The sequence below is a fragment of the Mesorhizobium sp. M0166 genome (assembly GCF_040322255.1).
In the GTDB taxonomy this organism is placed as follows: Bacteria; Pseudomonadota; Alphaproteobacteria; order Rhizobiales; family Rhizobiaceae; genus Mesorhizobium.
This window is the reverse complement of sequence record NZ_JAMYTD010000001.1, coordinates 110695-461005: the sequence shown is the minus strand read 5'-3', so window position 1 is coordinate 461005 and position 350311 is coordinate 110695. Positions and strand designations below refer to the sequence as shown.

Below are 350311 nucleotides of genomic sequence, written 5' to 3'. Positions count from 1 at the left end.
GAATTGTTTCGTATCTGACCGAAGAACTTGTCCGACAGGGCCACGAGGTGACGCTGTTCGCCAGCGCCGATTCTCGTACCTCAGCTGAGCTGGTGCCGTGTTGCGACGTCGCGCTGCGCCTGAACCCCAGGGTCCAGGACGGTGGTCCGCACCACGTCATGATGCTTGAACGGGTGCGCCGGCGAGCCGATGAATTCGACGTTTTACATTTCCACGTCGATGTTCTGCACTTCCCCATAATTCGGGATTTTGCCAGTCGAACGGTTACCACGCTTCACGGCAGGCTCGACCTGCCCGATCTGGCGCAGCTTTATGCAATGTTCGACGACGTTCCCCTGGTCTCGATTTCCTTCGACCAGCGCCGGCCCATGCCGCCCGTCAATTGGGTTGGAACCGTGCATCATGGCCTGCCCCGCGATCTTCTGCCATTCCACCCGAACACCTCTGGCTATCTTGCGTTTCTCGGTCGCATCTCGCCGGAAAAGGGGCCGGAAGCGGCCATAGAAATAGCAGCGCGGGCCGGGTTTCCTCTGAAAATCGCCGCCAAGATCGACAAGGTGGACCAGTCGTTCTGGAAGGAAAGGGTCGAGCCGCAAGTGCTGCGGCATTCGAACGTGGAGTTCATTGGCGAGATCGATGAGCGGCAAAAGGCGGATTTTCTGGGCAATGCGATAGCGCTTTTGTTTCCAATCGACTGGCCGGAACCCTTCGGGCTCGTAACGATCGAAGCAATGGCCTGCGGTACGCCGGTGGTTGCGTTCCGGCGTGGCGCCGTCCCGGAGATCATCGATGACGGTGTGTCCGGGTGGATCGCGGATACGGTGGAGGAAGCTGTGGGCGCGCTCCGGCGCATAGACAGCCTCGATCGCGCACGAGTGCGGCAGACGTTCGAAAATCGGTTCACGGTCGAGCGCATGTGCAGCGATTATGTGGCACTCTACCGAGCACTCACGAACACCGGAACAGCCACACTTGCGTTCGATCGCGATGAGAGCATGCGCCGTCGAGCGCGCTCCGCGCCGCCGCGGCTGCCTGCGCAGGCCCCGAAGGTTCATCGCACGCCACCTGGTCCCTGAGGTGCCGCAGTATTCGAACAGTCTGGTGCAGATGGTGCTGCCAATGTGGTGTCCATCATTCTGGGTCGCGCGACTTCACGCCTTTGGGTCTAGCCTCGGTGGGCGATATCGGACTGGCATGGTTTTCAGAACCGCAGCGGTCGTTTGCACCATGGAGGATGCAACCAGTGTGGGGCCGTCGCCCCTGCGGCGCGTGTCGACGTGCTGGAACCCCTCTCTGCTCACCCCTCGGGAGCGCGCGGCTTTGGGCTGACCCTCATCTTATGTGGGCAAAATGCGTTGCGCACCCAGCCGTTCTGCTTGTTGACAGTCGCCGAGAATACACCAGTTTGAGCGGAAGACACTTCGAAGGTTGGCGCCCGCAAGCACCTGAAGCCGGCGACTATTTTGATGAAAGACGGTCGAGGACAACTCCGGATGGACGCGTGCCGTCGCAACCAGATTGCTGCGTCGCCGGGCCTCGCCAGAAAGTATCCATCTTTCTCCGGCCCGCGCGTTGGCGGATGGCAGACCGCCGGCTCGATCCTGGTGGCGAACAGCAGACGTGCGCAACGGCCGTGGGCTCATACTTTCGCCGAGCTGCTGGTGATGGATGAGGTCAGGCTCGCCACGCGTGCTTCTGGTGCGGCTGGAGGATGTGCTCGCCGGGACGGGCTTGGCAGTTCTGCTGGAGGGGGCGGGTTTGTCGGCCCCTGTTCGCGGCTATGTGCTCGAAGCGGTCAGATTGTTCGAGCTCATTGATGACCGGCTGGTGGATCTGGGGCCAGGCGTTCAAGGCAGACGTCAGGTCTCGTAGCCGACGATCGCGGCGGCGGCCGACACTGGCCGTTCAATCTGTTCCCGTGGATGCTGATCGATCGGGTGACGGTTGAACCAATGACGCTAGAGATCACAGTCGGACCGCCACGTCTGGCGATTAACCAGGGACGCAGCTTCCTTGTCACCGAACCGGATGGCCAGATCGCCTGGCCCACGTATAACGGGTTGTATGCGTCTGACACACGCCTGATATCCAGCTGGCAGATCTTTGCCAATGGGCAACCATGGGACCTCCTCAGTTCCGGAAACATCGCCTACTTCGCCGCCAAGATCTATCTGGTCAATCAGGCGTTCGCGACCGAAACGAACCATGTGCCAGCAGGCAGCCTTGGGCTGGTAATCGGCCGCGCCTTGGATGGTGGGCTGCATGAGGATTTTGAACTCGTAAACCACGGGCAAAAGCCAGTGCGGTTCAATTTGGAAGTTGCCATGCGCAGCGACTTTGCCGATCTTTTCGAAGTCAAGGCCGACGCAATCATCCGTCGCGGACGTATTACCACGGAATGGTCGTCCAGAGCGGCGAGCCTTCGTACCTCGTACGTGAATCGGGACTTCAAGCGAGACGTCATTGTCAAGGTCCGCCGGACGGCCACAAAGCCCGTCTATGCCAATGGCCGGATCAGCTTCGACATCGAGCTCGAACCGGGCGCGACATGGCATGCTTGTCTTCTCTACGACTTTGGCAATGGCGAGACAATCTATCGGGCACCGCGAGCCTGCATTGACAAATGCCTCGAGTCGAAGGCCGCAAAACGCCTCGCGGGATGGCAAGGCAGCGCATTGAAGTTCAACTGTTCCAATGACGAATTTCATCGCTTCTACCATCAGGCGGTCGAAGACATGGCCGCGCTGCGGCTGCCGATCGAAGGTACGGACGAACTAGAATACGTGCCGGCCGCCGGACTACCCTGGTTCATAAGCCTGTTCGGGCGCGACAGCCTGATAGTCTCACTTCAGAATGCCCTGGTCTACCCAGATTTTTCGCGCGGCGCCTTGGACGTTTTAGGGCGATTTCAGGCCACCGAACGAGACGACTACCGCGATGCGGAACCGGGGAAGATAATGCATGAGCTTCGCACCGGCGAACTCGCCCATTTCAATTTGATCCCCCATACGCCCTATTACGGCACGGCCGATGCCACGCCTTTGTATCTGATCGTGCTCCACAACACTTGGCGATGCACCGGTGACGCCAGCCTTCTCGAGCGACACATGGCAACGGCCGAGAAGTGCCTGGATTGGATTGACCGGTATGGGGACCGTGACGGCGACGGTTTCCAGGAATACGAAACCCGCTCGGCTGCGGGGTACGAGAACCAGAGCTGGAAAGACGCCGGTGACGCCTTGGTTTATCCCGACGGCACCCTGGTGAAGGGACCCAAGGCGCTTTGCGAATTGCAAGGCTATGTCTATGACGCTTGGCAGCGCATGGCTGAAATCTTCGATGCCACAGGCGATGGCGATCGTGCCGGGCAGCTACGCGCCAAAGCCAAGAGCTTGTTCGACCGATTCAACGAGGTCTTCTGGGACGAGGCATCCGGCTTCTACGCGTTCGCGTTGGATGGCGACAAGAAGCCGGTGCTGAGCGTCGCTTCCAACCCCGGTCACTGTCTTTGGTCGGGAATAGTCCCACCCGAACGAGCCGTCAGGGTGGTGCATAGGCTGATGATGCCGGATATGTGGAGCGGTTGGGGGATTCGGACGCTTTCGGCCGATCACCCGGCCTACAATCCACATTCCTATCAACGCGGCTCTGTATGGCCGCATGACAACGGGCTGATCGCGCTCGGCTTCCGGCGCTATGGCTTTTTCGCGGAAGCCTGCCGCCTCTCTCGCGACGTGAGCAGCGCCGCAATCTACTTCATGCAACATCGAATGCCCGAGCTGTTCGCCGGATTGCCGCGAACGCCCACGACTTTCCCCGTGCAGTATAAGGGAGCGAACGTTCCGCAGGCATGGGCGGCCGGATCCTGTTTTTCGCTTCTGCAAGCGATCATGGGCTTCCAGCCCGACGCTCCAAATGGCAAGCTGTACATCGATCCAAGGCTGCCCGACTGGATAGAGGAACTCACTTTGAACGACTTGCGCCTGGGCAAAAATCGCCTCGAACTCCGTTTGTGGCGCGTCGGCGCCGAGACCCGTTGGCAAGTGAGCGACGGCGATCCTTCACTGGTGGAAGCGCGAAGTTGTGCCACCGGGCCGAACTTGCGCTTGGCCTGCGTATGAGGTGAGCTCCGCCGGGTTCGCTCGCTACCGGGGCGGGAGCGGATGTCTTCTTGCCCGTGAGGCGGTTGCCGGGATCATAGGAACTTTTCGTCCGGCGTCTTTAATTCCTGGAGGCAAACAATTCGTATGCAGTGATCGGCAGTTGACGACGTCCTTTATGTTGAGGTTCGATGGTGGGCCTTCGTCAACCTCAAGCCGATCCGCCCGATTGCCCGCGGATTGCCGTGACAAAGCTCCCTTCCCCGGCCTTGGAAGTGCTTAGCTGTCATCCTTAAAAGACTTCGCAGCTTCATCGATCTTACGCCAATCGTTTCCGTGGCGCCGCACCAGCTCCCGCGCCTGGGCTGGCGATATACTTTGCGTTTCGACGATGTGGTTCACTTCCGTCTCCTCGCCTTTCAGGGGACGCGAACGAGGGCTCGCTGGCCGTCTGGGGTTTTTTGCATCTCGTCTGGGCATGAATGGACCTCTCCTGGATCGATATAAACGGTCCGGCGCGGTGAAGGTTTCGCCACGTTAGCGCGTTGAGCAGTTTCACCGATCGCGCCATCAGCTTCCCCTTGCGGCTCTGACCATACCTTCTGGTGTTCTTGGGACCCAAATGAGCTGCACCGCGTTGTTTGCGAGCAGTGCTGTGCTTCGCAACCTGATGGAAAAATCCGACGCCCCTGCTGCACCGCGGACAGTTCCTGGTGCCGAAGCGCGCTTTCCATACGATCGCGCCGCGGTTGAGCGGTTTCGACAGACATTCCCGCGCGCCAGGTGGAGTGACGAGCGGAGAAGCTGGTTCGTGCCGGGAAAGACTGCAGCGCGGCGCATCCAGCGCTGGCTGGCACAAGAGGCGGATCTACGAGTAGCACATGATGACATCAAAGGACGGGACGCCTTCGCCTTCGATCCCCTGTCGAGCCGGTATCTGGAAGTCGCCGACGACCTGCGCATTCGCACCCCATATTCGCGGACGGTTCTCGACGAACTGCGATCCGTCCCGTGGGCGAGCTGGGACGACGAACTGCGGGCCTGGAGGGTGCCTTTCCGCTCCTACGAGGAGTTGAGGCGCCATTGGCCAAGCATCGAAAGGGCCGCCCGCCGCGCAGAACCGGAGGAGAGGAAACGGCGACGGGAAGCGTCCAAAGACTCCGAGGAATATAAAGCCGCCAGATTGCGCTATGCCGAACGCAGGCGACGTCGCTATCCACTGCCCCCTAACGATTTGCCCCGGCTTGGCCGTGCCGTGGCAACGCAGCAATACGGCATCGTGGTCTTCACCGAGATTTCGGGTGAACTCGTCGACGCCTCGGAGTTAGCGGCGTTCTATCCGCATTTGATCGAGACGAACATCGACCATGTCTGGGGCAGATGGCGTCCGGCGACGTTGGCTGAATTGATTAAGACATGGCCCGCTCGGCGTGCTGCCGGGTTAACGGAACGGCAGCGAGGCTGGTGGCAACCGACGCTGCCCGAGCTCAGGGTCGCTCGCCAAAAAGCTCGAAGCCTGGCGCGAAGAAGGGCAAGGCTTGTGTCCTCGTTCTAGCCTTTCGGGCTTGCCGCTTCCGGCGTCTGCCGGGTTGCCCTTGGTATTGAAATCTCACCGCGATCGGAGGCTTCCATGTGCAAACATTGCGAACAACATACGGCCTGGCTGAACATTGCTGGATGATGACTTCGCTGGCCTTGAAATTCCCGACGAACTTGACCTGCGCGTACGCGCACGACACCCCGCATCGATGATCCGGGTTCAATAACCCGCGCGGCAGGTAAAGCCATCGACCTATGTCAAACCATTTCTGCAGAATTTGACGCACCAAGGCCGATTCAAGGCCAACGGGAGCGCCTACCAGCTTGGAATTGTGCGGAACCGTACGAAGTCGATTGCAAGCAACCAACCTGGTTGGCCGGGCATTAATTTAGCAAAGCGTGAATTAGGAAAGCATCGGGAGGAAGACCATGCTGCACGTTAACATGCCCCGCGAATTTGAGGTCGGCGATGAGGTTGCGCTGGCAGGTATCGTCATCGCGATTCTCCCCAGCGGGCGCGCCAGGGTGAGCATTCCTTCGTATGACCATCCTTATACGATTGATCCGCCACCGAAAGTCCGGGCCGGCGACCGAGTGGTTCTTGTTGGGGACGTCACCCGCGTCGATCGCGGGGCGAACAAACTCACTGTGCGGATTGACTGTGGCGGGGTGATCACGGTCGACAAGTCGGCGATCACTCGGCTGAGAAAGCACCACCGGATTTCAGCGGGTTGATGCTCCTGCGAGACAGCAGCCGGTGTCGGCGTAGGGAAGATGCCCACGCCTTTGAACAGCCCAAGGGTGCGGCGCGGTCCAGCCGGATGTGGGGCGGATGAATGGATCAATGGAAGCTCAACGGCTAGGGCACAAGTGCAGCTAGTGCGTCCCTGGTGTCTTCGGATTACTTGAAACAGGGCTCTGTAACGAGCGCATGGTCGCTGCTCGGCAAGTTCAACCGCGATGGGCTCCGGGCCCCCGATGCCGGCAATAGGTCTGCTTCGGAGCGTCGTGACGGGACTGGGCGACATGGTTGCGGTAGAGTGGGCGCCATCGCCTGGGTTGATAACCCGGTCGGTGACGGCCGCGGTCGCATCGACAACAATCGCAACGGCACCCAAGTTGCCGCTGAAAGCCCGCAAGGTATCTGTCACGACATAGCGAGCCGGCGAAGCTCCGGCCTCGCGACAGGGATTCGTTGTAAGACGACCAGACGTCGCCGGCCAGCTGAGCGAGAACTTACGTCTCGATCAGGCTCGGCGTTCGTCGACAACCGTCAGTAACTGCCGACTACGAGTCGAGGTCGTAGGGCTCGTGGCCCAGCTCGTTGTGATGAAGCGCCTCTGCCATACACCTGATATCGAACGCCTGGCCACACGCCGGGCAGACGACGAAATACTCCTCCTCCCGAAGTGGCGATGCATCGTGGTCTTGGGGGATGACGATGTCATTGTAGTCGTCGGGCATTGGGTCCTCCGGCAACCCGCCCGCTCTGCTGGAACGCGTGCCGGCAGGATTTGTTTCAAAGCTATTGCGCCGAAGGAAAGGCCCGATCTCCGGTTTTCGGCTGCGATGCCGTGCCGCCGGCAGCTTCATCTGCAATCTTGGCTACGGCACGGGCAAGAACCTGTTCCCCGGGGAACAGGCTCGAATTCAACCCAGCATGCGCAGTCGAAACAACTCCAATCTGGGAAGGCACATGCCTAGCCGAGATCGACTGTGGAGACGAATGCCGAGGCCCGCCGCTCCGATGAGAGGTGTTCTGATGGGTATCAGCTGCGCAAAGTAGCTCCGCAACCGGGCACCGGGAGTCGGGCTGTTGAAGCGCCTGTCGTGCCCGGCAGCTCATCCAGTTGCCGGCGGCGCTGGCGGGACATCGTCGGCTATCTCCTGCCTGAGCCTTGGTCCCTTGCTGAGCCGGCGACCGAGCGCATCAACGAAATTGTCGTAGCGCTGCAAGCCCTTGGCGCGCGCCTCCGCTTGCGCCGATTCCGGCAAGGCTGGAGTCGAGTTGAGCCAAAACCGGACGAACAATGCTAGCGTTTCAATAGCAATTCCGACGTCACGCTCGACCCGCTGCACGCGTCGATCGATCTGATCGAGGCGGCGAGTTATCGCCGCTTGCTTTCGTTCTTCGGCGTCCGGCGACAGGAAAGACGCGAGCGCAGCCTCGGCGACCAGTGACAGCGAGACCTCGCGTCGCCCAGCGTAATCTGCCAGTGCCCTCATTACGTCAGGGTCGAGATAGGCAGACAGACGTCTTTTCTTGGCGTTCTTCATGCGCTCAAAGCTCAATGCCATCATTGGAGTCAAGGGCGGCCTGTCGTGCAGCGCGCCTCATAGCCTGATCGACACTGCCACGACGCAGGGCGTCATCGTCGGGCTCGTCACGGTCGAGATCGAACTCATCGTCGCGCCGTTGGGTTCGCTCCGGCGCGATGTTTTCGTGTTCGGGGAGCTCGGGCTGGCGGCGAATGCCGCCATTGGCCGGATCCTCGTCCTGCTGATCTCTGGCATGCCTCAGCTCGCGAGATTTCCCTTTCAGGTCAGCAAAAAGTGTCGTGTCGGTCCAGTCGTCTGAGCGAGCGTTTTGCGTTGTCCCTCCGGTCCTTGGTGGCGGCAAGACACGCCCGGCAAGACGCGGGTCGGCAAAGTAGCGTGCCTTCTTCGCACGGATTGGGAACTGGCCCGAGACCATGATGATCGCATCGGTCGGCGGCAGCTGCATGATCTCGCCCGGCGTCATCAGTGCACGCGCCGTTTCCTGCCGCGACACCATCAGATGCCCGAGCCAGGGCGACAATCTGTGCCCCGCATAGTTTTTCATGGCGCGCAACTCGGTCGCGGTCCCCAGAGAGTCTGAGACGCGCTTGGCTGTCCTCTCGTCGTTGGTGGCGAAGCTCACCCGCACATGACAATTGTCGAGGACAGAATTGTTCGGTCCGTAGGCCTTTTCGATCTGATTGAGCGATTGTGCGATCAGGAACGACTTGATGCCGTAGCCGGCCATGAAGGCCAGCGCGCTTTCGAAGAAATCGAGCCTGCCAAGCGCGGGAAACTCGTCCAGCAGCATCAAAAGACGCTGCCGGTGATCCTTCGCGTGAAGATCTTCGGTGAGCCTGCGGCCGATCTGGTTAAGCACAAGTCGGATCAGCGGCTTTGTGCGACTGATGTCCGATGGCGGCACGACCAGATAAAGCGTCGTCGGCCGTGCCTCCTCGACAAGGTCTGCGATCCGCCAGTCACAGCATGACGTCACCTTGGCCACAACTGGATCGCGGTAGAGGCCCAGAAAACTCATGGCCGTCGAGAGCACGCCGGAACGCTCGTTCTCGGACTTGTTAAGCAGTTCCCGAGCAGCCGACGCAACGACGGGATGCGGGCCTGCATCACCCAAATGCCGCGTCAGCATCATGGCGCGCAGCGTTGTCTCAATTGGCCGCTCTGGATCGGAAAGGAAGTTCGCCACGCCGGCGAGGGTTTTGTCTTTCTCCGCATAGAGCACGTGCAGTATGGCGCCGACCAGCAGCGCATGGCTGGTCTTCTCCCAGTGGTTGCGGCGTTCCAATCTGCCTTCCGGGTCGACCAGGACATCCGCCACGTTCTGCACATCTCGAACTTCCCACTCGCCCCGTCGCACCTCCAGCAGCGGATTGTAGGCTGCGGATCCAGCATTGGTCGGGTCGAACAGAAGCACCTGGCCGAAACGGGCCCGCCATCCGGCCGTCAATTCCCAGTTTTCGCCTTTGATGTCGTGGACGATTGCCGAACCCGGCCAAGTCAACAGTGACGGCACGACCAGGCCGACGCCTTTGCCGCTTCGGGTCGGTGCAAAACATAGCACGTGTTCCGGACCGTCGTGGCGCAGATAGTGTCGGCCCAACATACCCAGCACCACCCCATCCTGACCAATCATCCCGGCGGCCTTGATTTCGTCTCGCGTCGCCCAACGCGCCGAGCCGTAGGTCGTGGTGTCCTTTGCCTCGCGCGCCCGCCACAGCGACATCCCGATCGCTGCGACGATAGCCATCAGGCTTCCGCTCGCCGCAATCGCCGCGCCCTCAAGGAAGACCTTCGGCGCGTAGGCATCGTAGAAAAACCACCACCAGAAAAAGGCAGGCGGCGGATAGATGGGCTGTCCAGCCAGTTCAAACCACGGCGGACCGAGTTGGCTTTGAAAGCCGAGCCGCGCTGCCGTCCACTGTGTCGCCCCCCATGTTGTCGCGACGACGATCAGGAAGGCGGTGAGGATCTGGCCCCATAGAACCTTGCTTGCCGGCATCGGTCGTTTCCCAAATGGATGATCGGAAACAACCGAAAAGCTCGAATTCCTGAATCCGCAAGACAAAAGGAGCGGTCGAAGCAGCAGGGCGTACCCGGACGTTGAAAGACTTGCCAAATGCGGTCTCGAATATTGAACGAGCGTCGGGGGGCCGCTTTCTTCTGGAGCCGTTGAGCCGCTACTTGCCCATGACAGTTAGTTGTCTCGGCTCATGGCATTGACGAGATGGACGGGTTCTTGGAGACTCACGGACTGCGCATGACCAAACGAACAAGAGGCCTCAGCAGCGCGCCGTGCCGGAGAACGCGCCAGTCCCAGCAAGTCGTGGTCAGCCAGATTTGCCGTTCTGCTGAGCTCGAATCCAACCGCCTCCCGGATCGGTGGCGCGATGGTAGCCGACTTGACGAGCAGACCGCATCAAGTCTGTTCAATTTTGACAATCAATTCAGTCATATCAACAGTTTCAATCGAATCTCATTGGAGCTGTTGCAAAGCCGCGCGGGCCTTACGGGTCGCGGCATTCTATTGGGCCGCACCTAAGTTCCAGATGTCCCGATACAGGCGCCATGTCCCGTCGTCCTCAAAGCGCCGGCTAACGCCTCACGGCCCCCACATCTCGACGACGGTGTTCGTTCGGATGATGCTTTTCCGTGGCTTTACGCGCAAGTCTTCGTCAGCCAGCAAAGGGCCTCCTCTTACGCTCGCTGGTCGTCTGGGCCCAGCGGCCTCTTGCTGCAGTCCCCCCGCAGCCAAGCCGCTGGGCACCTCGACGCCGGGAGTGAGCATTGGAGACGAAGTCGCGCTTACCGCTACAGTGAAGGCGCGTGACAGATGACCGCGTCAGCCTCTCCACCCGAGCTGCGATTTTCCGCATTCGATCAAGGCACAGCAAATCCAAGTTCAAGCGAGACCACGTATTGAGCCTTCGAGGCGAACTCACCAGGGTAGATGAAACAGCTTCAAGGTCGAGGCCGATAAGGCCTTTGCGTGGGGACTAAGACTTCGCGATTGCTATCGGTTTTTGCGCGTGGTCCAGGCGGCCTTCGCCGGCCGAAATGGGCTCTCCAACGTAAACGCGTCTGGCAAAATTCCCTTTTCGACCTGCGTCCATGTGACGGGAGCGGCTATCGGAAAGCTTGAACGGGCTCGAGGCGAGTAAGCGCCGACGGCTGTGTTGCCGCGGCCGTTGCGGAGGTAATCCAGAAAGATGCGCCCACAACGAGCCGATGGCGCAGCCGACAAAAGATAGCGATCGGGATGCTTGCTGACCAACTGCTGCGCTAGCTTTCGGGCATACTGCCGGGCGGCGTCGTGGGTGATCACGCGCTGCAGTGGCGCCATCACATGCAGACCCTTGCCGCCGGTCACCTTCGGCCAGCTATCGAGTCCTTCCGAACGCAGCATGTCCCGGACCTTCAGAGCCGTCTCGACGATCATTTCCCAGTCGACCCCTTCGCCAGGATCCAGATCGATGACAACCCGGTCGGCATGCTCGATATCATCGACGGTGGCGTTCCAGGGATGCAACTCGACAGCGCCTATTTCCACCAAGCCAAGCAGGCCATCAAGATCATCGACCCACAGCCTCACGCCTTCTCCACCCTCGCGCTTCTGAACACGCAGTTGGTGCACGGTATCCGGAATGTCGGGCAATCCGCGCTTGTGATAGAAGGTGACCCCGTGCGAGTGGCGAACCAGCTTGAGCGGGCGCCGGCCGAGGTGGACAAGCGCTTTTTTCGCCACCTTCGTCCAATAGCTCGTCAGCTCCTCTTTCGATGGCACGACTGCGTCGGGCAGCAGTTGCAAAATGTTCTCGCGAGGGACGCCGAAACTTTCATTGGGCGGCTGCGTCTTGCCGACCAATGGCGTGTGGGCTGGTAAGCTCAGATCATCCCGCAGCCCTTTGAACACGGCTTCCCGCAGCAGCCCGTCATCGGTGATCCCGCCATATTCGATCTCAGCCTCAACGGCCGGCTGCACCCAAGTCGCTTTGGGCTTGTCTATCGGTTCGGCCAGCGGAGATTTGTCGACGATCAGCGGGTCCAAGCGTTCGCGCACTTCGCGTGCGTCGGTGAGGCTGTAGCCGCTCTGCGCCTTACCGGCATAGTGGACGCTATTGCCTTTGCGGCGGCCGAGGTAAAGCGAGGCAATCCTGCGCGGCCTGGCACCTAGCTTTTCGACAAAGGCGACAATCGGAAAATTGTCGCTCTTGACGCATTTGAGCTTGAGCCAGCTCTCCTGCCGGCCGGAGCGGTAAGGGGAGTCCGCGCGTTTCGAGACAATCCCCTCAAGGCCCATTTCGCACGCGTGCTCGAACACGGTCGGGCCGTCACCTTCCAGATGATCAACATAGACGAGTGCCGAGGGCGCGCCTTTCAATAGACGTTGCAAGGCCCGCTTACGCTCGAGGAGTGGAGCGTCACGCACGTCTTTGCCGTTGAGATGGAGGAGGTCGAAGGCGTGGAAGACCAGCTTGGTCGATTCGGCCTTCCCAAGTTCACGGCGTAGTGCCTGGAAATCAGGACGCCCTGTAGCACCAAAAACTGTCGCTTCGCCATCGATGATTGCCCGCCTTACTTTTAGCGTACCCGCAGCTCGGACGATCGGGACGTATCTGTCGGTCCAATCGTAGCCGTTGCGCGTGAAGGCCTGCACCCTACCCTCTTGGATGATCAGCTGCGTACGGTATCCATCGTATTTGATTTCGTGGATCCACCCGCGGCCCCTGGGCGGCTTGTCGACCAGTGTGGGCATTTGGAACTCAATGAACGACAGCCGGCCAAGGCCAAGCTCGGTAAGCATGCACGCGCACTCCAAACGCTGCGATTTGAATCAATATCGCTGGTTCGAATCGGTTCCGAAACAAATTGCGGGCTCAGGCGCACGTCAGTCATTCTCTTAAGTTAGCAATCTCTTGACGGCCGCAACAACCGCCCCAGACTCATGCACATGGCCTGGGAAATTACAGACATCAACGTCGGCGACGAGGTGGCGATCACGGTGACGGTGCTCAAGTTGCTTGATGACGGCAGATCCAGCGTCAGCATCCCCTCCTACGGTTTTCCACATTCGATCCCTGCCCCTAAGAAGGCTAAGCCAGGCGACGAACTCCAGCTAACAGGCGAAGTGACGCGCGTGGACGAGCAAGACCGGACAGTTACAATGAAGGCAGGCGGGCTGATCACTATCGATGTCGATGCAATCACCGATTGGACGCCTGTCCCACGCAAAAAGATGGCGTCCCTAAGAGATGAGCCGGATTAAAAGCAACAACGACCGGATCGCCGAGATCATCGCGTTCGCCGTCGACGCGCCAGGGGACACCACGATCAGCGAGGTCCTGCCGGGGCTGGCCACCAGCCCTGGTAGCGACGCTTGGTGCCGCCTGTCACGGAAAACTGGTGACGCTACTAAACCGCTCCTTTAGGAGCTCATCACCACAAGCGCCTCAGATGAGCTGAAATCGCACGATTCTCCTGGCTCACACTGCAGCTCCAAGTAACACATCGGGGGCAGAACGGAGGGAAAGCAGGCTCAAGGTCGAGGCGGACCAGCAAACAATTCAGGAGTCGCGGGCTGTAAAAAGCGCAACGAAAGCTGCTTGCCCGCGTTGCGTTGATCCGAAGCTCCACCGGGAGGACTACATGGCCGACGACAAGAGCACGCGCGACCGAGACCGCCTGGAACCTAGCCAGAACTACGACGTAAAGCATTTCGCTCAGCAAAATGGCATCGCCGTGGATCAGGTTCCCGAGCTGATCCGCGCCAATGACAACGATCGCGCGGGCGTTGCGGAGGCTACCAAGGCCCTCCGGCGGGCGGCCGGCGGGAGCCGATCGGACGGCAGCGGAGATCCGCCAGGAAAGAGCTCGAATGCACCTCGGCGTAGCGAAAACTGATTGCGACAAGGTGATTGTCACCAATTGGCGAGGACAAGACAGACCGCGAGCGTATCAAGTAGCTTCATGCGGGGTTGCTCGCCGAAGAGACTGGTATAACGGCGCGCGATCTCATCGAAACGATTGGAATCGATCGCGCATCACTCGTGCACGAGCCACGGATGCTGAATTCTAACCGGAAGTCGCCCGAGAAGCCGGGATAGTCCGGCTGAAATTCCGAGGAGGCAAAAAACGCGCACTTTCGGGGGGACAGGAGCCGGGCCATCGGTGCCACCCGATCTGGCATCGTCCGGGGGCAAGGTCTGCTGCGCACGCCCAACCTTCACCGTCAGCGGTGTTCCAGCCTCAATGCGAAACGTCCCACACGTGCGGGAACGGCGGGACGCGATCGGGCGCCTTGCATCAGGCAAGGTGTAACTCGGGGGCCTGCGCAGCCTGGTGCGCGCGATCACTCCTCACAGCTCCAGGATCGGTGGAAGCGATTGTGGTCCGCGTCCTTCCTCCGGAGACGCGGGCAGGTCGTCACGGACCATGGTGAGCAAACCCCTTGGTCAAAATGGTGCATTAGAAATTTGGAGCATAGTTGAGGCAGAAAGCATTGTTGGCCATAGACAAGAATGGTGGCGACAATCTTCCTGAATGGCTTCCGAGCCGCCTGCCCGAGGATCCAGTAATCCGAGCAGACGTCGCGGCAAAGATTTCAAGTGAGGCTCACGGCAAAAATGGGTCGGACGATGAGGTGCTTATGAAAGCCAGGCTGGTGGAACAGGAAGAAGCTGAAGCCTAGTCGGCCACCAACCATCTATGATTCCGTTGCTCCTGGTCCTTTATGTGCTCTCGATGTTAGGATTGGTCGGGTACGTGCTCGCTCGTTCGTATTTTCTATGACGCCCGCTCACCTCTAGTGCGCCATCTCAATTTCGAATCTGATCCTGGCGTGAAGCAACACCTCGCCCTTCTCTGTTCGAACGATCATTGCGAAGTCGCGGCTGGAACCGTCTGCCTTGTCTTTCACGATCGCCGCCAAGGCCCTTGCTGCCTCGACCCTGGCAGCTTCCGCGTCAGGAAGATCGGTGCCTTGATCGTCCTGATACAACTCATTGGCATCCGCGAAGTCGAAGAAATATCGCGGCATGGTTGGGCGCATCGGTCTGGGAGATTAGCTAAGACGAAGCGTTTTGCAGCCTCCGTCAGGCGGGCGCGATCCTTGCCGTGGATCTCTGCCGAGCTGGTCGGGGGTCAGGCCGTTCTGGGCGGCGAAATACTCCACCTCATTGTCTTCGTGCGCTGACATGCGGTCGCGTCCGCGGAAATCTCGTTTACTCTTGTCTTCGGCCATCTTGTCCTCCCTGTCGCCTTGGATAGACCGCAACGCTGCCGAGCGACTTTCGTTGCGCATGTACCGCTCTGCTGCGATTATTTGGCATTCATCCTTTGGCCATTTGGCGGTCGCCCCGCGGAGGTGAAGTCTCTTTGCTGCTTCCGCTCGCGTTGAGAAGCGCAAACAGCCATAGCAGTCGCGAGATGCTTCGCTACCGTGGCGAAGGCCAGGCCGGCGGCGTCACTCCGGTCGCATCGCTGGTGGCTCGGTCCGGTCAGCCAGCGGCTTTCACCTCCAAAAAATGTCGCGGCAGACGCAGTTGCTCGGCTTCTGTACTATGGAATCTCGACCCAGATAATGCGGCTACATCATCGCCAGTCGGGGAAGTATTTCCCGCGGGGATAGCCACTGTGTTGACGGCATCCAGCACCCTTTCGCGGAGCTGGTGACAATCCCAATGCCGCCGAGGGTTGAAAATTTTGCACGGTTTGGAACGCTATTGGAGCGCCGTGTTGAACTCCGGTTCCATCATACCGACAACAATCTTCAACAAACCATCATTGCAGTCACCAAGAACGTGATGGAAACGGCGAAGGCCGGTGCAAGCAGCCAGCGAGCCTGGCTCGCAAACGTTGAGCGCCGCGGCCGCGGTGAGGGCTAGGCGCCCAGCCTGGTTCGGTTTTGCCGTTGCGGAACCGCGGAAACAGCAGATTCCCCCACGTTGGCGGTGCGTCGGTGGAACGGGCCGACTGAGAACCGCTGTTGCCGTTAAATCTGAGTCTTCGCTGCAAGTGAGCGCGATCAACGTCCACACATATTTCAGAAAGTTAATCAGGCTCTAGCAGCCTTCCGCCCGTAGGGATCGCACCATTCGCACCACGACGGGATCGTAGGGGATTTTTTCGGATCTGCTGTAGTTCATTGTAAATAGCGCCGCACGGTCATTGCAGATCGCAATGACACGTACGTAGCGGATTTGCCCGTCCCTGATGCCGGAATAACTGGCCCAAGTCGGCTTAACGCGCCGATAGGTCACTTTCCAGCCTGCCTTTTCGTCCTCGACAATTCGATGCTCTATCTCGGCGCGGAAACTGGCCTTGCCGAGCCTTGCGCCCCAAACAGCAAGAAAGGCCTCGTTTGTGCCCTGAAAAGCTGCCCCCTGGTCGGAACGCTGAGTCAGAACAAAGCCAGGGGGCACATCGAATACAAAGCCAAACTGCTTGATGCCGAAGGGCTGCCACTCTTGCGCATAAAGAAGCGTGGTGAAAAACAACAACGAGACGAAGCTAAGCAGCAAACGGAACATGGCGTTTAATTAGGGTCGCGTAATATACCGTCCATACCTGCCGGATCCAGATCGCAATTTTTTGCCAAGGCGACCTAGCGTCGGCAAGCTGGCTTAGTCTCAGACTCCGGCGGCAATTTGGCTCCAAACTCGTACTCGGGCGATCACCTTGGCCATTTCCGATGAGACGCCGTTAATGAGCTGAGGCTGGCCAGCGAGACGCCGCCGCATGCAATCGCTTCAAGATTTTCAGCCTTGGCCCCGGGTGGTCGGCAATCCAAGGCTTACGAGTCCTCGCGTCCAAGCCCTGTGCAGATTCCAACAATGCGGCCGGGGCCGGTTAACAATCGAAGGGGACTCTCGGATCTGGAGTGATGGTCGAACTTTTGAACATCGAGCTGGCTAAGGCCAGGCAGCGGGTGAAACGAGCGGAGCTGTCTCTCCAGCGTGCGAACGAAATGCTGGACAAAGACGGCGGCGTCGGCAGAACACCGGCGCTGGCAGGCTGGCGGAAGGTCAGGATGTCGTGCTGCGTTGGTCGCGGGAAAGCACGGCCTTGATCGAGGCGGGATAGCGGGCCAGAGACGTACCACCGGCCGGGTCAGATGGGGACCGTGGATGACATTGCGTTTGTGATGGCAAAAGATTGCGTGCGGAACCCTGGTTGAGATCGGACCCAGAAACGCCGATCTGCCCCGCCTACGAGACATCGCAATTGTTTGGTGACTAGTCGCGGGACCGTTCGCCGACGCAAGAACTCTTGCTACATGCCCACCAGCCAAAAAGGGATGTGCCGTTAACCGGATTTTCTCATCCTCCAATGCTTAATCGCGAGACTGAATGGGTAGGTGATCGGTGTCAAACATAAGCGCGTTTCCGCTGTATCGGCGACGGAAGTTGGTCGAGGAAATTGCCCGCGTGCTGGAATCCAAGAACGGGGAGGATGCGAATGCGTTCTGGCGCAGCACCGCCAAGACAATTCTCCTTCAGTTGTCCGAATCAGGAGTTGCGTCCAGGCTCGCCGAACTGGAGGTTGGATCGCTTCTTCATGCCGTCTTAGGCGATATAGCGAGCCGGAGTGCTGCGAAACGCGCACATTAGCATCGACTCACGACGAATGATTGCCACTCGCGGACTCTACTAAGCTTGGCATCTGTTACCAGCACTGCTTCCGTCCAACGCAAGGTTGCTCAACCTCTCATTGGTCTAACGACAGGTGTGGCGACCGCGCAAGTGGACGAGCTGGTCACCGACGGGCTGGGCGCCTCGACGCGGCCCTCGATGCCGCAAAGATGGCTGGGCAAAATCGCATTCATCTGTCAGCGAGAGGTCAAGTTTTGGCGTCTGCCAACTCTGATAAGCGCGCTACACCTTGGCTTTCCGCTTTGCGGAGCCTTTCCTAGGCGGTGTTTTTGCAGTGCCTCTGCGGCCAAGACCGCTTGCCTTGGCCAGAGCAGACCGCTTGGCTGCATAGCCACCGTGGGGTAGTCCCAGGCCAATCTCCACTTGGCTCTGTACTCGTCAGGTGTCATGTCCAGCAAACCCAGGTGACGCTTCATAGACTTGAATTTCCGCCCATTCTCGAGACTTATGATATAGTCTGGAAATATCGACTTCTTCGGATTTGTGGCCGGAGTAAATACTGGCGGCGGTGCCGCGACGGGCTGAACTAGAGCCGACAACGCAGAATTGACGCCAGCAATCAGCGCCGGCAAATCCGCTACGGGCATTGCGTTGTTCTGGACATAGGCCGCTACGATGCCCGCTGTCAGCCCTAAAAGACCAGCGCTCGTCTGCTCAGTTGCTTCGTCCATCAAGCTCAGGCCCCTGATTCGTCACCCGTTCCTATTCGGGAACCTTCACCAACCCAAATGCTAATGACCACTCTTCGTTCTGGGGGCGCATTTACGCAAGGCTGTCTCTGCCCGGCCAGAGCAGGTTGACAGGGTTTTCATGGAGATAAACCGCGTCCAATTACGCTCACGCGGCACGAGCTGCATTTTCACGCTAGCCGGAAGTCCGCAGCGACTCATTTGTGAGTTGGCAAGGCGGCAGTGTTCTGACGTTGTCAATGAGCCGTGTTTGGCCGAGCCAGGCGGCTGCGAGCAGGCGGACCGGCCGATCGATGCTTGTTGCTATCGGTTGCAGATCTGCTTCGCCACGGAGTTCCAGGTACTCGACCTCGCGATAACCTGCGGACAGAATCGCTGCACGCGCTTGGGCAAGCGCTGGGAGGACGGGAGAGCCGTTCGAGAGCCCCTCCGCAGTATCGAGCAGGACCGATGCGAGCCTTGGGGCAATGGCCCGCTCCGCTGGCGAGAGCCGAACATTGCGCGATGACAAAGCGAGACCATCGGGTTCCCGGACTGTCGGACAGGGGACGATGGTAATTGGCATATCCAGGTCCCGGACCATGCGAGTGATGAGTAGAAGCTGCTGGAAGTCCTTCTCTCCGAAAAAGGCGAAATCAGCGCCAGTCTGCAAAAAGAGCTTTGCAACGACGGTCGCCACCCCATCGAAATGACCAGGCCGGAACGCACCGCATAGGCCTTCGCGGACGCCGGACACCGACACGGTCGTGGTGAAGCCGTCAGGATACATCTCAGTCGCATGCGGAACATAGAGCAGGTGTGCGCCCAACGGAGTGAGCTTTGCAGCGTCTTCCTTTTCGGTGCGGGGATAAGCGGCAAGATCCGCGGCACTGTTGAACTGCTTGGGATTGACGAACAGCGTCACGATCACACGATCGGCCTTCTGAAGCGCAGAACGCACGAGACTCAAATGTCCTTCATGCAAGGCTCCCATCGTGGGCACCACGGCGATACTGGCACCTGAACGGCGCCATCCCGCCACGACGGCACGAAGTTCGGCAATGGTGCGGACAATCGGCACGCTCATGCAACATCTCCGGCCTTCGGCTCGTCGGCGAAAAGATGTTCGGCCGCTGGAAAGCGCCCTTCCCGCACATCAGCCGCGTAGGCGGCGATGGCAGCTTCGACCTCTGAGCCCAGTTCGGCATAGCGCTTGACGAATTTCGGCCGAAAACCAGTGTACATGCCCAGGATGTCGTCGATCACAAGGATCTGCCCATCGCAGGCGTCCGAGGCACCGATGCCGATCGTGGGAATTGTGGCTCTCTCGGTTATTCTCCGTGCGAGCGGCTCCGTGACCTTTTCCAGCACTATGCTGAACGCCCCGGCCTCGGCAACAGCAATGGCGTCGCGAAAAATCCTGTCGCCGTCTACGCCCCTGCCCTGGACTTTATAGCCGCCGAACACATTGACCGATTGCGGCGTCAGCCCGACGTGGGCCATGATGGGAATTCCGCGAGCAGTGAGAAAGCGGATCGTCTCGGCCATGCTCTCGCCGCCCTCCAGCTTGAGGGCGGCGCATCCGGTTTCCGCCATGAGCCGCGCGCCGTTGCGAAAGGCATGTTCGGGGCCTTCTTCATAGGAGCCGAATGGCATGTCAACGACCATCAACGCGCGCTCAAGACCGCGTCGCACGGCCTTGCCATGCATGATCATCATGTCGAGCGTGACGCCGAGGGTCGAGGGCAGACCGTGAAGCACCATTCCGACACTGTCGCCGACCAGCACGACGTCGCAATATCTGTCGACGAGCTGCGCAATGGGTGTGGTGTAGGCGGTCAAGCAGACGACCGGATCCTTGCCCTTGCTGGCCGCGATGTCCGGCGTCGTCAACGCCTTCGTTTCTACCGCCACACTCATCGGCACGTTTTCCCTGCGTCAGGCTTAAGCGGTCAACGGTTTTGCATAGTTTTGTGCAGGTGCGAAGGCCAAAATCAAACTGCATCGGAAAAGTTGGTGCATTGCGAAGCGCTTCAAAGCAAGGGCTAAAGGCCCCCAATTTTCTGCTGCTTCGGCCGAGTTTCGCAGTACCCTTGTTGTGATGGTTTTGAGCAATCAGCGTGGTGGTGGTCTCAAGGGATGTGCTTCAGCTCGAACGGTTTGACTACCGCAACAGCGTGATTCACGTTCAGAATCGATCTCAGGTCCCAAGGCGTACCGAAATGCATTGTGGCGAAAAACTAGGCAATGACTGAACACGAGGCCACAGCTGTAAGGCAACGCATAGATGCCGGCGACCGCATGCTAGCGCCGCGGAACTGATTGCGGTGTGGCGGTGTACGCTTATTTCCGATGGGAACATCATTGCGCTGGCCGGCGCGCGACGATCGCTTTCCGGCCGAGCCATGCAGACGGATCACCGCCGCCTTCAGGATCGGTTTTCGGAAAAGTCGGCTTGCAGCATCAATTTTCATGAGATAGAATTGTTTTTCATAGTATTTGGCTGATTTCGCACCAAACTTCGATGAAAGGTTCCCCTTTTCATGCCTGTGGCGCAGAAGCACCAATTTTCAGGTCCTGTTATCGTTTTTCAGGAAATCCGCCTTCCGGAGATGGTGACCCCGGCCGGGTACAGCGCCCTGATCGGAGCCTACGAGCTCGCCGTGCCCTTGCCCCGGACCCTGTCGGCCACTGGCGAGCATCATCGCATTACCGCACGGGATGGCTGGCGGATCATGACGCCCCGCCATGCCCCACATCCAACACTCGAAGGCCACCTGACCTTCGCGCTCAAGTACGAGGGGCTCGACCTTGCCGTCCTCAAACGGCTGTTCCAGGTGACCGGTTCCGCACCGATCGAGGCGCTCGTCCGTGAAAGCCCCACAGGCAGTTATGCCCGCCGCATCTGGTTTCTATATGAATGGCTGACGGGCACACGTCTCGATCTGCCGGACGCGGCGGCCGGACGATACGTTCCGGTTGTCGATCCCGAGCTGCAGTGGCCCGGATTCGAGAAGACCGCTTCGCGCTACCGCATAAGGGACAATCTCCCCGGCACGCCTGAGTTCTGCCCGCTGGTGTTCCGAACCAAGACCCTCGAAAAATTCATCGGCCTTGAACTGCCGCGGCGCGCGGAGGCAATCGTGGCGGAGGTGCCGCGCGACCTCCTTGCTCGGACCGCCGCCTTTCTTTTGTTCAAAGACTCGCGATCAAGCTATGCGATCGAGGGCGAGCGCCCGCCGCAAGATCGCATCCAGCGCTGGGGCCGCGCCATCGGCGAAGCCGGCCGCTGGCCGATCGATCGCGATGAGCTGCTACGTCTGCAAAAAATTGTACTTGGCGACGCCCGTTTCGTAAGACTTGGCTTCCGAAAAGAAGGAGGTTTCGTCGGTGAGCATGACCGAGACAACGGCACGCCCCTGCCCGATCACATCAGCGCTCGGCCCGAGGACCTGCCGCGGCTAATCGATGGAATGGCGGCCTTCGATCAGGGCCCCGCGCAAAGCCTTGATGCAATCATAGCCGCCGCAATCCTCGCCTTCGGCTTTGTCTACATCCACCCGTTCGAGGACGGAAACGGCCGCATTCACCGCTACCTAATCCACCACGTCCTTGCCACGCGCGGCTTCAATCCGCCGGGAGTGGTCTTTCCCGTCTCGGCCGCGATCCTGGACCAGATCAACGAGTACAGGGGCGTGCTCGAGAGCTATTCGCAGCGCCTTCTGCCGTTGGTGGAATGGGAACCGACGCCGCAATTCAACGTCCGGGTGCTGAATGACACCGGTGATTTCTACCGGTTCTTCGATGCGACCCCGCACGCCGAATTCCTCTATGACTGCGTTCAGCGGACGATCGAACGGGACCTTCCCGAGGAAACCGCATTTCTGCAGCGCTACGATCAATTCCGGCAGCAGGTGGATGCCTTTATCGACATGCCCGAGCGGCTGACCGATTTGCTCTTCCGTTTTCTTCACCAGAATGATGGACATCTATCGAACCGCGCGCGCGAAAAGGAATTCGCCGCGCTGACCAGTGACGAGGCAGGAAGAATCGAGGCGATCTACGCGCAAACCTTTGGTGCCCATTGAAGGCGTGATCATGAGGATCGATTTTTAGTCCAACGGTTTGCGATTCCCTTGTCCCTGCCTTCATCTCCCACGCTTGACTTGTCGCCGAGACATGCGCGATTTTTTCCGCACGGTCTGACCAGCCGCCGATCAGCCGCGGCCAGAACGCGCTTGACAAACCGGAGACGTCCCGTCCAACCTGGCGCATTCACCAGGGGAGTCCCGGCAAGGGGCTGAGATACTGCTTGCTTTCGCGGCGCAGTGACCCGTTGAACCTGATCCAGTTCATACTGGCGTAGGGACGGTGCAAGCGCTTTGCGGGAGTTTACGCCCGAGGTCCTGTTTCGGCAGGTCGACAGAAGCGTCTTTTCATCCTTCCGGCACAGAACTGGGTCTCCAATGCATGAGCAAAGGAGCCTCAAGATGAATGCCCTCACTCCCGCCGTCTCGACGGGACCGCTGCCCGCCTCGCGGAAAATCCACAAGCCCGGTGCCATCCACCCGCAGATCAGGGTGCCGATGCGCGAAATCTCCGTGCATCCGACGGCCGGCGAGCCGCCCGTCACCGTCTACGATCCGTCCGGCCCCTATACCGACCCGACTGTCGAAACCAGCATCGAAAACGGTCTTGCCCGGCTTCGCGACGAATGGATCATGACGCGCGGCGATGTCGAGGCCTATGACGGCCGCCACGTGCGGCCGGAGGACAACGGATTTGTGACCGGTGAGCGCCTGACGCCGGAATTTCCCATTCGCAACCGGCCGCTCAGGGCCAAGGCAGGCAAGGCGGTGACCCAGCTTGCCTATGCGCGTGCCGGCATCGTCACGCCCGAGATGGAGTTCGTCGCCATCCGCGAGAACCTTGGCCGCGAGATGCTGCGCGGCAAGCTTGAGCGCGACGGCGAGGCCTTCGGTGCCGCTATCCCCGGCTTCGTCACGCCGGAGTTCGTGCGCGACGAGGTTGCGCGCGGACGCGCGATCATTCCCGCCAACATCAATCATCCCGAGAGCGAGCCGATGATCATCGGCCGCAATTTCCTGGTGAAGATCAACGCCAATATCGGAAACTCGGCGGTCACCTCCTCGATGGCAGAGGAAGTGGAAAAAATGGTGTGGGCGATCCGCTGGGGCGCCGACACGGTGATGGACCTGTCGACCGGCCGCAACATCCACAACATCCGCGAATGGATCCTGCGCAATGCGCCGGTGCCAATCGGCACGGTGCCGCTCTACCAGGCGCTGGAGAAGGTGGGCGGCATCGCCGAGGATTTGAGCTGGGAGGTCTATCGAGACACGCTGATCGAGCAGGCCGAACAGGGCGTCGACTACTTCACCATCCATGCCGGTGTGCGGCTGCATTACATCCCGCTGACCGTCGCCCGGGTCACGGGCATTGTCTCGCGCGGCGGCTCGATCATGGCCAAATGGTGCCTGCACCATCACCGGGAAAGCTTCCTTTACGAGCGTTTCGCGGAGATCTGCGACATCTGCCGGGCCTATGACGTGTCCTTTTCGCTCGGCGACGGGCTCCGTCCGGGCTCGATTGCCGACGCCAACGACGCGGCGCAATTCGCCGAACTGGAAACGCTCGGCGAGCTGACGAAGATCGCCTGGGCGAAGGATTGCCAGGTGATGATCGAGGGGCCCGGCCACGTGCCCATGCACAAGATCAGGCAGAACATGGACAAGCAGCTCGCTGTCTGCGACGAGGCGCCTTTCTACACGCTGGGGCCGCTGACGACGGACATAGCGCCGGGTTACGACCACATCACCTCAGGCATTGGCGCCGCCATGATCGGCTGGTTCGGCACGGCCATGCTCTGTTACGTCACACCGAAGGAGCATCTCGGTCTTCCCGACCGCAATGACGTCAAGACCGGCGTGATCACCTACAAGATTGCGGCCCATGCCGCCGACCTGGCTAAGGGGCATCCGGCGGCGAAAGTCAGGGATGACGCCCTTTCCCGCGCGCGCTTCGAGTTCCGCTGGGAGGACCAGTTCAACCTGTCGCTCGATCCCGAAACCGCAAGATCCTTCCACGACCAGACCTTGCCCAAGGAAGCGCACAAGGTGGCACATTTCTGCTCGATGTGCGGCCCGAAATTCTGCTCCATGCGCATCTCCCACGACATTCGCGCCGAGGCGCAGAAGGAGGGGATGGTGGCCATGGCGGCGAAATATCGCGAAGGCGGCGATCTCTACGTGCCCGCGGACGAGACCGGCGCGCCGCTCCTGCGAGAGGCGCGCGAGCGATCATGAGGGTCCTGGTCAAGGGGGCCGGTGTCGCCGGCCTCACCGCAGCTTTCGAGCTCGCCACACGTGGCGCGACGGTGACCGTTGCCGAGATAACACATACCGTTGGCGGCAATGCGTCGTGGTTCGCCGGCGGCATGCTGGCGCCATGGTGCGAGCGTGAAAGCGCCGAGCAGCCAGTGCTGGATCTCGGACGCGATGCCGCCGACTGGTGGGATGCGGTACTGCCGGGTCACGTGACACGGGCCGGAACACTGGCCGTGGCCGCGCCGCGTGATGCGGGCGAGCTCGACCGGTTCGCCAGCCGCACCTCGGGTCATCGGCGTGTCGATGAAGATGAAATCGTGTTGCTCGAGCCCGACCTCGCCGGCCGCTTCCGCCGCGGACTGCTCTTCCCCGACGAAGCCCATCTCGACCCGCGTCAGGCGATGGCGGCACTTCATGACAGGCTGGCGGCGATGGGCGTCGAATTCCACTTCTGCGCTGACGTCCGGCGTGCTTCCGGGTTCGATCGTCAGATCGACTGCACGGGAATGGCAGCAGCCAATGACAGGCTGCGCGGCGTTCGCGGCGAGATGCTGATCCTGCGCACACCTGATATCTCACTGTCGCGCCCGGTCAGGCTGCTCCATCCGCGCTTTCCGCTTTATGCGGTGCCACGCACCGACCACCGTTTCATGATTGGCGCGACGATGATTGAGAGCCGGTCCACGGGACCGGTGACGGCTCGTTCGATGATGGAGCTGCTGGGTGCCGCCTATGCCCTCCATCCGGCCTTTGGCGAGGCCGAGATCGTTGAAACCGGTGTCGGCGTCCGTCCGGCCTTTCCCGACAACCTGCCGCGCGTCGAAACGAACGGCGAGATCATAGCGATCAACGGGCTCTATCGTCACGGCTTTCTCCTCGCCCCCGCCATGGCGCGCCAGGCTGCCGACCTGGTTTTCAGTCAAGACAGAACCAAGGAGCTTGCCCATGAAATTGATGGTCAACGGCGAAGCGCATGAGGTTGCCGCCACCACGCTGGCCGAGCTGCTTGCCGTTCTCGACTATGAGGGCGATTGGCTGGCGACCGCCGTCAACAGCGACCTGGTGCACAAAGCCAACCGGGCGGAGTTCCAGTTGAGCGACGGCGACCGGATCGAAATCCTCTCACCCATGCAGGGAGGCTAGCATGTTCGATCTTCTTGGAACGGCGCTTTGCTCGCGGCTGCTTCTCGGCACGGCTCAATATCCTTCGCCGGCCATTCTTGCCGATGCGGTTAGCGCATCGGGCACCTCGGTGGTGACCGTCTCCTTGCGCCGCGAGATGGCGGGCGGCAGGGCCGGCGAAAAATTCTGGTCGCTGATCCGCTCGCTTGGCACGAGAGTCCTTCCCAACACGGCAGGCTGCCACTCCGTCAAGGAAGCGGTCACAACCGCGAAAATGGCGCGCGAAGTGTTCGGGACGAGCTGGATCAAGCTCGAAGTGATCGGCAACCACGACACGCTGCAGCCTGATGTGTTCGGCCTGGTCGAAGCCGCCCGCATCCTGTCCGAGGACGGCTTTGCGGTATTTCCCTATACCACCGACGACCTTGTTGTCGCCGAGCGGCTGCTTGCGGCGGGCTGCAAGGTCTTGATGCCGTGGTGCGCACCGATCGGTTCGGCCCTCGGCCCGGTCAACATTACGGCGCTGCGCTCGATGCGCGGACATTTCCCTGGCGTCCCGCTGATTGTGGATGCAGGCCTCGGGCGACCGTCGCATGCGGCGACCGTCATGGAACTCGGCTTTGACGCCGTGCTCCTGAACACGGCGGTCGCCAAGGCGGCCGATCCGGTCGGCATGGCGCGTGCTTTCGGCAAGGCGGTCGAGGCCGGTCGTGAGGCTTTCTGTTCGGGAATGCTCGAACCGCGCGACGTCGCCGTGCCATCGACGCCGACGATCGGCAGGGCAGTTTTTTCATGAAGCTCGATCCCTTCTATCTGATCGTCGATAGTGCAGCCTGGATCGAGCGGCTGGTGCCGCTCGGCGTCAAGCTGGTGCAGCTTCGCATCAAGACCATGGACGAAGCCGGATTGCGCGCTGAGATCCGCACAGCACAGGCCTTGTGCGCTCGATACCGGTGCCAGCTCATCATCAATGATTACTGGCGACTGGCCATCGAGGAAGGCTGCGACTTCGTGCATCTCGGTCAGGAGGATCTGCAAACCGCCGATCTTGCGCGGATACGGGCAGCCGGCATGAAGCTCGGACTGAGTACGCATGATCATGTCGAGCTGGAAACGGCCATGTTTGCTGAGCCCGACTATGTCGCGCTCGGTCCGATCTATCCCACCGCCTTGAAGAAGATGAAGTGGGCGCCACAAGGGCTAGAGCGGATCAGCGAGTGGAACCGGCGAGTGGCGCCGATCCCATTGGTCGCCATCGGCGGCCTCAACCCCGACCGCCTCGACGGCGTCTTTGAGGCCGGCGCCGACAGCGCCGCAGTGGTCACCGACATCACTTTGAGCTCCGATCCCGAAGCGCGCACGCGAGAATGGATCGAAAAGACGGACCGATGGCGATGAGACGAGAACCGCATGTGCTTGTCGTTGGGGGATCGGATTCCAGCGGGGGTGCTGGAATAGCACGCGATATCGAAACGATCGCATGCATTGGCGTGCGCACCTGTCTGGCCGTCACTGCGCTAACGGTGCAAACGCACGACGCCGTGATGGAAATTCATAATTCTCCACCCAGCCTGGTGGCCAATCAGATGTGCGCCGCGCTGCAGGCCAACGACGTGGCCACAATCAAGATCGGCATGCTGGCGACTGCCAAGATCATTGTTGCCGTTGCCGCAGTGCTGCGCAAATACCCGCATGTCCCCGCAGTACTCGACCCTGTGCTGGCCTCCACCTCAGGCCGCGCACTTCTGGAAGCAGGCGCCATCGCTGCCATGAAGCGCGATCTGATGCCGCTTTGCTGCATTGTCACGCCCAACCTCCCTGAACTGGCGCTCCTTATTGGTTCCGAACTGGCATCGGATGAGGACGGAGCGCTCCAACAAGGAAAAAGACTGCTGGCCGCCGGCGCTCAAGCCCTGCTGATCAAGGGTGGGCATGCGTCGGGGCCTCAATCGACCGATATTCTGTTGCGTTCCGATCAACCACCAACCCGCTTCGACACGCCGCGCCTTGCCGCATCAATGCGCGGAACAGGTTGCATGCTGGCCAGCGCGATTGCGGCGCATCTGGCGAAGGCGGAGCCGCTCGAAGACAGTGTGCGCGACGGCAAGCGGCTTGTCTTCGCCACGTTTCAGAAGAATGGAGCAGAATGAACCTGACTATACGGTACAGGCAGCTTTGGCTGCTAGGACGCTGGATCCTGAGCGTCTTGCTCGCTGGCGCAAACTCCGATGAAAATCGCAACAACACGACAGTTCAAACCAGTTTCACCAGGGATCGCGGCAAAATGCGTTGAACGACAAGGCCTAGGCACTAATCGGCTGGCCGTGCTCTTCGCTCCTCCCGGAAGGTGATGTCTCGCCGCCTTAATGGAGTCGGACGGAACCGAGTAGACGGCGATATTGGAACAGGCGCCTGGCCCTCTGTATAGCCCTTCATACGCATCTTTCATCATTGCTTGATGAACGCGCCCGTGTAGGCCTGGCCGGCAAGCATAACGGTTCCGGCCAGGGCTCCGTCGGGTCGCATGACAAAACTGACGTCCGCGCCATTCGGTAGGCGCTCAAGCTTTAACGTGCTCCCTACAATTCTTCCAGCGCCGGCGGCCTCTCCCGGATGGTTGTCGCCCAGATTTCCCCACGCATAGGTGACCGTCACCTTCCCATTGGAAGAAACCGTTTGAACAGCAAGTTTGGCGTCATATATCCCCGCCAATCGACCAGCCCATAGACCGGAAAAAGCAGCGTACTTTGTTGGAACGCCCTTGCCAGGCGGAGTGACCGCCACGGATTGATGCATGACTGCTGAGCCGGAAGGAACCCCGGCATCAGCCAAGGGCGGTTGGAGAGGAACTTCCGATTCTAACGCAGGTTCGAGAGTGACGGGTTGCGGCGTTTGAGGAGTCGATTGACACGCGGCCAAGGCAAGCGCCGCACAGCCAAGGATTGAGTTGCACATTCCGTGTGCCATCTTTTTGGTGCCCCGGCCATCGTTCAAACTAGCGAGCCGACCTTATCACGCGTTTTCACAACGTGTGTTTAGCAAAGGCATGGCATTCGACAGCGCTCGTCGAAGAACCCGCAGCGGTCGCGAGTGAACGCCTCCATTCGTCGCCTAAGTAGCCGCCTTGAGCCCAGTCGCCCGCACCCGATGATTCTTCCAGTGGGTCGAACGGGAGGATCAGCAGTTGACCTTGTTGGAGGCTCCAGATCAGATTGTGGGCCAGTCGCGACTGTATTCTGAACCTTCGAACAAACGAGTACACGCCGGACGACGGATCGACCAAGCTGCTGAATGAACCGCTCTAAATGAAACTGACAGGCCTTGACCGACGACAGCTTGAGCTTTGGCGAGGATAAACGGTTCAGCGAATTCCCACGCGTCGGCGATGTGCGCGCATCCCGGCAGGAACCGAAGCGTGATGGTCTCACCGAAGCGGGCACCTCACGCCGTTCAGTGCTCAGCAGCTAGGCGAAATCACCCGCCGTGACGCCCCTCTCTGATGGACGGCAGGTCAAACGCGCTCGGATAACATCGGGGATCCGGATGCCACCGTCAAGCCAAGCATCACGACCTTTGCCTCTAATCCTCCGACACTGAATGTCACTTTCGGGACCCGGCAAACCGGTCCACGGCACGGCTAGGAGCACGAGCCCCGGGAGCCGGAGTAGACCTTTAGTGCGTGCGGATGGCAGGATTTGAACGTGCGATCCCATCGTCCCGAACGATGTGGATTTACCAGCAGGTCGTTATTGTTCCTGGGCTCCTTCGCCACGTTCGCTCACGACTGGTCGCGTTTCCTTTCGCCGTTTCTGTGGGAAACCTGTGGGATGTGCACACCGCGTTGGTGTCTTGTGATTTGAGTTATACTCGGAACGGTTTGCGGCGACTTGGAGAAAACCGGCTTCTTCGTGATCTTGTCGGCGGCGTCTGCCAAGAAATTAGGATGATGATGACCGTAAGTTTCGATCAGGACATCCACCGTAATGCCAAGAAAGCCCGCAGCCTGCCACATATCGGTGCCGGCCTGCATCAACCAAGTCGCCGCGGTGTGGCGCAACGCGTGCGGAGTGACGTCGGGCCCCAGGCCGGCGATTTCGCGCGCCGTCTTGAAGCTCTTGTCTATCGACAGCACCGGCTTTCCATTCCATTCCACGACAAAATCCTGCGATATCTTGCGACCGATGTTCGCACTTTTGCCGCGCAATTTGGTCTCGATGTGGAGATCAGTCCGCGCCCAGCGCCGCAGGTGCGCTAGCAGCCGCTCCGGCAAGCGTACGGGGGGTTGCCGCTTCTTGGTCTTCCTGGCGCCGGTGGCAGCGCGATAGAAGATACCGCCGTCTAGGTCCACATGACCGCGCCCTTTGGTTGGACGCATGGCGGCACCGCAGATTGCAGCCGAGCGCGATCCTGAATAAAGCGCGACGAGGATGAAGCGCGCGAGATGTCGCCCAGTGCGCCGGCCACTCTCTTGGCCCTTCCATGTCTGCTTCATACGCCAAGCGGCCCAAATCAGTGCGGCCGCCTCACTGCGGGTCAACCAGCGTTCGCGGGCGGCGGCCTTGTCTGGCAGGGTGATGACCGGTGCGGCGGTTGTATAACCCTCCTTGCGGTAGTAGTTGATGGCGGCACGAAGATCCTCGAGTTGGCGGCGCGCCGCGGCTTCGGTGGGGCGCGACGCAATATACTCGCGGCAGAGTTTGCCATTGATGGCGGCGAGAGTTTTTTCCCCGAAGAAATCAAGGACCTTGTCCAGCCGAGCCGCCGTCTCTTCTGGTGTCGCGTGCTTCGGTGCAACCTCTTGAAGGTAGAGGTTGACCACATCGGCAATTAAGACGTCCTCGGCTCCCCGCGCTCGGTGGTATTTGCTTCCGATGTAGGCGGCGAGCGCCTTTTCAGCTTCAGTTCTGGACGGCCTTTTTCGCCGCCGCCAGCGCTGATGAAGCTGGTTCCATCGCGGATAAACCATCCAGCTTTGTTTCGGCGCGTTCCATCTTTTTTCCAGCTTTCGTCACGCCATACCAGGCGTGGCCCTTTCGACGTCCGCGGCATAGTTCCCTCATCCTCGCGATTGCCATCAAGCTCACATATTCCTTTCCGGCGATTAGCTCCGTTTCAAGTCGACCGGCGTCACGTTCCTTGCGTAGGCCTGCTGCGCTCATCGAGCCGTCGGGAAAGGCAATTCGCGCAGCGATTTCGACGCGCAGTGGCGTGGTCTCGTCGAATTGGTCGGGGATTTTCAATAAGAAGTCCTCAGCAGTTCTTAGGTCCGAGCTGTTCGCCGACCTCGTTGAGCACTCCGTCCTGTCTCGCCGTTCTGGACATGGTCCTGCCGGAGAACACTTCTCCAAAAAACCGGCTGCGAAAACCGCCCGCCGGAGGTGCTGCGGCGAAAAGGCGCCTTCGACCTGTCAATCGGATCAACAAGTCTATGGCTGGCCTCTGCTTCCAGACACACTCCTAAAGGGATCCGACCATCGTTCAGTATCGATACTGCCGGCAGGGCCTATTGCGTCGCAACGCCCGCGCCCCGCGCCGCCTTCAGGCGAGCAGGGCAGCGGAGTATCTCCTTCGCTTCTTGGCTGGCAAGGTCATTGCTGGCGACGATTAGCGGCAGGCCGCCCGTGATGACCAACCAAGTCCAAATCGATTTCCCGTCGCAAAAGCGCACTGTTCGCTCTCGAACTCAGCCGCATACCCTCGATGTCGCAAGCCACAGCGCCGAAGGCGTGATGAGAACGCAGATGCTTCCAATGGGGCGACCAGCCGCGCTCGTCGTTCATCGCCGCGCTGTGGTCCTTAATCGCTACTGCTGCACGTTTGTATGTTGCAGCCGCGTTTGTAAACAGGAACGCCGTCGCTGAGTTGCTACCCCGCGACAACCTCGGTTGGCTGCCAAGCACAAGAGGACGAGGAGTTCCGGAATCTCCATGACGGGTTTGAAGGTCGAGAGAGAGGCTCTCGACTGCCCGTCTCGGAGTACATTCCGATGGCGACTACCCCTGAGAAAATTACCCTTCTGTCCTCGCGAGACATTGCCTTCAAGAAGGTGGTGCTCTTCATGTCCCAGGTCCGCGTCAAGGCTGACATCTGGTTCGAGGACCTACCTGACCTCGTTGCTGAAGTGACGACCCGCTCGCACCTCATCGTGCGCAAGACCACCAGTGGTTGCATCGAGCGCCTTACCGTCGAGATTCGCGCAGGGTCGGCCAGTCCCATTGAGCCGCAGGCGCTCGGACCCGCAATTCTGGGCAAGCTGCTGGAGCGCTATCCCGTGCAGGGCATCGACACGCGGGAGGATGCATGATGCCCCGACACGACGCGTCCGAACTGGCCCACCTCCTGGCTCGGCAGGCCGAAGCGGTTTGTCGACACTATCTTTCGAACGGACATCGCGAGGGTCGCTACTGGTTTGTTGGCGATGTCCGAAACACGCCGGGCCGCTCGATGTTCGTGCGGCTCGTCGGCTCGCAGAGCGGAAAGGGCGCAGCCGGCAAGTGGACTGACGCGGCGACCGGGGAGCATGGCGATCTTCTCGATATCATCCGCGAGAGCCGCGGCTTGAGCGACTTCAGGGACGTTGCCCATGAGGCAATAGCGTTTCTCGGCTTATCGCATCCCGAGCCAGAGCAGACATCAATCCGGTCGAAGTTGCTGGCGGCGCCGTCGGAGATGTCGGAGAAAGCGCGCCGGCTGTTTGCGGTGTCGCTGCCGATTGCAGGCACGGTCGTAGAGACGTATCTGCGCAACCGCAGTATTACTGCTTTGCACGGGACCGAAAGCCTGCGTTTTCACCCCCACTGCTATTACCGGCCCGACCAACACTCGCGGACTGAGACCTGGCCGGCGATGATCGCTTCCGTCACCGATGTCAGCGGTCATTTGACCGGCGCACATCGCACCTGGATTGACCCTTCCGGCAGGGGCAAGGCACCAGTAGATACCCCGAGGCGCGCTATGGGCGACCTTCTCGGGCATGCGGTCCGCTTTGGTCCGCCCGGCGAAGTCATGGCCGCCGGGGAGGGCATCGAGACGGTCCTGTCGCTCCGGTGTATTTTGCCCGACATGGCCATGGCCGCAGCCCTCTCGGCCGCGCATCTTGCTGCCATCCTGTTCCCCGTCACCCTCAGACGGCTCTACGTCGTCCATGACCCCGATCCAGCCGGTGACGGCGCGCGTGATGTCTTGATCGAAAGAGCAAATGCTGCCGGGATCGAGGCGATCGTGCTCTCGCCGGCATTTGGCGATTTCAACGAAGATCTCTGTAGGTTCGGCGTCGCTGATCTTAGAGCCCGCGCCCGGGTCCAACTCGCCCCGCAGGACATCGCCCGATTTATGCCAGTGGCGGCCTAGCCCGGAACCGGTCGCTCCCCGCCATCGTGGCATTGCTAAGTGCTCCTGAGATCGGAGAGAAACCGCGCCTCCGGCCTTCAAGAGGGCGATCGGCCGGCAAACGACCCGGCCCCGCAATGTCTTCGGCCGACTATTTTCCGGCGCGCTCCCAAGGGAGCGCTTTCCATCGCGAAGCAAAATAGCCGGCCCGCGCCCTCCTGCGCTGACGCTCCGGCCCTCCGCTTCGCTGCGGGTGCAGAGCCGTCCCGCCCGCCGGCTTTCGTCGCCATGAAGGCCGCGGGGGTCGCGGTCCAACCGACGGAGCATCCAAATGAGCGAGCATGACGACTACGAACCGCAGCATTCGTCATCACCGATCGACCACGCCCTCACCGAACTCCAGCTCTATGGCTACCGGCCGTTCGCGGATGAGCCGGATCCCCGACCGCTTCCGGAGGGCCACCGCGTCGCCGACGCGATTGCAGATATCTTCGACGCGTTCGTCGCAACCCTGCAAGATACCCGCCTCGAGCCCGACCTCGACCATCTCCTTTGGTCGACCGTCAACGTCTTTCACCGCGCCGCAGATCGGATCGAGCGTGAACTTGACCATAATGAGCAGGCGCAGCGCCGCAGCCAGCGTGAGCAGGACGGCAGCGAAGTGAAGTCGGTCGAGCTGGAACGCCTGACGGCCGAAGGACAGACTCTTATCGAACGGCAGAACGCCTTCGAACTGATGCGCGATCAGGCCGCCGAGCACTATGAGCGCCACACCGGATCGAGCTGGCGACCGCGCAGCGGATCAATGGTCAACCACCGCAACGTTACCTCTGCGGTGATCGACAGCCGCGATTTTCTCAGCGCCAAGAAACGCGCCTCGCAGGAAGTCCTTTTGCCACCAGGCCCGAAAATCGCCTTCACCGCCGGTCTCGACTTCAATGATCACCAGTTGATCTGGGCCAAGCTCGACCAGGTCCGCACTAGGCATCCTGACATGGTCTTGATGCACGGGAAATCGCCGAAGGGTGGCGAAAAAGTCGCCTCCTGCTGGGCCGACCACCGCAAGGTACCCCAAATCGGCTTTGCCCCCGATTGGACAAAGCATGGAAAAGCCGCCCCGTTCAGGCGCAATGACGCAATGCTGGACGTGCTGCCGATCGGAGTCATCGTCTTTCCCGGGACTGGAATACAGGACAATCTTGCCGACAAGGCCAAGAAGCTCGGCATCCCAGTTCTCGACTTCCGCCCCAGGGGAAGCGGCGCATAGCGCCGCTCTCCTATCTTTAGTCCGTTGCACGACACGGCGGCGGTCGGCCGGGCGGCTTCCTCCAGTTCGGTCGACTGCGTCGGTTCGGGATGCCGAATTTTCCGCTCCGGCGCCTCCGTCTGTTGGGGTATTCAGTCCACGTCCATGCGCAGGTGCGCGACGCTATCACGCTTACCTTCCACGTTTCAGCTGCTTCGCAGCCGGCATCACAGGCGAGATGGTGACATCCGTCTAACCGGACGGGCCGTGGATCGGGGCGAACGCACCGAGGACCGAGGCGGATCGGATGCTGTTTCTGACAAATCTGTGCATTGCTTCCGTTGCCGCTGACGCGACATCGCGCGACGCGCGCTTCGGATTTGCCACGACTGCCTTCCTGTTCCAAAGATGGCGAATCTCCGGCGATGCACGTCAGCCCTTGAGCCACGGCATGCGCATCTCAAGCGCGGTGCGAGCACCAGCTTGCTGTTCCCGGAAGCCTTCTCAGGGGAAGCATCGACAGTGGTGATGGTGGTAACCGGCTTTCGCCAGTGCGATGGTTTCGCATGAGATCCTCCATTGATGCCTCTATCTGACCGGCCGCTCCAAACGACCTCTTCAATGGGCTGATCTGGCCGAAGGTCGGCTTCGCCTCAATCGCCTAAGCCGCAATGACGCCGATCGACTTTCTTCCCCTGCCGGCTTCGCCGTCATTCCTCGCGAAACAACAAAGTCGCTTGGCTGTCATCCTCCGCTGATGCTGCGGTCGCAAGCGATGCGGCGTCGATTGCCTCCGGCCCGCAGATCGCCATCAAGGCCGCAATGGTGCGGGCTCGAAACAGAGTACAAGGAGAAGGCTCATGGCGACCATCGGAACGTTCAAAAAGACCGACAACAACGAGTTCACCGGCGAAATCGTCACCCTCTCGCTTCAGGCCAAAAACGTCCGCATCGTGCCCGAGGCAAACCGCTCCGGCGACAGCGCCCCCAGCCATCGCGTCTTCGTAGCGCAGGTCGAGATCGGCGCCGCCTGGGCCAAGCGCTCCAGTGAGGACCGCGACTATCTCGGCCTGAAGTTGGACGATCCAAGCTTCACCGCTCCGATCTACGCCAACCTCTTCGACGATGAGGACGGAGAAGGCCACAGCCTCATTTGGTCCCGGTCCAACGGCCGCCGCAACCGCGATTGAGAAAGCCGCGAGCTCCCGCCCGCGAACCGGGCGGGAGCTGTCTTTAACTTGTGGACGCTGAAGCAAGTATCATCTTTGAACATTTGGTGCAGGACGTCTGAGCAGATCTGCGGCCTCGATGCCGAGAACGTTTGCCAACTTGTCGACAACGTCTATCGTCGCGCCGTAGACGCTGCGTTCCAACGCGCTGATATAGGTGCGATCAACGTCCGCACGGTGGGCAAGTTCTTCTTGCGAAAGCGCCGCCGCCTTTCGGTGCTGCCTCAGATTGCGCGCAAATACCTCGCGTATTTCCATGTCCGCGAGTGCAATGCTTGTCGAGTATTCAGCCACGGAGTATTCTCGACAAATTGACTTAGACGATTGGAAATCGCTTGCTCAAGCCACTGCTCGATCCTGATGTCGCCGACACGGCCCCGGATGACCCGATCCTGACCGGCTATGATGAGGAGCGGCTACTTACCTACATTCGCCTGCTTGATGCGGCGGCGGAAGATGCCGATTGGCGAGAGGTGGCCAGGATCGTTCTGCACATTGACCCAGAAAAGGAGCCTGAGCGGGCGTTCAGGTCTTGGGAAACCCATCTTGCACGCGCGCGATGGATGACGACCAGCGGCTACCGGTATCTTCTCGCAGGAGGCGCTCCCCATTGAGCGCCTTGTCATGCTTTGCTGAATCTGCGCAACGATTTGCCCACTCTCCAACTATTCAAATCTGTTCATCACTCTGAATGTTGGTGCCGGGGCCTCAGATGCGGTTATGCGGAGAGGACAGGAACCGTGCAGGGCGATTGGACCGAACCGGCGGCCTACGAGCACATGTGCAGCTACCAAGCTGTGGAGTTCGCCGCCGAATATCTGATCCGGAACAATAAATTTGTCGCCGAGTGCCGCCAGATCGCCTCGCGGCTCTCAGGTTCCGAAGATCCTGTCGATCAGCGCGACTTCGCTGCCCGTTGGGGTGCGCGATTTCAAAACTGCCGGTGCCGGATTTCCGCAGGCTGACAATATCGTCTGGACAGAACAGGCCTCGCCGCGCGTGCTGCGGGCCACACGAATGTCCGCCTCCATCAGCCCCTCTCATCAGAGAATTCGGCCTTCCAGACTTATCGGAGCCAGGGTCTGGCAGCAGGAGGAAGGGCTTCACATTCTTTGGTCTGCTTCAACCGGGAAGAGCCATCTGGTCTGCGAAGACCGCTCCGGCGAATTCGATGCTATTTATCTGCCCCTCGACGCTGCATTTGAGACGCGGCTCGATGCGGCGCGCCGGCTCTGGCGGGCGTTGAACGGCCGAGCTTTCAGTCCATCCTACGGCTCCCTACCGCAACAGACCAAGGTCAGGCACATCCTCAATTTGCGCGCGCATGATGGTCACCACATGGGTGCAACCTATCGTCAGATCGCGGAGGTGCTGTTGTCGCGAGAGCCGATTGTACCGCGGGACTGGCGTGATCATCATCTCCGGCACAAGGTCCGGGCTATCTTGCGCCGTGCAGCTTTTTTAGTCGCTGGCGGCTATCGCGACCTTCTCTTGTACCCCCACAGTCGCAGCGGGAAGTCCGGCCGCCGAAGTCCTTCTTCGGGGTAGCAACAACACGCCCCCGATCTTTGCCCTCCCTCTCTTTTGCCCATTCGAGCATGGTCCGCTTTGCGCGTCCCGGCAGGCCAGGATGACAGCACAACCGAACGGAGATCGAGCAAATGTCGAAGGGTCCCGCGGACGCGCCCCGAAAATACCTCCGCACGAAGGAGGCAGCACCCATCGTCGGGCTCTGCGCCCGTACTCTCGAAAAGCACCGGACCTATGGAACCGGGCCAAAATACCGAAAGATCGGCGGACGCGTCCTTTACGACATCGACGACTTGCATGCCTGGATAGAGCTCGGCGCGCGCACCTCCACCAGCGATGCGAATGCGACCAATGTTCCGCCGGCAAAACCCTATGCAGCCCGCGCGCCGGCTTATGTCGGCAGGCGCGACCGCAGCTCCTGATCTGTGGCACAATGAAATGCAGAATCCCGAGACCATTCAGCAGCAGCTTGCGCTGTCTCACGCTTACTCGTCTGGCTTCGCTCCATGCGGTACGCGTGATCTCGTGGTGTGGCTGCTCGCCCTATTGGTGAAATCCCGCCGCCTGACACCGATCCATGCTCATGCGGACAAGCAACCGTGCTGGGTTGAGGTGGCGGATGTGCCCGGCATGGCAACGATTTGGCACGCTGACATTCCAGTCTGGGCCGCGCCGCAAACCATCCACGCCCACGCCACGAGATTGCGGCAGCGCCTGCTCGCGACGAGACAGCACCAGACGCCGGCCTTGATGTGGCCTGATCAGCGCGTCCACAGCTGGATGGCCGCATGCGAGCGCCCGAGTCTCTACAGGCACAAGCGTCGTAACGTTTCCCTGTTGCGCCCCACGATCGAGTCATGAGCAAGCGCATGAAGATCATCGCCGCGATGGTTGGCGGCTCAGTGCTCGCCGCGGCGCCGCCGTGGATTAGTCATCCGCCGCTGGCTATCTGGAACGCGTCCGCAAGCGTCCCCATCGGGCTCTATCGCACCCTGCCGGCCGACAAAATCCGTGTTGCCAGCATCGCCGTCATCGTGCCGCCCGAGCCATTGGCGGCCTTCATGGCAAGACGCGGATATCTGCCGAAAAACGTGCCGCTCCTGAAGCAGGTTTTGGCACTCGGGGGCACGACAGTCTGCCGCGAAGGTACAGCGATCATCGTCAACGGCAGGACCTATGGGCATGCACGCGAGCGTGACAGCCGCGGTCGACCCCTGCCCAGTTGGCGGGGCTGCCACGAGATCGCCGACGGCGAGGTCTTCCTCATGAACCCGGACGCTACCGGAAGTTTTGACAGCCGCTATTTCGGTCCGCTCCCGCTCTCATTGATTGTTGCCCGCGCGGTTCCCGTCTGGACCGCGAAACGCGCCGCTCCGGCGCTGGATGTCACCAACGGCTTTTCCCGGCGAACCGTCACGTCTCGGCTCAACGCTCACTGAACACTCATGAAAGGAGCACTGCAATGCCCCAGATCGGCACCTTCACACGCAATGATGACGGCTTCTTCGGCAATCTCTCAACGCTGACGATCGAGGCGAAGATTGCCATCCTGCCTGCTGAGAGATCCAAAACTGAAAACGCGCCCGACCACCTCGTCTATTGCGAGGGAATGGCGGTCGGCGCGGCGTGGGACCGCACCGGAGACAAGGCTGGGGACTATATCTCCGTCTCAATTGACGACCCGTCCTTTACGCAGCCGATCCGCGCGAAGCTGTTCCGGTCCGACGCCGAGAACCGCGTCTGGAGCCTGCACTGGAACCGGTCACCGAAGCGCGAGGGGCGAGGCTGAACAGATGCTGTTTGAGCCCTTCGATGAATCTTCCTCGTCAACGCCTTTGACCGATCGGACGCCGGCCAAAGCCTTGGAGAGGATCGCCAGTCCGGCAGCAGCGCGCGACGAACATCAGAGGCGTCCGGACACTTGCTTGTCAATCCAGAGGCCGATTTCATCAGCGTTTTGGCAAAGCTGGTCGGGCCAGCGAGGCGTCGCGCTTAACGGAAGTGAACACCGTAGCGGGCTGGCAGCTCATCGGTTCCGGGGTCGGCGGGATGCCGTCCACAGCGGTGTGACAAGGATTGCCACATGCATCGTGCTCGCCTTCGCGACTCCGGAAGCTGTTGCAAACGCATGCTCTCATGGTGAACGGTCGGCTCACTCCGAGAGCACGATCTTGTCGGCTGGCCAGTGGTCGCGGCATATCCGGCAAGCGGCTAAACGGTTCGCCATTCCGGAGCGTTTGCTTACCGGCGTCATGCATGTCGAGAGCGTCGGCGATGTTCGAGCGCGTTCAAGAAAGGGCGCAATGGGGCTGATGCAGATAATGCCGGCGACCTGGGAAGAACTGCGCATCAAGCACCGACTCGGCGACGATCCCTATCAGCCGCGTGACAACATCTTTACAGGCGCTGCGTATCTTCGCGACATGCTCGACACCTTCGGGCGCCGCGGCTTTCTTGCCGCTTACAATGCCGGCCCTGGACGGTACAAGGAACATTTGTCCACCGGCCGTCCTCTGCCACGCGAGACGGTCGACTACGTCAGGAAACTCGCGCCGCTTATCAATGACTCAGTTCCCAGTCCGAGGTGTGCACAGCAAGGAAGAGACAGAGGCACCTCACGCAGTACCGCGCTTTTTGCGCATACCCATTACATTCGGAACGCCGCTGCATTGAATGGCAATGGCTATGCAGAGACCACCTTTGCGGCGATTCATTCGTCCACAATGCAGTCGCTAACGGGCAATTCTGTTGCTGACCTGACCGCGATCGAGCCATGGCCAGGTGAGAGCCGTTTCTGGCCGAACCCCGCTGTTCCCGGGCTATTCGCTCAGCGCACTTCACCGGCCTTGCGATGATCGGCAGATTCCTCCTCGATTGCATTCCGGCCTGTTCCGTCGCGGACATTGCGGCGGAATGGTTGGCCGCAAATGAGGGGGCAGAGATTGGCAGGATAAAGGGCCGCGAGGCGCGGCTCGGTCGGCCGATTGTTTTCCTTGTGAGTTTCAACGCAATTCGCGATGTGCTGGCACAAACGGCGATGTGCGCTACTCGCATTTTTCGGTCTTTCCAACGGAAACCGCACCTCGTGGCCGCCTGGCATGAAACGTGACGATAGCTTTCGCGTCCGCCCTGGTCGCATCCGCTCCCGCGCCAGCCAGCGCGCGCGGCCCTTCATCTTTCAGGCGCTTGCGGCCACACAGCGTGCTGGCGGTCATCTTACAAGGGAGGGCCGGATCACCTCCCCACGAGCTTCAACGTTTGGTCGCGGCAGGTCAGCAAGCATCCGCGCCAGTCACCTTATCTCTGAGCGCTCACGAGGCGCCGTCGTCAAGACCCGTGTGGTGCGGCAATTCAGAGGGTCTGCACCACTCGCCACCCATCTCAAGTACCTTCGCCGCGAAGGTGTTACACGTGATGGCGAGAAGGCGAGGATGTTCGGCCCCGACACCGAAGAGGCAGACCATGACGCGTTCTCCGACCGCTGCAAGGACGATCGTCATCACTTCCGTTTCATCGTTTCGCCGGACGATGCAATGGAGCTCCGTGATCTCAAGACCGTCGCTCGCGATCTGATGGTCGACATGGAGCGCGACCTCGGCACGAGGCTGGACTGGATTGCCGTCGATCACTGGAACACCGCACATCCGCATGTTCACATCCTCGTTCGCGGCATTGCCGACGATGGCGAGAATCTTGTCATCTCGCGCGACTACATCCGCCAGGGCATGCGCGATCGGGCAAGCGACATTCTCACCCAGACGCTGGGGCTCCGCACCGACCTCGACATCCGCCAGGCCACAGAGCGGCAGGTCGACACTGAGCGCTGGACGCAGCTGGATCGCCAGCTTGTTCGCGACATTGACCGTCATGGCATCATTGAACTCGCGCCACATCCTGATTGTCAGCCCGACGAGTTCCTGGGGCTTAAGGTCGGCCGGCTCCGGCAACTGGAAAGACTGGGCCTCGCCTATGAAACCCATCCTGGCCAATGGATGATGGCCGAAGAGGCCGAGGCGACTTTGCGCGGCCTCGGCGAACGCGGCGACATCATCAAGCGCATGCACCGTAGCGTCACCGCGCGGGGGCTAGAAAGAGGGACTATGGAGTATGTGCTCGCGGCCGAAAAGATTGATGCGCCGGTGATCGGGCGACTGCTCGAACGTGGCCTCGACGAACTGCGCGGCTCGACTTACGCCATCGTCGACGGCATCGACGGTCGCCCGCACCACATTCGCTTCTATGACCCTGACGCGGCCGGGGACTCAGACCCAGGCTCGGTCGTGGAGTTGTGCCGCGATGCGGATGCAAATGGCTCTGGCAAGGTGCGTCTCGCCGTCCGCTCTGACCTTTCGATCGAACAGCAGGTCCATGCTTCCGGCGCGACTTGGCTCGATCGGCAACTTGTTGCGCGTAAGCCAGCCGAACTGCGCGACAGCGGCTTTGGCGGGGAGGTAAGACAGGCACTGGAAGATCGGGTCGACGAGCTTGTCAGGCGCGATCTGGCCAGGCGCGAGGGACAGCGCGTTGTTCTAGCGCGCAATCTAATCGATACGCTACACGATCATGAGGTGGAATCGCTCGGTGCCCGCCTCGCCGCCGAGACCGGCCTGTCATTCAGAAACGCTGCCAACGGCGACCATGTGGCTGGGATTTACCGGCAGCGTTTCTCGCTGGCTTCCGGCCGGTTCGCGATGATCGACAATGGTCTGGACTTCAGGCTCGTGCCCTGGTCGCCACCGCTCGAAAAGCGCTTTGGCAATCAGGTTTCCGGAGTCGTGTGTCCGGATACAGGGGGCATGGATTGGAGCTTGGGAAAGAAGCGCGGCGTCGGGTTGTGAGACGACACGCGCAGACTCTGTGTGATGCTAGTCTAGGAAGCCAGCACCGGGCGACTCACATTCTGTATGTACCTGCCCAGCCGACCGCCATGGTCGCTTTCAAAACAGGCCCGCAAATTCACAATCAGTCCGCGGTCAGCACGACCTTGACGCTCTGAGTGCGGTCGGCGGCAAGTCGGAACGCATCGGGGGCCGAAGAAAGCGTGCGCTCCGCTGTCACCAACTTGAGGACGTGCACCTCCCGCGACACAATGAGGTCGACTGCACGACCGAACTCTGTACCGAAGCGGAAGGTGCCTTTGAGGTCGATCTCCTTGGCCATCACCGCATTGGCCGGCAGTGGAATCTGGCCCCCGGGAAGGTTGCCGACCTGAACCACCGTGCCGCCGCGCCGGACGCTGGCGATCGCAGCGGCAAGGCCGGCCGCGCTGCCCGAAATCTCGAACGCCACGTCAAGCGAACCATCCGTCGTGAGCGCCTGGAGCTCGGCGTCGCCGCCGGAAATGTCGATCATCCTGTCGGCGCCCAATCTGCGGGCGAAGGCGAGCGGCGCGGCGGCGATATCGACGACGGTCAGTTCACCGCAGCCGGCAAGCCTGGCCGCGAGCATGGTCAAGAGACCGATGGGACCGGCACCGAACAGGATGACGTTGCAGCCCCTGATGTCGCCCGCCCGCGCGACGGCGTGCAGGCTGACCGCCAACGGCTCGGCAAGTGCCGCCGCCTGGTAGGCCACGTCAGATGGAACCTTGAAACATTGCGCGGGCGTGGCGTCGAACAGACTGGCGAAACCGCCCTGCATATGCGGCGTCTTCGATGCCGAGCCCATGAAATAGATGTTTTCGCAGAGATTGGCGCGGCCTTCCAGGCATCGCGCGCAATGCCCGCACCAGCGCGACGGATTGACCGCGATATGGTCGCCGACGCCCAGGCCGGGTGCCGCGCCGTTGATCTCGACGATTTCGCCTGAGATTTCGTGGCCGAGGACAAGCGGCGAGGTCACCACGAAGTCGCCGGTACGGGCATGTCGGAAATAATGCAGGTCGGAGCCGCAGATGCCCCCTGCCCCGAAGCGCACCCGCACCATGCCTGGCGCCAGCGGTTCGAGCGGACGCTCCACGACGCGCAGGTCCTGCGCGCCGAACAGCGTCGCGGCAATCACCTGGCCACTCACCGGATCAGGCCCATCTCGGTCGGCAGCCAAAGCGTGATGGCGGGTATGAAGGTGATCAGAAGCAGCGCCACGATAAGCGGCACCAGCCACGGCAGAATCGCCATGGTGGTGCGCTCGACCGAAAGCTTGGCGACGCGTGACAGCACGAACAGCACCATGCCGAGCGGCGGGTGCAAAAGCCCGATCATCAGGTTGAGCGTCATGATCAGCCCGAAATGCACCGGGTTGATGCCGTAGACAGCGGCAACCGGCAGCAGGATCGGCACCAGAATGGTGATCGCGGCGATCGTATCGAGGAAGCAGCCGACCACCAGCATCAGGATGTTGACCAGGATCAGGAAGACCCACTTGTTTTCGGTGAGCGCGAAAATGAAGTTCGAAAACAGCTGTGCTGCCTGGCTGACGGTGAGCAGCCAGGCGAAGATCGATGCGGCGGTGACGATGAAAAGCACCGAGGCGGTCGTCTCGATCGTGTCGAAGCTGGCCTTGGCGAGCAAACGCAGCGTCATCGTGCGGTAGCGCACCAGCCCGAGGAAAAGCGACCAGATCACAGCCGCCATCGCCGCTTCGGTTGGCGTGAACCAGCCCATAGTCATGCCGCCGATCAGGATGACCGGCGTCATCAGCGCCATGACCGCGGAGAAATCGAAATACCAGTCCGCCGCGATCAGAACCAGCAGCGCGATGCCGACCGCGATGTTGATCGACAGGCCAAGTTGCACAAGCACGTAACAGCCAATCGGAAAGGCAGCCACCACCAGCACCTCGCCCGCCGCTTCGGCGAGCCGCCGAAGCTCGAAAGGTGTGTCGGAGCCCCAGCCGCGACTGTAGGCAAAGATGGCGACCGTAATCATCATCAGCACGGTCATGACCACGCCGGGCAGGATGCCGGCCATGAACAGCGCGCCGATCGAGACATTGGCCATCATGCCGTAGATGACAAAGGGCAGCGAGGGTGGAAAGATCGGCCCGAGCGTCGCGGAAGCGGCGGTGACGCCGACCGCGGCGTCGATAGGATAGCCGTGGTCCTTCATCGCCTTGATCTCGATCGTGCCAATGCCGGCGGCGTCGGCGAGCGCGGTGCCCGACATGCCGGAAAAGATCACCGATCCGATGATGTTGACCTGCGCCAGGCCGCCCTTCATCCAGCCGACCAGGGCAAGGGCGAAGGAATAGATGCGTCCGGTGACGCCGGCGATGTTCATGAGGTTGCCGGCCAGGATGAAGAAGGGAACGGCGAGCAGCGGAAAGCTCTCCACCCCGGCGATCATGCGCTGGGCTGCGATGATATCGGGCGCGACGCCGTAGATGACGAGGTAAAGGATCGAGGCGGCCGCCATCGAAACAGCGACCGGCACGCCGATAAGCATCAGGACAAGAAAGCCCCCTACCAGAAGCAGCATCGCTCAGACCCCCGCCGTCTCGAACGCACCGGGACGCTCGAGCACCGAATAGCCGCGCCGATAATTGCCGATGAAGACCTGGATCGAGCGCAGAAGCATCAGCACGAAGCCCGCCAGAACGGCGTAGAAGAACCAGCGCCGCGGCAGGTTGACGGTGACCATGCGCTCATGCGCCACGATCGTGACGTAGCGCCACATCAGCCATGTTCCGTAGGCGAAGAATGCGATGCGGATAATATCGACGGCGAGCGCCAGCCAGCGGCCGACACGCTCCGGCAGATAGTGGTAAAGCACGTCGACGTGGATGTGGCGCGAGAGGCGCACGCACATGGCGGCGCCGAGAAAGACAACGACGACGAGCGCGTTGATGGCGATCTCCTCGGTCCAGGCAAAGCTGTTGTTCAGCGCATAGCGGGTGAAGAACTGCAGGAAGACACACACGACCATGCCCCAGAAAACAGCAAGCGTGACCCAGTCCTCGATACCGTGGTCCGACAGGTCGACGTGTACCGGCACCTCCTCGAAGGCGTGCACAATCTCTTCGACGGTGATCTCGGTGTGGTGTTCCTCGGCCATTGGCACGGGCTCCCGAAGCTGGTGGGTCGTCAAGGATTGGAAAGGCCGTCCGGCACGATTTGAAGCCGGACGGATGGGCAAGCGGCTAATCCGATCGCCGCCCTATCCTCTTGATTGAGCATCCGGTTTCCGATGCTCTACTTGATAGCGCGGATCGCTTCCCAATCGGCCTTGTTGTAGCCGAACTCCTCGAAGGTGACCTTCTCCAGCACATTCTTCTCGAAGTCGGCACGGTCGACATCGGTTACGGTGATGCCGCGGTCCTTGAATACCTGCACCAGTTCCTTTTCGCGGGCGACGATCTTCGCCGTGGCGCGGGCGGCAGCCTCCTGCATGACCTCGGTAAAGATCTTCTTGTCCTCGTCGGACAGCGAGGCCCAGCGCGACGCCGATATGATGGTGTTGAGATGATCGACGATATGGCCAGTGAGCACGATGTTCTTCTGCACCTCGTAGAATTTCTTCGCCTCGATGGTGGTCAGCGGGTTCTCCTGGGCCTCGACCGTGCCGTTCTGCAGAGCGAGATAGACTTCGGCGAAGGCAATCGGCGCCGTGTTGGCGCCGCAGGCACGCGGCATGGCCAGATAGGCCGGCACGTCGGGAACGCGCATCTTCAGGCCCTGCATGTCGGAGCACTTGGCGATCGGCCGGTTCGAGGTGGTCTGCCGCGTCCCGTAATAGGTGGTGGCGGCGATATGATTGCCGGTCTTGTCCTCATAGCCCTTGGTCAGGGCCTTGTAGACGTCGCTTTTGGTGTATTTCAGCAGATGGTCGGCATCGCGGAAAGTGTATGGGAAATAGGTGACGCCGATCGGAGGATATTCGCGCGCCGCGAAGCTCGATCCGGAAATGATGATGTCGACGGTGCCGAGCATCAGGCCCTGGTTGATGTCTGCTTCCTTGCCAAGCTGCGAGGCCGGATAGACGTCGATGGCATAGCGGCCCTGGGTACGCTTCTTGATCTCGTCGGCAGCCCACACGGACTCGGTGTGGAAGGGCTCCGTCGTCTCGTAGACATGTGCCCATTTCAGGACCGTTTCCGCCGAGGCCGACGTCATGGGTATGGCAATTGCGACGATCGCACCGAGCAGAACTGCGTATTTTCTCAGCATCTAATTCCTCCCTGGTTGAACTTGACGGCCGGATCTCCCCCCGGCCAACTGCTATTCCGCAACCTCCTTGGCTGCGGCTCTCTCATCGAAATTGCGTGAGAATCTGATTTGCGACTGGCGCAGGTGCTGCTGCATGGCGGCCTTGGCCCGCTCGGGGTCGCGCGCGGCAATTGCGTCGCGCACGGCACGATGTTCCTTTGCCGCGACCTGCCAGGAATCGCTGGTCTCGAAATAGATCGACAGGCGTTCGAAGTACGGGTTCATGCGCTGGTCGAAAAGCTCGCCGATGAAGCGCACCAGCACCGCGTTCTCGAGAATGCCGGCGACAGCGGTATGGAATTCCCGGTCGAGCGCAATGGTCATCTTGTTGGGGTGAAGCATGGCCTCCATCCGGCGCAGCACGTCGTCGAGCCGTTCGATATCTGCAGGCCGCACGTGAAGGGCCGCTTCGGCGGCGATCGCGCCTTCGACGAATTCGCGCGCGCGCAACAGCTCGAACGGGCCTTCCTCGACTTCGGGTTCGGAGGCGGCGGCGCTCGGCGGATCGGTGACGTAGATACCCGAGCCGACGCGGATGCGTATGCGGCCTTCGACCTCCAAAGCTATCAGCGCTTCACGGACCGTCGGGCGGGAAATTCCGAGTTGGTCGGCCAGATCCCGCTCGGTCGGCAGACGGTCGCCGACGGAAAACTCGCCAGCATCGATCAGCTGCCTGAGCTGATCGGCGACCTGTCGGTAAAGCCGGCGTGGTTCAACTGCCTGGATCGGCATGCGCGTTTAGTTCCTCCCGGGGCCACTCCTGGTACATTGGTCTGACCCATTGACCGCAGCTTAAACGGAGGATGCAGAGAGTCAAGCTCGACAGGCACCGCGGCCCGCGCAACCGGAACGCGGCGGCATTGCGCAAGCATTCCATGCGTCAGCGCCGTCCTCCGCGAATGACCAGGACGTTTCCGGCGGCGACGAGGACGAGCCCGATGATCGCGTACGCGGTCCAGTGATAGCCTTCCAGCGCCGTGGAGATCAAAAGCGCAAAGACGGGAAATATGACGGTCGCATAGCCGGCGCGGGCGCCGCCAATGCGTCCGAGCAGCGTCAGATAGGCGGCGAAAGCCATGACGGTCGATATGACGGCGAGGAAGACCAGCGAGCCAATATAAGAGGCGGTCGTCGCGAACACGAACGGCTCACCGAGCAGGAAGGCCAGGAACGCCGACCACAGAGTGCCATAAAGCATGCCCCAGGCGCTGGTTGAAACGAGCGGCAGGCCGCGGCGCTGGTTTGCGACGGAGACAAGATTGCCGGCGCAGAAGCTCAGCGTACCGCAGAGGCACAGCAGAAGGCCCACCAACGTGCCACCGGAAAGCCCGTTCGCGGCGATTTCGGGAAAGAACATCAGCGCTATTCCGGCGAAGCCGATGATGCCGCCGGCGAGAATGCGCGGCGCCGGGCGCTCGCCGATGACCAAGGCACCGAGCAGCATGTTGATGACCGAGGCGAGCGAGAAGACGACCGAGAGCAAGCCGCTGACGAGATAGCCGGCGCCATAATAGAAAAACAGGAAGTTCGACGAGAAGATGAGGATACCGAGCACAGCAAAGCGCAAATGATCGGTGATTGGAAAGCGGAGCCGCCGACCGGAAAAACCCGCCCAGGCAAACATCAGCAGCGTGGCGATGGCGAAGCGCCAGACCAGATTGACCTCGTTCGACACCCCGCTGCCGACCTGAAGTTCGATGGCGAACCAAGATGCGCTCCAGGCGATGACCGTCAGCGCGTAAAGCCCGTAGTCGACGGGTTCGAAGGGGCGGTCGCGCGTCGTCATGCGCATTTCCACGTTAGCCGGTTCCGCGGCGCCGTTTGGTTCTCTTGTTACTGACATGCTGGCCAAGACTCTTCCGCTCACAAGACGCTTACAGCCCAGCTATCCGCCTTCGCCGCTTCTGAACCCAGAAGACGAGACCGAGCAACAACAGGGCCGGGATGGTAAACCAGTAGCGCGACGGCCGTTCCGCAGGGACTAGCACCTGGTTGATTTCGTCGCCGGGCTGCAGGCCGAATTTGGCCGCCTGGCTGCCCAGTCGCACGACACCGACCGTCACGCTCTCGCCAAGCGCGCTGACATCCAGGCCCGCAGCCTTCAGGCGTTCGGCCGGTGAATTTTCAGGCCCGAGCTGTAGCCGAACCAGCTTCGATATCTCATCGCCGTTGAGGTTCAATGTCGTCAGGCGCAAGCGAACCGCGCCTCCCTCGGCTGTCTCGTCGACGATACGGCTGAGTTCGGAGGCGGGTACTGCCCGATACGGTTCGCTCACCTGATCGAGCAACAATCCCGGCCTGAACAAGATGAAACAGGCCAGAAGCAACGCAATCGTCTCGTACCACCGGTTGCGCACGAGCATCCAATTCTGCGTCGCCGCTACAAACGAGATCATGGCCAGCGTCGATGTCACCACCATCGCGACGAAATCGAACGGACCTTCGAGATCGATCATCAGCAGTCCGGTGTTGAAGATGAAGATGAACGGCAGCAGGCCGGTACGGATCTCGTACGTGAAGCCCTGAATGCCGGTCTTCACCGGATCGGCGCCGGAAATTGCCGCAGCAGCATAAGCCGCCAGCCCCACTGGCGGCGTCACGTCCGCCATCAGCCCGAAATAGAAAACGAACATGTGGACGGCGACCAGCGGCACGGCAAGATCGTTCTGCGCCGCCAAATCGACGATGACCGGCGCCATCAAGGTGGCGACGACGACATAGCTTGCAGTGGTCGGCATGCCCATGCCGAGAATGATGCAGATCACCGCGGTAAACAAAAGCATGACGATGAAGCTGCCGCCCGAGATGAATTCGACCAGCTCGGTCATCACCAGCCCGATGCCTGTGAGCAGAACCGTGCCGACGATGATGCCGGCCGTCGCAGTGGCAATGCCGACCGTCGTCATGTTGCGTGCGGCGGCGGACAGGCCACCGACCAGATCGTCGAAACCGTGAAGCCAATGCCGTGCCAGCGCGCGGTCCTTGCGGAAAAAGGCGGTGAGCGGCCGCTGCGTCACGATCAGCGCCATCAGGGCGACAGCGCCCCAGAATGCCGACAGGCCGGGCGACAACTCCTCCACCATCAGGCACCAGATCAGCAGGATCACAGGCAGCAGAAAATGCAGGCCGGTGCGCGCCGTTTCGCCGAAGTGCGGAATCCTGACTATCTCGCCCTCCAGATCCTCCAGCGGCAGGTCGGGATAGCGCGCCCGGTAGGCGACAAGGCCGATGTAGACGACGATCAGCGCGGCAGTGATCATCCAGGTCGCGGCGGCGCCGAAAACGATCTTCGTCCAGCCAATGCCGTAATAGACAAGCCCTGCGAGGACGATGAAGCCGCATATGCCCATCAGCCCGCGCAGCGCACCCTGAAATGCGGAGTGCGTGCTGCGTGACGGCAGGCCCTTCATCCCCGTTTTCATCGCCTCGATATCGACGATGTAGAACAACGAGCCGTAGGTCAGCAGCGCTGGGTAGAAGGCGTGCTTCACCACCTCGGCATAGGAGATGCCGACATATTCCGCGATCAGGAACGCGGCCGCGCCCATCACCGGAGGCATCAGCTGACCATTGACGCCGGCCGCGCATTCGATGGCGCCCGCCTTCACCGCAGAATATCCGACCCGTCGCATCAACGGGATGGTGAAGGTTCCGGTGGTCACGACATTGGCGATCGACGAGCCGGAAATCATGCCGGTCAGGCCGGAAGCCACGACACCGGCCTTGGCCGGACCGCCGCGGTATTTGCCGAGCAGCGAGAAGGCAAGCTGGATGAAAAAGCCGCCGGCGCCGGCGCGTTCCAGCAATGTTCCGAACAGAACGAACATGAAGACGACGTTGGTGGACACACCGAGGGCAACACCGAAGACCCCCTCTGACGTCAGCCACATCTGCGAGGCTGCGCGCGATAACGTCGCGCCCTTGTGGCCAAGCAGGCCAGGAAGGTGAGGCCCGGCGAAGATATAGATCAGCATGATCGCCGCGATGACGGTGATGGCAGGCCCGACGGCGCGACGCGCGGCCTCGAGCAAGATGAGGACGCCGGCGATCGAGACGACAAGGTCAGCCGTAGTAGGAAGACCCGGCCGATGGGCGATATCGCTGTAAAAGACCAACAGATAGAGGGCGGACGCCGCCCCGGCGATGCCTAGCACCCAGTCGGGCAGCGGCACGCGGCTGCGCGACGAGGTCTTGAAGGCCGGAAACGTCAGCATCGCGAGAAACAGGGCGAAGGCCAGATGGACGGAGCGGGCGATGCCGTCGCTGACGACGCCGAAATTGAGCATGAACGGAAGGGGCGAGGCATACCAGAGCTGGAACAGCGACCATGCCAGCGATACGCCGAGGATCAGTTTCGCGGTGCGGCCGGTCGGCTTGCGCCCACCGGTGTCGGCCTCGGCGACGATCTCGCTGAGCTTGTCGATGTCGATAACGGGTTGGTCAGGCGCTGCCGCCCGCTGGCTTTGATCTGTCATCGTTCCCCACAATTATTTGCGATGCGAGGCGCCGTGGGCGCCTCGCATTGAAGGCCTCAGAGCCAGCCCTTCTCCTTGTAATAGCGCTCCGCGCCCGGATGCATTGGCGCCGATAGACCGGTCTTGATCATCTCCTTGGGATCGAGATTGGCGAAAGCCGGATGCAGTTTCTTGAAGTCGTCGAAATTTTCGAAGACCGACTTCACCAGTTCGTAGACCACCTCATCGGGCGTTCTGGCATTCGTCACCACTGTCGCGCGGACGCCGAATGTCGTCACGTCGTCCGGATTATTGGCGTACATGCCGCCCTTGATGGTGGCGACCGAATAGTACGGATGAGCTGCCAACAGCGCATCCACTGCCGGACCGGTCAGCGGGATGAGTTTGGCGCCACAGGCCGTGGTCGGATCCTGGATCGCGGCGGAAGGATGACCGACGCCGTAGAAGAACCCGTCGATCTTGTTGTCGCACAGCGCGCTGCCCTGCTCGTCCGCCTTCAGCTCCGCGGCAAGCGAGAAATCGCCGAGCGTCCAGCCCATCTGCTTGAGCAACTCCTCCATGGACGAGCGGGTGCCTGACCCGGGATTGCCGACGTTGAAGCGTTTACCTTTGAAGTCCTCGAATTTGGTAACGCCGGCGTCCGGCCGCGACAGCACGGTAAACGGCTCGGGATGGACGGAGAACACGGCCCGCAGATCCTTGAACGGCTTGCCGTCGAAATTTCCGGCCCCCTCGTAGGCCTGGTACTGGACGTCCGACTGGGTCAAGCCGAAATCGAGGTCCCCGGTCTGGATGGAGTTGACGTTGAAGACCGAACCGCCGGTCGACTCCGTCGAGCATCGGATGCCGGTTTTCTGCCGGTCCTTGTTCATCAGTCGGCAAATGGCACCGCCGACGGCGTAGTAGACGCCGGTGACCCCGCCGGTGCCGACCGTGACGAAGCGCTGCTCGGCTCCGACGGATGGCAGCGCCAGCAGCATGCAGGCCGCCGCGCCGATCAGGGTTTTCATCGAACTGTACATGGTTGCTACCTCTCTGGTGGGTGTCCCGGCCCGTCGCCGATGACGCGTTGGAACTGGTTTGAGGCGGTCCGCGTCGTGCGGGTCAGGCCGCTGAAGCGATCGCAGCGTCGATCGCCTCGCCGAGCCGTTCGACGATCCGATCGATATCCTGTTTGGAAATGATGAAAGGCGGCGCCACAAGCACATGAACGCCCCGCACACCGTCAATCGTCCCGGCCATCGGATATATCATCAGGCCGCGGGCCATTGCTTCGCGCTTGATGCGGGCGTTGAGTTCAAGCCTCTGGTCGAACGGTTCCTTGCTGGCGCGATCAACCACCAGCTCGATTCCCCTAAATAGCCCCCGCCCGCGAATGTCGCCGACGTGATGGTGGTTATCGAAGCGTTGGTGCAGGCGTTCGTCCAGCTGCGCGCCCATTGCGCTGACGTTGTCGAGCAGACGGTCACGCCGGATGACCTCCTGCACGGCAAGGCCGGCCGCCGCTGCCATTGGATGCCCCATATAGGTATGTCCATGCTGGAAGAAGCCCGAGCCTTGGGCAAAGGTGTCGAAGATATGCCGGCCGAGCAGCACCGCGCCAATCGGCTGGTAGCCACCGCCGAGTCCCTTGGCGATGGTCAGCAGGTCGGGAGCGATGCCGTCCTGCTCGCACGCATGCAGCGTGCCGGTACGGCCCATGCCGCACATCACCTCGTCGAGGATGAGCAGCACGCCGTAGCGGTCGCAGATCGCGCGAATGTGCTTGAAATAATCGGCGACCGACGGCACGGCGCCGAGCGTGGCACCCACCACCGGCTCGGCGACAAAGGCGATGACCTCGTCCGGGCCGAGTTCGAGGATCTTGTCTTCGAGCTGCTGGGCGGAGCGCGCCGCATAGGCTTCGTCGCTTTCGCCATGCTTTTGATAGCGATAGGCGTAACAGGGGTCGATATGGTGGGTCTCGATCAGCAACGGCCTGAACTGGGCGCGCCGCCATTCGTTGCCGCCGGTGGCGAGAGCGCCGAGCGTATTGCCATGATAGCTCTGCCGACGTGCGATGAGATGGCGCCGTTGCGGCTCACCTTTCTCGACAAAATATTGCCTGGCCATCTTGAGCGCGGCCTCGACCGCCTCCGAGCCGCCGCTGACCAGATAGACATGGTCCAACCCCTTCGGCGCGTCCTCGACCAGCCGATCCGCCAAGCGCTCTGCCACCTCGGTGGTGAAGAAGCTGGTGTGGGCGTAGGCGATGCGGTCAAGCTGGGCGTGCAGTGCAGCGATCACGTCGGGGTGGCCGTGGCCGAGACAGGACACGGCGGCGCCGCCCGACGCGTCGATATAGGACTTGCCCTCGGCATCGAACAGTTCGATGCCTTGGCCGCGAGCGGCGACCGGCAGCGTCGAGTGGATGGTTCGATGAAGAATGTGTGTCATCGACGGTCCCTTATAGGCATTTTCTTCGGCGGACGCTGGTTCAGATGGGTCTTGAGGGCGGCGCCCTGCTCATCGAAACGTCGCAGCGACTCAACAGCGCCCTCGCCTGCCTGCCCTGCGACAAGAGCACCGAGGACCTCAGCAACGATGAAAGCTGGCGTCATGGTGTGGAAAAAGGACGGGCTGCCGGTCGGCACGACGACCAGGTGATCGGCAAGCAGCGCCAAGGGCGCTACCCCGCTGTCGGTGATCGCAATGACCGGTACGCCGCGGCTGGCAGCGTACTCGACGAGCTCGATGGTGAAGCGCGTGTAGGGCAGGACGCTGGCGGCGATCAGCACGTCGTCCTTTGTCGCATGGGCCAGAGCGTCACCGTCGGTTCCGCCGATTCCGTGCAGCAGCACTGACTTCTCGCCGATCAGCGACAGGATGTAATGCAGATGCCAGGCGACTGCGTGGCTTGAGCGCAGGCCGAGGCAATAGACGCGTCTTGCCGCACTCAGCGCCCTGGCCGTCTCGACCAGACGGTCGATCGACCTGCCTTCGGCGAGATGGGCAAGCTGGCTGGAAATCGAATCCAGAATATCGGCCGCCAGCGCGTGGTCGCCCTTGAGCTTTTGGCTGGCCACCTGAAGGCCCGCCTTGCCGGCGAAACCGATTTCGCCGTCCCGGATCGCGGCGGCGTAGATATCGCGTACCGCCTCGTAGCCATCAAGGCCGAGATGCTGGGCCAGCCGCGTCATCGTCGCCGGCTGCACTCCTGCGTGCCGGGCCTGCTCGCGCATCGACAACAGCGCGACATCATACGGCTTATCAAGGACATAGCGCGCGGCGGACCGAAGCTGCGCCGACATGCCGTCGAAGGCAGTGACGATCTGTCCAGCAAGCTCTTCCTGGTCCATGGATATTGCTAGCTCGCCAGACCAGCGATTGCAACGTCTGTTTCAGTGTGGTCAAAGATTGATTCATATGAATCTTGTCACTCACAGAACGTCCCGATGAAGCCGGCCCATGGTCTCGACCGCATCGCCATAGCCGTCGCGCCGAACGGGGGACGTCGCAGCAGGGCAGACCATCCGGCGATTCCGCTGACACCAGCCGAACTTGCGAGGACGGCCGCGGAATGCGCCGATGCCGGTGCAGCTATGATCCACGTCCATGTCCGCGACAGAAGTGGCAATCATCTGCTCGACGCCGACGCCTACCGCCAGGCGATCGCCGCCATCCGCGGTGCTGCCGGCGACCGCTTGGTAATCCAGATCACCTCCGAGGCGCTCGGTATCTATTCGCCGGCTCAACAGATGGCCGTCGTACAAGATGTGAAGCCGCAAGCTGTCTCCCTGGCGCTTCGCGAAATCGTTCCTGATGCCGGATCGGAACTCGCCTTCGCGCGCTTCATGGCCTGGCTGCACACCGAGGGGGTTGCGCCGCAGATCATCCTCTATTCGCCCGAGGAGGCCGTCAGGCTTGCGGACATGCAGCAGCGCGGACTGATCACCTGGGCAAGCATACCGGTTCTCTACGTGCTAGGCCGCTACACGCCGGGACAGACGTCCGTTCCTGCCGATCTCCTGCCATTCCTCGCGGCGAACATGCCGCGCTTCGACCATTGGAGCGTGTGCGCCTTCGGCCGCTACGAAGCGGCGTGCGTGACCGCCGCCGCATTGCTTGGCGGCCATGTCCGGGTCGGCTTCGAAAACAATCTTTTCCTTCCGGACGGCAGCATAGCCTCGTCCAACGCCGAACCGGTAGCGACGGTCGCACGCATACTCGCCGACTGCGGCGTCAAGATCGCCTCGGCCGCCGAGTTGGCCGCTCAATGGAACGCGCCGTTTCGTTCCATATGACAAACCAAAGCCTATTTTCGGAGGCAAGCTCGCGTAAGGCAGATAGAGGCGGCTGCAATGTCATTCGCCGACGCGTCCCCGCCCGCGGCGCGGCGATTGCAACAACAGTGCCGGTCGTTGTAACCATTCCGGCCGCTTGATTTTGGAGGAGACGCAGCATGGACCGATTCACCGGCGGTTGCCTGTGCGGCAACGTCCGAATTGTCGCGTCGGGGCGCCCATACCGGGTCGGCCTTTGTCACTGTCTCGACTGCCGCAAGCATCATGGCGCCCTTTTTCACGCTTCCGCGATATTTCCTGAGGATGCGGTGACGATCGACGGCGAAACACGCGACTACGCCGGGCGGTTTTTCTGTCCCCGCTGCGGCTCCTCCATTTTCGCACGCACGGCAGACGAAATCGAAGTAAACCTGGGGTCCCTGGATGCGCCTGACCAGCTTATGCCAACCTACGAAAGCTGGATCATCCGCCGCGAGTCCTGGCTGCCGCCGTTTCCGCTCACGAGACGGTACGAGCGCGATCGTGACGCCACGGGTCGCTTTGAGGAATAGGCCGCACGAACGGTGCGGCTCATTCCTTGCTGCCGTCCTCGGTGTAAACCGCAAGCTCGTAACCATCCGGGTCAGCGAAATGGAAGCGCCGGCCGCCGGGGAAGCCGTAGATCGGTCTGACGATCTCGACACGCTTGACCGTTCCCGGCAAATCCTCGGCATAGAGAATGACGAGCGGGCCTCCTCCGGACCTCGCTGGGCCAGCAGCAAAGCCACCTGACAAGCGCCCGTCGTTGAACTCGCAATATTGTGGGCCGTAGTCGGTGAAGGTCCAGCCGAACGCCTTTCCGTAGAAGTCGCGTGACCGCTGAATGTCTTTCACGTTGAATTCGACGTAGTCGATCCGTTGGTCGTTGTTGTTGCTCATGACGCGTACCTCTCGTGTGATGTACGACGCGGAAAGATAAGCACGCATCTCGCTTGCCGGATTGAACAAAACGGCCATCGACGTATGAGCCGCACACGGCGCCGCCGATGGCGATGCACGTGACATCATCCCTCACCTGCCCTCGTCGGTCCGGCCGGAAGAAAACGACCGATTCTTGCAACCGTTCTCGATTGGAAGACGTTGTCGGTGGTGCAGATTATTGCCTCGACCGACGGCCGGGCGAGCCGCTGCGCCGTAGGTTCACCGCCGCTAATCCGAAGGGGAGCGAGATGAGCGATCCCGTCCCAGCGCAGGCAACGGGTTCATTTCAGCAACGTCCAGCGTCGGCGCGGCTTCACGGGAGCTTTGCTTCTGTGTGGGTGCATCGAATGGACCCGGCGGGCTCACCGCCGATCGTCATCATGCCCGACGCAACGATCGATTTGCAATGGATCGGAGGCAGCTTGCGAATTGCCGGCCCCGACAAGGAGCCGCAGACCGAGGTTCTGGCGGCGGACGAGGTCGTGATCGGCTTGCGCTTCCATCCTGCCGCGGCGGCGGCATGGCTCGGCGTGCCCCAAATCGAGCTGGTCGGCAAGAGGCTGTCGCTCGACGATTTGTGGGGCGCGCGAGCTCGCCGCCTCGCCAGTTGCGTGCGCGCCAGCGACAATCTCGAGGATCTGGCCTGCTCGCTCCAACAGGTCCTCGCCGAGGAGGTGGGCTCCCGCGCGCCGGACGTTCCCATGCAGGCGGCATATCGCTTGATCGAGCGCGGGCCGCCACCCGACGCGCCGCTCGTCCCTTGGTTGATGCGCGCGCTCGAGATGAGCGAAGGACATTGCGCCGGCGCTTCGACGAGAGCTTCGGCTATGGCCCCAAGACGCTTGACCGTATCCTCCGCTACCAGCGCTTTCTGCGGCTTTCGAGCCACTCCAACAGCTCCACCGCCATGCTGGCTGCCGAGGCGGGCTATTCCGATCAGGCGCATCTTGTCCGAGAGAGCCGCCGTCTGACGGGAGGCACCCCGCGACAGATTCATCACCTGCTGCACAACGAGTGAAACCTCGGTGCGTTCTTCGACTTGGCGGCACGCTTTTGGCCGTTTTGTTCAAGTCCTCACTGTCGCCCGACTTTATCCTGGTATTTCCGACAACCAGAGGAGACTGCCATGAAACCGCGCATTTCGGTTTTGACCATCGCTGTCGCCGACCTCGAGAGTTCTCTCGTGTTCTACCGCGACGGTCTCGGCTTGCCGACGGAAGGGATCATCGGCCGCGAGTTCGAGCATGGCGTCGTCGCGTTCTTCACGCTGTCCGGCGGGTTGAAGCTCGCGATCTGGGCTCAGGACGACCTCGCCTACGACACCGGCCTGCCCAAGGCGCCGATTACCTCGACCTCGTTCACAATCGGCCACAACGTTGTGCGCCGCGAAGAAGTCGATCAAGTGATGGATGAGGCCGCCCGCGCCGGAGCCGAGGTCATCAAGCCTGCCCGGGACACGTTCTTTGGCGGATATGCCGGATACTTCCGCGACCCGAACGGACATCTGTGGGAGGTCGTCTGGAACCCCGCCAACATACCGAGTGAGGATCCTCTTTAAGGGCGGCGCGGGCCTGCAGCATCGAACCGCGTCAGTCATCCCGGTGCTGGCAAATTGTGTCGGCACCGGGCGGGCGGCCATGCTTTCCTCAGAAACGAAGCCAGTTCGACGGCGGACCACCAGCACAATCTTAAGCGCTGACTATGTTGCTCTATCCAGATTCGCCTCGCCTGCATGACGCATCATGCGGCGAAAGCTCATTGAAATATGCGCCCGCCTTATGTGTCCTATGGACTCCCAGTCGCCGATCTCGGCGGCGGCAAGGACCTCTTCCATTTCGCGGCGGAACGCGGTGAACTCCTCGACAAGGCCCAGTTGCGGCATCATCTTTAGGACGACGCGCGCGACCTGAAAATACAGGCGCTCGCTGATCTCGCGCAGCGGCTGGTTGCCGGTCATTGCCGTGAGCTCGTAGAAAAAATCCATGTTGAGGCGCAGGAAAGCGCGCTGGTCGGGATTGAGTATATCGGCATCGCAGCGCGCGATGAGCGCCCGTATCCGGTCGAGGTCGTCCGCCGTGCGTGGGATCGGCGAAAGCTTGCCGACGAGGAGCGCCAGCTCAAGACGCAAATGATAGACCTGCTGCAATTCCTCGATGTCGACGTCGGTGACGATCGTGCCGACGCCGTGGACGGATTGAACCAGACCCTCGGATTCGAGGCGCGCCAGGACACGCCGGACCGGCGTGCGGCTGATCTCGAATTCCTGGGCAAGTTCTTCCTCGGACAGATGGCTTCCCGGCGCATAGTCGAGCAGGCAGATGCGGTCGCGCAATATCCGGTAAATGCGCTCGAACCGCTCCCGTGCCGAGAGCGGGCGCGGCGGCGCGGCGGTCACCGTCGTTGGCAGCCTGTCATCCGTCTCAAGCGTCATCCAGCCTCCAGGACAGCGTGCAGGAACTGCCGCGTCCGCTCGTTCTTGGGCGCGCCGAACAACTCGCTTGGCGGCCCCTGCTCGCAGATCTTGCCGGCATGGAAAAAGCAGACGCGATCGGAGAATTCCCTGGCAAATCCCATCTGGTGGGTGACCATCAGCATGGTGAGGTCATGTTCCCTACCGAGTTTTCGGATGACTTCAAGCACTTCGCCGACGAGTTCGGGGTCGAGTGCCGAGGTCACTTCGTCGAACAGCATGATCTTGGGCCGCATGGCGCAGGCGCGGGCGATGGCGACACGCTGCTGCTGGCCGCCGGAAAGCTGCGAGGGATAGTGGTCCTTCTTCTCCGACAAACCGACCATGTCGAGCAGCTCGGCAGCACGCGCCTCGGCATCGGGCCGCTTCATGCCGAGCACGGTTATCGGGGCCTCGATGCAGTTCTGGATCGCCGTCATGTGCGGGAACAGGTTGAACGACTGGAACACCATGCCGATCTTGGCGCGGATCTTGCGGATGTGGGCGAGATCGGCGGGAACAAGCTTGCCGTTCCTCTGCATGTGGGTGAGCGGCTCGCCTTCGACCCAGATGACGCCGTCATTGATCGTCTCCAGCGTCATCAGCATGCGCAGCACCGTGGTCTTGCCGGAGCCGGACGGCCCGATGATGGAGACCTTCTCGCGCTTTCACGACCATGCGGCGCGATATCGATGATTTGAGCATGCTTTTCTCCCATTGGACAACTGTGGATGGTTCCCAGGGCGCGGCCTTTGTCTCGGGCAGGCCGGTGGTCAGGCGTGCGCTCCGAAGCCGAGCTGGTGCTGATCCGCGAGGCGGGTGCGATCTGCACGCATGCCATGAACCGTGCCATAGAGAAAATGCGGCCCGGTGTGCCTCAGAACCACGTCATTGCGGAAATCTATCACGCGCAGATCATCGGCGTGCCCGGAGCGGGCGGCGACTATGCCGCGATCTGTCCGCTGATGCCCGTTGGCGAGGGCACCGGCACGCCGCATCTGACGTGGTCCGACGCGCCGCTGCCGGACAGCGGCCTCGCCATTCTGGAGATCGCCGGCGTGCGCCGCCGCTATCATGCGGCGCTGACCCGGACGGTACATTTCGGAAACCCGCCGCAAGCCATCCTCGACATGGCCAAGGCGATCGTTGAGGGCGTCGACGCTGGCCTCGAGAAGGCGCGCCCCGGCTACACCGCCGAAGAGGTGGAAGCCGCCTGGCAGGCGGTGTTGAGGAAGAACGGGCTGAAGAAGGAAAGCCGCGTTGGCTATCCGGTCGGGCTCGCATACCCGCCCGATTGGGGTGAACGCACCGCAAGCCTTCGTCCCGGCGACACTTCCGAGATGCAGCCTGGGATGTGCTTCCATTTCATGGCCGGCGTCTGGCTCGACGATTTCGGCATCGCCATCTCGGAATCGTTCGTCGTCACGGAACGCGGCGGCGAACGCCTCTGCGATGTGGCGCGCGAACTCATCGTCATCGACTGACATGGCAGCCGGGAAACCGGCTGCCGAAAAGAACCATGCCCGCCACCAAGCCGGCAACAAGCACGAGGACGCCCGATGGACCGCAATCCGTTTTCCGAAGCCGAAATCGCCGGCCGCTTGGCAAAGGTCCGTACTGCACTGGTTGAGAGCGAGCTCGACGCAGCGGTTTTTGCCTCGCCGGAGAACGTCTTCTATCTCACCGGCCTCGACCACTGGGGGTATTTTGCCCCTCACCTGCTGATCGTCCCGCTCCGGGGAAAACCTGTCCTGGTCACCCGCTCGATGGAGAAGGTGACAATCGAGAAGCAAGTGAAGGCAGCGGAATTCCGTGGCCACTCCGACAGCGAAACGGCGGCCGACCTTGCCGCGCGGGTGCTTGCAGAGCTCGGCTTGTCCGGCAAGCGGATCGGCCTCGAATACTGGACGGCTGGCCTCAGCCATGGGCTTGCCGTTGCGCTCCAGACTCAGGCGGACGCCAAATGGAGCGATGTCTCCGGTCTTGTCGATAAGATGCGGCGGGTGAAGAGCGCCGAGGAACAGGCGCTGATGCGGCGTGCCGCCAAGGTGACGGACGCCGCTGCCGGCGCCGCGATCGCAGCGATCTCGGACGGCGCCTCCGAACAGGAGGTCGCGGCCCAATGTGTTGCGGCAATGATCCGCGCCGGCGGTCATGCGCCGGGCTTCGGACCGTTCATCCGCCCGGCCGCGCGCCTGGGTGAAGAGCACACGACCTGGGGCGACGGGATTTACCGCAACGGCGAGCCGGTCTTTGTCGAACTGTCCGGGTGCATCTCGCGCTACCACGCGCCGCTCGGCCGGCTTGTTCGCATCGGCCACATCAGCGACGAAGATGCCAAAATGGCGGAGGTGACCGCCAAGGCGTCCAACGCGGTCATCGAGGCGCTGCGGCCGGGCGCCAAGGCGCGCGATGTCTACGCCGCCTGGCAGGCCGTCGCCGACGAGGCCGGCCTTTCCCACTATCGCCGCCATCACTGCGGTTACCTCGTCGGCGCCGGCCAGCCGCCGTCATGGACCGGCGGCAATTCGGTGACCGGCTTGAGGCACGATTCCGACCTCGAGATCGAGACCGGGATGAGCTTCCACATCCTGTCGTGGCTGATGGGAACGGGTCGCGGCGACGACTTCGTCTCCAACACGGTGCTGTTGACCGATGCGGGTGCCGAAGTGCTCACCCGCACGCCGGCCGGCCCGATCGTTCGATAGGCCGCACGCATGGCGCGCTACTCGGCATTTTCGGTTTTCCGCAACGCGCTGTCCGGCCAGAAGAATTGGCAGCGCGCCTGGCGTGCGGCGGAGCCAAAACCGTCCTATGACGTGATCGTCATCGGCGGCGGTGGACACGGCCTCGCCACCGCCTTCTACCTCGCCGAGAACCACGGTATCCGCAACGTCGCGGTGCTCGAAAAGGGTTATGTCGGCGGCGGCAATGTCGGCCGCAACACCACCGTCATCCGCTCCAACTACCTGCTCGACGGCAACACCCAGTTCTACGAATTCTCGATGAAGCTCTGGGAGGGCATGTCGCGGGCGCTGAATTTCAACGTCATGTTTTCTCAGCGCGGCCAGCTCGTCACAGCGCATTCGGCCGATCAGCTCGACGGCTTCAGCCACCGCGCCAACATCATGCGGCTGAATGGCATCGATGCCGATATCCTCGACCGCGAAGAGGTGCGCCGGCTGGTGCCTTACCTCGATTTTTCCGACACCGCCCGCTTCCCGATCCACGGCGCCATCTTCCAGGGCCGCGCCGGCACGGCGCGCCATGACGCCGTCGCCTGGGGCTATGCGCGTGCCGCCGATAACCATGGCGTGGACATCATCCAGAACTGCGGGGTGACAGGCTTTGTCCGTGACGGCGACAGGATCGTCGGCGTCGAAACGACGAAAGGCCGGATCGGCGCCGGCAAGGTCGGCCTCGCTGTTGCCGGTCATACATCCGTGCTCGGCGCCAAGGCCGGCCTGGAACTGCCGATCGAAAGCCACGTCCTGCAAGCCTTTGTCACCGAGCCGCTGAAGCCGCTGGTAGATCACGTCGTCGCTTACGGGGCCGACCATTTCTACGTCAGCCAGTCCGACAAGGGCGGGTTGGTCTTCGGCGGTAATCTCGACGGCTACAATTCATACGCCCAGCGCGGCAATCTCGGCGTCGTGCGCGAGGTGGCGGAGGCGGCCATTGCGCTGATGCCGTGCATTTCGCGCGTCCGCCTGCTGCGCCACTGGGGCGGCGTCATGGACATGACTCCCGATGCCAGCCCGATCATCTGCCCGACGCCGATCGACGGCCTCTATCTCAATGGCGGCTGGTGCTATGGCGGCTTCAAGGCAACGCCGGCTTCCGGCTGGTGCTTCGCCCACACGATCGCCAACGGCAAGCCGCATCCCTTGGTCGCTGCCTACGGGCTCGATCGTTTCCGCACCGGCCACACGCTCGATGAAGCCGGTGTCGGCCCTTCGGCCTGGCTGCAATAGGAGGCGGGACAAAATGCTGCGCATCGAATGCCCCTGCTGCGGCCCGCGTGACCACGACGAGTTCCGCTATGGCGGCGATGCCTCGGTCACGCGTCCGGCCCATGACGATCCCGATCCCGAGGCCTGGTACCGCTACGTCTATATCAGGACAAACCCGGCCGGCCCGCACCGTGAATACTGGCAGCACGTGACCGGTTGCCGGCAATGGCTGGTGGTCGAACGCGACACACGCAACCACGTCATCGCATCCGTCGACTTCGCCAGAAAATTGCGGGCCAGGAAATCAACTCTCAGGAAATCACCGGCATGAGTTCGAACCGCAAACGGCTGTCGGTGGGTGGCCGCATCGTCCGCGAGCAGCCGGTCGAGTTTACCTTCGACGGCCGCAAGCTGGCTGGATATCGCGGCGACACGCTTGCCTCCGCGCTGCTCGCCAACGGCGTCACGCTGGTCGGTCGCAGCTTCAAATATCATCGCCCGCGCGGCATTTTTTCCGCCGGGCCCGAAGAGCCGAATGCGCTGGTTACGCTCGGGAGCGCCGGCAGGCGCGAGCCGAACCTGCCGGCAACGACACCGGAACTCGCCGACGGCATGGTCGTGGAGAGTCAGAACCGCTGGCCATCGCTTGCCTTCGACGTGCAAAGCGTCAACGGGCTGTTGGCACCGTTTCTGTCCGCCGGCTTCTACTACAAGACCTTCATGGGCCCGACGCGCCGCGCCTGGATGTTCTACGAACATTTCATCCGCAAGGCGGCCGGCCTGGGTAGGGCCGGCACCAGCCCGGATCCCGACCACTACGAGGTTCGTCATGCCTTCGCCGATGTCGCCGTCGTCGGCGGCGGTCCGGCGGGATTGTCGGCGGCGCGAGCGGCCGCCGCGGCCGGCGCGCGGGTCGCGCTGATCGAGCAGGATTTCCTGCTTGGCGGCCAGCTTCTGGCGGAACCGTCCGACAGCGCAGCGGCCGCATGGCTGAAGCAAGCCGAGGCCGAGTTGGAGCGCTTCGAAACCGTGGCGCTGATGAAGCGGACGACCGCTTTTGGCAGCTATGACGGCAATGTGCTTGGATTGGTCGAACAGCGCGATCCAACCGATCCGCAGCCGAATGGCGAGACACGGCAAACGGTCACTATGCTGCACGCCCGCTCGATCGTTTTCGCCACCGGCGCCATCGAGCGGCCGATGGTGTTCTCGAACAATGACCGGCCCGGCGTCATGCTTGCCTCGGCCGCCCGGACCTATCTCAACCGTTTCGCCGTCCTGCCGGGCAAGAAAATCATTGTCGCCACCACCAATGACGGTGCCTGGCGCACCGCCTTCGACTATGCCGCAGCCGGCGCGGAGGTGACGGTTGCCGACCTGCGCGCCGTCCCGCCCGCAGCGCTTGCCGCAGAAGCCGCACGGCTCGGCGTGGTGGTGCGGGCCGCAACGCGTATCGTCGACCTGTGCGGCGGCCATGCCGCCAGGCAAGTAATGCTCAACGGGCCGGAGGGCCAGTCCTGGACCGCCTGCGACCTGGTCTGCGTGTCCGGCGGCTGGTCGCCAACCGTGCATCTCACCTCGCACCTTGGTGTCAAACCTGTCTATCGCGACGACATCGGCGGCTTCGTGCCGGGCGCGTTTCCGGCCGACCGGTTCGGCGCCGGCGCGATGCTGGGGGCCTATACGACCGCCGCGGCCGTCGAGGACGGTCATCGCGCCGGCATCGAGGCGGCATCGTTCTGCGGCAAGTCGGCGCCGGCGCCCACTCCATCGAAACTAGATCTCGGCGAGACCGCCGCGGCCCCGCATCACGAGGTCCTGCCCGCTGGACGCGGAAAAGCCTTTGTCGATTTCCAGATGGATGTGACGACAAAAGACATCGAGCTCGCCCATCGCGAGGGCTATGAATCGGTCGAGCACCTGAAACGCTACACCACGCTCGGCATGGGCACCGACCAGGGCAAGACCAGCAATTTTCCCGCGATTGCTGCCATGGCGGCGCTGCGCAACGCAACAATCCCCGAGACCGGCACCACGACCTTCCGCCCGCCCTATACGCCGGTTGCCATCGGGGCGCTTGCCGGGCGCGCCGTCGGCCATCATTTCAAGCCGATCCGCCGCACGCCGATGCACGACTGGCACATGGCGAATGGCGCCGAGATGCTCGAGGTAGGGGTCTGGATGCGGCCCTATTTCTACCGGCAGTCGGGGCGCGACGTGAACGAGGCCCATGTCGCCGAAATGCGTACCGTACGTCAGGCGGCGGGCCTAATGGACATTTCCACCCTTGGCAAGATCGATGTCCAGGGCGCGGATGCGGCGATATTCCTGGATCGCGTCTACGCCAACGGCTTTGCCAAACTGGCGGTCGGCCGCGCCCGCTACGGCGTCATGCTGCGCGACGACGGTATCGTCTTCGACGACGGCACCACGACGCGGCTGGCGGAAAACCGGTTTTTCATGACGACCTCGACCGCCAAGGCCGCCGATGTGCTGTCGCGTCTCGAATTCCTGCTCGACACGGCCTGGCCTGATTTGCGTGTGGCAGTGACCTCGGTAAGTGACGAATGGGCGGCTATGTCGGTTGCCGGGCCAGCCAGCCGCGCAATCCTCAGCGCTGCTTTTCCTGATCTCGACGTCTCCGATGAGGCGCTTCCGCATATGGGGCTACTCGAAAGCGAGTGGGAGGGCCGTGGGCTCCGCATCCTGCGTCTGAGTTATTCCGGCGAGCGTGCTTACGAAGTCTATGTCGGCGCCAGTGCCGGTGAACAGCTCTGGAGCCGCTTGCTCGAAGCCGGCAGACCCTTCGACCTGAAGCCATACGGCGTTGAGGCGCTTGGCGCGCTACGCGTCGAAAAGGGCCATGTCGCCGGACCGGAGATCGATGGGCGCACGACGCTCGACGATCTCGGCCTCGGCCGCATGGTCGGCAAGCGCAGCGGTTTCGTCGGCGACGTCCTGCGAGGGCGCCCTGCCCTCCAGGCGCCCAACCGGCAGCGCCTCGTCGGACTGGAATGCATCGAGGACGGAAAACGGCTGCGCGGCGGCGCCATCCTGTTCCTGCCGGATGAGAAACCCTATGGCCATGGGCGCGGTCGCGTCACCTCCGTCACATTCAGCCCCGAACGCGGCCATTATGTCGGTCTGGCACTCCTTGCCGGGGATGTTGCGTCAGAAGGAAGCGAAGTTGTGGCGGTACATCCGATGAAGGCCGAAACGGTTCGCGCCCGCATTGTCTCGCCGGTATTCATCGACCCGCAGGGAGAACGGCTGCATGGCTAGCTTGACCTCTCGGGATTTCAGCCTGTCCGTGGCCGATTGCCCGCTTGTCCAGATCGAGGGCTGGGACGGGACACTGAGACAATTCGAAAAGAGCGTCTCGGCCTCGCTCGGCAAGAAACTTCCCGCTTCGGTCGGAGAGACGGTTCACCACAAGGGGCTTCTAATTATCCGCGTTGCACCTCGCCGCCTTTGGCTGGCTCTAGACGAAGGCACAGAAGTGCCAGCCCTTGTCGTCGACCCCGATCTCGGCTGTTCCGTTCCCCTTGGGGAAGGTCGTGCTCGTTTGAAAATGGCCGGCCCTGACATCGCAAGGCTTCTGTCCGGCCGCATTGCCGTCGACTGGCACGCGCCGACAGCCGCTCCGGGCCGCGCCGTACTGACATCCTTCCATCACGTGCCCGTGCTCTTCCTGCGCACCGGCGAGACCGCGTGCGAACTCATCGTGCCGCGAAGTTTTGCCCGCAGTCTCTCGGATTGGATTGCCGGCGGCTAGCCAATACCGGTTCCTCGGGTAGGGCCGGCTTTAGCGGCGATCCAAGCCGCCATCACGAAGCCTCCTACTCTCTTGCCGGCCAGTCTTGCAGAAGCGTAATCCCATGCTTCGGCGCGGCTGCTTTGAGCCGCTCGATATCGGCAGGCGTCGGCGGCCCGACCACCTCTCCCTTGCCGAGTTCATGGCCACCTTCGGCGAGAAACTGCTCGAACACACTTGGCGTGTCTATCAGGATATAGCGAACGAGCTGATTGCCGGGATTCATAAGCTGGTGCGGGATGCCCCGCCTCAAAAACATGCTCTCGCCGGGCGAGAGCGTTCGGACCACACGGTCCACAATTGCGGTCAACTGCCCTTCGATGACGTAGACCGTCTCGTTGTCATTCGCATGAACATGGATTGGCGTTTTCGTGTGCCCGTCGCTTCTGTTTTCGAAAAGACTTAACAAGCCTCCCGTCTGTTGGCCGGAGACCAGTCGCTTCATGACGATGCCTGCGAGCACGAATTCTTTTGGTTCAACATCCGCCATTGATCCAATCCTGCCAGGCACATCTGGAGGGCCGTCAAGCAGACGAACTGCGCCGCGACATCCGTCGAACGGGCTCATGCGTTCCCGGCCGCTGGAGTTTCCACTTCCAAGCTCCGTCCGCCTAACTGACGGCGAAGCTGCACCGGGCTGCCAGGCTCTCGCCAGGCCCAAGCACCGACAGTCCATTCCATTTGTCGATCGAACCGCGATTGTGAGCATCGACAGCATGACTGACCGGTTCAAAACAGAAGAAGTCGCTCTCGTCCGATGGCGAATAGACCAGGTAGAAATTCAAGGGCGATGAAGCTTCGACACGCAGGCTGCAACTGTGCTTCGGCCACCATATGGTAGCGACGCCGCTCCAACCGGCAAACAGATTGTTTATCCATCCACTCGGCAATACGGCCGGCACGTCGAAATCCCAATCGGGACGGGTTTTGATATCCACAAACCGTTCAGGGAGGTGGTTGGGCAGTTCGAGACAAACCTGCGAGGCCGGCGCATGAAGCGCGGTTCGTGCCGTTCTCGGGAACCATGGATGGATGCCAAGCCCGAACGGCAATCTGATCGACGCCCGATTGACGATGCGAAGCTTCAGCTCGAGCCCCTGTCCGGTCAGCGTGTAGCGCACCTCGGCGCGATATCGGTATGGGCCGGGTCCGTTGCTGATGAGCGACAGCTTTGCGTTGTCCTGCGCTACGCTGTCGATGTCCCACTCGCTCGAAAACCCATTGCCGTGAATGGGAAATGGCTCGCCTGCAACATTGGCTGGCAGTCCGTGGAATTTGGAATCGAATGTGAACCCGCCGCCCGAGATGCGATTTGACCACGGCAAAAGCAGGTTGCAGGCAAGGTCGAACGGGTTGCTGCTCCCGCCATCCGGCCATGGCCGGAAGAGCGGCACGCGCCCATAGTCCAGTCTGGCAAGACCTGCCCCAAGCGACGGGACGATTTCAGCGGACAGGTCTCCGCTTCTGATCTTGATCGTCGGGGCCATCAGTTCAGGCGGTGTCGGCCTTGGCAGCGGCGATCGGCTGTTGATGGCGGCCTTTGCGAGCCACTGCAAGAAGGTCGTTCGACGCGATGCCGATGAGCGCCTTCATCTGATCGTGAGCGTCGTCGGCCCTGCGCATCCTAATTGCCTCCAGCACGTCGCCATGCGCGCTCAGCGTCTGCTGGTAATTAGCGGTGGCCGATGTGGTCAGGCGGAAGGAGAAGCTGAGGGCGGCCGCAAGCATATTGCCGAGATTGGCGAATACCGGGTTGCGGCTGGCACGAAGGATGGCGGTATGAAACCTGACGTCGGCATCGAGACACGCAGCGAGATCGTCCTGCGGAGCAATGCGCATGGCTTCATACGCCGCTTCGATGACTGCGAGATCGCCTGACGTCGCCATCTTGGCCGCAAGTTGGGCGGCAGCGGGTTCAATGACCAGCCGCGCCTCGATCAATCCACGGACGAAATCGAGGTCAGGCTCGATATCGCGCATCCATTCCAGAACCTGTGCATCCAGCCTGTTCCATTCGCTCGACACGCGCACACGCGTCCCGGCCCGCTTGCGTGCCTCGATTAATCCTTTCGCCGAAAGCGTCAGAAGAGCATCGCGAAGCGCGGTGCGGCTCGCCCCGTAGATAACGCAAAGTTCGGCTTCCGTCGGCAGGACGGAGTGCTGGGCGTAGGAGCCGGCGAGGATGCGCTGTCCGAGATCGCGTGCGATGCGATCCTTGAGCGATGACGTGGTGCCATCTGCGGCAGGAATGTCCTGCTTGCCTTGGCCAGTCGAAGCGATCGCCGCGTCCATCGTCATGTCCTGTTCAAGTGGTACTCGGCAATTACCACAGCAAGTATCAGCAGCGAGCCCTTGGCAAGCAACTGATAGAAGGTTGGCACGGACGTCAGTATCATTCCGTTGTTGAGGACGCCAATGATGGCGACGCCCAGCAGCGCGCCGACGATCGTGCCCTTGCCGCCCTGCAAGGCGCAGCCACCCAGAACGGCCGCTGTGATGGCCTCGAGTTCCAGGCCTTGGGATCCGGATACGGGCTGCCCAGAGCCGGTACGGGCAGCCAACAGAATCCCGGCCAATCCGGCCGCCACTCCACTCATGATGTAGATGCCGACGCGGTAGCGGTTGATGTTGATGCCAGAGAAGCGTGCGACAACGGGATTGCCGCCCAGGGCATAGATGTTGCGGCCAACGATCGAGCGGGCAAGAAAGAGATGGAACACGATGGCGGTCAGCAAAAGTATCCAGATCAGCAGAGGCAGGCCGAGGATTCGTCCAATCCCGATGAAGCGGAAAGTCTCGCTGAAAATCGCGATCGATTGCCCATCGGACATGATGAACGCGATGCCGCGGAAGATCGCCATCGTACCGAGAGTCGCGATGACAGCGTTGACCCGCCCATAGGTGATGATGATGCCGTTCACGAGGCCGGCAAGACCGCCCAGGACCAGGCCGGCAAGAATGCCCACGGCGGGTGATCCGGTGGCCTGGATGGCCATTGCCGTCGATACTGTGGTCAGACCGACAATTGCGCCGACGGCAATATCAAGCCCGCCGGCGACAATGACCACGGTCTGGCTCATCGCCAGAACGCCCAGGATGGTGATGCCCAGACCGATGTTCAGCAGGTTTCGGCTCGAGAAGAACACGTCGCCTCTCAGGGTGCCGAAAATGAGCACGAGAATGGCGAGAGCAACAAGAAGGCTTATGTTGTGAATGCCGATGCGCTCTGCGATGCGCAAGGAAGAGCGCCTTTTGTCGGTTTGTGTTGTTGCTGTCCTGAGCTCAAGGCTGTTCACTGAATTTGCCCTCCAAGTGATGCTGCAGATTGAGGCATGGCATGTTTCAGGATCGTGGCCTCGTCGATGTCAGGGCGGGAAAGTTCGGCCGTGATCCGGCCTCCAGCCATGACAAGCACCCTGTCGGCGAGCCCGATCAGTTCCGGCATTTCCGAGGAAATCAGGATTATGCCGATGCCGCTGGCGGCGAGTTCGTCGATCAGGCGATAGATTTCCGCCTTGGCGCCGATGTCGATACCGCGGGTCGGCTCGTCGAGGATGAGAAGCATCGGCTGCCGCGCAAGCCAGCGCGCGAGAACGACCTTCTGTTGATTGCCACCCGACAGTTTGGAAACCTGTTCGTCGAGGTCGGGCGCCTTGATCGACATCTTTGCTGCAAGCGGTGAGACGATCTCCAGTGCCTTGCGCCGATTGAAGAAGCCGAAGATCGACGTTCTGTCGGGCACGCACAGCGAGGCATTGTCAAGAATGCTTCGGAACAGCAGCAGCGCCTCGTGCTTGCGGTCTTCCGGGGCAAAGCCGATGCCCGCCACGATCGCCGCATGCGGACTGTTAGGGCCAACGGGCACCCCATTCATCATTATGCTTCCGTCGAGACGCCTGTCATAGCCGACAATCGCCTTTGCCAACTCGGATCGGCCCGCACCCATAAGGCCGGCAATGCCGAGCACCTCGCCATGGCGGACCTTGAGGCTCACATCGGTGACGTGGTCGGTGGTCAGGCGCGTCACCTCCAGCAACGGTTGCCCCGATTGCCACGTCTCGCGCGTAAACAGATCTGCAATGTCGCGGCCGACCATGAGCTTGGCTATGGTCTGCTCGCTGGCACCGGCCGCGGGGGAATCATCGATCAGCCGGCCGTCCCGCAACACGACAATGCGATCCGCAAGGTCGATGACCTCGTTCAGCCTGTGAGAGATGTAGACGATCGAAGTGCCCTCTTCGCGCAGCCGGCGAATTACTGAAAACAGACGGCGCGCTTCGTCGTCGGTCAGCGACGAGGTCGGCTCATCAAATGCGATCAGCCGGCCGCCGGCACGGATGGCGCGCATGATTTCGATCATCTGGCGCTGTGCCGGACCGAGTGTGCTGCAGAGTTGACGCGGCCGCATATCCTGCTGCATGCCGAAGGTCGCAAGCACCTTATCGGTCTGCTCCTCGAGCCTGTGCCAGTCGAGCAGGACGCCTGCCAGCCGCGGCAGTTCGCCGACGAAAATGTTCTCGGACACGGTCAGGTTCGGAACGATCTCCGGCTCCTGATGGATGACGCGTATTCCGGCTCTGTGGCTGTCGCGCGGTTCGTTGAAAACGATCGGCGTGGCGCTATGCAGCACGGTGCCGGTGTCCGGTGCGAACACGCCCTCGAGAATTCGCATCATTGTCGACTTGCCGGCGCCATTCTCGCCAACCAGGGCAAGCACCTCTCCTGGCCGAAAGGCAATCGAGACATTGTCGAGCGCCTGCACGACGCCGAAGCGCTTCGAAATCCTATCGAGCGAGAAGAAATCCGATTGCATCAAAAGCTCATTCCCGAGGATCGATCCGTGTGTCTGCCGACGAACTGCCGGCCCGAAGAGCGTCATGCGCCCTGCGGCGCATGACGCATATCTGGTTCAATGGCAGAGCTTGGCTTTGTAGTCCGACGCAAAATTGTCGGCGGTGATGTATTCCGGGTCGGTGAAGGACTGAACGGGAAGCTTCGTTCCGTCCTTAATGGAGGCCAAGAGAATCTTCACCGCCAGCGCGCCATGATTTGCCGAATTGAGCCACATCGTGCCGCGGAAAGCCGAAGGCTTTCCCGATCCGAAGGCGTCGCAGGCGCGGCTCCCGTCGATGCCGATCCCCATGCCCTGGTCTGCGGAATAGCCGGCATTCTCCAGTGCTCGCGCACCACCCAGCACGCCATCATCGTTGCATGAATAGAATATCCAGTTCGTGACGCTGGGATTGGCCGTCAATGTGGTGGTCATCACATCGATGGCGTTGACCATCGTATTGTCGTAGGGGACACGAACGATGTTGCCCGGCTTGAAATCGGGCACCGCCTTCAGGAACGCTTCTTCCGCGCCCTTGTTGCGCTGCATGCAGGTATCGGCCTTGCGGTCCTCGATCGAGGCGATGCGCACCTCTTTGCCCGCCCAGCCCTCAGCCTTGTAGAGCTTGGCAAGCTCTTCGCCCACCCGCGCACCGATATTGTAGGCATTCATGCCGACATAGGGGACCTGGGTGCCATCCTGGTAGTAGATATCGTCGTCCACCGCCACCAAGGGAATTTTTGCGGCCTTTGCTTTCTCCGCGATGACCGGTCCCAGCGCCTTGTCGGGGACAACGATGGCGATGCCCTTCACGCCATCGCCGACCATCGTATCGAAGGTCGTGATCGTCAAATTGGCGTCGAACTGAACGTCCTGCGACACGAACGCGGCCCCTGCCGCCTCAGCCGCTTTCTTGGCGCCGCCGACTTCGGCGACGAACCATGGGTGGTCTCCCATCTTGTTGATGTAACCAATCTTGATGTCATCTGCGCTTGCTGCGCCACTCATCAGTCCGGCAGCCAGTGCCGCAAATGTCGCCAAAGCCTTTGTTGTGGTTTTCATGAAGATCCTCCCTGAGCTCAATGGTGGTTGCTAGTCGTGGTAGAGAACCGAGCGCCCACCATCGATGGTGATCGTCTCGGCATTTATGAACGGCGCTTCGTCCGAAGCGAGGAAAACCGCCGTCATTGCAACCTCGTCCGGCCGGCCAATACGCTTGGGCGGATGGAGGTCGTAGGCTCGCCGCTTCTCCTCGGCGGGGTTCGGGAATGTGTTCCAGTAGGCTTCCGCGATCGGCGTCTCGATATAGCCGGGGGCTATCGCGTTCACCCGGATGCCGCGTGCGGCATATTCGATGGCCAGCGAACGGGTGAGGCCCAAAAGTGCATGCTTGGCGACCGGATACGGGAACGTATGGGGAATGATCTGGAACGCGTGACAGCTCGCTATGTTGACGATGGACCCCGAGCCCTTCGCCAGCATCGTCGGCAAAACCGCCTTGGCGCAGAACCACGCGGCCTGGAGGTCGAGCTTGAGGCAGCGCTCCCATTCCTCATCCGGCATCATCAATGGTTCGTAGAAGACGTTGGCACCGGCATTGTTGACCAGAATGTCGACCCCGCTATAGGCCGTGATCGTCCGCGCGATCATGTCCGCGACTGCGGATGCTTCGGTGACGTCCGTCTCGATGAACAGGGCGTCCGCGCCCTGGGCACGCAATTCGTCGGCGACCGCTTTCCCGCTTGCCGCATTCAGTTCAGCAATGACGGTCTTTGCCCCATGTGTTGCAAAGGCGCGGGCGGTGGCAGCACCGATGCCTTGGCCAGCGCCCGTGATGATTGCGATCTTTCCTTGCAGCCGTCCTGCCATTGCATTCACCAGTCGACCACGGTGCCGTCCGGCATAACGGCGTTGCGGGCATGCAGCACTTCCTGCTTGAAGGGGTGGCGCGCGATCACGTCCTCATTGACGGTGACGCCAAGGCCCGGCAGTTCGGGCAGATCCCAGCGGCCGGGTTTACGCTGAATTGGCCACATGACGACGTCGTCGTACCAGGCGACGGCACCGGACATCTCCTCCTGAATGACAACGTTTGGCGTCGATATGCCGAAATGAAGAGCAGCCACACCGGCGATCGGACCGAGCGGGTTGTGCGGTGCAAGGCCGATGCCTGCGGTTTCCGCCATGGCCGCGATCTTCTTTGCCTCGAGCAGACCGCCAGTGTGGCAAATATCAGGCTGGGCAATGTTGAAGGCGCGGGCTGCGATCGAGTGTGTGAATTCGCGGCGCCCGATCAGCCGTTCGCCGGACGCGATCGGCACGGCCGATCGCGCCGTAATATGCGCCAGTCCGGCAACATCTTCGGGTGGAACGGGCTCTTCCGCGAACATGATGCGGGCCGGCTCGATTGCCTTGAGGTAATCCATCGCCGCGTTAACCGATGAAGGGCGGCCGTGGAAATCGACCATGATGTCGATATCCGGGCCTACCGCCTCGCGAAGTGAGCCGACCATATTGGCAACGGAGTCGACTGCCTTTGCGGGCGATACGTAGTGGGTGTAGGGAATGCAGACGACCTTGACGGCATCGTAGCCTGCTTGCGTCACGATACGTCCGCGTTCCACCATGGCATCCGCGGATCCGGTCTCATAGACCGCCTTCATGTCCCCGAGGCCGAGATGCGTATAGGTGCGCAGATAGTCGCGAACCCGGCCGCCCAAAAGGCGCCAGACTGGGACGCCCAATGACTTGCCCAGGATGTCCCAGAGCGCGATCTCGATGCCGCTGACGGCGGACATTCCCTCGACGCCGAGGCGCCAAAAGCCGTGCCGCGTAAGTATCTGGTAGCACTGCTCCACATTGCGCGGATCTTGCCCGATGAGCAGGGCCTCAAGGTCCTGAAGCGCCCCAACGATGGCTCGGGTCTTCCATTCCAGCGTTGCCTCACCCCAGCCAAACAAGCCGGGCTCGTCGGTTTCGACGCGAACGAAGACCCAGTTGCGCATTTCCGCATTGCAGACGCGCGCCTTGATGGCCGTGATTTTCATTGGTCCTCCCAGACCTGCCGTCTTTTTTCGAAGCAATATGTATGATTTATTATGAATAATATGGACGAGTCAAGCGCAACGTCGATGTGGACCAGCGCCGTCAAGGAACTGGTCCTCAGGAGGATCGGGCAATTTTCGATCAATGCTTGTTCGCGGATGGAAAGGCTGTCAGCCGCCGATCTGCGAACATCGCGGGAAAGGCGCGGCTAAATCACCGCGCAGACCGTTTTCGTCTCGAGATAGTTCTCCAGGCCCGGTGCGCCGTTCTCATAACCCCAACCGGATTGCTTGTGGCCGCCTTTCGGCAACTCCGGCGAGAAGTAGGAATGGCAATTGATCCAGACGGTGCCCGACCGGACACGTGCGGCAAGGCGATGCGCAGTGGAAAGGTCGCGGGTCCAGACGCTTGCGGCGAGGCCGTAGGGCGAGTCGTTCGCATGGCTTACCGCCTCCGCGACATCGGCAACGACCGGGCCGAAGATTTCCTCGCGCATCATGCGCGTGTCCGGGCGGACGCCGGTGACCACAGTCGGCTCGAAGAAGTTGTCGAAGCGCCGGCCACCGGTGATGATCTCGGCGCCGCTGGAAGCACCATCGCCGACATACAAGGCGACGCGCGCAGCCTGAGTTCCGTTGACCAGCGGACCAAGGTCGGTATCCAGGTCAAGCCCGTGTCCGAGACGCAGCTTTCGCGCCTCTTCCGCCAGACCCTCCACCAGACGGTCGTGGATCGAGCGATGCGCATAGATACGCGAGCCGGCGAGGGACGAACTCGACGACGGCGACGGCATCCTTCAGAAGATCGTCTACTCCGCTTCCAAGGCCAACATCGCGTCGGTCTGGGTCGGCGGGAGAGCTGTTCTCGCCTAAGCCGACAGGAGGCTGTGCCGAGAACCAGAATGGATATCAGTATTCGCCGACGTCGATGACAGCCTGGGCAAAGGCTTGCGGGGCTTCTTGAGGCAAGTTGTGGCCGATACCGCCGGTGATGATCCGGTGCGTGTATCTGCCCAAGAATTTCTTGGCGTAGGAACTGCTGTCGGGATGGGGTGCGCCATTGGCATCACCCTCAAGGGTAATGGTCGGCACTGTGATCACGGGAGCTTCGGCCAGCCGGTTTTCCAGACCGTCATATTCCGGCTCGCCCAGCGCCAGGCCGAGCCTCCAGCGGTAATTGTGAATGACGATGCTGACGTGATCCGGGTTGTCCAGGGCTGCGGCGCTGCGCTGGAAGATGTCATCGTCGAAATTCCACCGCGGCGAAGCGAGTTGCCAGATGAGTTTGGCGAAATCGCGCGTGTATTTCTCGTAGCCGGCGCGGCCGCGATCCGTGGCGAAGTAATAGTGATACCACCATTGAAGCTCCGCCACCGGTGGCAGCGGCACCATGCCGACCTGCTGATTTCCGATGAGATAGCCGCTCACCGAGACGATCGCCTTGCAACGCTCAGGCCAGAGGGCGGCAACGACATTGGCCGTTCGGGCGCCCCAGTCGCAGCCGGCGATCGTGGCCTTTTCGATCCCCAGCGCATCCATCAGCGCAATCGTATCCGCGGCGAGCGCCGACTGCTGGCCGTTGCGCATCGTCTCGTCCGACAGGAAGCGGGTAGTGCCGTAGCCGCGCAGGTAGGGCACGATCACGCGGTACCCCTTTGCGGCAAGCAAAGGAGCGACGTCGGTGTAGGTGTGAATGTCATAAGGCCAGCCATGAAGCAGGATCACAGGGGCACCTTCGGCCGGCCCCAGCTCCGCATATCCGACGCTCAGTTTTCCGGCATTGACCCGTCTGAGCGAGCCGAATGATTTCTGCGTGGCTTGCGTTGCAGATGCCCTCGCCTCGACCATCCAAGTGGCTGCCGGCGCGCTCAAGCCGAGTTCGGTGGCGGCGAACGTCATTGCTGTTGCACCAACAATGCGCCGGCGGCGATGATCGACCGTCTCGGGAGCCTTACTCGCATTCATGATGAAGCCTCTATGATGGCCAACAAGCGGGAACGACTAGACCGCCGCCACACCGGCCGACAGGAAATATTGGGCTTATTTCGACGGTGACTGCGGCGAATCCAGGATTGTAACCACTCCGCCAGGGGGCCGTGCGGCGAGCCCTGACTGAATGTCGGTAAGGTCCAGCGTTTCCTCGATTTCCTTCCGGAGAAATTCGAGACGTAGGCCACCCCCGCGCTTGGAAGCGGCTGGATGTAGCATCCGCAGGAACGGCAGCATGAGAATGACTCCTGATCTTCTGTTGGGGCGAGCGGATATGTTGCGTCTGATCTTATGCTCGGAGCCGCCCGCGGCTTCAGACGAGGCCCTCACGATCCATTGCGATGCGCACGGCCGGTCGGGCAGCCATTCGGGCGCGAAGCGCTTGCAAAGGCGCGGGAACAGGGACGTGGAAGCGGGCCGCCCAAAGCAGCATCACGAAAAGATAAAAATCCGCGACGCTGGGTTTGTCGCCGAACAGATAGTCGGTCTCGAGCCCGTCAGCGAAGAACTCGAGTTGGCTCGTAATCGTCGCGCTCGCCTTGGCCTTTTCGGCATCGCTGCTTTGGTGCCACATCGGCTTGAAGCTTCGGTGTATTTCAGTTGAGACGTAGGTCAGCGCTTCGAGAAGGCGGGTACGGCCCAACGGCCCCGCCACTCCCAGTGGCGGGTATTGCGACGCAATCCAGTCGAGGACGGCGATATTTTCCGTCAGCGTTTCGCCGCTATCCAGCACGAGGGCCGGAACGTAGCCCTTGCGCGTGACGGTAGTGAAATCATCCCCGGAGCCCGTTCGTTTGGTCTTGAGGTTCACGCTTTCGCGCTCGAAGGAAACACCCGCTTCTTCCAGTGCGATGTGGTCCGCTAGGCTGCAGGCGAGAGGGCTGTAATAGAGTTTCACCGCTTTTCCCTTTTTCTGAACCCGATTGAATCGCGCTGGTCCTCGCCGGGCGGAAAACCTGCCACGCGAGACAGCCGCCCCAGAAACTCGCACCTGGCGGAGACCACGACTGCGACACCGACAGCTAGACGTGCCTATGCCGAGGTATGGTCGGGCTGAAGTTCGGGATCGCTGCGCGCAATGCCGGACGCGCATTCCAGCTCAGTGGCCGACGGTTATCTGGAGGAATCCATAACCTTCCATGATGGCGTCATCGACAGCCCGGCCAGTCCTTCGCTCAGGGAATCCTAAACGAAAGTATTGGACGCACGTGCCGTTGGCACGATGGCTCACACCCGGCCACGGCAGGCATATTCCGCGCGGCATGAGCAGACTGGAAAGGCGAAAGCCGTGGCCTGCTTTTGCTCGATTGCCACCAACGCGATGACGCAGCTTCCAACAACAGGAGTCGCCATCATGGCCGACCTTTCCGAAACCTCCACAGCCGAGCACACATTGCGCGTCGAAGTGCCCGCCGCGATCGAGGTCGACGTCTCCTCGCTGACGCCGGGAACGTCGCTGATCGTCGACTGGCACGGCAAGCCGGTGGTCGTACGCAACCGCACTGAAAAAGAGAGGAAGGACGGCCAGGCAGTCAGTCTCGCCGAGCTCAAGGATCCAATCGCCCGCAACGCCAACCTGCCGGCCGATGCGCCGGCAACCGACGCCAACCGAACCACGCCGGGCAAGGAAGCCTGGGTTGTGATGGTCCAGGTCTGCACCCATCTCGGCTGCATCCCGCATGGCCAGGAAGGCGATTTCGGCGGTTGGCTCTGCCCCTGCCATGGTTCGCAATACGACACCGCCGGCCGCATCCGGAAGGGGCCGGCACTCGAGAACATGGCGGTACCGGTGTTTCAATTCGTTTCCGACACTAAGATCCGCATCGGTTGAGGCGGGTGCATTTCGATGAGCGGCAACAAACACTCGACCTATACGCCCAAAACCAGAATCGAACGTTGGTTCGACGCCCGCCTGCCGCTGCCGCGGCTGGTGCACGACAGCTTCATCGTCTATCCCGTCCCGCGCAACCTGAACTACGCCTATACGTTCGGCGGCATTCTCACGATCATGCTGGTTTCACAGATCCTGACCGGCATCGTGCTGGCGATGCATTACGCACCTGATACGGGCTGGCCTTCAATTCGGTCGAGCAGATCATGCGCGACGTGAATTCGGGCTGGCTGCTGCGCTATCTCCATTCCAACGGGGCGTCGTTCTTCTTCATTGCCGTCTACATCCATATCTGTCGTGGGCTCTACTATGGTTCGTACAAGGCGCCGCGTGAGTTGCTGTGGGTGCTCGGTTGCACCAACCTCCTGCTGATGATGGCGACGGCCTTCATGGGCTACGTGCTGCCTTGGGGACAGATGTCGTTCTGGGGCGCTACTGTCATCACCAACTTCTTCACGGCCGTCCCACTGGTCGGCGACTGGCTCCAGCAGCTTTTGCTCGGCGGCTTCGCGGTCGATAATCCGACGCTGAACCGCTTCTTTGCGCTGCATTGAGGCTTTTTTGTCCGACAGGAGAAGCCAATGACAGCAGCGTCCAATTCACTTGGCGAAAAGGGCGCGGCGCAGTACGTCACGCGTTTCAGATAGGCCGGAGGAAGACGCAACGTGACCAGATCGTCGATCGGCTAGGGCATCCTCGGTTCCGGCATGATGGGCCGCGAGCATATCCGCAACATCGCCCTGTTGCGCGACGCGCATGTGGCCGCGATCTTCGAGCCGGACCCCTGCATGTTGGCGGCATCGCTGGCGATGGCGTCGGGCGCACGGTCGGCGGCATCGATCGCCGAACTGCTGGCCATAGACGAGGTAGACTGCGTCTTGATTGCCGGCCCCAACCACCAGCACCTCGGTCAGATGGAGCAGATCGCCGCACTTCGACCACTGCCGGTGCTGGTGGAAAAGCCGCTCTTCACCGAGGCCGCTGACGAGGGGCGGATCGCGGCGCTGAAAGCTCGGCTTCCGCTCGTCTGGGTGGCCATGGAATACCGCTATATGCCGCCCGTCGCCGCATTTGTCGAGCAGGCGCGCCACGCCACCGGCGGCATCCGCATGCTGACGGTCCGCGAGCACCGCTTCCCGTTTCTGGCCAAGGTCGGCGACTGGAACCGCTTCAACCGCAACACCGGCGGCACGTTCGTCGAGAAGTGCTGCCACTTCTTCGACCTGATGCGGCTGATCCTCGGATCCGGCCCCGTCCGCGTGATGGCCAGCGCTGGACAGGCCGTAAACCATCTCGACGAACGCTATGGCGGTGAGAGGCCGGATATCCTTGACCATGGCTATGTGCTGGGTGATTTCGCGAGCGGCGCGCGCGCCATGCTGGAACTGTGCATGTTTGCCGAGGGCAGCCGCTACCAGGAGGAACTCTGCGCTGTCGGCGGCGACGGAAAGATCGAATGTCTGGTGCCCGGACCAGGCCGTTTCTGGCCGACCCACCTTGGCCCTGCGCCAGTGCCCCAGTTGATCGTCAGCCCGCGCAATCCGCCTGGACCACGACTGCTGGAGATTCCCGTCGATCCCCGGCTGCTCGAGGCAGGCGACCGTAATGGTTCGACCTATTTCGAGCACGTCCGCTTCACCGCTGCGGTGCGCGGACAGAGCAAGGTGGAAGTGACCTTGCAAGACGGCTGGTGGGCCGTCGTCATGGGTCTCGCCGCGCAGAGATCGGCCGGCGAAGGCCGCGCCATCGAACTCGCCGGTGAATTCGCGTTGCCGACCTAGGCCGACCACGCATTCACCGGACCAGCGAGTCAGATGCGCCGACCAGTTTCGGCGTCGAACAGATGCGTACATGCGCGGTCGATTTCGATCCGCACCCCTTCGCCTTGCTTGAGCGCAAGCCTTTCTCTGAACAGGCAGGAGATTTCTTCACCGGAGCAGTCGACCCTGGCGAAGATTTCCGAGCCGGTCGCCTCGAGAAGCGTGACCGTGCCCGGCATGCCCCGCCCGGTTGCCCGGATATGTTCCGGTCGAATGCCGTAGACGAGTTCGCGTCCCGCGGCATCCGCCGGCTGGGCGCCTTCCGGCAACGGCAGGATCAACCCGCCGGCGCTGCGGAACACGCCCTCCTCGATGCGTCCGGCGATGAAGTTCATGGCGGGCGAGCCGATGAAACCGGCAACGAAGAGGTTGGCCGGATGGTCATAAAGGTCCAGCGGCGCGCCGATCTGCTCGACCAGGCCGTCATGCAGCACGACGATCTTGTCGGCCATCGTCATGGCCTCGATCTGGTCGTGCGTGACATAGATCGTCGTCGTACCCAGCCGCTGGTGCAGGGCCTTGATTTCGCCGCGCATCTGGACGCGCAACTTGGCATCGAGGTTGGAGAGCGGCTCGTCGAACAGGAAGACCTGCGGGTCGCGTACGATCGCGCGACCCATGGCGACGCGCTGGCGCTGGCCGCCCGAAAGCTGGCGCGGATAGCGGTCAAGCAGCTTTTCCAGGCCGAGAATGCCGGCTGCCTTCCTGACCCGGCCAGCGGTATCGGTCGGGTCGGCTTTCTTGATCTTGAGGGCAAAGCCCATATTGTCGGCCACAGTCATATGCGGATAGAGCGCATAATTCTGGAACACCATGGCGATGTTCCGGTCCCGTGCCCGCAGATTGTTGACCATACGCTCGCCGATGGCGATCTTCCCGCCGGAGATCGTTTCAAGCCCCGCAATCATCCGCAGCAGCGTTGACTTTCCGCATCCCGACGGGCCGACCAGGATGACGAATTCGCCATCGGCGATATCGACGCTGACGTCGTGAATGATCTTGGTAGCCCCGAAGGCCTTCTGCACGTTGTTGATCGTTACCGATGCCATTGTATCTTTCCCAGAAAAGAGTGATGTCAGGGCGCGCCCTCAGCCGCCCTTGATGGCGCCGGCGGTCAGCCCCGCGACGATCTGCCTTTGCGCGAACATGGTCAGGATCAGCACCGGTAACGTCACCACCAGCGCCGCCGCGGCGAGCGGCCCCCAGCTGACCTGCTCGTAGGACAGCATGTTGTAGACGGCGACCGGCAGGGTGCGCGTCTCACGGCTGGCGAGCACCACGCCGAAGACGAAATTGTTCCATGAGAAGATCACGGACAGGATGAAGGCGACGACGATGCCCGGCTTGGCGATGGGCAGGGCAACCAGCCGGAACACCTGCCAGGAGCTGGCGCCGTCGATGTTGGCCGCCTCTTCCAGTTCCATCGGCGTGGTCTCGAAATAGCCGATCATCACCCAGACCACTATCGGTACCGTCACTACCAGGTGGATGATGATCTGCGGCCACAGCGTGCCGAGGATCCCGATCCATTGGAACAGCAGAAACAGCGGGATGAGATACGATAGTCCGGGCGTCATGCGGGCGATCATGATGACGACCGCCGACCGTTCAGCCTTGAGCCGTGCGATGCCATAGCCGGCCGGTACGCCGATCAGCAGCGCCAGCAAGGTTGCCGTGCCGGTCACCAGAACCGAATTCCAGAGATAGAGCAGGAAATTGTTCTCCTCGAACACCTTTACATAGTTCGACCAGGCGAAGCGTTCGGGGATCAGGATCGGCGGATAGGCACCGTTGTCGATCTCGAATTTCAGCGACAGCGAGATCATCCAGAGGAAGAACAGGATCGCCGGCGAGACGAAAATCAGGGCAGCGAAAAACAGACCGATCTGGTTGAGCAGCCGTGAACTCATCTATTTGCCCTCCGTATCGATCCACTGCGAGCGTTGGCGCAGCATCAGCAGGACAAACGACAGGGCCACGATGACAATGAAGAACACCACGGCCATGGCCGAGCCGTAGCCGATATCGTAGTAGGAGAAGGCGGTGTTGTAGAGATAGATGTTGATGGTCTCCGACGCCGTTCCCGGCCCGCCCTGTGTCATCGCATAGATGATGTCGAAGCTCTTCAAGGCATCGATGGTGCGGATGATGACCGCGATCATCAGGAACGGCGCGATCATCGGCAGAGTGAGATAGCGGAATTGCTGCCAGGCATTGGCGCCGTCGATCTCGGCGCTTTCGAAGGGCTCGCGCGGCACCGAGGCCAGCCCGCCAAGCACGATCAGCATGACCAGCGGCGTCCACTGCCAGGTCTCGACCGCAACCAGCGACGGGATGACCGTGTTGGCATTGAATATCCATTCCTGAGCCGGGATGCCGACCAGCGACAGCAGGTAGTTGAGCACGCCAAGCTGAGGATGGAACATCATTGTCCAGACGAGTGCCACGGCAACGGGCGTCGCCATCATCGGCATGACGAAGACGCCGCGCAGCAACCCGCGCAGCGGAAACCTGGCGTCGAAGATCAGGGCGGCCAGAGTGCCCAGGAGCATCGGCGCTGCAACCGAGAGGAAGGTGTAGGTCAGTGTATGAACAAGGGATTCCCAGAACCGTGGGTCGCTGGCCAGGCGGAGATAGTTTTCCATCCCGGCAAAGCTTCGCGACTGGCCGAGCGTCCAGCGGTTGACGCTCATCCACAGGGTGAAAGCCCAGGGGAAGACGATGACGGCGCCGACGACGACGAGTGCGGGGACAACGAAGGGCCAGTAGTTGGGAGCCAGCCGGATCGTCTGGCTCCCGTCGATAACCGGCATCGTCACCCCGGTCTGTTCTGGGGTGGTGGCCGACATCAGCCCTGCTCGCTCCTGTCGAGAACCGGCTGGAACTGCTCGGTGGCCTTCTTCAGCTCCGCGGCGGGATCGGCGCCGGCAATCATGTTGGTCAGCGCCACGCCATAGATGTCGCGGAATTCGGTGACGGGGATGATGACCGGCAGCGCCAGCCGGCTGATATTGCCCGAGCCGACCACGGCATCAAGCCAGCTTGCCGGCATGGTGACGCCTTCGCGCACCTTGGGATCTTCCAGCACGGATTTGCGAAACGGAACACCGGCGCCGGCCTGCAACAGCCGCGCGCCCATGGTTGGCGATACCGCCCACTGGCAGAACAGATAGGCGGCCTCCTTCTTCTCGCTGGCGGCGGTAACGCCAATCCCGTCGCCGAAGGTGCCTGAGGCATGCGCCTTGGGACCCTTGGGCATCACGCCGTAACCGACCTTGCCCACCACCCTCGATTTTTCCGGATTTTCCATCGGGGGGGCAAAGCCCACGCCGTCGAGCCACATGCCGATCTTGCCCTGCAGGAAGGCAGACTGTGCTTCGGCCCAATTGAACCCGGTAACGCCCGGAGGGGCGGACTTGGTCATCAATCTTTGATAGAGCGCGGCAGCCTCGATCGCCTCGGGAGCCTCGGTGCGCAGCTTGCCCTTGTCATCTAGCGGCGTCATGTCGTAGCCGAGCATCAGCGACGTCCACACCGGCGTGTTTGCGTTCTTGAGCCCGCGGGCGACGAAGCCGTATGTATTGGTCGACGGGTCGGTCAGCGCTTCGGCAGCGGCCACCAGTTGCTCGAAGGTCTCGGGGTATTTGAGGCCCTTGGCCTCGAACAGCTCCTTGTTCCAATAGAGGATCCAGTAGTCCACCGAGAACGGTAGCGAGCGCAGCACGCCCTGGCCGTCCTTGGCAAACAGCATGCCGGCTTCGGCGAAGTCGCTTTCGACAAGCGCCGGGTCGGTGAGCGACGGATCGGCGAGGTAGCCGGCGATGTCGGCTAGCCACCCACCCTTCTCGAACTGGCGCTTCTGCACGTGGTAGCTCAGATGCACGACGTCGAAGCTCGGCTTGCCCGAGCTCAATTCGATCACCGTCTTCTGGCGCTGCTGCTGCTCGGGCGTGGCCTCGGCATTGACCTTGATGCCGGTCAGTTCCTCGAACTCGGCGAGATATTTCAGGATCGTGTCGCTGCGCGGGCTTTTCACCAGATTGACGTCAAGCGTCGTCCCGGCAAAGCGTTTCCAGTCAACGCCTGCGGCAAAGCCGGGGCGAAGCCCCACAAGGCCGGCAGCGGTGAGCGCTGCGGTTCCGGCAAGGAGTTGCCTCCTGGTTGGGTTGAACAGATTGGACGACATTTCTTCCTCCCGGTTGCTGTCGTTGTGGATGCGCCGCGAACCGCGGCGCGGCTATATTTCCTCAGATCTGGAGCGCCAGCCGGCGCGCATTGTCGATATGCAGACTGATCGCTTCAACCGCTTTTTGCGGATTGCGGCTCTCCATGGCTTCGATGACTGCCAAATGCTCGCGCATCACCGGCACCACACGGCCGTCGATGCGGAAACGTTCCTGGTGGATCAGCCGGATTTTCACCGAGTTGACCAGATAGGCTTTGGCGATAATCTCGTTGCCGAGCGCATTGATGAAGGTGTCGTGCATGGCCCAGTCGATGTTCTGGGCCTTGGCTTCCATTTCCGGCGTCGGCGCCTGTCCCAGAGCTTGAGCCAGCATCTCCTCATGTTCGCGCCGCATGCTGGCAAGTTCGGCGTCAGAAGCGCTGGTCGTGAATAGCGCCACTGCCTCGCGTTCCATGAACAATCGAAACTGAAACGCCTCGCGGATCAGATTGATATCGATATGCGCGATTTGCATGCCGCGCTGCGGGATGGTGGTCAGCAGTCCCTCGGCCTCGAGACGCGGGACGATCTCGCGAATGGCACCCAGCGGCAGCCCGGTGAAAGCGACCAGTTCGCGCTGTGACACGAACTGCCCCGGCCGCAGATCACGGGCTAGCAAATGCCGCGTGAAGCTGGCATAGGCTTTCTCCCGGAGAGTGATCGGTTCGCTGCCGTCTTCCACTTCAGCTCGCTTCCTTGTCGGTCAGCCCGGCCTTGTCGGTCAGGCGGCCTCTGTCGCAAACAGCCTGTCGTAGGCAGCGGCAAGCTGCCGCTGTCCTTGCGGATCGATCGCCTCCAGGGGCGGGCGGACCGCCAGCCAGCGCTCGTCGCCGGTCTTGCGCGCGACCATGACCTTCACCGCCGGCGTGACCGGGTATTTGAGCAATTCGAGCACGAAGTCCTCGACGCGTGAGTCGTCGCGGCCCTCTTCGACCATTGCGCGGATTTCGCCGGTAACAAAATTAGCCATGCCGGAAATCGCACCCTGTCCGCCACGGCGCACGCTTCTCGCCAGATGCCGTTCGTCGCCGATGAGGATCACCAGATCGCCGTGCGCTTCAAGCAGCGCCTCACTGTAGCTCCAGTCCCCGCCGGAATCCTTCACCCCGGCCACCACAGCGGGAAAAGCGGTGCGCAGCCGGCCGATCAGCCCAAGCGGAAGCGGCACCATGGTGACTGAGGGGATGTTATAGAGGAGCACGTCGCGCGCCAGCGAACCGAGTGCGGTGAAGACGGCGGAAAACCAACCGAACAGCCCGTCCTCGCCGACATTCTTGAAGTAGCTCGGCGGGGCGAGCAGAATGTTGCGAACGCCGCGCTGTAAAGCGTGCCGGGCCTGATCGGCGGCATCTTCGGCTGCATCGACCAGCACTCCGGCGACGAGCTGATGTGCCGGAATACCGGCCGCCAGCATGGCGTCGGTGACGATCCGCCGCTCGTCGGTGCCAACCGAGGCCCCTTCGCCAGTGGTGCCGAACAGCGTCACGCTGCTGCAGCCGGCGCCAAGGCAGGCTCGGGCGTGCGCGATCATCGGCGCGAGCGCTATCTTCCCCGACGGGTCGAAGGGTGTGGTCAGGGCAACCGAAAGACCAAAGCGGGAAGCCAATGCGATCTCCGTTGAAATCAATGTGCACGTAGTGTTAGCATGCTAACATGTCAGATGTAAACTGGTGATCTTGCCAACTCGGCATCGCCCAACGGCACTGCCGCGGCAGCGCCATCGCCGATCATTTCCACCACTCGAACATTACATATGCAGCTGTCCCTGAGCCTCTGCGGGATTGGCTGGACGAGGCAGCCTAAGTTCGATCAAGTGGCGACGAGGTGGCCGTCGCCAACATCTTCAAGCTTGAGTTTCCGGGGCTCCTCACCGATGCGCCGCACAGCGCTTGGAATTTCGCTGTCCAAACGGGCGAACCGGGCGCGGCGCTGGCCTGGATCGGGAACCGGAACGGCTTCGATCAGCCGCTTTGTGTAAGGATGGCACGGGTTGGAGAAGATCTGGTCGCAGGTGCCCATCTCGACGATCTGCCCCAGATACATTACCGCCACGCGATCGGAGATGTTCTCCACCACTGCCATATCGTGCGAGATGAAGAGATATGCGACGCCGAATTCGCGCTGCAGCTCCTTCAGCAATCTTAACACGCGCGCCTGCACCGACACGTCGAGGGCAGAAATGCTTTCGTCGGCAATGATCAGCTTCGGTCGCAGCGCCAGCGCCCGTGCAATGCAGATTCGCTGGCGCTGCCCGCCGGAGAATTCGTGGGGGTAGCGCTCCATCTGGTCAGCGGAGAGGCCGACGCGTTCGAACAGGGCGGCGATCTGGGCATGCCGTTGCTCTCTGTCGCCGAGGCCGTGGATCAGCAGAGGCTCGGCGACGAGATCGCCTACTCGCATGCGCGGGTCGAGGGACGCGAAGGGATCCTGAAAGATCATCTGCACATTGCGGCGCACAGCCTTGCGCTCCTTGCGGTTGAGCGCCGACAAGTCGTGGCCGCCGATTGAAATGCTGCCGGTGTAGGGCACCAGCCCGGCGATCGCCTTGGCTGTCGTCGACTTGCCGCAGCCCGATTCGCCGACCAGCGACAGGGTTTCGTGCGGCGCGATCGAGAAACTGACGCCTTCGACCGCGTGCACCCTGCGGTCAACGCGGCCGAAGAAGCCGCCGTGCAGGTCGAAGCGGACGTGAAGATCGCTGACAGATATAAGCTCGGCCGGCATGTTGGTGGCATCTTGTCGGTCTTCGGCCGTCCGTCCGCCGCCGATACGCGGCACGGCGACCAGAAGCTCGCGTGTATAGTCGGCCTGCGGGCGATTGAAGATGTCAGCCGCCCTGCCCTGCTCGACCATCCGGCCGTCGCGCATGATGATGACGCGGTCCGCCATCTCGGCGACGACGCCCATGTCGTGCGTGATCAGGATAACGCTGGTGCCGTGCTCGCGCTGCAGGTCGCGCAGCAGCTCCAGCACCTCGCCCTGAACGGTGACGTCGAGGGCGGTCGTCGGTTCATCGGCGATCAGCACGTCCGGGTTCAGGGCCAGAGCCATTGCAATCATCACGCGCTGGCGCATGCCGCCTGAGAGTTCGTGCGGATAGTGCTCGAGCCGCCGTTCGGCATCCGGAATTCGGACTGCCTTCAGCGCCTCGAGCGCCCTCAGCCGCGAGTAGGAGCGCGACAGCGAGGTGTGTGCCTCGATCGCCTCCGTGAGCTGACGGCCGATGGACAGAACCGGATTGAGCGATGTCATCGGTTCCTGAAAGATCATGGCAATACGGTTGCCGCGGATGCGGCGCATGCCGCTCTCGCTGAGAGCCGCGAGATCCTGATCGCCGAGCCGGATGGAGCCTGATCCGATGCGTGCCGCCGGCTGCGGCAGCAAGCCCATGATGGCCAGCGCCGTCATCGACTTGCCGGAACCGGACTCGCCGGCAATGCAAAGCGTTTCGCCGCGCATCAGGCCGAATGTTAGGTCGGAAACGACGTCGCGCTCGCCCTCCTCGCCACGCACGGCGACGCTCAGACCTGAGACGCTGAGTACCGGCCTGATGGAGCCACTCTCCGCGGCGGCCTGCCCGGATCGTTTGATGTCCTCCACGTTCATTCAAAGACGCAGCGGGGGAAGTAGAACGAAACCACCCAGTTGGGCATGTCGACGATCTCGCTGATGCGCAGGTCGCCGCAAACCGAGACGAGCATATAGGCATCTACCGGATCCATCCCGTAGCGGCCGGAGAGCAGGTCGATCATCTGGGAGACGGCGCTCCTGGCGCCGTCCATCAGATCCGGCCCGACACCGGTTGTCACCTCGTAGCCCTTGGTATCGAGATGCCGCGACACCGGACCGGGCGTTGTGAAACGCGGCGTCCGCAGCCGGGCATCCTTGACCAGATCGAGCGTCAGCACGGCGTTCATCGGGCTCTCGATCGCCGTGCCGCAGACCTCGCCGTCGCCTTGCGCGGCGTGCGTGTCGCCGACCGAGAACAACGCTCCCGCGACCTCTATGGGCAGGTAGAGCACCGCGCCGGCAGCGAGATCGCGGATATCCAGATTGCCGCCCACGCGCCGCGGCGGGACCACCGAATGCAGGCCCGGCTCAGCCGGGGCATTGCCGATGGTGCCGGCGAAGGGCTTGAGCGGCACCCGGCCGTTCTTGCCGAACAGCGCCGGTTCGAGCGAGGCGGCGTCGTAGTTCCAGATATTTAGTGCCGGTTGAGTGAAGTCATCCGCCAGCAGACCGAATCCCGGGATATTCGCCGTCCAGCCGAAGCCCGACGGCTTGAACGCCTCGATGGTGATTTTCAGGGCATCGCCCGGCTCCGCCCCGTCGACATAAATTGGCCCCGTGACCGGGTTCACCTTGGCAAAGTCGAGCAAGGCAACGTCGTCGACGGTGCTCTCCATCGTCAGCTGCCCGCCGGACGAGTCCAGGCACTGGAACTCGATCGTCGACCCTGGCGCCACCCGTTCGACCGGGACAAAGGAATTGTCCCAGCCGAAATGATGGTGGCGCCCGTGGATGGTGTAGTCGCAGTTATTGCACATCGGTCACATACACATTGTCGTAGTTGATCGGAATGTGGACCGGGTCGACATAGAGGTTGTCGGCGCCACCCATGCGAGCTGATTTCATGGTGAAACGCTGCTCGTTGAAGATCGGTGCCCAAGGCGCGTCTTCCATGATCTTGCCGTAGATCTCGCTCCACATCTTGGCGCGTTCGCCAGCCTTGGCCGGGTCGACGATGGAGTCGGCTTCGGCCGCCTTGGCGTCGAGCTCCTTGTTGCAATACCACGACCAGTTCCAGCCGCCCGGGACGGCACCAGCGCAGCCCAGGATCGGGCCGTAGAAGTTCGACGGATCGGGGAAGTCGGCGATCCAGGCCATGCCACCGGACCAGATCATCGGCGCGCCGGCCTTGTCGCCGCCGGCGGCGATGACGTTGGCCTGCGCGAGCGACTGGATACTGGCCTTGATGCCGACCGCCGCCAGATCCTGCTGAATGGCTTGCGCGATGCGCGGGTTGGGATCGGTGTTCATGGCAAACAGCTGTGTGTCAAATCCGTCGGGATGCCCGGCCTCGGCAAGCAAGGCCTTGGCCTTGGCCACGTCATAGGGATAGCCCTTGAATTCCTTGTCATAGCCAGGCATCGACGGCGGCAACGGCTGATTGGCCGGCACCGCACGGTTGTTGATCAGCTGGACGATACGGTCCTTGTTGATCGCCATGTTGACCGCCTGCCGTACCTTCACATTGTCGAAGGGCGCCATGGTGGTATTCATGGTGATATAGCCGGTGTGCAACTGGCCGCCCTCGACGACACGGGCCTTCTGCTCGGGATCGGCCATCACCTCTTGGAATTTCGCCGGCGGAATGCCGTCACCGGGAACGTCGATCTCGCCTTTCTGCAGCCGCAGCAGCGCCACGATCGGCTCCTGGCCGATCTCAAAGGTGATCTTGTCGAGATGCGGCAGACCCTTGTGCCAGTAATCCGGGTTGCGCTCGAAGACCACGCGCTGGCCGAGTGTCCATTCGGCGAGCTTGAAGGCGCCGGTGCCGACCGGATGCTTGCCGAAGTCCGCGCCGTATTTTTCGACCTCTTCCTTCGGCACGACATGCGAGAAGTTGATCGCCATGACATGCAGGAAGGTGGCGTCGGGCCGCGTCAGCTCGAACTTGATCGTGTAGGGATCGACGACGGTTATGCCGGCCAGGCTTTCCGCCTTGCCGGCAGCGACGTCGTCATAGCCTTTGATCGAGCCGAAGAAGCCGGCACCCGGGCTCTGTGTCTTTGGATTGGTGACCCGGTCGAGCGAATATTTCACGTCGTCGGCGGTCATCTCGCGGCCATTGTGGAACTTCACTCCCTGGCGCAGTTTGAAGGTGAAGGTCTTGCCGTCGCGCGCAATCTCGTAGCTCTCGGCAAGGTCGGGCCGCAGGTTGGTGGTGCCCGGCTCGTAGTCCATCAGCCCGTCGAACAAGCTCTTGATCATCGACCAGTTCTGCCAGTCATAGCCGATGGCTGGATCGAGCGTGGCGACGTCGTCCTTGTAGGTGATGGTGATCGCACCGCCCTGCTTGGCATTCGGATCGACGGCGTCTTCGGCGCGTACGCTTGTCATGCCAAGCACCAGCGCAAGCGCCGATGCCGCCACGGTCGATATCAGATATTTTCTCATGTCATGTTCCCTTCTCTGGTTTCTTGGTTTTCATCTGAGCTTGATGCGTGGATCGATGAAAGGTGCGACAGTGTCGGCCAGGAGATTGCCGAGCACGATGGCAAAGGCCGAAACCAGGGTGACCCCCATAATGATCGGAATGTCGATGCGCTGAATGGCCTGCCAGGCTAGCTGGCCGATGCCTGGCCAGCCGAACACGCTTTCGACAACCACGATGCCGCCCATGAAGATGCCGATGTCGATGCCGATCATGGCGATGACCGGCAGGATGGCGTTGGGCAGCGCGTGCCGGAAGATAATGGCGCTGCGTGCAAGACCCTTGGCACGCGCGGTACGCACGTAATCCTGGCGCAGCACGTCGATCATCGACGAGCGCATCATGCGGGCGTACCAGCCGGCGCCGAGAATTCCCATGGTCAGCGAGGGCAGCACCAGATGACGCCAGGTGCCGTAACCGCCGATCGGGAACCAGCCGAGCCGCACCGCGAACACATAAAGCAGCAGCAGGCCGACGACGAATTGCGGCGCCGAAACACTGACGAAGGAGGCGACCATCAGCGATTGGTCGGTGGCGGTGCCACGCTTGACGGCGGCGATGAGGCCCATCGTCAGCCCGATCACGACTTCGCAGGCAATGGCGCCGAGCATCAGCAGCAGGCTTGCCGGCAGCCGCGAGACGATAAGCTCCGTGACCTCCGAGCGCTGAATGTAGGAGCGCCCCAGATCGCCGCTGAGGAGGCTGGTCAGATAGTGCCAGTACTGGACGACGAAGGGCTGGTCGAGGCCGAGCTGCCGGCGGATGTTCTCGACCGTCTCGGGCGTGGCGCTGCGGCCGGCGATCTGGCGGACCGGATCGGCCGGCAGGAGGTAGAGCAGCGCAAAGGTGATCAGCGACACCCCGAGTAGGATGAGCACCGACTGGACAATGCGGCGGCCGAGATAGGCGATCATGCCCGCCCCCTTTGCGTCGGATCGAGGATGTCGCGCAGCGCATCGCCGACCAGGTTAAAGGCCAGCGCCAGCGCCAGGATCGCCGCACCGGGAAAGAAAACCAGCCAGGGCGCTGCCTGAAAATAGGTTTGGTTTTCGAAGATGATGTTGCCCCAGGAAGCAGTCGGCGGTTGCACCCCGATGCCGAGATAGCTGAGCGTCGCTTCCAGAAGCACCGTCGTCGAGATGCCGAGCGTGCCCCAGACGATGATCGTCGGCAAAAGGTGTGGCAGGATATGGCGAAACAGGATGCGTGGGGCGCTTGCGCCGATGGTGCGCTCGGCATCGATGAACTCGCGCTCGGAGAGCGAACTTGTCTCGGTGTAGATGACGCGGGCGGTCTGCACCCAGTTCACCAATGCGATCACCATGGCGACGATCCACAGGCTCGGCTGGAGCACCGCCGCTAGGCAGATTGCGAGCAGCAGCGCCGGGAAAGCCATCATCAAATCGGTGAAGCGCATAAGCGCGCTGCCGATCCAGCCGCGGAAATAGCCGGCGGTGATGCCGACCAGCGTGCCGATCAGAAGCGCCACGCCATTGGCGACGATGCCGATGATCAGCGACGTGCGCGCGCCGAAGAGAAGACGGGTCAGCAGGTCGCGGCCAAGCAGGTCGGTACCCAGCCAGAACTGGGCTCCCGGCGGCAGTGGCGCGCCTTCAAGCGTAAGCCCGTCAAACATCTGCTCATTCGGATCGTAGCCTGTCAGCCACGGTGCAAGAATGGCGCCGGCCAAGACAATGGCAATAATCCCGAGGCCGAGCAAAGCGAGAGGCCGTTTTAGCAGACGTCGCCAGACGCCGGCGCGAGGCTTGGCTGGCATACGCCCGGCGGCTGAAAGCTCACGCGCGACCGGATTGGTCATCGTCGCCTTCTTCTTGTGTCATCGCCACGATCCTGCGCGCGGCGTCCTCGACGCTGATTTGCCAGCTCATCGCCAGCGAGCGGAGCTGCGCATAGGCGCGGCCGTCCTCGGCGCCCTTCGATAAGACCTCCACGGCGCGTACGATGGTCTGGCGCTCCGCGACCCGCTGACGAAGCGAGGCAATCTCGCTGGCCAGAAGCTTGCGCGCCTCGAAACTCTGCCTTGCGATCAAAAGCGCGCTATAGACGCCGGCATTGCCGACCGGTTTCAGCAATTGGGCATCGGCCTTGTGCGACAGTGCCCATTCGACACGCCCCGGCGCCTCGGAGCCGATCAGCGCTATCAGCGGCATCGGTGCCTCGCCCGGTTTCCACGGAAATTGCTCGTCAAAGCCGAGGTCGACGTCGAAGAAGACGAAGTCCGCCGCCAAGGCTTCGGCCGGCAGTTCCGGCCAGAAGCCAATCGCCTCTAGGCCGATGGCCGACAATTGCCTTGTGATCGCCTGCACGGTCGGATGTGGACGATGCAGGACAAAAGCCCTGGCGCCTCCAAGGTTCGGGATACGCGCCATCTTGCTCACGACACTACCCGCAGGCGTGGCCGCCCGAACGTCTCCGTCCGGTCATAGCGGGAAAGGTAGGGATCGGGTGCCACGCCCTTCGTCAGCGTGACCGTTTTGAACGATGTTCCATCGATACGTCCGATCTGCACCGGCAAGGTAGTGTGCTGGGTTTGCGGGTCGATGGCGATGTCGCCCAGCGGCGTTCGAAATGATGTTTCGGCGAAGACCTTGGGAAGATCCATCCATTGCGCATCGGGGCTGCGGGTAAGGATCTCGGCGAGGGTGCGCACCGAGGCATAAGCCGCCGCCTCGAAGGATGAGGCAGGCATGACGGAAGACACTGAAGCCGCTCCGCGATCCACCTCCGAGATGTCGTGAAAATAGGGCCCAACGGACAGATGGCCATCGCCTGCCCCGTTGAGCGCCGGCAATTCGCATTCCGTGAGATTGCAGGACAGGATCGGGCAACGCTCCGGCCCGAAATGCGGGTCGCGCTGGCCAAGCTCGGCATAGGCAGCGATGAAGGCATAAGAAGAAGGGCCGATGAGATTGTTCAGAATGAAATCAGGTCTCGTCGCCTGTATCTCCGCGATCAGCCTCGCAACATCGACCTCGCCGAGCGGCAGATAGCGTTCGCCCAGCACCTTGCCGCCGGCGTCCGCAATCAGGTCGCGCGCCACGCGGTTGGTCTCCCAACCCCAGATGTAGTTGGAACCGAGCAGGAAGCCGTCGGCGCCGAAACGAGGCACGACATAGGCAAGCAGCGGTACGAGATGCTGATTGGGGCAGGCGTGCGTGTAGACGACATGTTCGTTGGCTTCGAAGCCCTCGTACGGGCAGGCGTACCACAGCGTGCCGCCTGCCCTTTCCAGGATTGGAATGACCTCCTTGCGGCTCCACGAGGTGATACAGCCAATGATGTGACGCGCGCCGCTGTTGGCGAGAATGTCTGCGCAGCCGCTTGCATAGCGATCGATATTACCCTGCGGGTCGCGCTCGACCGGGACGAATTCGAATGGGATAGCGGGATCGGCGTTGACGTCGGCGATGGCGTTCATCGCGCCCGCACGGCAGGATTCGGACACCAGCCGGTAGTTGCCGGACCGCGAATAGAGAATGCCGATCTCGATATGCCGTTTCAAGCAAAGCCTCAAAATGACAATGCCCCGCAGCCACCGCCGCAAGGCGAGGCATACGAGGCATTCTTGCCGCCCGGCGGCCAGAGCCGGTATTTGTCCTCACCGTATTACGCCCGCGCCCCCAGTCAAGAGCCGCCACGCGAAACTTTGGCCAGCCGAACCGGTTCGAGGTGGAGCACGCAACTCATGCCCGCAGGTTTGTATAAATTCCGCCAGGAACGAAATCGCTGATGTCCAGATATGGGGCCGGACAAACTCGTTTCGCTACCATTCAAAGCAACGACTTTAATATCGGTTTACCTGAATCTGCTAGCAGCAATGACGCCGGTTTTCGTCGGTCAAGCAAAGGGTCCACCTTGCCGCAGCAATTCAGCACTCCGTTCAGTCACCGGGGCGATCGCAACTGGTCGAGGTTGCACGGCTTCATAGGCGTCGAGTTGGAACTCGCGTCCGATATTCTCGTGCCTCGCGTCGCCTTGGTCCGGAAGCTCGGTGGACGGGACTTTGGTGGCGGGAGCTGGGCTTGAGCGTCATTCGCGCCTTGCAAGGCGCCGACCTCCCGGCAGTTGCGAACATGTTTCAGCGCGTGCTGTTGAAGGAGAGGACCGAAGCGCCGGCCTCTCTCGTGGAATACATGAAACGGTTTTATCTGGATGCGCCCGGTTGCGGAGACAACCTCCGGTCGCTTGTCCATGTCAACGACGCCGGTCGCGTCTCCGGATTTGTCGGCGTCCACGTCCTGCCGATGACGTTCAACGGCCGACAACTACGCGCGGCCATCTGTAGCTCGCTCATGGTCGAGGACCACGAGCACGACCCGCTGGCCGGCGCTCGCTTGCTGAAAGCTTACCTGGATGGTCCGCAGGACATCTCCTTCAGCGAGACGGCCAACGATATCTCCGTGAAATTGTGGACCCGGCTGCGCGGCGTGGTCCTGCCGCAATACAGCCTTGACTGGGTGCGCGTGATGCGCCCCGCGGCCTTCATGCTCAGCCTTTCCGCCAATCGCATGGCGCTTGCGCGAATGCTCAATCCGTTGGCGCGTACAGTTGACCGATTTTATTGCAGGAGGATGACGTCCAGCGAACGACGTTGGTCGGGTGTGGCGGTGGACGGGGCAGGCCACGGAGCATTTCATACATCCGAAATCGACAGCCACACATTTGCCAGGCTCATCGAACCGTTTACCGCTCAATTCGCCCTGCGCCCATATTGGACGAAAGGCCAACTCGACCACATCCTGACCGATGCGGCACAAAAGCCGGATCTGGGCGAGCTTGTCTACGTTTGTGTGACGTCGCCAGTCGGCACCAATATCGGCGCTTTCGCCTATTACGCACGGAAGTATGAAATTGGTCGCGTGCTGCAGATTTTCGCCCTCCCCGGCCAGGCGGGCCCGGTGATTGACTGCCTGATCGATCACGCCGCCGCGCGCGGCGTCAGCGGCCTGCGCGGACGCATTCAACCTGCACTTCTGGAGGCGATGCTTGGACGACGCATCGCTTTCCTGACCGTTGCCTCAACGGTGGTACATTCACGTGATCCAGAGCTTTTGGACGCCATGAAGAACTCGCAAGTCTTCCTGAACGGGCTTGCGGGCGAGCAGTGGAGCCGGCTGATCGGCAGCCGTTTCAGTTAAAGCCGGACGCATTCAAATCGAACCGTGCACACCGCTTCACCTGTCTATCAGGTACCGATTTCCTCTACGTCATCAATGAGTTGCGGACGCTGGTGCAGATAACGCGTCGCCTTGCGTTTGGCGACAATATCGGCCCAGACGCGTTCCACTTGTGTGGCGGCCAACCCCGCCGCCTGCCCCACTACCTCAGCCGCCACGCCGTTGTTGAGACCGTAAAGGCAAAGATCCATACGGTCATAGGGCAGCGAGAAGTAGAACTCCTCCTGGGTCTGCGCCAGCGAGTAGGTATCGGTGGTCGGAGGCCGGTTAAGGATTTCCTCCGGAACACCGAGATGGGCCGCCAGCGCATAGACCTGCGTTTTGTACAGGTGGGCGATCGGCTTGACGTCCGCGGCGCCGTCACCGTTCTTCACGAAGAAACCCTGATCATATTCCAGCCGGTTCGGCGTTCCAAGAACGGCGAAGTTCAGGCGATCGGCATGATAGTATTCAATCTGCTTGCGGGTGCGCTGCTTCATATTGGTAGCGGCGACGACGCCGAGATAGACAGGCAGCGGCATTCTCAGTTTCGTCTGCTTGCCTTCGGGATCCTGCACCACCAGGGACGAGATATTGTAGCCCCCGCCCTCAAGGGCGTTCGCGATCACGATCTTCGAGGCCCAGCCTTCGCCGTATTCCGGGACCAATTCGCGGATGAAGGCGTCGCGACGCTTGTAGCAGCCCATTGCGCGCAGGATCGGCCCGATATCCTCCGTCACAGCCTCGACACCGAAAGTTTCGGCGACGAGGCGGCCGAGCCGCAAACTTTCAGGATCGGAATCGCTTTCCGGCATGAACAGGCAAAGCACATTCTTGCGGCCGACGGCTCGTGCCGCCAACGCGACCGAGACGCTCGAATCAATCCCTCCCGAAAGACCGAGCACAAGGCCCCGCTTGCGAAGCCCGCGCAACTGCTGGCGCAGGGCCGTTACGATACGGTTCGTTTCGGTGGCCAGGTCGATCGCCAGAGCCTGCGCCAGAAAGGTCCGCGCATCATCGTTCGGGCGAACATTCATTGCGCGGCCTCCATGGTTTCTGCCGCAAGCCGACGGCTGACCTTGCCGGTATCGGTCTTCGGCAGCTCGCGGCGGAACTCGATGACCTTGGGGACCATGAAGTCCTCAAGGTGGCGTGCACAGTGGCGTATGATATCCTTTTCGCTAAGCGCCGGGTCGGACCGTACGATAACTGCGCCGATCGCATGCCCGAGCACGGGATCCGGCACACCGACAACCACCGCTTCCGCGATGCCCGGATGAGCGTGAAGCACGGCTTCCACTTCCTTGGGCGCCACCTTCTCTCCCCGCGACTTTATGATGTCGTCCTTGCGGCCGACGAAATAAAGAAAGCCTTCCTCATCGGCCCTGAACAGATCGCCGGTGTAGAGAACCTTCTCCCAAGGGTTCGGACCCGGGCGCAGGGCTCGTGCCGTCGCAGCTTCGTTTCGCCAATAACCCTGCATGACGTGCGGCCCGCGAATGACCAGCTCACCTGCTACGCCCGGCAGCACCCGTTGCCCCTCGTCGTCGACGACAAAGGCTTCGGTGTTCGGAATGGCTATTCCGACCGAGCCCGGCCGGCGGTCGAGCTCCTCTGGCGGCAGATAAGTGCAGCGCTTGCATTCCGTCAGGCCATACATCGAATAGAGCCTGACACTGGGGAAAAGGAACCGAAGGCGTTCTATGTGAGGCGGCGGCAAGGCAGCCGCCGTGTTGGAAATATACCGAAGGCTGGGCAGGAAGCCCGGCGCCAGGTCCCTCATCTGCAGGATCATCGCTGCCATCGTGGGCACGAGCGGAAGCCCGGTGACGCCTTCCTGGCGGATGCGCTCAAAGACCGCCTGGGGAAAAGCGAAGGACTTCTCGAGCACGAGCGTGGCGCCGAGCCTGACTGCCATCAGCAATTGGTAGAGGCCGTAGTCGAAAGCGAGGGGCAGAACATTCAAGATGATGTCGTCGGGCGAGTTGCGCAGGTAGGTGGTGATGGAGTCGGCCGCCGCGTCGCAATTGCGGTGCGTCATCATCACACCCTTGGGCCGGCCGGTCGAACCCGAGGTGTAGATCAACATCGCAAGATCGACGTCAACGCCGCGATGGTCGATCTCCCTGGCTTGGAACGTCAAGCAATCCGCCAGGGATGTGGCTCCTGCCGGGCATTGGTTATCGTCGGCAACGGTGGAAGCCACGAAGATGCCGGTCTTGCCGGAGGACGTTTTGCCGGAGGATCCGGACGCCTCGGCGACCACGGGCATCAATTTTGCCTGGGTGAGGATCGCAGCGGCGTCGCAATCGGCGATGATGTAGGCCAGCTTTTCGGCCTTGGTGGATGCGTTGATCGGACTGAAAGTCGCGCCTGCTTTAAGAACCGCGAAAATCGAAACCGCAGCCTCCCAGCAATTGTCCATGAAGATCAGCACCCGGTCGTCGCGCCTGATGCCATTCATGAAAAGGGCGGCGGCCAGGCGGCTCGAGAGATCGTCCAGCTCTTCGTAGCACAGCCTTTTGTGCTCGGTGATCAATGCCGTTTTGGCTGGATGGGCAGCGGCCTTCGCCGTCAGAAAATGTTCGATCCGCACGGACGCTCCTCGCCGATGGCGCCTAAGCTGCCAGCGCTTCTGCTTTTGCCTTGATGAAGGCTGAGATGCGGTCAATCGAATCCAGATTGGCCGGTACGATGTCGGGATCGACCATCGCTATGCCGAAATCATCCTCTATGAATGCCACTAGCTCCAACACGGCCGTCGAGTCGATGATGCCGTTCTCGATCAGTGATGCCGAGTCTGCAAGCTCGTAGGACGTGTCCCCGAACAGGAAGTTGTCGACGATAAAGGTTTTGACCTTGTCCTTGATTGCTACCATGATTTTTTCATTCCCTCGATTTCTCAGGCCGCTCGTGCTGCACCGACCTTTTCGCCGGTGAAAATCTTCTGCCACAGTTGCGTCGACAAAATGCCGACGAAAGCCGCATTGTCGCGGAATCCGGACGCTGGCTGCAAGCGGCATTTCTCGTGCAGGTTCGCCACCGCCTTGGCGTTGAATAGTCCTCCGGCGGCGATGCTCGCCTCGCTCAGTGAGTCGCGTACGTAGTCCAGTTCTCCCGCTCCAATGAAGGAGCGGGCTTCCGGCGCCCGGTAAGGCTGTTTGGTGCGCTCGCGGATGGCCGTCGGAAGCAGGTGCTTGGCAGCTTTGCGCAATGTGTGTTTTTCCACCAGTCCCTTCAGCTTCATCTCCGGCGGAAGTCTTGCCGCAAACTCCACCAAGCGATGGTCAAGGAAGGGGAACCGCCCCTCGATACCGTGCGCCATTGCCATGCGATCGCCCTGGCTGGAGAGGATGTAGCCCGGCAGGAGAAAGCGGGTTTCGAGATATTGCGCCTGATGCAGCGGATGCCACCGGGAAAACGCCTCAGGCAACCGGCTGGCCAGGTCCTCGGCTGCGTCATAGCCCTTCAATATCGCGCGCAGGTCACCGGAAAAGAACATCTTCGCCGCTGATGTGGTCTTGAACCGCGGCCGATGCGAGAACAGCGGATCGTCCAGGGCAGCGCTGCCGGTGCCGAAGAACGCAGCCAGGTACTCCACGGACTGCTGTTGCAGGCCCGGCAGATAGGGATAAAGCTTGCGGAACAGCTGTGGCCTGATGCGCGATGCTGGCTGTCGTGCGCAGAAACGGCGAACCCGCGCTTCCTTGAAGACATCATAGCCGGCAAAGACCTCGTCGGCGCCTTCGCCTGTCAGCACTACTTTCAAACCGGCCTGGCGAACGAGGCCGGACAGTTGATAGAGGGGCGCCGGGGCGGTGCGGATGATCGGCCGCTCGGTAAAGCGGACGACTTCGGGAAACACACCGGCGATATCGCCGGCACGGCAGGCTATGGTTCGATGACGCGTGCCAAGTGCTGACGCCATTTCGGTCTGGAAGGCGCTTTCGTCATGCTCGGCGCTGTCGAACGTCACGGAAAATGTCTGCAGCTTAAGAGGAGTCATGCCGGCCGCGAGTGCCGAAACGAGGGATGAATCGAGCCCGCCCGAAAGGTAAGAACCGACCGGCACGTCGGCGCGCATGCGAAGCCTCACCGCGTCGGTCAACAGGGCCTGCAGTTCCTCGGCCGCGTCGTCCTCATTGGTGATCTTCGATGGCGTATCCGGATACGGGTAGTCCAGGTGCCAGTATGGTTTGACTGTGACTTGCCCCGGTGTCGCGATCATCACGCTTGCCGGCTCCAGCTCGTGGATGTTGCGGAAAGCCGTGCGTGGAGCGATCGGCGCCCACAGGGTAAAGATCTGGTCGAGTGCAATCGGATCGATTTCGGCCGAGACGCCGGGTACCTTCAGCAGGGCTTTTATCTCCGACGCAAAGTAGAGCACCCCGTCCTTGCTGGTGTAGAACAGCGGCCGAACACCCATGCGGTCTCTTGCAAGCACCATCCGCCGTCGCCGGTTATCCCAAATCGCGAAGGCGAAATCACCGTTCAGGAGAGATAGGCAGTCTTCGCCCATCTCGTCATACAGCTGCAGGAGAACTTCGGTATCGCTCGACGTTCGGAAGCGTCGGCCCTTGGCCAGCAGCCCTTCGCGCAATTCGACGTAATTGAAAATCTCGCCGTTGAAGGCAATCGTCAAATTGCCGGTTTCGTCGGACATCGGCTGCTGGCCATCACCAATCCCGATCACCGACAGCCGCGCATGCCCAAGTCCAGCCTCGGGCGCTACGAATTTCCCTTGTTCATCCGGCCCGCGATGGGCGATCGCAGACGTCATGCGCGCAAGCAAAGCTTCCGCATCCCGGACTGAACCGAAATAGCCCCCGAATCCGCACATCCACACAGCTCATACTGAACAGCAAGCCACGAAACATAGCGGTCATAAGCGCCTCAAAGGTTAATCGGATACCTTTCAGCAAGCATATGGTTAACAGGATGTTAGGATAAAATGATGCTTTTGCGGACCGACTTGCGCCCCACTCCAGGTGTCACGCATGAAGACGCCACGGCGAGCGGTGCAAATTACTGTTTCGAGTACGGCCGGTACCAGTCAACAAACTTCTTCAGCCCGTCCTCTATCGAAACGCTAGGCCTGAAGCCGAAATCCCGCTCCAGCGCGGTCATGTCGGCGTAAGTCTTCTCGACGTCGCTCGCCTGCATCGGCTCGTTGTGGCGGATTGCCTTGACCTCGAGCAGCCTTTCCAGAATGTCGATGAAGTCGCCCAGCCGCACCGGCCGGTTGTTGCCGACATTGTAGAGCCTGTTCGGCGGAATGTCAGCCGCCGGCGGCTTGTCGAGCACGGCGACAATCGCCTTCACAACATCGTCTATGTAGGTGAAATCGCGCCACATTTCGCCATTGTTGAAGACCCGGATCGGCTTGCCCTCGAGCATCGCCTGGGTGAACATCCAATAGGCCATGTCGGGACGGCCCCAGGGACCGTAGACCGTGAAAAAACGCAGGCCGGTCTGCGGGATGCCGAACAGATGGGCGTAGGTGTGGCTCATCAACTCATCGGTTTTCTTGGTGGCAGCGTAAAGCGAAACGGGCTTGTCGACCTGATCGGCTTCGCTGAATGGCACGCTGCGGTTGCCGCCATACACCGAGCTCGACGAGGCATAGACCAGATGCTCGAATGCCGGTTCGGCGCGACAGAATTCGAGCACTTCGAGGTGGCCCATGACATTGGAGCGGATATAGAGCCGCGGATTGTCGAGTGAGTGGCGCACGCCCGCCTGCGCGGCAAGGTGCACGATGCTGACGATGCCCTGCCCGGCCAAAGCGGCCGCAAGCGCGCCCTGTTCGGCAATATCGATCTGGTGGAACGAAAAATCCTTATGGGGCACAAGCCCGGCAAGCCGCCCCTTTTTGAGCGCCAGGTCGTAATAGTCGTTCATGTTGTCGACGCCGACGACCGCTTCTCCCCGGTCGAGCAGATGGTGGCAAACGTAACTGCCAATGAACCCCGCGGCTCCGGTGACAAGTATAGGCAACAAGCTTCTCCACGCGCATAGCCGGGCCGGTATCTGGAGCGGCAGATCCGGCCCATTTCGTCGTGCTATAGTCGAAAGCCGAGGTGGAGACCACCATTAAGCTGATGCGTCAGCTTGCCTCGCGCATGGCTTCGGCCTCCTGCAGGTCGACCGACACCAGTTGGCTGACGCCTTGCTCGGCCATGGTCACCCCGAACAGCCGGTCCATGCGCGCCATGGTGATCGGGTTGTGTGTGATGATGACGAAGCGTGTCTCGGTGGTTGCGGCCATTTCGTCCATCAGATTGCAGAAACGCTCGACATTGTGGTCGTCGAGCGGCGCGTCGACTTCGTCGAGCACGCAGATCGGCGCCGGGTTGGTCAGGAACACGGCGAAGATCAGCGACATCGCGGTCAATGCCTGCTCGCCGCCGGACAGCAACGTCATCGTCTGCGGCTTCTTGCCGGGCGGTCGCGCCAGGATCTCGAGCCCCGCTTCGAGCGGATCGTCGGACTCGATCAATTGCAGCTCGGCGGTGCCGCCGCCGAACAGGTGCGAAAACAGCCGTTGAAAATGGCCGTTGACCACCTCGAAGGCAGCGAGCAGCCGCTCGCGGCCTTCACGGTTCAGGCTGTGGATCGCCTGCCGCAGCTTGCGGATCGCCTCGATAATGTCGTCGCGCTCGGAGACGATGGTCTCCAGCCGGTCCGACAGTTCCTTCTGCTCTTCCTCGGCGCGCAGATTGACGGCGCCCAGCCGTTCGCGTTCGACCTTCAGTCGGTCGAGCTGACGCTCGATCTCGGCCATTTCGGGCATCGGGCTGTCGGGTTCGAGGCCGGTGTGGCGGATCACCAGATGCGGCGGCGTGTTCAGCGTTTCCTGGATGCGCGCCTCGACTTCCAGCCGACGCTCGTCGGCGGCGGTCAGCCGCTCTTCGGCGCGAACGCGGGATTCGCGCGCCTCAGCCAGCGACTGGATGGCAGCAGTCGCAGCCTTGTCCAGCTCGGACTGCCGGTTCTCCGCTTCCTGCAAGCGGTCGCCTGCTGCCTTGCGCAGGCTTTCGGCCTCGGCGAGCTGCGAGAGCAAGGCGCGCCGCTTGGCGTCGATCTCGTCGGGGGCGTCGGCCAGTTGCTCGCGCTCGGCCTCGGCCTCGGCCTTGCGTTCGCCGAGCGCCGCGATCTGCGTCAAGGCATTTTCGGCGCGCGCCACCCAGTTGCGCCGTTCCGCGCCGATGGCGTCGAGCCGGCGCACCCGTGCCTCGGCTTCCCGCCTCAGGCCCTCGTGAACGGCACGCGCATCGGCAAGGGCGGCGCGGTCGCGGGCGACGTTGGCCGCCGACTGCTCAAGCTGCAATTGCAGATCGCCGAGATCGGGCGCGTCTTGCAGCAGCATTTCCGCCTCGACGAATGCCGCCGCCGTCTCCTCATGGCTGTCGACAATGCGTGCGCGCGCCTCGTCAAGGGCGGCACGCCGGCTCGACAGTTCGCCACCGGCTTTTTCGGCCTCGGCCAGCGTATTGCGGGCAGCGTCCAGCCCGTGCTGGGCGTCGCGCCCGGCCTGCCGGGTGTTGCGTTCAGCCTCGCTCGCCTGGGCAAGCGCCTGTTCGGCCTGGGCAAGGGCTTGTTCAGCTTCGCGCAGGATGCGCGTGGCATGGACTGCTTCGGCATCGAGCTCGGCCAGCCGGTTTTTCTGCGCCAGCCGCTGCGCGGCGGCGGTCGGGGCATCGGCGCTGGCGGTGAAGCCGTCCCAACGCCACAGCGCGCCTTCGCGGCTGACCAATCGTTGACCGGGAGCAAGCAGCGTCTGCAGCCGTCTTCCGTCGGCGGCTTCGACAATGCCGATCTGGGCCAGCCTGCGGGCCAGCTGTGCCGGCGCGCGCACAACGCTGGCGAGGCTCCTTATGCCTTCGGGCAATGCGGCGTCGGCGGGCTGGATTTCGCTCTGGCCCCAATGCACCGGCGCACTGCGGTCGAGCGGCACGTCGAGATCTTCGCCAAGCGCGGCACCCAGCGCCGTCTCGTAGCCGCGCTCGACGCTGATCTGCTCCAGCACCGAGGGAAATAGATCGCCGCTGGCGGCGTTGAGGATCTTGGCCAGCGTGCGGGCCTCGGTTTCGATCCGCGCCAGCTCGGCCTTTGCGTCCTGAACCGGTGGGCGGGCAGCACCTTCGCCTGCACGCGCCTCGGCAACCGTCTGTTCGGCGGCAATGGCGGCTGCCTCGGCCTCTTCGAGCAGTGCCAGCGCCTGATCGACCAGCAGCCGCTTCTCGGCGGGATCGGGCAGGCCGGCGACCCTGGAGACGATCTCCGACAGTTCGCGGTCGACATCGGCAAGCTGGCGGGCAAAGCGGTCGCGGCGCTCAGCGGTGTCGCGCAGCGTCCGTTCGATCTGGTTGCGCGAGGCGGCGGCCTCCGCCCGTTCGGCGGTCAACGCGGCGAGCCTGGCCTCGCTCGAGACAAGCGTCGATGCCGCCTGCTCGAAAGCCGCGCGGGTGCTGGCCTCGCGCTCGGCGGCGCCGGCGTTTTCGGCGTTGAGCGCGGCTTCTTCGGCGGCGAGACGTTCGAGGATATCCGCATTGTCGCGGACCATGCGCTCCTCGCGGGCAAGGTCGCCATCAAGCTGTTGCAGTCGGCGGTCGAGCTCAGCCTGGCGGGCGCGGATGCGGCCTGCCTCTTCCTCGATCTGCGCCTTGGCGATCGACAGACGTTGGAAGGCGGCGGCGGCGGCGGCTTCCGCATCGCGCAGGTCCGGCAGCCGGTGGGCGTTGATGCCTTGTTCCCTCGCAGCAGCCATCTGGGCGGCAGCGCGGTCGCCGACCAGCGCGGTGGCAATCGCCAGCGCCGAACGCGCTTCGCCTTCCTGCGTCTTGGCCAGCGTCCAGCGCAGATGCAGCAGCGTCGCTTCGGCCTTGCGGATGTCGGCCGACAGATTCTTGAAGCGCGCGGCCTGGCGGGCCTGGCGTTTCAGGCTTTCGATCTGGCTTTCCAGCTCGCCGACGACGTCGTCCAGCCGTTCGAGGTTCTGTTCGGCTGCCTTCAGCCGCAGCTCGGCTTCGTGGCGGCGCGTGTGCAGGCCGGAAATTCCGGCCGCCTCTTCCAGCAGCGCGCGGCGCGCCTGCGGCTTTGCCTGGATCAGCTCGCCGATGCGGCCCTGGCCGACCATCGAGGGCGAGCGGGCGCCGGTCGACTGGTCGGCGAACAGCAGCTGAACGTCCTTGGCGCGAGCCTCCTTGCCGTTGATGCGGTAGAGCGAGCCCGCCTCACGCTCGATGCGGCGCGAGACCTGCAACTCATCGGCGTCGTTGAAGGCAGACGGCGCAGTGCGGTCGCTATTGTCAAGGAAGAGCGTGACTTCGGCGGTGTTGCGGGCCGGACGCGTTCCCGAGCCGGAAAAGATGACGTCGTCCATGCCGGACGCGCGCATGTTCTTGTAGGAGCTTTCGCCCATGACCCAGCGCAGCGCCTCGACCAGGTTCGACTTGCCGCAGCCGTTCGGCCCGACGATGCCGGTCAGGCCGCGTTCGATGACGAACTCGCCGGGTTCGACGAAGGATTTGAAGCCGAGCAGGCGAAGGCGCGAGAACTTCATTCGCGCCGGCCCATAGCCAAGTTTCGCAAAACTGTGCCGCGTTTTTGCAACGAGAACCCGCGGCAACACAAAGAAGTGCGCACGCCGAAGCGACGCCGCTTCGGCGCTGCCGATACGTCAGAGCAGAGGGTCGATGATGGCCGACATTTCCGCAATCGACATCGCCCCTTTGTAGGTCTTTCCGTTGATGAAAAAGGTCGGTGTGGAATCGACCTTGAATTCGTCGGCGCCGCGCTTCTGGACAGATCTCACATCGTCCAGAAGTTTCTGGTCCGTCAAGCAGGCCTCGAAGGACTCCTGTGTAAAACCGGCAAGCTTGGCGATTTGCAGCAGTGCGTCCTTGGTATTGTTCACACCAACCCAGTTCGCCTGCTGCCTAAACAGCACGTCGACCATCGGGAAATAGTTGTCCTTGGAGCAGCGCGCCAGCATGAAACCGGCCTCGGCGCTGGGATCGAATGGAAACTCGCGCAGTATGTAACGGGCCTTGCCGGTGTCGATATATTTCGTCTTCAGCTCCGGGAATGTGGTTTCGGCGAAATGCGCGCAATGCGGGCAGGTCATCGATGCATATTCGACGATGGTGACCTTTGCGTCGTCCTTGCCAAGCTGCATGTCGGGCAGCGCGCCGGGCTTCAACAAGGCTGCCATATCCACCGTGCCCTGAGCTTCAGGCGCTGTGGCGGCGGCCGGAGCGGCGGCCGGCTTCGCAGGTTCCGGAGCCGCAGGCTTCACATCCTGCGCCTCGGCTTTCTCGCCCGAGTCGCTGCAGGCGGCAAGCAGCGCCACCGCTGGTATTGCGGCCAGCGAAGTCAAAAGGTTTCTGCGGGACAAGGAACGGATCATACGAATCACCTGGCAATAGTTGGATTTTGCAATGCAAAGGCTACAAAAAGCGAGAGTTGGCGCGAATTAAGGCATTACCGCGCCTATTCCAATCGCCAAATCCGGGCATACCATCACGATAGCGCGAGATCACGGCTTCTTTTGACCGAGAATGGTGGCGCCAAGCCGCTCCAGCGAGGCGCGCAGCCCGCCGTCCTCGATCAAACCGACGGTGCCCGACAGCTTCGCTTTCTCGGCCGCAGTCAATGGCCGCAAACTGGGTTTCGGCTTTTCCTTGCCCGCCATTACCGGCTTCTGCACGATCCTGATCCGGCCGATCGCATTGAAACCGAGGAAGGCATTGACCCGGTTGATGATCTCGCCGGTCTCGTGCTGCAGATGCAGTGCCGCTACACCCTCGCAGGCAATCACCAGCACCGCCGGCTCGAACGGATCGTCCTCGTGCATGCGGCGCGGCCACTGAATCTTTTCCGGGCGCGAGCGGCCGGCAAGCCGCGGCCCGGCAATTTCTTCCCATGACTGGACCAACCCGATCGACATGCCGGCCCGCTTGCGCAGCACTGGGTCGAGTATCTCGGTTGCGAGATCGCTCACCGGAACGGGATTGCCGAAGGGCCTTTTCCCTGCCATGTGCGTTCTCCAGCTTCAGCACCAATGGATTAGGGCCGACCCTCGATCAATGGCACTGCACGACCAGACCCGCAAGGCCGTATCCGGAGACAATGGCGAGATCGCATCCCGGCTGCTTGGCTGGTACGACGCGCATCACCGCGACCTGCCCTGGCGCGTTTCGCCGCACGCGCTGGCGGGCGGGGCGCGGCCCGATCCCTATCTGGTCTGGCTTTCCGAGGTGATGCTGCAGCAAACCACGGTCGAGGCGGTAAAATCCTATTTCCGGGCGTTCGTAGAGAAATGGCCAACTGTCCAGGCGCTGGCGGCGGCACCGACCGAAGACGTCATGAAGGCCTGGGCCGGGCTCGGCTATTATTCCCGCGCCCGTAATCTCAAAGCCTGTGCCGATCTCGTCGCGCGGCAAGGCGGCCGCTTCCCGGACAGCGAGTCCGGCTTGAAGGAACTGCCCGGCATCGGCGCCTATACGGCGGCGGCGATCGCGGCGATCGCCTTCGACCGACCAGCCGCGGTCGTCGACGGTAATGTCGAACGGGTCGTCTCACGGCTGTTTTCGATCGCCACGCCGCTGGGCGAAGCCAAGGGCGAGATACGCGGCCAGGTCGAACGCATGGTTCCCCCGACAAGGCCCGGCGATTTCGCGCAGGCGATGATGGACCTGGGCGCGACGATCTGCACGCCGCGCCGGCCCCGCTGCATGCTCTGCCCCGTTCGCGAGGACTGCAGCGCCACAATCTCGGGCGATCCCGAACGCTTTCCGGTCCGCCTGCCCAAGGCCGAAAGGCCCTTACGCCGCGGTGCCGCCTTCGTTGCCGTCAGGGGCGACGGCGCCGTGCTTTTGCGAAAGCGCGTCGAAAAGGGCCTCCTCGGCGGCATGACTGAGGTGCCGACGACCGGCTGGACGTCGCGCATCGACGGCGCCACCACGGAAGCGGCAGCCCCCTTCCCCGGCAACTGGCGGCAGGCCGGACGCATCGGCCATGTCTTTACTCATTTTGCGCTTGAACTCGACGTGTTCAAGGCGGAGACCGACAGTGCCGCCCCGGCCGGGCATTTCTGGTCGCCGGCCCATGAAATTTCCGGGGAAGCGCTGCCGAGCGTCATGAAAAAGGTAATCGAAGCGGCGATACCGGGCGCGACGAAAAAGCAGCGCCCGCGTTGAAAGAGAGAAGAATGACTGAAATCCGCCACATCGTTTTCGACATCGGCAAAGTACTGATCCACTATGATCCGAACCTGCCCTTCAGCCGCTTGATCCCCGATCCCGACGAACGGAAATGGTTCTTCGACAATGTCTGCACGCATGATTGGAACATCGAGCAGGACCGCGGCCGCAGTTGGGAAGAGGCCGAAGCGCTGGCGATCGCGCAGTATCCCGAGCACGCCGAAAACATCCGCAATTTCCGCCGGCACTGGCACGAGATGGTGCCTCACGCCTATGAGGACAGCGTCGCCATCATGATCGGCCTGATCGACAGCGGCCATGACGTGACGATGCTCACCAATTTCGCTGCGGATACGCTCGCCGAAGCCCGCGAGCGCTTCGATTTCCTCAATCGGCCGCGCGGCGTCACCGTTTCCGGCGACATCCGCCAGATCAAGCCGGACCGCGCCATCTATGATCACCACGTTGCCGCGTTCGGCCTCGAACCGTCAGCCACGCTGTTCATCGACGACAGCCAGAAGAACGTCGACGGCGCCAAGGCGGCCGGCTGGCAATCGGTGCTGTTCACCGATGCAAAGACGCTCAGGGCGGACCTTCAGCGTCTGGGGATCAGAGCCTGATTTGAATCACTTCGACAGGCTCACTGGATAACCTGCTTCAACGCGACGGATTGCAATAGAATCCGTTCCCAGACCGGCTTGTTGGGCGGGAGCAGAATGTGTATATTTAATCAAATTCGTACACATTGAGCATCGCCATGCGAACCAACATAGAACTCGACGACAAACTGATCGCAGAGGCCATGGCCGCCTCCGGTCTCAAGACCAAGAAAGCCACCATTGAGGCGGCCTTGCGCACTCTGGTGCGCAGGCATCGGCAGGAGATGGCTATCGCCACCCTTGCTGGCGCCGGCTGGTACGGCGATCTTGACGCCATGCGGGAAGGTCGTTCGCCCGATCAGCATCGATGATCGTCGTCGACAGTTCCGTCTGGATCGCTCATCTGCGCAATACGGACAGCGTCTCGGTCGGTAAGCTCCGGCATCTCGATGACACTCAGGAGATTTTGGTCGGAGATTTGATCTTGCTGGAAGTGCTACAAGGCGCGCGCGACGAACCGCATGCCCAACTGATTGAGCGGAACCTTCGACAGTTCGCTGTTGTGCCGATGCTGAATCCGGCGACGGCAGTCGAAGCTGCCCGGAACTACCGCATGCTCCGGCAGCGCGGCATCACCATCCGCAAGACAATCGATATGATCATCGGCACATTCTGCATCCAGGGCGGATACGCGCTGTTGCATGATGACCGAGACTTCGACCCGATGGTTGATCATCTCGGCCTGCAACTCGCTTGATCGTAAGTTCCGACCGGCGGCCTGCCGACAGGGCGTCATTCGTCCGGTCGCGCCGTCCTGCTTCCGTCCGCAACGATGTGCAACGAGATCGCCAGAGCGGTTTTTGTCAGGCCCCGGCCCGCTCCATGCCTAGCCGAGCAATGCGGCGAAGCTCGTCGATCGGGGTCAGGCCGCCGCTGCGCTCATAATGCCAGAAAGTCCATCCGTTGCAGGCGTCCAGCCCCTGCACTTGTGCGCCGATCTTGTGGATCGACCCGGCACTGTCGCCGATCGCTAGCGTGCCGTCGGCGCGCACTTTTGCCGCCCAGCGCTTCTTGGCGTCGTAGAGCGTGGCGCCGGGCGCGACCAGGCCATTGTCGAGAAGCGTGACGAAGGCGACGCGCGGCTCGGCGCGCTTACCGGTCAGTACCGTCAAATTGGCGCCTTCCAGCGGCCGGACCGCATCGATACGTTCCATGGCGGCATCGATATAGGTTTGTTCGCGCTCGATGCCGACGAAGTGGCGGCCAAGCCGCTTGGCCACAGCCCCAGTGGTGCCTGAACCGAAGAAGGGGTCGAGCACGATGTCGCCCGGCCTGGTCGATGCCGTCATGACGCGGGCAAGCAACGCTTCCGGCTTCTGCGTCGGATGCAATTTGTCACCATTGTCGTTCTTCAGGCGCTCGCCGCCGGTGCAGATCGGAAACAGCCAGTCCGAGCGCATCTGGACGTCGTCATTCGACGCCTTCAGCGCCTCGTAGTTGAATGTGTAACCCTTGCCCTTTTGGTCGCGCGATGCCCAGATCATCGTCTCATGCGCGTTCTGGAAACGGCGGCCACGGAAATTGGGCATTGGATTGGTCTTGCGCCAGACGACGTCGTTGAGGATCCAGAAGCCCAGGTCCTGCATCTTGGCGCCGACCCTGAAAATATTGTGGTAGGAGCCGATAACCCAGATCGTGCCGTTGGGCTTCAACACGCGGCGCGCCGCCAGCAGCCAGGCGCGGGTGAAGGCGTCATAGGCCTCAAAACTGTCGAACTGGTCCCAATGGTCATCGACGGCGTCGACCTTGGATTGGTCGGGCCGGTGCAGATCGCCATCGAGCTGCAGATTGTAGGGCGGATCGGCGAAGATCACGTCGATCGACTTTTCCGGCAGCCGTTCGAGCGCGGCGACACAGTCGCCCTTCAGGATCGTATCCAGCCACTCGGATTGCTGGGGAGCATCGGAAAGCTCGTCGAGAAGACGCACGGCAGACATTGTGACACCCAAGGCACGCGTTACTGTTTACTCTCCGTTATGGTTACCGATCAGCGTAAATATTCAATGAAGCAGGCTGCTGAATTTGCGAAGCCCGGTCTGTTGGTGTATGCCGCGCCGCCTGAGCCGTTTGGACCAACGGACCCTCGGCATTCCCTTCATCCCGCTTTCCGGATCACCATGCCCCAGCCAGATCTTGTCATCTTCGATTGCGACGGCGTGCTCGTCGATTCCGAAATCATCGCCGCGCGGATCGATGCCGAGCTGTTGACCTCGGCCGGCTACGAGATATCGGCCGAGGAGATTTCCGAGATCTATGCCGGGTTGACTTTCAAGGACATCATGATGCGGGTCGAGGAAAAGTCCCGGATCCCGTTCCAGGCCTCGCTGATCGACAAGGAGGAACAGCTGGTCGATCGCCGGCTGCGCAGCGATGTGCGTGCCATCGACGGGGCGCACGAGGCTGTCGCCGCGGTAGCAGTGCCGCGCTGCGTCTGTTCGAATTCGCGTTCGGAGCGGATCGAATTCATGCTGGAAAAGGTGCAGCTTTTGCCGTTCTTCGCCGGCCGTATCTTTTCGTCGCTGGAAACCCCGACCGGGAAAACCAAGCCGGCGCCGGACGTGTTTCGGTTCGCCGCGGAAAAGCTCAAGGCCGATCCTGCGAACACCTTCGTCATCGAGGATTCCGTGCACGGCGTCACCGGCGCAAAGACGGCGGGAATGCGCGTCATCGGCTTCACCGGCGCGGCGCACAGCTATCCCGGCCACGCCGATGCGCTGACCGAGGCCGGCGCGGAAACGGTCATCCGCCGCTGGGCGGAGCTGAAAAGCGTGATCGCCGCGCTGTCGGAATGGTCGGCGGACGCCTGAGAGGCCGCCTTCAACCGCCGTGACGCGAATGCAGCGGCTCAGTTGGTCGCGGCGGCTTTCTTCTTCTTCGGCTTGTCTGTCGCTACTTTCGGAGCGCCCTCGTCATACCCGGCATATGCCTGGTAGTCCTTCGCCGTCGGCTCCGGAACGACGACGTTGGAATCGGTGAAGACGAACTGCGTGGCACTCGAAGCATCGGTAACCTGGACCTGATAGGAGTGAAGCTGCGAATAGAGAACTTCGGTGCCGTGCATCACCGCGATGCGGATCGGCATGGTGATGGTGCCGGGGGTGAACATCGGGCCAGGCACGACCTTGCCGGCGACGGCTATCTTCATCGACAAGGAGCCGTTGGCGCGGCTGCAGTCGCGGGTCACATCGGTGATCGAAGCCTGATAGATGATCTTGGCGGAATCGTCCGGCTGATCGACGCCTGCCGCATCCGCTGCCGGCTGGGCGGCTTCCTCGGCGGCGACGTCGGTTTTTTTCTTCGGCTTCGGACCGCTCTTGGCGTAGGTATTGAAGAAGGCGGTGCCGTCACGCAACGTCACTTTCGGGCAATAGGCCTGCAGCTGGCTGGAAAGCACCTTGGGATCGGGTGGCGGTGGCGGTGTCGTATCCTTTTTGCCGAAGCCGAGAATTCCATTGTCGCTCGATTGGCAGCCTGCGGCGGCAAGCATAAAGCAGGCGAGCGCCAGACCCGCGACAAAACGACCGTTAAATGAATGAAACGCCATGAACTGCACTTCCCTCTCGCAAAGCCGGTGACGTATATCAACCGCGCGGCAAAAATGCGACTGAGCCTGCGCAGAAATCCACCACCTCGCGGCGGGCGAAAATTCCCGGCAGCAATGGAAACGTGACGATGCAATATGTGAGTACCCGCGGGGAAGCGCCCGCGCTTGGATTTTCCGACGCGGTGCTGGCCGGACTGGCGCGCGACGGCGGGCTTTACCTGCCGAGTGCCTGGCCGCTTTTTTCCGCAGCCGAGATCCGCGCCATGCGCGGCCTTGCCTATCCCGATCTTGCCATCCGTGTGCTGTCGCCGTTCATCGGCGGCGAGATCGCGGCGCCGGTGTTCGAACGGCTGGTGCGCGAAGCCTATGCGACCTTCCGCCATGAGGCCGTCTGCCCGCTGGTGCAGACCGGGCCGAACAGCTTCGTGCTCGAGCTCTTCCACGGCCCGACGCTCGCGTTCAAGGATGTGGCGATGCAGCTTCTTGCTCGGCTGATGGACCATGTGCTGGCCGAGCGCGACCAGCGCGCCACCATTGTCGGTGCCACCTCCGGCGACACCGGAGGGGCCGCCATCGATGCCTTTGCCGGGCGCAACCGCACCGACATCTTCGTGCTTTTCCCGCACGGCCGCGTCTCGCCGGTACAGCAGCGGCAGATGACGACCTCGACCGCCGCAAACGTCCATGCGTTGGCGATCGAAGGCAATTTCGACGACTGCCAGGGCCTGGTGAAGGACATGTTCAACGACCACGGCTTTCGCGACCGGGTATCGCTGTCCGGCGTCAACTCGATCAACTGGGCCCGCATCATGGCCCAGATCGTCTATTATTTCTCCTCCGCGCTGTCGCTCGGCGCGCCCGACAGGCCGGTTTCCTTCACCGTGCCGACCGGCAATTTCGGCGACATCTTCGCCGGCTATGCCGCCAAGAAGATGGGGCTGCCGATCGAACGGCTGATCATTGCCACCAACGACAACGATATTCTGGCGCGCACGCTGGCGACCGGCGAATACCGCATGAAGGGGGTCTTTTCGACCACGTCGCCTTCGATGGACATCCAGGTGTCTTCGAACTTCGAACGCTTGCTGTTCGAGGCAGCCGGCCGCGATGCCTCGACCGTACGGCGCTACATGGACGGGCTCAAGCAGTCCGGCGCCTTCACCATCGAGGCCGGCGAAATCGCCAGGATCCGCTCCGAATTCGACGCCGGCCGCGCCACTATGGACGAGGTCGCCGCCACCATCCGCACCACACTTGCGGCGAGCGGCTATCTGCTCGACCCGCATACGGCCGCAGCCGTGCATGTGGCCGCCGGCAAGGTTGCGGGTGAGGTGCCGATGGTGGTGCTGGGCACTGCGCACCCGGCAAAGTTTCCCGCCGCCGTCGAAGCCGCCAGTGGCGTGTCGCCTGCCCTGCCTGCATGGCTAGGCGGGTTGATGAGCGCCGAGGAAAAATACACGGTACTTCCATCCGACCTGAAAATGGTGGAAGATTATCTCGGCCGCCACGCGCGGGCGGCGCGTTAGGGAGTAATTGCCATATGGGTGTTGAGGTAAGCCGTCTGTCGAACGGCCTGACAGTCGCCACCGAAACCCTTCCAAGCCTCGAATCTGTTGCCCTTGGCGCCTGGGTCAAGTCGGGCGCACGCAACGAGCGTGACGAAGAGCACGGAATGGCGCACTTGCTCGAGCACATGGCTTTCAAGGGCACCAGGCGGCGAAGCGCCTTCGAGATCGCCTCGGAGATCGAGGACGTCGGCGGCGAGATCAATGCCGCCACCAGCGTCGAGACGACCTCCTATTATGCAAGGGTTCTGAGCGACGACGTGCCGCTGGCCGTCGATATCCTTTCCGACATCCTGCAGGAATCCGAATTCGATCCGCAGGAGCTGGAGCGCGAGCAGCATGTGATTCTGCAGGAGATCGGCGCCGCGCACGATACGCCCGACGACGTCGTTTTCGATCACTTTACCGAGACCGCCTTTCGCCACCAGACTATCGGCCGCTCGATTCTCGGCACGCCGGAAACCGTCAAATCCTTTACTTCGAAGCAGCTGCACGACTTCATCGAACGACAGTACGGCGCCGAGAACATGGTGATGGTGGCGGCCGGCGATATCAAGCACGACGATTTCGTGCGCGAGGTCGAAAAGCGTCTCGGTAGCTTCCGCGGCAAGGCCGATGGCACCATCCCGCAATACGCGCAGTATGTCGGCGGCGATTTTCGCGAGGACCGCGACCTGATGGACGCCCAGATCGTGCTGGGTTTCGAGGGCCGCGCCTATCACGTCCGCGATTTCTATGCCTCTCAGGTCCTGTCGATGATCCTGGGTGGCGGCATGTCGTCGCGGCTTTTCCAGGAAGTCCGTGAAAAACGCGGCCTGTGCTATTCGGTCTATGCCTTCCATTGGGGTTTTTCCGACACCGGCGTCTTCGGGGTCCATGCGGCGACCGGACAAAGCGATATTGCCGAGCTGGTGCCTGTGATCATCGACGAGCTGCAAAAGGCCGGTGAAAACATCCTGCAGGAGGAGCTCGACCGGGCGCGTGCCCAATACCGCGCCGGGCTGATCATGTCGGCCGAGAGCCCGGCCAGCCGCGCCTCGCAGATCGCCAGGCAGTTGCTTCTGTTCGGCAGGCCGATCGCCAAGGAAGAGCTGATGGAGCGGCTGGCGGCGTTGACCGTCGAGCGGCTGACGGATCTGTCGTCTCGACTTTTTTCGACCAAGCCGACGCTTACAGCCGTCGGGCCGGTGGGTACGCTCGCGCCCTATGAGGCGATCCTCGATTCGCTTTCGGGCACGCAGACCACTGCCCGTAAGCTTGCCGTCTAAGCCTATTCGAGCGTCGTGTTCGCGCTCCCTTTCTTTCGCCGCGACCTGCCGGCACTGAAGGGCGAGCTTGTCACGCTGCGCGTACCGCTGACCAGCGACTATCGCGAGTGGTCGGTGCTGCGCAGCGAAAGCCGCGCCTTTCTTGAGCCGTGGGAGCCGCGATGGACCCCTGACGAACTCGACCGCACGGCGTGGCGGCATCGTATCGGCCGCTACCGCGAGGACTACGCGCAGGGGACGGCGATCGCCTTCTTCATCTTCGAGAAAAGCAGCGGCAAGCTGGCCGGCGGTATCACCCTCGGCAATATCCGCCACGGGGTCGCCCAAAGCGGCCATATCGGCTACTGGATCGGCGAGCGCTTCAGCGGACGCGGCCTGATGACCGATGCCGTCAAGGTGGTGACGCGTTTCGCCTTCGAAACGCTGCGATTGCACCGGATCGAAGCTGCCTGTATCCCCGATAACGCCCGGTCGATCCGCGTGCTTGAAAAAGCCGGATTCCGGCGCGAAGGACTGCTACGATCCTATCTCAGGATCAACGGCATCTGGCAGGACCATTACCTATACGCCCGAATCGCGGACGATCCGCCGGGCGTTGGAACAAAGGGCTGATTTTGACGAATTTTCTGCGCAACGGGTCGCTGCTTGCCTTTATGCTGGCGGCAATCGTCACGCTCTGCGCGGCATCCTCGGCGTTTGCCGTCGAACCGATCAAGATCGCCCGCGACGACGTGGCGCTCGACCTTTCAGGCGCCGTCGAAATCTACCGCAACCAGGGCGAGAATTTCCAGGTCTCGACGGCACCCGGCCCGGACGGGATCGTGCGGCGCATCGAGGTCGAGGCCAATGACGCTCGCTCGACCGGCGACTGGGCGGTGTTCGCGCTCGCTAACACCACCGACCAGCAACTCGACAGGCTGATTGTCGCACCGCATTTCCGGCTGGTGAATTCCGGCCTGTTCTGGCCGGATCTCGGCTCGACCCGTATCGCCGCGATCACGCCCAGCGAAGGCTTTGCGCTCGACCGCCAGACCAGCCCCGACGCCGACGTGTTCCGGGTCACGCTGAACCCCGGAACGGTGATTACCTTCATCGCCGAGCTCGCCTCGCCCAAGCTGCCGCAGGTCTATCTGTGGGACCCTGAATCCTACAAGGACTCGGTCAATTCCTACACGCTGTTTCGTGGCATCGTCATCGGCATCGCCGGCCTGCTGGCGCTGTTCCTGACCATTCTTTTCGTCGTCAAGGGGACCTCGATGTTCCCGGCAACGGCGGCCCTAGCCTGGGCGGTGCTTGCCTATATCTGCGTCGATTTCGGCTTTCTCAACAAGATCATAGAGATCTCACCGGGCAATGAGCAGATGTGGCGCGCCGGAACGGAGGTGGCGCTCGCGGCGACCTTCGTGGTGTTCCTGTTTGCCTATCTCAACCTCAACCGGTGGCACGGCCATTTCAGCTACGGCGCACTGGTCTGGATTCTCGGGCTGGTGCTGATCGCCGGCGTCGCCATCATCGATCCGGCGGTTGCCGCCGGCATTGCCAGGCTGTCCTTCGCCGCCACCGCGCTGACCGGGCTCGGCCTGATCATCTTCCTCGGTATCCGCGGTTACGACCGCGCCATCATGCTGGTGCCCAGTTGGGTGATGGTTCTACTGTGGCTATGCGGATCGTGGATGGCGATCACCGGCATGTTGGACAACGACATCGCCCAGCCGGCGCTGGGCGGCGGGCTGATCCTCATCATCCTGCTGATCGGCTTCACCGTGATGCAGCACGCTTTTGCCGGCGGCGCCCTGCATCAGGGCCTGTTCTCCGATCTCGAGCGCCAGGCGCTGGCGGTTGCCGGATCGGGCGATACTGTGTGGGACTGGGACGTGCTGCGCGACCGCGTCATCACTCGTCCCGACGTCAGCATCCAGCTCGGTCTTGCCCCCAACAGCCTCGGCGGTCCCGCCCGCAACTGGCTGCCGGTGCTGCATGCCGACGACCGCGACACGTTTCGCACGACGCTCGACGTGGTGCTCGAGCACCGGCGCGGCCGGGTGTCGCAAAACTTCCGCCTGCGCGGCGCCGACGGGCACTATCACTGGTTTGCGCTGCGCGCCCGGCCGGTGATCGGCTCGGACGGCGAGGTCATCCGCTGCGTCGGCACCATGGTCGACGTGACGGAGCAGAAGAAATCCGAGGAACGGCTTCTGCATGACGCCGTGCACGACAATCTGACCGGCCTGCCCAACCGCGAGCTGTTCATGAACCGGCTGGAGGCGATCATTTCGATCGCCCGCACCGAAGAGAAGGTGCGCCCGACCGTCTTCGTCATCGACATCGACCGCTTCAAGCAGGTCAATGACGGGCTCGGCATCTCGGCGGGCGACACCATCCTTTTGACCATCGCGCGGCGGCTGCACCGCCTGCTCAAGCCGAAGGATTCACTGTCGCGCTTTGCCGGCGACCAGTTCGCGCTGATGCTTTTGTCGGAGCAGGATCCGGCTCGCATCGCGGCCATTGCCGATGCCATCAAGCACGCCATCAACAACCCGATCACCTTCGCCAAGCGCGAGATCGTGCTGACCGCCTCGATCGGGCTGATCACCTGGACCTCCACGCAGACCTCAGCCGAGGACATGGTCAAGGATGCCGAGCTTGCCATGCATCAAGCCAAGCGCTTCGGCGGAGACAGGATCGAGCCGTTCCGGCCCGCCTTCCGCACGGTCGGCACCGACCGGCTGCAGTTCGAGTCCGACCTGCGCCGCGCCATCGAGCGACGCGAATTCACGCTTGCCTATCAGCCGATCGTGCGGCTGGAGGACGGCAGCGTTGCCGGCTTCGAAGCGTTGCTGCGCTGGGACCATCCGCGGCGCGGCATGATCCCGCCGGCGGATTTCATTCCGGTTGCCGAAAACTGCGGCCTGATCGTGCAGCTTGGGCTGTTTGCCATGCAACAGGCTGCCGAAGACCTGGCGGGATGGCAAAAGCAGATCGGCGATGCACCGCTGTCGGTCTCGGTCAATCTGTCCAGCCGCCAGCTCATCCGCCGCGACCTGGTCAGCGACGTCCGCTCGGTGATCGCGCGGGCCAATCTGAAACCGCGCTGCTTCCGGCTCGAACTCACCGAATCGCTGGTGATGGACAATCCCGAGCAGACCGCTCATGTGCTGACCAAGCTGAAGCAGCTTGGCATCGGCCTGTCGCTGGACGATTTCGGCACCGGCTATTCATCGCTGGCCTATCTGACGCGCTTTCCGTTCGACACCATCAAGATCGACAAGAGCTTCGTCGACGACGCGACGCCGAAACGCGCGGTGCTGCTCAAATCCATGGTCAACATGGCGCATGAGCTCGGCCTGTCGGTCGTTGCCGAAGGCATTTCGGACGAAAGCGATGCGCTGGAGCTGCGGCAGATGGGCTGCGAATACGTGCAAAGCTTCATGTTCGGCGCACCGATGCCCGGCGACCAGGTGCTGAAGACGCTGAAGGAACAGTATCCGCTCACTCAAGCGTGACGAGTTTCGGGACGTGATGAGGCTCAGGCGTGACCGGCAGCTAGGCTGAGATGCGCGAGATCGATGCCGATCGAGGCAAGGATCCGGTCGTATTTGCGGTCGATGTCGGCGTCGAACAGAAGCTCGGCACTTGCCGGGCAAGTCAGCCAGCCATTCTCGGCGATCTCGCTTTCAAGCTGGCCCGCACCCCAGCCGGCATAGCCGAGCGCCATCAGCGCCCGCCGTGGTCCGCGGCCGGAGGAGATGGCACGCAAAATGTCGACGGTCGCGGTCAGGCAAACGTCGTCGGACACAGCGAGCGAGGATTCCACCCGGTAGTCGCCCGAATGCAGGACGAAGCCGCGGCTGCGATCCACCGGTCCGCCATTGCGTACGACGAAGTCGCGCGCCGGCGCCGGCAGGCGGATCGCCTCCATCTCGTTCATGATGCCGAGCTGCACGAGCAAGTCCGGAAACAGCATCTGCTGCGTCTGGTTGATGATCAGCCCCATCGCGCCTTCGTCGCTGTGCGCGCAAATGTAGATGACAGAGCGCGTGAAGCGGTCGTCCTTCATGCCGGGCATGGCAATCAGGAACTGGTCGTCGAGAAAGCCAGGTCCTGCGGCCGTCCTTTTATGGCGCAACAAATCCATGGCCACAGCGTAACGCGTTTCCGGGGCGTCGAAAAGATGGGCGGCGCCCGATTTGATCTGGCTCGTAAATCGAAGGTCACGCAAATATGATGCCGGCCGCGTCATGAAATCATTGTGCGGCCATCAACGGACGATCAAATCACCGTCATGCAAAGCTTGAAAATCCTGCTGCTTAGTGTGGCCATTGGATCGGCGACCGGCTCCCCCGCGTCAGCCTCCTCGTCGGCCTGGTACAACAGCGAAGGCGGCAGGGTGCGGCTGGTAACGAGCGGCAAAGCCGACGAGGCCGGACGTCTCCAGGGCGTCCTCGACATTGAGCTGAAGCCCGGCTGGAAAACCTATTGGCGCGATCCGGGCGATGCGGGCGTGCCGCCACAGATCGACGTCTCGGCCAGCACCAACATTGCCGACGCGACGCTTTCGTTTCCGCCGCCGCAACGCCATGACGACGGCTATGGCAAATGGGCCGGCTACGACCACCCGGTTTCGTTGCCGGTGACGTTCACGCTTGCCGCGCCCGGCCAGCCGGCCGTCATCGATGCGGACATTTTCCTCGGCATCTGCGAAACCATCTGCATCCCGGTGCAGACAAGACTGACCGTCGATCCCGGCGCCGATCCGGACAACGCCGAGGATGCGACACTGGTCAAGGCAGGCCTTGCAACCCTGCCCGCTGCCGCGACTCCTGGTTTCGGCATAAACGTACTGCCGGGCGACCACGAAACGCTGATTGTCGAAGCGAGCTTTCCGGGCAGCCCCGAGGGCGCCGACTTCTTCGTTGCCGGCGAACGCGACTACATGTTCGGTGCCCCGGCACGCAGCGAAAAGGATGGCAAGCTGATCTTTACTGTGCCGATCCTCGACAGGCCGTCGACAACGCCAATCGATGGCGGCCTGCACTACACACTGACTAGTGCCGCTGGCGCGGTCGAAGGCCTGCTGCCTTTTCCGTGATGCCAACGTCTGGACGGTTGCCGGGAGCGCCTTAGTTCGCTATCGCAAGGACACTCCCTTTCCATTCTCAAGCGAGGACCATCATGACGATCTCCGTTGGCGACAAACTGCCCGATGCGACCTTCAAGACAATGACCGCCGACGGTGCAAAGCCGATCACGACGGGCGAGATATTCTCAGGAAAGACGGTCGTGCTGTTTGGCGTTCCAGGCGCCTTCACGCCGACCTGCAGCAACAATCATCTGCCCGGCTACCTGGATAATTTCGACGCCATCCTGGCGCGCGGCGTCGACACTATCGCCGTTGTCTCGGTCAACGATGTTCACGTCATGGGGGCTTGGGCCCGCTTCAGCGGCGGTGAAGGCAAAATCCTTTATCTTGCCGATGGCAATGGCGATTTCGCCAAATCGGTCGGCCTCGACGCCGACCTCTCCAGCGGCGGCATGGGGCTGCGCTCGAAGCGTTTTTCGATGATCGTCGACGACAGCAAGGTCACCGCGCTCAATGTCGAGACAAAGCCCGGCGTCGACGAATCCGGTGCGGCTCACATTCTGGGACAGCTTTCCGTCCTGGCGACAGCCTAGGCCAGGCACGGCAAAGGGCGCCTTCGAGCGCTCAACGTCCAAGGACGCTGACTTTTGCATCGGCGCATGATCCTTCCGAAAGCCAACCCGGCTTTCGGGGCCATGCGTCGGCCCTTCGGGACTGCTTGCTTTTGGGGACCTCGATTATGTCTGACATCGTCTGGCGCAGCGTCGCGATCGGTATCGGCGCAACCGCGCTTATGGATATCTGGGCGATTTTCCTGAACAAGGCGTTTGCTCAACCGCGGCCGAACTGGGGGCTGGTCGGCCGCTGGGTCTGGCATCTCAGGGAAGGCAAGGTCTTCCATGACGACATTGGCGATGCCTCGCCCCACGCCCATGAATCAGCGCTTGGCTGGGCCTTTCATTATGCTGTCGGCATCGTCTACGGCATCATACTGGTCGTGCTGGCCGGAACGGCCTGGCTCACCGCGCCGACCTTTCTGCCAGCCTTTATCCTCGGCATCGTCACAGTCGGCGCCGGGTGGTTTTTGCTGGCGCCCGGCATGGGTGCGGGCTGGGCTGCTTCGAAGCGCCCCAATCCGATGCAGGTCCGCGCCCTCAATCTTGTGTCGCATACGGTGTTCGCACTCGGACTGTTCGGCACCGCCCTTCTGATCCGCTGACACGCCAGCTCAACCGGATCAATAACTCTGGGTCGAGCGCCGAACCTTCTTGGCCGCCGATTGCTTGGACTGGGTGCCTTGCTTCGGCGGCACGGAGGCGAGCACGGGTTTCGCCGACTTCGTCTTGAATGGCGCCATGCCGAGCCGCGCCAATTCATCGGCGCGCTCGTTCTCGGGATGGCCGGCATGGCCCTTGACCCAATGCCAGGTGACCTGGTGGCGGTTGCGCGCCGCGTCGAGCTGCTGCCACAGCTCGGCATTCTTCACCGGCTGCCGGGCGGCGGTCTTCCAGCCGTTGCGCTTCCAGCCATCGATCCAGCCGAAAATGCCGTCCTTGACGTAGTTGCTGTCGGTATAGAGGTCGACGACGCAAGGCTCCTTGAGCGCATTGAGCGCCGAGATGGCAGCCAACAACTCCATGCGGTTGTTGGTGGTCAGAGCCTCGCCACCATGGAGCTCCTTGATGGCGCCGTTGAAGCGCAGGATTGCGCCCCAGCCGCCAGGCCCGGGATTGCCCGAACAGGCACCATCGGTGAAGATTTCGACGCGCTTGGTCATGTCAGTCCATATTCGGAAGGAGAATTGATCGCCCGGTGGAAGCGCATCCGGCGGATATACTCGGTCGGGTCGCGTTTCATCACCAGCCCGCCGTCCGGGACCGTCAGCCAATCGTAGAGGCGGGTCAGCATGAAGCGCAGCGCCGAGCCGCGCGCCAGCATCGGCAGCGCGGCTTTCTCGTCACTGCTCAACGGCCGCACGCTCTGGTAGCCGGCAAGCAGCGCCGTGCCCTTGGTCAGATTGAAGGAAAAATCCTTCTCGAAGCACCAGGCGTTGAGGCACGTGGCAACGTCATAGGCGTAGAGGTCGTTGCAGGCGAAATAGAAGTCGATCAGCCCGGACAGTTTCTCGCCGAGGAAGAACACATTGTCCGGGAAAAGATCAGCATGGATGATGCCTTGCGGCAGACCGTTCGGCCAGTTCCGCTCGAAATCAGCGAAGTCGGCATCGACCTCGGCCGCCAGTCCCGGCTCGACCTCGTCGGCGCGGGCGCGGGCGGCGTTCCACAGCTTGCGCCAGCCATCGATGGCAAGGGCGTTGGGGCGGGTCATCGGAAAATCCGCGCCGGCGAGATGCAGTGCCGCCAGCGCCTTGCCGACCTCGCCGCAATGCGCAGCCATCGGCCGCCGCAGCGACAGGCCTTCGAGAAAGGTGATGACGACCGCCGGCCGGCCGGCAAGTGTTCCGATCACACCGCCATCATGTGCGGTGACCGGGAGCGGGCACGAAATGCCCTTTCTGGCGAGGTGGGCCATGAGGCCGAGAAAGAACGGCAGGTCAGCCTTGTCGACGCGCTTTTCGTAAAGCGTCAGGATGTAGGAGCCGAAGCTGGTGTGCAGCAGAAAATTCGAGTTTTCGGTGCCTTCGGCGATGCCCTTGTAGGACAAGAGGTCGCCGATCGGATAGTTCCTGAGGAATGCGCCGAGCTCGCCCTCATTGACGTCCGTGTAGACCGCCATCGTTGCTACGCGGCTCCGTTGACGAAGGCCATGTCGGCTGCCGTCAGTTCGACATCGCGCAACACCCGCATCACCGGAAAGTCCTCCGTCTCGGTCGCCGTCACGGCCAGCTCGATGGTCACGTCGAAGCGCTGCCTGAAAGCATCGACGATCTCGTCGACGATGATCTCCGGCGCCGAGGCGCCCGCCGACAGGCCGAGCGTCGAAATGCCGGCAATGTCATTCCACGGAATTTCGGAGGCGCGCTGCACGAGAAGCGACATCGAAGCGCCGGCGCGCTCGGCCACTTCGACCAGGCGTCGCGAGTTGGAGGAGTTAGGTGCGCCGACGACCAGGAAGAGATCGGCGCCGGCCGCTGTTTCCTTGACCGCTTCCTGGCGATTGGTGGTGGCATAGCAGATCGATTCCGCCGCCGGCGCATGCAGCTCGGGAAAACGCTGCTGCAGGGCGCGAATGATACCGGCGGTGTCCTCGACCGACAGCGTCGTCTGGGTGACGAAGCCGAGCGCTTGCGGGTCTGCAGGCACGAAGCTTGCGGCGTCGGCCTCGGTCTCGACCAGAGTGACCGCGCCGTCCGGCAACTGGCCCATTGTGCCGATCACCTCCGGGTGCCCGGCATGGCCGATCAAGAGCACGTGGCGGCCAAGCCGCTGATGGCGCATCGCCTGCTTATGGACTTTCGAGACCAGCGGGCAAGTCGCGTCGAGATAGAAGAGATTGCGGGACTGGGCGTCTGCCGGCACCGATTTCGGCACGCCATGCGCCGAAAAGACGACCGGGCTCTGGCGATGCTCGGGCGGGATCTCGGAGAGTTCCTCGATGAACACCGCGCCGAGGCTTTGCAGCCCTTCGACGACGTAGCGGTTGTGCACGATCTCGTGGCGGACATAGACCGGCGCGCCGTATTTCTTCAGCGCCAGCACGACGATCTGGATGGCACGGTCGACGCCCGCACAGAAACCGCGCGGCTGGCAAAGCCGGATGGTCAGCGGTGGCTTTGTGTGAAGCATGATTGCATCTTACGCTGATTGTAGGCCGGTTGATCCGGTTATGACTTCTGAGCTCAAGGCGCGAAATGAGGTGTGCGACCCTGCCCTGTCAAGGGTTGTGGCGGCGATCATTGGTCTTTCGCCGGGCGGCGGAGCCAGGAGATGAGGACACCGGCAAGGGCGGCGGCAAGGCCGTACCAGGTTATCGCATATTGCAGATGGCTGTTCGGCAGGTCGATGACGGTGACACCGCCAACCGGCAGCCCGCCGGGGTTAGCCACGGCGTTCGCATCGATGAAGATCGGCACCAGCGCCGCACCTGCCGGCAGGCCGGCGCTCGAGGCCATCGCGTCACGATCTTTCCAGTAGAAGATGTTCTTATGCGGATCATTGTCGGGAAGCATCATCGAGGGCTTGGCCGGCAGCGGGTTGCGGGCGAGCCCCGTCACCGTCACTTCGCCCGTCGCCTGCCCCTGCGGCCGCTTGGCTGGGTCCTTGAAATCGTAAGGCACGAAGCCGCGGTTGATCAGTACGAAACGGCCATCGTCGAGCTGCAGCGGCGTGAAGACGTCGAAACCGGACTGGCCTTCCCAGGTGGCGAGGAAATGCCGCTCGCCTTGATGCCGGAAAGTGCCGGTCACCGTTACCGGCGTGTAGTCCACGTCGCCGGTGGCAGCAAACCGCTTTTCGACCTCGGCCAATGGCACAGGCGCCGAATGCGTGCGCTGGTCTATCGTCTGGAGAAGGCCCTCTTTCCAGTGCAGGCGCTGAACCTGCCAGGTGCCGAGCGCCAGCAGTATCAAAAACAGGACGACACCCAGGGCGAGCGCCAATGCGCGCTTCGGCCGCGACCGGCCGGCCACCGAACCCGATGCCTCGCTCATTCGCCGCGATCCAGCCGGCCCTCGGCCGCCTTGTTGCGGTATTGCAGCGTCAGCAGCACGCCCTTGATCAGCCGGAGCGCCGCCAGGCAAAGCACAAGCGTCAGCGGAATCCACAGCAGCAGATGCAGCCAGAGCGGCGGATTGAGCGTCACCTCCATCCACAGCGCCAGGCCGACGACGATGAAGCCGATGATCAGGATAACGAACACCGCCGGCCCGTCGCCGGCATCGGCGAAGGAATAATCGAGGCCGCAATTGGTGCAGCGATTGCCGACCGTGAGGAACCCTGAGAACAGCTTGCCCTCGCCACAGCGGGGGCAGCGGCCATGCAGGCCGGCCGAGATCGCATCGATTGGTGGCCAGATCGCCTTGTCGTCGCTCATGAGGTCATCCTAGGAGCATTTGCCGCAAAAGATAAGGCGGCCACGTCGCCGCAGCCGCCTTGTCGATTTCCTCAGCTCGATCTCAGTGCGGTTCGATCATCGCGCCGTTCGATGCCCAGACGTAGATCGAGGCAAACAGGAACAGCCACACCACGTCGACGAAGTGCCAGTACCAGGCGGCGGCCTCGAAGCCGAAATGTTGCTTGGGCGTGAAGTCGCCCTTCATGGCGCGGATCAGGCAGACCAGCAGGAAGATCGTGCCGATGATGACGTGGAAACCATGGAAGCCGGTCGCCATGAAGAAGGTGGCGCCGTAGATCGAATCCCTGAAGCCGAACGGCGCGTGCATGTACTCGTAGGCCTGCACCATGGTGAACAGCATGCCGAGGCCGACGGTCAGCACCAAGCCGTTGATCAGGCCTTTGCGGTCGCCGTGGATGAGCGAGTGGTGCGCCCAGGTCACCGTGGTGCCCGACAGAAGCAGGATGACGGTGTTGTAGAGCGGCAGATGGAAGGGGTCGAGAACTTCGAGGCCCTTGGGTGGCCAGACGCCGCCGGTGAAGGCGGTACGGGCGTATTGATGGACCTCGCCCGGAAACAGGCTGGCGTCGAAGAAGGCCCAGAACCAGGCGACGAAGAACATCACCTCGGAGGCGATGAACATGATCATGCCGTAGCGCAGGTGCAGCGACACGACACGGGTGTGGTGTCCCTCATGCGCTTCCTTGATCGTATCCGACCACCAGGCGAACATCGTGTAGATGACGATCAGCAGGCCGATGAAGAACAGCCATGGATTGGCGACATTGAAACCGAAGATCGGGAAATCGCCGCCCTTGAGGTATTGCATGTAACAGACGCCGCCGAACGCGGTCACCAGCGCCCCGACGGAGCCCAGGAAAGGCCACGGGCTCGGGTCGACGAGGTGGTAGTCATGTTGTGGTTTTGCGTGTGCGTCTGCCATATCAACCCCCGAGGCTTGCTTCGGTATCTGAAATCTTGTTGCGGCGGCCGTCGGCCGGCACCGATGATGCGACCGGCTTGGTCTTGTCGACCGGGAACATCGTGTAGGACAGGGTAATCGTCCTCAAATCCTTCAATTCCGGCGCGTTGACGATGTCGGGATCGACATAGAACACGACCGGCATGTCCAGTGTCTCGCCCGGCTTCAGCGTCGTGTCGGTGAAGCAGAAACACTCGACCTTGTTGAAGTAAGGTCCGGCCAGCTCAGGCTGTACATTGAAGGTGGCCCGTCCGGTGATGGGCCGGCTGAATTTGTTCGTCGCGCTGAAATGCGCCTCGGCGGTCTCGCCGATCTTGATGGTGATCGAGCGGGCGACCGGTTGGAATTGCCAGGGAACCCCGACCGTGTTGGCATCGAAGCGGATGGTGATGTCGCGGTCGAGCACCCGGTCGGCATATTGCTGGGTCGCCCTTTTGACGGTGCCGCCGTAGCCTGTCGCCTGGCAGAACATCGCATAGAGCGGCACCGCGGCGTAGGCCATGCCGATCATGCCGCCGAAGAACGCGATGCAGACGCCGGCGACGACACGGTTCGTGTTTTTCTTCGTAGGATCGGTGACTGTTTGCCTGGTCATCGTCAGCTCACATCGAGCCGGGGAAACTGTGACCAAATTTCACGATGGTCGCGACGTAGAATATGACGACCAGCGCCGCCAGCGCGAAACCGATTGCGGCCGAGCGATTGCGGCGGGCCTTCTGCTGACGTTCGGTCAGCGTGACCAGTTCAAGCTTCTTGTCGACCATGCTCATGCTCCACCGATGGTCAGCGCGCGCGCGACGACGCAATCGCCAAGGTAGGTGGCGAAGATGGCGAAGAGATAAAGCAGCGAATAGCCGAACAAGGCCTTGGCCGGCCTCATCGCCCTGTCGTCATCGGCCATTTGCAGCACCTTCCACGCATACCAGACGAAGCCGGCGCCGAGCAGCAATGCAACGATGCCATAGGCCGGCGTGGTGAAGCCGAGAACCCATGGCAGCACGCCAACCGGCGCGAGGACCAGCGCATAGGCAAAGATCTGGCGTCTGGTCGCGGGATGGCCGGCAACATTCGGCATCATCGGAATACCTGCCTTGGCGTAGTCCTCCGACTTGAACAGTGCGAGCGCCCAGAAATGCGGGGGCGTCCACAGGAAGATGATCAGGAACAGCACCAAGCTTTCGAGGCTGATCGATCCGGTGACCGCCGCCCAGCCGATGACCGGCGGAATGGCACCGGCGGCCCCGCCGATAACGATGTTCTGCGGCGTCCAGCGCTTCAGCCACATCGTATAGATAACGGCATAGAAAAAGATGGTGAAGGCTAGAAGCGACGCTGCCAGCCAGTTGACCAGCACGCCGAGCGTCATCACCGACAGAACCGACAGCACCAATCCGAAGCTCAATGCCTCGCCTGGCCGGATGCGGCCGGCCGGCACGGGACGGCCGGCGGTGCGCGTCATCACCGCATCGATGTCTGCGTCGTACCACATGTTGAGCGCACCGGATGCGCCAGCACCAATGGCAATAGCCAGGATCGCTATCACCGCCAGCAGCGGATTGATGGTCACCGGGGCGGCGACCATGCCGACAAACGCGGTGAACACCACCAGCGACATGACGCGCGGCTTCAGCAGGGCGAAGAAATCGCCCGCCGTCGCTTCCGACATGCGGAAGCCCGGCTCGTCAATCAGTCCGTCTTCGGCAAGGGCCATGCGTACTAAAGTCCATCATTCCGTTGGCCAAAACCGCCGGCCGGCCGGCGGTTCCGTATTAAAGGAGGCAACCGCCTACTTGATCTTCGGCAACTGTTCCCACTGGTGGAACGGCGGCGGCGAAGGCAGCTGCCATTCCAGCGTGGTCGCACCCTCGCCCCAAGGATTGGCGCCGGCGACCCGCTTCTTCTGGAACGCCTCGAAGACGCCGAACAGGAAGATGACGACGCCGACAGCCGAGATGTACGAGCCGTAGGACGACACCATATTCCAGCCGGCGAAGGCGTCGGGATAGTCGATATAACGACGCGGCATACCGGAGAGACCGAGGAAGTGCTGCGGGAAAAAGACCAGGTTGACGCCGACGAAAGTGACCCAGAAGTGGGTGTTGGCGATCACCGGCGAATACATGTAGCCGGTCATCTTCGGGAACCAGTAGTACCAGCCGGCGAAGATGGCGAAGACCGCGCCCAGCGACAGCACGTAGTGGAAGTGCGCGACCACGAAATAGGTGTCGTGCAGCGGGCGGTCGAGGCCGGCATTGGCCAGCTGCACGCCGGTGACGCCGCCAACGGTGAACAGGAAGATGAAGCCGATCGCCCACAGCATCGGGGTCTTGAGCGAAATCGACCCGCCCCACATAGTGGCGATCCACGAGAAGATCTTCACACCCGTCGGCACCGCGATGACCATGGTGGCAAAGACGAAATAGCGCTGGGTGTCGAGCGACAGGCCCGTCGTGTACATGTGGTGGGCCCAGACGATGAAGCCCACCGCGCCGATGGCAACCATCGCATAGGCCATGCCGAGATAGCCGAACACCGGCTTCCTCGAAAAGGTCGAGATGATGTGGCTGATGATGCCGAAACCCGGCAGGATCAGAATGTAGACCTCCGGATGGCCGAAGAACCAGAACAGGTGCTGGAACAGGATCGGATCGCCGCCGCCGTCCGGGGCGAAGAAGGTGGTGCCGAAATTGCGGTCGGTCAAAAGCATGGTGATGCCGCCGGCCAGCACCGGCAACGACAGCAGCAACAGGAAGGCGGTGATCAGCACCGACCAGGCGAACAGCGGCATCTTGTGCATGGTCATGCCGGGCGCGCGCATGTTGAAGATGGTGGTGATGAAGTTGATGGCACCAAGAATCGAGGAGGCGCCGGCGATGTGGATTGAAAGAATCGCCAGATCCATGGCCGGCCCAGGCTGGCCCGATGTCGACAGCGGCGGATAAAGCGTCCAGCCGCCGCCGACGCCATAGGCGCCGGGCGCACTCGGGACGAAGGCCGAGAAAATCAGCAGGATGAAAGCCGGCGGCAGCAGCCAGAACGACACGTTATTCATGCGCGGGAAGGCCATATCCGGCGCGCCGATCATGATCGGTACCATCCAGTTGGCAAAGCCGCCGATCAGCGCCGGCATCACCATGAAGAAGATCATGATCAGCGCATGCGCGGTGGTGAAAGCATTGTACATACTCTTGCCGCCGTCGATGGCGGCGTCGCCGTTCATGCCGTAGACCATCTGCGCCAGGCCAGTGAATATCTGGATGCCCGGCTCCTGCAATTCCATGCGCATGACGACCGACAAGGCGCCACCGATGCAGCCCGCCATGATCGCGAAGATCAGATAAAGCGTACCGATGTCCTTGTGGTTGGTCGAATACACCCACCGGACCCAGCCATGATATGGCTTGTGGTCGTGGTCGTCGTGAGCTGCAGCGTCTGCCATGGTCGGCTCCGTTCCCTGAATCTTTTCTGGTCGCGACATCAGTTGCCGGCGGCCGCTACCTTGTTCGTGCCATCGACCTCGGCCATCAGCGCCTTGTTGGCGCCGGGAAGGTCGGTCTTGGCTGCCGCCAGCCAGGTCTTGTATTGCGCATCGGAGACGACGCGAATGGCGATCGGCATGAAGGCGTGGTCCTTACCGCAGAGTTCCGAGCACTGGCCGTAATAGAGGCCTTCCTTATCGGCCTTGAACCACACCTCGTTGATGCGGCCCGGCACCGCATCGGTCTTGATGCCGAAGGACGGCATGGCAAAGGCGTGAATGACGTCGGTCGCCGTCACCAGCACGCGGGTCATGGTGTTGACCGGCACCACCATCTCATTGTCGACGGCGAGCAGGCGCGGATACGCGGCGCGATCTTCCTTGCCGGCAGCAGCCCTGTCGGCATCCTGAAGGATCGCGGAATTGAAGGAAAGCGTGTTGTCGACCTGGTATTCGTAGTCCCAGTTCCACTGATTGCCGGTCGCCTTGACGGTCAGCTTGGCTTCTTCGGGCGGCGTGTACTGCGCGGTCAGCAGCTGGAACGAGGGAATGGCGAGACAGAGCAGGATGACGACGGGACCGACAGTCCAGATGACCTCGATCAGCGTGTTGTGGCTGGTGCGCGACGGGGTCGGGTTGACGCTCGCCCGGAACCGCAAAATGCAGTAGGCGATCAGAAAAAGCACCAAGGCGGTGATCACGATAATGAACGCGAACGAGTAGTTCCCGAACCATTCGATCTGCCGCATGATGTCGGTTGCCGGAGGCTGAAAACTGGTTTCCCAAGGTTGGGGCTGGGCTGCATGAGCGGATGCAGCGGCAAACAACGTGGCAGCAGCACTAGCTACGATTTTGGCGGTTGCCAGGAATTTTCTCATCGCCCTCGTCATCTCCCAGTTCCTCGCGATCGAACCGCAAGAATGTCGAACAATGCCGGGACGGGAATCCCGGACAATTCAAGGCTGGTTCAAACCATACTCTATTTGCCTCCGCAAGAAAGGAGCGCCGGAACCCGTGCGGCATTTTTGCGCGCAAGCGCGGCGCTGGCTTCGTGCGGTGACAGCTCGCCGCGAATCACCAGAGCGGCATCCGGGTAGAATGAGCCGCGCGGCGCGCGGAACCGTCGCAATTAGGGCGAAATTGGCACGGAAAAGCGCATTGTCGCCTGTGTCGGGGCAGATCGCCGGGGTCTCGTCCTTTACTTGGGTTTAGTGCGGCTTAAAGTGCCGTGATTCGCAATGGAGCCGTCATGAACCCTTGGCTTTCGAGAACCTTGGCGAAGGTCATCCTTGTTGCCGCCGCAATAGCCTTGCCCGGCGCCGGCCTGGCCAATGCCGCGCAGCCAAGCGGCACGGTGAAGTCGACGCATGGGGCGTGGTCGATCATCTGCGATACGCCGGCCGGTGCTACGTCCGAACAATGCGTGATGATGCAGAACGTCGTCGCCGAGGACCGCCCGGAAATGGGGCTTTCCGTCGTCGTGCTGCGCACAGCAGACAACAAGGCCGAAATCCTGCGTGTGCTGGCGCCGCTCGGCGTGCTGTTGCCCAACGGCCTCGGCCTCAATGTCGACGGCAAGGATATCGGCCGCGCCTACTTCGTGCGCTGTTTCCAGGACGGCTGCTATGCCGAGGTCATCCTGGAAAAGCCGCTGCTCGACACGCTGAAGACCGGAACGTCCGCCACCTTCATCGTCTTCCAGACGCCGGAAGAAGGCATCGGCATTCCCGTCGATCTCAAGGGTTTCGCCGACGGCTTTGCCGCCCTGCCCTGAACGCGGTGTTGTAGCACGATCCAGTGATGTTGACCGGCCGCGGTCACGGCGAATGTCATTTCAGATTGTCTGTGCGGGCCTTCGCGCCTACATCGTGGGAAACAATCCTCCTGCGAACGGATACGCCATGAACAGCCTAATCGGCCAATTCGACATTTCCGACGATCGCATCAAGCAGATCGTCGCCGAGACTATCAACGGCGCCGACGACGGCGAACTGTTTCTCGAATACAGCGAGAGCGAAGCGCTGATGTTCGACAATGGCAAACTGAAGACGGCGAATTTCAACACCGACCAGGGTTTCGGCCTGCGCGCCGTCGCCGGCGAAGCCAGCGGCTACGCCCATTCCAGCGATCTCTCCGAAGCCTCGCTGCTGCGCGCCGCCGATGCCGTTTCGACGGTGAAGAGCGGCTATTCCGGCACGCTTGCCGCAGCGCCCGCCCGCACCAACCGCCATCTCTACGGCGACGGAAACCCTATCCCCTCGCCTTCCTTCGAGGCCAAGGCCAAGCTGCTTCAGGAAATAGACGCGTGGCTGCGGTCCGAGGATCCGCGCGTCAGGCAGGTGACGGCGTCGCTCGCCGCCTCCTGGCAGCATGTCGAGATCGTGCGCGCCGACGGCCAGATGGTGCGCGACATCCGTCCGCTGGTCAGGATCAACGTGTCGGTGGTGGTCGGCGACGGCGACCGTCAGGAGAGCGGCTCCTACGGCACGGGCGGCCGCAAGGATTTTGGCGAATTCCTGGTCGAGGACAGCTGGAAGCACGCGGCCAAGGAGGCACTGCGGCAAGCGCTCGTCAATCTCGAAGCGGTTCCAGCACCTGCCGGCACTTTCGACATCGTGCTGTCGAGCGGCTGGCCGGGCGTCATGCTGCACGAGGCCGTCGGCCACGGGCTGGAAGGCGATTTCAACCGTAAGAAGACGTCGGCCTTTGCCGGCCTGCTTGGCCAACCGGTGGCAGCGAAAGGCGTCACTGTCGTTGACGACGGCACCATGCCCGAGCGGCGTGGTTCGCTGACCGTCGACGACGAAGGCACGCCTTCGGCCTATAACGTGCTGATCGACGATGGCAAGCTGGTCGGCTACATGCAGGACCGCCAGAACGCCCGGCTGATGGGCATGAAAGCCACCGGCAACGGGCGGCGCCAAGGTTACGCACACGAGCCGATGCCGCGCATGACCAACACCTATATGACAGCAGGCGGTATGGAGCCGGACGAGATCATCGCGTCGGTCAAGAACGGCATCTATGCCGTGTCGTTCGGCGGCGGCCAGGTCGACATCACTTCAGGCAAGTTCGTGTTCGGCTGCACCGAGGCCTACATGATCGAGAACGGCAAGGTGACGCAACCGATCAAGGGCGCCATGCTGATCGGCAACGGGCCGGACGCGATGCATCGCGTTTCGATGATCGGCAATGATATGAAGCTCGACACCGGCATCGGCATGTGCGGCAAGGCCGGACAGGGTGTGCCGGTCGGCGTCGGCCAGCCGCATCTCAGGATGAACCAGATGACGGTCGGCGGCACCAGGGTTTGATGCGGCGGCCGCGTTCCGGTAACATCGCCTTCTAAATGATGTTTCCGGATGCCGGTGTCTTCGACCATGTCCAAAGCCAAAATCGTCATCCTGACAGGCGCCGGCATTTCGGCGGAGTCGGGCGTCGCCACGTTCCGGGATCCCGACGGGGTCTGGGCGAAATACGACCTGCAGGACGTGGCCACGCCGCAAGGTTTTGCGCGCGATCCCGTAAAGGTGCAGGATTTCTACAATATGCGCCGGCGGCAGATGGGCAGCGTCGAGCCAAATGCGGCGCACGCCGCGCTGGCCAAGCTCGAGCAGAAATTCCCAGGCGACGTCCTCGTCGTCACGCAGAATATCGACGACCTGCATGAGCGCGCCGGTTCGCGCAAACTGATCCATATGCATGGAGAACTGGACCATGCCCTTTGCCTGGGCTGCGGGCAAAGCAGCGCCTGGGCCGACGACATCGCTGCCCATTCGGCCTGTCCAGCGTGTGGCGCAAAAGGTCAATTGAGGCCTGACGTGGTCTGGTTCGGCGAAATGCCTTACCGCATGGAGGAGATCGGCGAGGCGCTGACGCGCTGCGACCTGTTCGTGGCCATCGGCACCAGCGGCAGTGTCTACCCGGCAGCAGGTTTCGTGGAGGAGGCACGCGCGGCCGGAGCCGTAACAGCCGAACTCAATCTGAAATGCGCCGGCTGGGCCTCCCGTTTCGACGAGCAGATGGAAGGGCCGGCGACACAAGTGGTGCCTGCCTTCGTCGAGCGCGTCCTTTCAGGCGCAGGCTAGCACCGTCTGGTTATGCAGCCTTGAATTCAGCGCGCGATCAGCATCTTTGTTATGTCGGGAGAGGAAATTGTGATGGTCGGCGGAGAACAGCTAGAAGTCACCAGTTCGACCGACGATCAAGTCATACTGCCTGTTCCAGTCTTGCCCCTAACGCGGCCAGAGGACGTGTTTGGATCCCTGCCCACAGAGGCAGGCCGAAGACGTTGGAAGAGATGGAGGCGGGTGTGCTCGCCGCGGCTCGAATTGCCCTAAAGCCATGAAGCCGGTGTTTTCGGCAGGCGATGGTCGGGATCGATGATTTCAAGACGCGGAGCATCGTTTTCGTTCCAGCGCCACAGCGCGACGCATGTGCCGCCGGGCGACATGAAGGACGGGTAGATCACGCCGTGCAGCCCGTCGCCAAGCAAGCGGTCTCTCAGCTGATGCGTCTCGAGCACACAGCCTCTATCCACGATGTCACGCCATTCGCATCGGTGAATGCCCGCCGCTACACCAAGCTGCACCAGCGTATCGGCGTCTGTCAGGTCGGCCAGCCGGGCGCCTGACAGCTTCAATCGTGCAATCGGCGCCGGGTGCTGGACAAAAGCGCGCCAATCGGATTCCAGCGGCCGCCGAAGCGGGCCGCGCCGTCACCGGAAAGCGGCAGATGGGCCCAGCCCGGCACAAAAGCGCGCCACAGGGTCAGCCTGGTTTCAGGCATAGATGCCGGAGCGGACTGCCTCCAGATAGGCAAGCACCTTGTCCGTCTTACCTTCGCGAACCAGATCGTAGGCGGTCTTTCCGGCCCAACCGGGGATCGGCTGATGCTTGAACCAGATCGCCGCACGATGTTCATCACCGACCATCTCGCCGGCCGTCGCCAGGATACGGACGATGGGACTCAATGCGGCGTCGACCTTGCGCGCACCGGATTTGGCGGCAAGCGTGTTGCGCGCGAGACCGGTCAGCCCCGCCAGTTCTGTCATATTGACCCCTAGCAGTTCAGCGACCCGCCTTGGCGAGAGAAACGGCGCCCGCTCCTCGCCGAAGCGCGACGCCGAAATCTCAAAGGCTTTGGTGCTCATTGCAATTTCCTAGCACATTTTGAACAACGCACGTTCAAATGCGCTTTGTTGGTGCGCATTTCACGCCCATAAATGCTGCTAGCGCCTTCGCCTCGGCTTCTCCAACAGCGCCACGGCCTCGACATGCGGCGACCACAGGAACTGGTCGATCGGCGTCACGCTCTTCAGGGCGTAGCCGCCGTCCATGAGAATGCGTAGGTCCCGCGCCAGCGTTACCGGATTGCAGGACACCGCGGCGACGAGCGGCACGTCGGAGCGCGCGATCTGCTTCGACTGGTCCTCGGCGCCGGCGCGAGGCGGGTCGAAGACAACGCCGTCAAAGGCATTCAACTCCTTGGATGTGAGCGGCCGCCGGAACAAGTCGCGACGTTCGCCGGTCACCCGCTTCAGGCCGCTGGCGAAACGGAATGCCCGGTCGAGCGCCGCGAGTGCTGCCGCATCGCCTTCCACCGCGTGAACTTCCGATCTTGCGGCCAGGCGCAGTGCGAAGCTGCCGCAGCCGGCGAAGAGATCGGCGACCTTTTTGGCACGCGCGAGATGCTGGCCGACAATGCCGGCCATCGCTTGTTCGGCGGCCTCGGTCGCCTGCAGGAAAGCGCCCGGAGGCACTGCAACGGCGACGCCACCAAACAGGACGACCGGTTTCTTTGGTTCGATAATGATCTCGCCGTCGACCGACAGCCTGGCTAGCCCCTCGGCGATGATGAAGTTGGAGGCGACGCGGCGCTGGTTCTCGCCGAGCTTACCGGAATCGTGAACCGCGACATCGAGGCCGGAACCGGTTACCGTCACCGCCATGTGGAACGATTTGGTCGTGGTGCTGATCAGTCCGGCAAGCATCCTCAAACGGTCGAGCGCAGCGACGATCTGCGGCGCCGAGATCGGGCACTCCTCGATGGAGATGATTTCGGACGACAGCGCGCGAACGAAGCCGAACTGCATTCCCGCCTCGCTCCGCCGGGCGGTGAAGACGACGCGGCGGCGCGTGTGCGGCGCGCACGGCACCAGCGCGCCGACATCGCAAGCGATGCCCTTGCTCTTCAGCGCATGCACTACCTTTTCGCGCTTCCACTGGTGATAGGCTTCAGTCTCGAGATGTTGGACGGCGCAGCCGCCGCACGCGCCGAAATGCCGGCACGGCGGATCGACCCGCAGCGGCGAAGCCTCAAGCACCGACATCAAGGTAGCGCGATCTTTCTCCCGCGCGGCGGTGACGACCTCTCCCGGCAGCGCGAACGGAATGAAAACCTCGCCGGTTTCCGTCTCGGCGATGCCGTCGCCCTGCGAGCCCAATTTTGCGATCGTGAAACGGGTGCTCATCGCTTCTGGGTCTCGGTGTCCTTGATGCCGCCGAGCAGGAACTCGCGGTTGCCGTCGCCGCCCTCTATCGGCGACAGATGCAGCCCCAGCGAGCGCCAGCCGGCAATGGTGTCGAGCCAGTCCTGCATCAGGCCGGCAATGCGCGCCGCATCATAGGGGTCCTTCAGCAGGCCGCCCTTGCCGATCGCCTCGCGGCCGGCCTCGAATTGCGGCTTGACCAGAAACACAGCTTTTGCGCCGTTCCTGGCCAAGGCAAGCGCCGGCGGGAGCGCCAGTTTCAGCGAGATGAAGCTGACATCCGAGACGATGAAATCCGGCACACGGCCGCCGAGATCGGCGGTAGTCAGTTCGCGCGCATTCAGGCCTTCAATTACCGTCACGCGCGGATCGCCGGCAATGTCGGAGTGCATCTGGCCGTGCCCGACATCGATCGCCGTGACATGCGCCGCGCCGCGTTCGAGCAGCACCTGCGTGAAGCCGCCGGTCGAGGCGCCGACATCGAGCGCTTCGCTGCCGGTTGGGTCGAGCGCGAAATGGTCGAGACCAGCCTTCAGCTTCAGTGCAGCGCGCGACACGTAACCTTGCGCCGGATCGTCAACGACGATGTTGCACTCAGGCAGAACGGCCTGGCCCGGCTTGAGGGCGACGATGCCGTCGACCGTCACGGTGCCGCGCTCGACCGCGTCGCGGGCACGCGAGCGGCTGGCAAACAGACCGCGCTGGACGAGCAATTCGTCGAGCCGCTGGCGTATGCTGGCTGGCGGAAGGGAAGTCATCGGCCTTCATGGCGAAAGCCAACGATGATGGCAAGGATATTGGCGATGAGAGAAGGCATAGTTGGAAAAGCGGGTGAACTCATCAGCCGCAGCGCTGTTTGTCGAACCTCGCACGAGACCCGACGCAATGCTAAGAAGGAGATGCCGTTTAGCCGTCGAAACGTGGAGGAGGAACATGCTGACGGGAACCTGCCACTGCGGCGCAGCCCACTGGACCCTGGAGGGCGATCCCGGTTCGATCACTGCCTGCAATTGCACACTTTGCCGTCGCTACGGCACGCTCTGGGCTTACGACTATGTCGACGAACGAATCCGCCTTGCGGGGCCTGTAAGCGCCTATACGCGCGTCGGAAAGGCCCATCCTTCGCTTGAGATTCTCTTCTGTCCAACCTGCGCTTGCGTCCTTGCATGGCGCGGTCTGCATGCCGATGCCGCCGGTCGCTACCGTATCGCCGTCAATGTGAGGCTTGCGCCGCCCGAGGCTGTCGCCGATCTCCCGATCGACCATTTCGATGGTCTCGATACATTCGAGGATTTACCGAGAGATGGTCGCTGTGTGCGGGATATGTGGTTCTAGTTTCTAGCGTCTCTTCGGGATCATGCTTTAGAATATGATCCGCGAAACCCGCCGCTCGACGGCCGGCGTCAGACCGTCGCTGCTGTCGCCGGACACCTGCGTGCGCGGCCGGTCAATGGAAATGGACGCCTTCGGCAAGGTGTCGGGGCAGACGACGAATTGCGGCGCCTGCGTGTCGGAAAAGCCGCCACGGATTTCGCCGATCTTGCCGGCGACGATGCCCATCACCGCCTTTTCGAGTTTGCGGTCGTAGCGCGTTTCGGCCGCGGCCGACGCGGCGAAGATTGCCATTAGCGCGATGCCGCCCAAAAGCGATCTCATTGGTCTTCATTCCCCTGCCGGTCGCTTTCTAGCAGGGCAGCGTTGAAGAACGGCCAAAGAACACGGTAAGCAAATCGCCAAACGGCTGCGTAAACAGCATGTTACGACCGTCCGCCGGCGATTTGATTCAAGCAGTTGAGATTTTGATTCAGACTAGCATCTTGCAGCAAAGTTGAATCGCTTCGGCGTCGCCGGAATGCGTCCAAGCTAGGCGCGCTGGGCCTGCGCTGTGTGCCCCAGCGCCACGAACACGGTGCGCACGATGCCGGCGCTGTCCAGCCCGGCGTCGGCATACATCTTTTCCGGCTTGGCATGGTCGACGAAAGCGTCGGGCAGCACCAGCGGGCGCACCTTCAAGCCGCTTTCCAGCAGCCCTTCATGGGCCAGGAACTGCAGCACATGGCTGGCGAAGCCGCCGACCGCGCCCTCTTCCACCGTCACCAGTATCTCGTGCGAACGGGCCAGCCGCCGGATCAGATCTTCGTCGAGCGGCTTGGCAAAACGGGCATCGGCGACCGTGGTAGAAAGCCCTGCCGCGCCGAGCTCCTCGGCCGCGGCCAGGCAATCCTGCAGCCTGGTGCCGAAGGAAAGCAGCGCTACCTTGGTGCCCTCCCTGACGATCCGGCCCTTGCCGATCTCCAACACCGAGCCGCGTTGCGGCATCTCGACACCAACGCCGTTACCGCGCGGGTAGCGGAAGGCGATCGGGCCGTCATCGTAGCTTGCAGCGGTGCGTACCATGTGGCGCAGTTCGGCCTCATCGGCCGCCGCCATGACGACGAAACCGGGCAGCGTCGCCAGGAAGGTCGTGTCGAAGGCGCCGCAATGGGTGGCACCATCGGCGCCGACGAAGCCGGCGCGATCGATCGGAAAGCGCACCGGCAATTTCTGGATTGCCACGTCGTGGACGACCTGGTCGTAGGCGCGCTGGAGGAAGGTCGAGTAGATCGCAGCGAAAGGCTTGAAGCCTTCCGTGGCAAGACCGGCGGCGAAGGTCACCGCATGCTGCTCGGCAATGCCGACATCGAAGGTCCTCGCCGGAAACGCTTCGCCGAACAGATCAAGCCCGGTGCCGTTCGGCATGGCGGCGGTGATGGCGACGATGCGGTCGTCCTCTCGGGCCTCCTGGATCAGGCTTTCGGCAAACACCTTGGTGTAGCTCGGCGCATTGGCGGGCGCCTTGGCCTGGGCGCCGGTAATGACGTCAAATTTGTTGACGCCGTGATATTTGTCGGCGGCCGCCTCGGCCGGGGCATAGCCCTTGCCTTTCTGGGTCACGACGTGGATCAACACCGGGCCGTCGGCATTGTCGCGGACGTTCTTCAGCACCGGGATCAGGTGCTCGAGGTTGTGACCGTCGATCGGGCCGATGTGGTAGAACCCCATTTCCTCGAACAGCGTGCCACCGGTGACGTAACCGCGCGCATGCTCGACCGCGCGCTTGATGGCGCGATCGGCGCGCTCGCCGAGATAGGACGTCAGCTTCTTGCCGAAATCGCGCAACCCAAGATAGGTCTTGCCTGAGGCGAGCCGCGCCAGATAGGCGCTCATCGCACCGGTCGGCGGAGCGATCGACATATCGTTGTCGTTCAAGATGACGATTAGCCGGGCATCGAGTGCGCCGGCATTGTTCATCGCCTCATAGGCCATGCCGGCCGACATGGCGCCGTCGCCAATAACGGCAATGACATTGTTGCGGCCATCGGACAGATCGCGCGCCATGGCCATGCCGAGGCCGGCTGAAATCGAGGTCGAGGAGTGGGCTGCGCCGAACGGATCGTATTCACTCTCGACGCGACGCGTGAAGCCGGACAGGCCGCCCTCCTGCCGCAGCGTGCGGATGCGGTCGCGGCGGCCAGTCAGAATCTTGTGCGGATAGGCCTGGTGGCCGACGTCCCAGATCAGCCGGTCGTCCGGCGTGTTGAACACGTAGTGCAGCGCGACGGTCAGTTCAACGACGCCAAGGCCGGCGCCGAGATGCCCGCCGGTGTGCGAGACGACGTCGATCAGTTCGGCGCGAAGCTCTGACGCCAGCTGCGGCAGGTCGCCTTCGGCAAGCGTGCGCAAATCGGCTGGGACGCGGACCTTGTCGAGAAGCGGCGTATCGGGCTTTGCGTTCACTGTTTGCGAGCCTGGTCAGATTTTCTGTTCATCGTGAAATATGCCGCTGGCCGGCGAATGTAAATGTGGCGGTAACGCGCATCAGCTTTCGGGCAGTGGGATGAACTCTTGCTCGTCTCCAGGAACGATATCGAAGCGGCCTGTCTTCCATTCTTCTTTCGCCTGCTCGATGCGTTCCTTTGAGGACGATACGAAATTCCACCAGATATAACGTTTCGAACCGAGCGAAGCGCCGCCAAACAGCATGAAATGGGCGCCGCCCTCCGATGAAACAACGACCTCATCGCCAGGCCGGAAAACCAGCAGCCGCTCGGCCGGGAAGCGGTCACCGGATATCGAAACCTCGCCTTCCAGCGTATAGATGGCGCGCTCCTCGGCATCGGCCGGGATCTTCACGCTGGCACCCGGCGCCAGCCTGAGATCGGCATAAAGCGTGTCCGAAGCGGTGGCGACCGGGGAGCGCAGTCCGGAAAACGCACCGATGACGATACGACCGCTAACCCCCTCGGCGTCGATTTCGGGCAGGCGCAGGGCCGCGGTGTTTTGGAAGACCGGCGCGACCTCCTCCTTGCCGTCCGGCAGCGCCAGCCATGTTTGCAGGCCAGAAACCGACATCGGCGCGCCGCGCAATTCTTCCGGCGTGCGCTCCGAATGGACGATGCCACGGCCGGCGGTCATCAAATTCACATCGCCGGGTTGGATCACCATCTCGGTGCCGAGCGAATCGCGGTGCCTGATCTTGCCGTCGAATAGGTAAGTCACCGTCGACAGGCCGATATGTGGATGCGGACGGACGTCGAGCGCCTGGCCGGCCCGCAGAACCGCCGGACCCATGCGGTCGAAGAAGATGAAGGGTCCGACCAGCCGGCGCCTGGCCGTCGGCAAGGCGCGGCGAACCTGAAATCCGCCGATGTCCTTGGCGTTCGGAATGACCATCAGTTCGATCTGATCGCTGGCGAAGGCATCGCCCATCTGCGGATCGTTTCCGGGAAAGAAGCTCACGCGGTCCCCTCAGGCGAAGCGAAGTGCAGATTTGGCCTTCGCCTTGGCCGCCACCTCTTCGCGATTGCGCGGATGCTGTGTCGTCTCGAGGCTGTCGAGCAATTCGCGCGCCGAGGCGGCGATGGCCTCGACGGCATGGTCGAACGCATGCTGGTTCTGTTTCGACGGCCGCGTCGTTCCGCTCAGCTTGCGGACAAACTGGAGCGCCGCATCGCGGACCTCGTCATTGGTTGCCGGCGGATCGAAATTGAACAGGGTTTTGATGTTTCTGCACATCGTTCGCAATCTCCTCTCGTCCTGGAGCCGTTTCAAACGGTATGAGTTTTATCCTCAATCGTGATGATGTCCAAAGCCGGTAAGCACAATTGTCGTTCGAGGCCGTGCCTCAATCCGCATCCAGCGGCTCTGTCCCCACCGGCTTACCGTCGCGCGACAGCCTGATTTTCTCGACCTTGTCCTCGGCCGCTTTCAGCAGCCGGTCGCAATGCGCCTTCAGCGCCTCGCCGCGCTCATAAATGCGGATCGACTGGTCGAGCGGCACGTCGCCGCGCTCCAGATCGTCGACGATCCTCTCCAGCGCCTCGAGCGCCTGCTCGAAGCTCATCGCCTTAACGTCCTCGTTGGTCTCACCAGCCATCGTCTATCCCTTCATCAGCCGCCCAACATGGGCGGCGACTGAAAATGCCAATCCCTGCAGATCGTAGCCGCCCTCGAGCAGGCTGACGAGCCGGTTGCCGCTATGGCGTCCGGCGCGTTCGAGCAACTGGCCGGTCGCCCAGTCGAAATCATCCTCGGTCAGGTTGATCTCGGCCAGCGGATCGCGGTGGTGGGCGTCGAAACCGGCGGAGATGATGATGAGGTCGGGCGCAAAATTGTCGAGCGCCGGCAGGATGCGCGACAGAAAGGCGTCGCGGAAACTGTCGCTGCCGCTCTGCGGCGCCAGCGGCGCGTTGACGATGTTGCCGGCGCCGGTTTCGCTCGCGGCCCCGGTTCCCGGGTAAAGCGGCATCTGGTGTGTCGAGCAATAGAGCACTGACGGATCGTCCCAGAAGATGTCCTGCGTACCGTTGCCGTGATGCACATCCCAGTCGACGACGGCGACGCGGTCGGCGCCATGCTTCTTCTGCGCGTAGCGTGCCGCGATCGCCGCGGTGTTGAACAGGCAAAAACCCATCGAGGTGGTCTTTTCGGCATGATGGCCGGGCGGCCGCGCGGCGACGAAGACGTTGTCGGCACGGCCGGTGAAGACGTCGTCGACAGCGGCGTTGGCAGCGCCGATCGCGGTCACGGCCGCCTGCCAGCTCTTTGGGCTGGCGGTGGTGTCGGCGTCGATACGGGCGATGCCGGTGTCCGGTATCGCTGCGCGGACACGTTCGGCGAATTCGGGCGGATGCGCGTAAAGGATGGTTGCCTCGTCGCCTTCAGGCGCCTGGACGCGATCGAGCGCCGCGAAGGCCTCGTCGTCAAGCACACGCTCTATGGCGCGCAGACGGTCCGGCCGCTCCGGATGACCGGGCGGGGTTATGTGCTCGAGGAAAATCGGATGGGTGTAAAGTCTCGTGACCATGCCCCCGATATAGGCGCGCCTTACCGCTTTGGCCATGTTTTCGCGTCTCGCTGGTGCGATGTTCAACAGGGTTTACGCGGCCGGCCTCGGCTGGATCGAGCTGTCTGACATTGGCGAAAAGATGACCTCAGGCCGGTGATCGGTCAACCTCGGGCTGTATCGCCGACGGTCGATCAGGTTGATGCAGCCTGCCGGTGCGATTGAGCAGTCCTTCCAGAAGAACCTTGAACGCCTTCACTGCCTTCTTCGATGTCGCTTCGGGATCGTTCGAATTTGCGATCCACTGCGCCGCATGCAGCGAGGCGCCGCTGACCAGCCTTGCCGCGGCTTCGGGATCGACGGCGAGAATTGTCCCCTCGTCGCGCAGTCTTTGCAGGCTCTCTGTCATCGAACGGATGCATGTGCTCTGGCTTGGCCATTGCGATGGATCGCCGAGCACTGCCGGCCCGTCACGAAGCACGATACGCTGGATCTCGGGCTCCAGCGCCATCTCGATATAGGCGGTGCATTCGTCGACAAAGCCCTGCCAGAGATTGTCCGGCTTGGCCGAAACGACCTTCAGCCGGGCCGACATTTCGGCGTCGATCTCGGCGATGACCGCCTGGAGAAGGCCCTTCTTGTCGCCGAAATGGTGATAGAGCGCACCGCGCGTCAGCCCGGCCGATGCCGTGAAGTCATCCATCGAGGCTTCGGCATAGCCGAGCGTGCCGAAGGCCTGGCGCGCCGCGGCAATCAGTTTGGCGCGGGTCTCGGCAATCATCTCCTTGCGTGGTCTGTGCATGCTCTGGCCCTATTAACATACGCTTCGTATGCCAATTGACATACGCCGCGTATGATCTATTTAAACTCATACGCTACGTATGTAATCGCCGAACCGGCCGTTGTCGAGGAGCCAGACCATGCAAAATCCCTATTCGCAGATCTTTCGCGCGCCCGGCGCCAAGGGCTTTGCCGCCGCCGGCTTCGTTGCCCGGCTGCCGATGGCCATGGCTCCGATCGGGATCGTCGCCATGCTGTCACAGACCGATGGCGAATACTGGCTGGCCGGCGCCGTCTCCGCGACATATGCGCTGGCCAACGCTTTCGTCGCCCCGCAGGTATCGCGACTGGTGGACCGCCTCGGCCAGACGCGGATCGTGGTGCCGACCACCGTGATTTCCACGCTCGCTTTCGCGATCCTGATTGCGGCGGCCAATCAGCATTGGCCGATATGGACGCTATTCGTCTCGGCGCTGCTCGCCGCCGTCATGCCCAGTATCCCGGCAATGGTGCGCGCGCGCTGGACGGAGATTTTTCGCAACCGTCCCGAGTTGAACACGGCGTTCGCCTTCGAGTCGGCGGCGGACGAGCTGGTCTACATCGCCGGCGCATCGCTGTCGGTGGGGCTGAGCGTCGCGCTTTTCCCGGAAGCGGGAGTGATCGCGAGCACATTGTTCCTCGCCTTCGGTTCGACGGCCTTCGTCCTGCAGCGCTCGACCGAACCGCGAGCCCGACCGGTGGAACATGGTTCAGGCGGCTCGGCAATCCGCCTCCGGCCGGTCCAGATCATCACCTTGGCCCTGATCTTCATCGGCGCGACCTTCGCCACCACGGAGGTGAGTACCGTGGCGATCACCAAGGAGCTTGGCCAGCCGGGCGCGGCCAGCTTCGTCATCGGCGTCTACGCGCTCGGATCGTTCGTCGTCGGCATCATCATCGGCGCCCTGAACCTGAAAGTGCCGCTGCAAATTCAGCTTGCTATCGCAATCGCCATCATTGCGCTTACCACGCTGCCGCTGCTCGTCGCCGACACTGTGCCGCTGCTGGCACTGGCCGTCTTCGTCAGCGGCGTGGCGATCTCGCCGACCTTCATCACGGCATTCGGCCTGATCGAGCGGCGCGTGCCCGAGGCGGTGCTGACCGAGGGTGTGACCTGGGTGATGACCGGCATCGGCATCGGCATGGCGCTCGGCTCGTTCGCCGCCGGCTGGGTGGTGGACGCTTTCGGCGCGCAGAACGGGTTCTGGGTATCGGTGGCATCGGGCACAATCGCGCTGGTCATCGTGCTCGCCGGCCAGCGCAGCCTTGCCGCGCCGGACTGCGACATGGCTGCATGCGACGCAGCCGCGGTCGCTGCGGAATAGTTTCCGGTGCGTCCGGTCCCGAGGCGGGGCCGGACGTATACCAGCATCGTGAGAATGGCCTAAAGAATCTCGGTCTTGGCGATGTGGATGCCAAAACCTTCGAGACCGACATAATGGCGCTCGCGCGAGGCGATCAGATTGATCGAGGAAATGCCGAGATCCTTGAGAATTTGCGCGCCGAGGCCGATCTCACGCCATTCGTTTTCGCGACGGCGCGCCTCTTCATGATCTTCGCGGTCGCCGGCAGCCGGCCGCTTGCGTTCCTGATGGGCGACGCCGACCGAGCCTTCACGCAGATAGACAATGACGCCGCGCTTGCGCTCGCCCATCGCCTTCATGATGGCATCCAGCCTGTGGCTGATGCCGAAGACGTCACTCACCACGTCCTCAGAATGAAGGCGCACCGGCACCTCGACGCCGTCGCGGATGTCGCCGAAGACGACCGCCACGTGATGCATGGAATCCCAGGGCAGCGTATAGGTGAAGACCTGCGCCTTGCCGCCGGGCGTCTCGATGTCGGAACAGGCGACGCGTTCGACCAGCGTTTCCTTGCGTTGCCGGTAGGCGATGAGGTCAGCGACCGAGATTTGCTTCAACCCGTGCTTTTCGGCGAAGGCCTGCACCTGCGGGCCGCGCATGACTGTGCCGTCATCATTGACCAGCTCGGAAATGACGCCGACCGGCGGCAGGCCGGCGAGCTTGCAGAGGTCGACTGCGGCTTCGGTATGGCCCGAACGCATCAGCACGCCGCCTTCGCGCGCGATCAGCGGAAAGATGTGGCCGGGGCGCACGAAATCGGACGCGCCGACATTGCCATTGGCGAGATTGCGCACCGTCAGCGTGCGGTCGTCCGCCGAAATGCCAGTCGTGGTGCCGTGCTTGAAGTCGACGCTGACGGTAAAGGCAGTGGTGTGGGCAGAATCATTGTCGGCCACCATCGGCGACAGGTTGAGCCGCTTGGCTTCCTCGCGCGGCATCGGCGTGCAGACAATGCCTGACGTGTTGCGCACGATGAATGCCATCTTTTCCGGCGTGCAATGGACGGCGGCGACGATCAGGTCACCCTCGTTCTCGCGCCCGTCATCGTCCATGACGACGACGATCTCGCCGCGCTCGAAGGCGCGCAGGGCTTCAACGATCTTCTTCTGGTCGTAAGGCATAAGTGCTCGCTTCGCTCGCAGGGAATAGGGGAGTAGGGCAGTACGGGAGTAGGGAAAAGGAAAAAATGCTGTCGCGGGAGCTGCATAACCTACTCCCGTACTGCCCTACTCCCCTACTCCCCTACCTGTCTGTCCCCGATGACGCAGATAATGATCGGCAATGGCGCAGGCAACCATCGCCTCGCCGATCGGCACGGCGCGGATGCCGACGCATGGATCGTGCCGGCCCTTGGTCATGATCTCGACGTCATTGCCGTCCTTGTCGATCGACTTTCGCGGCGTCAGGATCGACGAAGTCGGCTTGACGGCAAAGCGTGCGATGATCGCCTGGCCGGTCGAGATGCCGCCGAGGATGCCGCCGGCATTGTTGGACAGGAAGACCGGCTTGCCGTCATTGCCCATGCGCATCTCATCGGCATTCTCCTCGCCGGTGATGCGGGCGGCCTCGAAACCGTTGCCGATCTCGACACCCTTGACGGCGTTGATCGACATCAGGCCGGCGGCGATATCCTGGTCGAGCTTGGCATAAATCGGCGCGCCAAGCCCCGCCGGCACGCCGTCGGCGACGATCTCGATGACCGCACCGACCGAGGAGCCCGCCTTGCGGATGCCGTCCAGATATTTGGTGAAGACGGCGACCGACGCCGGATCGGGAGTGAAGAACGGGTTTTCGGCGTCGCCGACGAAATTCCAGTTCCAATTGGCGCGATCGATCGATTTTTCGCCCATCGACACCAGCGCGCCGCGTACCACCATGCCGGGCACGACCTTGCGGGCAAGCGCCCCGGCCGCCACCCGCGCCGCCGTCTCACGCGCCGAGGAGCGGCCGCCGCCGCGGTAATCGCGCAGGCCGTATTTGACCTCGTAAGTGTAATCGGCATGGCCCGGCCGGAACTGACGCGCGATGTCGCCATAATCCTTGGAGCGCTGGTCGACATTCTCGATCAGCATCGACACCGGCGTGCCGGTGGTGATCATCGTCTCACCGTCCTCATCGAGAATGAAGCCGGACAGGACCTTGACCTCATCCGGTTCGCGACGCTGCGTCACAAAACGTGACTGGCCGGGGCGGCGCTTGTCAAGCTCGGCCTGGATCTCGTCGCGAGTGAAGCGGATGCCTGGCGGACAGCCGTCGACGACGCAGCCCAGCGCCGGCCCATGGCTTTCGCCCCAGGTGGTGACGCGGAAAAGATGACCGAACGTGTTGTGCGACATGGAACCAGCCCTGCCGGCGTCGAAGCCGGCTCAGCGCATGACCCCGAAAATCGGAGCGATCTTCGGAACGGATCATGCACAAAATCAAAACTGCTACAGCGTTCTTTGCGCGTCCAGGAGGACGCGCTGCGCTGCAGCTTGCCTTCTATTGGCGTTTTCCACAGTGGTCAAACTGTGATCCGGCGGATTTAGTTTTGACACATTCGATTGGTTTCTGCTCAGTTCCGTTCCGTTGGACCGAGCCGCTGTACCGGCAATGATTAAAGAGGACGATGATGCGTATCCTGATTGGCGCTGTTGCCGCCACGCTGTTGATTTCCACCGCCGCCTTCGCCGGCCAGACCGAAGGCCTGATCAAGAAGGTCGACAAGGATGCGCTGACGCTGACGCTTGACGACGGCAAGTCGTACAAGCTGAACGCCGAAACCGACCTCGATGCGCTGAAGCCGGGCATGGACATCGTCCTCGCCTATGACGTGACCAATGGCGAGAACGTCGTCACCGACATGGAACTGCCGGACACCGGATCGACCGAGTAGAGTCTTTCCGACCGACCCATGCCGCGCAGCGGTTTCGTTCTTCGCCCCATCTTGGCCGCAACGACGTTGCTTGCCCTTGCCTGAAAACAACTGCGGCGCCGCGTTGGCGCCTTGCGCTGGCACCTGCCTCTTGACGCTTCCGGCCGTGATACGCTCCTACCAATCGGTCATCATGCGTGTGGCCGAAGGCGGGTGACGAGCGTGGCGAGTTCCGCTTGACGGTGTGTGTTGGTTCTGGCGAATACCGCTTTGAGCCGGGTGCGCGCGGTTTCACGGCTGACGCCGAGTGCAATTGCCGCCGTAGCATCCTCCCGTTTGACCAACCGGATGGACGCGCCGAGATGATGTCCTTCATTCCACGCTTCGTTGGTCCGAAAAACCCGAACGGGCACAGGCGTGCTATTCGCTCTGGCGGGTGAGCCTGACAACGTCGCTGTCGGCCACGGCGGAGCAGGTTTCCTCGGTGGATCTCGAACTGGTTCTTTGTGTCGATGTATCGTCTTCAATGAGCGACGCGGAACAACGGCTGCAGCGGGAGGATATGTCAACCACTGCTCGATGCCGCAGTGTTGCAGTCCATTTGAATCCGGCCGGCGTGGTAATGCCCATATCGGTCTCCTTCGACCAATATGAATCATAAGCCGTCCATCAAAGGAATCCTGAATCCCTTAATTCGCGACTGACTTTAGCCCGGTGGCGGGCAGCCACAGGGTGGACATTTCAGCTCACATGGAAAATGATCATGTTGCCATGCACAACACTGCAGTGCGACGAGAAGCCTGAGCGTAGAAGCGGATCAACCGACCTCCGGTCCAGCGAGCGAGGACGCAAATGGACACCCCAGAGAATGGCCAATTGCATCGCGACGCGGGCGGGCGACCCCGTCGATCGGCCAGCTGGCTTGCCCGTGCTGCCATGTCGGCGGCATTCCTGCTCGGCATGGCTTTCAGCAGCACTGCGTTTGCGCAGGACCAGCAGCTTCCCGTGGTGACGGTGGCCAAGCCGGTGGTCCGTGAAATCATCGAAGACGACGAGTTCGTCGGGCGCTTCGAAGCCGTCGACCAGGTCGCCATCCGTTCGCGCGTCAGCGGCTATCTGGACAAAATCAGCTTCCAGGACGGCGCACTGGTCAACAAGGGCGACCTGCTCTTCACCATCGACCAGCGTCCGTACCAGGCGGCTTATGATGCCGCCAAATCGCAAGTGGACGTCGCCAAGAGTCTGCTCGAATTCTCCAAGATGCAGCTGGATCGTGCCGACGAACTCGCCAAGACCGGCAATATCTCCACGGCGACGGTCGACGACCGCCGGCGGGAATACCTTTCGGCGCAGGCGCAGATGCAGGGCGCGACGGCTGCGCTGACGACGGCCAGCCTGAACATGGAATTCACCGAGATCAAGGCGCCCTTGTCCGGCCGCATCGACCGCCGGCTGGTGTCGGTCGGCAACCTCGTGCAGCCGGATTCCACCTTACTGACGACCATCGTTACGCGCGATCCGATCGACTTCTATTTCGACGTCGACGAGCGCCTGTATTTCAGCTACGCCCGCGACGCGAAGGAGCGTGGCGGCAGCATGCAGGAAGGCGCCGGCGGGCTCGATGTGGTGGTTCGCGTCGCCGACCGCGCGGAGGCGGTATTCAAAGGCAAGCTCGATTTTGCCGAGAACCGGATCGACAACGCGACCGGCACCATGCGGGTGCGTGCAAGGTTTCCCAACGCCGACGGCATTCTCCAGCCAGGCATGTTCGGGCGCATCAACGTGCCGGGGTCGCTGCCGCATAGCGGCGTGCTGGTGCCCGACGAGGCGATCGGCGCCGATCAGGATCGCCGCATCGTGTTCCTGGTGGATGAGGCCGGGATGGTGTCGGCGAAGCCCGTGCGCACCGGCCCGCTTCTCGACGGCTACCGGGTGATCCGCGGGGGCCTGACCGGCGACGAGACGATCATCGTCAACGGGCTGATGCACGCCAGGCCCGGCACCAAGGTGAAGGTCGAGATGGTGACGTTGCCGCCCAGGGCCGAGACCGCCGGGTTGCAGCAATGAGGTTCGCACATTTCTTCGTCGACCGTCCGATCTTCGCATCGGTCGTTTCGATCGTCCTGCTGATCCTCGGCGGGATTGCTTATACCCAGCTGCCGGTCGCGCAATATCCCGAGATCGCGCCGCCGACCATCGTCGTTCGCGCGCAGTATCCGGGCGCCGACGCCGAGACGGTCGCAGCGACGGTGGCAACGCCGATCGAGCAGGAGATCAACGGCGTCGAGGGCATGCTCTACATGTCGTCCTATTCGTCGGGCGACGGGGCGATGGCGCTGACCATCACCTTCAAGCTGGGCACCGATCTCGACCAGGCGCAGGTGCTGGTACAGAACCGCGTGTCGGTCGCCGAGCCGCGCCTGCCCGAAGAAGTCCGCCGCCTCGGCATCACCACCACCAAGACCTCGCCCGACCTGATGATGGTCGTGCACATGCTGTCGCCCGACAATACCTACGACCAGCTCTACGTCTCGAACTACGCCCGCTCGCGGGTGCGCGACATACTGCTCAGACTCGACGGCGTCGGCGACCTCATCATCTTCGGCGAACGCGAATATTCGCTGCGCATCTGGCTCGATCCGGAAAAACTGTCCGCCCTGGGGATGACCTCGGGCGATGTGGTGCAGGCGCTGCGCGACCAGAACGTCCAGGTGTCGGGCGGCTCGATCGGCGCGCCGCCGACCAGCACCGGCACGGCGTTCCAGTACACGGTCACCACGCAAGGGCGCTTCAACGACGCACGCGACTTCCGATACGTGATCGTCAAATCGACCGACGACGGCCGCCTGATCTCGCTGCAGGACGTGGCGCGCATCGAGCTCGGCGCCAAGGATTACGTCACCAACTCCTATCTCAACGGCAAACCGGCGGTGGCGCTCGCCATCTTCCAGCGGCCGGGCACCAATGCGCTCGCCGCAGCCGCGGAGATCCAGGACAAGATGAAGGAGCTTTCCCGCGACTTCCCGAAGGGGTTGAGCTACGACATCGTCTACAATCCGACCGAGTTCGTCGCCGAGTCGATCCAGGAGGTCTACAAGACGATCCTCGAGGCGATGCTGCTGGTCATCATCGTCATCATCGTCTTCCTGCAATCGTGGCGCATGGCGATCGTGCCGATTGTGGCGATCCCCGTGTCCCTGATCGGCACGCTGGCGGTGCTTTACGCTGCCGGCTTCTCGCTCAACATGCTGACGCTGTTCGGCCTCGTTCTGGCGATCGGCATCGTTGTCGACGATGCGATCGTCGTGGTCGAGAACGTCGAGCGCAATATCGCCGGAGGGCTGGCGCCCAATCCGGCGTCGCACCTGACCATGGACGAAGTCGGAACGGCGGTCATCGCGATCTCGCTGGTGCTGATAGCCGTGTTCGTACCGACAGCCTTCATCCCCGGCATTTCTGGGCAGTTCTACCTGCAGTTTGCGATCACCATCGCGGTGTCGACGGCGATCTCCGCATTCAATTCGCTGACGCTTTCGCCAGCGCTGGCCGCACTGCTGTTCAAGCCGCACCACGCCGCGGCGGCGCCGCCGCGCTTTTTCCTGGCGCGGTTCGGACGGGCGCTCGCCGATGGCTTCAATCGCGGCTTCGACAGGGTCGCCCACTGGTATTCGAGTATCATCCGCGTGCTGGTCGGCTCGTGGATAACGATCGCCGCCATGCTGGCCGTTTTCGCGGGCCTCATCTACGCCACGGTCTACATGGTGCAGGCGGTGCCGCGCGGTTTCATTCCGTCGCTCGACCAGGGCTATGCGATCGTCGTCGTCCAGTTGCCGGACGGCGCCTCGCTGTCGAGGACCGATGGGGTCATCCAGCAGGCGTCGCAGATCATCCAGAAAACGCCAGGCGTCGACTACGCAGTCGCCTTCGCCGGCTTCTCCGGCGCGACTTTCACCAACGCCAGCAACGCGGGCGTGATCTTCGCCAGGTTCAAGCCCTTTGACGAGCGACTGAAAGCCGGCCAGTCGGCGACCCAGGTCATCGGCAATCTGTTCGGCAGCCTGCAAAGCATCAAGGAAGCCTTCATTATCGCACTGCCGCCGCCGCCGATCCGCGGCGTCGGCAATGCCGGCGGCTTCAAGCTGCAGATCCAGGAGCGTAACAGCGCCGACATGCGGCAGATCCTGGCGCTTGCCAACGAAATCGCCGGCAAGGCCAACAAGACGCCGGGGCTGACGGGCGTGTTCACCACGTTCTCCGCGTCGAGCCCGCAGTTCTTCCTGGCGATCGATCGCGACAAGGCGCGCATCCTGAACGTGCCGATCCCCAACATCTTCGAGACGCTGTCGATCAATTTGGGCACAGCCTACGTCAACGACTTCAACGCTTTCGGGCGCGTCTACCAGGTGCGGGCGCAGGCCGACCAGGCGTTCCGCCTCGATCGCGCCGACATCTTGAAACTGAAGGTGCGCTCGGCGACCGGCGCGCTGGTTCCGCTCGGCACGTTGATCGAGATCCGCGACGTCACCGGCCCGGCGCTGGTCCAGCGCTACAACATGTACGTCTCGGTGCCGCTGCAGGGCAACGCCGCGCCCGGCGTTTCCACGGGCGACGCGCTGGCATTGATGGAAGGGATCACGGCAAAGACGCTGCCGGCCGGTACCTCCTATGAATGGACCGAGCTCGCCTATCAGGAGCGCAGCACCGGCAATGCCGCTGTCTATATCTTCGGACTGTCGGTGCTGTTCGTGTTCCTGGCGCTGGCGGCGCAATATGAAAGCTGGGTGCTGCCGTTCGCCATTGTGCTGGTGGTGCCGCTCGGCGTGCTCGCGGCGTTGCTCGGCGTGTCTTTCCGAGGGCTGGACAACAACATCCTCGTGCAGATCGGGCTCATCGTGCTGATCGGGCTTGCCGCCAAGAACGCGATCCTGATCGTCGAATTCGCGCGCCAGGCGCAGGAACGCGGCCTGTCGGCCGCCGAGGCTGCCGTCGAAGCCTGCCGGCTCAGGCTGCGGCCGATCCTGATGACCGCTTTCTCGTTCATCCTCGGCGTCGTGCCGCTGGTGATCGCAACGGGCCCGGGCGCAGAAATGCGCCAGTCGCTGGGCACGGCGGTGTTCTTCGGCATGCTCGGCGTCACCTTCGTCGGCCTGTTCCTGACGCCGGTGTTCTACGTCACGCTCAGGTCGCTGTTTTCACGGCGCAAGCCCCGTGCCGAGGCCGAGCCTTCAGGGCCGGCAGAGGCGCCATCGGAGACGGCCGCCGAGTAGGGTTACGAATTCGCCGCGTCGGGCGCGGCTTATCACGCCAGAAAATCGGCGCGGCGCGGCAATGGCCACGATCTGCGCGACCTCGGCGTCGAGGTGCGGCGGAGAACCTGCTCGGTCTGACCCAGCCCAAGCGAGACGATGCCGGGCGGCGAGGCCAACGCGATCTTCTATCTGGTCGACCAGGCGGGGCTTGAGGGCATAGTGTCGAAGCGACTTGGCAGCAAATATCGCAGCGGCAACACGACGGCATGGCTGAAGACCAAAAGCACCGTCGCCGGATACGCTTGAACCCCCATAACGGTCATTTGCCGAGTCGTTCTCAAACGATGCATTTGGCGCAACCGCGACCTCCGGAGTCCTCGCTTGCGATGTCTGCTTTCAGGACGCGGCGAGCTGATCCTATGACCGAAATGCGGCGCGAAGCGGCTATTCGGGGCTCGCCACCTGGAGGTCGGGTCACCTTGCATCGTCCCCATTTGCCTTCAATGCCTGAGAAGGGGCTGATCGTTAAGAGTTTGACCCCTCAAAGCCACTCCAGGCGCCGGCCGTCCAGCCTGAGCAGGCGGTCCTGCGGCACTTCCATGCTGACCGCATCTTGTTCGGGCATTCCCAGCACGAAACGGAACAGCGCGCGCATGACGCCACCATGGGTCACGCAGACCGTCTGGCGATCAAGCGCGTCGAACCACGGCTTCACCCGTTCGAGCAGCATCTGATAGCTTTCGGCGCCCTCGCCGGGCGGCTGGAAATTCCATTTATCGAGGCGGCGTTGCCTGGTCGAACCGGGATTGTTCGCCTCGAGTTCGGCAAAGGTGAAACCCTGCCAGTCGCCAAAGCTCAATTCTACGAGCAGCGGCTCGGTACGATAGGTGTGCGGATCGAGCTTCATCGCCGCGCGCAGGCGCTCCATCGTCTCGCGCGTGCGCCGCATCGGGCTGGCGACAAAGTCGAAATCTTCGGGCTTGTCGATGAGTTCGGCCAGCCTACGCCCGTTGCGGCTAGCCTGCTCGCGGCCAAGCTCGTTGAGGTCGGTATCGGCCTGCCCCTGCAGCCGGGCCTCGGCGTTCCACGCCGTCTGGCCGTGGCGCACGATATAGACGAGCGGGTACATCAGGTCTTCCGGAAGAGATCAGGCGGTGGTGTCAGTCCTTGACCGTCGAAATATCCGGCGCGTCGACCGCCTTCATGCCGACAACATGATAGCCGGAATCGACATGATGGATCTCGCCGGTGACGCCGCGCGAAAGGTCGGACAGGAAATAGACGCCGGAATCGCCGACCTCCTCCTGCGTGACCGTCTGCTTCAACGGCGAATTGTATTCGTTCCACTTCAGGATGTAGCGGAAATCGCCGATGCCGGATGCGGCAAGCGTCTTGATCGGGCCGGCGGAGATGGCGTTGACGCGGATCTTCTTGGCGCCGAGGTCGACGGCCAGATAGCGCACGCTGGCTTCGAGCGCCGCCTTGGCGACACCCATGACGTTGTAGTGCGGCATTACCTTTTCCGCGCCGTAATAGGTCAGCGTCAGCAGCGAGCCGCCGTCGGTCATCAGCGCCTCGGCGCGTTTGGCGATGGTGGTGAAGGAATAGACCGAAATATCCATTGTGCGTAGGAAGTTGTCGCGCGTCGTCTCGACATAGCGGCCGGTCAGCTCGTCCTTGTCGGAGAAGGCAATGGCGTGGACGAGGAAATCGAGCTTGCCCCAATGGCTGGCGATATCGGCGAACACCGCATCGAGGCTGGCCGGGTCGGTCACATCACAATGGCCGGCGACATGCGCGCCCAGTTCCGCCGCGAGCGGCTCGACGCGTTTCTTGAACGCCTCGCCCTGATAGGTCAGCGCGATCTCGGCGCCATGGTCTACACAGGCCTTGGCGATGCCATAAGCGATCGAGCGATTGTTGGCGATGCCAAGGATAAGGCCGCGCTTGCCGGCCATAAGGCCCCGTCCACCCGCCATGTCAGCGCTCTCCGCAAGGTTCTCTACGTTGTGGAGTGCCTATCGCACAGCCACAGTGCCCCTTCAAGCGTTCAAAGCGGACAGTTCGGGGGACAAAGCCGTTGGTCTACAGAGCCGCGCATCCTTTGGACGCGCAAAGAATGCTGTAGCACGTTGACCTTGCAGTCGTGGGCCAGTGGAAAGATCGGACACTTAGTATCTGTGTGGCACGGCGGAAGATGACCCTTTGGGGGAAGTTCGTTAGCCAGCCGAAGTCACGCCATGACCCAAGACAACGTCCATGGTTTGAGCCGTGGACGACCGCTTTGCGCCCCGTCTCGGGCATTCAAGCTAGCTCGGCCATTGCCTTAAACCGGACATTATAGGCGACCGCGCTGTAGGCCGGCATTCGAAACCCTTCACAATATCCGTCATTCCGGAAGCTTCCCAGAAGCGGCCACTTAAGATTAGGCGTCGCGTATTGCAGTTCGATGCGCCCCGTAGCCGACGAAAACGCGGATAAGAAGCTAAACCGCGCTGGAGATCACATCGAAGCAGTCTCCGCCTGGACAACGGTTCCTGATAAACAGTCCACGCACCGCCGGTATCCCGGCAGCACCTGGGAAAATTTTAGCCACTGCTCGGTCAGAAAGATGCAGGTGTTCCGTCAGCACGCCCTTTATGATCGATCGTACGTCCGTCGTAGCAGCCAAGTCTGTTCCGCCATGAAGCAGGTCTCGAGCAAGACCGGGCCAGCGATTGCCTACTCGCCCGCCGGCAACGGCGCCACCCATTAACAATGTGACGCTCGCGACGCCGTGATCAGTGCCGCCGTCGGTGTTGGGCACCACGGAACGGCCGAACTCCGTGACCACCAGCACCGCCGTCCTGTTCCAGGCAGGCCCGGACGCTTGGGCAAATGCAATGAGGCCCCGCGCCAGCCCATTCAAACTCCGCGCCAGCCTTCCGAAGTCCGCTCCCTGCGCCACATGCGTGTCGAAGCCGGCCACCTCGAGCATCGCGATCCGCGGTCCGCCCGTAGCTGACAGGGCAAGCGCCGCGCTCCTGGCCGCGTCGCCGAAGCGAGCCGCGTCGCATGCGGCATGTTGTTCCAGAAGGCTTTCGCTGGTCTTTGCGCCGGACGGCCAAGTGCCCTCGGCGCAGAGGCGGACGAAGTCGAGCCGAGGATTGGCCAGCGCAAGATCGGCCAGCATGTCCATCGATCGATCGGCCGGTCTGGCCCGCCACACCGCCTTCTGCCGGCGCGACAGTACAGACGAAGCGCGGTCGAGCCATCCGGCGCTGCCGCCGTCGATATCGCCGTCGAACAGCGCCGCCTGGGCGGCCGCGTGGGACCGGCCCGCATCCGGAATTGCGGTCGCGGGCACGATGAGCAACTCGCCGCACGAGTAGTAGGGCAGAAGGGGCCCGAGCGCCGGATGAAGCGCGAAGAGCCCGTCGAGCTTGAGCATCTCGGCGACGCCGGAGTTCGGGAAAGGCACGAGGGGCCCGCGCGCCGAGGCAAAATGCGGATCGCCGTAGGGCGGCACGGCAGCTAATGCATCGAGTCCGCCACGCACGTGGACGAGCAGAAGGCGAGGATCTTCGTCCACAAGCGAGGCACCAGCCAGACGCACGCTACCGAACGCGGACGCCAAGGCCAAACCTTGCAGCGCTGCCCTTCGGGTCAGTTGCATTTAGGCTCGTCCGAACTTGGGTTCACCGGCGTACCCGCGGTCATATACCCTAGCAGATCCGTATTCGGAATAAGACTTCCCGTTGTCAGAGCCTTGTTCGTCGGCTGCGCATTGCGAACCAAAAGGCCGGCAAGTGCCGGGGCTGCGAAAGATGTGCCCGAACAGATGTTCCTCCGGAGCTTGCCGCTCTTTCGGCTCTTCCACAGTGACAGGACATTGACGCCCGGTTCAGCATAGGACGCGCCGAATGCCCCCCTGCGCCATAGCGTGTCGCACCAGGCGTTGCTGATGCCTTGGCATTTCCCAGGAGTTGCCACCTGAATATATTCGCTGTTGGAAGCCGACGCGCTGTATATCGCTCCCACCTTGTTTCCTGTCGTCACAGGCGAAAAATAAGTCGCTGCATTGGCCGGGAAATAAGACTGTACCCAAGGACCCTCTTCGTCTTCCCGGGGGTTGCCCGCAGCTATCACAACGCGCACCTGACGGTCGGCGATCTGATAAAGAAGGGCGTCGAGAAATTTAAGATCTTGCAACGTGCTTCCGCGTCTGGTGCTCTCCAGATATAATGCACCCCAACTCACGTTCAGAATATCCCCGGCAACCGCGTTGTCCCGAACATAGCGAAGCGCGAGAAGAGGCGGGCCGAAAATTTCGGTCTTCAGCTTACTGAAGGCCTTTACGATCTTGAGCGGGGCGTCGGGGCTGACACCAACCAGACCTATATACTGGTCGCCCTGCTTGACGCGCTTTCCGCCGATAACTGCTGCCACCATCGTCCCGTGCCCTACCGTGTCGTCGAGGCTCGACACGGTCTGGCATGGGCTGCTCGTGCAATCGATGGCTTCCTGAACCTTGAGGAGCCCGGCGGTGACAACGTTCCAATCCACTCCGCTGTCGATGATCCATACGGTGGGCGATCCTGAAGCCACCGGCTGTGGTGACCCGACGACCCTGCAGACGCTGGGAGGGACAACGTCCGCAGTCGGCGAGGTGCCCAGGAGTTCCGGCCCCTCGCAGCTGGCACCATCGAACAGGTTCACCACGAAAGGATCCGGCTCCTCATATCCCCTGGAGCGCAGCTCTTCGATCTCGCTCTCGGAAAAGGTCCCCGTCACGATGCTGATACCGATATCCGGCATATCCACCGCTTCCAGCTTGCCCTTGCCTGCGATGAACTTGTTCAGCGCGCCGATATCCTTGCGTAACTCCGCCGCCCTGGCGATGTCGACGATGAAAGTCTTTTCGATGTCACCGCTGTCGGTGAGGCCCTCCTCGCTTGACGCTTCCGGTCTCACTGTTCCGACAACGGCGAGGAGACAGCCGAGCAACAGCACACGAAGTTGAGCAAGTATCATTCGTACACCCTCCGGCTGTCGTTACTGATACCGCGAGGATCAGAATGCTCCCAATACGGCTTTCTGTCCATGAAAACATCGAGTCGATGCGAGCATGCCGCCTGCGCATTGCTTGCGACAGATGCAAAATGCGTTTAGGCTATTTGCATTGACCTCGGAGGGGAGCCTCGGCGATGCCCAGGGCAGAATTGAAGCCAGGTCGGCAAGTCCAAGAGATCGGCGCAGCGATCGTAGGGGCCTGGCTCAAGCTTTTGCCGGCCTCATCACGTATCTTGTCCATGGATTCAACAGATCCCCTAACAATTACCATTGATCGGCAGATTTTCGCCGTCGGTGATACTATCAGGCTTCGGCCGGAAGCAGGCCGTGCCATCGGCAACATCAGGGTCCGGACCGCCGCCGCCGGAACAGCGCCACATTCGCAGACACTGACGATAGAAGATCTAAATGGGCAGCCCATAAAATACGAGGATGACCCTCTCGACGGGGGCGACGCGATCCCGGATGCTGTCGCCTATGCGGACCTGAAGCGTGATCTCAAGATCGTGCTGGAAGACATCGTGGAAACGGGAGTGTCTGTCGAAGTTCACGTAGACGAACCGAACTTGATCAATGTGGTGGTGCCCCAGGTGCCGAGGGGGGTCCTGACCCGCGGCGATCTGATCGATTATCTCCACGACTATCACAAATATGCCCAGGGCAGGCACTACCATGACGAGCTAGCCACGGCCGTGCTCTTCGGCTGCAGATAGTCGCCAGCCCCTACTCGGGCAATCCCGCTTCCCGCATGCCGTTGAGCAGCGTGTTGCGGTCTCCGTCCAGCTTGTAAGGTTCCTTGGTGGCGAACCGCCGCCCGGAGAACTCCGGTGCACCACGCAGAACCAGCAACGTGTAGCTCTTCGCCTCTTGGCTTCGGCCAAGCAGGGCGTTCGCTGCAGCCAGATAGACCTTGACCCAGGTCGGCATGGTGGACGAGCGGCCCAGATCGACAACTGCCTTGTCCGGACGGTGGGCAATGAAATGGGCAAGACCGCGGAATGGCCAATACCATGAAGGCTCGTACAGGGGATCGAGCACTCGCGCCCGTTCGAACCAGTCCAAGGCACTTTGGGGCTCGCCGGCAAATGTTTGATAAGTCCCTTGATAGGAGACCTGCTCGGGATCGTGCGGATTGAGTTCGAGCGCGCGTGTGTATAGCTGAGATGCGACGTCGAAATCACGACGGTGGAGGAGCACCCAGCCCAGTATGTTCAGGCAGACTGGATCATTGGGGGAAAGCGCCACCGCTTTTTTGGCGATGTCATAAGCCTCGGCAAGCACCGCATCCGACGGCCCCATGTCGCGAAACCATTCAAGCTGTTTATAGTGGGCGAGCTTGGCGTACGCGCGCCCGTAGGATGGATCGAGCTCGATCGCTCGCTGATACCACTGTCGAGCCTCCATTTCGGCCGCGATGTCGCCCAGGGGCAGGGCATTGCCCCGGAGCACGCACTCATAGGCCGCGAGATTGGCAGGTGGTTTACGCCGCGCCTTCTCGGCGCCTGCGGCCGTAAGACGGCCGATAACGGTCCCGACGATCTTCCCGATCAGTTCGTCCTGGACATCGAAGATGTCCTGCTCGTCCCCGTCGTAGCGCTCGGCCCACAAGCACTCACCCGAGGTTGCGTCGACCAGCTCGCATGTAATGCGCATTCGCCGGCCCATGCGGCGGATCCCGCCTTCGATGACGAAATCCACGCCGTTATCCGCGACCAGGTCCACATCCTTGAGCCGCGTCGACGTATAATGGGACGCAACCGTAAGCTGAGTAAAGCGCGTCAGTTCCGTGACGATGTCTTCGGTGAAGCCGCCACTGAAATAGGGTTGGACGTCGCCCGCGCTCTTGAACGGGCGAACGAGGATGGAGGGCTTGCTCGGACCAGCCACCTGCGCAGTCGATGCAGGCGGCAGCCCTTTGGGCTTTTGGAACAACGAGTATACGGAAATCGGGCGTGGAATGTTCTTGAGATGCTGTTCGCCGCAATATTCAAACGGAAGATGAATTTTGTCGCGAACTTCGTCGTGCACCTTTCCGGAAAGGCAGATACCGCCCGGGCTGGCGAACTGTTCCAGGCGCGCGGCTATGTTGACGGTATCTCCAAACACATCGCCATCGGTATCGACAATGATATCACCGAAGTTGATCCCAATCCGGAGGAAAATTTCCTGGCTGGCCTTCCCCGAAGACTGGCCGACAAGCAGTTCCTGGACTTCCACTGCTGACTGCACGGCTCCGAAAGCGCTCGGAAACTCGGCGAGCATCCCGTCTCCGGTCGTTCTCACAACCCGTCCCCGGTGCTGCGTGATCCTAGGCTCTATTTCGTCCTGCATGAGATGTTTGACGAGCGCGAAGGTGCGCTCTTCGTCGCGGGCCATCAGCGACGAGTAACCGACCATGTCAGCAGCCAGGATAGCCGTCAGACGTCGCTGAAGATTGCTGTCGCCCGCGTTCATTCTCTCCCTCGGCGGGTTATATTATGTTCAACGTCGGCTTGACGATATCGAAGCGCCTCGCAGGAGTTTGCATCATACTCCAGTGCGTGTCAGCGTGCGAATGAGCATTTGGTGTAGAGGATTGAACAGTGAGGGCCGTGCTTGGGTGAAGGGTCCATAATGCCGGAGCGGCAGGCGTCCGAGGCAGGGGCCGGCGGGTCAAGCCTGGTTTACGGCCCCATCGTGATCACCGATCCCACGCTCGGATGCCCGATCACGGTCGCGGTCGGTCCCGTACGAGGGGCCAGACCTTCTCGTTTTGTGTCAGGGTGGGGCAACACCACCCAGGAGGCGGCAACCGCCTGCGGGTATGAGGCCGATGAAACCTATTTCGCCCAGATGATCCCTCATGAGCGACTCTCACGCGCCCGCGCCGGCGAATTGCGCGGGCGCGTGATCGAGCCGCCTGCACTCACACTTTTCAGTGATGCGCAGTATTGCGAGCGGCTGCATTGGAACAAAAACGTCGATGATAGCCGCGCGGTCCCGATCCGCTGGCACAGGTCGCAGCCGCTGGACTGGATCCGGAGTGATCCGCGCTTCAGCACGAGCCAGGCCTGGGTGCCTGCGGGATTGTGCTTTCTTGGGTATCCCAACGATGAGTCATCAGGTCTGCCCCCGGCTGACTCCAATGGTCTTGCGAGGGGATCGAGCATAGAGGACGCGGTCGTGCGCGGCTTCTGCGAAGTCGTGGAGCGCGATGCAACAGCCATATGGTGGTACAATCGGCTGGTTCTGCCTCGGATAGACCTGACTTCGCTGTCGGATGGACTGGCGTCCCAATACGCTGATTGGCTGCTGACGCAGAACCGCGAATTGCGGCTTCTGCTCCTGACGCTTGACCTGCCCATCCCCATTGTCGCTGCAATTTCTCATCACGTCGGGGGTGGCGCGATGGCGTTCGGATTCGCGGCCGGACGATCCATGTCGGAGGCGGCCCGGCGCGCGGTGGGGGAACTTGCAGAATGTGAGGCGAACCTTGCCCTGCTCAAACGGAACGCCGACGTGTCCGGCACGGCGGCCTTTACCCCCGGCGCGCTGCACCTCTACCGGTGGCACATGGATGAGAACATTCACCGCCGTCCTCACCTGTCCGGCAATTCAGCAGTTCAGGCCTCGTCAGTCGAGCTGCGACTGGATTGGAACTATTGCCTCGACATCTGCCGCGAGCACGAACTTGAGATCTTTGCGGTTAACCTGACGCACAACGCTGAATCGCCTGTTGCACGAGTGTTTGTACCTGGACTTCGTCCTACCAAGCCCCGGTTGGGCGGCGGCAGGCTCTATGACGTTCCTGTGCGCCTAGGTTTGAGGCCATCAGTTTCCCAGGCCATCCACGAGGTTCCCTTTCCATTGTGATCGTATGGTCGCGGGCATGCCCGCCGCGGAGGGCACGCTTTTCACACATGGTATCAAGCGCTGGCCTTTCGACCGTCATCCCTTTCGCCGGCGCATCAGCGCCTCGAGCTCGGCATCGCCGCCTTCCGGCAGCATCAGCCGCACATGCGCGTAGAGATCAGCGTGACCGCCGGCCTTTTCCGGCAGGCCCCTGCCCTTCAGCCGCAGAACCTTGTCCGAGCTCGACCAAGGAGGGACGTTGACCGCAATCCTGCCCGTCGGGGTTTCGACCGCTACTTTGGCGCCAAGCACCGCATCGGCCAACCCCACCGGCAGGTCGACATGCAGGTCGCGGCCCTCGACGCGGTAGCGAGGGTGCCGGCGAAAGCGGATCTTGACCAGTGCATCGCCCGGCTGCCCCGGCCCTTGCTCACCCTGGCCTTTCAACCGGATGGTCTGACCGTCCTCGACATAGGCCGGCAACTTGACCGCCATCTTGCGGCCGTCGGGGAACATCGCCGTCACCTTCTCCGCGGTTGCGGCCTCCTCGATGGTGACGTCCAGCGTCACGTTGAGGTCGGCTGCGGTCGGCATCCGGCGGCCGGCGCCCGTGCCGGCACCGCGCTGCTGGCTGAAAGCATCGCCGAAGATCTGGCTGAAGATGTCGCTGTTGCCGTCGAACGGATCACCGCCGGGACGGCCGGTGCGGAATTCAAAATGCGCGCCGCCCGGCCCTTGCTGCCGGCGGAAACCGGCGAAAGGATCGGCGCCGCCGGCCGCACTCTCAAACCCCTGGAACCGCGGTTTGCCTTCGGCGTCGATCTCGCCGCGATCGAAAGCCGCCCGGTTCTTCTCGTCGCCGACGATCTCGTAAGCCTGGTTGGCGGCGGCAAAACGCTCCTTTGCCTTGGGATCCGGATTCTGGTCCGGGTGATACTTCTTGGCGAGCTTCCGGTACGCCGATTTTATGTCCTTGGCCGATGCGTTCTTGGCAACGCCCAGCACCTCATAGGGGTCGCGCATGCTTACTGCCCTGGAGAAGGAGTGGTTCCATGATCGCCTCCTATATGCGCTCGCATAGGAAGAAATTCCAGTGGCTTACCACTATATCACCGGCGGAAAATCAGAGCGCCTTGAAATCCTGCATTCGCCATGCGCTGCCGCCAGCCAGGCATACTTCGCCTTTGAACAGCGCGACGCCGTCGAAGCTTTCGCGTGACGCAGTGAAGCGGCGGCATGTCTCGCCGTTAACCCTGAATTCCGCGAGCTCGGTGATGGAGCCGCGCGAGCCGGTGTCGGCATTCGCCCAGGGAACGGCCTGCCCGGCCAGTTGTTCGACGTCGGCGGAGGACACGGCATTGCGGATCGTAGCCTGGTCGGAAGCACGATCCTGATCGAGCGGCGTGACTGAGGCCGGCGTGCTCGAGGTCAGTATCGAGCGGTCCACCTCCGCCTGCTCCAGGCTGAAGCCGCCCCCGCCACAGGCGGCAAGCGGAAGAATGATTGTCACGATCATGGCTTTGACGCTGGCCGAAGCGATAACGCCCCATTGCCCACTGTCAAAAGCTTGCGCGATACGCGACAATCGGCAATCTCCCCAGCCGGCGACAAATTTGGGAAAACTATGAGCGAAACCGGGTTAACAAGCGGTGACTTTACCGAGGCGGCGGAGCCGTTCCGGCTTTTTGCGTCGTGGCTCGACGACGCTACGAAGAGCGAGATCAACGACCCCAACGGAATGGCGCTGGCGACGGTCGACGCCGAGGGCATGCCGAACGTGCGCATGGTGCTGCTCAAGGGCTTCGACGAGGGCGGCTTTGTCTTCTACACGAATCTCGAGAGCGCCAAGGGCCGCGAGATTCTTGGAAGCATGAAAGCGGCGATTTGCTTCCACTGGAAATCGTTGCGCCGGCAGGTGCGGGCGCGCGGCCCGGTGGAGATCGTCACCGATGCCGAAGCCGATGCCTATTACGCGACCCGCCCGCGCGGCAGCCGCATCGGCGCCTGGGCCTCCAAACAGTCGCGGCCGCTGGAAAGCCGCTTCGCGCTGGAAAAGGCGGTTGCCGAATATACGGCGCGCCACGCGATCGGCGACATCCCGCGGCCAAAACACTGGTCGGGCTTCCGCATCGTGCCGCAAACCATCGAGTTCTGGCACGACCGTCCGTTCCGGCTGCACGACCGTGTCGTCTTTTCACGCAACGCCGAGGGTGGCTGGGACAAGGTGAGGCTTTATCCGTAGAAAACGATGCGGCACAATGTGCTGCTTCGATCTCAGGAGTGATCCATGAGCTTGTTTCTGGCGTTCCTTGGCGTCTCGTTTGTCGTGCTCGCAACACCCGGGCCGGATACCGCCATCACCATTCGAAACACGCTGCTTGGCGGACGCGCAGGCGGCGTGTTCACGGCGATCGGCATCTCCAGCGGCCAGACGATCTGGGCACTGGCCACCAGCGCCGGCATCGTCGCCCTGCTTGTCGCTTCGGAGCCACTGTTTCTTGCCGTCAAATATGCCGGTGCTGCCTATCTCGTCTATCTTGGCGTCAAGGCACTGCAGGATGCGTTACGGCCGCCCCAACAGCACGAGGCGGCTTTCACCACACCAGCACGGCGGCTGACGGCAGCAAACGCCTTTCGCCAAGGCCTGATCAGCGATCTCGGCAATCCGAAGATGGCCGTGTTCTTCGCCAGCCTTCTGCCTCAATTCGTGCCCCCCGGTGGAGCGACCTTCACTGCGCTGCTCGGCCTGGGGGCAGTCTTCGCCGTCATGACCTTTGCCTGGCTGACGCTTTACGCAACGGTCGTCGCCAAGGCAGGCGATTTCCTGCGCCGGCCGTCGATCCGCCGCGTCATCGAGGGCGTGACCGGAATGGTGCTGATCGGGCTCGGCATCCGGATCGCGACCGAGCACCGGTGACGGTTGAATGGTTCCTGACGAACCATGCATAGTGAACCAAGGGAATGTGCACGCCGCCCAGCGGTGCCCCAGGCCTTGTGAGTCGCTTGGCACCCAGGTCAGGCCATGGCGCCTGCGCCGAACAACCCAGAACTCCCCGGGCTACAGAGACCTTGTGCTTCCAATTCCCACTATCACGATCTCGTGTGCGTGAAACGTTCCAGCTTGCCGGAACGAACCAGGGAAGGGCTCAACGCGCCGCTGGCGCAAATTCAGGAGGAAGCAATGCATTCACTCAGGTTGGTCACGATGGCCGGTCTTGCCTGCCTTTTCGCTTCGCAAGGCTTTGCGGAGGACGCGATGGGGACAATGACAGTGATGAAGGGTGGGGAGGTCATGGCGATCATGCCCGATGGACATATGGGCACCATGATGCCCGACGCGAAGATGAGCGCCGAAATGATGAAAATGGCGAAACCGATCAAGCATTGCATGATGTTGATGACCGACGCCAAAGGCAAGACATTCATGATCGACACGTCTTCGGCAAAGGCCCAGGCCGAATGTAAAAAAATGGCGATGTGATAAAGAGATCATGGCAAGAAACCCGCCGGTTGCTGCCGGCGGGTTCACGATGCCAGACAAGGCCAGATGGTCTAGGCCTTTTTCCTGGTCATGAAGGCCGTCAAGGCCGCGCGGGCCTCGTCGGATTTGAGCCGCTCGCGGAAATGCTGGCTTTCCTGGCCGATGCGCTCGACAACGTCTTCGCGCGAGCCGCGCATCAGGTCGCGCGCGATCCTCAGCGCTTGCGGCGGTTTGGCAGCGATCTGGCCCGCCGCCGCCAATACCGATGCCTCGAGTTCTTCCTCCTCGACCACCTCGTAGATCAGCCCGGCGGCCTTCGCCCGCTCGGCCGAAAAGCCCTCGCCGAGGCCAAGCAGCGCGAAGGCGCCTTGCCGGCCGAGGATCTGCGGTGCGAGCAGGCTCGAACCGGCCTCCGGCACAAGGCCGAGGTCGACGAAGGGCGTCCGGAATATTGTGCGCGGCGTGGCGAAGGTCAGGTCGCAATGCAGGTTGAACGTGGTGCCGATACCGACCGCAATGCCGTCGACGCCGGAAACCATCGGCTTTTCCACCTTGGCCAGCGCCATCAGGAAATCCCAGACCTCGGTACCGCCTTCGCCGCCCGAGGCGACGACCATGAAATCGGCAAGGTCGTTGCCGGACGAGAAGGCGCCGGGCGCGCCGAGAAAGACATGGACGCGGATCGCCGGATCGGCGTCGCCGCCGGCAAGAGCCGCCGACATCGTCGCGTACATGGCGCGGGTCAGGGCGTTCTTCTTGTCCGGACGGTTGATGCGGATGATCTGGATGGCGCCCTGGCGTTCGACGAGGATGTGGTCTGTCACGGATTGGTCCTTTGTGAATTTCGGGCCTTTGTGAATTTCGGGCGTTGCGAACCTCAGGCTGAAATCAGCGCCTTGCCGGCAGCGGCAAGGCTGTCGGCGCCGCCGATGACGCGCTCCTTGAGCGCGCCCACCTCGCCAAGCAGGTTTTCGGCGAAGAAGCGGCACAGCCCGATGCGGTTTTGGTCGGCAAGCGCGCCGCGCGCCAGATAGGCGCCACCAGCGGTAAGCGAGATCAGCCTGAGATAGGGTGTGGCGCCGGCCAGCGCCTCGTCCGAACGGCCTTCGGCTTGCAGGTCTTGCAGGAAACGGCTCGCCTGTGACAGGTCGTCGAGCGCCTGGTCGAGGCGATCGGCGGTGCGGCCGAAGCCTTCGAGGTTCGACGCTCGCACCGCATCGGCGACGGTCTTAAGTTCGGCGATGTAGCCATGCACATGCCGGCCGCCGGCGAGCGGCAGCTTGCGCGTCACCAGATCGATCGCCTGGATGCCATTGGTGCCTTCGTAAATGGGCGCGATGCGCGCGTCGCGATAAAGTGCTGCGGCCCCCGTCTCCTCGATGAACCCCATGCCGCCATGCACCTGCAGCCCGAGCGAGGCGACCTCGACACCGACATCGGTGGAAAATGCCTTGGCCAGCGGCGTCAAAAGATTGGCGCGCTCCTGCCAGTGCTTTGCATCCTCGCTCTGCGACGCGAGATCGATGGCGTGGGCGCAGGAATAGCAGATGGCGCGGGCAATCTGGGTCAGCGCCTTCATGGTCAGAAGACTGCGCTGGATGTCGGGATGATGCACGATCGGCGCCATGCCGGCACCGCGATAGCTCGCCGCCTTGCCTTGTCGGCGGTCGTTTGCATAGGCGAGCGCCTTCTGCGTCGCCGCCTCGGCGACCGCCACGCCCTGCATGCCGACGGCAAGGCGCGCATTGTTCATCATGGTGAACATGCAGGCGAGGCCCTTGTTCTCCTCGCCGACCAGCCAGCCGATCGCGCCGGGCCTGCTGCCTTCGAAGCCATCGCCATAGATCATGGTGCAGGTCGGCGAAGCGTGGATGCCCAATTTGTGCTCCAGCCCGGAGCAGAAGACGTCGTTGCGTGCGCCCGGCGCGCCATCGTCGCCAACCAGGAATTTCGGCACCAGGAACAGCGACAGGCCGCGCGTGCCGGGCGGCGCGTCCGGCAGCCGCGCCAGCACCAGATGGATGATGTTGTCGGTGAAATCGTGCTCGCCATAGGTGATGAATATCTTTTGCCCGAAGATGCGGTAGGTGCCGTCGCCGGCCGGTTCGGCGCGGGTTCGCAAGGCATTCAGATCCGAGCCTGCCTGCGGCTCGGTCAGGTTCATGGTGCCCATCCATTCGCCGGAGACCAGTTTTTCCAGATATCTGGCCTTGAGTGCCTGCGAGCCATGCTTGTCGAGTGCTTCGACCGCGGCCATGGTCAGCGTCGGGGCGATGCCGAACGCCATCGAGGCGGAGTTCCACATTTCGAGCGCGGCGACGCCGAGCATGGTCGGCAGCGCCTGGCCGCCATACGCTTCCGGCGCGGACAGCGCATTCCAGCCGCCGCCGATCCAGCGGCGATAAAGTTCTTTCCAGCCGAGCGGGGTAGTGACGGCAGCGCCGTTGAGCACCGCGCCGTGCCGGTCGCCGACCGCATAGAGCGGCGCCACCTCCTCGCTAGCGAAGCGGCCGGCCTCTGCCAGAATGGCGTCGACGAGGTCCTCGCCGAGTTCGCCAAAGATGGCGGCATCGAGCGCCGGCTTCAGGCCGGCGACATGTTTCAGGGTGAAGGCGATTTCCTCGACCGGTGCCCGATACATGGCCTTCGCTCCTCCTCAGCCCAGCGGGTCAACTTAAGACCCGCGCCGACGCAAAACCATCTGCTTTTGGAATTGTCAGCCCATCTTCTTTTTACGTAAACGTCAACTTTTGTCACGCGGATTTTGCAGTTGCTGCCTCGCCTCAAAATTACAAGTCGGACCATGCACTTGACCTGTACGGCTAATTCCCGTACAAGTCGTCCATCAGGGGTGAAGATAGTGCCAAACCAACAAACGCGTACCGCTCGTCTCGAAGCTCGTATTTCGCCGGATATTCTGGACGTGGTGAAACGCGCCGCCGAAATCCAGGGCCGCAGCGTCAGCGACTTCGTGGTCGCTGCCGCTCAAGAGGCGGCTCAGCGTACCATCGAGAGCACCACCATCATGCGTATTTCCGTCGAGGATCAGCGCGCCATGATGGAGGCAATTCTCAATCCGCCCGAGCCCAATGAAGCACTTCGCAAAGCTGCCGACGCCCACAAGCGCCTTGTCATCGAATCCCGGTGAATTTCGCCGTCATCATCGAACCGCTCGGCGGATCGCATGATCGCAAGGCTTTCAGTTGTGGGGTGTCGGCGCTCGACCGTTATATCCGGGAGCAAGCCAGCCAAGATGTCAAACGCCGAGTCGGCAATTGCTTCGTTGCCGTGGATCGCGATGGCGGCGCGATCGCCGGATACTACACTTTGGCGGCGTCGAGCATACCAATCGCGTCCTTGCCTGACGAACAGACAAGACATCTGCCACGCTACCCGGTCCTGCCTGCGATATTGGTCGGCAGGCTGGCCGTCGATGCCCGATACCAGGGGCGGCGGATCGGGTCGGCGCTGATCGTGGATGCGCTACGACGCAGCGTTGGCGCTGCCCCGGCAGCCTTCGCGTTGATTGTCGATGCAAAGGATGACCAGGCGGTCGCGTTTTATCGCAAACATGGCTTCACCTCATTTCAGAGCCGCCCGCTATCACTGTTCCTGCCCATAGCAACAGCGTTGAAACTATTTGGCTGACAATCGCAACCATCGCTTTCCTCTAGAGGAGCACCAAGGGTCCCTTCGCCTGCGCTCCAACTCGCCCCCTCGGCACCCGAAGCATTTCCTTAACCATGGCGGCTCAGGATTGGGCTTTGGCCAGCAAGGACCTGCTGTTTGAAAACGCCGGCGCACCCTCTTATCCGCTCAGCGCTTCTCCTTGTCGCCGCGATGACCCTGGCGCTGACGCCGGCAAAGGCCTCGGATTTCTCCGAACCGTGGAAGGATGCGGACCGGGCGCTGGTCGTCGACGCCTACGAATACAACTCCATCGACTGGACCCGGCTAGCCGCCGACAAGCGTCTTGTCGGCTTCATCAACAAGGCATCCGACGGAATGCCGCCACCCTATTTCTGTTTCGGCGACGAGACCGAGATGCGGCTGTGCAAGACGCTTTGGAAGCGCCATGCGATGGCACAGGAACTGTTCCAGACGCGCAAGGTGGTGGCCAAGGCGCTGGGCCTGAAATGGGGTGCCTATCATCTCGCCCGGCCCGGCAACCCCGTGGGACAGGCCAATAATTTCATCAATTTCGTGAAACCCGGGCCGGATGACCTGCTTGCCCTCGATATCGAGGACGATGATCCGACGCAGTGGATGTCGCTCGAGGATGCCGAGGAATTCGTGCGCCATGTGCATCGTCGGGTTGGCCGCTTTCCGGTGCTCTACACCAACGGCACGACGGCCAGGCATATCGCCGGCAACAAGTATAAATACCCGCTCCTGTCCCGGCTGCCGCTGTGGTATGCGCGCTACAAGCCAGACATCGATGTGCATTTTCCGATGGGCAACTGGCAGGGCTATGCGCTCTGGCAGTTTTCGGCGCGAGCCAATTGCGGCCGGTTCCGCTGTCCTTACCGGGTCGCGGGCACACCCAACGATATCGACGTCAGCGTCGCGCCGATGAACGCGACGGAATTGCGCGCGCAGTGGCCGTTCGGCGGCCTGATCGACGTGCAGCCGGATTACCTCGCCTCGATACCGGTGCCGCTCTCACGCGAGGCCGGGCTCGCCGGCACTGCCATGACCTACGCCACTGTGGCAGCACCCCCGAGCCTCGAGCAACTGGTCGCGGTATTCAGAAGGCGCCTGGCCAAATTCAGCAGCGGCTTTCAAACGCCTACGGCCAAGACCGCGCCGAGCCTTCCGCGCGGGATTGCCGAATATGTTGCCTGGACGCGAAACGAAGAGCGCCTGGCATCGGTGTCTGCAATTGCCCCCGCCGCCGATGCGGTCAGCAGCGTCTCGACCGGATTCGATCGGGGCCTGCGTTGAGCTCGAGGCCCGCCTTAAGCGTCAGTTCGACTGCTCGCGCGCCACTGCCAGCCAGCCAATGTCGCGGCGGCAAAAGCCTTGCGGCCAGTCGATCCGGTCGAGCGCGGCGTAGGCCTTCTTCTGCGCCTCTCCGACGGTACGGCCGGTCGCCGTGATGTTGAGCACGCGACCGCCATTGGCGACGAGTGCGCCGCCGTTTATGGCGGTGCCGGCATGAAATATCTCGACGCTCTCACCTGCCGCCGCCTCGACGCCGCGAATGACCGAGCCCTTTTCCGGCGTGCCGGGATAACCCCTGGCTGCCATCACCACGGTGAGCGCCGCCTCGTCGCGCCAGCGCACCGAGGTGTGCGCCAGCTGGCCGTCGGCGGCGGCGTTGAGCAGGACGAGCAGATCGTCCTTCAGCCGCATCATCAGCACCTGGCATTCCGGGTCGCCGAAACGGGTGTTGTATTCGATCAGCTTCGGCCCCTTGTCAGTGATCATCAGCCCGGCGAACAGCACGCCGGAAAACGGCGCGCCTGTTTCAGCCATGCCGCGCATGGTCGGCTCGACGATCTCGCGCATGGTGCGGTCGATCATCTCCGGCGTCATCACCGGGGCCGGCGAATAGGCGCCCATGCCGCCGGTGTTCGGGCCGGTGTCGCCGTCACTGAGGCGCTTATGGTCCTGCGCGGTACCGAAGGGCAGCGCGGTGGTGCCGTCGCATAGGCAGAAGAAACTTGCTTCTTCGCCGACGAGAAACTCCTCGACCACCACTTCCGCGCCGGCCTGGCCGAAGGAGCCGTCGAAACAGGCGTCGAGCGCGGCCCGCGCCTCGTCAAGCGTCATGGCGACGGTGACGCCCTTGCCGGCAGCGAGGCCGTCGGCCTTGATGACGATCGGCGCGCCCGTCTTCTCGACATAGGCCTTAGCCGAAGCCAGATCGCCGAACCGGCCATAGGCGGCGGTCGGGATGCCGTATTTGGCGCAGAGGTCTTTGGTAAAGCCCTTCGAGCCTTCCAGCCGCGCCGCTGCCTTTGACGGGCCGAAGACGCGGATGCCCTCGGCGCGCAGGTCGTCGGCTATGCCGGCGACCAGCGGCCCTTCCGGTCCGACCACGACGAGGTCTATTTCATTCCCGCGGCAAAACCGGACCACCGCTGCGTGATCCGCAATATCGAGCTTCACCAGCTCGGCTTCGCGGCCGATGCCCGGATTGCCGGGCGCCGCGTAGAGTTTGGTCAGCAGCGGCGACGCCGCGATCTTCCAGCCAAGCGCATGTTCTCGTCCGCCGGAGCCGATCAACAAAACACGCATGTCCAGATTCCTCGTCATTCCAAGACCAGGACTGCGCTATTGCGCCGCGCGCGACGGGTCAAGACATTTGGCTGGCGAAGCGCCGATTGCGCGTGGCGAGCGTGCGGGGCCTGCTTGACGCTTGACGGCATTCGCCTCTGCTGCCACTCCAGCAAAATGGAAACCGTCCAGTCGAAAGCGGCCCAGGGCCGCGTCGCCGATGCGCCGAGCGGCCACTGGGTCTATCGCGCGCTGCCGAGGGGGTTGTGGCCCTATGCGCAGCTTGCCCGGTGGGACCGGCCGATCGGCTGGCAATTGCTGCTGTGGCCATGCTGGTGGTCGGCTGCCCTTGCCGCGAGCGCCTATCCACGTCCGTCGGATCCGCTGCTCTCGCTGTTGCCGTCGCCCTGGTATCTCCTATTGTTTTTTCTTGGCGCGTTCGCCATGCGTGGCGCCGGCTGCACCTACAATGATTTGGTCGACGAGGACATCGACAACCAGGTGGAACGCACGCGCTCGCGGCCGCTGCCGGCCGGCAAGGTCACGCGCCGGCAGGCCTGGATGTTTGTTGTCGTGCAGGCACTGGTCGGCCTTGCCGTGCTTTTGCAGTTCAACAGCTTCGCCATCTCGCTCGGCATCGGCTCGCTGGTCATCGTCGCCGTCTACCCATTCATGAAGCGGTACACCAATTGGCCGCAACTCATTCTCGGCCTTGCCTTTTCCTGGGGAGCGCTGATGGGATGGGCGGTCGAGTTCGGCGATCTCGATGGGCCGGCAATCATGCTCTACATCGGCTCGATCCTGTGGGTGATCGGCTACGACACGATCTATGCGCATCAGGACAAGGAAGACGACGCCATCGTCGGCGTGCGCTCGACGGCGCGCCTGTTCGGCGACAATACCAAGGCCTGGCTGGCCGGGCTTTATGGCGGAGCGCTGGTCTGCTTCGCCATTGCCTTTGCCTCGGCGCAGGCACCCGTGCCGGCGCTGGCCGGGCTGATCGCCGCCGGCGCGCATATGGCACGGCAGACCGCCGTGCTCGACATCGACGATCCGGACCAGTGCCTAAGACTGTTCAGATCGAACAACCAGGTCGGCTGGCTGATCTTCCTCGGCCTGATCGGCGGCGCGGCTTGGGTGGCGCTGAAGCGGCTGGTTTAGGCGCCTTTTCCCTTCTCCCCCTGTGGGAGAAGGTGGATTGGCGCGTAGCGTCAAGACGGTTGAGGGGTGTTAGAAGAAATGAGGCGTTGGCCTTCCCTGGAACACCCCTCATCCGACCGAGCTCCGCTCGGCCACCTTCTCCCACAGGGGGAGAAGGAAGAGGCGCTCAGGCCTACTCCCGCGAAATAAGCTCCTCGCCGCCGATGACCAGCCTGAGGCCGAGGTCGCCGGCGCGGCGGCGGGCGAGGAAGCGCGGGCGGCGCATGGTCGAGACGCGGCCCTTGCGGCGGTCCTGCGCCGGCAGCGCCTGGATGGCGGCGCCGAGCGATTCTTCCAGCGTGCGGGCAATGCCGTCGGCCTCGATCAGCAGCATCGGCAGGCGGTAGGCGTCGGCCCAGGCGCGCCAGTCGGCGGCGACGTCGTCGAGATCGTCGGCGACCAGCAGCGGCACCGACAGCATCGGGTCGTTGTGCAGAAGCTCAAGCGTCACTGTGACATTGCCATCCGGATCCTCCATGGCGCGGGCGGCGACGCCGCGAAACGCGTTGGCGGGCAGAGCGATGATCGCCGGCACGCCGCTCATCTCCAGCGTGCGGCGGATAACCGCGCCGCGCTGGTCGATGGTGAAGGTGACGTCGCCATAGTCGTCGCGCGTGGCGTAGCTCACCACCTGCGGCAGGCGGAATGGGTCGAGACGCATATTGCGGCCGGCCCAGACTGGCTTCAGTCCAGTGTTCATATCGTGCCTTTCCTGTTTCTCCTGAGAGCCGGTGTTTCCGGTTCTCCGGGCCGGTTTTCCCAGCCTCGTTGTGGAGAAACATTAGCGCGAGCTTCTTATCCTCGCGCTTAAGAAAGTCGGTTAAATTTTGCTGATCCGGGGCGGATGGTTATCGGAATGCCAACCGGCACTGACCGGCGAAAGGATCAGATAACCTTACCCGGATTCATGATGCCGGCCGGGTCGAACGCGGCCTTCACCCTGCGCATCAGCTCGATCGCCATCGGCGGTGCCGTCGCGATCAATTCGTCCCGCTTCAACTGGCCGATGCCGTGCTCGGCCGAGATCGAGCCGTGAAACGAGCGCACGACGTCGTGCACGGCCTTGTTCATGACGTGATAAAGGCCGAGAAACATCTCGTCGTCACCGTCGACCGGCCGGGAGATGTTGTAGTGCAGGTTGCCGTCGCCCATGTGACCGAAGCAGACGACGCGCGCGCCGGGACTGACCGATTGCACGGCGCCGGCGGCCTTTTCGATGAAGGGCGGGATCGACGCCACCGGCACCGAGATGTCGTGCTTGATCGAGGCACCTTCCGGTTTCTGCGCCTCGGGCAGCACCTCGCGGAAATTCCAGAACGCATCGCCCTGAGCCATGCTTGCCGCGATCACGGCATCGCCGACGATCCCTTGCTCGAGGCCTGCCTCCAGCACCTCCTCGATCAGCGCCCGTGCATCCTCGGCCGAGCGGCCCGACGAGATCTGCATCAGCACATACCACGGCCAATCGCCGGCCAGCGGCCGCGCCACGCCTTGTGCGTGGGCAAGCGTGAAGTCGTAGGGCCTCTGGCCGATCAGTTCGAAGGCGGTGAGCGCTGCCCCGGCACGGTCCATCGCCAGGCTGAACAGCGACAGTGCCGCCTCCGGCGATGACAGGCCGGCAAACGCCACCTCGCGCCCCTTGGGCTTGGGGAAAAGCTTGAGCACGGCAGCGGTGATGATGCCGAGCGTGCCTTCCGCGCCGACGAACAGGTTCTTCAAATCGTAGCCGGTATTGTCCTTTTTCAGCTTGCGCAAATCGTCGAACACTTCGCCGGTCGGCAGCACCACTTCGACGCCGAGGCAGAGCTCGCGCGCATTGCCGTAGGCAAGCACGCCGGTGCCGCCGGCGTTGGAGGATAGATTGCCGCCGATCTGGCAGGAGCCCTGCGCGGCAAGCGACAGCGGAAACAGCCGGTCGGCGGCATCGGCCGCTTCCTGCAGCGTCTGCAGGATGACGCCGCTTTCGACCGTCACCGTGTTGGACAGTGTATCGATCTCGCGGATGCGGTTCAGCCGCGACAGCGACAGCACGATCTCGCGGCCGGATGCGTCCGGCACCTGGGCGCCGACCAGCCCGGTGTTGCCGCTTTGCGGCACGATTGGCGTGCCGGTTTCGCTCGCCAGCCGCATGATGCGGCCGACCTCCTCGACGCTGCCCGGCCTCAGCACCAGGGCCGTCCTGCCGTGCCAAAGTCCGCGCCGCTCGGCGAGGTAAGGCGCGATGTCCTGCTGGTCGCGCAGTGCATATTTATCGCCGACGATTGTCGCAAAGCGCGCGACGACGGCGGGGTCGAGGTCGGGGGAAATGTCGTTCATGGGTGGAAACTATGGTGCTCAATCCATCTTGTCACGCGGGGCGATCTTGTCACGCGGGGCGGCGGCGCGCGAAAGCCTGTCGTTGATCGCCTCGCCCAACCCGTCGAACGGGATCGGCTCGACGGCGATGGTTTTGGCGCCGCTGCGATCGAGATCCTGCAGATGAGCGAAGAGATTGCTTGCCGCCTCGCGCAGGTCGCCGGTCTCCGACAAATTGCGCAGTGCGGCTGCATCGCGCCAGCCTTCGGCACGGCGGCCACCGAAGGCCAGCAAGGCTTCGCCTGGGGCGACCTCCGCAGCATTGAGCCGCACCGCCGCACCTGGTGCATAGTGCGAGGCAAGCATGCCGGGCGCCTCGACGACCGAAGCGCCGCGCAGCAACTTTGTCCCGGCGACCGCTTCGATCTCTTCGGCGGCAATGCCGCCCGGCCGCAGCAGCCGCAGCTTTCCAGCTTCGACCTTGACGATGGTCGATTCCAGCCCGACCGGCGTCGCGCCGCCATCGACCACAAGCTTGATCCTGGGACCGAGGTCGGCGGCCACGGCTTCGGCCGTCGTGGCGCTGATCCTGCCCGAGGAATTGGCACTGGGCGCCGCAAGAGCGCGGCCGAACCTGGCGATCAGCTCGCCGCCAAAGCCTTTCGGCATGCGCAGCGCGATCGTGTCCAGCCCTGCGGTGACCAGCGGATGAATGCCGTTGCCGGGCCGTTGCGGCAACACCAGCGTCAGCGGTCCCGGCCAGAATGCCTGCGCCAATCTTTCCGACAGCGGATCGAACCGCGCGATGCGCTCGGCCATAGCCGGATCGGCTATATGGGCGATCAGCGGGTTGAAGCGAGGGCGGCCCTTGGCTTCGAAGATACGAGCCACGGCAACGCCATTGGTCGCGTCGCCGGCCAGCCCATAGACGGTCTCGGTCGGGATGGCGACGACATCGCCGCTCTCGAGCAGCGCCAACGCCCTTTCCATCGCCTCGCCGACGGCACGAATTTCAGCCACTGTCGTTACCTCACGGATGCGGCTGCCTAATACGGCGACGCCGGGCGAGCAAGCCCGGCGTTGGCGAATCGCAAATCGTTAAAATGCTATGTTTCCCCGCAAGCCGGTATCAATTGCCCTCGGCTAAAGGTGCTGTGTTGTTGGGCAAGGGGGATTGTTATGCGTTCGATGCGTATCGTTGGAGCGCTTGGTCTGGCGTTTATGGCCGGCACGGCACAGGCCTCGTCGCTGGTTTTTCTCGGGCAAACGACCGCGACGCCTTCTGTGGTAAGTGCCAGCGCGCTCGAGCGGGGGAAAACACCGTCGATCGTCGTGCTCGGCGAGAAGTTGCCCAACGTCAATGAAACCGTCACCGATGAAAAGGTCGCGGCCATCCCGAGCCAGCCGAGTCATGGCTTCACCGCAAGCCCGATGATCATTCGCGGCGGTATCGTCGGCGATGCCTTTGCAACGCCCGCACCCAAGGCCGTGCCGGCCACCGCTGCCGCGCCGGCCGCGGACAGCAAGGCCGATCCAAAGGTCGCCAGCAAAACTCCTGAACCGGCGGCACCGCAGCCGGCGCCGCTAGCAGCTCCCGACCAGCCAAAATAGGGCCTGAAGCGAAGATTTCTTCGCGGACGTCAGCCGGCTATCTTCGGGAAATCGGCGACCCGATCGGTCGCCGCGCGGATGCGGGCGAGCAACGCCAGGCGATTGGCGCGCACCGCCTGGTCCTCATCGTTTACGAGGACTTTCTCAAAGAATGAATCAACCGGCTCGCGCAACACGCTAAGCGCCAGCATGGCGGCGGAAAAGTCTTCGTTTTGAATTGCTTCGCCGGCTTGCCTCTCGGCCTGATTCACCGCCGCGAACAGCTTCTTTTCCGCATCTTCGCGGAAAAGCGCCGGCTCGACACGGTCGGCGATCAGCGTGTTCTTCTTCTCCTCGGCGGCGAGAATGTTGGCCGCACGCTTGGTGCCGGCAAGCAGGTTCTTGCCATCCTCGGTATCGAGGAAAGAGCCGAGCGCTTCGACGCGGCGGACGATTTGCAGCAGGTCGTCGTTTTGTAATTGGCCAATCTCCCCCCTTGTGGGGGAGATGCCCGGCAGGGCAGAGGGGGGCGCCTCGCGCCGAGAGGCCGGCGGGACAGCGCCCCCCTCTGTCGGCTGCGCCGACATCTCCCCCACGAGGGGGGAGATTGGGCGCGAACCTGCCGCCAGCACCGCGTCAATCAGGTCATGCCGCGCACCCTGGTCGCGGAGATAGACCTTCAGGCGATCGTGAAAGAAGGACAGGAGGTTGTTGATCTCTTGCTGCTGCCTTTCTTCGGAACGCTCAAAGGTATTGTTTGAGATCGCGGAATCGCGTTCGATGACGAGATCGGTAAGCGAATCTCCTCCGAGTTGCTGCTCTAGCTCCGCAGCAATTTCGAACTGTCGGTCGAGTTTGGGATCGCGTATGTGATCTGCAATATCTTCGGACGCGATATTGGCCACAGATTTCAGGGACAACCTAATCCCGTTCTCGATCAGTATCCTCGTTACCCCCAGCGCCGCCCTCCTCAGCGCATAGGGGTCCTTCGATCCCGTCGGCTTTTCATCAATCGCCCAGAACCCGACCAGTGTATCCAGCTTGTCGGCAAGCGCTACTGCGATCGAAACCGGATCGGTGGGAACACGATCTGACGGTCCCTGCGGCTTGTAGTGTTCCTCGATCGCCGCGGCGACGGAAGGATGCTCGCCCTGCAGCAGCGCGTATTTGCGGCCCATGGCGCCTTGCAGTTCCGGGAACTCGCCGACCACCTCCGTGGTGAGATCGGCCTTAGCCAGAACGGCAGCGCGGCGGGCGAGCGCGGTAATCTCCCCCCTCGAGGGGGAGATGTCGCCGAAGGCGACAGAGGGGGTCGTCCCGCGTGGAGCGCCGACTTCCTTTTGCTTCGAAAGGCCAGATCGCGTCGCGTCAGCCGAAGCGACCCCCCCTGGCCTGCCGGCCATCTCCCCCTCGAGGGGGGAGATCGACTGCGCCACGATTGGTGCCAGTTCTTCCGCCAACCTGGCAATCCGCTCCACCCGCTCGCCTTGCGTACCGAGCTTGGCATGAAACGTCACATTGAGATGGTCGAGGCGGGCCATGCGCTGGTCGAGCGGCTTTTTGAGATCAAGTCCGAACTTTTCCGCCGATGCCTGCAGCTGGTCGAGATCCGGCAGGTCACCCTGGTCGGTCTTCCAAAAATAGAGCGCGTCGGACAGGCGGGCGCGCACCACCTTGCCGTTGCCGTGGGCGATCTCCTTGCCGCCATCCTTGGCCTCGATATTGGCGGTCAGGATGAAACGATTGGAGAGTTCGTCGCCCGCGCCGTGCGGTCGTGTCACGAAGCACTTCTGGTTAGCGCGGATGGTGAGCCGGATCACCTCGGCCGGTATGGCCAGAAAATCCTGCTCGAATTCGCCCATCAGTACGACCGGCCATTCGACCAGGCCCGACACTTCCTCCAGCAGGCCCTCGTCCTCGACGAGGTCGAGCCCGCTGGCGAAGCCGAGATTCCTGGCATCGGCAAGAATGATCTCCTTGCGCCTGTCGGCATCGAGCACGACCTTGGCCGCCTCAAGCTTGGCGACATAATCGTCGAAGCGGCGCACCGTGATGGCGCCCGGCGCATGAAAACGATGGCCGTAGGTGACATTGCCGGAGCGGATGCCGTCGATCTCGAAATCGACCACCACCGGCTCCTCGGTTTCGGGGCCGAAGGTGCACAGGATCGATTGCAGCGGCCGCACCCAGCGCAGCGAGCCGGGCTTGGCCGAAGCCGGCCCCCAGCGCATCGCTTTCGGCCAGGGGAAGTTGCGGATGATGCCCGGCACCAGCTCGGCGATGATCTGCTCCGCCGGCCTGCCCAGCCTGGAAATATGGGCGACATAGAAGTCGCCCTTCTTCGGATCGGAATGAACATGCGCCTCGGCAATCGAGGCAAGGCCGGCCTTGCGCAGAAAACCTTGCACCGCCGGCTCGGGCGCCTTGGTCGAGGGGCCCTTGATCTCCTCACTGATGTCCTTCGAGCGGGCGGTCAGGCCGCGAATGTCGAGCGTCAGCCGGCGCGGCGTCCAATATTCGCGCGCAGCCTCATAGGTCAGCCCGGCTTCGACCAGACCGTCGGTCAGCAGCTTCCTGAGATCGCCGGCCGCCTTGCGCTGCATGCGCGCGGGGATTTCCTCGGAACGAAGTTCTAGAAGCAGGTCAGGCATTGAAAGAGCTCACGCGACAAAAAACAGCCGCCGCTTGGCGGCGTCCTCCCCCATCGAGGCGGAGGTAAGCGGGGCATAGCAACTCGGTCGGCTGCTGTCACCCTTCCCAGCAAGATCGGGCCAGCACGATCAGGGCGTCCAACGGCGATTTCCGAAAAAATTCAGCCGCCTGTCGGACACGCGCCGGTCCGCCCGTCCTTGGATCAAAGATTTCCATGAACCGAACGCAGCGCTGAAGCGACCAACGCTCAGGCAGAGAGCTATTGGCTGAACGACCATGAAAACGGCATCGACATTCCTGCAGATCCTCGCGCTCAGCGCCTGTTTTACAGCGCAGGTGCATGGCACGTTCTCGATGCCCGGCGTCAGGCAAGCGCTGCGGACAATAGCCGGTGCAAGCGGCCAAGGTGCGTTACAAATCAGCGCTCCTGCCGAAATCGCCTGGAGCTAAGCCGCCATTCCACCCGCCTGCGTCAGCAGAAATGCCTCGCCGCAGGCCTTGGCCAGATTGCGCACCCGCAAAATATAACTCTGGCGCTCAGTGACCGAAATCACGCCGCGGGCGTCGAGCAGGTTGAAGACGTGGCTGGCCTTGATGCATTGGTCGTAGGCAGGGAAGACCATGCGGTGCATCGCTAGATTGTCGTTCGACGCCGGCGCGCCGGCTTCGAGCAGCGCCTTGCACTCGGCTTCGGCGTCTTCGAAATGGCGCAGCAACATCGCGGTGTTGGCGAATTCAAAATTGTGGCGCGAATATTCCTGCTCGGCCTGCAGGAAGACGTCGCCATAGGTCACCTTGTCGGCGCCTTCGCGGCCGTTGAAGTTGAGGTCGTAGACGTTGTCGACGCCCTGCACATACATGGCCAGCCGTTCCAGCCCGTAAGTGAGCTCACCCGCCACCGGTGCGCATTCGATGCCGCAGACCTGCTGGAAATAGGTGAACTGCGAGACCTCCATGCCGTCGCACCAGCACTCCCAGCCCAGCCCCCAGGCGCCCAGCGTCGGGCTTTCCCAGTCGTCCTCGACGAAACGGATGTCATGCAGCAGCGGATCAATGCCGATCGCGGCCAGCGAGCCGAGGTAAAGCTCCTGCAGATTGGGCGGATTGGGCTTCAGGATCACCTGGTATTGGTAATAGTGCTGCAGCCGGTTCGGGTTCTCACCATAGCGGCCGTCCTTGGGGCGGCGCGAGGGCTGGACATAGGCGGCGTTCCAGCGTTTTGGGCCGAGCGCGCGCAACGTCGTTGCCGGATGGAATGTGCCGGCGCCGACTTCCATGTCGTAAGGCTGGAGGACCACGCAGCCATAGTCCGCCCAGTAATTATGCAAGGTCAGGATCAGCCCCTGGAACGAGCAGCTGGGATGCATGTGGGCAGGGATATCAACGGTCACGGCGGCCTCCGGCGGGATGCGGCACCTCGTAGAGTGCCGCTCCGCGACCGTCAAGGCGATGGGATCACCCCTTCGGCGCGGGCGCCGGCACGGGCTTTACGTTCGGGGTTTCCTGCGCCGTGTTGGATTCGATCGGCGGCAGGCCCTTCATCAGCTTTTGCTGCAAGGTGGCAAGCACGTCCGGGTCCGGCTTCAGGTCGCGGGCCTGGTTCCACTGGAAGGTGGCTTCCAGCTTGCGGCCAACGCGCCAGTAGGCGTCGCCGAGGTGATCGTTGAGCACGGGATCCTCTGGCTTCAACGAAACGGCGCGTTCCATTTCGCGCACCGCGTCGTCGAACTGGCCAAGGCGGTAATAGGCCCAGCCCAGCGAATCGACGATGTAGCCGTCGCTCGGCCTCAGGTCGACGGCCTTCTGGATCATCGCGAGGCCTTCCTTGAGGTTCATGTTCTTGTCGACCCAGGAATAGCCGAGATAGTTCAGGACCTGCGGCTGGTCGGGGTAGAGCTCCAGCGCCTTGCGGAAATTCGGCTCGGCCTTCGGCCATTCCTTCAGCCGCTCATAGGCGATGCCGCGCTGGTAGAAGATGTTCCAGTTGGCGGCGGTCGGCGTCTTCAGCACCTCGACCGCCTTGTCGTAAAGATTGGCGGCGGAGCGGAAATCCTCCTTCGAGGAATAGACGCCGCCGAGCGCCAGATAGGCGCGCATGTCGTCGGGATGCGCATCGACGATAGCCTTGAGGTGGGTGATCGCCTCGTCGTTGCGGTCGAGATCGGCAAGGTTGAGGCCAAGCTGCAGGTCCGAAAGCTCCTTAAGCGGCGAACCGGCGGGGATGCGGCGATAGAGCGCGATGGCGCCCTCGCCGTCCTTCAGCTGCTCGGCAACGGCGGCAAGCTGAACGAGCGCCGCGTCATTGTCGGGCCGCAGCGCCAGCGCATATTGCAGATAGAGCCGCACGAACGGCTCGCCGCCGCCGCGGTTGAGCGCGGTGGCGAGATCGAGCAGGATTTCCGAGGCGCCGTCGGACGGACCGGCAACGAAGGGCTCGATTTTTTCGCCCTTGTTGATCTTGTCGCGAAGGGCCGCAATCTCGACCTTCCCGGGCGCAAACGCCTCGGCCTTGTCGAGCACCGACAGCGCCTTAGCCTTGTCGCCTTTGCGTGCGAGGAAAGAGGCGTAGGCCTGCGCGTTGCGCATCCATGTTTCGGGGGCCGCACCGCCTGCCGCCGTGTCCTGCAGGGTGGCGGTGTAGAGCGCATCCGCCCTGTCGGGCAGGCCGGAGGCGTCGGCGATCAAGGCACGGTGGAAGGACTTGAACAGGCTGAACCAGTCGGGGCCTTGCAGCTTGTCGATGGAAGCCATGGCCTCGCCGGCGTCACCCGCACCTTGCTTGGCCCAGCCGGTCATGACGCCGGAGATCAGCCGGTCGAGATCGGATTCGAGCGACAGCTTGAGCCAGTATTCGGCCTTAGAGAAATCCTTCTTGTGGAAGGAATCGATGGCCAGCGCCAGGCGCGAGAAGCGCTCGACGTCGGGAACCGCCTTGAGCTTGTCGGCATAGACCAGGGACTCGTCGAAGCGCCCCTGCGCGATCAGCGACAGCATCAGGCTCTGCTGCAGTCCCGTATCGTTCGGATCGAACGCAAGCGCCTGCTTGTAATAGGAAATGGCGCTGTCGAGGTCGTTGTCGCCATCGGCAATCCGCGCGGCGAGATAGGCTCCCGAGAAGGATGTGATCCTGACCGGCTCGGCGGTCTGTTTGGCATGCGCCGGCAAAGCCGAGATCGCCATGCCCGTCGCGATTGCCAGCCCCGTCAGCCAGCGCGCATATCCTTGCCGCATCATATCCCTTTCAGCCAAACGCCATCTCCGCGTCAGCGGGATCGCCGTAGACTCGATCTTTCCAGGTAAAGCATGGCCTTTTTGGGGTCGTGCTTCAACCCGGCCCGAATTCACAATCGGGTCAAGCAATTAATAAACCATACCGAAAGAGGTCGCACGACCGCATTGCGACAATCCGGCAATGGGAGACCGGCGTCACGGCCCCGAACTCAGGACGTTTGCGAAAGCCTTGCGTCGAGCGCCTGCATGGCGACGGTGACAAGATCGTGCAGCCGCTTTTTCGGCACGCCGTCGCGTGCCTGCACCGAAAGGCCGTGCATCAGCGTGGCGTAATAGTCACCCAGCGCCTCGGCATCGGTGTCCGGCTTCAATTCGCCATCGCGCACCGCTTGCTTCAACCGCTCGACGATCGATGCGGTACGCGCCAACCGGTGCTCCGCCAGCCATTGCAGCACGGCGTCATTTTCGACGGCGCAATTGGTGGCGGCCGTCACCACCATGCAGCCCTGCGGCCGCCCCGGCCTGGTATAGATTTCGACGGCGTCGCGAAGCACGCGCTCGATGACGCGCCGGACGTTTGGTTCTTCCTCCAGCGCCCGCGTGGCGAATCCGCCCTCATTGGCCTCGTAAAGTGCCACCGCTTCGCGAAACAGGTCCTCCTTCGAGCCGAAGGCGGCATAAATGCGCGCCGATGCGAGACCAAGCGCCGATACGAGATCGGCCATCGAAGTGCCCTCGTAGCCGCGCCTCCAGAAAGCGTCGCGGGCTTTCTCCAAGGCATGGTCGCGATCGAACTCCCTTGGCCTGCCTGCCATGGCGGTCTCCAATTTTTGTCGATCAACAAATAATCCGCTTGACTTCGGATTGCAAATCTCAATTCTTTGTCGATCATTAAATAATTGTCGACAAGGAGTCCCACATGAGTTCACTCGATCAAGGCGCGCCGCTCGGGGCAATGGCAGCGCAAGGAGCAAGCAGGGCGAAACATGGCGCAACGCTGGCGCTCCTCGCCTTCGCGCAGCTCATCATCTCGCTCGACCTCAACATCGTCTTCGTGGCGCTGCCGGAGATCGGCGCCGGCCTCGGATTTTCAGGCCAGACCCTGCAGTGGGTGGTCAGCGCCTATACCGTCTTCACCGGCGGCTTCCTGCTGTTCGGCGGCCGGGCCGCCGACCTGATCGGCCAGCGCCGCGTCTTCATCTTCGCGCTCTGGCTCTACGCGCTCTCATCTCTGGTCGGCGGCCTCGCCTGGTCGCCGGAAATCATCATCGCGGCACGCGCCGTACAAGGCATCGGCGCCGCGTTCCTGTTTCCTGCGACGCTGTCGCTGATCAACCGTCTGTTCGCCGAGGGAGCGGAACGCAACCGGGCGCTCGCCGTCTGGGGCGGCGCGGGCGCCAGCGGCCTGACGCTCGGTTCGCTTGCCGGCGGGTTTCTGACCAGCGCCTTCGGCTGGCCGTCGGTCTTCTACGTCAACGTGCTGTTGGCCGGGATCGCCATCATCGCGGCTTTCGCCATCATCCCGCGCGATCGCAAGCGGCACGAGCAGCGCAGCTTCGATATTCCGGGCGCACTGACCGTCACCGCCGGCGCGACGCTGCTTGTCTTCACCCTGGTTCAGGGGCCCGAATATGGCTGGGGATCGACCGCAATCATCGCCAGCGCGGCACTGGCCGCATTCTTCCTGATCGCCTTCACCGTGATCGAGGCGACGAGCGCCGACCCGCTCATGCCGCTGCGCTTGTTCCACAACCGCAGCCTCGTCGCCGGCATGACGATCACCTTCCTCTACATGGCCACTTTCGGAGCGCTGCCCTACTTCCTCACCGTGCTGCTGCAGAACGTGCACGGCTTCACCGCCTTGCAGACGGGCCTCGCCTTTCTCGTGCGGTCGCCATCGCCACCGGCACGCAAGCCGGCGAGCGTCTGGCGACGCGCTTTTCGACACGCAGCACGCTGGTCGGCGGCATGATCGTCGGCGCGGTAGGCACAGCATTGATGGTATCAGGCGCGACCGCGGAGAGCAGCTATCTGTCCCTCGTACCCGGCCTGATCGTCTCCGGCGTCGGACAAGGCATCGTCTGGACCGCAATGTGGATTGCCGCCGCTTCCGGCGTTGCCCTTGACCAGCAAGGCGTCGCCTCGGGCATGGCTTCGACGACGCTCAATGTCGGCAACGCCATCGGCATGGCCGTGCTGATTGCGATTGCGAACAGCCAAATCGGCGAATTGTCCGGCGATGCCTTGAAAACCGCCGTCGCAGACGGCATCCAGGTCGCCTTCTGGCTCGCGGCGGCGGGCATCGTCGTCAGCCTGCTCGCGGCAATCGTTCTTCCGGCGAAGGCTCGATGAGAACAGGCGCGGGGCGCTGACGCCTCTCAGTTCACCCGGCTGATGCAGAAATCGATGACGTCGATCAGCGCCGATTTCTGCGGCGTCGCCTCGAGCGGTGCCAGCGCGTCGCGGGCGATTTCGCCGAAATGGCGGGCGCGCCCGATGGTGTCGGCAATCGCGCCGTGGCGGAGCATCAGGCCGATGGCCTTCTCCAGCCCGGCATCGTCGGCGGCATTGTCCTCGATGGCGCGTTTCCAGAAGCTGCGCTCGGCCTTGGTGCCGCGCCGATAGGCGAGGATCACCGGCAGCGTCACCTTGCCCTCGCGGAAATCGTCGCCGACATTCTTGCCGAGATCCTTGCTGGTGCCGCCATAATCCAGCGCGTCATCGATCAGCTGGAAGGCAAGGCCGAGATTCATGCCGTAGGAGCGGAGTGCTGCGCGATCGTTGCGCGTCGCCTGGGCGATGACCGGGCCGACCTCGGCGGCGGCTGAGAACAGCGCCGCGGTCTTGGCCTTGATCACCGCGAAATGCTCGTCCTCGGTGGTTTCGAGGTTTTTGGCGGCGGCAAGCTGCATCACCTCGCCTTCGGCGATCACCGAGGCCGCACTCGACAGGATGTCGAGCGCTTCCAGCGAGCCGACATCGACCATCATGCGGAAGGCCTGGCCGAGCAGGAAATCGCCGACCAGAACACTGGCCTGGTTGCCCCAGATCATGCGCGCCGTCTTCTTGCCGCGCCGCATGCCGCTTTCGTCGACAACGTCGTCGTGGAGAAGTGTCGCTGTATGCATGAATTCGACCGATGTGGCGAGCTTGACATGGCCGTCACCGGAATAGCCGAACATCTGGGCGGCGGCGAGCGTCAGCATCGGCCGCAGCCGTTTGCCGCCGGACGAGATCAAATGGTTGGCAATCTCCGGAATCATCTCGACATCGGAGCCGGCCTTCGACAGGATCAATTTGTTGACGCGCCCCATATCGGCGGCGGTCAGGTCGATGAGGTCCTTTATCGAGGCGGCTTCGCGCTTCCCGTTTTCAATGTTGAGAACGACACCCACGGCAAAACTCCCAACCTCGATATGCACGACGGCAACATGGTCCCTGGACAGACTCTAGGGTGTCACCCACCGGTGCGGCAAGAGGCGAATTGGCGCGCCGGCTCTGGTACATGATCACGCCTACGTTTACATCAACGCCGCAAACTGCGAGTTTCATCCGATGATAGAGCTCATCCGCACCAACGACGCCGTCATCATTTCGTTTGTCGAATCGCTGATGCGCGATGCCGGTATCGGCTGTTTCGTCGCCGACCAGAACATGAGCGTGCTCGACGGCTCGATCGGCATCCTGCCCCGCCGTGTCATGGTGGACGCCGACAAGGCCGATGCGGCACGGCGCATCCTGACGGATGCCGGCATCGCCAACGAGATCCGCCAAAAATAATGTCCGCGTCGCCCGCTGCCCTTGTCCCGGACATGCCGGCTCATACGGTCGATGCCTTCCATCGCGGTCGCTTCTGGCTGGTGCAGCCGAGAAAGGCAGGCCACCGCGCCGGCATGGATGCGATGATGCTGGCGGCTGCGGTGCCGTCCTCGTTCGCCGGGCGGCTTGCCGACTTTGGCGCGGGCGCGGGTGCCGCCGGCCTGGCGGTACTGTCGCGCTGCCCCGGTGCCGCGGCCGTGCTCGTCGAGCGTTCTCCGGAAATGGCGGCCTTCGCCACAACCACGCTTGCCCATCCCGGCAATGCGCATCTCAGCGACCGCGCTTCGGTGCTCGTCGCCGATGTCGCGCTTTCGGGCCGGGCGCGAACGGCCGCCGGCCTCGAGGACAACAGCTTCGATTTCGTTATCATGAACCCGCCGTTCAATGCCGCCGTGGATCGAGCGACGCCCGATCCGCTGAGAAAGGCCGCGCATGTCTCGGAGGACGGATTGTTCGACAGCTGGATCCGCAGCGCGGCCGCGGTGGTCAGGCCGGGCGGCGGGCTGGCCGTCATCGCCCGGCCGGAACAGCTCGGCGCCATCCTCGATGCCATTGCCGGCCGCTTCGGCGACGCCGAGATGCTGGCCGTCCATCCTCGCCCCGAAGCGGCGGCGATCCGCATCGTCGTCCGGGCAGCACTCGGCGCACGCGGCAAACTGTCGATCCAGCCGCCGCTGATGCTGCATGCCTACTCAGGCAATGGCCCTTCGGAGAGGGCAGAGTTGATCAATAACGGGCTGGCGTCGCTGTTCGGAGATTGATCCATTTTGATTGCCAGGGTGACGGCATTGCCGTTGGCCGGCGAATTCCTACATGCCTCAAGCAAATCGACCGGAGACCGCCCCCTCGTGAAACGCCTTTTCAACCGCCTGCTGCCGAAATCCTGGCGCTCCACCGTCGTCACCATTCCGGTCATCCGGCTGCACGGCACCATCATGCCCGGCGGCGGCCAGTTCCGGCCCAGCCTGTCGCTCGCTTCCACCGCCGGTCTTCTCGAAAAGCTGTTTTCATTCGACGCGCCGGCGGTCGCCATCTCGATCAATTCGCCAGGTGGCTCGCCGGTGCAGTCGCGGCTGATCTTCAGGCGCATCCGCGACCTGGCCAGCGAGAAGAACAAGAAGGTCCTGGTTTTCGTCGAGGACGTGGCGGCATCGGGCGGCTACATGATCGCGGTCGCCGGCGACGAGATATTTGCCGACCCGTCCTCCATCGTCGGTTCGATCGGCGTGGTGTCGGCCTCGTTCGGCTTTCCGGAGCTGTTGAAGAAGATCGGCGTCGAGCGCCGCGTCCACACCGCCGGCCAGAACAAGGCGGTGCTCGACCCGTTCAAGCCGGAAAAGAAGGAAGACGTCGAGCGCCTGAAGGCGCTGCAGCTCGAGGTCCACGAGACCTTCATCGATCTCGTCAAGGACAGGCGCGGCAGCAAGCTGAAGGACGATCCCGACCTGTTCACCGGCCTGTTCTGGACGGCCAAGAAGGGGCTCGAGCTCGGGCTGGTCGATGCGCTCGGCGACATGCGCAGCGTGCTGAAGAGCCGTTTCGGGCCGAAGACCCAGCTCAAGCTGATCACCGCGCCGCGCGGCCTGTTCGGCCGCTTCGGCCTGTTCGGCTCGAGCTTTTCGGCGCCCGATATCGCCGCCGCCGCGGCAAGCGGCGTCATCGATGCGGCGGAAGAGCGCGCGCTGTGGGCGCGCTTCGGGCTTTGAAAAGCCGGTGAAAACGTCTAGCATAAATCATCAACCGACCCGACCGGCCGCTCCGCCGGCCTTGCGAGGGAGGAGTTTGACATGCCGCAGATCATTTTCTTCGCCGTCGTCGGCATTGCCGCCTATTTCGGCTACCGCTCCTTCGTCAGGGAAGCCGAGCGGGTGACCGCCAAGGTACGTCGGGCCGAAAAGCAGACGGCCAACGGCACAATGGGAACACTGGTCAAGGATCCGAAGACCGGCGAATACCGTCTGGCCAAGGATTGACCGTCGTCCCCCTCGCAGCCGAGCCAATGAATTCCGGGGCCAGCATCCGGGTGTCGCATGCGCATGCCAAGATAAATCTCGCGCTGCACGTCACCGGCCGGCGCGCCGACGGTTATCACACGATCGAAAGCCTGGCCGTGTTCACGCGCTTTGGCGACCGCATCGAGACGGAACTTGCCGACAGCGATGGGTTTTCGGTGTCCGGCAAATACGCCTCCGCAGTACCAGCCGACGACGGCAATCTGGTCGTGAAAGCGCGCGACGCGGTACGGCGCGAGGCCGGTCTCCAGCAGGCGCCGGCTGTCGCCATCAGGCTCGAAAAGAACCTGCCGGTCGCGTCCGGCGTCGGCGGCGGATCGAGCGACGCGGCGGCGGTGCTGCGCGCCCTGGTCCAGACCTGGGGACTTGATGTCGGCGATGCCCAACTGGCGCGGATCGGCCTGTCGCTCGGCGCCGACGTGCCGATGTGCTTGGCAGCCAAGCCGCTGATAGCCCGCGGTATCGGCGACGAGCTGACGCTCGTGCCGGGTTTCCCGGCGCTGGGTCTGGTGCTCGTCAATCCCGGCACTGCCGTCTGGACGGCCGACGTGTTCGAGGCGCTTGGCCGCCGCGACAATGCGGGGCTGCCGCCGCTGCCGCGCAACCTAGACTTCCACAGCATCCGCAACTGGCTGGAGATCACCCGCAACGATCTCGAGCCTGCGGCGCGCGCAATCCAGCCCGCCATCGGCAAGGCGCTTTCCGTGCTGAACAAGGCCGGAGCCGGTTTTGCCCGGATGTCGGGTTCCGGCGCCACCTGCTTCGGCCTGTTCGAGACCGGCAATGTGGCCAAGCGCGCAGCCGTCGATATCCGCGGCCGCCATCCTGACTGGTTTGTCGCAGCGACGCGAAGCGTGACATCGGAGGCTGATGCCCATGGCCAGGATTGACGAGAGCCGCCCCTTCGTTCCCGTGCGCATCGCGGTACTGACCGTTTCCGATACGCGCAGCCTCGCCGATGACAAATCCGGGCAGACGCTGGCCGACCGCATTGCCGAGGCCGGCCATGTCCTGGCCGCCCGCGACATCGTCACCGACGATCGCGACAAGATCCGCGACAAGGTCCTGGGTTGGTCGAGGGACGAAGCGATCGATGTCGTCATCACCACCGGCGGCACCGGCTTCACCGGCCGCGACGTGACGCCGGAAGCGCTGGAGCCGATCTTCGAAAAGCGCATGGACGGCTTTTCCGAAGTGTTCCACCGCATCTCCTACGACAAGATCGGCACTTCGACGATCCAGAGCCGGGCAACTGGCGGCGTCGTCAATGCCACCTTCGTCTTCGTGCTGCCGGGCTCGCCCGGCGCCTGCAAGGACGCCTGGGACGGCATCTTGAAGCCGCAGCTCGACTATCGGCACATGCCCTGCAACTTCGTCGAGATCATGCCGCGCCTGGACGAGCATTTGCGCCGCGGCTGAGACGGAGCGAGGCGTCAGCCGGGCGATCCCGCCTCAGCGAATGACCGGCTCGCCGTGAAACCGGCGGCGCGACGGCGGTGACACGCCGAAGCCGACTTCCATCATCAGCCGCGGCGTGCGCGTCGGCACGGTGCCCATATGGAAGCCGAACGGGTCCTCGACAAAGCCGAGACCGGCCTGCCCGGTCAGCGTGACCGGGCTCTGCTCGCCATAGACGCCCAGCACCTCTTCCGCCGAATGGCCGACCAGAAGCGTCAGCTGGTGCTTCAGGATGCGGCGGTTGTGGGAGCCGCGGACATAGACATGCGGCCCGGTGTCGGCGTCGACCGGCACCAGGTAGAAAAAGAACTTCAGCATGCGCCAGTCGTCGAGGTCGAAATGGTATTTGCCGAGCGAGGCCATGTTCTTGTCGGCGTCGGAGACGCCACCGGTCGGAAAGCTCCACCAGATGCGGGTGGTGATCAGCTTGGCCTGGCTGCCGAGATAGTGCGCTGCGACATCGAGAAGCAGCGGATCGCGCTGCACGGCGACCGCAGCGTTGCAGTCGAGGACCCGCTCGAAATAGTGGCCGCTGAGCAGCGGGCGGCCGAAATGCTTTTCGGCATCTGCGTGTTTTTCCGGCAGGAATTCCAGCCGGCGGTCGAAATTGCCGAAGCATGGCGTGCGCTCGGCGAAGCGGGCAATCTCCTCATGGATGGCGGCTGGCAGCATCAGGCCCGAATAGAGCCCCTCCGTCCGCAGCGCGCCGACGACGGCATCGCGATCGACGCCGGCGAACATCGTTTCAGCGACATTACGCGCCGGCGGAACCGGCTTCGCACCGCGCCAGTGCAGGCGCCGCGCCGGCATGGTGCGGGCCAGCATGAACATCGGCAGCCATGCCGGATTCTCGCGAAGGTCGGACAGATAGGTCGGGATGCGGGCGGCGATGCGGCGCAGCGTGCCGCCGTTTCGTGCGATCGCCTCGAGGCTTGCAGCGCCGGACTTGTCAGGGCTTGAAAGGGTCATCGGCGTCCTCAAAATATCGAGGGAACAGCATCGACGACAGTCGTCGTCACCGCTCCGGCACACCCCAAACCCATTCGCCCGTATCGCTGGGAATGGTAACCCCCGGGCAGATTTTGTGCAATGCACAATAAACGACGACCCGCCAGAAAATTTGCTTGGGCGGGTACCCTGAACCGTCACGGTAAGCCGTCACTTCCGCGGAGCGACCCAGATCTCGGCCTGCAGCCTCCTGGTCGCCAGGCCGCGGGCGATCGCTTCGGCGCTGCGGGCGTTCTTCGACAGTGCCGCGGCCTGACGCTTGCTGATCACCAGGCCTTCTGCAAGAGCGCGATTTCCGGCAAAGACGCGCGACAGGAACGGCGCGCGGCTGCCGCGTGCCCGCGAGAACCGCGCCGCCATGGTTTGCCTCGCCGTATGGGCGACGACCTCATCGATCCAGCCCTCCCCCAGCCGCGCGCCCGGTTCCAGCAAAAGCAGCCAGTCGCCCTTGGCCTGCCTGATGCCGGCGGCGATGCCGCCGCTGACATAGTGGCAGCCGGCATGTTCGGCGACGCGGTGCGTCTGATCGGTCGAGCCGGTGTCGCAGACGAGAACGTCGCGCACCACGCCTTCGACGGCGCCGCCGATCAGCGAGGCGAGCGTGCGGGCAAGGCCCTCCTCGTCATTCAGGGTTTCGATCAGGACGCTGAGCATGTTTAGCCGAATAGCGGAAAGCAATGGGCAGCGCCAGTTTTTGCCGCGCGCCGCGAGAAAGTTCTTGCTTTGTTCTCATCGATACGATAGGAATACATTCATGAGCAGAGCGATTCGACAGCGGGCGGACAGTCCCTGGGAAAGGGCCAAGATGGAACAGATCGTGCGTGCCGACATTGCCGCCTTCGGCGCTGGCAGGGCCGAGATGGCGAATGCGATGATCGAGCAGAGCGGCATGCGCGTGCGTCCGGACCGCAATCGCGGCAGGTCGGCGGGCATCAATCCGTCCGGCCGTTTCGAGCCGGTCAGCCGGCATGTGTTCGACGATGGCTGGAATTCGCTGGAGGAGCTGCCGCCGTTCAAGACCGAGGTCCAGGTCGAGAAGCCGCGCACTATCATCACGCGCAACGAATCGCCCGACATCTCCTTCGACCGCTCGATCAATCCCTATCGCGGCTGCGAACATGGCTGCGTCTATTGTTTCGCGCGGCCGACGCACAGCTTCATGGGTCTGTCGCCGGGGCTGGATTTCGAATCGAAGCTGTTTGCCAAGCCGGATGCAGCGCGGCTGCTCGACAAGGAATTATCCAGGGATAATTACCAGCCGCGCACCATCGCCATCGGCACCAACACCGATCCCTATCAGCCGATCGAGAAACAATACCGGATCATGCGCGAGATCCTCGAAGTGCTGGAGGCGCGCGGACATCCGGTCGGCATCGTCACCAAATCGGCGCTGGTGACACGGGATATCGACATTCTGTCACGCATGGCCGAACGCGGGCTGGCCAAGGTGGCATTGTCGGTGACAACGCTCGACCGCATGCTGGCGCGCACCATGGAGCCACGCGCGTCGACGCCGACCAAGCGGCTGGAGGCGATCAGGCAGCTTTCGGACGCCGGCATTCCGGCCTCGGTGATGGTCGCGCCGATCATCCCCGGACTGACCGACCCGGAGATGGAGCGCATCCTCGATTCGGCGCAGGCTGCGGGTGCGCGCGAGGCCGGTTATGTGCTGCTGCGCCTGCCGCTGGAGGTCGCGCCGATCTTCAAGGACTGGCTTCTGCGCCATTATCCCGACCGCTATCGCCACGTCATGTCGCTGATCCGTTCGATGCGCGACGGCAAGGACTACGATTCGGAATGGGGCAAGCGCATGAAAGGCTCCGGCCCCTATGCCTGGCAGATCGGCCGGCGCTTCGAGATCGCCGCCAAACGGCTCGGCCTCAATGCCGAGCGGCGCTCGCTCAGGACCGACCAGTTCGTCCCCGCTGCCAAGGCAACCGAGCAGCTGATGCTGCTGTGACAAAGCGTCTCGCGCCAGCCGCTTGAAGCGGCCGGCAGCAGGCGAAAAAATCCCGTCCGGCCTGTCCTGTCCCCGGGCTTCCGACGGTAGCCCCTCCAGGTCCGGTGCCCCGCCCGACCTGGAGGGACTTGCGGAGAATCGGAGCCGATGCGAACCTCGCCGCACCATGGCTCGCCCGCGTTCCGATTCTCCGCTTCTCTTCGAAATCGTCGAGAGACCCGACTTCTCCTTCGAGACGAAGGCGATGGCCGAAGGCCTGTGGCCGGTGGCGGGAACGGACGAGGCCGGCCGCGGCCCGCTCGCCGGGCCGGTCGTGGCGGCAGCGGTCGTTCTCGATCCCGCCAACATCCCCGACGGCCTCGATGATTCCAAGCGGCTGACGCATTTGCAGCGCGAGGCGCTGTTCCTGAAAATCCTCGGCTCCGCACTCGCCGTATCGATGGCCTCGGTCAGCGCCGAAGGCATTGATGCCTCCAACATCCTCAAGGCCAGCCTGGAGGCGATGCGCCGTGCCGTGGCCGGCCTGTCGATCCGGCCGAAGCTGGCGCTGGCCGACGGCCGCGACGTGCCGCCCGGCCTGCCCTGCGAGGGCAAAGCCCTGATCAAGGGCGACCAGCGCTCGCAGTCGATAGCCGCAGCCTCGATCGTCGCCAAGGTGTTGCGCGACCGCATGATGTGCGGCTGCGGCAGCCATCATGCGCGTTACGGCTTCGAACTGCATATGGGCTACGCCACCGTCCGCCATCGGACGGCGATCGATCTGCACGGGCCAGTGGCACGGCTACACCGCGCCTCCTTCGCGCCGTTCCGGTTCGGCGGCACCGAGGTGCTGGAGGAAGAGGGTTTTTCGGACCTGGATTGAGATTGGCGAAAGCGGCTAGGCGCGTATCTCCCCCCTCGAGGGGGAGATTACGCTCCGTTCAGTTCAGCTTCGACTTCAAATCCTGCAGCGAGGCGTTGAACAGATCGGCGCCGGCCTTGGCGTCGATCTTGCCGGCCAGCAGCGCGCGCGCGGCTTCGACCGCGATGTCGACGGCGCTGGCGCGCACTTCGCCAATTGCTTCGCGCTCGGCCTGGCCGATCTTCTGCTCGGCCAAGGCGGTACGCCGGGCGACATAGTCCTCGGTCTTCTTGTGCGCCTCGGCGGCAAGCATGTCGGCTTCGCGCTTGGCGGCGGCGACGATGGCCGCGGCCTCCTGCTCGGCTTCCTTGCGCTTGCGCTGGTATTGGCCGAGCAGCTGCTGGGCCTCTTCGCGCAACCGGCGCGCTTCCTCGAGCTCGGAGCTGATCTTGTCGGCCCGCGCATCGAGCGCCTTGGCGATCATGCCCGGCACCTTGATGTAGATGGCAATGCCGAGGAAGATTACGAGGGCAACGGTTGCCCAAAGCGTCGCGAGAGATGTGGCGTCCATGATGCGCTCCTCACCCGGCCACGGATTTGACCGCGGCCGCGATTTCGGCCTTGCTGGCCTTGCCGCCGACAAGCGCCTCGACGATGGCCGAAGCGGTGTCCTCGGCGATGGTGCCGACTTCCTTCATGGCATTGGCCTTGATGGAAGATATGCGCGCCTCGGCCTCGCCAAGCTTCTGGTCAAGCGCTGCCTCGATCGTCTTGCGGGCAGCTTCGGCTTCCGCCTTAGCCGCATCGTTGGCCTGCTGGCCGATCGCATTGGCCTTGCCCTTGGCTTCCGCCAATTCCTGCTCATAGGCGGCAACGGCGGCATCGGCCTCGCTTTTCAGCCGGGCAGCATGATCGAGATCCTGCGTGATGCGGTCGTTGCGAACGTCGATGATGCCGCCGACGCGCGGCATCACTACCCGTTTCAAGAAGAGGTAGAACAGCCCGAAAGTGATTGCCAGCCACAGCAGCTGTGACGGGTACGTCGCCGGATTGAATGGCGGGAACGTGCCATGCGCCTCGGCAGGCACGCCGGTGGCGGCGTGCGTTTCGCCTTCCGTTGCGGCGGGCGCGGACTCTTGCGCAAAGGCAGATGTCACAAACATGGACTATCCCCGAAATTCAGACCCGCCGCAGGATCGCGGCCGGCCTGTTCAATTCTTCCCAATGTTCAGCCGAACAAGTATTCAGCCGAACAGGGCGAGAAGCGCGATGAGAAGCGAGAAAATACCAAGCGCTTCGGTCACGGCGAAGCCGAAAATCAGGCGGCCGAACTGGCCGTCGGCGGCCGACGGGTTGCGCAGCGCGCCCGCCAGATAGCTGCCGAAGATGTTGCCGAGGCCAATGCCCGCGCCGCCCATGCCGAGGCATGCGATGCCGGCGCCAATGTACTTTGCTGCTTCTGCGTCCATTTATTCAACTCCTTTGGATCTAAAATTCCGTTGCGATTCCATCCGGCGGCAATGCCGGAAACCTTGTCAGTGCCCGGGATGCAGGGCGTCGTTGAGATACATGCAGGTCAGCACGGCAAAGACGTAGGCCTGCAAGAACGCGACCAGCAGCTCCAGCGCAGTCAGCGCCACGGCCATCGCCAGCGGCAGAACCGAGCCCGCTACGCCGACCGCGCCGAGCGCGCTCAGGCTGACGACAAAGCCCGAGAACACTTTCAGCGTGATGTGACCGGCGAGCATGTTGGCGAACAGACGAACCGAGAGGCTGACCGGGCGCGAGACGAAGGAAATCACCTCGATAAGCACCACCAGCGGCAGCAGGTAGACCGGCACGCCATGCGGGACGAACAGCTTCAGGAAGCCAAGGCCGTGCTTGGTGAAGCCGTAGACGACAACCGTTCCGATCACCAGCGCGGCGAGGCCGAAGGTCACGATAATATGGCTGGTGACGGTGAAGAAATACGGGAACAGGCCAAGCAGGTTGGCGACAAGCACGAACATGAACAGCGAGAACACGAAGGGGAAGAACTTCATGCCCTGGGTGCCCGCAGCGTCCCTCAGCATATTGCCGACGAATTCATAGGCCATTTCCGAGACCGACTGTAGGCGGCCGGGAACGAGGCTGCGGCTCGATGTGCTGAGGTAGAGAAACGCCGCCGCCACAGCAACCGTCGCCAGCATGAACAGCGCCGAATTGGTGAAGGACAGGTCGTAACCGCCGATGTGAATCGGAATAAGCGGATGGATCTGGAACTGGTGGATTGGATCGACCTTGTCAGCAGCCACTTTTAAATCCCCATCGAAGCCGCACGCGACTCTACTATCCGTTCATCGCGCCCAGTGAGTGCGCCTTAATTCATTCCTTCGGATCGCGCGATTTCTCGCTTCGTCCGAACTCTGCCATAAGCCCTGCTGAGCGCATGACATTGAGCACGCCGGCGCCAAAACCCAGCAGCAAAAAAACGATCAGACCCCATGGCGTTGTCCCCGCCACACGGTCAATGACCCAGCCGATGCCAGCCCCGACCACTATCCCGGCGATGAACTCGCTGGACAGCTTGAGCGCCTGGCCGTACCCGGCCACACTGCCCGCTTTCGCGTCGTCTTTCCCCTCGAGCCGATCCGGCCGCCTTGTCGCAAGCGATGCTTCAAGGTCGCGCCGGCGGCGCTCAAGATCGTCGTCGCGGATGTCGGCTTCATGCTGCTTGCCGCGACCGGTTTTGCCGGTTCCGTCTGGCCCATTCTTGTCGGCCACGCAACCCCCCTGCCCGGTCAGACCGTCACCGTCCGTCCGCTTCTTAAAGTCGCCGGCAACATAGTTAGAGGGTCCGCGCCCGTCAAGCCACGGGCCGACGTTCAAGCTCAAGTATTTTTCCGTTATAAATCAGCTACTTGCCCGGGTGCGACATCGTGCCCGACACAGTCTCTGGCGGGCCGCGGCCGAATCCCCGCGGCGATGGGTCTTCGATCGGCCGCTCTCCCGCGAAAGACGCAACGGCTGCCCGAGCACTCAGCTCCAGCCGCCGCCATAGGTACGGTAGAAGATGTGCAGGCCGATCCTGGTCATTTTCTGCATCGTCCTCGCCCAGCCCGGATGGACGTAGTTGGCGTAATAATGGGTCGACGAGCCGACTTCCGGAATGAAGATCTTGCCGGCTGTGACGGCCATGGCGACATCCTGTGCGGTCTGGTAGGCGGCGGGGTTGTCGATGCGCTTCTTCCTGCCGTCGCAGGCAAAGGAAAACTGGCAGCGATTGAACCAGTTGTCGTTCTGGTAGACGACGCCGCAGATCGAGTTCGGATAGGCCGGGTTGCGGACCCGGTTGAGGATGACCTGGGCGACGGCGGCCTGGCCACGCACGGATTCGCCGCGCGCCTCGAAATAGATGCCCTTGGCGAGGCAGGCCTGCTCCGGCTTGGAAAAGACGCTCGCCGGCAGCGGCGTCTGCATCCAAGAATGATCGCCCTTGCTCAGCGGCGGAATGAACCGGCCATCGTTCGGGTCCTCGTCCTGCAGCAAGGCCTCAAACGGCGATGCCTGCGCGTAATCGGGAGCGGACGATGCATAGGCGGTCGCCAGCACGTCGGGATGATCGTTGTTGACCAGCGCGGCAAGCATCGCCGGCACGCCGGGATCCGGCTTCTTGTCGACGCGCGCGTGGAAGGCGGCGGCGATCTGGATTTCCTTGCCTTTGATCTCGGGCTTGGCGAAGGCCATCCTCAGGCCGCTGTCCATGCTTGGGCGGAGCAGCGAAGAGGTGCGCTCGAAGATCGAGCCGGCGTTGAAGTTCTTCGGCGGCGAGACAGGCGAGACCTGAATGATGCGGCCCTTCTTGTCGGCGCGCATGATGCGGTCCTCGTCCGGCGTCGTGCCGGCGATGCTGCCCTTGCCGCGAAACGAAACGGCGCCGATGCCGGGCAGTTGGACACCGGAGCCGGAGAGCGAGCCGGTGCTGCTTGAATCGAGGAAGGGCATTTCGGCGGCGTGAACCGAGCCGGCGACGGATTTCTCGACATAGGCGTTCCAGCGGACGCTCGGCGCCTCCAGGCCGGAGACCAGGCTGGTCATGTCCTGATAGGCAACGACACTCGGGAAGCCGATCCAGATACCAAGGCCAATAACGAGCGGAGACAGAAAGGAACGCTTTTTCTCACCGGCGGCGGCGACAAGCCGCGTCAAAACACGTCGATGCACGGAACTCTCCAGAAACGCGACGGACCCCACTGGAGAGCTACAATGATGCATTAACCTTGATGGGGCGTTAACAGCTTAGAACGTTGTTTTCCCATCTCGTGTCGAAGTCAGGCGCTTTTGCGGCCATCGCTTGACGGAAGAAAGATCGGCCAGGCGACCAGCGCGCAAATAGCCGCACCCAGCCAGACGCCTGCCCATGAGCAGAGCACGAGAAGCCCCGGAATGGCGATCGGCACCAGGAAGAAGGCAATGAAAACCAGACTGTTGGCAAGGCCGAGCGCCGTTCCGGCCTGGCTCGCGCCGGCCAGCGTCGCAAGCTCGGTGTAGGCAACGCCGTGCCAGGAGGAGACGCAGATGCCGGCCACGACCAGCACCGCAACGATCGCCGGCGAAAGCATCGGCGCTTGGCCTGACAAGAATTGGGCCGAAAACAAGACGAGCGCCGCAAGCACGGTGAAGGCGGCCACGCTCAGCATGCTGCACAGACGCAGGAACGGCCGGCGGTTGCCATGACGGTCGGTGTAGCGGCCGCTCCAGACGCGCATGACCATGGCGCCGACCTGCACGGCAGCGAGGCTGGCGCTGATCACGGCTGTTCCCATGCCGGCGAAATCATGCAGGAAGACGGAAGCAAAGGTGAGCACCGCCACCTGCGGAAAGCACAGCAGGCCGATGGCTGTTGCGATGCGCCAGACGGCCGGGTTGCGCAGCGGCGCCGGGCCGGCCGGCGATGCCGTGCCGGCCGAATTGGCATCGTCATGCGCCGGCGGCTGATGCAGCCAGCGCCAGGCGAGCGAGGTCGAGACGGCGGATGCAGCCGCCAGAAGTCCGAAGACCGCCGTGAAGCCATGGGCTGAAGCGAGCGATGGCAGCACGAGCGCGCCAAGCCCGCCGCCAAGCGGCACCGCCGTCTGCCTGATGCTCATGGCAAAGCCGCGCTCGCCTTCGCCGAACCAGGCCATGATGGCGCGGCCGCTGGAGCCGTTGACGCTGCCGCCGAGCAATCCGGTGACCAGCAGGGCAGCGGCGAGAAGCGCGATGCCGGGAATGTGGGCCGGTGACGGCACGACCAGCGCGGCCATGACAAGCAGCCAAACCGCGGTTGCGCCGAGCCCTGTCAGCAGCACGCGGCGGTCGCCCCAGCGATCGGTCAGCAGTCCCCACGGCAATTCGCTCAGCGCCACGCCCAGGCCGAGAAGGCCAAGCGCCAGGCCGAGTTCGCCATTGGAGAGCTGATAGCCCGAGCGCAGGAACACCGCCGTCGCCGGAATGCCGGAGAAGGTCGCGGAAAAGCACGCATTGGCGGCGACGCCGATGCCCAGCACCTTCCAGCGATGGGTGGCTCGACGTGCCGCCGCTTCTGACGGGGCGGCAACGGCGGCCGGGCGAAACGGTTTGCAATCTGCTCGTGTGGCGATAGCGGACATGGTTCAGCTCCTGCATGGGTCGGCTGCATTCGGTCTTGACGCGCTGTCTTTACCGCCATAGCTTCGTACTGAATATCAGGAAGTTTTGGATGTAATGTCCCAAATATCAGGATTATTTCCATGCGACGCGTGACATTCGATCTCGACGTCCTGCGCAGCTTCGTCACCGGCATGGAGCTGGGCAGCTTCGCCAAGGCCGCCGACCGGCTCGGCCGCTCGACCTCGGCAATCAGTGCGCAATTGAAGAAGCTGGAGGAGCAGGCGACGACGCCGATCTTCCGCAAATCGGGGCGCGGCCTGGCGCTGACGGACGCGGGCGAGACCATGCTTGCCTACGCGCGGCGGCTGATCGAGCTCAATGACGAGGCCGCCTCCGCCATCCACGATGTCGAGCTGGAGGGTTGGGTGCGGCTTGGGCTACAGGAGGATTTCGGCGAGGCGGTGCTACCGGAGGTGCTCGGGCGCTTCGCCCGCGCCCATCCCAAGGTCAAGATCGAGGCCAGGATCGCACGCAGCCATGAGCTTGCCGAAAGGATCATGTCGGGCAGCCTCGATATCGCGCTTGCCTGGGACAATGGCGCGACGCTGCCCTACAGCCGGCATGTCGCCGACGTCCAGATGCGCTGGATCGGCCCGGCAAAACAGATCGAGACCAGCCTGGGCGATGGCGAGCCGTTGCCGCTGGTGGCGCTCGAAGCGCCGTGCCTGCTGCGTAGCGTGGCGACCGAAACGCTCGACCGCGCCGGCCTGGCATGGCGGATGGCCTTCTCCAGTCCGAGCCTTGGCGGTATCTGGGCAGCCGTTGCCGCCGGGCTCGGACTGACGATCCGCACCGATATCGGCCTGCCGGCCAGCGTCAGGGCGATGACGCCGGAGATCGCCGGGCTGCCCGCCTTGCCCAAGATGGCGCTGTTCCTGCATCGCAAGGAGGCCGAGCTCGACCCGGTAGCGGCGCGGCTTGGCGACATCCTGCTGCAGGCGGCGCTGGAAGCGTTGCCGGAGACGCAAACAGCGCCTGTTCTGCGCAACGTGGCGTAGAGGAGAAGTGGCGCTCAGCGGCGCTTCTTTGCCCTGCCGGCGAAAGGGTTGTCCGAGGTGCGCAAGGCGATACGGATCGGCACGCCTGGCATGTCGAAAGCCTCGCGCAGGCTGTTCGAGAGATAGCGGACGTAGGATTGCGGCATCGCATCCGGCCGTGAGCAGGAGACGACGAAGCCGGGCGGGCGCGTCTTGGCCTGCGTGACATATTTGATCTTCAGCCGGCGTCCGGCGACGGCGGGCGGCGGATGATGCGCCAGGATGCCTTCCAGCCAGCGGTTGAGCTTGCCGGTCGAGACACGGCTGTTCCAAACTCGATGCGTCCTGATGACAGCATCCATCAGCTTGTCGAGGCCACGCCCGGTCTCGGCCGAGACCGGCACCGCCTGCATGCCGCGCGCCTGCGGCAACAGCCGCTCGGTTTTTTCGCGCAGCTCGGCCAGCAACTCCTGGGGATGGTCGATAAGGTCCCATTTGTTGAAGGCGATCACCGGGGCACGGCCCTCGCGGATGATCAGGTCGGCAATCTGCAGATCCTGCTTCTCGAAGGGAATGGTGGCGTCGAGCACAATGATGACGATTTCGGCAAAGCGGATGGCGCGCAAGCCGTCCTGCACCGACATGACTTCGAGCTTTTCGTGGATCCTGGCCTTGCGGCGCATGCCGGCGGTGTCGAACAGCTTTAACCGGCGTCCATGCCAGTCCCAGTCGACCGAGATGGAATCGCGGGTGATGCCGGCCTCGGGGCCGGTCAACAGCCGCTCCTCGCCGATCAGCGCGTTGATCAGCGTCGACTTGCCGGCGTTGGGGCGGCCGACGACGGCGATGCGCATCGGCTTGGTGTCGTCATAGCTCGGCTCTGCGTCCGGGTCGGTGATGTCTTCGCCGATCAGCACCTCGCTGGCGGCGACCTCCTCCTCGCCGGCCTCTTCGTCCTCGCCGAAGGCGCGCGCCTCGCCCAGTGCCGCGATCACCGCGTCGCGCAAATCAGGCAGGCCCTGGCCGTGTTCGGCCGAGACCGGGATCGGCTCGCCAAGGCCGAGCTCCCAGGCCTCCAGCATGCCGCCCTGGGCGCCCCGCGCCTCGGCCTTGTTGGCGACGACGACAACTGGCTTGCCGGACTTGCGCACGATCTCGGCGAAGGTCTTGTCGTCGGGCATCAGCCCGGACTTGGCATCGATTGTGAAAAAGATCAGGTCGGCCTCGCGGATCGCGATCTCGGTCTGGGCGCGCATGCGGCCGGGCAGCGTCGAGGCGGCCGCATCCTCGAAGCCGGCGGTGTCGATGACGTCGAAATGCAGATCGTAGAGTTTTGCGGCATGGACGCGGCGATCGCGGGTGACGCCCGGCGTATCGTCGACAAGCGCCAGCTTCCTTCCCACCAGCCGATTGAAAAGGGTCGATTTGCCGACGTTAGGCCGGCCGATGATGGCGACTTTGAAGGTCATGGAATATCACGACACGCCGCCCGAGCCGCGGATCAGCTCGGACATCAAAGTCGCCCGCTCGCGCGTGTTGCGCGGGGCGCCGTCATCCGCGGCGATCTGGTCGAACAGCTTCAATGCATCCGCCGCCTTGCCTTCCTTCCAGGCGGCAAGGCCAAGCGCTTCGCGCGCCGTATGGCGCAGCGTGTTGGTGTCGGCGGTGAGCGCCTCGACGCGGCTGGAGACATCGGCGAAAGAGCCGTGATCGACCAGCAGCAGCGCGGCCCTGAGGCGCGCCATGTCGCGAATGCCGGAGGGGATCTTGGTGTCGGCGGCGACCTCGTCGAAATCCTTGACGGCGGCGTCGACGTCGCCCTTGTCCGCCTTGACGGTTGCCGCGCGCATACGGGCGAGCAGCGGATAGGCGCCGTAGCCGTCCTTCTCCAACGCCTCCAGAGCGGCAAGCGCCTCGTCGTTCTTGCCGTCATTGGCGAGCTTGAGCGCCTGCGAAAAAGCATCGCCCGAGCGGTTGGCGCGGGTCTCGTCCCAATAGCGGTAGCCGACGACGGCAGCAGTGCCGAGCACCACCAGCACGGCCAGCACGAGCAAGGCGGGACCGAAGCGGTCCCACAGCGCATGCGCCTGGTCGCGACGAATCTCTTCGTTGACTTCGCGGATAAAACTGTCGTCCGACATGGATCAAAACCATTCATGCCCCGGCCGGGGCGGTTGATGAGCCCGCGTTTTAGCGAAATTTTGCCGGCATGGAAGGGGTTCGGCAGGAAAATCGCCTATTCACGAGGCAGTCGCCGCCAAAGGCGGGCGCACAGGTCGATCGTATCCGTGCCATATTTCACCGGTAGGCGGTGCTTCTACATTCCTTGATCCGGTCAGATGCCTTTGCCCCGTTTGTCCCGCGTTATTGCGTTTTCGATTGCCGCGCTTGCTACCGGCGCGGCTTTTGCCGACCCGCCGGCGGCGCCGGCAAAGCCGAAACAGGTCGTCATCATCTCGTTCGACAGTGCCCGGGACATTTCGCAGTGGCAGCGCAGCCGGGCGCTGGCCCAGCGCACCGGTGCGCATTTCACCTATTTCGTCTCCTGCGTGTTCCTGCTGTCGCCGCAGACACGCAAGGAATACACCGCGCCAGGCAAGACAGAAGGCAAATCGAATATCGGCTTCGCCGCCTCCAAACAGGAAGTCGCCGACCGGCTCGAGCAGATCAACCTCGCTGCCTCGGAAGGCCACGATATCGGCAGCCATGGCTGCGGCCATTTCGACGGCAAGGACTGGAGCAAGGCCGACTGGCTGAGCGAGTTCGGCTCGTTCAAGCATATTCTCGAAAACGCCTATTCGATCAACGGCATTGCTCCTGAACCGAAGGGCTGGGGCGATTTCGCGCGCAAGTCGGTGGTCGGGTTCCGCGCGCCTTACCTGTCGGCAAACAAGGCGCTCTACGAGGCGCTGCCCGCGGCCGGTTTCCTGCTCGACGCAAGCGGCGTCTCGAGTGGGCCGGTCAAGCCGCCGACCGTCAACGGCCTCACACGCTTTTCGCTGCCGCAGATTCCGGAAGGGCCGAACTCAAGGCGGGTGATCGCCATGGATTACAATCTCTATGTCAGGCATTCCGGCGGCTTCGAGCGGCCGAGCATGGCGGAAGAGTTCACTGAGCGGACCTATGATGCCTTTCGCGCCGCCTTCGATGCGCAATACCAGAGCAAGCGCATTCCGCTTGAGCTCGGCTTCCACTTCACGCTGATGAACGACGGCGCCTACTGGAACGCGCTCGAACGCTTTGCCGGCGAGGTCTGCGTGATGAAACAAGTCGAGTGTATCAGCTTTCGCGATTATGTTTCGCGGCAAGGCGAACGGCAGGCGGCGGTGGGCGGCTGAGCCCAAGTGATCGCCGCCCGCCATCATCAGCTTACCGGCTGGTCCTCAGGGCGCAAGCCGGCTTGCTCACGTTCCAGATAGCGCTGGTCGATTTCAGGCAGCGGTTCCCCTTCCAGTGTCGCCTCGAAGGCGCGCAGGCGTTTGTGCACCGACTGCAATTCAACGATGGTCGACCAGGATGTGAGCAGGAACTGGAGCGATCCTGTTACTCGGCCGAACGCGTTGGAAATCTGACTAAACGCCCCGAAACTTATCTTATGAGCCACAAAGGACGGCCCCAGGATCAACATTGAGAAGATACCGTCGGCTTGCAGATAGGTGTAACGGACCACATTGAAATAGATATAGTGAAAATACAGTCTGAAGTAGTTGTGACGAACGTTGGCGAACAACTCCGAAGTGGTTGCCGGTTGGGCCCTGTCCGCATGATCCTCGCCGTAGACAAGTTCCTTGCGATAGGCAGCCTCGACACGTTGGTTGCGAAACTGCAACCCAGGCAGCTTCAGACCTGCAACCATGACCGAAATCGTTCCGAACAGGCACCAGGCAAGCGCGGCAAAGACCAATGGCTGCGGGATGGCACCGACGATCGGCAATTCGCTAATGTGGCTCTGCAGTTGAATCATCACCGGCAGGAATGCAATCAAGGTCATGATCGACTGGACAAAGCTGGAGCCCAGATCCTCCATGATCTGCGAGAACCGCATCGTATCTTCCTGGATACGCTGAGAGGCGCCTTCGATGTGGCGAAGCCTGCTCCAGTTCTCAATGAAGTAATTGTTCATCGCCGTTCGCCAGCGGAAAATCCAGTGACTGACAATGAAGGCGTTGACCACCTGCACGTTCATCCCGACCAGCGCAAGCCAAGCGAAGCTGCCTAGTCCGGCATAAAACTCTCCGGCGGTCGACTTGACAGTCCCCGACATAAGTCCCTGGATATAGTCATAAAAAGGGCCGTACCAGGCGTTGACCGCTACACTGACCTGCACATTGAAGTAGATGAGGAACAGGATGACCGCGCTGATCAATATCGACCAGTTTTGCCACGGATGCGGTGCATACCAGCTCCAGAATGCATAGAAGACGGCAACGCAAAAAGCGAAATAGAGATAGAACCACAGAAACGGGTTCGACCAGAGTACGGTGATACCGATAACGGGCGGTGCATCAGCCGCAGCCGGCGGCAAGCCGAACACAGCGCCCAGCTGCTCGCCACCGAAAAACCAGAACAGGATAGCGGCAAGGCTCCAGACGGCTACCGAAGAGAAGAAGAGCTTCGGCTGCGGAAAAAACGATACAAACACTGTGCGAAAATCCTCGGTCGATGCGCAAATCAGCGGGTTCAGCGCGCATAAAGTCACACATTAGTGGGAAAGAAAATGCCCGCTACCCGACGCCCGGTGCCGAGCAAGACCATAATCATGGCGATTTTGGCGCAGCCGACCAGGCGATCGCACCCGAGGCCAGCAGGACGGCGGCGGCCACGATCGAGGCAAGGAAAAAGTCTCCCGAGGCCTGCGCAAGCAGCCCGGCGACGATCGGGCCGATGATCTGGCCGAGGCCGAAGGCGGCCGTCATCACCGCCAGCATCCGGCGTCGCGCTTGCGGAGCGAGCTGCCTGCCGGCCTGCAGGCCAAGCGCGGTGATGGCGATGAAGGTGCCGCCGACAAGAAGGCCGCCGAGCAGCGGCCCGGTGCGCCCGCCCATGACGACACTGGCGCTGACGCCGACCACCTCGACCAGGCACCCCAGGGCATAGGTGGCATAGAGCCCGATCCTGGCCGCGAGCTTCTGCCACAGCCAGACCGACGGGAAACCGGCAAGGCCGGTGACCATCCAAACGACGGCCTCGAAGACGCGGCCGCCACCGCCCTGGCGGACGATGGCGACGAGGAACGTTGCCGTGACGATGTAGCCGAAGCCGAACAGGCCGTAGGCCACGATGATCTTCACCAGCGAGCGGTTTTTCGGCAGTGCCGGCTCGCTCCCGGTGGCGCTGTTCGCGGCCGAGGTGCCGCCGGCCAGCAGGGCGACGGCGGCAAAGCCGCCGGCCGAAATCACCGCCGACCACAGCCAGCCCGCCGCCCAGCCGGCATGTTCGGTGACGAGGATTGCCAACAGCGCCGAGGACGCCGCGATGCCGAGGCCGACGCCGCCGAAATACAGCGCCTGCAGGTCGCTTCGCCCGGCCGCGGCGAGATGACCGAAAACGATGCTGGTCATGAAGACCAGCACGAAGGCGCTGGCGAGGCCGGCAAGAAAGCGGATGAGGAGAAAGGCGGGCATGGTGCCGGTCAGGCCCATCAGCCCGGCGAGGGTCGCAGTGGCGGCAAGGCCGGCCAGCATCAGGTGGCGCTCGCGGCCTTGCGCCCAGCCGCCGGTGGCGGCAAGCGCGCCGACGAGGTAGCCGAGATAATTGGCCGATGCGATCCAGCCGGCATCGGCCGGCGACAGGCCGAGCTCTTCCATCATGCCGGGCAAGATCGGCGTATAGACGAAGCGGCCGATACCCATGGCGACGGCCAGGGCGATCATGCCGGCGATTGCCGGGCGCAAGGGTGAAGCGATGTTCATCGCGGTGCACCATAGGTGCGCCTGCCGGTGAGACAATCCGCCTTTTATTGTGCCAGAAGGGCTGCGCAGCCGCGTCGGCGGCCGGCTCACCTGAGGTGCCAAGCACGATCCTCGTTCAGGAACTCAGCAGGTCGAGGCCGTCTCGAAGCGGGTACGACGCGCGGTCAGCCTAAACGGCATGTCGGCGAGTTCGCGCTCCGACATGGTGTCGAGCACCGGATGCGACAGCGGATCGGTCACCCAGCTGGTGGCCTCGCTGTCATGCGGGTACGGCTGCGTTCCGATCGGGGAAAAGGCGCCGAGCCATGACAAAATCTTCATCAGATTGCCTCCTCACTCTGAGTAGCCCACTTAGAATCCGGCATCCCGCAGTGTCTGGCAATTGAGATTTCAGCCGTTCGAGTTTACAAAAACTGTATGGCTATGCTGAACCGCGTCCATCTCAACGGCTTGCGCGCCGTCGAAGCCGTCGCGCGCCTGGGCTCGCTCGCGGCGGCGGCCGGCGAACTCAACGTCTCGGTCAGCGCCGTCAGCCAGCAGATCAACCGGACCGAAAAGCAGCTCGGCCGGGCCCTGTTCGAACGAACGCCAGCTGGCCTGGTGGCGACCGAATTCGGCACCGTCTTTACCGCGCGGCTCAGCGCCGGGTTTCGCGAACTCGCACAGGCGATAGCGCTTGCCGACGAAAGCTCGGAGTGCACGCTGGTGGTTTCGGTGGCGCCGGCTTTCGCCTCGAAATGGCTGCTGCCGCGGCTGTCGCGGCATTTCGCCCGGCATCCGAATGTGCTCCTGCGCATCGACGCATCGGTGCGGCTTGCCGATCTCGACCGTTCGGACATCGACGTCGCCATCCGGCTCGGCGACGGCAAATGGCCGGGCGGGCGGGCCGAATTGCTGCTGGCGCAGGAGGTATTTCCGGTCTGTGCACCGGTGATCGCCAGCAAGCTGAAATCGATAGAGGACCTTGCTTTGACCTGTGCGATCACCGACGAAAGATCGATGATCAGTTGGGAGAGCTGGTTCGAAGCGGCCGGGGTGAAGCCGGTCACCTTCATGAAGGGCGCGCGCTTCACCGATCCGATGCTGTGCCTGGAATCGGCGATTGCTGGTCACGGCGTGATGCTCGGCTGGCAGTTGCTGGCCGCCGACGCGCTGGCCGACGGCCGGCTCGTCGCACCGTTCGGCGTGAGGGCGCAGAGCGGGCTCGGCTACTGGCTGGTGACCTCGGCCAGCAAGAGCGAAAGCCGCAAGGTCAGGGATTTCAAGATCTGGGTGCGCGAGGAGATCGAAGCGACGATGCCGCAGTTCAGGTCGCTCGAGAGCGCCAGCTGAGTCTGCAGCACATCACGGTGGAAAGGTCGGTAGCGCCGGTCTATGTAAGAAACAGTCCCCAATCACGGCAGGCAGGATCATGACCACACATTCGCGCGGCGTTTCCGCAACCATCGACCCGGTGAAGCTCGACAGGCTGGCGGAAGTCGCCGTCAAGGTCGGGCTGCAATTGCAACCGGGTCAGGATCTGGTGCTGACCTCGTCTATCGCAGCGCTGCCCTTGACGCGGCGGATCGTCGAGCACGCCTACAAGGCGGGCGCCGGCCTAGTGACGCCGATCTTCAACGATGACGAGATCACGCTGGCGCGCTTCCGCTACGGCGCCGACGCCGGTTTCGACCGCGCCGCCGGCTGGCTCTATGAAGGCATGGCCAAAGCCTTCGCCAACAATGCGGCGAGGCTTGCCGTGCGCGGCGAGGATCCGTCGCTGCTTTCGGCTCAGGACCCGGCAAAGGTGGCGCGTGCCAACAAGGCGAATTCGATGGCCTACCAGCCGGCGCTGGAGAAGATCACCGGCTTCGACATCAACTGGAACATCGTCGCTTATCCCGATCAGGCCTGGGCCAAACAGGTTTTCCCGGACGACGCCGAAGACGTCGCCGTGGCCAAGCTTGCCGACGCCATCTTTGCCGCCTCGCGGGTGGACGTCGAAGACCCGATCGGCAACTGGACGGCGCACAATGCGGCGCTGAAGAGCCGCACCGAATGGCTGAACGGCCACAATTTCCACGCGCTGCATTTCACCGGCCCCGGCACCGACCTGACCGTCGGGCTGGCTGACGGCCACGAATGGATGGGCGGCGCCTCGACCGCCAAGAACGGCATCACCTGCAACCCCAACATCCCGACCGAAGAGGTTTTCACCACGCCGCATGCAAGGCGCGTCGAAGGCCATGTCACCAGCACCAAACCGCTGTCCTACCAGGGCACGCTGATCGACGGCATTGCGGTGCGTTTCGAGGCGGGCCGTATCGTCGAGGCAAAGGCCTCGAAAGGTGAGGATGTACTGCACAAGGTGCTCGATACCGATGAAGGCTCGCGCCGTCTCGGCGAGGTGGCGCTGGTGCCGCACTCCTCGCCGATCGCGAAGAGCGGGCTCTTGTTCTTCAACACGCTATTCGACGAGAACGCCGCCAGCCACATCGCCCTCGGCCAGTGCTACTCGAAGTGCTTCGTCGACGGCGCCTCGCTCAGCCAGGACGAGATGGCGGCGCGCGGGGGCAACAAGAGCTTCATCCACATCGACTGGATGATCGGCTCGGACAAGATCGACATAGACGGCGTCCATAAGGACGGCAGCCGCGTACCGGTGATGCGCAAGGGCGAGTGGGTTTAGGCCCGGGATCGCTAAGCGAAGGCCAGCAAGCAACGGCGCCTGCTGGCCCATGCGGAGTTGGCAATGGAGCTCGCGGTAAAGCGCATCTATGAGCCGCCGGCGCCCGATGACGGGCAGCGGGTGCTCGTCGACCGCATATGGCCGCGCGGCGTCCGCAAAGAGGACGCGGCACTGACGCTATGGCTGAAGGACATCGCGCCAAGCAACGCGTTGCGCAAACGGTTCGGCCATGAGCCGGCGCGCTGGGCGGAGTTCCAGCGGCGATACCGCGATGAGCTCGACCTGAACGGCGAGGCCGTGGCGGAACTGCGCGCCTTGCTCCGTGAAGGCAAGGTGACGCTGCTCTACGGCGCCCATGACGAGGCCCACAATAATGCGGTCGCGTTGGCGAGCTATTTGCGGGGGATCAATTAGTCACGCCGGCGGGACAGCGCCCCCCTCTGGCCTGCCGGCCATCTCCCCCACGAGGGTGAAGATCGGCAGCTTCGCCGAAAGCGCCCTTCTTTGGCGACTAGCGAAAGCCGAAGTGACGTCCAATCTCCCCACTTGAGGGGGAGATGTCCGGCAGGACAGAGGGGGCGCGACGGATCGCGGCGGGTCGGTTCTACTTCCTACCGATCGCCTGCTGATAAACATCAGGCTTGAAGCCAACCAGTATCCTGTCGCCCAGTTCCAGCACCGGTCGCTTTATCATCGTCGGTTTGGCCAGCATCAGCGCCTTGGCCTTCTTCTCGTCCAGGCCCAGTCTGTCCTCCTCCAACAGTTCCCGGAACGTCGTGCTCGCCTTGTTGAGCAGGATTTCCCAGCCGACCTTGCCTGACCAGCCGTTCAGCCGATCCGCGTCAAGCCCGTCTGCCCTGTAGTCGTGAAAGCGATAGGCAACATCGTGGCTTGCCAGCCAGACACGCGCCTTCTTGACCGTATCGCAATTGGTGATGCCGTACATGGTAATCGTCAAAACGCGTCCTCGGACCAGTCGAATCTGACGGCACCCTAAAACCGCGCCTCGCGGTTTTCCAGCGGCCTCGCCGGGCTCCGCGATTTTCGCGCTTGCCAATAGTAAGGAATTTCCCTAAGTGTTTTCTAAGCACGCGGAATGGCCGAGGCAAGGAAACGACCATGACGGGCCTGCAGACCGAAAGCCCCCAGCCGATCGACGGCATTTTCCGGGCGCTCGCCGATCCGACCCGGCGACGCGTGGTCGAGCGACTGAACCGAAGCCCCGCCTCGGTCAGCGAGCTTGCGCAGCCGTTCGAGATGGCCCTGCCATCCTTCATCGAGCATCTCAGGGTTCTGGAAGGCTGCGGGCTGGTGTGTTCGGAGAAGGCAGGCCGCGTCAGGACCTACCGGCTTGCGCCGGAGCCGCTGAAGCTCGCGGAAAACTGGCTGGCCGAGCAGCGTGCGCTGTGGGAGCGCCGTCTCGACCAGTTCGACGACTACGTGCTGAAACTCAAGGAGACAGACAGATGAATATGGCGCCGTTGTTCCAGCCCGATCCGAAGCTCGACCTCGTGCTCGAACGCACGATCGAGGCGCCACGGGAACTGCTGTGGATGGCCTTGACGAAGCCCGAGCATGTCCGACAATGGTTCACACCGAAGCCGTGGATCATCACCGATTGCGAGATCGACCTGCGGCCCGGCGGCCTGTTCCGCACCCGCATGCAGTCGCCCGACGGCACGGAGGTCAACGACAGGCGTTGCTGCTACCTCGAGATCGTCCCGAACGAGCGGCTGGTGTGGACCGATGCGCTGCTGCCAGGCTACCGGCCGTCAGGCGATCCATTCATTACAGCGGTCATATCGCTGCAATCGCATGGCGAGACGACGCGCTATACCGCCACCGCCATCCACCGCGACGAAGCCACGCGCAACAGCCACGAGGAGATGGGCTTCTACGACGGCTGGGGCACGGTGGCGGATCAGTTGGCCGGCTATCTCAAGACGATCTGAGGCGACCCTGCTTCGCACTCACATTGCGGCCACGGAATCGTCGTGGCCGTTCAAGCGAACGCCGGTGCCGAAGGCACCAACCATTGCAATAAACTTGACGGTTGCGTAATGCCAATGTCGAGGCTCAGGCGCCGTAGCCGATGATGCCCTTGATCTCGAGGAAATCGTGGATCGCCCAGTCGGCGTATTCGCGGCCGTTGCCGGACTGCTTGTAGCCGCCGAAGGGCGCAAACGTATCCCATTCCGGATAGTTGATCGACACCTGCCCCGCGCGCAGCCGGCCGGCAATCTTGCGGGCGTGTTCGATATCCCGGGACTGCACATAGGCGGCCAGCCCATAGACGGTGTCGTTGGCGATCTTCACCGCATCATCATCGTCATCGTAGGAGATGACCGACAGGACCGGCCCGAAAATCTCCTCCTTCTCGATGGTCATGCCGGGTCTGACGTGGCCGAAAACGGTCGGCCGCACATAGTAGCCACGGTTGAGGTGCTCCGGCCGGCCGGGGCCGCCGGTGACCAGCGTCGCGCCCTCGGCGATGCCTGCCTCGATCAACCGCTGGACCTTGTCGAACTGGATGTTGCTAACCACCGGTCCGAGCTTGGTCTCCTCGGAGCGTGGGTCGCCGACCTTGTGCCGTTCGGCGGCCTTCTTGGCGATGGTCAGCGCCTCGTCGTGACGGGCGGCCGGCACCAGCATGCGGGTCGGCGCATCGCAGGACTGGCCGCTATTGCCGAAGCAGGCGTTGACACCCTTGCGCACGGCCGTCTCGAAGTCGGCGTCGGGCAGCACGATGTTGGCCGATTTGCCGCCCAGCTCCTGCGCGACGCGCTTGACCGTCTCGGCCGCCGTCTTGGCGACGATGATGCCGGCCCGGGTCGACCCGGTGAACGAGACCATGTCTACGTCGGGATGGCCAGCCATGACCTGGCCGACATCGGGACCAGTGCCATTCACCATATTGTAGACGCCCTTCGGCATGCCGGCGGCGTCCATCACCTCGGAAAAGATGATGCCGCTGATCGGCGCGATTTCGGAAGGCTTTAAGACGACGGTGCAGCCGGCGGCGAAGGCCGGCGCCACCTTGCAGACTATCTGGTTGAGCGGCCAGTTCCACGGTGTAATCAGCGCGCAGACGCCGATCGGCTCCTTGACCACCATGGTGGTGCCGCGCTTCTCATTGAATTCGTAATCCTCAAGCGCCTTGATGGTAGCTTCCATATGCGCCCTGCCCGCCCAGGCTTGCGCCTCGCGCGCCCACCTGATCGGCGCGCCCATTTCCTGGCTGACCGCCTGGGCGATGTCCTCGTAGCGCTCATTGTAGACTTCGAGGATACGCTTCAGCAGCTTCAGGCGCTCGGCCTTGCTGGTTTGCGAAAAGGCCGGGAATGCCGCCTTGGCTGCCGCAACGGCCTTGTCGACATCGGCCTTCGAGCCGACCGAGATTTTGGTGTAGGCCTCTTCAGTGGACGGATCGATCACATCCAGCGTTGCCGGCACCACGGGGCCGACCCACTTGCCGCCGATGAAAAAGTTGAGATGATTGCTCATGGGCCGTGCTCCGGTTTTCTAGAAATGAGTGAGACTAGCTAGGCAGCATAGGGCAGTTGGCGCCACGGCGCAGGCTGATATACGCTACGTCGCCGACGCTGAATTGAAAACCCTCTGTCCGGCGTGGCGCGTCGATCACCACCTGTGTCCCCTGCCCCAGCTCTGCATGAAGGCGCAAGGTGCGGCCGTGAAAGACGATACTGTTCACCCGCACCGGTGCGGTACCGGCCGCGGCCTCGGTCGTGGCCAAAAGGTCCTCCGGACGCACGCCGATGGTGCGAACCGTGCCCTCGCTAGGCAGCTCGCCCGTCTCCGAAACCGCTTCCAGCGGCAGAGTGCCCGCGGTGAACCGCAAGCGCTCGCCATCACGGCCGACAAAGCGCGACTGCAGAAGGTTCATGGTGCCGATGAAGCTGGCGACGAATTTGGTGGCGGGCCGGTCGTAAAGGGTCGCCGGCGGCGCAATCTGCTCTATGCGGCCCTTGTTCATGACGACGATGCGGTCAGAGATCGACAGCGCCTCGGTCTGGTCGTGCGTGACCATGACGAAAGTGGTGCCAAGCCGCGACTGCAGCCGCTTCAATTCGACCTGCATTTGCTCGCGCAGATGCGCGTCGAGCGCCGATAGCGGCTCATCGAGCAGCAGCACACGCGGCTCGCAGACGATGGCGCGAGCAAGCGCGACGCGCTGGCGCTGGCCACCCGACAATTCGGACACGCGGGCGCCGAGCTTTTCGGCAAGGCCGACCATGTCGAGCGCTGCGCCGACGCGCCTTGCCTGTTCGGCACCGGAGAGCTTGCGCAGCGACAGGCCGAAGCCGACATTTTCGGCGACGTTCATGTGCGGGAACAGCGCGTAGTCCTGGAATACGGTGTTGACCGGGCGGTCGAAGGGCCTGAGCGCCGTGATGTCGCGGCCGTCGAGCAGGACCCTGCCGTTCGACGGGCTCTCGAAGCCGGCGATGACCCGCAGGCTGGTGGTCTTGCCGCAGCCGGACGGTCCGAGCAGGGTCAGGAACTCGCCGCGCGAAATGTCGAGATCGACGGTGTCGAGCCCGACGATGCCGCCGGGGAAAATCTTGGAGACCTTGTCCAGCCGGACGAGCGGATCAGGCGCCATCGCGAACCTCGGACGGTTTGGTGGTGTTAACCCACAGGATCTGGCAGCGCTCGCTGCCCGGATTGCGGAAGGCATGCAGCAACGTGCTCTTGAAGGCGAAGCTGTCGCCGGCCTTCAGCCCGTATCTGGTCGAATCGACCACCAGCTCGACCTCGCCCGACAGGACGAAGCCGAATTCATGGCCGGCATGAGCGTAGGCTTCGGCGGTGCCGCCACCGGCTTCCACGGTTACCAGCATGCCGGTTAGCGTGGCGGCCGGCGGCGACAGCAGTGCCTTGGCGATGCCCTCCGACTTGACCGGGATCTGACGCCGGCTGTTGGCGCGCACACAATAGAGGTCGTTGCCGACATCATTGCCGTCGGCGATCAGCGCCGACGGCTCGATGTCGAGGGCGGCGGCGAGCGGCCAGATCACGCGCACCCGCAATGACGACATGCCGCGCTCGATCTGGCTCAGTGCACCGATCGACACGCCGGCTTTGGCGGCAAGTTCGGCCAGCGAGAGATTGCGCTCCAGCCTGAGCGCCCGCACGCGCCGGCCGACCCTGACGTCGGCGTCGTCCTTCGGCTTCCCAGCCGCTTCGTCCAGCATGTCCATTCGTTCGTCCTTGTTTGGTAAGGTTTTCCCTTCTCCCCTTGTGGGAGAAGGTGGATCGGCGCGAAGCGCCGAGACGGATGAGGGGTGTTGGCCGGAGTGCCGTCGGTGCCATCTGGAACACCCCTCATCCGTCGCCTTTGGCGACACCTTCTCCCACAAGGGGAGAAGGAAGAACCAGGCTCAGCCTCCTGCCTTGACCTTCTCGAACATCTTGGCGAGTTCGTCATTCTGTTTCATCGGCCCGGTGAAGATGGTGGTCTTCAGCATCACCTCGGGATCGGAAGGCAGCTGCAGTTTCTCCAACTCCTCCTTCGGCACGGCGGCGAAAGCCGAGCTGGTCGAGCTGCCATAGCCGTAGGCCTGGATCAGGTATTTTCCGGAATCCGTCTCCAGCCGGCTGTTGATGAAGTCATAGGCAAGGTCGACGTTCTTGGCGTCCTTGAGCATGACGAAGCCGCAAGCCCAGGTCAGCATGCCTTCTTTCGGCTTCATGAACTCGACAGGCACGCCCTGCTTCTTCAGCGAGGTGGCCGAGGCGTTCCAAGTCATGGCGGCGACCAGCTGGCCGCTCGCCAGCGCCTGCTCGACCGAGGTCATGTCGGTGGTGTAGTTCGAGAGCAGCGGGCGCTGCTCGCGCAGTTTTTCCGCCACCTTGTCCATCTGTTCCGGTGTCATGTCGAATGGATTGACGCCGGCGAGAAGGGCCGCCACCACCGGTGTGTCGTGGACGGCATCGATGGTCGCCATGCGCCCGGCATATTGCTTGTCCCAGAGCAGGTTCCAGCTGGCTTCCGGGTTCTTCACCAGATCTGTGCGGTAGAGGATCGAGGTATTGCCCCAGTCCCACGGCACCATCCAGACCTTGCCGTCGCCGGCCTGCAGGTCGGGCAGGTTCTTGAAGACCGGGAAGATCGAATCCCAGTTCTTGATGCGCTTGGTGTCGATCGGCTGCAGCAGGCCTTCCTTGTTCCAGCGCGCCACCTTGTCATAGCAGGGATGCGCGATGTCGGGGCGGAAGCCGGCCTTGACCTTGGTGAAGGCGTCGTCGTCGTCGCCGAACATCGAGGCTTCGACACCATCGGGGTGCGCGGCGAGGAAGCTCTTGTTGAAGTCGGGCAGTTCATAGCCCGACCAGGTGAAATATTGCAGCTTGTCGCCGGCAAAGGCGACAGTCGACGCAAGCGCCAGCGCGAAGGCAGCCAGTCCGGTTTTCGCTGTCTTTGCCGTTATCGATTTCAGGTCGAATGCCATTGCAGTTCTCCTCCTTCGGTTTCTTCTGGTTTTGACAGGTTGGCGGGTGCTGGCCGCCGGGTGGCAACAAGCCCGCGATGACGCAGGATTTCAGCGAGTGCGGCGATGACGAACGACACGGCCAGGATCGCGGTGCCGAGCGCCATGACGGTCGGCAACGATTTCGGGAAGCGCAGCTGGCTCCAGATATAAAGCGGCAGCGTCGGCTCGGTGCCGGCAAGGAAGAAGGCGACGATGAACTCGTCGAACGAGGTCAGGAAGGCCAGCATGAACGCCGAAATAATGGCGGGCAGGCTGAGCGGCAGCATCACCCGTCTGAAGGTCGTCCAGTCCGAGGCGCCGAGGTCGAGCGCTGCCTCACGGATGGTCTTCGGGATGGCGGCGAAGCGGCTGCGCATGACCACCACCGTCGTCGGCAGCGCCACCGATATGTGGCCGAGCACAATGGCAATGCGCGACGGCCCGAAACCGGCGAGATTGACCAGGATCAACAGCGAGATGCCTATGATAACGCCGGGGATCAGGATCGGCAGCCGGGCAATGGCGCTGATCGTTGCGGCCAGCGGCGAGCGGCCGTAGAGGTCCATATACGACACGGTGATGCCGCAGAGCGTTGCGCCGATGGCGGCAATAGCGCCGATGACGAGGCTGGTGGCAAGCGCACCGGACAATGCCGAATTGCCGACCAGCGTGCCATACCATTCAACCGTGAAGCCTTGCAGGGGAAATGCCGCCTGGATCGAATTGTTGAAGGAAAACAGCGGGATCAGCAATATCGGCAGATATAGGAACACCAGATAGGCAAGGACGTAGGCTCCGAGCCAGCCGCCGCCTTGCTTTGCGTCCAGGCGCGCGGTGTTCATGTGCGGCTGCCGTATCGGCGGTCGGCGAAGCGCACCACCAGCACTACGGCGAGAATGACCAGCATGACGGCGACGGCGAGTGCGGCGCCGAACGGCCAGTCATTGGCCTTGCCGAACTCGGCCTGGATCAGTGTGCCGATCATGGTACTGGCAGGGCCGCCGACCAGCGCCGGCGTCACGTAATCGCCGACCGTCGGCACAAAAACGACGAGGGCCGCCGCCAGCACGCCCGGCATCGAGTTGGGCAGCACGATGCGGCGGAAACTGGTGAATGGTTTTGCGCCAAGATCGGAAGCGGCCTCGAGCAGCGATTTCGGGATCGTGTCCAGCGCCACATAGATGGGCAGGATGGCGAACGGGGCATAAGCGTGGGCAAGCGTGACAACGACCGCTGCCGGCGTATTCAGGAACGCCAATGTCGGCTCCGACCAGATGCCGCTTTCGATCAATGCCGAGTTGAGCACGCCATTATAGGCCAGTACGATCTTCCAGGCGAAGACGCGCAGCAGATAGCTGGTCCAGAACGGCAGGGTCAGCAGGAACAGCAGCAGCCCACGCCGCCGCCCGGCATGGAAAGCCAGATAGTAGGCGACAGGATATGCTGTGACGACGGTTGCCAGCGTTACCAGGCCGGCGATGCCCAGCGAGCGCAGCGTCACCGTCCAGTACAGCGGATCGGTGGCCACCGTGGCGAAATTCGCAAGGGTGAAACCGGCCCCCAGCAGCGAGCCGTCATTGCCGCGAAAGGCCAGGAAGAACACCAGGCCAAGCGCGAAAAGGATCAGCAGAAAGGTGACCAGCCCGCCGGGCAGCAGCATGGCGAAGCGAAAACCCGACGAAGACCGGGTTTCCGGCAGCGGCTGCGTTGCGGCGATGGTCGACATCGACTGCCCATCGGAATTTGAAATCAACCAAGCTTTTTTCATATTCGTGAAAGTGTCAAGCTGTTTCACGCTTGGGAATGAAAGTCAGCGTTCGAACGCGTCCAGCATCCGGTACCAGGCGATGGTCGCGGCAACGCCGACCTGCCGAAACGCGTGAAAAGGGATCGGCCGGATCGGCGATATCGGGAACGGCAATTGCCTGGTGTCGCCGCTCGACAGGTAGGAGGCGATGCGCTCACCAAGCGCGGTCATCAGGCCGATGCCGCGGCCTTGGCAGCCGACGACCGCCAGCAGACCCATCTCTGGCTCGTGGATATGCGGGAGATGGTCCGGCGTCATTGCCACCCGGCCGAACCAGCGCTTTTCAATGGCCACATCGGACAGCGCCGGGTAGAGCCGCAGCAGCGCGCGTTCCAGATGCGCCCAGTCGGCCGGGCCGTTCGGCAAGGCCATGCGGCCGCGTCCGCCGAGCACCAGCCGGCCGTCGGCACTCTTGCGGTAATAGACGAGGATGCGGCGCGAATCCGAAACCGCCTGCCCTTCCGGCAAGATCGCCGCCGCGAGATTGGACGATAGCGGCGCTGTCGCGATCTGGAAGGAATGCAGCGGAACGATCGTCTCGGCGAGGCCGGGGAGCAGGCCGCCGGTATAGGCGTTGGTCGCCAGGACAATCGCCTTGGCCTTGAGTTCGGCGCCGCTTTCCGTAGAAACGTGCCAAATGCCAGCATTCTTGCTGATCTGCATCACGTTCTGGCGTTCGGCGATCTTCACGCTCGCCGCTGCAGCGACGCGCGCCAGTTCCGACGTGTAGGCAAGCGGATCGATGACACCGGCGCGGCGATCGAGCCAGCCGCCGAGATAGCCTTGCGCGCCGATCATCGTCGCGATCTCCGTCGCGCTCAGCAGCCGGACATCGGCGCCGCGCGCCCGCCACTGCCGATCCCGGCTTGCCGCCGCTTTCAGCGCGGTCTCGGTATGCGCGGCCTGGATCCAGCCATTGCGGACGAACGGCACCGTGAGCTTTTCGTCGCGGATCAATTCGAAAACGGCGTCCACCGTCGAGGCGGCAAAGTTGACGAGCGCCTCACCGCGTTCGAGACCAAAATGCTCCAGCAGCCAGTCCGGATCGTATTTCAGGCCGGGAATGACCTGACCGCCGTTCAGGCCGGATGCGCCACTGCCGATTTCGCCGGCCTCCACCACCTGGACGGCGAGGCCGAGCCGGGCAGCGTGCAAGGCCGTTGACAGACCCAGAATGCCGCCGCCGACGATGACGACATCGACGCATTGGCCGGCTGGAAAAAGCGACTGGAACGCGGTGGCTGTCCGCGGCTTCTGCCAGATTGGATCGGAAAACCGTAAGAGCAAGCGTCACCTGGAGATTTTCAGTGGGTGAAAACCCTAGCGACGGTTTCATTATTTTGAAAGAGCGTTTTCCCTCGCCATTGGCGCACGTCAGGCTCGATCAAGGTCCAGCGATGCGAAGACCGCTTGAAAGAATTGACAAAGCTCGCCCTGCAAGCGGGATAGACCTTTGGCGGGAATTTGTTGAAAGTGCCGCGGCCGAAGGACAAGACAACAGGAAATGTAAGCCATGACGAACGCCACACATTTGCCCGCCGAAGGCCTCTTCGTAGGCCGCGCCTGGGCGAGCGATGCTTCCCATCCGCTGGTGGTCACGGTGCGTGACGGCACGATCTTCGACATCACGTCAAATGTGGCGCCGACCGTACGCGACGTTTGCGAATTGCCGGATCCGGCGGGGCACGTCCGCTCGGCCAAGGGACGGCCGATCGGCCCGCTCGATGCCATTGCCGCCAACAGTTTCGAGACAGCGCGCGATGCGGGGAAACCGTACCTGCTGTCCCCCGTCGACCTGCAGGCGATCAAGGCGTCTGGCGTCACCTTTGTCGTCAGCCTGCTCGAACGGGTGATCGAGGAGCAGGCGCGCGGTTCGGCCGAAAAGGCCGACGCCATTCGCGCCGACATCGCCGGGCTGATCGGCCACGATCTGTCGAAGCTCAAGCCCGGCTCGCCGGAAGCGATGGAGATCAAGGCCAAGCTGATTGCGCGCGGCGCCTGGTCGCAATATCTGGAAGTCGGCATCGGCCCCGATGCCGAGATCTTCACTAAATGCCAGCCGATGGCCTCGGTCGGCTTCGGCGCCGATGTCGGCCTGCATCCGGTTTCGACATGGAACAATCCGGAGCCGGAGATCGCCATGATTGCCGCGAGCAGCGGCAGGATCGTCGGGGCGACGATCGGCAACGACGTCAATCTGCGCGACGTCGAGGGACGCTCCGCGCTGCTGCTCGGCAAAGCCAAGGACAACAACGCTTCGGCAGCACTTGGCCCCTTTATCCGGCTGTTCGACGAGACGTTTTCCATCGGCGACGTGAAGCAGGCGATCGTACACCTGAAGGTCGAGGGCGAGGATGGGTTCTCGCTAGAGGGCGCCAGTTCGATGGCTGAGATCAGCCGCTCGCCGGAAGAGTTGGTCGCCGCCGCCATGGGGCCGCACCACCAGTATCCGGACGGGCTGGTGCTCTATCTCGGCACGATGTTCGTGCCGTCGAAGGATCGCGGCGAACAAGGCAAGGGCTTTACCCACAAGGTCGGCGACATCGTCACCATCTCGTCGGAGAAGTTCGGTGCGTTGGTCAACCGCGTGCGGCTGTCGCCCGACTGCCCGCACTGGACCTACGGCGCCAGCCATCTGATGCGTGACCTCGCAAGGGCCGACCTCATCTAGTCCCCCAGCCTAACATCCGATAGATTCTAGAATTCTCTGATTGGAAATTACCTGCTCGTCGGCATTCGGGAGAGTCCATTGATCGTCGCTCTTGAGGGCAAGACCCTTGTCGTTACCGGCGGGACGCAAGGGCTTGGCGAGACCATCGCCCGGCTGGCCTCAGCCGGCGGCGGCGAAGGGATCGCCATTGTCGGCCGCAATGCCGAGCGTGGCAGACGCATCGCCGAAGAGCTTTCACGACCAAGCCGGCCCGTCGTCTTCATCCAGGCCGACCTTGGAGATCCGGCCGCGCCTGCAGCTGTCATGGCGGAAGCGATCAAAAGACTCGGCCGCATCGATTGTCTGGTGAACGCCGCGGCCCTCACCGACCGGGCCTCGCTGGAAACTGGCACAATCGACGACTGGGACAGGTTGTTTTCCGTCAATGCGCGCGCGCCGTTCTTCCTCATGCAGGCGGCCGTAGCCGACATGAAGACACGGCGGGCGGCGGGCGCCATCGTCAACATACTGTCGGTGAATGCGCATTGCGGTGCGCCGGACCTTGCCATCTATTCCGCAACCAAGGGCGCGCTTTCGACGCTGACCAGAAACATTGCCAACGCGCATCTCTCCGATCGCATCCGCGTCAACGGCATCAACATGGGCTGGGTAGCGACGCCGGCCGAACAAGAGATGCAGGCGCGCACGCTGGGCAAGGGCGAAAACTGGGCAAAGATCGCCGCCGCCGGCCTGCCGCTTGGTCGATTGCTGACCATGGACGAAGTCGCCCGGCTAACGCTGTTCCTGCTCAGCGACGCCTCCGGGCTGATGACCGGGACGCTTATCGACCTAGAGCAATCCGTGCTCGGCGCGCCGCCGCGCGGCATTGCATGACGGTCGCAAGGACGATCGTCGGCCGCCTGGAAAATATCAGCCAAACTGATGCAATCTGATGGGATTGCTGATGGCGTGGTGCCTTGCGCCAACGTCCATTGGCAATCGAGGCTTGCCATCGATCGAAAAAGGGAATGCTCTAATGCGTCCAGGTCGACGCTGGCAAAATGCGACCACCGTTTTGGCCGCGCACGGCTTTTCGCGGTGATCGTCGGAGGAGGAGGAGGTTCAAATGGGAGGAAATCAAATGCTGACGAGGCTAAGACTGCTTGTACTTGGCTTGGTGATGGCGCTGGCCATTCCGGCCGCGGCACAGGCCAAGACGTTCTACTGGATTTCGCATGGCGGCCCGGCCGATCCGGTCTGGACCTACTTCCTTGCCGGTGCCAAGCAATGGGCGGCGGACACCGGCAATACCGTCAACACCTCGTTCCACAACGGCGACGTGGCGTCGCAACAGGAAGCCGTCCGCGCCGCAATCGCCGCCAAGGCCGACGGCATCACCACGACCAGCCCCGATCCGGGCAGCCTTGTCGAGATCGTCAAGGAAGCGCGGGCGGCGAACATCCCGATCATCAACTTCAACACGCCCGACCCGAAGGCGGATTTCAACGCCTATGTCGGCGGCGACAACGTCACCTTCGGCAAGCATTGGGCGCAGTATCTGGTCGACAAGGGCCTGGTGAAGAAGGGCGACTTCGTCTGGATGCCGGTCGAAATTCCCGGCGCCACCTATGGCGTCCAGGAAGAGGAAGGCATCAAGAGCGTCTTCGAGCCGCTCGGCATCACCTATGAAATCACCGAAGCGACGCTCGACCAGGCCGAAGTGATCAACCGCATGGTCGATTACCTCACCGCCAACAGGGCCAAGGTCAAGGCGATCATCGGCCTTGGCGACCTTGTCACCGGTTCGATCAAGCGGGTGTTCGACCAGGTCGGCGTCAAGCCGGGCGAAATCCCGGTCGTCGGCTGGGGCAACTCGCTCGACACCACCCAGGAAGTGCTGAACGGCTACGTCAATGCCGGCCAGTGGCAGGATCCGCAGGCGACCAGCTATGTCGCGCTCTCGCTCGCCAACATGGCGGCAAGCGGTATTCCGCCCGGCTTCGACGTGATCACCGGCGCGCTCTACGAGAAGGACACCGCGGCAGTCTACGACAAGATCCTGTCCGGCAAATAAATCCGCGATCGAGTTGGTCACGGCCGCTTCGGCGGCCGTGACTGTCTCATCATTCCGCCGAAGCCGGTTGCGGTCTCGGCCAAATCCAATCCTATCGCGGGTCCAAGGTGGAAAATCGTTCTCTTATCCAACGCTCGATCGCGCGACCCGAGTTCGGGCCGTTCGTGCTGCTCGTCGTCGAGATCGCTGTGTTCTGGGGCATCAACCACGACTTCCTGTCGCCGCAAAACATCTCGAACACGCTGGCCTTCACGGTCGAGCTCGGGCTGATCGCGCTGGCGATGACCCTGTTGATGACATCAGGCGAATTCGACCTCTCGGTCGGCTCGGTGTTCGGCTTCTCGCCTGTCCTGATGTGGACGTTGTTCAACAGCGGCGTCGCCTCGCTCGAAGCCGCCTTCGTCATCGCGCTGGTGGTCGCTGCGTTCATCGGACTGGTCAATGGCTGGTTCGTGACGCAGCTCAAGATCCCGTCCTTCCTGGTGACGCTGGGCATGCTGCTGGTGGTGCGCGGCACCGCATTGTTCGTCACCAACGGATTTCCGCAGCGGACCTGGAGCGCCGAGGGCAGTTGGCTGGCGGAAGCGCTGGTCGGCGATTTCTTCATCGGTCCGTTCCGTATCTACATGTCGCTGTTCTGGTTCATCGCCGCCGCAATCGCGCTCGGCTACGTGCTGACGCAAAGCCGGACAGGCAACTGGATCCAGGCGGCCGGCGGCAACCCGAGTGCTGCAAGGGCGCGCGGTGTCAATGTCAGCGGCGTCAAGATCGGCCTGTTCATCCTGTCGTCGATCCTGGCCTCGCTTGCCGGCGTCATCTCCTCGCTACGCACCTCTGCGGCCAACCCCAACAGCGGCACCGGCTACGAGCTCGAAGTCATCGCCATGGTGGTGATCGGCGGCACGGCGCTGACCGGTGGGCGCGGCACAATCATCGGCACTGTGCTCGGCATCCTGATCCTGCGCGTGATGCGCAACGGCATCGTGCTGATCGGCGTGCCGGGCCTTGCCTACAACATCTTCATCGGCGCCATCATCCTCGGCATGATGGCGCTCCACTCATGGCTGGAACGCCGGCATCAGGCAGGGACTTGAACCATGGCCGAACCGCTTGTCCGCATGGAAAACATCCGCAAGTCCTATGGGCGCGTGCAGGCGCTGGTGGATGCCAATTTCCATGTCAACGAAAGGGAGATCGTCGGGCTGCTCGGCGACAACGGCGCCGGCAAGTCGACGCTGATCAAGGTGCTATCGGGCGCGGTTCCGCTGACCAGCGGCGACATCTTCATCCGAGGCAAGAAGGTGAATTTGCGCAGCACCAGCGACGCCATCGCCCACGGCATCGAGACGATCTACCAGGACTCCGCGCTGGTGACGCAGCTGTCGATCGCGCGCAACCTGTTCCTTGGACGCGAGCCGGTCAAGCCGCCGCGTTTCCTCAACCGCATGGACCAGGAGGCGATGAACGTGGTTGCCCGCGACCTGCTCAAGCAGGTCGGCATCTCGAAGAACATCCCGCCGACGACGCCGATCGGCTCGCTCTCCGGCGGCGAGCGGCAGGCGGTGGCGATTGCGCGCGCCATGCATTTCGACAGCGACCTCATCATCCTCGACGAGCCGACCAACAATCTCGGCGTCGCCGAAACGCAAGGCGTGCTGAGCTTCGTGCGCAGTGCCCGCGATTCCGGCCATTCCTGCATCTTCATCGCCCACAACATCCACCACGTCTTCCAGGTGGTCGACCGCATCGTCGTCATGCGCCGCGGCAAGGTGGTCGCCGACGATATAGACCCGAAGAAGACCAGCGTCGCCGAAGTCGAACGCGTCATCACCGGCATGTCCGACAAGGAGATCCATGACGCGCTGGTCGAGCGCACGCAACGGCCCGGCTGAGCAGCCGGGCCGGGCTTATCGTCGAGGCACTGGATCGCATCGCTACATGGTTGCGATATGAAGGCCACCGTTTCGGATATTGCCAGAAGCTGCGGCCTGTCGACCGCGACGGTCGACCGTGTGCTCAACAACCGGCCGGGAGCCAGTGCCGCCAACCGGCAGCGCGTAATGGAGGCGGCCAAGCAGCTCGGCTATCTGCCGGTCGTCGACCAGGTCGCGTTGCCCTCGCGGCCGGCACATCTCGAATTCTTCCTGCCGATCGGCAGCAATGCCTTCATGGCCGATCTGGCCAGGCACATCGAGGATTATGCGGCGCGCCTGCCGCTGGTTGCCTCCTGCCGCATCCACGAGCTCGCCGGCATTTCGCCGAGTGCCTTGCAGGCGGCCGTCGAAAACCTCTCGCTCAAGGCGAACGGCGTCGGTGTCATCGCCGTCGATCATCCGAGAACGCGCAACATCTTGCGCGAGATCGTCGAGGCCGGCATCCGTCTGGTCACGCTGGTGTCCGATGTTCCCGGCGCGCCCCGCTCGGCCTATGTCGGCATCGACAACAGGGTGGCCGGCCGTACGGCGGCGCTGCTGATGGGACGGTTCCTCGGCGGCCGCCAGGGCCATCTGGCGATGGTCGTCGGCTCACGCTCCTATCGCGGCCACGAGGAACGCGAGATGGGCTTTCGCTCCGTGCTCGGCGAAGAGTTTCCGAACCTGGCCGTCACCAGCGCCGTCGAGATCAACGACGAACCGGAGGTCAGCTATACCGCGACCATGAAGGCGCTGCACAACGAGCCGGAGTTGCTCGGCATCTACTGTGTCGGGGCCGGGCGCTCGGGCGTGGCGAAGGCGCTGCGCGAAGCCAGGCCGCACAAGAAGCCGGTGTTCATCTGCCATGATCTGACGCGTGAGACGCGCGGCTATCTCGTCGACGATCTGCTCGACGTCGTCATCGACCAGAATGCGCGGCTGATCGCCGAACAGTCGGTCATTCGCCTGCTCGGCTCGATCGCCTCATCGGCGCCCTATCTGACGCGTAAATTCATCGAGCCGCGCCTGATCTTCAAGGAAAATGTCCCGGTGCAGTGATGCCGCGCGTGGGCGATGGCGCTCGGGCCTTCATCGTTAAAATTCGGTTGATACCGCAAATCTGCACATCACCTATGCAACTTTTGTGGTTGCCGAATCATTGGGCAATCGATAATTTCGCAGGTGTCGGCCATCTACTCCTCCCAGATGCGATGCCGACGCTGAGTGCGGTACACCTCCTCCCGTGCCGTATTCGAAATCGAGCCCGCTGCCACCTCCTCCCGGCAGCGGGCTTTTTTTATTCCGGCTCCGGGATAGCGGCCGACGCTTGGGATCGTGACCAGCACCGGACACGACTGTTGATCCGCGGATCGATGAGCTTCGCTGCGATCGCCGCGACTTGTCGGGCGGAATCCTGTCACACTTGTCACTCTCACCGGTTCGCCGGCGGCCCTATCCTGCCTCACGACCAGCAAACAGCGCCGCGCAGGCATTGCTGCTGCGGAGGACCGGCAAGGGAGACGCGAGATGGCACATCGCAATGGGACGAGACATCACCCGGCGGCGCGGCCCGCAATCGAAACGCCACGGATCGTTTCGCCGCTTGCGAGACTATCTGGCCCTGAAAGACGTGATCAGGCCTTCCGCCATGCGGACGAACTGCGCGCTCGGGCCCTCGGCGCCGACGCTTTGCAGGCTGACGCGGGCGCCCTCGAGCAACAGCGACAGCGTGTCCGCAAGAAGCTCGGCCTGGCCGATGCCGGCATCGCGACACAGCGAGACCAGCCGCTCGCGCTGCGCTTCCTTGAGTTCCTTAATCACTTGCCTTGCCGGATGATCGGCCTCGCTCAGCTCGATGGCGGCGTTGGCCATGTCGCAACCGCGACGATCCGACATCAGGCAATCGGCCGCCATCCGGACCCAGGCGTGCAGCTGCGCCAGCTTGTCGCCCGGATTCTCGGCCTCGAACTTTTCCCACATCGCGTTGGCGCTGCAGGCGGTCGCCCGCAGACATTCGATGATCAGGTCGTCCTTGGACTCGAAATGCCGGTAGAGCGTCATCTTGTTGGTGCCGGCGGCCTCGGTGATGGCGTCGATGCCGACGCCGCGAATGCCATGCTTGTGAAACATGTCCCGTGCCGTCTCCAGGATCCTGTCCCGGGGGCGAACACGCTCCACAACACCGTCTGTCATCAAAACCTCCGTGATTGCGTTTCCGAAATTCCCTCGGTGCACCTCTTGACTAGGGTGTTACCGGTCTGTAACGTTAGAGATGTTACTTACCTGTAACACCCGCATTGCATCATGTCAAACTCGCAAGTGCCGGCCATCAGCCCCGCCCCGATCGGCAAGGGGACGAACCGCACCTCACGGCCTCGGCCGGCGAGCAAGAGAACACCCGATCCGCGGCTTGCCGCGGATCGCCAAAAACCAGGAGCCGCTTCGATGTCGCAGCGCAATGATCTGACGATCGATGAAGTCGTGAGGGATCCGATGATCCGCATGCTGATGAAGGCCGACCGCGTCGACCCGCGGTCTTTCGAGGCGATGCTGCGTGCGCTGGCTGATGAGCAGGCCGAACGCCGCAATGCGCCGCGCCGCCCTCTGCAAGATTTCGGCTTTCTCGAAGATTCCGGCTCAACGCGCAGCCGGCGGCTGTCCAGGGTAGCCAGGGCCTTTGGCCGGGCCAGAGCATCGGGCGAGGCGTGCATCTCATGGTAAACTTCTTCATCCATCGTCCGATCTTTGCGTCGGCGATCGCCATCATCATGGTGCTCGCCGGAGGGATTTGTTATTTCCTTCTGCCCGTCTCGCAATTTCCCGACATCACGCCGCCCCAGGTCGTGGTCAGCGCCCACTACCCGGGCGCCAGCGCGCAGGTCGTCGCCGACACGGTGACGACGCCGCTCGAACAGCAGATCAACGGCGTCCAGGGCATGACCTATATGTCGTCGTCGAGCTCCAATGACGGCTCCTCGACGATCACCATCACCTTCGACGTTGGCTACGACCTGAGCACGGCGGCCGTCGACGTCCAGAACCGCGTTTCGCAGGCGGCGTCCTCGTTGCCGGCCATCGTCAATCAGGGCGGCGTGACGATCAAGAAGCAGAACCCGAACTTCGTCCTGATCGTCGACCTCACCTCGCCGGACGGTTCCGTCAACCCGGTCGCGCTGAGCAATCTGGCCTATCTGCAGGTGGTCGATCCGCTGAAGCGCCTGCCCGGCGTCGGCGACGTCCAGATCTTCGGCGAGCGGCGCTATTCGATGCGCATCTGGCTCGATCCCGACAAGCTCGCCAATCTCGGCATTACTGCCGTCGACGTGCAGAACGCCGTCGCCGAGCAGAACGTCCAGGTGGCGGCCGGCAAGATCGGACAGTCGCCGGCTCCGGCCGGCACCGCCTTCGAGATGCAGGTCAACGCCGTCGGCAGGCTGAGCGATCCGAAGGAGTTCGGTGACATCGTCGTGCGGGCCAATACCGCGAACGGCTCGCTGGTCAGGCTGCGCGACGTTGCGCGCATCGAGCTCGGCGCGCTGCAATATTCTTCGTCGGCCTTCTTCGGCAAGGACCCGACGGTGGTGCTGGCGGTCTACCAGATGCCGGGCTCCAACGCGCTCGATCTGCAGCAGCGCGTCAAGGATAAGATGCAGGAGCTGTCGGCCCGCTTCCCGAAGGGCGTCAGCTACGCCATGCATTACGATACGACACGTTTCGTATCGGCGTCTATGCACGACGTGCTGATCACGCTCGGCGAAGCGCTGGTCCTGGTCGTCGCCGTGGTGTTCATCTTCCTGCAAAGCTGGCGCACCACGATCATCCCGACGATCGCAATTCCGGTGTCGCTGGTGGCGACGCTGGCCGTCATGCATATGCTTGGCTTCTCACTGAACATGCTCAGTCTGCTCGGCATGGTGCTGGCGATCGGCCTCGTCGTCGACGATGCCATCGTCGTCGTCGAGAATGTCGAACGCCAACTTGAGGCCGGCCTAAAACCGCTGGCTGCCACGCGCACGGCGATGGCCGAGGTCACCGGCCCGATCATCGCGACGACCGCCGTGCTGATGGCCGTGTTCGTGCCGGTCGCCTTCATTCCCGGCGTGTCCGGCCGGCTCTACAACCAGTTCGCCCTGACGGTGGCGATCTCCTTCGGCATCTCGGCCTTCGTCTCGCTGACGCTTACCCCGTCGCTCAGCGCCGCCTTCCTGCGCCACCGGCCGGAAACGCAGTTCGTGCTATTCCGCTGGTTCAACATGGGCTTCGAACGGCTGGCGCATGCCTATGCGAATGGTGTGCGCATTCTCATCCGCCTGCGCTGGATCATGCTCGGCGTGTTCGCGGCCGGACTTGTCGCGACCTATTTCGTCTGGCAGCGCCTGCCGTCGACCTTCCTTCCGGTCGAGGACCAGGGCTACTTCTTCGTCGTCATCCAGCTCCCCGACGGGGCCTCGCTGGAACGCACCGACGCGGTGGCGCAAAAGGCACGCGACATCCTGCAGAATACGCCCGGCGTCGATATCGTCGGCTCGATCAGCGGCTTGAACTTCCTGACCAGCGCCGCGCAGTCGAACTCGGCGGTCGAATTCGCCATCCTGAAGCCATGGGACGAACGCGGTCCCAACCAGAGCGCCTCGAAGCTCGTCGCCGACGTGCGCAACAAGCTGCTGCAAATTCCGGAGGCTTTTGCGCTGAGCTTCGACCCGCCGTCGATCCCGGGCATCGGCACCACCGGTGGCTTCGAGTTTCAGGTCGAGGACCTGACCGGCCGCGGCAGCGTGGCGCTCAACGATGCGACGCAAGCGGTGATTGCCGAGGCGCGCAAGCAGCCCGAGCTCAACCCGCAGCAATTGTTCTCGTCGTTCTCGACCTCGACGCCGCAGTTCAACTACGATCTCGATCGCGCCAAGGCGAAGCTGCTCGGGCTCAACCTGCCGGACGTCTTCAATACGCTGCAGATCTATCTCGGCTCGCTCTATGTGAACGATTTCAACTTGTTCGGCCGCACCTTCCGGGTGACGATCCAGGCCGACAAGGACTCTCGTGCGGGTCCGGCCGACATTTCGCGGCTCTATGTCCGCAATGCGTCGGGTGGCATGGTGCCGCTCAGCACGCTGGGCAAGCTTGTGCCCATCGTCGGTCCCGAGACCGTGCCGCACTACAACAACAATGCGTCGGCCCTGATCAATGGCGGCGCCGCGCCCGGCTTTTCGTCCGGCCAGGCGGTGGCGGCAATGGAGCGTGCCGCTGCCACGGCGTTGCCGAGAGATTTCGGCTACGAATGGACCGGCATCACTTATCAGGAGCTCAAGGCGGGATCGATCGCATCCGTCGTCTTTGGCCTCGCGATCGTCTTCGTCTTCCTGATTCTCGCCGCGCAATATGAGAGCTGGGCGATGCCGTTCATGGTGCTGCTGGCGGTGCCGCTCGCATTGTTCGGTGCGTTCGTCGTGCTGTGGCTGCGCGGCATGCAGATCGACGTCTATTCGCAGATCGGCTTCGTCATGCTGATCGGACTGGCGGCCAAGAACGCGATTCTGATCGTCGAGTTTGCCCGGCGCCGGCGCGAAGAAGGCCTCAGCATCGTCGATGCCGCGATGGAAGCGGCGCGGCTGCGGCTGCGACCGATCCTGATGACCGCCTTCGCCTTCATCCTCGGCGTGCTGCCGCTGATGTTCGCCACGGGTGCCGGTGCCGCAAGCCGGCAGTCGATCGGCACCACCGTCTTTGGCGGCATGGTCGCGGCGACGATCCTGTCGCTGGTGTTCGTGCCGGTCTTCTATGCGGTGATCGAGCAGCTGCGCGAGCGCCGCAGCGAGAGCGAACCGGTTTCCGAAGCGACCGAACAACCAACTGCCGAACCCGTATTCGAGCCATTGGCCGAAGCGGCTGAATAGGACTGGAGAATTGATCATGCGTAAATGGAAAATCGCGCTGGGAACGGCCGTCGCCCTTGGGGCGATTTCGGTGGCGAGCGTTCACCTGCTCGACATGGGCAGCCTCAGCCTCAACGCCGGCACAGCCGGGGCGGCGACACCCAAGCCGGAAGCCTTTGTCATGCCGGTGCCGGTGGTGAGCGTCGTCAAGAAGACGATCCCGATCTATCTCGACTATGCCGCCCGGGTGGAGCCGATCCGCAGCATCACGCTGCAGGCGCGCGTACCGGGCTATCTGCAGGAGCAGGTCGCTACAGACGGCAGCGACGTTGCAAAGGGCGACCTTCTCTACAAGATCGCCCCGGAGGATTTCCAGGCTGCCCTCGAGCAGGCGAAGGCGCTTATCCAGCGCGACACGGCAACACTCGACTATGCGCGCTCCAATCTCGGGCGCGGCAGCGAGCTCGCCAAGAGCGGCTATCTCGCCAAGGACGTGTTCGACCAGCGCACCAGCACCTTGCGCGAGGCTCAGGCCTCGCTCGCCGTAAACCAGGCCGCCTTGCGGACCGCCGAGCTCAATTTGAGCTATACCGAAATCCGTGCCCCGTTCGCGGGACGCATCGGACGCAGCCAAGCATCCGTCGGAACGCTGGTCAGCGTCGCCGGCACCGTGCTCAACTCGCTGGTGCAGCTCGATCCGATCTACGTCACCTTCAATCCGAGCGAAACCGACCTGACTCAGATCGAGGAGGCCCGGGCCGCGGGACCGATCAGTGTCGACGTCCTGCTTCCCGGTGAAACGGAACCGCGCCAGAAGGGCGATCTTACCTTCATAGACAACACGATCGATCGCTCGACCGGCACGATCACGGCACGGGCGACGATCGGCAACGGCAAGTTCACGCTGCTGCCCGGCCAATATGTCCGCGTCCGGCTGCACGTCAAAGAGCAGCCTGATGCGCTGATGGTGCCGCAGACGGCACTCGGCTCCGGCCAACTCGGCAAATACCTCTATGTCGTCGGCAAGGACAACACCGTCGACCAGCGCATCGTTTCGCTCGGACCGACCAATGGCGATCAGGTTGCCATCTTGAGCGGTGTGGCCGAAGGCGACCGGGTGATTACCGGCAATCTGCAGAAGATCGGCCCGGGAATGCCGATCTCGCCGCTGCCCGAGAAACCGGCCACCTGATAACCCCCATCAGGTCCGGTCCCGCGGCGCCCTCGGCTCCCACGCCAAGGGCGCCGTTTTTGCTGATAGTTTCGACGCGGTCGATTCAAGCCGTCGCGCGAACGGCGGCTCTGGCGACGATGGCAGCATAGAGGCGCTCTCTAGCTGCGAAAGCAGTTTGTGGATCAGCAAGCGAGACATCCATCCAGCCGACGGCTTGTCGCGGCTGCACGTATCACTCACGCGAAGGCCCGCTTCGACCCTGGATGGATGGACTGCTGGATTTAGCCGGCATAAGCCAGGTCAAATCTTGAGCCTGGCGCAACAGTTTCGCCGGTCAGGCCGCCTGCAGGATCTGGATTCCGTGCCGTCCGGTAAGCTCGATCACGCGGTTAATCATGTCAGCGGTCGGCGGGCCGGAGGGCGCGTCCTTGGATGCAGCCTCTTCGAAGAATGCGATCATCTCGTCGTCGACGATCGCCATGAACATAGCCGGCACGGGACCAGCATTGCGATAGCCATGGGGCGCGTTGCCCGGAATGGTGACGACATCACCGGGTTCCACCTCGTATTCTTGCGCGACACCATCGATCACTGTCCACATCGTGAGAGTGCCCTCGAGAATGCGGAAAATTTCCGCGGAAGGATGCGTGTGGGGCGGCGTGCCGCTTCCAGGAGGCACCGTGACGTCGATCACGTTGAGTGCCGTCCCAGCGAGCTTTGCCCGGACAGCGACCTGATCGCCCATTACCCAGAAGCTTTGAACCGAATCGGCCGGATGGACCGTTGCTTTGGTCTTATGCCAAGTCACTTGCTTTTTCCCTTTCGAACAGCGCCCTGCTGCGATTTTGCCGCATTGAGCAAGGCGCGAATTGCCCAGGCGGCTGCCTCTCCGGCCTCACGGCCGTTAAGACCCCAGTAGTCTTTCATCGTCTGCCAGGCAGTGGCGCTGAACAGGAGCTGGATCACGGCCTCAAGCTGGCGCGCCGCCTTCGGGTCCATTCCTTTAGCGACTTGCGAAAGGCTGCTCCGAAAGGCACGTTGCCGCTCACCATTGGCTTGCAGGCGCATCTCGCGCCCGGTAACGCTCGCATGCGAGGCCCTGACTACGCCTTCGATTGCGTCCAACGAAGCGAAAAGATCGGGAGGAAGATCGATCAGATCCTGCTCCCGCTCAGGCCAGAACCGCACTCCCAGCGAGGCATTGGTGCTGGCCCAAAAGGCTTCCAAAAGCGCTTCCTTCGTCGGGAAGTGGCGGAAGATCGTCCTTCGGTTCACGCCCGAAACCTCGGCAACCTCATCGAAGCCAAGGAGGCTGTACGGATTTTGCTCCAGGATCGTTCGAATGGACGCGAGGATCCGCTCGCGCGTGGCCTGCGCCTGCTCTGCCCGCAGCGGGCTCTCGTATTTCTGAGTCATCATTTGTGAATTCATGTCACTGCTAGTGACACAAAGCTTCCCAGTCGTCAATGGACATTGCGAAGGCTACGCACCAGTCCGTTTCGCGCTGCGAGAAGCCAGCTGACGCTCAGCGAGGGGAGCGGGAAGGCTGGCTGAGGCCGGAAGGCCGCCAATGTCATGCAGGGTCGAGAATCCAGAAATTACTCTTGTTAGATTGTCGACAATCTGCTTGTGTTGCTTTTGGTCTCCTGGAGCAGCCGGATGGCAACGCTGGATTTCAGTCCGATCGCGGATACGACACGCAGGGCCGAGATCGTGGCGCTGCTCCGGCGGGCGATCCTGACCGGCCAGCTGGAGCCGGGGCAGAAGCTCAACGAACTCAGGATTTCCGAGCAGATGCGGGTGAGCCGTGCGCCGCTGCGCGAGGCGATGCGCGAACTGGTGCAGGAAGGCATCCTGACCAGCATCCCCTACGCCGGAACCTTCGTCATTGATGTTACCGCCAAGGACATCGACGATGCCTATTCGCTCAACAAGGTGCTGGACGAGTTCGCCATCGCGCGGACCTGGCCGCTTCGCGACCAGCGGTTCTTCGACGAACTCGACCGGCGTCATGCGGCGGTGAAGCAGGCGACGCGCGAACTGGACACGACGCGGCAGATCGAAACGGCGCTGCAACTGCATGGCCTGATCCACGAATGGGCCGACAATTCGGTGCTGCTTGAAACGTGGCAACGGCTGACCAGCCGGCTGCAGATGTATTTCGCGCTGCACCAGCGGGCCCGCAACGAGCCTGTGCCTGCCGAAGATGCTCACGAGACCTATGTGCGGCTGCTCAAGGGCAACGACATGCCCGCTGCACAGCACCACGCCAAGGAGCACATCGATTTCGATTTCGAGGCATTGCTCGCCTATGCGCGCGGGCTGGAGCGACGCGGCCCAAATGACGCTAGTCGTGCAAGCCCGACCCGCGGCCGGCCCGAAACCGCCTGATGAGCCCGATAAGTTTGGCGGGCCACCCTTAATATCGCAGATAACGGACAGAAAACGTGCAGATCAAAACCATCAAGGCCTACCATGTCGTGCAGCCCTTCGTTGACGGGCCTTACCGCATGTCCAGGGGGCGCGTCGCCGATGCGTTCGACGCGGTGATCGTCGCGGTCACCGCCGACAGCGGGCTCACCGGCTGGGGCGAGATGGCGCCGCTTGGCAATTTCTATTCGCCGGCCTTCGCCGCCGGTGCTCGCGCCGGCGTCGTCGAGATCGCGCCGTATCTTGTCGGCCATGACCCGCGCGGGCTTGCCAGTATCAACAGGCTGATGGACACGGTGTTCAAGGGCCATCCCTACATCAAGTCGGCGCTCGACATGGCATGCTCGGATCTCGCGGCGCGCGCCGCCGACGTGCCGCTGGTCACCCTGCTTGGTGGGCGCGAAAGCGAGACGGCCGAACTCTACAAGGTCGTCACCCACGGCACGGTCGATGCGATGGCCGCACTTGCCAAGCGCATCGTCGACCAAGGGTTTCGCCGGCTTCAGGTCAAGGTCGGCGGCAACGTCCATGACGACATCGAACGCGTCACCGCCGTCGCCGCCGCGGTGCCGAAGGGCACCGTCATCTTCTGCGACGCCAATGCCGGCTGGACCTCTTACCAGGCGCGCCAATTCGCCGATGCGACGCGCACCATCGACTACACGTTCGAGCAGCCCTGCACGACGATCGACGAATGCATGTCGGTGCGCCGCTCGCTCGACAAGCCGATGGTGCTCGACGAATCCGTCGCCTCGTTGGACGATATGCTCGACATCCACCGCAAGGGCGCGGCCGACGGGCTGACGCTGAAGATCTCGCGCCTCGGCGGCGTTACCAAGACGCGCCAGATCCGCGACCTTGCCGTCGACCTGGGCTTCATGATCACCGTCGAGGACACTGGCGGCGCCGAGATCGACACATCGGCCATGGCGCATCTGTCGCTGTCGACGCCGGAGGAGCGCCGGCTGCACGCCATCGCCTTTCACGAATGGGTGACGGTGCGCACCGCATCCAACATGCCGCCGGTTTCGGGCAGCCGCATGGGCATTCCGGACGGGCCCGGACTCGGCATCGATGTCGTTCCCCACCTGCTCGGCGCGCCCTTCTTCGAGATCGGCAGCTGAGCGCAACAACGCTGCACCCCATTCAACCTGAAATTTGCCGCGTCCTTCTGACTGCAGAGGCACGGCCGCTAGATTGACCACTCATCCAATCGTCTTCGGCCGATTGCAGAGCGACAATGCCCAATTGCCGGTTGAAATATTTTTCATTTGCAAATAGAAATGTTCAAAACGTTGATTTGGACGCTGCGGCGCGTCCGGAACTGGAGGAAGCGACATGTCCCATCCGCAATTTGCAGCGGAACTTCTGCAGCGCGCTGAACAGCACGGGCCGATCACCATCGGGCTTGCCGGCGCCGGACAGATGGGCACCGACATCGTCGTCCAGGTCGCACTGATGCCGGGCATGCGGATCGGCGCCATTTCCGAAGTCAGGCCGCAGGCAGCGATCGACGCGGCGCTGCTCGCTGGCCACGACCGTTCCGACATCGTCCAGGCCGGCAATGCGGCGGCGATCGACCGCGCCATCGAGGTCGGCAAGATCGCGGTGACCGAAGATTTGCATGCGCTGGCGGCGGCCGGCCGCATCGACGTCATCATCGACGCGACGGGCAATCCCAACATCGGCACGCTGTTCGCGCTCGAAGTGATGAGGAACGGCAAGCACATCGTCATGCTCAATGTCGAGGCCGATATCACCATCGGCCGTTTCCTCAAGGACGAAGCGCGCAAGGCCGGCGTCGTCTATACGGGTGCGGCCGGCGACGAGCCGGCCTGCACGCTGGAGATCATCGGCTTTGCCAAAAGCCTCGGCTTCAACATCATCGCCGCCGGCAAGGGCAAGAACAATCCGCTGAAGATCGACGCCATGCCGGCCGACTACGAGAAGGAGGCGGCCGAGCGCAATATGAATGCGCGCATGCTGGTCGAATTCGTCGACGGGTCGAAGACGGCGATCGAGATGGTGGCGATCGCCAATGCGACCGGGCTGGTGCCCGACGTGCCGGGCATGCACGGCCCGACCGCGACGCTGGAGGAACTGGCCAGCGTGCTCTGCCCGCGCGAGGATGGCGGCGTGCTGCACCGCAAGGGCGTGGTCGACTATTCCATCGGCAAGGGCGTCGCGCCCGGCGTGTTCTGCATCATCGAGACCCGGCATCCGCGCGTGCTGGAGCGCATGATCGACCTCAAGGTTGGCAAGGGCCCCTACTTCACGATCTTCCGGCCCTATCATCTGACCAGCCTGGAAGTGCCGCTGTCGGCGGCGCGCGCGGTGGTCTACAAGCGCGCCGACATGGAGCCGCTCGACCATCCGGTCGCCGAGGCGGTGGCGGTTGCCAAGAGCGATCTTGGCGTTGGCCAGTCGCTCGGCATGATCGGCGAGAACGACTATCGCGGCTTCGCCATGACGTGGGACGATGCTCGCGCCCGCGGCGCCCTGCCGCTCGGCCTTGCCGAGCGCGCCAAGGTGGTCAAGCCGCTCAAGACCGGCGACTTCCTGACCTATGAAAATTGTGTACCCGACGATTCGATGGTGATAACCCAGATCCGCCGCCGTCTCGACCAATCGGACGGACGGTTCGCAACAAACGCAGCCTGACCCCGCCGGATCTCCGCTGATGGACGATGTCGTAATCGGGATCGACGCCTCGACCACGGCCGTGAAGGCGATTGCCTTCACCCGCGACGGCGAAGAGCTGTTCCAGGCGCGCAAGACCTACCCGCTTTCAAATCCGCAGCCCGGCCATTTCGAGCAGGACGCCGAACATTGGTGGGCCGCGCTGCTTGGCGCATTGAAGCAGGTCACCGAGGCGGTCGGCGCTGCGCGGGTGGCGGCGATCTGCATTGCACATCAGCGCGAGACCTTCACGCTAGTCGACAGCGCCGGCAAACCACTCATCCCTGCGATCCTGTGGCTGGACGAACGCGCCCGGCCTCAGGTTATCAGGCTTTCGGCCGAACTTGGCCGCGAGGCGATCCGCGACTGGAGCGGCAAGCCGCCGGACCCGACGCCGGCGCTGTATGCGATCGCCTGGCTTGCCGAACACCAGCCGCAGGTGCTGCACCAGGCAGCGGCGCTGGTCGACGTGCACGGCTTCTTCGTTCAGCGGCTGACCGGGCGATTGGTCACCAGCACCGCAAGTGCGGATCCGCTCGGGCTGCTCGACGTCGAGAAAGGCACTTGGCGTCCAGAGCTCGTTGCGGCGGCGGGGCTGCAGCTGGAGCAATTGCCCGAGCTGGTCGCGCCGGGCGCAATTTGCGGCGGGCTTTCCACAACCGCGGCGCAACTGACGGGCCTGAAGGCTGGCACGCCGGTTGTGGCAGGAGCCGGTGACGGGCAAGCTATGGGCCTTGGCATGGGCGTCTACGGCGAGGGCAAGAGCTATCTCTCGCTCGGCTCCGGCGTGGTCAGCGGCTGCTATTCCGGCAAGGTGAAAACCTCGGACGCCTTTCGAACGCTGGTCTCGCCGACCGGCTCCGGTTTCATGCTGGAGACCGTACTACGCTCGGGCATGCAGCTGGTCGACTGGATCGTCCGAACCACCGGCTCGCCGTCAGCCGCTGCGCTGGAGAAAGCTGCGCTGGATGTTGCCGCGGGCAGCGACGGCCTGCTCATCATGCCCTATTGGGCCGGCGTCATGAGCCCCTATTGGGACGGTGCGGCGCGCGGCGCCATTGTCGGCCTGTCGCTGGACCACCGGCCGGAGCATCTCTTCCGCGCTGTCCTGGAAGGCATCGCCTTCGAGCAGGCCGTTGCCACCGAGGCCATGGAAGCCCAGGCCGGCGGACCGGCGACGATGATTGCCGCCGGCGGCGGTACCAATTGCGCGCTGCTCATGCAGATCATGGCAAGCGTACTCGAGCGGCCGCTCTCGGTTTCGCCGGTCAACGAAGCCGCCGCGCTCGGCGCTGCCATGCTGGCGGCAGCGGCTGTCGGCTGGTTTGCCTCGCCGGAAGCCGCCGCGGAAGCGATGGCGGCAGCGCCGAACAGGCATGTCGACCCGGTCGGCGAGCTGATGTCCTTCTACCGCACGCGCAAAGCGATCTACCGCGGCCTCTATCACGCGACGCGCGATATCCACGCGCGGCTGGCTGAGGTTGGGCAAGTTTAGAGATTTGCTGGGTGAGGTTGGGCAAGTTTAGAGATTTTGAGAGGTCGGAGACCTTTTGGACCCAGCCTTTGAGATGTCGGCGGGACAGCACCCCCCTCTGGCCTGCCGGCCATCTCCCCCGCAAGTGGGGAGATTGAGCCTTCATCACCGTTTTCGCTAACCACAAGCGTTGCAGGATGAGCGACGGCATCGCAATTGCCGATCTCCCCCTTGCGGGGGAGATGTCCGGCAGGACAGAGGGGGGTGGGACGGATCGCTACAGAGCGAAATTCTGCGCCGCTGTCTTTGAGCTCGGTTGCGACAGCCTCGATCTCTTTCAAATCTTCAGCGCAGCAATATCTACCGGCCCAGCAAGCCTTTCGCCGCGTCTTCGTCGGTGATCAGAACCGATACCTTGATGTTGGCGAGCGCCGCCCGCATCACCGCAACCTTCTCGCTGCCTCCCGACACCAGGATGATGCTCGGGATATCCGACAGATCCTGCAGCGGATAGGCGCAGACGCGGCGGTTGACCTCGTGATCGACCGGCCGGCCCTCGGCGTCGATGAAATGACACAGAATATCGCCGACGGCACCGGCCGCCTGCAGTTCCTCGAGTTCGCTTGGCTTGATGAAGCCGTAATTGGCGATCGGGCTGTCGTTGGAAAACGAGCCGACGCTGAGCACAGCGATGTTTGCCCGGCGTGCACGGAAGACGACGTCCTGAACGCTGCGCTGGCTCATGAAAGCGTCGCGCTGCTCCGGCCTGTCGGCATAGACCGGCACCGGCAGCAGGAAGCACTCCGCACCGATCTTTTCGGCGAAATCCCAGGCGCTTTCGGTCGGATTGAGCGGCTGGGCATGGGTAAGGCCGCCGAGCATCGAAACGACCGTCGTCCTGGCGATCGGCCGTCGCGGCAATTCATTGATGGCGAATTTCAGTGTCCGCCCCCAGCCGAGTGCGATGACATCGCCGGCATTCACATGGTCGGCCAGGTAGGCGGCGGCGGCGTGGCCGATCATCAGCGGCGCGTTGCTTCGGTCGGCCGCCGACGGCACGACAACGGCCTGGCTGAGCCCGAACCGCTGCTTCAGGCTTTCCTCCAAAACCACGCATTCAACGACGCTGTCGCGGATGCGAAACTGGACGACACCCTCTTCGCGGGCGGCGGAGAGAATGCGATGCACCTTGATGCGGCCGACGCCGAGAATTTCGGAAATCCGCTCCTGTGTAAGACCCTCGACATAATAGTGCCAGGCGGCGCGGGCCTTGAGTTCGGCGTCTGGGAAGCGCGAGGCTCTTTCGTTCTCTACGATCGTCATCTGTTTGCCTTGCCGCAGCCGCCGGCTCTGCCCATGATATTCCAATCCGGCGACTTCGAAATGCCCAAGATTTCCGAGACCTTGCGTAAGGCAAACCGGCGGACAGCGCAAACCCGTCGTCGAATGAAGCGGCAGGCCTTGACAATTTTCCGACGAACAGTTTAGCTGAACAAAATTGCATACTAAAGATAAATTGTTCACAGGGAGGGGCCTGGGTGAACAAAGTGACCCGGTGATGCAGCGCCGGATTGCTGTGGAGGAGACAAAGTGGCTGTGAGCAACGACGCAAGCGAGTTGAAAGCAGGCTCTGGTGCGCAGGCTACGGCGGGCGCAAAGTTTTCGGCTGTCTTTGCCGGAACCATGGGTCCGCTGATCGGGCTGGTTCTGCTGTGCCTGGCGCTCTCGCTGACCACCGACACCTTCCTGACTGTCCGCAACATTCTCAATGTGCTCGACCAGGTCACCGTGCTCGGCATCATGGCGATCGGCATGACGCTGGTCATCCTGATCGGCGGCATCGACCTGTCCGTCGGCTCAGTGCTGGCGCTGGCTTCCATGGTGATGGGCTTCGTCGCCCATCCGGACTATCTCAATCTCGGCCTGCCGGCCGGCATCGCCGCAGCCCTCGTCGTCGCCGGCCTTTGCGGGCTGGTTTCGGGCCTGCTGGTGACGGTCACCAAGCTGCCGCCCTTCATCGCCACGTTGGCGATGATGTCGGTGGCGCGCGGCCTCGCCAACATGATCACCGACGGCTCGCAGATCGTCGGCTTTCCCGACTGGTTCACCAGCCTGTCGATCATCCGCCATTTCGGCTTCCTGTCGGTCACCGTCGGGCTGATGATCGTGCTTGCCGTCATTTTCGCGATCTTCCTGAACTACCGCGCCACCGGCCGTAGCCTCTACGCAATCGGCGGCAGTGCCGAAGTCGCCCGGCTGTCCGGCATACCGGTCAAGTCGCTGACAAATTGGGTCTATGCGATCTGCGCCGTGCTGGCCGGTCTCGCTGGCATCGTGCTTGCCGCGCGGCTCGATTCCGTCCAGCCGAGCTCCGGCCTCGGATACGAACTCGACACGATCGCGGCGGTGGTAATCGGCGGCGCCAGCCTGTCGGGCGGCGTCGGTTCGATAGGCGGCACAGCCATCGGCGTCCTCATCATTGGCGTGCTGCGCAACGGACTGAACCTGCTCGGCGTCTCGCCCTTCATCCAGCAAGTGGTTATCGGCGTGGTGATCGCGCTGGCGGTGGCCACCGACACCTGGCGCCGCAGGGCGCAATGAAGAATGGGGCGCAATGAAGAATGGGGCGCAATGAAGAATTGGGCTCAATGAGATTCGCCCCGATATTCGGGCGAAAACGGATCGGTGATCCGAAACTGGGAGTTGTTCGGCCAAGGGGCGCCGCGATGCGCGGGCAGGACAGATTGAACATCAACGGAGGAATAACATGCTGACCAAACGTTCATTGCTGCTTGCCGCAGCGGCCGTCATCCCGCTGCTTGGCCTGTCCGACATGGCCTCGGCCAAGGAGGCCAAGAAGCTCGGCCTCGCCGTCGCCAATCTGCAGGCCGACTTCTTCAACCAGATAAAGCAGTCCGTCGAAGCCTACGGCAAGGAAAAGGGGATCGAGGTCGTTACCGTCGATGCCAAGGGCGATTCGGCGACCCAGGTCAGCCAGGTGCAGGACCTGATCACGCAGAACATCGATGCGCTGATCTACATTCCAGCCGGCGCCACCGCCGCCACCGTGCCGACCAAGACCGCCAAGGCTGCCGGCATCCCAGTCATCAATGTCGACCGCAACGCCGACGGCGCACCCGGCGATACCTTCATCGCCACCAACAGCGTGGCCTCGGCCAAGGCGGTTTGCGACTACATCGCCAAGCAGGCTGGCGGCAAGGGCGAGCTGATCATCATCCACGGCCAGAAGGGTACGACGCCCGAGGTCGATCGCTCGAAGGGCTGCGGCGAAGCGCTGAAGGGCTATCCCGACATCAAGGTTGTCGGCGAATTGTGGAGCGAAGGCTGGCACCAGGACGAAGGCTTCAAGCTGACGCAGGATTTGTTGCAGTCGCACCCCGACGTGTCGATCGTCATCGGCCAGGCCGATGCGCTGGCGCTCGGTGCGGCGCAGGCCGTCAAGGTCGCCAATCCCGGCCACAAGGTCTGGGTTGCCGGCTTCGACGGCGACGTGGCGGCGCTCAAGGCACTGAAGGACGGTGTCTTCGACGTGACCGCGACGCAGCAGACCCAGGGCATGGGCCGGCTTGCCGTCGACGCGGCAATCAAGCTGGTGGCCGGCGAGACCATTCCCGCCGAACAGCTGCAGGATGCGACGCTGACCACCAAGGACAATGTCGAGCAGTTCATCGCCAAGCATCCCTGATTGAGACCAGTCCGGCAGTCGACGAGCGCAACGATGTCCACCGATCCTCGCCACACGCACAGCCCCCATAACGGGCTCGTCGTCAGCGGCCTCTGCAAGAGCTACGGGCCGGTGCAGGTCCTGGCCGATGCGAGCTTCGAGGTGCGGCCGGGCGAGGTCGTGGCGCTGCTTGGCGAAAACGGCGCCGGCAAGTCGACTGTCTCGAACATCATCGCCGGGTCGACGAAACCCGATGCCGGCACCATCACCTGGCGGGGGAACGCTTATTCCCCCGCCAATCCTGCCGCGGCGATCGACGCCGGCATCGGCATGATCCACCAGGAGCTGAAGCTCTTGCCCGATCTGTCGGTCGCTGAAAACGTCTATGTCGGGCGCCTGCCGATGCGCGGCGGCCGCATCGATCGCGCGGCAATGAACGCACGGGCATCGGCCCAGTTGAAGCGCCTCGGCCTCGATGTCTCGCCCGAGCGCAAGGTGCGCACGCTGCGTATCGCCGCCCAGCAGCAGGTCGAGATCGCCAAGGCGCTGACGCTCAATGCCGAGCTGCTGATCTTCGACGAACCAACGGCGGCCCTTGGCGGCGAGGAAACGGAGCTCCTGTTCCAGCAGATCCGCAAGCTTAAGGCGGAAGGCATGTCCTTCATCTATATCAGCCACCGGCTGGACGAGATCGCCCAGATCGCCGACCGCGTGGTGGTGATGCGCGACGGGCGCATCGTCGCCCGGCACGAGCGCGCCGACATTCCTGTGCGCACTGTGGTCGAGCAAATGGTCGGCCGCAGTGTCGAGCGGATGTTCCCTACGGTATCGGCGCCGGGCAGCGACACGCTGCTCGAAGTCGAGAACCTGTCCTCGCCGGAACGCAGCTTTCAAAATGTCAGCTTTTCAGTGCGGGCCGGCGAAATCCTCGGCATTGCCGGGCTGATCGGCGCCGGCCGCACGGAGCTGGTGCGGGCGATCGCCGGTGCCGATCCGATCTCATCCGGCTCGGTGCGCGTCGCCGGCAAGCCGGTGCATCTCAATGGCCCGGCGGCGGCGATCAAGGCCGGCGTCGTGCTGGTACCGGAAGACCGCAAGGCACAAGGCGTGGTGCTCGACCAGACGATCGGCGAGAATCTGGCGATCGGCAATTTCGACCATGTCGCGCCGAACGGCTGGGTGTTTCCGAGGGCGGTGCAGAAATTCGCCGAGGCTGGCATTCGCAGGCTCGGCGTCAAGGGCCGGCCGAACCAGGCCGTCAGCAAGCTTTCAGGCGGCAACCAGCAGAAGGTGATCATCGCCAAATGGGTGTCGCGCCCGCCCAAGGTGTTCATCCTGGACGAGCCGACGCGCGGCATCGACGTCGGTGCCCGCGCCGCGATCTACGATGTCATCGCCGACCTTGCCCGTTCCGGCATGGCGGTGGTGGTGGTGAGCTCCGACCTTGAGGAAGTTCTCGGCCTGTCGCATCGCGTGCTGGTGCTGAGCCGCGGCCGGCAACGCGGCATTCTCGACCGCAGCGAAGCAAGCAATGTCGCCGTGATGGAACTCGCCACGAGCTAGGACGGCCCATCGAAACAAAGCGCAGCAGGTGGTATCCTCCCGGGCACCAGACCGCGCGGGGCGCCAGCAACAGAGAGTTGGCGCCCCTTTATTTCCGGAGGACGGCGGTTGGAGCAGAGGGACCGACGATGAAACTATTCGAACTTCATGGTGACGTGGCACTTGTGACAGGCGCCGGCAGCGGCATCGGGCAAGCGATCGCCATTGGGCTGGCCGAGGCCGGCGCCGACATAGCCTGCTTCGGCCACGCCTCGAAAGGCGGGCTGGAGGAGACCGCGCACCGGATAACGGCACTCGGCCGCAAAGCGCTGGTGCTGAACGGCACAGTGACTTCAGAGGCCGATCTCGCGGCTGCGATCGAGCGTACGGAGGCGGAACTCGGCGCGTTGACTATCGCCGTCAACAATGCCGGCGTCGCCGGAGCTGAGCCGGCAGAGACGCTGTCGCTGGAGAAATGGCAGAAGGTCTACGACGTTAATGTCAGCGGCGTGTTCCTGTCCTGCCAGGCCGAGGCCCGCGCCATGCTGGCTCGGCGCAAAGGCTCGATCATCAACATCGCGTCGATGTCGGGCTCGATCGTCAATCGCGGCCTGACCCAGGCGCATTACAATTCGTCGAAAGCCGCAGTGATCCACATGTCGAAGAGCCTCGCCATGGAATGGGCGGATCGCGGCCTGCGCGTCAATGTCGTCAGCCCCGGCTACACGCTGACGCCGATGAACAAGCGGCCGGAGGTCGCCGACCAGGTCAGGATCTTTGAGCGCGACACGCCGATGGGCCGCATGGCGGCGCCGGAAGAGATGGTCGGCCCGACCGTGTTCCTGGCCAGCCGCGCCGCGAGTTTCGTCACCGGCATCGACCTGATCGTCGATGGCGGCTTTGTCTGCTGGTAGGAGAAAAGATGCAGAAGCGATTCCAGGGAAAAACGGCGGTCATCACCGGCGCCAGCGGCGGCATCGGCGCGGCAATAGCCAGGCGCTTCGCGGCGGAAGGTGCCGCGGTCGTCGTCAGCGCCATCGACGCGCGCGTCGACGAGGTTGCCGCCGATCTGAAGGCTGCGGGCGCCAAGGTCGCATCGCTGCGCATGGACGTAACCAGGAAAGACGAGGTCGTCGCCCTCTATGACCTGGCCGAGCAGGAGTTCGGCCGCGTCGACATCTCCGTACAGAATGCCGGTGTCATCACCATCGCCAGGATCGAGGCGATGACCGAGGCCGAATGGGATAAGGTGATGGCGGTCAACACCAAGGGGGTGTTCCTGTGCTGCCAGGAGGCGATCGCGCGCATCCGCAAGCATGGCGATGGCGGCCGGCTGATCAACACCGCATCCGGCCAGGCGCGGCAGGGTTTTATCTACACGCCGCATTATGCGGCGTCGAAATTCGGCGTCGTCGGCATCACCCAGAGCCTGGCCAAGGAAGTGGCCAAGGAGAAGATCACCGTCAACGCGATCTGCCCCGGCATCATCGACACCGACATGTGGGCCTATAACGATGCCGCGTGGGGCAAGTTGATGGGCGATTACAAGCCCGGCGAGCTGATGGCCGAATGGGTGAAGAACATCCCGATGGGCCGCGCCGGCAGCGGCGAGGATGTCTCCGGCCTGGTCAGCTTTCTGGCCAGCGACGATGCGGCCTACATCACCGGCCAGACCATCAATGTCGATGGCGGCCTGATCATGTCGTGAGCGGCGCGGGTCAACCTACCATCGACCGGGATATGAAAGCCGCTTCGCTGCGTTCAGGCTGCTCGGCCCGCCCGTGCCAATCCATGTTCCACGAGTCGGTCGATGATTTCGGAATAGCTGACGCCGCTTGCCGCCATTGCCTTGGAATACATGCTGATATCGGTGAAGCCGGGGATGGTGTTGATTTCATTGACCAGGAACTGCATGTCCGGCGTCAGGAAAAAGTCGATGCGCGCCATCCCGTCACAGCCGACGGCTCTGAAAGCCCTTGCAGCCACATCCCGCATGCCTGCCTCGACCTCGGGCGGCAGTTCGGCCGGCACTTTTAGCACAGCGCCGTTCTCGTCGATGTATTTGGCATCGTAGCTGTAGAAATCGTGGCTTTCCGCCGGCACGATCTCGCCTGGCCGCGAGACGAACAGGTCGCCTGCCGGTTCCTCCAGCACGCTATATTCGATCTCGCGCCCACGAATGAATTCCTCGGCCAACAGCTTGCAATCGTGCCGGAAGGCTTCAGCAAGCGCTCCATCGAATTCCTGGCTGGCATGGACTTTTCTGACGCCTACAGACGATCCCTGACGCGCCGGTTTGATGAAGAACGGCAGGCCGAGTTCGCTTTCCAGCATGGCGAAGGCAGGCGCCGCACCTTCATGGATCGTCACTGAGCGCGCGATTGGCAGCCCCGCGGCTGCCAGGAGCCGTTTGCCGATGTCCTTGTCCAGCGCGGTTGCCGAACCCAGGATGCCGCAGCCGGCGAGCGGCACCCGAGCCACCTCCGCCACCCCCTGCACCGAGCCATCTTCGCCGTGGAGGCCGTGCAGGACCGGAAATAGGATGTCGATCTTTGGCAGATCATAGGGCGTGCCGTGGGCCGGGATCGCCATCATCCGCCCATGCCCGCCCGGAACCAGGCAAACTTCCATGCCGCCCGCAGGCTTTGCGAGCGTACCATCCTCAAAGCTGCTCAGCAGCCACTGTCCTTCGCGCGTGACGAAGATGGGGACGGCATCGAATTTGGCGGGCAGCAGCGCCCGCATGACATTGGTTGCTGAAAGCACCGAAACGTCATGTTCGGCGGAACGTCCGCCAAAGAGCACGGCAATTCGCAGTCTGTTCAAGGAAGAGGTCATGAAAGCCTCGGATATGATCTGATGTTGAAACGGTCAGAAGCCGACGGCGATACCGCGGTTCGCAAAGAAGTAAGGCGCTTTGGTCTGCTGCATTGTGTCGATATCCTGTCCTCGCGGCTCGCATACGGGATGACCGGCAACCTTGGCTTTTTTCAAACCCATCTACGGGTCCATGCAAAAAGACGGGCCGTGAAATTGGCACCGGGGTTCGTTGCGCGACGTGAACGTTGGTATATATAATTTCATCTCATGAAAGTGGCTCTGGTCGAGTTGCCGAGCCAACAGCCGAGATCATGGGACTTTGATGGTTTGCCCTCAAGACCGGCGATCGATCCGTGGATGACTGCTTCGGCAGCAATCCTTCGGCGATCATGACGCGGCCGGTCCCGCCACATCTTCACCAATTTGGGCACCACCCCGTTTTGCGCCGGCATCCGCTTCGGCAGCATTGTGGCGCCTACGGCCTTGCGCAACGACCAGCTTTTCCAACACAATCAAAAAAAGACGCAAGAAGGGAACTAACGATAATTTCCACCAGAGCTTGACAGGAGAACAAGCATGTCACTTCGGAGCATGATTTCAAATTTCTCAATGGGAGCCTTAACACTTGCCGCCGCAAGTGCACTGACACCTTCGGCCTATGCGGCGGCGCCGGAATCCAACGACCCGATCAAGATCGCGCTGTTCGACTGGACCAGCGTCAATCTGAACGCCAAGATCCTCGGCGGCATCCTCGAAAAGCTCGGCTATACCGTCGAGTACCCGACCGCCGACTATCTCTCCAGCCTGACCACCGGCCTTACCAATGGCGACATCGATGTCGGCCTGGAATTCTGGGACACGACGGCCGGCGAGGCGATGAAGGCCTCGGACGCGACGGGCCAGACCGAACGCCTCGGCAAGCTCGGACCCAAGGCCAAGGAAGAATGGTGGTTTCCCGAATACATGAAAGAGAAATGCCCCGGCCTGCCGAACTGGGAGGCGCTGAAGGACCCAAAATGCGCGGAGGCCTTTTCGACGGCCGAAACGACACCGAAGGGGCGCTATCTCGGCGGCCCGGTGACATGGGAAGGTTTTGACGACGAACGCGTCGAGGCGCTGAAACTGCCCTTCACCGTCATCCATGCCGGCACCGATGCGGCGATGTTCGCCGAACTGGACTCGGCCTATCAGCGCAAGGCGCCGATCATGCTGTGGATCTATTCGCCGCATTGGGCGCCGGCCAAATACAAGGGCGAATGGGTCGAATTCCCCGACTATACGACAGAGTGCTACACCGACCCGAAATGGGGTGTGAACCCCGACGCGAAATATGACTGCGGCAAGCCGCATGGCGAGATCTGGAAATATTCCTGGGCCGGCATGAAGGACAAATGGCCGGTGGCCTACAAGGTCGCGAAAAACTACACGGTCGATACCGACGAGCTCAACAAGATGAGCGGCCAGATCGATCTCGAAGGCAAGACGCCGGAAGACGTCGCCGCCGCCTGGATCGCCGCCCACGAAGCCGACTGGAAAGCCTGGGCCGAGTGACCGTCTGACTGGAAATCCGACGACCCGGCCATTCGTGGCCGGGTCTCGATCCCGTGTTCCAGAAGGACGATCGCATGACCGATACGATTGAACAGGCGGCGAAAGCGGGCAACGATGCCCGCCCGATAAAGCTTGCCTGTCGCAATGTCTGGAAGCTGTTCGGGGCGGACGCAGCCAATTTCATCCGCCGGCGCGACGGCAAGGCCAGCACGGCGGACATCGCCGCCGCCGGACTGGTTGGCGCGGTGCGCGCCGTCGATCTCGAAATCCGCCAGGGCGAGATCTTCATCATCATGGGACTTTCGGGGTCAGGCAAGTCGACGCTGGTGCGCTGCATGTCGCGGCTGATCGAGCCGACCCACGGCAAGGTCGAGTTTGAAGGCAAGGACCTGCTCAAGATTTCCGATGCCGCGCTGATCGAGCTGCGACGCCATCGCATGGGCATGGTTTTCCAGAATTTTGCCTTGCTGCCGCATCTCAACGTACTGGAGAACATCGCCTTTCCCCTGGGCATCCAGGGGCAGGACCGGCCGACGCGCGAGAAGCGGGCCCGTGAAGTCATCGAGCTGGTCGGCTTGCGCGGCCGCGAGCATTTCTATCCGCGCGAGCTTTCCGGCGGCCAGCAGCAGCGAGTCGGCATCGCCCGCAGCCTCGCCACGAAGCCGGAAATCTGGTTCCTCGACGAGCCGTTCTCGGCCCTCGATCCGCTTATCCGCCGTGAGATGCAGGACGAGCTGATGCGGCTGCAGACCATGCTGCACAAGACCATCGTCTTCATCACCCATGATTTCGACGAGGCCATCCGGCTGGCCGATCGTATCGCCATCATGAAGGACGGCGAGGTCATCCAGATCGGCATGCCGGAAGAGCTGGTGGTCAACCCGGCGACCGACTATGTCGCCGAATTCACCCGCGACGTCGACCGCGCCAAGGTGATCTCGGCGCGCAGCCTGATGCGCGCCTGCGACGGCACTGAGTACGGCGGCACGGTCGCGCCGGATGCCAAGATATCAAGTTTTTCGGCAGATATTGTCTCTGCCGGCAAGCCCTTCGCGGTGGTCAACGGCACCGGCAAGCCGATCGGTGAAGTCACGCCGCAGGCGGTGATCGATCTTCTCGCAGGCATCGAGCGTCGTGGGGCCGGCGCATGACCGTCGCGGCAAGCGCCAGCGCAGCGAGGCCCCGGCCGGTTCAAACCTGGCTGGCGATCTGGGCCTGCGCGCTCGCCGCCGTGCTTATCGTCTTCCTGCTGCAGGAAAGCCTGCCCTGGGCGGTCAATTATCCGGCCGGCGCGATCGTTCCTGTCGCAGACTGGGTCGGTGCGCTGATGAACTGGGTGAAGTCGAACTTCTCCTGGCTGACCCGCTCGATCACCGCGGTGCTCGGCGTGCCGCTCGATTTCGCGCTCGGTCTTCTGGCCAAGAATTTCAAGATCGGCCATGGCGCGGATATGATCGTCTTGCCGCGCCTGTCCTGGGTCGGCGTCTGCGCTGCCGCCTATCTTGCCGGGCGCGCCGCCGGCGGCTGGAAGCTGGGCGCGCTGGTCGGCGGCTGTTTTCTCTACATCGCGCTGTTCGGGCAGTGGACCAGCGCCATGCTGACGCTGGGCCTGATCTCGATCGCCGTGCCGTTTTGCATTGTCGCCGGGCTGTTCGCCGGCATCTGGGCATGGCGCAAACCTTGGGCGGAGAGGCTGTTGATCTCCCCTGCCCTCGATCTGATGCAGACGATCCCGACCTTCGCCTATCTGATCCCGATGCTGCTTCTGTTCGGCAACAGCCCGGTCTCGGCAATGATCGCGACGGCAATTTTCGCGACGCCGCCAATGGTGCGGGCGACGATGCTCGGCCTGTCGCGGGTGCCGTCGGAGATCGACGATTTCAGCGAGATGGCCGGCTGCACGGCACGGCAGAAACTGTGGCGGGTGCTGTTGCCGTTGGCGCGGCCGACATTGATGGTCGGCGTCAATCAGGTCATCATGCTGGGGCTCAATATGGTGATCATCGCCTCGATGATCGGCGCCGGTGGGCTCGGCTATGACGTGCTTTTGGCGTTGCGCGCGCTCAGGGTCGGCGAGGCGATGGAAGCTGGCCTCGCGATCGTCGCACTGGCAATTGCCCTCGACCGGCTGAGTCAGGCGATCGCGCACAATTACGCCAAGGGCAATGTCCGCCATCAGGCCAGCACCAGCTTCTGGCGGCGCTATCCCAATCTGACGCTGGCCGTTGCCATCCTCGCCGTCACCACGCTGCTCGGCCTGTTTGTGCCGGCCTTCGCCGCGGTGCCGAAAGCGACCACCTTGACCACCGCGCCTTTGTGGCAGGCGGCGGTGAACTGGACCACCATCAACTTCTTCGACACGATCGAAGCGTTCCGCGTGGCGCTTATCCTCAATGTGCTCAACCCGGTGCGCGCCTTCTGCGAGGGCTTTCCGTGGCTGGGCGCGGTGTGTCTCCTCGGCCTTGCCGGCTACCAGCTCGTCGGCTTGCGCCTCGCCGCCCTGGTTGCGGCATTGACCGCGTTCTGCGCCGTCACCGGCCTTTGGGAAAAGACCATGGCGACGGTCTATTTGTGCGGCATCTCGGCCTTTATCGCCTGCCTGATCGGCATCCCGATCGGGCTCACGGCATCGCGCAGCGACCGCTTCGAAAAGATCGTCACGCCGGTCATCGACACGCTGCAGGTGCTGCCGTCGTTCTGCTTCATCATTCCAGTGGTGATGCTGTTCAGGGTCGGCGACGTCACCGCGATGATCGCCACCGTCGCCTTCGCCGTGGTGCCGGCCATCCGCTATACCAATCACGGTATCCGGCAGGTGCCGCCGGCGCTGATCGAGGCGGCGAAGGTTTCCGGCTGCACCAGGCGGCAGACCTTCTTTCGCGTGCAACTGCCGCTGGCGTTGCCCGAGATCATGCTCGGCGTCAACCAGACCATCCTGATGGCGCTGGCGATGATCATCATCTGCGCGATGGTCGGCACTCGCGATCTCGGCCAGGAGGTGTTCATCGCCCTGTCCAAGGCCGATTCCGGCCGCGGCATCGTCGCCGGCCTGGCCATCGCCTTCATCGGCATCGTCGCAGACCGGCTGTTCAACGCCTGGACGGCGAAGGCTCGGGCAAGGCTGGGATAGTCCGGAACAGGACGGCCTCAGGAAGCTGCCGCCAAGCGCGCCGGTAAACGGGGCACCGATCCCTACGCCTAAAGACATAGCCATTCGGGATTATTGCTCGTTTTTGCCTCACATCGTACGGCTGTCATGGGACGGGTAGGCTCAACAGGAGAGCGGATAATGTCTAAACGCGTTCCCTTTACTACCGGTGATCTAGCAGATCATCAGTGGGGTATCGATGACGCCCTCACAGGCGATCCAAATACGAATATCTTGACCGGCGATGCTGGCGGCAGCCTGCTCGATTTCTCAAGAGGCGGCAACGACACCTTTACGGAAACCGCACCGTCGACCTACACCTTCTACGGCGACGCGGCTCGGAGCTTGTTCAATTTTGCTCGGGGCGGTGACGATACCTTCACCACGGGGCTGTCATCCTCCACCACCACTGCCTTTGGTGACGCGGGCGACGACATGTCGGACCATGGCAGGGGCGGCAACGATACCTTCAACAGTGGAGTGGCAAGGCAGGTAGTCGATACCTTCTATGGTGACGCCGGCGGCAAGATGTTCGGCTATGCCCGGGGCGGGGATGACACTTTCCTGACCAGCACTGTACAAGGAGCTACCCACACCTTCTACGGTGATGCTGGCGGCGAAATGTCGGATCACAGCAAGGGCGGCAACGACACCTTCCAGGGCTCCAGGCAGGCCACGAACACCTTCTTCGGTGACTCCGGCAGCAACATGTCTGGCAACGCGCAGGGCGGCGACGACAACTATACGAGCCGGACCGACTCGCTCAACACTTTCTACGGCGATGCCGGCGGCGATATGTCGGGCAACAGCAAGGGCGGCAACGACACGTTCACGGGCGCCTTCTTTTCCACCAGCACTTTCTTCGGCGATGCCGGCGGTGACATGTCGGACCATGCTCAGGGCGGCGACGACCATTACACGGATCTGGGTGGGGCGATCCCGAACAAAACCCTCTTTGGCGACGCGGGCGGTGATCTTTCCGGTTTTGCCAAAGGCGGCAACGACAACTTCACGAGCGCTGGTGGATCCCTGATAAGTTTCTACGGTGACGCGGGCGCCAACATGTCCGACCACGCTCGCGGTGGCGACGACACGGCCGTGCTGCAAGGCACTCATAACTTAGGGTATGGCGATGCGGGCACGATACTCGGCAACGCTGTGGGCGGCAATGATTCCCTGACTGGCGGCGACAGGAGCTCCGGTCCGGATGTTCTAAGCGAGTTGTACGGTGACGCCCTCGCCATGTCTGGTTCCGCCCAGGGCGGCAACGACATTCTTACCGGGGGCAACAACAACGAAAGCGGCCAGGTCCGTAACTTCCTGTGCGGCGACGCCCTGCAAATGTCCGGTTCGGCCAAAGGTGGAAACGATACCCTGTACGCCGGGAGCGCGGCACCCGGCTGCACCGTCATCAACGACATGTGGGGTGACGGGCAACTGAGCGAACTGGCTCAGGGCGGCAGAGATCAATTCATATTCAAGGACGATGGTTCAATGACGGTCGGAACCCAAAACACCATCTACGACTTCAGCCAGACCCAAGGCGACACCATTGTGTTTAGTGGCGTGGAGGGCGTGCAATCGTTCGATGATCTCACAATTGCGCAAAGTGGAACCGACACCATCATTACCGCGGGAGTCGATCAAGTTACTCTCGCAAACTTTACGAACCCGCTGACGACGAGTGACTTTTTGTTCGTCTGAAACCGAAGCTCTTATCGCATTCGAAGAGCGGGAATGCGTGAGAATTCGTTGTGCATCGTCGCGCGGCCGGTCGCCCCAATTCTGCTCGACCGGCCGATCGACAATCCAAGCCGCAGTTATGAATCAAGCGGCCAGGAATCTTTCGGTCAAACGAGCCCAGAGCGCTGCGCCGACGGTCAAATTGCCGTCGTTGAAATCATATTTCGAGCTGTGCAGGATGGCTGAATCCTCGCCGTTTCCGAGGCGCAGGAAGCAACCCGGTTGGTGTTCGAGGAAATAAGAAAAATCTTCGCTGCCAGGGATCAACGGGCAGACGGACACCTTGTCCTGACCGACGAGTTCGACAGCGATGTCTGTCGCAAAGGACGTCTCGCGCTCGGAATTGACCACCACCGGGTAGCCGCGCTCGTAATCGATCTCGACCATTGCGCCATGCGCCTGCGCCACAAGTTCTGCGATGTTGCGGATACGCTGCTCAAGCGTGTCGCGGATCTCGGCCGAGAAGGAGCGGACGCTCAGCGTGATCTCGGCGTGTTCCGGGATGACGTTGGAGGCCGTGCCGCCGTGAATGGTGCCGACGGTAACGACAGCCGTCTCGATCGGGTTGACGTTGCGCGACACAACCGTCTGCAGGGTCATGATGATGTTGGCGGCAGCGACGATCGGGTCGACCGTCAGGTGCGGGCGCGAGGCGTGGCCGCCACGCCCGGCGATCCTGATGGTGACGGTATCGCTCGCCGCCATCAGCGGCCCGGCGCGTATCAGGAATGAACCCGCCGGCGCGCCCGGGTGGTTGTGCAGCCCGAATATCGCATCGCAGGGAAAGCGTTCGAACAGGCCGTCGGCGATCATCGCCTGCGCCCCGCTTCCCTTGCCGGCTTCCTCGGCCGGCTGGAAGATGAGGTTGACCGTGCCATTGAAGTGCCTTGTGCGCGCCAGGTATTCGGCCGCGCCGAGCAGCATCGTGGTGTGGCCGTCATGACCGCAGGCGTGCATCTTGCCGCTGGCCTGGCTAGCATAAGGGAGATTGGTCGCTTCGGTGATCGGCAGGGCGTCCATGTCGGCGCGGATGGCGATGCTGCGGCCGCTGCCCTGGCGCAAGCGACCGACGACCCCGAGGCCGCCGACATTGCGCGTCACCTCATAGCCCCAGCTTTCGAGCCGTTCGGCAACGTATGCAGCCGTCTCGTACTCCTGGAAGGAAAGCTCGGGATGCGCGTGCAGGTGCCGGCGAGCCGCCGCAAGCTCGGCAGCCTTGTCGGCGAAGTCGGAAATATCGGCGAACTGGTTGGAGGTCTTTGGCATGGGAGGTCCTTTGCCGGCCGAGCAGGTAATCGCGCCGGCTTTGCTTTAGATGAAACGGCTTAAGAAAGCCCGCGTGCGCGGGTGCCTGGGTTTGGCGAGAACCTCGTCCGGAGGCCCAGCCTCGATCACGTTACCGTCGTCCATGAACACCACCCGATCCGCCGCTTCGCGGGCGAAGCCGATCTCATGCGTGACCACGATCATGGTCAAGCCCTGCCTGGCGAGATCGCGCATGGTGGCGAGCACCTCGCCGACCAGCTCCGGATCGAGCGCCGACGTCGGCTCGTCGAAGAGCATCAGTTTCGGGCGGATGGCGAGCGCACGGGCGATGGCGACGCGCTGCTGCTGGCCGCCTGAAAGCTGGCGCGGATAGGCGTCGATCTTGTCGGCGAGACCGACACGGGTCAGCAGCTCGCGGGCGTAGCCGATCGCCTCCTTGCGGTTCTCCCGGTGAACGCCGACCGGAGCCTCGATGACGTTCTGCAGGGTCGTCATGTGCGGATAGAGATTGAACTGCTGGAACACCATGCCGATCTTGCGCCGCTGCGCGGCGATCGCGCGGTCGGAAAGCTTGTCGAGGCGGCCGTCGCGCAACCGGTAACCGATCTGCTCGCCGTCCACCTCGATCGACCCTTGGTCGATCGCCTCCAGATGATTGATGCATCGCAGGAAGGTTGATTTGCCGGAGCCCGACGGTCCGAGAATAACCACCACCTCGCCAGGCGCGACGTCCAGGTCGATGCCCTTCAGCACCTCGAGTGGGCCGAACGCCTTGTGAACGTTGCGCGCCCGCACCAGGGGCGTCTCATGCGCGCTCATTGGCAGCCTCCAGGGTGGCGGTCGCCGTCTTCTCGCGGGCGCCGCGGTCACCGCGGCTGTAGTGGCGTTCGATCGCGCCCTGCGCGACGTTGAGAACCGAGGTGATCAGCAGATACCAGAGCACTGCAACCATCAGCAGCGGAATGATTTCGAAGGTGCGGTTGTAGATCGACTGCACCGAGTAGAGCAGGTCGGCCATGGCGATGACGCTGACAAGCGACGTCGCCTTGATCATGCTGATCAGCTGATTGCCGGTCGGCGGCACGATCGAGCGCATCGCCTGTGGGATGATGATGCGCCGCAAGGCCCGCGCGCGCGTCATGCCGAAGGCTTCAGCCGTTTCGGCCTGCCCCTTGTCGACCGACAGCAGCCCACCACGGATGATCTCGGCCATGTAGGCGGCCTCGTTCAGCGCCAGACCAAGAACCGCGGCCGTCAAAGGCGTGATCAGGTCGTTGGTGTTCCAACTGGCGAAGCCGATGGAAATGCGCGGAAACAGCGTCGAAAGGTTGTACCACAAGATCAGTTGCACCAGCAGCGGTGTTCCCCGGAAGAACCAGATGAACAGGCCGGAGAGGAAGGATGCCAGCCTGTCCTTCGACATGCGCGCGATGGCGAGCAGCAGGCCGAGCGCGATACCCAGGATCATCGCCACGATCGTCAGGCCGAGCGTTACGGAAAGCCCCTGCATGACCGTCGGATCGAAGAAATACTGAGCGACGACCGGCCAGCCGAAATTCGGGTTGGCCGCAACGATATAGGCGAAGCTGGCCGCCACGGCGACGGTGAACGCCCAGAGCGCCAGCCGGACGATCGGAAACGGCCGGTGGGCTCGTTTGACATCGCGCAGCGCGTCGTCGGGACGTCGCGGCAGCCCGGCCGTGTAGGCAGCGGTCGCGTCGGTCATGGCAGCCTCTACTGGCCCTGGTTGATGCCGGGCGCGTCGATCATGTTCTTCTCGAGGCCCCATTTCTTCATGACCGCGGCGTAGGTGCCGTTCTTCATCAGGATCTTGAACGCGTCGAGCAGCACGCCGCCCAGCGGCGAGCCCTTCTTGACGACGGCGCCTTGATAGATGTCCTTGAAGCCGTTGGCCTGGCCGACCCCGGCGAGTTCCAGCTGGCCCTTCGCCTGCTCGACGAAATAGGTCAGCGGCGCCTGCGAGGAGAAAAATGCGTCGGAGCGTTTCGACCGGACGGCCAGTATCGAGCTCGGCTGGTCGGTGAATGATTGCACCTCGACGGCCGGCTTGCCGCCTTCGGTGCATTTCTGCACCTGCTGCTTGATGACCTTTTCGGCCGAGCCACCCGACATGACGGCGATGCGCTTGCCGCAAGCGGTGTCGAGCGAGGTGATGCCTTGCGGGTTGCCCTTCTCGACGGTGAAGACGACGTATTCGCGCACCCAATCGATGAAGTCGTTGGATTTCTGGCGGTCGGGATAGTCGCCGACAGGCCCCATCGCGAACTGATAACGGCCGGCATTGATGCCGCTCAGCAACGCCGGCAGGCCGGCGACCGAGGCGTGATCGACCTCGACCCCGAGCAGCTGGCCGATGGCGTCGGAAATGTCCCTGGTTGCCCCGGTCAGTTCGGTGCCGGTGACGATCTCATAGGGCGGGAACGAACCGTTGTTGACGGCTGTGATCTTTCCCGCCGTGCGGATCTCTTCCGGCAGCCGGGCGCGCAAATCCTCGTTCACCGATTGCTTCTGGATATCCTGGGCAAAGCTGGCCTGCGCCAGCATGACGAGCGAGGCGAATATGAAGCTGATTTTCCTCATGGCACTCTCCTTCGTGTTCTTCGTTGTGCGTTGTCAGGCTGCGGTGGCCCGCGACTTGGTCTCAAAAGGAAACAAGGCTTCGGCAGAAATCCGTTCCGCCAGAATGCCTTGGGTATGTAGCTCGGTGACGAAATCCTCGATCATGCGTCGATTGGCGGCCAGGCCGCTGGTGTTCCATGACTGAGGCAGGTCGCGCCCCGCATGAAGCAGCTCCTCGAGGATCCAGGGCGAGGTGTCGGCATATTTTCGGCGCCTTGCCGTCCAGACGCGCTGGCTTTCGTCGATCAGCCTGGCGAGTTCGTGAGGCAGCCAGGGGTGTTCCCTGGCCAGGGCAGCCTTGACGGCGACCAGATGCATGCCCGGGACATAACCGACGTCGGCGAAATAGGCGCGTTCGGCCGCGCGAAAATCGCGCAGCACTTGCCGGAAGCCGGAAGCCGGGCCGAAAAAGCCGTCCGGCATGAAGGGCGTGAAAACAGCGTCGAGCTCGCCTTGCGCCAGCAGTTCCATCATCGGGCGTTCGCCTGGTGCTGCTTCGATGCGCCCCGGCCTGCCGAATCCGTCGAGGCGGTCGGCGATCGGGTGCTCGGATGTCAGCCTGCCGGCGAACCAATAGGCATCCTCGACGCCGACGCCTTCCCGGCGAAGCGCCGCCCGCGTCCATGTGTTGCCGGAATCACGCCAGCCGGTGACGCCGATGCGTTTGCCGGCAAGGTCGGAAAGCTGTTCCAGCGGGCTGGCCTCGACCGTGATGATGCAGCGATGGCGAAAGCCGCGCATGATGAAGCACGGTAGTCCAATCACCGTATCCCGGCCCGAAGCCATGGCCGACACATAACGGCTGAACGAGACCTCCGCCGCATCGTAGTTCGGATCGGTGCCGAGATCCGCGATCAGCGTGGCGACGCGGTCAACCTTCACCGACAGGCGGCTCGACGTGACGTCACCCAGCACCAAAGGGGTGAGGTAGTCCCAATCGCGGGTGGCTATAGTGATGGAGACGGGCATCGGCGTGAACTTCAAAGCTATGTTTGACCGGCGATTGGTAAATGTTTATTTTTGACCGATCAAATGTTATTATGTTACTGAACATTAGCTTTGACGGTCGCGGGTGCCGATGGATTTCGATGCAGGATGGTTCGCTGAACGCCTTGGCGACCGCACGATGCGCGGCATCGCGCGCGAGACCAGTGCGCTGATCAGAAGCGGCGCGCTGCCTGTCGGTGCAAAACTTCCGCCGGTGCGCGATCTGGCCTATGTGCTCGGCGTCAGCCCGGCGACTGTCTCGCAAGCGTGGAGCGAGCTGCGGCGCTACAAGATCATCGGCGGCCGCGGACGCAACGGCACCTGGATCATGGGCAACCGCTTTGCCGCCCGGCCGGAGCGCCACATGAGCGGCGGCAATTACGGTGCGGACGTTTTGAACCTGGCGATCGCGGAGCCCGATGTGCAGCTCTTGCCGCCGCTCGGCATCGCGCTGGCGCATGGCGCGCGCGCCGAAAAGCTCAACAGCTACGAGCGAGTGCGCATCCTGCCCGAGCTGGAGGCCGCAGTGCGCCCGTCATGGCCGTACGATCCCGGGGCGTTCCTGGCTACCAATGGCGGCTACAACGCCATCTACACCTTGCTGCATGCGCTGGTCCCACCGGGGGCGCCGGTGGCCATCGAGAACCCGACGGCGCTTCGCCTGCTCGACATCCTCGAAGATCTCGACGTGCCGATCATCCCGGTGGACTGCGACAGCGACGGCCCCTTGCCGGAGGCACTCGCCAACGCGCTGCGGCAGCGGCCCGTCGCGTTCCTGTTCCAGCCGCGCGTCCATTCGGTGACCGGCGCCTGCATGTCGTCGGCGCGGCTGGAAGTCATCGGCGACCTGCTCGCCGGCACCGACGTGCTGATTGTCGAAGATGACGGCGTCGGCGATATTGCCTCGGCGCCGCGCATTTCGCTGGGCCGGCGTTTTCCCGATCGCGTCGTCCATATCCTGTCCTATTCCAAGACCCATGGCCCGGACCTGCGGCTCGCCGTGCTGTCCGGATCCGCGACGATCGTCGAGCAGATCCAGTCCTATCGCAGCTTCAGCTCGGGATGGACCAGCCGTATCCTGCAGGCGGCCACCGCCTGGCTGCTGCAAGACCCGGCCACGGCTGCCCTCGTTGAGCAGGCGAAGGAGGTGTATCGTCACCGCCGCGAACGGCTCGCCGGCGAACTGGCGAAACGCGATGTCGCGATCGACGCCGGATATGGTCTCAGCGTCCTCATTCCGGTTGCTTCGGAACCCTACGCGATGGTCACGCTGGCCGCCCACGGCATCGCGGTCCATGCCGGAGCGAAGTTTTCGACCGGAAAAACGAACGCTGTCCGCGTCGCGACCAGCATCCTGGACGAGGAGCACCTCGAGCACGTCGCAAATTCCCTGGCGCTGGCAGCCGACCCGGCGCGGGAAGTTGTCTGAGGCAAGGCAATCGTCGTTCGGACTGCCTACTCCGCCGCCACGCCCTTCACCTCGAGATAGCTCTCCATCGAATCGTCCATCGCTTGCAGCCAGGGCGTATGGTGCAGCGGCGCCATCGTGCCGGTCATCAGTGAGCGATAGGAATGGTCGCGGAAGCCCATAATGTCTTCCGCCTTGTGGTGCTCCCATTCCATGAAGGTCTGATTGACCGCCTCGACGTCGAAGCCCGGATAGTCGGTCTGCTCCATCAGCTCCCTGGTGTAGTCGCCCTGGAACCAGATCATCTGCTCGGCGTCTTCCAGCGTTTCCTCGCGTGCCCGCCATTTCTGGCCGTGCTCGGCCATTGCTTCGGCCGAGGGCAGCTTGATGCGACCCATGATGACGTCGCGGGCGAACCAGGCCTGCGCGTCGAACATGTTGAAGGTGTAGAACTGGTCCTGCATGCCGATATAGGACAGCTTCGGGTTTTTCTCCCAGACGACGCCCTCGTAGAGCCCGTCCGGCCACATGCGGTTGGCGGTCTTCAGCTTCAGGTCTTCGGTCAGGAACGGGAAGGAATGGAGGTAGCCGGTGCACAGGATGATGGCGTCGACGTCTTTGGTGCTGCCGTCCTTGAAATGCGCCGTCTTGCCGACGACCTTCTGCAGCAGCGGCACTTCCTTCCAGTTCTCCGGCCATCTGAAGCCCATCGGCTTCGAGCGGTAGCTCGAGGTGATCGATCGGGCGCCGTATTTGTAGCATTGCGAGCCGATGTCCTCGGCCGAATAGGAGCGGCCGATGATCAAGATGTCCTTGCCCTTGAATTCCATCGCGTCGCGGAAATCGTGGCTGTGCAGGATGCGGCCGTTGAAGGTCGAGAAGCCCTCGAAATAGGGAACGTTGGGCACGGAGAAATGGCCCGAAGCGACGACGACATTGTCGAACTCTTCCGAGTACGTGACGTCGTTGGTGCGGTCATGCGCGGTGACGGTGAATTTTTTTGTCGTTTCGGAAAAGGTGACCATGCGCACCGGGCTGTTGAAGCGCACCCATTGGCGCACGCCGGATTTTTCGACACGGCCCTTGATGTAGTCCCACAGCACGGCGCGCGGCGGATAGGAGCCGATCGGCCGGCCGAAATGCTCCTCGAACGTATAGTCGGCGAATTCCAGGCATTCCTTCGGGCCGTTCGACCAGAGGTAACGGTACATCGAGCCGTGCACCGGGTCGCCGTGCTCGTCGAGGCCGGTGCGCCAGGTGTAGTTCCACAGGCCGCCCCAGTCGGACTGCTTTTCGAAGCAGACGATCTCGGGAATATCGGCGCCCTTGTCGGCAGCCGACTTGAAGGCCCTGAGCTGGGCCATGCCGGACGGCCCGGCTCCGATGACGGCAACACGATCTTTCATTGCGGGCCTCCCGATCTCATTTCCCTAACGAAACAAATTTCACTGACAGGACAGTAATTGCCCCTTCGATGCTGTCAACAGGGCTTGTCGCGAAACCCTCGTTTCACCACGCTGGATTTCCAAGCGAGGCCCGACCTCGGGAGAAATCCGGACCGCTGACAAGTCGCCACAAGTGGCTTGCCGTAGCAGTTGCGCTTCTGTATCGGCACCGAATATGTTCACCGTGAGTGAAATGAATCGGCAAGGTCCGGGGTGGCGAAATGGCGAGAAAAGCATCCAGTCTGAAGCATGATGCCGGCGCCGCGGCGGGCAGAGCCAAACCCGCCGCGATCGAGCCGCGCAAGATACGCGTGCCGCTCACCCAGAACCCGCACGCCATTCGCGACACCCGCGAAAAAGTGCTCGAGGTCGCGATCGGCCGCGAGGTGCGGGCATTCCGCAAGAAGCTCGGTATCACCGTCGCCGATCTGGCTGCCGCCACGGACATTTCGCTTGGCATGCTGTCGAAGATCGAGAACGGCATCACCTCGCCGTCACTGACCACGTTGCAGGCGCTGTCGCGGGCACTCGGTGTTCCCGTCACCGCCTTCTTCCGCCGCTTCGAGGAAGAGCGCAGCGCCGTCTTCGTCAAGGCCGGCGAAGGCCTCGACGTCGAGCGCCGCGGCACGCGCGCCGGCCACCAGTACAATCTGCTCGGCCATATCGGCTCCAACACCAGCGGCGTCGTCGTCGAACCCTATCTGATCACGCTGACCGAGGATTCCGACGTGTTCCCGACCTTCCAGCACGAGGGCATGGAATTCCTCTATATGCTCGAAGGCGAGGTGGTTTACCGGCACGGCAGCAATCTCTACCCGATGAAGCCCGGCGACAGCCTGTTCTTCGACGCCGACGCGCCACACGGGCCGGAAGTGCTGAGCGTCCTTCCGATGCGCTATTTGTCGATCATCTGCTATCCGCAGAGCGCGGGGTGAGTTGGCAATCTCCCCCTTGTGGGGGAGATGTCCGGCAGGACAGAGGGGGGCGCTGTCCCGCCGACATCTCGATCGGTCGCAAATTGCAGCCTCAGATTGTTCTAGGCTGGTCGTAATATGAACGAGGTTGGCGATCCTTCGCGCCCCCCTCTGCCCTGCCGGGCATCTCCCCCACGAGGGGGGAGATCGGCAGCTTCGGCGACGGCAGCAGTCAATCCGGCCCGAAACCCGGCGACGTCACACTCCCATCATCCAATTTCGACAGCCATTCGACCAGCGTCGTCCGGTAGCGCGTCAGGCCTTTGTAATTAGCGAGTTCGTCGGGGAGGTCGCGGATGACGCGGTGCAGGCGCCGAGCCCATTTCGGCTGCGTCACCAGCTCGTCCATCTTGATCAGGTAGCAGCGGATCGGGAAGACGATCGCATTCGAGCGCGGCAGCCGCCAGAAACTCTGCAGCTCGACGCGCAGATGCACCTTGTCGCCGACATTTTCCGGCGTCACCGTCGCGCGGTCCGGACCCCATTTGTGATAATTTTCCGGGCTGGTATCGAGGCGCGGATTGATGGTCATCGTCCAGTTCAGCCGCCGTGCCGGCTTGCCCTGCTGGATGTTGGTGAGGAACTTCAGCGCCCGGACGAATATGCCCTTCTCATGCGCCAGCGGCACCGGCGCGTGCCATTCGAAGAAGTTCATGCCGATGTCGAAATCGAGCGACCAGTCGGCCTGGGTGGTGACCATGCCGGCATCCATCCACAGATTGCCGTCGCGCTGGTCGAGGATGCAAAAATCACCCTGGCTCTGCCGGGTGATGTATTCCATCGGCCCATAGGGCAGCGTCGAGACGTCGCCGAAGGTGAAGCTGTCGTCGATGCCGAGCGGCCGGTTGATCCAGCGCCAGCGATCGCCGTCGCGGATCAGCGTGAAATGCTCGGGATAGCCCAGCGCCTGCTGCTCCATCAGCAATTCGAGCAGGTCCCAGCCGGCCAGCGTCATGTGCGGCAGCGACTGGCAGCGCAGCGGGTCCTCGACGAGCACCAAAGCGCGGTCCTGCATTTCGGCGACATAGTGCTCGTCGACGTCGATCAAATTCTCCAGCACGCTGCCCTTCGGCCCGACGACATGCGGCTCGATGTTGACCGCATACATGTAGCTGTCCTCGTGGAACGGGAACGGGAACCGCCTGATGTGCTCGGGGCTGTTCCTGAAGGTGAAGTCGTCGCGGAAGGTTTCCTTGCGAAAGGTAATGCCCAAGCTCGCCTCCTATCTTTCCAGCACCAGCGACCTGCCCTCGAAGCGCGACACGCAGGGCATGATCTTGCAGCCCGAACGGTGGTCTTCCTCGCTCAGCCAGTGATCGTTGTGGATGAATTTGCCGTCATGCGACATGACGTTGGTCTCGCATTGGCCGCAGACGCCGCCGCGGCACAGATAGGGCGGATCGACGCCGGCCGCCTCGATCGCCTCGAGCAGGCTCTGCTGCTCGTCGACACAGATGGTCTTGCCGCTGAGCGCCAGCGTCACGTCGAAAGGGGCGCCGGGCTGCGGCGCCGCGAAATGCTCGAAATGCACGGTCTCGGGAGGCCAGCCGAGAGCGGCGGCACGCTCGCGCACCCAGCCGATCATGCCGGACGGGCCGCAGACGTAGAGATGCGTGCCGAGCGGCTGCGACGACAACAGCCGGTCGAGATCGACGCGCTCGTCGCGGTCGTCGTGATAGAGTCTGACCCGGCGGTCGTAGCGCTCCCTCAGCAGGTCGGCATAGGTGCCGAGCGAGGCGGTGCGGCAGGTGTAATGCAATTCGAAATTGCCGCCTTCCGCCGCCAGCTGCGCGGTCTGCGCCATGAACGGGGTGATGCCGATGCCGCCGGCCAGCATCAGATGCTTCCTGGCGCGCAGATCGAGCGAGAACAGGTTGACGGGATAGCTGACCACCATCTCCGTGCCCGGCCTGACCTGCCTGTGCATGAACAGCGAGCCGCCGCGGCCGGCGTCGTCGCGGCGAACCGAGATGGTGTATTCGCGGGTGTCGAGCGGCGAGCCCATCAGCGAATAGGGATTGAGCCTGGTGCGCTCGCCATCGCGCATCTCGACGACGACATGGGCGCCGCCGGAAAAGGTCGGCAAAAGCTCGCCGTCGCGCCTGCGGAAATGAAAGCGCGTGACCAGTTCGTTGACCGGGACGACATCGCTGACAACGACATCGAGCTTGGTGGTGCCGGTGCTCATCGAAAGACCTCCTCGATCGGAGGAATTTCGCTGCGATCCTCGGCGTTGATGCAGACGCCCTGGAAGGCGGCGAGCCGCCGCGAATAGTGGTCGCGCACCAGAAGCAAGAGGCCGCAATGCGAACAGGTCGCCGGCTGCGTCGTCACGTTCTCGGTGATGCCCTTGCAATGGACGCACTGCATGCGGCGCGCCAGCGAGCCGCGATGCTCGGTCTGGATCGAGGTGTGGTCGATGCCGGCTTCGAGCGCCGCCTGCATGGCCTGGCCGATCAGCCCTTCGGTGCCGGCAAGATAGAGCCTGAGGCCCATATGCGCATTGGCCAGCGTCTGCTTCAGCCGCGGCAAAGCGCTGGCGAAGGAATGGCCGAGGTAGAACTGCGCCGGCTTCAGCGCTTCGAGCATATCGGCATATTTGCCGTCGCGGCCGGGAATGAAGATGATGTGGGCGCCGCCGAAGAAATCCGCCGGTGCCTTGGCGGCCAGATCGGCGATCGCCAGCGCTCCCTCTGCATCCGCTATGAAAAGATGATGCTTGCCGGGCTGCGGAGACAGGGTCCCATAGACCGGCCGGCTGATGATGCTTTTCGCTGCCATACCCGCAGTATGCCTCAGCCTTTCGCCGTGCGCTTGGTCTTCTTCGGATCGTCGAAGGGAAGCGGCTCGGCGGTTGCGCTGATGGAGCCGCTCTTGTTGCGGATCTCGAGCCTGGTGCCCTGCACCGCGCAGTCGACGTCGAGCCGGGCAATGCCCATCGATTTTTTTACCAGCGGCGAATACATGGCGCAGGTCACCACGCCGACCTTTTTGCCGCCGCGGTAGACCGGTGCGCCCTCGTCGGCCGGCTCCCTGCCTTCGAGCAGCACGCCGTAGATCTTGAAACGCTCCTTGCCCTTGAGGCGGTAGTGCTCCTCGGCGCCGCGAAAGCCCGTCTTGCCGGGGCTGACGGTGAAGTCGAGACCAAGCTCCCACAGCGTGTCGCCGGGACCCTCGTTCTCGAACGGGTATTTCTGCGAATTGTCGTAGGGGTAAAACAGCAGGTAGCTCTCGACGCGCAGCATGTCGAGCGTGGTGAAGCGGCACGGGATGATGCCGGCGCTCTTGCCCTCGTCGAGGATCCTGTCCCAGATCGTGCCGGCGTCCTGGCCACGGCAGAAGATCTCGTAGCCGCGCTCGCCAGTATAGCCGGTGCGCGAGATCATCACCGGGAAGCCGAACAGCTGCGTCTGCATGTGATGGAAATAATTGAGGTCGCGAATGCCGGGCACATTCTTTGCCAGATAGTCGATCGCCGTCGGGCCTTGCAGCGAAAGGTCGTGCAGATTGTCGTCGAAGCGCAGCGACACGTCGCGACCGACCGAAGCGCGCTGCAGCTCTTCATGGCCGGTGCCCGAGCCATGCACGACCATCCAGGAATTCGGGCCGGTGCGGTAGAGGATGCAGTCGTCGGTGAACTTGCCGGCCTCGTTGAGCATGCAAGCATAGGCCGACTTGCCGGGATAGATCTTTTCGACGTCGCGCGTCGTCGCCAGGTCGATCAGATGAGAGGCGTGCGGCCCGGTGATGTGGACCTTCTTCAAACCGGACACGTCCATCAGGCCGGCCCTGGTGCGGATGGCGATATACTCTTCGTCGGCGTCCTTGTCGTAGGTCCAGGCGGTGCCCATGCCGCTCCAGTCCTCGAGCTTCGAGCCGAGCGCGCGATGGCGGTCCGCAAGCGTCGAAAATCTCCAGGATGCCGTCATCCGCTGGTCCTCCGTTCGAAAGAACTTTTTGCTTTCCCCTGCTCTCTGCACACAGGCGGGAGCGTTGCCCGAATATTGATCGCAAACGCCGGGAGCCTGCAATACCCGTAAGCAAATAATTTCATTGTCAGGCAAATCCGGCGGACCAAACAAACAGTTAACGCCGCGTAAAATCGTCTTGACAATTCCAGAATTCGGCCGGATTTTATGAAAAAAATTTCACTCTCTTGAAAGAGGGCAATGACCGGCCAATCCGGACCGGGCGTTGAAAAAGGGGAAAGCCGATGTCCGACCTGCAACAGCGCGTGGAAGCGTTGTACCGTTCCGACGTGCGTGGATCCATGCTCCTGATCGTCTGCCTGTGGGCGACGATCCTCTTTGTCCTGTTCATGACATGGCCATACATCCCCGACGCCGGCATCAAGCTCGTCGTCGCGGTCGCCGCCGCCGCCGTGCTGATCTTCAACTCGGCCGCGATCCTGGCGATGGTCAACCACTACAAGGAAGACAAGGACTTCATCTACGGTCTCGACATCAAGAATGCCGACGCCTACCGCAACCGCAAGTCCTGAGGGGAGACGCATGGCCCGCTATACACCGCCCGAACAGAGCAAGGCCGGACAGGTTTTCGATATCGCCGTCGTCGTGGTCGCGATTTTCGTCGCACTGTGGCTGCCGCTGAAACTAGGGCTGGCAGGGGCGGCAAAATCCATCGACGCGCTCGACGCCAAGACGTGGGAAGCGCTCGGACAAAACCCGACCATGGCCTCGATCTGGGAAAAGCTCGGCTACACGCCGGAAACCGCGCACGACATCATCCAGAACCGGTTCCACTACATCATCGACTGGCCGACGCTGATCATCATGGCCGCGGTGCTGATCGGCTATTTCATCTTTCTGTTCCGCGCATCGGACCGCGAATACCGCGACGTCATCGACGAAAAGTTCGGCGACAAATAGATAGGGAAGCATCGTCATGTGGGTGGCACTCTCTTACGCATGCTGGGGCATCTCGATCGTGCTCGCGCTGTGGATGCTCTACGACTGGTTCAAGATCGACACGACCTATTCCGAAGAGATGCTGACCTCGTCCAGGGAAGGCGAACTTGAAGCCGTGTCCGAAAAACACCGGATCTGAGTGGGGGATTGAACGATGACGATCACGGCTGAACCAGCGGTGCAAGTGCAAGGCGACAGGGTTTCGCTGCTCAGGGTGCTCGGCCCCGCCCATGTCTGGGCGCTCGGTGTCGGCATCGTTCTGGTCGGCGAATTCACCGGCTGGAATTTCGCGGCGGACAAGGGTGGCGCGCTGGCGGCGCTGATCGTCTGCTGGATCGTTGGCCTGCTCTACACCTCGGTCGCGATGATCGATTCCGAAGTCACCTCGACGGTTGCTGCCGCCGGCGGCCAATATGCGCAGGCCAAGCACATTGTCGGGCCGCTGATGGCCTTCAACGTCGCGCTGTTCCTGGTCTTTGCCTACACCATGCTCGAAGTGTCGGACGCGATCCTGCTCGGCGACACGATCGTCGCCAAGGCCGGCGTCGAGGGCCTCAACCACAATTCCTTCATCGCCGCGACCATCGTCGTGCTGGCATGGCTGAACTATCGCGGCGTGCTGATGACGCTCAACGTCAACTTCGTCATCACCGCCATCGCCTATGTCTCGATCGTCATCCTGTTCTTCTCGGTCAGCCCGTGGACGCAAGGCGCCGTGCTGAAGCTGAACGAACTGGTCACCCCCGGCAACGCCCTGCCCTATGGCTGGATCGGCGTCATCGCCGCCTTCCAGTTCGGCATCTGGTATTATCTCGGCATAGAGGGAACCACGCAGGCGGCCGAGGAAGTGCGCTCGCCGGCGCGCTCGCTGCCCTATGGCACGATGGCCGGCATGATCACGCTTTTGATCGCCGCCGCCATGACCTGGTATGTCTGCGCCTCGCTGATGCCCTGGGAATATCTCGGCATCACCTACTATCCGCTGTGGGACGCAGGCAAACTGACCGGCAGTGCGCTGCTGGAAAACCTGCTGTTCACCGCGACGCTGCTTGCGGCGCTCGCCTCCGCCAATGGCTGCATCAACGACGCCGCGCGCGCCTGGTTCTCGCTCGGCCGCGACCGCTATCTGCCGACCTGGTTCTCGGCGGTGCATCCGAAATACCGCACGCCCTATCGCTCGATCCTGTTCCTGCTGCCGATCGCGCTCGCCTTCGCCTTCATCGCCGACCTCAACCAGGCGATCACCTTCTCGATCCTGTCGGGCGTGCTGCAATACACCTTCATGAGCATCAACATCATCATGTTCAGGAAGAAGTGGCCGCTCGGCTCGATCCGCCGCGGCTACACCCATCCCTTCCATCCGCTGCCGGCGATCGTCTTGTTCTGCCTTTGCGTGGTCACCTTCTTTGCGATCTTCCTCGGCTTCGGCTCGCAGCTGATCGCCATGGTCGCTTTCTACTTCCTGATCTCGCTGTGGTTCCACTTCTACCGCTACAAATTCGTGCGCCGCGGTGCCCAGTTCACCATGCCGTGGCCGAAGCCGCAGGGCTACTGACGGCGCGCCCGTTCTGGGCGGGCATTTGCGTGACGAGGTGCGTTAGGTGATCTCAGCATTGCTCGCCGGGGCGGTTGCCCTGGCTCTCGTCCTCCACATAACCTGGCTTGCGCGGGCCAGCCACGCCAAGGCTTCGACCGCGCTTGCCGCCGAGGAGGCGGTGCTCCGCGAAATCATTCCCGACGTGGCCAATATCTCGGACGGCACTGCCGGCGTCGTCACCTTCGCCGGCTCGTGGAACGGCCGGCAGGTGCAGGTGCGGACCATCGTCGACACGCTGGCGATCAGGAAGCTGCCGGCGCGCTGGCTGAGCGTTTCGATCACCGAAAAGGTCGCGATACCAGGCACTTTCGACATGATGATGCGGCCGGGATCGCCGACGACTTTTTCCAATTTCGATCATCTCGACCATACGCTGCCGAAGGCGGCTGAATTTCCGGCCGAGGCGGTGCTGCGAAGCGACCGCAAGGGCGTGCGCTTCCCCGAGGCCCTCATCGCCGGCCACCTCGACATCTTTGCCGAGGGGCGCGCCAAGGAATTGCTGATCACACCGAACGGCGTGCGCATCGTCTGGCTTCTGGCCGAGGCCGAGCGGGCGCGCTACGGCGTATTCCGGCAAGCCGAATTCGGCACGGTCAGGCTCGATCCGGTGCTGATCGAGAGGCTGCTGTCGTCGGCTTCGGCGCTGCGCGATGCCATCAATCAAAGCGAACGGCAAGCGGCATGAGCAGCCAAGGCACCACCTCCCTCGCACCACCGAGCCCCTATCTCGTTCTCGGCGCCGCGATCGTCTTGCCGGCAAGCGGGCATGTCGTGCTCGGCGTGCCGGTGCGCGGCCTGCAATTTCTGTTCTTCATGGTGATCCTCGCCTGGGTCACCGCCAAGATCGCGCCGCCCGACGCCAGCTTCGTCGGGCGCCATGCCGGCGGCTTCCTGATCTATGCCCTGTCGATCCTGGATGCCTACAAGATCGCCCGTATCCGCTATGCCAAATGGGTTCACAATGGCGGCGCGCGCGGCGATAGTGCGGCCGGCGGCGCCTCAGCCGATATATAACGACAGGAAAATTTTTTTCATACCAATTGAATTCCCCGGACTCATTCGATACATCTCGGAGGGAACAAACTCGCGGAGCCTGACATGTGCGGAATCGTCGGACTGTTTTTGAAGGACAAGTCGCTCGAGCCCCAGCTTGGCGCGATGCTGTCGGAGATGCTGATCTCGCTCAGCGATCGCGGTCCCGATAGCGCCGGCATCGCCATCTATGGCGCCCCCTCCAGTGAAGCCAAGATCACCATCCAGTCGGCCAAGCCGGAGCGCGATTTCCGCGGCCTCGACGCCGAACTAGCCAAGGCAATCGGCGCGCCGGTGAGCATTGCTGCGAAGTCGACGCATGCGGTAGTCAGGACGACGCCTGCCAAGATCGACCAGGCGCGTGAGGCGATCCAGGCACTGCGCCCCGACATCCGCATCATGGGTGCCGGCGACGTCGTCGAGATCTACAAGGAAGTCGGCTTGCCGGAAGCGGTCGTCGACCGTTTCGGCGTCCGCGAGATGACCGGCACCCACGGCATCGGCCATACCCGCATGGCGACCGAATCGGCGGTGACGACGATGGGCGCGCATCCGTTCTCGACCGGCGCCGACCAGTGCCTGGTGCACAATGGCTCGCTGTCCAACCACAACAATGTCCGCCGCGAGCTGATCCGCGAAGGCATGACATTCGAGACCGAGAACGATACCGAGGTCGCTGCCGCCTATCTCTCCTCGCAAATGGCGCATGGCAAGAACCTCGGCGAGGCGCTGGAAGGCACGCTGAGCGACCTCGACGGCTTCTTCACCTTCGTCGTCGGCACCAAGAACGGTTTTGGCGTGGTGCGCGATCCGATCGCCTGCAAGCCTGCCGTAATGGCCGAAACCGACCAGTATGTCGCCTTCGGCTCGGAATATCGTGCGCTCACCAAACTGCCCGGCATAGACAATGCGAAGGTCTGGGAACCCGAGCCCGCAACCGTCTATTTCTGGGAGCATTGAACCAATGCCGGCAATCAACCTCTCCAAGGCGGGTCGCGAACAGAGCCATGCGTCACGGGTCTTCGACCTGGCCGAAATGTCGCTGCGCGAGCTCAACCAGGCGCTGCACGATCTGGCGCCCGGTTCGAACGAAACCGCATGGGAAGTACTGCACCCGCGAGGCAGCCATTCGGTCGCCGTCGGCGTCGACCAGCCGGTCGCCATCGATGTGCGCGGCAGCGTCGGCTATTATTGCGGCGGCATGAACGACGGCGGCACCATCACCGTGCATGGCTCGGCCGGACCCGGCGTCGGCGAGAACATGATGTCCGGCCAGATCGTCGTCAAAGGCGACGCCAGCCAGTATGCCGGCGCCACCGGCCGCGGCGGGCTGCTGGTCATCGAAGGCAACGCGTCGTCGCGCTGCGGCATCTCGATGAAAGGCATCGACATCGTCGTCCATGGCAATATCGGCCACATGTCGGCCTTCATGGCGCAGTCCGGCAATCTCGTGGTGCTGGGCGATGCCGGCGATGCGCTCGGCGATTCCATCTACGAGGCGCGGCTTTTCGTGCGCGGCAAGGTCGAAAGCCTCGGCGCCGACTGCATCGCCAAGGAGATGCGGCCCGAGCATCTCGAATTGCTGCAAAACCTGCTCGACCGCGCCGGCGTGACCGGCGTCAAGGCGGCGGAGTTCAAGCGTTATGGCTCGGCTCGTACCCTCTACAATTTCAATATCGACAACGCCGACGCGTATTGAGGCTCAATGACCTATCGCAACCCGCCGACGACGCCGCGCAAATCCGCGACCTTCGACGACTACACGCTTTCCGAGATCCGCCGCGCCGCGGCGACCGGCATCTATGATATCAGGGGCGCCGGCGCCAAGCGCAAGCTGCCGCATTTCGACGACCTTCTGTTCCTCGGCGCCTCGATCTCGCGCTACCCGCTCGAAGGCTATCGCGAGCGCTGCGACACCAGCGTCGTGCTCGGCTCGCGCTATGCGAAAAAACCGATCGAGCTGAAAATCCCGATCACCATTGCCGGTATGAGCTTCGGCTCGCTGTCCGGCCCGGCGAAGGAAGCGCTCGGCCGTGGCGCGACCCTGTCAGGCACCTCGACGACCACCGGCGACGGCGGCATGACCGAGGAAGAGCGCGGCCATTCAAAGACACTGGTCTACCAGTACCTACCGTCGCGCTACGGCATGAACCCGCGCGATCTGCGCCGCGCCGACGCGATCGAAGTGGTCGTCGGCCAGGGCGCCAAGCCCGGCGGCGGCGGCATGCTGCTCGGCCAGAAGATCTCCGACCGCGTCGCCGAAATGCGCACGCTGCCGAAAGGCATCGACCAGCGCTCAGCCTCGCGCCATCCCGACTGGACCGGGCCGGACGATCTCGAGATCAAGATCCTCGAACTGCGCGAGATCACCGACTGGGAGAAGCCCATCTACGTCAAGGTCGGCGGCGCGCGGCCCTATTACGATACGGCGCTTGCGGTGAAGTCGGGCGCCGATGTCGTCGTCGTCGACGGCATGCAGGGCGGCACCGCCGCAACCCAGGAAGTGTTCATCGAAAATGTCGGCCAGCCGACGCTTGCCTGCATCAGGCCGGCCGTGCAGGCGCTGCAGGATCTCGGCATGCACCGCAAGGTGCAGTTGATCGTCTCCGGCGGCATCCGCAACGGCGCCGACGTCGCCAAGGCGCTGGCGCTCGGCGTCGACGCGGTGTCGATCGGCACGGCAGCGCTTGTCGCGCTCGGCGACAACGACCCGCGCTGGGAAGCGGAATACAACGAACTCGGCACGACCGCCGGCGCCTATGACGACTGGCATGAGGGACGCGACCCGGCCGGCATCACCACGCAGGATCCCGAGCTAATGAAACGGGTCGATCCGATTGCGGCCGGACGACGGCTGGCGAATTATCTTAAGGTGATGACACTTGAGGCTCAGACAATCGCCCGCGCCTGCGGCAAGAACAGCCTGCACAATCTCGAGCCCGAGGATCTTGTGGCCTTGACGATCGAAGCCGCCGCCATGGCCGGCGTGCCGCTGGCCGGCACCAACTGGATACCGGGCAAGAACGGCTTCTAAAACAAACCAAATGCCAGTAAGCGAGGAACTATAATGGGGAACGATCTCGCCGCCTTCGCCAAGGAGAAGGGCGTCAAATATTTCATGATATCCTACACCGACCTGTTCGGTGGGCAGCGTGCCAAGCTGGTGCCGGCGCAGGCGATCGCCGACATGCAGCGGGACGGTGCCGGCTTTGCCGGCTTTGCCACCTGGCTCGACCTGACGCCGGCGCATCCCGACATGCTGGCCGTGCCGGATCCGGCCTCGGTGATCCAGTTGCCTTGGAAGCCCGAAGTCGCCTGGGTCGCCGCCAACTGCATCATGGACGACAAATCGGTCGAGCAGGCGCCGCGCAACACGCTGAAGCGACTGATTGCGGAGGCCGCTGGCGACGGCATGCACATCAAGACCGGCGTCGAGGCCGAGTTCTTCCTGATCTCGCCGGACGGCAAGACGATTTCCGACGAATACGACACGGCGTCGAAGCCCTGCTACGACCAGCAGGCGGTGATGCGCCGCTATGACGTCATCGCCGAGATCTGCGACCACATGCTGGCGCTCGGCTGGGGCGCCTACCAGAACGACCACGAGGACGCCAACGGCCAGTTCGAGATGAACTGGGCCTTCGACGATGCGCTGGCGACCGCCGACAAGCATTCCTTCTTCAAATTCATGGTGAAATCGGTCGCCGAAAAGCACGGCCTGCGCGCGACCTTCATGCCGAAACCGTTCCAGGGCCTGACCGGCAATGGCTGCCATGCCCACATCTCGGTGTGGGACAAGGACGGCAAGACAAATGTCTTCGCCGACAATGCCATGGAGCTCGGCCTGTCGGCAAAGGGCAGGAATTTCCTCGGCGGCATCATGAAACATGCTTCCGCGCTTGCCGCGATCACCAACCCGACTGTCAATTCCTACAAGCGCATCAACGCGCCGCGCACCATCTCCGGCGCCACCTGGGCGCCGAACACGGTGACCTGGACGGGCAACAACCGTACCCACATGGTGCGCGTGCCTGGTCCCGGCCGCTTCGAGCTGCGCCTGCCGGACGGCGCGGCAAACCCCTATCTGCTGCAGGCCGTCATCATCGCCGCCGGCCTCGACGGCGTCCGCTCCAAGGCCGATCCCGGCCGGCGCTACGACATCGACATGTACCAGTTCGGCCATACGGTCGAGGGCGCGCCGAAGCTGCCGCTCAACCTGCTCGACGCGCTGCGCGAGTTTGACAACGACAAATCGCTCAAGGCGGCGCTGGGTGAGGAATTCTCGTCGGCCTATCTAAAGCTCAAGCAGCAGGAATGGAATTCCTATGCTTCCCACTTCACCCAGTGGGAGCGCGACCACACGCTCGACATCTGATCCGGAATTGTTGCACGCCCGGCGCGAAACAGGTTCATGAAATACTCGATCTTCTCCCTCGCCCGGGCGGCATTTTCCGGCCACAAGAACTGGCAGCGCACCTGGCGCGACGCCAGCCCGAAGAGCCATTACGACGTGGTGATCATCGGTGGCGGCGGCCATGGCCTGGCGACGGCATGGTTCCTCGCCAGCGAATACGGCATCAGGAATGTCGCGGTGCTGGAAAAGGGCTGGATCGGCTCCGGCAATGCCGGCCGCAACACCACCATCATCCGCTCCAATTACGGGCTGCCCGGCAATACCGGCTTCTACGAGCTTTCGATGAAGCTGTGGGAGCGGATGGAGCAGGACCTCAACTACAACACCATGGTCAGCCAGCGCGGCGTCATCAACCTCTACCATTCCGACGCACAGCGCGACGCCTATGCGCGGCGCGGCAACACCATGCGCATCAACGGCATCGACGCCGAATTGCTCGACCTGGCGGCGGTCAGGAAGATGATGCCGTTCCTGAACTTCGACAATGCACGCTTTCCGGTGCAGGGCGGGCTTTTGCAACGACGCGGCGGCACGGCACGCCACGATGCCGTGGTCTGGGGCTACGCGCATGCAGCGAGCGCGCTCGGCGTCGACATCATCCAGAATTGCGAAGTGACCGGCTTTGTCCGCGACGGCAACGGCAAGGTGACCGGCGTCGAGACATCGCGCGGCAGGATCGGCGCCGGCAAGGTCGGCATGGCGGTTGCCGGCTCCTCGTCGCGCGTCGCGGCGATGGCCGGCATGCGGCTGCCGATCGAAAGCCATGTGCTGCAGGCATTCGTGTCGGAGGCGATCAAGCCGCTGATCCCCAATGTCATGACCTTCGGCGCCGGCCATTTCTACGTCAGCCAGTCCGACAAGGGCGGCCTGGTCTTCGGCGGCGATATAGACGGCTACAATTCCTACGCCCAGCGCGGCAATCTGCCTGTCATGGAAGACGTTTGCGAGGGCGGCATGGCGCTGATGCCGATGATCGGCCGGATACGGCTTCTGCGTCAGTGGGGCGGCATCATGGACATGTCGATGGACGGCTCGCCGATCATCGACAAGACGCCGGTCGACGGGCTCTATCTCAACGCCGGCTGGTGCTATGGCGGCTTCAAGGCGACGCCAGGTTCCGGCCTGGTCTTTGCCCATCTGCTGGCACGCGACGAGCCGCACAAGGAGGCGGCGCGCTTCCGCCTCGACCGCTTCCGGCGAGGTGCGATGATCGACGAAAAGGGCCAGGGCGCCCAACCGAACCTGCATTGAAGGCTGGCTGAAGAAGCATGCGCATTGTCTGTCCCTTCTGCGGCGAACGCGAACTCGGCGAGTTCACCTATCTGGGCGACGCCAAGCCGGCGCGTCCGACGGCCGGCGCCACCGAAGACGAGGTCTTCGACTACGTCTATCTGCGCGACAACGTCGCCGGGCCGATGAGTGAATACTGGTACCATGGCGGCGGCTGTCGGGCCTGGCTGAAGGTCGCCCGCAACACGCTGACGCATGAGATTTCCTCCGTCGAGCCGGCGGCGGGCGTTGGTGCCGCCAAGGTGGGCGCTTGATGGTTGGCCCTGCGCAGACACACCGGCTGGAGAGCGGCGGTCTCATCGATCGTTCCGCTCCGCTGGGCTTCCGCTTCGACGGCAAGAGCTATGCCGGCTTCCAGGGCGACACGCTCGCCTCGGCGCTGATCGCCAATGGCATCAAGCTGGTCGGCCGCTCTTTCAAATACCATCGGCCGCGCGGCATCCTGACCGCTGGATCCGAAGAGCCGAACGCGCTGGTCGAACTGCGCACGGGAGCGCGGCGCGAGCCGAACACCAAGGCGACCACAGCCGAACTTTATGACGGGCTCGAAGCGGCCAGCCAGAACCGCTGGCCGTCGCTGCGCCATGATCTGATGGCGGTCAACCAGCTGTTTGCGCCGATCTTCGTCGCCGGCTTCTACTACAAGACCTTCATGTGGCCGGCGAAATTCTGGGAAGCGGTCTACGAGCCGGCGATCCGCCGCGCCGCCGGCCTCGGACGCGCTGCCGGCGGCGCCGATCCCGACCATTACGACAAGGCGTGGGCGCATTGCGATGTGCTGATCGCCGGTTCCGGCCCGGCCGGGCTTGCGGCGGCATTGGCGGCCGGGCGCAGCGGCGCCCGCGTCATCCTGTGCGAGGAAGATTTTGCGTTCGGCGGCCGTCTGCTTGCCGACGGCGGCACGATCGACGGCGAGCCGGCAGCCGAATGGATTACGCGCACGCTGGGGGAACTCGCCGCGCTCCCCGATGTCCGCATCATGAACCGCACGACACTGTTCGGCGTCTATGATGGCGGCACCTATGGCGCCATCGAGCGGGTCAACGACCACCTGCCCTCGCCGCCCGAGCACCAGGTGCGCCAGCGACTGTGGCGGATCGTAGCCAGGCGTTGCGTCGTTGCCGCCGGCGCCATCGAGCGGCCGATCGTCTTTGCCGGCAACGACACGCCGGGCGTGATGATGGCTTCGGCGATGCGGACCTATGTCGCGCGCTACGCGGCGACGCCGGCAAGGCGGATCGCCCTGTTCACCAACAATGAGGACGGCTGGCGCACGGTCGAGACCGCGCTTGCCGCCGGTCTGCAGATCGCGGCGGTGATCGATGGACGCCCGGACGTCTCCGCCGCGCATCGCGCGCTTGCCGCCAAAGGCGGCTTTGCCGTGCTCAACGGCTCGGTCAGCGGGGTCGAGGGCGGCAAGGACGGCGTTAGGAAAATTGCGGTGGCGCTCACCGGCGGCGCACGCGCCGAGGTCGAGGCAGACGGACTTGCCGTCTCCGGCGGCTGGAATCCGGCGGTCGGGCTGACTTCCTACCATCGCGGCCGGCCGAAATGGCAGGACGATATTGCAGCCTTCGTGCCGGACGGCGCGCCACCCGGCATGGTGGCCGTCGGCGCCGCCAACGGCGCCTTCGGGCTGGGCGACTGCCTGCGCCAGGGATTTGCCGCGGGTGCTACGGCAGCGCAGAGCGCCGGACGAAGCGGCAATGCCGGCACATCGCCGGTCGCCGACGACGAAGCCTTTTCGCTGACGCCGCTCTGGCATGTGGCCGGCAAAGGGAAAGCCTTCGTCGATTACCAGCATGACGTGACCGCGTCCGACATCGAACTGGCGCAGCGCGAAGGCTTCGAGTCGGTCGAGCATCTCAAGCGCTATACGACGCTCGGCATGGCCACCGACCAGGGCAAGACCTCGAATGTCGCCGGCCTCGCCATTATGGCGGCGGTGTCAGGCAAGTCCATTCCCGAGACCGGTACGACGATCTACCGGCCGCCCTATGTGCCGGTCGCCATCGGCGCCTTCGCCGGCCATCATCGCGACGAGAATTTTCATGCGACGCGACTGACGCCGTCGCATCGCTGGGCCGCCGAACAGGGCGCGGTGTTCGTCGACACCGGCCTGTGGAAGCGCGCGCAATGGTATCCGCGCGCCGGCGAAAAGGACTGGCTGGAATCGGTCACCCGCGAGGTCAAGGCGGTGCGCTCCGGCGTCGGCTTCTGCGACGTCTCGACACTCGGCAAGATCGACGTACACGGCCCGGATGCCGGCGCCTTCCTCGACCGCGTCTACATCAACACCTTCTCCAATCTTGCTGTCGGCAAAGCCCGCTACGGGCTGATGCTGCGCGAGGACGGCATCGTCTATGACGACGGCACGACGTCGCGGCTGGCCGAGGATCACTATTTCCTGACCACCACCACCGCCAAGGCCGGGCTGGTGATGCAGCATCTCGAATTCTGCCGGCAGGTGCTGTTTCCCGAGTTCGATGTGCAGTTGACCTCGGTCTCGGACCAGTGGGCGCAATTCTCGATCGCCGGGCCGAAGACGCGGGACCTGCTTCGCGAAATCGTCGATCCGGCGGAGGATTTGTCGAACGAGGGCTTTCCCTTTATGGGCGCGCGCGAAGTCGCGCTACGCGGCGGCATCAAAGCGCGGCTGTTCCGCATCTCGTTCTCCGGCGAGATGGCGTTCGAGATCTCGGTTCCGGCGCGTTACGGCGACGCGCTGGTGCGCAATTTGATGCTGGCCGGCAAGCCGTTCGGCGTGACGCCCTACGGCACCGAGGCACTCGGCGTCATGCGCATCGAAAAGGGGCATGTCGCCGGGCCGGAGCTGAACGGCACGACGACCGCCGCCGACCTTGGCTTCGGCAAGATGATGTCGACCAAGAAAGACTTCATCGGCCGCGTCATGGCGAGGCGCGAGGTGCTGGTTGCGCCGGACCGGCAGGTCGTGGTCGGCATCAAGCCGGTCGACAAGACACGCCGCCTGCGCTCCGGCGCGCATATCATGCCGAAGGGCAAGACACCCGGTCCCGATAACGACCAGGGCTACGTCACCTCGGTCTGCTTCTCGCCGACGCTCGACCAGTGGATTGGGTTGGCACTGGTTGAGCGCGGCCGCGAGCGCATCGGCGAGATCGTCCACGCGCACGACCCGCTGCGCGGCGAAGACTACGATGTCGAGCTGTGCAGTCCCGTCTTCTACGACCCGGATGGAGGGCGCCAGCGTGGCTGAGTTTTCCTGGATTAGCCGCAGTCCGCTGGAGAAGGCGCTTGTCGGCGGCGCCTATGGCGCGCGCGGCACGGCGGCGGGCGTATCGCTCACCGAGATCCGCAATTTCGACCTGATCCAGGTGATGGCGCGGCGCGGCAAAGCGGCAGAACTGGCGAAGGCTGCCGAAACCCGCTTCGGCGTTGCCGCCCCGGAAACGCCAAAGGCGGTCCGAGCTCCCGACGCTACGCTGATCTGGTCGGGACCGGATCAGTTCCTGGTCCTGTCCAATGGCGGCAAGCACACGATCGGACCGCTGAGCCAGGCGTTTGCGCAATCCGCCTCGCTGTCCGACCAGTCGCATGCCCGCGCGCTGATCAGCATTTCCGGAGAAAAGGCACGCGCGATGCTGGCCAAACTGTCGTCGCTGGACCTGCACCCGGCGGCGTTCCCGGCCGGCACCGCTGCCGCGACGTCGGTAGATCACACCAGCATCAATCTCTGGCGCGGCAATGACCGGCCGGACGGGCAGGCGGTGTTCAATCTTCTGGTATTTGCGACGTTTGCCGAAAGCCTGTGGCATACGATGCTCGATGCCGCCGCGGAGTATGGCGTCGAGATCCGGCATTCCGAGGAATTGGGGTAGCCTTGGCGCGTCTTCCCTTCTCCCCCTGGGGGAGAAGGGGGAGCTTGTGCCACCTTCACCTTGCCAAACCCGATCCCCCTGCTATTCTTCCCGCTAAAATAATTTCACACACAGGCAAACTTGTTTCTCGAAACCAGGGTTGAGATGAGCCAGTCGCCCTACCCCGCCGTCGCCGCCGGACCGCCCCGGCCGAGCCTGATCCTGCGGCCAGGCCAGATCGCGCTGCCGGCCGGGATGGAGCGCTATACCGTCCAGGGCAATGGCGCCGTGCTGATCGAGGTCGAGGCCGGCGATACGATCAGCGTGCGCAATGTCGAGGGCGGGCAGGCCTGCGAGCTGCTGGCATGGGATAGCAGCGGCGCGACCGATCCCGGCATTTTCGGCGAGAAATCGAACAGCAATGCCGCCGGCATCAAGGCGCTGCTGGCCGAGGGCGACGACAGCCTCGCTTCCTTGCGCCGGGGGCTCGAGCGACGACAGGTGCAGCTCGACCAGGCAAAGGCAGTGCGCGTGTTCGGCGGCGCCACCCCTGCCGGTACCGAACAGGCTTTTACCGTCGCCCGCGATGGGTCGATGGTGATTGCGGCGCCCGGTGGTCCGATGCTGGTCGACGGCCACGATACGGCGACGCCGCTTAGCGTCATCGTCCGGCGCGCCACCATCCGCCCGGCGGCGAAATCCAGGCTTGCCGACCCGCTGGCCGATCCCGTGCTCGACCTGCGCGTCAATTCGGCGACGGCGGAAGCCTACTTCGTCAAAGCCGGCGACTATCTGCAGATCATCGATGTCGACGGGCGTCAATGCACGGACTTCCAGTGCTTTTCGGCGCGCAAGCTGGACAAGGGCCGCGATCATCCGCTCGACGTGACGACGACGCGCACCCTGATGGGCTCGAGTTATCCGATGCCCGGCCTGCATTCGAAATATTATGACCAGGACATGGAGCCGCTGGTCGAGGTTATCCAGGACACTTGCGGCCGGCACGATGCATTCGCGCTCGCCTGCGCCGCCAAATATTACGACGACATCGGTTATCCCGGCCATCCCAACTGCTCGGAGAATTTCAACCGCGCGCTGGCCGACAAGGGTGTGACGCCCCGCGCCGGCTGGATGGCGATCAACTTCTTCTTCAACACGTCAATCGACGCGCATGGCGTCGTGGTTTCCGACGAGCCGTGGTCGCGGCCGGGCGACTATGTGCTGCTGCGCGCCTTGACCGACATCGTCTGCGTCTCGTCAGCCTGCCCTGACGATACGACGCCCGCCAATGGCTGGAACCTGACCGACATCCATGTGCGAACCTATTCCGGCCAGCACAAATTCTCGCGAGCGATCGCCAGACGCATGACGCCCGATTCGGAACCGAAAATGACCCGCGAGACCGCCTTTCATTCGAGCTTTGCCAAGCACACCCGCAACTTCGTCGAGTACAAGGGTTACTGGCTGGCCAATTCCTTCGCCAGGCAAGGCCCCATCGACGAATACTGGGCCTGCCGGCAGGACGCCGTGATCATGGACCTGTCGCCGCTGCGCAAGTTCGAGGTCACCGGGCCGGATTCGGAAGCGCTGCTGCAATACACGCTGACCCGCGACATCAAGAAGCTCGGCGTCGGCCAGGTCGTCTATTCCGCCATGTGCTACGAGCATGGCGGCATGATCGACGACGGCACGCTGCTTCGGCTCGGCAAGGATAATTTCCGCTGGGTCGGCGGCGACGATCTATCCGGCGAATGGCTGCGAGAAACGGCGCAAAAACTCGGCTTCACCGTGCTGGTCCGCTCGTCGACCGACCAGATGCACAACGTCGCAGTGCAGGGACCGAAAAGCCGCGACATCCTCAGAGAGATCATCTGGACCTCGCCGCTGCAGCCGTCGATCGACGAGCTTGAATGGTTCCGTTTCGCGGTCGCCCGCATCGGCGGCGGCAACGGCATTCCGGTCGTGGTTTCGCGCACCGGTTACACCGGCGAGCTCGGTTACGAGATCTGGTGCCATCCGCGCGACGTCGAAAAGGTGTTCGACGCGATCTGGCAGGCCGGCCAGCCGCACGGCCTGAAGCCGATGGGGCTGCAGGCGCTCGACATGGTGCGCATCGAGGCCGGGCTGATCTTTGCCGGCTACGAGTTCTCCGACCAGACCGACCCGTTCGAGGCCGGCATCGGCTTCACCGTGCCGCTGAAGACCAAGAGCGACGATTTCATCGGCCGCGAGGCGCTGATCCGACGCAAGGAAAATCCGCAGAGGAAGCTGGTCGGCCTCGACATCGACGCCAATGTCGCCGTCGGCCACGGCGATTGCGTGCATGTCGGCCGCGCCCAGATCGGCGTCGTCACCTCAGGCATGCGTTCGCCGCTGCTGAACAAGACCATCGCGCTGGCCAGGCTCGACGTCGCCCACGCGGCCATCGGCACCGAGGTCGAGGTCGGCAAGCTCGACGGCCACAGCAAGCGGCTGCCGGCGCGCGTCGTCGCCTTTGCCCATTACGACCCGCAAAAGACCAGGCCGCGCTCGTGACCGATCGCCCCACGGGAGGCTTAGTCCAGCCTTTCGGCGATGCGGCTGCTTGTCCTGTCTTTCACAGCAATGTGCACAGCGTCACAAAGCGCTTGACGTGAAAGGGCGTTGGGTCAATCTTCACTGCTAAGAATAAAATACTACTGAGGGGAAAACGCTTGGGCCGTTCAACGTGAGCGTCGATGACGCCTTCGCGAGATTGCGGCTGTTGCCGATGGGGAACATCAAAAATGGGGAATCCACGTAAATGAGCACGATAGTCACCACCTTGGTGCCGCCTGCCGAAGGGCAGCTGCACCGCAACATCGATTGGCGCGGCGCCTTCTGGGTAGCAAGCGGCGTTCCGGCCCTTGTCCTGTTTTCGATCGGCGGCATTGCCGGCACCACCGGAACGCTGGCCTTCCTGATCTGGACGGTATCCATGATCATGGGCTTCCTGCAGTCCTTCACCTATGCGGAAATCGCCGGGCTGTTCCCGAACAAATCCGGCGGCGCCTCGGTGTACGGCGCCACTGCCTGGCTGCGTTACTCGAAATTCATCGCGCCGCTTTCGGTGTGGTGCAACTGGTTCGCCTGGTCGCCGGTGCTGTCGCTCGGCTGCTCGATCGCCGCCGCCTATATCCTCAACGCACTGGCGCCGGTGCCGCTGTTCACCGACACTTCGCCGGAAGTCGCCGCCTATATCGCGGCCCATGCCGGAACCAGCGCCGCCGACGCCATCAACGCGGTCACCGCGGCGGCGACGCCGGCGATCCGCAACTGGACGCTCTACGGCCACATGCTAGGCCCGGTTTCCTTCACCTTCAACGCCACCTTCTTCATCGGCGCGGTGCTGATGCTGATCATCTTTTCGATCCAGCATCGCGGCATCCTGGGCACTGCCAACGTGCAGAAATATATCGGCCTGCTGGTCATCATCCCGATGCTGATCGTCGGCGCGGTGCCGATCGTCACCGGCCAGATCGATTGGGCGAATTTTTCGCCGCTGGTGCCGCTCGCCGCGGCCTATGCGCCGGAGCCCGGTGCGTGGAACATCGCCGGCTGGACGCTGGTGCTCGGCGGCATGTTCATCGCGGCATGGTCGACCTACGGTTTCGAGACCGCCGTCTGCTACACCTCCGAGTTCAAGAACCCGGGCACCGATACCTTCAAGGCGATCTTCTATTCCGGCCTGTTGTGCATGCTGCTGTTCATCCTGGTGCCATTCACCTTCCAGGGCGTGCTCGGCTTGAACGGCATGCTGGCGACGCCGATCGTCGATGGCTCCGGCGTTGCTGACGCACTGGCCGGTATGGTCGGCGGCGGACAGCTGATCCACAGCCTGCTGGTCATGCTGATGATCCTGGCGCTGGTGCTCTGCATCATGACGGCGATGGCCGGCTCTTCGCGCACGCTCTACCAGGGTTCGGTCGACGGCTGGCTGCCGCGCTACCTCAGCCACGTCAACGAGCATGGCGCGCCGACGCGGGCGATGTGGACCGACTTGATCTTCAACCTGATCGTGCTGGCCATCGCCTCGGCCGACGCGACGAGCTTCTTCTTCATCCTGGCGGTGTCGAATTGCGGCTACATCATCTTCAACTTTCTCAATCTCAATGCCGGCTGGATCCACCGCATCGACAATGGCCACATCGCGCGGCCATGGAAGGCGCCGAGCTGGCTGCTCGGCCTCGGCGCGATCTTTGCCTATGTCAACGCGGTCTTCATGGGCGCCGGCGCCAAGGTCTGGAATCCGATGGCATTGTGGGCCGGGCTGATCACGGCAGCCTTGATCATCCCGGTGTTCTGCTTCCGGCATTACATCCAGGACAAGGGCAAGTTCCCCGACCACATGCTGGCCGATCTCGGCATGAGCTCGTCCGACCTTGCGGTACGCAAGGCGGGCATGCTGCCCTACCTGACGCTGATCGCTGGGGTCGCAGTGGTGCTGCTCGCCAACTGGCTGTTCGTCATCTGAGGCTTGCCTTGAGGGATCGGGCGCGCGATGCGCCCGGTCCCTGCATTTTGTTCTTGCTTTGTGCCGGCAGCTATGCTACTAAATTCGCTATGGTGCTGATTCGCCCCGAGACCCGCCGCTGAGGCGGGTTTTTCGTTTCTGGACCTATTCTGGCTCAATCGATCTTGATGAACACGCCCTTGGTGTTGAGATATTCGTCGAGGTGCTCGGCGCCGCCCTCGCGGCCGTAGCCGCTCATTTTGTAGCCGCCGAAGGGCACGGCCGGATCGATCGCGTGATAGGTGTTGACCCAGACCGAGCCGGCGCGGATCTTGCGCGACAGCTGGTGGGCGGTGGCGAGATTTTGGGTGAAGACCCCTGCAGCCAGGCCGTAAGGCGTGTTGTTGGCCCGCTCTACCGCCTCGTCCAGCGTATCGAACGGCAAGGCTGAAATCACCGGCCCGAAGATCTCCTCGCGGGCGATCTTCATGTCGTCCGAGACACCGGCAAAGACGGTCGGCGCAACGAAATTGCCGGCGGCAAGCGCGCCTTCCGTGAGCCGTTCGCCCCCGGTGACGAGTTTTGCTCCTTCTGCGGTGCCAGCCTCGAGGTAACCGGTGACCCGTTGCAACTGCTTTTCGGAGACGAGCGGGCCGATCTCGGTCGCCGGGTCGATGCCGTCGCCGACCCTGAGACCCTTGGCATATGCCGCGAGCCGCTCGACGAACTCGTCATGGACGGCGCGTTCGACGAAGAGGCGCGAACCGGCGATGCAGATCTGGCCGGAATTGGCGAACACCGACATCGCGGCCAGCGGCACCGCTTTGTCGAGATCGGCATCGGCGCAGACGATGACCGGCGACTTGCCGCCGAGCTCCAAGGATACGCGCTTGAGGTTGCCGGCCGAGGCCCGCACGATCGACTGGCCGGTCACCGTCGAGCCGGTGAAGACGATCTTGTCGACACCCATGTGCTCGGCGAGTGCGGCGCCCGCCTCGATGCCGGTGCCGGTGACGATGTTGACGACGCCTTCCGGGACGCCGGCTTCGTTCATGATGTCGGCGATCAAAAGCGGCGTCAGCGGTGCCTCTTCCGACGGTTTCAGCACGATGGTGCAGCCGGTCGCCAGCGCCGGGCCGATCTTCCAGATCGACGCGGCCGTCGGTGCGTTCCACGGGATGATGGCGCCGACGACGCCGACCGGCTCCTTGCGGGTGAAGGAGACGATTTCGCCGGGCAGCGAGTTTTCGATCGTCTCGCCGTGCAGCGCCGTCGCCATGCCTGCATAATAGCGCAGCATGCCGATGACGCGGTTGCGATTGGCGCGGGTGCGCACGATCGGCATGCCCATGTCGGTGGTGTCGGAGCGGCTGATCTCTTCCCAGTTCTTTTCGAAGAGGTCGGCGATCCTCAGCAGCAGTACCTGCCGCTCATAAGGCTTGAACCGGCTCCACGGGCCCTCGAACGCCTTGCGCGCAGCAGTCACCGCAAAGTCGATGTCCTGGCGGTCGCCGCGCGGCACCGTGGCGATGACCGCGCCGGTGGCGGGGTTGCGGCTCTCCATGGTCCGGCCGGAGCGGGCATCGATCCAGCCACCGCCGATGAACATCCGGCGATGGCGCCCGTCGATCGGCAGCCGCAGCGGTGCCTTTGTCTGAGCCATGGTCATGACGGTCCTCCTCCGGCGCCTACGCCTGGTGGGCGGATTAAACCGCCGGAGGTCACATTTGCCAACAGCCCTATTCGGCCGCCAGGGCCAGTTGCGGCCTTTCGTTCTTTTCTTCCGTCTCGGCCGCCTGCTCCACCACCTTCTTGGGCTCCCTGCCGAAGAACAGCGCATAGGCTGCCGGCAGGACAAGGATGGTCAGCACCGTGGCGACGAGAATGCCGCCCATCATGGCATAGGCGAGCGGCCCCCAGAAGACGCCGCGCGAGATCGGGATCAGCGCCAGCACCGCGGTCAACGCCGTCAGCACGATCGGCCGGAAGCGGCGGACCGCCGAGCCGATGATGGCCTCGGAACGCCCCACGCCGGCGGCGATGTCCTGGTCGATCTGATCGACCAGGATGATCGAGTTGCGCATGATGATGCCGAGCAGGGCGATGACACCGAGGATGGCGACGAAGCCGAACGGGGCGCCGCTGATCAAAAGTGCCGCCGCCGCGCCGATGATGCCGAGCGGACCGGTCGCCAGCACCAGCATCGCCTTGCCGAAATGCTGCAGCTGGATCATCAGCAGCACGACGATGACGGCCAGCATGATCGGCGCTTTCGCCGCAATCGAGGCCTGGCTTTCGGCCGCATCCTCGGCGCCGCCCTGGATCTCGATCTTGTAGCCGGGGGCGAGGCTGGCGCGCAGACCCTGCATCTCGCTGTACATCTTCATGGCGACATCGTTCGGCTGCACGCCATCCGGAAGCGTGGCGCGTACGCTGATGGTCGGCAAGCGGTCGCGCCGCCATTCAACGCCTTGCTCCAGCACCGGGACGATCTTAGCGACCTGCGACAGCGGCACGGAGCCACCGAAATCGGTCGGGATATAGACGGAGTCGACCGCCGACAGCAGGTGACGGCTTGCCTCCGGTTCGCGGGCGACGATCGAAACCGTCTCCTCGCCGTCGCGGAAGTCATCGAGCGGCGCTCCCGACATGCTTGCCTGCAGCATCTGGCGGATGCGCTGCGAGGTGACGCCGAGCGCACGGGCACGATCCTGGTCGATCACCAGCTTCATCGCCGGCACCGGCTCCAGCCAGTCGTCGTGGGTGGCGCCGAGCAGCGGATTTGCCTGGAACTTCGCCTTCACCTCGTCGGCGATGCGGCGCACCTCCTGGCGATCCGGACCCATGACGCGCATCTGCACCGGCCAGCCGGTCGGCGGACCGAGGAACAGGCGATCGACCTTGGCGCGGATCGATGGGAAATCCTCGGCCAGGATGGTGCGCAGCTTGACGATCAGCCGCTCGCGGGCCGGTTCGTCATTGGCCATCACCAGAAGCTGGGCGAAGTTCGGATTGCGAAGCTGCTGGTCGAGCGGCAGGAAGAAGCGCGGCGCGCCTTCGCCGATATAGGTGGCAATGAAGCGCTTGTCCTTGTCGTCCATCATCCTGGCTTCGAGCGCCTTGGCCTGGGTCTCGACTTCCTTGATGCTGGTGCCTTCCGGCAGCCAGAGATCGACGAGGATTTCCGGACGCGACGATTGCGGGAAGAAATTCTGCGGGATGAACTGGAACGCCCACAGGCTGGTGGCAAAGGTCATCAGCGTCATCACCAGGACGATGATGCGATGGCGCACCGCCCATGCCACAGTCGAGCGAAGACGGCGGTAGAAGCGCGTGTCGAAGACATCGTGATGGCTGCCGGCGTGCTTGCGCTGCTTAAGGATCATGTGGCCGAGCCACGGCGTGAAATAGACCGCCGCAAACCAGGACACGACCAGCGCGATGCCGACGACGTAAAACAGGGTGCGCACATATTCGCCGGCCGTCGAGGCTGCGAAACCGACGGGGATGAAGCCGGCTGTGGTGATCAGCGTGCCGGTCAGCATCGGGAAAGCGGTCGAGGAGTAGGCGAAGCTCGCCGCCTCGACCTTGACCAGGCCTTCCTCGAGCTTTCGCTCCATCATCTCGACGACGATCATCGCGTCGTCGACCAAGAGGCCAAGGGCGATGATCAGCGCGCCGAGCGAAATGCGCTGCAGGTCGATGCCGAGCTCGTACATGATGGCAAACGTGGCTGCCAGGACCAGCGGAATGACGATGGCGATCACCAGGCCCGAACGCCAGCCGATCGACAGGAACGACACGAAAAGCACGATCAGCAGCGCTTCGCCGAGCGCTTCCATAAACTCGCTCACCGCCTCCTTCACGACATGCGGCTGGTCGGAAATCTGATCGACCGAAACGCCATAGGGCAGCGCCTCTTCGAAGCGCTTGTAGGTCGCTTCGACGTCCTTGCCGACGTCGGTGACGTTGAAGCCCTTGGCCATGACGACGCCGAGCTGGACGCTGTCGTGACCGTTGAAACGGTATTTGCGCTGGTACGGATCCTCGAGGCCGGAGGTCACCGTGGCGATGTCGCCGAGGCGCGTCACCTGGTTGCCGGCGCGCAGGCGAAGCTCGCGGATGTCGGCCGCCCTGGTGACGTCGCCTTCGACCGAAATGCGCACCGAACGCTGGCCGGTGTCGACCGAACCTGCCGGGTCGACGTTGTTCTGGCCTCGGATGGCATTCTGCAGGTCGGTCAGCGTCAGTCCGCGTTCGGCAAGCGCCTTGGATGAAACGTCTATGTAGAGTTTTTCCGGCTGGTCGCCGATGATCACGGCCTTCTCGACGCCAGGCGTCGTCAGCAGCATGTCACGCGCCTGGATAGCGAATTTCTTCAGCTCGGGATAGCTGTAGCCGTCGCCACTGATCGAATGCAGGGTGATGAACGTGTCGCCGAATTCGTCGTTGAAGTAGGGCCCGAGCAGCCCCTGAGGCAGCTCGTTGGCGATATCGCCGACCTTCTTGCGCACCTGATAGAAAGCATCGGCGACCTGGGCGGGATTGGTGTCGCCCTTGACCTGCAAGGTGATGATGGCGCTGCCGGCGCGGGTGTAGGAGCGGACGAAATCGAGATGCGGCGTTTCCTGCAGCTTGCGCTCGATCTTGTTGACGACCTGGTCTTCCATCTCCTTGATCGAGGAGCCAGGCCAGATCGCCTGGACGACCATGACGCGGAAGGTGAAATCGGGGTCTTCCTTCTGGCCCATGCGCATCAGGCCGAGCGCACCGGCGACGATGATCAGACCGAACAGGAAGCGGGCAATGCTCGGATGGCCGATTGCCCAGCGTGAAAGATTGAAAGACCGCTTTTCGTTGGTGTCGATGGTCATCGGCGTCAGTCCATTTCAATTTGATCAACAGAGCACGCGCCTGGCATGCCTACGGAACTTCCGATGTGGGCTTCCGGACGGCGAGGCCTTACGGAGTTGAGAGATCTACATCGCGGTGGGACGCGAGCATCGACGTGGGGGTTACATCGACTTGAGATCTCGACAATCGGGCGCCTGCCGCCCGGAAACCGTGAATTGCCTGGCCGTCAGCGCAAGCGCCTGGCAGCGTCGTCGGCCGATGCCGACTGTTGCGCTGCATCACCGGTCAGCTTGACTTTCAGATTCTCGGTCATGAACTGCGTGCCGGCGGCGACGACGACGTCGCCCGGCTTCAGCCCGTCGGCGACACTGACGCCGTCGGGGGTGAAGGCGGCGACCTTGACCGGATGCGCATGGACGGTCCCGCCATTGCGGTCGACTGTCCAGACGATCGATTGGCTGTCCTTTTGCGCCAACGCGGCCAGCGGGATCGACACCAGCTGCTGCCGGTTGTCCGCCGCGGCTTCGATGGAGGCGGTCATGCCTAGCAGCACGCGCGGATCGTTGGGCAGGCTGACGCGAACGGCAAAGGTGCGCGACTGCGGATCGGCGCTGCCGGCGACTTCGCGGACCTTGCCGTCGAGCGTCAGCGCCTCATCGGACCAGAAGCCCGCCTTGACGGTCTTGCCCGGCTTGAATTCGGCGATATCGGTTTCCGGAACGGCGATCAGGACTTCCTTCTCGCCGTCGATGGCAACGGTCACCACCGGCGTGCCGGAGCCGACCACCTGGCCGACATCGGCGGCAACGGCGGTGACGATGCCGTTCTTGTCCGCCTTGAGATCGGTATAGCGGACCTGGTTCTGTGCCTGGGCAAGCTGCGAGCGGGCGGAATCGCGCGTGGCGACCGCCTGGTTATAGGCGAGCGTCGCCTGCTCGAGCTGCGACTTCGGCGCGAAATTCTTGGCGTAGAGCTGTTCGGCGCGCTTGCGCGTCAGCTCGACTGTCTCGACCTGACGGTCGGCGGCATCGAGGCTGGCCTGAGCGCTTCTCACCGAAAGTTCGTAGTCGGTGGGATCGATGCGGGCGAGAACGTCGCCCGGCTTGACGCGGTCACCGATGTCGACAAGGCGCTCGGTGATCTTGCCGTTGATGCGAAAGCCGAGATTCATCTCGGTGCGGGCACGCACCGATCCGGAATAGGAAAGCTGACGGGTATCGCTCGCCTTGGCGATCTCGACCACCTTGACCGGGCGGATGATCTCGGTGACCTCGGCTTTCTCCTGCGAGCAGCCGGCGAGGCCGAGAGAGGCGACGATAATCAGTGCCAGGCCGGCGGCTGGTAGCCTGTAGGTGATGGACTTGGACAAAGACACTTTTCGTACTCCCGAACTGTGGGGATGAATTGCCGGTATCGCCGCCCGACGGGCGGCAACGGTCATTTCTTCAAGGCTCTGATAGCAAACTCGGTCAGCTCGTCCGGCGTCGCCCGGTTCTTCTTGGCGAGGCACTGGGCCATCATCTGCGGATGGCAGAGGCTGATAATGGCAGCGCCGAAGCACCGGGAAGCGATCACCGGATCCTGATCGATGAACTCGCCGGTGGCGATGCCCTCGCGGATCACATCCGCGACCAGTTCATGGATGCTGTCGATGTGCTTTTCGATGACATGCCAGTCGCGCTCGATGGCAACAATGACCATCTCGTGCACCTTCTCCTGGTCGATCATGGTCTCGAGCGTCCACTGATAGTGCGTATGCACATAGCGGCGGAGTTTTTCGCTGGCGTTGCCGGGGCCATGGCAGGCTTCGTAGGTCAACCGGTAGCAGGTCTCGAGCATACGGCCGCAAACCGCCTGGTGGATTTCCACCTTGGAGGCGAAGAAGCGATAGATGTTGGCGGTCGACATGCCGAGTTCGCGCGCTATGTCGGCGACGTTGGTCTTGCCGTAGCCGTAGTGGCGAAACAGTCGCTCCGCGCAATCCAGGATGCGCGTGACATTTTCCTGGCGGGCGGAATCGGCGGTGGTGTCTAGGGTTTCAAGCATCTCGTTGGCCAATTTACGACTGACGAATTTAGAATTTCGTCACTCGTAAATTGAAAACCATCACCTGTCAAGGCGCGATTTTCGCCAGCCGGTGCCCCTGATGACAGATGGTGACACCTCTGGACGGAGTTGGCCCATGAAACGCATGTGGTTTCCGCCGGGCGCGCCTGCAAGCCGCCCGTCTTTTTTTGCGAAGGATCTTGAAAAGATGCTTTCCGAAATCGGTTCCGTTTCGGATCAGGCGTTAAGGCTGCTTTGCCATCTCCCGCAGCCGGAACTTCTGGATCTTGCCCGTCGAAGTCTTCGGGATTTCTGCGAAGATCACCGCTTTCGGCACCTTGAAGCGGGCGAGCAGCGCGCGGCAGTGCCCGATGATTTCGGCCTCGGTCGCCGCCTTGCCCGGCTTCAGCTCGACATAGGCGACCGGCACCTCGCCCCATTTGTCGTCGGATCGGGCGACAACGCCGCAGGAACCGACGGCGGGATGCTTGTAGAGCGCCTCCTCGACCTCGATCGAGGAGATGTTTTCGCCGCCGGAGATGATGATGTCCTTGGAACGGTCCTTGAGCTGGATGTAGCCGTCCGGATGCATGACGCCGAGGTCGCCCGAATGGAACCAGCCCCCGGCAAAGGCCTCATCGCTCGCCTTGCGGTTTTTCAGATAGCCCTTCATGACGATATTGCCGCGGAACATCACCTCGCCGATCGTTTCGCTGTCGGCCGGTGTCTCTTGCATCGTCTGCGGGTCCATCACCGTCAGGCCTTCGAGCGCGGCATAGCGTACGCCTTGCCTGGCCTTCTTCGCCGCCCTCGCCCCTTTCTCAAGCCGGTCCCACTCGCCATGCCATTCGTTGACGACGGCCGGGCCATAGGTTTCGGTCAGGCCGTAGAGATGGGTGACGGCAAAGCCCGCATCGGCCATGCCCGACAGCACCGCCTCGGGCGGCGGCGCCGCGGCGGTATTGAAGGTGACGGTCTGCGGGAATTGCCGCTTGTCCTCGTCCCTAGGGTTGATCAGCACCGACATGACGATGGGTGCACCGCAGAGATGGGTGACGCCGTGATCGGCGATGGCGTCGTAGATCGGCTTCGGCCGCACCCAGCGCAGGCAGACATGCGTGCCGGCCTGCACGGCAAGCGTCCAGGGAAAGCACCAGCCGTTGCAGTGAAACATCGGCAACGTCCACAGGTAGACCGGGTGCTTGCCCATCCCGGCGTGGATGGTGTTGGCATAGGCCATCAGTGCCGCGCCCCGATGGTGACAGACGACGCCCTTCGGATTGCCTGTGGTGCCGGAGGTGTAGTTGAGCGAGATAGCATCCCATTCATCGTCCGGCATCGACCAAGCGAAATCCTCGTCGCCGTCGGCGACAAACGCCTCATAGTCCAGCGTGCCGATCCGCTCGCCCTTTGGATAGGGCGCATCGGCGGCATAGTCGGGATCGTCGTAATCGATCAACAGCGGCCTGACCTTGGCCAGCGTCAGCGCTTGCCGAACCACGCCGGCGAATTCGCGGTCGACGATCAGCACCTTGCTTTCGGCGTGATCGAGCTGGAAGGCAATGACGGCGGCGTCGAGGCGGGTGTTGAGCGAGTGCAGCACCGCCTTGGTCATCGGCACGCCGAAATGCGCTTCTAGCATCGGCGGTGTGTTGGACAGCATGACGGTGACGGTGTCGCCCTTGCCGATGCCGCGCTTCGCCAGCGCCGAGGCAAGCCTCAGCGAGCGCTTCCAGAAATCGCGATAGGTCGTGCGCTGGCGGCCATGAATGATGGCGGTCTGATCGGGAAAGGTTTTTGCCGCCCGCTCGAAATAGGTGAGCGGCGTCAGCGGCTGGTGGTTGGCCGGGTTTCGATCGAGGTCCTGTTCGTAGGGATTGCCCATCCCGTCCTCCGCAAATGGGTTATTAGGCCTTCTTACCACCTGGCTTTGAACACGGTGTAGGATTTGTGCATCGCCGGTCTGTTGCAACCGTCTTTCGCGATGCAAGCGCCCGCTGTTGGTGAATATCTCATCGAAGCCACCTCAGTGGTATGCGGCTTCGCCTATTTACCTGGGAGCCCTACTCGCCTTCATCCTCCGGCCACAAAGCATCTATGTCCCGATGTCCTTCCACAATGTTCGCCACCTCGAAGAAATCGCTATTGTAACGGAAGAAAATAACATACCCCCTGAAAGTGAAACTTCGGACGTCCGGCCGGAGTTCGGGACGAGCACGACCGATCGTCACAGGCAAGCTCGCCAGATCGCGGCATTTCTGGCGTAACGCATCCACAAAGCGCCGGCCGATCAACAGGCTGCCGCTTTGGCTGGTGATGTATTCAAGGATATTGACCAAATCTGTCTGTGCTGACGGCAGCATGCGCAGCCGTGGCACCCCTAAAAGCCTTCCTTCGCGAGTTGCTTGGCCTTGGCTTCCAAAGCCGCGTCAATATCCTGCTCAGTGGCCTCGCCGCCTTCGGCAAACGACTTGTCCACCATGGCACGCAGCGCCTTCAGCTTTTCCTCTCGTTCTTCGACCAGGCGTAGGCCCTCGCGCACGACTTCGCTGGCAGAGCCGTAGCGGCCGCGTTTGACAATATTGGACACGAAGGTTTCCCATCGCTCTCCCAACGATACGTTCATTCTCGGATCTCCTGTCTGATCAAATGGTACCGCAATAACAATAAATGTGCAATTGCTGACATCGGCAATGCTCCCATGCCATACCATGCCTCCTCTCTCAATTTGACTTTTGTCGAGAGCCGTGAATAATGTCAGCGAGGAGATGGCATGGCGATCCGACCGGCAGAACAGCTTATCCACAAGGCCGCCTGGCTTTACTACGCACACGGCCTGCGCCAGGACCAGGTGGCCAGCCAGCTCAAGATTTCCCGTGCCTCGGTGGCGATGTATCTGCGCAAGGCGCGCGAGACCGGCATCGTCAACATCTCGACCTCGACCCAGCTTTTCACCGACGACGTGCTGGCGCGCAAGCTGGAAGACGCGCTGAAGCTCGACGCGGTCTGGATCGCGCCGGAAAACGGCTATGTCGCCGACCCCTCGACTGACATTGCGGTGCTGGCGGCAAGCGTCTTTCTCGAACTGGTGAGGAAGGGCGACCGCATCGGCGTCGCCTGGGGACGGACGATCTACACAATCGCCGACATCATGTCCTATGCCGATCTGCAGGACGTCACCGTGGTGCAGCTCTGCGGCAATCTGGGCGCCCCCTATTCGTACCGGCCGGACCAATGTACGATGGAAATCGCACGCCGGCTCAATGCCAAGGGGCTGAACTTTTACGCGCCGCTGGTGCTGACGACGGAAGAACTGGCACGCGGCCTGCGCGCCGAGCCGGTGATCCGCGAGCAGTTGTCGGGCATCGGCGAATGCGACCTGGCGCTGTATTCGGTAGGCTCGGTGGACACCGACAGCCACCTGGTCAAATGCGGCGCGCTGACGCCAAGTGAAATGGCTGTATTGCGCAAGGCCGGTGCGGCCGGCGTCATTGCCGGACAGATCATCGACGCCCACGGCCAGGCGCTCGACTGCAGCTACAACCGCCGACTGATTTCGGCAGAGCTGTCATCGCTGCGCCAGATCGAAAAACGGCTTGTGGTAGTGCAGGAAGAGAGCAAGTTCGAACCGCTCGTCGCGGCGATCGCCGGCGGGCTCTGCACCCATCTCGTCGTCGGCGCGCGCATGGCGCGACGGCTGCTCGACAATGCCGGAGCGGCAGCAGAAAAGGTCGCCTGATAGTTAATTCCAGCCGCCGGTGCATTGTCATCAAAGCGTCGCGGCATTCCTGTTCACAACAAAGAGAAATCGGACGAAGCTGACATGAAGAACCTGTGGAATGACGGCGAGGCGGAGAAGCTGGTCGCCGACTATGCAAAGAAGGGTGTGGCCCGCGACCTGGCGCTGCGCGTCTACACGACCAGGCTGCTGGGCGGCGAGCCGCGGCTCGTCCTGCATGGCGGCGGCAACACCTCGTGCAAGACCAGGGCCACCGATCTTGTCGGCGACGAATGGGACGTGCTCTGTGTCAAGGGCAGCGGCTGGGACATGGGCGTCATCGAGCCGCAGGGCCTGCCGGCGGTCAAGCTCGGCGCGCTGTTGAAGGCGCGGTCGCTGAAGAAGCTCTCCGATGAGGACATGGTCGCGCTGCAGCGGGCGAACCTCATCGATCCGTCCTCGCCCAATCCCTCCGTCGAGACGCTGCTGCACGCCTTCCTGCCGCACAAATTCGTCGACCACACGCATTCGACCGCAATCCTCGCCATCGTCGACCAGGAGGACAGCGAGGCGCTGAGCCGGAAGGTGTTCGGCGAAAAGATGGGCTTCGTTCCTTACATCATGCCGGGCTTCGATCTGGCGAAGGCGGCCGCTGATGTTTTCGACGCCGATCCGACGGTCGAAGGCCTGATCCTCGACAAGCATGGCATTTTCACCTTCGGCGACGATGCCAAGCAGGCCTACGACCGGATGATCCATTACGTGAACGTCGCCGAGGATTTCATCGCCAGCCACGGCAAGCCGCGCACCGAAAAGGTGGCACTGCCGGCCGGGCTGGCGAAGCCCGCGGAGATTGCGCCGATGCTACGCGGCGCGGTGGCGGTGGCACGCGGCGAAGGCCGCTTCGACCGCATGGTCAGCGATTTCCGCACCTCGGATGCGATCGTCGATTTCATCAATTCGGCGAAAATTGCCGACTATGCCGGGCGCGGCGTGTCGACACCCGACCTGTCGATCCGCATCAAGACCGGACCGATGGCACTGCCTGCGCCCGACGCTGACAAGGTCGGCGACTACAAATCCGTCATCCGCCAGCATGTCGAGAAATTCGCCAAGGACTATCGCGCCTATTTCGAAACCAATGATGCGCTCGACGACGTGAAGCGCACCATGCTCGACCCGATGCCGCGGCTGACGCTGGTGCCCGGCCTCGGCATGTTCGGCCACGGCCGCACGCTCAAGGACGCGAAGATCGCCTCCGACGTCGGCGAAATGTGGATCGAGGCGGTACGCGGCGCCGAAGCCGTCGGCGATTTCCGCCCGCTCTCCAAAAGCGATCTGTTCCCGCTCGAATACTGGTCGCTGGAACAGGCCAAGCTCGCCGCCAACAAGCCGAAGCCGCTGACCGGCCAGGTGGTGCTGGTCACCGGCGGCGCCGGCGCGATCGGTGCTGCCACGGCAAAGCTGTTCGCCGACAACGGTGCCCATGCCGTCGTCGTCGATCTCGACGCGGCAAGGGCTGCCGAGGCGGCAAAAAAGGCCGGTAACGGTTCGATCGGCATTGGCGCCGACATCACCGATCCGGCGCAGATGCGCGCTGCGTTCGACAAAGCGGTCGCCGTCTACGGCGGCCTCGACATTCTCGTCTCCAATGCCGGTGCTGCCTGGGAGGGCCGGATCGGCGAGCTCGACGACGCAACCTTGCGCAAGAGCTTCGAACTCAATTTCTTCGCCCATCAGTCGGCGGCGCAAAATGCCGTGCGCATCATGCTCGAGCAAGGCACCGGCGGCGTGCTGTTGTTCAACACCTCCAAGCAGGCGGTCAATCCGGGGCCGAAGTTCGGCGCTTATGGCATTCCCAAGGCGGCAACGCTGTTTTTGTCCAGGCAATATGCACTCGACTACGGCGCGCATGGCATCCGCTCCAATGCCGTCAACGCCGACCGCATCCGTTCGGGGCTGTTGACCGATGCCATGATCGCCAGCCGCTCGGGCGCGCGCGGCGTGTCGGAGAAGGAATATATGTCCGGCAACCTGCTCGGGCAGGAAGTAACGGCCGAAGACGTCGCTCAGGCCTTCCTGCATCAGGCGCTGGCCGAGCGGACCACCGCCGACGTGACGACGGTGGACGGTGGCAACATCGCGGCGGCGTTGAGGTAGTCGGGACCGGCCGAGACAGGCACGCAACTCGGAATTTTGCGATACGGCCATGGAAGGCATTCTTCAACCGCTGCTACAGCAGTTCTCGGATGCCTTCCCAAGCCTTTGTGCCCAGATTTGAATCGGCCTCGTCATTGCCTCCGTATGCGTGCAATGCGGAGCGTGGTGTGTTCTCGCCTGGCAAGAGAATGCGGTGTCCCGCATCCGGCGACGAAATGAGATGCGCGACCTTGCCTGCTTCGCCGCGCCGCCGAACAATATCTCGGGCGAACGATAGGGAAGGCCACAGTGCATCGCCGCCACCGGCGACGAGCAGAAGCTCGGCCGATATGGTCTCAACGGGGATGGTCGCCGCATTCGCTTCCCGTTTGAAAGTCTTCAAACAACTTTCGAAAAGACCCCTGTAGGACACCTGGCCATCGACGTACTCTGGTGTCCAATCTGGATCTGTCGGCACGAACGGCAGCGGGATACCGTCGAGCGACCATGAGGATCGTTCAGGCCAGCTGGCACCATCGCGGCCCGCACCGATATTTCCCCAAACTACGGATGACGGGCTAATCGCAACCACCGCATCAATTCGCTGGTCATGGACCGCGGCAAGCAAAGACGCCTCGGCCCCCTTAGACGTGCCGACATAAACGATGCGACGGCATCCCGTTTCGATGAGATAGTCGGCTGCCGCAAAGAACGTTTCCAGGGGAACCTCACATATTCCTGGAACCTGGCCCTCACCGCCAAACCACTGCAGCGCCAAGGCCGACGCACCAGCATTTGCAAAGAGCCGCGCGCGACCGACATCGACATGGCCGCTCGATCCACCCAACACCACGACGCCCGTGGTGGCCTGCAAGCATCGAAAAAATGTTCCGGCGACGGCGCCGGTAAGACTTTCCTCTCTTACCGTATGCGCCTCCATGTACCTGCTGAACCCTGGGTTTCAACCGTCCAATCGGCCTGCAAACCGGTGTCTGCGACAACTGGATTTCGGCAGTCCGGCTTCGCCAGACATCTTCGACAAAAAAGCCACCTGCAGCAAGCTGCTGCAGGCGGCTATTGTTTTGCTCGTGCCGAAAGTTACTTCGCGTTCGGGTTCGGCATCCAGGCCGGCATCGCGACATCGGCATGGGCGAACTGCGGCAGCTTGGCCGAGAGGTCCTCCATGTTCTTGATGTCCTTGTCGATCAGATCCTTCTGGGTGATCAGCGTCGGCGGCACGATGACGTTGTGGCCGGGATCTTCGCCGGCCAGAAGCTGCGCCAGCGCACGCACCGAGACCTGGCCGACGACGGCCGGGTTGGTAGCGGCGGTTGCCGCCCAGGCGCTGTCCGGCTCGCGCATCGCGGCGATGTCCGAGGTCGAGATTTCGGCAGAATAGATCTTGATGTCCTTGTTCAGCCCGGCCTCGTCGACGGCGATCTTCACGCCCTTGGCGAATTCGTCATAGGGCGCGAACATCACCTTGATGTCGGGGTGGGCCGACAGCACCGAACGGGCCTGGTTGGCGACCGAATTGGCGATCGGGTTGTCGAGCGTACCGAACATGGCAGCTTCGTCGATGCCTGCATACTTCTTCTTGAATTCGACCCAGGTCTCGTTGCGGCGGTCGAGCGGGGCGATGCCGGCGACATAGACATAGCCGGCCTTCCAGCTCTCGCCATTGTCCTTGACGGCCTGTTCGAGCGCCAGGCGCGCGAGATCGCGGTCAGACTGTTCGATCTGCGGGATCTTGGGGTTTTCGACATTGACGTCGAAGGCAACGACCTTGATGCCGGCGTCGACCGCGCGCTGGGCGGCGTCCTTCATCGATTCCGTCAGTCCGTGCTGGATGATGATGCCCTGGACGCCGAGCGCGATGGCCTGGTCGACCATGTCCGCCTGAAGCGCCGCGTCCTGGCGGCTGTCGAGCACGCGCAGATCGACGCCGAGCGCCTTGGCCTGCGCCTCGACGCCGGACAAATAGGCTTGGAAGAAGTCGCCGGTCGAGAGATAGCGGACCAGCGCTATCTTGACGGCACCCGGCTTGTCGAACGGCGCCGGCCGATCCTGCGCCATTGCCGGCAACTGCATCAGCAATGTTGCGCCGGCAAGCCCGAACGCTGCCTTCCCCAAAAGTCTTCTTGTGATGTTCACGTCGCTTCCTCCACTTGTTGAACCCAAAATGTGACCGGTCGAACCCTATCTCCTGCCCCTGCCGGACAGGGCGAAGGTAAAGACAAGGGCGACCACGAGAACCACGCCCTTGACGAAATCCTGCGTGTAGTAAGGCGCGTTCATCATCGTCAGGCCCTGCAGCAGCACGCCGACAAACACCGCGCCGACGGCCGTGCCGAAGGCATTCGGCTTGGCGGCGCCGAGAACCGCGTAACCGATCAGTGCCGCAGCCACCGCGTCGAGCAACAGATTATTACCCGAGGCGATGTCGCCGCGTCCAAGCCGGGCAGCGAGCAAAATGCCGCCGATCGAGGCAAAAACCCCAGAAATAACGTAGGCCCAGATTTTGTATGCCTTGACAGGCGCGCCAGCGAGTTCGGCGGCGCGTTCGTTGCTGCCGACCGCATACATCATGCGCCCGAAACGGGTGTATTCGAGAAAGAACCAGATCAGCACCGCCAGCACGAGCAGGACGACGACCGACACCGGAATGAGGTTCGGGATGAAGAAATCGAAGCGATGGCGGCCAAGCGCCAGGAACGCTGCGCCGAAGCTGCCGTTGGCGACCGAGCCATCGGGCATGGTCATGCCGGTGGCGATCGAACGGCCTTCGGTCGGGATGCGCTGCAGGCCGACAAGCAGGAACATCATGCCGAGCGTCGCCAAAAGGTCCGGCACCCGCATATAGACGATCAGCCAGCCATTGATTAGGCCGACCACCGCGCCGATCACAAGACAGACGACGACCGCCACGACGGCGTTCTGTTCCAGCACCACCATGACATAGGCAGCCGCCATCATGGCGCTGGTGGCGACAGAGCCGATCGACAGGTCGAAGCCGCCGACGACCAGCGTGGCGGTGACGCCGAGGGCCAGAACGCCGGTGATGGCGACCGACTGGAATATGAAGACAGCACTTTGCGGCGAGACGAAACCATCGGCGGCGACGGCGAAATAGGCGATCAGCCCGAACAACAGGACGATGAAGCCATAGCGAATAGCATTGTCGCGCAGGATCATTCAGCGCTCCCGCACGCTGGCACCGTCTTTATCCAACCCGAATTCATGCCCTCACCATTCCAATTCTCATCGTCTTCTCGCCCTCAGGCTACGCTGTGCAACGGCCCGCCCGCCACTTCGGCCAGCAGGCGCTCGAGATCGACATCGGTATTGCGGTGCTCGCCGACGATCGTCTGCTCCGACATCACCAGGATGCGATCGGCCGTCTCCAGGGCTTCGTCGAGTTCGGTGACGAACAGCAGCGTCGCGCGGCCTTGGGCGCTGGCCCGCAGCTTGGCGGAAATGTCGCGCCTGGCCGAAATGTCGACGCCCTGAAACGGCTCGTCGAGGATGAATAGCCTTGCCGCCTGCGACATCCAGCGGGCGACCATCACCTTCTGCTGATTGCCGCCGGAAAGGGCGGACATCTCGTCCTTCTCCGAGCGGCAGACGATGCCGAGCTCGTGGATCTGCCGGCGGGCAATGGCGCGTTCGATACGGCGTTTGAGAACACCGAGACGCGACATGCGGCTGTGGAACGGCAGGCTGATATTCTCCTGGATATTGAAGTCGCCGACGATGCCGTTTTCGCCCCGGTCCTTGGCGACGAGAAACACGCCGGCGGCAATCGCTTCGCCGGTCGACGCCGGCGCATAGGGTTTCCCGTTCAGCACCATGGTCCCGGCCAGCGGCTGGCGCAGGCCGAACAGCGTCTCGGCGAGCGCCGTCTTGCCGACACCGACAAGGCCGGTGATGGCAACGACCTCGCCATCGCCGAGCGTCAGCGAAATCGGCCTGGCGCCTTCAGCAATCCGCAGCGCGTCGGCAGTGAAAATTGCTTTGGCCGAATTCCTGGCGACGATCCGCTCGAGCTGGATCTTGCGGCCGAGCATGGCGTTGACAGCGCCTTCATAATCCAACGGCTTCTTGTCGAAGAAGCCTGAGATGACCCCATCGCGCATCGAAATGATGCGATCGGCAAGCCGTCTGATGTCAGACATACGGTGCGAAATGTAGAGAATGGCTACGCCTTGCTGGCGAAGCCGGTCGAGCAATGCGAACAGCCGGTCGGCCTCGGCGCTGGACAGCGAGGAGGTCGGCTCGTCGAGGATCAGCACTTTCGGCCGGTGCGCCATGGCGCGGGCGATCGCCACCATCTGGCGGTCGGCCAGAGAGAGATCGCTGATGCGGGCCTTGAGGTCGATGGCCAGTCCCATGCGGTCGGCCACCGCCTTTGCCTCGCGACGCACCCGGCCTGGATTGAACAGCGTCGGCACGCCGCTGCCGCTCAACCTGTCGAGGGTAAGATTGGTGGCGACATCGAGGTCGGCGACGACACCGTCATTGATGTTCTGGTGGACGGTGACGACGCCGGCGCGGATCGCCTCCGCCGGCGTTTTCGGGTCGAACTCATGACCGGCAAGCGACATCGAGCCGCCGCCATGGTCGTAAACACCGCTGATGATCTTGACGAGGGTGGATTTGCCGGCGCCGTTGGCGCCCATCAGCACGGTCACTTCGCCGGCATGCAATTCGAGCGAGACGCCGCCAAGCACCTCGATATGGCCAAAGGATTTCCTCAGGCCGTCGACGCGGAACACGGCATCATTGCCCATTCGTTCCTCCCTGACCGTGACGCTATGGGCTATATCGGCAATTGTCAACACGATTGACAATTGCCAGCAGGCTTCCTAGCTTGGCCCGACCGCGTTGGCTCCGCTATCATCGGAGCACATGAGCGGGAGGTGAGGATGACTGGGAAATCGCCGTTCGAAGCACTGTCGGTCGAGACACTGGCGGGCCGTCTCGGTGCCAACGAGCCCCTGTGTTCGCAGATCGGCAAGGATACGAGCCAGTGGAAGGTTCGTGAAGTCGGCGACGGCAATCTGAACCTGGTGTTCATTGTCGAGGGTGCTGAGGGTGCGGCCGTCGTCAAGCAGGCCCTGCCCTACGTCCGACTGGTCGGAGACAGCTGGCCGCTGCCGCTAAAACGCTCCTTCTTCGAATACCATGCGCTGACGCGGCAACAGGCGCGGGCGCCGGGTTCGGTGCCTGAGATCTATCACTTCGACGAAGGCCAGGCGCTGATCATCATGGAGTACCTGTTGCCGCACATTATCTTGCGGCGGGCGCTGATCGAGGGCCGGCAATTGCCGAACATCGCGACAGACATCGGCTTGTTCATGGCCCGCACGTTGTTTCGCGGCTCCGACCTCAGCATGGCGACCAAGGACCGCAAGGCCGATCTGGCGCTGTTCGCCGACAATGTCGAACTCTGCGACATCACCGAGAACCTGGTTTTCTCGGATCCGTATTTCGATGCCAAGATGAACCGGCACACCAGCCCACAGCTCGATGGCATTGTCGCCGAGCTGCGCGCCGACCGCGACCTCAAGGTCGAGGCGCAGCGCATGAAACACATCTTCGCCGCCAATGCCGAGACGCTGCTGCATGGCGACCTGCATTCCGGCTCGATCATGGTCACCGACACCGAAACGCGGATGATCGACCCCGAATTCGCCTTCTACGGGCCGATCGCCTTCGACGTCGGCATGCTGCTCGCCAATTTCTGGATGGCGTTCTTCTCGCAGCGCGGCCATGAACAGGGCGGAAGCCGCGATGCCATGCGCGACTATCTGCTCGGCGTTACGGTCGAGACATGGTCGGTATTCCGCGCCGAGTTCTCGCATCTGTGGCGGACGGAGCGTACCGGCATGCTCTACCAGAAGAGCCTGTTCGAAGATCAGGGCGACAGGCTTGGCGCCGAGCAGGCGCTCGACCACATGCTGCAGTCGATCTGGACCGATCTGCTCGGCTTTGCCGGCGTCGAGGTTCACCGGCGCATTCTCGGCCTTGCCCACAATGCTGATTTCGAGACCATTGCCGATCCCGATCTGCGCGCCAGATGTGAAGCGAAGGCGCTGAAATTCGGCCGTCACCTCGCCGTCAACCGGCGCCAGATCCACAGCATCGACGAGGTCAACCGGTTGGCCGCGCTGATCGAACGGGAGAGCAGGATTTGAACGTCGGCGACCGCCACTACCGCACCATCTGGCCGAGTGACGACGGGCGTTCGGTGGAGATCATCGACCAGCGCTGGTTGCCGCATGATTTCCGCATCGAAAAGATCGATACCGTCGCCGGCATCGCCACGGCAATCCGCGACATGTGGGTGCGCGGGGCGCCGCTGATCGGCGTCACTGCCGCCTATGGCGTCGCCATGCAGATGGCCGACGATCCGTCGGATGCAGCACTCGACGCCGTCTGGGCAACCTTGCACGAAACGCGCCCGACGGCGATCAATTTGCGCTGGGCGCTGAACGAAATGCAGCGCTTCCTGCTGACGCTTCCCCTGGCAGAACGTGCCGCGGCTGCATATCGGCGTGCCGGCGAGATCGCCGACGAGGATGTCGGCCTCAATCGCGCCATCGGCGCCCATGGGCTCGAAATCATCAAGGCGATCGCGGCGCGCAAGCAGCCGGGCGAACCGGTCAATATCCTGACCCACTGCAACGCCGGCTGGCTGGCCACGGTCGACTATGGCACCGCCACCGCGCCGATCTATCTGGCGACGGAAGCCGGCATTCCAGTCCATGTCTATGTCGACGAAACGCGACCCCGCAACCAGGGTGCCCAATTGACCGCCTGGGAGATGGCCGGCCACGGCGTGCCGCATACGCTGATCGTCGACAATGCCGGCGGCCATCTGATGCAGCGCGGCCAGATCGACATGGTCGTCGTCGGCACCGACAGGACCACAGCCGACGGCGATGTGTGCAACAAGATCGGTACCTATCTCAAGGCACTGGCGGCCCACGACAACGACGTGCCGTTCTATGTCGCGCTGCCGTCGCCGACGATCGACTGGACGGTGGGCGACGGGCTGGCCGAAATCCCGATCGAACAGCGCTCGCCCGACGAGGTCTCGCTGGTTTGGGGCAAGACCGCTTCCGGCGAGATCGCCCAGGTACGCGTGTCACCGGAAGCCACGCCGGCGGCCAATCCGGCCTTCGATGTGACGCCGGCGCGGCTGGTCACCGGCTTGATCACCGAACGCGGTGTCGCCACGGCCTCGCGCGAAGGCCTGAAGGCGATGTTTCCCGAGCGCGGATGATCCGCTTTGCCGGGAGGGCGCTCTGGATTTGCCTGATCTCACGATTTCTTGAACACGGCACGGTTAAAAACGCCGGTTGCCTGTCCCACATGGACGGCCGTATGCGTAGCGGCGGGGCGGCGCCCAACGCTCGAAGCCGGGGCTGACCACGGGCCGGCGAGTGAACCAGCGGGATGCCGCGATGTCATTCAGACCGTTGCTTGGTGACGGACGGATTCGGAGCCAGGAGGAGAAGTCGGAGCCCCTGCAAACCGCGTCATGGGTCAGCTCCTCGATCGTTTTCGACAATCGGCGGTGGGCGTGCCGGGAGGCGGAGCTCCGCTGGACAGCCCCTCATCATCTGATCGTGCTGACCGAAGAAGGCGGCACGTCCCACACATCCATCCGGCACGGGGCACGATCCCTTTACGACGGAAGGGACCGTCCCGGAGCCCTCACCTTCGTCCCGGCAGGCGCGGAGCGACACGGCTTCTATCGAGATGTAAACCTCTCCTATTCAGCCCTGTGGATCGATCCCGATATCGGGCTTCCCGGATGCGAACGCCTGAGGAACCTGCCTATACTGGTAAACAAGAAGGACGCGGTCGTCGCCACGCTGCTGAGTTCGCTTCGTGACGAGATGGCACTCGGCCACAAGCCGGACACTGCCTATGTCGAGCATCTGGTCGCCCTCGTCAGTCTCCGCGTGGCCAACCTGAGCCGGGAGCAACCGCGGTTTGTACGTCACGGCTGCCTCAGCCGCCGAGCACTTGCTCGCGTTCGGGACTACATCGATACGCATATGAATTCCGACATTTCGCTAAGCGAGCTGGCAGCCGTCGCGGGCATGGCCGTCGACAGTTTTGCGCGTCGCTTCAAGGCGACGACCGGCCTTCCACCCTATGCCTATGTGATCGAGGAAAGGGTGCGGCGAGCGGAGGCGCTGCTGCGCGAGACGGGTTTGTCGATCGGTATCATTGCCTTTCGGCTCGGCTTCTCAAGCCAGAGCCATTTCACCACGACCTTCCGGCGTCTAAGGGGCATGACGCCTCGTGCCTATCGGGTGAATTCTTCTCCAGAATCCTGATAGTGCGCCGGTTTCTTGAAAGAAAGCCGCCGCCCGCACTCCCACCTCCAGTGTCGTTGGGTGACAGAACCCGAGGGTTCGCTCGGGTCAAGTTGCCGTCTGCGCTTCATTGCGACTGGGAGATCATGCATGGCCAAAACGGACAACAGGAGCGGGCCGACGCGTCGGATGGTATTGGAAGGCGGTGTTGCGACCGGGGTGCTCCTGGCTACCGGAATACCGGTTGACGCGGAGCCGGCCGAGACCGTCACGGCGGCTGCATCGTCCTCGCCGGTACCGACGATACCGATATCGTTGCGGATCAACGCGAAGGATCTTGCCATCGAGCTCGACCCGCGAATGACACTGCTCGACGCCCTGCGCAACCATCTCGGCCTCACCGGCTCGAAGAAGGGCTGCGACCACGGCCAGTGCGGCGCATGCACGGTGCTTGTCGATGGACGCCGGATCAATTCCTGCCTGACGCTGGCCGCAATGCATGAAGGCGACGAGATCACCACGGTCGAGGGGCTTGCCGAGGGCGACCGGCTGCATCCGGTCCAGGCCGCCTTCGTAGCCCGCGACGGTTTCCAGTGCGGCTACTGCACGCCAGGCCAGATCTGCTCGGCGGTTGGCATGCTGGGCGAGGCGCGGGCCGGCTGGCCAAGCCATGCGAGCGCCGACGTGGCAGCGACTTCCGTCGCTCTCACAGATGCCGAGATCCGCGAGCGGATGAGCGGCAACATCTGCCGCTGTGCCGCCTACCCGAACATTGTCGCTGCAATCCGCGACGCGGCAGAGGAGGCATGAGCAATGCAGTCCTTCACTTATGAACGTGCGACGAGTGCCCAGCAGGCGGCCGCCGCAGTTGCGGCCCGGCCGGACGCCAAGTTCATCAGCGGCGGCACCAATCTGCTCGACCTGATGAAGCTCGAGATCGAGCGCCCAGCGCATCTCGTTGACATCAGCCGGCTGCCCCTTGATCGGATCGAGGAGACGGCAGAAGGCGGGCTTCGGGTCGGCGCCCAGGTCCGCAACAGCGATCTTGCCGCCGACCCGCGGGTAAGGTCGCGGTACCCGATGCTCACACAAGCGCTGCTGGCGGGAGCGTCCGGCCAGATACGCAACAAGGCCTCGACCAGCGGCAATCTCCTGCAGCGCACGCGCTGCCCCTATTTCTACGACCGCAACATGCCCTGCAACAAGCGCCAGCCGGGTTCGGGCTGCGCGGCGCTTCAAGGCTTCAACCGCATGCACGCCGTACTCGGCGCGAGCGAAGCCTGCATCGCGGTCCATCCTTCCGACATGGCGGTCGCCATGTCCGGGCTCGACGCCAGGATCGAGACCGTCTCGCCCGGCGGCGAGACCCGCACGATCCCGATCGGTGATTTCCATCGATTGCCCGAGACGATGCCCCATGTCGAGACCGTGCTCGGCCACGGCGAAATGGTCGTCGCGGTTAACCTACCGCCGCCACCACCCGGCCGGCAGCTTTACCGCAAGGTGCGCGACCGTGCTTCCTACGCCTTCGCGCTGGTGTCGGTGGCAGCAATCGTCGAGAAAAGCGGCGATCGTATCCGAAGCGCTCGGATCGCCATGGGCGGCGTGGCCGCGAAGCCCTGGCGCGCGACGGAGGCGGAGCGCTCGCTCGCAGGAGCGTCGGCGTCCGACGCTGCCTTTACCAACGCGGCCGAAGTCGCACTCGCCGGAGCCGTCGGGCATGGCGGCAATGACTTCAAGATCCCGCTGGCGAAACGGACGATGCGGCACACGCTCGCTGCTGCCGTCGAACGTGCATGAGGTGATGCGATGACAGAGACGACGACCCCGAACAGCGGTTCCCAGATGCAGGCGCCGAGCAGGAGATCGATATGAAACTCACGCGACGCGCCGTTGCCGCCGCGGGTGGCGGCCTTTTTGTTTCTGCCGCCGCAGCTTGGGCGCCACATCCGACCCGGGAGCTCGGCACGTGCTCGAGGCGGCCGTCGACGCCTTCTTTGCCGGCTGGGCCTCTGGCGACTGGACGGCATTCCTTGATTGTTGCGATGAGACGATGACCTTCCAATTCCCTGTCGGCGAGCAACGAGGCCGACACGGACCGCCAGAAGGCAAGCGGGCACTCGCAGCCTGGACCGCCGCGCATCAAGCTCAGGGAAACAGGATTACGAAATCGACCGTCGATCTCAAGCTCTTCGCGGCCGACTGGGTCATCGTCTGCGATCGCGGGAGCGGGACAATCAGTGGCGCGCCCTACACTGGCCTGCATGCGATCTTCATGCGGGCCGGCCCGACGGGGAGGCTGGTCGAGTTTCGCGAGTATTTCGGCGAGATCGCCGCGTGAGCTCCGGGCCGCCGCGCGACGAACATGAAGGTGCAAGGAAGAGGCGTCGTCGCGGCCTCGATGCTTCCGAACTCCAAATGAAAATCTTTAGGTGACTTATGAACGAGACCATACCCGGACTGCCCGGCTCCGCCACCCATTCAAGGGTGAAACCTCGTCCCGATGCCGGCATCATCGGGAGGCCGATCGACCGCATCGACGGTCCGCTCAAAGTGACGGGCGGCGCCACATATGCTTACGAGAATGACCTGGATGGTACAGCCTATGGCTACATTCTCGGCGCCTCCGTCGCCAAGGGCCGCATCGCCGAGATCGACACGACCGAAGCCGAACGGGCGCCGGCGGTGCTGCTCGTCATGACGCACCGCAATGCGCCGGCCCAGCCGGATTTCGGCCCGTCGGTCACGCCGACGGTGCCGGAGGTCTTCACCCGCGCCCGGCCCGCGCTCAACAGCGATCGGGTGCGGTATTACGACGAGCCCGTCGCGCTGGTCGTTGCGGAGACGTTCGAGGCGGCACGCGCTGCTGCCGGCCTCATCAGAATACGCTACGACAAGGAGCCGGGCCTCTACGATCTAACGGGCCATGAGGCCGACGCCTATGCACCAAAGCGGACAAATGCCGGCTTCGAGACCGACAGCGCGGTAGGCGACTTTGAGAGCGCCTTTGCGACGGCGCCGATCAACATCGATGCCACTTACCGGACCCCCTTCGAACATCACAATCCGATGGAGCCGCATGCAACGCTCGCTGCCTGGTCAGGCAACGAGCTGACGATCCATACATCGGCGCAGACTCTCGCGAACTTCCGGGCCGGGGTCGCCAGCACGCTTCGCATCCCGCCCGAGCGAGTGCGCATCGTGAGCCCCTTCATCGGCGGAGGCTTCGGCTCCAAGCTGATTGCCCATGCCGACACGATCCTGGCCGCACTTGCAGCGCAGGTGCTGCAGCGCCCCGTGAAGATCGCGCTGACGCGGCAACAGATGTTCGCCAATGCCGGTCATCGCGCAGAGATGGTCCAACAGGTACGTCTCGGCGCGGACACCGACGGGCGGCTCACCGGCATCGCGCACGATGTCTGGTCCGCAACCTCCAGCTTCGAGGAGTACTGCGAACAAACGGCAGTTTTTGCGCGCTCGCTCTATGCGGCGCCGAACCGTCTCACCCGCCATCGCCTGGTCCCGCTGGACATCAACCGCGGCGAATGGATGCGCTCGCCGGGCGAAGCGCCCGGCATGCTGGCTTTCGAATGCGCCATGGATGAGCTCGCCGAGCGCGTCGGCCTGGACCCGATCGAACTCAGGATCCGCAACGAACCGGCACAGGATCCCGAGCGCGGCGTGCCGTTCTCCACCCGCAATCTCGTCGCCTGCATGGAGGAAGGCGCCCGCCGTTTCGGTTGGGAGCGGAGAAACCCGACACCGGGCCGCACCCGGGAGGGCCGGAAGCTTATCGGCTACGGCATGGCGGCGGCGATCCGTCCGAACTATATCGGCGCGGCGACGGCGCGAGTGGCGATCGACCGGGACGCTCGGGTTACGGTGCGGCTCGACATGACCGATATTGGCACCGGCACCTATACGATCCTGACCCAGATCGCCGCCGAGAGCCTCGGCCTGCCGATCTCGTCCGTCAAGGTGGAGCTCGGCGACAGTCGCTTCCCGCGTACCGCCGGCTCCGGCGGGTCCTGGGGCGCAGCAAGCGCGGGTTCGGCCTTGCATAATGCGTGCAACGCCCTCAAGGAACGGATCCTGGAGGCGGCGCAGTCGAGCAAAACCTCGCCGTTGCGCGGCGCGAACGCCACCGAGGCAAGCTTTGCCGACAGCGAGGTCAGGATTGGCCAGCGATCGGCGAGCCTGGCCGATCTCATCCGAGGGATCTCTCCCGACGGCCTCGAGGCTGAAGGCTCCGTAGCCGCGGGCGCCACCACCCAGTCATACAAGACTTATTCGCAGCATTCCTATGGCGCGCATTTCGCAGAGGTCGCTGTCGATTGCGATACCGGTGAAATCCGCATGCGCCGGATGCTGACTGTGATCGGCGCGGGGCGTATCCTCAACGCCAAGACCGCGCGCTCGCAAATCATCGGCGGCATGACCTGGGGGATCGGTGCAGCGCTGATGGAGCAGACGGTGCTCGACCCGCGCCATGGCCACTTCGTCAATCACGATCTTGCCGAGTATCATGTGCCGGTCAATGGCGACGTCCCCGCGATGGAGGTCGTCTTCCTCGAGGAAGACGACGACAAGGCCAACCCGCTTGGCGCAAAGGGTCTCGGCGAACTCGGCGTGTGCGGTGCGGGGGCTGCTGTCGCCAACGCCATCTACAACGCGACCGGCGCGCGAGTGCGTGAATTTCCCATCACCTTGGACAAGGTGCTGCCTGCCTTGCCTGTGATCGCCATTTGACGCTTTCCTCTCTCGCTCTCAATTGTGACAAGTCGAAACGGATGGCTATTTCTGCGCCATCCGCGACGACGCCGGTGGTTGACAGCGCCATCCAGCCCTTTCATACAAAGGCCGTCAATGTTCTCAGGGCGGGGTGAAAGTCCCCACCGGCGGTAAGGGTCTCGGCCCAAGCCCGCGAGCGCTTTCCAGATGATCGGAAAGGTCAGCAGATCCGGTGCGATTCCGGAGCCGACGGTCACAGTCCGGATGGAAGAGAACGAAATGGAAGACGATCCGCTTTCGCGGTTCGAACTCCGTATCGTGCGTCCTGATTCTGGTTCGAAACGGAAGGATGGACCCATGAATCAGCATTCCCATAACGACTATGAAACGATCCGCGTCGCCGTCATTCGGGCGCGCTGGCACGCCGATATCGTCGACCAATGCGTTGAAGCATTCGAGGCGGAACTGGCGGTTCTCGGAGAGAAACGCTTTGCCGTCGATGTCTTCGATGTTCCCGGCGCCTATGAGATTCCCCTGCATGCAAAGACGCTTGCCGAAACCGGCCGCTATGCCGCTATCCTCGGCGCCGCGTTCGTCGTCAACGGCGGCATCTACCGGCATGAGTTCGTGGCGAGCGCGGTCATCGACGGCATGATGAACGTGCAATTGTCAACTGGCGTGCCGGTGCTGTCGGCGGTGCTGACGCCGCACAACTACCATGACAGCGCTGACCATCACCGCTTCTTTTTCGAGCATTTCAGGGTCAAGGGCAAAGAGGCGGCCAGCGCCTGCGTGCAACTGCTGGCGACACGCGAACGCATCGCGGCGTGAAACCTCCGTCGCCGGGTGGAAATCCCGGTAAGGCGCTGTAGTATCTCACGAAAACCAGGGAGGATGCCGGTGCAGACCAAGAAGATCATCAATGACGGCAACCGCTCCGTCGACGAGATGCTGGAGGGCATTCTGGCCGCGCATCCGCGCCATCTCAGACGTGCGGACGGCAGCCCCCGCTCCATCGTCGCCCGCGACGGGCCACGCCCCGGCAAGGTCGGCCTCGTCATCGGTGGTGGCTCGGGCCACGAGCCGACCTTCCTCGGCTTTGTCGGCAAGGGGCTTGCCGACGCGGCCGCGATCGGCAATGTCTTCGCCTCGCCGCCGCCGGACCCGATCCTCGAATGCGCCAAAGCGGCCAGCGGCGGTACCGGTGTGCTGTTCATGTACGGCAACTATGCCGGCGACGTGATGAATTTCGACATGGCCGCCGAAATGGCGGCAATGGACAACATCGAAGTGCGCACCGTGCTGACCACCGACGACGTCGCCTCGGCGCCGCGCGACCAGAGACAGAAGCGGCGCGGCGTCGCCGGCAATTTCTTCATCTTCAAGGCTGTCGGTGCCGCATGCGACCGGATGCTGTCATTCGATGAATGCGAGCGTATCGCCAGGAAGGCCAACGATCAGACGTTCACTATGGGCGTGGCGCTTTCGCCCTGTTCGCTGCCGCAGACCCGCCGGCCGAATTTCGAGATCGGACCGGACGAGATGGAGATCGGCATGGGCATCCATGGCGAGCCGGGCACCGCGCGTGGAAAACTAAAGACGGCCGACGAGATCACCGACGAGATGCTGGACAAGATCCTTGACGAGATGGCGCCGACGCGCGGCGACAAGGTCGCCGTGCTGGTCAATTCGCTCGGTTCGACGCCGCTGATGGAGCTCTACATCATGAACCGGCGGGTCAAGCAGAGGCTCGACGACATCGGCGTTTCTGTCCACGCGACCTGGGTCGGCAATTATTGCACCTCGCTCGAAATGGCCGGCGCCTCGGTGACGCTGATGCATCTCGACGGCGAATTGCAGGAGATGCTCGACCACCCTTGCGACTGCGCCATGTTCCGCGCCGGCTGAGAGAGCATCATGACGTCGATCGATTCAGCCGGCTTGAAAGGAATGTTCGATGCGATCGCGGTGGCGATCGACGCCGACAAGGACAGGCTCTGCCAACTCGACGGCGTCATCGGCGACGCCGACCACGGCATCGCCATGGCGCTCGGCTTCGGCGCGGTGCGCGATGCGCTCGCCTCGCTCGATCTCTCGGCGACCGAGCCGACGGCACTGCTCAACACCGCGGCAAAGTCGTTCCTCAACGCGGTCGGCGCCTCGTCAGGCCCGCTCTATGCGACGGCCTTCATGCGCGGTGCCGTCGCCGTCAAAGGCAGGGCAATTCTAGAGGACGTAGACGTCGTCGCCATGTTCCGGGCGATGGCGCAAGGCATCCAGGATCGCGGCAAGGCCGAGCTCGGCGAAAAGACGATGGTCGACGCCTGGCTGCCGGCGACGCAGGCAGCTTGTGCCGCGCAGGAAGCCGGCAAGAGCCTGTCCGAGAGCCTGGAGGCTGCACTTGCGGCGGCCGAACGAGGTGCCGAGGCGACCAAGGACATGATCGCCGCCAAGGGCCGCTCATCGCGGCTCGGCGAGCGCTCGTTGGGGCACATGGACCCCGGCGCCGCATCGGCCGTGACGATCATCAGGGCGATGCGGAACAGTCTGGTCTAACCCCGCTTCGCCGCGTCGAGCCTGTCGATGGCCTGGACATTGCCGGCCGATGGTCCCTTCTCATCGAATTCCGATGCGAGCCAGGCGTCGACGATCGACTTGGCCAGTTCCGGGCCGATGACGCGCGCGCCCATGGTGATGATCTGGGCGTTGTTGGATTTTGCAGCGCGCTCGGCCGAATAGGTGTCGTGGGTGAGTGCAGCGCGAATGCCGGGGACCTTGTTGGCGGATATGGATACGCCGATGCCGGTGCCGCAAAACAGGATGCCGCGGTCGTTTTCGCCGTCCAGGATCGTCTGCGCGAGCTTCTGCGACAGGTCGGCATAGTAGCCCGCCTGGCTGAGGTCGCTGACCGTGAGGCCGGGCTTGGTGGCGAGGTGAGCGGCAATGACGTCGAGCAGCGGCTTGCCGGCGCTATCAGCTCCAATGGCTATTTTCATGTTCGGTTTCCTTCCTGTTCGATGCTTCAGATCGCCGCCGAGGCGCGTTGGAGGATGTCGATATAGCCTTCCGCCTGCCAGGCCGAGCGGCCGATGAACAAGCCGTCGATATTGGGCTGGCCGACCAGTTCGGCGGCATTTTGCGGATTGACGCTGCCGCCATAAAGCACCGGCGGCACAACTCGCAGCAGGTCGCGGGCGATTTTCTTGATCAGCGCCTGCTGCCTGTCTGCGTAGTCCGAACTGGCCGGCACGCCCTTATCGCCGATCGCCCAGACCGGCTCATAGGCAAACAGGATCGTCGCCGCCTTCGCCGCGCCTTCGAGAAACTGCAGCGCGCCGTGCACCTGCAGGGCCAGCACCGCAGCGGCCTGGCCGCTGTCTCGCTGTGCCAGAGTCTCGCCGACACAGATCAGCGGCACCAAGCCGTGCTTCACCGCGGCCGCAGTCTTCAGCCCGACCGCCTTGTCGGTCTCGCCGAAATGCTCGCGCCGTTCGCTGTGACCCAATTCTACCATATCAAGTTCGCAGTCTTTCAGCATCACCGGCGAGATCTCGCCGGTCCAGGCGCCGGCGTCGGCCCAATGCATGTTCTGCGCGCCGACCTTGATGCGCGTCGGCGACAGCGCTTTCTTGACCTCGCGGATCGCCGTGAAAGGCGGGATGACGAAAAGCTGGATGCGCTCGTCGAAACCGGGGACGAACTCCGCCAGCGCCTCGGCGAAAATCATCGCTTCGGCGAGCGTCTTGTTCATTTTCCAGCTGGTGCCGACCCAATAAACCATACGTGCCCTCCTATTCTGCGATCACTGTCAGCGAAACGCCGGCACCATCCAGCGCGGCGCGCATCTGCGGCTGCGGCTCGCGGCCGGTGAAGACCGTGTCAAAGGCCTTGAGATCGGTCAGGAAGTGCAAGGCAGTGCGGCCGAATTTCCCATGATCGACCAGCAGATATTTGCGCGCTGCTGCGGCCATCATCAGCCGTTTGGTCTGGACCACTTCCTGATCCTGGTGAAAGGCCGAGGCACCATGAATGGCCGATGACGACAGGAACGCGACATCGGCGCGCAATGATTTCAGCGTGTCTTCGGCGAGCAGGCCGAAGAAACCGTGAAACTTCTTGCTGTATTGGCCGCCGAGCGCAATCAGGTTAATCCCGGCAACGCCCGCCAAATCCTGGATGACGGCCAGATTGTTCGAGATCACCGTTAGCGGACGCAGATCGGCAAGATGCCGAGCAACGCCCCCCGCGGTCGAGCCGTCGTCGATGATCACCGTCTGACCCGGTTCGATCATCGTCACGGCAGCGGCGGCGATGCGCTTCTTCTCGTCGCCGGCCAGCCGCTGGCGGTAGCGGAAATCGCTCTCGAAAAGGCTGCTCGGCTGGATCGAGGCGCCGCCGCGCACCTTGCGCAGAAAACCGCTTTCCTCGAGCTCGTCGAGGTCGCGGTGGACGGTCATCTTCGACACGCCGAAGCGCGAGGCAAGATCGTCGACACTGGCGGTGCCGATGTCCATCAGAAAATCCATGATGCCTTGCCGACGGCCGTCGCTCTTCATTTCCGCGGCTTCCTCGTGCACCCCGGCTCCGAGATATAACAGCAAACGTCGCACAAGCCACCAAATTTTTTGTGATAATGTTATATCTTTATGGGATATCATGCGCTTCTGGTCGCGTGCTGTAACAAGAATTGCTGCCGGCCGAGCGCCCAGCGGTTGCGGTGCCGCGGAAATCCGGCCAGAAGCATTAGGGGCTCGACGACAACCGAACAGCCCGCAAACACTGGCTCGAAACCGGATACGGGAGACTACTGAGTGGCTCGCATCACACTGAGACAATTGCTCGATCATGCCGCCGAATACGGCTATGGCGTGCCTGCCTTCAACATGAACAATATGGAACAGGGCCTCGCTATCATGGAGGCAGCCGAGGAGACCAAATCGCCGGTTATCCTGCAGGCGAGCCGCGGCGCGCGAGCCTACGCCAACGACGTGGTGTTGGCCAAGCTGATCGACGCGCTGGTCGAAATCCATCCCGATATCCCAATCTGCATGCATCTCGACCATGGCAACAACGAAGCGACCTGCGTCACCGCGATCCAGCACGGCTTCACCTCTGTGATGATGGACGGATCGCTGAAGGAAGACGGCAAGACGCCGGCCGACTACGCCTATAATTCCGGCATCACCCGCCGCGTCGTCGACATGGCGCATTGGGGCGGTGTCTCGGTGGAAGGCGAGATCGGCGTTCTCGGATCGCTGGAGATGGGCGGCGGCGAACAGGAAGACGGCCATGGCGTCGAGGGAGTCATCAGCCACGACCAGCTGCTGACCGACCCGGTGCAGGCCGAACAATTCGTGCGCGACACCCGTGTCGATGCGCTGGCAGTCGCCATGGGTACCAGCCACGGCGCCTACAAGTTCAGCCGCAAGCCGGATGGCGCCGTGCTGGCCATGAACGTCATCGAGGAAATCCACCGGCGTCTGCCGAGCATGCATCTCGTCATGCACGGCTCGTCCTCGGTGCCGGAGGAGCTGCAGGAGATCATCAACAAATATGGCGGCCAGATGAAGCCGACATGGGGGGTGCCGGTCGAGGAAATCCAGCGCGGCATCAAGCACGGCGTGCGCAAGATCAATATCGATACTGACAACCGCATGGCGCTGACCGGCGCGATCCGCAAGGTGCTGACCGAGAACCCGAGCGAATTCGATCCGCGCAAATATCTGACGCCGGCAATGGCCGCCATGCGGAAGCTGTGCAAGGAGCGCTTCGAGCAGTTCGGCACCGCCGGCAACGCTCCCAAGATCAAGCCGCTGCCGCTGTCGGAAATGGCCAAACGTTACAAGTCCGGAAGCCTCGATCCGAAATTTGGCTGACATATTCCGGTTCTGAGCAGGAGCCGCTTCGGCTCCTGCTCATCCGATCATACTCGCGGCAAGAGATCGGCCCGGCCGGTCTCGATAAATGGTGCCCAGTAGTCGACCGACTCGCGGATCATGGCGACGACCTGATGGTCGACCGGCTCGCGCTCGCGGAATGACAGTTCGAGGCAGATCTCGTTGTCGACGCCGCCGCCACGGCGAACCGTCTGAAGGAGCTTTTCCGGCGTGATGCGGCCGTCGATGTTGTAGGTCGCAGTGAACGGCCAATGGCCGCCCTTGTTCATCGACGATTGCTTGACGTGGATGATCGGCGACTGCCGGGGAAAGGCTTCGGCCCAGGCATAGGGGTCGATGTCGTCCGGATTGCTCGACGTCACGTCGCCATGGTCGATGTCGACCATCATCTTGAGCGGGATCGCTATCCCTGCCGCATCGATTTCGCTTTGCAGCATCCGGCAGCTCTCGATCGTATGGCCGAACTCGCGGCCGACCGACATCGGCTCCCAGAACAGGTAGGTCAAGCCGGCTGCTTTGGCATGCTCGGCGACCTCGCGCCAGCATCCCAGCGCGATGTCGAAAAGCCGCGCGCGACGCTCAGGATCGTCGTAGTCACGATGGGTGAAGATCGCGAATTGCGTGCCCATGCCCGCGGCGCCGAGCTCGACCGAAATTTCGGCAAAGGTCTTGAACCAGTCGACGTAGTAACCCCGCACGTCGGCATCGGGATGGCCGAAATGATTGAGCCGGCCGTAAGGGCCGGTCATCGCGGAGGTCACGCGCACGCCGGTGCGGTTAAGCGCGGTACGGAACAGGCGGACGAATTTGGCGATCGTCGCCGCCGGCCAGCCGGGATTGACGAATTCATGCGTGAGCTGCACGTCCCTGATACCGATCTGATAGGCGATCGCGTCGATCAGGTCGTCCGGCTCCGCAAAGCGGTTGACCAGCGGATTGGTATTGAGCGAAAGCGTGAAGGCCATCAGCCGGCCTTTGCCAGCCGGCTCGAGCACCAGTCCTCGAAGGCGGTTCTTTCCGCGGCGGACAGATGCAGGCCGTGCTTGGTGCGCCTGTCGAGAATATCGGCGGCGGTCTCGGCCCATTCATGCTCGAACAGGTAATTGGCTTCGCGCTCGAAAAAATCCTTGCCGAAGCGCCGGCCCAGTTCGGCGAGCGAGGTGGCCGCGCCGACCAGATCGCGCGTCCTTGTGCCGTAGAGCCTGCCATAATGCTTGACCAGCGATGCCGGCATCCAGAGGAATTCATGGCCGAGGTCGCCCAGAAACTGCTCCAAATCGGCATTGGCGATATCGCCGCCCGGCAGGTGCCCTTTCGAGGTCCACGGCTTGCCCATTTTCGAAAAGAACGGGGCGATACGGTCGAGCGCGTGCTCGGCCAATTTGCGGAAGGTGGTGATCTTGCCGCCGAAGACCGAAAGCAGCGGCGCCTGCCCAGCCGGTGCGTCGAGTTCGAATATGTAGTCGCGGGTGACCGCGCTCGGATTGTCGGCATTGTCGTCATAAAGCGGCCTGACGCCGGAAAACGAGTAGACGACGTCGCTTCGTGCGAGCTGGCGCTTGAAGTAGCGATTGACTGCCTTGATCAGGTAATCGATCTCGCTCGCATCGGCGGTCACGTCCTCCGGCCGCCCTTCATAGGGAATGTCGGTGGTGCCGATCAGCGCGAGGTCGTTCTGATAGGGATTGATGAAGATCACCCGCTTGTCGCTGTTTTGGACGAGATAGGCCTGCCGCCCTTCCCAGAATTTCGGCACGACGATGTGGCTGCCCTTGACCAGGCGCACGTTGCGCCTGGAATTCTGGCCGGCGACGCGGTTGATGACGTCGTTGACCCAGGGTCCGGCGGCGTTGATCAGCGCCCGTGCCCGAACTGTGGTCCTGACGCCGGTTCGACCGTCGCGCATCTCCACCGACCACAGGCCGTTTTCGCGACGGGCGGCGATGCAGGCGGTGCGGGTGAATATCCTGGCTCCGCGCTCAGCGGCGTCGAGCGCGTTGATGACGACCAGGCGAGCGTCATCGACCCAGCAGTCGGAATATTCGAAGCCGCGCTTGAAGGCGTCCTTGATCGGCGCGCCTTCTGGCGCGGTTCGCAGGTCGAGCGTGCGCGTGGCCGGCAGCCGCTTGCGGCCGCCAAGATGGTCGTAGAGGAACAGGCCGAGCCGGACCAGCCAGGCCGGCCGGTCATCGGGGCTGTGCGGCAGCACGAAGCGCATCGGCCAGATTATGTGCGGCGCGGATTCGAGCAGCACCTCGCGTTCGATCAGCGCCTCCCGCACCAAGCGGAACTCGTAATATTCGAGATAGCGCAAACCGCCATGAACGAGCTTTCCCGATCGCGAACTGGTGCCCTCGGCGAGATCGTCTTTTTCGCAAAGAATGACCGACAGGCCCCGGCCTGCCGCATCGCGCGCGATGCCGGCGCCATTGACGCCGCCGCCGATGACGAAGAGGTCGACGATTTCGGTTTCACCGCTCATCTCGCTCTATGCCCTGTCGTCAGCATGGATTGACCGGAGGCAGGCCGGCGATGAAGCGGCGCACTTCCTCCGCCGCCTGCTCGGCCGCGTAGGTCACGGTGCGTACCGACGCGCCGGCGATATGCGGCGTCAGCGTCACGTTCGGCAGCTGCAACAGCGGCCAGTCGGCAGGCACTGGCTCGACGGCGAACGTCTCCAGCATAGCACTGCCGATGTGTCCCGAGACGAGCGCCTCGTAGAGCGCATCGTAGTCGACCAGCGGTCCGCGCGCGGTATTGACGAAGATCACGCCGGGTTTCATCCGGGCGATGGCGTCCTTGCCGATCAGACCCCGCGTCTCTTCGGTGACCCGGGAATGCAGCGTGACCACGTCGGAGCGCGACAGGAGATCGTCCAGCGCAACCAGTTCGACGCCGGCATTGCGGTCCTCGGCGCTCAATTGCACATAGGGATCGCAGACCAGGATGCGGCAGCCGAAGGCGCGCAGCAGGCGAACCAGCCTGGTGCCGATATTGCCGTAACCGATGACGCCGACGGTCATTTCGTTGAGCTCGCGGCCGGTGCGGTCGGCGCGGTAGAGATCGCCGCGCCACTCGCCCTTGCGCAAGGCTTCGTGGCCGACGCGGATCAGCCGCGTCTCGGCGAGAATGGCGCCGATGGTGAACTCGGCTACGGCGCTGGCATTGCGGCCGGGCACGTTGACAACGGTAATGCCATGGGCCTTGGCGGCCGCCATGTCGATGTTGATCGGCCCGCCGCGCGACACCACAACCAGCTTGAGCGTGGGCAGGCGCTGCATCATGGCTTCGGAGAGCGGCGCAAGCTGGGTGACGAAGATTTCGGCGTCGCCGATGAAATCCACCACCTCGTCGGGATCGCCGAAATATTCCTTGACCTTATCCAGACTAAGCGCGGCATTGCCGAATTGCATTGGCTCGTCGGGCCAAGCGGTCTCAACGGTGCGGATGTCGATATTGTCGCCGCAGGCCGCTTCGATTTTCTCGCGAAACACTTCCGGAAGCATGAAGCGGTCGCCGATGATCGCAATTTTCTTGGGCATGCTCTTCTCAATTCACGTCGGTTTGCCTGGACGCGGCCATCGAACGCCAGACCGGCCGCAGCGCCTCATGCGCCAATGCGTAGGACGGAGCCATCGCCTCATAGGCAGCGGCAAGTTTCCGGTCGCTGGGTTCGGCCGCACGGAGCAAAGGTGTGACCCATTCACTGACGCAATCGTCCATCGATGCGTACTGGCCGACGCAGACCGCAGCAATCATTGCAGCGCCCGCAGCACCAGCCTCCTCGCGCTCGCTGGTGCGAATGTCGGCGCCGACCGCAGCACCCAGGATCTTGCGCAGCGCCGGGCTCCTGGCCGCTCCGCCGGTCAGGCGGATTTCCTTGGGCAGCGGCCCCATGGCGGCGTAGCAATCGCGTGCCGCGAAAGCCAGCCCCTCGAACACCGCGCGGACCATGTCGGCATAGCCGTGCCTGGACGAAATGCCGACGAAGCCTGCCCTGGCATTGGCATCGACGAATGGCCCGCGCTCGCCTGCCTCCGAGACATAGGGCTGGTAGAGCAGAGAGCCTGGCTCGGACGACGATATCCACTGGTCGACCAGCGCGATCATCTCGCCATTGGTCCGCGTGATGCCTTGCGAGGCGAGAATGCCGGAGGCGAGGCCAAGGACCCAGTCGATATTGAGCGTTGCCGCCATGTTCGACTGCATCTGCGCAAAGACGCCTGGTGCCGGCATCGTCATCGTGTAGCCGGTTGCAGCCTCGTTGAGCAGCACCTCGTCCGGCGTTTCGGCGAGCCGCATATGCATTCCGGTGGAGCCGATGATCGAGCATCCCGGCTTGCGCTCGCGATCGAACAGGCCGGCCCCAAGCGCCGTGCAGGCGACATCGACATAGGCTAGAACGACCGGTGTGCCGGCGAGCAGGCCGGTCGCATCGGCTGCTGCCGCCGACAGCGAGGTGCTTTGCCTGGTGCCATCGACGATGGGCGGCAATAGATGCCGGAGATCGGTGACGCCGAGTACCTCGAGCACATCATCTGAATAGCCGCGCGTGCGGAAGTCACCGAAGGTGAAAGTTCCCTCGGACGGGTCGGTGGCGCGGTGGCCGGTCAACTTGAAATAGAGCCAGTCCTTGCAGTGGAACGCCGTCGCTGCATTGGCAAGCATCGCGGGCATGTGGCGCTTCATGAACACGAACTGCGATCCCTGCTGGCAGGCAGCGAGCCCGCTGCCGGTCTTTTCGAAGCGCACCCGGTCCTCTGGCCGCGCGCGGATCTCCTCGACGACCGCGGCAGCGCGCGCGTCGAGCCACAGCCAGCCCTTGGCCACCGGCTCGCCATCCTTGTCGATCAGCCAGGTACCGTCGCCCTGCCCGGTCACGGCGATGGCAATGGTCCGGCTGGCGAGATCCGGCACCTTGTCGGCAAGCTCGCGCAAGGTCGTCGCGGTATCGGCCCAGGTGCGGGCCAGGTCCTGCTCGGCGCCGCCGCCCGGCAGTGTCTCGTATTTATTGGGCAGCGCGGCGACCGCGATCTGTCCGCCCGCCGTGTCGAAGGCGACGGATTTTATGACAGACGTGCCGGCATCGATGCCGATCAGCACATCCCGCATCAGGCAAGCTCCGTGCCGTGCGAAATGGCGTCACCACTCGCCTGATCGAAGACGTGGAGGTTTTTCGGATCGATGCTGATCTTGATCGGTGCACCGAGCTCCAGGCGCGTCCGGTCATGTTCGACCAGGACCAGCGAACCGCCGGCGAAATCGGCGGCGATATGGGTCTGGTCGCCGAGCCATTGATTGGCCGAAACCGTCGCCGGCACACCATCCTTCGAGCGGCGGACCGCATAGGGCCTGACGCCGATGACGACGCGCTGCCGGTTGAGCAATTCGTCGCGAACCGGGCCGCTGAACGCATCCTTGTCGTAGTCGAGCGAAAGCCCGTCGGGCAGCTTGAGACTGATCTTGCCGGCAGCCGTGCCGACATAGGCCTCGAAGACATTCATCGGCGGCTCGCCGACGAAGGTGCCGGTGAACAGGTTTGCCGGCCGCTCCTTGAGCCTGTCAGGCGTGTCGAACTGCTGCAGCACGCCGCCCTCCATGACAGCGATGCGATCGGCCAGCGCATTGGCCTCGGTCTGGTCGTGGGTGACCAGGATCGCGGTCAGGCCACGCTCCTTGATGAAATGCTTGATGCGGCCGCGCAGCACGGCGCGAAGCTGCGGCTCGAGTTGGCCCATCGGCTCGTCCAGCAGATGCAGGTCGGCCTCGCGGATCAGCGCCCGGCCGAGGCTGGCGCGCTGCTGCTGGCCGCCGGAGATCGAGCTCGGATAGCGCTCGAGAATGTCCTCGATCTCGAGCAGCTTGGCGATGTTGGCAACCTTTGTATCGACCGCACTCTTCGCCAGCCTGGCGGCCTTGAGGGCGAATGCCATGTTCTCACGCACGGTCAGAGGCGGGTAGAGCGAATAGCCCTCGAAGGCCATTGCGACGTTGCGCCTGACCGGCGGCAACGTGTGCACCTTGCGGCCCGCAACCGCGATGGTTCCGCGCGAGACCTCTTCGAAGCCTGCGATCATGCGCAATGTCGAGGTCTTGCCGCAGCCGGACGAGCCGAGCAGCGCCACGATCTCACCCTTGGCGATTTCCATCGTCAGGTTCTTGACCGCATGCACGCCGCGGTCGATCGGGCCATAGAACTTGTCGACGCCCGAAATGGTGATTGCGGTCGGGCTCATGCCGCTTCTCCACTGCGCAAATTGACGACGTTTTTCGAGCCGATGCGCTCGCCGCTTGTGCGATCGAACAAAAGGGCGCTTTTGCTGTCGACGGCAATGTGGACCTTGCCCTCGGATCGGCCCGGCGTCCCGGAAGGACGCGAGACCAGGATTTCACGGCCGCGCACGGTTCGCACCAGCGTGACGATCTTCTCGTTGAGTGGCGTCTCGGCCTCAACCGTCACCGGGATGGCGCCGGGCGTGCCTTCATCGACAAACGCCAGCGCCTCCGGCCGCAAACCGATCACGCAGTCGCGGCCGACCGCCGCCTCGTGAGCGCCGGCAAGATGGACCTGGACGTTGGACAGGCCGACATAGATGCCTTTGGCGTCCCGCGACGGCTTGACGTCCAGAAGGTTGATGGTCGGGTCGCCGAACAGCCGGGCAATCTCGACATTGGCCGGCTCGCGATAGATCTGTTCGGGCGTGCCGAGCTGTTTGACGACGCCCTGCGACATCACCGCGATGCGGTCACCGAGCGCCATTGCCTCCTTATAGTCCTGGGTGACGTAGATGACGGTCGCGCCACGATCCGCCAGCAGTCTTGGCAATTCCAGCCGCATTTCAAAGCGCAATTTGGCATCGACGTTGCGCAAGGGGTCATCGAGCAGCAGAAGCGGCGGCGAGCCGACCAGCGCGCGGGCAAGCGCGGTGCGTTGCTTCTGGCCGTTGGACAGCGCCCGCGGCTTGTGGCTGAGCACATGGCCGATTTTCAACAGCTTGGCGACGCTCTCGACGCCGGTCTTTATCGTTCCTTGCGACGAGTGCTTCGCCTGCAGCGGCGTCGCAATGTTATCGAACGCCGTCATATGCGGGAACAGCGCGAAGTTCTGGAAGGCCATGCCGACGCCGCGGAACTCGGCGTCGAGATCGGTCATGTCCTCGCCGCCGATGAGGATCTTTCCCTCGTCGGGGTCGATGACGCCGGCCACCAGCCGCAATAGCACCGTCTTGCCGGCGCCGGACGGCCCGAACAGGACCAGCGTTTCGCCGTCGGCGACGGTCAGCGACAGATTGTCGAGAACGGTCTGGCTTTTATAGCGCTTGACGATGTTTCGCAGTTCGAGGCTTGCCATCGGACTATCCTTTCACCGCGCCAAGCGACAGGCCTTCGACGAGATAGCGTTGCGCATAGAGCGCGAGCGCCAGCGTCGGCGTGATCGACAGCACGATCGCCGCCGAGATCTGGCCATACTGGATCCCCGAGGAGGTGATGAAGGCGAGCGCGCCGACCGTCACCGGCTGCTTGTCGGCCGAGGCGAGCACCAATGCAAAAACGAAATTGTTCCAGGCAAAGATGAAGGCGAGCAGACCGGCAGCGGCAATACCTGGGCCGGCGAGCGGCAGCGCAATCTTGCGGAAGGTGGCAAACCAGGAATGGCCGGCGATGCGGTAGGCGTATTCGATGTCGGCGGGAATGTCCTCGAAATAACCGCGCACGATCCACAGGATCAACGGCAGGCAGATCAGCTGATAGACCCAGATCAGCCCGATATAGGTGTTGGCCAGCCCGAGCTTCTGGAAATAGAGGGTGAGCGGCAGGAGCACCAGCAGCGCCGGCGCAAACCGGAACGACAGCAGCGTAAAGGCAATGTCCTCCGAGCCGCGGAATTTGTGCCGCGCAAAGGCGTAGGCCGCCGGAACGCCGAGCAGCAACGCGACGGCAACCGAGGTGACCGACAGGAAGACGGAATTCCACAGGTTGCGCATGAAGGCGATGTCGAGCGTGCCGGCCGCCGTCATCAGCTTGCCGGTGATCAAGGCCGTGTAGTTGGCGAACGTCGGCTCGAAGACAAGCTGCGGCGGAATCCGCAGGATTGTCTCGTTGGTCTGGAACGACATCATCAGGATCCAGACGATCGGGAACATGAAGAAGATCACGACCAGCGCCAGGGCAATGCCGCGCAGGATGCGTTCGAGAAGCGAGGTGTGTTCCACGCCAGCCTCCTATGCCTGGCCGCGGGCGCGTTCGCGCAGCCGCAGCCAGTTCTTGATGAAAATGTTCGAGAGGAAATAGGTGATCGCCCACAGGATGATCATCAGCGCCGCCGAGCGGCCGACATTGGTCGACTGGAAGAAGTTGAGATAGGCCTCGACCTGGAACACGGTCAGCGTATCGCCTGGGCCGCCCTGCGTCATGGCGTAGATGATGTCGAACTGCTGGATGGAATCGAGCAGGCGGAACAAAGTCGCCGTCAGGATGTAGGGCGTCAGCATCGGCAGTGTGATGCGGAAGAAGACGAAGCTGCGTGGCACGCCATCGAGTGCTGCCGCCTCGAATGGCTGCGTCGGCAGACTGCGCAGGCCTGCAAGCAGCAGGATCATGATGAAAGGCGTGTAGACCCAGATGTCGACGAGCACGACGGTGAGCAGCGCCGTCGACGGCGATGAGGCCCAGCGGAAATCCTGCAGGCCGATCAGGCTGGCAAGATAGCTGAGCACGCCGAAACCGGGGTTGGTCATCAGCTTCCACATCAGCGCGGCGAGCGCCGGTGCCGTCATCAGCGGCATCAGCAGCATGATCGAGATGAAGTTGTTCAGCGTCGAGCGCTTCTGCAGCAGCATGGCGATGCCGAGACCGAGAAGCAGTTCGAGCACAACGGTGATGCCGGCGTAGAGCAGCGATATCTCCAGCGTGTTCCAGAACTTCGGGTCCGTGAAGAAGGAGATATAGTTGTCGCCCCAGTTGAACTGCCGCGCCCAGGGCTGACTTAACCGGTAGCGCTGGAACGAATAGACCACCGATGTGAAGAACGGGATCAGGATGCCGATGCAGACCAGCAGGGCCGGCAGGCTGAGGAGATAGGGCAGCACCCGCTTGCTGATCCTGAAGCCCGATGGCCTGTTTCTTTGTATTGTTGCCGCAGTCATCGGCTGCTCCGTCATCCTGTTGCTTCGCCGTCCCGGCCGCCCAAGGGAGCAAGGCGGCCGGTCGGGCGAGCAGGCGGCACCTTTCGGGACCGCGTCGCAAACGTATCACATCTCAAAGGCTGGCCCGCGGACGGGCCAGCCTTGGCCGCGGCCTAGCCGAGCCCGGCTTCCTTGAGCTGGCTGTTGATGCTCTCGGCCAGCTTGTCGAGGCCCTCGTCGACCGGCACTTCCTTGGCCACCATCTTCTGCAGCGTCGCCGCCCATTCGGTGGTGAGATCAAAGAACAGCGGCTGCGGAGTGAACTTGATGCTGGCGCCCGGCGCCGAGACGTCGAACATCTCGACATAACCCGGATAGCTCTTGTTCAGCTTGTCGCGGAACATCTGGTCGTTCCAGACCGACTGACGGACCGGATTGACGAAGTCCATCTTGGTCGCACCGAACAACGCGTGCTCGGGTCCGGATGCCCATTGCATGAAGTACCAGGTGGCGTCCTTGTCCTTCGAGAAGTTGGACATCGACAGCGACCAGATCCAGATGTTAGGCGTCGGCGCCTTGGCGGCAGGATTGGCCTTGAATGCCGAAAAGGCGAGCTTGCCGGCCATCTTGTTGTCGCCGCCATTCATGAAGTAACCAAGGATGTCGGCGTCGTAGATCATCGCCGAGGCACCTGCACCGAGATCGGTGCCGACCTGGTACCAGGTGTAGGTCGACCAGTCCTTCGGGCCGCTCTCCTGGATCATCTGGACCCACTGCTTGTGGAAAGCCTTGGATTCGGCGGTGCTCATCGCGGCCGACAGCTTGCCGTCAGCCGAGACGTTCAGGTCCTTCTGGTCGAAATTGGCGTAGGCCGACAGGAAGCCTGGGTGGATCGTTGCCCAGGAGCGCGAGCCGCGCACGCCGATGCCGTAGACGCCACCGCCGACATCCTTGGTAAGTTTCGCCGCCGTAGCGACCATCTCATCCATATTGCCGGGAACGCTGACGCCGACCTTGTCGAACATGCCCTTGTTGTAAGTGATGTTGTTCTGCTCGAAGCCCCACGGAATGCACCATTGCTTGGCGTCTTCCGAACCGAGCGCGCCGCCCGGCTGGCCGTTCCAGGCGCAGGAATTCTTGACGCCTGGCAGGAAGTCGTCCCAGGCATATTTCGGGTTGGTCTTGGCCGGATCCTTGATCCATTCGTTGAGGTCGGTGATCCAGCCGGCCGGGCCGTAGGTCCAGGTCATGTAGGCGCCGGTCATGAAGGCATCGTATTCGGGCGAGCTGGCCGACAGCGCGGCGGTAACCTTGTCGAAATAAACGTCTTCGGGGAACACGTCATAGACGACTTCCATGCCGGTCAACTTCTTGAAATTGTCGAGGTTGGCAATCATCGCATCGGCGTAAGGATGCTTGTTGAGCAACAGCTTGATGGTCTTGCCCTTGTGCGCCTGCCAGTCGAAATCAGCCGCCAGGGCGCGGGTCTGCCCGAAATTGAGCAGTGTACCGGCGGTGCTGGCGGCAAGGCCCATTGCACCGAGGCCCTTGATCAGCCCACGGCGGTCGACTTGTCCACGCAGGAATGCGTCGATGAGGTCTTTCTCTTTCTCATGCATTTCTCTTCTCCTCCACAGGGTAGTTTCAACGAAATGGTTGCCGGCTACCCGACCGGCGTCTGTTCCACGAGCGATCGCGCCGTCCGCTCGTCGGTTATCAAGCCTTTGAGATAGCGGCCCTCCAGCACTGACTTGATGGCGCGAACCTTCACCTTGCCGCCGGCGACGGCGACAATTCTGCGGTTGCTGATGTCTTCGCGCGCCAGCGCCAGCGCCCGGTCGGAAAGCGTCGTCGCAACGGCCTTTCCGGCGTCGTCAAAGAAATGCCCTAGCAGTTCGCCGACACCGCCGTTGCGGCGGATCTCCTCCATCTCGCCCTTCTCGATCATGCCGGTGGCGACAAGCGAGGCCTCACGCTCGGCGGTGCCGATGCCGGCGATGAGCAAGTCGGCGGACTTGGCGAGGTCGAAGACATCGCTGACGCCCTTCTGCCCGAGCAACACGGTTCGATCCTCGACCGTGTTGGCGAACATCGGTACGGGCATCACATAGGCTTCCGCACCGGTCCGTTCGGCGACGCGGTGGATGACGTCATGCGGATTGGCCGAGAACTTGCGCGTCAGGCCGCCAAGTAGCGAGACGAAACGGATCCTGCCTGCCGATATACGCGGCAGATATTCCACGCAGGCGGCAAGTGTGCGGCCGTGGCCGACGCCGATCAGCGCCTCCTCGCCGCGTTCGATCTCGCGCTTGAGAAACTGCGCGCCCGCGATGCCGAGCGCCTTGAGCGGCAGGTCTTCGGCATCGAAGTCCGGAACTACCTCGCAATAGTCGAGACCGTAACGGCCGGACAACTCGTCCTCGAGTTCCACGCATTCTGAGACTTCGCCGTCGATATAGACTTTGACCAGGCCTTCCTGATTGGCCTTGGTAATCAGGCGATGCGCTTTGAGGCTGGTCAGGCCGAGCCGTTTGGCGACCTCCGACTGGGTCAGGCCGCCGGCATAGTGAAGCCAGGCGGCGCGGGCTGCCATGCCGGTCTCATCGTCGGGCAGCAGGCCGTTGCCAAAACCAACCATTTCCGCCCTTTGATATTTTTATCAGTTGCTGCAAAATTTTTCACAAGGCATCGCCCGAGTCAAGCAACCGTTGCGTTTAAATCGCTATCCGGGAGCCAGCCGGTCGGGGCCGAACAGGAGCCACGCGAACCAACCGGCAAGAAATAACACTGACCATGCGCATTTAAAACGTTTGCAATTTCGCTTGGACGTATTACAAACGTTTCAAACTTCGTTCGGGAGGAACGATGCCGGCCCGCGTTACCACCCTCAAGGAACTTGCCGCGCAGCTCGGCCTGTCGATTACCACCGTTTCGCGCGCCCTTGCCGGCCACGAGCAGATCGCCTTGAAAACGCGCCAACGTGTCACCGAGGCCGCGCGCCAGGCTGGCTATGTGCCGAACACGGCAGCCCGCACGCTGGTCTCCGGCCGCAGCGGTTTTGTCGGCATGGTGCTGCCGATCCGCGGCCCCAATCTGGTCGATTCCTTCCTCGGCGAATTCGTCACAGGGCTCGGCGAAGGGCTGGTTTCGCACGGCTCCGACCTGATCCTGGCCGCAGCGGCGCAGGGCCAGTCGGAACTTTCAGTGCTTCGCCATGTCGTCGAATCCGGACGCGCCGATGGGGTCGTCGTCACCCGCATCGCCGAGGTCGACGAGCGGCTTGCCTATCTGCGTCAACGCAATTTTCCGTTCGTCGCGCATGGCCGGCTGCTCGACGGTGACTTTGCCTATCATTGGCTCGATACCGATGGCGCGCACGCATTCGGCGAGGCCTTCGACATGCTCTACGATCTCGGACACCGCCATTTCGGCCTGGTGACGATTTCCGAGCCGATGACGTTTCGCCATCTCAGGCAGGATGGGCTCGCTGCCGCGATCGCCCGCCGAGGCGATCCGTCGGTCAGGCTCGATGTGGCGACGGCGCCGCGGTTCGATCGCGGTGCCCGCATCCAGGCAATCAATCGGCTGCTGCACGCCACCGACCGGCCGACGGCCATTGTCGCGCTGTTCGACGAGCTGGCGCTGACGGTGATGGAAGAGGCTGCCCGCGCCGGCCTTGCCGTTCCTCGCGACCTTTCGGTGATCGGCTTCGACAACATAGCCGCCTCAGCCTATGCGCCGCCTGGGCTAACCACTTTCGACGCCTCGATCCGCCAGTGCGCGCGCGAGATCGGCGAGATGCTGCTGACCGTCATCGGCAACAGGCCGGACGCGCCACTGACGCGGCTGGTCCGGCCGACACTTGTCTCGCGGGCAAGCCATGGCCCGGCACCCATAGGACGGAACTGACGCCTCAGCGGCGCACAACCAGGGAGGAACACGACGATGAATACGTTGCGGAGATTGGCAGGCGCCGTGCTGGCGCTGTCACTCGCTGCCGGTGCAGCGCAAGCCCAGCAGGTGTTGTTCTGGTCGACACAGGCGCGACCTGTGGAAGAGACGCAAAAAATGCGCGGTGAGGTGCTGAAAGGGTTTGACGGCCAGGTCGACTATCAGGTCGCCGAGGACGGGCCCTGGCTCACCCGCCTTCAGGCCGAACTGCAAGCCGGCTCCGGCACCATAGGCGTGCTCGGCGGCCTGCACGGAGACTTCTCCACCGTCGGCGCGAACCTTGTCGATCTCTCTGGCATCGATCTCGGTGGCGTCAAGGTCAACGAGACCTACAAGAAACTCGGCATGCTCGGCACCGGAGAGCAGAAGTACCTGCCATGGATGCAGGCCACCTTTCTGATGGCGGCCAACAAGCAGGCGCTGCAATATCTGCCGGCCGGCACCGATCTCAACACCATCACTTATGACCAACTGATCGAGTGGGCGAAAAACATCGCTGAAAAGACCGGTTCGCCCAAATTCGGTTTTCCGGCCGGCCCGAAAGGGCTGAAGCACCGTTTCTTCGAGGGTTTTCTCCTTCCATCGTATACCGGCTCGATGGTGACCAAGTTCCGCTCGGCGGAGGCCGAGACGGCGTGGAACAAGTTCAAGGAACTATGGCAATACACCAACCCGAACTCGACCAACTATGCCTTCATGCAGGAGCCGCTGCTGACCGGCGAAGTCTGGGTGGCATTCGACCACGTGGCGCGCCTCGCCGACGCCTTCAACCAGAAACCGGATGACTTCGTCGCCTTCCCGGCGCCGGCTGGCCCGGCAGGCCGCGGCTACATGCCAGTGGTGGCCGGCGTCGCTATCCCGAAGACCTCGCCTGACATGGACAAGGCCAAGGCGCTGGTCGCCTATATGCTGAAACCGGAAACCCAGATCGCGACGCTGAAGGCGACAAACTTCTTCCCCATCGTCGACGTCAAGCTGCCCGACGACATGCCGGCCTCGGTAAAGGCCTTCAGCCCGGTCATCGCCACCATGACCGGTGCCCCGGATGCGCTGCCGGCGCTGCTGCCGATGGGACTTGGCGGCCTCGGCGGCAAGTTCAATCAGATCTACACCGACAGCTTCGAGCGCATCGTGCTCGGCGGCGAGGATGTGCGCGGCGTACTCGACGAACAGGCAGCGGCGCTGAAGGCGATCATCGACCAGGCGAAGGCGCCATGCTGGGCGCCCGACAAGCCCTCGCAAGGCGCCTGCCCGGTCGATTAAGAATCCTCCCCGGGCGTCCGGATTTCCAGCGCGCCGGGCGCCCACCCCTTTTGAAGCTTCGAATAGAGAGCGCTCCATGCACGGCAAGGCCCTGCCCTATCTGCTGCTGATGCCGGCGACGCTGTTCCTCTGCGTCTTTTTCCTCTACCCGTTCGTGTTGATCGCCTTCGAGGCGTTCACCCGCGACGGCGGCTTTACGCTCGACAATTTCCGCACCATGGCGGGCAGCTGGAAATTCCCGGTCACTGTTCGCAACACGCTGCTGCTGAGCGCCGTCGTCGTGCCCATCCAGCTGGTCATGGCGCTGCTGATGGCAACGGTGGTGTCGCGGCTTGAAATCGGGCGCAGCACCGCGCTCTACATCTTCGCTATTCCGCTCGGCATTTCCGATCTCGCCGCCGGGCTGATATGGCTCGCCATCTTCGACCAGTCCGGCTTCCTCAACACCTTGCTCTCCAATCTCGGCGTCATCGACAGGCCGGTCATGTTCCTCGGCTACCAGAGCAAGCTGACGATCTTCATCGCCGTGGCGCTGGCCGAGATCTGGCGTGCGACCGCCATCATGATGGTCATTCTGGTCGCCGGCATGGGGCTCATCCCCCGGGAATATTACGAGGCGGCGGAGGTTTTTGGCGCCAGCCCGTGGAAGCGCTTCATCAAGATCACGCTGCCTCTGCTGCGCCCAAGCCTGCAGACGGCGATCATCCTGCGCGTCATCCTTGCCTTTGAGGTCTTTGCCGTGGTTGCAGCACTCGGCGGCACCAATCTGCCGGTGCTGATGGGCGAGACCTACAATTGGCAGTTCACGCTGCAGGACCACAATGTCGCCGCCGCCATGGCGCTTTTCATCCTCGCCATCTCGATCGGTTTCACGCTGTTCTTCCTGCGGGTGCTGCGTGTGCCGAAGGAGGCGCGGATATGAGCACCGTCGCGGAGCTTTCGATCGCCGCGCCTGAGGCCCGCAAAGCCGGCAACTGGTTGCTGGTCGCCACTGTGATCCTGCTTTGCGTCTGGGTGCTGCTGCCGATCTATCTGTTGATCGTCAACGCGCTGTCGTCGCCGGAAGAGGTGACCGCCTTTCCTAAGCGCTTCTTCCCGTCATTCGATTTCGGCAGCCTTTCTTTCTTCATCAATTTCGCCGGCGTCGCCAAGGCGCTGTGGAACTCCGTTCTCGTCGCCACGCTGACGATGCTCCTCTCGATCGGCTTCGGCGCACCCGCGGGCTACGCGCTGTCGCGCTTCGAATTCCCGGGCAAGGAAACGTTCCGTTTCCTTGTGCTGATGACCCGCGCCTTCCCGCTGCCGCTGCTGGCGCTGCCGCTGGCGGTGATGTTCATCCGCACCGGCCTCGACGACACCGCGATCGGGCTGGCGCTGGTCCACACCACGCTGGCGCTTCCGTTTGCGGTGCTGATCACCTTCTCGCTGTTCTCCGGCATTCCCGTCGAGCTGGAGGAAGCGGCCTGGACGCTCGGCTGCACGAGATTGCAGGCATTCCGAAAAATCATTCTACCGCTGGCGCTGCCGGGTATCGCGGCATCGGCGGTATTTGCCTTCACTATCTCCTGGAACGAGGTGTTTGCCGCCGCCGTGCTCACCATCGAGAACCGGACGCTGACCGCCTTCCTGCTTCAGGGCCTCGGCGAATCGCCGCTCTACCTCAAATTCGCCGGTGGCGCGGCACTGGTCATCCCGGCGCTGATCTTCATCTTCGCCGTTCGCAAATATCTGTTCGCCATGTGGGGGATCGCGAACCGATGACGCGCACAAAAGAGAACGCCGATGGCTGAGATCGCCATTAAGCAGGTCGCAAAACGTTTCGGCGGCTTCACCGCGCTGCATTCGATCGACCTGACCATCGCCGACCAGGAATTCATGGTGCTGCTTGGCGCCTCGGGTTGCGGCAAGACCACGCTGCTGAGGATCGTCGCCGGGCTGGAAACGCCAAGCCAGGGCGAGGTCTGGATCGGCGGCCGTCGCGTCGACCATCTGCCGCCGCGCGAACGCGGCATCGCCATGGTGTTTCAGAATTACGCCGTGTTTCCGCACCTGACCGTGTTCGAGAACATCGCCTTCGGCCTGCGCATGAAGAAGCTGCCGCAGCAGGAGGTCGAGGGGCGCGTCAACCGCACCGCGGAGCTCATGCATATCGAGCAGCTTTTGAAGCGCTATTCGGGCCAGCTTTCGGGCGGTCAGCGCCAGCGCGTGGCAGTCGCTCGGGCACTTGCGATGGAGCCTGACGTGATCCTGATGGACGAGCCGCTGTCGAACCTCGACGCGCTGCTGCGGCTCGAAATGCGCGCCGAGCTCAAGGGCGTGCTCGCTGCGTCCAAGACCACCACCATCTACGTTACCCATGACCAGGTCGAGGCGATGAGCCTCGCCGATCGCATCGCCGTCATGCACGAGGGCCGTATCGTCCAGGCCGCCTCGCCGGTAGAGGTCTACCGCAATCCGGCGGCCCGCTTCGTCGGCTCTTTCATTGGCAACCCGCCGATGAATTTCATCCCGGCGACGAAGGCGGCAGACGGCAGCTGGACCGTCGCCGGGCTGACGCTGCCTGGCCCGAAATCGGACAAGCAGACGATAGAATTCGCCATTCGCCCCGAGGATGTCGACGCCGGCACCGAAGGACTGCACGCCACCGTGCGCGTTGTCGAGCCGCTCGGACCGCACACGCTGGTCACCTGCGATGTCGAGGGCGGCCTGTTCCGCGCCATCCTCGAATCGAATGTCACGGTCGCTGTCGGCGATCACCTGCGACTCTTGCCCAAACCCGACCGCATCCGCTGGTTCGATCCCGAAACCACCAACGCCCTTTGATCCCCCCTTCGATTCTGAAAGTACGAACGCCCCGATGATATCTCTTGCTGTCGACGAAACCATCGCCCGCGCCGTCGAGGTGCTCAGGGAAAACGACCAAGGCACCTATACCATACCGACCAAGGGCCTCTACCCGTTTCAGTGGAACTGGGATTCCTGCCTGACCGCGCTCGGCCTTGCCCACTATGACGAGGCGCGCGCCTGGACCGAGATCGACACGCTGTTCGCCCACCAGTGGCCAGACGGCATGGTGCCGCACATCGTCTTTCATGTCTGGAGCGACGGCTATTTCCCCGGGCCGGAGGTCTGGCGAACGGACCGCCCGACCGCCACCTCGGGCATCACCCAGCCGGCGGTCGCCGGCTTTGCCGTGCGCCGCCTGTTCGACCGGGCAAAGGACAAGAAACTGGCGGCCGGGCGCGCCCGCGCGCTGCTGCCGAAGATCGACGCCTGGCACCGCTGGTTCTACGAAAACCGCGATCCAAGGGGCGAGGGGCTGGTCGCCATTATCCATCCATGGGAGTCCGGCCGCGACAATTCCATCGACTGGGACGACGCCTTCGAGCGCGTGCCGACCGAAGGCGTCGAGGCCTACACGCGCCGCGACACCTTGCACGCCGACCCGGCGCATCGTCCAACCAAGGCACAGTATGACCGCTATGTCTGGCTGCTGCAGCATTTCCGCGGGCTTGGCTGGGACAACGCCCGGCTGCACGATGCCTCGCCATTCCAGGTCGTCGATCCCGGCTTCAACGCCATCCTGATCCGTTCCGCCGCCGACCTTGCCGATCTCGCCGAGACACTTGGCGAAACCGAAATCGCCAAGGCCAACCGCGCCCGTACCGAAAAGGGGCTTTCGGCAATGGAACGGCTGTGGAGCGACACGCATGGCCAGTACATTTGTTTCGATCGAGTGGCCGGAAAGCACGTTGACAGCGCGTCGGTTGGCGGCATTCTGTCGGTGTTTTCGGCCATCCCGGAAAGCCGGGCAGCGACCATCGCTGCAACGATCGAGCGCATCGCCGGCAAAGCGCGTTACATCGTCCCCTCGCACGATCCTGGCGATGCGCGCTTCGACTCCAAGCGCTACTGGCGCGGCCCGGTCTGGCTGGTGGTCAACTACATGATCGCCGGCGGCCTTGCCGCCGCCGGCCACAGCCAAATCGCACAACGGATCACCCAGTCCAGTCTCGACCTGATCGCCGAGAGCGGTTTTGCCGAATATTACGATCCCCTCAGCGGCGAGCCGCTCGGCGGCAGCCGCTTCACCTGGACCGCAGCGATGGTGATCGAGTTCCTGAAAGGCAGAGCCTGAACGCTTCCACCTAGGCCGCCGGCTATCAAAGCCCGTTCTGTCTGCCGAATAACGGTCGATACTATTTGCGTCCGAGGCATGTCCTGGCCCATCAAAACAGAGCCAAGGCGTGCCGATCTTCACCACACCAGAGCTATAATAATTCTTCACAAACCGCTACCTATACTGCGTCGGGGCGGGGAGAAGCGCGGCTTGGAATTCGATCTGAAAACCATTGAGGCGCTTGCTCCCGATCAGGCGTCGCTGAGCGCCGCCTCCAAGCTCACCAAACGAACGAACTGGCCGCGGCTAGAAAAGCATGAGCAGCAGGCGCTCATCTGGGGCGAATGCCAGGGCTCCGGCTCCAATCCTTATCGCGTGGTGGTCGACACGGGTGATCACGGCTACAAATGCACCTGTCCCTCGCGCAAATTCCCATGCAAGCATACGCTGGCCCTGATGTGGATTGCCGCCACCGCGCCAGCCAGTTTTGCCGCTGCCAATACCACGCCGGAATGGGTGAATGACTGGCTTGGCCGACGCAGGAAGACAACGCCACAGCCGGCGCAACCGGTACCCGGCGCGGAAGCCAAGCGCATTGGCGAAGCCGCACAAGCCGACGAGAGCACCGCCGTTGAAGACATCGCGGCGCTGGAGCGTCGCGAGGCGGCGCAGCGCAAGCGGGCGGAAAGCACACGAGAAGCAGTGTCGGCTGGGCTCGATGAGCTTGATCAGTGGATTGCCGACCAGTTACGGCTCGGTCTATCCGGGTTTGTCGACGCCAGCAGCGACCGTTGCCGGCGGATTGCTGCGCGGCTGGTCGATATGAAGGCGGCCGCGCTCGCCGGCCGTATCGACGAGATTCCATCGCGGCTGATGGCGCTGCGCAGCGAGGAACGGTCTGATGCCGCAATCCGCGAACTCGGCAAGCTCGTGCTGCTGGCCAAGGCGTGGCGGGCGGCGCCCGACGACCCCGAGCTGAAGCGCCTCGTATCAACGTCTGAACCCCGAGAACAGGTTCTCAGCAGTCCGAATGCAAGACAGGTTGAAAGCCTCTGGGAAGTTCTCGGCGAGAAGATCGAGAGCCGCCGCGATGGTCTGGTCAGCCATTCGACCTGGCTGCTCGATTTGAACAGCGCCAACCCGCAATTTGCCGTGCTGCTCGACTTTTTCCCGGCTTCGGCCGGACGCCGGTCCAACGCTTTCGCACCAGGCGACCGTTTCAATGCTCGACTGGTGTTTTATCCATCACGTATGCCGCTCCGCGCTCTGGTGGCGGAGCGCATGGGGGAAGTTGCGCCCGGCGCTTGGCCCGATTTTGCTTTTGGCACCGCGAAGGATCCGCTCGCCACGCATGCTTCCCATCAGGACGCCGCGCCCTGGATCGCCGATTGGCCCCTCATGTTGGCGCCCGGCGCTATCCTGCTCGACGATCGGGGTACGGCATGGTGGCAGGCGGAGGATGAACCGCAGGGGATCGCCTTGCCGATCGCCGGCGCGGTAGATCAAACCTTGCTCGGCCTCGACCTTGCGGCCACGGCAGCGCTCTGGAACGGCGCCCGGCTTGAGCTTCTGGCGGCGCAAAGCGAGTTCGGGAGGCTTGATCTGGCGTGAACGAACGCGAGCAAACAGGCCTGGCGGCAATGCGCGATTGCTGGATCACCGGCGGTGCTACGTTCGATCTGGCTCCGGCAGAATGGAAGGCAATCGCCGGCGGTGCAAGTTCCGACGAACAGGAGCGCCGGCTCCTGGCAATCACAGCACAAGCGCTCGACGTCGCGCTGCGGCCGGCCGCGCCGACGACACTCAAGCGTCGTCTGCCGCTGCCCAGACTTGCCCTGCCCATTCTGCCGGCACGATTTCGGCCGTTGTTGAGAGCCGCTCTGAAGCACGCCGCCGACGCGAGGCGAAAGACACGCGTGGCGGCGCTCGTCGCCAGCCGCGGCTTTGTGCTCCATCCCATGGATTGGATGCCCTCGGATCAGAACTGTCCTGACGTCTACGCGCCATGGGTAGACTGGCAAGCAAGCATGGACGGGGAAAGGCTCGCCCCACAAGAGAAACTGACTGCGGAAAACTGGGATGAGTTCTATCCCGCAGCGCGACGCTTGGCCCTTGCCGATATGCGCCGTACCGACCCGACATCGGCTCGAACGTTGATCGAAGCCAAGGCGTCTGGCGAACCGGCGGAAGTCAGGCTTGCGCTCATCGAGCTTATGCGCTTCGTCCTGAGTGCCGAGGACGCGCCTTTCCTGAAAAGCCTTTCCGCCGACAGGTCCGGCAAGGTGCGTGAACTGGCTGGCCGGCTGCTGGCAAGATTAGGAGAGCACGTTCGCCCGAGCGACGGTGGACCGGACGATCCCGTAGCCGAGCTCGCCGCCTTTATCACTGAAGGCAGATCGGGCTTAATCCGCCGCCGGACCATCTACACTCCGGCAAAACTAAAATCCCAAGCGCAGGAGCAACGCCGCGCCGAACTGTTCGAGATATGCAACCTCGTCGACCTTACCGAACGGTTCAACACTACGGAAGCCGAATTCATAGGAGGCTGGCAATTCGGCGCCGACAATAAAGCCGACATCCTGATCGCACGAATGGTCGCCACCACAGGGAGCGAAGCCGCCCTTACGCAGATGGCGGATACGCTTATCGCCGAAGGCGGCAAACCGGCGCTGTTCGTGCTTCACCTCATGCCACGCCTGGACAGCCGCAGAAAGCGTGTCCTCATCAGGCTGATCCTCAAGGAGACGACTTATCTTGGCATGATCACCCTGGCGGAAGGCATCGATGCCGACTGGCTGGAATGGGACGACCTGACGAATGGACAGGCGCTCGCCGCACTGCGTTCCGCCGCCGGCGGAAAAGACGACGCCGCGCGGCGGGGTCTCGACGATGTACTGGAGACGATCGGCTTCCTTGCCACCGCGACCACGGCAGCGAAATTGATCGACGACATGGTCGCGGCGGGCGTGCCGCCCGCGGCTCCTTCACTCGGGCTTCTGCGTCTCAACGCATCACTGGCGGGGCCTGGAACCAACACATGACCAATCCGGAGAACAGCAAAATGAACGCAGCCATCCGCCTCCCGGTCGAGCAGGCCTACGCTTCGGAATTGCAGGCGCTGGCGCGCGATGACGACCGGCAGAGGCCTGCCGGCTGGAGCCTCTCGCCACAGGCTGTGCTGACCTATCTTCTGGGCGGGAAGGCCGGTGACGGCACCCCGGTAACGCCAAAATACGTCGGTCGCCGCCGGTTGATGGAGACCGCGGTAGCGACGCTCGCCACCGACCGCGCACTGTTGCTGCTCGGCGTTCCCGGAACCGCCAAGTCCTGGGTATCGGAACATCTTGCCGCCGCCATCATGGGCGACTCGACGCTGATCGTGCAGTGCACGGCCGGCAGCGACGAGAACCAGATCCGCTATGGCTGGAACTATGCGCAGCTACTGGCAAAGGGCCCGAGCCAGGAAGCGTTGGTGCCGACGCCGCTCTACCGAGCCATGCAGAACGGCAAGCTCTGCCGGCTGGAGGAACTGACCTGTATGGGCTCGGACGTGCAGGACACGCTAATCACCGTGCTTTCCGAAAAGATGATGCCGATCCCGGAATTGAACACCTCGATCTACGCCCAGCGCGGCTTCAACATTATCGCCACGGCAAACAACCGCGACAAAGGTGTCAACGAGCTCTCCTCGGCGCTCAAGCGTCGCTTCAATGTCGTGGTGCTGCCATTGCCGGAGGACATGGCCGAAGAGGTGGCGATCGTCTCCAAACGGGTCGACGAGATGGCTGGCGGGCTCGACCTGCCGGTGCCGAAAAACGTCGGCGAGGAGATCGCCCGGGTATTGACCATCTTCCGCGAATTGCGCTCCGGCGCGACTGCCGACGGCAAGGTGACGCTGAAGACGCCTTCTGGCTCGCTGTCGACCGCAGAAGCGATCGCCACGATGGTTGGCGGGCTCAGCCAGGCGGCGTGGTTCGACAGTGGCAAGCTCGGCGCCGAAGGCCTCGCCGCCAGCCTTGTCGGCGCGATCGTGAAGGATCCGGTGCAGGACAAGGTGGTACTGGAGGAATATCTGGAAACGGTGCTCAAGAAGCGGCCCGACTATGCCGGATATTACGCGGCGCTGAACGCAGCGATCTGACGCCATGGGCCACGGCGACATTGCCTATTTCGGGATACGCCATCACGGGCCGGGTTCCGCCGACAGCCTGGTGCAGGCACTGCAGGATTTGAACCCGGTCGCCGTGCTGATCGAGGGGCCGATCGACGCCTCTGAGCTTCTGCCCATGCTGGCCCGCCCCGAAATGCAGCCGCCGGTGGCGCTCCTTTGCTATCCGGAGGAGGATCCGGCTTCGACAAGCTTCTGGCCTTTCGCCGAATTCTCGCCCGAATACCAGGCGGCGCTTTGGGCTGTGGGCAACAAGGCGACGTTGCAGTTTATCGACCTGCCGTCATCGGCACGATTCACCACTGCTGCGATCGGTGGCGCGGAGGACGCCGATGCGACCGAAGCTATCCAAGCCCCCGAGAATGGTGACGCGGCTCCGCTACCGCGTGATCCGATAGCCATGCTGGCGCACGCCGCCGGTTATGAGGACGGCGAAAGCTGGTGGTCGGACATCATTGAACAGAACCCGAAACCCGGCCCCATATTTGCCGCCATCGCCGATGCGATGACGACACTGCGGGACGGCGAGGGTCCGATCGCTGAGTTCGAAGCCAAACGCGAGGCGCATATGCGGCTCGAAATCGCCGCGGCGCGCAAGGCGTTCGATGGGCCGATCGCCGTCGTCTGCGGGGCATGGCATGTGCCAGCTTTACAGGCCACCCACACACAGAAAAACGATCAGGCGCTGATCAAGGGAATTGTGCGGCGCAAGAGCACAATGACATGGGCGCCGTGGACGGGACCGCGTCTGGCGCTGGGATACGGCTATGGCGCGGGCGTCGTCGCACCCGGCTGGTGCAAGCATCTTTGGCGCACGCGCGGCCGTCACGATGCGGCAACCCTGTGGCTTGCAATGATCGCCGCCGTGCTGCGGGCGAAGGGCCACCTGATCTCGACCGCTTCGTTGATCGAAGCTGAGCGGCTCGCCCGGACCCTCGCCGCAATTCGCGAACGACCGAAACCCGGGTTTGAGGAATTGCGCGACGCCGCGATTGCCGCCCTCTTCAACGGCGAAGCGTTGCTGTGGGGACTGGTCGAGGCCGAGCTGCTTCTTGGTTCGGACGTCGGCGAAATTCCGCCCGACACACCGCTGGCGCCGCTGATCGAAGATCTCCAGCGCAACCAGAAGGCGGCGCGGCTGAAGCCTGAGGCGCTGGAACGGGAACTGTCGGTCGACCTGCGAAGCGAAAGCGGGCTGTTCCGCTCGACATTGCTGCATCAACTGAACGTGCTCGGTGTGCATTGGGGCAGACTGACCGATGCCGGTCGCAGCCGTGGCACCTTCCGCGAGCGGTGGACGCTGGTCTGGGAACCAGAATATGCCGTTCGTCTGGTCGAGAACCTGATTTACGGGCCGACCATCGAAAAGGCTGCCAATGGCCGCCTGATCCAGATGATCGAAACGGCGGCGACGCTCGATACGCTTGCGGCACTGGTCCAGAGCGCCATCACGGCAAACTTGTCGGCAGCATCTACTGCCGGCCCACGGCGTTGGAGGTACGCGCGGCGCGCAGCAGTGAATGCCTGGATATCCTGGCGTCGGTGCCGCCGCTCGCCGACATTGTCCGCTATGGCGAGGCCCGCAAAACGCAGACGGACCGGCTGTCCGGCCTCATGGAGCGGCTGATCGTCGAAGGTGCGATCGCGCTTCCCTATGCTGCGCGCGATCTGGATGAGCAGGCCGCCGCGATACTGGTTGGTGCGATGCGCAAGGCCGATGAGGCGATCAGGCTGGTCGAACCCGGCCAAGACGTGCTGGACGGATGGCGCAACGGGCTGGCTGCCGTGCTGGACGCGTCACGGTCGACGGCGCTGCTGGCCGGGTGCGCCGCACACCTGCTCTACGAAGCCGGTCGCCTGTCCGCCGAAGCCGCTGCCGGGCTGCTCGGGCGACGCCTGTCACCGGGGACGCCTGTCACTGACGCGGCCGGGTTCTTCGAAGGCTTCTTCAGCACAGCCGGTCAACGGCTGATTTATGACGAGGGTCTGCGCGGTGCGGTCGATGGGTGGCTCAGATCCCTGGACGAAGATGCTTTCATCGCGCATCTACCGCTGCTGCGCCGTGTCTTTTCCAATCTGGACAGCATGGAACGCCGGCGGCTGATCGAAGCGGTCCTCGGCGGCGCGGCGCGCTTGCCGGCTGGCGTGACGCCGACGCCGGATGGCGGCGACGCATGGCGTCGACACCTGGGGCTGCTTGGACCATTGCTCAACGGAGAAACCGGCAATGGATGACGAGGCCGAAATGAACGAACCGGGCCCGCTCACTGCCGATGGCGGAAGGGAGCGCCGCTGGCGACTGGCGATCGGCGCCGATGACGAGGCGTCGCCGGCACTTTCCAGCGACGACAAACGGCTTTCGGCGGCGCTCGACGCGCTCTATGGCGACGGTACCAACTCCGGGGCCAGCGACCCCCGCAAGCGGCGTGGCGGCCTTGGCCGGTCAGCGCCGCGCGTTGCACAATGGATGGGCGACATTCGCTCCTTCTTTCCGGCGCAGGTCGTCCAGATCGTCCAGAAGGACGCCTTCGAACGGCTGGACCTGAAGCAGATGCTGATGGAACCGGAATTCCTCAAGGCGATCGAGGCGGACGTCAATCTCGTCGCCGACCTGATTTCGCTGCGATCGGTCATGCCGGCCAAGACTAAGGACATTGCCCGTACGATCATTGCCGATATCGTCGGCAAGCTCATGCAGAAGCTGGAACAGAAGACCGCCGAGGCTATACGCGGCGCGCTCGATCGATCGAGACGAACCAACCGCCCGCGTGCGCGCGATATCGACTGGCAGCGCACTATTTCGGCGAACCTTCGCCACTATCAACCCGAGCATAAGACCATCGTGCCGGAGAAACTGGTCGGCTTCATGCGCAAGCAGCGCCGGCTTGTCGATCTGGATGAAGTCGTTCTCTGTGTCGACCAGTCCGGCTCGATGGCAAGCTCGGTTGTCTATGCCTCGATTTTCGCGGCGGTGATGGCCTCGCTGCCGGTTGTGCGCACCAAGCTTGTCTGCTTCGATACGGCGGTTATCGACCTGACCGACGAGCTCAGCGATCCGGTCGAGGTGCTGTTCGGCGTGCAACTTGGCGGCGGCACGGACATCAATCAGGCGGTCGCCTATTGCGCCGACCGTATCGAACGGCCAACCAAGTCGCATCTGGTGCTGATCACCGATCTCTATGAAGGGGGTAATGGCCAGGACCTGCTGCGGCGACTGGCAGCGTTGGTTCGATCCGGTGTAAATGTTGTCGTGCTTCTGGCGCTGACCGATCAAGGCCGGCCCGGCTACGATCCGACAATGGCAGGCTCGGTAGCAGCCCTTGGTATTCCCGTCTTCGCCTGCACGCCGGATCTGTTTCCGGACATGATGGCTGCGGCCTTACGCCGCGACGATATCGGAGCATGGGCGGCAGGCGCCGACATCAAGGTGGTCCGCGCCGAAACGCAGGCGTCGAGCCCGTCACCAACTGCCATATAGGTTTGACAAACAGCAGCCCGTGCCTATCGTCGGCGTATTACAGGAGCGGCGCATGACAATAGCAACCGGCTGCGGTTTTGGCGGGTTTTCCGCATGCGTTCTTTGCAGCGAAAATCATCTCCGGACGCGCTCACAATCCTCACCTATCACTGCTCGCGTCGCATCACTGTGTGCGCGCCAATCGCATCCGTGAGCGCTCTGTCCCCGCTGACCGCCGAGCTTCTGTCGCGACTTGAGGGTCGGCTGGATCGGTCGGCGATCGTCTCGGCCGATGAGGCCGGGCCGCGTTACAGGGAAGACCCCGACGGCAAGACCGGTGCGCGGCCGGAGGTCGTGCTGCGACCGCGCACTGCCGGCGAGGTGTCGGACATACTGCGCCTGTGCAATGAAATCGGGCAGAGGCTTGTGATCCAAGGTGGCCGGACCGGGCTCGCCGGCGGCGCTCGCGTCCAACCCGGCGAAGCTGTGCTGTCGCTGGAGCGCATGACTTCCGTTGAAGCCCTCGACCGCGAGGCGGCGACCATCATCGCCGAGGCCGGCGCGCCGCTGCAAACGGTGCAGGACGCCGCCGATGAGGCCGGCTTGCTGTTCGGCGTCGACATCGGAGCGCGCGGATCGGCCACCGTCGGCGGCAATGTCGCCACCAATGCCGGCGGCATCCGCGTGCTGCGCTACGGCATGTACCGGGCGCAGGTGCTTGGGCTGGAAGCAGTGCTTGCCGACGGCAGTATCCTGACCTCGCTCAAGGGTTTGGCGAAGGACAACTCCGGCTACGATCTCAGCCAATTGTTCATCGGCAGCGAGGGCACGCTCGGCGTGGTCACGCGCGCATCCCTGCGGCTGCATCCGAAGCCGGCCACCGAGATCAACGCCTTCTGCGCGCTTGCTTCGCTGGACGCAGCGATCACGCTGCTTGCGCTGCTCAAGCGAAAGCTCGGGCCCTTGCTGTCGGCCTATGAGGTGAATTTCGCACCGCTCTATGGCGCCATGATCGCCGGCATGGAGGCGCCGGCGCCGCTACCCGCCGGCTCGCCCGTCTATGTGCTTGCCGAGATACAGGGCAGCGAGCCCGACCGCGACGGCGAACGTTTTGCCGCGGTGCTGATGCAGGCGGTTGAAGATGGCGTGATCGACGACGTGGTCGTCTCGCAATCGCCGCGCGAATTCCGGGCGCTCTGGGCGGTGCGCGAGGAGGCCAACCGTTTCCTGTTTTCGATGGCAGGCCTGATTGGCGTCGATATCAGCATCCCGCTGGCGAAAATGGCGACTTTCCTGCGCGAAACAGAAGCCGCAATCAAGTCCATTGACCGCGGCGCCGACATCTACGTCTTCGGCCATCTCGGCGATGGCAATCTGCATTATCAGGTCCGCACCGCGGATCCGGCGGCCGTATACGGCATCGTGTACGGCGGTGTTGCCGCGGCTGGCGGCGGCGTCTCGGCCGAGCATGGCATCGGCCTCGACAAGAAGGAATGGCTGCACCTTGTGCGCAGCGACGCCGAGATCGCGGCCATGCGGGGCCTGAAAGCAGCCTTCGACCCGAACACCATCCTCAATGCCGGGCGCATATTCGACCTCGCACCGGGCTGAAATCGAAGGCAGGTAGCGCTGGCCGGGTGCTGCCCCTATCTGGTCGCGCCCTTCAATTCCGCATGCGCAACCGCGACGCGGGCAGCAAGCGCGGCGTTGTTGCGGACCAGCGCGATGTTGGCCTTCAGGCTGCGGCCTTGCGAAAGCTCGTTGATGCGTGCGAGCAGAAACGGCGTTAGTTCCTTGCGCCCGATGCCGCGCTTCTCGGCCTCAGCCACGGCCGCTGCGATCGTGCCGTCGATGAACGCCGGATCGAGCGCGTCCGCTTCGGGGATAGGGTTGGCGACGAGAATGCCGGTGCCGGATTCCATCTCGTCATGCAGCAGCATGGCTCGCGCGATCTCGTCGGGCGTGTCGAGGCGATGATCGGCCCTGAGCCCGCTGGAGCGGGTGTAGAAAGCCGGAAAATCATCGCTCCCATAGGCGATCACCGGCACGCGCTGAGTTTCCAGACATTCCAGCGTCTTCGCAATATCGAGGATCGACTTAACCCCGGCGCAGACGACGGTGGTGCCGGTTTGGCCGAGTTCGGTTAGGTCGGCGGAGATATCGAAAGTGGCTTCGGCGCCGCGATGCACGCCGCCGACGCCGCCGGTTGCAAAAATGCCGATCCCGGCCAAAGCGGCGATCCGCATCGTCGCCGAGACGGTGGTTCCGGCCGAGCCGCCGCGCACCATGATGGCGGCGAGATCGCGCCCGGAAGCCTTGACCACGCCCTTTGCCACTGCCAGCTCTTCCAGTTCACGGTCGTCGAGGCCAACCTTGATCTTGCCGGCGACCACTGCGATCGTGGCGGGCACCGCGCCGTTTTCACGCACCACGGTCTCGACACCACGGGCCGTTTCCAGATTGGCCGGATATGGCATGCCGTGGGTGATGATCGTCGATTCCAATGCCACCACGGCGCGGCCTTCATCAAGCGCGGTAGCGACTTCGTCGTTCAAGTGGACAAGGGAAGGTTTCATATCATCTCGCTTTCAGGCAGGAATGCGGTACATGCCGGCGGCAAGGAACCGCGGCGACAGATCGGGGTGGACGCTGGATTCGCTCTCGGTGGTCAGTGTGGCAAGCAGCGCGCCGGTGCGCACGGCATGAGCGACCGGCTCACCCGAAAGCACCTTGTACAGAGTGCCGGCGATCATCGCGTCACCGGCGCCGGTGATATCGACGGGCTGCGCCGGGACGGAGTGCATGGTCGTCACACCGCTCTCGGTCGCAACGGCAAATCCATGCGCGCCCACGGTCACGATCGCTTCGGCAGCGCCGGTCGCGCGCAGCGCTGCTGCTGCTTCCTCCGGCGTCAGCCGCTTGTCGGCATCCGTCATGCCGAGCATCGTATTGGCCTCGTCATGATTGGTGAACAGAAGATCGATGCCGGTCAGGTCCTTCGGCAGGCGCGCTGATTTCGGCGCCGATACCGTGTCGACTGCGAGCTTGAAGCGCGCGCCCTGCTTGCGCGACATCAGTGCTGCGATAGTCGCGGCCGGCAGATTGCAGTCGATGAACACCCATGTCGCCGAAGCCAGATGCGGCCAGAAGCGGTCGAGATAGGACGACGAAAACAGATCGAAGATCTCCATGTCGGCAATGCCGAGCACGAGGTCGTTGTTGCGGTCGAGGATGGCCGCGTATTCCGCCGTCGGCCGCTCCGTGGTGGTGATGACCTGGCTGACATCGGCGCCAAGATCGCGCAGGTGCCGCACCAGCGAGCGGCCGGTTTCATCGTCGCCGACGATCGAGACGAAGCTTATGTCGACGCCGAGGCGGGCAAGGTTTTCGGCGACGTTGCGGGCGACCCCGCCGAAGCTGCGATAGCCGTCGACTGGGTTCGACGTCTCGAAAATCAGATCCTTCCTGGCGTGGTATTTGCGGTCGAGCACCGCGCCGCCGACGCAGACAATGCGCTTGGACGTCGGCAAGACATAACCACGGCCGAGAATGTAGCCCTTGTTGACGAGTTGCACGATGTGGGCCGCGACCGTCGAGCGGGCGATGCCGAGCGCGGTTGCTATGTCCTGCTGGCCGGCAAACGGGTTCGCCGCAATGAGGTCGAGAACCGCTTGTTCCTGTGCTCCAAGGTCGTCCATTTGTCTTATCCGGCCCGTCAAATTCGAGGCTGAACGCTGTCGCAACAACAGATGACATTGTCAACATTTGTTTCGACCGAGTGTCGGCTACGGCACCAGCACCAATGCGCCCGTCGTTCGCCTGGCTTCGAGGTCGCGGTGAGCGTCGCCGGCATCGAATAGGCTGTAGCGCTTGGGCGGTTCAATCCTGACGACACCCTGTCGTAGCGCGGCAAAAAACCGCTCGACGTGCGGGGCCAGTCTTTCGGGCGTGTCGGTGTAATGCGCGTAGTTGGGACGCGATATGGTAATCGACTTCGATGCAAAGCGGCCGATGTCCCAATTGCCGATCGGCCCTGACGCCTGACCGAAACTGACGAGGTGACCGCGAATGCGAAGCGCCGCCAGCGAGCCGCCGAACGTATCATTGCCGACCGCATCGTAGACGACATCGGCGCCGACGCCTCCCGTCAGCCGCATGACGGCTTCAGTGAAATTCTCGCGCGAATAGACAATGACATGATGCGCCCCGAGGCGTTCGACAATGCGCGCCTTGTCGTCGCTCGACACCGTTGCAATGACCGTTGCGCCGAGATGGCGTGCCCATTGCACCAAAAGCTGGCCGATGCCGCCGGCGCCGGCATGGACGAGAACGACGGAGCCCGGCCGAACCGCGTGCACGTCGTGCAGCAAAAAACTCGCACTGACGCCCTTGAGCAGCCCCGCGGCCGCAATCTCGTCGGGAATATCGTCGGACAGGCGAACCAGCAGATCGGGCGCCATGTTGCGCCGCTCGGTATAAGCGCCGACCGGCGGGCAGGCATAGGCGATGCGGTCGCCGACCGAGAAACCGGCAATCTCCGAACCGACCGCTTCGACGACGCCGGCCGCCTCCATGCCTGGCACGCCCGGTGGCTGCAGAAGGTCGAAATAGCCGGTGCGGCAATAGACGTCGATGAAGTTGACGCCGATCACCGTATGGCGGATCCGCACCTCGTTCGGCACCGGCTGCGGCAAGCCGATCTCCTTCAGTTGCAGCACCTCCGGACCGCCATAGCGCTCGACCACAATAGCCCTGGTTGTGGCTGACTGGCCGAACGATGTTGTTGGGGAAGAGACCGGCGAAGCGATCAACGGCGGGGCTGACGGAGGTGCCGGAGGCGTTCTTGCCTGGGCAGGAGGCGCAATCCTTCCTCGTAAAAGGCTGCGGATCGCCGCGAAACCGGCCTGATAGATGCCCTCGGTGATGAGCTTGACCAGTTCGTCGCGGCGGTGCGCGGGGGGATAGAACTCGGAGCGCCACTCCCAGAACGTAGCATTGCCGTCGGTCACCGGTTTCAGCCGGATCGATGCGACATAACCCATCAGTGGCAGCGGTGCTTCGAGCAGGCAATAGGCGAGCCGAAAGTCCTTATCGGACAGCGCCAGCAGCTGTTCGCGCAACTCGCCGCCATCGGCCAGGCGGAAATGACGAACCGAGCCGACCGCATCGACCGGATCGCCGCCCTCGATCTCGCTGAACGAGATCGCCGGGTGCCAGCGCTCATGGCTGTTGAAATCGCGCAGGATCGACCAGACATCATCGATAGGCGCATCGATGATCGTGCTCTGGCGGACCTGAACCATCGCGGGAATGTCAGCGCCCGAAGCGCTGCTTGAGTGCGCTCAACGCCGCCTGGAAGACGCCGGTGCCGATCTGATGCATAAGCGCTGCTTCGCGCTCAGGCGCACAGTCGAACTCCGCCTGCCATTCGGCCAGAGTGAGATTTCCGTCGGTGACCGGCGTCAGCGACAGCGTGGCGATATAATTCTCCACCGCCATCGGGCTTTCCAGGATCGCATAGCTGCAGGACAGGTCGTAGTCGGATAACGCCAGCAATCTTTCGCGGATCCGCCCACCATCCCTGTGCACGAAATTGCGGATGCAGCCGATCTGGTCGGCTGGTGCGTTCTGTTCGATTCGACTCTCGGCGACGAACGGCGCCCAGGCCGGAAGGCCGTTGAAATCGCGCACGATTTTCCAGACTTCCGCCGCCGGCGCGGGAATGACCGAGGACACATAGACCTTGCTCATGCCCCACCGCCCGCGTGGAACAACTCATTCGCACAACGCACCACCCACCGGACCCGGTCAGCGGTCGCGGTCGTCATCGTCGTCCTTGCTGACTTTGCCTTTGCCTTTTTTATCGCGCGTCAGGCTCGATATGTCCTTGGCATCGCGCAGCACGTCGGTCATGCGGCCGAGCGAGCCGCCCTCGATGCCGATCTCCTTCATCAGATTATCGATCATCGGCGCCTGGACCCGGTAGCGCAGCGCCGAATCGATCACCTCGTCGGTGACGTTGCGGTTGCCGCCCTGGCCGCCATTGATGCCGTCGACATGCAGGATCTTGATGCCGTCGATCTTCTCCATCGGCTTGACGCTTTCGCGGATGATGCCTTCCATGTGGTCGAGCAACTTGCCGCGCAGGCGGCCGGCGCGCGCTTCATTGGAGAGCAAATTGTCGGCCTCGTTGAGCTGGCGATGGCCGGCGGCATCGACCTCATAGCGCTGGGCAGCGGCAAGGGCGTGGATCTTCTCCGCCTCGGCCGCGGCAACAGCGGCGATCTTCTGCGCTTCGGCCAGGCTCTTGGCAGCCTTCATCTCGGCATCTGCCGCGGCCGTAATGCGCAAGGCCTCGCGCTCGGCCTCGCGGGCCGCACCGATCAGATCGGTCAGCTTGCGGCGCTCGGCGATCTCGCGCTCACGCGCCGTGAAGGCCTGCTCCTCAGCCTGGATGGCCTTGGCCCGCACCGCCTCGGAAGCCGCGACGGCCGAGGAACGCTCCTGCGTCTTCTTGGCGATGTCGATGGCCTTCTGGATTTCGGCGATCTCGATCTTCTGGTCGCGCTCGACGCCAAGCTGGCGGATGTCGCGATCCTTGATCAGCCGGGCCTCCTCGATGCCGCGCTCGGTGGTGATGCGGGCGCGCTCGACCTCTTCGCCGGCCGATATCTCGGCCTCTTCGAAAGCCTGGCGCTTGGCGATCTGCAGCGCTTCGAGGTGACGCTCACGTGCGATTCTGACTTCGTCAATGGCGCGCTCCTGGCCGATCCGCGCCGTTTCGGTCGCCTGGTTCTCGACGATTTCGGCGCGGCGCTTTTCCGCCTCGGCCCTGGTGACCTCCAATGCCTTTTCCGCCAGCGCGATCTGGCGTTCGAGTTCCGCGATTTCCAGCGCCTTCCTGCGCTCGATCTCAAGCTCGCTCTGCGTGCCTTCGCGTTCGATCCTGGCCTTTTCCAGGGCGAGCTCGAGCGCGATCTGCTCGCGCTCGGTCAGTTCGCGCATTTTCATTTCCGTCTCATCGAGCGCACGGCGGCGCGCAATCTCGCGGCGCTGCGTGTCTTCCTCGCTCTTGATGCGCTCCTCGGTGATGTTGCGCTCCTGGTTGAGGCGCGATTTCTCGACCGCTTCGCGCGCCGACAGTTGCGCCTGTTCGGCCTCTTGGTCGCGGATTGCCCGTTCCCTGGCGAGTTCGGAGCGCTGCGAGGCGCGGCGTATCTCGACCTCGCGCTCCTGTTCGAGGCGGGCATATTCGGTGTCGCGGTCGATCTCCAGCACCTTGCGCTGGGTATCGAGGTTCTGGTTGCGGATGTCGACGAGCGTGCGCTGCTCGATTTCGTTGCGCATCCTGCGGCGCGTCTCGATCGATTCCGTCAGCTGGGTGAGGCCTTCGGCGTCGAAGGCATTGGACGGATCGAAATATTCAAGGCTGGTCTGGTCAAGATCGACGATGGCGACGCTCTCCAGCTCCAGTCCGTTGGCGGCGAGCGATTCCGAGGCGAGCTGGCGGACCCTGGCCGCATAGTCGCCGCGCAGCTCGTGCATCTCTTCCAGCGTCATCTGGGCGGCAACGGTGCGCATGGCACCGGCAAACTTGCCTTCCAGCAATTCGCGAAGGCTGTCGGGCTGCAGCGTGCGGCGGCCGAGTGTCTGGGCGGCGGCTGCGACCAGCTCGCGACTGGCGCCGACACGGACGAAGAACTCCGCGATCAGGTCGACGCGCATGCGGTTCTTGGTGATCAGCGCAAAGGCATCCTCGCGGCGCACTTCGATGCGCAGGACGTTCATGTTGACCGGCGTAATCTCGTGCAGCACCGGAATGACGAAAGCGCCTCCGTTCACCACCACCTTCTCGCCCATGAAGCCGGTGCGCACGAACGCCGTCTCCTTGGTCGACCGGCGATAAAGCCATCGCAGTATGTATACGGCGATTACCACGACTATCGCGGCAATGATCAGCCACAAAAGGAAAGCGCCCAAGGTCTGCGCGGCCATCTTTTCTACCCTCCCAAATAGAATGCGGTCAGCCACAGGCGACCGGCATCAATTCCATAAATCCGCCCGCTCGAAATCATCACGCTCGTCTCTGCAGTTTCGGCGTGATGGCGCGGAACGCATTGACTGCGGCGTCGACGAAAAGCGCGTCATTGATATTTGCACTCACACGCTCGACATGGCGCTGCGCCGTCTGGCGAACGGTCTTCTCGATCGCCTCGAACAGGGCGTTGTCGGCTTCCGGATCATGAAATGGTTGGCCCGGTGCATCGAGCATCGACACACCGCCCTCCGGCAGCAGGAAACGAACGGCACCGTTCATGGCATTGAGCCGCGCACCGATCCATTCGCCGAAGGCGCGGTTCTCGTCGCGGGTTGTCCGCATCAGCGTGACGTTCGGATTATGGATGACGAATTTACGGCTTCGAAATTTCTCCGGCACGCTGTCGCGCGGGCCGAAATTGACCATGTCCAGCGCGCCGGTCGAACCGACATAGGGTAGGCCGGTACGGATCGCCGCGCCAAAGCGATCTTCAGTCGCCGGGAACACGCCGCCGACGATCATGTCGGCCACCTCCGTCGTGGTCAGGTCGAGAAAGGCCGAGAGCAGCCGCGAATCGCCGAGCTTCTCCATTGCCCGCCCGCCTATGCCGGTGGCGTGGAAAACCAGACAGTCGTAGTCGGCCTCGAGCAGCCTGGTCACCGCTTGCACTGCCGGGGTCGTGACACCGAACATGGTGATGCCGACGGCGGGGCGCGCCAGCTTGCGCCTGGCTTCCCAGGCTTCGGCGTTGGGCAGTTGCGCGACCATGCCCGCCATCGCGTGCGCGGCATTCGACAGCACCTGTTCGGTGATCGAGTTCAGCCCCTGAACGTCGGCGACCGAATGGAACATCATGATATCCGCACCGCCGACATATTTGGCGACATCGCCGGCTGCCACGGTCGACACCATCAGTTTGGGGATACCGACGGGCAGCGCGCGCATGCCTGCTGTTGCCAGGGTGGTGCCGCCGGAGCCGCCGGCCGAGATGACGCCGCCAATGCGCGGCTCGCGCTCGATCCAGTGCGCGAAGGCTTCGGCCATGGCGCTCACCGAGCCGCCGCGATCATTGGTGAAAACGGCTGATGATCCCCGCATATGCATGCCGGCCACCTGCATGGCGGGAACGTCGGCGCTCGACGGTTTTCCGGAGGTGGAGAGGTCGACGGTGCGAACCGGAACGCCGAGCGACTTCAGCCGATCCGCGATGAATCGCAATTCCTTGCCCTTGGTATCGAAAGTGCCGGCGACGAGCACTGTTCTTCCGATGCGTTCGGCGAAAGGAATTGCAAAGATTTTTGTCAAATCGTCCTGCGGCGCGGCCTTCTCGACGGCCGCTTGCCGCAGGGCAGTGACCGGCACGTTCCAGCGGTTGGGCAGTTCGGTGACCGGACGGTGGATTATGTTCGGGGTTATCGGTTCGGACCCGGTCGCCGTCCGCTCGACGCGGTAGACTTCCGCCAACTGGTCCTTGGCCTGCGCCGCGGCTGCCGGCGTGACGGACGTCTCGTCGGCATGGCGTCCGACGCCAAGCAGCCGTTGCTGCAATTCCCGGTCTGCCGCGAGCGCTGCCGCGTCCATCAGCCGGTTGATGCGACCGTTGACCATGATGGCAACCTGGTTGGAAACCGCAGTCGCCACGCCGATATTCTGCTCGATGACGAGGATCGCCATCTCACCTTCCTCGGCCAGGGTGACCAGCATCCGCTCGACCTGGTCGACGATGATAGGCGCAAGGCCTTCGGTCGGCTCGTCCATGACCAGCAGCTTCGGGTCGCTGAGCAGGGCACGCGAGATAGCCAGCATCTGCTGTTCGCCGCCGGAGAGCTGCGAGCCGCCATTGGTGCGGCGCTCGGCGAGGCGCGGAAATGTCTGGTAGATGCGTTCGACGGTCCAACTCGCATCGCGCCGATTGCCGGCAGCGAGACGGAGATGCTCGTCGACGCTTAGGCTTGGCCAGACGCGCCGCCCCTGCGGCACATAACCGACCCCGAGGCGATGGATCTCGTGCGGCTCGAGCGCAGTGATCTCGCGGCCGTCGACGCGGATCAAGCCGGAGCGTGCGCGCTTCAGGCCGACGATGGTGTTGCAGAGTGTCGACTTGCCCATGCCGTTGCGGCCGACCACCGACAGCACGCCGCTTTCCAGCATCAGCGAGACGCCCTGAAGGGCATGGCTTTCGCCGTAATAGACCTGCAGATCCTCTATTTTGAGGATCGCCTTGCCTATTTTGCCGGAAGCTGGGCCGGAAGGGAGCGTTCGGCCGAGGGGAACGGGGCGCTCAGCCATGCTTGCCCCCGAGATAGATCTCCTGGACCTCAGGGTCCGCCTCGATCTCCTGCGGCGTGCCTTCCTTGAACAGACGGCCGTTGTGCATCATCGACACATATTCCGAAACGCGCAGCGCGACATCCAGATCGTGCTCGATGATAATATAGCCGATGTGCTTGGGCAGCGCATTGAGGATCGCCACCAGGTCGCGGCGCTCGGTCGGCGACAGGCCAGCCGCCGGCTCATCGAACAGGATGAAGCGCGGCGCGCCGGCCAACGCCAGCGCGATTTCCAACTGCCGCTGCTGGCCATGGCTGAGTGTCGCCACCAGCACGTCGCGATAGGCCTCGAGGTGCACGGCATTGAGGATCGATTCCGCCTGCACCATGTTGACGTCGGTGGCCGTTGGGCGGAGCAGCGAGAACCGTCGGCGCGAGACGCCGCGGCAGGCGAGAAAAATAGAGTCGAGAACCGACAGGCCTTTGAACAACTGCGAGATCTGGTAGGTCCGCCGTAGGCCGCGCCGGATGCGTTCATGCGGCGGCAAATCGGTGATGTCCTCGCCGAAGAAGCGGATGCGGCCGGCAGTCGGCAGGAAATCGCCGGTCACTGCATTGAACAGCGTGGTCTTGCCGGCGCCGTTGGAACCAAGGACCGCGCGCCGCTCGCCGGCCGCGATCCTCATATCAATGCCGGAGAGCGCCACCAAAGCGCCGAAATGCCGCGCAACACCATCGAGCTCCAGCGCAAAGGCGCCGGAGCTCTGGAGA

The 350311-nt window shown here is 62.9% G+C and carries 331 protein-coding genes, 6 pseudogenes and 2 riboswitches (1 of these 339 cut by a window edge); of the genes and pseudogenes, 164 read left to right on the top strand and 173 right to left on the bottom strand.

Features of this window, described 5'->3' with window-relative positions; translation table 11 throughout:
• The first annotated feature begins 2 nt into the window (after positions 1-2).
• From NKJ46_RS02285 to NKJ46_RS02275, 3 genes are all read left to right on the top strand, one after another.
• Positions 3-1076, top strand: coding sequence for a glycosyltransferase family 4 protein (locus NKJ46_RS02285; RefSeq protein ID WP_502903349.1), 1074 nt, complete (start codon positions 3-5; stop codon positions 1074-1076).
• A gap of 613 nt (positions 1077-1689) precedes the next feature.
• The gene (locus NKJ46_RS02280) at positions 1690-1872 is read left to right on the top strand and encodes a hypothetical protein (protein WP_352661277.1); all 183 of its coding nucleotides are present in this window, start codon (positions 1690-1692) and stop codon (positions 1870-1872) included.
• A gap of 50 nt (positions 1873-1922) precedes the next feature.
• A complete protein-coding gene (locus NKJ46_RS02275) occupies positions 1923-4121 on the top strand; it encodes an amylo-alpha-1,6-glucosidase (protein ID WP_352661274.1) in 2199 nt (732 codons plus the stop codon).
• 258 nt (positions 4122-4379) lie between these two features.
• Here NKJ46_RS02275 and NKJ46_RS02270 read toward each other — a convergent pair whose 3' ends face one another.
• Entirely contained in the window at positions 4380-4502 is a 123-nt protein-coding gene (locus tag NKJ46_RS02270; RefSeq protein ID WP_352493557.1) for a hypothetical protein, read from the bottom strand.
• Positions 4503-4770: 268 nt separating this feature from the next.
• Here NKJ46_RS02270 and NKJ46_RS02265 point away from each other — a divergent pair, with 268 nt between their 5' ends.
• A complete protein-coding gene (locus NKJ46_RS02265; RefSeq protein ID WP_352661362.1) occupies positions 4771-5655 on the top strand; it encodes a hypothetical protein in 885 nt (294 codons plus the stop codon).
• A 413-nt stretch (positions 5656-6068) separates the two neighbouring features.
• Entirely contained in the window at positions 6069-6374 is a 306-nt protein-coding gene (locus tag NKJ46_RS02260) for a hypothetical protein (RefSeq protein WP_352661271.1), read from the top strand.
• Between the two features lie 552 nt (positions 6375-6926).
• On the opposite strand, the gene NKJ46_RS02255 is transcribed toward NKJ46_RS02260, so the two are convergent.
• From NKJ46_RS02255 to ligD, 4 genes are all read right to left on the bottom strand, one after another.
• The gene (locus NKJ46_RS02255; protein ID WP_352493559.1) at positions 6927-7103 is read right to left on the bottom strand and encodes a hypothetical protein; all 177 of its coding nucleotides are present in this window, start codon (positions 7101-7103) and stop codon (positions 6927-6929) included.
• A gap of 378 nt (positions 7104-7481) precedes the next feature.
• Positions 7482-7937: a CopG family transcriptional regulator gene (locus tag NKJ46_RS02250; RefSeq protein ID WP_352661268.1), complete on the bottom strand. Its 456-nt coding sequence runs from the start codon at positions 7935-7937 to the stop codon at positions 7482-7484.
• The gene (locus NKJ46_RS02245; protein WP_352661265.1) at positions 7921-9918 is read right to left on the bottom strand and encodes a conjugal transfer protein TraG; all 1998 of its coding nucleotides are present in this window, start codon (positions 9916-9918) and stop codon (positions 7921-7923) included. Before NKJ46_RS02245 ends, NKJ46_RS02250 begins: the two co-directional genes overlap by 17 nt.
• Positions 9919-10929: 1011 nt before the next feature.
• Positions 10930-12720, bottom strand: a complete 1791-nt coding sequence (gene ligD / locus NKJ46_RS02240) for a DNA ligase D (protein WP_352661262.1) — start codon at positions 12718-12720, stop codon at positions 10930-10932.
• A 147-nt stretch (positions 12721-12867) separates the two neighbouring features.
• Here ligD and NKJ46_RS02235 point away from each other — a divergent pair, with 147 nt between their 5' ends.
• From NKJ46_RS02235 to NKJ46_RS02225, 3 genes are all read left to right on the top strand, one after another.
• Entirely contained in the window at positions 12868-13182 is a 315-nt protein-coding gene (locus NKJ46_RS02235; protein ID WP_352661260.1) for a hypothetical protein, read from the top strand.
• Positions 13183-13562: 380 nt separating this feature from the next.
• Positions 13563-13817 (top strand): DUF3606 domain-containing protein, encoded by a 255-nt coding sequence (locus tag NKJ46_RS02230; RefSeq protein WP_352661257.1) that lies wholly within the window; start codon positions 13563-13565, stop codon positions 13815-13817.
• Positions 13818-14400: 583 nt separating this feature from the next.
• A complete protein-coding gene (locus NKJ46_RS02225) occupies positions 14401-14604 on the top strand; it encodes a hypothetical protein (RefSeq protein ID WP_352661254.1) in 204 nt (67 codons plus the stop codon).
• Between the two features lie 114 nt (positions 14605-14718).
• Here NKJ46_RS02225 and NKJ46_RS02220 read toward each other — a convergent pair whose 3' ends face one another.
• Positions 14719-14952: a DUF6894 family protein gene (locus NKJ46_RS02220; protein WP_352493695.1), complete on the bottom strand. Its 234-nt coding sequence runs from the start codon at positions 14950-14952 to the stop codon at positions 14719-14721.
• A gap of 24 nt (positions 14953-14976) precedes the next feature.
• Positions 14977-15156: a hypothetical protein gene (locus tag NKJ46_RS02215; RefSeq protein ID WP_352661249.1), complete on the bottom strand. Its 180-nt coding sequence runs from the start codon at positions 15154-15156 to the stop codon at positions 14977-14979.
• A gap of 439 nt (positions 15157-15595) precedes the next feature.
• On the opposite strand from NKJ46_RS02215, the gene NKJ46_RS02210 reads away from it, so the two are divergent.
• Positions 15596-15799 carry a hypothetical protein gene (locus tag NKJ46_RS02210; RefSeq protein ID WP_352493524.1) on the top strand — a complete coding sequence of 68 codons (204 nt, stop codon included), beginning with the start codon at positions 15596-15598 and terminating at the stop codon, positions 15797-15799.
• A gap of 177 nt (positions 15800-15976) precedes the next feature.
• On the opposite strand, the gene NKJ46_RS02205 is transcribed toward NKJ46_RS02210, so the two are convergent.
• Complete coding sequence (locus NKJ46_RS02205) at positions 15977-16444, bottom strand: hypothetical protein (protein WP_352493525.1); 468 nt, start codon at positions 16442-16444, stop codon at positions 15977-15979.
• 834 nt (positions 16445-17278) lie between these two features.
• On the opposite strand from NKJ46_RS02205, the gene NKJ46_RS02200 reads away from it, so the two are divergent.
• Positions 17279-17524 carry a DUF6074 family protein gene (locus tag NKJ46_RS02200; RefSeq protein ID WP_352493526.1) on the top strand — a complete coding sequence of 82 codons (246 nt, stop codon included), beginning with the start codon at positions 17279-17281 and terminating at the stop codon, positions 17522-17524.
• A gap of 264 nt (positions 17525-17788) precedes the next feature.
• Here NKJ46_RS02200 and NKJ46_RS02195 read toward each other — a convergent pair.
• The 3 genes and pseudogenes from NKJ46_RS02195 to panB all read right to left on the bottom strand — a co-directional run bounded on the left by NKJ46_RS02195 (position 17789) and on the right by panB (position 20154).
• A pseudogene (locus NKJ46_RS02195) lies at positions 17789-18237 on the bottom strand (Ros/MucR family transcriptional regulator).
• 193 nt (positions 18238-18430) lie between these two features.
• Entirely contained in the window at positions 18431-19321 is an 891-nt protein-coding gene (gene panC / locus NKJ46_RS02190) for a pantoate--beta-alanine ligase (RefSeq protein WP_352661245.1), read from the bottom strand.
• Positions 19318-20154: a 3-methyl-2-oxobutanoate hydroxymethyltransferase gene (gene panB / locus NKJ46_RS02185; RefSeq protein ID WP_352661242.1), complete on the bottom strand. Its 837-nt coding sequence runs from the start codon at positions 20152-20154 to the stop codon at positions 19318-19320. The genes panC and panB overlap by 4 nt, the downstream gene beginning before the upstream one ends.
• Before the next feature lie 623 nt (positions 20155-20777).
• Between panB and NKJ46_RS02180 the strand changes: the two genes are divergently transcribed.
• The 8 genes and pseudogenes from NKJ46_RS02180 to NKJ46_RS02145 form a co-directional block, all read left to right on the top strand.
• Positions 20778-22322 carry a Fic family protein gene (locus NKJ46_RS02180; protein ID WP_352661239.1) on the top strand — a complete coding sequence of 515 codons (1545 nt, stop codon included), beginning with the start codon at positions 20778-20780 and terminating at the stop codon, positions 22320-22322.
• Between the two features lie 182 nt (positions 22323-22504).
• Positions 22505-22621, top strand: a riboswitch (TPP riboswitch).
• 103 nt (positions 22622-22724) lie between these two features.
• Positions 22725-24560 carry a phosphomethylpyrimidine synthase ThiC gene (thiC, locus tag NKJ46_RS02175; RefSeq protein WP_352661236.1) on the top strand — a complete coding sequence of 612 codons (1836 nt, stop codon included), beginning with the start codon at positions 22725-22727 and terminating at the stop codon, positions 24558-24560.
• Entirely contained in the window at positions 24557-25558 is a 1002-nt protein-coding gene (thiO, locus tag NKJ46_RS02170; RefSeq protein WP_352661233.1) for a glycine oxidase ThiO, read from the top strand. The genes thiC and thiO overlap by 4 nt, the downstream gene beginning before the upstream one ends.
• Positions 25527-25724 carry a sulfur carrier protein ThiS gene (gene thiS / locus NKJ46_RS02165; protein ID WP_352493533.1) on the top strand — a complete coding sequence of 66 codons (198 nt, stop codon included), beginning with the start codon at positions 25527-25529 and terminating at the stop codon, positions 25722-25724. The genes thiO and thiS overlap by 32 nt, the downstream gene beginning before the upstream one ends.
• 1 nt (position 25725) lies before the next feature.
• On the top strand, positions 25726-26499 hold the full coding sequence (locus NKJ46_RS02160; RefSeq protein WP_352661230.1) for a thiazole synthase: 774 nt from the start codon (positions 25726-25728) through the stop codon (positions 26497-26499).
• The gene (locus tag NKJ46_RS02155) at positions 26496-27101 is read left to right on the top strand and encodes a thiamine phosphate synthase (RefSeq protein WP_352661227.1); all 606 of its coding nucleotides are present in this window, start codon (positions 26496-26498) and stop codon (positions 27099-27101) included. The genes NKJ46_RS02160 and NKJ46_RS02155 overlap by 4 nt, the downstream gene beginning before the upstream one ends.
• Positions 27092-27853 (top strand): hydroxymethylpyrimidine/phosphomethylpyrimidine kinase, encoded by a 762-nt coding sequence (locus NKJ46_RS02150; RefSeq protein WP_352661224.1) that lies wholly within the window; start codon positions 27092-27094, stop codon positions 27851-27853. The genes NKJ46_RS02155 and NKJ46_RS02150 overlap by 10 nt, the downstream gene beginning before the upstream one ends.
• Positions 27849-27996, top strand: a pseudogene (locus NKJ46_RS02145) (ribosome small subunit-dependent GTPase A); the annotation flags it as partial. The gene NKJ46_RS02150 and the pseudogene NKJ46_RS02145, both read left to right, overlap by 5 nt.
• A gap of 155 nt (positions 27997-28151) precedes the next feature.
• On the opposite strand, the gene NKJ46_RS02140 reads toward NKJ46_RS02145, so the two are convergent.
• Complete coding sequence (locus NKJ46_RS02140; RefSeq protein ID WP_352661221.1) at positions 28152-28499, bottom strand: hypothetical protein; 348 nt, start codon at positions 28497-28499, stop codon at positions 28152-28154.
• A gap of 525 nt (positions 28500-29024) precedes the next feature.
• Here NKJ46_RS02140 and NKJ46_RS02135 point away from each other — a divergent pair.
• Positions 29025-29171 (top strand): hypothetical protein, encoded by a 147-nt coding sequence (locus NKJ46_RS02135; protein WP_352661218.1) that lies wholly within the window; start codon positions 29025-29027, stop codon positions 29169-29171.
• A gap of 310 nt (positions 29172-29481) precedes the next feature.
• Here NKJ46_RS02135 and NKJ46_RS02130 read toward each other — a convergent pair whose 3' ends face one another.
• Entirely contained in the window at positions 29482-30669 is a 1188-nt protein-coding gene (locus NKJ46_RS02130; RefSeq protein ID WP_352661216.1) for a site-specific integrase, read from the bottom strand.
• Positions 30602-30943: an excisionase gene (locus NKJ46_RS02125; protein ID WP_352661213.1), complete on the bottom strand. Its 342-nt coding sequence runs from the start codon at positions 30941-30943 to the stop codon at positions 30602-30604. The genes NKJ46_RS02130 and NKJ46_RS02125 overlap by 68 nt, the downstream gene beginning before the upstream one ends.
• 746 nt (positions 30944-31689) lie before the next feature.
• On the opposite strand from NKJ46_RS02125, the gene NKJ46_RS02120 reads away from it, so the two are divergent.
• The 4 genes from NKJ46_RS02120 to NKJ46_RS02105 all read left to right on the top strand — a co-directional run bounded on the left by NKJ46_RS02120 (position 31690) and on the right by NKJ46_RS02105 (position 35468).
• Complete coding sequence (locus NKJ46_RS02120; RefSeq protein WP_352661210.1) at positions 31690-32007, top strand: hypothetical protein; 318 nt, start codon at positions 31690-31692, stop codon at positions 32005-32007.
• Positions 32007-33053: a DUF7146 domain-containing protein gene (locus NKJ46_RS02115; protein ID WP_352661359.1), complete on the top strand. Its 1047-nt coding sequence runs from the start codon at positions 32007-32009 to the stop codon at positions 33051-33053. The genes NKJ46_RS02120 and NKJ46_RS02115 overlap by 1 nt, the downstream gene beginning before the upstream one ends.
• A gap of 310 nt (positions 33054-33363) precedes the next feature.
• On the top strand, positions 33364-34299 hold the full coding sequence (locus tag NKJ46_RS02110; RefSeq protein WP_352661207.1) for a DUF2493 domain-containing protein: 936 nt from the start codon (positions 33364-33366) through the stop codon (positions 34297-34299).
• Between the two features lie 839 nt (positions 34300-35138).
• Positions 35139-35468, top strand: coding sequence for a DUF736 domain-containing protein (locus NKJ46_RS02105; RefSeq protein WP_352661204.1), 330 nt, complete (start codon positions 35139-35141; stop codon positions 35466-35468).
• A 69-nt stretch (positions 35469-35537) separates the two neighbouring features.
• On the opposite strand, the gene NKJ46_RS02100 is transcribed toward NKJ46_RS02105, so the two are convergent.
• Complete coding sequence (locus tag NKJ46_RS02100) at positions 35538-35765, bottom strand: helix-turn-helix domain-containing protein (protein ID WP_352489766.1); 228 nt, start codon at positions 35763-35765, stop codon at positions 35538-35540.
• Between the two features lie 77 nt (positions 35766-35842).
• On the opposite strand from NKJ46_RS02100, the gene NKJ46_RS02095 reads away from it, so the two are divergent.
• The 9 genes from NKJ46_RS02095 (at position 35843) to NKJ46_RS02055 (ending at position 41875) form a co-directional block, all read left to right on the top strand.
• A complete protein-coding gene (locus tag NKJ46_RS02095; RefSeq protein WP_352661201.1) occupies positions 35843-36121 on the top strand; it encodes a DNA -binding domain-containing protein in 279 nt (92 codons plus the stop codon).
• Positions 36122-36286: 165 nt separating this feature from the next.
• Positions 36287-36472, top strand: coding sequence for a transcriptional regulator domain-containing protein (locus NKJ46_RS02090; protein WP_352661356.1), 186 nt, complete (start codon positions 36287-36289; stop codon positions 36470-36472).
• Between the two features lie 52 nt (positions 36473-36524).
• The gene (locus NKJ46_RS02085; RefSeq protein ID WP_352661353.1) at positions 36525-37055 is read left to right on the top strand and encodes a DUF2285 domain-containing protein; all 531 of its coding nucleotides are present in this window, start codon (positions 36525-36527) and stop codon (positions 37053-37055) included.
• Between the two features lie 113 nt (positions 37056-37168).
• On the top strand, positions 37169-37459 hold the full coding sequence (locus NKJ46_RS02080; protein ID WP_352661198.1) for a helix-turn-helix transcriptional regulator: 291 nt from the start codon (positions 37169-37171) through the stop codon (positions 37457-37459).
• A gap of 16 nt (positions 37460-37475) precedes the next feature.
• Complete coding sequence (locus tag NKJ46_RS02075; RefSeq protein WP_352661195.1) at positions 37476-37898, top strand: hypothetical protein; 423 nt, start codon at positions 37476-37478, stop codon at positions 37896-37898.
• Between the two features lie 8 nt (positions 37899-37906).
• Positions 37907-38476: a S26 family signal peptidase gene (locus NKJ46_RS02070; protein WP_352661192.1), complete on the top strand. Its 570-nt coding sequence runs from the start codon at positions 37907-37909 to the stop codon at positions 38474-38476.
• A 23-nt stretch (positions 38477-38499) separates the two neighbouring features.
• Positions 38500-38826 carry a DUF736 domain-containing protein gene (locus tag NKJ46_RS02065; protein ID WP_352661189.1) on the top strand — a complete coding sequence of 109 codons (327 nt, stop codon included), beginning with the start codon at positions 38500-38502 and terminating at the stop codon, positions 38824-38826.
• Between the two features lie 382 nt (positions 38827-39208).
• A complete protein-coding gene (locus tag NKJ46_RS02060; RefSeq protein WP_352661186.1) occupies positions 39209-39892 on the top strand; it encodes a lytic transglycosylase domain-containing protein in 684 nt (227 codons plus the stop codon).
• A gap of 243 nt (positions 39893-40135) precedes the next feature.
• Positions 40136-41875 (top strand): relaxase/mobilization nuclease domain-containing protein, encoded by a 1740-nt coding sequence (locus tag NKJ46_RS02055; protein WP_352661183.1) that lies wholly within the window; start codon positions 40136-40138, stop codon positions 41873-41875.
• A gap of 124 nt (positions 41876-41999) precedes the next feature.
• On the opposite strand, the gene NKJ46_RS02050 is transcribed toward NKJ46_RS02055, so the two are convergent.
• The 10 genes from NKJ46_RS02050 to NKJ46_RS02005 form a co-directional block, all read right to left on the bottom strand.
• Positions 42000-43049: an L-idonate 5-dehydrogenase gene (locus tag NKJ46_RS02050; RefSeq protein WP_352661180.1), complete on the bottom strand. Its 1050-nt coding sequence runs from the start codon at positions 43047-43049 to the stop codon at positions 42000-42002.
• A complete protein-coding gene (locus tag NKJ46_RS02045; RefSeq protein WP_352452150.1) occupies positions 43046-44452 on the bottom strand; it encodes a TRAP transporter large permease in 1407 nt (468 codons plus the stop codon). The genes NKJ46_RS02050 and NKJ46_RS02045 overlap by 4 nt, the downstream gene beginning before the upstream one ends.
• A gap of 3 nt (positions 44453-44455) precedes the next feature.
• The gene (locus tag NKJ46_RS02040; protein WP_352661178.1) at positions 44456-45028 is read right to left on the bottom strand and encodes a TRAP transporter small permease; all 573 of its coding nucleotides are present in this window, start codon (positions 45026-45028) and stop codon (positions 44456-44458) included.
• Positions 45029-45165: 137 nt separating this feature from the next.
• The gene (locus NKJ46_RS02035; RefSeq protein ID WP_352489764.1) at positions 45166-46086 is read right to left on the bottom strand and encodes a sialic acid TRAP transporter substrate-binding protein SiaP; all 921 of its coding nucleotides are present in this window, start codon (positions 46084-46086) and stop codon (positions 45166-45168) included.
• A gap of 105 nt (positions 46087-46191) precedes the next feature.
• Complete coding sequence (locus NKJ46_RS02030) at positions 46192-46911, bottom strand: FadR/GntR family transcriptional regulator (protein ID WP_352661175.1); 720 nt, start codon at positions 46909-46911, stop codon at positions 46192-46194.
• A 148-nt stretch (positions 46912-47059) separates the two neighbouring features.
• Positions 47060-47965 (bottom strand): DMT family transporter, encoded by a 906-nt coding sequence (locus NKJ46_RS02025; RefSeq protein ID WP_352565700.1) that lies wholly within the window; start codon positions 47963-47965, stop codon positions 47060-47062.
• Positions 47966-48053: 88 nt separating this feature from the next.
• The gene (locus tag NKJ46_RS02020) at positions 48054-50654 is read right to left on the bottom strand and encodes a TRAP transporter permease (protein WP_352661172.1); all 2601 of its coding nucleotides are present in this window, start codon (positions 50652-50654) and stop codon (positions 48054-48056) included.
• Between the two features lie 56 nt (positions 50655-50710).
• Positions 50711-51664, bottom strand: a complete 954-nt coding sequence (locus tag NKJ46_RS02015; protein WP_352661350.1) for a TAXI family TRAP transporter solute-binding subunit — start codon at positions 51662-51664, stop codon at positions 50711-50713.
• Positions 51665-51758: 94 nt separating this feature from the next.
• Entirely contained in the window at positions 51759-53090 is a 1332-nt protein-coding gene (locus tag NKJ46_RS02010; protein ID WP_352661169.1) for an aspartate aminotransferase family protein, read from the bottom strand.
• Entirely contained in the window at positions 53087-53992 is a 906-nt protein-coding gene (locus NKJ46_RS02005; protein WP_352661166.1) for a MurR/RpiR family transcriptional regulator, read from the bottom strand. The genes NKJ46_RS02010 and NKJ46_RS02005 overlap by 4 nt, the downstream gene beginning before the upstream one ends.
• A gap of 96 nt (positions 53993-54088) precedes the next feature.
• Here NKJ46_RS02005 and NKJ46_RS02000 point away from each other — a divergent pair, with 96 nt between their 5' ends.
• Together NKJ46_RS02000 and NKJ46_RS01995 are read left to right on the top strand one after the other, a co-directional pair.
• Positions 54089-54937: a beta-keto acid cleavage family enzyme gene (locus NKJ46_RS02000; protein ID WP_352661164.1), complete on the top strand. Its 849-nt coding sequence runs from the start codon at positions 54089-54091 to the stop codon at positions 54935-54937.
• Between the two features lie 158 nt (positions 54938-55095).
• Positions 55096-55488 (top strand): GFA family protein, encoded by a 393-nt coding sequence (locus NKJ46_RS01995; RefSeq protein WP_352661161.1) that lies wholly within the window; start codon positions 55096-55098, stop codon positions 55486-55488.
• A gap of 19 nt (positions 55489-55507) precedes the next feature.
• On the opposite strand, the gene NKJ46_RS01990 is transcribed toward NKJ46_RS01995, so the two are convergent.
• Positions 55508-55855 carry a VOC family protein gene (locus NKJ46_RS01990; RefSeq protein ID WP_352661347.1) on the bottom strand — a complete coding sequence of 116 codons (348 nt, stop codon included), beginning with the start codon at positions 55853-55855 and terminating at the stop codon, positions 55508-55510.
• A 107-nt stretch (positions 55856-55962) separates the two neighbouring features.
• Between NKJ46_RS01990 and NKJ46_RS34695 the strand changes: the two are divergent.
• From NKJ46_RS34695 to NKJ46_RS01980, 3 genes and pseudogenes are all read left to right on the top strand, one after another.
• A pseudogene (locus NKJ46_RS34695) lies at positions 55963-56400 on the top strand (hypothetical protein); the annotation flags it as partial.
• Positions 56304-56915, top strand: a complete 612-nt coding sequence (locus NKJ46_RS01985; protein ID WP_352661158.1) for a helix-turn-helix domain-containing protein — start codon at positions 56304-56306, stop codon at positions 56913-56915. The pseudogene NKJ46_RS34695 and the gene NKJ46_RS01985, both read left to right, overlap by 97 nt.
• Positions 56916-57023: 108 nt before the next feature.
• On the top strand, positions 57024-57455 hold the full coding sequence (locus NKJ46_RS01980; RefSeq protein ID WP_352661156.1) for a VOC family protein: 432 nt from the start codon (positions 57024-57026) through the stop codon (positions 57453-57455).
• Between the two features lie 141 nt (positions 57456-57596).
• On the opposite strand, the gene NKJ46_RS01975 is transcribed toward NKJ46_RS01980, so the two are convergent.
• Together NKJ46_RS01975 and ehuA are read right to left on the bottom strand one after the other, a co-directional pair.
• On the bottom strand, positions 57597-58328 hold the full coding sequence (locus NKJ46_RS01975; RefSeq protein WP_352661153.1) for a GntR family transcriptional regulator: 732 nt from the start codon (positions 58326-58328) through the stop codon (positions 57597-57599).
• Positions 58325-59008: pseudogene (ehuA, locus tag NKJ46_RS01970) on the bottom strand (ectoine/hydroxyectoine ABC transporter ATP-binding protein EhuA); the annotation flags it as partial. The pseudogene ehuA and the gene NKJ46_RS01975, both read right to left, overlap by 4 nt.
• Before the next feature lie 117 nt (positions 59009-59125).
• Here ehuA and NKJ46_RS01965 point away from each other — a divergent pair.
• The 6 genes from NKJ46_RS01965 (at position 59126) to NKJ46_RS01940 (ending at position 66074) form a co-directional block, all read left to right on the top strand.
• Positions 59126-59830, top strand: coding sequence for a M24 family metallopeptidase (locus tag NKJ46_RS01965; protein ID WP_352661150.1), 705 nt, complete (start codon positions 59126-59128; stop codon positions 59828-59830).
• A gap of 75 nt (positions 59831-59905) precedes the next feature.
• Entirely contained in the window at positions 59906-61054 is a 1149-nt protein-coding gene (locus NKJ46_RS01960; RefSeq protein WP_352661147.1) for a M24 family metallopeptidase, read from the top strand.
• Positions 61055-61063: 9 nt separating this feature from the next.
• A complete protein-coding gene (locus NKJ46_RS01955; protein ID WP_352661144.1) occupies positions 61064-62320 on the top strand; it encodes a sarcosine oxidase subunit beta family protein in 1257 nt (418 codons plus the stop codon).
• 13 nt (positions 62321-62333) lie between these two features.
• A complete protein-coding gene (locus NKJ46_RS01950) occupies positions 62334-62630 on the top strand; it encodes a sarcosine oxidase subunit delta (RefSeq protein WP_352661141.1) in 297 nt (98 codons plus the stop codon).
• Positions 62627-65581, top strand: coding sequence for a sarcosine oxidase subunit alpha family protein (locus tag NKJ46_RS01945; protein ID WP_352661137.1), 2955 nt, complete (start codon positions 62627-62629; stop codon positions 65579-65581). Before NKJ46_RS01950 ends, NKJ46_RS01945 begins: the two co-directional genes overlap by 4 nt.
• Positions 65574-66074, top strand: a complete 501-nt coding sequence (locus NKJ46_RS01940) for a sarcosine oxidase subunit gamma family protein (protein ID WP_352661134.1) — start codon at positions 65574-65576, stop codon at positions 66072-66074. The genes NKJ46_RS01945 and NKJ46_RS01940 overlap by 8 nt, the downstream gene beginning before the upstream one ends.
• Before the next feature lie 64 nt (positions 66075-66138).
• Here NKJ46_RS01940 and NKJ46_RS01935 read toward each other — a convergent pair whose 3' ends face one another.
• The 11 genes from NKJ46_RS01935 to NKJ46_RS01885 all read right to left on the bottom strand — a co-directional run bounded on the left by NKJ46_RS01935 (position 66139) and on the right by NKJ46_RS01885 (position 76875).
• On the bottom strand, positions 66139-66603 hold the full coding sequence (locus NKJ46_RS01935; RefSeq protein ID WP_352661131.1) for a cupin domain-containing protein: 465 nt from the start codon (positions 66601-66603) through the stop codon (positions 66139-66141).
• A 121-nt stretch (positions 66604-66724) separates the two neighbouring features.
• On the bottom strand, positions 66725-67600 hold the full coding sequence (locus NKJ46_RS01930; protein ID WP_352661128.1) for an aldose 1-epimerase: 876 nt from the start codon (positions 67598-67600) through the stop codon (positions 66725-66727).
• A gap of 4 nt (positions 67601-67604) precedes the next feature.
• Positions 67605-68405, bottom strand: coding sequence for a FadR/GntR family transcriptional regulator (locus tag NKJ46_RS01925; RefSeq protein ID WP_352571188.1), 801 nt, complete (start codon positions 68403-68405; stop codon positions 67605-67607).
• A 2-nt stretch (positions 68406-68407) separates the two neighbouring features.
• Entirely contained in the window at positions 68408-69352 is a 945-nt protein-coding gene (locus NKJ46_RS01920) for an ABC transporter permease (protein WP_352661125.1), read from the bottom strand.
• Positions 69353-69405: 53 nt separating this feature from the next.
• Entirely contained in the window at positions 69406-70926 is a 1521-nt protein-coding gene (locus NKJ46_RS01915) for a sugar ABC transporter ATP-binding protein (protein WP_352661122.1), read from the bottom strand.
• Positions 70927-71022: 96 nt separating this feature from the next.
• Complete coding sequence (locus NKJ46_RS01910) at positions 71023-72006, bottom strand: substrate-binding domain-containing protein (protein ID WP_352661119.1); 984 nt, start codon at positions 72004-72006, stop codon at positions 71023-71025.
• Positions 72007-72036: 30 nt separating this feature from the next.
• Positions 72037-72813 carry an SDR family oxidoreductase gene (locus NKJ46_RS01905; RefSeq protein WP_352661116.1) on the bottom strand — a complete coding sequence of 259 codons (777 nt, stop codon included), beginning with the start codon at positions 72811-72813 and terminating at the stop codon, positions 72037-72039.
• A 5-nt stretch (positions 72814-72818) separates the two neighbouring features.
• Positions 72819-73991 (bottom strand): galactonate dehydratase, encoded by a 1173-nt coding sequence (gene dgoD, locus NKJ46_RS01900; RefSeq protein ID WP_352661113.1) that lies wholly within the window; start codon positions 73989-73991, stop codon positions 72819-72821.
• 206 nt (positions 73992-74197) lie between these two features.
• Entirely contained in the window at positions 74198-74782 is a 585-nt protein-coding gene (locus tag NKJ46_RS01895; protein WP_352661110.1) for an aldehyde dehydrogenase family protein, read from the bottom strand.
• 115 nt (positions 74783-74897) lie between these two features.
• The gene (locus NKJ46_RS01890; protein WP_352661107.1) at positions 74898-75953 is read right to left on the bottom strand and encodes an alpha/beta fold hydrolase; all 1056 of its coding nucleotides are present in this window, start codon (positions 75951-75953) and stop codon (positions 74898-74900) included.
• Positions 75954-76290: 337 nt separating this feature from the next.
• Complete coding sequence (locus tag NKJ46_RS01885) at positions 76291-76875, bottom strand: glutathione binding-like protein (RefSeq protein ID WP_352455799.1); 585 nt, start codon at positions 76873-76875, stop codon at positions 76291-76293.
• Between the two features lie 456 nt (positions 76876-77331).
• On the opposite strand from NKJ46_RS01885, the gene petA reads away from it, so the two are divergent.
• The 3 genes and pseudogenes from petA to NKJ46_RS01870 all read left to right on the top strand — a co-directional run bounded on the left by petA (position 77332) and on the right by NKJ46_RS01870 (position 79649).
• Positions 77332-77808: a ubiquinol-cytochrome c reductase iron-sulfur subunit gene (gene petA, locus NKJ46_RS01880; RefSeq protein WP_352661104.1), complete on the top strand. Its 477-nt coding sequence runs from the start codon at positions 77332-77334 to the stop codon at positions 77806-77808.
• Between the two features lie 15 nt (positions 77809-77823).
• Positions 77824-78419 (top strand): annotated as a pseudogene (locus NKJ46_RS01875) (cytochrome b); the annotation flags it as partial.
• 156 nt (positions 78420-78575) lie between these two features.
• On the top strand, positions 78576-79649 hold the full coding sequence (locus tag NKJ46_RS01870; RefSeq protein WP_502903348.1) for a Gfo/Idh/MocA family protein: 1074 nt from the start codon (positions 78576-78578) through the stop codon (positions 79647-79649).
• Between the two features lie 29 nt (positions 79650-79678).
• Here NKJ46_RS01870 and NKJ46_RS01865 read toward each other — a convergent pair whose 3' ends face one another.
• The 13 genes from NKJ46_RS01865 to NKJ46_RS01805 all read right to left on the bottom strand — a co-directional run bounded on the left by NKJ46_RS01865 (position 79679) and on the right by NKJ46_RS01805 (position 93653).
• Positions 79679-80737, bottom strand: coding sequence for an ABC transporter ATP-binding protein (locus NKJ46_RS01865; RefSeq protein ID WP_352661101.1), 1059 nt, complete (start codon positions 80735-80737; stop codon positions 79679-79681).
• Positions 80738-80776: 39 nt separating this feature from the next.
• Positions 80777-81598 carry a carbohydrate ABC transporter permease gene (locus tag NKJ46_RS01860; protein ID WP_352661098.1) on the bottom strand — a complete coding sequence of 274 codons (822 nt, stop codon included), beginning with the start codon at positions 81596-81598 and terminating at the stop codon, positions 80777-80779.
• Positions 81599-82501 carry a carbohydrate ABC transporter permease gene (locus NKJ46_RS01855; RefSeq protein WP_245274609.1) on the bottom strand — a complete coding sequence of 301 codons (903 nt, stop codon included), beginning with the start codon at positions 82499-82501 and terminating at the stop codon, positions 81599-81601.
• A gap of 35 nt (positions 82502-82536) precedes the next feature.
• Positions 82537-83874, bottom strand: a complete 1338-nt coding sequence (locus NKJ46_RS01850) for an extracellular solute-binding protein (RefSeq protein ID WP_023674177.1) — start codon at positions 83872-83874, stop codon at positions 82537-82539.
• A gap of 61 nt (positions 83875-83935) precedes the next feature.
• Positions 83936-84595 carry a GntR family transcriptional regulator gene (locus tag NKJ46_RS01845; protein ID WP_352661095.1) on the bottom strand — a complete coding sequence of 220 codons (660 nt, stop codon included), beginning with the start codon at positions 84593-84595 and terminating at the stop codon, positions 83936-83938.
• Between the two features lie 39 nt (positions 84596-84634).
• Positions 84635-85519: a dihydrodipicolinate synthase family protein gene (locus NKJ46_RS01840; protein WP_352661092.1), complete on the bottom strand. Its 885-nt coding sequence runs from the start codon at positions 85517-85519 to the stop codon at positions 84635-84637.
• 203 nt (positions 85520-85722) lie between these two features.
• Entirely contained in the window at positions 85723-87519 is a 1797-nt protein-coding gene (locus tag NKJ46_RS01835) for an ABC transporter ATP-binding protein (RefSeq protein WP_352661089.1), read from the bottom strand.
• A complete protein-coding gene (locus tag NKJ46_RS01830; protein WP_352661086.1) occupies positions 87516-88460 on the bottom strand; it encodes an acetamidase/formamidase family protein in 945 nt (314 codons plus the stop codon). The genes NKJ46_RS01835 and NKJ46_RS01830 overlap by 4 nt, the downstream gene beginning before the upstream one ends.
• A complete protein-coding gene (locus NKJ46_RS01825) occupies positions 88450-90093 on the bottom strand; it encodes an ABC transporter substrate-binding protein (RefSeq protein ID WP_352661083.1) in 1644 nt (547 codons plus the stop codon). The genes NKJ46_RS01830 and NKJ46_RS01825 overlap by 11 nt, the downstream gene beginning before the upstream one ends.
• A gap of 30 nt (positions 90094-90123) precedes the next feature.
• Positions 90124-91044, bottom strand: a complete 921-nt coding sequence (locus NKJ46_RS01820; RefSeq protein WP_352661080.1) for an ABC transporter permease — start codon at positions 91042-91044, stop codon at positions 90124-90126.
• The gene (locus tag NKJ46_RS01815) at positions 91041-91907 is read right to left on the bottom strand and encodes an ABC transporter permease (protein ID WP_352661341.1); all 867 of its coding nucleotides are present in this window, start codon (positions 91905-91907) and stop codon (positions 91041-91043) included. Before NKJ46_RS01815 ends, NKJ46_RS01820 begins: the two co-directional genes overlap by 4 nt.
• A gap of 19 nt (positions 91908-91926) precedes the next feature.
• Positions 91927-92529 carry an ANTAR domain-containing response regulator gene (locus NKJ46_RS01810; protein WP_352661077.1) on the bottom strand — a complete coding sequence of 201 codons (603 nt, stop codon included), beginning with the start codon at positions 92527-92529 and terminating at the stop codon, positions 91927-91929.
• Positions 92526-93653 (bottom strand): transporter substrate-binding protein, encoded by a 1128-nt coding sequence (locus NKJ46_RS01805; RefSeq protein WP_352661074.1) that lies wholly within the window; start codon positions 93651-93653, stop codon positions 92526-92528. The genes NKJ46_RS01810 and NKJ46_RS01805 overlap by 4 nt, the downstream gene beginning before the upstream one ends.
• A 520-nt stretch (positions 93654-94173) precedes the next feature.
• Between NKJ46_RS01805 and NKJ46_RS01800 the strand changes: the two genes are divergently transcribed.
• Positions 94174-95289, top strand: a complete 1116-nt coding sequence (locus NKJ46_RS01800; protein WP_352661071.1) for a hypothetical protein — start codon at positions 94174-94176, stop codon at positions 95287-95289.
• Positions 95290-95336: 47 nt separating this feature from the next.
• Here NKJ46_RS01800 and nadE read toward each other — a convergent pair whose 3' ends face one another.
• From nadE to NKJ46_RS01760, 8 genes are all read right to left on the bottom strand, one after another.
• Entirely contained in the window at positions 95337-96344 is a 1008-nt protein-coding gene (gene nadE, locus NKJ46_RS01795) for an NAD(+) synthase (protein ID WP_352661068.1), read from the bottom strand.
• Complete coding sequence (locus NKJ46_RS01790) at positions 96341-97903, bottom strand: class I adenylate-forming enzyme family protein (protein ID WP_352661066.1); 1563 nt, start codon at positions 97901-97903, stop codon at positions 96341-96343. Before NKJ46_RS01790 ends, nadE begins: the two co-directional genes overlap by 4 nt.
• A 22-nt stretch (positions 97904-97925) precedes the next feature.
• Positions 97926-98189 carry an acyl carrier protein gene (locus tag NKJ46_RS01785; RefSeq protein ID WP_352661338.1) on the bottom strand — a complete coding sequence of 88 codons (264 nt, stop codon included), beginning with the start codon at positions 98187-98189 and terminating at the stop codon, positions 97926-97928.
• Between the two features lie 20 nt (positions 98190-98209).
• Positions 98210-100147, bottom strand: coding sequence for an asparagine synthase (glutamine-hydrolyzing) (gene asnB, locus NKJ46_RS01780; protein WP_352661064.1), 1938 nt, complete (start codon positions 100145-100147; stop codon positions 98210-98212).
• A 185-nt stretch (positions 100148-100332) separates the two neighbouring features.
• Positions 100333-101304, bottom strand: a complete 972-nt coding sequence (locus NKJ46_RS01775) for an NAD-dependent epimerase/dehydratase family protein (protein ID WP_352661061.1) — start codon at positions 101302-101304, stop codon at positions 100333-100335.
• Between the two features lie 109 nt (positions 101305-101413).
• Positions 101414-104872, bottom strand: a complete 3459-nt coding sequence (smc, locus tag NKJ46_RS01770) for a chromosome segregation protein SMC (RefSeq protein WP_352661058.1) — start codon at positions 104870-104872, stop codon at positions 101414-101416.
• A gap of 117 nt (positions 104873-104989) precedes the next feature.
• On the bottom strand, positions 104990-105718 hold the full coding sequence (locus NKJ46_RS01765) for a DsbA family protein (protein WP_352661056.1): 729 nt from the start codon (positions 105716-105718) through the stop codon (positions 104990-104992).
• Between the two features lie 129 nt (positions 105719-105847).
• On the bottom strand, positions 105848-106348 hold the full coding sequence (locus NKJ46_RS01760; RefSeq protein WP_292657525.1) for a DUF721 domain-containing protein: 501 nt from the start codon (positions 106346-106348) through the stop codon (positions 105848-105850).
• Positions 106349-106397: 49 nt separating this feature from the next.
• On the opposite strand from NKJ46_RS01760, the gene mutY reads away from it, so the two are divergent.
• The 4 genes from mutY to vapC all read left to right on the top strand — a co-directional run bounded on the left by mutY (position 106398) and on the right by vapC (position 108869).
• A complete protein-coding gene (gene mutY, locus NKJ46_RS01755) occupies positions 106398-107510 on the top strand; it encodes an A/G-specific adenine glycosylase (protein WP_352661053.1) in 1113 nt (370 codons plus the stop codon).
• Positions 107511-107521: 11 nt separating this feature from the next.
• Positions 107522-108133, top strand: a complete 612-nt coding sequence (locus tag NKJ46_RS01750) for an HAD family hydrolase (RefSeq protein ID WP_352661050.1) — start codon at positions 107522-107524, stop codon at positions 108131-108133.
• Between the two features lie 137 nt (positions 108134-108270).
• Positions 108271-108483, top strand: coding sequence for a type II toxin-antitoxin system VapB family antitoxin (locus tag NKJ46_RS01745; RefSeq protein WP_352661048.1), 213 nt, complete (start codon positions 108271-108273; stop codon positions 108481-108483).
• The gene (vapC, locus tag NKJ46_RS01740; protein ID WP_352661045.1) at positions 108480-108869 is read left to right on the top strand and encodes a type II toxin-antitoxin system VapC family toxin; all 390 of its coding nucleotides are present in this window, start codon (positions 108480-108482) and stop codon (positions 108867-108869) included. The genes NKJ46_RS01745 and vapC overlap by 4 nt, the downstream gene beginning before the upstream one ends.
• A gap of 106 nt (positions 108870-108975) precedes the next feature.
• Here vapC and NKJ46_RS01735 read toward each other — a convergent pair whose 3' ends face one another.
• On the bottom strand, positions 108976-110109 hold the full coding sequence (locus NKJ46_RS01735) for a site-specific DNA-methyltransferase (RefSeq protein WP_352463905.1): 1134 nt from the start codon (positions 110107-110109) through the stop codon (positions 108976-108978).
• A gap of 180 nt (positions 110110-110289) precedes the next feature.
• Here NKJ46_RS01735 and NKJ46_RS01730 point away from each other — a divergent pair, with 180 nt between their 5' ends.
• Positions 110290-110979, top strand: a complete 690-nt coding sequence (locus NKJ46_RS01730; protein ID WP_352661043.1) for an HAD family hydrolase — start codon at positions 110290-110292, stop codon at positions 110977-110979.
• A 38-nt stretch (positions 110980-111017) separates the two neighbouring features.
• Here the strand turns inward: NKJ46_RS01730 and NKJ46_RS01725 are convergent, their stop codons facing one another.
• Positions 111018-111716 carry a hypothetical protein gene (locus NKJ46_RS01725; protein WP_352661041.1) on the bottom strand — a complete coding sequence of 233 codons (699 nt, stop codon included), beginning with the start codon at positions 111714-111716 and terminating at the stop codon, positions 111018-111020.
• A gap of 128 nt (positions 111717-111844) precedes the next feature.
• Here NKJ46_RS01725 and thrC point away from each other — a divergent pair, with 128 nt between their 5' ends.
• Genes thrC through NKJ46_RS01705 form a run of 4 tightly spaced genes read left to right on the top strand, consistent with a single transcriptional unit; the run spans position 111845 to position 118052 of the window.
• On the top strand, positions 111845-113242 hold the full coding sequence (gene thrC, locus NKJ46_RS01720; RefSeq protein WP_352661039.1) for a threonine synthase: 1398 nt from the start codon (positions 111845-111847) through the stop codon (positions 113240-113242).
• 14 nt (positions 113243-113256) lie between these two features.
• Positions 113257-114549, top strand: a complete 1293-nt coding sequence (locus tag NKJ46_RS01715) for a M16 family metallopeptidase (RefSeq protein ID WP_023674150.1) — start codon at positions 113257-113259, stop codon at positions 114547-114549.
• 15 nt (positions 114550-114564) lie between these two features.
• Positions 114565-115161, top strand: a complete 597-nt coding sequence (locus NKJ46_RS01710; RefSeq protein ID WP_352661037.1) for a GNAT family N-acetyltransferase — start codon at positions 114565-114567, stop codon at positions 115159-115161.
• A 2-nt stretch (positions 115162-115163) separates the two neighbouring features.
• On the top strand, positions 115164-118052 hold the full coding sequence (locus tag NKJ46_RS01705; RefSeq protein ID WP_352661033.1) for an EAL domain-containing protein: 2889 nt from the start codon (positions 115164-115166) through the stop codon (positions 118050-118052).
• A gap of 23 nt (positions 118053-118075) precedes the next feature.
• Here NKJ46_RS01705 and NKJ46_RS01700 read toward each other — a convergent pair whose 3' ends face one another.
• Positions 118076-118684 (bottom strand): YqgE/AlgH family protein, encoded by a 609-nt coding sequence (locus NKJ46_RS01700; protein ID WP_352661032.1) that lies wholly within the window; start codon positions 118682-118684, stop codon positions 118076-118078.
• 147 nt (positions 118685-118831) lie between these two features.
• Here NKJ46_RS01700 and NKJ46_RS01695 point away from each other — a divergent pair, with 147 nt between their 5' ends.
• The 3 genes from NKJ46_RS01695 (at position 118832) to NKJ46_RS01685 (ending at position 120848) form a co-directional block, all read left to right on the top strand.
• A complete protein-coding gene (locus NKJ46_RS01695) occupies positions 118832-119638 on the top strand; it encodes a protein-disulfide reductase DsbD domain-containing protein (RefSeq protein ID WP_352661029.1) in 807 nt (268 codons plus the stop codon).
• 83 nt (positions 119639-119721) lie between these two features.
• Positions 119722-120222 (top strand): peroxiredoxin, encoded by a 501-nt coding sequence (locus tag NKJ46_RS01690; RefSeq protein ID WP_352661026.1) that lies wholly within the window; start codon positions 119722-119724, stop codon positions 120220-120222.
• A 146-nt stretch (positions 120223-120368) separates the two neighbouring features.
• Entirely contained in the window at positions 120369-120848 is a 480-nt protein-coding gene (locus NKJ46_RS01685) for a DUF2938 domain-containing protein (RefSeq protein WP_352661024.1), read from the top strand.
• Positions 120849-120866: 18 nt separating this feature from the next.
• On the opposite strand, the gene rnhA is transcribed toward NKJ46_RS01685, so the two are convergent.
• From rnhA to coxB, 11 genes are all read right to left on the bottom strand, one after another.
• Positions 120867-121406 (bottom strand): ribonuclease HI, encoded by a 540-nt coding sequence (gene rnhA, locus NKJ46_RS01680; protein ID WP_352489622.1) that lies wholly within the window; start codon positions 121404-121406, stop codon positions 120867-120869.
• A complete protein-coding gene (locus tag NKJ46_RS01675) occupies positions 121403-122365 on the bottom strand; it encodes a homoserine kinase (protein ID WP_352661020.1) in 963 nt (320 codons plus the stop codon). The genes rnhA and NKJ46_RS01675 overlap by 4 nt, the downstream gene beginning before the upstream one ends.
• 5 nt (positions 122366-122370) lie before the next feature.
• The gene (ispH, locus tag NKJ46_RS01670; RefSeq protein ID WP_352661017.1) at positions 122371-123375 is read right to left on the bottom strand and encodes a 4-hydroxy-3-methylbut-2-enyl diphosphate reductase; all 1005 of its coding nucleotides are present in this window, start codon (positions 123373-123375) and stop codon (positions 122371-122373) included.
• A gap of 107 nt (positions 123376-123482) precedes the next feature.
• Complete coding sequence (locus NKJ46_RS01665) at positions 123483-124238, bottom strand: SURF1 family protein (protein ID WP_352661014.1); 756 nt, start codon at positions 124236-124238, stop codon at positions 123483-123485.
• A complete protein-coding gene (locus tag NKJ46_RS01660) occupies positions 124235-124621 on the bottom strand; it encodes a DUF983 domain-containing protein (protein ID WP_352661012.1) in 387 nt (128 codons plus the stop codon). Before NKJ46_RS01660 ends, NKJ46_RS01665 begins: the two co-directional genes overlap by 4 nt.
• Positions 124622-124703: 82 nt before the next feature.
• Positions 124704-125585 (bottom strand): cytochrome c oxidase subunit 3, encoded by an 882-nt coding sequence (locus tag NKJ46_RS01655; protein ID WP_023674137.1) that lies wholly within the window; start codon positions 125583-125585, stop codon positions 124704-124706.
• Between the two features lies 1 nt (position 125586).
• Positions 125587-126219 carry a cytochrome c oxidase assembly protein gene (locus tag NKJ46_RS01650; RefSeq protein WP_292657471.1) on the bottom strand — a complete coding sequence of 211 codons (633 nt, stop codon included), beginning with the start codon at positions 126217-126219 and terminating at the stop codon, positions 125587-125589.
• Between the two features lie 7 nt (positions 126220-126226).
• Positions 126227-126394, bottom strand: coding sequence for a cytochrome c oxidase system small membrane protein (locus NKJ46_RS01645; RefSeq protein ID WP_502903347.1), 168 nt, complete (start codon positions 126392-126394; stop codon positions 126227-126229).
• On the bottom strand, positions 126391-127335 hold the full coding sequence (locus NKJ46_RS01640; RefSeq protein ID WP_352661009.1) for a heme o synthase: 945 nt from the start codon (positions 127333-127335) through the stop codon (positions 126391-126393). The genes NKJ46_RS01645 and NKJ46_RS01640 overlap by 4 nt, the downstream gene beginning before the upstream one ends.
• Before the next feature lie 75 nt (positions 127336-127410).
• Positions 127411-129063: a cytochrome c oxidase subunit I gene (gene ctaD / locus NKJ46_RS01635; RefSeq protein ID WP_292657466.1), complete on the bottom strand. Its 1653-nt coding sequence runs from the start codon at positions 129061-129063 to the stop codon at positions 127411-127413.
• Between the two features lie 38 nt (positions 129064-129101).
• Positions 129102-129980 carry a cytochrome c oxidase subunit II gene (gene coxB, locus NKJ46_RS01630; RefSeq protein WP_352489615.1) on the bottom strand — a complete coding sequence of 293 codons (879 nt, stop codon included), beginning with the start codon at positions 129978-129980 and terminating at the stop codon, positions 129102-129104.
• Between the two features lie 371 nt (positions 129981-130351).
• Here coxB and NKJ46_RS01625 point away from each other — a divergent pair, with 371 nt between their 5' ends.
• The 3 genes from NKJ46_RS01625 (at position 130352) to NKJ46_RS01615 (ending at position 133190) form a co-directional block, all read left to right on the top strand.
• The gene (locus tag NKJ46_RS01625; RefSeq protein ID WP_254818452.1) at positions 130352-130876 is read left to right on the top strand and encodes an invasion associated locus B family protein; all 525 of its coding nucleotides are present in this window, start codon (positions 130352-130354) and stop codon (positions 130874-130876) included.
• 127 nt (positions 130877-131003) lie between these two features.
• Positions 131004-132416 (top strand): metalloprotease TldD, encoded by a 1413-nt coding sequence (gene tldD, locus NKJ46_RS01620; RefSeq protein ID WP_352661005.1) that lies wholly within the window; start codon positions 131004-131006, stop codon positions 132414-132416.
• A gap of 66 nt (positions 132417-132482) precedes the next feature.
• Entirely contained in the window at positions 132483-133190 is a 708-nt protein-coding gene (locus tag NKJ46_RS01615; RefSeq protein WP_352661002.1) for an NAD-dependent deacylase, read from the top strand.
• Positions 133191-133438: 248 nt separating this feature from the next.
• Here NKJ46_RS01615 and NKJ46_RS01610 read toward each other — a convergent pair.
• The 4 genes and pseudogenes from NKJ46_RS01610 to NKJ46_RS01595 form a co-directional block, all read right to left on the bottom strand.
• Positions 133439-133917, bottom strand: a pseudogene (locus NKJ46_RS01610) (RES family NAD+ phosphorylase).
• Entirely contained in the window at positions 133883-134254 is a 372-nt protein-coding gene (locus NKJ46_RS01605; protein ID WP_352660999.1) for an antitoxin Xre/MbcA/ParS toxin-binding domain-containing protein, read from the bottom strand. Before NKJ46_RS01605 ends, NKJ46_RS01610 begins: the two are co-directional and overlap by 35 nt.
• A 78-nt stretch (positions 134255-134332) precedes the next feature.
• Positions 134333-135574 (bottom strand): class I SAM-dependent RNA methyltransferase, encoded by a 1242-nt coding sequence (locus NKJ46_RS01600; RefSeq protein WP_352660997.1) that lies wholly within the window; start codon positions 135572-135574, stop codon positions 134333-134335.
• Positions 135571-136350 carry a TlyA family RNA methyltransferase gene (locus NKJ46_RS01595; protein WP_352660994.1) on the bottom strand — a complete coding sequence of 260 codons (780 nt, stop codon included), beginning with the start codon at positions 136348-136350 and terminating at the stop codon, positions 135571-135573. The genes NKJ46_RS01600 and NKJ46_RS01595 overlap by 4 nt, the downstream gene beginning before the upstream one ends.
• Before the next feature lie 175 nt (positions 136351-136525).
• Here NKJ46_RS01595 and NKJ46_RS01590 point away from each other — a divergent pair, with 175 nt between their 5' ends.
• Positions 136526-136927, top strand: coding sequence for a GFA family protein (locus NKJ46_RS01590; RefSeq protein ID WP_352660991.1), 402 nt, complete (start codon positions 136526-136528; stop codon positions 136925-136927).
• Between the two features lie 27 nt (positions 136928-136954).
• Here NKJ46_RS01590 and NKJ46_RS01585 read toward each other — a convergent pair whose 3' ends face one another.
• The 7 genes from NKJ46_RS01585 to NKJ46_RS01555 form a co-directional block, all read right to left on the bottom strand.
• Positions 136955-137248 (bottom strand): hypothetical protein, encoded by a 294-nt coding sequence (locus NKJ46_RS01585; protein WP_352660988.1) that lies wholly within the window; start codon positions 137246-137248, stop codon positions 136955-136957.
• A 207-nt stretch (positions 137249-137455) separates the two neighbouring features.
• Positions 137456-139369 (bottom strand): 1-deoxy-D-xylulose-5-phosphate synthase, encoded by a 1914-nt coding sequence (gene dxs, locus NKJ46_RS01580; RefSeq protein ID WP_352516531.1) that lies wholly within the window; start codon positions 139367-139369, stop codon positions 137456-137458.
• An 81-nt stretch (positions 139370-139450) separates the two neighbouring features.
• Positions 139451-140371: a pirin family protein gene (locus NKJ46_RS01575; RefSeq protein WP_352660986.1), complete on the bottom strand. Its 921-nt coding sequence runs from the start codon at positions 140369-140371 to the stop codon at positions 139451-139453.
• A 9-nt stretch (positions 140372-140380) separates the two neighbouring features.
• Positions 140381-140647 (bottom strand): DUF2277 domain-containing protein, encoded by a 267-nt coding sequence (locus NKJ46_RS01570; protein ID WP_023716908.1) that lies wholly within the window; start codon positions 140645-140647, stop codon positions 140381-140383.
• Between the two features lie 109 nt (positions 140648-140756).
• Positions 140757-141008 (bottom strand): exodeoxyribonuclease VII small subunit, encoded by a 252-nt coding sequence (locus NKJ46_RS01565; RefSeq protein ID WP_031211056.1) that lies wholly within the window; start codon positions 141006-141008, stop codon positions 140757-140759.
• Positions 141009-141011: 3 nt separating this feature from the next.
• Positions 141012-141938, bottom strand: coding sequence for a histone deacetylase family protein (locus NKJ46_RS01560; RefSeq protein ID WP_352661335.1), 927 nt, complete (start codon positions 141936-141938; stop codon positions 141012-141014).
• A 127-nt stretch (positions 141939-142065) separates the two neighbouring features.
• A complete protein-coding gene (locus NKJ46_RS01555) occupies positions 142066-142719 on the bottom strand; it encodes a TetR/AcrR family transcriptional regulator (protein WP_352660984.1) in 654 nt (217 codons plus the stop codon).
• A gap of 118 nt (positions 142720-142837) precedes the next feature.
• Here NKJ46_RS01555 and NKJ46_RS01550 point away from each other — a divergent pair, with 118 nt between their 5' ends.
• Positions 142838-144061 (top strand): MFS transporter, encoded by a 1224-nt coding sequence (locus NKJ46_RS01550; RefSeq protein WP_352660982.1) that lies wholly within the window; start codon positions 142838-142840, stop codon positions 144059-144061.
• A 59-nt stretch (positions 144062-144120) separates the two neighbouring features.
• On the opposite strand, the gene ribB is transcribed toward NKJ46_RS01550, so the two are convergent.
• Together ribB and aroC are read right to left on the bottom strand one after the other, a co-directional pair.
• Positions 144121-145221, bottom strand: a complete 1101-nt coding sequence (gene ribB, locus NKJ46_RS01545; RefSeq protein ID WP_352660979.1) for a 3,4-dihydroxy-2-butanone-4-phosphate synthase — start codon at positions 145219-145221, stop codon at positions 144121-144123.
• Positions 145222-145326: 105 nt separating this feature from the next.
• Positions 145327-146436 carry a chorismate synthase gene (gene aroC / locus NKJ46_RS01540; RefSeq protein WP_352660977.1) on the bottom strand — a complete coding sequence of 370 codons (1110 nt, stop codon included), beginning with the start codon at positions 146434-146436 and terminating at the stop codon, positions 145327-145329.
• Positions 146437-146510: 74 nt separating this feature from the next.
• Between aroC and NKJ46_RS01535 the strand changes: the two genes are divergently transcribed.
• The 6 genes from NKJ46_RS01535 (at position 146511) to NKJ46_RS01510 (ending at position 152509) form a co-directional block, all read left to right on the top strand.
• The gene (locus NKJ46_RS01535; protein WP_352660974.1) at positions 146511-146696 is read left to right on the top strand and encodes a hypothetical protein; all 186 of its coding nucleotides are present in this window, start codon (positions 146511-146513) and stop codon (positions 146694-146696) included.
• Positions 146697-146711: 15 nt separating this feature from the next.
• Complete coding sequence (locus NKJ46_RS01530) at positions 146712-146975, top strand: DUF1344 domain-containing protein (RefSeq protein ID WP_023716902.1); 264 nt, start codon at positions 146712-146714, stop codon at positions 146973-146975.
• A gap of 415 nt (positions 146976-147390) precedes the next feature.
• The gene (locus tag NKJ46_RS01525) at positions 147391-147615 is read left to right on the top strand and encodes a DUF1194 domain-containing protein (RefSeq protein WP_352660971.1); all 225 of its coding nucleotides are present in this window, start codon (positions 147391-147393) and stop codon (positions 147613-147615) included.
• Positions 147616-147890: 275 nt separating this feature from the next.
• Positions 147891-149021 carry an efflux RND transporter periplasmic adaptor subunit gene (locus NKJ46_RS01520; RefSeq protein ID WP_292661581.1) on the top strand — a complete coding sequence of 377 codons (1131 nt, stop codon included), beginning with the start codon at positions 147891-147893 and terminating at the stop codon, positions 149019-149021.
• Positions 149018-152221: an efflux RND transporter permease subunit gene (locus tag NKJ46_RS01515; RefSeq protein ID WP_352660968.1), complete on the top strand. Its 3204-nt coding sequence runs from the start codon at positions 149018-149020 to the stop codon at positions 152219-152221. The genes NKJ46_RS01520 and NKJ46_RS01515 overlap by 4 nt, the downstream gene beginning before the upstream one ends.
• 138 nt (positions 152222-152359) lie before the next feature.
• Positions 152360-152509, top strand: a complete 150-nt coding sequence (locus NKJ46_RS01510) for a DNA ligase-like domain-containing protein (RefSeq protein WP_352660965.1) — start codon at positions 152360-152362, stop codon at positions 152507-152509.
• A gap of 235 nt (positions 152510-152744) precedes the next feature.
• Here the strand turns inward: NKJ46_RS01510 and NKJ46_RS01505 are convergent, their stop codons facing one another.
• The 4 genes from NKJ46_RS01505 to NKJ46_RS01490 all read right to left on the bottom strand — a co-directional run bounded on the left by NKJ46_RS01505 (position 152745) and on the right by NKJ46_RS01490 (position 157216).
• The gene (locus NKJ46_RS01505; RefSeq protein ID WP_352660962.1) at positions 152745-153332 is read right to left on the bottom strand and encodes a histidine phosphatase family protein; all 588 of its coding nucleotides are present in this window, start codon (positions 153330-153332) and stop codon (positions 152745-152747) included.
• Between the two features lie 31 nt (positions 153333-153363).
• Positions 153364-154182, bottom strand: coding sequence for an enoyl-ACP reductase FabI (gene fabI / locus NKJ46_RS01500; protein ID WP_031211054.1), 819 nt, complete (start codon positions 154180-154182; stop codon positions 153364-153366).
• 506 nt (positions 154183-154688) lie between these two features.
• Positions 154689-155858 carry a DUF1501 domain-containing protein gene (locus tag NKJ46_RS01495; RefSeq protein WP_352660959.1) on the bottom strand — a complete coding sequence of 390 codons (1170 nt, stop codon included), beginning with the start codon at positions 155856-155858 and terminating at the stop codon, positions 154689-154691.
• Complete coding sequence (locus NKJ46_RS01490; protein ID WP_352660956.1) at positions 155849-157216, bottom strand: S8 family serine peptidase; 1368 nt, start codon at positions 157214-157216, stop codon at positions 155849-155851. Before NKJ46_RS01490 ends, NKJ46_RS01495 begins: the two co-directional genes overlap by 10 nt.
• Before the next feature lie 173 nt (positions 157217-157389).
• Here NKJ46_RS01490 and NKJ46_RS01485 point away from each other — a divergent pair, with 173 nt between their 5' ends.
• Entirely contained in the window at positions 157390-157968 is a 579-nt protein-coding gene (locus tag NKJ46_RS01485) for a hypothetical protein (protein WP_292663892.1), read from the top strand.
• 10 nt (positions 157969-157978) lie between these two features.
• Here the strand turns inward: NKJ46_RS01485 and NKJ46_RS01480 are convergent, their stop codons facing one another.
• Positions 157979-159709, bottom strand: coding sequence for an adenylate/guanylate cyclase domain-containing protein (locus tag NKJ46_RS01480; RefSeq protein ID WP_352660952.1), 1731 nt, complete (start codon positions 159707-159709; stop codon positions 157979-157981).
• A 159-nt stretch (positions 159710-159868) separates the two neighbouring features.
• Here NKJ46_RS01480 and NKJ46_RS01475 point away from each other — a divergent pair, with 159 nt between their 5' ends.
• Complete coding sequence (locus tag NKJ46_RS01475; RefSeq protein WP_352660949.1) at positions 159869-161107, top strand: YcaO-like family protein; 1239 nt, start codon at positions 159869-159871, stop codon at positions 161105-161107.
• Between the two features lie 75 nt (positions 161108-161182).
• On the opposite strand, the gene NKJ46_RS01470 is transcribed toward NKJ46_RS01475, so the two are convergent.
• Complete coding sequence (locus NKJ46_RS01470; RefSeq protein WP_352660946.1) at positions 161183-162109, bottom strand: DnaJ C-terminal domain-containing protein; 927 nt, start codon at positions 162107-162109, stop codon at positions 161183-161185.
• 100 nt (positions 162110-162209) lie between these two features.
• Entirely contained in the window at positions 162210-162671 is a 462-nt protein-coding gene (locus NKJ46_RS01465; RefSeq protein ID WP_352660943.1) for an RT0821/Lpp0805 family surface protein, read from the bottom strand.
• A 39-nt stretch (positions 162672-162710) separates the two neighbouring features.
• On the opposite strand from NKJ46_RS01465, the gene pdxH reads away from it, so the two are divergent.
• From pdxH to NKJ46_RS01450, 3 genes are all read left to right on the top strand, one after another.
• A complete protein-coding gene (gene pdxH, locus NKJ46_RS01460) occupies positions 162711-163328 on the top strand; it encodes a pyridoxamine 5'-phosphate oxidase (RefSeq protein ID WP_352660940.1) in 618 nt (205 codons plus the stop codon).
• 45 nt (positions 163329-163373) lie between these two features.
• Positions 163374-164003 (top strand): LysE family translocator, encoded by a 630-nt coding sequence (locus NKJ46_RS01455; protein WP_352660937.1) that lies wholly within the window; start codon positions 163374-163376, stop codon positions 164001-164003.
• Positions 164004-164108: 105 nt separating this feature from the next.
• Complete coding sequence (locus tag NKJ46_RS01450) at positions 164109-164567, top strand: hypothetical protein (protein WP_352660935.1); 459 nt, start codon at positions 164109-164111, stop codon at positions 164565-164567.
• A 71-nt stretch (positions 164568-164638) separates the two neighbouring features.
• Here the strand turns inward: NKJ46_RS01450 and NKJ46_RS01445 are convergent, their stop codons facing one another.
• Positions 164639-165391 carry a crotonase/enoyl-CoA hydratase family protein gene (locus NKJ46_RS01445; protein ID WP_352660933.1) on the bottom strand — a complete coding sequence of 251 codons (753 nt, stop codon included), beginning with the start codon at positions 165389-165391 and terminating at the stop codon, positions 164639-164641.
• Between the two features lie 53 nt (positions 165392-165444).
• A complete protein-coding gene (locus tag NKJ46_RS01440; RefSeq protein WP_352660931.1) occupies positions 165445-167208 on the bottom strand; it encodes an acyl-CoA dehydrogenase family protein in 1764 nt (587 codons plus the stop codon).
• A gap of 168 nt (positions 167209-167376) precedes the next feature.
• Here NKJ46_RS01440 and NKJ46_RS01435 point away from each other — a divergent pair, with 168 nt between their 5' ends.
• From NKJ46_RS01435 to NKJ46_RS01425, 3 genes are all read left to right on the top strand, one after another.
• Complete coding sequence (locus NKJ46_RS01435; protein WP_352660928.1) at positions 167377-167715, top strand: type II toxin-antitoxin system TacA family antitoxin; 339 nt, start codon at positions 167377-167379, stop codon at positions 167713-167715.
• Positions 167712-168215, top strand: a complete 504-nt coding sequence (locus NKJ46_RS01430) for a GNAT family N-acetyltransferase (protein ID WP_352660926.1) — start codon at positions 167712-167714, stop codon at positions 168213-168215. The genes NKJ46_RS01435 and NKJ46_RS01430 overlap by 4 nt, the downstream gene beginning before the upstream one ends.
• A 192-nt stretch (positions 168216-168407) precedes the next feature.
• Entirely contained in the window at positions 168408-169511 is a 1104-nt protein-coding gene (locus NKJ46_RS01425; protein ID WP_352661332.1) for a glycoside hydrolase family 25 protein, read from the top strand.
• A 21-nt stretch (positions 169512-169532) separates the two neighbouring features.
• Here the strand turns inward: NKJ46_RS01425 and purD are convergent, their stop codons facing one another.
• Positions 169533-170810 (bottom strand): phosphoribosylamine--glycine ligase, encoded by a 1278-nt coding sequence (gene purD, locus NKJ46_RS01420; protein ID WP_352660923.1) that lies wholly within the window; start codon positions 170808-170810, stop codon positions 169533-169535.
• Positions 170811-170966: 156 nt separating this feature from the next.
• On the opposite strand from purD, the gene ubiA reads away from it, so the two are divergent.
• Entirely contained in the window at positions 170967-171950 is a 984-nt protein-coding gene (gene ubiA, locus NKJ46_RS01415; RefSeq protein WP_352660920.1) for a 4-hydroxybenzoate octaprenyltransferase, read from the top strand.
• A gap of 172 nt (positions 171951-172122) precedes the next feature.
• Here ubiA and NKJ46_RS01410 read toward each other — a convergent pair whose 3' ends face one another.
• From NKJ46_RS01410 to NKJ46_RS01400, 3 genes are all read right to left on the bottom strand, one after another.
• Complete coding sequence (locus NKJ46_RS01410) at positions 172123-172689, bottom strand: DUF6101 family protein (RefSeq protein WP_352660917.1); 567 nt, start codon at positions 172687-172689, stop codon at positions 172123-172125.
• Between the two features lie 185 nt (positions 172690-172874).
• A complete protein-coding gene (locus NKJ46_RS01405) occupies positions 172875-174305 on the bottom strand; it encodes an FAD-binding oxidoreductase (protein ID WP_352660914.1) in 1431 nt (476 codons plus the stop codon).
• A gap of 18 nt (positions 174306-174323) precedes the next feature.
• Positions 174324-175304 (bottom strand): L-threonylcarbamoyladenylate synthase, encoded by a 981-nt coding sequence (locus NKJ46_RS01400; RefSeq protein ID WP_352660911.1) that lies wholly within the window; start codon positions 175302-175304, stop codon positions 174324-174326.
• A 60-nt stretch (positions 175305-175364) separates the two neighbouring features.
• On the opposite strand from NKJ46_RS01400, the gene NKJ46_RS01395 reads away from it, so the two are divergent.
• On the top strand, positions 175365-175895 hold the full coding sequence (locus NKJ46_RS01395) for a hypothetical protein (RefSeq protein ID WP_352660909.1): 531 nt from the start codon (positions 175365-175367) through the stop codon (positions 175893-175895).
• 29 nt (positions 175896-175924) lie between these two features.
• On the opposite strand, the gene glyS is transcribed toward NKJ46_RS01395, so the two are convergent.
• Complete coding sequence (gene glyS / locus NKJ46_RS01390; protein ID WP_352660906.1) at positions 175925-178525, bottom strand: glycine--tRNA ligase subunit beta; 2601 nt, start codon at positions 178523-178525, stop codon at positions 175925-175927.
• A 277-nt stretch (positions 178526-178802) separates the two neighbouring features.
• Here glyS and NKJ46_RS01385 point away from each other — a divergent pair, with 277 nt between their 5' ends.
• The gene (locus NKJ46_RS01385) at positions 178803-178976 is read left to right on the top strand and encodes a hypothetical protein (RefSeq protein WP_352660904.1); all 174 of its coding nucleotides are present in this window, start codon (positions 178803-178805) and stop codon (positions 178974-178976) included.
• Here the strand turns inward: NKJ46_RS01385 and NKJ46_RS01380 are convergent.
• The 3 genes from NKJ46_RS01380 to NKJ46_RS01370 form a co-directional block, all read right to left on the bottom strand.
• Entirely contained in the window at positions 178973-179893 is a 921-nt protein-coding gene (locus NKJ46_RS01380; RefSeq protein ID WP_352661329.1) for a glycine--tRNA ligase subunit alpha, read from the bottom strand. The two genes, NKJ46_RS01385 and NKJ46_RS01380, sit on opposite strands and share 4 nt — an antisense overlap.
• Before the next feature lie 88 nt (positions 179894-179981).
• Complete coding sequence (locus NKJ46_RS01375) at positions 179982-181757, bottom strand: tetratricopeptide repeat protein (protein WP_352661326.1); 1776 nt, start codon at positions 181755-181757, stop codon at positions 179982-179984.
• A gap of 209 nt (positions 181758-181966) precedes the next feature.
• Positions 181967-182572: a TetR/AcrR family transcriptional regulator gene (locus tag NKJ46_RS01370; RefSeq protein ID WP_352660902.1), complete on the bottom strand. Its 606-nt coding sequence runs from the start codon at positions 182570-182572 to the stop codon at positions 181967-181969.
• 104 nt (positions 182573-182676) lie between these two features.
• Here NKJ46_RS01370 and NKJ46_RS01365 point away from each other — a divergent pair, with 104 nt between their 5' ends.
• Positions 182677-183729, top strand: a complete 1053-nt coding sequence (locus tag NKJ46_RS01365; protein ID WP_352660900.1) for an MFS transporter — start codon at positions 182677-182679, stop codon at positions 183727-183729.
• Entirely contained in the window at positions 183654-184109 is a 456-nt protein-coding gene (locus NKJ46_RS01360; RefSeq protein WP_352661323.1) for an MFS transporter, read from the top strand. Before NKJ46_RS01365 ends, NKJ46_RS01360 begins: the two co-directional genes overlap by 76 nt.
• A gap of 26 nt (positions 184110-184135) precedes the next feature.
• On the opposite strand, the gene NKJ46_RS01355 is transcribed toward NKJ46_RS01360, so the two are convergent.
• Positions 184136-185152, bottom strand: coding sequence for a polyprenyl synthetase family protein (locus tag NKJ46_RS01355; RefSeq protein ID WP_292663011.1), 1017 nt, complete (start codon positions 185150-185152; stop codon positions 184136-184138).
• A 160-nt stretch (positions 185153-185312) separates the two neighbouring features.
• On the opposite strand from NKJ46_RS01355, the gene NKJ46_RS01350 reads away from it, so the two are divergent.
• The 6 genes from NKJ46_RS01350 (at position 185313) to moaB (ending at position 189007) form a co-directional block, all read left to right on the top strand.
• Positions 185313-185537 carry a putative signal transducing protein gene (locus tag NKJ46_RS01350; RefSeq protein WP_023674082.1) on the top strand — a complete coding sequence of 75 codons (225 nt, stop codon included), beginning with the start codon at positions 185313-185315 and terminating at the stop codon, positions 185535-185537.
• A complete protein-coding gene (locus NKJ46_RS01345; RefSeq protein ID WP_352660897.1) occupies positions 185537-186337 on the top strand; it encodes a tRNA1(Val) (adenine(37)-N6)-methyltransferase in 801 nt (266 codons plus the stop codon). The genes NKJ46_RS01350 and NKJ46_RS01345 overlap by 1 nt, the downstream gene beginning before the upstream one ends.
• Positions 186338-186424: 87 nt before the next feature.
• The gene (locus NKJ46_RS01340; protein WP_352456850.1) at positions 186425-187282 is read left to right on the top strand and encodes a S49 family peptidase; all 858 of its coding nucleotides are present in this window, start codon (positions 186425-186427) and stop codon (positions 187280-187282) included.
• A gap of 81 nt (positions 187283-187363) precedes the next feature.
• Positions 187364-187549, top strand: a complete 186-nt coding sequence (locus NKJ46_RS01335) for a hypothetical protein (RefSeq protein ID WP_292665400.1) — start codon at positions 187364-187366, stop codon at positions 187547-187549.
• A gap of 26 nt (positions 187550-187575) precedes the next feature.
• Positions 187576-188478, top strand: a complete 903-nt coding sequence (locus tag NKJ46_RS01330) for a 4-(cytidine 5'-diphospho)-2-C-methyl-D-erythritol kinase (protein WP_352660894.1) — start codon at positions 187576-187578, stop codon at positions 188476-188478.
• Positions 188465-189007 (top strand): molybdenum cofactor biosynthesis protein B, encoded by a 543-nt coding sequence (gene moaB, locus NKJ46_RS01325; RefSeq protein ID WP_352489568.1) that lies wholly within the window; start codon positions 188465-188467, stop codon positions 189005-189007. Before NKJ46_RS01330 ends, moaB begins: the two co-directional genes overlap by 14 nt.
• 33 nt (positions 189008-189040) lie before the next feature.
• Here moaB and NKJ46_RS01320 read toward each other — a convergent pair whose 3' ends face one another.
• On the bottom strand, positions 189041-190015 hold the full coding sequence (locus tag NKJ46_RS01320) for a phytanoyl-CoA dioxygenase family protein (protein WP_352660891.1): 975 nt from the start codon (positions 190013-190015) through the stop codon (positions 189041-189043).
• Positions 190016-190204: 189 nt separating this feature from the next.
• On the bottom strand, positions 190205-190708 hold the full coding sequence (locus NKJ46_RS01315; protein WP_352661321.1) for a glycosyltransferase: 504 nt from the start codon (positions 190706-190708) through the stop codon (positions 190205-190207).
• A 151-nt stretch (positions 190709-190859) separates the two neighbouring features.
• Here NKJ46_RS01315 and NKJ46_RS01310 point away from each other — a divergent pair, with 151 nt between their 5' ends.
• Positions 190860-192014, top strand: coding sequence for a PA0069 family radical SAM protein (locus NKJ46_RS01310; protein ID WP_254818651.1), 1155 nt, complete (start codon positions 190860-190862; stop codon positions 192012-192014).
• A 166-nt stretch (positions 192015-192180) separates the two neighbouring features.
• Positions 192181-192876 (top strand): ribonuclease HII, encoded by a 696-nt coding sequence (gene rnhB / locus NKJ46_RS01305; protein ID WP_352660888.1) that lies wholly within the window; start codon positions 192181-192183, stop codon positions 192874-192876.
• A gap of 58 nt (positions 192877-192934) precedes the next feature.
• On the opposite strand, the gene NKJ46_RS01300 is transcribed toward rnhB, so the two are convergent.
• The 7 genes from NKJ46_RS01300 to NKJ46_RS01270 all read right to left on the bottom strand — a co-directional run bounded on the left by NKJ46_RS01300 (position 192935) and on the right by NKJ46_RS01270 (position 198485).
• Positions 192935-193426 carry a F0F1 ATP synthase subunit B gene (locus tag NKJ46_RS01300; RefSeq protein WP_023674071.1) on the bottom strand — a complete coding sequence of 164 codons (492 nt, stop codon included), beginning with the start codon at positions 193424-193426 and terminating at the stop codon, positions 192935-192937.
• 10 nt (positions 193427-193436) lie between these two features.
• A complete protein-coding gene (locus NKJ46_RS01295) occupies positions 193437-194018 on the bottom strand; it encodes a F0F1 ATP synthase subunit B (protein ID WP_352469058.1) in 582 nt (193 codons plus the stop codon).
• An 81-nt stretch (positions 194019-194099) separates the two neighbouring features.
• A complete protein-coding gene (locus tag NKJ46_RS01290; protein WP_006206606.1) occupies positions 194100-194324 on the bottom strand; it encodes a F0F1 ATP synthase subunit C in 225 nt (74 codons plus the stop codon).
• A 66-nt stretch (positions 194325-194390) separates the two neighbouring features.
• Positions 194391-195149 (bottom strand): F0F1 ATP synthase subunit A, encoded by a 759-nt coding sequence (locus NKJ46_RS01285; RefSeq protein ID WP_352660885.1) that lies wholly within the window; start codon positions 195147-195149, stop codon positions 194391-194393.
• Between the two features lie 70 nt (positions 195150-195219).
• A complete protein-coding gene (locus NKJ46_RS01280) occupies positions 195220-195618 on the bottom strand; it encodes an AtpZ/AtpI family protein (protein WP_352661318.1) in 399 nt (132 codons plus the stop codon).
• 255 nt (positions 195619-195873) lie between these two features.
• Positions 195874-197058, bottom strand: coding sequence for a cell wall hydrolase (locus tag NKJ46_RS01275; protein WP_352660883.1), 1185 nt, complete (start codon positions 197056-197058; stop codon positions 195874-195876).
• Positions 197059-197165: 107 nt separating this feature from the next.
• A complete protein-coding gene (locus NKJ46_RS01270) occupies positions 197166-198485 on the bottom strand; it encodes an MFS transporter (RefSeq protein ID WP_352660880.1) in 1320 nt (439 codons plus the stop codon).
• A gap of 120 nt (positions 198486-198605) precedes the next feature.
• Between NKJ46_RS01270 and NKJ46_RS01265 the strand changes: the two genes are divergently transcribed.
• Positions 198606-199523 (top strand): LysR substrate-binding domain-containing protein, encoded by a 918-nt coding sequence (locus NKJ46_RS01265; protein WP_352660877.1) that lies wholly within the window; start codon positions 198606-198608, stop codon positions 199521-199523.
• A gap of 14 nt (positions 199524-199537) precedes the next feature.
• Here NKJ46_RS01265 and der read toward each other — a convergent pair whose 3' ends face one another.
• Both der and NKJ46_RS01255 read right to left on the bottom strand, forming a co-directional pair.
• Entirely contained in the window at positions 199538-200971 is a 1434-nt protein-coding gene (gene der / locus NKJ46_RS01260) for a ribosome biogenesis GTPase Der (RefSeq protein WP_352660874.1), read from the bottom strand.
• 6 nt (positions 200972-200977) lie between these two features.
• Positions 200978-201643, bottom strand: a complete 666-nt coding sequence (locus NKJ46_RS01255) for a tetratricopeptide repeat protein (protein ID WP_023674063.1) — start codon at positions 201641-201643, stop codon at positions 200978-200980.
• 204 nt (positions 201644-201847) lie between these two features.
• On the opposite strand from NKJ46_RS01255, the gene NKJ46_RS01250 reads away from it, so the two are divergent.
• The gene (locus NKJ46_RS01250; RefSeq protein ID WP_352661315.1) at positions 201848-202840 is read left to right on the top strand and encodes a polysaccharide deacetylase family protein; all 993 of its coding nucleotides are present in this window, start codon (positions 201848-201850) and stop codon (positions 202838-202840) included.
• A gap of 26 nt (positions 202841-202866) precedes the next feature.
• Here NKJ46_RS01250 and sbmA read toward each other — a convergent pair whose 3' ends face one another.
• The 3 genes from sbmA to NKJ46_RS01235 all read right to left on the bottom strand — a co-directional run bounded on the left by sbmA (position 202867) and on the right by NKJ46_RS01235 (position 205735).
• On the bottom strand, positions 202867-204144 hold the full coding sequence (sbmA, locus tag NKJ46_RS01245; protein ID WP_352660871.1) for a peptide antibiotic transporter SbmA: 1278 nt from the start codon (positions 204142-204144) through the stop codon (positions 202867-202869).
• A 115-nt stretch (positions 204145-204259) separates the two neighbouring features.
• Positions 204260-205414 carry a YbfB/YjiJ family MFS transporter gene (locus NKJ46_RS01240; RefSeq protein ID WP_352660868.1) on the bottom strand — a complete coding sequence of 385 codons (1155 nt, stop codon included), beginning with the start codon at positions 205412-205414 and terminating at the stop codon, positions 204260-204262.
• 123 nt (positions 205415-205537) lie between these two features.
• Positions 205538-205735 carry a hypothetical protein gene (locus NKJ46_RS01235; protein ID WP_352660865.1) on the bottom strand — a complete coding sequence of 66 codons (198 nt, stop codon included), beginning with the start codon at positions 205733-205735 and terminating at the stop codon, positions 205538-205540.
• A 96-nt stretch (positions 205736-205831) separates the two neighbouring features.
• Here NKJ46_RS01235 and NKJ46_RS01230 point away from each other — a divergent pair, with 96 nt between their 5' ends.
• The 3 genes from NKJ46_RS01230 (at position 205832) to NKJ46_RS01220 (ending at position 208496) form a co-directional block, all read left to right on the top strand.
• Positions 205832-206746, top strand: coding sequence for a LysR substrate-binding domain-containing protein (locus tag NKJ46_RS01230; RefSeq protein WP_502903344.1), 915 nt, complete (start codon positions 205832-205834; stop codon positions 206744-206746).
• A 79-nt stretch (positions 206747-206825) separates the two neighbouring features.
• A complete protein-coding gene (locus NKJ46_RS01225; protein WP_352660862.1) occupies positions 206826-208082 on the top strand; it encodes an aminopeptidase in 1257 nt (418 codons plus the stop codon).
• Positions 208083-208139: 57 nt separating this feature from the next.
• Positions 208140-208496, top strand: coding sequence for a DUF488 domain-containing protein (locus tag NKJ46_RS01220; protein ID WP_352660859.1), 357 nt, complete (start codon positions 208140-208142; stop codon positions 208494-208496).
• A gap of 190 nt (positions 208497-208686) precedes the next feature.
• Here the strand turns inward: NKJ46_RS01220 and NKJ46_RS01215 are convergent, their stop codons facing one another.
• Positions 208687-209040, bottom strand: a complete 354-nt coding sequence (locus NKJ46_RS01215; RefSeq protein ID WP_352660856.1) for an ArsC family reductase — start codon at positions 209038-209040, stop codon at positions 208687-208689.
• 161 nt (positions 209041-209201) lie between these two features.
• Between NKJ46_RS01215 and NKJ46_RS01210 the strand changes: the two genes are divergently transcribed.
• Both NKJ46_RS01210 and NKJ46_RS01205 read left to right on the top strand, forming a co-directional pair.
• Positions 209202-209552 carry an ArsR/SmtB family transcription factor gene (locus NKJ46_RS01210; protein ID WP_352660853.1) on the top strand — a complete coding sequence of 117 codons (351 nt, stop codon included), beginning with the start codon at positions 209202-209204 and terminating at the stop codon, positions 209550-209552.
• 2 nt (positions 209553-209554) lie between these two features.
• Positions 209555-210034, top strand: coding sequence for an SRPBCC family protein (locus tag NKJ46_RS01205; protein WP_352661312.1), 480 nt, complete (start codon positions 209555-209557; stop codon positions 210032-210034).
• A 124-nt stretch (positions 210035-210158) separates the two neighbouring features.
• Here the strand turns inward: NKJ46_RS01205 and NKJ46_RS01200 are convergent, their stop codons facing one another.
• From NKJ46_RS01200 to NKJ46_RS01170, 7 genes are all read right to left on the bottom strand, one after another.
• The gene (locus tag NKJ46_RS01200) at positions 210159-211586 is read right to left on the bottom strand and encodes an aldehyde dehydrogenase family protein (protein WP_352660850.1); all 1428 of its coding nucleotides are present in this window, start codon (positions 211584-211586) and stop codon (positions 210159-210161) included.
• Positions 211587-211620: 34 nt separating this feature from the next.
• A complete protein-coding gene (locus NKJ46_RS01195; protein ID WP_352660848.1) occupies positions 211621-212706 on the bottom strand; it encodes an ABC transporter ATP-binding protein in 1086 nt (361 codons plus the stop codon).
• Positions 212696-213304, bottom strand: coding sequence for a cupin domain-containing protein (locus NKJ46_RS01190; RefSeq protein WP_352660846.1), 609 nt, complete (start codon positions 213302-213304; stop codon positions 212696-212698). The genes NKJ46_RS01195 and NKJ46_RS01190 overlap by 11 nt, the downstream gene beginning before the upstream one ends.
• Positions 213305-213484: 180 nt before the next feature.
• Complete coding sequence (locus NKJ46_RS01185) at positions 213485-214555, bottom strand: ABC transporter substrate-binding protein (protein WP_352660843.1); 1071 nt, start codon at positions 214553-214555, stop codon at positions 213485-213487.
• On the bottom strand, positions 214540-215418 hold the full coding sequence (locus NKJ46_RS01180; RefSeq protein WP_352660841.1) for an ABC transporter permease: 879 nt from the start codon (positions 215416-215418) through the stop codon (positions 214540-214542). The genes NKJ46_RS01185 and NKJ46_RS01180 overlap by 16 nt, the downstream gene beginning before the upstream one ends.
• Positions 215415-216302, bottom strand: a complete 888-nt coding sequence (locus NKJ46_RS01175) for an ABC transporter permease (RefSeq protein ID WP_352660839.1) — start codon at positions 216300-216302, stop codon at positions 215415-215417. Before NKJ46_RS01175 ends, NKJ46_RS01180 begins: the two co-directional genes overlap by 4 nt.
• 84 nt (positions 216303-216386) lie before the next feature.
• Positions 216387-217670 carry an NAD(P)/FAD-dependent oxidoreductase gene (locus NKJ46_RS01170; RefSeq protein WP_352660837.1) on the bottom strand — a complete coding sequence of 428 codons (1284 nt, stop codon included), beginning with the start codon at positions 217668-217670 and terminating at the stop codon, positions 216387-216389.
• A gap of 226 nt (positions 217671-217896) precedes the next feature.
• On the opposite strand from NKJ46_RS01170, the gene NKJ46_RS01165 reads away from it, so the two are divergent.
• The 6 genes from NKJ46_RS01165 (at position 217897) to NKJ46_RS01140 (ending at position 224079) form a co-directional block, all read left to right on the top strand.
• Positions 217897-219054, top strand: coding sequence for a fumarylacetoacetate hydrolase family protein (locus NKJ46_RS01165; protein ID WP_352660836.1), 1158 nt, complete (start codon positions 217897-217899; stop codon positions 219052-219054).
• A 78-nt stretch (positions 219055-219132) separates the two neighbouring features.
• Positions 219133-219927, top strand: coding sequence for an SDR family oxidoreductase (locus NKJ46_RS01160; protein WP_352660834.1), 795 nt, complete (start codon positions 219133-219135; stop codon positions 219925-219927).
• Between the two features lie 247 nt (positions 219928-220174).
• Positions 220175-221107 (top strand): substrate-binding domain-containing protein, encoded by a 933-nt coding sequence (locus tag NKJ46_RS01155; protein ID WP_352661309.1) that lies wholly within the window; start codon positions 220175-220177, stop codon positions 221105-221107.
• 107 nt (positions 221108-221214) lie between these two features.
• Positions 221215-222201, top strand: a complete 987-nt coding sequence (locus NKJ46_RS01150) for an ABC transporter permease (RefSeq protein ID WP_023674041.1) — start codon at positions 221215-221217, stop codon at positions 222199-222201.
• A 3-nt stretch (positions 222202-222204) separates the two neighbouring features.
• Complete coding sequence (locus tag NKJ46_RS01145) at positions 222205-222999, top strand: ATP-binding cassette domain-containing protein (protein ID WP_352660831.1); 795 nt, start codon at positions 222205-222207, stop codon at positions 222997-222999.
• 57 nt (positions 223000-223056) lie between these two features.
• Entirely contained in the window at positions 223057-224079 is a 1023-nt protein-coding gene (locus NKJ46_RS01140; protein WP_352660829.1) for a LacI family DNA-binding transcriptional regulator, read from the top strand.
• 552 nt (positions 224080-224631) lie between these two features.
• Here the strand turns inward: NKJ46_RS01140 and NKJ46_RS01135 are convergent.
• Complete coding sequence (locus NKJ46_RS01135) at positions 224632-225213, bottom strand: TetR/AcrR family transcriptional regulator (RefSeq protein WP_031211029.1); 582 nt, start codon at positions 225211-225213, stop codon at positions 224632-224634.
• A 252-nt stretch (positions 225214-225465) separates the two neighbouring features.
• Here NKJ46_RS01135 and NKJ46_RS01130 point away from each other — a divergent pair, with 252 nt between their 5' ends.
• The 3 genes from NKJ46_RS01130 to NKJ46_RS01120 are packed head-to-tail and all read left to right on the top strand — an operon-like array spanning position 225466 to position 230085.
• Positions 225466-225741 carry a hypothetical protein gene (locus tag NKJ46_RS01130; RefSeq protein WP_352466109.1) on the top strand — a complete coding sequence of 92 codons (276 nt, stop codon included), beginning with the start codon at positions 225466-225468 and terminating at the stop codon, positions 225739-225741.
• On the top strand, positions 225735-228914 hold the full coding sequence (locus tag NKJ46_RS01125; RefSeq protein WP_352660826.1) for an efflux RND transporter permease subunit: 3180 nt from the start codon (positions 225735-225737) through the stop codon (positions 228912-228914). Before NKJ46_RS01130 ends, NKJ46_RS01125 begins: the two co-directional genes overlap by 7 nt.
• Before the next feature lie 16 nt (positions 228915-228930).
• A complete protein-coding gene (locus NKJ46_RS01120) occupies positions 228931-230085 on the top strand; it encodes an efflux RND transporter periplasmic adaptor subunit (RefSeq protein WP_352660823.1) in 1155 nt (384 codons plus the stop codon).
• A 316-nt stretch (positions 230086-230401) separates the two neighbouring features.
• Here the strand turns inward: NKJ46_RS01120 and NKJ46_RS01115 are convergent, their stop codons facing one another.
• Complete coding sequence (locus NKJ46_RS01115) at positions 230402-230812, bottom strand: cupin domain-containing protein (RefSeq protein WP_352660820.1); 411 nt, start codon at positions 230810-230812, stop codon at positions 230402-230404.
• 59 nt (positions 230813-230871) lie between these two features.
• The gene (locus NKJ46_RS01110) at positions 230872-231486 is read right to left on the bottom strand and encodes a TetR/AcrR family transcriptional regulator (RefSeq protein ID WP_352660818.1); all 615 of its coding nucleotides are present in this window, start codon (positions 231484-231486) and stop codon (positions 230872-230874) included.
• Positions 231487-231726: 240 nt separating this feature from the next.
• On the opposite strand from NKJ46_RS01110, the gene NKJ46_RS01105 reads away from it, so the two are divergent.
• The 4 genes from NKJ46_RS01105 to NKJ46_RS01090 all read left to right on the top strand — a co-directional run bounded on the left by NKJ46_RS01105 (position 231727) and on the right by NKJ46_RS01090 (position 236671).
• Positions 231727-232458 carry a GntR family transcriptional regulator gene (locus tag NKJ46_RS01105; RefSeq protein ID WP_352660815.1) on the top strand — a complete coding sequence of 244 codons (732 nt, stop codon included), beginning with the start codon at positions 231727-231729 and terminating at the stop codon, positions 232456-232458.
• 56 nt (positions 232459-232514) lie between these two features.
• Positions 232515-233621 (top strand): mandelate racemase/muconate lactonizing enzyme family protein, encoded by a 1107-nt coding sequence (locus NKJ46_RS01100; RefSeq protein ID WP_352660813.1) that lies wholly within the window; start codon positions 232515-232517, stop codon positions 233619-233621.
• Positions 233622-233835: 214 nt separating this feature from the next.
• On the top strand, positions 233836-235158 hold the full coding sequence (locus NKJ46_RS01095) for an NAD(P)H-dependent oxidoreductase (protein ID WP_352660810.1): 1323 nt from the start codon (positions 233836-233838) through the stop codon (positions 235156-235158).
• Between the two features lie 19 nt (positions 235159-235177).
• Positions 235178-236671 carry a xylulokinase gene (locus NKJ46_RS01090; protein WP_352660808.1) on the top strand — a complete coding sequence of 498 codons (1494 nt, stop codon included), beginning with the start codon at positions 235178-235180 and terminating at the stop codon, positions 236669-236671.
• Between the two features lie 339 nt (positions 236672-237010).
• Here NKJ46_RS01090 and NKJ46_RS01085 read toward each other — a convergent pair whose 3' ends face one another.
• Complete coding sequence (locus NKJ46_RS01085) at positions 237011-237973, bottom strand: sugar-binding transcriptional regulator (protein ID WP_352660805.1); 963 nt, start codon at positions 237971-237973, stop codon at positions 237011-237013.
• Between the two features lie 267 nt (positions 237974-238240).
• Between NKJ46_RS01085 and NKJ46_RS01080 the strand changes: the two genes are divergently transcribed.
• The 5 genes from NKJ46_RS01080 (at position 238241) to NKJ46_RS01060 (ending at position 243585) form a co-directional block, all read left to right on the top strand.
• Positions 238241-239251 carry an ABC transporter permease gene (locus tag NKJ46_RS01080; RefSeq protein ID WP_292653900.1) on the top strand — a complete coding sequence of 337 codons (1011 nt, stop codon included), beginning with the start codon at positions 238241-238243 and terminating at the stop codon, positions 239249-239251.
• Between the two features lie 166 nt (positions 239252-239417).
• The gene (locus NKJ46_RS01075) at positions 239418-240356 is read left to right on the top strand and encodes a sugar ABC transporter substrate-binding protein (protein WP_254820381.1); all 939 of its coding nucleotides are present in this window, start codon (positions 239418-239420) and stop codon (positions 240354-240356) included.
• Between the two features lie 33 nt (positions 240357-240389).
• Positions 240390-241898, top strand: a complete 1509-nt coding sequence (locus tag NKJ46_RS01070; protein WP_352660802.1) for a sugar ABC transporter ATP-binding protein — start codon at positions 240390-240392, stop codon at positions 241896-241898.
• Between the two features lie 128 nt (positions 241899-242026).
• Positions 242027-242791 (top strand): SDR family oxidoreductase, encoded by a 765-nt coding sequence (locus tag NKJ46_RS01065; RefSeq protein ID WP_352660799.1) that lies wholly within the window; start codon positions 242027-242029, stop codon positions 242789-242791.
• 8 nt (positions 242792-242799) lie between these two features.
• A complete protein-coding gene (locus tag NKJ46_RS01060) occupies positions 242800-243585 on the top strand; it encodes a glucose 1-dehydrogenase (protein WP_352660797.1) in 786 nt (261 codons plus the stop codon).
• 53 nt (positions 243586-243638) lie between these two features.
• Here the strand turns inward: NKJ46_RS01060 and NKJ46_RS01055 are convergent, their stop codons facing one another.
• Entirely contained in the window at positions 243639-244715 is a 1077-nt protein-coding gene (locus NKJ46_RS01055) for a D-alanine--D-alanine ligase family protein (protein ID WP_352660795.1), read from the bottom strand.
• A 558-nt stretch (positions 244716-245273) separates the two neighbouring features.
• Here NKJ46_RS01055 and NKJ46_RS01050 point away from each other — a divergent pair.
• From NKJ46_RS01050 to NKJ46_RS01035, 4 genes are all read left to right on the top strand, one after another.
• On the top strand, positions 245274-246248 hold the full coding sequence (locus NKJ46_RS01050; protein WP_292653893.1) for an ABC transporter substrate-binding protein: 975 nt from the start codon (positions 245274-245276) through the stop codon (positions 246246-246248).
• A 74-nt stretch (positions 246249-246322) separates the two neighbouring features.
• Complete coding sequence (locus NKJ46_RS01045; RefSeq protein WP_352660793.1) at positions 246323-247399, top strand: quaternary amine ABC transporter ATP-binding protein; 1077 nt, start codon at positions 246323-246325, stop codon at positions 247397-247399.
• Positions 247396-249378, top strand: coding sequence for an ABC transporter permease (locus NKJ46_RS01040; RefSeq protein ID WP_352660791.1), 1983 nt, complete (start codon positions 247396-247398; stop codon positions 249376-249378). Before NKJ46_RS01045 ends, NKJ46_RS01040 begins: the two co-directional genes overlap by 4 nt.
• 159 nt (positions 249379-249537) lie before the next feature.
• On the top strand, positions 249538-251100 hold the full coding sequence (locus tag NKJ46_RS01035; protein WP_352660789.1) for a hypothetical protein: 1563 nt from the start codon (positions 249538-249540) through the stop codon (positions 251098-251100).
• A 123-nt stretch (positions 251101-251223) separates the two neighbouring features.
• On the opposite strand, the gene NKJ46_RS01030 is transcribed toward NKJ46_RS01035, so the two are convergent.
• Genes NKJ46_RS01030 through NKJ46_RS01010 form a run of 5 tightly spaced genes read right to left on the bottom strand, consistent with a single transcriptional unit; the run spans position 251224 to position 256014 of the window.
• On the bottom strand, positions 251224-252405 hold the full coding sequence (locus NKJ46_RS01030; RefSeq protein WP_352660786.1) for a M20 aminoacylase family protein: 1182 nt from the start codon (positions 252403-252405) through the stop codon (positions 251224-251226).
• Between the two features lie 45 nt (positions 252406-252450).
• Positions 252451-253224 (bottom strand): amino acid ABC transporter ATP-binding protein, encoded by a 774-nt coding sequence (locus NKJ46_RS01025; RefSeq protein ID WP_352660783.1) that lies wholly within the window; start codon positions 253222-253224, stop codon positions 252451-252453.
• Positions 253211-254131: an amino acid ABC transporter permease gene (locus NKJ46_RS01020; protein WP_352660780.1), complete on the bottom strand. Its 921-nt coding sequence runs from the start codon at positions 254129-254131 to the stop codon at positions 253211-253213. The genes NKJ46_RS01025 and NKJ46_RS01020 overlap by 14 nt, the downstream gene beginning before the upstream one ends.
• Before the next feature lie 8 nt (positions 254132-254139).
• A complete protein-coding gene (locus tag NKJ46_RS01015) occupies positions 254140-255006 on the bottom strand; it encodes an ABC transporter substrate-binding protein (RefSeq protein ID WP_352660777.1) in 867 nt (288 codons plus the stop codon).
• A 33-nt stretch (positions 255007-255039) separates the two neighbouring features.
• Positions 255040-256014 (bottom strand): substrate-binding domain-containing protein, encoded by a 975-nt coding sequence (locus NKJ46_RS01010; protein ID WP_352660774.1) that lies wholly within the window; start codon positions 256012-256014, stop codon positions 255040-255042.
• A gap of 109 nt (positions 256015-256123) precedes the next feature.
• Here NKJ46_RS01010 and NKJ46_RS01005 point away from each other — a divergent pair, with 109 nt between their 5' ends.
• Positions 256124-257461 carry an aminotransferase-like domain-containing protein gene (locus tag NKJ46_RS01005; protein WP_352660771.1) on the top strand — a complete coding sequence of 446 codons (1338 nt, stop codon included), beginning with the start codon at positions 256124-256126 and terminating at the stop codon, positions 257459-257461.
• Positions 257462-257487: 26 nt separating this feature from the next.
• Here the strand turns inward: NKJ46_RS01005 and NKJ46_RS01000 are convergent, their stop codons facing one another.
• Complete coding sequence (locus tag NKJ46_RS01000; protein ID WP_352660768.1) at positions 257488-258846, bottom strand: trimethylamine monooxygenase; 1359 nt, start codon at positions 258844-258846, stop codon at positions 257488-257490.
• 260 nt (positions 258847-259106) lie between these two features.
• Between NKJ46_RS01000 and NKJ46_RS00995 the strand changes: the two genes are divergently transcribed.
• Positions 259107-259820: a helix-turn-helix domain-containing protein gene (locus NKJ46_RS00995; RefSeq protein ID WP_352660765.1), complete on the top strand. Its 714-nt coding sequence runs from the start codon at positions 259107-259109 to the stop codon at positions 259818-259820.
• A gap of 211 nt (positions 259821-260031) precedes the next feature.
• Here the strand turns inward: NKJ46_RS00995 and NKJ46_RS00990 are convergent, their stop codons facing one another.
• The 4 genes from NKJ46_RS00990 to NKJ46_RS00975 are packed head-to-tail and all read right to left on the bottom strand — an operon-like array spanning position 260032 to position 263788.
• Positions 260032-261072 carry a heme-dependent oxidative N-demethylase family protein gene (locus NKJ46_RS00990; protein ID WP_352660762.1) on the bottom strand — a complete coding sequence of 347 codons (1041 nt, stop codon included), beginning with the start codon at positions 261070-261072 and terminating at the stop codon, positions 260032-260034.
• Positions 261073-261081: 9 nt separating this feature from the next.
• Positions 261082-262047 (bottom strand): PDR/VanB family oxidoreductase, encoded by a 966-nt coding sequence (locus tag NKJ46_RS00985; protein WP_352660759.1) that lies wholly within the window; start codon positions 262045-262047, stop codon positions 261082-261084.
• Positions 262044-262640 carry a dimethylamine monooxygenase subunit DmmA family protein gene (locus NKJ46_RS00980; RefSeq protein ID WP_352660756.1) on the bottom strand — a complete coding sequence of 199 codons (597 nt, stop codon included), beginning with the start codon at positions 262638-262640 and terminating at the stop codon, positions 262044-262046. The genes NKJ46_RS00985 and NKJ46_RS00980 overlap by 4 nt, the downstream gene beginning before the upstream one ends.
• Before the next feature lie 14 nt (positions 262641-262654).
• Positions 262655-263788, bottom strand: coding sequence for an aminomethyl transferase family protein (locus NKJ46_RS00975; protein WP_352660753.1), 1134 nt, complete (start codon positions 263786-263788; stop codon positions 262655-262657).
• 284 nt (positions 263789-264072) lie between these two features.
• On the opposite strand from NKJ46_RS00975, the gene NKJ46_RS00970 reads away from it, so the two are divergent.
• The 16 genes from NKJ46_RS00970 to NKJ46_RS00895 all read left to right on the top strand — a co-directional run bounded on the left by NKJ46_RS00970 (position 264073) and on the right by NKJ46_RS00895 (position 281451).
• Positions 264073-264360, top strand: a complete 288-nt coding sequence (locus NKJ46_RS00970; RefSeq protein ID WP_352660750.1) for a hypothetical protein — start codon at positions 264073-264075, stop codon at positions 264358-264360.
• A gap of 10 nt (positions 264361-264370) precedes the next feature.
• On the top strand, positions 264371-264748 hold the full coding sequence (locus NKJ46_RS00965) for a hypothetical protein (protein ID WP_023673992.1): 378 nt from the start codon (positions 264371-264373) through the stop codon (positions 264746-264748).
• Positions 264749-264764: 16 nt separating this feature from the next.
• Entirely contained in the window at positions 264765-264926 is a 162-nt protein-coding gene (locus tag NKJ46_RS00960; RefSeq protein ID WP_023673991.1) for a hypothetical protein, read from the top strand.
• A 15-nt stretch (positions 264927-264941) separates the two neighbouring features.
• A complete protein-coding gene (locus NKJ46_RS00955; protein ID WP_352660747.1) occupies positions 264942-266342 on the top strand; it encodes an APC family permease in 1401 nt (466 codons plus the stop codon).
• A gap of 46 nt (positions 266343-266388) precedes the next feature.
• A complete protein-coding gene (locus NKJ46_RS00950) occupies positions 266389-267069 on the top strand; it encodes a hypothetical protein (RefSeq protein WP_352660744.1) in 681 nt (226 codons plus the stop codon).
• The gene (locus NKJ46_RS00945) at positions 267066-267398 is read left to right on the top strand and encodes a hypothetical protein (RefSeq protein WP_352660741.1); all 333 of its coding nucleotides are present in this window, start codon (positions 267066-267068) and stop codon (positions 267396-267398) included. Before NKJ46_RS00950 ends, NKJ46_RS00945 begins: the two co-directional genes overlap by 4 nt.
• A gap of 84 nt (positions 267399-267482) precedes the next feature.
• Positions 267483-268376 (top strand): class II glutamine amidotransferase, encoded by an 894-nt coding sequence (locus tag NKJ46_RS00940; protein WP_352660738.1) that lies wholly within the window; start codon positions 267483-267485, stop codon positions 268374-268376.
• Between the two features lie 4 nt (positions 268377-268380).
• The gene (locus NKJ46_RS00935) at positions 268381-269115 is read left to right on the top strand and encodes a GltB/FmdC/FwdC-like GXGXG domain-containing protein (protein ID WP_352660735.1); all 735 of its coding nucleotides are present in this window, start codon (positions 268381-268383) and stop codon (positions 269113-269115) included.
• A 6-nt stretch (positions 269116-269121) separates the two neighbouring features.
• On the top strand, positions 269122-270450 hold the full coding sequence (locus NKJ46_RS00930) for an FMN-binding glutamate synthase family protein (protein ID WP_023673984.1): 1329 nt from the start codon (positions 269122-269124) through the stop codon (positions 270448-270450).
• A gap of 33 nt (positions 270451-270483) precedes the next feature.
• Positions 270484-271791 carry a type III glutamate--ammonia ligase gene (gene glnT, locus NKJ46_RS00925; protein WP_023673983.1) on the top strand — a complete coding sequence of 436 codons (1308 nt, stop codon included), beginning with the start codon at positions 270484-270486 and terminating at the stop codon, positions 271789-271791.
• A gap of 36 nt (positions 271792-271827) precedes the next feature.
• Complete coding sequence (locus NKJ46_RS00920; protein WP_352660732.1) at positions 271828-273081, top strand: sarcosine oxidase subunit beta family protein; 1254 nt, start codon at positions 271828-271830, stop codon at positions 273079-273081.
• A gap of 17 nt (positions 273082-273098) precedes the next feature.
• The gene (locus tag NKJ46_RS00915) at positions 273099-273374 is read left to right on the top strand and encodes a sarcosine oxidase subunit delta (protein WP_352660729.1); all 276 of its coding nucleotides are present in this window, start codon (positions 273099-273101) and stop codon (positions 273372-273374) included.
• The gene (locus NKJ46_RS00910; protein WP_352660726.1) at positions 273374-276358 is read left to right on the top strand and encodes a sarcosine oxidase subunit alpha; all 2985 of its coding nucleotides are present in this window, start codon (positions 273374-273376) and stop codon (positions 276356-276358) included. Before NKJ46_RS00915 ends, NKJ46_RS00910 begins: the two co-directional genes overlap by 1 nt.
• Positions 276351-276980, top strand: coding sequence for a sarcosine oxidase subunit gamma (locus NKJ46_RS00905; protein WP_352660723.1), 630 nt, complete (start codon positions 276351-276353; stop codon positions 276978-276980). The genes NKJ46_RS00910 and NKJ46_RS00905 overlap by 8 nt, the downstream gene beginning before the upstream one ends.
• A 144-nt stretch (positions 276981-277124) precedes the next feature.
• A complete protein-coding gene (locus NKJ46_RS00900; RefSeq protein ID WP_352660720.1) occupies positions 277125-279494 on the top strand; it encodes a trimethylamine N-oxide demethylase in 2370 nt (789 codons plus the stop codon).
• Positions 279495-279741: 247 nt separating this feature from the next.
• Positions 279742-281451 (top strand): trimethylamine N-oxide permease, encoded by a 1710-nt coding sequence (locus NKJ46_RS00895; RefSeq protein WP_352660717.1) that lies wholly within the window; start codon positions 279742-279744, stop codon positions 281449-281451.
• Positions 281452-281605: 154 nt separating this feature from the next.
• On the opposite strand, the gene NKJ46_RS00890 is transcribed toward NKJ46_RS00895, so the two are convergent.
• The 7 genes from NKJ46_RS00890 to NKJ46_RS00860 form a co-directional block, all read right to left on the bottom strand.
• On the bottom strand, positions 281606-283099 hold the full coding sequence (locus NKJ46_RS00890; protein ID WP_352660714.1) for an aldehyde dehydrogenase family protein: 1494 nt from the start codon (positions 283097-283099) through the stop codon (positions 281606-281608).
• 70 nt (positions 283100-283169) lie between these two features.
• The gene (locus NKJ46_RS00885; RefSeq protein WP_352660711.1) at positions 283170-286304 is read right to left on the bottom strand and encodes an efflux RND transporter permease subunit; all 3135 of its coding nucleotides are present in this window, start codon (positions 286302-286304) and stop codon (positions 283170-283172) included.
• A gap of 206 nt (positions 286305-286510) precedes the next feature.
• Entirely contained in the window at positions 286511-287659 is a 1149-nt protein-coding gene (locus NKJ46_RS00880; protein ID WP_352660708.1) for an efflux RND transporter periplasmic adaptor subunit, read from the bottom strand.
• Between the two features lie 62 nt (positions 287660-287721).
• Complete coding sequence (locus NKJ46_RS00875) at positions 287722-288330, bottom strand: TetR/AcrR family transcriptional regulator (protein WP_352660705.1); 609 nt, start codon at positions 288328-288330, stop codon at positions 287722-287724.
• A gap of 244 nt (positions 288331-288574) precedes the next feature.
• Complete coding sequence (locus tag NKJ46_RS00870; RefSeq protein WP_352660702.1) at positions 288575-290215, bottom strand: acyl-CoA synthetase; 1641 nt, start codon at positions 290213-290215, stop codon at positions 288575-288577.
• 178 nt (positions 290216-290393) lie between these two features.
• Positions 290394-290708 (bottom strand): type II toxin-antitoxin system RelE/ParE family toxin, encoded by a 315-nt coding sequence (locus tag NKJ46_RS00865; RefSeq protein ID WP_352660699.1) that lies wholly within the window; start codon positions 290706-290708, stop codon positions 290394-290396.
• A gap of 2 nt (positions 290709-290710) precedes the next feature.
• Positions 290711-290956, bottom strand: a complete 246-nt coding sequence (locus tag NKJ46_RS00860; protein ID WP_352660697.1) for a type II toxin-antitoxin system ParD family antitoxin — start codon at positions 290954-290956, stop codon at positions 290711-290713.
• Between the two features lie 147 nt (positions 290957-291103).
• Between NKJ46_RS00860 and NKJ46_RS00855 the strand changes: the two genes are divergently transcribed.
• On the top strand, positions 291104-292069 hold the full coding sequence (locus tag NKJ46_RS00855; protein ID WP_352660695.1) for a sugar-binding transcriptional regulator: 966 nt from the start codon (positions 291104-291106) through the stop codon (positions 292067-292069).
• Positions 292070-292153: 84 nt separating this feature from the next.
• A complete protein-coding gene (locus NKJ46_RS00850; RefSeq protein ID WP_352660693.1) occupies positions 292154-294208 on the top strand; it encodes a bifunctional aldolase/short-chain dehydrogenase in 2055 nt (684 codons plus the stop codon).
• 73 nt (positions 294209-294281) lie between these two features.
• Here NKJ46_RS00850 and NKJ46_RS00845 read toward each other — a convergent pair whose 3' ends face one another.
• The 4 genes from NKJ46_RS00845 to NKJ46_RS00830 form a co-directional block, all read right to left on the bottom strand.
• Positions 294282-295127, bottom strand: coding sequence for an acyl-CoA thioester hydrolase/BAAT C-terminal domain-containing protein (locus tag NKJ46_RS00845; protein ID WP_352660690.1), 846 nt, complete (start codon positions 295125-295127; stop codon positions 294282-294284).
• Positions 295128-295285: 158 nt separating this feature from the next.
• On the bottom strand, positions 295286-296341 hold the full coding sequence (locus tag NKJ46_RS00840) for a substrate-binding domain-containing protein (RefSeq protein WP_352660688.1): 1056 nt from the start codon (positions 296339-296341) through the stop codon (positions 295286-295288).
• A gap of 45 nt (positions 296342-296386) precedes the next feature.
• Positions 296387-297382, bottom strand: coding sequence for an ABC transporter permease (locus NKJ46_RS00835; RefSeq protein ID WP_352466051.1), 996 nt, complete (start codon positions 297380-297382; stop codon positions 296387-296389).
• 83 nt (positions 297383-297465) lie between these two features.
• Positions 297466-298977: a sugar ABC transporter ATP-binding protein gene (locus tag NKJ46_RS00830; RefSeq protein WP_352660685.1), complete on the bottom strand. Its 1512-nt coding sequence runs from the start codon at positions 298975-298977 to the stop codon at positions 297466-297468.
• A 135-nt stretch (positions 298978-299112) separates the two neighbouring features.
• On the opposite strand from NKJ46_RS00830, the gene mtnK reads away from it, so the two are divergent.
• The 10 genes from mtnK (at position 299113) to dhaL (ending at position 309807) form a co-directional block, all read left to right on the top strand.
• A complete protein-coding gene (gene mtnK / locus NKJ46_RS00825; RefSeq protein WP_352660682.1) occupies positions 299113-300384 on the top strand; it encodes an S-methyl-5-thioribose kinase in 1272 nt (423 codons plus the stop codon).
• A complete protein-coding gene (gene mtnA / locus NKJ46_RS00820; protein WP_352660680.1) occupies positions 300381-301475 on the top strand; it encodes an S-methyl-5-thioribose-1-phosphate isomerase in 1095 nt (364 codons plus the stop codon). The genes mtnK and mtnA overlap by 4 nt, the downstream gene beginning before the upstream one ends.
• A 181-nt stretch (positions 301476-301656) precedes the next feature.
• Positions 301657-302541 carry a helix-turn-helix domain-containing protein gene (locus NKJ46_RS00815; protein ID WP_352660678.1) on the top strand — a complete coding sequence of 295 codons (885 nt, stop codon included), beginning with the start codon at positions 301657-301659 and terminating at the stop codon, positions 302539-302541.
• 129 nt (positions 302542-302670) lie between these two features.
• Positions 302671-303330 carry a 2Fe-2S iron-sulfur cluster-binding protein gene (locus NKJ46_RS00810; protein WP_352660676.1) on the top strand — a complete coding sequence of 220 codons (660 nt, stop codon included), beginning with the start codon at positions 302671-302673 and terminating at the stop codon, positions 303328-303330.
• Between the two features lie 3 nt (positions 303331-303333).
• On the top strand, positions 303334-304320 hold the full coding sequence (locus NKJ46_RS00805; RefSeq protein ID WP_352660674.1) for an FAD binding domain-containing protein: 987 nt from the start codon (positions 303334-303336) through the stop codon (positions 304318-304320).
• A gap of 169 nt (positions 304321-304489) precedes the next feature.
• On the top strand, positions 304490-304861 hold the full coding sequence (locus NKJ46_RS00800; protein WP_352660672.1) for a nuclear transport factor 2 family protein: 372 nt from the start codon (positions 304490-304492) through the stop codon (positions 304859-304861).
• A 98-nt stretch (positions 304862-304959) separates the two neighbouring features.
• Entirely contained in the window at positions 304960-307269 is a 2310-nt protein-coding gene (locus tag NKJ46_RS00795; RefSeq protein WP_352660670.1) for a xanthine dehydrogenase family protein molybdopterin-binding subunit, read from the top strand.
• 115 nt (positions 307270-307384) lie between these two features.
• A riboswitch (FMN riboswitch) is annotated at positions 307385-307531 on the top strand.
• Between the two features lie 77 nt (positions 307532-307608).
• Positions 307609-308082 carry a 6,7-dimethyl-8-ribityllumazine synthase gene (locus NKJ46_RS00790; protein ID WP_352660667.1) on the top strand — a complete coding sequence of 158 codons (474 nt, stop codon included), beginning with the start codon at positions 307609-307611 and terminating at the stop codon, positions 308080-308082.
• 69 nt (positions 308083-308151) lie between these two features.
• On the top strand, positions 308152-309159 hold the full coding sequence (locus NKJ46_RS00785; protein WP_352660664.1) for a dihydroxyacetone kinase subunit DhaK: 1008 nt from the start codon (positions 308152-308154) through the stop codon (positions 309157-309159).
• A gap of 9 nt (positions 309160-309168) precedes the next feature.
• Complete coding sequence (gene dhaL / locus NKJ46_RS00780) at positions 309169-309807, top strand: dihydroxyacetone kinase subunit DhaL (protein WP_352660661.1); 639 nt, start codon at positions 309169-309171, stop codon at positions 309805-309807.
• On the opposite strand, the gene derI is transcribed toward dhaL, so the two are convergent.
• The 3 genes from derI to NKJ46_RS00765 are packed head-to-tail and all read right to left on the bottom strand — an operon-like array spanning position 309804 to position 311807.
• The gene (gene derI, locus NKJ46_RS00775; RefSeq protein ID WP_254818715.1) at positions 309804-310247 is read right to left on the bottom strand and encodes a D-erythrulose-4-phosphate isomerase; all 444 of its coding nucleotides are present in this window, start codon (positions 310245-310247) and stop codon (positions 309804-309806) included. The two genes, dhaL and derI, sit on opposite strands and share 4 nt — an antisense overlap.
• A gap of 26 nt (positions 310248-310273) precedes the next feature.
• A complete protein-coding gene (locus NKJ46_RS00770; RefSeq protein WP_352660657.1) occupies positions 310274-311032 on the bottom strand; it encodes a triose-phosphate isomerase in 759 nt (252 codons plus the stop codon).
• A gap of 10 nt (positions 311033-311042) precedes the next feature.
• On the bottom strand, positions 311043-311807 hold the full coding sequence (locus NKJ46_RS00765) for a DeoR/GlpR family DNA-binding transcription regulator (RefSeq protein WP_352661306.1): 765 nt from the start codon (positions 311805-311807) through the stop codon (positions 311043-311045).
• 255 nt (positions 311808-312062) lie between these two features.
• Between NKJ46_RS00765 and fba the strand changes: the two genes are divergently transcribed.
• A complete protein-coding gene (gene fba, locus NKJ46_RS00760) occupies positions 312063-313127 on the top strand; it encodes a class II fructose-bisphosphate aldolase (protein ID WP_352660653.1) in 1065 nt (354 codons plus the stop codon).
• A gap of 47 nt (positions 313128-313174) precedes the next feature.
• Here the strand turns inward: fba and NKJ46_RS00755 are convergent, their stop codons facing one another.
• The 10 genes from NKJ46_RS00755 to NKJ46_RS00710 all read right to left on the bottom strand — a co-directional run bounded on the left by NKJ46_RS00755 (position 313175) and on the right by NKJ46_RS00710 (position 324911).
• A complete protein-coding gene (locus NKJ46_RS00755; RefSeq protein WP_352661303.1) occupies positions 313175-314113 on the bottom strand; it encodes a sugar phosphate isomerase/epimerase family protein in 939 nt (312 codons plus the stop codon).
• Positions 314113-315630 (bottom strand): glycerol-3-phosphate dehydrogenase, encoded by a 1518-nt coding sequence (locus NKJ46_RS00750; RefSeq protein WP_352660650.1) that lies wholly within the window; start codon positions 315628-315630, stop codon positions 314113-314115. The genes NKJ46_RS00755 and NKJ46_RS00750 overlap by 1 nt, the downstream gene beginning before the upstream one ends.
• Positions 315631-315649: 19 nt before the next feature.
• The gene (locus tag NKJ46_RS00745; protein ID WP_352660647.1) at positions 315650-316690 is read right to left on the bottom strand and encodes a 2-hydroxyacid dehydrogenase; all 1041 of its coding nucleotides are present in this window, start codon (positions 316688-316690) and stop codon (positions 315650-315652) included.
• A 7-nt stretch (positions 316691-316697) separates the two neighbouring features.
• Positions 316698-318260, bottom strand: coding sequence for an FGGY-family carbohydrate kinase (locus NKJ46_RS00740; protein ID WP_352660644.1), 1563 nt, complete (start codon positions 318258-318260; stop codon positions 316698-316700).
• Positions 318260-319384 (bottom strand): ABC transporter ATP-binding protein, encoded by a 1125-nt coding sequence (locus tag NKJ46_RS00735; protein ID WP_352660642.1) that lies wholly within the window; start codon positions 319382-319384, stop codon positions 318260-318262. Before NKJ46_RS00735 ends, NKJ46_RS00740 begins: the two co-directional genes overlap by 1 nt.
• Complete coding sequence (locus NKJ46_RS00730) at positions 319381-320499, bottom strand: ABC transporter ATP-binding protein (RefSeq protein ID WP_352660639.1); 1119 nt, start codon at positions 320497-320499, stop codon at positions 319381-319383. The genes NKJ46_RS00735 and NKJ46_RS00730 overlap by 4 nt, the downstream gene beginning before the upstream one ends.
• Before the next feature lie 4 nt (positions 320500-320503).
• Complete coding sequence (locus NKJ46_RS00725; protein WP_352660636.1) at positions 320504-321361, bottom strand: carbohydrate ABC transporter permease; 858 nt, start codon at positions 321359-321361, stop codon at positions 320504-320506.
• Between the two features lie 9 nt (positions 321362-321370).
• Positions 321371-322294 carry a carbohydrate ABC transporter permease gene (locus tag NKJ46_RS00720; RefSeq protein WP_292653833.1) on the bottom strand — a complete coding sequence of 308 codons (924 nt, stop codon included), beginning with the start codon at positions 322292-322294 and terminating at the stop codon, positions 321371-321373.
• A gap of 152 nt (positions 322295-322446) precedes the next feature.
• A complete protein-coding gene (locus tag NKJ46_RS00715) occupies positions 322447-323892 on the bottom strand; it encodes an ABC transporter substrate-binding protein (protein WP_352489459.1) in 1446 nt (481 codons plus the stop codon).
• A gap of 44 nt (positions 323893-323936) precedes the next feature.
• Entirely contained in the window at positions 323937-324911 is a 975-nt protein-coding gene (locus tag NKJ46_RS00710) for a sugar-binding transcriptional regulator (protein ID WP_352660632.1), read from the bottom strand.
• A 227-nt stretch (positions 324912-325138) separates the two neighbouring features.
• On the opposite strand from NKJ46_RS00710, the gene NKJ46_RS00705 reads away from it, so the two are divergent.
• The 13 genes from NKJ46_RS00705 to NKJ46_RS00645 all read left to right on the top strand — a co-directional run bounded on the left by NKJ46_RS00705 (position 325139) and on the right by NKJ46_RS00645 (position 340843).
• Positions 325139-326182, top strand: a complete 1044-nt coding sequence (locus NKJ46_RS00705) for a LacI family DNA-binding transcriptional regulator (protein ID WP_352660629.1) — start codon at positions 325139-325141, stop codon at positions 326180-326182.
• Between the two features lie 36 nt (positions 326183-326218).
• Positions 326219-327487, top strand: coding sequence for an ABC transporter substrate-binding protein (locus NKJ46_RS00700; protein ID WP_352660627.1), 1269 nt, complete (start codon positions 326219-326221; stop codon positions 327485-327487).
• A gap of 76 nt (positions 327488-327563) precedes the next feature.
• On the top strand, positions 327564-328409 hold the full coding sequence (locus NKJ46_RS00695; protein ID WP_352660624.1) for a carbohydrate ABC transporter permease: 846 nt from the start codon (positions 327564-327566) through the stop codon (positions 328407-328409).
• On the top strand, positions 328406-329248 hold the full coding sequence (locus NKJ46_RS00690; RefSeq protein ID WP_352660621.1) for a carbohydrate ABC transporter permease: 843 nt from the start codon (positions 328406-328408) through the stop codon (positions 329246-329248). The genes NKJ46_RS00695 and NKJ46_RS00690 overlap by 4 nt, the downstream gene beginning before the upstream one ends.
• 21 nt (positions 329249-329269) lie before the next feature.
• Positions 329270-330310: an ABC transporter ATP-binding protein gene (locus NKJ46_RS00685; protein ID WP_352660619.1), complete on the top strand. Its 1041-nt coding sequence runs from the start codon at positions 329270-329272 to the stop codon at positions 330308-330310.
• 34 nt (positions 330311-330344) lie between these two features.
• Positions 330345-331625: an amylo-alpha-1,6-glucosidase gene (locus tag NKJ46_RS00680; protein WP_352660616.1), complete on the top strand. Its 1281-nt coding sequence runs from the start codon at positions 330345-330347 to the stop codon at positions 331623-331625.
• Positions 331626-331817: 192 nt separating this feature from the next.
• Positions 331818-333218 carry an SWIM zinc finger family protein gene (locus NKJ46_RS00675; protein ID WP_352660614.1) on the top strand — a complete coding sequence of 467 codons (1401 nt, stop codon included), beginning with the start codon at positions 331818-331820 and terminating at the stop codon, positions 333216-333218.
• Entirely contained in the window at positions 333215-334648 is a 1434-nt protein-coding gene (locus NKJ46_RS00670; protein ID WP_352660611.1) for a DUF5691 domain-containing protein, read from the top strand. Before NKJ46_RS00675 ends, NKJ46_RS00670 begins: the two co-directional genes overlap by 4 nt.
• A 20-nt stretch (positions 334649-334668) precedes the next feature.
• Complete coding sequence (locus tag NKJ46_RS00665; protein ID WP_352660609.1) at positions 334669-335748, top strand: ATP-binding protein; 1080 nt, start codon at positions 334669-334671, stop codon at positions 335746-335748.
• 4 nt (positions 335749-335752) lie between these two features.
• On the top strand, positions 335753-337402 hold the full coding sequence (locus NKJ46_RS00660) for a DUF5682 family protein (protein ID WP_352660606.1): 1650 nt from the start codon (positions 335753-335755) through the stop codon (positions 337400-337402).
• Positions 337318-338010 (top strand): DUF5682 family protein, encoded by a 693-nt coding sequence (locus NKJ46_RS00655; protein ID WP_352660603.1) that lies wholly within the window; start codon positions 337318-337320, stop codon positions 338008-338010. Before NKJ46_RS00660 ends, NKJ46_RS00655 begins: the two co-directional genes overlap by 85 nt.
• On the top strand, positions 338003-339253 hold the full coding sequence (locus NKJ46_RS00650; protein ID WP_352660600.1) for a VWA domain-containing protein: 1251 nt from the start codon (positions 338003-338005) through the stop codon (positions 339251-339253). Before NKJ46_RS00655 ends, NKJ46_RS00650 begins: the two co-directional genes overlap by 8 nt.
• Positions 339254-339451: 198 nt before the next feature.
• Positions 339452-340843, top strand: a complete 1392-nt coding sequence (locus NKJ46_RS00645; protein ID WP_352661300.1) for an FAD-binding oxidoreductase — start codon at positions 339452-339454, stop codon at positions 340841-340843.
• A 35-nt stretch (positions 340844-340878) separates the two neighbouring features.
• Here NKJ46_RS00645 and NKJ46_RS00640 read toward each other — a convergent pair whose 3' ends face one another.
• The 7 genes from NKJ46_RS00640 to NKJ46_RS00610 all read right to left on the bottom strand — a co-directional run.
• Complete coding sequence (locus tag NKJ46_RS00640; protein ID WP_352660597.1) at positions 340879-341808, bottom strand: pseudouridine-5'-phosphate glycosidase; 930 nt, start codon at positions 341806-341808, stop codon at positions 340879-340881.
• A 12-nt stretch (positions 341809-341820) separates the two neighbouring features.
• The gene (locus NKJ46_RS00635) at positions 341821-342930 is read right to left on the bottom strand and encodes a carbohydrate kinase (protein WP_352660595.1); all 1110 of its coding nucleotides are present in this window, start codon (positions 342928-342930) and stop codon (positions 341821-341823) included.
• A gap of 87 nt (positions 342931-343017) precedes the next feature.
• On the bottom strand, positions 343018-344535 hold the full coding sequence (locus NKJ46_RS00630) for a zinc-binding dehydrogenase (RefSeq protein ID WP_352660592.1): 1518 nt from the start codon (positions 344533-344535) through the stop codon (positions 343018-343020).
• Positions 344536-344545: 10 nt separating this feature from the next.
• Positions 344546-344983: an SRPBCC family protein gene (locus tag NKJ46_RS00625; protein WP_352660589.1), complete on the bottom strand. Its 438-nt coding sequence runs from the start codon at positions 344981-344983 to the stop codon at positions 344546-344548.
• A 57-nt stretch (positions 344984-345040) separates the two neighbouring features.
• A complete protein-coding gene (locus NKJ46_RS00620) occupies positions 345041-347227 on the bottom strand; it encodes a flotillin family protein (RefSeq protein ID WP_352660586.1) in 2187 nt (728 codons plus the stop codon).
• Positions 347228-347306: 79 nt separating this feature from the next.
• Entirely contained in the window at positions 347307-349559 is a 2253-nt protein-coding gene (locus NKJ46_RS00615; protein WP_352660583.1) for an ABC transporter permease, read from the bottom strand.
• Positions 349552-350311: the 3' portion of an ABC transporter ATP-binding protein gene (locus tag NKJ46_RS00610; protein WP_352660581.1), read on the bottom strand. The gene runs 26 nt beyond the window's last position; 760 of the gene's 786 nt are visible here — the last part of the coding sequence; the start codon falls outside the window, past its right edge — the gene reads right to left on this strand; its stop codon occupies positions 349552-349554. The genes NKJ46_RS00615 and NKJ46_RS00610 overlap by 8 nt, the downstream gene beginning before the upstream one ends.

Coding starts and splice junctions, on each gene's coding strand:
- NKJ46_RS01990 (WP_352661347.1), bottom strand. CDS start 55,855: ATGAGCAACAACAACGACCAACGGATCGACTACGTCGAATTCAACGTG.
- NKJ46_RS00620 (WP_352660586.1), bottom strand. CDS start 347,227: ATGGCCGCGCAGACCTTGGGCGCTTTCCTTTTGTGGCTGATCATTGCC.
- ribB (WP_352660979.1), bottom strand. CDS start 145,221: ATGCCTTACGACCAGAAGAAGATCGTTGAAGCCCTGCGCGCCTTCGAG.
- dgoD (WP_352661113.1), bottom strand. CDS start 73,991: ATGAAAATCACGGCCATCAAGGCGCGCGTCTGCAATGCGGAAATGCGC.
- NKJ46_RS01015 (WP_352660777.1), bottom strand. CDS start 255,006: ATGAGGAAAATCAGCTTCATATTCGCCTCGCTCGTCATGCTGGCGCAG.
- smc (WP_352661058.1), bottom strand. CDS start 104,872: ATGAAGTTCTCGCGCCTTCGCCTGCTCGGCTTCAAATCCTTCGTCGAA.
- NKJ46_RS02150 (WP_352661224.1), top strand. CDS start 27,092: ATGGCGATGAGACGAGAACCGCATGTGCTTGTCGTTGGGGGATCGGAT.
- NKJ46_RS01010 (WP_352660774.1), bottom strand. CDS start 256,014: ATGCCCGTCTCCATCACTATAGCCACCCGCGATTGGGACTACCTCACC.
- NKJ46_RS00810 (WP_352660676.1), top strand. CDS start 302,671: ATGGCCAAAACGGACAACAGGAGCGGGCCGACGCGTCGGATGGTATTG.
- NKJ46_RS01205 (WP_352661312.1), top strand. CDS start 209,555: ATGGCGCCGTTGTTCCAGCCCGATCCGAAGCTCGACCTCGTGCTCGAA.
- NKJ46_RS02275 (WP_352661274.1), top strand. CDS start 1,923: ATGCTGATCGATCGGGTGACGGTTGAACCAATGACGCTAGAGATCACA.
- NKJ46_RS02105 (WP_352661204.1), top strand. CDS start 35,139: ATGGCGACCATCGGAACGTTCAAAAAGACCGACAACAACGAGTTCACC.
- NKJ46_RS01615 (WP_352661002.1), top strand. CDS start 132,483: ATGTCCAAAGCCAAAATCGTCATCCTGACAGGCGCCGGCATTTCGGCG.
- NKJ46_RS01050 (WP_292653893.1), top strand. CDS start 245,274: ATGTCACTTCGGAGCATGATTTCAAATTTCTCAATGGGAGCCTTAACA.
- NKJ46_RS01410 (WP_352660917.1), bottom strand. CDS start 172,689: ATGAACACTGGACTGAAGCCAGTCTGGGCCGGCCGCAATATGCGTCTC.
- NKJ46_RS00955 (WP_352660747.1), top strand. CDS start 264,942: ATGACGATCACGGCTGAACCAGCGGTGCAAGTGCAAGGCGACAGGGTT.
- NKJ46_RS01300 (WP_023674071.1), bottom strand. CDS start 193,426: ATGGACGCCACATCTCTCGCGACGCTTTGGGCAACCGTTGCCCTCGTA.
- NKJ46_RS01330 (WP_352660894.1), top strand. CDS start 187,576: ATGAATTCCGGGGCCAGCATCCGGGTGTCGCATGCGCATGCCAAGATA.
- NKJ46_RS02090 (WP_352661356.1), top strand. CDS start 36,287: ATGTGCAGCTACCAAGCTGTGGAGTTCGCCGCCGAATATCTGATCCGG.
- NKJ46_RS01590 (WP_352660991.1), top strand. CDS start 136,526: ATGCTGACGGGAACCTGCCACTGCGGCGCAGCCCACTGGACCCTGGAG.
- NKJ46_RS01510 (WP_352660965.1), top strand. CDS start 152,360: ATGCCGGGCGGCGAGGCCAACGCGATCTTCTATCTGGTCGACCAGGCG.
- NKJ46_RS00985 (WP_352660759.1), bottom strand. CDS start 262,047: ATGAGCACCGGCACCACCAAGCTCGATGTCGTTGTCAGCGATGTCGTC.
- ligD (WP_352661262.1), bottom strand. CDS start 12,720: ATGCTTACCGAGCTTGGCCTTGGCCGGCTGTCGTTCATTGAGTTCCAA.
- fabI (WP_031211054.1), bottom strand. CDS start 154,182: ATGGCGGGTGGACGGGGCCTTATGGCCGGCAAGCGCGGCCTTATCCTT.
- NKJ46_RS00995 (WP_352660765.1), top strand. CDS start 259,107: ATGGCGAGAAAAGCATCCAGTCTGAAGCATGATGCCGGCGCCGCGGCG.
- NKJ46_RS01175 (WP_352660839.1), bottom strand. CDS start 216,302: ATGTCGACCATCGCCGCAACGCAGCCGCTGCCGGAAACCCGGTCTTCG.
- NKJ46_RS02100 (WP_352489766.1), bottom strand. CDS start 35,765: ATGGAAATACGCGAGGTATTTGCGCGCAATCTGAGGCAGCACCGAAAG.
- NKJ46_RS02130 (WP_352661216.1), bottom strand. CDS start 30,669: ATGGTTTATCCGCGATGGAACCAGCTTCATCAGCGCTGGCGGCGGCGA.
- NKJ46_RS02250 (WP_352661268.1), bottom strand. CDS start 7,937: ATGGCATTGAGCTTTGAGCGCATGAAGAACGCCAAGAAAAGACGTCTG.
- NKJ46_RS02015 (WP_352661350.1), bottom strand. CDS start 51,664: ATGAAAACCCTGATCGGCGCGGCGGCCTGCATGCTGCTGGCGCTGCCA.
- NKJ46_RS02030 (WP_352661175.1), bottom strand. CDS start 46,911: ATGCCGATCCAGGCAGTTGAACCACGCCGGCTTTACCGACAGGTCGCC.
- NKJ46_RS01270 (WP_352660880.1), bottom strand. CDS start 198,485: ATGTCCGCTATCGCCACACGAGCAGATTGCAAACCGTTTCGCCCGGCC.
- NKJ46_RS01095 (WP_352660810.1), top strand. CDS start 233,836: ATGTCCCATCCGCAATTTGCAGCGGAACTTCTGCAGCGCGCTGAACAG.
- NKJ46_RS00935 (WP_352660735.1), top strand. CDS start 268,381: ATGCCGGCAATCAACCTCTCCAAGGCGGGTCGCGAACAGAGCCATGCG.
- NKJ46_RS01105 (WP_352660815.1), top strand. CDS start 231,727: ATGGCAACGCTGGATTTCAGTCCGATCGCGGATACGACACGCAGGGCC.
- NKJ46_RS02115 (WP_352661359.1), top strand. CDS start 32,007: ATGCCCCGACACGACGCGTCCGAACTGGCCCACCTCCTGGCTCGGCAG.
- NKJ46_RS01140 (WP_352660829.1), top strand. CDS start 223,057: ATGAAGGCCACCGTTTCGGATATTGCCAGAAGCTGCGGCCTGTCGACC.
- NKJ46_RS00815 (WP_352660678.1), top strand. CDS start 301,657: ATGTCATTCAGACCGTTGCTTGGTGACGGACGGATTCGGAGCCAGGAG.
- petA (WP_352661104.1), top strand. CDS start 77,332: ATGGCCGACCTTTCCGAAACCTCCACAGCCGAGCACACATTGCGCGTC.
- NKJ46_RS02040 (WP_352661178.1), bottom strand. CDS start 45,028: ATGGCCGAGGAACACCACACCGAGATCACCGTCGAAGAGATTGTGCAC.
- NKJ46_RS00700 (WP_352660627.1), top strand. CDS start 326,219: ATGAATACGTTGCGGAGATTGGCAGGCGCCGTGCTGGCGCTGTCACTC.
- mutY (WP_352661053.1), top strand. CDS start 106,398: ATGGCACTGCACGACCAGACCCGCAAGGCCGTATCCGGAGACAATGGC.
- NKJ46_RS01470 (WP_352660946.1), bottom strand. CDS start 162,109: ATGCGCGACCCCTATGAGGTGCTGGGCGTTGCCAAGAACGCATCGGCC.
- NKJ46_RS00975 (WP_352660753.1), bottom strand. CDS start 263,788: ATGACGGCATCCTGGAGATTTTCGACGCTTGCGGACCGCCATCGCGCG.
- rnhB (WP_352660888.1), top strand. CDS start 192,181: ATGGCTCGCCCGCGTTCCGATTCTCCGCTTCTCTTCGAAATCGTCGAG.
- NKJ46_RS01020 (WP_352660780.1), bottom strand. CDS start 254,131: ATGACCGACGCGACCGCTGCCTACACGGCCGGGCTGCCGCGACGTCCC.
- NKJ46_RS01480 (WP_352660952.1), bottom strand. CDS start 159,709: ATGAACGCGGGCGACAGCAATCTTCAGCGACGTCTGACGGCTATCCTG.
- thrC (WP_352661039.1), top strand. CDS start 111,845: ATGCAATATGTGAGTACCCGCGGGGAAGCGCCCGCGCTTGGATTTTCC.
- NKJ46_RS01255 (WP_023674063.1), bottom strand. CDS start 201,643: ATGTCGGACGACAGTTTTATCCGCGAAGTCAACGAAGAGATTCGTCGC.
- NKJ46_RS01455 (WP_352660937.1), top strand. CDS start 163,374: ATGAGCTTGTTTCTGGCGTTCCTTGGCGTCTCGTTTGTCGTGCTCGCA.
- ispH (WP_352661017.1), bottom strand. CDS start 123,375: ATGCTTCACACAAAGCCACCGCTGACCATCCGGCTTTGCCAGCCGCGC.
- NKJ46_RS00875 (WP_352660705.1), bottom strand. CDS start 288,330: ATGCTTGAAACCCTAGACACCACCGCCGATTCCGCCCGCCAGGAAAAT.
- NKJ46_RS02160 (WP_352661230.1), top strand. CDS start 25,726: ATGTTCGATCTTCTTGGAACGGCGCTTTGCTCGCGGCTGCTTCTCGGC.
- NKJ46_RS02055 (WP_352661183.1), top strand. CDS start 40,136: ATGAAACGTGACGATAGCTTTCGCGTCCGCCCTGGTCGCATCCGCTCC.
- NKJ46_RS02230 (WP_352661257.1), top strand. CDS start 13,563: ATGGCCGACGACAAGAGCACGCGCGACCGAGACCGCCTGGAACCTAGC.
- NKJ46_RS00650 (WP_352660600.1), top strand. CDS start 338,003: ATGGATGACGAGGCCGAAATGAACGAACCGGGCCCGCTCACTGCCGAT.
- NKJ46_RS02000 (WP_352661164.1), top strand. CDS start 54,089: ATGAAGCCGGCCCATGGTCTCGACCGCATCGCCATAGCCGTCGCGCCG.
- der (WP_352660874.1), bottom strand. CDS start 200,971: ATGACCTTCAAAGTCGCCATCATCGGCCGGCCTAACGTCGGCAAATCG.
- NKJ46_RS01730 (WP_352661043.1), top strand. CDS start 110,290: ATGCCCCAGCCAGATCTTGTCATCTTCGATTGCGACGGCGTGCTCGTC.
- NKJ46_RS01235 (WP_352660865.1), bottom strand. CDS start 205,735: ATGAAGATTTTGTCATGGCTCGGCGCCTTTTCCCCGATCGGAACGCAG.
- NKJ46_RS00710 (WP_352660632.1), bottom strand. CDS start 324,911: ATGGTTGGTTTTGGCAACGGCCTGCTGCCCGACGATGAGACCGGCATG.
- NKJ46_RS01065 (WP_352660799.1), top strand. CDS start 242,027: ATGAAACTATTCGAACTTCATGGTGACGTGGCACTTGTGACAGGCGCC.
- NKJ46_RS00960 (WP_023673991.1), top strand. CDS start 264,765: ATGTGGGTGGCACTCTCTTACGCATGCTGGGGCATCTCGATCGTGCTC.
- NKJ46_RS01695 (WP_352661029.1), top strand. CDS start 118,832: ATGCAAAGCTTGAAAATCCTGCTGCTTAGTGTGGCCATTGGATCGGCG.
- NKJ46_RS00765 (WP_352661306.1), bottom strand. CDS start 311,807: ATGAAGAGCGACGGCCGTCGGCAAGGCATCATGGATTTTCTGATGGAC.
- NKJ46_RS01425 (WP_352661332.1), top strand. CDS start 168,408: ATGACCCTGGCGCTGACGCCGGCAAAGGCCTCGGATTTCTCCGAACCG.
- NKJ46_RS00920 (WP_352660732.1), top strand. CDS start 271,828: ATGAAATACTCGATCTTCTCCCTCGCCCGGGCGGCATTTTCCGGCCAC.
- NKJ46_RS01565 (WP_031211056.1), bottom strand. CDS start 141,008: ATGGCTGGTGAGACCAACGAGGACGTTAAGGCGATGAGCTTCGAGCAG.
- NKJ46_RS01040 (WP_352660791.1), top strand. CDS start 247,396: ATGACCGTCGCGGCAAGCGCCAGCGCAGCGAGGCCCCGGCCGGTTCAA.
- NKJ46_RS00715 (WP_352489459.1), bottom strand. CDS start 323,892: ATGCATGAGAAAGAGAAAGACCTCATCGACGCATTCCTGCGTGGACAA.
- NKJ46_RS02265 (WP_352661362.1), top strand. CDS start 4,771: ATGGAAAAATCCGACGCCCCTGCTGCACCGCGGACAGTTCCTGGTGCC.
- NKJ46_RS02080 (WP_352661198.1), top strand. CDS start 37,169: ATGTCGAAGGGTCCCGCGGACGCGCCCCGAAAATACCTCCGCACGAAG.
- NKJ46_RS01165 (WP_352660836.1), top strand. CDS start 217,897: ATGACGAACGCCACACATTTGCCCGCCGAAGGCCTCTTCGTAGGCCGC.
- NKJ46_RS01190 (WP_352660846.1), bottom strand. CDS start 213,304: ATGGACATGCTGGACGAAGCGGCTGGGAAGCCGAAGGACGACGCCGAC.
- NKJ46_RS01825 (WP_352661083.1), bottom strand. CDS start 90,093: ATGAGAAAATATCTGATATCGACCGTGGCGGCATCGGCGCTTGCGCTG.
- NKJ46_RS01060 (WP_352660797.1), top strand. CDS start 242,800: ATGCAGAAGCGATTCCAGGGAAAAACGGCGGTCATCACCGGCGCCAGC.
- NKJ46_RS01475 (WP_352660949.1), top strand. CDS start 159,869: ATGCCGGAGCGGCAGGCGTCCGAGGCAGGGGCCGGCGGGTCAAGCCTG.
- NKJ46_RS02180 (WP_352661239.1), top strand. CDS start 20,778: ATGCCTGTGGCGCAGAAGCACCAATTTTCAGGTCCTGTTATCGTTTTT.
- NKJ46_RS02010 (WP_352661169.1), bottom strand. CDS start 53,090: ATGACACACATTCTTCATCGAACCATCCACTCGACGCTGCCGGTCGCC.
- NKJ46_RS00730 (WP_352660639.1), bottom strand. CDS start 320,499: ATGGCAAGCCTCGAACTGCGAAACATCGTCAAGCGCTATAAAAGCCAG.
- NKJ46_RS01605 (WP_352660999.1), bottom strand. CDS start 134,254: ATGAGCACCAAAGCCTTTGAGATTTCGGCGTCGCGCTTCGGCGAGGAG.
- NKJ46_RS01855 (WP_245274609.1), bottom strand. CDS start 82,501: ATGCCGGTTATCGACGGGAGCCAGACGATCCGGCTGGCTCCCAACTAC.
- NKJ46_RS02220 (WP_352493695.1), bottom strand. CDS start 14,952: ATGCCGCGATATTTCTTCGACTTCGCGGATGCCAATGAGTTGTATCAG.
- NKJ46_RS01570 (WP_023716908.1), bottom strand. CDS start 140,647: ATGTGCAGAAACATCAAAACCCTGTTCAATTTCGATCCGCCGGCAACC.
- NKJ46_RS00770 (WP_352660657.1), bottom strand. CDS start 311,032: ATGGTTTATTGGGTCGGCACCAGCTGGAAAATGAACAAGACGCTCGCC.
- NKJ46_RS01185 (WP_352660843.1), bottom strand. CDS start 214,555: ATGGCATTCGACCTGAAATCGATAACGGCAAAGACAGCGAAAACCGGA.
- NKJ46_RS01240 (WP_352660868.1), bottom strand. CDS start 205,414: ATGAACATCGCTTCACCCTTGCGCCCGGCAATCGCCGGCATGATCGCC.
- NKJ46_RS00915 (WP_352660729.1), top strand. CDS start 273,099: ATGCGCATTGTCTGTCCCTTCTGCGGCGAACGCGAACTCGGCGAGTTC.
- NKJ46_RS01370 (WP_352660902.1), bottom strand. CDS start 182,572: ATGGCAGGCAGGCCAAGGGAGTTCGATCGCGACCATGCCTTGGAGAAA.
- NKJ46_RS02255 (WP_352493559.1), bottom strand. CDS start 7,103: ATGCCCGACGACTACAATGACATCGTCATCCCCCAAGACCACGATGCA.
- NKJ46_RS00885 (WP_352660711.1), bottom strand. CDS start 286,304: ATGACCATCGACACCAACGAAAAGCGGTCTTTCAATCTTTCACGCTGG.
- panB (WP_352661242.1), bottom strand. CDS start 20,154: ATGAGTGTGGCGGTAGAAACGAAGGCGTTGACGACGCCGGACATCGCG.
- NKJ46_RS01130 (WP_352466109.1), top strand. CDS start 225,466: ATGTCGCAGCGCAATGATCTGACGATCGATGAAGTCGTGAGGGATCCG.
- NKJ46_RS00945 (WP_352660741.1), top strand. CDS start 267,066: ATGAGCAGCCAAGGCACCACCTCCCTCGCACCACCGAGCCCCTATCTC.
- dhaL (WP_352660661.1), top strand. CDS start 309,169: ATGACGTCGATCGATTCAGCCGGCTTGAAAGGAATGTTCGATGCGATC.
- NKJ46_RS01145 (WP_352660831.1), top strand. CDS start 222,205: ATGGCCGAACCGCTTGTCCGCATGGAAAACATCCGCAAGTCCTATGGG.
- NKJ46_RS01295 (WP_352469058.1), bottom strand. CDS start 194,018: ATGTTTGTGACATCTGCCTTTGCGCAAGAGTCCGCGCCCGCCGCAACG.
- NKJ46_RS00965 (WP_023673992.1), top strand. CDS start 264,371: ATGGCCCGCTATACACCGCCCGAACAGAGCAAGGCCGGACAGGTTTTC.
- NKJ46_RS01870 (WP_502903348.1), top strand. CDS start 78,576: ATGATGGGCCGCGAGCATATCCGCAACATCGCCCTGTTGCGCGACGCG.
- NKJ46_RS02120 (WP_352661210.1), top strand. CDS start 31,690: ATGGCGACTACCCCTGAGAAAATTACCCTTCTGTCCTCGCGAGACATT.
- NKJ46_RS01045 (WP_352660793.1), top strand. CDS start 246,323: ATGACCGATACGATTGAACAGGCGGCGAAAGCGGGCAACGATGCCCGC.
- NKJ46_RS00750 (WP_352660650.1), bottom strand. CDS start 315,630: ATGAGCGGTGAAACCGAAATCGTCGACCTCTTCGTCATCGGCGGCGGC.
- NKJ46_RS01515 (WP_352660968.1), top strand. CDS start 149,018: ATGAGGTTCGCACATTTCTTCGTCGACCGTCCGATCTTCGCATCGGTC.
- NKJ46_RS01195 (WP_352660848.1), bottom strand. CDS start 212,706: ATGGCGCCTGATCCGCTCGTCCGGCTGGACAAGGTCTCCAAGATTTTC.
- NKJ46_RS01310 (WP_254818651.1), top strand. CDS start 190,860: ATGGAACAGATCGTGCGTGCCGACATTGCCGCCTTCGGCGCTGGCAGG.
- NKJ46_RS00740 (WP_352660644.1), bottom strand. CDS start 318,260: ATGCGGGATGTGCTGATCGGCATCGATGCCGGCACGTCTGTCATAAAA.
- NKJ46_RS00630 (WP_352660592.1), bottom strand. CDS start 344,535: ATGGTTCAGGTCCGCCAGAGCACGATCATCGATGCGCCTATCGATGAT.
- thiO (WP_352661233.1), top strand. CDS start 24,557: ATGAGGGTCCTGGTCAAGGGGGCCGGTGTCGCCGGCCTCACCGCAGCT.
- NKJ46_RS02215 (WP_352661249.1), bottom strand. CDS start 15,156: ATGGCCGAAGACAAGAGTAAACGAGATTTCCGCGGACGCGACCGCATG.
- glnT (WP_023673983.1), top strand. CDS start 270,484: ATGGGGAACGATCTCGCCGCCTTCGCCAAGGAGAAGGGCGTCAAATAT.
- NKJ46_RS00970 (WP_352660750.1), top strand. CDS start 264,073: ATGTCCGACCTGCAACAGCGCGTGGAAGCGTTGTACCGTTCCGACGTG.
- NKJ46_RS01640 (WP_352661009.1), bottom strand. CDS start 127,335: ATGGCCCTTGCCGAAGACGGACTGATTGACGAGCCGGGCTTCCGCATG.
- NKJ46_RS01265 (WP_352660877.1), top strand. CDS start 198,606: ATGCGACGCGTGACATTCGATCTCGACGTCCTGCGCAGCTTCGTCACC.
- NKJ46_RS00735 (WP_352660642.1), bottom strand. CDS start 319,384: ATGAGCCCGACCGCAATCACCATTTCGGGCGTCGACAAGTTCTATGGC.
- NKJ46_RS01035 (WP_352660789.1), top strand. CDS start 249,538: ATGTCTAAACGCGTTCCCTTTACTACCGGTGATCTAGCAGATCATCAG.
- NKJ46_RS02210 (WP_352493524.1), top strand. CDS start 15,596: ATGCCGCCGAGGGTTGAAAATTTTGCACGGTTTGGAACGCTATTGGAG.
- NKJ46_RS01180 (WP_352660841.1), bottom strand. CDS start 215,418: ATGAACACCGCGCGCCTGGACGCAAAGCAAGGCGGCGGCTGGCTCGGA.
- NKJ46_RS01935 (WP_352661131.1), bottom strand. CDS start 66,603: ATGGCGGATGTTGAACCAAAAGAATTCGTGCTCGCAGGCATCGTCATG.
- NKJ46_RS00755 (WP_352661303.1), bottom strand. CDS start 314,113: ATGGCCTTCACGCTTTCGCTCAATACCAATCCGCTGGTCAACCGCTTT.
- NKJ46_RS00720 (WP_292653833.1), bottom strand. CDS start 322,294: ATGACTGCGGCAACAATACAAAGAAACAGGCCATCGGGCTTCAGGATC.
- NKJ46_RS01930 (WP_352661128.1), bottom strand. CDS start 67,600: ATGGCCCCGACGATCAAGATCAGAAGCGGAGACCTGTCCGCTGAAATC.
- aroC (WP_352660977.1), bottom strand. CDS start 146,436: ATGTCGCACAACACGTTCGGTCATCTTTTCCGCGTCACCACCTGGGGC.
- NKJ46_RS01375 (WP_352661326.1), bottom strand. CDS start 181,757: ATGCGGCAAGGATATGCGCGCTGGCTGACGGGGCTGGCAATCGCGACG.
- NKJ46_RS01650 (WP_292657471.1), bottom strand. CDS start 126,219: ATGACCAGGCAAACAGTCACCGATCCTACGAAGAAAAACACGAACCGT.
- NKJ46_RS01690 (WP_352661026.1), top strand. CDS start 119,722: ATGACGATCTCCGTTGGCGACAAACTGCCCGATGCGACCTTCAAGACA.
- thiC (WP_352661236.1), top strand. CDS start 22,725: ATGAATGCCCTCACTCCCGCCGTCTCGACGGGACCGCTGCCCGCCTCG.
- NKJ46_RS00690 (WP_352660621.1), top strand. CDS start 328,406: ATGAGCACCGTCGCGGAGCTTTCGATCGCCGCGCCTGAGGCCCGCAAA.
- NKJ46_RS01530 (WP_023716902.1), top strand. CDS start 146,712: ATGCGTATCCTGATTGGCGCTGTTGCCGCCACGCTGTTGATTTCCACC.
- NKJ46_RS01960 (WP_352661147.1), top strand. CDS start 59,906: ATGGACCGCAATCCGTTTTCCGAAGCCGAAATCGCCGGCCGCTTGGCA.
- NKJ46_RS00795 (WP_352660670.1), top strand. CDS start 304,960: ATGAACGAGACCATACCCGGACTGCCCGGCTCCGCCACCCATTCAAGG.
- NKJ46_RS01315 (WP_352661321.1), bottom strand. CDS start 190,708: ATGCTCAGCGTCCTGATCGAAACCCTGAATGACGAGGAGGGCCTTGCC.
- NKJ46_RS00910 (WP_352660726.1), top strand. CDS start 273,374: ATGGTTGGCCCTGCGCAGACACACCGGCTGGAGAGCGGCGGTCTCATC.
- NKJ46_RS01815 (WP_352661341.1), bottom strand. CDS start 91,907: ATGCCAGCCAAGCCTCGCGCCGGCGTCTGGCGACGTCTGCTAAAACGG.
- NKJ46_RS01995 (WP_352661161.1), top strand. CDS start 55,096: ATGGACCGATTCACCGGCGGTTGCCTGTGCGGCAACGTCCGAATTGTC.
- nadE (WP_352661068.1), bottom strand. CDS start 96,344: ATGAATGTTCGCCCGAACGATGATGCGCGGACCTTTCTGGCGCAGGCT.
- NKJ46_RS01890 (WP_352661107.1), bottom strand. CDS start 75,953: ATGAATGCGAGTAAGGCTCCCGAGACGGTCGATCATCGCCGCCGGCGC.
- NKJ46_RS02020 (WP_352661172.1), bottom strand. CDS start 50,654: ATGACAGATCAAAGCCAGCGGGCGGCAGCGCCTGACCAACCCGTTATC.
- NKJ46_RS01660 (WP_352661012.1), bottom strand. CDS start 124,621: ATGAGCGACGACAAGGCGATCTGGCCACCAATCGATGCGATCTCGGCC.
- NKJ46_RS00665 (WP_352660609.1), top strand. CDS start 334,669: ATGAACGCAGCCATCCGCCTCCCGGTCGAGCAGGCCTACGCTTCGGAA.
- NKJ46_RS01645 (WP_502903347.1), bottom strand. CDS start 126,394: ATGAGCATGGTCGACAAGAAGCTTGAACTGGTCACGCTGACCGAACGT.
- NKJ46_RS01085 (WP_352660805.1), bottom strand. CDS start 237,973: ATGACGATCGTAGAGAACGAAAGAGCCTCGCGCTTCCCAGACGCCGAA.
- NKJ46_RS01005 (WP_352660771.1), top strand. CDS start 256,124: ATGGATTTCGATGCAGGATGGTTCGCTGAACGCCTTGGCGACCGCACG.
- NKJ46_RS00695 (WP_352660624.1), top strand. CDS start 327,564: ATGCACGGCAAGGCCCTGCCCTATCTGCTGCTGATGCCGGCGACGCTG.
- NKJ46_RS01910 (WP_352661119.1), bottom strand. CDS start 72,006: ATGAAAACCACAACAAAGGCTTTGGCGACATTTGCGGCACTGGCTGCC.
- NKJ46_RS02235 (WP_352661260.1), top strand. CDS start 12,868: ATGGCCTGGGAAATTACAGACATCAACGTCGGCGACGAGGTGGCGATC.
- panC (WP_352661245.1), bottom strand. CDS start 19,321: ATGAGCGTGCCGATTGTCCGCACCATTGCCGAACTTCGTGCCGTCGTG.
- NKJ46_RS01625 (WP_254818452.1), top strand. CDS start 130,352: ATGAACCCTTGGCTTTCGAGAACCTTGGCGAAGGTCATCCTTGTTGCC.
- NKJ46_RS00835 (WP_352466051.1), bottom strand. CDS start 297,382: ATGATCCTGCGCGACAATGCTATTCGCTATGGCTTCATCGTCCTGTTG.
- NKJ46_RS01745 (WP_352661048.1), top strand. CDS start 108,271: ATGCGAACCAACATAGAACTCGACGACAAACTGATCGCAGAGGCCATG.
- NKJ46_RS01860 (WP_352661098.1), bottom strand. CDS start 81,598: ATGAGTTCACGGCTGCTCAACCAGATCGGTCTGTTTTTCGCTGCCCTG.
- NKJ46_RS00685 (WP_352660619.1), top strand. CDS start 329,270: ATGGCTGAGATCGCCATTAAGCAGGTCGCAAAACGTTTCGGCGGCTTC.
- NKJ46_RS01320 (WP_352660891.1), bottom strand. CDS start 190,015: ATGACCCTTTCAAGCCCTGACAAGTCCGGCGCTGCAAGCCTCGAGGCG.
- NKJ46_RS01225 (WP_352660862.1), top strand. CDS start 206,826: ATGACCACACATTCGCGCGGCGTTTCCGCAACCATCGACCCGGTGAAG.
- NKJ46_RS01440 (WP_352660931.1), bottom strand. CDS start 167,208: ATGTATCGGGCACCGGTCGAGGAAATCGCCTTCACCCTGAAACATGTC.
- NKJ46_RS00895 (WP_352660717.1), top strand. CDS start 279,742: ATGAGCACGATAGTCACCACCTTGGTGCCGCCTGCCGAAGGGCAGCTG.
- NKJ46_RS00625 (WP_352660589.1), bottom strand. CDS start 344,983: ATGAGCAAGGTCTATGTGTCCTCGGTCATTCCCGCGCCGGCGGCGGAA.
- glyS (WP_352660906.1), bottom strand. CDS start 178,525: ATGCCTGACCTGCTTCTAGAACTTCGTTCCGAGGAAATCCCCGCGCGC.
- NKJ46_RS02110 (WP_352661207.1), top strand. CDS start 33,364: ATGAGCGAGCATGACGACTACGAACCGCAGCATTCGTCATCACCGATC.
- NKJ46_RS01055 (WP_352660795.1), bottom strand. CDS start 244,715: ATGACCTCTTCCTTGAACAGACTGCGAATTGCCGTGCTCTTTGGCGGA.
- NKJ46_RS01075 (WP_254820381.1), top strand. CDS start 239,418: ATGCTGACCAAACGTTCATTGCTGCTTGCCGCAGCGGCCGTCATCCCG.
- derI (WP_254818715.1), bottom strand. CDS start 310,247: ATGAAAATAGCCATTGGAGCTGATAGCGCCGGCAAGCCGCTGCTCGAC.
- NKJ46_RS00860 (WP_352660697.1), bottom strand. CDS start 290,956: ATGAACGTATCGTTGGGAGAGCGATGGGAAACCTTCGTGTCCAATATT.
- NKJ46_RS01665 (WP_352661014.1), bottom strand. CDS start 124,238: ATGAGCGAGGCATCGGGTTCGGTGGCCGGCCGGTCGCGGCCGAAGCGC.
- NKJ46_RS02155 (WP_352661227.1), top strand. CDS start 26,496: ATGAAGCTCGATCCCTTCTATCTGATCGTCGATAGTGCAGCCTGGATC.
- NKJ46_RS01850 (WP_023674177.1), bottom strand. CDS start 83,874: ATGTCGTCCAATCTGTTCAACCCAACCAGGAGGCAACTCCTTGCCGGA.
- NKJ46_RS01735 (WP_352463905.1), bottom strand. CDS start 110,109: ATGTCTGCCGTGCGTCTTCTCGACGAGCTTTCCGATGCTCCCCAGCAA.
- thiS (WP_352493533.1), top strand. CDS start 25,527: ATGAAATTGATGGTCAACGGCGAAGCGCATGAGGTTGCCGCCACCACG.
- rnhA (WP_352489622.1), bottom strand. CDS start 121,406: ATGACCAAGCGCGTCGAAATCTTCACCGATGGTGCCTGTTCGGGCAAT.
- NKJ46_RS01560 (WP_352661335.1), bottom strand. CDS start 141,938: ATGGTCACGAGACTTTACACCCATCCGATTTTCCTCGAGCACATAACC.
- NKJ46_RS01155 (WP_352661309.1), top strand. CDS start 220,175: ATGCTGACGAGGCTAAGACTGCTTGTACTTGGCTTGGTGATGGCGCTG.
- NKJ46_RS01765 (WP_352661056.1), bottom strand. CDS start 105,718: ATGATCCGTTCCTTGTCCCGCAGAAACCTTTTGACTTCGCTGGCCGCA.
- NKJ46_RS01115 (WP_352660820.1), bottom strand. CDS start 230,812: ATGGGCGATCAGGTCGCTGTCCGGGCAAAGCTCGCTGGGACGGCACTC.
- NKJ46_RS00635 (WP_352660595.1), bottom strand. CDS start 342,930: ATGGACGACCTTGGAGCACAGGAACAAGCGGTTCTCGACCTCATTGCG.
- NKJ46_RS01915 (WP_352661122.1), bottom strand. CDS start 70,926: ATGCAATCGGATTTCTTCTCGCTCGATAGGATTTCGAAGCGCTTCGGC.
- NKJ46_RS01600 (WP_352660997.1), bottom strand. CDS start 135,574: ATGAGCACCCGTTTCACGATCGCAAAATTGGGCTCGCAGGGCGACGGC.
- NKJ46_RS00850 (WP_352660693.1), top strand. CDS start 292,154: ATGAAGAACCTGTGGAATGACGGCGAGGCGGAGAAGCTGGTCGCCGAC.
- NKJ46_RS00890 (WP_352660714.1), bottom strand. CDS start 283,099: ATGACCATGGCTCAGACAAAGGCACCGCTGCGGCTGCCGATCGACGGG.
- NKJ46_RS01125 (WP_352660826.1), top strand. CDS start 225,735: ATGGTAAACTTCTTCATCCATCGTCCGATCTTTGCGTCGGCGATCGCC.
- NKJ46_RS01975 (WP_352661153.1), bottom strand. CDS start 58,328: ATGACGCTTGAGACGGATGACAGGCTGCCAACGACGGTGACCGCCGCG.
- NKJ46_RS01030 (WP_352660786.1), bottom strand. CDS start 252,405: ATGCCAAAGACCTCCAACCAGTTCGCCGATATTTCCGACTTCGCCGAC.
- NKJ46_RS02035 (WP_352489764.1), bottom strand. CDS start 46,086: ATGACGTCGGCCTCGGCGGAAACGGTCCTGAAATGGGCACATGTCTAC.
- NKJ46_RS00615 (WP_352660583.1), bottom strand. CDS start 349,559: ATGGCTGAGCGCCCCGTTCCCCTCGGCCGAACGCTCCCTTCCGGCCCA.
- NKJ46_RS01520 (WP_292661581.1), top strand. CDS start 147,891: ATGTCGGCGGCATTCCTGCTCGGCATGGCTTTCAGCAGCACTGCGTTT.
- NKJ46_RS01485 (WP_292663892.1), top strand. CDS start 157,390: ATGCCCAGGGCAGAATTGAAGCCAGGTCGGCAAGTCCAAGAGATCGGC.
- NKJ46_RS01405 (WP_352660914.1), bottom strand. CDS start 174,305: ATGAACGACATTTCCCCCGACCTCGACCCCGCCGTCGTCGCGCGCTTT.
- NKJ46_RS00660 (WP_352660606.1), top strand. CDS start 335,753: ATGGGCCACGGCGACATTGCCTATTTCGGGATACGCCATCACGGGCCG.
- NKJ46_RS02140 (WP_352661221.1), bottom strand. CDS start 28,499: ATGCATCAATCCGTGGCGGTCACTCCGCCTGGCAAGGGCGTTCCAACA.
- NKJ46_RS01290 (WP_006206606.1), bottom strand. CDS start 194,324: ATGGACGCAGAAGCAGCAAAGTACATTGGCGCCGGCATCGCATGCCTC.
- NKJ46_RS01685 (WP_352661024.1), top strand. CDS start 120,369: ATGTCTGACATCGTCTGGCGCAGCGTCGCGATCGGTATCGGCGCAACC.
- NKJ46_RS02075 (WP_352661195.1), top strand. CDS start 37,476: ATGCAGAATCCCGAGACCATTCAGCAGCAGCTTGCGCTGTCTCACGCT.
- NKJ46_RS01110 (WP_352660818.1), bottom strand. CDS start 231,486: ATGATGACTCAGAAATACGAGAGCCCGCTGCGGGCAGAGCAGGCGCAG.
- ctaD (WP_292657466.1), bottom strand. CDS start 129,063: ATGGCAGACGCTGCAGCTCACGACGACCACGACCACAAGCCATATCAT.
- NKJ46_RS01535 (WP_352660974.1), top strand. CDS start 146,511: ATGCACAAAATCAAAACTGCTACAGCGTTCTTTGCGCGTCCAGGAGGA.
- NKJ46_RS00745 (WP_352660647.1), bottom strand. CDS start 316,690: ATGCCCAAGAAAATTGCGATCATCGGCGACCGCTTCATGCTTCCGGAA.
- NKJ46_RS01820 (WP_352661080.1), bottom strand. CDS start 91,044: ATGATCGCCTATCTCGGCCGCCGCATTGTCCAGTCGGTGCTCATCCTA.
- NKJ46_RS00680 (WP_352660616.1), top strand. CDS start 330,345: ATGATATCTCTTGCTGTCGACGAAACCATCGCCCGCGCCGTCGAGGTG.
- NKJ46_RS01760 (WP_292657525.1), bottom strand. CDS start 106,348: ATGGCAGGGAAAAGGCCCTTCGGCAATCCCGTTCCGGTGAGCGATCTC.
- NKJ46_RS01675 (WP_352661020.1), bottom strand. CDS start 122,365: ATGGCGGTCTACACGGACGTCAATGAGGGCGAGCTCGGCGCATTCCTC.
- tldD (WP_352661005.1), top strand. CDS start 131,004: ATGAACAGCCTAATCGGCCAATTCGACATTTCCGACGATCGCATCAAG.
- NKJ46_RS00640 (WP_352660597.1), bottom strand. CDS start 341,808: ATGAAACCTTCCCTTGTCCACTTGAACGACGAAGTCGCTACCGCGCTT.
- NKJ46_RS01450 (WP_352660935.1), top strand. CDS start 164,109: ATGGCGCCTGCGCCGAACAACCCAGAACTCCCCGGGCTACAGAGACCT.
- NKJ46_RS00870 (WP_352660702.1), bottom strand. CDS start 290,215: ATGGGCAATCCCTACGAACAGGACCTCGATCGAAACCCGGCCAACCAC.
- NKJ46_RS02245 (WP_352661265.1), bottom strand. CDS start 9,918: ATGCCGGCAAGCAAGGTTCTATGGGGCCAGATCCTCACCGCCTTCCTG.
- NKJ46_RS00900 (WP_352660720.1), top strand. CDS start 277,125: ATGAGCCAGTCGCCCTACCCCGCCGTCGCCGCCGGACCGCCCCGGCCG.
- NKJ46_RS01365 (WP_352660900.1), top strand. CDS start 182,677: ATGAGTTCACTCGATCAAGGCGCGCCGCTCGGGGCAATGGCAGCGCAA.
- NKJ46_RS01830 (WP_352661086.1), bottom strand. CDS start 88,460: ATGTGCAATAACTGCGACTACACCATCCACGGGCGCCACCATCATTTC.
- NKJ46_RS02045 (WP_352452150.1), bottom strand. CDS start 44,452: ATGCTGCTTCTGGTAGGGGGCTTTCTTGTCCTGATGCTTATCGGCGTG.
- NKJ46_RS01940 (WP_352661134.1), top strand. CDS start 65,574: ATGGCTAGCTTGACCTCTCGGGATTTCAGCCTGTCCGTGGCCGATTGC.
- NKJ46_RS00705 (WP_352660629.1), top strand. CDS start 325,139: ATGCCGGCCCGCGTTACCACCCTCAAGGAACTTGCCGCGCAGCTCGGC.
- NKJ46_RS01555 (WP_352660984.1), bottom strand. CDS start 142,719: ATGCACAGACCACGCAAGGAGATGATTGCCGAGACCCGCGCCAAACTG.
- NKJ46_RS01700 (WP_352661032.1), bottom strand. CDS start 118,684: ATGGATTTGTTGCGCCATAAAAGGACGGCCGCAGGACCTGGCTTTCTC.
- NKJ46_RS00830 (WP_352660685.1), bottom strand. CDS start 298,977: ATGGGCAATGATGCCGTGTTCCGCGTCGACGGCCTGAGGAAATCCTTT.
- NKJ46_RS02260 (WP_352661271.1), top strand. CDS start 6,069: ATGCTGCACGTTAACATGCCCCGCGAATTTGAGGTCGGCGATGAGGTT.
- NKJ46_RS01505 (WP_352660962.1), bottom strand. CDS start 153,332: ATGTACCCGCTCGTCTATATCGTGCGCCACGGCCAGACGGCGTGGAAC.
- NKJ46_RS01985 (WP_352661158.1), top strand. CDS start 56,304: ATGGATCGGAGGCAGCTTGCGAATTGCCGGCCCCGACAAGGAGCCGCA.
- coxB (WP_352489615.1), bottom strand. CDS start 129,980: ATGAGAAAATTCCTGGCAACCGCCAAAATCGTAGCTAGTGCTGCTGCC.
- NKJ46_RS00855 (WP_352660695.1), top strand. CDS start 291,104: ATGGCGATCCGACCGGCAGAACAGCTTATCCACAAGGCCGCCTGGCTT.
- NKJ46_RS01725 (WP_352661041.1), bottom strand. CDS start 111,716: ATGGCGTTTCATTCATTTAACGGTCGTTTTGTCGCGGGTCTGGCGCTC.
- NKJ46_RS01980 (WP_352661156.1), top strand. CDS start 57,024: ATGAAACCGCGCATTTCGGTTTTGACCATCGCTGTCGCCGACCTCGAG.
- NKJ46_RS01230 (WP_502903344.1), top strand. CDS start 205,832: ATGGCTATGCTGAACCGCGTCCATCTCAACGGCTTGCGCGCCGTCGAA.
- NKJ46_RS02005 (WP_352661166.1), bottom strand. CDS start 53,992: ATGGACCAGGAAGAGCTTGCTGGACAGATCGTCACTGCCTTCGACGGC.
- NKJ46_RS01090 (WP_352660808.1), top strand. CDS start 235,178: ATGGACGATGTCGTAATCGGGATCGACGCCTCGACCACGGCCGTGAAG.
- NKJ46_RS01550 (WP_352660982.1), top strand. CDS start 142,838: ATGCAAAATCCCTATTCGCAGATCTTTCGCGCGCCCGGCGCCAAGGGC.
- NKJ46_RS01380 (WP_352661329.1), bottom strand. CDS start 179,893: ATGCATCCCAGCTGCTCGTTCCAGGGGCTGATCCTGACCTTGCATAAT.
- moaB (WP_352489568.1), top strand. CDS start 188,465: ATGGCCAGGATTGACGAGAGCCGCCCCTTCGTTCCCGTGCGCATCGCG.
- NKJ46_RS00805 (WP_352660674.1), top strand. CDS start 303,334: ATGCAGTCCTTCACTTATGAACGTGCGACGAGTGCCCAGCAGGCGGCC.
- NKJ46_RS01135 (WP_031211029.1), bottom strand. CDS start 225,213: ATGACAGACGGTGTTGTGGAGCGTGTTCGCCCCCGGGACAGGATCCTG.
- NKJ46_RS01865 (WP_352661101.1), bottom strand. CDS start 80,737: ATGGCATCGGTAACGATCAACAACGTGCAGAAGGCCTTCGGGGCTACC.
- NKJ46_RS02025 (WP_352565700.1), bottom strand. CDS start 47,965: ATGACGACGCGCGACCGCCCCTTCGAACCCGTCGACTACGGGCTTTAC.
- NKJ46_RS01945 (WP_352661137.1), top strand. CDS start 62,627: ATGAGTTCGAACCGCAAACGGCTGTCGGTGGGTGGCCGCATCGTCCGC.
- NKJ46_RS01490 (WP_352660956.1), bottom strand. CDS start 157,216: ATGATACTTGCTCAACTTCGTGTGCTGTTGCTCGGCTGTCTCCTCGCC.
- NKJ46_RS01905 (WP_352661116.1), bottom strand. CDS start 72,813: ATGGCAGGACGGCTGCAAGGAAAGATCGCAATCATCACGGGCGCTGGC.
- NKJ46_RS00980 (WP_352660756.1), bottom strand. CDS start 262,640: ATGGCAGCGAAAAGCATCATCAGCCGGCCGGTCTATGGGACCCTGTCT.
- NKJ46_RS02070 (WP_352661192.1), top strand. CDS start 37,907: ATGAAGATCATCGCCGCGATGGTTGGCGGCTCAGTGCTCGCCGCGGCG.
- NKJ46_RS01335 (WP_292665400.1), top strand. CDS start 187,364: ATGCCGCAGATCATTTTCTTCGCCGTCGTCGGCATTGCCGCCTATTTC.
- NKJ46_RS01070 (WP_352660802.1), top strand. CDS start 240,390: ATGTCCACCGATCCTCGCCACACGCACAGCCCCCATAACGGGCTCGTC.
- NKJ46_RS02085 (WP_352661353.1), top strand. CDS start 36,525: ATGTCCGCCTCCATCAGCCCCTCTCATCAGAGAATTCGGCCTTCCAGA.
- NKJ46_RS01120 (WP_352660823.1), top strand. CDS start 228,931: ATGCGTAAATGGAAAATCGCGCTGGGAACGGCCGTCGCCCTTGGGGCG.
- NKJ46_RS01950 (WP_352661141.1), top strand. CDS start 62,334: ATGCTGCGCATCGAATGCCCCTGCTGCGGCCCGCGTGACCACGACGAG.
- pdxH (WP_352660940.1), top strand. CDS start 162,711: ATGAGCGAAACCGGGTTAACAAGCGGTGACTTTACCGAGGCGGCGGAG.
- NKJ46_RS00790 (WP_352660667.1), top strand. CDS start 307,609: ATGAATCAGCATTCCCATAACGACTATGAAACGATCCGCGTCGCCGTC.
- NKJ46_RS01895 (WP_352661110.1), bottom strand. CDS start 74,782: ATGCCGTCGCCGTCGTCGAGTTCGTCCCTCGCCGGCTCGCGTATCTAT.
- NKJ46_RS01750 (WP_352661050.1), top strand. CDS start 107,522: ATGACTGAAATCCGCCACATCGTTTTCGACATCGGCAAAGTACTGATC.
- ubiA (WP_352660920.1), top strand. CDS start 170,967: ATGGAAACCGTCCAGTCGAAAGCGGCCCAGGGCCGCGTCGCCGATGCG.
- vapC (WP_352661045.1), top strand. CDS start 108,480: ATGATCGTCGTCGACAGTTCCGTCTGGATCGCTCATCTGCGCAATACG.
- NKJ46_RS02065 (WP_352661189.1), top strand. CDS start 38,500: ATGCCCCAGATCGGCACCTTCACACGCAATGATGACGGCTTCTTCGGC.
- NKJ46_RS01595 (WP_352660994.1), bottom strand. CDS start 136,350: ATGACTTCCCTTCCGCCAGCCAGCATACGCCAGCGGCTCGACGAATTG.
- NKJ46_RS01715 (WP_023674150.1), top strand. CDS start 113,257: ATGGGTGTTGAGGTAAGCCGTCTGTCGAACGGCCTGACAGTCGCCACC.
- NKJ46_RS01345 (WP_352660897.1), top strand. CDS start 185,537: ATGTCCGCGTCGCCCGCTGCCCTTGTCCCGGACATGCCGGCTCATACG.
- purD (WP_352660923.1), bottom strand. CDS start 170,810: ATGCGTGTTTTGTTGATCGGCTCCGGCGGACGAGAACATGCGCTTGGC.
- NKJ46_RS00930 (WP_023673984.1), top strand. CDS start 269,122: ATGACCTATCGCAACCCGCCGACGACGCCGCGCAAATCCGCGACCTTC.
- NKJ46_RS02205 (WP_352493525.1), bottom strand. CDS start 16,444: ATGTTCCGTTTGCTGCTTAGCTTCGTCTCGTTGTTGTTTTTCACCACG.
- NKJ46_RS01385 (WP_352660904.1), top strand. CDS start 178,803: ATGAAAACGGCATCGACATTCCTGCAGATCCTCGCGCTCAGCGCCTGT.
- mtnK (WP_352660682.1), top strand. CDS start 299,113: ATGACTGGGAAATCGCCGTTCGAAGCACTGTCGGTCGAGACACTGGCG.
- NKJ46_RS01835 (WP_352661089.1), bottom strand. CDS start 87,519: ATGAACGTGGAGGACATCAAACGATCCGGGCAGGCCGCCGCGGAGAGT.
- NKJ46_RS01925 (WP_352571188.1), bottom strand. CDS start 68,405: ATGGACGCGGCGATCGCTTCGACTGGCCAAGGCAAGCAGGACATTCCT.
- NKJ46_RS01000 (WP_352660768.1), bottom strand. CDS start 258,846: ATGAAAGATCGTGTTGCCGTCATCGGAGCCGGGCCGTCCGGCATGGCC.
- NKJ46_RS01210 (WP_352660853.1), top strand. CDS start 209,202: ATGACGGGCCTGCAGACCGAAAGCCCCCAGCCGATCGACGGCATTTTC.
- NKJ46_RS01585 (WP_352660988.1), bottom strand. CDS start 137,248: ATGAGATCGCTTTTGGGCGGCATCGCGCTAATGGCAATCTTCGCCGCG.
- NKJ46_RS01955 (WP_352661144.1), top strand. CDS start 61,064: ATGGCGCGCTACTCGGCATTTTCGGTTTTCCGCAACGCGCTGTCCGGC.
- NKJ46_RS01200 (WP_352660850.1), bottom strand. CDS start 211,586: ATGAGCAATCATCTCAACTTTTTCATCGGCGGCAAGTGGGTCGGCCCC.
- NKJ46_RS00940 (WP_352660738.1), top strand. CDS start 267,483: ATGTGCGGAATCGTCGGACTGTTTTTGAAGGACAAGTCGCTCGAGCCC.
- NKJ46_RS01350 (WP_023674082.1), top strand. CDS start 185,313: ATGATAGAGCTCATCCGCACCAACGACGCCGTCATCATTTCGTTTGTC.
- NKJ46_RS01025 (WP_352660783.1), bottom strand. CDS start 253,224: ATGAGCGCGCATGAGACGCCCCTGGTGCGGGCGCGCAACGTTCACAAG.
- NKJ46_RS01655 (WP_023674137.1), bottom strand. CDS start 125,585: ATGGCAGACGCACACGCAAAACCACAACATGACTACCACCTCGTCGAC.
- asnB (WP_352661064.1), bottom strand. CDS start 100,147: ATGTGCGGATTCGGGGGCTATTTCGGTTCAGTCCGGGATGCGGAAGCT.
- NKJ46_RS00845 (WP_352660690.1), bottom strand. CDS start 295,127: ATGGAGGCGCATACGGTAAGAGAGGAAAGTCTTACCGGCGCCGTCGCC.
- NKJ46_RS01495 (WP_352660959.1), bottom strand. CDS start 155,858: ATGCAACTGACCCGAAGGGCAGCGCTGCAAGGTTTGGCCTTGGCGTCC.